This window comes from Micromonospora sp. WMMD734, from assembly GCF_049178975.1.
GTDB classification, from domain to species: Bacteria; Actinomycetota; Actinomycetes; order Mycobacteriales; family Micromonosporaceae; genus Micromonospora; species Micromonospora wenchangensis.
The window spans coordinates 1781334-2242706 of the sequence record NZ_JBMHMK010000001.1; the positions used below are offsets into that span (position 1 = coordinate 1781334).

The window sequence follows — 461373 nt, forward strand, 5'->3', positions numbered from 1 at the left end:
CCTGCTCGACCAGGCCCGTACCCAGACCGACGAGGCCGCCCGCAAGCAGACGTACGAGCGGGCCGCCAAGCAGATCGTCGACGACGCCAGCTACATCTACCTCTACAACCCGGACGTGGTGCAGGGCTGGTCCCCCAGGGTCACCGGCTACCAGGTCCGCTCCGACCGGGCGATCCGGTTCCGCGACGTCGCCCTGAACCGCTGAGGGGGCGAGGTGGGACGCTTCGTCCTGCGGCGGCTGCTCCAGTCGGTCGTCGTCCTGCTCGGGGTGACCCTGGTGGTCTTCCTGCTGCTGCAACTGGTCCCCGGCGACCCGGTCCGGGTCTCCCTGGGCACCCGCTTCGACCAGCAGACCTACGACGCGCTGCGGGAACGCTCCGGGCTGGACCGCCCGCTGGTCGTGCAGTACCTCAGCTACGTCGGCAACGCCCTCACCGGTGACCTCGGGGTGAGCTTCCGCAGTGGCCGGCCGGTCACCACGATCGTGCTGGAACGGCTGCCGGCCACCGGATCCCTGGCGGTGACCGCCGTGCTGCTCGCCCTGCTCGTCGCCTTCCCGCTCGGGGTGCTCTCCGCGGTGCGCAGCGGATCGTTCGTCGACCACGCCGCCCGGGTGTTCAGCCAGTTCGGCGTCTCCGTCCCCGACTTCTGGACGGGCATCATGGGCATCCTGCTCTTCGCCGGGGTGCTCGGCTGGCTGCCCCCGTCGGGGTACGTGCCGCTCACCGACGACCCGGTGGGCTGGGCCTCGCACGTGGCGTTGCCCGCCGCCGCCGTCGGCCTGGTCACCGCCTCCATCCTCACCCGGTTCATCCGGTCCTCGGTGCTGGAGGTGCTCGCCGAGGACTACGTCCGCACCGCCGAGGCCAAGGGGCTGCGCCCCCGGGTGGTGGTCGTGCGGCACGTGCTGCGCAACGCGCTGATCCCGGTGGTCACCGTGGTCGGGGTGCAGGTGGCCAGCCTGATCGGCGGGGTGATCGTGATCGAGGTGCTGTTCGCCTGGCCGGGCGTCGGCCGGCTCACCTACGACGCCGTCCAGGCCCGCGACTATCCGGTGCTGCAGGGCGCGGTGCTCTTCGTGGCCACCCTGTTCCTGCTGGTGAACCTGCTGGTGGATGTCCTCTACGCCCGCCTCGACCCGAGGATCACGCTGCGATGAGCGCCGGGGACCGGGCGTCGACCCCCGCCGCCCTGCCGCCTGTCGACCAGGTCGACGACCGCCCGTCGGCAGCGGCCGTCGAGGCGGGTGCGCTGGCCGCGCTGCGGCACGACCCGCCGGCCGTCGCCGGCACGGTGGTGCTGCTGGTCCTGCTGGTCGTCGGGCTGGCCGGGCAGTGGCTCGCGCCGGCCGGGATCAACGACGTGGACGTCGAGGAGATGCTGCGTCCACCCAGCGGCGCACACCCGTTCGGCACCGACGAACTGGGTCGCGACGTGCTCAGCCGGGTGCTGGTGGCGGCCCGGGTGTCGTTGCAGGTGGGCCTGGTCAGCGTCGGCATCGCCCTGGCCGTCGGGGTCACCGTCGGCCTGCTCGCCGGCTGGTACGGCGGCTGGGCGGACAACGTCCTCATGCGCGCCATGGACGTGCTGTTCGCCTTCCCGGTGCTGCTGCTCGCCGTGGCGATCGTCGCGGTCCTCGGCCCGGGGCTGGTCACCGCGATGACCGCCATCGGGGTGGTCTACACCCCGATCTTCGCCCGGGTGACCCGGGGGAGTGTGCTGGCCGTACGGGAGCAGGTCTTCGTCCGGGCCGCCGTCTCCATCGGCACCTCCGACCTGCGCATCCTGCGCCGGCACGTGCTGCCCAACATCGCCGCCCCGCTGATCGTGCAGACCTCGCTGTCGTTGGCGTTCGCGATCCTGTCCGAGGCGGCGCTGTCCTTCCTCGGATTGGGCGTCCAGCCTCCCGCGCCGGCCTGGGGCCGGATGCTCTACGACGGGCGCGGGTTCGTCACCGACGCCTGGTGGCTGGGGTTCTTCCCCGGCGCGGCGATCTTCCTGACCGTGTTGGCGTTCAACCTGGTCGGGGACGCCCTGCGTGACGTGCTCGACCCCCGCCAGCTCACCGTCGGCGAAGCCCGCAGGAGCACCCGATGAGCGCACCCGCCGTACCGTCGCCCCGGGTCGCCGGGGACACGCCGGTGCTGGAGATCAGCGACCTGACGGTCACCCTCGGCACCCGCAACGGCCCGGCCCGCGCGGTCGCGGGAGTCGACTGGTCGGTGGCCCCCGGCGAGACCCTCGCCCTGGTCGGGGAGTCCGGCAGCGGCAAGAGCATGACCGTGCTCGCCGCCACCGGGCTGGCCCCGCGTTCCGCCACCGTCACCGGCCGGGTCCGGCTGCTGGGCCGGGACCTGACCGACATGTCCGGGTCGGACCGTCGCCGGTGGCGGGGCCGGCACGTCGGTTTCGTCTTCCAGGACCCGATGACCACACTCAACCCGGTGCTGACCGTCGGCCGGCAGGTCGCCGAGGCGTGCGAGGAACACCTCGGGATGAGCCGGCGGCAGGCCCGATCCCGCGCCGTCGAGCTGCTCGACCTGGTCGGTATCCCGGCACCCGGGCGGAGGGTGGACGCCCACCCGCACGAGTTCTCCGGCGGGATGCGGCAACGGGTCGTCATCGCGATGGCGCTGGCCTGCGAACCGGCCCTGCTCATCGCCGACGAGCCGACCACCGCGTTGGACGTCACCACCCAGGCGCAGATCGTGGAACTCGTCGCCGACCTGCGCCGCCGGCTCGGCACGGCGGTCGTCTGGATCACCCACGACCTCGGGGTCGTGGCGGGGATCGCCGACACGGTAGCGGTGATGTACGGGGGCCGGATCGTCGAGCAGGGCCCGGTCGACGCGGTCCTCGTCGCGCCGGGGCACCCGTACACCCGGGCCCTGCTGGCGGCCCGGCCCCGGCCCGGCGCGGCGGGGGAGGAACTGGCGGCGATCCCGGGTGCGCCGCCCAGCCCACTCGACCTGCCGCCCGGGTGCGCGTTCTGGCCCCGCTGCCCGGTACGCGGGGACGCCCGCTGCGCCCACGAGCTGCCCCCGCTGGTCCCGATCACCCCCGCCCACCTGGTGCGCACCTTCTGTCCCACAGTCGCCGGGGACGACCCGGACCAGGCCGTCCCGGAGGACCGATGAGCACGGGAACCATCGCCGAACTCGACGACCTCACCGTCTGGTTCCCCAATCCCGGTGGCCCGCCGGTGCGGGCGGTGGACGGGGTGTCGCTGACCGTACGGGCGGGCGAGACCCTGGGCCTGGTGGGGGAGTCCGGCAGCGGCAAGTCGACAACTGGCCTGGCGTTGCTGCGGCTGGTGGCCCCGACCGGCGGCCGGATCGTCGTCGGCGGCCAGGACGTCACCGGCTGGTCGCGTCGCCGGTTGCGCGGGCTGCGTCGCCGGGTGGCCATGGTCTTCCAGGACCCGCAGGCGTCGCTGGACCCGCGCCGCACGGTCGGCGCGAGCATCGCCGAACCGTTGGTGGTGCACCGGCTGGCCCCCTCGGCGCAGGCCCGCCGGGACCGGGTCGTCGAACTGCTCGACCTGGTGGGCCTGCGACCGGAGACGGCCGGCCGGCACCCGCACGAGCTGTCCGGCGGGCAACGCCAGCGGGTCGGCATCGCCCGCGCGTTGGCCGGGGAACCCGACCTGATCGTCCTCGACGAACCGATCGCGTCGCTCGACCTGAGCGTGCAGGCACAGATCATGAACCTGCTCCGGCGGCTGCAGCGGGACCTCGGGCTCACCTACCTGTTCATCGCGCACGACCTGGCCGCCGTGGAACACCTCAGTGACCGGATCGCGGTGATGTACCTGGGCCGGATCGTGGAGACCGGCACCCCGGCGCAGCTGTGGCGGGAGCCGGCCCACCCCTACACGGCGGCGCTGCTGTCGGCGGTCCCGGTGGCCGACCCCCGGGTGGAACGGAACCGGCGGCGGATCATCCTCACCGGTGACCTGCCCAGCCCGACCGACCCGCCGAGCGGTTGCCGGTTCCGCACCCGCTGCCCGCAGGCGCGTCCCGCCTGCGCCGACACCGACCCGCCCCCGGTCGAGGTGACCCCCGGCCACCGGGCCGCGTGCCTGTTCGCCGGGGAGGCGGTACGCGCCATGCGCGCCGACCCACCCGCCGACGGACCCCGGTAGCGGCGGGTCAGGCGGCGCGCGTCGGTAACGGCACGGCGGGCGGCGGCAATCCCTTCCCCCGTCGTCGCCGCCCGGTCGGCGGCCCCTGGACAGCGCGGACGCCTGCCGGTCGGGTCGGCAGCGGCACGACGACGGCCAGCCGTCGGGCGGCCCGCCCCGGCAGCGCCGTCGGTCGTCCGGCCCCGGCCGGCGTCCACGCCGGCCGCCCACCCTCGGCGTGCCCGGACCACAGGCGTGGCCCGTGACGCCTGGCGGTCCCGGCCCCGGCCGCTCGCGGCCGGGATTCCCGGTCGGGTCCGCCGCCAGCCGTGGCATGACCCGTGCCGACCCCCGTGGCCAGGCTGCGCGGGAGGTGCCCGACCACCCCGGCCGCAGCCGCCGCCCGGCCCGCCCCGGGCCGCTGACCGGCGGACCCCGCGCGGTGGGCCCGGCCGGTGGGCCCGGCCCGGCGGCCCGGTGCCGCCGCCCGGGTGGCCCCGGCCTGCTGGCCCGGTGCGGCCCGGTGCGCGGGCGTCACCCGCCCCGAGACCCCGACCCGCCAGGTCACTGCGACCCGTCCGGCGACGGTGCCGACCGGTCCGGCGGTCCCGGCCCGTGCGGTACCGGTGCCGGCCTGCCCGGCGGACGCGGCCCGGCGGGTGAAGTCGGCGCGGACCGAGCGGGGCAACCGGTCGGACGCGCAGCGCCGCAGGGCCGGGTCGGCCACCACCAGCCCGCCCCGGGCCGAAGGCGTCAGGAGGCCGGCGTCGGTGAGCCGGCGCAGCGCCCCGGCGACCCGCTCCGGTGCCCAGCCGAGCAGCACGGCCACGGCCGGGGCGGTGACCGGCACGTCGAGCGTCGCGGCGGCCATCAGCACCGCCCGGTGGACGCCGTCGCACCGGTCCAACCGGGCGGCGGCGCGCCGACGCAGCGACTCGGGCAGCGCCGGCTCCACCACCGGGCCGGCCGGCGGACCACCGCCCGGGTGCGGGCGGGGCACCGCCTCGACGTAGGCGGCGGCGTGGCCGGGCCGGCCGGCGACCAGCGGCAGCAGGCGGGCGGCGGCCGCAGCCGGCCGGCCGGAGTCGACGAGCAGCCGACGCAGCAACCGGCCGGTGTGCAGGGCGCCCAGCGGGGCCAGCACGACCCGGTGCCGGCCGGCCGGCGCGGGCAGCGGGTCGGTGCGGTCCGGCCGGTGGGTGGCCAGCACCGCCAGCGGCAGGCCGCGGTCGGTCGCGGCGGCGAACAGCGCGTGCAGGAACCGTCCCAGCTGCGGGGCCGCCCGGTCCAGGTCGTCCACGCCGACCACCACCGGCCGGCGGGCGGCCAGGGCGAGCAGGATCCGGCGTACCGCCGCCGCCCCGGCGACCGCCGACCGGTCCGGTGCGTCCAACAGCGCGGCGAGCGCCGCCACGGTCGGCCCGACCTGGCCCGCCGGGACCAGCCCGTCGACCAGGGCGGCCAGCCGGGGGCGGACCGCGACCGGCGGGTCGCCGGCGGGCAGCCCCGCCAGGTCCCGTAGCAGCTCCGCGACCGGTCCGAACACCTGCTCCGGGTACGGCGGGCAGTGCGCCACCGCCCAGCGCACCGCCCGGCCGTCGACCTCGGGCAGCCGGTGGCGCAGCTCGGCCAGCAACCGGCTGCGGCCGATCCCGTCCGGGCCGGTGAGGGCCACCCACCGTGGACGATGCTCACGGACCGCCCGGGTGAGCTGGTCCAGGACGGTGGCGACCTCCCGGCGTCGACCGATCAGCGGGCCGTCGTGCCGGACCGGCAGGTGGCGGGTCGGCCGGGTGACCCGCCAGACGTCCACCGGCAGCGCCTTGCCGGTGAGGCTGGCCGGGGCGAGGGCGTGCTGGTCGACCAGGCCGGCGGTGGCCCGGTGGGTGGCCGCGCAGACGACGACACCGCCTGCCGGGGCGTACTCCTGGATGCGGGCGGCGGTGGTGAGGACCGCGCCGGAGGCCATGCCGTGCCCACCTTCGCGGGCGGCGGCCAGGTCGACCACCGCCTCGCCGGTGGCGACCCCGACCCGGACCCGCAGCGTCACCCCGCCGGGCAGCGTCCGCCGGTCCAGCGCGGCCTGGATCTCCAGGGCCGCCCGCACCGCCCGGTAGCCGTCCAACCCGTCGGAGGTACGCGCCCCGAACAATGCCATCACCGCGTCGCCCACGTACTTCTCCACCGTGCCCTGCCAGCGGCGCAGCACCCCGGCGACGGTGTCGAAATAGGCGAACTGCACCGCCCGGACGTCCTCCGGGTCGAGCCGTTCGGTCAACCCGGTCGACCCGACGATGTCGGCGAAGAGGACGGTCAGGGTACGCCGCTCCTGCGGCACCGGCCAGGGCGTCGCGGTGGCGTCTTCCCGACCGGTGCCGACCGTGGACAGTGGCATCACACCCACCCCTTTCCTGCGCGGTGCTGCTGATGACGACGATCGGAGACTGTCACCACCGGGCTGACGGGGGATCTGCCGAACGACGTATGTCTGCCGCTCGCCGCCTTTAGTCGCAATGTCGACGCGAGAGGTACCAATGCCGGATCAATCCCGTAGAACGGTGCGGGAACCTGTGACTAGGCTGCGGACATGGCCAGCGATGTGGACAGCGCACCGCTCGTCGGCCGCGCCGACCAGCTGGCGGTGCTGCGCGCCGCGCTCCACGACGAGATCGGCCCCGGGCAGACCGCCGCCGTCTTCGTCACCGGTGAGAGCGGGGTGGGCAAGACCCGGTTGCTCACCGAGGCTGCGGCGCGGCTGCGGGACGCGGGAGCGGTGGTGCTCACCGGCTCCTGCCTGGACATCGGCGACGCCTCCCCGCTGCACCCGGTGCTCCAGGCGTTACGCCGTTTCGACGCCGACCTCACCGCCGGCCAGGCCCGCACCTCGTCGGCGGTGCGGGGTCTGCTGCGGACGTTCGCCGCGGACAGCGGCGGCGCGGACAGCGCCGGGGCGCTGCTGGAACGGGTCTCCCGGGGGCTGAGCCTGATCGCCGAGGGCCGTCCGCTGGTGCTCGTCCTCGACGACCTGCAGTGGGTGGACCGGACCACCCGGCAACTCCTGCTCTATCTACTCGCCGGCCTGGGCGAACTGCAACTGTCGGTGCTGGCGGCGGTCCGGGCCGAGTCGTTGCAGGGGGCCCACCCGCTGCGCCGGGTGCTCACCGAGCTACGTCGGTTGCGGTCGGTGCGGGTGCTCGACCTGGCCCCCCTCGACCGGACCGGCACCGACCTGCTGGCCGCCCGGATCGTCGGCGCGCCGCTCGCCCCGGAGGCCGCCGACCAGGTCTGGCAGCGCAGCGGCGGCAACCCGTTCGTGGTCGAGGAACTGGCCCGTGACCTGCGCGACGGCCGCGACGGGCTGTCCGACACGCTGCGCGAGATCTTCCTGTCCCGGGTGGACGCGCTGCCCCGGCACGCGCACGCCGCGGTGCACGCGGTGGCGGCGGGCGTCGAACCGGTCGAACACTGGCTGCTGGCCGAGGTGCTCGGCCTGCCCGAGGCCGAACTCATCGAGGCGCTGCGTGAGGCGGTCGCCCACCGGCTGCTCGTCGGCGCGGACGACGGCTACCGGCTGCGGCACCGGCTGGTCGCCGAGGTGCTCGCCCACGAGCTGCTCCCGGCGGAACGCGCCGGCCTGCACCGCCGCTACGCCGAGGCGCTCACCCGGGCTCCGGCGGAGCTGCACCAGGCCCGGCTGGCCCACCACTGGCGGCTGGCCGGTGAACCCGGTCGGGCCCTGCCGGCGGCGATGGCCGCCGCCCGGGAGGCCGAACGGCTGCACGGTTTCGCCGAGGCGCACCGACACTGGACGGCGGCGTTGCAGTTGGCCGCCACACCGGTCACCGGGCCGGCGGACGCCCCACCCGAGGTGGACCGGACGGCGCTGCTGGAGCGGGCCGCCGAGGCCGCCCACAAGAGCGGCGAGCACGCCCGCGCGCTGTCCCTGCTGGCCGAGCTGACCGGGGGTGAGCCGCTCGACCCGTCCTGCGCGGTACGTATCCAACGGGCCCGCTACCTGGCCGCCGCCGGCCGGTCCGCCCCCGCCGAGGCGGAGTACCGCAGCGTGCTGGAGTCCGTCGACTGCACCGCCCGGGAACGGGCCGCCGCCGCCGCCCAACTGGCCCACCTGCTGGTCCTGCAGGGCCGGTACGCCGATGCCGGACAGCGCGCCCGTACGGCGTTGGAGCTGGCCGCGTCCGTCGAGGGCAGTACCACGGAGGTGGTGCTGGCCAGCTCCGCGCTGGGCTTCAGCGAGGCGTTCCTGGAGGACCCGGACGCCGGCCTGGCCGTGGTGCGTCGGGCCCTGGAGACCGCCGAACGCTCCGGCGGCCCGGAGGACGTGGCCTGCGCGTACCTGCACCTGGCGGAGCTGCTGACCGGGCCGCTGAACATCCTCGAGGAGGGTGTGGTGGTGGCCCGCCGGGGTGCCGAGCGGGTCGCCGAGTTGGGCCTGGGCCGCACCTACGAGACCCGGCTGCTGGCCATCGCCACCAACGGGCTGTTCCGGGTCGGCCAGTGGGCGGAGGCGGAGAAGGTGGTCGCGGCGGCGCTGCGGCACCGCCCGTCCGGCGCCGACGCGGTCGAGCTGCTGCTGGCCCGCTGCCGGCTCTCCGTCGGGTACGGCGACGTCGCCGCGTCCGACCGGGACCTGGAGGCGGTGGCGACGATGCTGGCCGGCGGTGGCGCGCCCCGGCACGTCCTGCCGATGCTGATCCTGCGGGCCGGGTTGGCGATGTGGCAGGGCCGGCACGACGTGGCCCGGCAGGCCGTGCAGCGGGGCCTGACCGAGAGCCGCTCCGACGACGTGGTGCTGCTGGGCACGCTGGCCTGGCACGGGCTGCGCGCGGAGGCGGAGGCACACGCGAGCCGTACCGTGGCGGTCGACGAGACTGCCCTCCGCCGGCTGCGTGACGCGGTCGACCGGGTGGCGGCCAAGAGCGCGACGGCCGCCGGGCCGGTACGGGTCATCGCCGACGGTTTCCTGGCGTTGTGCACGGCCGAGCTGAGTCGCCTCGACGGCCGGGGCGACCCGGACGCCTGGGCCCGGTCGGCGGCCGAGTGGGACAGGCGCAACCACCCCTACCCGGCGGCCTACTCCCGGCTGCGGCAGGCCGAGGCGTTGCTGGCCCGGCGCAGCCGCAGCGGTGCGGCGAGCACCCTGCTGCGGCAGGCCCACGAGATGGCGTCGAGTCTGGGTGCGGTGCCGCTGACCAGCGAGATCCGGACGCTGGCCGGCCGGGCGCGGGTGGAACTGACCGGGCGGGTCCTGCCTGCGGGGCGGGTCCCGACGCCCCGCACGGGCGGCTCCCGGTCGCCGGGCGCGGGTAGCCGCCGTGCCGTCGCAGCGGGGGAGGCCGCCGTGCCGCCCGGGCCCGACGAGCTGGCCCTGCTGACCGCGCGGGAACGGGAGGTGCTCGCCGCGGTGGCCGAAGGGTTGACCAACAGGGAGATCGGCCAGCGGCTGTTCATCAGCGAACGCACCATCGGCGTGCACGTGTCGCACATCTTCGACAAGCTCCAGGTGCGGACCAGGGTCCAGGCCAGCGCCATCCACCTGCGTAACCGGGGCGAGTGAGCGTACGTCCGACGCGGGCGAATACGTCGTTCTACTGATCCCCGCTGCGGCCGGGGCTGACAGGCTGTCTCTCGGAAACGACGGCGCGGCGCTGCCCCGACCACTGTGGAGGAGACATGACGGAACCGGTCTGGGGGCCCGTCCACGCGGACATCGTCGATCTCCTCGCCGACCACCCGGAGGACGTCCCGGCGGTGGTCGACCACCTCACCAAGCTCCAGGACCTGCTGGTGCGGCTGCCGCCGCTGGAGCGCAGCTGCCCGCTCGCCGACTTCAACCGGCTGTACCTGACCATCACCAGCCGGGTGCTGGAGGGGCTCTACGACGACTACTTCGCCGACCCGGTGTTCCTGTCCCGGCTGGACGTGGAGTTCGCCGCCCGCTACTTCGACGCGATGCGGCTGTGGACCGAGTCCAGCCCGACCACCCCGCGCGCCTGGGCGTGCCTGTTCAAGCGGATGCGTGGCCCGGACGCCCGGCCGTTGCCGTCGGCGGCGGCGGGGGTGAACGCGCACATCAACTTCGACCTGCCGTTCGCCCTGGTGACCACGTTCGACCACCTGGAGTCCGAGCCGGTGGACGGCACCGAACAGCACCGCGACTACCTCAAGATCAACGACATCTTCGCCGACAAGATCCCGTCGCTGCGGCGGGGTTACCTGGAGCGGTGGCAACTGCTCCTGGACATGCTCAATGGCGACATCGACGACTGGTACCAGGGCGAGCTGGTCGAATACACCAGGGACGTGGCCTGGCGCAACGCGCAGAAGATCTGGCGTTGCCGGCACGATCCGCAGGCCCGAGACGGCGAGCGCACCCGGCTGGACGACAATGCCGCTGCGCTCGGCCGGCTGCTGCTGTCACCGCTGGGGGCGTTCCTGCAGTAGCAGCCGGGACGGGGGGTCCCCGCGCCCCGGGAAACCGGGGCGCGGGGACGCGTCCGTTGCGCCAGGATGACCGGATGCGCCCGACCGAGGAACCGCTGCCCGGCAACGTCACCACCGGCGTGGTGCGGGTCGGCGACACCGTCCGCCGGCCGGTCGGCCCGTGGACCGACGCCGTCGACGCCCTGCTGACCCACCTGCGCGCCGTCGGCTTCGACGGCGCGCCCCGGCCGCTGGGCCGCGACGAGCAGGGCCGGCAGGTGCTGGAGTACGTGCCGGGGGAGCCGGGCCACCCCTCGGGGCTCTACCCGACGGCGGACCTGCCCTCGATCGGCCGGCTGCTGGCCGACCTGCACCGTGCCACCGCCGGGTTCGTGCCCCCCGAACCGGCCCGCTGGCAGGTGCCGATCCGCCCCGACGGCACGGACCTGATCTGCCACCACGACCCCGCCCCCTGGAACCTGGTCCGCGCCCCCCGGGGCTGGGTGCTGATCGACTGGGACGGTGCCGGCCCCGGCACCCGCCGCTGGGAGTTGGCGTACGCCGCGCAGGCCATGGCGGGGATGCGCCCCGACCGGCCGGTGCCCGACTCGGCCCGCCGGCTGCGCGCCCTGGTCGACGGGTACGACCTGCCGGCGGCGGACCGGCCCGCGCTCGCCGCGACCCTCGGCCCCCGGGCGCGGGCCATGTACGACCTGCTGTGCGACGGTGCCCGGCGTGGTGTGCAGCCCTGGGCCCGGATCCACGCCGAGGACGGCCCCTACTGGCGGTCCGTCGCCGCCCACCTGTCGGCGCACGTCGACGACTGGACCCGCGCGCTGGCATGACCCTGCGGGCCGGCGGGGTGTCGGACGTCCCGCCCGGGGTACCCGTCGGTCATGCCCGCACACCGGTTCGCGTTCCGGTTCGATCCGCCGTTCCGGGTGCCGTTGGCGCTGCTCGGCATCCGGCCGCAGACCTGCGACGTGCTGCTCGACGATGCGGAACTGGTGATCCGGTTCGGCCGCTGGCGGCTGCGGACCGGCCGGGCGAACGTGGTCGACGCCCGGCGCGGCGGGCCGTACCGCTGGTGGCGGGCCGTCGGGCCGCACCTGTCCCTGGCCGACCGGGGGGTCACCTTCGGCACCGGCACCACGGCCGGGGTGTGCCTGCGGTTCGGTACGCCGGTGCCGGCGCTGGCCCCCGGCCGGTGGCTGCGCCATCCGGCGGCCACCGTGACGGTGACCGACCCGGACGCCCTGCTGGCGGCCCTGCACGGCATCCCGGTCGACCGGCCCGGTCCCGCCTGACTGCCCGCCTTCCCCTGTTCCGGCCGGTCCGCCCGACCCCGGCTTCCCCTGTTCCGGCCGGCCGGACCGCCTCCAGCGCCTACCGTCGGGGACAGGGGACACGAGGGCGGTCGGCGGATGGCGGACGGGCGGGACGGGACGCGGGGACGGCGGCCCCGGGAACGACGGGGGAACGCGCCGCCACGGGGGCACGGACGGGCGCTGCGCGAGGCCCGGGACGCCGGCCAGGGTGAGCGCACCCGACCCGGGCCGGTGGGCCTGCCGGAGTGCGTGAACAGTCACGCCCGGCCGGCCCGGCCCGGTGGCGCGCTGCGCCGGTGGCTGTTCGCGTACCGGGTGCAGCCGGTCGGCCCGGAGACCGAGGAGGGCAGCCAGCGTCGGCATCCCTGGTGGCAGGTGATGTGCCTGACCGGGGTCGACTACTTCTCGACCCTGTCCTACCTGCCGGGCATCGCGGCGCTGGCCGCCGGGGCGCTCTCCCCGCTGGCCACCCTGCTGATCGTGGCGCTGACCCTGCTCGGGATGCTGCCGATGTACCGGCGGGTCGCCCGGGAGAGCCCGCACGGGCAGGGCTCGGTGGCGATGCTGGAACGGCTGCTGCCGTTCTGGCGGGGCAAGATCTTCGTCCTGGTGCTGCTCGGGTTCGTCGCCACCTCATGGATCATCACGATCACCCTCTCCGCCGCCGACGCCACGGTGCACCTGCTGGAGAACCCGTACCTGCCGTCGTCGGCACCGCACGGCGAGGGGGTGGCCGTGCTGGTGACGGTGGCGCTGCTGCTCGTCCTCGGCGGGGTGTTCCTGCTCGGGTTCAGCGAGGCGGTGCTGGTGGCCGTACCCCTGGTGGTGGTCTTCCTCGGTCTCAACGCGGTGATCGTGGCCGACGGCCTGGCCGGGATCGCCGCCGACCCGGGCACCGTGCGGAACTGGACGGCCGCCCTGACCGCCGGGGGTTCCGGCGTGGGTGACCTGGTCGGCCCGGCGGTGCTGGCCTTCCCGCTGCTGGTCCTCGGCCTGTCCGGCTTCGAGACGGGGGTGAGCATGATGCCCCTGGTACGCGGGGCGGGCGAGGACCGTGGGCAGCGGCTGGCCGCGCGGATCCGCAACACCCGCCGGCTGCTCACCGCCGCCGCGCTGATCATGTCGGTGTACCTGCTGACCACCACGTTCGTCACCACCGTCCTGATCCCGCCCCGGGAGTTCCAGCCGGGCGGCGCGGCGAACGGCCGGGCGCTGGCCTGGCTGGCCCACGCCCGGCTCGGCGAGGGGTTCGGCACGCTCTACGACATCAGCAGCGTGCTGATCCTCTGGTTCGCCGGGGCGTCGGCGATGGCCGGCCTGATCAACATCGTGCCGCGCTACCTACCGTCGTACGGGATGGCGCCGGAGTGGGGGCGGGCGGTCCGGCCGGTGGTGCTGGTCTACACCCTGATCAGCATCGTCATCACCGTCGCCTTCCGGGCCGACGTCAACGCCCAGGCCGGCGCGTACGCCACCGGCATCCTGGCGATGATGGTCTCCGGCGCGGTGGCGGTGACCATCGCGACCGTCCGGGCCCGGCACCGGTTCGCCGCCGCCGGCTTCGCGCTGCTCACCGCCGTGCTGCTCTACGCGCTGACCGAGAACGTCATCGAGAAACCCGACGGGCTCGCCATCTCCGGCATGTTCATCGCCGGCATCGTGGTGGTGTCGCTGATCTCCCGGATCACCCGGACCACCGAGCTGCGCACCGAACGGATCGAGTTCGACGAGCCGGCCCGACGGTTCGTCGCCGAGTCGCTGGCCCACGACGGCCGGCTGCACCTGATCGCCCACAAACGCGACAGCGGCGCGCTCAAGGAGTACCGGGTCAAGGAGCGGGCACAGCGGGGGATGAACCCGGTGCCGGGCGCCTCCGACGTGCTCTTCCTCGAGATCGACGTGGTGGACCCGTCGGAGTTCAGCCAGGTGCTGTGGGTGCACGGGGTCGAGGTGGGCGGCTTCCGGGTGTTGCGGGCCAGCAGCCCGGCGGTGCCGAACGCGATCGCCGCCATCCTGCTGGCGCTGCGCGACGGCACGGGGGTCCGCCCGCACGCCCACTTCGAGTGGTCCGAGGGCAACCCCATCGCCCACCTGCTGCGCTACCTGATCCTCGGTCGGGGCGACACCCCGCCCGTGGTCCGCGAGATCATCCGCAAGAGCGAACCCGACCCCTCCCGCCGCCCCGGCATCCACGTAGGCGCCTGACCCACACCCCGGCCCGTGCTCCCTCGCCCCCCGCCCCGCCCCGCCCCTGCCCCGCCCCTGCCCCGCCGCTGTGCCCCGCCCGTCCCCGGCTTTGCTCGGTGATCAAGAGGTTTGCGTCACCGGAGCACGCTTTTCTGACCGAAACCTCTTGATCACCGGTCCACAACCTCTTGATCACTGCATGACGGTTGTCGATGGAGGGGGAGAGGGTGGAGGAGTGGAGGGAGCTTGTGGGATGGGTTCCTAGGATGCTTAGGGGGTGTGGGGTGGCGGGCGTGGCTGGCGCGGGAGGGGGTGATCTGGAGCGGACATGACGCGGCCCGCGCCCCGAGGGGTGGGCGCGGGCCGGGGAGCTGCGGCTTACTTCGACGGCTCGGGGAGCTTGCAGTCGATCTTCGGGTTGGCGCCGATGTAGTTGAGCGGCCCGGCCACGATCGTCACCAGGATCGTGCCGGCCTCGGCACAGTTGGTGTCGTCGTTCCCGTAATAGCCCCGCTGACCAGCGGCGATAGCGCCGATGACCAGCCAGATGACGACGATGACTCCGAGGATCGACGTACCGCGCATGGGGGTGCCTCCCGGCTTGTGTGATGTTCGAGGTGACGCCCATGTACCCCATGGCCGGGACCGGGTAAACGGTATTCCGGAACGGTCAGCGCTATGGTGCACAATTCACCGACGGTGGTCACCGCGTACCGGACGACGGCGAGGGCTGGTGGACACGCCTCGCACGTGTCCACCAGCCCTCGCCGTCGGTTCGGCGGTCAGTCCTGGCTGTCGGTGCCGGTCGGCGTCGGCAGCACCCGCTCGGCCTCGGCACCCGCACCGGCCAGCACCTGTGCCTGCTGCGGCCAGGTGGCCAGGCTCGCGGTGGCGCGCAGCCCGGCGGCACGGATCGTCTCCCGCAGGCTCGTCTCGTCCAGCGCGGCGAGCTGCCGGTAGCTGCGGATGCCGGCAGCCTGGAGCGCTGCGGCCAGCTTCGGGCCGATCCCCTGGATACGCCGGAAGTCGTCCACCGGCTCGTCCTGCGCCGCCGCGACGTCGGGGACGGAGGCACCCGGTGAAACCGGGGCACCGTCCGAGGCGGGGGCACCGTCCGGAACCGGGGCTTGCTCCGGAACCGGGGCGCTGTCGGCGTCGGGGGTGCGTTGCGTCGGGATCACCGGCTCGGCGGCGACCGGGACGTCGTCCACGTCGGGCACTCGCGGTGAGGTGCGCTCGGACGCACCGGCCGGCTCGGCTTCCGCAACGCCGCCAGTCGGCTCGATCTCCGCAACGCCGGCCGGCTCCGCGACGCCGGCCGGGGTCGGCCCGTCGACCGGCGTCGGCTCATCGGCCGGGGTCGGCTCGTCAACCGGCGTCAGTTCATCAACCGGCGTCGACGCGACTGCCGGGGTCGGCTCACCGGCCGAGGCCGGCTCGTCAGCCGGGCCCGAAGCGTCAGCCGGGGCCGAGGTGTCATCCGGACCCGAGGTGTCATCCGGGCCCGAAGTGTCGGTCGGGGCCGAAGTGTCAGTCGGGGTGACGTCCGAGGCGGTGACCGGGGCCGTGGTGACCGGGGCCGTGGCGTCCGGCTCCGGGGCCACCGGGGCTGGTGCCGGCAGGTCGGCCGCCGCGCTGTCCGGGGTGTCCTCGACGGTGGTCCGGGGCGCGGGAACCGGCGCGGTGGTCTCATCGGTGACGCCGCTTCCGGGCGCGTCGTCGCGGGTGGTGCGGCCGGTCAGGTCGATGGTGGTGGGTTCGTCCGCGAGGTCCGGCAGGGGGGCGGTCCGGTCGGCGGCGACCGTGCTGGAGGTGCCGTTGACGGCGGCGTCCTCGACGTCGGCGGTGGAGGCGGCGGAGTCAGCGGCAGCGGAGGACTCGGCGGGGACGGCCGTGCCGGCAGCGGCGGCAGACCCGGTGGTGGTCGGGACGGGGTGGTCGGCGTCCGGCGCGACGCGCGGGGTGGGCTCGTCCACGACGGCGGCGGGTGCCGGGGAGGTGTCGAGGGTGGCGGCCGGGTGCGGGGCGTCGATCGTGGCGGCGGCCTTCTCCTCCGGGGAGAGCCCCACCACCGGGTCACCCTCCACGATGGGCGTGGCGGTGGTCGGCTTCTGCCGCCCCCACAGCGCCCAGCCTCCGGCCAGGCCCACCAGCAGAGCCAAGATCACGACGAGCCACTGCCCGACAGTTGACGGCACGGCTACCTCCCTATCGCGTATGTCGTTGAGATCGCGAGGAAAACGCGAAAACCCGCCGCAGCTTTGCATACGCGAATGTCGGACGACAGGGAGGACCACACCTCGTTGCGCAGGTGGAATGCCCGGTGTCGGGCGGTATCGACGTCACGACAGGGCGTCGACGTCGGGAGGGCTCCGCGCCCCGGCGGCGGTTCAGCGCAGCGGCTCCGGGCTGGGCGCGTCGGAGACGTCCCAGCTGTAGAAGCAGCCGGCAGGCGCGTCCCGGGGCGACCGCCAGGTCGGCAGGTACGCCGACGTGTGGGCCGACAACCGTTCGTTGGTCCGCTGGTACAGCGGGTGCCGGCGGGCGGTGACCAGGGTGTCGACGTCCACCTCGGTGGTTTCCATCAGGTGTACGCACAGGTCGTGCAGGCGGTACAGGGAGCGGTGGCGCAGCCCGGTGAGTTCGGGTAGTTCGGTCGCGTCGGCTTCGGCGAAGATCTGGGCGACCCGCCCCTCCGCGCCGGGAATGATCCTGCTGACGATCACCAGACGGCTCATCGGACCCCTCTCGCCGGTGGCGCGCCCCGATCGGTCCAGGGCTCACGGTGGGTCCACCCTGGCGGTGGGGCTGTCACCTCGTCGTCACGCCGTCCGGCCGGATCGTGACGGCGGGCGGCCGGGGTGCGGCGGGTGGCCTGCCGGATCGGGGCGAGGGTCTCGTCGACCAGGGCGCACATCGCGGGGGACGGTTCCAGGCGCAGTTCCCGCATGAGCAGGTCCCGGTAGACGTAGAAGGCGTGCACCGCCTCGAACGCGTTGCCCTCGGCGAGGTGGATGCGCACCACCAGGCGATGCGGGGTCTCGCGGAGCGGTTCGGCGGCCATCGCCTCCAGGGCGGCCTGTAACGCCTCGCCGTGCCGTCCGGCGTCGAGGTGGTCGACGGCGAGCTGTTCCAGCATGTGCAGCCGGAGCTGGCGCAGCCGTTCCCGGTCCAGCAGGACCCAGTCGTCGTACCAGCCGGGGAGCAGGTCGCGGCTGCCGGCGGCGAGCGCGTCGGCGGCGGCGCGCGGGTCACCCCCGTCGCGGACCCGGGCGGCGGTGGCGACCAGGTCGTCCACGTCGAGCCGGACGGCCGGATCGAGGCGGACGGTGTCCCCGCTGACCAGCAGCGGGCAGCAGGGGTCCTGGCGTAGCCGCCACAGGGCGGTGCGCAGGGACGACAATGCCCGTTCCTCGGGCACCTCGGGCCAGAGCAGCCCGGCGAGGTTGCTGCGGGTGGCGCCGGGGCGCAGCCCGATCAGGGCGATCACCCGTTGCAGCCCCCGGGGGACCACCACGGGGGTGTCGCCGTGCAGCAGCCGGAAACCGCCGAGCAGGTGCAGGCGTACCGGAGCGCCGTTGGTCGGCGTGCTGGCATGACCGGTCACGGGCGCACCCCCTGCACGGAAACCTGGGTCCAGATCGTCCGGTGTCCCGACGGGGTCCCCCGCGACGCCGTGGCCGGTTCCCTGCGCGGCCGGGCCGGGCCGGCCGGCACGAACACTACCAATATGATTACTCTCGGTCAACGAAAGTGTAGGCATGGTGACTGGGTCGCATTGCCCCTGATCTGCGAACCTCCATCACAATGGACAGCTCGCGCATAGCCGGTACACAGCATGCGTCAACGCACCGTCACCATCGTGCGGAGGTGTCGGGGGCTGCTGGGTGACGCCGGGGTGACGGGTCCGGCCGCAGGGTGGCGGCTACCGGGGTGAGTCGCCCGGTGGAGGAGGACCCGAGATGACCGTCACCCACGGCCGACCGCTGACCAGCGAGATCACCGAGATCCTGGTGACCCGCTGCGGTCTCGACGCCGACGCCGCTGCCCGCGCGCCCGCCGCCAGCCTGGAGGAGCTGGGCATGGACTCGCTGGCGTTGCTGGAACTGTCCGCCGTGGTCGCCGACCGCTGGCGGGTACGCATCCCCGAACAGGCCGGGCAGCTGAGCATCGCCGGCGTCGCCGACCTGGTGGCCGACGCCGGACCGGCCGGGCACACCGAGAACAGCATCCTCATCGCCGCCCCGTTGGCGCTGGTCTGGGAGATCACCAACGACGTGGCCCGGTGGACGGACCTGTTCACCGAGTACGCGGTGGTGGAGATCCTGCACCGGGAGGGGGACACGGTCCGGTTCCGGCTGACCATGCACCCCGACGAGAACGGCATCGCGTGGAGCTGGGTCAGCGAACGTACCGCCGACCCGGCGACCTGGCAGGTGCGGGCCCGGCGGGTGGAGACCGGACCGTTCGAGTACATGCGCATCCACTGGTACTACGACACGGAACCGGCGGGCACCCGGATGACCTGGGTGCAGGACTTCGCGATGAAGCCGACCGCGCCGGTGGACGACGTGGCGATGACCGAGCGGATCAACACCAACAGCCGGGTGCAACTGGCCGTGATCAAGGAACGGATCGAGCGGGTGTACGCGGGAGGCGGCGATGAGTGAGGTCACCACCGGTCTGGTCGCTGCCCGGGACGTGCCGGCCGACCGGCGACGCGGCGGGGAGCTGCGGGTGCTGCTCGGCCCGCGTACCGTCGGCAGCACCTCGGGGTTCATGGGGGTGGTGACGGTGGCCCCCGGTGACCGGGTGGCCGAGCACTACCACCCGTACAGCGAGGAGTTCCTCTATCTCGTGCGCGGCGCGATCACCGTGGACCTGGACGACGAGCCGGTGCCGCTGGCCGCCGGGGAGGCGCTGTTCGTGCCGCGTAACGTGCGGCACCGGTTGCGCAACACCGGTGACGCCCCCGCCGAGGTGGTGTTCCACCTCGGCCCGCTCGCCCCCCGCCCGGAACTCGGCCACGTCGACACCGAACTGGTGGAGCAGCGGGGTCCGTCGTGACCGGGCGGCGTGCCGTGGTGACCGGGGTCGGGGTGGTCGCCCCGGGCGGGGTGACCCGGGACCGGTTCTGGAAGACCCTCACCGAGGGGCGGACGGCCACCAGGCGGATCAGCTTCTTCGACCCGTCGCCGTACCGGTCGCAGATCGCCGCCGAGTGCGACTTCGACCCGGACGCCGCCGGGTTGACCCCGGCGCAGCGGCAACGCTCCGACCGGTACGTGCAGTTCGCCCTGGCCTGCGCGGCGGAGGCGCTGGCCGACAGCGGCCTGGAGTTGACCGACGCCGAGCGGGACGTCGCCGGGGTGGTGCTGGGCACCGCCGTCGGCGGCACCACCGCGCTGGAGCAGGAGTACGTCCGGGTCAGCGACGCCGGCCGGCACTGGCTGGTCGACCACGCCCTCGGTGGGCCGTACCTCTACCAGGCGTTGGTGCCGAGCAGCCTCGCCGCCGACGTGGCCTGCCGGCACGGGCTGCACGGCCCGGCGCAGGTGGTCTCCACCGGCTGCACCTCGGGCATCGACGCCATCGGGTACGCCCACCAGCTCGTCGTCGACGGGGAGGCGGACATCGTGCTGGCCGGCGCGGCGGACTCGCCGATCTCCCCGGTCACCGTGGCCTCGTTCGACGCGATCCGGGCGACCAGCCCGGACAACGACGACCCGGGGCACGCCAGCCGCCCGTTCGACGCCCACCGGCAGGGTTTCGTGCTCGCCGAGGGGGCCGCGGTGCTGGTGCTGGAGGAGTGGGAGCACGCCCGGCGGCGTGGCGCGCACGTCTACTGCGAGGTGGCCGGTTACGCCGGCCGCAGCAACGGTTTCCACATGACCGGGTTGCGGCCCGACGGGGTGGAGATGGGGCTGGCCATCGCGGCGGCGCTACGGGAGGCCCGGCTGGACCCGTCGGCGGTCTCCTACGTCAGCGCGCACGGCTCCGGCACCCGGCAGAACGACAGGCACGAGACGGCGGCGTTCAAGCGGGCGCTGGGCCCTACGGCGTACCAGGTGCCGGTGAGTTCGATCAAGTCGATGGTCGGGCACTCGCTGGGCGCGATCGGCGCCATCGAGATGGCCGCCTGCGCCCTGGCCATCGAGTACGGGGTGGTGCCGCCGACGGCCAACTGGACCACCCGGGACCCGGAGTGCGACCTGGACTACGTGCCGAACGTGGCCCGGGAGACCCCGGTCGACGTGGCCCTGTCGGTGGGCAGCGGGTTCGGGGGTTTCCAGTCCGCGATGCTGTTCCGCCGGCTGGCGGTGGCGCGGTGACGCTCCCCGCCCCCGCCGTCACCCCGGCCCCCGGGGAGCGGGCGCGGGCGGTGGTGACCGGGATCGGGGTGGTCGCGCCCAGCGGCATCGGCGTCGACGCGCACTGGCGGACGGTGACCTCGGGGGTCCGACGGACCGGGCCGATCACCCTGTTCGACCCGACCGGCTATCCCACCCGGGTCGGTGGCGAGGTGCCCGGCTTCCAGCCGGCCGCGTACGTCGACACCCGGCAGCTCGTGCAGACCGACAGGTGGACCCAGCTCGGCTTCGCCGCGACGGCGTTGGCGCTCGCCGACGCCGGGTTGCCCGCCCGCGCCCCGGACCCGTACGCCTGGGCGGTCACCCTGGCCAGTTCGTCGGGGGGGAACCTGTTCGGCCAGCGGGAGCTGCAACGGCTCTGGGGCGGGCCGAGCCGCACCGTCGGGGCGTACCAGTCGATCGCCTGGTTCTATGCGGCCAGCGTCGGGCAGTTGTCCATCCACCACCAGTTCAAGGGGCCGTCGGGGGTGCTGGTCGCCGAGGCGGCCGGTGGGCTGGACAGCCTGGCGCACGCGGTGCGCACCATCCGGCGGGGCACGTCGGTGGTGGTCGCCGGGGCGACCGAGTGCCCGCTGAGCCCGTACGCGCTGGCCTGCCAGCTGCGTTCCGGGCTGCTCAGTGCCGTCGACGAGCCGGCGGCGGCGTACCTGCCGTTCGACCGGGCGGCCGGCGGGTACGTGCCCGCCGAGGGGGGTGCGGTCTTCGTGGTGGAGGAGCGGGGGCACGCGCTGGCCCGGGGCGCCCGGATCTACGGGGAGGTGACGGGTTGGGCGGCCACCCACGACGCGGTGCACACCGGCCCGGACACCGCAGGCGATCCGACGGCGTACGCGCGGGCGATGCGGCTGGCGCTGGACCGGGCCGGCTGCCCGCCCGACGAGGTGGACCTGGTCGTGCCCGACGCGCTCGGGGTGCCCCGCTACGACCGCAGCGAGGCGACGGCGCTGCGGACGGTCTTCGCTGACCGGCCGCCGCCGGTGAGCACGCACAAGTCGTTGACCGGCCGGGCCCACCAGGGTGGGTCGGCCCTGGACGTGGCGACCGCGCTGCTCGCCTTCCACCACGACATGCTGCCCGCCTCGGCCGGTCCGGTCGATCCGGCTCCGGGCTGCGAGTTGGGTTTCCTGCGTGCCCCGCGCCGGCCCGAGCGTCGGGTGGCGCTGGTCTGCGCGCGCGGCTTCGACGGCTTCAACAGCGCCCTGGTGCTCCGGGGCGTCGCGCCGACGCCGAGGAGCGCGACCGACTGATCACTGTGCGTGGCGCCTGAGGGTGTGCCCGGCCGGCGGAAGTCCGCCTGCCGGGCACACCCCTGTCCGGGTCCGGCGTGGACACTGCGCCGGGTCGTCGACGGTCCACGGTGACCGGTGCTGACCAGGGGGTGCCGTCGGGTCGGCGGGATGCCGGCCGGAGCGTCGGGCACGGCGAGGCCGCCGGTGGTGTCGCGGGCCGGCGTACGCGCCCGATCCTGCCCGGCCGATCGAGCGGCGGCAATCCGGCCGGCCGCCTTTTATGATCTAGCCATTCGCACCTAGTAATGCTCTTCCGGGCTGTCGTAGGGTGCCGTGAGCACGACAAGAGGCATCATCTTTGGGCGCTTTCGCCCCATTCTATGCTGGACGGTGGCCGGCGGTGACCATGTATCGCCCGACGGAAGATCCTGCGGCGCTAGACCCCGGTTGGGTGGACGACGTATTGTTCGCCGGCCCGCCGACCGACATTTGTCTCCGGCTGCCCGAGCCGGTGGACCGGGGCACCCTGCACCGCCTGGTCGTCGCGGCACAGGACCGGCTGCGCGACGCGGGACTGCGCCCCGGCGGGGCCGTCGCACTGCGCCTGCCACCGTCGGTGTCCTATGTGGTCAACCTGTTGGCGACCTGGCGCAGCGGCGGCCAGGCAGTGCTGCTCGACCACCGGCTCACCGACCACGAGGTCGACCAGGCGCTGCGCCGGCTCACCCCGCAGGTGGTCGTCGCGCCGGCCCGTACCGGTCCTGGCGCGCTGAAGGTCTTCCTCGACGTCACCGAGAGCGTCACCGGATACGCCGACCGTCAGGCGGTCAGCGGACACGCCGTGATCCAGCTCAGCTCCGGCTCGACCGGACCGTCCAAGGTGATCGGACGCACCGCCGCCGACCTGGTCGCCGAGGTGCACCGCTACACCCGCATCGACGGGGTCGCGCTGCCCGGCGAACGGATCATCCTGCTACCGTCCATGGTGCACGTGCTCGGCCTGGTCGGTGGCCTGCTCTACGGCCTGCACGCCCACGTCGAGCTGGTCCCGCCGCAACGGCTCAGCGGCGACGCCGTGCTGGCCGCGATCGCCGCCCAGGACACCCCGGCCACCGTGCTCGGCGTGCCGTTCCACATCGGTCTGCTCGCCTTCACCCGCCCGGACGGGCCGCTGCCCCAGTTCAGGCGGATGACCACCGGTGGGGAACTGGTCCCGCCGGCCGTCGTGCAGGCGTTCACCGACCGGCACGGCGTGCCCCTGGGCAACATGTACGGGATGACCGAGGTCGGCGTCATCGGCACCGACCTGCACGGCAGCCACCGGCCCGCCATCGCTCCCGCCCCCGGCATCGAGGTCCGCGAGTCCGACGGTGAGCTGCTGATCAGCTGCCCCGCCTCGCCGTACGTCGGGCTCAGCGACCCGAGCCGCTGGGCCGACGGCTGGCTGCGCACCCGCGACGCCGGCACCGTCGACCCGGACACCGGCCTGGTCACCGTGCGGGGCCGGCTCGACTCGCAGGTCTCCGTGGGGGGTCTCAAGGTCGACCTCACCGAGGTCGAGGCCACCCTCACCGGCCTGCCCGGGGTGGCCGCCGCGGTGGTCGCCTACGACGACGGGATCACCGCGTACGTGCAGCCCGACGGCCCACTGTCCGAGGAGGAGCTGGACAAGCTCCTCGCGGAGCGGCTGGCCGGCTACAAGCGGCCCCGTACCCTGCACCTGGTGGCGCAGCTGCCGCGTACCACCACCGGCAAACTGGTCCGCTCACTGGACGTGCTGCGGACGGCGGTGCCGTGACCGGTCCGCTGCACCCCGCCCCCCGGACGGCCCCCGTGGACCGTCGCCGGGGCGTCCCCACCGCGCCCCCACCGGCCGACCGTCGGTGGCACGCCCGAACCACCCCCGCACGGTGCCCCGACCGGGCCCCGGCGACCCGCCCATCGAGAGAGGTAACCGTCATGCGAGACGAGGTCCGCACCTTCGTCATCGAGCAGCTCCAGGACATGAACTACGACGTCGACGGGATCGACGACGACACCACCCTCGGCCCGTCCGGGGTGGACCTGGAGTCGCTCGCCCTGTCCGACCTGTCCGTCCGGGTGGAGGACCGCTACGGGCTGCGGTTCGCCGACGACGACTCGGAGAAGCTGGCCCTGATGACGGTGGGGGAGTTCACCACCATGGTCGCCGACCGGGTCGCCGGGGCGACCACCGACAACCGCTGATGTCCGGTCAGCCCGACCTGGGGCGAGCTGACCTGGTGAGCATGCTCGCCGAACTGACCGGCAAACCCGTCGACCAGGTACCGCACCGGGTCGGCTCGATGGAACTGGCCTGGCTGGTGCACCTCGTCGAACAGCGCTACGACACCCGGATGGAGCTCACCGACGACCAGCTCGCCGGCATCCGCACCCTCGACGACGCCCTGGCCGTTTTCCACACCTGCCTGACCGCCTCCGCTGATGGTTGACCGGGGCACCGTCACGATCTCCGCCACCCACGCGGTCAGCGCCTTCGGCAGGGGCGTGGACGCCCTGCTGGCCGGGGTCCTGTCCGGGGTGCCGGCGTTCCGACCGGTCCGCCGGTTCGACACCACCGGCCGCCGGGTGGCCGTCGCGGCCACCCGCCCCGACGTGGCGACCCTGCCGCAGGAACTGGCCGACGCGGTCGACGCCGCCTGCCACGCGGCCGGGCTCGACCAGGCGCAGCGTCGGGCGTCCGCGCTGCTGCTGGCCACCCACGGCGGGCCGGCGACCCTGCCCGGCCCGTACGCCGACGACAGGCCGGTCGCCGACACCGACGACCCGTGGTGGGCCGGCGGCGAGCGCGACGGCGACGGCCCGGCCTGGCCGGAACTGCCCACCCTGGCCGGCCGGTTGGCCCGGCGCTGCGGGCTCGGCGGACCGACCCGGGTCTACACCACCGCCTGCGTCTCGGCCAGCAACGCGGTCGCCGACGCCGCCGCCATGATCCGCCGGGGGGACACCGACCGGGTCGTGGTGGCCGCCGGCTACCTGGTGGAACCGGACCAGTTCGCGCTCTTCGACGCCGGCCGGGCGCTCGCCGCCGACGGGGCGGTCCGCCCGTTCAGCGTCGGACGACAGGGCCTGCTGCTCGGCGACGGGGTGGCCGCGGTGGTGCTGGAGTCCGCGGCCGCGCTGCACGACCGGGGCGCGACGCCGGTGGCGACGCTGGCCGGGTGGGGCCGGGCCGGCGACGCCCACCACCCCTGCCAACCCGATCCGCAGGGGGGCGGGCTGGCCCGGGCGATCGGCGCGGCGCTGGGCCGCGCCGGCCTGCCCGCCGGGGCGGTCGGCTACGTCAACGCCAACGCCACCGGCACCGGGTTCAGCGACGCCTCCGAGGCGGCGGCGCTGCGGCTGGCCCTGGGCGAGTGGGCCGGGCAGGTGCCGGTCAGCTCCACCAAGGCGCTGCACGGGCACGCGCTGGAGGCGTCCGGCCTGCTCGAACTGGTGGTCACCGTGGCGGCGCTGGGGCACGGGAAGCTGCCGGTCAACGCCGGCTGGCTCGGCCCCGACCCGGCCTGCCCGCTGGACGTGGTCACCGCCGCGCCCCGCCCGGTGACCAGCCGGTACGCGCTCAGCCTCAACGCCGCCTTCGGCGGCGCGAACACCGCCCTGCTGGTGGGTGCGCCGTGACCGGCACGCGCGGCCCGGGACCCGGGATCGTCCCGGGCCGTCCGGCCGGTCACGGCGCACCGCGGGTGCTGGCGCAGGCGCGCTGGCCGGAACCGGGCGACGGGCCGCCACCGCCGCTGCCCGGGTTCCTGCACTCGCCGTTCGCGCCGCTGGTCGCCGCGGTGGCCGGGCGCTGCCTGGACCGCCGGCCGGGGGGCCCGGCGGCGGCCGGCACCCGGTGCGCGGTGGTGCTGGTCAGCGCCGCCGGTGACCGGCCCAGCGCCACGCACGTCCGGTCGACCGTCGCCGCCGGGGGGCGGGTCGGTCCACTGTTCTTCTTCCAGTCGGTGCCCAACAGCGTCGCCGGGCAGGTCGCCGCCCGCTTCGGGCTGACCGGGCCGGTGGTGTGCCTGAGCCCGACCGGCGACCCACGGGCCGACGCCACCGCCGAGGGGGAACTGCTGCTGTACGACGGCGACGCCGACGAGGCGTTGCTGGTCCTGATCGACGAGGCACCCGACGCGACGCCCACCGGTGCGGTCGCGGTGCTGCTGGGGGGAGGAGACAGTCAATGAGGACGAAGGGACTGCGGGGGGTGCTCGCCGCCGATCCGCAGCTCGGCGCGGGGAACGTACTGGCCCGGGTGCTGGCCCACGGCGCGGACCCGCAGGGGCCGGGGCTGACCTTCGACACCCCGGTCGACGGGCACCCCGCCGGGCAGCCGCTCACCCTGGGCCAGCTCGACGAGCGGGTCGCCGCGCGGGCGGCGTGGCTGCACGACCGGGGGGTGCGGCCCCGCGACCCGGTGGCCGTCTGGGCCACCGCCGCCGCCGACATGGTGCTGAGCTTCCTGGCGCTGGCCCGGCTCGGCGCGATCCCGGCACTGATGAACGGCAAGCTGCGCCCCGAGATCGCCGCCGAGTACATCCGTCGGCTGCGCGGTGCCGGGGTGCTCGCCGACGCCGCGCACACCGAGTTGCTGGCCGGGCACGACCTGGGCGTGCCGCTGCTGGGCACCCCGCAGGGGGCCGGCACCGGCGACCCGGCGCAGGCCCCGGCCGACTACCGGCACCACCCCGACGACCCGATCGTCATCACCCACACGTCCGGCACCACCGGGGTGCCCAAGGCGGTGCTGCACTCGCACGCCAGCCTCTTCGCCGCCACCCGGCACCTGCTGTCCATGCCGCAGGCGCAGGGCACCCGCCGCATCCTCAACGCGCTGCCCGCCCCGCACACCGCGACCGTGCTGATGGTCAACCAGGCGCTGGGCAACCGGGCGGAGATGTTCCTGCTGTCCGAGCAGGGCGGCGAACGGGTCCTCGACGCCATCCAGCGGTGGCGGCCCGACGGGGTCTTCGGCTTCTCGATGACCTGGGCCGAGCTGGCCCGCTTCGACCTCAGCGGGTACGACCTGGACTCGGTGCGGCTGTGGTTCAACACCGGCGACTGCTCGCACGAGCCGCACGTCCGCCGACTCGTGGCGGTCGGCTCCCGCGACGTGGTCACCCGGCAGGGCGTCACCCGCGTCCCCGGTTCGATGTTCATCGACGGCCTCGGCTCCAGCGAGATGGGCCACTCGATGTTCCACATCACGCACACCACCGACACCGACCGGTACGGCCGCTGCGTGGGCCGGCCCTACCGGTTCGCGAAGGTGGCCGTCCTCGACGCCGAGGGCAACGAGCTGCCCCCCGGCCAGGTGGGTTTCCTCGGCATCGACTCGCCGTCGCTGTTCCGGGGCTACTGGAACGACTCGGTCACCAGCTACCGGTTCCGGCTGCGCGGCTGGTACCTCACCGGTGACCTGGTCCACGCCGACGCCGACGGCCGCTACTACCACCTGGACCGGGCGGTCGACTCGGTGACGCTGCCCGACGGGCGGCGCTACTTCACCGCGCTGTCCGAGGAGCGCGTCCTCGCCGCCTGCCCCGACGTCACCGACTGCACCGTGCTGATCGTCGCCGACGGTGACGCGGTCACCACCGACGTGCTGCTGGAACTGGCCGCCGGAGCCGACCCGACGGTCGACCGAACCGACACGATCCGGGCCGCCCTCGGGGCGGACGTGGGGGCGACCCTGCGCCGGGTGGTGCCGGTGAGCGCCGACGACATCCCGGTCACCGTCACCGGCAAGGTCCGCAAGGTGGCGCTGCGGGAACGCTTCCTCGCCGAGTCGTCGTCATGACCGTCGTCATCACCGGCATGGGCCTGTTCAGCCCGGTAGGGCGGGGGGTGGAGGACACCTTCGCCGCGTTGACCACCGGCCGGTCCGGGTTGAGCCGACCGCCCGAGGGACACCCGGCCCGGGAGTCGCTGGAGGTCGCCGGGGTGCTCCCGCCGATCGACCCGCGTACGGTCGCCACCGGCCCGGAGACCAAGGTGCTCGACCGGGTGGTGCTGTTCGCCCTGCTCACCGCCGCCGACGCGCTCGCCGACGCCGGCATCGAGGTCGGCCGGGACGTCGACCCGGCCCGGATCGGCGTCATCGTCGGCGGGGTCGGTGGCATGTCCACCCTGGAACAGCAGGTGATCGCCCGCACCGAACGCGGCCGGGCGGCGGTCAGCCCGTACCTGCTGACCGGCATCCTGCCCAACATGGCCTCGGCGCGGATCGCCATCGCCCACGGCATCCGCGGCTACAGCTCCTCGGTCGGCACCGCCTGTGCCTCCGGAGCCCAGGCGGTCGCCGACGCGGCCCGGCTGATCCGGGCCGGCGAGGCCGACGTGGTGCTCTGCGGGGCCAGCGAGGCGCCGCTCTTCCCGACCTTCGCCGACACCTTCGGCAACGCCCGCGCGCTCGCCCGGGGCTTCGCCGACCCGACCGAGGCGAGCCGTCCGTTCGACAGGCGACGTAACGGGTTCGTGCTCGCCGAGGGGGCCGCCCTGCTGGTGCTGGAACGGGCCGCCCACGCCGCCGCCCGGGGCGCCCGCACCTACGCGGAAGTGGCCGGCTACGGCAGCACCACCGACGCGCACCACCCGACGATGCCCCGACCCGACGGCGAGGGGGCGGCCGACTGCATGCGCGCCGCCCTGGCCCGGGCCGACGTACCGCCGGCCGAGGTCGGCTACGTCAACGCCCACGGCACCGGCACCAAGCTCGGGGACATCGCCGAGAGCACCGCGCTGGGCAAGGTCTTCGGCGTCGGCGGGGTGCCGGTCAGCTCCACCAAGGCGCTCACCGGGCACCTGCTGGGCGCGTCCGGGGTGGTGGAGACGGCGGCCTGCGCGCTGGCGCTGCGTGCCGGCCTGCTGCCGCCGACGTACCACCTGGACGACCCGGACCCGGACTGCCCGGCGGACCACGTCCGCGACGTGCCCCGGGCGAGCCGGGCCGAATTCGCGCTCACCAACTCCTTCGGATTCGGCGGGCAGAACGTGAGCCTGCTGCTGCGGCGTACCACCGGGGCTGGCGCCCGGCCTGCCGAGCCGGGGAGGTGATCGACGCTGCGACCCGGGCCGCACGTGCCCGGACGGCAGTCACGGGGGGACATGGGGAAGGGCTGGAGAGATGGACATTCGCGGAATAGATCACATCGAACTGTACGTGGGAGACGCCCGACAGGCGGCCTTCTACTTCGGTACCGCCGTCGGTTTCACCCTGCTCGGGCAGGGCGGGCCGGAGACCGGGCTGGTCGGGCAGCGGTCCCTGCTGCTGGGGCAGGCCGACATCCGGATGGTGCTGACCACCGGCCTGACCGCCGACCATCCCGCCTCGGGGTACGTCACCAGGCACGGTGACGGGATCGCGGTGGTGGCGGTGGAGGTCGGCGACGCCGCCGGGGCGTACGCGGAGCTGGTGGCCCGGGGTGCGACGCCGGTGACCCCGCCGCGCACCTGGACCGGCGCGGACGCCGAGGTGGTGACCGCCGAGGTGGGCGGCTTCGGTGACGTGCTGCACCGGCTGGTGGAACGCCGGGGCGACCGGGCCGACTTCCTGCCCGGCGCGATCGAGGCGACCCCGGCCGGCGGGACCGACGAGCGGCTGCTCGCCGAGATCGACCACCTGGCGGTGTGCGTGCCGCCCGGCCAGCTCGACGACACCGTCGCGCACTACGAGCGGGTCTTCGGGTTCGCGCAGATCTTCGAGGAGCACATCGAGGTCGCCGGTCAGGCGATGAACTCCAAGGTGGTGCAGGACGCCTCCGGGCGGGTCACCCTGGTGCTGCTGGAACCGGACGCCGGACGGCGTCCCGGCCAGATCGACGCGTTCCTCACCGAGCACCACGGGGCCGGGGTGCAGCACCTGGGGCTGCGCACCGACGACATCGTCGGCGCGGTCGGCGCGCTCGGGGCCCGCGGGGTGCGCTTCGCCGGCACCCCGGCGGCCTACTACGACACGCTGGAGCAGCGGGTCGGCAAGGTCGACGCGCCGCTGGACCGGCTGCGGGACCTCAGCATCCTGGTCGACGCCGACCACGGCGGACAGCTGTTGCAGATCTTCACCGAGTCGATGCACGTGCGGCGCACCCTCTTCCTCGAACTCATCGAGCGGCGCGGGGCGCGGACCTTCGGCAGCGGCAACATCCGGGCCCTCTACGAGGCCAAGGAACGGGAGCTGGCCGTGGCGGGGGCGACCCCCGCCGTCGCGGCCGGCACGGCACGAGGAGCAGGTGCATGACCACGACACATCCGACGTTGACCGCCGAGGAGGAGGCGCTGCTCCCGTCCGACGAGGACGTGCGCCACTACGCCGAGCACGGCTGGTACCTGTCCAAGAAGCTGCTCACCGACGACGAGGTGGACGCGCTGACCGCGGCCACCGACCGCTACTACGACGGCGAACGGGACCGCGCCCTGCCGGTGCGCCCGCCGAAGCTCGCCTACTGGGACCCGTCGAAGGGCCCGGTGCAGCGGCACAACGACTACGTCCACTACGAACACGACGGGATCGCCGCGATCCTGCGCAAGCCGCTGATCGGCGCGGTCGCCGCCCGGCTGGCCCAGGCCGACGAGATCCGGGTCTTCCAGTCCACGCTGATCTACAAGCCGCCGATCTCGGGTGAGCCGTCGAACATCGTGCCCTGGCACTTCGACAAGCACTACTGGTCGTCGTCGTCGTCGGAGAAGATGCTGACCGCGTTCATCCCGTTCCACGACTGCGGTGAGGAGATGGGCACGATCACCATGGTCGACGGTTCGCACCGGTGGTCGGAGACCGGCGCGGACGACACCGTCGTGCGGCACTTCGCCGAGCGGGACCGCGACCAACTGGAGGAGATGCTGGCCGAGAACGCGGCGCACAACGGCGCGCAGATCCGCAAGATTCCGATGGTGATCCCCAAGGGGCACATGAGTTTCCACCACTGCCGCACCTACCACGGCAGCGGCGCCAACGTCAGCGGACGCCCGCGCCGGGCGATCTCGCTGCACCTTCAGGACGGCGACAACGCCTACCAGGAGTTCCCGCTCTCCGACGGCAGCCTCGCCGCGTACAACCACGACGTGCTGGTCCGCCGCACCCACTCCGGCCGGCCGGACTACGCGGACCCCGACTACTGCCCGGTCATCTGGCGCGAACGCGCCCAGCAGGGAGGCTGAACATGTCACGGTACGACTGGGGTAAGACACATCCGGGCATCGAGCGGTTGGAGAAGGCGGTGACCGACCGCCGCGACGTGGTGGTCAAGCACCCGCTCTACGCCAACCTGGACACCCACGAGTCGCTTGTCACCTTCATGGAGCACCACGTCTTCGCGGTCTGGGACTTCATGTCCCTGCTGAAGTCGTTGCAGCGGCAGCTCACCTGCGTGACCGTGCCGTGGATCCCCACCGGGCCCACCGGCAGCCGGCGGCTGATCAACGACATCGTCATGGTCGAGGAGAGCGACGAACTCGGCGAGGGTTACATCAGCCACTTCGAGCTGTACGTGCGGGGGATGGGGGAGGCGGGCGCGGACACCACCGCCGTCGACCGGCTGGTCGACCTGCTGCGCGGCGGCACGTCGGTGACCGACGCGCTGGTCGAGGCCGGGGTGCCCGAGGCATCGCGGGCCTTCGCCGCCACCACCTGGAAGATCATCGAGTCGACTCCGGTGCACTGCCAGGCCGCCGCGTTCGCGTTCGGCCGGGAGGACCTGATCCCCGACATGTTCACCCAGGTCGTCGCGGTCAACGAGCGCAGCAACCGGCTGCACACCTTCGTCGACTACCTGGAGCGGCACATCGAGGTCGACGGCGAGCAGCACACCCCGATGGCGATGCAGATGCTCGCCGACCTGTGCGGCGACGACGACGCCAAGTGGCAGGAGTGCGCCGACACGGTCAACCTGGCGCTGACCGCCCGTGCCCAGCTCTGGGACGACATCCTCGCCGCCGTCAAGGAGGGCCGCGACAGGTGACCGACGCCGACCCGGCCCGGCTCTACCGCACCGTACGGCTGATCCGCCGGTTCGAGGAGCGGGCCATCGCCCTGGTCCGCTCCGGGCACATCGTCGGCGGCATCCACCCCTACCTCGGTCAGGAGGGGATCGCCGCCGGCGTGTGCGCCGCGCTCGCCGCGGGGGACCTGGTCACCGGCACCCACCGTGGGCACGGTCACGTGCTCGCCAAGGGTGCCGACCCGGCCCGGATGATGGCCGAACTGTGCGGCCGGGAAACCGGACTGAACCGGGGCCGGGGCGGCTCGATGCACGCCGCGGACCTGTCCATCGGGGTGCTCGGCGCCAACGCGATCGTCGGGGCGTCCCCGGCGATCCTCACCGGCGCGGTGTGGGCGCACCGACAGCGCGGCAACGCGGTGGTCGGGGCGAGCTTCTTCGGTGACGGCGCGGTCAACGAGGGGATGCTGCTGGAGGCGTTCAACCTGGCCGCGCTCTGGCGGGTGCCGGTCCTGCTGGTCTGCGAGAACAACGGATACGCCACCACCATGCCGGTGGCCGGCGCGGTCGCCGGCACCATCACCGGTCGGGCCGAGGCGTTCGGCATCCGGGCCACCGTCGTCGACGGTCAGGACCCGGAGGCGGTCCGGCAGGTCACCGCCGCCGCCGTCGCGCGGATGCGCGACGGCGGCGGGCCGGAACTGGTCGAGGCCCGTACCTACCGGTTCGACGCCCACCACACCTTCGAACACGCGGTACGCCTGCAGTACCGCACGCCGCAGGAGGTGGCCGACGGCCGCTCCCGGGACCCGGTGACGATCCAGGGGGAGCGGTTGTCGACGGCCGACCGGGAGGCGGTCGACGCCGAGGTGGAGGCGACCCTCGACGCGGCCGTCGCGTTCGCCCTGGCCGGCCCCGAACCGGACCCGGCGGGTGCGCTGGACCACCTCTACGCCAGTGGGCTGACCGCCCGGGGAGGCTCCTGAGATGCCACGGCTGTCGTACCGCAAGGCGCTGACCCGGGCGCTCACCGACGAGATGACCCGGGACGAGGCGGTGTTCCTGCTCGGCGAGGACATCCGGGTGGGCGCGGCCAACGTCACCCCGGGCCTGCTCAAACGGTTCGGGCCGGACCGGGTGCTGGACACCCCGCTGTCGGAGCAGGCGTTCACCAGTTTCGCCACCGGGGCGGCGCTGGCCGGGCTGCGGCCGGTGGTGGAGTTCCAGATCCCGTCGCTGCTGTTCCTGGTGTTCGAGCAGATCGTCAACCACGCGCACAAGTTCCCGATGATGACCGGCGGGCAGTGCGCGGTGCCGGTCACCTACCTGGTGCCCGGCTCCGGTTCCCGCACCGGCTGGGCGGGGCAGCACTCCGACCACCCGTACTCGCTGTTCGCCCACGTCGGGATCGTCACCGTGGTGCCGGCCACCCCGGCCGACGCGTACGGGCTGCTGGCGTCGGCGATCCGGCACGACGACCCGGTGGTGGTCTTCGCCCCGGCCGCCGCGATGGAGGTCCGCGCCGACGTCGACTTCGCCACCCTCGCGCCGGTGCCGCTCGGGCGCGGGGTGGTCCGCCGGGCCGGCGACGACGTCACCGTGGTCGCCATCGGGCACCTGGTGCACGACGCGCTCGCCGTCGCCGAGGAACTCGCCGACCAGGTGTCGGTGGAGGTGTTCGACCCGCGCACGATCTACCCGTTCGACCTCGACGGCCTGCTCGACTCGGTGTCCCGCACCGGCCGGCTGGTGGTCGTCGACGACTCCAACCGGTCCTGCGGCATCGCTGCCGAGATCATCACCTCGGTGCTGGAACGGGTGCCGCTGGTCGCGCCGCCGCGCCGGGTCACCCGGCCGGACGGAGCGGTGCTGCCCTTCGCGCCGGTGCTCGACCGGGCCGTGCAGCCGGGCCGCGAGCAACTCACCGCCGCCATCCACATGACCATGAAGGACAGATGATGACCGATCCGAACTACCGCTGGCCCGAGCCCGGTCAGGCGTGGCGCGAGCTGCCGGAGCCGGCCCGTACGGCGATGGTGGCCAGCGGGGCCGCCGCCTGGCGGGAGATCTTCTACGGCTGTGCGACGTACAACAAGCAGTGGCGGTTGGCCCGACCCCCGGTCATGCCGGCGGACGCGTTCCGCGAGCTGAACGAGGTCTGCGACCGGATCGCCCAGCTCATCCTGGACGCCTGCCGGCGGCGGGCCCGCACCGCCGGGGAGTTGCAGCGGCTGCTCGGGGTGCCCGCAGGGGCGACCCGGCTGCTCGACGAGTCCGAGGAACTGTCCGAGGACCTGCTCGCCGCGTACCGGCCCGACGTGCTGATCTCCGGCGGCGTGCCGAGGATCGTCGAGTACAACATCGACAGCAGCCTGGGCGGCGGGTTCGACGCCGACACGGTGGTCCGCCGGTACGCGGCGCTCTACCAGGAGCAGGGCATCCTCGACGGGCTGCCGGTGCGGCCGGCGCCGTCCCTGCTCGACCAGCGTTTCGTGGCGATCCGCGACGGACTGTCCCTGCCCGACGGGGCCCGGGTGGCGCTGCTGCTCGACTTCGACGCCGACTACCCCGGCCTGGAGACCCCTGACGACTTCATCAAGATCCTCTCCCCGCTGGTCGACCAGGCCCGCCGGTTCGGCATCGACCTGGTGATCGCCCCGGTCGGCACGGCCACCCTGGACGACGCGAAGCGGCTGGTCGTCGGCGGTGCACCTGTCGACGCGCTGTTCCGCCTCTTCGTGCCCAACCGGGTCACCCCGAGCGCCGGCCTGGATGCGGTGGCCGGCGCGCTCGCCGCAGGCACCCTGCCGATGTTCGTCAGCACCGCCGCCTGGCTGCTCGGCAACAAAGTCAACTTCGCCTGGCTCTACGAGGACCTGGACCTGCTCTCCGCCGACGACCAGGCCCTGATCCGCCGGTACGTCCCGCACACCGTGGCGTTCACCGCCGCCGAACTGGAGCGGGCCCTGGCCGACCGGGAGAACCTGGTGGTCAAGCCGGCCGACGGCTCGGCCGGCCACGGGGTGCTCATCGGTCGGGAGTTGAGCGACGCGGACTGGGCCGAGGGCCTGCGCGTCGCCCTCGACCGGGGCGGCGACATCCTCCAGCGCTACTGGCCCGCCGACCGGGTGGAGATGGACTTCGTCCAGATCGAGACCGGCGAGACGGTCACCGCCGAGGTTCCCTACAGCATCGCCCCGTACCTGTTCGGGCGGACCGGCTCCGGTGCCCTGGCCCGGGTCGGCTTCCCCGGCTGCGACGAGGTCCTCAACCTGGCCCGGGGCGTCCTGCTCACCGGCATCCTGCTCACCGACTGACGACCCGCTCTGTCCCTACCGCTCCCACCCCGTCCAACATCCCACCCCGCTCCGTCCCCGCCTCCACGTGCCTCCACCCGGCCCAGCCCGGCCCCTGCTCCGCCTCCGCCCCTGCTCCCGCCGCGTCGATCAAGAGGTTTGCGCGTCGATCAAGAGGTTTGCGTCATCCGGGGCCGATGTCCTGACGTAAACCTCTTGATCGACACTGCCGGGCGGGGCGGGGCGGGGGGTCATGGGTGGGTGCCCAGGTGGGTGCCGAGGCGGCGGATGGTTTCGGCGGCGGCGATGGCGTCGCTGCGGGCGCTGCCGTGCCGGCCGTCGCTGCTGTACATCGACGGATCGGTGCCGGCCGGATGATCGGTCAGGTGCACGTGCAGCGCCCCCAACCGGTCGGCCAGCCGCCTGGTACGCGAGGAGAGCAGCCGCATCCGGGCGCCCAGGCCGGGCCGCAGCGCCGCCGGGACCGCCGGACTGTGCGACACGTCGAACATGCCCACCGTGATCACGTCCACCCCGGCGTCGCGCAGCGCCCCGACGATCGCGGTCAACTCGGTGTCCACCGCGTCCGGGTCGAACGCCGTCCGGAAAGCGTCGTTACCGCCGCAGACCACCAGCGCCAGGTCGGGGGAGAAGGCCAACGCCCGGTCCAGCTGACCCGCGCGCACCTGCTGCGCCCGCAGCCCGCGCCGACCCAGGTTCAGGTACGCCATCCCGGGGCGTGCCGCCGACAGTTCGGCGGCGACCCGGTCGGCCCACTGCACGTCCGGGTACCCCTCGACCGGCTCGCACATGCCCTCGGCGACGCTGTCGCCGAGCACCACGAACCGGTGCCACGGATGGTCGCGCAGCAGCGCGGCGCTCTCCCCCTCGCGCAGGCAGTACGGATCGGTGGCCTCGGTCAACATCGATGACATGGCCGGGAATGTAGCCGACCGGACCGGTGCCGTCGATCACACCGACCGCCCGGATCGCCTGATGGTCGTCCCGGTGCGCCAACCAGCGCCGGCCCCGGCCCGGTCTCCCGACCCCGGCCCCGGCCCCGGCCCGGTCTCCCGGCCCCGGCCCCGGCCCGGTCTCCCGACCCCGGCCCGCCTGGTCCCCGGCCCGTCCCGGCCGGTCCGGCGGTTGTGTCGGTCGTCGCGGGTAGGTTGTCGGCGTCGGGCGGTGCGGGCGGCCGGGTGGACCCGTCGGGCGTCAGCCCGGTTCGACGGCCGCCGGCGGGGGTGCCGGCCGGCCCATCCGCAGCGGCCCGGCGAACAGCGGCAGCACGGTCAGCACCGCGCACACCACCGCCATCACCAGCAGTGCCGGCCGCAGCCCGAGCACCGTCACCGACCAGCCGCCGAGCAGTGCTCCCACCGGCAGCCCGACGAACGCCAGCGAACCGGAGATCCCCAGCACCCGGGTTTGCAACGCGTCCGGCACCCGTTCGTAGAGGGCCGCGCCGAGCAGCGGGTTGACCGCCGCGATGCCGATCCCGGACAGGAACGTCACCACCAGCACCACCACCAGGTGGTCGGTCAGCGCCAGCGCCAGCAGGCGGGGCGCGCCGCTCAACGCCGCCCCGGCCGCGAAGACCAGGCTCCGGGGCAGCCGGGGGCCGAGCATGGTGAAGACCACGTTGCCGAGCAGCGCGCCACCGCCGAACACCCCGAGCACCAGCCCGAACCCGGCCGGGTCGCCGAGTTCGTCGCGGACCCACAGCGGCACCCAGACGGCCGTGTTGGCGGCGGCGAACATGTTCAGGGCGGAGACCACCACCAGCATGGTCAGCAGCACCCGGTCGGTGCGCAGATAGCCGAAGCCGGTGCGCAACGCCTGGAAGTAGCCCTCCCGGGGCGCGACGGGCGCGTCGCTTACGGGCGGGCGCACCAGCACCCCGACCAGTAGGGCGCAGACCGCGAAGGTGCCCGCGTCGATCCAGATCGCCCGGGTCACCCCGACCCAGTCGATGAGCAGACCGCCGATGACCGTGCCGAACAGCGCCACCCCGCGCGCCAGCCCGTCGTAGGCGGAGGTGAGCCGGATCAGCTCCACCCCGGCCCGCTGCGCGGCCGGCCGGAACATGACGTGCTTGACCCGGTCACCGATGCCGCGCAGGCCGCCGGCCACCGCGACGAGGGCGACGAGCGCCCCGAAACCGAGCCACGGGGCGAGCGCGACCACCGCGATCACGGCCGCGCTCGCCGCGTCCACCGTGATGGAGGTACGCCGTACCCCGAACCGGTCCGCCCACGGCGTCGCCAACGAGCTGGATAGCATGTACGGCAGGAACTCGGCCGCCGCGACGATGCCCATCTTGGCCGGGCTGCCGGTGGTGGTGAGCACCAGCCAGGGGATCGCGATCACCGAGATCCGGCTGCCCAGGTTGGAGATGAGATCGGCGGCGACCAGGGTGACCAGTTCCCGCCGGGCGGCCCGCCGCGCGGGACCCGGCGGTGCGGCGAGCGATCCGGCGTCGCCCGCCCCGGCCCTACCCGCCCCGACGCCGTCCGTTCCGGTGTCGTCCTGACCGGGGGTCGGTCCGGGACCGGTCGGGCCGTCGGCCGGTCGCAGGCCGGATGCCCCGCCGGGAGCCCCGGCGTCGGCCGGCCACGGGTCGCCGTCGGTGGTGGTACGCGGGCCGGTGTCGGCGTCGGCGGTCACGACGGGCTGCCGACCGCGGCGGGCACGCCGGCGGCGTACCGTTCGCGTAGCGCCCGCTTGTCCACCTTGGCCGACCGGTTCAGGGGCAGCGCGTCGACGAATTCCACCGCACCCGGCGCCCAGGTGTCACTCAGTTCGGTGGTGACCAGACCGATCAGTTCCGCTCCGGTCACCGTCGCCCCCGGCGCGCGCACCACGTACGCGTACGGCAGCTCCCCGGCGACCGGGTCGGGCACCCCGATCACCGCCGCCGCGCGCACCTGCGGATGCCCGGCCAGGACGTCCTCGATCGGTCGGGAGTAGATCGGCCAACTGCGCTGCCGGGTGAGGATGCGGTCCTGCAACCGGTCGACCAGGTAGAGGAACCCGTCGTCGTCGAGGTGGCCGATGTCGCGGGTGCGTACCCAGCCGTCGACGAGCGTCTCGGCGGTCAGCTCGGGCTGGCCGTGGTAGCCGTGGAAGCTGAGTTTCGTGCGCACCCACACCTCGCCGTCCGTGCCGGCCGGCAGCACCCGCCCGTCGGCGTCGCGGATCTCCACCGTGACGTCCCCGTACGGCCGGCCGCAGGAACCCAACCGCTCCGGGTGGGCCGGGTCCTCCGTCAGGCCGGGCTGGGCGCAGATCACCACCGCCTCGCTGAGGCCGTACACGATGCGCAGGCACGGGCCGAACCGGGCGATGGCCTGGCGCAGCCGGGCGGGCGCGGCCGGCCCGGCACCCACGTTGAACATGAACATGGCGGAGAAGTCCGCGTCGGGCAGGGCCGGATGGTCGAGCACCTCGTAGAGCATCGGCGGGGTGACGAAGGTGGAGGTGAGCCGTTCGGCGTCGACGGTGGCGATGAACGCGGCCGGATCCCACTGCTGGCGCAGGAAGAGCACGCCGCCGGTGAACAGGTTGAACAGGGTGGTGATCTGGCCGCTGGCGAGCCACATCGGGGAGTGCGACAGGTGCCGCAGCAGCGGGAAACCGGCGGCGCGGAAATCCGCCGCCAGGGCCAGCACCTGCCGGTAGAAGCTCTCCCGGTGGTGCACCAGCTTGGGGGTGCCGGTGGTGCCGCTGGTCTGTAGGAACGACTCCGGCGTGGGCACCCGCGCGGGCAGCTCGACCGGCGGGGCGTCGGCGGTCAACTCGACGCCCAGCCGCAGCACCGGCACCCCGGACAGCGAGGCGGCGATCTGGTCGCCCAGCCCGTCCGGGGCCTGCGCGTGGTGCACGAACACGTCGGGACGGGCCAGCCGGACGAACTCGTCGATCTCCCGCCGGGAGGTGACCGGGGCGATCCACATGCTGCGGCAGCCGAGCAGGTGCAGGGCGAGCTGGAGCAGCGGACCCTCCACCGCGTTGCCGAGCATCACCAGCACCGCCGCGCCGGGGCGTACCCCGTGGCCGGTCAGGGCGTACGCCAGACCGCGTACCTCGGCGGCGACCTGCGGGTAGGTCAGCCGCCTGCCGTCGCCGACCAGCGCCTCCCGGTCGCCGAAGCCGGCGAACAGCTCCAGCGCGTCGTGCACGTAGGTGGTGGATCGGTCGGCCCCGTCGGTCATCGCACAGCCCCCAGGTCGATGCGGCGGGTCGCCGGCGGCCCGGTGGGACCCGCCGTGGCGACCGGCCGGGTTGGCGGCCGGGCAGGTCCCCGCCCGGCCCGCGACGGGGTGCGTGCCATGGGCGGGCGCACCGCCGCCGGTAGCGAGCCTAGGCCGGTGGCCTCGCCCGGTGACAGAGCCGAACGGCGATGAGCTGCCCACCATGGACAATTGATCATGTCTATCGGGTTGATTGACGCCTGTCAGACGTCACGGCTAGGTTTCTGGACCATCGTCCGGGCGGTGCCGTCAATGGACGCCGGCCCTGGGCGGCCCAACATGGAGGTTCAATGTCGACCCCGAAGAGATGGCAGGTCATAGCGTCCGCGGCCGCGTTGCTGGTCGTGAGCGCCCCGGCGGTGGTGGCCAGCGCCGGTCCGTCCGACTCGGACACCGCCGCGGCAGCCGCCCGGCCGCAGTGGGCGGGTACGTGGGCCGCGGCGGTCACCCGCGGCAACACCGTCGGGCTGACGAACACCGGCCTGAACAACCAGAGCATCCGGATGACCGTGCGCACCACCGTGGGTGGCGAGCGGCTGCGGGTCCGGCTGAGCAACCTCTACGGCGAGCAGGCCGTGCAGGTGGGACACGCCACCGTCGCCCGCCCGAACACCGCCACCCTGACCGACAGGTCGGACATCCTGCCCGGCACCGTGCGGGAGCTGAAGTTCGGCGGGTCCACCTCGGCGACCATGAACAAGGGTGCCGAACTGCTCAGCGACCCGTTGACCTACGCGGTCGGCGAGCAGGAGGACCTGGTGGTCACCCTGCACTTCCCGGTGCTCACCGGGCCGGTCACGTTCCACGGCCAGTCGAAGGTCACCACCTTCATCGGGGCGAACGACCTGACCACCGCCGCCGACGGCGCCGGCTTCACCATCCGCCCGGACTGCTGCTGGATGTTCCTGTCCGGCATCGACGTGCTGCGCCCGGCGAGCCCGGGTGCGGTGGTGGTGCTCAGCGACTCGATCGGGGACGCCAACGGCAGCACCGTCAACGCCAACAAGCGCTGGCCGGAACTGCTCGCCGGGCGGCTGGTCGCCGCGCGTCCCGAGGTGCGCACCCCCGGGGTGCTCAACCTGAGCCTGGCCGGTAACCGGCTCAACCACGAGGGCACCGAGCCCGGCGCGGGCGGCTTCCCCGGCTACTACGAGCTGGGTCCGAACGCGCTGGCCCGGCTCAACGAGGACGTCTTCCCGCAGACCGGCGTGAAGACCCTGGTGACCCACCTCGGCATCAACGACATCTGGATGTCCGACGACTCCGCCGACCGGATCATCACCTCGCTGCGGCAGATCAACAAGCAGGCCAAGGCGCGCGGCCTGCGCAGCCTCGCGGTCACCCTCACCCCGTACGAGGGGCACGGCAACCCCGGGGTGTGGACGCCCGAGAAGGACGCCACCCGGCAGGCGGTGAACACCTGGCTGCGGGGGCCGGGAGCGGCGGAGTTCGACGGGCTGCTCGACTTCGACGCGGTGCTGCGTGACCCGGCCCAGCCGAGCCGGCTGCTGCCCGCGTACGACGCCGGTGACCACATCCACCCGAACGACGCCGGCAACCAGGCGTTGGCGGACGCCGTACCCCTTCGACTGCTCGGTCTGTGACACCGGTGGGGCGGCGGGGGTGACCCGTCGCCCCCCGGTCATTTCCTGGGGAGGAAGCACCATCGTGGACGTCGACGAGATCCTGTCCGGTCTGTACAGCGAGGCCGGCCGGCAGAACCCCTATCCGTGGTACGCGGCCCTGCACGAACTCGGGCCGATCAGCGTCATCCCGAACCGTCCGGAGCACAGCACGGTCAGCGCCGTGGCCGTCGGCTACGACCTGGTCGACCAGGTGCTGCGTGATCCGGAGTGGTACAAGCAACCCCCGCCGGGCTGGGAGGAGCAGGAGATCCTGCGGACCTTCCAGTCGTCGATGATGTTCGTCAACCCGCCCGACCACGGCCGGATGCGGGGCGTGTTCTCCCGTACCTTCACCCCGCGCCGGCTCGGCGCGCTGGAACCGGTGATCGTCCGGGTGGTCGACACCCTGCTGGACCGGATGGCCGACACCGGCGCGGACGGCTCCGAGGTCGACTTCGTCGCGGACTTCGCCTATCCGGTGCCGGCGTTGGTGATGGCCGAGTTCATCGGCCTGCCCGAGAGCGAGCTGGCCTGGTACCGGCAGCGGGTCGACTGGATCGACGAGTTCCTCGACGTGGCCGGCAAGACCCCGCAGCGGCTGGCCCTGGCCAACCAGGCCGCCGAGGAGTTGCGGGCGCTCTACCGGGACCTGATCGGGCACCGTCGCCGCCAGCCGGGCGAGGACCTGATCTCCGGGCTGGTCGAGGCGCTGGACTCCGGCGAGGTCGACCTGACCGAGGAGGAGTTGATCAGCAACCTGATCGTGCTGTTCAACGCCAGCTTCGTCACCACCGTCTACATGTTCAGCAACGGCCTGCCGGTGCTGCTGGAGCACCCCGACACGGTGGCCGCGCTGCCCGGCGACGAGACGCTGGCCCAGGGCTGCGTCGACGAGGTGCTGCGGCTGCAGAGCCCGGTGCACTTCCTGGCCCGCGCCGCGCCCCGGGACACCGTGCTGGGTGGCGTGCCGGTCGCCCGGGACGAGAACGTCCTGCTGATCATCGCCGGGGCCAACCGGGACCCGCACCGCTTCCCCGGGCCGGACCGGTTCGACCCGCGCCGCGACGGCCCCCCGTCGCTGGCCTTCGGCGTCGGCCCGCACTTCTGCCTCGGCGCGGCGGTGTCCCGCCTGGAGGGCCGGCTCGGCCTGCCCCGGCTCTTCGCGCGGTTCCCCCGGCTCGCGGTCAGCCAGCCGGCCGACTACAGCGGGAGCCTGTTCCTGCGCGGCATCGACAAGCTCTTCGTCACCACCGGCGGATAGGAGCCGATCCCATGTCCTTCGACCCCCAGGTGGTGGCGTACCGGGCCGCGCGGGCCGCCGCCGGCGTCCCACCGCTGTACACCCAGACCCTCGCCGAGGCCCGCGCCGCCGACCTCGCCGCGATCCGGGCCGGCGGCGGCGATGTCGAGCCGGTCCACGAGGTACGCGACACGACCGTCCCCGGCCCCGACGGGGACCTGCGGGTCCGCGTGCACCGGCCGGCCGGTGACGGGCCGCTGCCCACCCTGGTCTACTTCTTCGGTGGCGGCTGGACGTTGGGCAGTGTGGAGACCGCCGACGGGATCTGCCGCCGGCTGGCCAACGCCACCGGCTGCCAGGTGGTCACGGTTGGTTACCGGCTTGCCCCGGAGCACCCGTTCCCGGCGGCCGTGCTGGACTGCCACGCCGCCACCCGGTGGCTGGCTGAGCACGCCGCCGAGCTGCGGGTGGACCCGGACCGGCTGGCGGTGGGTGGGGACAGCGCCGGGGGCAACCTGGCGGCGGCGGTGACCCTGTTGGCCCGCGCCGAGGGTGGCCCCCGGCTGGCCGGGCAACTGCTGGTCTATCCGAACACCGACCAGCGGGCCGACCGCCAGCGCCCCGCCACCGACCAGGATGACGCCGACGCCCGGGGCACCGGCGACGAGCAGGACCCGTTGCTGTTCAACAGGCACTCCGTCGACTGGTACCGGGGGCACTACCTGGCCGACCCGGCGGACGCGGCCGATCCGCTGGCCTCGCCGCTGCTCGCCGACGACCTGTCCGGCCTGCCGCCGGCCCTGGTGGTCACCGCCGAACACGACCCGCTGCGGGACGAGGGGGAGCGGTACGCGCAACGACTGCGGGAGGCCGGCGTGCCGGTGCGGGCCACCTGCTATCCCGGGATGATCCACGGGTTCTTCGCCATGCCCGGGGTCTTCGACGCCGGCCGACGCGCCCAGGACGAGGCCGCCGCCTTCCTCCGGGAGGTCTTCGGGCTGCCCACCCCGCCGGCCGGCGGGGTGGGCACCGCCACGGCGGGGGACGGGCGGTGACCGTCGGGGAGGTCGACCGGCAGCCGGTCAGCCTGGCCGACTTCGCCGAGCTGGCCCGGCGGGCGCTCCCGGCCGGGGTCTGGGACTTCGTCGGCGGGGGCAGCGGGGTGGAGACCACGCTGGCCGCCAACCGGGCCGCCCTGGACCGGGTCGCCGTGCTGCCCCGGGTGCTGACCGGGGTGGAACGTCCGCGCACCGACGCAGTGCTGGTCGGCCGGGAGCAGGCGATGCCGGTGGCGGTCGCGCCGATGGCGTACCAGCGGTTGCTGCACCCGGACGGTGAGCCGGCGCTCGCGGCGGCGGCCGGTGCGGCCGGCGTGCCCTACGTGCTGAGCACGTTGAGCAGCACCCCGGTCGAGCAGGTCACCGCCGCCACCGAGGGACCGGTCTGGTTCCAGCTCTACTGGCTGCGCGACCGGGGGCTGGTCGCCGACCTGCTCGACCGGGCGCACGCCGCCGGCTGCGCCGCGTTGATGGTGACCGTCGACGTGCCGGTGCTCGGCCGGCGGCTGCGCGACGTGCGCAACGGCTTCGCGTTGCCGCCGGAGGTGACCGCCGCCAACCTGCCCGCCGGCCGCGACGACCTGGCGCACGCCGGCACCCCCGGCGTGTCGGCCATCGCCGCACACACCGAGGCCGCCTTCGCTCCCGCGCTGACCTGGGCGGACCTGGCCTGGCTGCGGGAACGCACCCGGTTGCCGCTGCTGGTCAAGGGGGTGCTCGACCCGCGCGACGCGGTCCGCGCCGCCGACGTCGGGGTGGACGCCGTGGTGGTCTCCAACCACGGCGGCCGGCAGCTCGACGGGGCGCCGGCCACCGCCACCATGCTGCCCGAGGTGGTCGCGGCCGTCGGCGAGCGGATCGAGGTGCTGCTGGACAGCGGGGTACGGTCCGGCACGGACGTGCTGCGCGCGCTCGCCCTCGGTGCGACCGGGGTGCTGTTGGGCCGCCCGATGCTGTGGGCGCTGGCGGCCGGCGGGCGCGCCGGGGCACGGGCCGCCCTCGACCTGCTCGCCGTGGAGTTGCGCGACGCGTTGACCCTGACCGGCTGTGCCGACCCGGCGCAGGCCCGGCGGCTGCGTACCCTGACCGGAGGCTGACCCGTTGGAGCATCTGGTGGACCTGGACCTGGCGACCCTGCACCCGGCGGTCGACGACCCGGCGCTGAACTCGATGAACTTCCTCAACGAGGTGTCCCAGCACTGGCCCGACGCGGTGTCGCTGGCGGCCGGGCGGCCGTACGAGGAGTTCTTCGACGACGACGCGCCGGGGCGCTGGCTGGACCGGTTCCGCCGGCACCTCGCCGACGACCTCGGGCAGAGCCCTGACCAGGTCCGCCGTACCCTGTTCCAGTACGGCCGGACAAAGGGGATCATCCATCACCTGATCGCCCGTAACCTCGCCGTCGACGAGGATGTCCACGTCGACGACGAGGCGGTGGTGGTGACCGTCGGCTGCCAGGAGGCGATGCTGCTGGTGCTGCGGGCGTTACGGGCCGGCCCGACCGACGTGCTGCTCGCCGTCGCCCCGACGTACGTGGGGTTGACCGGGGCGGCCCGGCTGGTGGACCTGCCGGTGCGGCCGGTGGCCGGTGGCCCGGCCGGGGTGGACCTGGCGGACCTGCGGTCGCAGGCGCACCGGGCCCGGGACGAGGGGCTGCGCCCCCGGGCCTGCTACGTGATGCCCGACTTCGCCAACCCCTCCGGCACCAGCATCGGGTTGGCCGACCGGCAGCGGCTGCTGGACCTGGCCGCCGAGGAGGACCTGCTGCTGATCGAGGACAATCCATACGGTCTGTTCCCGGCCGGGGACGCCGACCGGGTGCCGACGCTCAAGGCGCTCGACACCCGACGGCGGGTGGTCTATCTCGGCTCGTTCGCCAAGACGGTGCTGCCCGGGGCGCGGATCGGCTACCTGGTGGCCGACCAGCGGGTCGGTGGGGTCGGCGGCGGGGTGGGCTTGTTCGCCGACCAGCTCGCCAAGATCAAGAGTATGGTCTCGGTGAACACGTCGCCGCTGGCCCAGGCCGTGATCGGCGGGGCCCTGCTGGAACACGGCTGCTCCCTGGTCGCCGCGAACCGGCGGGAACGGGAGGCGTACACCCGCAACCGGGACCATCTCCTCGCCGGCCTGCGGCGGCGTTTCCCGGCCGGCTCGCCGGTGCGTTGGAACACCCCGGCCGGGGGCTTCTTCGTCGTGGTCACCGTCCCGTTCCCGGTGGACGACGCGCTGCTGCGCCGTTCCGCCGAGCGGTACGGGGTGCTCTGGACCCCGATGGCGCACTTCTACGACGACGGCCGTCCGGTCGACGCGTTGCGGCTGTCGGTCAGCGCCGTCACCCCGGCGCAGATCGACCTCGGCCTGGACCGGCTGGCCGCGCTGATCACCGACGAGCTGACCCGCGCCGCGATCCCGGCCGGCTGAGCCGACCCCCACCCGGTGTCGTCGAACCGCCACCCCCCGTGCTGTGCAGCGGGCGTGGCGGTGGCCATAATGGACGCATGATCGCTTGGGAGTACGCCCTGTTGGTCCGCCGCTACCAGGGACAGGGACGCCAGTTCCACGTCTCGTTCGTCTGGTACGGCCCGGACGGCTCACGCACCGACGTCACGGCGTACGGCGACACCGCGATCGCCCACCTCAACCGGGTCGGCCGGGAGGGCTGGGAGTTGGTCTCCGCCGCCGAGGACGTCAACAACATCCAGGGCAGCACCGAGGTCCACCGCTACCACCTCAAGCGCCCCCTCGGCTGACCCCCGCCGGCTGTCACCCGGCCACCCCGCCACCCGGTCGTTCGGGTGATCAAGAGGTTTCGGTCACCAGAACGACCTCCCCTGACCAGAACCTCTTGATCACCCCGCCAACCCGCCCCACCCGTGCCGCCGGACGGGGTTCGGTCGGGTTGGCGGGGGAGGGGCGGGCAGGCACAGGGGCGGGGCGTGGTCAGTCGAGGGCGACGGTGGGGTAGAGGGGGAAGCCGGCGAGCAGGTCGGTGGCCTGCTTGCCGACCGAGTCGGCGACCGCCGGGTCGAGCACGTACTTGGCCTTCGACGGGGTGCCGTCGGCGTTGGCCCCCGGCGTGGTCTGGCTGAGCACGGTGTGGATCAGCTCGGCGGTGGCGTCCATCTCGGCGGTGCCGAGGCCCCGGGTGGTCAGCGCCGGGGTGCCGATCCGGATGCCGGAGGTGTACCAGGCGCCGTTGCGGTCCTGCGGGACGGCGTTGCGGTTGGTGACGATGCCCGAGTCGAGCAACGCCTGCTCGGCCTGCCGGCCGGTGAGGCCGTAGCCGGAGACGTCGAGCAGCACCAGGTGGTTGTCGGTGCCGCCGGTGACCAGGGTGGTGCCCCGGCGCAGCAACCCCTCGGCGAGCGCCTGCGCGTTGTCGACGATCCGCTGCGCGTAGTCGGCGAAGTCGGGCCGCCGGGCCTCGGCCAGCGCGACCGCCTTGGCCGCCATCACGTGCGGCAGCGGGCCGCCGAGCACCATCGGGCAGCCCCGGTCGACCTGGTCGGCGAGCTCCGGGCCGCAGAGCACCATGCCGCCGCGCGGGCCGCGCAGCGACTTGTGGGTGGTGGTGGTGACGATGTGCGCGTGCGGTACCGGGTCGAAGTCGCCGGTGAAGACCTTCCCGGCGACCAGGCCGGCGAAGTGCGCCATGTCGACCATGAAGGTCGCGCCGACCGAGTCGGCGATCTCCCGCATGATCCGGAAGTTCACCTTCCGGGGGTACGCCGAGTAGCCGGCGACCAGGATCAGCGGCTTGAAGTCCCGGGCGGCCTCGGCGACCCGGTCGTAGTCGATCAGGCCGGTGGCCGGGTCGGTGCCGTAGCTGCGCTGGTCGAACATCTTGCCGGAGATGTTCGGCCGGAAACCGTGGGTGAGGTGGCCGCCGGCGTCCAGCGACATGCCCAGCATCCGCTGGTTGCCCAGCTCGCGGCGCAGCGCGAACCAGTCCGCCTCGGTCAGGTCGTTGACCTGGCGTACCTGGGCCTTCTTCAAAGCCGGGGACTCGACCCGGTCGGCCAGGATCGCCCAGAACGCGACCAGGTTCGCGTCGATGCCCGAGTGCGGCTGCACGTACGCGTGGGCGGCCCCGAACAGCTCCTTGGCGTGCTCGGCGGCGAGCGCCTCGACGGTGTCGACGTTCTGGCAGCCGGCGTAGAAGCGGCGGCCGACGGTGCCCTCGGCGTACTTGTCGCTGAACCAGTTACCCATGGTCAGCAGGGTCGCCGGGGAGGCGTAGTTCTCGCTGGCGATCAGCTTCAACGACTCACGCTGGTCGGCCAGCTCCGCGCCGATGGCGTCGGCCACCCGGGGCTCGACCGCCCGGATCACCTCGAGCGCGCTGCGGAAAGCGGTGGACTCGGCGTTGCGCGACATGCGACCTCCAGGTGACGTGCGGAAGGCCCAGGCGCTCGGCGTGCGTCCTCATGACGGGGCCGCTTCCCGATGGTGCTCCATCCCCACGCGCCAGTCACGGCCCGTCGACGATCCTACCGGGTGGCCGGTGGACCCTCCGGAGCACCTCCGGAGCACCTCGTCGGTCACGGCCATTGCCCGCTCCGCCGACCGAGCCCGGCCCGGGGGTGCTCCCGCGTGCCGCACGCCGGGGAGCCGTCTGCGTACGATCGGCGGATGCTGGGGGAGGACATCGAGGGCAGTCTGGTCGCGATCAGCGACCTGCACGTCGGGTACGCGGAGAATCGTGCCCTGGTCGAGGCGCTACGCCCCGCCTCGCCACGGGACTGGCTGATCGTCGCCGGTGACGTGGCGGAGACCGTCGCCGACATCGAGTGGACGCTCGGCACGCTCGCCGAACGCTTCGACACCGTCATCTGGGCGCCGGGCAACCACGAACTGTGGACCCCGCCGGCCGACCCGGTGACCCTGCGCGGGGTGGAGCGTTACGAGCTGCTGGTCCGGCGGTGCCGGGAACTGGGCGTGGTCACCCCCGAGGACGACTACCGGGTGTGGCGGGGGCCCGGCGGTCCGGCGCTGGTCGCCCCCCTGTTCCTGCTCTACGACTACAGCTGGCGGCCCCCGGGTTTCGACACCCGGGAGGCGGCGCTGGCCGAGGCGTACCGGACCGGGATCGTCTGCACCGACGAGTTCATGCTGCACCCCGACCCGTACCCGAGCCGGCAGGCGTGGTGTGAAGCCCGGCTGGCGCAGACCGCCAGTCGGTTGGAAGCCCGCGACCCGGATCTGCCCACCGTGCTGGTCAACCACTGGCCGCTGGACCGCCACCCGACCGAGGTGCTGCGCTACCCGATCTTCGCCCAGTGGTGCGGCACGGAGGCCACCGCCGACTGGCACCGTCGGTTCGCCGCCACCACCGTGGTCTACGGGCACCTGCACATCCCCCGTACCACCTGGAAGGACGGGGTGCGGTTCGAGGAGGTCTCGGTGGGCTACCCCCGGGAGTGGCGACAGCGCAGCGTGCCCCCCGGCCGGGTACGGCAGATCCTGCCCGCGCCCACGGGCGCACCGGTGACCCTGTGGTGAGCCACCGGTTCAGCCGGGGTGCAGGCGGGTGAGCAGCGCGCCGGTCACCGCCCCGAGACGCCGGGCGGTGGCCGGATCGAGCGTCCCGGTCGACGGTGGCACGGGTCGGCCCCGGTCGTTGGCGGTCAGCGCCTCCGACGGCGGGTTCTCGATCCACTCCACGACAGGGCGGACCGACTTTCCGACCGGCCTGGCGAAGACCGACGCCGCCCGGATCACCCCACGGACCGCCGCCGGCATGGTCGACAGGTCGCCGCTGCGGGTGAAGCCGGGGTGGTAGAGCACGTACCGGGCCCGCGCGCCGGAGTGTGCCGCGAAGTCCACCCCGAGCAGGTCGTTCGCCCGGCCGGCCTGCAACTGGGCGTCCACCATGCCGTACCTGCGGGTGAGTTGGAGGTCGTCCCAGTGGATCGAACCCCTGGTGCTGCCGACGCCTGCCACGTTGATGATCACCGGCCGCTCGGCGGCGTCGAGCTGGTCGCGCAGGCCGTGGCTGAGCAGGTAACGGCTCAGGTAGTACAGCGCGAAGGTCTGCTCCAGGCCCTCGTCGGTGACCACCCGCCGGGGTGACTGCCGGTTGGCGCACAGCACCAGGGCGTCCACCGTCGGCCACCGGTCGCGGATGACGTCGATGGCCCGGCGGGTCGCCGCCACCGAGCGCAGATCCGCCCGGAGGAAGTGCACCCGGTCGGAGAGCGCCTGCACGGACCGCCCCTTCGCGGGGTTGCTGCCGATGGCGACGACCTCGTCCCCGCGTCGGAGCCGGGCTTCGAGGGTGCCCCGACCCATGCCGTCGGTGCCGCCGCTGATGACGGTGACCCGCATACCACCCCTTCCCGTCGCCCGGTGGCCCCCGTTCGGCACCGGACGTCAACCTCGGCACAATCCTGTTCGGAGGCCGACGGCGGCGGAAGAAGGCAGTTTTATGTCCCCAGCGCACACGGATGTTCCTTCCCTGGTGGGCGCGGCGCTGCCGACGCCCGTTCCGGCCGACGAGTACGACGGCTGCCCGGTCACCGGCCTTTTGCGGCTGCTCAGCGACAAGTGGTCGATGCTGGTGCTGGTCCTGCTGGGCCGTCAGCCGTACCGCTTCAACGAGCTGCACCGGGCCATCGGCGGGATCAGCCAACGCATGTTGACCCGCACCCTGCGTGGTCTGGAGGCGGCCGGCCTGGTGCTGCGCGAGGTCCATCCCACCGTCCCGCCCAGCGTCGAATACCGGCTCACCCCGCTCGGGCAGAGCCTGCTCGGCCCGCTGTCCGCCCTCGCCGACTGGGCGGTCAGCAACGAGGCCGCCCTCGTCGCCGGCCGGCACCGGGCCGCCGCTGCGGCATCGAGCGGCCCATCCTGACCGGCCCCACGCGGGGTGTGGCCGTGGGCCTTCTTTCCGACCGCGCCCACCATGCCACGAGGGGCCCGACCGGACGGTCGGGCCCCTCGTGACACGGTGCGGGTCGCACGTACGGTTCAGGCGGTGGTGGCGTGCCGGGCGCTCCTGACCGCCTTCGGGTCGCTGGGGGAGCGGGGGGCGTCCGGCCGCAGCGCGATCATCCGCTCGCCGATCTCCTGGAGCTGGTTGCGGCCGAGCGCCTCCCGCACCTTCGGGAACCACTCCTGCTCCTCCTCCTCGACGTGGTGCTCGACGTTCTCGATCAGCACCGTGGTCTTGGCGACGAAGTGGTCGTCGGCGGCGTCCATCGCGGCCAGCTCGGCGCAGAGCACGTCCGCGACGTGGTGCTCCTCGTACGACTCCAGGATGTCGTCCTCCAGGTCCGGAAGGAGCTTGCGGACCTCCGGGTACATCACCTCGTTCTCCAGGTAGGTGTGCGTGGTGAGGGCGGCCACGATCTCGTCGACCAGCTTGCGGCGGCGGCTGGCCGGGCCCTCCTGCGCCTTCTCGAACTCGCGGAAGAGGCGGCGCATCTCCTTGTGGTCCTCTTTGAGCAGGACGATGGCATCGGTGGACACCGGCAGACCTCCTTGATCGGCGACGGCAATCCCGGTACCCCGGGACGAACTGCGGAAACGGATCGTGCCCGGCGAACGTCCGGCACCGGCGGACGGCGGCGATGGTGTCGCGGTCCCGGTGCGGCCGGAAACCGCTGTTTCGTCGACCTGGAGTCGATCACGCGGGCGGTCGGCGGTCCGGGGGGCGGGGCCGAGTGGTGAGTGGGTACCCTGCCGGCGTGGACGGTGGGGCGGACGGCGAACGGTTGGCGGCATCGCTCACCTGCTGGCTGGACCGGCTCGAATTCGTCGACCTGGGCACCGACGAGGTGACCGCACGGATCGTCGAGGCGGTGTCGGCCTGGGCCGCCGAGCAGGGCTGGCGGTCCTACCGTCGGGCGGCGAGCGTGCTGCCGTTGCCCCCGCCGATGACCGACCGGCACTCGGTGCTGGACGTGGCGTGTGCCCGCCGCGACGGGCCACCCGTGGTCGTCGAGGTCGACCACACCGACCGGCGGCGTACCTGGGAGAAGCTGACGGCGGAGGCGGCCGCCGGCCGGGTCGCCCTCTGGGTGCGCTGGGGTCCGGGGCGGTTCGCCGTGCCGCCGGCCCCGATCCACCTGGTCACCTGCGAGGTGTCCCGACACTCCGGGCCGCCGGGTACGGGCCGCCGGCACAGCCGGACGACGGGTCCCGCCCGGCCGGCACCCGTGCACTCCGCCCGTGACGTCGATCCGGTCGTGGAGCCGCTGCCGCTTCCGCCGGCGGACCCCGGTGCGCCCTGACCGGAGGTGGCTACTCGAAGCGGGTCGGGTCGCCCGCGCCGTATCTGACGATCTCCGGTTCGTCCTGCGAGAAGTCGATCACGGTGGTGGGCAGGGTGCCGCACTCGCCGGAGTCGATGACCGCGTCGACGGCGTGGTCGAGCCGTTCCTTGATCTCCCAGCCCTGGGTCATCGGTTCGGTTTCCCCGGGCAGCAGCAGGGTGCTCGACACCAGCGGCTCGCCCAGTGCGGCGAGCAGCGCCTGGGCGACCGGGTGGTCGGGGATGCGTACCCCGACGGTCTTCTTCCTGGGGTGCAGCAGCCGGCGCGGCACCTCCTTGGTGGCGGGCAGGATGAAGGTGTAGCTGCCCGGGGTGGCCGCCTTCAGCGACCGGAACACCGCGTTGTTGATGTGCACGAACTGCCCGAGCTGCGCGAAGTCCCGGCACACCAGGGTGAAGTGGTGCCTGCTGTCCAGCTGCCGGATCTCCCGGATCCGGTCGAGACCGTCCCGGTTGCCCAGCTGGCAGCCGAGCGCGAAGCACGAGTCGGTCGGGTAGGCGACCAGGCCGTCGCCGCGCAGCAGGTCGACCACCCGGGCGATCGTCCGTGGCTGCGGGTTCTCCGGGTGTACGTCGAGATAGATCGCCATGGCGGGGAGCCTAGTGGGGGACCGGCGGCGGTCGCCGGTGAGCCCGGAGCACGTCGCGGGCCCAGGTCAGCATGTGGCAGCCGCCGTCGCGGCACTGGAAGCACCGGCGCAGGGGCGGCGGCCCGTCCGGTGCCTCGTGGTGCTGGGCCAGCACCCGCTGCGCGGTCCAGACGACCAGGGCGGGCGTGACCGGTCCGTCGTCCATCGGCATGGGACCCCTCCCGGGTACGGGCAGATCCGGGCACCGATCCCCGATCAGGTACCCGGACCGCTACCGGCAGCCCAGATGACTGATCGTCACGAGCTGCCACTTACGGTAGTGGTGTACAAGCATGAACGTCTAGAGACGTAGCTAAAGAACCTGCCTCGTCTTGGCTCGATTAGTTTCTTGCCATGATCGATCCAGACGGCCCGGTGCCGGTCTACCGCCAGGTGGCAAACATCTTGGCTGGTCGGATCAGCAACGGTGACCTCGCGGCGCATCGACCGATTCCGAGCGAAGCGGCGATCGTTCAGGAGTTCGGGGTGGCCCGGGGGACCGCCCGGCGTGCCGTCGCGGAGCTTCGCGAGCGTGGGCTGGTCTACACCGTGCCGCAGCGCGGCACCTACGTCGGGCAACCCGAGGCGTAGCCCGCCGCGTATCGCTGCGATCCGGTGAGCCGGCTCCGGGTGTCGGGGGTGGCCGTTACCGTGTGAGCGTGGCGACGGCGGCCGAGGAGATCCAGGTGGGGGAGCGGCTGGTCCGTATCTCCAGTCCCGACAAGCCCTACTTTCCGGAGCGCGGGCTGACCAAGCGGGACGTGGTCGGCTACTTCCTGGCCGTCGGTGACGGCATCCTGCGCGCCCTGCGGGACCGGCCTACGATGCTGGAGCGCTGGCCGCGCGGCGTGTTCGCGGGGGCGAAGATCGGCACCCGGCAGGACAACCGGGGTGACGCCTTCTATCAGAAGCGGCTCCCGGCCGGCGCGCCGGACTGGGTGCGCACCGCACACCTCACGTTCCCCAGCGGCCGGACCGCCGACGAGGTCGCGCCGGGCGAGCTGGCGGTGGTGATCTGGGCGGCCAACCTCGGCACCCTGCGGTTCCATCCCTGGCCGGTGACGGCGGCCGACGTGGAGCGCCCCGACCAGCTCCGGATCGACCTGGACCCGATGCCGGGGGTCGGCTTCGACCGGGTGGTGCCGGTGGCGCACGAGGTCCGGGCGTTCCTCGCCGAGCTGGGCATGGTCGGCTACCCCAAGACCACCGGCGGGCGTGGCCTGCACGTCTACCTGTCCATCGAGCCCCGGTGGAGCTTCGGGGAGTGCCGGCGCGCGGTGCTCGCCCTCGGTCACGAGCTGGCGCGGCGGCTGCCCGACCTGGTCACCACCACCTGGTGGCGGGAGCAGCGGGACCGGCCGGTCTTCATCGACTACAACCAGATGGCCCGCGACCACACGGTGACCTCGGCGTACTCGATCCGGCCCACCCCGGCGGCGCTGGTGTCGGCCCCGCTGGACTGGGCGGAGCTGGACGACGCCCGCCCGGAGGACTTCGACGTGCTGAGCATGCCGTCCCGGTTCGCCGAGCGCGGCGACCCGCACGCCGGCCTGGACGGCGACCGCTTCTCCCTGGAGCCGCTGCTGGCGCTGGCCGACCGCGCCGGCCTGGCCGCCCCACCGGAGCGCTGACCGGCCGCACGGCCGCCCGACCCGGACGCTGACCGCCCGCACGACTGCCCCGCCGTAACGCTGACCGACCGGGTGCCGGCTCGTCGCCGGGCTGACCGGCCGGGCCGCCACTCAGGCCCAGGGGCTGCCGGCCCCGTCGAACTCGTCGAAGACCAGCCAGGTACGGGTGGACAGCACGCCGGCGATGCCCTGCACCCGGCTGAGTACCACGTCCCGCAGGGTGGCGTTGTCCGGCGCGCGGACCAGGGCCAACACGTCGTGCTCCCCGCTGAGCAGCGCCACGTGCTCGATGTAGCGCACCCGGGCCAACTCCGCTGACACCTCCCGCCAGGTGTTCTGCTGAATGGTCAGCGAGATGTAGGCCGAGGTGCCCAGCCCGGCCGGCTCGGGTGCCACCCGGGCCCGGAACCCGGTGATCACCCCCTCGCGCAGCAGCCGCTCCACCCGGGCGTACGCGTTGGTGCGCGACACGTGCACCCGCTCGGCGAGCGTACGCATGGACAGCCGGCCGTCCCGGGTCAGCTCGTCGAGGACCCGTCGGTCCACCTCGTCCAGCGGCGTGACCGAACGTCCCGTTGCGCCCGGTGGGCCCGGCGGCGGGGTGGTCTGCTGGCTCATCAGATACTCCTCGGTAGGCCAATCGTCCCGCGTTCACCGGGAATGTTGAGTCAATCATCCAACGGCTGGAGCATAGGGCCACCACACGTCCAGGAGGTCCCCGCCGTGACGACCACACCCCAGGCGGTCCGCAGGGCATCCCCGCGTACCCGTCGACCGGCCACCCCGGTCGCCCCCGACCCGACGACCGGCCTGCTCCCGCAGGCCGAACCGGTCCGGCTGCTCGACCCCGACGGCACCCCGCTGCCACCCCGCGCCGACCTGCCCGCACCGCCTGTCGAGACGCTGCGCGAGATGTACCGCCGGATGGTCGTCGGCCGTCGCTTCGACGCGCAGTCCACCGCCCTGACCAAGCAGGGCCGGCTCGCCGTCTACCCGTCCTCGCGCGGCCAGGAGGCCTGCCAGGTCGGCGCGGTGCTGGCGCTGCGCGACGACGACTGGGTCTTCCCCACCTACCGGGAGTCGATGGCCCTGACCGCCCGGGGCATCGACCCGGTCGAGGTGCTCACCCTGCTGCGCGGCGACTGGCACTGCGGGTACGACCCGACCGTGGTCCGCACCGCGCCGCAGTGCACCCCGCTGGCGACCCAGTGCGTGCACGCCGCCGGTCTTGCCTATGGGGAGTCCTACCAGGGGCGGGACACCGTCACGCTGGCCTTCATCGGCGACGGCGCGACCAGCGAGGGCGACTTCCACGAGGGGCTGAACTTCGCGGCCGTGTTCAAGGCCCCGGTCGTCTACTTCGTGCAGAACAACAAGTACGCGATCAGTGTGCCGCTGTCCCGGCAGACGGCCGCGCCGAGCCTGGCCTACAAGGGCGTCGGCTACGGGGTGCCCAGCGAGCAGGTCGACGGCAACGACCCCGTCGCCGTCCTGGCGGTGCTCACCCGGGCGGTGGCGCACGCCCGCGCCGGGCACGGGCCGTACCTGGTCGAGGCGCACACCTACCGGATGGAGGCGCACACCAACGCCGACGACGCCAGCCGCTACCGGGACCCCGACGAGGTGGAGGCGTGGCGGGACCGCGACCCGGTGGCCCGGCTGGAGGCGTACCTGCGCAGCCGGGGCGAGTTGGACGACGCGGCGGTGGCGCAGGTCGCCGCCGAGGCCGAGGCGTACGCCGCCGACCTGCGGGAGCGGATGCACGCCCAGCCGGTCGTCGACCCGTTGAGCCTGTTCGAGCACGTCTACGCCGAGCCGACCCCGCAGCTGGTCGAGCAGCGCGAGATGGTCCGGGCCGAGCTGGCCGCCGACGCGGAGGGGGACGCCTGATGGCCACCATGACCATGGCGAAGGCGCTCAACGCCGCGCTCGCCGACGCGATGCTCGACGACGAGCGGGTGCTCGTCTTCGGCGAGGACGTCGGGCAGCTCGGCGGGGTCTTCCGGATCACCGACGGGTTGCAGGCCCGGTTCGGCGACAAGCGCTGCTTCGACACCCCGCTGGCCGAGGCCGGCATCGTCGGGTTCGCCGTCGGGCTGGCCATGTCCGGGCTGCGGCCGGTGGTGGAGATGCAGTTCGACGCGTTCGCCTACCCGGCGTTCGAGCAGATCGCCTCGCACGTGGCGAAGCTGCGCAACCGCACCCGGGGCGCGCTGAGCGTGCCGATGGTCATCCGGGTGCCGTACGCCGGTGGCATCGGCGGGGTGGAGCACCACTGCGACTCGTCGGAGGCGTACTACGCGCACACCCCCGGCCTGAAGGTGGTCACCCCGGCGACGGTCGAGGACGCGTACTCGCTGCTGCGGGAGGCGATCGCCGACCCGGACCCGGTGGTGTTCCTGGAGCCGAAGAAGCTCTACTTCGCCAGCGGCGAGGCCGCGCTGCCGGCCCGGACCGCCCCGTTCGGCCGGGCCGTGGTGCGCCGTCGCGGCACCGACGCCACCCTGGTCGCGTACGGCCCGGCGGTGCCGGTGGCGCTGGAGGCCGCCGAGGCCGCCCGGGAGGACGGCTGGGACCTGGAGGTCGTCGACGTGCGCACCATCGTGCCGTTCGACGACGCCACGGTCACCGCCTCGGTCCGCCGCACCGGCAGGTGCCTGGTGATCACCGAGGCGCAGGGCTTCGCCGGGGTCGGCGCGGAGATCGCCGCGCGGGTGCAGGAACGTTGCTTCCACGCCCTGCACGCCCCGGTGCTGCGGGTGTCCGGGCTGGACATCCCCTACCCGGCGCCGATGCTGGAGCACACCCACCTGCCCGGGGTGGACCGGGTCCTCGACACCGTGGCCCGCCTCCAGTGGGACGACCGGCCCGACCCGCGCTGGCTGGCCCAGGGGAGCGCGGCGTGAGCGCCCGCACCGCCACCGGCACCCGGGTGTTCCTCCTGCCCGACCTGGGTGAGGGGCTGAGCGAGGCCGAGATCGTCGAGTGGAAGGTCGCCGTCGGTGACCTGGTCACCGTGGACCAGAGCGTGGTGGAGGTGGAGACCGCCAAGGCCGTGGTCGACGTGCCCTGCCCGTACGCCGGGCGGGTCGTCGCGCTGCACGGCGCGGCCGGCGAGACGCGCCCGGTCGGCCAGCCGCTGATCACCGTCGCGCCGGCCGACGGCGGCGACGAGCCCGCCGGGCACGCCACCTACCGCGAGGAGGAGCGGGCCGGCTCCGGCAACGTCCTGATCGGGTACGGCACCGGCCACGGCGGCTCCGCCCGCCGCCGGCGTCGCCCCCGGCTGACACTGGCTCCGGAGCCGGTCGCCGGTGGTGCTGCCGCAGCCGTCGCGGAGCGTGCCCCCGAGCCCGCCACCGGCCCGCCGTCCGCGCCGAGGGGCCCGGCCGGCGCGGGTGTGGACGCTGCGGCCTCCGCCGGGGTGGCCGCCGGCGGTGCCGTCGGGCCGGTGGGGGGCGGCACCGCCCCGACCGGCGAGACGGCCGTCCTGGTCATCTCCCCGATCGTGCGTCGGCTCGCCCGCGACCACGGGGTGGACCTGGGCAGCCTGCGCGGCACCGGTCCGGGTGGTGTGATCCGTCGCTGCGACGTGGAGGCCGCCCTGGCCACCCCGCCGCAGCGGCCCGCCGGCCGCGCCGCCGCGCGTGACCAGCACAGCGCAGACCCGGCCCCGCCCGGCCCGGGGCGGCCCGCCGCCGTCGCGGAGCCGGCCCCGGCGCACGTCGGGCTCGCTCCGGCCGACGCGTCCGACGTCGTCATCCCGCTCACCGGCATCCGTCGGGTGATCGCCGACAAGCTCTCCCGCAGCCGTCGGGAGATCCCCGAGGTCACCATCTGGGTGGACGCGGACGCCACCGCGCTGCTGGCCACCCGGGCGGCGATCAACGCGGCCACCCCGGACGCGCCGGTCAGCGTGCTGGCCCTGCTGGCCCGGATCTGCCTCAGCGGCCTGCGCCGGTTCCCGCAGCTCAACGCCCACGTCGACACCGAGGGGCAGCGCATCGTCCAGTCGGCCGGGGTGCACCTGGGCATCGCCGCGCAGACCGACCGGGGCCTGCTCGTGCCGGTGCTGCGCGACGCCCAGCGGCTGACCACCAGGGAGTTGGCCGCCGCGTTGGCGCAGACCACCGCCGACGCCCGCGCCGGCACCCTGCCACCGGCCCGGCTCACCGGCGGCACCTTCACCCTCAACAACTACGGCGTGTTCGGGGTGGACGGTTCCACCCCGATCATCAACCACCCGGAGGCGGCGCTGCTCGGGGTGGGGCGGATCGTGGACAAGCCGTGGGTGGTCGACGGGCAGCTGGCCGTCCGCAAGGTGACCCAGCTCAGCCTCACCTTCGACCACCGGGTCTGCGACGGCGGGGTGGCCGGCGGGTTCCTGCGCCACGTCGCCGACTGCGTCGAACAACCGGCGCTGCTGGTGGCGAACGTCTGACCGGTACGCCCGGAGCCGGTCACCCTGGGCGGGGTGGCCGGCTCCGTCGTGCGGCCCGGCGTTCGTCCGGTTCGCCGGGCAGCACCGGTGGGCGGTCGGGTTTTCCGCCCGACGGGCCGGGAAACCGGCGCAGGTCGCGCGGATGCGCCGCACCGTCGGGTGGGCGTACGCCGGCGGCTGCCGCCCTGCGCGCGCCCGGTCGCGGCCCTGCCGTGTCGGTCGTGGACGTACCGCCGAGAGGAGCCACCCGTGCCGTATCAGGGTCTGCCCGTCGCCGTCCGGGACCGCCGTCCCCCCGTCGCCGGTGCGCCGCTGTGGTGCAACGCCCACGACTACGGGTTGACCGGCGACGGGGTGACCAACGACCAACCCGCGCTGGCGGCCCTGGTGGACCGGCTCGGTGACGGCTACACGGCCGACGGGCGGGCCCGGGTGATCTGGTGCCCGCCGGGTATCTACTCCATCCGCGACGCCGGCACGGTGTGGCGCAGCGGGGTGTCGCTGATCGGCGCCGGCCCGGCCGCCACCCGGTTCCTGCTCAGCAACGAGGGCAACCGCAGTGATCCGACGCCGCTGGCGTTCTGGACGGTGCTCCAGCACGGCGCGGACCGGGATCGGCACATCGCCGACTGCACCTTCGCCGACTTCGAGATCGACGGCTCCGGGGTGGCCATGGCCGAGTACAACTACCTGGCCAAGGGCCTCGGGTTGCAGTACGTGGTGCGCGGGGTGTTCCGCAACCTCTACATCCACCACACGGCGGCCAGCGGCCTGGGCTGCGACTTCCTTCAGGACACCCTGGTCGACGGGGTGGTGGTGGTCGGCTGCGGCCGGCTGGACAACGGCGAGCAGATGGGCGGCGCGGGCATCGGCATCGGCATCGGCGGCTGGGGCGACATGGAGCGGCTCACCATCGCCAACTGCACCGCCCTGGCCAACGGCACCAACGGCATCTTCCTGGAACTCCAGAAGGACTACTGGACGCCGCCGCGCGGGTACCGGATCGTCGGCTGCCACAGCCAGGGCAACCGGTTCGGCATCTCCGACTGGGGGGCCGACGGGCTGATCGTCACCGGCTGCACGATGACCGGCAACCTGGAGGCCGGCTTCGACGTGTCGGGCAACGGCACCTCCGGGGTCGCCGGCCGCGGTGGTCTGCTCACCGACTGCGTCATCGACGGCAACGTGGGCGACGGGATCAGCGTGGGCAACACCCCGGGCCCGTACACGGTGCGGGGTAACCGGATCAGCGGCAACGGCGGCTACGGCTACCACCAGCACGACCTGGGGCGGGGCTATCCGCACCCGGCGCAGGACGTGGTGGTGGAGAGCAACGAGTTCTGGGGCAACGGCCTGGACGCGATCCGGGTGGACCGCCCGATGACCGACGCGATGGTGCTCGACAACCGGATCCGCAACAACGGCCGGCGGTGCGCCGACGCGTCCCACGGTGGCGGCGAGTCGGTCCGCTACAGCGAACGGTCCCTGGTCGACCGCTCGGCGACCTGGGCGCAGGACAGCCACCGGGGCACGGTGTTGCGGGTCGGCCGGCGGGTCGCCGTGGTCGCCACGAACACCGCCACCGAACTGCACCTCGCCCCGGTACGTCCCGACGCCTACAGCGGGTGGAGCGGGGACACCCCGCTGCCGGGCACCCCGTACGAGTTGCCGGCCGCGCCGCCGACCCGGGCCGGCATCGCGATCAACGCGGCGTTCGACTCGGCGACGGTGCGCGGCAACCGGATCTGGGACAACCACGACGACCGCACCCAGACCCACGGGATGTGGATCACCCCCCGGGGCAGTTGCGTCGACTGCCGGGTCGAGGACAACGACCTGGCCGGCAACGCGGTGGCGGCCCTGCGACTGGACACCCCGCCGGTCGGTGGGCGGTGGCACCGCAACCACGGCGACCAGGACTGGGACTGACCGGTCGGGGTGTCCCGGCACGGCCGATCCCGGACATCGGCGGCACCGTGGCCCCCGGTGGCCCGGCCGGGTCGATAAGCCCGGCCCCGCGCGTCCGGTTCCCCGGAAAGCCCGGCCCGGCCCGAGAAACGCTGTACAGAATGTGGCCAACGGGACTGGAAACGGGGGATGGAATATGGACGTGAGGCGGCGATTGACGCTCATGGCGGTGACCATCGCAGCCACACCGTTGGTCCTCGGCGGGTGTACCGCCGAGCGCAAGCCGTCGGCCGGGGCGGCACCTGGCGCGGCGGCGGCCCCCACGGTGACGGTGACCCCCGCCGACCGGGCGAAGGACGTCCCGGTCAGCGCGGAGGTCGGTGCCACCGTGAGCAACGGCCGGGTGACCAGCGTCAAGCTCACCGACGACAAGGGCCGGGTGGTGGCCGGGGAGCCGCGGGAGGACGGGTCGAGCTGGGTGCCGGCGGCCCCGCTGGGCAGCGGCCGGACCTACACCGCGGAGGTCACCGCGACCGGCGACGCCGGCCGGACGACCGTCGGGCGCACCACGTTCACGACGGCCGCGACGAATACGAACCGGTCGGCGCTGACCAGCGTGCTCTATTTCGCCGGGAACCAGACGTACGGCACGGCGATGCCGGTCACGGTGGCATTCGAACCGGCCGTTCCGAAAGAGGCCAGGGCGGCCGTGCAGCGACGATTGTTCGTGAGGACCGATCCGCCCCAGCCGGGCACCTGGTCGTGGTTGGAGGACGGCAGCCAGGTCTACTACCGGGCCCCCGACTTCTGGCGTCCCGGGACGACGATCAGCGTCCGGTCGGCGCTTGCGGGGCTGCCCATCGGCAAGGAGTACGTCGGTGACGCCGACCGGCGGTCCACCTCGAAGATCGGCCGGCAGGTCGCCCTGGACATCGACAACGCCACCAAGCAGATGTCGGTCTTCCAGGACGGTCGGCTGGTCCGCCGGATCCCGGTCAGCCTCGGCAAGCCGAGCACCCCGAGTTCCAGCGGCAAAATGGTGATCATGGAGAAGCACCAGCAGACCCGCTTCGACACCCGGGGGGAGCCCGACGGCGGCTACGTGGTCGACGTCGAGGACGCCCAGCGCCTCACCTGGGGCGGCGAGTTCATCCACGCCGCCCCCTGGTCGGAGGGGGACCAGGGCTACACCAACGTCTCGCACGGCTGCGCCAACGTCTCCTCGGCCGCCGCCGACTGGCTGATGGGCGTCACGCAGGTCGGTGACCTGGTGACCGTGAAGGGCACCGAGGTGCCGCTGCGGCCCGGCAACGGCTGGACGGCCTGGAACACCAGCTGGGCCGAGTTCGCCCGGGGCAGTGCGTTGCCCGTACCGCCGGGGTTGAAGCCGGCGCCCGCCACCGCCGCGCCGCACCCGGGGGCGGTCGCCGGTGGCTCGTCGCCGGCCCCCGCGCCGTCGCCCAGCGGCGGCTGACGCAGAAGACCGCACCTGCGACGACCGGCCGTCGGAACGGCCGGTCGTCGCAGGTGCGACTCCACCCTGAGAAGGACTCGGGGTCGGCTCCGGGGCGACCCTGGGACTACCCCGAAACCCGCCCTGGGCAGGGCGGAAACGTCAGAGGTGGGGGCTAGATTCGGGGCATGACGCAGGATGAGGAGCGGTTCCACGTGCGGCTGCGGGTGGCCGACGACGTGATCGAGGTGCGCGCGGCCGGTGAGATCGACATCGCCACCGTCGGCGCGTTCCGGGCCGCCCTCTGGGCCGCGCCGGCCCGCCCGCTGCTCCGGCTGGATCTCTCCGGGGTCCGGTTGCTGTCCGCCGCCGGGGTGCGGGCGCTGGTCGCCGCCCACCTGCGGGTCCGGGCCCGGGGCGGTGAGCTGGTGGTGGTCGACCCCGATCCGGTGGTCGCCCGGGTGCTGCGGGTCGGCGGCCTGCACCGCGTCATCGCCGTCCGGCACGGCGACGTCCCGGTCGCGACCGGGTCCCGCCCGCTGGCCGCCTGCGCCTGACCGCAGGCCCGGCGACACCCGGCGGTGCCTGGAGCGGCAGGCGACCGGGGCAGCACCGGAGCCCGGCCGGGGCCGCGCCACCGGGTGCGGCGATCAGGCCGTGCGGCGGGGTGCGGCGATCAGGCCGTGCGGCGGCGGGGCCGCCGGGCGGTGCCGGCGGCCCCGACCGGCGTCAGCGCACGCCGAGCAGGTCGACCACGAAGACCAGGGTCTCGTTCGGCTTGATCACGCCGCCCGCGCCCCGGCTGCCGTAGCCCAGGTGCGGCGGGATGGTGAGCCGACGGCGACCGCCGACCTTCATCCCCACCACGCCCTGGTCCCAGCCGGCGATGACCTGACCGCCGCCGAGCGGGAACTCGAACGCCTCGCCCCGGTTCCAGGACGCGTCGAACTCGCGGCCGGTGGAGTGGGCCACCCCCACGTAGTGCACGTTGGCGAGCTGGCCGGGACGCGCCTCCGGGCCCTCCCCGACGGTGATGTCCTCGATCACCAGGTCGGCCGGGGCCGCCCCCTCGATCGGGCCGATCTCCGGCTTGCCTGCCTGGGGCGTGTTCATCTGCTGTTCTCCTCTGTCGTCACCCGGTCGTCCGGACGGTGTCGATCCTGCCCGATCGGGGCACCCCGGCTGCCGTGGGCCCCGCCGACCGGGCCCGCGCGTCGCGGGACCGACGCGCGTCGCGGGCCGCGCGACGTGGGACCCGGCACGCGCGCAGGACCCCGCACCTGCGGGGTCTTGCGCGGACACGGCAGGGGCGTCACCGTGGCGGTGACGCCCCTGCCGGTCGGTCGACCACCCGGGCTGGGTGGGACCGGTCACCTGAGCCAGCCGAACCGGCGGACCAGCGGGAGGGTGGCCCAGATCCGGCCGAGGCCGAGGGTGTTCCCCGCGCCGACCAGGGCGAGGCCGGCCAGCACCGCGGCGTAGATCAGGTGGTCGTCCATGAAGGGGTTGTTCTCGGGGGGAAGGACGGCGGTCCACATCAGCACCATGAGCAGACCCCCGGCGACGGCGGCGATCCGCATCCCGATGCCGAGCAGCAGGGCCACCCCGATCCCGGCCAGACCGATCATGAACAGCCAGTCGGCCCAGGCCGCCCCGGCGATGTCCTGGTAGAGCCCCTGGAACGGGCCCTTCGCGCCGAAGGCGAGGAAACCCTTGGTCGGGCTGCCGCCGTTGATCCAGGCGTTCTTCGCGGCGGTCTCGTGGCCGAGGCCGAACAGCTTGTCCAGGAACGCCCAGAGGAAGATCCAGCCGAGGGCCAGCCGGGTTCCGGCCCAGACGTACCGGGCGGCCCGCTGGCGGGTGGTCTCGGTTCCGGCCACCGGTGCGATGGTCCTGGCGGTGGTGTTCCGCTCGATCGTCGCGGTCATGGTCTCCACGTCCCTTCTCTGCCTGGCACCGCACTTCCCGGTGGCAGTTACATTCCACGCCGGTCGGCGTCGCCCCGGCAGGGCCGACCGGTCCCTGCCGGTGCGGGACCTAAGTCCCCTGGCCCGGGCCTGCGGACGGGACCTTCGACCTCGGTGTCACCGGTCCACCCGCCCCTGTACCGGCCGGTCGGCACGGCCCTAGCGTCGGACGGGAGAACCGGGCGAGGAGGTCGTGATGAGGACGTGGCAGGTGGACGACGTGATGACCCGGGAGGTCGCCACGGTGGGGGAGGAGACCCCGTACCGGGTGATCGTCGACATCCTGATCCGCCGGGGCGTCAGCGCGGTGCCGGTGGTGGACGACTTCCGTCGGGTGCTGGGCGTGGTGTCCGAGGCGGACCTGCTGCACAAGGTGGAGCACTCCGGGGCGCAGGAGGAACGTCGGGTGTTCACCGGGCGGCGGCGTCGGGCGTCCCGGGAGAAGGCCGGGGCGCTGCTGGCGAAGGAGCTGATGACCGCGCCGGCCGTCACCACCTTCCCGGGGGCGTCGCTGCCGGCAGCGGCCCGGCTGATGGACCGGGAGGCGGTCAAGCGGCTGCCCGTCCTGGACGACCTGGGACGGCTGGTCGGCATCGTCACCCGCAGCGACCTGCTGCGGGTGCACCTACGCACCGACGCCGAGATCCGTGAGGACGTGGTGCAGGAGGTGCTGCGCCGGGTGCTGGCCGTGCGGGACGGGCTGGTCACCGTGCAGGTCCGCGACGGCGCGGTGCGGTTGGACGGCCGGCTCGACCGGCGGACCGCCGCCGAGCTGGCGGAGAAGCTCGCCGGCCAGGTCAGCGGCGTGGTCCAGGTCACCAGCACCATCGGGTACGACGTGGACGACGCCGGCCTGGTGGAGCGGGGCATCACCCCGGTGGCCTGACCCGCCTCCCGGCCGCCGGGGTCAGACCGGGGTGGCGAGTTGGGCGGCGAGCAGGGCCGGCGCCTCGGCCAGCGACGGGCCGTACCAGGTGAGGTGGCGGCCGGAGACCAGCGCGCAGCGGACACCGGGGAAGGCGTCCGGCCCGTCGTCGGCGGTGAACGCGTAGGGCTCGTCGGGAAGGACCACCAGGTCGGGCCGGCGGGCCCGCAGCGCGTCGAGGTCGGGACGCGGATACCGGTCCGGGTCGTCGTCGTACACGTTGACCACGCCGAGGCGGCGCAGCACGTCCCCGGCGAAGGTGTCCCCGCCGAGCACCACCCACGGCCGCCGCCACACCGGAACCACCGCCCGCCGGGGGCGGTCGGGGACGGCGGGCGCGGCCCACGCCCGGCGGGCGTCGAGCAGCCAGCCGGGCTCCCCGGTCACCCCCAGCGCGGCGAGCACCCCGGCCAACTCGTCGAGGGCCTGCGGCACGGTCCGGGGATAGGTGACCAGCACCGGCACCCCGGCCGCGGTGAGGGTGTCCGCGTCGGCGCGGCGGTTCTCCTCCACGTTGAGCAGCACCAGGTCAGGCCGCAGCGCCCGGACCCGGTCCAGGTCGGGGTACTTGCTGCCGCCGACCCGGGCGACGTCCAGCCCCGCCGGGTGCACGCACCAGTCGGTCGCGCCGACCAGCAGCTCCGGCGCGGTCACCGCCACCGCCTCGGTCAGCGACGGCACCAGCGAGACCACCCGCACGTCGTCCCCCGTCCTCAGTGGGCGCTGCTGGCGACGGTCTCCCGGGCCACCGTGGCCACCGGCACGCCCTCCCGGGCCGCCCACTGCACGGCGTGCCGCACCTCGGCCACCGGCAACGGCCGCCGGTCGGTCACGGTGACCGCCGTGTGCACCGCGAAGGACACGAACGGGTACGACCTGGCCAGCCCGGCCACGCAGTCGTGCACCTGACCGGCCACCGCCAGCGCCTCCTCGCGGGTCAACGCCGGCAGCACCAGCAGGTACTCGTCGGGGGTGAGGCGGACGGCCCGGTCGACCGGGCGCAGCGGGGCGGTCAGCGCGGCGATCAGGGCCTGCGCCTCGCGTGCCGCGCTGCGGCGTCCGAACCGTTCCGGGGCGCCGGCCGGCTCACCGACGCGCACCCCGATCAGGGCCACCGGCAGGGTGCCGGTGGCGGTGATCCCGTCCACCCCGGTCCAGCGGCGCAGCGTCGGCTCGTCCACCAGCCCCGACGGGCCGTCCTCCGGCTCGGCGTGCCGGCCCGGCCCGTTGTGGTGGGCCCGCTCGGCGCGGTCGGCCATCAGCCGCAACGCCGCCTCGGCCCGGCTCTCCCCGGGGGTCGCCGGCAGGTCCCGGACCCGGTGCAGCACCTGGTCGACGGCGGTCAACGCGGCCGGGGGAAGCCGGTCGCCGAGCTGCGCGCGCAGCCGGATCACCTCGTGCAACGCCTCGTCGCGGCGGAACCCCCAGCGGCCGGCGAAGAGCCGCCCCTGCTCCAGGGTGTCGGCCGGCACCACCTCCCGGCGGTCCCGGGCCACCAGGCTCGCCCCGAACCGGGGGGTCAGCGCCACCACGCTCCACTCCCGGGCCAGCTCCTCGGTGTCGTCGATCGTCACCGGGTACGCCCCGGCGGGCAGCTCCGGCGGTGTCTGCCCGACCAGCCCGACCACGGTGACCGCCGCGCCGGCCGCGATCCGGGCGTAGCGTTCCCGCTCCCGCTGGAAGTACGGCATCCGCTGGAACAGGGCGATCACCACCAGCGGGCCGTCCTCGGCGGTGGCCAGCGCCGACCGCTCGATGGCGTGGGAGACCGTGACGAGACTCCGCTTGGTCATCAGTTCCGGGGCCGGTCCGTCGTGCAGCACCCCGTGAGCGTAGAGATCGCGCCCGGGGCGCACCAACCGCCTGGTGCCGGGTCCGTCGTCCGAACCGGCGGGGTGGTGATCGCCCTCGACGTCCTAGACTCGGCCGGTCACCCTCGCCTGCCACGGACGGACCGACCGCACGATGACGCGTACCGCCACCGATGACGACGCCCGGCTGCGGCCGGTGCCGACCGGTGCCGCGCCGCTGTTCGTCCGGGCCGGTCAGGCCGTGTACGCCGCCCGCCGGCTCGGCGACCTGGTGACGCGCCGACCGGCCGGGGTCACCGGGCACCAGTGGAGTTCCGCCCTGCGCGAGGAGTTCGACCACGTCGTCTGCGCGGCCGACACCGGTGTGCCGCTGTTCGCCCTGACCGTCGGACCGACCGCGCCCCCCGGGTCGGCCGGGCAGCGGGCCGGGCGGATGGCCGCCGCGGTGTGCGCCGCCGTGGGCCTGCCGGTGCTGCGGATCGGCTCGCCGACGCTGCGGGCCGCCGGGCACGGCCGGCGCATCGTCACGTACGTCATCGACGCGCGCGCCTACGCCGCCGGGGCTGCCCCGGACGGGTCGGACGACGCCCCGGTGGACTTCCGGGACATCGTCGGGCGGCTGCCGGACGGACGTACCGGGCCGGTCAACGACCTCGGCGCGTTGTCCCGGGCGGCGGCCGTCGAGGCGTACGTGTCGCGGCGGCTCAGCGACCCGATCGTGCGCGGGTTGCACGTGCGCTGGGGCGACGGGACGGCCGAGGGGTGGAGCTGGGTCGAGGTGCGTCCCGGCCGGTGCCTGGTGGAGCGGGTCACGGTGCACGAGGCGCGGCTGCGCTGCGGGGTGGACCCGGGCCGGCTGGCCGAGGATCTCGCCGCGGTGGCGGTGGGCGACCGGCTGGCCGGGGCGCAGGACGAGGAACCGGCCCTGCTCGACCGGGACGACCTGCGTCGGCAGATCCGCGCGTTGCGGGACCAGCGCGACGAGTTGGCCGCCCCGTTCGCGTTCGATCACCTCTGCGTGGACTGACCGCCGTCGAAACGCCCCGCCGCCGAACGACCGGCCGTCATTTTCCGGCGACGGTTGGTGACATTGCGGCCGGCCCGGAAAACGGTCCGGGATTCCTCGATCCGCGTTGAACCTTCGCCGATGCCGGCCCGTACCTAAGCGGGAATGGACAGGATCTTCCCAGCCGCGCCACCCGACGCGGCGGACGGTGCGGAAAGGCATCGTCGGCCATCGACGTGCGACCGGAACGTCGCAGCGTCTCCGGCGGGGGTGACCGACCCGGAAAGGGTCTCCTCGTCGGGGGCGCGAGTCAGGTACCGGATCGAGAAGGAGAGCAATTCGATGCGCAGGTCCACAGGGGCACGCCGGTCATCCGGTAACGCGCGGAGCAAGCGGCTGCTGGCGGCGGTCGGTGCGCTCGTCGTCTTCGGCGGTATCGCCGCCGTCACCCAGATCTCCTCGGCCGGGGACAAGCCGAGGCAGCAGACCCGCAACGTCTCGTCGGCCTGCGTCGCACCGAGCCCCGGTGCCACCTCGCCGAGCGGGCGCGGCAGCACCACCCAGACGTGGCAGAACGGCAGGTGGGTCCGTAACCACTGGGGTGACGGCCAGATGTCCGTCGCCGAGTGCCAGGCGGTCAAGGCCGGCAACGCGCCGGTGACCACGCTGGCCTCGACGGTGGCCTGCCCGGAGGTGACCCCCCGGCTGCCGCAGATCCCGGCCCAGGCCAAGGCCGAGGTGGACAAGGAACTCGCCCTGCTCAAGACCCAGATCGACGACGCCAACAAGCGGTTGGCGGCCGAGGGGCGCAACGGTAAGGCGTTCATCGACAACGCCATCCTCGGCCCGCTGGCCGACAAGCGCCGGTCGGCGCTGAACCGGATCGCCACCGCGATCGGCCGCTTCGCCCAGCGTCCGCAGGGTCTGGAGCAGCTCGCCGGCTGCCAGGTGGCCGCCGCGGCCAACAACGGCGGCAACAACAACGGCCAGAACGGCAACAACGGCGGCCAGAACAACAACGGCGGCAACAACGGCGGCCAGAACGGCAACAACAACGGCCAGAACGGCAACAACGGCAACAACGGCAACGCCCTGGGCGTGCTGGCCAAGGACTGCGCCAACAGCCGGTTGCAGCCGCACGACGGCTTCCAGAACGGCAACCGGTGCGTCAGCACCGCGTTCGGCGAGGTGGGCGCGGCGGCCAACAACCCGTCGCTGCTGATCACCCAGTTCCCCAACCAGGTGCAGCGCAACCAGGCCTTCACCCTGAAGGTCTCCACCCGCAACCTGGTCCGTGACCGGTTCCTGGCGGCCGGCCAGGGTGGCTACTACCTGGAGAGTTCGGTGCTCAACGGTCAGGGCCTGACCCGCGGTCACTTCCACACCGCCTGCCGGATGCTCCAGAACACCAACCAGGCCCCCTCGAACCCGCAGGACGTGCCGGCGTTCTTCGTGGCCACCGAGGACGGCAAGGGCGGCAACCAGGCCGACGACGTGACCATCCAGATCCCGGGCCTGCCGCAGTCGGGTACGGCGCAGTGCGCGGTCTGGGCCGGTGACGGCTCGCACCGGGTGCCGATGATGGAGCGGGCCAACCAGACCCCCGCCTTCGACGTGGTGCGTATCCGGGTCAACTGACCCGACGGGCGACGACTGCGGGCCATCCCGGAAACCTCCGGGATGGCCCGCAGTTCCGTTCCCGCCGGGTGCGCCGGCGGGCCGGGCAGCCTACCGGCAGATGTTTTCGGTGTGGGGTCGCCGGGTGGAAACTGTGGACACGGCAAAAACGCCGGGGTCACGCTGATATCCCAGCGTGACCCCGGCGTGTCCGTTCGTGGTCCGGCTCGTCGTCAGCGGCTCTTCCACGCCTCCACGACCGAGACCGGGATGCGCCCGCGCTCGGAGATTTCGTGTCCGTTCTTGGTGGCCCATTCCCGGATGGCACGGTTCTGCTCGCGATCCATTCCCGAGACGCCGGGCCGGGCCGGGCGGCGGGCCGGGCGACCGGCCTCGACGGCGCCCCGGCCCATTCGACGGCCAGCGGTGATGTAGGCGTCGAGGGCCTTGCGCAGCACCCCCGCGTTCTCGTCGGAGAGGTCGATGGTGTACGCCGCCCCATCCAGGCTGAACTCGACGGTCCGATCGGCCTTTCCGCCGTCGAGGTCGTCGGTCAGAACGGTGATTACTTTCCTTGCCATCGCCATTACTCCCTGTGGTGATCGGGGTGTGCTAAGAGTTTGACGTATCTGGCGGCAAATCCGCAACAATATGCCTTGCTTTCATTTGGCGGGTCGCGTCAATCCTGGGAAATCCGGGTGCGGCCAATGCTGGCCGGCGGTGGCGGTACGGCTGGGATGTGTCCTGGGTCACAGGTCGGAACACGGGGCACGGTTTGTGACTTGAGTGAGACACGCTCAACCTCAAGTGATGGCAGGTGTCCGATGGCAACCCTTCCGGTACTTCCCCTGACCGACGTCGTCCTGCTGCCCGGCATGGTCATCCCGGTGACCCTCGACCCGACCACCCAGGCCGCCGTCGACGCCGCCCGGGCCAGTGGCGACAAGACCCTGCTCGCCGTACCCCGCATCGACGGCGAGTACGGCCCCGTCGGCACGATCGCCACCATCGAGAAGGTGGGCCGCCTGCCCGACGGTGAGCCCGCCGCCGTGGTGCGCGGCCTCGCCCGCGCCCGGATCGGCTCCGGCGTCCCCGGACCCGGCGCGGCCCTCTGGGTGGAGGCCACCCGGCTCGACGAACCCGCCCCCGCCGGCCGCGCCCGCGACCTGGCCCGCGAGTACCGCGCCCTGATGACCTCGGTGCTCCAGCAGCGGGGCGCCTGGCAGGTCATCGACGCGATGGAGCGGATGACCGACCTGTCCGAACTGGCCGACGCGGCCGGCTACGCGCCGTGGCTCAGCCTGGCGCAGAAGACCGAACTGCTCGCCGCGCCGGACGTCACCGCCCGGCTGGAACTGCTCGTCGGCTGGGTGAAGGACCACCTGGCCGAGCAGGAGGTCACCGAACAGATCAACAGCGACGTCCGGGAGGGGCTGGAGAAGTCCCAGCGGGAGTTCCTGCTCCGCCAGCAACTCGCCGCGATCCGCAAGGAACTCGGCGAGGACGAGCCGGACGGCTCCGCCGACTACCGCTCCCGGGTCGAGTCGGCCGACCTGCCGGACAGGGTCCGCGAGGCGGCGCTGCGCGAGGTCGGCAAGCTGGAGCGGGCCAGCGACGCCTCACCCGAGGCGGGCTGGATCCGCACCTGGCTGGACACGGTGCTGGAGATGCCGTGGAACACGCGCACCGAGGACAACACCGACCTGACGGCGGCGCGGGCGGTGCTCGACGCCGACCACGCCGGCCTGGCCGACGTCAAGGACCGCATCCTGGAGTACCTCGCGGTGCGTAACCGTCGTGCCGAGCGCAACCTCGGCGTGGTCGGCGGACGCGGCTCCGGCGCGGTGCTCGCCCTCGCCGGCCCGCCCGGCGTCGGCAAGACCAGCCTCGGCGAGTCGGTGGCCCGCGCGCTGGGCCGCAACTTCGTCCGGGTCTCCCTGGGCGGCGTCCGCGACGAGGCCGAGATCCGTGGGCACCGGCGCACCTACGTCGGCGCGCTGCCCGGCCGGATCGTCAGGGCGCTGCGGGAGGCTGGCTCGATGAACCCGGTGGTGCTCCTCGACGAGGTCGACAAGCTGGCCGTCGGATACGCCGGTGACCCGGCCGCCGCGTTGCTGGAGGTGCTCGACCCGGCCCAGAACCACACCTTCCGCGACCACTACCTCGAGGTCGACCTCGACCTGTCCGACGTGCTCTTCCTGGCCACCGCCAACGTGGTGGAGACCATCCCCGGCCCACTGCTGGACCGGATGGAACTGGTCACCCTGGACGGGTACACCGAGGACGAGAAGGTCGCCATCGCCCGCGACCACCTGCTGCCCCGGCAGCTCCAGCGGGCCGGCCTGACCGCCGACGAGGTGACCGTCACCGACGAGGTGCTGGCGCTGATCGCCGGTGAGTACACCCGGGAGGCGGGCGTCCGGCAGCTCGAACGGGCCCTGGCGAAGATCCTGCGCAAGGTCGCCGTGGCCCTGGCCACCGACCCGGCCCCGGTCCGGGTCGACACCGACACCCTGGCCCGCTACCTGGGCCGGCCGAAGTTCACCCCGGAGTCGGCCGAACGGACGGCGGTGCCCGGCGTGGCCACCGGCCTGGCCGTCACCGGTGCCGGCGGCGACGTGCTCTTCATCGAGGCCACCAGCATGGACGGTGAGCCCGGGTTGACCCTCACCGGGCAGCTCGGCGACGTGATGAAGGAGTCCGCCCACATCGCGCTGTCCTACCTGCGCGCCAACGGGCGGCGCTACGGCCTCGACCCGAACGCCCTGGCCGGACGCCGGATCCACCTGCACGTGCCGGCGGGCGCGGTGCCCAAGGACGGCCCGAGCGCCGGCATCACCATGGTCACCGCGCTGGCCTCCCTGGTGACCGGCCGACCGGTACGGCCCGAGTTCGGGATGACCGGCGAGGTGACGCTGTCCGGGCGGGTACTGCCCATCGGCGGGGTGAAGCAGAAGCTGCTCGCCGCGCACCGGGCCGGCCTGACCGAGGTGATCATCCCGGCCCGCAACGAGCCGGACCTCGACGACCTGCCCACCGAGGTGCGCGCGGCGCTGACCGTGCACACCCTGGCCGACGTGGCCGACGTGCTCGCCCTGGCGTTGCGCCCGGCCGAGATCGACGCGGACACGCTCGGCGGTCGACCGGTCGGCGCCGCCTGACCGGAACCCACCGCACGGCCCCCGACGTCGCGCCCGGCGTCGGGGGCCGCTGCGGGCCCGTAGCCTGGACCTCTCCCGTTTCCCGCATCCGCCACCGTCCGGTGGCACCCCCCGGAGGCGACCACCCGTGAACGTGTTCCTGTGGATCGTGCAGATCCTGCTCGCCGCGCTCTTCGCCGGCGCAGGCTTGACCAAGCTCACCCAGCCCAGGGAGAAGCTGCTCGACCGGATGGGGTGGGTGCGGAACACCCCGCCGCTTCAGGTCAAGGCGCTCGGCGCGGCCGAGCTGCTGGCCGCGCTGGGGCTGGTCCTGCCCGGCCTCACCGGCATCGCCACGGTGCTCACCCCGCTGGCCGCCGTCGGACTGGTCATCGTGATGGCCGGCGCGATCGTGGTGCACGCCCGCGCCAAGGAACTCCCCGGCACCGTGGTGACCGTGGCGCTGCTGGTCCTGGCGGCACTCGTCGCCTGGGGCCGGTTCGGGCCGTACCCGCTCTGAGCCGCCGTGACCGGCCCGCATCCCGCGTGGGGAGGCGGGCCGGTGTCGCGTCCGGGTCAGCGCCCGTCGACGCCGCGGTCGCGCCGTACGGTCGCCTTGCGGCCCTTGATGGTGCTGTTGCGCAGCCCGGCGATCACCTCGTCGGCGACGCCCTGCGGCACCTCCACCAGCGAGAACCGGTCGGCGATCTCGATCGAGCCGATGTCCCGGCCGCTCACCCGGGTCTCACCGGTGATCGCGCCGACCAGGTCCTGCGGGCGTACCCCGGCCCGGCGGCCCAGGCCGATGAAGACCTGCGCGGTGCCGCCCGTGCGGGGCCGGCCGCCGCCGCGCCGGTCCCCACCCCGGCTGTCGAACCCGGGGCGGGGCTCCCGAGCCGGGCGGACCGGCACCTGCGGGATCTCCTCCTCGTCGTCGGAGCCCGGCAGGGCCGCCTCGTGGGCCAGCTTGACCGCGGCCAGCGCCACCTCCATCAGGTCGAACTCGTCCGACAGCGACTCGACGATCACCCGGAACGGGTCCAGGTCGTCCTCCAGCAGGCTCTCCCGCAGCGCCGCCTGGGTCAGCGCCAGCCGCCGGGTGCGCAGGTCGGCCACCGTCGGGATCTTGTCGATGGTGATCCGCTGGCCGGTGACCCGCTCGATGGTCTTGAGCATCCGGTGCTCCCGGGGCTCGGCCAGGGTGATCGCCACCCCCTCCCGGCCGGCCCGGCCCACCCGGCCGATCCGGTGCACGTACGACTCCGGTGCGGACGGCACGTCGTAGTTGACCACGTGGGTGAGCTGCTCGACGTCCAGCCCCCGGGCCGCCACGTCGGTGGCCACCAGCAGGTCGGCGGTGCCGGCGCGCAGCCGACCCATCACCCGGTCCCGCTGCTCCTGGCTCATCCCGCCGTGCAGCGCCTCGGCCCGGTAGCCGCGTCCGTTCATCGTCTCGGTGAGCCGGTCGACCTCCTCCCGGCTGCGGCAGAAGACGATCGCCGCCGTCGGGGACTCCACGTCCAGCACCCGGCCCAGCAGCGCCGGCTTGTGCGCCCGGGAGACGATGTAGGCGCTCTGCCGGACCCGGGGGGCCTCGCCGGCCACCGGCTGCTCCCGCCCGATCTGGATGCGCTCCGGGTCGGTCAGGTGCTGGCGGGCGAGCCCGTCGATCCGGGCCGGCATGGTGGCCGAGAAGAGCACCGTCTGCCGCTGCGCGGGCGCGTGCTCCAGGATCGCCTCGATGTCCTCGGCGAAGCCCATGTCGAGCATCTCGTCGGCCTCGTCCAGCACGACCGTGGCCAGCGAACCCAACCGCAGGGTGCCCCGGGCGATGTGGTCCAGCGCCCGGCCCGGGGTCGCCACCACCACGTCCACGCCCAGGTCCAGGGCACGTAGCTGGCGGCCGATCGGCTGGCCGCCGTAGATCGGCAGCACCCGGGCGCCCAGGTCCTTGCCGTAGCGGTGGAACGCCTCGGAGACCTGCACGGCCAACTCCCGGGTGGGCACCAGCACCAGCGACACCGGGTCGCCGCCCTGGCGGTTCTGCGGCATCCGCTGCAACAGCGGCAGGGCGAACGCGGCGGTCTTGCCCGTACCGGTGGCCGCCTGCCCGAGCAGGTCCCGTCCCGACAGCAGCAGGGGGATCGCCTCCCGCTGGATGGGGGTCGGCTCCTCGTAGCCGAGCGCGGCGAGGGCGCCCAGCAACTCGGCGCGCAGCCCGAGATCCACGAAGGCGGGCCCGCCGTCGGAGTCGCCGGGAGCGGAGAGGTCGGTCGGTGTGGGTGCGGAACTCATGGGCAAAGTTTTCCATCACCCCGGTCGGGCCGTGCCGCCGACCGGCCCCACCGTGCCGACCGGCACAGCCGAGCCCGCCCGCCGGTTAGCCTGACGGGCGTGCGTACGGTGGAACTGCTCTGCTGTCCGGCGCTGGAGCGGACGGTGCGGACCGCCTGGGACCGGCTGGCCGAGGCGGGGCTGCCCAGCCTCGCCCGGCACGGCCATCCGACGAACCGGCCGCACCTGACACTGGCCGCCGTCGAGGCGTTCCCGCCCGGTGTCGCCGACCGGCTCGCCGTCCTGTTCGCCACCGCGTTGCCGCTGCCGGTCGCCCTGGAACGGGTGACGGTGCTCGACGGCAGCGCCCCGCTGGTGTGGCTGGTCCGGCCCGACCCGGCGCTGACCGCCCTGCACGAGGCCGTCTGGGAGGCGCTGCACGGCGTTCCCGGGCAGCGGCCCTGGCACGCCCCGGGGACCTGGGTGCCGCACCTGAGCCTCGCGCTGCGCTTCCGCGACCGGGATCGGCGGCTGGCCCGCGCCGTGGTCGGCGGCGGGCGGCCGGCGGGCGCGCTCGTGGCGGCGCGCAGCTACGACGGCGACACCCGGACCGTCCAGCCGTTGGGCGGTGACTTTCCGGCGGACTGACGGTGGTCTATGGTGGGCGGAGCGCTCCCGTCGACGGTCCATCCGACCGCCCGGCGGGTCAATGCTGCGTCGGTCCGGTCGGATGGTCACTGCCATCCCCACCGGAAGAGGCCCCATGCCCCAGCATTCCCGACGGCGTCCGGTCGCGCTCGCGGCTGCCGCCTTGCTCGCCCTCGGCGGGCTCGCGGCCGTGCCGCAGCTCGCCTCAGCCGCCCCCGACCCCGGCTCACCGGTCAAGGTCAACCAGGTCGCCTACGTGCCAGGGCTGCCCAAGCAGGCGACCGTCGTGAACTCCGCGAACTCCCCGCTCGGCTGGACGCTGCGCAACGCCGGCGGCGCCACGGTCGCCTCCGGGCAGACCACGGTACGGGGCACCGACGCGCTCTCCGGCGACCCGGTGCACATCGCGGACTTCTCGGCCTACGACACCCCCGGCACCGGCTACGTGCTGTCGGTCGGCGGGAGCAACAGCTACCCGTTCGACATCTCTGCCGACGCGGTACGCCGGCTGCGCGGGGACTCGCTGGCGTTCTTCTACCACCAGCGCAGCGGCACCCCGATCGACGCCCAGTACGTCGGTTCCCGCTACGCCCGCCCGGCCGGGCACGTCAACGTCGCCCCCAACCGGGGGGACAACAACGTGCCCTGCCGCACCTCCTGCGGTTACACCCTGGACGTGCGCGGTGGCTGGTACGACGCCGGTGACCAGGGCAAGTACGTGGTCAACGGTGGCCTGGCCACCTGGCAGCTGCAGAACATCTACGAGCGGACCCTGCACGTCGCCGGGGCCGACAAGTCGGCCGTCGCCGACGGCACGCTGGCCATCCCCGAGCGGTCCAACGGGGTGCCGGACGTGCTCGACGAAGCCCGCTGGGAGCTGGAGTTCCTGCTCAAGATGCAGGTGCCGGACGGCCGGACCAACGCCGGCATGGTGCACCACAAGATCCACGACCAGAACTGGACCGCCCTGCCCACCCGCCCCGAGCTGGACAGCGAGGCGCGGCTGCTCTCCCCGGTGAGCACCGCCGCCACGCTCAACATGGCCGCCGTGGCCGCCCAGGCGTCCCGGCTGTGGCGCCCGTTCGACGCCGCGTTCGCCTCCCGGGCCCTGGCCGCCGCCGAGAAGGCGTACGCCGCGGCGAAGGCCAACCCGAACCGGCTCGCCCCCGCCACCGACAACACCGGCGGCGGCGCGTACGAGGACAACACCGTCACCGACGAGTTCTACTGGGCGGCGGCGGAGCTGTACGCCACCACCGGCACCACCGGCTACCGCAACGACCTCAGCAGCTCCCCGCACGCCCGGGGCACGAGCTTCACCCGGGGCGCGTACGACTGGAGCTGGACGGCCGGGCTGGGTGACACCACCCTGGCGCTGGTGCCGACCGGCCTGGCCAGCGGCGACGTGAGCGCGATCCGGGCGGCGATCGTCTCCTTTGCCGACCGGATGCTCGCCCAGATCGCCAACCAGGGCTACCCGGCGCCGGGCAGCGGCAACGGCACGTACTACTGGGGTTCCAACGGCGCGGTCGCCAACAACGCCAACGCGCTCGCCGTGGCCTACGACCTGACCCGCACCCCGAAGTACCGCAACGGTGCCTTCGCCGCCTACGACTACCTGCTCGGCCGTAACCCGCTCAACCAGTCCTACGTGGCCGGCTACGGGGACAAGCCGGTGCGCAACGTGCACCACCGGTTCTGGGCCAACCAGAACGACGGCTCGCTGCCCACCGCGCCGCCCGGCTCGCTCTCCGGCGGACCGAACAGCGAGTTGCAGGACCCGGTCGTGCAGGCCCAGCTCGGTGGCTGCAAGCCGCAGAAGTGCTACGTCGACGACATCGGGGCGTACTCGGTCAACGAGGTGGCGATCAACTGGAACTCGGCGCTGGCGTGGCTGGTGCACTGGGCGGCCGAACAGGCCGGCACCGGCACCGGTCCGGACCCGACGCCGACCCCCACGGTGACGCCGCCGCCGACCACCACGCCGCCCCCGCCGACCACCACGCCCCCGCCCACCACCACGCCCCCGCCCACCACCACGCCCCCGCCGACCACCACCCCGCCCGCGGGTGGCGGGTGCGCGGTGACCTACTCGGCGAACAGTTGGAGCACCGGCTTCACCGGCAGCGTCACGCTGACCAACACCGGCGCGGCGGCCTGGTCGTCGTGGCGGTTGACCTTCCGGTTCACCGGTAACCAGCAGATCAGCCAGGGCTGGTCGGGCCGGTTCAGCCAGAGCGGCAGCGAGGTCACGGTGACCAACGAGAGCTACAACGGCGCGGTCGCGCCGAACGGCTCGGTCAACCTCGGCTTCAACGCCTCCTACACCGGCACGAACGCGACCCCGACCGGGTTCGCCGTGAACGGGACGGCCTGCACGCTGCGCTGACCCGTCCGCCCCGGGCCGTCCGTCGCGCGTCGGCGGGCGGCCCGGTCGCGGTCGGCCACCGGCCCCGGCCGGTGTGGGACCTGGCGACACCGCCGGCACGTGTCGCCCTTTGGGGGTCATGGGAGGAATGCTCGGTCTCCACCGGTTCACCACGGTTACGGTGCCCTCAGGTTCATCCGCACCGTGTCGCACCGGGAGAGGACCGACCATGCGCGTGCCCAGCCGAAGCCCCGGCCCCCAACCCGGCGTCACCCCGCCCGCCCCGGCCCGGCGGACGCCCACCCCGACCCGGTGCGTGCGGCCGGCCGCCCCCGACCTCGACGCGTACCGGCAGGCGGTCGCCGAACTGCTGGTCGAGGTCGGCGCGCTCGCCGGCACCGCCGGCACCGCCGCCCGTCAGGTGCTGCTCGACGAGCGGCTGCGCGAGCCAGCCATCGCCGACGTGCTCGACGCCACCGGGCAGGGGGTGCTGGGCGCCCGGGAGACCCTCCTGCTGGAACTGGCCCGGCACCAGCCCGACCGGCCCGACGCCGGCCCCGACCTGACCGCGCTGGTCCGGATCTACCTGCTCTCCCGCATCGACCTGATGTGGTGGCGGGACACCACCGTCCTGGCGACCGACGAGCAGGTCGACACGCACCCCGACCTGATCGACCTGGAATGGCTGCGCCGCCGGGGTCTGCTCGGCTTCCGCTACCGGGAACAGCCGGCCGGCGTCCTGGATCGGGGCGTGCGCGCCCTCCGGGGCCGGCTGCGGCCGGAGGCCGCCCCGCCGACCGTCGGAGTGGCGTTCCGCCGGACCCGCCGGGAGGTCGTCGCGCTCCTCAACGACCTGTCCCGGGAGTTCGCCCGGTCCGCCCCGGCGCAGACCCCACCGCTGTGGGTGACCAGCCTGGCCCACAGCACCGAACACCAGTACCGGCTGCGCCGGCTCGGCCGGCCGGCCATGCTGCCCAGCGGTCACTGCCTCGGTTGGGCGGTGGACGTGGAACTGGCCTGGTACGACCGGTTCGGCGCGCGGGACGTGCTGGCCGAGATCCTGCTGGCCCGGCAGGCCGCCGGTGAACTGAACGTCATCGACGAGGGACCCGCCTGGCACGTCTGCCTGGCCCCGTCCGCCCGCGCCCGGCTGCGCTCGGCGTACGAGGCCGAGATGGGGATCTGACGACCCCGCCAGCGGGTCAGCCGGCGACCAGCAGGGCGAGCACCGCGGCGAGGGTACCGAGGACCGCGACCACCGCGCTGGTCGCCACGAACCGGCCCAGCGGCACGGCCACCCCGGCGGCCCGGCACCGCTCGAACCACAGCAGGGTCGCCAGCGACGCCCACGGCACCGCCAGCGGGCCCACGTTGGTGCCGATCAGCAACGCCAACAGCCGGGTCTCGTCACCGGTCGGGAGCACCGCCTCCCCGGCCAGGTAGGCGGGCAGGTTGTTGACCAGGTTGGCCAGCAACGCCCCGGTGCCCCCGGCGCGCAGCGCCCCCGCCGTGCCCCCGGCGTCCCCGAGCAGCACGGACACCAGGTCGTCCAGCCCGTGCCGGCCGAGGGTCTGCACCACCAGGAACAGGCCGGTCACGAAGACCAGCAGCCGCCAGGGCAGCAGCGCCGGGCGCAGGGTCCGCCGGGACCGGACCGCGAAGCCGGCCACCACCAGCCCGGCGGCGACGGCGGCGGCCACGCCGATCTCCACCCCGACCAGGATGCCGGCGACGAGCAGCAGACAGCCGGCGACCGCCGTGCCGAACAGCAGCCGGTCGGCCACCCGGTGCGGCGGGGGAGGGGTGAACCGGTCGACGTCGCGCCGCCCGCGCCGCCAGTACCACAGCCACAACCCGGCCATGGTCACCCCGATCGCCGCGACCTGCGGCAACGCCATCCGGGCCGCGTACGCCGCCGGGGCCAGCGCGATCCGGTCGGCGGCGAGCAGGTTGGTCAGGTTCGACACGGGCAGCAGCAGGCTGGCGGTGTTGGCCAGCCAGACGGTGGTCATCGCCAGCGGACCCGGGGCGACGTCCAACCTCCGGGCCAGCGCGATCATCACCGGGGTGAGCAGCACCGCGGTGGTGTCCAGGTTGAGGGCGATGGTGGTGAGCGAGGCGAACCCGACGCAGAGCAGGAACAGGGCGGCGAAGCTGCCCCGGGCGGTGATCGCCAGCCGGCTGGCCAGCACGTCGAACACCCCGGCGACGGCGGTCAGTTCGGCGAGCACCACCACCGCGCCGAGGAAGAGCAGCAGCGGCAGGATGCGGTGCAGGGTGGCCTCGGCGTCGGCCCGGGGGAGCAGGCCGGTGACCACCGCGCCGAGCCCCAGCAGGGCCAGCCCGATCGCCACCTGGTCCAGCGGGTGCAGCCGCAACCTGCGGGGCCGCTCGGTCGGTACGGGCGGTGTCCCGCCGGCAGGTGTCACGGCGCACGATCCTCGCACAGCCGGCCCGGCCGTGCGGCCGGTTGGCCGCAACTGCCCGCCGGCGACCCCCGTACCGACCGGCCCGGCATCGACGTCCGCGGTTACCGCCACGGTGGACATCCCGGCACCGCTGCCCTAGCGTTCAGGAGATATGCGCAGGATGCTGCTGGGGGCCGGACTGGCCCTGTCGCTCGTCGCCGCCGGCTGTGCCTCGGCCACCCCGACGGATCGGGCCACCCCGACCGGCCCGGCGTCGGCGAGCCCGCCGCTCGCCTCCCGGCAGGACCCGGAGCAGGCCCGCCGGACGCTGGACAGCCTGCGCAAGGTCGACGACCTGCCGCTCTACGAGATGACCTACGTCGGCGGCTACGACCCGACGGTGGGCACCGACGCCCGGCCGGACACCGGCCCGTTCGGCTGCTCCCTGTTCGCCGCCTCCGGTGACCCGGCCCGGCCGTTGTTCGCCCGCAACTTCGACTGGGACGCCAACCCGGCGATGGTGCTGCGCACCGATCCCCCCGACGGGTACGCCTCGGTCTCCCTGGTCGACCTGTCCTACCTGGGGGTGGGCCCGGACCCGACCGGCGACCGCCGGCTGCTCGACGCGCCGCTGCTGCCCTTCGACGGGATGAACGAGCGGGGGCTGGCCGTCGGCCTGGCCGCCGACGACACCGCGACGGCGAAGCCGGTGCCCGGCCGGCCCACCGTCGGGTCGGTGCGCATCCTGCGGCTGGTGCTGGACCGGGCGGCCACGGTGGACGAGGCGGTGGCGCTGTTCGGCCGGCACAACCTCGACTTCGACGGCGGGCCGCCGCTGCACTACCTGCTCGCCGACGCGGGCGGCCGGTCGGCGGTGGTCGAGTTCGTCGACGGGACGATGCGGGTGCAGCGGGGGCAGGGGCGGTGGCAGGCGCTGACCAACGTGCCGGTGGTCGACGTACCCGAGCAGCAGCGTCGCCGTGACCACCGCTACGGCGTCCTCGCGGCGGCGCTGGACGCGGCCGACGGCCGGGTCGACCCGGCGGCGGCGCTGCGGCTGCTGGACCAGGTCCGGCAGGGCCACACCCGCTGGTCGGTGACGTACGGGCTGCGTGACGGTGAGGTCCGGCTGGTCACCGTGGCCGGTGGGGGGCAGGAACGCCGCTACCGGTTGCCGATCAGCTGACCCCTCGCAGGACGGACGGTCCGGCCCCCCGACGCGCGGGGGCCGGGCCGTCCGCCGTTGTGGTGCCGGCTACCAGCTCAGGTAGCCGGCCTGGGTCTGCACGTTCAGCTCGGGCACCCGGACCAGGTCGGCCGTCCAGGTCCGCCAGTCGCTGAGCTTGAGCACGTCCAGGCCCTTCTGGATGTCGCTGGAGTAGATGTACCCGTTGTAGTAGTACGTCGACCAGGCGCCACCGGTGCTGAGCTGGGTGTCCGACAGCGGCCCGCGCTCCCAGAAGCCGATCTCCTTGGGTCGGGTCGAGTCGGTGAAGTCCCAGACCGAGACCCCGCCCTGGTACCAGGCCTGCACCATGACGTCCTTGCCGAGCACGGGGATCAGCGAGCCGTTGTGGGCCACGCAGTTCTCGGTGTCGGCGTTGGTCCGGGGGATCTTGTAGTAGCTGCGGAAGACCATCGTGCGGGCGTCGCCCCGGCCGGTGATGTCGTAGACGGCGTCCGCGCCCCGGTTCGGGCCGACGATCTCGTTGCAGGTGGCCGCGCCGCCGCCGCCGAGTTCGTCGGTGAACACCACCTTGGTCCCGGCGTTGTTGAACGTCGCCGAGTGCCAGAACGCGAAGTTGACCGTGTCCCGGACCCGGTTGATCACCCGGGGCGCCTCGCGGTCGCGGATGTCCAGTAGGACGCCGTCACCCATGCAGGCGCCGGCGGCCAGGTCCTTGGTCGGGTAGGCGGTGATGTCGTGGCAGCCGGTGGTGGCCGAGGTCTGCCCGGGGATGCCCTCGTAGCCGCCGTCGGGGAAGAGGTTCGGGGTGGCGACCACGGCCGCGTCGGTGGGCTTGTGCACCGGGACCTTGACGATCGAGATGGAGTCGTGCGGTGGCTGGCAGTCGGGGAAGTCCGCCCGGGGGCTGTACGACGACACGTACAGGTAGACGGTCCTGCGGTCCTTGCCGGGGACGAGGGTGTGGGTGTGCGAGCCGCAGGCGGTCTCCACCGACTTGATGTAGCGCGGGTTGGCCTTGTCGCTGATGTCGAAGACCTTGATGCCCTCCCAGGACTCCTTCACCGTCGCCGGTTGGCTCGCGCTGGCGCACGAGTCGTCGGTGCGGGACGAGTCGGTGGACACGAAGAGCAGGTCACCGTAGACGGAGATGTCGTTCTGCGAGCCGGGGCAGAGCACCTGCGACAGGATCTTCGGGGCGTCGGGCCGGGCGATGTCGTAGATGACGAAGCCGTTGTAGTTGCCGACGAAGGCGTACCGGCCCTGGAAGGCCATGTCGGTGCCGAACGCGCTGGTGGTGTCGAACGGCGCCTGTTTGGGCAGGTTGGCGACCTGGCGCAGGTTGGGGCTGCTGGAGATCTCGTCGACGGCGAGGCCCGGGGCTGTCGGCGTCCCGCCCGGCGTCGCGGTGGCGGGTGCGGCGTTGCCCGCCGGGCTGGTGGCGACGCTCGCCACCAGCAGGCCGGCGGCGACCACGCTGACGATCTTCAGGTGCCGTGGCCGGGGCAGGGAGAACCTGATCATCGGCGGAACCCTTCGAAAGGGGGAGATACGTATCAGGCACCTTACCGGCCAGTGATGAGAGTTGATGTGAACTGCGTCACATCAATCAGCCGCAGTGAATGGATACGATCGCGACGACCTCGACCGGAGAGGGAGGCGCATGACCGGCCGACGTGGACGCATCCTGCTCGCCGTCACAGTCGTCGCCGCCGTCGCGGTGCCGGTCGGGCTGGCGCTGCGCCCCGACGGCCCGCCGACCCCGACGGCGGCCACCCCCACGACGACGTCGACCACGGCCGGGCCGACCGACGCCCCCGCGGTGATCGTGCCCGGCCGGCCGGGGGAACCCGCCGCGACCCGGCCCGCCCAGGAGGTCCGCGCCCCCGGCACACCCCGGTACAACACCCCCGACGTCTGGTTCGTGCGGATGATGATCCCGCACCACCAACAGGCCCTCCAGATGGCCGAGCTGGCCCCCGACCGGGCCGCCAGTGCCCAGGTCAAGGCGATCGCCGCCCGGATCCGGGGCACCCAGGCGCCCGAGATCGGGCTGCTGCGCGGCTGGCTCGACGCCCGGGGCCTGGCCGCCGGGGAGCCCGGCCACGACCACGGCCTGATGCCGGGCATGCAGACCCCCGAGGCGATCCGGCAGCTCACCGACGCCCGCGGCGTCACCTTCGACCGGCTCTTCGTACGCCTGATGACCGCCCACCACACCGGCGCGGTGGAAATGGCCACCCAGCTGCTCTCCGCCGGCGTCGACCAGCAGCTCAACGAGTTCGCCAACGCGGTGGCGACCGAACAGACCGTCGAGATCGCCCGGCTGCGCGAGCTGGTCTGAGCCCCGGTCGACCCACGGGCCCGCATCGACCCCGAACGGGGCACTACGCTCGGTCACCGTGAGCCGTACCCTCTTCGGTCGCCCGCTGCGCAGCGTCGCCTTCGACGTCTGCGTCAGCGCGCTGGTGGTGCTCTTCACACTGGTCACGGCGGCGGCCCAGCCCGGCCTGTCGGCCCAACCAGGGGGCTGGCCGTCCGCGCTGGTCGGCCTGGGCATGGCGGTGGCCCTGCTGTTCCGGCGCGGCCACCCGTCGCTGGTCGCGACGGTCGTCGCCGGGCTGGCGTTGATCCAGGTGGTCGCGGGCTGGGGGCCGCTGGCCTACGACGTCGCCGTGCTCATCGCCCTCTACAGCGTGGTCAAGTACGCCGACCGGCTGCGCGACGGCATGCTGGCCGGGGTCGTCGCCGCCGTCGGGGTGCTGCTGGCCGCCTCGCAGGCCCGGACCGCCGTCGCCTGGTGGGGCCCGGCGATCTACTTCGGCCTGATCACCGGCGGGGTGTGGCTGGCCGCGCTGAACGTCCGCACCCGCCGTCTCTACGTGCTCAGCCTCGAGGAGCGGGCCGCCACCCTGGAACGGGAACGCGAGGCCGAGGCCCGCGCGGCGGTGGTCGGGGAACGCGCCCGGATCGCCCGCGAGCTGCACGACGTGGTGGCGCACAGCATGGCGGTGATGATCGTGCAGGCCGACGGGGCCCGGCTGATGTTCGACCGGGACCCGGACACCGCCAGGAACGCGGTCAAGGTGGTGGCCGACACCGGCCGGCAGGCCCTGGAGGAGATGCGCCGGCTCGTCGACGTGCTGCGCGAGCCCGACCCGCCGGAGCCGACGACCGGCCCCGGCGCGGACACCCCCGGCACCGAACCGGAACGCCGCCGCGCCACCGTCGCCGAACTGCCCGCGTTGGTGGGCCGGTTCCGCGACGCCGGCCTCAGCGTCGGCTACCGGGCCGAGGAGGTGCCGGCCGCCCTGCCACCCGGGCTCGACCTGACCGTCTACCGGGTGGTGCAGGAGGCCCTGACCAACACCCTCAAGCACGCCGGGGTCGGCGCGCACGCCACGGTCCTGCTCGGCGTCGACGACGGGCTGGTGGTCCGGGTGACCGACGACGGGCGTGGCCGGCCACCGGCCCGGCCGGCCCCCTCCGGCGGACACGGCCTGGTCGGCATGCGCGAGCGGGTCGGCGTGTACGACGGCCGCCTCACCGCCGGCCCCCGAACCGGTGGCGGGTGGCAGGTCGAGGTACGGCTGCCGCTACCGTCGACCCCGGAGGCGGAGGTGATCGCGGCATGACCGTACGAGTGGTGATCGTGGACGACCAGGCGCTGGTCCGGGCCGGCTTCCGGATGGTGCTCGACTCCCAACCCGACCTGGCCGTGGTCGGCGAGGCGATCGACGGGGCGGACGCGCTGCGGGTGCTGGGCCGGGTCGAGGCCGACGTGGTGGTGATGGACCTGCGGATGCCGACCATGGACGGGGTGGAGGCGACCCGCCGGATCTGTGCCGCCTCCACCGACGGCCGGCCCCGGGTGCTGGTGCTCACCACGTTCGACACCGAGGCGGACGCGTTCGCCGCGCTGCGCGCCGGGGCCAGCGGGTTCCTGCTCAAGAACGTGCCGCCGGAGGAACTGCTGGCGGCCATCCGGGTGGTCGCCGAGGGCGACTCGGTGGTCGCCCCGTCGATCACCCGCCGGCTGCTCGACCGGTTCGCCGACCGGCTCGGCCCGGCCCCCGCGCAGGACCCGCGACTGGCCCAGCTCACCGACCGGGAACGGGAGATCCTGCTGCTGGTCGCGCAGGGGCTGGCCAACGCCGAGATCGCCGCCCGGGTGCACGTCGCCGAGGCGACCGTGAAGACCCACGTCGGGCGGATCCTGGCCAAGCTCCAGCTCCGCGACCGGGTCCAGGTGGTGGTCCTGGCGTACGAGAGCGGCCTGGTCACCCCGGGCGGCTGAGGCCGGGTACGACCTGGGTCGTACGGGTCACCCCGGTCGGGGTCGACCTGTGGCGCAGCCGGGTCGCGCGTGCGGGTGGACGCGGGCCGCCGGGGCGCTGCCTAGCGTCGGAGGGGACCTGTACCACGCCGACCGGGAGTCCCCATGTCCGTCCTTGCCGCGCCCCGCCCACCCCGCCGTCCCGCAGCTTCCCGGGCCGGCCGCTGCCGGTGGGGGCGGTGACCGGCATGTGGCGGCTGACCCTGCGTACGCTGCGCGCCGACGCGCTGCGCCTGCTGCTCTCCTCGGTGGCGATCGTGCTCGGCGTCGCCTTCGTCGCCGGCACGCTCATGCTCACCGACGGCATGCAGGCCGGGGCGTACGCGCGGGCCGGCGCCTTCGACAGGCACACCGACCTGGGCGTCTACCCCGACCGGGCCACCCTGCCGCCGTCCCTGGTCGACCGGGTGCGCACGGTCGACGGGGTGGCCGAGGCCGCCGGGGAACTGACCGCCCTGGTCGGGGTGGTCGGCGTCGACGGCCGGCCGGTGCTCGGCGTCGGGTTGCTCGCCGCGATCCCCACCGGACCCGCGTTGCGCTCCTACGACGTGGTCGCCGGCCGGCTGCCCGACCGCCCCGGCGAGGTGGTCCTCGACGCGCCCACGGTCGCCGCGCAGGGGTTCACCCTCGGCGGTCCGGTCGGCGTCGGCGGCGCGACCGGCGCGGCCCGCCCGTACACCCTGGTCGGCACGGTCGACGTGGCCGACAGCACGCGTGACGTCGGCGGCCCGTTCGTCGGGCTGGTCGGCGTGGACGCGCTGGCCGTCGGCGGGAGACCGGGCTACGACCGGATCATGGTGGCCGCCGCCCCGGGGACCGCCGGGCCGGCCCTGGCCGACCGGGTGGCCGCCGTGGTCGGCGGGGACGCCACGGTCAAGTCGCGGCAGCGCATCCTCGACGAGGCCGTCGAGGACGGGGTGCGCGACCTCGACCAGTTCCGCCTGGTGCTGCTCATCTTCGCCGGGGTGGCGGTGGTGGTGGCCGGGTTCGTCATCGCCAACACCTTCGCCATCGTGCTCGCCCAGCGGACCCGGCGGACCGCGCTGCTGCGGCTGGTGGGGGCCCGGCGGGGGCAGGTCTTCGGGGCCGCCGTGCTGGAGGCGGCGGTGCTCGGACTGGCCGGCTCGGCCCTCGGGATCGGGCTCGGGACCGGGCTGGCCGCCGGGGCGGCGGTCCTGGTCCCCCGGCTCGACCTGCCGCTGACCGTCGCCGGCCTGACGGTGACCGGCCGGACGGTCGGGCTCAGCCTGCTGCTCGGCACCCTGGTCACCGTCGGGTCCGCGCTGCTGCCCGCCTGGCAGGGCACCCGGGTGCCGCCGGTGGCCGCCCTCACCGCCGCCGCCGGGCAGCCGGCCCGGGGCGTCGGGCGGGTCCGGCTGACCCTCGGCGCGCTGGTCGGCCTGGCCGGCATCGCCGCGCTGGCCGGGGCCGCCGCCGTCGGGCAGATCGTCCTGGTCGCCGTGGGCGGGGTGCTGTCCTTCTTCGGGATCGTCCTGTTCGGTCCGCTGCTGGTGCCGGTGCTGGTCCGGCTGTTCGGCAGGCCGTTGCGGCAGGTGTTCGGGGCCACCGCGGCGCTCGCCGTGGCCAACGCGGGCCGCAACCCGCGCCGGGTGTCGGCGACCGCCACCGCCCTGGTGATCGGCATCGGGCTGGTCTCGGCGTTCGTGGTCGGCGCGGGCAGCGTCAAGGTGGGCATCGAGCGGGCGGTCGACGCCCGCGTCGGCGTCGACTTCGTGGTCACCGGCGTCGGTGTCGAGCTGCCCGCCCCGCTCGCCGCCGAGCTGGCCGCCCGACCCGAGGTGGGAGTGGTGCACGAGCACCGCAACCGGGTCGTCGACGGTGTCGAGCTGCGCTCGGCCCACCCGGCGCTGGCCCGGCGTACCCTCGACGCGGTCGACGCCGGGGACGTCGCGGACCTGGGGCCGGGGTCGGTGCTGGTGCACCGCGAGCTGGCCGCCGCCCGGGGCTGGCGGGTGGGGTCGACGGTCACCGTCGCCGGGCGTCCGTTCCGGGTGGCCGCCGTGGTCGCCGCCGACGGCCCGACGTCGCAGGGGGTGCCCGCCGGGCACGTGGTCGACCTGGCCGACAGCGACTTCACCGCGCTCTATCCCGACGAACGCGGCCAACTGGCCGAGGTCGAACCGGCCGACGGGGTGCCCGCCGAACGGGCCCGCGCCGCCATCGAGGCGGTGGCCGCCCGGTACCCGACGGTGAACCTGATGGACCAGGCGGCCTACAAGAGGATGCTCACCGGCACGGTGGACATGCTGCTCGCCTTCGTCACCGCGCTGCTCGGCCTGGCCGTGGTGATCGCCCTGGTCGGCGTCGCGAACACGCTCAGCCTCTCGGTGGTGGAACGCACCCGGGAACACGCCGTGCTGCGCGCCGTGGGGCTGTCCCGAAGGCGGATGCGGCTGCTGCTGGCCCTGGAGGCGGTGCTGACCGCCCTGGTCGGAGCGGTGCTCGGCACCGCGCTGGGGGTCGCGGTCAGCGCCGGCGCGGTGGCCTTCGTGGCCCGCCTCGGTGGCGGCTTCACGCTGGTGCTGCCCTGGGGCCGGCTCGGGCTGATCCTCGCCGTGGCGGTGCTCGCCGCGCTGGCCGCCTCGGTGCTGCCGGCCCGGCGTGCCCTGGCCCGCCCGGTGGTCGAGGCGCTCGGCGGGCAGTGACCGCCGGCCGTCGCCCCGTCGGTCGGCGGGGCGACGGTCAGAGCCGTTCCACCATCGCGCCCCGGCACCGGTCCCGGGTGTCGAAGACGTACCGGGCGTGCCGGGTGACCAGGTCGTAGTCGAAGCTGTCGTGGTCGGTCACCAGGACCACCGCGTCGGCCGCCGCGACCTCCCGCGCGGTCAGGTCGACCACCACCACCCCGCCCGGGATGTGCTGCGGCTCGGCGTACGGCTCCACCGCGTGCACGTCCGCGCCGAGCGCCTGCAACCGGCGGGCCACGTCGACCGCCGGCGAGTCGCGCATGTCACCCGTGTTCTTCTTGTACGCCAGCCCGAGCAGCAGCAGCCGGGCGCCGTTGACCGGCCGGCCGATCCGGTTCAACCCGGCCATCACCCGCTGGGCCACGTGCTCGGGCATCTGGTGGTTGATGTCGTCGGCCAACTCGATGAACCGGAAGGGCCGGCCCAGGGTGCGCTTGACCTGCCAGGACAGGTAGCACGGGTCGATCGGCAGGCAGTGCCCGCCGACCCCCGGGCCGGGCCGGAACGGCATGAACCCGAACGGCTTGGACGAGGCGGCCTCGATGGCCTGCCAGGCGTCGATGCCCAGCTGGTGGGAGGCCATCGCCAGCTCGTTGATCAACGCGATGTTGACCTGGCGGAAGGTGTTCTCGATCAGCTTGGTCAGCTCGGCCACCCGGGTGGAGTCCACCGGCACGGTCCGCTCGACCAGCCGCCGGTAGAAGCCGTCCACCCGCTCCAGCGACGCCGCGTCCACCCCGGACACCACCTTCGGGGTGTTCTCCAGCCGCCACGTCGGGTTGCCCGGGTCGATCCGCTCCGGGCTGTAACCGAGGTGGAAGTCACCGGGGCTGCGCAGCCCGCTCGCCGCCTCCAGCAGCGGCCGGAGCAGGTCCTCGGTGGTCCCCGGGTAGGTGGTCGACTCCAGCACCACCGTGCAGCCGGGCCGGACGTACGGGCCGACGGCGGTGCCGGCCTGCTCGACGAAGCTCAGATCGGGGACCCCGTCGCGTAGCGGGGTGGGTACGGTGATAACGCAGATGTCGAAGCCCTCGGCGTCCGGGTACTCGGTGCTCGGCCGGTACCGCCCACTGGCCAGGGCCCGGCCCAGCCGGTCGGCCGGAATGTCCTCGACGAAGGACTCGCCGGAGGCGAGCCGCTTGACCCGGTCGGCATCCACGTCCAACCCGACCACGTCCAGCCCGGCCTCGACGGCGCGCATGGCCAACGGCAGTCCGACGTATCCCTGACCGATGACGACCAGCTTCTGTGCGTTCACCCGGTGCTCCCTGCAAGCGTGTCCTTGCAGGGAGCCTAGATGGCGATATGGCGATCTACGTCCGTTTTGGTGTTCCTGGGTCCTCGGTGTTCCAGGTGTCCCGCGACGACCGGTCAGACACCGGGGGGCACCTGGTTGGTGCCGCCCCCGCCGCCCGCCTCGGTCGGGGTCGCCGTCGGGTCGCTTCCGGGCGGCCCGGTGGTGGGCGGGTCCGACGGGGCGGGCTCGCTGGTGACCGGGTCCGTCGGGGCGGGTGTCGCGGACTTGGTCGGCAGCGGCGGGGACGAGCCGTCCGGCAGCGGCGTCGGGCTGACCGAGACCGACGGGGACGGCTTCTCGTACTGGTTGGTCGGCCGGGGCGGACGCGGTGACTCGTCGGAGCCGGTCTCCTCGACCAGCGCCGGGACCTCCGTCCGTTCGGTGGGCGCCACGGCCGGCCCGGTGCTGCGGATGTTCGGCACCCCGTTGTCGAGCGACTTCGCGGCACCCAGCGCCGCGCCGAGCGCCGTCAACGCCACCAGCACGGCGGCCAGCGCGCCGACCAGTGAGCCCCGCCGGCCCCGCCGTGGCCCCGAGCCGACCACGGTCCGCTGGTCGGCCACCGCACCGACGCGGACATCGTCGGCCCCCGACGGGTCGCGCAACGGCGGCGTCACCAGCGCGGTCGTGCCGGCGGTGTCGTCACCGGCGGCGACGCGGGCGGCGGTGGCCATTGCGGCGCCGGTGGCGAAGCGGTCCGCCGGGTCCTTCTCCAGGGCCCGTGCCACCAGGGCCCGGACCGCCGCCGGGATGTCCGCGGGCAGCTCCGGCGGCTCGTCGTCCAGGTGCCGCACGGCCACCTGGAGGGGGTTGTCCCCGGTGAACGGCGGTTGCCCGGTCAGGCAGCAGTAGGCCACCGCGCCGAGGGCGTAGATGTCGGTCGCGGCCGAGACGGGCCGGCCGGACGCCTGCTCGGGCGCCATGTAGAGGGCGGTGCCCGGCACCGCGTTCGTGCTGGTGATGCTCGTCACATTGGTGGAGCGGGCGACGCCGAAGTCGACGAGCACCACCGTGCCGTCCTCCTGCACCAGCAGGTTGCTCGGCTTGACGTCGCGGTGGACGATGCCGCCGGCGTGCGCGGCGTGCAGGGCCTGGGCGGCCTGGGCGACGACCGACATCGTCTCGGCCACGTCCAGGTGGCCGGCGGACTCGATCCGCCGCGACAGCGGTTCGCCCTCGACGAACTCCATGACCAGGTAGTCGGCCCGGCTGCCGTCGGCGAGCCGGTCCTCACCGCAGTCGAAGACCTGCACGATGCCGGGGTGGCGCAACGCGGCCATGATCCGCGCCTCGGCGCGGAACCGGGCGATGAAGTCGGGGTCCGAGACGAGCGCCGGCAGCAGCACCTTCACCGCGACCTGGCGACCGAGAACTAGGTCGGTGGCCCGCCACACATCGCCCATGCCGCCGGTGGCGACACGTTCGTCCAGGCGGTAGCGACCGCTGAGCACGACCTCGGATGACAACACCCCCATACCGTACCCAGGGTGCTCCCGTCCGGCAGACGCCGATATCCCTTCCGGTTTTTCGGGGGACGACCCGTCCAGGTCCCGGCGGGGACCGATCTGACGGGCGGTCACCGGCAACTGACGGGTGGTCACCGGTCGCGCGTCGTGACCTCGCGGCCGGTCCGACCGACGTCACGGGTGGGCGTCCGGACGGTGATCGGTGTTACTCCGACGCGCCGCCAGCGAGATTGATCTATCTCACCCTTTCCGCCCCGTTGACCGCTTGCCTGCGCCCCGCTCCGCCTCCTAGTGTTGCCCCCTCTGGCGCGTCCCGGTGCCGGTACCGCGCCCAGACCCGACGCCGTACTCTCCCGGCGGCGTGCCCGACGGGTCACCCGACCTCCGGTGTCGGGTGCGAGCGGGGCAGCGGGGGGCTGAAGGTGCGCGAAGGGGTCCGCTGGTCGGGCCGGGGTGGCGGCATGTCCGCCGACCGCCGGCCCGGGTCGGTCGGCGGGGCGGCCCGGCCGTGACCGACGACCTGTCCGGGGCGGTCGCGGCGGCGCAGGCCGGCGACGAGGAGTCGTTCCGGGTGCTCTACCGCAGCATCCAGCCGGGCCTGCTGCGCTACCTCACCGCGCTCGTCGGCCCGGACGCCGAGGACGTGGCCTCCGAGACCTGGTTGCAGATCGCCCGGGACCTGTCCCGGTTCACCGGCGGGGAGTTCCGCGCCTGGGCGGTGACCATTGCCCGGAACCGGGCCATGGACCACCTGCGCCGGCAGCGTCGTCGCCCGTCCCTGCCGGTGCCCGTCCAGGACCTCAGCGACCTGGCCGGCGACGCCGACACCGCCGAGCGGGCCGGCGAGACGATCGGCACCGAGTCCGCGCTGGCGTTGATCGCCACCCTGCCGCCCCGGGAGGCGGAGGCGGTGCTGCTGCGGGCGGTGATCGGGCTGGACGCCGAGACCGCCGGCCGGGTGCTCGGCCGGCGGGCGGGCGCGGTCCGCACCGCCGCCCACCGGGGGCTGCGCCGGCTGGCCGCGATGCTGGAACGCGGCGACGCTCCCCGGTCGTCCGACGACGAGCGGGTCACCCCGCCCCGCCCCCGGCCGACGCCGCACGCGTCGCGGGCCGAGCCGGCGGACGGCTGACATGAGGGGAGACTGGATGAACATCCGCCGGTCGGCCCGCTCCGGCCGGCGGGTGAGCCGGGCCGAGGCCGAGCGGCTGCTCGGCCCGACCGCGCCCGGGGTCGCGCCGTCCACCGACGATCCGCTCACCCGGTTGCTGGCCGCAGCCGCCGCACCGGCGCGACCCGACGAGTTCGCCGGTGAGCAGGCGGCGCTGGCGGCGTTCCGGGCCGCGCGGGGCGCGCCGGCACCCGGGCCCGACCCGGCCGGCCGGCGGCGTCCCCGGCTGACCACCGGCGTGGTGGCCTGGATCGCCGGACTGGCCGCCACCGCCACCGCCGGGGTGGCCTTCGCCACCGTGGCCCTCGACCGTCCCGCCGAGCGGACACCCGGACCCGTCCCGTCCGTCACCGGGACCGGATCGGTCCGGCCGTCCCCGTTCCTGTCCGAGCCGTCCCGGCAGACCCCGTCGCGGCGGCCCGGCGGCACCGCGCCCGGCGGCGGCCCCTCGGCCCCACCCGCGCCACCCGGCCCGCCCGCTCCGGGCGGGCCGGCGAACGCCGGCAGGCTGGTCGGGCAGTGCCGGGCGTACCTGGCCAAACCGCCCGCGCAGCGGGCGAAGGCGTTGACCAGGCCCGGCTTTGCCGACCTGGTGGCCGCCGCAGGTGGGCCCGACCGGGTGGAGGCGTACTGCCGCGCCCTCGTCCCGCAGCGCCCAACGTCCGCTGCGCCCGGCGGTGCGGGCGGCCCGCACGCCACCACCGGTCCACCCGCCACCAGCGGCGGTCCGGCCGGCACCGGCGGCGGGCCCGGCCCCAAGAACTAGTCGAAAAGGCTTCACAATTATTTCTTCCCGTCAGGTCTGCGGGATCGGCCCCCGAGACAGAAGATGGAGGACGGGAGGGCCCACGGCGGCCGTGCCCACCGGCCGGCACGGCCGGACCCTGCGTCGGGAGGAAACCGTCTCGTGGTGACGTCGCCGGGGCTGGACCGGTCGACCGTGCTCGGCGAGGTTGCCGGGGCGGCCGGGCATCTGGCCCGCATCTGCTTCAAGACCGGGCCACCCACCCTCACCGGCGTCGAACTGGAATGGACCGTCCACGACGCCGCCGACCCCGCCCGACCACTGGACCGGGCGCGGCTGCGAGCGGCACTCGGGCCACACAGCCCACCCACCCTGGACGACACCGGCCCGGCCCGCCCCCTGCGGCACGGCAGCACCGTGACCGTCGAGCCGGGCGGCCAGGTGGAGGTGTCCACCCCGCCGCGATCCTCGGTCGCCGCGCTGGTCTCGGCCACCCAGGCCGACATCGACGAACTTGACGCCCTGCTCGCCCGTGCCGGACTGGTGCGCGGGCAGACCGGCATCGACCCGTGGCGGGCCCCCCGCCCGGTGGTCGACACCCCGCGCTACCGCGCGATGCGCTGCGTCTTCGACCGGCGTGGCCCGGCCGGGCAGACCATGATGTACAGCACCGCCGGCCTCCAGGTCTGCCTCGACGTCGGCCCGGCCGCCGGCCTGGCCGAGCGCTGGGCGGCGGTGCACGCGATCGGGCCACCACTGGTGGCCGCCTTCGCCACCGCCGACCGGCACGCCGGCCGGCCCACCGGCTGGGCGTCCGCCCGGATGGCCGCCTGGCTGGACATCGACCCGGCCCGCACCGGGCCGGTCTGGTCGGCGCACCAGCCGGACCGGGACCCGGTCGCCGCCTGGACGGAGTACGTCCTCGCCGCGCCACTGCTCTGCCTGCGCCACGCCGGCCCGGACTGGACACCCCCGCCCGGGGTCACGTTCGCCGACTGGATCGCCGGGGCGCTGCCCGACCCGCCCACCACCGACGACCTGGACTACCACGTCAGCACCCTTTTCCCACCGGTGCGTCCGCGCGGCTACCTGGAGGTCCGCTACCTCGACGCCCAACCCGGCCGGGACTGGACGCTTCCGCTGGCCGTGCTGACCGCGCTGCTGGGCGACGACCGGACGGTGCGGGCGGCCCGCACGATCGCCGCGCCGGTGGCCGACCGCTGGCGCACCGCCGCCCGGCAGGGGCTGGCCGACCCGGCCCTGGCCAGAGCCGCCGCGGCCCTGCTCGACCTGGCCCGGGAGACGCTGTCGACGTCGGACCTGCCGACCGAGACCCACGACGAGATCGACCGCGGGATCCGCCGACGGATCGCCGCTGCGGAGAGGGGAGAGCGGTGACCACCACCGAACGACCGGACGCGCAGGCCGAGCCGCTGCGCAGCCGGATCGCCGCCGAACTGGCCCGGACCCGGGCCCGCACCGACGCCCTGACCGGCGCGGTCGACGACGACGACCTGGTCCGGCAGCACTCGACGCTGATGTCCCCCCTGGTCTGGGACCTCGCCCACGTGGGCAACCAGGAGGAACTGTGGCTGGTCCGCGATGTCGGCGGGCGGGAGCCGGTACGCCGCGACATCGACGACCTGTACGACGCGTTCAAGCAGCCCCGCAAGGACCGCCCCGCCCTGCCGCTGCTGCCCCCGGCCGAGGCGCGGGCCTACGTGGCGACCGTGCGGGACAAGGTGCACGACCTGCTCGACGGGATCCGGTTCACCGACCGGCCGCTGGTCGAAGACGGTTTCGTCTTCGGCATGATCGTGCAGCACGAGCAGCAGCACGACGAGACGATGCTCGCCACCCACCAACTGCGCTCCGGGCCACCGGTGCTCGACGCGCCCCCACCTCCCGAGCCCCGGGCCCGGGTCGCCGCCGAGGTGCTGGTGCCGGCGGGGCCGTTCACCATGGGCACCTCGACCGACCCGTGGGCGTTGGACAACGAACGTCCGGCGCACACCGTCGACCTGCCCGCGTACGTCATCGACGCCGCGCCGGTCACCAACGGGGCGTACCGGCAGTTCCTCGCCGACGGCGGGTACGACGACCCGCGCTGGTGGAGCGCGGCCGGCTGGCGGCACCGCACCGAGGCCGGGCTGACCGCGCCGATGCACTGGCGGCGCGACGGCGACGGCTGGGCGTACCAGCGGTTCGGCCGGTGGGCCCCGGTACGCGACGACGAGCCGGTGGTGCACGTCTGCTGGCACGAGGCGCAGGCGTACGCGCGGTGGGCGGGCAAACGGCTGCCCACCGAGGCGGAGTGGGAGAAGGCGGCCCGCTGGGACCCGGCGACCGGCCGGTCCCGGCGCTGGCCGTGGGGTGACGACGAGCCGACCGCCGAGCACGCCAACCTGGGGCAGCGGCACCTGTGGCCGGCGTCGGTCGGGGCCTACCCGGCGGGTGCCTCGCCGCTCGGCGTGCACCAGCTGATCGGCGACGTCTGGGAGTGGACGGCGAGCCCCTTCCACGGCCATCCCGGCTTCGCCGTCTTCCCCTACCGGGAGTACTCCGAGGTGTTCTTCGGCGGCGACTACCGGGTGCTGCGCGGCGGCTCGTTCGGCACCGACCGGGCGGCCTGCCGGGGCACCTTCCGCAACTGGGACCACCCGATCCGGCGGCAGATCTTCAGCGGTTTCCGCTGCGCCCGTGACGCCCATCCCGAGGAGGCCCACGGGTGAGAGGCGGTGTCGCCTGATGTGCCGGCACCTGGCGTACCTCGGCCCCCCGGTGACCCTGCGGTCACTGCTGTACGAGCCGCCGCACTCGCTGGTCCGGCAGTCCTGGGCCCCCCGGGACATGCGTGGTGGTGGGACGGTCAACGCCGACGGCTTCGGCGTCGGCTGGTATCCCGACGGGACGGCCGCTGGCGACGCCGGCGGCACCCGGAACCCGGTGCGGTACCGCCGGGCCGGCCCGATCTGGTCCGACCCGACGCTGCCCGAGCTGGCCGCGGTGACCCGCTCGGGCGCGGTGCTGGCGGCGGTGCGTTCCGGCACCGTCGGTATGCCGGTGCAGGAGAGCGCCGCCGCGCCCTTCGCCGAGGGACGGTGGCTGTTCAGCCACAACGGGGTGGTGCGCGGCTGGCCGGACGCGGTGCTCGGGCCGGCCGGCGGCCTGCCGGTGCGGGACCTGCTCACCCTCGACGCGCCGACCGATTCGGCGCTGCTGTGGGCGCTGGTGCGGCACCGGCTGCGGGCCGGCGCGTCGCCGACCGAGGCGGTCACCGCGACCGTCCGGGAGGTGGCCGCCGCGGCCCCGGGATCACGGCTGAACCTGCTGCTCACCGACGGCGTGTCGGTGGTGGCGAGCGTGTGGGGGCACGCGTTGTCGGTGCGCGCCGACGACCGCACGGCGCTGCTGGCCTCCGAACCGGTGGACGACACGCCCGGCTGGCGGGAGGTGCCCGACCGGCGGTGGGTCCGGGCGGGACCGGACGGCGTGCACGTCGGCGAGCTGGATTGACCCGACCCAACAGCACCTTCGCGATGCAGGGAGAGGACGACATGAGCGCGGAACCGCTGGAGATCTACCTTCAGGAACGGGACCTCGACCGGGCGCTGCGGTCCGACGTGCGGACCGGGCTGGCCGCCGACCCCAAGTGGCTGCCCCCGAAGTGGTTCTACGACGCCCGGGGCAGCGAGTTGTTCGAGGAGATCACCCGGCTGCCGGAGTACTACCCGACAAGGGCGGAACGGGCGGTGCTGGCCGTCCGGGCACCCGACATCGCGGCGTTGACCGGGGCGAAGACCCTGATCGAGCTGGGCTCCGGTTCGTCGGAGAAGACCCGGCTGCTGCTCGACGCGTTCACCAGGCACGGTGGGCTGGGCACCTTCGTGCCGCTGGACGTGTCGGTGAGCGCGCTGCGGCAGTCCACCGCGCAGATCGCCACCGACTATCCGCAGCTGCGGGTACGCGGCATCGTCGGCGACTTCACCAGGCACCTCGACCGGCTGCCGACCGGTGGCCGCCGGTTGGTGGTCTTCCTGGGCGGCACCATCGGCAACCTGGTGCCGGCCGAGCGGGCCGACTTCCTGGCAGCCATGCGCTCCGCCCTGGAGCCGGGCGACCATCTGCTCATCGGCACCGACCTGGTCAAGGACCCGGCGGTGATCGTCCCGGCGTACGACGACGCGGCCGGGGTCACCGCCGAGTTCAACCGCAACGTGCTGCGGGTGATCAACCGGGAGTTGGCCGCCGACTTCGACCCGGACGCGTTCGCCCACGTCGCCCGCTGGGACCCGACGCAGGAGTGGATCGAGATGCGGCTACGGGCCCGACGCCCGATGCGGGTCCGCGTCGACGCGCTCGACCTGACCGTCGACTTCGCCGCCGACGAGGAGCTGCGCACGGAGGTGTCGGCGAAGTTCCGGCCGGCGGGGATCGGCGCGGAGCTGACGGCGGCCGGGTTCCTGCCGACGGAGTTCTGGACCGATCCGGCCGGCCTGTTCGGGGTGACCCTGGCCCGCGCCGCCTGACCGTCGGCGGTCAGGCCGGCCGGTCCGCCGCCGACCGGGCCCGACCGTCGGTGACGACACCGCCGGCCCGGTGCGTCGGGGCGTCGATGGGCACCCTCCGGGGTGACGTGACGCACCCGGCACACCGGCCGGTCGGGGCGGTCGGTTAGGCTGACCGCGCGAAGGGGAGTAGCCCCCAATGTCGTGGTCGACACACTGGTGCGTTCCGCACCCGGCCACGCGGCCCCACCAACGGTGGGGCGGGCGAGACCTTCGACTCGGGCTGTCAACACAGCCGGGTCGAGGTCGCCCCGTCACCTCCTCCCGGCCTGATCGGGAAGGTTACTCATGGACGGTTTCCTCGTCGCGCTGGTCGTCAGCTTCGGCGTCATCTTCGTCGCCGAACTGGGGGACAAGTCCCAGCTCATGGCGCTCACGTTCGCCACCCGCTTCAAGACGGTCCCGGTGCTGATCGGCATCACCGTCGCCACCGCGATCGTGCACCTGGCCTCGGTGGCGATCGGGGTCGGCCTGAACGCGGCCCTGCCCACCGGGTGGATCTCGCTGGTCGCCGGCCTGGCGTTCCTCGGCTTCGGCGTCTGGACGCTGCGCGGGGACAAGCTCACCGAGGAGGAGAAGCGCAAGGCGGAGAAGACCGGCAAGTCCGCCATCGTCGCCGTCGGTGTCGCGTTCTTCCTGGCCGAGCTGGGCGACAAGACGATGCTCGCCACCATCACCCTGGCCACCAAGTACGGCTGGTTCGGCACCTGGCTCGGCTCGACGCTGGGCATGGTGGCTGCCGACGCGCTGGCCATCCTGGTCGGCCGGCTGCTCGGCCGGCACCTGCCGGAGCGGACCATCCGGTACGGCGCGGCGGTGCTCTTCGCCATCTGCGGCCTGTGGCTGATCCTGGAGGCGGTACGGGAGCTGTCCTGACTAGCCGCGGTGCGGGCGGGTAACGCCACCCGGTGGGGGTCGACGAACTGCTGCGCCACGGCGACGCGGTCGTGGTGGGGGTCGTGGAGACCATCGGCGCGGCCGTCATCGTCGTCGGCGCGCTCTGGGCGGCGCTGCGGATCGTGGTCGAGGGGCTGCGGCACCGCAGCGCCGCCGTGTTCACCCCGATCCGGCTCTCCCTCGGCCGCTTCCTCACCCTCGGCCTGGAGTTCCAGCTCGCGGCGGACATCCTGCGGACCGCGGTCTCACCGACCTTCGCCCAGCTCGGTCAGCTGGCGGCGATCGCCACCATCCGGACCGCGCTGAACGTGGTGCTGCGCCGGGAGATCGCCCAGGAGAAACGGCAGGTGGAAGCCGGTGACGGGCCGCGCCCCGACCCACAGCCGGCGTCGGGCGGCAGTGGCGGGAACCCCGGATGACCGACCTCGCGGTGCTGCTCGCCACGGTGGTGAGCACGCTCGCCCTCGGCGTCGGCGGTGTGGTGCTGCTGACCGTCGGATCCTGGCGGACCGCCCTGCGGGTCCTGCTCGACCTGCTGGTCGCGGCGGGCCTGCTACGGCTGGCCGGCGGGCCGGGCTGGACGGCGCTGGCGTCGGCGGTCGCGGTCGTCGTGCTGCGCCGGATGCTCTGGTCCGGCCTCGCCCCGGCGTCGCCGGCCGCGCCGCCGACTACCGACCCCCCGCCGTGGGTAAGCCGAGCACATCCCCACCGGGGGCAGCAGGGCACGAACCGGACGTGTGACGGAAGGATTCCGCTATGAGCCGGCACGACGAGCCGAACGAGTACGGCTTCGCGGGCGGGGCGACCGCTCCGCAACCCCCGCCGGGCGGACGCCCCGACGAGCAGGACCGGGCCGAGGCGGTCGCGGTGCCGGGTGACGACCTGACCGGGTCGGCCACCGAGGCGCTGGAGGCGACCGAACCGGACGAGCGGGACGACGCGGCCCGGCGACGCCGCTGACCGGCCGGCCACCGTCCGCCCGGCGGCACACACCGGGCGGACGGTGGGTTCAGCGTGGTGCGGGCAGGGTGGACAACCGGGGGGTGTCGTCGACCCGGGCGAGCTGCCCGTCGCAGCATGCCGCGAGTCGTTTGACCAGTTCGTCCGGGTCGCCGTACGGGTCGAGCCCGGCCAGTCCGGCCGGGTCGAGCGCGGGGACCCGGACGTGGGAGATGAGCGGGTGCAGCGGCCGGCTGTCGATCTCGTCGACGCCGAACAGGTCCTCGTGCAGCTTCTCCCCGGGGCGCAGGCCGGTGTAGACGATCTCGGGGGGCTGGGCCGCCTCGGCCGCCAGCCGCTGGGCCACCTCGGCGATGCGTACCGGCTCGCCCATGTCGAGCACCAGCGCCTCCCCGCCCCGGCCGACGACGGCTGCCTGGAGCACCAGGTGCACCGCTTCCTGCACGGTCATGAAGTAGCGGGTCACGTCCGGGTGGGTGACGGTGATCGGCAGCCCGGCCCGGACCTGGGCCTGGAAGGCGGTGAGCACCGAACCCCGGCTGCTGAGCACGTTGCCGAACCGGACGCTGAGGAACGCCGCGCCGTACCGCTCGGCGTAGTGCGCGGTCAGCCGCTCGGTGATCCGCTTGGAGTAGCCCAGGACGCTGATCGGGTTGGCGGCCTTGTCGGTGGAGATGTTCACGAACTCGGCGACGTCGCGGCATGCCTCCAGCACGTTCAGCGTGCCCTGGACGTTGGTCTTGACCGCCTCGCCCGGGTGCCGCTGCAACAGGGTGAGGTGTTTGAGGGCGGCGGCGTGGAAGACGATGTCGGGCCGCCGTTCGGCGATGATCCGGGCGATCCGGTCGGCGTCGCGCAGGTCGGCGAGGATCAGTTCCGGCCCGTCCAGCAGCGCCCGGCCGTGCAGCGACATCTGTAGCGCGTGCAGCGCCGACTCGTCGCGGTCGAGCATCATCAGCTCGCCGGGGTCGCAGCGGGCGATCTGCCGGCACAGCTCGGAGCCGATCGAGCCGCCCGCGCCGGTGACCAGGACCCGGCGTCCGGCGAGCCCGTTGCGCTCCACCGGCAGGTCGGCCACCCGCTGGGCGCGTCCGAGCAGGTCGGTGAGTTGCAGGTCGCGCACGGCGTGCGCGGTGACCGGGCGGTCCAGCAGTTCGCGTACGGGCGGCAGCACCTTGAACGCGGCACCGGCCTGCAGGGTGCGGCTGCGGACGTCGCGCATCAGCTCGGCGTCCGAGCCGTTGATCGAGAAGATCACCGTGCCGGCCCGGGTGGCGCGGACGGCCTGGATCAGTTGCTCCCGGCCGCCGAGCACCCGTAGCCCGGCCACCCGCAGTCCCTGCCGCTCGGGGTCGTCGTCGAGCAGCCCCACCGGCAGGTATCCGCTGGTCGGGTCGCCGAGCAGCACCCGGACGAGGCGTTCGCTGGCCGCGTCGACCCCGTAGATCAGGGTCCGGTCGGCCGAGCGGGCGGGCCGGGTGTCGCGGTCGCGTCGCCACCGGTAGGTGACCCGGCCGGCCCCCATCAGCAGCAACGCCACGGCGGCGCCGAGGATCGGCACGCTGGCCGGGATGGGCCGTTCGGCCATCGGCAGCAGCGCGGCCAGCGCAACGGCGGCGGCCAGCACGACGGTCCCGCCCAGGTCGCGGGCCTCGCCGACGCTGCCGACCGGGTGCCGGCCCCGGGCGGTGAACCGGACCTGTTCGAGCGCCGCGTGGATCACCGCGCACACGCCGGCGGCGCCGAGGGCCAGGGCGCACTGCCGGGGGGTGATGCCGAACTCGTACCGGGCCCAGGAGGCGACCAGGAAACCCGCGCACCAGGAAGCGGTGTCGAGCGTTAGCAAGGACAGGGCCTTCGCGCGTCGCGTGACCCAGTCGCGCCGCTGGCTGGGGTCGTCGTCGGGCCGGGGGTCTACGTGGTTCATTGGCGTCCTCTGCGTTTTGTTCCGTGATTGCGAGGATTCGGCACTGACAAGCGGTTTGTATCGTATACGTTGTTTTTGCAACTTAAGGGACTACTCGCTGCGTTTAGATACTCTCACGCCGTTATAGGAACCTAGGGAGACTTCGTGCTTTTTCACCAGCTGGCCGTTCCGCCGGAACGGAGGGCGTGATGGACGTCCGCACCTGCCTGCGCCTGGTCCGCCGACACTGGTGGATCGTCCTGGTCACGCTGATGCTGACGGTCGGCTCGGCGGCGCTGGTCACGGTCCGCACGGCGCCCCGGTACGTGGCTTCGGTGACCTTCTTCGTCACCGCCCCCAACCAGGGCGTGAGCAACGCCTACCAGGGCGAACTCTTCCTCCAGCAGCGGGTCAAGTCGTATGCCGACCTGCTGCGCAGCGACCGTCTGGCGCAGGCCGTGGTCGCCGACTCCGGCCTCGGCCTCACCGCCGACGACATCCAACGCCGGGTCGCCACCTCGACCGAGCCGGGCACCGTGCTGCTGCGGGCCAGCGTCACCGACACCGACCAGACCCGGGCCATGAAGGTCACCGAGGCGCTGTCGGCCAAGTTCGTCGAGCTGGTCTCGAAGATCGAGACCACGTCGGACGGCAAGGCCGGACCGACCCGGATCGAGGTGGTGGGCGGCCCCCGGGTCAGCGCCAGCCCGGTCTCCCCGCAGCCCAACCGCAACCTCGCCCTCGGTGTCCTGGTCGGGCTCCTGCTCGGCGTGGCGCTCGCCGTGCTGCGCGGCATGGTCGACGTCCGGCTGCGTGACGCCGCCGGCCTGCAACGCGCGACCGGCAGTCCGCTGCTCGGCGACATCCCGTTCGACCAGGGGGCCAAGGCGGCGCCACTGATCGTCGGCGAGGCGGCGACCTCGGCCCGGGCGGAGGCGGTCCGCAAGCTGCGGACCAACCTGCGCTTCGTGGACGTGCACGAGCCGGCCCGGGTGATCGCGGTGACCAGCGCGTTGCAGGGGGAGGGGAAGACCACCCTGTCCTGCAACCTGGCGATCGCGCTGGCCGAGGCGGGCTGGCGGGTGCTGCTGGTCGACGCCGACCTGCGTCGTCCCAAGGTCGCCGACTACCTCGGCGTCGACGGCGGCGTCGGGCTCACCGACGTGCTCGTCGGCGACGTCCAGGTCGGTGACGTGGTGCAGCGCTGGGGCGACAAGTCCCTGCTGGTGCTGCCCAGCGGCTCGACCCCGCCGAACCCGAGCGAGCTGTTGGGGTCCAAGTCGATGGCCGACCTGCTCCTGTCGTTGCGTGAGTCCGCCGACATCGTGGTGATCGACACCGCGCCTCTGCTGGCCGTCACCGACGGCGTGGTGGTGGCCGTGCAGGCCGACGGCGCGTTGCTCGTCACCCAGCAGGGGCGTACCTCGCGGGCCCAGGCCGCCGCGGCGGCCCGGTCCCTGCACTCGGTGTCGGTGCGACTGCTCGGGTGTGTGCTCAACATGGCCAAGGTGGCCCGTGCGGACGCCTACCAGTACGAGGCGTACCGGATCGCCACCGCGTCGTCGGCGTCGGTGCCTGCCGACCGGGCCACCGCTGCCCACCGCGACGACCAGGGGCTGCACCCGGCCGCAGACCGGACGCAGGAACTCACCCGGCTGCCGCGATGAGTGCCGCCGCCGGGCCGGCCGGGTCGCCTGCGGGTGGGGCGACGCGCGGACCCCGCGGGTCGGGGGCGACGGTCCGCCGTCGCCTCCCGGCCCGGGGCCGCGCCGGCCGGCCGGCCGGTCACCACCGCCTCGCTGGTACGCAGGGGGGAGCACGGCGATGAGGGTCGGAATCCTGTCGTACCACTTCCCGCCGGAACCGGCCTTCATCCCCGGCAGTCTCGCCGAGGAGCTGGCCCGGCGCGGACACGAGGTGCGGGTGCTGACCGGCTTCCCGGACTATCCCGGCGGCCACGTCTATCCCGGGTGGCGGCAGCGTTGGCGGCATCTGACCCACAGTGAGCGGCTGACGGTGCGGCGGGTGCCCCGCTATGCCGGCGGCGACGCCTCGCCCACCGCCCGGATGGCCGGCTACCTCTCGTTCGCCGGCAGCGCGGCGCTCGCCGGACGGCGTTACCTGGCCGGCGTCGACGTGCTCTACGTCTTCCAGTTCCCCGCGACCAGCTTCGCCGTGGCCGGGCTGCTGCGGCTGCTCGGCCGGGTGCCCACCGTGCTGCACGTGCAGGATCTCTGGACCGGGGAGGCCGCGGCCGAACCGCAGCGACCCGGGCGGATCACCACCACCATGCGCCGGGTGCTGCGGGCGGCCGACGCGGTGGCGGTCACCGCCCCCTCGATGCGGGACCTGGTGCTCGCCGACGGGGTCGCCGAAGACCGGGTGCGTACCGTGCCCAACTGGACCGACGAGCGGATCTTCCAACCGGTGCGTGCCGGCCGGGCCGCCCAGGCGCTGGTCCGTGGGGACGCGCGCTGCGTCGTCATGCACGCCGGCACGATCGGTGAACGGCAGGGCCTGGAGACGGCGGTCCGGGCGGCCGCGGCGCTGCCCGACCGGATGGATCTGGTGCTGGTCGGCTCCGGGACGCAGGAGCGGCGGGTCCGGGGGCTGGCCGGCGACCTCGGGGCCGGCAACGTGCGGTTCCTCGACCGGCGGTCGCCGTGGGAGATGCCCGAGTTGTACGCCGCCGCCGACTACCAGCTGGTGACCCTGCGGGATCTGCCGGAACTGAACGGGACGGTGCCGAGCAAGGTGCAGTCCGCACTGGCCTGTGCCGCCCCGCTGGTCGCCTCGGCCGGGGGTGACACCGCGGCGCTGGTGGAGCGGGCCCGGGCCGGGCTGTCCTGCCCGCCCGAGGACTGGGCCGCGCTGGCCGACCGGTTCTGGCTGGCCAGCACGATCCCACCGCCCGCGCGGGCGGAGATGGGGCGGCGGGGGCGGGAGACCTACCTGCGGGAGATGTCGCTGCGGGCCGGGGTGGACCGGATCGAGTCGTTGCTGCGGGACGTGGCGTCCCCCCGGGTGCCTGCCGGGAAATCCCTGGCGTAGTGACCCAAGTACGAAAATTCGGTAACAGCATGACAGCGGTATTTTTCGTGCTACAAAGCTCATGAATGGTCATATCGCCCGAAAGTGAGAGCGGGGCAACGGGTGGCGGAGAGCGGTAGGCCGCGCAGCGGCCGACGGAGACTACGGCGGCGGACCCGGCGACGGGTCCGCCGGGCCCTGCTGGTCTGCCTGGTCGTCGGGTCGGTGCTGCTCGGTGCCGCCGGTTGGGTGGGGTTCCGCGGCTGGCAGGCACGCGCCCACCTGGTCAACGCGGCCGGGCTCGCCCGGGAGCTGAGCACCCAGGTGGTCGGTGGTGACCTCGACCGGGCCCGGCGTACGTTGGCGGCGTTGCAGGAGCAGGCCGGGGCGGCCCGGACCGCCACCGGGGACCCCGGCTGGCAGCTCGCCCGGCACACCCCGTACGCCGGGGACGACGTGGCGGCCGTGCGGACCATCGCGGTGGCCATCGACGACCTGGCCCGGGAGGCGTTTCCGGCGCTGCTGCGCACCGACCTGACCACGTTGGTGCCGACCGAGGGACGGCTGGACCTGGCCCGGCTGCGGGCCGCCTCGGCGGACCTGACCGCCGCCGACGCCGCCGTGCGCCGGTCCCGGGCCGGCCTCGACGCGGTACCCGCCGAGGACCTGGTCAGTCAGCTCGGCACGGCGCTGACCGAGCTGCGGGCGGAGATCGACAGACTGGCCGGGCTGACCGGCGCGGCGGACCGGGGCGCCCGGGTACTGCCCGCCCTGCTCGGCGCGGACGGTCCCCGCACCTACCTGCTGCTCTCGCAGAACCTCGCCGAGCTGCGCGCCACCGGCGGGATGTTCGGCGCGTACGCGGTGATCCACGCCGACGACGGGCGGATCCGGATGCGCGAGCAGGGCACCAGCGCCCAGTTCGGGCGGTTCACCCCCGCGCTGCGGGTGGACGACGAGGTGCGCCGGCTCTACACCGACCTGCCGGGCATCTATCCGGCCGACGTCAACCTGAGTCCGAACTTCCCGGCCGCCGCGAAGCTCTACCGCGAGATGTACCGGAGGCACAGCGGGGTGACCGTCGACGGGGTGCTGACCGTCGACCCGGTGATGCTGTCCTACCTGCTCCAGGCCACCGGCCCGGTGCAGGTGCCCGGCGACGCCACCCTGGTCAGCACCCAGGTGGTGCGCACCCTGCTCAGCGATGCCTACCAGGGCCGCGACGACACCGGGCAGGACGCCTTCTTCGCCGCCTCGGCCTCTGCGGTCTTCGACGCCTTCCTCACGAAGAAGGTCAACCCAAGAGTGCTTTTGTCGGCTTTGGACCGCTCCATCACGGAAAGACGGATACTGTTCTGGAGTGCCCGATCCACGGAACAGCGGACGTTCGCCGACACCCGGCTCGCCGGTGCGCTTCCCGAACAGGAGAGCACCCCGACCGTCGGGGTCTTCCTCAACGACGGCAGCGGCGCGAAGCTCGGCTACTACCTGCGGCCGACGGCGATCCTCACCGCCGGTGACTGTGCCGACGAGGGGCGGCGGCAGCTCAAGCTGCGCTTCACCCTGCACTCCTCGGCCCCCGACTCGGGTCTGGCCAAGTCCGTGCTCGGCCTCGGCATGGCCGGTGACCCGTACACGGCCCGGACCCTGATCTCCATCTACAGCCCGGCGGGCGGCACGGTGCTCAGCGCCCGGGTCGACGGAAAACCGACCTCGCTGGGCAGTGGGATAGAGCGTCGGCGGCAGGTGGTCATCGCCACCGTCGACGTCGCCCCCGGCGCTACCCGGACCCTCGACGTGGACCTGCTCACCGGCAGGAACACCACCGGCACCCCCGAACTGTGGCACACACCGACCGCCACCCCATGGACCACCCAAGTAGTTCCCGCACCTAGCTGCAAACAGTAGGAGGAGACCATCATGCGGCTATCCCGCATTCTCATGGCGCTGACGGTCGGTCTGGCCATCGTGGCCGTGCCGACCGCCGCGGGGGCTGCTCAGCCGCAGCCACCCGCCGACAGCACGCCGCAGCCGCCACCGTATCCGCCCGTCACGCCCTCGCTGACGGCCAACCCGACGACCATCTTCCTCGGTGAGACGGTGGTGCTCACCGGCACCGGCTTCGGGCCGAACGAGATCGTCGACATCGACGTCACCGTGGCGCCCCTCGCCGCGGCCGTTCCGGGGCAGGCCCCGGCCCGACGCAGCGACGGCACCACCGTCGCGATGGTGAAGGTCGACTATTCGCAGCCGCAGCCCGCGCCGCGGCACTTCACGGCGCAGACCGACGCGAACGGCAACTTCACCGTGAGCTACCGGCCGAGCGACGTCGGGCGGATCACCTTCACGGCGACGGGGCGCACCTCGGGCCGTACGGCCAGCACGACGATCACCGTGCTGCCGAAGAAGAAGCCGCACCCGCACCTGCCGGTGACCGGTGACAACCTGAGCACACCGCTGAAGGTCGGCGGCGGGCTGGTCGGCGCCGGTGTGGTGCTGATGCTCACCGCGTTCGGCTGGCGGCGTCGCCAACGGTTCGGCATGACCCGCTGACCCGGAACCGCTGCGGTACCCGGTGCCCGTCGGACCATCCGGTCCGGCGGGCACCGTCCGTCCCGGGTGTGCCGTGACCGCCCCCACGCACGGACCGCCACCCCCGTCCGGTTCACTGGACGGGTGGACGAGGTGATCTGGAACGCGGCCCGTGCCGCCCGCGCCTGGCTGGACGCCGCGAACGGCACCGACCAGACGGAGCTGACCTGCCGCATCCTCAAGCTCGGCGAGGAGGTCGGGGAGGCGGCCGGCGCGTGGATCGGCGCGCTCGGCCAGAACCCCCGCAAGGGGGTCACCCACAGCCACGAGGAGGTGGCCGCCGAGTTGGCCGACGTGGTCTTCACCGCTCTGGTCGCCATCGAGAGCCTGGGCCTGGACGCCCGGTCGGTGGTGGCCGCCTGCGCCGCGAAGGTCGAGTCCCGGATCACCCCGTGACGACCCGCCCGTCCCGGGTGGGCGGTACGCCCCCGGGTGCCGGTGCGACCGTTGTCCGGTATCAACCGGTCCGGCCCCGGTCGCCGTGACCGGCGGCGCCCCCGGGCCGGAATCTCGACCCCGCCCCCGGCGTTACACCATCCGTACGACCGCAGCAGCACCCCCGGGCCGCCCGACGCCCCGGCCGCCGGCGGAATGACCCGGCACCGACGGTCGTTACACCCCGGTACGGCACCCCGGCCCCCGCACCAACTGCGGGAATGACCCCGGAACCCCGGTCGTTACCACTGACCCCGGCACGAGCGGCAACCACCCCGGCCGGGAACCCCTGAACCTCCCTTCCCCCGCACGAGCGGCCCCCGACGTGGTGCCCACGCCCCAACACCGCCCGTCCCCCACGGGCACACCCGGCCCTCCACCGGCCGGACGGGGCGTCTACCCCCGAAGGAGCTTCCCCCATGAACACCACCATCCTGCGCAAGAGTGTTCTCGGCATCGCCGGTCTCGCCGTCGCCGGTGGCCTGGCCGCCGGCCCGCTCAACCACCACACCCCCACCATCGACACCCGCCCCGTCGCCGCCGTCCAGGCCGACAAGCCGGCCGCCGACACGCTGATCCCGCACGGTGTGCAGGGCGACCAGTCCCGCATCGACCTCAACGACGAACAGACCAACAACGCCAAGGCCATCATCGCCGCCACCAAGAAGGCCGGCATGGACGAGCGGGCCGCGGTCGTGTCGATCGCCACCGCCCTGCAGGAGTCGAAGCTGGAGAACCTCGGCCACCTCGGCGACCGCAACGACCACGACTCCCAGGGCCTGTTCCAGCAGCGCCCGTCGAGTGGTTGGGGCACGGTGGAGCAGATCACCGACCCCGAATACGCCACCCTGGCCTTCCTCAAGGGCCTCAAGCAGGTCGACGGCTGGCAGGACATGCCCCTGACCAAGGCCGCCCAGACCGTCCAGGTCTCCGCCTACCCCGACCACTACGCCCAGTGGGAACAGCAGGCCGCCGACCTCGTCGCCGAGCACTGGAACAGCTGACCCTGCGTACGACACGATGGCCGGCACCCCGCCCGGGGTGCCGGCCATCGGCACGTCCACCGCGGCGGTTCGGCGGGCCGCCGGTGACGGGGGTCACTGGAGGGTGGGGAAGGAGTAGGTGGGGTGCCGCGTTGTGCAGGGCGTCGGTGTGTTCGGTGTCCCCGGGCCTCACCTGAAATAGCCGTCGCGGAGTTCCGTTCGGCTGGAGCCGCGTCGCGCCACGCGCCGAGAGGCGACCCGCACACCGACCACGCGCCGCCCCCGACCGAACCGGCCGGGGGCGGCGCGCTGTGTGCGTAACGGGCAGAATCACGGGGGTGGACTGGTCCAGTTCGGTCGGTGTGATCACCCTGCCCAGCGGCGCGACGGTACGCGGCCGGCGGGTGGCCGACGCCGTGTCCCCGGCCGACTTCGCCCTGATCCTGGCCCCGGGCCCGACCCCGGTCTGGGCGCACCGGCGCATCCGGTGGCCCGACTTCTGGGTGCCGACCGACCGCGCCGACGCCCTGGACGCGTTCCGTGAGGCGCTGCGCCGCGCCCACGCCGGCGACCGGGTCGAGGCGGCCTGCCGGGGTGGGATCGGCCGGACCGGCACCACCCTCGCCGCGCTGGCGATCCTCGACGGGGTGCCGGCCCACGACGCCGTCCGGTGGGTCCGCGAGCGTTACCACCCGAAGGCCGTCGAGACCCCCTGGCAGCGCGCCTGGCTGCGGCGGCTCCCCAGCCACTGACCGCACGCCACGGCGGCTGACCCACTGCCCCGCTCAGCGCGGGGCGACGTACTCGCGCAGGTGTCGGGCGGTACGGGTGTCACCGCGGGCGACCAGGTCGGCGGGGGTGCCGGTGAAGACGATCCGGCCGCCGTCGTGGCCGGCGCCGGGGCCCAGGTCGACGATCCAGTCCGCGTGCGCCATCACCGCCTGGTGGTGCTCGATGACGATCACCGTGTTGCCGGCGTCGACCAGCCGGTCCAGCAGGGCCAGCAGTTGGTCCACGTCGGCCAGGTGCAGGCCGGTGGTCGGCTCGTCCAGCACGTAGGTGGCCGCCTTCTCCGCCATGTGCACGGCCAGTTTGAGCCGTTGGCGTTCCCCGCCGGACAGGGTGGTCAGTGGCTGCCCGAGGGTCAGGTAGCCGAGGCCCACCTCGCTCAGCCGGTCCAGCACCACCCGGGCCGGGCCGGACGGGAAGAACTCCCGGGCCTCGGTCACCGACATGCCGAGCACCTCGCTGATGTTCCTACCGCGCAACGTGTAGGCCAGCACCTCGGGGGTGTACCGCCGTCCCTCGCACGCCTCGCAGACACTGGCGACGGCCGCCATCGTCGCCAGGTCGGTGTAGACCAGCCCGATCCCCTTGCAGGTCGGGCAGGCGCCCTCGGAGTTGGCGCTGAACAGCGCGGCCTTCACCCCGTTGGCGCGGGCGAACGCGGTGCGGATCGGGTCGAGCAGGCCCGTCCAGGTCGCCGGGTTGCTGCGCCGGGAGCCCCGGATGGGGGACTGGTCGACGACCACGACGCCGTCGCGGCGGGGCAGCGAACCGTGGATCAGTGAACTCTTGCCCGAGCCGGCCACGCCGGTGACCACGGTGAGCACCCCCAGCGGCAGGTCGACGTCGACGTCGCGCAGGTTGTGCAGGTCGGCTCCCCGGATCGCCAGGTGGCCGGTGGGCCGGCGGAACGTCGTACGCAGGGTGGCCCGGTGGTCGAGGTGCCGGCCGGTGAGGGTGTCGGAACGGCGCAGCCCGGCGACGTCGCCGGTGTAGCAGATCCGCCCGCCGGCCGAGCCCGCGCCCGGACCCAGGTCGACGACGTGGTCGGCGATGGCGATCGTCTCCGGCTTGTGCTCGACGACCAGCACCGTGTTGCCCTTGTCGCGCAGCCGCAGCAGTAGGCCGTTCATCCGGGCGATGTCGTGCGGGTGCAGCCCGACCGTCGGCTCGTCGAAGACGTATGTCACGTCCGAGAGGCTGGACCCGAGGTGACGGACCATCTTGACCCGCTGCGCCTCGCCGCCGGACAGGGTGCCGGACTCGCGGTCCAGGCTGAGGTAGCCCAGGCCGATCTCCACCATCGAGTCCAGGGTGTCGCGCAGGTCGGCCACCAGCGGGGCCACCGACGGCGCGTCGATCCCGCCGACGAACTCGGCCAGGTCGCTGACCTGCATGGCCGCGCACTCGGCGATGTTCCGGCCGGCGATCGTCGAGGACAGTGCCGCCGGGTTGAGCCGGGCCCCGCCGCAGGCGGCGCAGGTGGCGAAGGCGACCGCCCGGTCCACGAAGGCGCGGATGTGCGCCTGCAGGGAATCGCGGTCCTTGGCCAGGTAGAGCCGGCGGACCTTCACCGCCAGCCCCTCGTACGTCCAGCTGTTGGCCCCGACCTTGATCTTCGTGGCGGGTTTGTGCAGGAAGTCCGCCCACTGCTGCGGGGTGAAGTCCTGGAGTTTGACGTCCGGGTCGAACAGGCCGGACCCGACGATCGTCTGCCAGTACCAGGAATCCACGGCGAAGTTCGGCACCAGGATCGCCCCGTCGTTGAGCGAGCGTTCCACGTCCACCATGGCCGACACGTCGAGGTCGGAGACGCGGCCCAGCCCCTCGCAGGTCGGGCACATGCCCTCGGCGAGGTTGAAGCTGAACGCCCCGGCCCCGCCGACGTGCGGCTCGCCGAGCCGGCTGAACAGGATCCGCAGCAGCGCGTACGCGTCGGTCGCGGTGCCGACGGTGGAGCGGGAGTTCGCCCCCATCCGTTCCTGGTCGACCACGATCGCCGGGGTCAGGTTCCGCAGCGAGTCGACGTCGGGGCGGGACAGGTTCGGCATGAACGACTGGAGGAAGGCACTGTAGGTCTCGTTGATCAGGCGGCGGGACTCGGCGGCGACGGTGCCGAACACCAGGGAGGACTTCCCCGACCCGGAGACGCCGGTGAAGACGGTGAGCCGTCGCTTGGGTATGTCGACGGAGACTCCGGTGAGGTTGTTCTCCCGGGCCCCCCGTACCTCGATCACGTCGTGCTGGTCGGCGGCGGACTGCGCTGGTTGCTCCATACCTTCGATTTTCTCATTCGTGCTCCTTTAGCGACTTTTTCCGCATCTGGGGCGTCGATGACATGGTTATCGGGCGAGAAGTCTCAAACCACGTGACAACCACTAGGGTGGGCGGGAGCGCGAGCGGTGGGGAGGGCCGGGTGACGGGGCAGCGACGGTGGCGGTTGGTCGACGTCGCGGCCAGTGCCGGCATCTCCGCCCAGCAGGTGCGCAACTATCTGGCCGACGGGCTGCTACCGCCGACCGACCGCACCCCGAGCGGCTACCGGATCTTCACCGACCGCCACGTCCGGGCCCTGTCGGTGGCCCGCCGGATGGCCGAGGGGCACGGCTGGGCGCGTACCCGGGAGGTGCTGGCGGCCGTGCACCGGGGCGAGCTGCCGGCGGCGCTCGCCGCGCTCGACGCCGGGCACGCCGAGCTGGACCGCGAGCGGGCCGAGATCGCCCGGGTGCTGGGTGCCTTCGAGACGGTGCTGGCCGGTCGGCCGGCCGGCGTGCCGCGTCGGGACGCCCGGATCGGCGAGGTGGCGGCCCAGGTGGGCGTGCGGACCTCACAGCTGCGCCTGTGGGAGCAGCGTGGCCTGCTCCGCCCGCACCGCCAGCGGGGCACCGGCTACCGGGTGTACGACGCGGCCGAGGGGCGGGCGGCGCAGGTGGTGGCGCTGTTGCGCCGGGGCGGCTATCCGTTCGAGATCATCACTGCGGTGCTCGACGAGCTGCGCAGCACCGGCCGGCCGGACCGGGTCCGGGCCGAACTCGCCAGGCGGGAGCAGGAGCTGAACCGGCGTAGCCTGCGCCGGCTGCGGGCCTCGGCAGCCCTGCACGACTACCTGGACGCCACCGGCAGCTGAACCGGCCGGCGGCGTCAACCCGCTGCGCATGCCGTGCACAGCCGGACGGCCCGGCGGAATCATCCGCCGGGCCGTCGGTGCGCGAAGGGTCAGTTCAGGCCGCAGGCGGCGAAGCTGTCGAGGTTGGGGCGCTGTGCGCCGACGCGGTTGAAGGCGATCTCGATGCGGTCGAGGGCGGCCTGGCGCTTGTCCTTCAGCGGGCCGAGGATGGCGTTGTTGATGAAGTTCGCGCCGCCCTGGGGGTTGGCGGCCTGCTGGGCGAGGCGGGCGTTGGCCTCGTTGATCTGCTTGTCGAGGTTGGCCAGTTCGGCCTGGACGTTCGCGGCGGCCTGGGCCGGCACGGCGGGGATCTGCGGCGTCGGGCAGTTCACCGTCCGGGCGGCACCGGCGTTGCCGTTGCCCGCATTGCCGTTGCCCGCATTCCCGTTCCCGGCGTTGCCGTTGCCCGCGTTGCCGTTCCCGGCACCGGCGTTGCCGTTGCCGGCGTTGCCCGCACCCGCGCCGTTGAGCCCGCAGGCGGCGAAGCTGTCGAGGTTGGGGCGCTGTGCGCCGACGCGGTTGAAGGCGATCTCGATGCGGTCGAGGGCGGCCTGGCGCTTGTCCTTCAGCGGGCCGAGGATGGCGTTGTTGATGAAGTTCGCGCCGCCCTGGGGGTTGGCGGCCTGCTGGGCGAGGCGGGCGTTGGCCTCGTTGATCTGCTTGTCGAGGTTGGCCAGTTCGGCCTGGACGTTCGCGGCGGCCTGGGCCGGCACGGCGGGGATCTGCGGCGTCGGGCAGTTCACCGTCTGGGCGGCGGCAGTGGTGTTGTTCCCGCCGGTGGCGGCGTTGCCAGCCTTGACGGAATTGTTCAGCGCGCTGGCCACACCCGGAGCGTTCAGGCCGCAGGTGGCCAGGGCGTCCAGGTTGGGCCGCTGGGCGCCGGCCCGGTTGAAGTTGATCTCGATGCGGTCCAGCACCGCGACCCGCTTGCTCTTCAACGGGCCGAGGATCGCGTTGTTGATGAAGTTCGCGCCGCCCTGCGGGTTGGCCGCCTGCTGCGCCAACCGCTCGTTCTGCCTGGCGATCTCCTCGTCCAGGTTGGCCAGTTCCCGCTCCACCCCGGCCGCGGCCGACGCGGGGATCGCCGGCAGCTTGTCCCGTACCGTCGGGCAGTTGACGGTCTGCGCGGCGGTGCTGCCGGTGTTCTCGCCGGCGGAGGCGAGTTGCAGACCGCCACCCAGGAGCAGCACCGCCAGGGCGCCCACTCCGCCGAGCTTGAGGACGGCATTCTTCCGCATTGGCCTGGCCATGTACCTCTCCTCTGATCTCCGGCGGGTCGTCGACGGCATCGCGTCCGTTGGCCCGACGGTGGCTGGGGTCAAGGCGGACCGGATGTCCGACGCCCGGCACTGGCGTCCACCCCGATCCGTCCTTGCGGCGATGGATACGGGGACCGGTCGAAGATCGTTCAAGAATTCCGGTGAGCTTCTGATAGCTCTGCGTAGCTGATGAAGAAATCCCAGCTCAAGGGGGCTGGGAGCGGTTCCGGGGCGACCCCGGGAAGTCGATTCCGGCTACCTGGGGTGATCGCATGGTCATCGAAGGTCAGGTCCGGGCGGCCCGCGCCCCCTGGGGAACCCGGTTCCCGCCTCGGTAGGGTGCCTCACCATGAGAGCCCGGGTCCTGGCCGCCGGTGTCGCGGCCGTACTCCTCACCGGTGTGCCGGCCGTCCCCGCCGCCGCGGGCGCCACGGCCCGCGCCGGGTCGGCCGCCGCCGTCGTGCCGTGCCCGAAAACGCCGACGCCGAAGGTGACCCGACCGCCCCGGCCCACCCCGCCCCCGACGGTGCCCGAGCAGCAGCGGGTGGGCGGCGAGGCGCTGGCCACCCCCGGGCTGACCGTGCCGCCGGGGGTGCCCGCGCCGCCGCCGGTCACCGCGACGTCCTGGCTCGTCGCCGACCTGGACACCGGGGCGGTGCTCGGCGGCTGCGGCCCGCACGAGTACGGCACCCCGGCCAGCGTGCAGAAGCTGCTGCTGGCCGCCACCATGCTGCCGAAGCTGAACCCGAAGCAGGTGGCCACGGTCACCCGTGCCGACCTGGACATCGAGCCGGGCAGTTCCGCCGTCGGCCTGCTCGACGGCGGTCGCTACCCGGTCGAGACCGCCTGGCTCGGCCTGCTGCTCCAGTCCGGCAACGACGCGGCGAACCTGCTGGCCCGCCTCGGCGCGGGCAGCGCCGCCGCCGGGGTGCGCGAGATGAACGCCGAGGCACGCCGGCTCGGGGCGTGGCAGACCCACGCGGTGACCCCGTCCGGGCTGGACGGGCCCGGCCAGTTCACCAGCGCCTACGACCTGGCGCTGATCGCCCGGGTCTGCTTCGCCGACCCCACCTTCCGCCGGTACGCCCTGACCGAACGGACCCAGATCCCGGCCCAGCCGGCGCTGCGCAAACCCGGCTTCCAGATCCAGAACGAGAACCAGCTGATCTACCGGTACCCGGGGGCGCTGGGCGGGAAGACCGGCTACACCGACCTCGCCCGGCACACCTACGTCGGGGCCGCCGAGCGCGGTGGTCGACGACTCGTGGTGACCCTGCTCGGTGCGGAGGCCCGCCCGGTACGCGGCTGGGAACAGGGGGCGCGGCTGCTCGACTGGGGCTTCGGCCTGCCCCGGGACACCTCGGTGGGGCGGCTGGTCGAACCCGGCGAGCCGATCGCCACCAGCCCGTCGGCGACGCCGTCCGCCCGGGTGGCCGCCGTACCGGCCGCCTCCCGGCCGACGCCCGGCGCGCCGCAGTGGCTCGGCGGGGCGGTGGTCGGTGGGGCGGCCGGGCTGGTCGGCCTGCTGGCCGTCCTGCTCGCGGTCGGCCGTCGGCGGCGCTCCCGCCGCCGGGTCCGGCGGCGGGTCGCCTGGGACTGACGGGGACCGCCTGCGTCGGGGGACCTCCGGTCACGCCGAGCCGGGACCGGCCGGCGTCGACAACCGGTGACAGCCTCCATAGACTCCGGTCGTTCCGGTACCCGCCGTCTCTCCGGTATCACGAGTCCCAGGAGGACCATCAGTGTCGAGTGAACCCCGACCGTCCGCCGCCGGGTCGCGCCCCCACGGCCGGCTGGCCCGCCTCGTCGGGGCGGCCCTGGCCTCGGCCGCGCTGGTCGTCGCCGGTGGCACCGCCGCCGTCGCCGCGCCCGCCGACGGGCCGGCCGCCGCCCGGACCACGAAGGGGCCGTGCGCGTACACGTCCACGCCCGACGAGCCGCCGGCCCGGCCGGTGCCGCTGCCGCCGGACCCGCGCCGGACGCCCGACCAGGGCACGGTCCGGGTCACCCTGCGCACCAGCCAGGGACCGATCGGGCTGACCCTGGACCGCGAGCAGGCCCCGTGCACCGTGCAGAGCTTCCTGCACCTGGCGAAGCACCGGTTCTACGACTGGACGCCCTGCCACCGGCTGACCGCCTACCCGACGTTGCAGGTGCTCCAGTGCGGCGACCCGTCCGGCACCGGTGAGGGCGGGCCGGGCTACCGCTACCGCGACGAGCTGCCCACCGACCTGCCGCCCGCGCCGACCGACCCCACCGGGGTGCGCCGGCTCTACGCCCGGGGCACGCTCGCCATGGCCAACGCCGGCCCGGACACCAACGGCAGCCAGTTCTTCCTGGTCCAGTCGGACTCGGCGCTGCGCCCCAACTACACCGTGTTCGGCAGCATCGACGCGGCCGGGCTGAAGACCCTGGACAAGATCGCCGCCGGTGGCATCGCGCCCACGCCTGAGGACCCGGCGCCGGTGGACGGTGCCCCGGCCCTGCCGGTGCAGATCCACCGCGCGATCCGGGGCCACTGAGCCGCGCGATCCGGCCCCGGGTCGCTGAGCCCCGCGACCCGAGGCCGTCGGGCAAGGCCGGCCGGCCCGTCGACGGGCCGGCCGGGTAGTACCCCGCCGGGCGGGGGCGGTCACCCGCCCCCGCCCGATGGTCAGCTCTGTTCGCCTGCCGCCCGGGCCTGGTCGGCGTCCGCGCCGACCGGCACGCCGTCGCCGTCGCGGGTGGCGTCGGACAGGTCCACGTCCGCGCCGGCCCGGGCGGCGTCGGCGCGGGCGTCGTCCGCACCCACCACGGGACGGGTGTCGACGTCGTCGACGTCGACCAGGTCACCACCGGCCGCGAGGCCGATCGGGGCGTAACGGGGGTCGGTCATGGTCTCCTCCTTCACCGGGGTCTACCCTCCGCTACCCCCATCCACCCCCGTCGACACCTCCCGTCGGCCGGCGGCATGCTAGCGGCCGGTCCGCACCCACCGGGTGGGATTCGCCGGATCGCCGGACCGGCGGGGCGGGCGTCACTACCTTCGTCAGCGTGAGAGTTCGGGGACGTACCGCCGCCGTCATCGCCGCCCTGCTGCTGTCGCCGGTCGTCGCGCCCGCCGGTGCGGCGGACGCCGCCGGGGCGGTCATCACCGGCCCGTGCGCGCCGGTGCCGGCGGTGTCCCGGCCACCCCGACCGGTCCCACCCCACACCGACCCCGCCACCCGCGCGGTCGGCGGCCCCGCCCTGGCCACCACGGGGCAGGTCCGACCGGCCGGGACATCCCGGCCGCCCGCCGTGCCGGCCACCTCCTGGCTGGTCGCCGACCTGGACAGCGGCGACGTGCTCGGCGGCTGCGGCCCGCACGAGTACGGCACCCCGGCCAGTGTGCAGAAGCTGCTGCTCGCCGCGACCGTGCTGCCGAAGCTCGACCCCCGCCAGACGGTCACCCTTACCCCCGGCGACCTCGACATCGAGCCGGGCAGTTCCGCCGTGGGCTTCGCCGAGGGCGGCCGGTACCGGATCGAGACCCTCTGGTTGGGTCTGCTGCTCAAATCCGGCAACGAGGCGGCCAACGCGCTGGCCCGCCTCGGCGGCGGCCCCGACGGGCTGCCCGGTGGGCTACGGGCGATGAACGAGCACGCCCGGCAGCTCGGCGCGTTGCAGACCCACGCGGTGACCGCGTCCGGGCTGGACGGGCCGGGCCAGTTCACCAGCGCCTACGACCTGGCGCTGATCGCCCGCGCCTGCTTCGCCGACGCCACCTTCCGCCGCTATGACACCACCCGGGAAACGATGATCCCCGCCCAGCCGGCGCTCGGCGAGAAGGCGTTCCCGATCCAGAACGACAACCAGCTGCTCTACCGCTACCCGGGAGCACTGGGCGGCAAGACCGGCTACACCGACCTGGCCCGGCACACCTATGTCGGGGCCGCCGAGCGGGACGGCCGACGGCTGGTGGTCACCCTGCTCGGCGCGGAGGTCCTCGACAGGCGGGGCTGGGAACAGAGCGCGGCCCTGCTCGACTGGGGGTTCGGGGTGCCCCGGGGCGCGGCGGTCGGCCGGCTGGTCAACCCGGGCGAGCTGATCGCCGGCCCGTCCGTGTCCGCCACCGTCACCCCGCCCGCACTGGCCGCCGCCGGGGGACGGGGCCGGCTCGACCCGGGCGGTCACCCCTGGTCGCGTCCGCTGCTCGCGGTCTCCCTGGCCGCCGTGGTGGCCGGGCTCGCCGGGTTGTTGCTCGCGCTGCGCCACCGACCCCACCACGGACGCCGACAGCGGTGAGCGCCGGCGCGGACCACCCCCGGTGGCTGCCGCTGCGGTTGCTGCTCGCGGTGGTGGTGCTGGCGACGGCGGGCTGTGGCCGGCCGCCGCAGCCCGCGCCGGTGCCGAGCCTCGCCGTGCCCACCCCGAGCGGGCCGCGCGCCCCCGTCGACGTGGTGCTGCTGTCCGAGGTCGACCCGAGCATCGTCGTCGACATCCGCTACGCCGGTCCGCACAACTTCGTCGGCCGCCCGGTGGACGGCTACGACGAGCCGCTGTGCCTGCTCACCCGGCCCGCCGCCGAGGCGCTGCGCCGGGTGCAGGACGCCGCCCGCGCCCAACGGCTGAGCCTGCGGGTGTACGACTGCTACCGGCCGCAGCGCGCCGCCGACGAGTTCGTCCGCTGGGCGAAGGACCCCGCCGCGCAGCAGACGAAGGCGGAGTTCTATCCCCGGGTGGCCAAGTCGAGGCTGTTCGCCGACGGCTACCTGGGCGCGCCCACCGCGCACAGCCGGGGCAGCACCCTCGACCTGACCCTGGAGCCCCGCCCGGCCCCGCCCCGCGCCTCGTACGCCCCGGGTCAGCCGCTGGTGGCCTGCACCGACCCGGCCGACCGGCGGTTCGCCGACGGCAGCCTCGACATGGGCACCGGATTCGACTGCTTCGACCCGCTGGCGCACACCGCCGACACCCGGGTCACCGGTGCTGCCCGGACCAACCGGCAGCTGCTGGAACGCCTGATGACGCAGGAGGGTTTCGTCAACTACGACCGGGAGTGGTGGCACTACCGGTACGCCGACGAGCCCTACCCCGACACCTACTTCGACTTCCCGGTGGCCCGCGCGTCCCTGCCCCGCTGACCGGCCCGGTCGCCGCCTCCGGGGCGGTCCACCGCCGGCCGGTGAAACTCCGGTGGGTCGGCGGCAGCGGACCGCTAGGCTGCCCGACGGCTCCCGGCCGGCCCACCCCGGGCGGCCCCGTCCCCGGAGGACCTTCGACATGACCACCGAACGGATCGGCCCGCCGCTGCGCGCGGGGGAACGGGAGACGCTGCGTGCCTTCCTCGACTTCCACCGGGCCACCCTCGCGATGAAGTGCGAGGGGCTGACCGACGACGAGTTGCGCCAGCGGGCGGTGCCGACGTCCGACCTGACCCTGCTCGGCCTGCTGCGGCACCTCGCCGAGGTGGAGCGTGCCTGGTTCCGGCGGGTGATCGACGCGCAGGACGTCCCGCTGCTCTGGTCGGCGGACGGCGACTACCAGCAGGCGTACGACCCGAGCGGGTCGACCGGGGCGGAGGCGTTCGCGGCGTGGCAGCGGGAGGTGGAGCACTCCCGGCGGATCGAGCGGGCGGCGGCCTCGCTCGACGTCACCGGCCACCAGGCGCGTTGGGGCGAGGACGTGTCGCTGCGCCTGGTGATGCTGCACATGATGCACGAGTACGCCCGGCACAACGGCCACGCCGACCTGCTGCGGGAGGCCGTCGACGGCAGCGTGGGCGTCTGACCCGCCGACCCGGCCGTGCCCGCCCCGGCCGCTCAGCCGGCGGCCGGCCGGGTGCGCAGCGGCAGCCAGGCCAGCACGTCGCGGATCGTGGCGTCCCAGTACGGCCAGTCGTGGTCGCCGGGGGAGAAGTCCACGGTCACCGGCACGCCCCGGTCCCGGGCGGCGGCGACGAAGCGCACGTTGTCGTCGTAGAGGAAGTCCTCGGTGCCGCAGGCGACATAGAGCGGGGGAGTGTCGGGCCCGGCCCGGCCGACCAGCGCCACGGTGTCGTCGTCGGGGCCGGCCGTCGGGGCGTCGCCCCAGACGGTGTGCCAGACGTCCGGGTCGAGCGGACGGTCCGGGGCGTGCCGGCGGTGGGCGACGTTGAGCGCCCCGGACAGGCTGGCCGCGGCGGCGAACCGTTCCGGCTGCCGCAGCGCCCACTTCACCGCGCCGTAGCCGCCCATCGACAGCCCGGCGACGAAGGTGTCCTCCCGGCGGTCGGAGAGCCGGAAGAACGACCGGCAGACCCGGGGCAGTTCGTCGGTGAGGAACGTCCAGTACCGGTTGCCGTGCTTCTCGTCGGCATAGAAGCTGCGTCCCGCCTGGGGCATCACCACGGCCAGACCCAGGGCCGACACGTAGCGTTCGATGGAGGTCTGACGGGTCCAGGCGGTGTCGTCGTCGCTGAGCCCGTGCAGCAGGTAGAGCACCGGCGGGTCGGCGTCAACCGGCTCCGCCGGGTCGGGTTGCGGCAGGATCACCGTCATCGACGTGCTCATGCCCAGCGCCTCGGAGTCGAAGTCGCACCGCATCAATGCCATGTCCATGGACCGTACCGTGTGACGGCCGGAGCGGACACGCCTGCGCCGCCGGGGGAAACCCTAGGCTGTCGCCATGTCCGCCGACGATGCCGTGATCGACCTGGACGCGCACCGGCACGAATCCGCCGGGCCGACCACCGGCCGCGCCCGGCACACCGTCCGACCCCGGATCATCCTCGGTCTGGTGGCCGCCTTCGCGGCCGGTGCCGTGCTGGGCGGTTGGGGCGTCGACCGGGCACAGGAGGCACGCGCCCGACAGGAGCGGGACGCGGCAGTCGCGCTGGTGGCCATTCCCGCCGGAACGGAGGGCGGCGGCACGAACTCCGACGGCCGGGCCCGGATCGAGGGGTCGCTGGCCGTGGTCAACGCTGGGCCGGCCCCGGTCACGGTCCGGTCGGTCCGGGCGGAGAGTCCCACCGTGCTCGTCCGGGATCTCGGCCGGACCCGGCTGATCCGGCCCGGCGGCACCGGCTGGATCGGCGTGGTGGTGCTGTTCCAGTGCGGGGAGGCACCCGCAGCGGAGCCGCTGCCGGTCCGGTTCTCCGTGCAGACCGCCGACGGGCAGGTCAGGGAGGCCCGCTACCCGGTCGCCATCGTGGGCAGCACCTGGCTCGACGTGCTGTCCACCATGTGCGAGCCCCGATAGCCGGACCGTCAGGGGCCGGATATCCGTTTGCGGCGGTGCGGGCGTCCGCCTAGGTTCGACGTCGACGCCAACACCGACCAACCGGGGAGCACACCGTGTCGCCGTACCTCAGCACCGGGACCACGCGGTTCACACCGCGCGGCGGCGTGCTGTTGCCAGCCGGCGAACGGGCCCGGGGTTGTCGGTGGCGATCGGGGTGGCGGCGCGGATAGCGCCGGCGCGACCTGCGCAGCCGCCCACCCCACCAGGGGACCGGGCGGCTTTTTCGATCCCCGACACCCGCCGAGGGGTGTAGCTCAACGGGTAGAGCACCGGATTCCAAAACCCGACGGTCGCAGGTTCGAATCCTGTCACCCCTGCTCCCACGAACGAGGAGAACGACCATGGCATTCACCCCGCTGCCGGGCACGAAGGCGCCGGTACGGGTCTGGACCGACCCGTACGGCATCGAGCCGCAGGCCGCGCAGCAGTTGCGCAACATCGGCGCGCTGCCCTGGGTGCAGGGCGTCGCCGTGATGCCGGACGTGCACTTCGGCAAGGGCGCCACCGTCGGCTCGGTGATCGCGATGCGGCAGGCCGTCTCGCCGGCCGCCGTCGGGGTGGACATCGGCTGCGGGATGAGCGCGGTCCGCACCTCGCTCACCGCCGCCGACCTGCCCGACGACCTCGCGCCGCTGCGGTCGGCGATCGAGGCGGTCGTGCCGGTCGGCTTCGCCAAGCGGGACGACCCGGTCGACCCGCGTCGGGTGCGGGGCCTGGAGCAGCGCGGCTGGGACGACTTCTGGGCCCGGTTCGCCACCCTGGACCGCCGGGTGGCGCAGCTGGAGAGCCGGGCCCGGCACCAGCTCGGCACCCTCGGTGGGGGCAACCACTTCATCGAGGTCTGCGTCGAGCAGGACGGCCCGGACGCCGGGCAGGTCTGGCTGATGCTGCACTCCGGTTCCCGCAACATCGGTAAGGAGCTGGCCGAGCGGCACATCGGGGTGGCCCGCGCCCTGCCGCACAACGCCGACCTGCCCGACCGGGACCTGGCGGTGTTCCTCGCCGGCACCCCGGAGATGGACGCCTACCGGCGGGACCTGTGGTGGGCGCAGGAGTACGCGCGGCGCAACCGGGCGGTCATGCTGGCCCTGCTCTGCGGCGTGGTGCGGGACGCCTTCCCGCAGGTCAGCTACGGGGAGCCGATCTCCTGCCACCACAACTACGTGGCGGAGGAGCACTACGACGGGGTGGACGTGCTGGTGACCCGCAAGGGGGCGATCCGGGCTGGTCGGGGGGACCTGGGCATCATCCCGGGGTCGATGGGCACCGGGTCGTACATCGTGCGGGGCCGGGGGAACCCGGACGCGTACTGCTCGGCGTCGCACGGGGCCGGCCGGCGGATGTCGCGGGCGCAGGCGAAGCGGACGTACGACACCGCCGACCTGGTGCGGCAGACCGCCGGGGTGGAGTGCCGCAAGGACGCCGGGGTGGTCGACGAGATCCCCGGCGCGTACAAGGACATCACCGAGGTGATGGCCCAGCAGGACGACCTGGTCGAGGTGGTGGCCCACCTCAAGCAGGTGGTGTGTGTGAAGGGTTAGACCGGCCGACGCCCCCGGGCGTCGGCCGTGAGCCCCGGTGGCGCAGCGGACAGCGCGCCGGTCTACGAAACCGGAGAGCCCAGGTTCGAATCCTGGTCGGGGCACGGGCCACCGGGGTGGTCGGGCCGGGTGCGCTTCACGAGGCGTACTCGGTCGAGATCTCGGTGGCGTAGGTCTTCCACAGCGGTGCCATGGTCTCGGCGTTGACCGGCCGCCCGGAATCGATCATGGCCTTGAAGTCGCGGAAGTACTGCACGTACAGGTCCGGGGTGAACGTGTTCAGCATGACCGCGTTCCCCTCGCCGACGTTGGCGAACGTGTGCGGCGCTCCGGTCGGCACGATGACCCAGGTGCCCGGCCCGGCGTCGTACTGGTCCTCGCCGACGGTGAACCGGAACGTTCCCGCCAGCACGTAGAAGCCCTCGTCGTGCTGGGCGTGGCGGTGCTGCAACGGGCTCGGGGTGCCCGGCGGGATGGTGACCTCGGCGAATCCCAGCCGGTGCTCGGTGTGCTCGCCGTTCTCCAGGATCCGGATCTGCTGCGCCCCGCTGCCGAGGATCTCGCCCTCACCGGGGCGGACGATGTTCACCTTCGCCACGACTTCCTCCCATCGCTACTGCCGACCTTGGTGACCACCATCCTGTTCCGGTCCGGCGGTGCGCGTCTTGGTGGTCCGTGCACGGTTGTTGGCGATCAGCGCGCGGGCGTTGTAGCCGTACGTGGTCGTGAAGAGCTTGCTGAAGTGGGTGGGGTCGGAGAATCCCCACCGGGCGGCCACGGCGGTGACCGTACGTCCGCCTGCGGCCAGCTCGGCCCGGCAGCGCTCCAGGCGGCGACGGCGGATCAGGGCCGCGACGGTGAGTGGCTGGTCCTCGAAGAGCTTGTGCAGCCGTCGTACGGAGATGTGGTGGGCGGCGGCGATGCCGGGCGGGGACAGGCCGGGATCGGCCAGCCGGGCCTCGATGTAGCCGGCGATCCGGTTCCGCAGCCGCTCGTCCGGGGCCGGTTGCTCGTCGCCCAGCGCGGCCTCCAGCGCGACCGCGATCAGCTCGACGACGGCCGCCGCCGACCGCAGCGCCGCCGCCTCGCGTAGCCCGGTCGCCGACCGCGCCGACTCCCGGGCCAGCACCGACACGAGAGCGCCCGGACCGTGACTGCCGTCGATGCGTACGCCGACGAGCCGGTCGATCTGCGCGGGCCGCATCCGCAGCTCCCGGCGTGGAACCAGGATGGTGACGTGCGCCGAGGCGGTGCTCTCGAACCGGAGAGCGCGCGTCGGATCGAGCAGCACCAGGTCGGCCGGCCCGAGTTCGGCGGTGCCCCGCCCCTGCTCGATCCGCGTCCGACCCCGGGTCATCACCTTGACCGCCAGGTTCCCGCCGTCGGAGGCGTCGCGTTCCCGCCCGACACACGCGCTCGCGGGCGTGTCGAGGCAGACCAGCCGCAGCGGCCCGAGGTCGCGGGTGGCTACCCGGCCCTGGAAGCCGGCCCCGGCCAGCCTGTTGACCAGCGGCGGAAACCCGCAGGCGACCAGCTCGTCCCGGAACGTCTCTCGATTGCCGACCACCGGTCAACGGTAACGGTGACCCGTGCGCCCGGACGCCCACACCGCAGCGGCGGCGTCCGACGCCGGCCGACGTCCCGGCCCTGACTGATCGTCTACCACACGGTGCCCTCCCTGTCGATCCTCCAGGCTGGAGTTCCCGGAGTAGCGCCTGCGCCACCATGTGTCGGCAGCAGGCGGGATCGTTCAATGTGGATCTGGTCAGCATGATCAGGGCGGCCGGTTCCGGGGAACCCGTGGGGTCCGCGGGCAGGGCGGGTCGCTCGCTCTGCCCGTCCCGGCCGGCCGTCTGCTGCCGCAGCGTCAGCAGGCAATCGGGTACGTGTCCTGAACGGAGACCATTGTGCGTAAGCCATCGGCACTGCGGCGGGTGGCCCTCGCGGCCATGCTGTCCCTGACCCTCCTCGGCGGTGCCCTCGCCGTTCCCCAGCCGGCCTCGGCGATCATCGGGGGGTCGGCCGCCGGTCACCTGCGTGGACAGGTGCAGATCTTCGTCGACGTCAAGTACAGGTGTACCGGGACGCTGATCGCCCCCAACTGGGTGCTCACGGCGCGGCACTGTTTCGACAACTTCGGCGGCAACGTCAACAACGGCTTTGTCGTCGCGGGCGATCGCGAGTTGTTCCTGGGTAACATCATGCGGATCGCCGGGATCTACAAAAACCCCCAGTACGACGCGATGCTGCTCAACCTCTGGAACAACGTCCCGAACGCCAACCAGCTCATCGTGGGGTACGGGCTGGGCCTTGTCCCGAGAAACTTCAACGTCGCGATCAGCGGTTGGGGTACCACGACTCGCGGCGGGACCACCCCTGCCGACGAGCTGCGGATCTGCTCGATGACGGTGCGGAACAACTCCATGCACCACCCCTATGTGGGTGCCGGCAACTCTGCCTATGAGCTGGGCAACATCGGAACCGGGGTGATCGGTGCAGGAGATTCCGGAGCGGGCCTCTACTACGACGGTCGGATCTTCGGCATCGTCATCGCCGGTGACGAGGTGAACCTGGCGTGGGCGCTACAGATCAATTACATCTACGACTGGATCATGGATGTGAGCGGCATCGACCAGGCCAGCGTGTGGTGAGGTGAGCGGGCCGCCGGGCCGTCCACCTGGGGTCGTGACCCCGGACGGTCGCGGCCCGGCACGCCCGCCCGGGGCGGGCCCGGCTCCGTGGCCCGCCCCGGTCAGGGGCGGGCCAGCCCGATGGTGGCGGCGAGGCGGGCGACGTCTGCCGGGGTGGGGCCCGCGCGGAGCACGGCGGTCAGGGCGGCGCGGGCGGCGGGGCGGGTGCGGGTCTCACCGGGGGCGGTCCGGTCGGCGGTGAGCAGGGCCCGCCCGGCGGCGTCGGGGTCGCCCAGGTCGAGGTGGCTGCGGGTGATGTCGATGAGGTGGGCGGCGCGGTGTTCGGCGGGGAGCTGTCGCCAGCCGTCGTGTCCGGTGGCCCGGCGGTGCAGGTCGACGGCCCGGTGGTGGTCGCCGAGCTGGGTGGCGACCAGGGCGCGGGCGAGGTCGACGCTGGTCGGGCCGAACGTGATGCCGTCCGGGTCGGGCGGCTCGTCGGCGGTGGCGAGCAGGGCGGCGCGCTCGGTCAGGTCGTGGGCGGTGGCGGCGTCGCCGTAGCTGGCGGCGGCGAGGGCGGCTTCGATCAGCAGCGCCCCGGTCAGGGCCAGCGCCGGCGGGTCGCCCTGCGCCGCCGCCGGGTCGAGCTGGCGTACGGCGGTGAGCGCGGCGGTCCTGGCCAGCCGGCCCCGCCGCAGCGCCCGGAGCACCTGCGCCAGGGTCACCGCCGCGCGACCGATCCGCACCTGGTCACCACGGGTGGCGGTGATCATGGCCCGGTCGGCGGCCAGCCAGGCCAGGTGGGCGTCGCCGAGCTTGACCAGCGTCTGGGCGGTGAGCCGGTGCACTCGCACCAGCAGGTCGAGGACGGGCGGGTCCATCGGGCCGGTGTGGCCGGCGTGCCGGCTGTCGGCGAGCAGGTCGGGCAGCATCCGCAGCACCTGGGGGTGCTGTCCGTTGCGGTACGCCGCCCAGGCGTACCCGGCCTGGTCGTCGAGCTGCCGCAGCAGCGGTCCGGCCGGGGTGGACGCCGGTGGGTCGTGGCGGGCCAGCGCCGACCTGACCCGTTCCACGGCGGCACCGACGTCGGTGACCGGTGCCGGCGGCGTCCGCCCGGCGAGCAGGAGTTGCGGTGCGACGCCGAGCGCGCCGGCCACGGTGTCGATGACGGAGAGCCGGTCGAGGGTACGCACCCCCCGTTCGACCTTGTCGACCCAGCTCTTCGACTTGCCGATCCGGTCGGCGAAGACCTGCTGGCTCATGCCCCGCCGCGCCCGTAGCTCGGCCATCCGGCGGCCGATCGCCGGCTCGTTTCCGGTGCGCTGCCGGCCGGGACCGGTCACCGGTCGTGCCCCGACACGGGCGTGGTGTGGGTGGACCCGCCGCAGCGGGGACACCACCGGGACTTGACCCGGAACGCGAGCAACCCGAGCAGGAAGCCCGGCACCAACCCCCCGAAAAGGACCGACAGGGCCTGGGACATCATCTGCGCTCTCACTTTCTGCCGCGCCGGTCGGGAGGTGGGGTGACCATTGCGCCTGTCACTCTCTGTCCCCTAGGGTCTACTCGCAGTTAACGGTGATGCCGGGGTGCTCGGAAGCCGCGCCGGGCAGCGTTGGTGTTGAACGCGTGGAACGCAGTGCAACGGGGAAGGCCACCGATGGCATTACGGCGACGAAACGAAAGACTGCTGGCGCTCGTTCGCGAGTGCCGGTGGTCGTACGACGCCTGTGCGGCAGCGGTACGTGCCGTCGCGCTGGAGAACGGTGGCGCGCTCCCGTCCTGTGACCGTTCCCACGTGGGGCACTGGATCGCCGGAGTGAAGCCCACCGAGATGACCTCCCGCTACCTGGCCGAAGCGTTCTCCCGTCGGTTGGGCCGGATCGTCGGTCCGGCCGATCTCGGGCTTGTCGTCGGCGATAGCCTGGAACCTGATCTGACCGGCCTGGATTGGTGGAGGCGCGACCCGGCCACTGATCTCCTGACGCTCGGGAGAGCCGACGTGGAACGACGGGCGTTCGGATTCACCGCCCTGTACTCACTGGCTGCGCTTGCCGTCCCGCTGGACTCCTGGGAGGACATCGCGGAGCGGGGTCGACGGGCGCGGGGCGGGGGCGCGGCGGTGGGCCGCCGCGAGATCGACGCCGTGCGCGACATGCTCGCGGTGTTCAGCAGGGCCGACGAGCGGTTCGGCGGCGGGCATGCGCGGCTCGCCGTGGTCCAGTACCTCACCTCCGACGTGGCCGGCTACCTCCAGGGCACCTTCGCGTCCGACCAGGATCGTCGGGCCATGTTCAGTGCCGCCGCCGAGTTGACCTATCTTGCGGGCTGGAAGGCGTTCGATTCGTCCCTGCACGGGGTGGCCCAGCGGTACTACCTCCAGTCGCTGCGGCTGGCCAACGAGGCGGACGATCGGGCGTTGGCCGGTTTCACGCTTCGGGCGATGGCGCATCAGGCTGTCGACCTGGGACACGGTGCGGAGGCGTTGCAACTCGCCACCTCGGCCCTCGCCTGGTCGAGGGGAAGGGCGACCCCGGCGGCGACCGCGCTCTTCACCGTTCTCACCGCCCGGGGGCACGCCGCGACGGGCGACCGGGCCAAGACGTCGGCGGCGCTTCGGGCCGCCGAGGTCCACCTCGCGAAGGCGGCCCCGGGCGACGAGCCGACCTGGATTCAGACCAGCGGTTTCACCACGACCTCGCTGGCGAGTCAGGCAGGCCAGGCGCTTCGCGACCTGGGTGACCTTCCCGCTGCGGAAACCGAGCTGCGCCGCTCGGTCGCCACCCGCGATACCGACGCGTACCGGCGGATCCACACCCTGACGTTGGCCAACCTCGCCGACGTCCAATGTGTCCGCGGACGGCTCCGTGAGGCGACCGAGAGTTGGAACGACGCTCTTGATTCGATGGTCGGCGTCCGGTCCGGCCGGGCCACCGTGGCCGTGAAGAACATACGTACCCGGCTCAGCAGCTTCGGCCCACGCCTGCCTGCGTTCGCGAAGCAACTCGACCAGCGGGCCGCAGCTCTCCTCGTCGCCCCTTGATGCCGCCCCGCTCGGCCATCCGCTCGCGCGGGCCTGCCGGCTGGTCGCCCACTCCACCTGCCAGCACGGGTGCGGGGACAACCGCGCCCATCGCACCCGGCACCCGACGCACGAGCCGTCGAGCCCGTGAGGGTGAACCGGGAGGACCATCTGCTCCGCACTGCTGGTCACCGCTCACCGTCCCCGGGCCGGTGGCCGTGCTCGATCGGAAGCCGGTGCCGGGCATGGCAGGGCAGGTCGGCTCCACACCGGCAGATGCGCCGCCATCGCCGAAGTCCGATACTCATCGTCATGTTGCCGACCCTCCGTCGTCAGGACGCGGAGGACATCTGTTGATGTGCCTCGTCCCGCGTCCGGCTTCAGTGAGGTTCAGCGTTATGCCCAGCTTGCCGCCGATCCAGAAGGTGAGCGTCCGCTAACCGGGTGTTCTGTCCGCTGGCGGCTACCGCCTGGGTGCGTATTCCAGGCACGCGTCACGCAATGTTGCCGCCTCTGGTGCTCCCGACTGCTCTACCTTGACCAACAACTCCGCAGCCCGCCACCAGTTCGACGGCACCACCCGTCCCGACGTCACCGCCTGCGCGCCCAGCGCAGCCGCCTCGTCCGGCTGGCCGGCGGCGACCAGGGCGAGACCGAGGTCGAGGCGGGCCGACGCCGACCGGCGGGGCCGTGCTCCACCGTCGCCGTGCGGGTCCAACTCGGTCAGCACCGCCCGCGCCACCTGCTCGGCACCGGGGTCACCCGCCCACGCCAACGTCGTGGCCGTGTAGGCGGCGGCCTTGGCGGGGTCGTAGCGATAGTGGTGCTCGGCCCGCTCAGGAACGGGCAGATTCGCCGTCAGCCGCTCCACCCGGTCCAACGCGCGCCGGGTCGCACCGATGTCTCCGATCCTCGCCCACGCACGAGCCTCCTGGGCAGTCGCCTGAATGCGGGCGGAGCTCCCCTTCGGGGCGATCCGCTGCGCTTGTCGGGAGAGATCGAGTGCCACCCGGTAGTCACCATGGGTCAACACGTCCCAGGCTCGGGTTTCGAAACACCAAGCCTGGATCTCGCCATGCCCAGCATGCTCGGCAAGATCACGAGCAGCTCGTAGGTGCGCGACCGCAGCAGTCCGCTGCCGCAGGTCGATGTGAACCGTCGCCCGCAGTACCGCCAACCAGGCACCGGCAACCAACAACCGCCGCTGCTGCGCGAGCGTCACCCGTCCGTCCAGCAGCCGCCCCACGTAAGAAAGATGCCGCCGCACCAACGGCAAGAGATCGGCCGGAGCCATCGTCGGATAGAAACTGGCCAAATCGTCAACGCCCTGCTCGATCCGATCGAGCATGTCCCCGGTGACATCGCTGGCAGCAACCCTCGCTCGCAGCTCACCGGCCTCGGCCGCATGGTCGACTGGCGCATCCGCCAACCGAGCAAGCACACCCCCCGCGTCAAGAACACGGTCCAGGTGTTGTGCCGTGTCGACTGTCGGAGCCTTGAGCGCCGCCTCCAACTCGTGCAGATGACTCTTGCTCCGATGAGCAAGCTGTCCCAGGAGACGAAGTGACAACCCTCGCCGCTGCCGAAACTCACGGAGAGCTGCGCCGAAGCGCGGATCGACGGACGAGGCCATAGCGCCACTCCAAGATCACGAGTCCCAGGCAGCCGCAACCGGCTGCCATCTCGTCAGACGGTACCCCGACACATCGCGCGCCGAGCGCCCCTACCTGCAATTTCCGGATGTTCCATGGGGGCTGTTCGTTCCGTCGAGCGCACCAAACCTGATCGGTGTTGATCGCTGCACCGGGCATGCTGGGAGTACGGCTGGCTGAGCGCCTACGCTGACGCTCATGGAAGGCATCGGGGCTGGGGCCATGGTGCTCTGTGGTGCGTTGAGTTGTCTATTTGTCTGCCTCATGCTCTGCGCCTCCGCTGCTGCATGGGCCACTTGGCCAGAACGTAGGCGCTGACCCTGCAGATCGGCCTCTGCGGATCACGTCCCGAACGAATGATCTGGATCGATCGAGAGAATCCCCGCAAGCAGCCGAAGAGCAACCTCTGTCGTCGACAGCCTGCGAGTAGACGGAGTCACCGGCACAGGTACGGGTAGATGAACGACGACCACCACGCCGCCGGAGTCATGCGCTTCATCTTCGAAGGCCGGGGTACTCAAGCGCGCCGCCCGCACCGGGTGGTGGTTCGCCGGCGTCAAAGAACCCGAATCCATCGCCGACCACTCGTTCCGGACCGCGCTGATCGGGATGATGCTCGCCGCCAGGGAAGGTGCCGACCCGGCCCGGGTGTCGATGCTGTGCGTCCTGCATGACACCCAGGAAACCCGGATCACCGATATCCCGCCATCGCCAGGCGCTACCTCACCGCCGCACCCAACACCACGGTCACCGCCTGCCCGCCGGCCGTCGTCGACCTGGTCGCCGCCGCCGTCGCCGAGTACGAAGCGGGCCAGACACCGGAGGCCGTCGTCGCCCGCGACGCCGACGAGCTGGTCAACCCCTCGGCTGGCTCACCCCGCCCCCGGTGTAGCGCCCAGGCGTCAGCTGCCGGACGTGGTTTCGCAGCACACGCGTTCGTCGGCGGCTGCGGGCGGGGTCGGCGCGGAGGTGCCGTACTGGTCGGAGTCGCCCTTGACCACGTACACCTCCCAGCGCTCGTCGCCGGGTCCACGAACCCAGACCTTGTCCTGCACGGCGTAGCAGCAGGAGGTGTCGTTCTCGGTCAGGGTGATCAGCCCGGCCTCGGTGAGCCGGTCGGTGGCGGCGGTGACCTGCGCGCCGTCGAACACCTCGACCCCCAGGTGGTCGAGCGCGGTGGCCTGGTCCGGGTCGCCTTCGAGCAGGACCAGCTTGAGTGGGGGCTGCTCGATGGCGAAGTTGGCGTAGCCGGGTCGCCGCTTGGCCGGCTCGGTGCCGAACAGCTTCGAGTAGAACGCGATCGACCCTTCCAGGTCGGCGACGCGCAGGGCGAGCTGGACGCGGGACATCCCACACCTCCTGTTGTTTAGATAACTGTCTAGGCAGAGAATTGCACTCTGGTTCGATGCTTGTCAAACTAGACGGGTGTCGAGACAAGAGCTGCCAGTCCTCGCCGACCCGTCGGCCTGCTGCGCGCCGATGGTCACCGAGGCCCTGACGGAGGACGCCGCCGCCGGTCTGGCGCGCGGCTTCAAGGCCCTCGGCGACCCGGTACGGCTGCGGCTGCTGTCCCTGATCGCCGCACGGGCCGGCGGCGAGGTGTGCGTGTGCGAGCTGACCGACGCGTTCACCCTGACCGGCCCGACGATCTCCCACCACCTGAAGGTGCTGCGCGAGGCCGGGTTGATCGACTGCCAGCGCCGGGGCACCTGGGTCTACTACTGGATCGTCCCGGCCCGCCTCGCCGTCCTGTCCCAGCTCCTGGACGTCTCGGCCGCCGCCGCTCCGACCGGGCCGACCCGGTGACGCCCGACCCGCCGCACGCCGTGCTGCGTCGGGCGTCGGCGGAACTGGTCGGCACCGGCCTGCTCGTCACCGCCGTGGTCGGCTCCGGGATCGCCGCCACCCGCCTGTCACCGGGCGACGTGGGGCTGCAACTGCTGGAGAACAGCATCGCCACCGCATTCGCCCTCGGCGCGTTGATCCTCATCTTCGGCCCGGTGTCCGGCGCCCACCTCAACCCCGTCGTGTCGCTCGCCGACTGGTGGCAGGCCCGCCGTACGGGAGCCGGTCTGTCGACCCGTGACCTCGGCGCGTACGTCGTGGCGCAGGCGCTCGGTGCGGTCGGCGGCACGGTCCTCGCGCACCTGATGTTCGGGTTGCCCGCCGTCACGGTCTCCACCCACCGGCGGGACGGGGGCGGACTGTGGTTGGCCGAGGTCGTCGCGACCGCCGGGCTCCTGCTGCTGATCGCCGCCCTCACCCGTTCCCGCCGGACCGCGGTCGCCCCGGCGGCGGTCGGGGCGTGGATCGGCGGCGCGTACTGGTTCACCGCCTCCACCTCGTTCGCCAACCCGGCCGTCACGATCGGCCGCATGTTCACCGACACGTTCGCCGGCATCGCCCCCACCTCGGCGGCTGGGTTCGTCGCCGCGCAACTCGCCGCCGTCGGGGTCGCGCTCGCCGCGATCACCTGGTGGTATCCGACCGTCCGACAGCGGGACGGGGCGGCGGTCGAGCTGGCACCGGCGCAGCCGGAACGGGCCGCCTCATGACCGGCGTCCGGTCGCCCCGACCCGATCTCGTGCCGATGACCGACGAGCACGCCCCGGCGGTGCTCGACATCTACCGGCACGGGATCGCCACCGGCGACGCCACCTTCGAGACCGAACCACCCACCTGGGCCCGGTTCACCGCCACCCGCCTGCCCGGACACCGCTGGGTCGCCGTCGACCACACGGCTGCCGGCCGCGTGCTCGGCTGGGTCGCGTGCACCCCGGTGTCCGACCGGTGCGTGTACGCCGGGGTCGTGGAGCACTCCGTCTACGTCCACCCCGACGCCCGGGGCCGAGGCGTCGGCCGGCTCCTGCTGCACCGGCTGATCGACTCCACCGAGCAGGCGGGCATCTGGACCATCCAGTCCGGGGTCTTTCCCGAGAACACCGCCAGCCTCGCCCTGCACCATTCCTGCGGCTTCCGCACCATCGGCGTCCGCGAACGCCTCGGCCGCCACCACGACCGGTGGCGCGACGTCGTCCTCATCGAACGCCGCAGTCCCACCGTCACCTGACCGCCGCCGCACCGGAAGAGGTCCACCCATGAGCACCCCCGCCCGGCACACCACGCCGTCGGTGCTGTTCGTCTGCGTCCACAACGCCGGCCGTTCCCAGATGGCCGCCGGGTGGCTGCGCCACCTCGCCGGGGACGCCGTCGAGGTCCGCTCCGCCGGCTCCGCACCCGCCGAACACGTCAACCCCGTCGCGGTCGAAGCCATGCGCGAGGTCGGCATCGACATCGCGGGTGAACAGCCGAAGATCCTCGACTGGGACACCGCCGAGGCCAGCGACGTGATCGTCACCATGGGCTGCGGCGACACCTGCCCCGTCTTCCCCGGCACACGCTATGAGGACTGGAAACTCACCGACCCCGCCGGCCAGCCGCTGTCCGTCGTCCGCGAGGTCCGCGACGAGATCCGCCAGCACGTCGCCCGGCTCCTCGACGACCTGACCTGAGTGTTCAACCTGATCGATCTCGTTCACCGGCCCTAAATGGTTTGCCGGTGGTCGGCCGGCGTTGGGATGCTGCGGCCGACCGGGAGCGGGGGAGGGGCCAGCATGCCGTCGGAGTCCGAGCCGGAAGTCCGTACCGTGTCAGGTGTCCTGCGCGGCTGCCGGGAGGCGGGCCGGGCGGTGTTCCGGGGCATCCCGTTCGCCGAACCGCCCGTCGGTGCCCTCCGGTTCGCCGCGCCGCATCCGGTACGCGGCTGGGACGGCGTACGTCAGGCGTTCGCCTTCGGTCCGCCGCCCCCGCAGCCCGGCGCGTTCGGGACCGCCCCGCAGGCCGCCGGCGACGACTGGCTGACGCTCAACGTCTGGACGCCGGAGCCGGACCCGGCGGCCGGGTTGCCGGTCCTGGTGTGGATTCCCGGCGGCGGCTACCTCGTCGGCTGTTCCGGCCTCCCGGAGTACGACGGCGGGCACCTCGCCGCCGGCGGCACCGTCGTGGTGACGCTCAACTACCGCCTCGGCTTCGAGGGTTTCGGGCAGCTCGACGGCGCGCCGGCCAACCGGGGGCTGCTCGACCAGGTCGCGGCCCTGGAGTGGGTGCGGGACAACATCCGCGCCTTCGGCGGCGACCCGGACCGGGTGACGGTCGTCGGGCAGTCGGCCGGCGGCGGCTCGGTCGCCGCGCTGCTGGCGATGCCGCGCGCCGCCGGGCTGTTCCGGCGGGCGGTCGCGCAGAGCGTCCCGGGGACGTTCTTCTCACCCGAGCTGGCCGCCGACGTCACCGCCGCCTGCGCCGCCGAGCTGGGGGTACGACCGACCCTGGCCGACCTGTCGGCGGTGCCGCCGGATCGGCTGCCGGCCGTGGGCCAGGCGATCTCGGCCAAGATTCTCCAGTGGCGGGAGCGGTGGGGTCAGATCACCCACCGGCCGATCCCGTTCGCGCCGGTCGTCGACGGTGACGTGCTGCCGGCGACCCCGTGGCGGGCGCTGGCCGACGGTGCCGCGCGGGACGTCGACCTGCTCGTCGGGCACACCCGCGACGAGCACCGGCTGTTCAGCCTGCTCGACGGCGTGCTCGGCCAGGTCACGCCGGAGCAGACCGGGACGGCGCTGCGGATGCTGGCCCCCGGCCCGGACGGTGCCCGCCGCTACCGGGAGGCGTTCCCGGCCGCCACCGACGAGCAGCTCTACGAGTTGGTCAACGCCGACTGGCTGTTCCGGATGCCGAGCCTGCACCTGGCCGAGGCGCAACTCGCCGGGGGCGGCCGGGCGTACCTCTACGAGCTGACCTGGCCGGCCCCGGGCCTGGGCGGTGACCTCGGTGCCTGTCACGGTCTCGACGTGCCGCTGGTCTTCGGCAACCTGACCAGCGGGCAGCCCGCCATGCTGATCGGTGATCCGCCTCCGCCGGCGGCGCACGAGCTGTCCGGGCAGCTCCGCGGGGCGTGGACGACGTTCGCCGCGACCGGCGACCCCGGCTGGCCGGCGTACGACGCCGGTCGCCGTACCCGGATCTTCGACGGGCGGTCGACGGTGGCCGCGTATCCGGAGGACGCCTCCCGGCTGCTGTGGCGGGACCACACCTTCGGTGCGCTCCCGCTGCTCGCCTGACCGCGCCGGGGCGGCGGCGGAACCCGGCCGCGTCACCGCCCGGCACCACCACCGGTGGCGGTGCGGGTGAACCGGTCGGCGAGCAGCGCGAACGCCTCGGTGAGGGCCGGCGGGCCGACGACGGTGATGCCGGTGTCGTACCGGGCGACGGCGGCGGCCAGGCTCACCCAGGACCACGACCCGAGGGTGAGCCGGCACCGGTCGGGGGCGATCTCCTCGACGAGGCCGTCGCGGGTGTGCCGGGCCACGGTCGCCGCAGGCAGGTCGAGGAGCACCGTGCCCCGGCACGGCCAGTCCGCCGACCCGCCGGCCGACCCCCGGAAGACCCCGGTGAGGTACGTGGCGACGTCCCCGCCGGGCAGGGGTCTCGGGGTGAAGCGGGGCCCGTGCGGCGGGCGCAGGGTGATCCGGTCGACGCGGAAGGTCCGCCAGTCGGCCCGCTCGAGGTCCCAGGCGACGAGGTACCATCGGCCGTCCCAGGTGACGACGTGGTGCGGTTCGGCGTGCCGGGCCGGGCCGGCGGTCCGGTCGGTGCCGTAGTCGAAGCGCAGGATCTCGCGGGCGTGCACGGCGGTGCCGAGCGCCAGCAGCACCTCGCCGTCGACCGGTTCGGCCGCCGTGGTGGCGGGTCGCGCGACGGCGGTCACGCTGAGCGTCCCGACCCGCTGCCGCAGCCGGGCAGGCAGCACCTGTCGTACGGTGTGCAGCGCCCGCGCGGCGGCGTCCGCGAGTGCCCCGTCGGCACCGGTCGCCGCGACCTGGAGCGCGACGGTCAGGGCGACGGCCTGTTCGTCGTCGAACAGCAGCGGGGGCAGCTCGGTGCCGGCGGCGAGCCGGTAACCACCGTCGGGGCCCTTGACGGCGGCGACGGGGTAGCCGAGTTCCCGCAGCCGGTCGACGTCGCGGCGCACCGTACGCAGGCTGATGCCCAGCCGTTCGGCCAGCACCCCGCCGGGCCAGTCCCGCCGGCTCTGCAACAGCGACAGCAGGGCGAGCAGGCGGGCGGACGTGGTCGGCATGAGGGGAGATTCTGCCAGCAGTAGGTGCCACAACCTGTCACCTACTGCTGCGAATCTTCTTCCTGACCAGCCCATTTCCGGGCGTCGAGCACCATCAGCAAGGAGTCGACCATGGCCATCTCCGCCACCACGCACCTCAACTTCCGGGGTGACGCCCGCGCGGCGCTGGAGTTCTACCGGTCCGTGTTCGGTGGCCGCAGCACCGTCGTCAGCTACGGCGACCTGGGCATGCCGAAGGACCTGCCGGACGCCGACCGGGTCGTCTTCGGCCAGGTCACCGCCGACAACGGCTTCGCCGTCATGGCCTACGACGTGCCCGCCGGGGCACCCGCCGCAGCCGCGCCGACCGCCACCACCCGTGAGAACGGGACGACGCTGACCGGCGAGCGGTTCTTCGTCTCCGTCCGGGGCGACAGCGCCGAGGAGGTCGGCGTGCTCTGGCACCGGCTCGCCGAGGACGCCCAGGTGATCGAGGAGTACGGCCCGTCGCCGTGGGCCCCGGGGTTCGGCATGCTCACCGACCGGTTCGGCGTGACGTGGGTCCTCGACGTCGCCACCCCGTACGCTGGCTGACCGCCCGGTCCGGGTCGGCACCCGCCGCCGACCCGGACCGGCGGGTCATTCGGTGCGCAGCCCGTCGGCGCGGGTGAGCTGCCACAGCAGGGGCAGGCTCAGCCCGGTGATCACCAGGACGGTCAGCGCGCCGAGCCCGACGGAGAAGCCGACCACCGGCCAGGCGACCGTGACCGGGGCCTGCACCATCCGCAGCAGGGCCGCGCCCAGGCCGAGCCCGAAGCCGGCGGCCAGCACCAGCCCGACCCCGACCGGCAGGGCGGTCTGCCACAGCACCGACCAGCCGAGGGTGCTGCGTCGGGTGCCCACCGCCACCAGCATCGCCAGCAGGCGGCGGCGCTCCCGCAGCTGCTCCAGCGTGCCGACCAGCATGCTGGTGGCGATCAGCAGCAGCGTGACGACCATGCCGATGGCCAGGCCACGCTGGATGTCGGCGAACCGGGGCGACACGATCGTCGAGGACAGCACGGACACGGGGGTGGTCAGGTCGATCGCGGCGGCGGCGTTACGCACGTGTTCGACCGCGTCGGGGGCGGCCGGGTCGAGCTGGAGGTAGACGGTCGAGCGCAACGGACCGAGGGTCCGCGAGCCGACTGCGCCGGGGGTGACCAGCACCGCGTTCTGCATCCAGCCGGCCGGGTCGGGCCGGGCCTGTGCGGGCCGCGCCGTCGCCGGCACCCGCCACCGTGACCCGTCCTCGACGGTCAGCGTCGTGCCGGCGGGGACGACCGCCGGGTCGCGCGGATCGGACACCAGGAACGTGTCCCCGTCCACGCACCTGTCGAGATGGGCGAACTCGGCCAGTGCGGCGCAGTCGCCGATCCGGACGTCCACCGGCAGGCCGTCCGGCGAGCCGGCGTTGGCCCCGACGCTGAGGGTGCCGGTGGCGGCGGTCACCCCAGCCGCCCCGCCGAGCTGGCGCAGCACCCGGGCCAGGTCCGGCTGGTCGCGGAACTGCACCTGCACCTGCGCCCGGGAGGTGTCCTGCCCGCTGGCGGTGGTGAAGTCCCCGGCGATCCCGGCGAAGAGCATCTGCAGGCCGATGGTGCCGGCGACGGCGACCGCGATGCCGTTGACTAGCCGGGCGGAGGTGGCGCTGTCCAGCTGCACCCGACGGACCGCGAGCTGCCAGGACACCGGGCCGCCGCGCAGCCGCCGGACCAGCAGGTCGGTCAGCCAGGGCAGCAGGGTGACCGTGCCGATCAGCAGCAGCACCGCCCCGGCCGGCACCACCCACCTGGTGATCCCGCCGTCGCCGTCGCGCAGACCGGCCACGGGCAGCAGCAGGGCCAGGCCGGCGGCGGGCAGCACCAGCCGCCACCAGAGCCGACGACGCGCCGGGGTGCCGCGCCGGGCCACTCCGAGTGGCTCGACCACGACCGCGCGCAGCGCCAGCATCGCCACCAGCACGGCCAGCGCCGGCACGGCCAGCACGACGGCCAGCAGCAACGCGGTGGGCGGCCGGATGTCGGCGGCGTACACGCTGATGTCGTAGAGGGTGACCAGCGGGACGAGCTGGCGGCCGGCGAGCAGGAGTCCGATGCCGACGGCGACCCCGAGCAGGGCGCCGGCGGCGGCCTCTCCGGCGGCGATCCGCCGGACCATGGTGGTGTCCGCGCCGACCAGGCGCAGCGCGGCGAGCCGCCGGTCGCGTCGTTCGCCGCCGTAGCGCACGGCGGAGCCGAGGAACACCGCGATGGGCAGCAGCAGCACCACGAAGATGACCGCCACCAGCAGCATCAGCACCGGGCCGAGCCCCTCGCCGGGCAGCCCGCCGCCGAAGCGGTCCAGCCGGGTCGCCCCGGACGTGTCGGTCAACCGGTCGTCGCCCTGGTAGTAGGCCAGTTCGTTGGGGCCGGCGAGGCCCTCGTCGGCGATCGTCCCGGTGACCCGCGCGCCGCCCAGCCGGGGGGCGAACAGCGGGCCGTCGGGGGAGTCGAGCAGCCGGCGCAGGGCGGGGGAGACGACCACCTCGCCGGGGGCGGGCAGGGCGGTCAACCCCGGCGGGACGGGCGCGGCCGGTCCCTCCGGCCGCAGCAGCCGCCCCCGCACCGGCCGGCCCCGGAACTCGGTGTCCAGCGCGTGGACCAGCAGGGTGCCGGGACCGGCCGCGACCTGTTCGCCGAACCGCAGGTCGTCGCGGGCGTCGCCGCGCGCCTGCCGGGCGTCGAGCGCCCCGGGCACGGCGGTGGCCAGCAGCAGCATGGCCACCCCGATCCCGACACCGACGGCGGTGAGCAGGGCCCGGATCCAACCCTCCCGGCCGCCCGTGACGGCCATCCGGGCACCCATCGCCAGGTCCGCGAGCGCGCCCCGACCGGTCACGCCGCCACCTCCAGATTCCGGGTACGCCCGTCGCGCACCACGACCTCCCGGTCGGAGTACGCGGCCACCCGTGCCTCGTGGGTGACGAGGACCACCGCCGCCCCGGTGTCCCGGGCGGCCTCGGTGAGCAGCCGCATGACCCGTTCGCCGTTGAGCGAGTCCAGGGCGCCGGTGGGCTCGTCGGCGAAGATCACCCGGGGGCGGGTGACCAGTGCACGGGCCACCGCGACGCGCTGCCCCTGACCGCCGGAGACCTCGCCGGGGCGCTTGCCGGCCACCTCGGTGACCTCCAGCCGTTCCAGCCACTGCCCGGCCCGCTGCTCGGCCTCGCGGCGGGGGACGCGGGCCAGCCGCAGCGGCAGCGCGACGTTCTCCAGGCAGGTCAGTTCGGGCACCAGCTGCCCGAACTGGAAGACGAAGCCGAACTGCTCCCGGCGCAGGGCGCTGCGCTGGGCGTCGCTCATCGTCACCAGGTCCCGGCCGTCGAAGACGACCCGGCCCCGGTCGGGGCGGACGATCCCGGCCAGGCAGTGCAGCAGGGTGGACTTGCCGGAGCCGGACGAGCCGAGCACCGCGACCACCTCGCCCTCGTCGATGCGCAGCCCGGCGTCGACCAGCGCGACGGTCTCGCCGAAGCTGCGGTGCAGACCCTCGGCGACCAGCAGCGGGGCGCTCATGCGCGCACCCGCGCGGCCAACTCGTCGAGCCGGGCGGTGGTCAGTTCCAGCCAGCGCAGATCGGCCTCCAGGTGGAACAGGGCGTGGTCGCAGATCAACTGCTCGGCGAGGTCGCCACCGCGCTTGCGTCGGGTCAGCTCCCGCATGAGCCGCAGGTGCTCGGCGCGCTGCACGTCGAGCAGTTCGGCCGCCTCGCGGCCGGTGAGCAGGGCGAGCACGACCTTGGTGTAGAGGACGCTCTGCAGGTAGGGCTCGGGTTGTTCCGGGCGGGCCAGCCACTGCGCCACGTCGGCGACGCCGGCCTCGGTGATGGCGTACCGCTTGCGGTCGGGGCCCTCGCCGGGCTCCACCGCCTCCACCTCGACCAGGCCGCCGCGCAGCAGCCGGGACAGGGTCGCGTAGACCTGGCCGTAGGCGACCGGGCGGGAGTGGCCGAAGTGTTCGTCGTAGCGCCGTTTGATGTCGTAGCCGTGCCGGGGGGTTGCCTCCAGCAGGCCGAGAAAGGTCTGGCCGATGGACATGCGGGCGACTATACACATCGCGTATACGCGCGTTGTCTACACCCAGCGCTGAGATCATCGTGGCCGGGTCCCGGGCCCCCTCCCGGCGTCGTCCGGGAATGTGACACCGTCCGACGGATTGACCCGCAGATTGATACATGTCAGTGTTTGCTTCCCCGGCGTCTCCGCCGCGACCCCACCCCCGGGTCGCGGGTTCCCGTGCACCCCCATGCCGACCCCGGCACACGGGACGGTGACGCCCGCGCGGACCCCCGCCGACCCCCGTGAGGAGCTCGCATGAAGCGCAGAACCCTGGCGATCGCCGCCGTCACCGCGGTGACGCTCGCCCTGGCCGCGCCACCGGCCTCGGCCACCCCGACCGCCCGCCCGGCCACCGCCGCGCCGGCCGTCGCCGCGCTCGCCGCACCGGACGTTTCGGTCAGCAACGTCCAGGCGCACCTGGCCCAGTTCCAGAGCATCGCCACCAGCAACGGCGGCAACCGGCGGGCCGGCTCGGCCGGCTACACCGCCTCGGTCGCCTACGTGAAGTCGAAGCTCCAGGCCGCCGGCTACACGGTCACCGAGCAGACCTGCACCACCTGCACCTACCGGGGCAACAACGTGATCGCCGAGTGGCCGCAGGGCCCCGCCGACGACGTGGTCATGTTCGGCGCGCACCTCGACGGCGTCGCCGCCGGGCCGGGCATCAACGACAACGGCTCCGGCTCGTCGGTGCTGCTGGAGAACGCCCTGGTGCTGGCCCAGCAGAACCCGACCATGACCAAGCGGGTCCGGTTCGCCTGGTGGAACGGCGAGGAGCAGGGCCTGCAGGGCTCCAAGTTCTACGTCAACTCGCTGACCACCGCCCAGAAGGGCTACATCAAGGGCTACTACAACTTCGACATGGTCGCCTCGACCAACGGCGGCTACTTCATCAACCGGGTCACCTCCAGCACCGCCGCGCCGCTCAAGGCGTACTGGGACTCGCTCGGGCTGTCGCCGGAGGAGAACACCGAGGGCCAGGGCCGCTCCGACGACTACTCGTTCCAGCAGGCCGGCATCCCCACCTCCGGTTACGCCATGGGGGCCAGCGCCCGCAAGACCAGCTCCCAGGCCAGCAAGTGGGGCGGCACCGCGAACGCCGCGTACGACCCGTGCTACCACTCCTCCTGCGACACCACCAGCAACATCAACGCCACCGGCCTCAACCGCAGCGCCGACGGCGTCGCGTACGCCATCTGGGACCTCGCGGTCGGCGGCGGCACCCCGACCAACGACTTCTCCGTCGCGGTCAGCCCGACCGCCGGCGGCGTGGTCCGGGGCGGCTCCACCACCGCCACGGTCAGCACCGCCACCACCAGCGGCAGCGCCCAGACCGTCGCGCTGTCGGCCTCCGGTGCGCCCAGCGGCGTGAGCGTCTCGTTCAGCCCGTCGTCGGTCACCTCCGGCGGCTCGTCCACCATGACCGTCAGCGCGTCGTCGAGCGCCGCCCTCGGCACCTTCACGCTGACCGTGACCGGCACCGGCTCGGCCACCCGGACGGCCAGCTACACCGTCACCGTCACCGGCACCGGCAGCTGCACCGGCGGCCAGGTCGTCGGCAACGGCGGCTTCGAGTCGGGCACCAGCCCGTGGACGGCCACCACCGGCGTCATCACCAACTCGTCCAGCCAGCCGGCCCGCACCGGCTCCTACAAGGCGTGGCTCAACGGCAACGGCAGCACCAGCACCGACACGCTGTCCCAGTCGGTGACCGTGCCGGCCGGCTGCTCCTCCTACACCCTCGCCTTCTACCTGCACATCGACACCACCGAGCGGACCACCACCGTCGCGTACGACAAACTGGTGGTCCAGGTCGGCAGCACCACGCTGGCGACGTACTCGAACCTCAACAAGGCCACCGGCTACACGCTGCGCTCGTTCGACGTCGGCGCGTACGCCGGGCAGACGGTGACCCTGAAGTTCACCGGCACCGAGGACGCCTCGTTGCAGACCAGCTTCGTCATCGACGACGTGACGTTGCAGGCGAGCTGACCGACCCGGGTGGGGTGGACGCCTGGTCCACCCCACCCGGACCGTCATGGCGCCCCACCGGGACGGTCATGGCGCCCCCACCCGGACCGTCATGGCGTCCCCACCCGGACCGTCATGGCGTCCCCACCCGGACCGTCATGGCGATAAATGTCATACCCCGGTCGGACCATGGGGACATGGCTGCCCCCGCGCTGTCCCACCACAGTGGTCAACCCCGATCCGTGCCGCTGCGCGAGCTGCGTACCCGGCTGACCCAGCTGATCGCGATGGCCGAGCTGACCGACACGGTCACCCTGGTCACCCGCGACGGCGACACCCGGCCGGTCGCCGCGATCGTGCCGGCCCCCGCCGCCCGCAGCGCCGCCCAGGCCCGCGCCGACGGTGACCGCCTCGCCACGGTGACCGCCGGCTGGGCCCGTCGGCTGGAGGAGTCGCACCGGCAGGGCGCCCTGCGGCACGCCGCCGAGCTGCGGGCCGTGACCGACGCCCTCGCCGAGGTCTGGGCCGAGCTGGACCGGCACGTTCCACCCGGCACCGACCCGGCCGTCGACCGTCTCCGCGCCGCCCACACCGACCTGCGCCGCGACTGACCTCTGGCGTGGCCTGCCTCCGGCCCGACGCCCGGGTCGGCCCCCTCCCGCATCGCGCCGGCACGCCCGCCGCCAGACGCACCGCGCCCTGCCACCTCACCGCGCCTTGGCCCCATCCCACCCCCGCCCCATCCCATCCTTGCCCTGCCCCGGTCCACCTCGCCCCGGTGATCAAGAAGTTTGCGTCAATTGATCAAGAGGTTTGCGTCAACTTCGATCTTCAAGTTGACGCAAACCTCTTGATCACCGGGAACCGGGAACGGGAACGCGAACGGGGCGGGGGTTGGTCAGCTGACGGGTGTGGGGGTTTGTGCCTGGTGGTTGGGGGTGTTCGGGTGGTCGAGTGTGCGCCATGGGCCGCCGAGTAGCGGGGTGAGCACCACCAGCAGGTAGCAGCCGCCCACGGTGACCAGGACGGGTGTGGTGCCGAAGCCGTCGACGGCCACCCCGGCGGCGAACGCGCCCAACGGCATGCCGGCCCAGCAGCCCGCCCCGATCACCCCGAACACCCGGGCCCGCAGGTGGGCCGGCACCCGTTCCAGCTCCACCGCGCCGAGCAGCGGGTTGATCGCGCCGGCGGCGAAGCCGGACAGGGTGAAGACCGCGATGATCCAGGGCAGCGGCGGCGCGGCGGCCAGCGCCCAGAAGGGCGGCGCACCGGCCAGGGCGAACGCGGTGACGAGGGTGGCCCGGCGGGGCAGCCGGTGGCCGACCGCGCTGAACAGCAGCGACCCGGCCAGCGCGCCGCCACCCATCGCGCCGACCAGCAGGCCGAACGCCGTCGCTCCGCCGAGTTCCCGGTCGGCCACCACCGGCAGCAGCACGCTGCTCTTGGTCGCGTCGAGGAAGTTGGTCACCAGCACCAGCAGCACCACCGCGCGCAGCAGCGGCTCCCGGGTCAGGAACCGCACCCCGGCCGCGAATTCCCGCCAGTAGCCGCCGCCGGTCGGGTCAGCCGGCATGGCCGGACGCAGCGATCGGGGCACCAGCACCGTCACGACCAGCGCGGAGACCGCGAAGGTGACGGCGTCCAGGGCCAGCACGGGGAGCGCGCCGAGGCCGGCGACGAGCAGACCGGCAATCGGGGCGCCGATCAACCGGGCGCCCCGCTCGCTGGCCTCGTACCAGCCGACGGCCCGTTCCAGCGGCACCCGGGCGGCGGTGGCCGCCTCCGGCAGCAGGGCGTTGCGGGCGGTCTGCCCGGGGGTGTCGAGCAGGCCGCTGGCGAAGACCAGCCCGAGCAGCGCCCAGAACGGCAGGCCGACCGTGGCGTCGAGCAGTGGCACCGCGCCGACCGTCAGCGCCGACACCACGTCGGCCAGGACGCTGGCCCGGCGGTAGCCGATCCGGTCCACCAGCACCCCGCCGAGCGCGCCGCCGAGCACCATCGGTACGGCGGCGACCGCGCCGGTGAGGCCGGTGGCGGCGGGCGAGCCGGTCTCGGCGAGCACATAGAGCGGCAGCGCGATCAGGGTGAGCATGTTGCCGGTGAGCGAGACCGTGTGACCGACCAGCAGGCCGACCAGCGGGCCACGGCGAGGCGGCGTCACCGCTGGTCCCGGAAGGCGTGGTACATCAGCGACACCGTCTCGGCCCCCGGCCGGGCGGGATCGCTTCGGGCCTGCCAGCGGGCGGCCAGCGCCTCCAGCTCGGCCCGCAGTTCGATCAGCTCGTCGCTGGTCAGGTGCAGCCAGGAGTCGGCGCTGGCGGTGCCGCGCACCCACTGCGGGTCGAGGGTCGCCTCGACGTCGAGGTAGTGGCCGAGGCGTTCCGCGTACCGGTCGAGCACGGCGCGGCGCAGCAGGTCGGAGGCGGCCCGGCGTTCTGGGTCGGCGAGCACCTCGACCGGTTCCCAGGACGTTCGGGCGTGGGTCGCCCGCCACCAGCGTTCCCGACGGTCCCGGGCGTGCTCGGGGGCCTCCTCGACGAAGCCGTGCTCGGCCAGCTTGCCCAGGTGGTAGCTGACCGAGCCGACCGCCTCGTCGATGGCGTCGCTGAGCATGCCGACGCTCTGCGGGCCCCGGACCCGCAGCTCGCCGAGCAGTCTCAACCGGGTCGGGTGGGCCAGCGCGCGCATCGCCCGGGGATCGGTCAGGTGCCGGGTGGGTTCCTCGGTCATGCACCCACCATAGAAGTACAAGACATGAAGTACAAGAAGTCTCGTGGAATGGCGGTGCGCGTCGGGTCGGCGACGCGCTGCGGGGCGCGGACGCGCCGGGGACAATGCGACGGAGCGACGGCTGACGCGGACCGGCCGGGATCAGAAACCGGGAACACCGGGACCAGGAACAGAGGCGGTGCCGATGACCGAGCCGGCGGTGACCACAGCAGCCGGGCCGCTGGCATCCACCGGCCCGGAAACAGGAGCCGCAGACTGGCCAGAAGCCGGGGCCGGGGCCGGGCCGGGAGCCGTAGCCGCAGCCAGGCCGGGAGTCGGGGGCGGGCCGTGACGGCCGGCCTGGCGCTGACCTTCGCGCTCGGCGCGGCGTTCGGCTACGGCGTCGGCTCGGTGCTGCAGGCCGTCGGGGCCCGGCGCGGGGCCAGCACTCTGCGCGCCCTCGGGCACCCGCTCTACCTCGCCGGCCTGGGCTGCGACACGCTGGCCTGGCTCGCCTCCCTGGTCGCCCTCCAGAAGCTGCCCGTGTACGCGGTCCAGTCGGTCACCGCCGGCTCCCTCGCCGTCACCGTGGTCGTCGCCCGGATCGTGCTCGGCGCGCGGCTGCGCCGCCGGGACACCGGGGCGATCCTGCTCACCGTCGCCGCCCTCACCGTCATCTCGCTGGCCGCCGGCCCCGAACCACCGGTCACCGCGTCGACGGCGCTACGGGTCGGCCTGGCCGGCGCGGCGGTGCTGACCGCGATCGCCGGCCTCGCCGCGCTGCGGGTCGCCCGGCCGGTCGTCGCCGCCACCCTGGCCGGGCTGGCCTGGGGGATCACCGCGCTGTGCGCGCGGGCGCTCACCCCGCCACCCGACCCGCTGGGCCACCCCGGCGCGGCGGTCCGGGACCTGCTGCGGGAGCCGGTCAGCTGGGGACTGGTCGTCTCCGGGGTGACCGGGACGGTCCTCTACGCGCACGCGCTGCGGCACGGGCCGGTCGGGCCGGTCACCGCCGTGCTCTGGGCGGTCGAGATCGTCGTCCCGTCGGTCGCCGGGGTGCTGCTGCTCGGTGACGGGGTACGCCCCGGCTGGTTGCCGTGGGCGGTCCTGGCCACCCTGACCACCGTGGCTGCGGCGATCGTGCTGGCCAGCGCGCCGGGCACCGCGGACACCGCCGGGGCGGACGACCGCGCCCCCGGCTGAGCCCGCAGGGCACTCCGGGAGAAGGTCAGCCCGGCCGGTGGCCCTCGCCGGCCGGTCGCCGACCCTTGAGCCGGCGGCCCAACTCCCTGGCGATCTCCCGGTTCGCGTCGCGTTCGGCGAGCACCTGCCGCTTGTCGTACGAGCGGCGGCCCCGGGCCAGCCCGATCTCCACCTTGGCCCAGCCGTTGCTGAAGTACATCGACAGCGGCACCAGGGTCACCCCGGGGTCACGTAGCTTCTCCAGGATCCGGGCGATCTCCACCCGGTGCAGCAGCAGCTTGCGGGTCCGCCGGGGCTGGTGGTTGGTCCAGGTGCCGTAGCCGTACTCGGCGATGTGCAGGCCGTACAGCATGATCTCGCCGTCGCGTTCCTGGGCGAACGCGTCGACCAACGACACCCGCCCCTCGCGCAGCGACTTGACCTCGGTGCCGGCCAGCACGATGCCCGCCTCGTAGGTCTTCAGCACGGTGTAGTCGTGCCGGGCCTTCTTGTTGACGGCGACGGGCCGGCGCTCCGCGTCCCGCGACACCACGACCACCCCCACCCGGATCTGCCAGCGGCGTACACCCTACCGCCGACGCCGGCCCGGCACCCGCGTGGCAGGATCGCCGCATGTCGGAGTGGGCGGCGATCACGCCGGAGGACCGGGACTGGACCTTCGTCATCGACGACGGGTGCGCCGAGTGCGGCTTCGTGCCGCAGCGGGCCGACGCCACCGGGGACCGGCTGCGCGCCACCGTCCCGGTCTGGCGGGAGGCGCTGTCCCGGCCCGACGCGACCCGGCGGCCCGCGCCGACCGTCTGGTCGCCGACGGAGTACGCCTGCCACGTGCGGGACACCTGCCGGATCTTCCGGGGCCGGCTGGCGTTGATGCTCGACGAGGACGACCCGGTCTTCCCCAACTGGGACCAGGACGCCACCGCCGTCGAGGACGACTACTTCCACCAGTCCCCGGCCCGGGTGGCCGGGGAACTCGCCGCCCAGGCCGAGGCGACCGCCGCCGCGTTCGACGCCATCACGCCCGCGCAGTGGGACCGGCCGGGCCGGCGCAGCAACGGTTCGGTGTTCACCGTCGGTCGCTTCGCCGTCTACTTCCTGCACGACGTGGAACACCACGTGTACGACGTCACCCGCCCGGCGACCCCCAGCTGACCCGGAGGCGACGTCGCCGGTGGGCCGGCGTCGGGGTGGGGCCGGGCGGTGTGGCGCAGCCCCGGGAAAGGCCGCCCGGCCGGTAGGGTCCGCGGCCGTGACCGACGTCGACTTCCTCGCCGAGACCCGCGCCTCCTACGACACCATGGCCGCCGGGTACGCCACCCGGTTCCGGGCCGAGCTCGCCGCCCGCCCGGTCGACCGGGGCATGCTCGCCGCGTTCGCCGAGACCGTCCTGGCCGGTGGCGGTGGCCCGGTGCTCGACGTCGGCTGCGGCCCCGGCCGGATCACCGGCCATCTGCGCGCCCTCGATCTGACCGTCACCGGGCTCGACCTGTCCCCCGGGATGCTGGCGCAGGGCCGGCTCGCCCACCCCGACCTGCGCCTCGTCGAGGGGTCCATGCTGGACCTGCCGGTGGCCGACGGCGTGCTGGCCGGGCTGGTCGCCTGGTACAGCGTCATCCACGTGCCCGACGAGTGGCTGCCCCGGGTGTTCGCCGAGTTCCGCCGGGTCCTCGCCCCCGGCGGGCACGCCCTGCTCGCCTTCCAGGTCGGTGACGAGACGGTCCGCTACACCGAGGCGTGGGGCGAGCCGGTCTCGCTGGCGTTCCGTCGCCGCCACCCGGACCAGGTGGCCGCGTTGCTGCACGCCGCCGGGTTGGCGGAGCAGGCCCGGATGTGGCGGGCGCCGCAGGAGTTCGCCGGGGCGATGGAGCGTACCCCGCAGGCCTGCCTGCTGGTCCGTCGGGACGACGACCGGGCGTGACCGGGCCGCCACGGCACCTCGTATCCTGTTGCGCGGATCTGGCCCGCCCGTACGAGGAGGTTGGTGTGAGCAGTCGGACCGAGACGCTGGAGTTCCAGGCGGAGACACGCCAGCTGCTGCAACTGATGGTGCATTCCATCTATTCGCACAAGGACGTCTTCCTGCGCGAGCTGATCTCCAACGCCTCCGACGCGTTGGACAAGCTGCGGTTGGAGTCGCTGGTCGACTCCGACCTCGACGTCGACACCTCCGACCTGCACATCGAGCTGGTGACCGACCCACAGGCCCGGACCCTCACCGTGCGGGACAACGGCATCGGCATGTCCCGCGAGGACGTCGTGTCGCTGATCGGCACGATCGCCCGCTCCGGCACCGCCGAGCTGCTGCGTAAGCTCAAGGAGTCCAAGGAGAGCGCCGGCGGCGAGCTGATCGGCCAGTTCGGTGTCGGGTTCTACTCGACGTTCATGGTCGCCGACCGGGTCACCCTGCTCACCCGGCGGGCCGGGCAGACCGAGGGCACCCGCTGGGAGTCCACCGGCGAGGGCACGTACGTGGTGGAGACCGTGGACGACGCCCCGCAGGGCACCTCGGTCACCGTGCACCTCAAGCCCGCCGACGACGAGGACAACCTGCACGACTACGCCGACCTCGCCACGGTCCGGCAGATCGTGAAGCGGTACTCGGACTTCATCGCCTGGCCGATCCGCACCACCGTGCCGGGCGTCGACGGCGGCGAACCCACCGAGGAGACCCTCAACTCCCGCAAGGCGCTCTGGGCGCGCTCGCGCGACGAGGTCGCCGAGGAGGAGTACCGGGACTTCTACCGGCACGTCAGCCACGACTGGACCGACCCGCTGGAGACCATCCACATGCGCGGGGAGGGCACCTTCGAGTACGAGGCGCTGCTGTTCCTGCCCGCGCACGCGCCGTACGACCTCTACCAGGCCGACGGCCGGCGCGGGGTGCAGCTCTACGTCAAGCGGGTCTTCGTGATGGACGACTGCGCCGCGCTGATGCCGAACTACCTGCGCTTCGTCAAGGGTGTGGTGGACGCGCACGACCTGTCGCTGAACATCTCCCGGGAGATCCTCCAGCAGGACCGGCAGATCCAGATCGTGCGCCGCCGGCTGGTCCGCAAGGTGCTCGCCACGGTCAAGGAGATGCGCACCGCCGACCCGGAGAAGTTCACCACCTTCTGGGGCGAGTTCGGCCGGGTGGTCAAGGAGGGTCTGCTGGAGGACGCGGACAACACCGAGACCCTCCTCGACCTGCTGTCGGTGGCCTCCACCCACCACGACACCGACCCCACCACCCTGGGCGGGTACGTGGAGCGGATGAAGGACGGCCAGACCGAGATCTACTACGCCACCGGCGAGAGCCGCACCATGCTGGAGAACTCGCCGCACCTGGAGGCGTTCCGGGCCAGGGGCTACGAGGTGCTGCTGCTCACCGACCCGGTCGACGAGGTGTGGGTGGAGCGGGTCGGCCAGTTCGACGGCAAGCCGCTGCGCTCCATCGCCAAGGGCCAGGTCGACCTGGAGACCGAGGAGGAGCGCAAGGACACCGAGGTCGCCCGGGAGCAGCAGAACAAGGAGTACGCCGAGCTGCTCACCTTCCTCGGCGGGGCGCTCGCCGACACGGTCAAGGAGGTCCGGCTCTCCTCCCGGCTGACCACCTCGCCCGCGTGCATCGTCGGCGATGCGCACGACATCACCCCGACGCTGGAGAAGATGTACCGGGCGATGGGGCAGGAACTGCCCCCGGTCAAGCGGATCCTCGAACTCAACCCGACCCACCCGTTGGTCACCGGCCTGCGCGTCGCCCACCAGCGGGGCGACGACAGCGCGGCGCTGACCGAGACCGCCGAGTTGCTCTACGGCACGGCGTTGCTCGCCGAGGGCGGCGACCTGGCCGACCCGGCCCGGTTCGCCCGGCTGCTCGCCGACCGGCTGGCCCGTACCCTCTGATCCGCCTCCCCTCCCGGCCGGGCAACGGCCCGGCCGGGAGCACCAGGGTTCGGCGGCCGGGGTGCCGGGTACACCGGCCGGCGTCGCAGCGGCGGCGGGTCGCCGCAGCGGATAGGGTTGGTCCAGGTGTGCCGGGAAGTCTGGTCGGCGGTGGATGACGCGACCCCTGCCGACGAGGAGTTCCTGTGACCAACGCCACCCGGCGACGCTCCAGCCTGTTCGCCCGCCGCTCCTGGGGCGAGACCAGTCGGATCTCGGCCATCCTGCGCCGGGAGACCGTCGGCGGGGCGCTCCTGCTCGGCGGGGCGCTCGTCGCGTTGGTCTGGTCCAATTCCCCCTGGTCGGGGTCGTACCAGGCGCTGCGGGACGTCACCGTCGGCCCGGCCGCGCTGCACCTGGATCTCAGCGTGGCGACCTGGGCCGCCGACGGTCTGCTGGCGGTGTTCTTCTTCGTCGCCGGCCTGGAGCTCAAACGTGAGTTCGTGGCCGGTGACCTGCGCGACCCCCGGCGGGCGGCGGTGCCGGTGGCGGCGGCCGTCGGCGGGGTGGTCGTGCCCGCCGTGCTGTACGCCCTGATCGCCGCCGGGGCGGGTGACGGCGCGGGCCGGGGCTGGGCCATCCCGACCGCCACCGACATCGCGTTCGCCCTGGCGGTGCTCGCCGTGGTGGGTCGTTTCCTGCCGTCGGCGCTGCGGACCTTCCTGCTCACCCTGGCGGTGGTCGACGACCTGCTCGCCATCATGATCATCGCGGTTTTCTACACCGCCGATCTGTCCGTCGTCCCGCTGGTGGGCGCGCTGTTGCCGCTCGCCGCGTTCGGGGTGCTGGTGCAGCGCCGGGTCCGGTCGTGGTGGCTGCTGCTGCCGTTCGCCGTCCTCACCTGGGTGCTGGTGCACGAGTCGGGGGTGCACGCCACCGTGGCCGGCGTTCTGCTCGCCTTCACCGTGCCGGTGCTGCGCAGCGCGGCGGCCGGCGGCCCGGACGCCGGGCCGGGCCTGGCCGAGCACTTCGAGCACCGGGTCCGGCCGGTTTCCGCCGGCATCGCCGTCCCGGTGTTCGCCTTCCTCTCCGCCGGGGTCACCGTGGGAGGGCTCGCCGGGCTGGCCACCGCGTTGACCGACCGGGTCGCGGTGGGCATCGCCGTCGGCCTGATCGTCGGCAAGCCGATCGGCATCCTGGCCGCGACCTGGTTGGTGTCCCGGTTCACCCGGGCCGACCTTGACGAGGGCCTCAACTGGCTCGACGTGCTCGGGCTGGCGCTGCTCGGCGGGATCGGCTTCACCGTCTCGCTGCTGATCGGGGAGCTGGCCTTCGGGCTGGGCAGCGCCCGCGACGACCACGCCAAGGTGGCGGTGCTCGCCGGTTCGCTGGTGTCGGCCCTGCTGGCCAGCGTCATCCTGCGTGCCCGCAGCCGGGTCTACCGGCGGGTGCACGAGGCCGAGCAGGTCGATCTGGACCGCGACGGGGTGCCGGACGTGTTCCAGCCGACGCCATCTGTCCCCGCCCCCGCCGCCGACGACGGCCCGCCCGGCCCGGGGTGACCGCCGCCCCCGGGCGTCAGGGCCCGACCGGGTACGCCCGGGTGTCGCCGGCCGCCACGCTCGCCCAGACCTGCTGCCCGGGCAGCAGCCGCAGCCCGGCGGCGACGGCGGGGGTGACGTCGGCGACGGTGCTGACCGGCCCGGCGAGCTGCACCCGCAGGTGGTCGCCGTGCCGGTGCACCCCGGCGACGGTGGCCGGCCAGGTGTGCGGAGCATCGCCGTCGGGTCGGTCCGGGTGCAGGGTGACGGCGGTCGGTGGGAAGACCACGAAGGCGTCGCCGTCGAGCCGGTCGGCGGTCGGCACGGCGAACCCGTCGGCGAGGTGGACGAGATGCCCGTCGGCCCGACCTCGGAGCAGGTTCAGCCCGACCAGTCGGGCCACGTAGTCGGTGCGCGGCCGGGCGGTGACCGTGGCCGGGTCGCCCTCCTGGACCACCCGGCCGTCCTCGACGATGATCAGCCGGTCGGCCAACGCCAGGGCGTCGAGCGGGTCGTGGGTGACCAGCACGGCCGCCCCGGCGTGGTCGGTGAGGTGGCGGTGCAGTTCGGCGCGGGTGTCCAGCCGGGTCCGGGCGTCGAGCGCGGCCAACGGCTCGTCGAGCAGCAGCAGGGTCGGGTGGACGGCGAGCGCGCGGGCCAGCGCGACCCGCTGGGCCTGCCCGCCGGAGAGTTCCCGGGGCCGCCGTCCGGCGTATCCGGCCAGCCCCACCCGGTCCAGCCAGCGGTCGGCCCGCGCCCGGGCGGCCCGCCGGGGCAGGCCCTGCCGGCGCGGGCCGAACGCGACGTTGTCCTGGGCGGTCAGGTGTGGGAAGAGCAGGTAGTCCTGGAACACCACGCCGACCGGTCGCCGCTCCGGCCGGACGAACCGCCGCGCGTCCGGCTGGTCCAGCACCGTCGAGTCGAGGCGCAGCCGGCCGGCGTCGAGCGGATGCAGCCCGGCGAGGGCACGCAGCGCGGTGGTCTTGCCGGCGCCGTTGGGCCCGAGCAGTGCGACCACCTCTCCGGCGGCGACGTGCAGCCGGACGTCCAGCCGGAACCCGGCCCGGTCGACGACCAGGTGCCCGTCGAGCAGCGGCGGTGTCACGGGCCGCCGATCCACCTGTCGCGGAGCCCGGCGAGGATCACCACCGAGACGGTGAGCAGCACCAGGCTGAGCACCACGGCGGCCTCCAGGTCGGTCTCCAGGGCCAGGTAGACCGCGAGCGGCATGGTCTGGGTCCGGCCCGGGTAGTTGCCGGCGAAGGTGATGGTCGCGCCGAACTCGCCGAGCGCGCGGGCCCAGCACAGTACCGCCCCGGCGGCGACGCCGGGGGCGACCAGCGGCAGGGTGACCCGGGTGAAGGTGGTCCACCGGCGGGCGCCCAGGGTGGCGGCGGCCTCCTCGTAGCGGTGGTCGACGCCGCGCAGCGCCCCCTCCACCGCGATGATCAGGAACGGCATCGCCACGAACGCCTCGGCGAGCACCACGCCGGTGGTGGTGAACGGCAGCGTGACGCCGAAGGTGGCGTCCAGCCAGCCGCCGACCGGCCCGCGTCGGCCGAAGACCAGCAGCAGCGCCACCCCGCCGACCACCGGCGGCAGCACCAGCGGCACGGTGACCAGCGCCCGGACCAGCCGCCGGCCGGGGAACTCCACCCGGGCCAACAGCCACGCCAGGGGTACGCCCAGCGCCAGGCAGAGCAGCGTGGCCAGGGTGGCGCACTGCACCGACAGCCGCAGCGCGGTGAGCACCCCGGGTGCGGTGAGGCGCGGTCCCAGCGACGTCCACGGGGTGCGCAGCAGCAGCCCGCCCAGTGGCAGCAGCAGGAACAGCAACCCCAGGGCGGCCGGTACGAGCAGCGCGACCGGCACCCGTTGACCGGTGCCGCGACGGCGGGTGGACGCGGTCACGGGCCTGCCGGTGGCTGGAATCCGGCGTCGGTGAGGACGGCCTGCCCGGCTGTGGACCGGACCAGCGCGACGAAGGCGCGGGCGGCGGTGGGGTTCGGCGCGTCGGCCAGCACCACGATCGGGTAGTCGTTGCCGGCACGGGCGGACTCCGCGAACTCGATGCCGTCGACCTCCCGGTCGGCTGCGCGGGCGTCGGTGCGGTAGACCAGCGCCGCGTCGACCTCGCCGAGTTTCACCTTGGCCAGCGCGCCCTTGACGTCCTGTTCGAGGGTGACCGGGGTGACCCGTACGCCGGCCGCGTCCAGCGCGGTGGTCGCCGCCGCCCCGCACGGCACCTGGGCGGCGCACAGCGCGACCTTCAACCCCGGCCGGGTCAGGTCGGCCAGCCCGGCGAGGCGCTGCGGGTTGCCCTGCGGCACGGCGATGACGAGCTGGTTGCGGGCGAAGACGGTGGGGGTGCCGGCGGCGTGACCGGCGTCGGTGACGGTGGTCATGTTCGTCGGGGCGGCCGAGGCGAACACGTCGGCGGGGGCGCCCTGGGTGATCTGGGTGGCCAGGGCGGAGCTGCCGGCGAAGTTGAAGGTGACGGTGGTGCCCGGGTATTCGGCCTCGAACCGCCGGCCGAGGGTGGTGAACGACTCGGTCAGCGACGCGGCGGCGAAGACGGTGAGGGTGCCGCGCGGCCCGCCGTCGGCGGCCGGCGCGGTGGTGCCGCCCCCGCATCCGGCCAGGGCGGGGACGGCCACCACGAGGGCGGCGACGACGACCCGGATCCGCTGGCGCACCGGACGGCTGCCGCCGCGCTGTCGGGCGGCCGTGGTGGTGCCGGTCACGGGTCGGTCCTTGCCCTGGCCTGCCCGGTGGGCGCGGGCCGCTCCACCACGACGGTAGTCGACTTGATCACGGCGACGGCCACCGAGCCGACCCGCAGGTCCAGCTCGTCGACGGCCTCCCGGCTCATCAGCGAGACGATCCGGAACGGCCCGGCCTGGATGTCGACCTGGGCCATCACGGTGTCCCGGACGACGGCGGTGACGATCCCGCGCAGCCGGTTGCGGGCCGAGGAGAACTCGGCCCCCTCGTCGGGGGCGGCGGACTGGGCGCGGACGAAGCCGGCCAGGTCCACGCCGTCGACGATGCGGTGGCCGTGGGTGTCCCGCCGGGCGGGCAGCCGGCCGGCGTCCACCCAGCGCCGCACGGTGTCGGCGCTGACCCCGAGCAGCTCGGCGGCCTCACTGATCCGGAACACGCTCACCCGGTCACCCTAGCGGCCTGCATCTGCCCACTGGAAGCGGGATTCCACCTCGCGGACGCGACCCTCCAGGCCTCTGTCGGCTCGCAGTCGCCGGTTGACGGGAGGCTGGCCGGCGGAGGGACGTGGCCGGGAGCAGGCGGGGGCGGGGGAGCGGGTGGGGCGGACACGCCGACGGCCGGCCGTCGCGGGTGCGACGACCGGCCGCTGCCGGCGGTGGAAGGGTCAGCTCAGGGTGAGCGCGGTGTCGTCCACCACGAAGGACGTCTGGAGGCTGCTGTCCTCCACCCCGCTGAACGAGATGGTGACGGTGCTGCCCGCCAGCGCGGACACGTCGAAGCTGCGCTGCACGTAGCCGCTGGCGGCGTTGACGTTGGAGTACGTCGCCAGCGTGGTGCTGCCGGCCTTGACGGTCAGCTTGTCGTACGCCGTGCTGCCCGACTCGGCCGTGTCGATGTGCAGCCAGAAGGACAGCGTGGCCCGGCAACCGGCCGGGATGCTCACCGACTGGGTGAGGGTGTCGGTGTGGGTCGAGCCGTACCCGTTGAGCCACGCCTTGTACGAGCCGCCGTGCGCGGCCTGGCTGGCCGACGCGGTGATCACGCCCGAGGTGGCGGTCCAGCCGGTGGCGCCGGACTCGAAGCCCGGGTTGGTCAGCTTCTGGCCCGAGCAGCCGCCCGAGGTCGGGGTGGGCGTCGGGGTGGAGGTCGCGGTCGGGGTGGGCGTCGGGGTGCCGCCGGTGCAGGTCGGGTCAGCGGACTGGGCGGGCACGCTCACCGCGTCCCAGGCGGCCTTGACCGTGTTGAACTCGGTGCAGCTGCCCGGGTAGAGGGTCTTGGGCGTGTCCTGTCGATCTTGTAGCGGTTGGTCGTTGACGATGTGCCGGTGGTACGTCGTGGTGAGCTGACCGATGAGGCGTGGGCGGTGATCGCCCCGCTGCTTCCCGAGCCGGGCGGTGCGCGGGGGCGGTGGCGGGATCATCGCCAGGTCATCAACGGGATCTTGTGGAAGCTGCGTACGGGTGCGCCGTGGCGTGACCTGCCGGAACGCTTCGGGCCGTGGAAGACCTGCCACGAACGGCTGCGCCGGTGGAGCGCTGACGGAACGTGGGATCGGATTCTCGCGGCGGCGCAGGTCCACGACGATGGCACACCGGTGCAGTGGACGATCAGCATCGACTCGTCGATCGTGCGGGCGCACCAGCATGCCGCTGGCGCCCGTAAAAAAGGGGCTCCACGGCAAGTCCGGCGGCACCTGGTACGCAAGATGGCGAGGCCATCGGCCGATCCCGCGGCGGACTGAGCACGAAAATCCACCTGGCTGTCGACGGACGCGGTCGGCCGTTGTCGATCCTGCTCACCCCGGGCCAGGCCGGTGACAACCCGCAGCTGTTGGCGCTGCTGGATGCGATCCGGATCAACGAGCCCGGGCCGGGTCGGCCCCGCAAGCGACCGGAGGTGCTGATCGCGGACAAGGGCTATGCGCATGACTCGACCCGTCGAGCCCTGCGACAACGCGGGATCCGGCACGTCATCCCGGAACGCTCGGACCAGGTCGCCCGCCGGGCCGCCAAGGGCAGCCACGGCGGGCGACCACCGGCCTTCGACAAGGCGATCTACCGCAAGCGCAACGTCGTGGAGCGCTGCTTCAACCGGCTAAAGCAGTGGCGTGACCTGGCCACCCGCTACGCCAAGCGCGCATCCCTCTACCGGTCCGGCCTGGTCCTCATCGCCGCCATCATCTGGCTTCCATGATCGGCAGGACAGGCCCTTGGCGGCCTGCAACGTCCAGGTGCGGTACTTCAGGTACGACGAGGTGGTCGTCTTGAGCAGCATCGCGTTGTACATGATCTTGATGGCCTTCTGGATGCCGAGGCCGGTCACGGTGCTGCTGTTGCAGGTCGGGCTGGTCGGCTGCCCGTTGGTCGGGTTGCTGCCCATGGCCAGCAGGTAGAACCAGTGGTTGCCCGGACCGGCCGCCGCGTGCACCTCCTGGCTCGGGATGCTGCTGGAGTAGCAGTTCGCGTCACCGAGCGCGGAGGGGTTGTACATGTTGCGGATCGGGCCGCTGCCGACCAGGTTGATCTTCTCGCCGACGAGGAAGTCCGGCGCGTCGTAGGTGGACGGCTCGTTGGCGAACCACTCGGTGGCCGCGCCGAACGTGTCGGCGACGAACTCCTGGGTGTTGCCCCGGGAGATGCCACCGGGGGTGGTGTCGTCGATGCCGTGGCCGATCTCGTGGGCCACCACGTCGAGCGAGCCGATCCACTGCCCGGCGGTGTTCTTGCCGATCTGCACCTGGCTGCCGTCGTAGTAGGCGTTCTGGTCGTTGAGGCCGACCCGGATGGGCCACGCGCCACCACTGCCGTTCGCGCCGTTGCGGCCCAGCCACTGCGACAGCATCTTGTGCTCGGTCTGCGCCGAGAACAGCGCGTCGACGCAGCCGGTCTCCTTGTTGGTGCCGGTGCCGTTGCCCCAGACGTCGTCCGAGCCGGAGAAGGTGGTGTTGTTCGCGGCGTCCTGGCAGCTCAGGTTGGTGGTGCTCGGGTCCTTCAGCGAGTAGGTGCTGCCCGACTGGGTGGTGCTCAGGGTGACCGGCCCGTTCCACGCGCCGGTGCCGGTGCCCCGTACGACGTGCTCCTGGGTGTCCAGCACCGCGCCGGTTGCGGCGTCCACGGCGACGGTCAACCGGCTGGGGCCGTCCGCGCCGGTGCCGGTGACGGTGGTCTCCCAGGCCAGCGTGGGACGCGCGCCGAGGGTGTGCACGACCAGCGCGGTGCCCTCGACGCCGGCGACCGTGCGCAGTTGGGCGCGGGCGGTCCGCTCGGCCGCGGCGGCGGTGAGCTTCGGGGTGGTGGACAGGTTTCCGATGCTCTGCTGCTGGGCGACGGAGGCGTAGGTGACCTCGCCGGTGGCGGTGGTCGCCAGGACGAAGTCACCGCCGACCACACGCAGGCCCCGGTAGGTGCGTTCGTAGGGCACGTACTGGATGCCCTCGGAGGAGATGACCGGCCGTTGCACGAACGCTTCGTCGGCGCTGGCGTGCAGGTAGGCGGGGCGGCTGGCGACCAGCGAGCTGGCCGCGTCGACGGCGGCGGCCCGGGCCTGGGCCGGGTCGGGTACGGGGTGGGACGGCGCGGCCTGGACCGCTGCGGCGGTGCCCGCGGCGATCAGGCCGGCCGCGACCGCGCCGGAGAGCGCGACGAGGCGGGGTGAGAGCGTCAAGGGGGGTGCTCCTGTTCTCGGGCGGCGTCGCGGTGCCCGGTGGGGTCGCGCGCCGGTGCTGCGTGAGGCATGGCCGCGACGGGCGGTCTCCGGGCTGCCGGCGGGCCCGGTGGGGGTGACTGTCCGTCGCGAGTCGCCGGGGGTTGGCGACTGCTGGAGGCACGATCACACGGGCAGGCACCCATATCAATGGGTTGACCCGGGCAACCATGGCCCCCGCCTGCCGAAACCCCTGTTGCCAGGTGATGAACGGCAGTCGTTCGCCCTGGTCTGAACAGGTGATCCCGGTGGATCTCGGCTGGCCGGCCGCCCCAGTTGCGGGTTTTCGCCGGAACGCGCGCCGGATGCGCATACACCCGGTCGACCAGCAGTACGACAACGTCGTCATGTCCGTCGTGCTCGTCCCGGCGGGCACGAGTCGGATGGGCGTCGGTCGCCTACCATGCGGCTGTGCCGGACATCGACGCGTCCCTCGCCGCCGGGCAGGTCTGGCGGGGGCAGGGAGACTGGTCGCGGGCCGCCCGACGGGCCAAACGACGGATCACCACCGGGCGACGGGCGGTCGCCGCGCTGACCGCCACCGCTGCGGTCGCCGGCACCGCGGCGGCCCGGCTGGCCGCTCAAGCGCCCGCCGCCGGCCGGGTACTGGCGCTCGTCGCCGCCGTGTCGCTGCTGCTGGTGCCGGTGCTCGGCCGGCGCGCGTCGCGGGAGGCGGTGGCCGCCTGGACCCGGCTGCGGGCGGTCTCCGAGGCGTCGAAGGCGGAGCTGTACCGCTACCTCGCCCACGTCGCCCCCTACGCCGGCGTCGACGCCGACGCCGTCCTGCTGCACCGCTACGGGCAGCTCGTGGACGGCGTCGGCGACCTGGTCGGGCACACCCTCGACGGCACCCCCGTCGACCGTCCACTGCCGCCGGTCACCGACCTGCCGAGCTACCTCGCCGGACGGGTGCAGCGGCAGGTCGACGGCTACTACCTGCCGGCGGCCCGGCAGGCCGGCCGCGCGGCCACCCGGATCGGCCGGGCGGCGACCGCGTTGACCGTCCTGGCCGCCGTGCTCTCCGCCGTCGCCGGGGTGTTCGGCGACGTGCTCGGCCTGACCGCGTGGGTGGGGGTGGTCGCGACGGTCACCACCGCGCTGGTCGGCTACGGCGCGGCCGAACGCTACGAGCAACAGCACCTGGAGTACGCCCGCACGGCCGACCAGTTGACCCGGCTGCGGCTGACCCGGGAGGCCGGCCTGGGCTGGACCGACGACGAGGCGTTCGTCGCCGAGGCCGAGCGGATCATCGCCCAGTCCAACACGGCCTGGATGGCCCGGATGATCGAGGACGATGGCGCTACGCAGCAGTGACATCACGGGCCGTGGCAGCTAGCATCGTCGATATCCGTGATTGTCGTCGACGTGGACGGACGCCCGTCCACCTCCGACACAGATGGGGGCCCGACGTGGACCGCACCCAACGCCCGTCCGATCCGTTCCCGACGCCGATGAGCGACGTACGCCGGACGCCACTCGGCCAGATCCCGGTCGAGCGCGCCCTCGCCGTGGCGCGCATCGACGACCGCCGGGCCACCCACCCGACCCGGGTCGATGTCGCATCCTTCGGCTCGCACGTCTGACCCGGCCACCGCGCCCCGCGCCCCGGTCGCCCCGCTCAGCCAGTACGTCCTCAAGCTGACCAGCCGGTGCGACCTGGCGTGCGACCACTGCTACGTCTACGAACACCCCGACCAGTCGTGGCGTCGTCAACCCCGGCTGATGACGCCCGACACGGTCGAGGCCACCGCCCGGCGGATCGCCGAACACGCCGCCACCCACCGGCTCGGCGTGGTGCGGGTCGTCCTGCACGGCGGGGAACCGCTGCTGGCCGGCGCGGCCCGGCTCGCCACCACCGCCGCCACCCTGCGCCGGGTGATCGCCCCGGTGACCCGGCTCGACCTGCGGATGCAGACCAACGGCGTGCTGCTCACCCCCGAGATCGCCGACGTCCTCGTCGCCCACGACGTGGCGGTGGGCGTCTCCCTGGACGGTGACCGGTCGGCCAACGACCGGCACCGCCGGTACGCCAACGGCGCGAGCAGCCACGACCAGGTGCGCCGGGCGCTGGCCCTGCTGCGCCGCCCGGCGTACCGCAGCTCCTACGCCGGGCTGCTGTGCACCGTCGACCTGGCCAACGACCCGCTGCGGGTCTACCAGGCGCTGCTCGCCGAGCAACCGCCCCGGATCGACTTCCTGCTGCCGCACGCCAACTGGGACCGGCCACCCGCCCGCCCCGACGGGGCCACCACCCCGTACGCGGACTGGCTGCTGACCATCCACCGGCGCTGGCTGGCCGACGGCCGGCCGGTGCCGATCCGGCTGCTGGAGTCCCTGCTGGCCACAGCCACCGGCGGCAGCACCGGCACCGAGGCGGTCGGGCTCGCCCCGGCGGATCTCGTGGTGGTGGAGACCGACGGCAGCTTCGAGCAGGTCGACTCGCTCAAGTCCGCCTTCCACGGCGCCGCCGCCACCGGCCTGGACGTGTTCCGGCACACCGTCGACGAGGCGGCGGCCCACCCCGGCATCGCCGTCCGCCAGTCCGGACTGGCCGGCCTCTGCGCCACCTGCCGCTCCTGCCCGCTGGTACGCCGCTGCGGCGGTGGCCTGTTCGCCCACCGGTACCGCTCGGGCACCGGTTTCGCCAACCCGTCGGCCTACTGCACGGACCTGGCCGCGTTGATCCGGGCCACCGCCGTCCCCGCCGGGTCGCCGTCACAGCAGCCGGCCGACACGTTGCCCCCCGCTGTCCTGACCGACCTCGGCTCCGGGCGGGGCGGCCCCGGACCGGTGGGTCAGCTCGCCGCCGTCCACCACGGCATCGCCCGGGCGCTGACGGTCGCGCTCAGCCCCGCCGCCACCGCCGACCCGGTCGCGGCGGCCGGCTGGCACCTCCTGGTCGCACTGGACGTGTCCGCCCCCGACGCCGTCGACCACGTGCTCACCCACCCGTTCGTCAGGCGGTGGGCGCAGCGCTGCCGGGCCGGCGCGGCAGGCGACCTGTCGCACCTCGCCGCCGTCGCCGCCGCGGCAGCGGTCCGGGCCGGCGTCGACGCCGAACTCGCGCTGCCGGTGCGGGCCGGCGCGGTGCACCTGCCGACGCTCGGCGCGATCATGGTGGACACCGACGCCGCGACGGTGCCCGTCACCATCTCCACCGGCGGTGTCACGCTGCGGGCCGGCCGGCGACGGGTCCGGGTCCGGCCGGCCGGACCCGGACCCCACCCGGACCGGTGGCGACCCACCCGGGCGGCCCACACCGGCGACGGGACCGTCCTGCTGGAGGACACCGACCCGTACCGGGACTGCTTCGACCTGCCGGTGGCGGCCCGGCTCGCCCCGGCGGTCGCCGACCGCTGGACGCGGCAGGTGCGCCGGGCGGTCGACCGCCTCGACGGCGAGGCCGCCGGCTACGCCGTCGGCGTCCGTGCCCTGCTGCGCGCCGTGGTGCCGCTGCGCCCCGACCCGTCAGGCCGTTCCCGCAGCGCCGCCGCCCGGTCCGCGTTCGGCGCGGTCGCCGTCACCCCGGTCGCCGACGACGCCGCGCTGGCGGTGCTGCTCGTGCACGAGGTGCAACATCTCAAGCTGGACGCGGTGCTCGACGTCTGCGAGCTGTTCGACCCCGCCGACGCCAGGCGGCTGCGGGTGCCCTGGCGCGACGACCCCCGCCCGGTGGAGGGCGCGCTGCACGGGGTCTACGCCCACCTCGCCGTCGCCGACGTGTGGCGGCACCGCCCGGGAGCCGAGGCCGCGGCGCACCACCGACGCTACCGGGAGTGGACCGACACGACGGTCGACGCGCTGCTCGACCTCGGCAGCCTCACCGCCGACGGTGAGCGTTTCGTCGGACGGATGCGCGCCACTCTGGACGGCTGGCGGTGAACGACCGGGCCGGCCTCGCCGCCGACCTGCGGGCGATCGGACTACCAGCCGGCGCGACCGTGCTGGTGCACTGCGCGCTGTCCCGGGTGCGACCCGACCCGGCCGGGCCGGGCACCCTCCTGGCGGCGTTGCGCGACACCCTCGGCGACGACGGCACGGTGGTCGTGCCGACGCAGACCGCCGGCAACTCGGTGACCTCACCGGCGTTCCGGGCCGCCACGGCGGGGATGACCCCGGCCCAGGCCGCCGCCGTCGAGGCGACCATCGCGCCGTTCGATCCGGTGCACAGCCCGGCGCAGGGGATGGGGGCGTTCGCCGAACACGTCCGCCGGCAGGTCGATGCCCGACGCAGCGCCCACCCGCAGACCTCCTTCGCCGCTCTCGGCCCGGCCGCCGCCGCCCTGACCGCCCGGCACGACCTGGACTGCCACCTCGGCGACCGGTCCCCGCTGGGCGCGCTGTACGCCGCCGACGCGCTGGTGCTGCTGCTCGGCGTCGACTGGTCGGTGTGCACCGCGTTCCACCTCGCCGAGTACCGGTGCGCCCGGCCCGCCCCGCACCGGGCGTACCGCTGCTACCTGCGCGACCCGCAGGGCCGCCGGGTCCGCCGGGACTTCCGTGCCCCGCACCTGGACGACGGTGACTTCCCACGGATCGGGGCGGCCGTGGAGGCCGCCGGGGCGGTCCGCTCCGGCCCGGTGGGCGCCGCCGACGGTCACTGCGTACGGCTGCGCCCCGCCGTCGATCTCGCCGTCAGGTGGATTGATGAGCACCGGCTGGCGTGAAGCGGACAGCGCGGGGTTGGCCACTGTCGATACTGTGGTCGGCCGGGAGCGGCGACGCCGGGCGGGAGCGTTAGGTGGCGGAGGAACAGTTCAGGGAGGACGAGCGAGCCCCCGTGTTCTTCCTCAGCTATGCCCGCACCCGCACCCGGGTGGCGGCGCCCCCACGGGACACCAACCAGAAGGTCTTCCAGCTCTTCGTCGACCTCTCCGACCATGTCGTCGAGCTGCTCGGCCTCGGCCCGGGCCGGACGGCCGGGTTCATGGACCGGATGCTCGACGGAGGGCAGTTGTGGACCGACGAGCTCGCCTCCGCCGTCGGCCACTGCCAGGTCTTCATCCCGCTCATCTCCCCGCACTACCTGCGCAGCCAGTGGTGCGCCAGGGAGTGGGACGCGTTCACCAGGCGGCAGGTCGTACCCCGCCCGGACGCCGAGCTGTCGGCGGGGGAGACGCCGGTGATCCCGGTCAACTGGTCGGTGGTGGAGCGCCGACGGATGCCCGAGGCCGTGTCGCGGTGGCAGATGTTCTCCCCCACCCGGTTACCCTCGGACATCGCCCCGCAGTACCACGAGGAGGGCATCTACGGCCTGCTCAGCCTCGGCAGCAACGGCAAGGACGCCTACGACGCGGTGGTCTGGCGGCTGGCCCAGCGGATCGCCCGCGCGTACCGCACGCACTGGGTCGAGCCGGCGGTGCCGACCGACCTGCGGCAGCTGCGCGACCGGTTCGAGGAGGACGGGCATGACCTGGTCTGACACCTCCCCGGTCGGGCTCCCCGGGCAGGAGACCTACTTCTACCTCAGCTACGCGCACTCCGTCCCGCTGTCCGACGCCGCCCGGCCGGACACCGACTACTGGGTCGGCAAGTTCTTCCAGGATCTCGCCACGGCCGTCCGGGACCATCCCCGACGCACCGTCGAGATCGGGGCGGGCTTCTTCGACGGCCAGGTCAGTCCCGGCGTCGACCTGCGTCGTACGCTCACCGACGCGCTCAGCGTCGCGCACGTGTTCGTGCCGCTGTACTCGCCGAACTACTTCCGCAACGGCTGGGCGCTCGGCGAACGGGACTCGTTCCGCAGCCGGCTGACCCGGCTGCCGGCGGGACAGGCCGACCGGCACCTGCTGCCGGTGCTCTGGATGCCGTTACCGTCCTGGGAGGACCGTCCCGAGATCGTCCAGGCGCTGACGTTGACCGACGACCCCGACGACCGCGCCGTCTACGCCGAGAACGGGCTGCGCGCGCTGTGCAAGCTCAGCGCCTACGGCCGGCAGTACCGGCGGCTGCGCGACGCGCTGGCCGACCGGATCGTCCGGGTGACCGAGCAGCAACCGCTCGCCCGGTCCCGGGCGACGACCGTGACCAGCCGGCCGGTCCCCGACGGTCCGGGCGCCACGCTGGTGGTCACCACCCTCGCCGCCGACCGGGCCCGCTGGCGGCCCTACGGCGACCAGCACCAGCTGGCGGTGGCCGACTACGTGGCGGCGACCGCCGAGCGGCTCGGTCTGCCCACCCGGGTGGTCGGGTTGGCCGAGGCCCGCGACCAGGCCCCGCACAGCCCGGCGGTGGTGCTGGTGGACGCCGGGGTCGGGGCCGACGCCGCCCGGGTCGCACTCGACGGGCTGCCGCAGTGGGTGGTCCCGCTCGTCATCGCCGCCGACCATGCGCGTGGCGAGCCGACACCCGAGGAGATCGCCGGTACCTTGCAGGACGCCCGGTTTCCCCGGGTGCTGCCGGTGCGCACCATCGACGAGTTCGAGCGCTGCGCGCCGCTGCTGGTCACCGAGGCGCGCAAACAGTTCCTCCGGCACGGGCCGGTCGATCCGCCGGAGGGCCCGCACGATCCGAAGCCGAGCCTGGGGCCGGTCGGACCGTTCGACGTACGGCGAGGGAAGGCAGAACGATGACTCCACCCCGCGACGGCCAGGTCGTCACCTTCTACTCGTACAAGGGTGGCACCGGTCGCACGATGGCGCTGGCGAACACCGCCTGGATCCTCGCCGCGAACGGCCACCGGGTGCTCGCCGCCGACTGGGACCTGGAATCCCCCGGCCTGCACCGGTTCTTCGCCCCGTTCCTCGACCCGGAGCAGGTCGCCTCCACCGGCGGCGTGATGGACCTGATCCTCGACTACGAGTGGGAGAACGCCCGCCGTCGGCGCGAGGGCGAGGACACCCGCCCCGGCGACTGGCACCGCCAGTACGCCCGGGTCCACAAGCACGCCTTCTCGGTCAGCTGGGAGTTCCCCGGCGGCGGCGTCCTGGACCTGCTGCTCGCCGGCCGGCACAACCCCGACTACGCCACCAGCGTCACCGGGCTGAACTGGGACAACTTCTACAACCGGCTCGGCGGGGCGCAGTTCTTCGACGCGTTGCGGGCCGACATGAAGCGGCACTACGACTACACCCTGATCGACAGCCGCACCGGCATCAGCGACGTCGCCGAGATCTGCACCATCCACCTGCCCGACGTGCTGGTCGACTGCTTCACCCTCAGCGACCAGGGCATCGAGGGCGCCGCCTCGGTCGCCACCCGGGTCCGCGACTACGAGGGCCGCCGCGCCCGCCGGGTGCTGCCGGTGCCGATGCGGGTCGACGAGGGGGAGAAGACCAAGACCGACGCCGGTCGGGCGCTGGCCATGCAGCGGTTCACCGGCCTGCCCAGCGGCATGACCGAGCTGGAACGGCAGGACTACTGGCTCTCCGTCGAGGTCCCCTACCGGGCCTACTACGCCTACGAGGAGACCCTGGCCACGTTCGGCGACGTGCCGGGCAGCCGGGGGTTGTTGTCGGCGTACGAGGCGCTGACCCGGCACATCACCAACGGCATGGTCGCCGGGCTGCCCCGGATGGACGAAGGGCTGCGCCGGCAGACCTTCCAACGCTTCGAACGCAAGCCGGTGATCGTCGACGAGCTGATCGTGCTGCGCTACGTGCCGGAGGACCAGGCGTGGGCGGAGTGGGTGCAGTCCGCGCTGCACGCCGCCGACCTGCGGGTGCTGGCCACCCCGCTGGGCGTCCAGACGACGGTGCCGGCCGGCACGGCCTCCCGCGAGCTGCACCTGGTCTCCCGCTCCTACCTCGCCGCCCGCCGGGCCCTCGGCAACGCCGCCGGGCCCCCGCTGCTCGCGCTGCACCTCGACGACACCACCCCGTCGGTGGACACCCCGCCCGGCAGTTGGGCGACCGTCCACGAGCGCAGCGCCGCGGCCGCCGCCGAGCAGGTGTGGGAACTGGTCGGCCGGCCCGGCGACGGCCGGGACCGCCCGACGCCGGCCACCCGCTACCCGGGCATCGAACCGCTGGTCTTCTACGCCCCGGCGCGCAACGTACGGTTCACCGGGCGGGACCGGTTGCTGCTGAACCTGCGCGAGGAGCTGAAGGCGGCGGCCCGGGAACGGGTGCCGGTGGCGCTGCGCGGCGGGGCCGGCATCGGCAAGACCCAGCTCGCCGCCGAGTACGCCTACCGCTTCCACGGCGCGTACGACGTGGTCTGGTGGGTGGACGCCGACCCGATGCAGTTCATCGACGTCCGTTTCGCCGACCTGGGCCGCCGGCTCGGCCTGCCCGACCTGCAGAACGTGCCGGACAACACCCGGGCGGTGCGGGACTGGCTCAGCCACGGCGGCGGCCGGGGCGTCGACGGGCCACCGCTGCGCTGGCTGATCGTCTTCGACAACGTCGACCAGTACGAGCACGTCCGGGAGTTCCTTCCCCAGGGTGAGGGGCACGTGCTGGTGACCACCCGCAACCCGGACTGGGCCGACCTGGCCCGCGCGGTCGACGTGGACGCCTTCCAGCGCGGCGAGAGCGTCAGTCACCTGATCAGCCGGACCAGCCGCCGGGGCATGACGGTGGCCGAGGCGCAGCAGGTCGCCGAGGCGGTGGAGGACGTGCCGATCCTGGTGGCGCTGGCCGGCGCGTGGCTGGCGGAGAGCCCCGACTCGGTCGCCACCTACCTGGCCGGGCTGGCCCGCACCGGCCCCGACAGCGACGTGTGGGGCCGTTCGCTGGCCGGCCTGCGGGAGCAGTCCCCGGGCGCCTACCGGCTGCTCCAGCTCGGTTCGGTGCTCGCCCCCGACATCGCCCTCGACCTGCTCTACGGCGACCAGGTGGCGAAGGTCATCGCCCCGCACGACCCGCTGGTCGCCGCGCAGGTCACCGACCGGGTCTCCGAACGGGACATCGCCGCGGCGCTGGTCCAGCGGATCAACCGGCTCGCCCTGATCAAGGTGGACCTGCTCGCCCAGCGGGTACAGATCCACCGGCTGCTCCAGGCGGCGCTGCGCTCCCGGATGTCCGAGCGGGAACTGGCCGAGGTCAAGCACGACGTGCACCGCATCCTCGCCGGTTCCCGCCCCTCCGGCGAGGTGGACGACCCGGCCTTCCAGTCCGGTTACCGGCACCTGTGGCCCCACCTGGACGGTTCCGAGGCGGTGTCCTGCCACGACGACACGGTCCGGCAGTTGGTCATCGACCGGGTCCGGTACATCTTCCTCAACGGCGGTTTCGAGCAGGGCGCGCAGTACGCCCGGGAGGCCGACAAGACCTGGACGACCATGCTGGAGGGGTTGTCCCCGGACACCGGCGCCCACCGTTCGCTGCGGGTGCAACTGCTCAACCTGCGCTTCAACCTGGGCAACCTGCTGCGCAGCCTCGGCCGGTTCGAGCAGGCCCGGACCCTCGACGAGGAGACCCTGCGCCAGCAGCAGGACCTGATCGGCGAGAGCCACCCGTACACCCTGATGACCGCCGGGGGGTACGCGGCGGACCTGCGGGCCCTGGGCCGTTACCAGGACGCGCTGGAGCAGGACCTGCTGACCCACGGGGCGTCCGTGGAGGTGTTCGGGGAGGACCACCGGCGCACCCTGAACGCGGCCAACAACCTCGCCGCCTCCTACCGGCTCTCCGGGGACTTCACCCGGGCACTCGACACCGACCAGACCACCTACCGCCGGCTGCGCGTCGTGCTCGGCCCCGACCACCCGCGGACCCTGCTGTCGGCCAGCAACCTCGCCCGCGACCTGCGGGAGACCGGCGACTACCAGGGCTCGGTGGCGTTGCTGGAGGAGGTGATCGAGGGTTACCGCCGGCTCTTCGGCGACCAGTTCCGCGAGTTGCTGATCAACCAGGCCAACCTGGCCGCGTCACTGCGCAGCACCGGCCGGATCGCCGAGGCGGGCCGGCTGCTCGACGACGCCTACCTCCAGCTGCGCGCCACGGTGGGGCCGACCAACCCGGACACCCTGCTGTGCCGGTTGAGCCGGACGGCCAACCTGATGCTCCAGGACCAGGCGGCGCAGGCCCGGTCGGAGCTGGAGGAAATGCAGCGGACGCTCACCCAGGTGTTCGGGGCACGGCATCCCTACACGCTGGTGTGTGAACTCAACCAGGGGGTGGCGCTGTGGGACACCGGGACGCAGGATGAGGCGTACGCGATCACCATGGCCGCGGCCGACGGGCTGCGCGAGGTGCTCGGACCGGAGCATCCGTTCAGCATGGGCGCTGACAACAACGCCGCCGTCTTCACCCTCCTCAGCGGGCAGCCCGAGGAGGGCTTGACCCGGTTGCAGGCCGTGGTGGCCCGGCTGACCGCGGTGCTCGGGGCCGACCATCCGGACACGTTGCGCAGCCTCGGTAACGTGGAGACGGCGCGGCAGGCGGCCAGCGGGGGAAAGGTCAGCATCGGGCGGATACGGCTGGCGGACCGGCTCGCCGACCGGATCGGGCAGGAACACCCGAGTGTGGTGGTGCTGCGCGACGGGCGGTACGTGCGGCGGGTCCTCGACCCGCACCCCTACTGACCGGGCCGGGCACCGATGAGCACGTCGGTGCCCGTCGGCACCTGCCCTTCGCCGAGCCACCGCAGGATGCGGGGGAGTTGCCCCATGGCGTCGAAGTGGGCCGCGCCGGGCTGCACCTCGATCTCCGCCCCGGGAATCCGGGCGGCCAGCCAGCGGCCGTGGCTGGCCGGGGCGAAGGTGTCGTCCGCACCGTGCCACAGCCGTACCGGGGTGACCACGGTGTCGATCGCGTCGAGGTCGAACTTCCAGTCGCGGCGCAACGCCAGCACGTCGTCGATCCAGCCGTACGGGCCGGCCCGCAGCGCCTCCTGGTAGGTGTCGAAGATGATCCCGCGCAGCGCCGCGTCGTTGATCGCCCGACGGTCGGGGGGACCCATCTGCGCCATCAGGTCCCGCAGCAGGAACCGGGGGTCCTCGGCGGCCCGGGCGGCCCGCTGCCGGATCTCCTCGACGACGATCTCGGTGTCCGGGCGGCCGTTGCCGAAGCCCCGCTGGTTGTCGCCGTTCATCCCCTCGAACCAGTCCAGCCCGATGGCCTCCGAGGGGGCGAAGCTCACCAGCACCGCGACCCGGCTCACCCGGCCGCGCAGGCGTTCGTCGGCGGCGCAGGCCAGCGCGTGCGGCCCGCCACCGGAGCGGCCGGCGACCGCGAACCGGTCCAGTCGGAGCTGGTCGGCGATGGCTTCCACGTCCCGCGCGGCGTCGGCCACGTCCCGGCCCTCGAACCGGTCGGAGTCGCCGTAACCGGGGCGGTCGTAGGCGATCAACCGGATGCCCATCCGGTAGAGCACGATGCCCCGGGGTTTCGGCCCCCGGCGGCTGCCGGGTGTGCCGTGCATCAGGAAGACGGGGAACCCGTCGGGAGCACCGGTCTCCTCGTACGCCACCCGCTTGTTGTCCGCGCGGTGGGCGTATCGCGGCCCAGGCTCACCTTCTCGGGTCACTGTAGCCTGCCTTCCAGTGCCACTACCAGCCAATACTCGCAACCCGCATCGAGCGAAAACGATGTTTTCGTCGGCCCCGTTCAGCCTTTGAGCCTAACGGTCGGGCCCGGCACACCGCTATGCCGAGCCCGAACAACCGGCCGGATCTGTCGGAAACGACACCTGTCGGCCCGTCCGGTGGGAACGTCCGGCCGAACCGTCAACGGCGTTCAGCAGGCAAGGGGTCGGATATCCGACGGCGCGTCGACCAGGGCGGCGCGTGGATCGGCGTAGCGCCACTCCACCCGGTACTGCGCCCGCAACCGGGGCCGCGGCACCACCCACTCGTACGCGATCCGCCCCTGCCGCTCCCGACCGTCCGGGCGCACCTCGGCGCTGCTCTCGGCGGTGAACGAGGTCTCGTTGCCCCAGACCGTCGGACCCGTCTCGGCCGGGAAGTCGAGCCGGATCACCAGATTGCGGGTGGGCAGCCGGATGTCCCGCTGCAACCAGTCGCCGAACTTCCACGCCGGCACCCGGTAGGCGTAGTCCACCACGGTGCGCTGGCCGGGATAGAGCGGCATCGGGGTGCCCCCACCGTCGAGCAACAGCACGATCTTGAGGAAGGCGTCCCGGCTGCGCCCGACCCGCCACCGCATCGGCTCCGGCTGGTCGACGCCGATGCTCGCCCGGAAGTCGACCTCGTCGATGGTGAGCGGATGGCGACCGTGGAAGACCGTCGACCGGGCCGGATCATCGGGGAACCGGTCGATGTCGATCTGCACCGTGTGCCTGGTGATCGGCTCGGTGCCCACGCTGTGCAGCACCCGCCGGAACCGGCACTCGTACACCCCGTCGACGAGGGAGAGGCTGGCCTGCTCGTCCTCGATCACCAGATGCGACCCGGCCGGGGGCGGAACCGCGGTCGGGCCGAGCGGGGAACGGCGTCCCCCCGGGCCCCGCCGGTCGGCGAAGGCCACGTACTGCTGCCAGATCCGGTTACCGCTGTCCAGCACCAGCTCCACCCGCCTGGCGAACTCCTCGGTGGGCTGGTGCCGGCCGTTCTCGATGTGGCTGACGTACGACGGGTCGAAACCGGTGCGTTCGGCCAGTTCCTTCTTGGACATGCCCCGCTGGTGACGCCAGTGGGTCAGTTCCCGAACGAATTCCGCCGCCGCATCGTCCTGTGTGGAGCCTGCCATGCCCCCGTCCTCGCTGTCGGGCCTCAAGTCTGTCCCACCCGTGGCGTCCGCGCCAGGGGTGCCCCCACCCGACTCCACCCGACGGGCCGGAGCCCGGGCCGCCGGACCCGCTCCACGACAGCCACCGGCGCTGCCGGCAGGATGGCCGGCATGGACCCCGCCGTACGCCGCTACCTCGCCGACCTGCTCGGCGTCGCCCGCGACCTGCTCGGGTCGGAACTGGTGGGCGGCTACGCCGCCGGGTCGGTGGCGCTGCACGCGTACCAGCCCGGCCGCAGCGACGTGGACGTGGCGCTGGTCTGCCGGGACGCGCTACCCCGACCGACCCGGCAGGAACTGGTCACCCGACTGCGACACGAGGCGCTGCCCTGCCCGGCACGCGGCCTCGAACTGGTCGTCTACACCCGTTCGGTCGCCGGCTCGGGCACCTGCGAACCGGGTTTCGAGGTGGAACTGAACACCGGGGCGGCGATGCCGACGCGGGTCACCCTCGACCCGGCCGAGCGGCCCGCCGCCGACGGCCGCTTCTGGTACGCCCTGGACCGCAGCATCCTGCACCAACGGGGCCACCCGTTGACCGGCCCGCCGGCCGCAGCGGTCTTCGCCGACCCGTCCCCGGACGACCTGCGCACGCTGATGGTGGCGGCGCTGCGCTGGTGGCTGGCCCGCCCCGCCCCGCCCGGAGACGCCCCGGCCCCCGGCGCGGAGGACGCCGTGCTGAACGCCTGCCGCGCGCTGGTCCGGCTCCGCGACGGCGACTGGCTGTCCAAGACCGCCGCCGGCCACCGGGTGATCACCCTCGGCCGCGACCCCGGGCTGGTGCGCCGCTGCGTCGACGCCCGCACCGGCGGCCCGCCCCCGTCCGCCGCCGCGGCCCGCGCCTTCCAACAGCGGGTGCTGGACGAGATCACCGCCGACTGACCACGCGACCCCCCCGGCGTCGCCGTGACCGGCCCGCACGGGGCGGCCCGAGGCCGGGCCGCCCCGTGCCGGCTCAGCGTCGGAGCAGGGCGAACACACCCCAGCCCAGGTACTCCCGCCGGTACCTGACGTGCCGCAACGGGTCCTCGGTCAGCTCCTGCCGCAGCGACCCGGCGAGAGCGTCGTCGGGATGGGCGTCCAACCAGCGGCGCAGGGTCAGCCAGTGCGCAGCGGCGTACCGGTCCCAACTGTCCTGGTCGGCGAGGACCATCTCGACCACATCCCAGCCGTGCCCCTGCATCCGGCCGATCAGCCCGGGAAGGTCGTCGAAGTCGTCCCGCACGGTGGCGTGGCAACCGGCGACGGTCTCCCGGTCCGGCGGCTCCCGCCGCCAGTAGGGCTCCCCGACCAGCAGCATCCCGCCCGGACGCAGCGCCCGCGCCAGCAGGTCGATGGTGCCGGTGACACCCCCGCCGATCCAGGTCGCACCGAGACAGACAGCCACGTCGACCGGCCCGGGGTGGACGTACCCGGCGGCGTCGTCGTGGACGAAACGGACCCGGTCGGCCACCCCGAGGGCGGCCGCGCGATGTCGGGCGGCGGTGGTGAACGCGGTGCTGATGTCGACACCGGTGCCCCGGACCCCGTGCGCGCGGGCCCAGGTGCAGAGCAGCTCACCCTTGCCGCTGCACAGGTCGAGCAGGGCGTCGTCGGGGCGCAGCCGGATCACCCGCCCCAGGGTGGCCAGCTTGTCGGCGTCGAACGGGTTGAGGATGCGAAGGTCGCCTTCGCGGATGACGAAACTACGGTCGAGATCCATGTCGATGACTCCGGAGGTGCGTGGACGGACGCGGAAAGCGGACGGTCGGCACACGGAGCACGGGCACGGGACACACCTCGTTCGCTGGTCGTGGTGACGGGGCCGTCAGGCTACGTCCCACCGGCCCGGGGCGACAGCGAATTCGCCCCGGGCCGTACCCGTTCGTCAGGCGTTGGTCGGCACCTTGCCGGCGGGCGGTTCGGTGGACGCCCCGACCGGCGGCTCGGCGGGCTGCCGGGCCGCCACCGTCGGGTACTCGGCGGTCTCCCCACCCCCGGCGGCGGCCGCCATCACGGCGGCGGCGGCCAGGTCAGCGACCCGCTTCGCCTCCCGCTGCACCCGGGCCCGCACGTCCTTGGCGTGCCGCTCCACGCTCTCGGCGGCCTGCCGGGCCTCCTCCAACCGTCGGTTCTCGGCGGTCAGGTCGCGACGCACCTCCTCCAGCCGCTGCCGGGAACGCGCCAACTCCCGCTCGGTGGTGTCACCCTCCTGCTGGATCTCGGCCAGCTGCGCGCGGGCCGTCTCCAGCTCGCCCTGCACCTCGGCGAGGGTCTTCTGCCGGTCGGCGATCTCCCGCTGCACCGTGGTCAGCTGCTCCTGGTGGCTGCTGGTCTGCTCGTCGGCCCGCTGACGGACCTCGGTGGCGTACTGCTGCGCCTCGGCGATCAACGCGGCGATCTGCTGCTCGGCGGCGCTGTGCTGGTTGGTCAGCTCCCGCTCCGCCGCCGCCCGCTGCTCGGCCAGCTCCTGCTCGGCCGCGGCCCGCCGCTCGCCGACCTCCCGCTCCACCGTGGCCTGCCACTGGGCCAGCTCCTGCTGGCTCTGCGTCCGGGCCGCCTGGATCTCCTGCTGGATCTGGGTCCGGGCCGCCTTGGTCAACGCCTCCGCGGCGGCCCTGGTCTGGGTGATCTGCTTCGCGGTCTGCTCGCTGATCCGCTTGGCCTCCTGCTGGGCCCGCTCGTGGGCGGCCTCCCCCTCGGCCCGCAGCTTCTCGGCCCGATCCCTGATCTCGGCCAGCTCGGCGTCGGCGGCCGACCGGCGTTCCTCGTACGCCTTCTCCTGCTCGTCACGGCGGGTGGCGAGTTCCTCGTCCAGGTCCCGCAGCGCCTGCGCGGTCCGGTCCCGGGCCTCGACAAGCGTCTTCTCCGCCTCACCCTGGAGCTGGTTCGCCCGCTGGGTGGCCGAGTCGGTGATCAGCGCGGCCTGCTTCTCGGCCAGGGCGAGAATCTGATCCACCATCGGGCCGAGGTCGCGGAAGGACGCCCGGTCCACCTGGGCGGGGCGCTGGCGCAACTCGGTCAGCTCCGCCTGCAACCGCTGGATGTGCGCGGTCAGGCCCTGGATCTGACCGGTCGCCTGGGCCCGTTCGGCGGTCAACGTCGACAGCGCGCCGTCCATGTGTTCGACGTACCGGTCCACCTGCCGCTTGTCGTAGCCCCGCAGGGCGAGCTCGAAGCTCGGCCGTGCCGACCCGTCGTCACGCGACGCGTACGAATCCTCCCCGGTGGACATATGGCGCCAGCCTCCGTACTCCTCGGTGATCCAGGTCCGCGCGGGCGCCCCCACGGCCCGCGATGGGGCGAAACACTACCGGCGACCGATGTTCCGGGTGACCGGGCCCCGGTGGGGTCCACCCACCGATCCGGGCCGGCCAGCGGGTCCGCCGCACCCGCTCCGGATCGGCGCGCGTCAGTGCGGTCGTCGGTCCCGCCTCTGCGGCGCCTGGCGGTACTTCGTCCGGTCAGCCCGGCGGCGGGCCCGGGCTGACAGCAGCGTGCGACGGCGAGCCTTCCCGGCGGTGACGGACCGGAGCTGAGGTCCGCTGTGCCGCAGTGCAGCCGGGGCGTCGAGGAGGGGACGTGGTCGCCGACCGTGGTCGCAGGTTCTGACCGTTCGGCCACCCGGCCCTCACCCCAGTGGTCTTTGCGCAGTTCAGCGACGGTCGCCGCCCGGGGGCGTCAGCCGGTCCGGGGCTACCGGCACGGTGTGTGACCGGGGACGCCCGCTGCCGATTTGACGATCAACTCGGCGGGCGCGTAACTTTCTCTCTGCCAGCGCGGAACGGACGAAACAGGGCGAAAGACCTGGAGGCCGGAGCGCGGTATCTGATCTCGGGTGGTGCTTCCGGATCGGCCAGGGGTCGATGCGACGGGGCGAAACCGACCGGGTAGTGTGTGACGTCGGCAGGGAACCGGGCGAGCGTGTGGGAGACCGCACCGGCCGGCCTGGCGCAAATCATGAGGGCTTCCGGTGTGAGCCGGGTGTGTTCGTGGTGTGTGGAAAATGTGGTGGAAGTGGTGCGGATCGCTACAGAGCGGTTTGACACGGCGGATACCACCGGGTAACGTAGTAAAAGTGCCCAGCGCGGGAGCGCGGGGCGCAGTGAGCGAAATGCCCCGGTCGGGTCACCGTTAGTGCGGTGGTTTGGGTTGGTGTGTGGTTGTTCTTTGAGAACTCAACAGGGTGCTTGTAAAGCCAGTGCCAATTGTTTTATACCCCGGGTCGGCTGAATCTTCGGGTTTGGTTGGCTGGGATTCCTTTGGCAACATTTGTTTGTTGTCGGGATTGCTGTTCAACAGGTTTTTGTTGGAGAGTTTGATCCTGGCTCAGGACGAACGCTGGCGGCGTGCTTAACACATGCAAGTCGAGCGGAAAGGCCCTTCGGGGTACTCGAGCGGCGAACGGGTGAGTAACACGTGAGTAACCTGCCCTAGGCTTTGGGATAACCCTCGGAAACGGGGGCTAATACCGGATATGACCTTGCTCCGCATGGGGTTTGGTGGAAAGTTTTTCGGCCTGGGATGGGCTCGCGGCCTATCAGCTTGTTGGTGGGGTGATGGCCTACCAAGGCGACGACGGGTAGCCGGCCTGAGAGGGCGACCGGCCACACTGGGACTGAGACACGGCCCAGACTCCTACGGGAGGCAGCAGTGGGGAATATTGCACAATGGGCGGAAGCCTGATGCAGCGACGCCGCGTGAGGGATGACGGCCTTCGGGTTGTAAACCTCTTTCAGCAGGGACGAAGCGCAAGTGACGGTACCTGCAGAAGAAGCACCGGCCAACTACGTGCCAGCAGCCGCGGTAAGACGTAGGGTGCGAGCGTTGTCCGGATTTATTGGGCGTAAAGAGCTCGTAGGCGGCTTGTCGCGTCGACCGTGAAAACTTGGGGCTCAACCCCAAGCCTGCGGTCGATACGGGCAGGCTAGAGTTCGGTAGGGGAGACTGGAATTCCTGGTGTAGCGGTGAAATGCGCAGATATCAGGAGGAACACCGGTGGCGAAGGCGGGTCTCTGGGCCGATACTGACGCTGAGGAGCGAAAGCGTGGGGAGCGAACAGGATTAGATACCCTGGTAGTCCACGCTGTAAACGTTGGGCGCTAGGTGTGGGGGGCCTCTCCGGTTCCCTGTGCCGCAGCTAACGCATTAAGCGCCCCGCCTGGGGAGTACGGCCGCAAGGCTAAAACTCAAAGGAATTGACGGGGGCCCGCACAAGCGGCGGAGCATGCGGATTAATTCGATGCAACGCGAAGAACCTTACCTGGGTTTGACATGGCCGCAAAACTTGCAGAGATGTGAGGTCCTTCGGGGGCGGTCACAGGTGGTGCATGGCTGTCGTCAGCTCGTGTCGTGAGATGTTGGGTTAAGTCCCGCAACGAGCGCAACCCTCGTTCGATGTTGCCAGCGCGTTATGGCGGGGACTCATCGAAGACTGCCGGGGTCAACTCGGAGGAAGGTGGGGATGACGTCAAGTCATCATGCCCCTTATGTCCAGGGCTTCACGCATGCTACAATGGCCGGTACAATGGGTTGCGATGCCGTGAGGTGGAGCGAATCCCAAAAAGCCGGTCTCAGTTCGGATCGGGGTCTGCAACTCGACCCCGTGAAGTCGGAGTCGCTAGTAATCGCAGATCAGCAACGCTGCGGTGAATACGTTCCCGGGCCTTGTACACACCGCCCGTCACGTCACGAAAGTCGGCAACACCCGAAGCCGGTGGCCCAACCCTTGTGGAGGGAGCCGTCGAAGGTGGGGCTGGCGATTGGGACGAAGTCGTAACAAGGTAGCCGTACCGGAAGGTGCGGCTGGATCACCTCCTTTCTAAGGAGCACCATCCGGCGAAAGCTGGTATGGAGCCCGCGGCCCGCGAATGTCGGGTCGGGGTGCTCGGATGGCGGAGACACTGGCAAGTCTTTCCCTGGCAACGGCCGGGTGACCTAGTACAGCTGCTTCGGTGGTGGGAACGGTTTTCCTGGTGCGGCTGGTGTGGAGATGTAAGCACCCTGTTGGGTCCTGAAGGAACAACCCGCGTGGTTGTTTTTTCGGAGGGACTGTTCTGGAGCGTGAGCTTCGGTGGTCTGCCAGGCATGGCCTGGTCTCGCATACCGGATTCTGTTCTGCCTGTGGGTGGGGTGGGGTTGCTGGTGTGGGGCTTGTGGGTTGTGGGTTGGTTGTTTGTTGAGAATTGCACAGTGGACGCGAGCATCTTTGTGGTCAAGTTGTCAAGGGCGAACGGTGGATGCCTTGGCACCAGGAGCCGATGAAGGACGTGGGAGGCCGCGATAGGCCTGGGGGAGCTGTCAACCGAGCTGTGATCCCAGGGTGTCCGAATGGGGAAACCTGGCACCAGTCATGTGGTGTCACCCACATCTGAACACATAGGGTGTGTGGGGGGAACGCGGGGAAGTGAAACATCTCAGTACCCGTAGGAAGAGAAAACAAATAGTGATTCCGTGAGTAGTGGCGAGCGAAAGCGGATTGAGGCTAAACCGGTTGCGTGTGATACCTGTCAGGGGTTGCGTGGTCGGGGTTGTGGGACCCTGCTGAACAGGCTGACACTTGTTCGAGGAGTTATAAAGTCAGTGGCTAGCCGAATGGTGTGGAAAAGCCAACCGTAGTCGGTGAGAGTCCGGTAGGTGAAAGTTGCTGATCTTCTGTGGGTGTTCCCGAGTAGCGGCGGACTCCTGAAATCTGCCGTGAATCTGCCAGGACCACCTGGTAAGCCTAAATACTTCCTGGTGACCGATAGCGGACGAGTACCGTGAGGGAATGGTGAAAAGTACCCCGGGAGGGGAGTGAAATAGTACCTGAAACCGTTCGCCTACAATCCGTCGGAGCCTTGCGGGGTGACGGCGTGCCTTTTGAAGAATGAGCCTGCGAGTTAGTGGCATGTGGCGAGGTTAACCCGTGTGGGGGAGCCGTAGCGAAAGCGAGTCTGAAGAGGGCGTTGTAGTCGCATGTTCTAGACCCGAAGCGGAGTGATCTAGCCATGGGCAGGCTGAAGCGCGGGTAAGACCGTGTGGAGGGCCGAACCCACCAACGTTGAAAAGTTGGGGGATGACCTGTGGTTAGGGGTGAAAGGCCAATCAAACTCCGTGATAGCTGGTTCTCCCCGAAATGCATTTAGGTGCAGCGTCGTGTGTTTCTTGCCGGAGGTAGAGCACTGGATGGTCTAGGGGGCCTACAAGCTTACCGAAATCAGCCAAACTCCGAATGCCGGTAAGTGAGAGCGCGGCAGTGAGACTGCGGGGGATAAGCTTCGTAGTCGAGAGGGAAACAGCCCAGATCACCAGCTAAGGCCCCTAAGCGTGTGCTAAGTGGAAAAGGATGTGGGGTCGCATAGACAACCAGGAGGTTGGCTTAGAAGCAGCCACCCTTTAAAGAGTGCGTAATAGCTCACTGGTCAAGTGGTTCCGCGCCGACAATGTAGCGGGGCTCAAGCACACCGCCGAAGCTGTGGCATTCACATGATACTTCGCATCTCCTTGATGGGGTGTGCAGGTGTGTGGATGGGTAGGGGAGCGTCGTGCCGGGGGTGAAGCAGCGGGGTGACCTAGTTGTGGACGCGGCACGAGTGAGAATGCAGGCATGAGTAGCGAAAGAAGGGTGAGAAACCCTTCCGCCGGATGACCAAGGGTTCCAGGGCCAGGCTAATCCGCCCTGGGTGAGTCGGGACCTAAGGCGAGGCCGAGAGGCGTAGTCGATGGACAACGGGTTGATATTCCCGTACCCGCGAAAGAGCGACCCTGACGAACCTCGTTGTGCTAACCACCCGAACTGGCTGATGTCTTCGGACGGATGTTGGGGAGCGTGGGAACCTGGCGGGTAGTAGTCAAGCGATGGGGTGACGCAGGAAGGTAGCTGAGCCCGGCCGGTGGTTGTGCCGGGGTAAGCGTGTAGGCCGTGCCGTAGGTAAATCCGCGGTGCATTGAGGCTGAGACGTGATGCCGAGCCGATTCAGGTGAAGTCAGTGATCCTATGCTGCCGAGAAAAGCCTCTAGCGAGTTCTGAGCGGCCCGTACCCCAAACCGACACAGGTGGTCAGGTAGAGAATACCGAGGCGATCGGGCGAACTGTGGTTAAGGAACTCGGCAAATTGCCCCCGTAACTTAGGGAGAAGGGGGGCCGGAGACGTGAAGCCCCGTGCGGGTGGAGCGTTGTATGGCCGCAGAGAGCAGGGGGAAGCGACTGTTTACTAAAAACACAGGTCCATGCGAAGAAGTAATTCGATGTATATGGACTGACGCCTGCCCGGTGCTGGAACGTTAAGGGGACCTGTTAGCTCTTTCGGGGGCGAAGCGGAGAACTTAAGCGCCAGTAAACGGCGGTGGTAACTATAACCATCCTAAGGTAGCGAAATTCCTTGTCGGGTAAGTTCCGACCTGCACGAATGGCGTAACGACTTCCCCACTGTCTCAACCACAGGCCCGGCGAAATTGCAGTACGAGTAAAGATGCTCGTTACGCGCGGCAGGACGGAAAGACCCCGGGACCTTTACTATAGCTTGACATTGGTATCTGAATGGGCTTGTGTAGGATAGGTGGGAGCCGGTGAAACCTGTACGCCAGTATGGGTGGAGGCAATCTTGAAATACCACTCTGGTTGATTCGGGTATCTAACTTCGGACCGTTATCCGGTTCAGGGACAGTGTCTGGTGGGTAGTTTAACTGGGGCGGTTGCCTCCTAAAGGGTAACGGAGGCGCCCAAAGGTTCCCTCAGCCTGGTTGGCAATCAGGTGTTGAGTGCAAGTGCACAAGGGGGCTTGACTGTGAGACTGACAGGTCGAGCAGGGACGAAAGTCGGGACTAGTGATCCGGCACTTGCGTGTGGAAGCGGTGTCGCTCAACGGATAAAAGGTACCCCGGGGATAACAGGCTGATCTTCCCCAAGAGTCCATATCGACGGGATGGTTTGGCACCTCGATGTCGGCTCGTCGCATCCTGGGGCTGTAGCAGGTCCCAAGGGTTGGGCTGTTCGCCCATTAAAGCGGTACGCGAGCTGGGTTTAGAACGTCGTGAGACAGTTCGGTCCCTATCCGCCGTGCGCGTAGGATACTTGAGAAGGGCTGTCCCTAGTACGAGAGGACCGGGACGGACGAACCTCTGGTGTGCCAGTTGTCCCGCCAGGGGCACGGCTGGTTAGCTACGTTCGGAAGGGATAACCGCTGAAAGCATCTAAGCGGGAAGCCTGCTTCAAGATGAGGTATCCCACCCCACTTTGTGGGGGTAAGGCCCCCAGCTAGACGACTGGGTTGATAGGCCGGAAATGTAAGCTCGGTAACGGGTTGAGTTGACCGGTACTAATAGGCCGAGGACTTGACTACGAATATGCTACGCGTCCACTGTGCAACTCTGAACAAACACCAGACAACCCCCCACGGGTGAAGGTTTTCGTGGGTGTGTGTGTTGTTTGATATGTTCATAGTGTTACGGCGGTCATGGCGGAGGGGAAACGCCCGGTTACATTCCGAACCCGGAAGCTAAGCCCTCCAGCGCCGATGGTACTGCACTCGGGAGGGTGTGGGAGAGTAGGACACCGCCGGACAACCTTTCCAGTCGAGGGCCGCCCCATCCGGGTCGGCCCTCGACTGCTGCCTGCACCCATTACCCGGGACCTGTCGGACGTCCGGCAGGTCCCGATTCACCCCTGTCGTCGGCTGATGCATTTCGGCCATTTTCCCGCCGTCCGGAAACGGGTCGTCATTCCGACAGTCACGCCTGGTTCGGGCTGCATTTGGGAAAATATGACGGATGGACGAACTGACGAACGGGAAACAGTCATCGTCGGGTCCGGGCCGGGCGGCAGAAAGCGATGAACCGACGATCCGTGTCGTGGTGGTGGGGCCTCCGGGACTATTGCGTACCGCCCTCGCGGCGATCCTGGCCGCCGCCCCCGGGTTCGAATTGGCCGGGGAGAGCGATCCCGACCACCACCTGACGGACGGAGTCGTCACCCGACGTCCCAACGTCGTCCTGGTCGACCTCGACGCGATCGAGGATCCGGCCGTACTCGCCGGGCGGTGGCATGCCCGGCTGCCGGAATGCGCGGTGGTGGTGCTGACCTCCCGGCGGACCGCCCGGGCGCTGCGCCGTGCCCTCGGGGCGCGGGCCCGGGGGATCATCGCCAAGGACGTCCCGCCCCAGGAACTCCTGGACCAGCTTCGGCTCATCGCCGAGGGACAGCGGATGATCGACCCGGTGACCGCCCTGGCCGCGTTGGACGCCGCCGTCAACCCCCTCAACGACCGGGAACGTGAGGTGACGGCCGCTGCCGCCCGGGGCATGTCGACCAAGGAGATCGCCGGTCATCTGCACCTGGCACCGGGCACCGTCCGCAACCACCTGTCCACCGTGCTCCGCAAGACCGGGGCCCGCAACCGGTGGGAAGCGGTCCAGCGGGCCCAGGACGCCGGCTGGATCTGACCACCCGTGAGAAGGGGTGTCGGACCAGTTACGGATTGAATAAGATTCCGAACCGTGCGTCATCGGACGCATGCATTTTGTCAACACGGGTGTGATCTCGGGAGTCGCTTATGGTTCGCACACTGCTCGCCCTCCAGGGCGGACTGCTCCGGGGCGCCCTCGCCCAACTGCTCGCCGCCGAACACGACATCGAGATCGTGGGCGAGGTGGACAGCCCGCACCAGCTGCGGGCGGCGGTCCGGGCCGAACGCCCCGACGTGGCAGTGGTCGAATTCGACATGTTGACCGTGACGGAACTGGTCCGGCTGGCCACCCTGGGCGTCCCGGAATCCGTCGTCGGCGACACCCCGGCCGCCGGCGACGAGTCCACCGCCACCGTCCCGGGTCCCCGCCCGCCGACGGAACCGATCACCGTACCCGTGGGTGCCCTGCTGGTCCTCGTCGAACAGCGCCGGGCCGGCCGACTCGGGCCGGTGCTCGCCGAGCACGGCCACCGGATCGGCTTCCTCAGCCGCGACGTGCCACCCGGCCGGATCGTCGACGGGGTGCGTCAGCTCGCCGAGGGACGGGTCGTGCTCGACCCCGACCTGGTGGTCGCGGCCCTTGAGGTCGCCGACAGCCCGTTGACCAACCGGGAACGGGAAGTGCTCGACGTGGTCGCCGAGGGGCATCCCGTCCAGGAGATCGCCGAACGGCTGGTGCTGTCGGCCGGCACGGTACGCAACCACCTGTCGCGGATCATGGCGAAGACCGGCGCGCGGACCCGCTGGGAGGCGGTGCGGATCGCCCGCGACTCCGGCTGGCTGTGACCGGCACCGGCCCCGACACCATGCCCGGCACCGGCACCCGGCCGGTGACACCTACGTCCGGGCCGCCGCCGACGTCCCGTCCGATGCCGTCCAGCAGGTGGCGGTGTCCGACGGTTCGGTCTCGCCGTAGCCGACCAGGGCACGGTAGGCCGGTGAACGCTCCAACAGCCCCTGGTGGGTGTCCAGCAGTGCGGTCCGCCCGTCGAGCAGCAGGACCCGCCGAGCCCGCAGCGCCGAACTGACCCGGTGGGCGATCACCACCAGCGTGCCGGGCCGGGCGGCGAAAGCCGTCTCCAGCCGGGCCTCGGTGGCCGGATCCAGGTGACAGGTCGCCTCGTCGAGGATGGCCAGCGGAGCGGGGGAGAGCCAGGCCCGCAGCAACGCCACCTGCTGCCGTTCCCCGGCCGACAGGTCCGTCGGGCGCAGCGGCGCGTCGTACCCGCCGAGCCGGGTCAGCAGTCCGGTCAACCCCAGCCGGGCCGCCGCCCGGTCCACCACGTCGTCGGCGACGCCGGGGGCCAGATAGCCGAGGTTGTCGCGGAGTGAGCCGGTGAAGACGTACGCCTCCTGGGGGATCAGCACGCGCCGCCCGGCCAGTTCACCGGGCGTCGCCCCGGTCACCGGGGACCCCCCGACGTGCACGGTGCCCGACTGCGGGTGCAGCACCCCGGCGATCAGCCCCGCCAGGGTCGACTTGCCGATCCCGCTGGCCCCGACGATCACCAGGTGGTCCCCGACGGGCACGTCGAGGTCGAGGCCGTCGAGCACCGGATCGGCGTGCGGCCCGTACCGGAAGGTGACCCCACGCAGCGACAACGCCGCCCCGGTGTGCTGCGGCGTGGGACGGGGCAGCAGCGACCCGGCCGGGCCGGTGTCGGCCGGCGCGGCGGTACGCAGCAGCCGGTCCAGGGTGACGGCGAACCGGAGACCACCGGCGGCGACCCCCTGCACCAGGCTGTGCAGGGCCGGCTGCACCCCCCGCGTGACATAGACGAGCGCGCCCAGCAGCGCGCCCGGCCCCAGCCCCTGACGGACCAGCCACGGCGCGGCCAGCAGCAGCACCGGCACCGGCAGCCAACCGCCCAGCGCCAGACTGAGGCTGCGGGTCGCCGCCATGGTGGCCAGTCGTCGCTCCACCCGGGCCTGCGCGTCGACGGACCCGCCGACCCACCCGGTGACCTGGTCGCGGGCCCCGCTGGCGGTGACGTCGCGGTGGCCGCTCACCGCGGTCACCACGGCCCGGCCGAGCTGTTCGTCGGCCAGCACGTACTCCCGCTGCCGGGCCACCATCACCGGCAGCGCCACGGCGAACAGTCCGAGACCGGCCAGCACCGGCACCGCGACCAGCAGCGCCACCGGCGCGGCCAGCGAGAACAGGCCGAGCACCGCGGCGCCGAGGGCGAACAGGAAGCCCCGCACCACCATCAGCAGCCCGGCGTAGGTGTCCCGGACCAGTTCCACCTGGTGGGTGAGCCGGGCCACCGCCGCGTCGTCGGCCCGTCCGCCGGCCGCGCCGGCCACCGCGCCGCGCACCACCCGGCGCAGCAGGTCGTCGCGGAACGGCTCCACCACCGCCCCGAGCAGCGCGTACGACCGGTTGGTGCCGGCCGCGCCGACCAGCACGGCCAACCCCAGCAGGGCCAGCCAGGCCAGTCCGACGCCGGGCCGCCCGGCCAGGAAGCCGCTGTCCACGGCCCGCGCGGTGAACAGCCCGGACAGGGCGGCCGGCAGCACCTCGGCGGCCGACCAGCCGGCCAACCGCCACAGCTGCGTCCGCCGGTCCCGCAGCGCGGCCCGGGTCACGCCGACGACAGTGGTCACGACCGGAACACCTCCCGGTAGTCGGGGTCGGCCCACAACGCCCGGTGTGGGCCGACGGCACGTATCCGCCCGTCGGCCACCCACGCGACCAGGTCCGCCCGGGCGGCCATGCCGAGCCGGTGGCTGACCACCATCCGGGTACGCCGGTCACCCGGCCCGGTCAGCGCCCGGGTCACCTGGTACTCGGTGGCGGTGTCCAGGCTGGACGTGGCGTCGTCGAGGATCAGCAGCCGTTCGGCGCGCAACGCACGGGCCAGCCCGAGCCGTTGCCGTTCACCACCGGACATGGCGACCTCGGCCAGCGGGGTGCGGTACCGGTCGGGCAGCCGTTCGACGAAGTCGTGGATGGCGGCGGCGCGGGCCAGCGGCACCGGGTCCGCACCGGCCCCGACGGCGGCCCCGACCGTGTCGCCGACCAGCACCGGACGTTCGAACCCGTAGCCGATCGCGGCGTGCAGGGCGGCCGGGGTCAGCTCCGGCAGCGGCACCCCGTCCAGGAGCACCACCCCGTCGTCCGGGTCGCGCAGCCGGCCGGCGACGGCGGCGAGCAGGGACTTGCCCGCACCGGAGGCGCCGACGACGGCCAGCAGCGTGCCGCCCGGCACCCGCAGGTCCACCCGGTCGAGCAGGGCCCGGCCGTCGGCGTCGCGGACGGTGACGCCGCGCAGTTCCAGGGTGCCCGGCCCGGACGCCAGGGGCCGGTCGCCGTACGGGCGGGCGGGTTCGGTGAGCACGTCGGCGGCCCGGCGGCAGCCGGCGCGTACCCGCACGGCGGTGTTGAGGGCGGCGACCACGGTGCCGAGACCCGCGCCGAGGGCGGCGTACTGGATGGCGGCCAGTAGCTCCCCGGGGGTCAACCGACCGGCGGTCAGCGACACCCCACCGACGGCGACGATCGCGACCTGGAGCAGCGGGTTGAGCACCGCGCCCCGGGTCGCCGCGCCGGCGAGCACCGTCCAGGTCCGCGCCCCGTGCCGGTGCAGCGCGGGCAGGGGGGTCAGCACCCGGTCGACCTCCCGTTCGCCGGTGCCGGCGGCGGCGATGGTGCGCGCCCCGGCCAGGGCCTCCACCAGCCGGCCGGCGAGGCCGCCCTGGGCCTGCTGGTAGCCGGCGACGGCGGCGGAGGCGTCGGCGACGAAACCGCGCAGCAGCAGGCCGAGCAGGAGCAGCCCGGTGACGAAGGTGACGCCGAGCCACGGGTCGATCAGGGTGAGCGCCACCAGGCTGCCCACCGGCGGCAGCGCCACGGTCGCGGCCGTGACCAGCGTCGGGGCGGCCTGACCGGCGTCGGCGACCTGCCCCACCACGCGGCCGGCGAGGTCACCCACCGGGCGGCGGGCGGCGGTCTGCGGGGCGAGGGCGAACAGGTGCCGGACCAGGGTGTGCCGCAGGTGGGCCACCGACCGGGCAGTGGCCGCGCCGGTGCCGTAGTCACGCACGACGCCGACGACGACCAGCAGGGCGATCAGCCCGACGACGGCGGCCAGCCAGCGGTTCGGGGAGTCCTTCGGCGCGGTGCCGACGGCGGCGTCGACGGCCCGGCCCAGCACGGCCGGTAGGGCCAGTTCGGCGGCCGTGCCGGCCACGGTGACCACGGCCAGCGTCGGGGTCCACCAGCCGGCCGCCCGGACGGCCCGCAGCAGGAGCCGGTCGGTCGGTGTCATCGCGTCCCCTCCCACGCCGCGCGGCCCCGGACCGGCGGGTGCCGGTCCGGGGCCATGCGATACCGGTCGATCAGTTGCAGGTGGTGACGCTCAGCGAGCTGTCGCCGCAGAGCAGGAGGCTGGCCTGGCTGCCGCCGCCGGTGCGCTCGGTGGCCGGCAGTTCCATCGCCTGGAGGTCGAGCAGAGCCATGGTCTTACCTCTTTCTGTCGGTGTTCGGTGCGGATGTGCCTGGTGTGAATCCGGTGGGGTCGTCGGGTCGACGACCGTCGGTTCAGTTGCAGGTGGTGACGCTCAGCGAGCTGTCGCCGCAGAGCAGCAGACTCGCCCGGCTGCCACCGCCGGTACGCTCGGCGGCCGGCAGCTCCATCCCCTGAAGGTCGAGCAGGGCCATGTCTTTCCTCCTTTCCACAGTCGTCGGGTCGGGTTGCCCCGGGGTGACCCCCGGGGAGCGGGTGGGCCGTCAGTCGGCCGGGGTGGGGTCGCCGGTCGACGCCAGCAGCGGTAGCCGGACCGGATCGGTGGGTCGGCTGGCGGCCACGGCGGCCAGCACGCCGGCGGTGCCGGTGGCCAGGTCCATGGAGAGCCGCAGCAGCTGGTCGCCGGGGAAGGCGGTGCCCCCGGCGTACGGCAGGGCGTGCCAACCCAGCAGGCGGGCCTGGGTACGGGCCACGTCGTACTCGCCCCGGCCGGCCAGGTAGGCCACGATGCCGGCGCGTCCGGCGAACAGCCCGGACTGGGCATAGAACGGGAAGTCGGCGCAGCGGCGGATCGCGTCGGCCTGCTCGCGCAGTGCCTCGTCGGGCCGGTGGCGCAGGTACCTGTCGAGCACCAGCCCCACCCCGACGCTGCCCTCCGCGAGGTACGGCATGGTCCGCCAGCCCTCGTTGACCTCCAGGTGCCCGTCGTCGCGGCGTACGCACCGGCGCAGGTCCTGCCGCAGCGCGATGGCGGCGTGGTCGAGCAGCCGCTCGTCGGGTTCCCGTTCGTGCCGGTCCAGCAGCATCAGGGCCGCGCCGGCCCCGCCGCGCAGCAGCCCGGCGTACGGGTGCCGGCCGCCGCTGACCTCGGCCACCGAGTCGACGTCGCCGAGCCGGTCGACGACCAGGTCGACGGCCCGTCGGGCGGCGGCCTCGTAGCGGTCCTCGCCGGTCAGCGTGGCGAAGTGGGTCAGGTTCAACGCGATGCCGGGCAGGCCGCCCACCAGGTCGTTGCCGAGTTCCGTCCACGGTTCGTCGAGGCAGCGGTCGAGCAGCCGGCGGGCCTCGTCGCGGTGGCCGAGCAGGTCCAGTACGTACGCCACCCCGTGCAGCCCGTCGAAGAAGCCGAGGCGGCTGCCGGAGGCGGGTTGCCGGACCCGGTCGATCAGCCAGCGGACGTGGTCGGGGTCGACGGGGACGCCGGTGGCGTGCAGCGCCCAGAGCACCCCGGCCGCGCCGTGGGCGAGGTTCAGCCCGCCGTCGTTGCCGCTGAACTGCCTGATGTCGCCGGGGAAGAGCCGGTCGTCGCGGTGCGGCGTGGCGCTGGCGGTGATCGCCCGGACCAGCCGGTCACGCAGGCCGGGCCAGTCGTCCGGGTCGACCCGCACCAGGTCCGGGTCCGGCCGGTGTGCGGTCGGGGTCGCCGTGCCGGGCGGGTCGGCGGCCGGTGGGTCGCCGACGATGACCGCGACGGTCTCGTCGAGCACCGCCCGGTCGACCGGGAAGTGCTCGGCCACCACGTCGGCCAGGTGCGCCGCCTTCTGCGGGGCCAACCGCAGCATCGCGGTCAGCGGCAGGAACAGGGCGAGTCGCAGGCAGGCCAGGGCGTACCTGTCGACGTCGGGGCCGACCCGGTCGCGGGGCGCGGCGAACGCCTGGTTGCGCAGCGCCGGGCGGCCGGCCTCGGCGGCCGGCGCGGCGACCTCGAAGTCGATCAGGGTGACCGTGCCGTCGTCGCCGACCATGATGTTGAACATGTGCAGGTCGCCGTAGACGATGCCGTGCGCGTGGATGGCCTCGACCGCCTCGGCGACCTGCCGGTGCACGTCCAGCGCCCAGCGGGTGTAGTCGGCGCGGTCGGCGTCCGGGTGCACCAGCGGGTAGCGCTGCACGACCACCTGGTTGAGCGGGCGGCCGTCGACGAACTCCAGCGCCAGGAACTCGTGCCCGCCGAAGCTGAACTCGTCGTGCACCCGCACCAGGTGCGGGACGTCGGCGAGTTGGCGCAGCACGCTGGCCTCCCGGTGCAGCCGGGTCACCGCGTCCGCACCGGTGGCGTCCAGGCCGGCGTACGGGCGGGCCTCCTTCAGCACCACCCGGGTGTCGGTCCGGGTGTCCCGGGCCTCGTACAGGCCGCCGCCGTTGGAGAAGTGGATGACCTTCTCGATCCGGTAGGGCAGTTCGGTGGTGCTGGCGGCGTTGCGGGCGGCCAGGTGCGGGGCGAGGAAGTCGGGCAGGGTCACCCAGTCGGGCAGGTGGAACACCGGGTCGCGGCGGTCGGGCACCAGGGTCCCGGTGGCATCGGCGATGGCCGGCACCACCTGACCCTCGGGCGACAGGCAGTAGCGGGCGGCGAAACCGCCGTAGCGCAGGTAGACCGGGCCGTCGCCGTAGCGCAGGTCGCTGAGGATGTAGGGGCCCTGCTCGCCGTCGAGCAGCGCCGCCAACTCCTTGGCGGTCAGTTCCAGTTCGGCGTCGTCACGGGGGTAGACGGTGACGAACTTGCCGCTGCCGCCCCGGCGGGCGTACTTGCTGTTGCGCATCAGCAGCATCCGGGGGCCGCGCAGGTGCTTGAACGGGATGCCGCGCGGCTGGCAGTAGTCCATCACCTGGGTGAGCACCCGTTCGGCGTTGTCCAGTCGGGCCGAGACGTGGATCTTCCAGCCCTGGGCGGGCAGCGTGCCGCCGACCGGGGCGTGGATCAGCCAGTCGTCCTTGACCTCGCACTCCCAGCCGGCGGGCTGCGGGCGGTCGGTGGCGTAGCCGATGCCGGTGGCGGTGGCGCTCGCGCTGGACAACGAGTCGTAGAAGAGCGGGTCGACCGCGCAGTACGCGTCGTATCGGTCGTCCATCTCGGCTGCCTCCCATCCCCTGATCGGTTGATGTCAATCCTGCGATCGGCGGGCCGTCGCGCACAGTGCGATGCGTCATCGACCGACGGTGAGATTCCGGCCGGAAACTCGTGACAATGGCGGAGTTTGAAATCGCGAATACGGCATCACCTGCGGATCGGCCCGGACGTCGGCCCCGGCCCGCGCGACCGCCGGGCCACCTGTGGGAAGCCATGACAGAACCGCCGGTCGGCCGGGTCCGTGGTGGACCCGGCCGACCGGCGGAACGGGAAACGCGACCTACCGGCGGTCGGCGTACGGGTGCCGGGCCAGGCCGGCGTGCACCATCGTGGTCAGGGTGACGATGTCGTAGACCGGCACCCCGAGCCGGGCCTGGATCAGGTGCGCGAACGGCACCAGGTCGGTGCACTCGATGACCACCGCCCCCAGGTCCGGGCCGGCCAGGGCGTCCGCCCGGGCCACCACCTCGGCGGCCAACCGGTCGACGTCGAGGGCGTCGCGCCGGCCCTCCAGCATCACCTCACGGAACTCCGGCGCGTCGGCCATCCCGGCCACCCGGATCGGCACGTCCTGCGCGCCGACCGCGGCCAGGTGCCGCCGGGTCAGCGCCGCCGCGTCGGCGGTCAACACCCCGACCGTCCGGGCCGGACCGAGCATCCGGTGCACCATCGGCAGCTGGAGCAGGCTCGACGAGTGCAACGGCACGTCCACGGCGGCGGCCAGCTCCGCCTGGAACAGCACCAGGAAACCGCACGCCCCGGTGATCGCGGCGACCCCGGCGCCCTGCAGGTCCCGGGCGGCCGTGACGAACGGCGTGAGCAGGGTCGGATCGGCCTCGCGGACCAGCCGTTGCGGGGTGGCCCCCTCGACGACCCGGTACACCACCGGGAAGTCGAACGTCGCCGGGTTGCGGATGTGGCCGGGGATCTTGTCGAAGCTGGTCTGCAGGCAGAGCACCCCGATCGCCGGGGCGCTCACCGGTGCCCCCGCCGGTGCCGGTCCACCGCGAACGTCGCCAGGGGCACGTCCGGCGTCGCCCCCGTGACGAGCTGGGCGAGCAGCCGCCCGCCGGCCGGGGCGAGCCCCATCCCGATGTGCCCGTGCCCGGTCGCGACGCTGACGTTGCGGTACGACCCGAGCCGGCCGATCAACGGCAGGCTGTCCGGGGTGCACGGCCGCAGCCCGCTCCACACCTGCACCCGGCCCCCGGTGTCGCACCCCGGCAGGTACGACCGCACGGTGCGCCGGATACCGTCCACCCGACGCGGGGACACGCTGGTGTCCAGGCCGGTCAGCTCCAGCGTCCCGGCCAGCCGTATCCGGTCGCCCAACGGCATGACGGCCACCTTCCCCTCACTGAGCAGAACCGGCAGGGTCGGGGTGGCCGGGCCCGCGTCGACGGTCACCGCGTACCCCTTGGCGGGTTGCAGCAGCAGGCCGACGCCCAACTGCCTGGCGCACGCCACCGACCACACCCCGGCGGCGAGCACCACCTCACCGGGGCGCAGGTCGCCCCGGCTGGTGCACACGGCGCGGACCCGGCGGTCGACGGTGTCGAAGCCGCGTACCTCGGTGTCGGTGAGGATCTCCACCCCGGCGGCCCGCAACAGCCGGGCGAACGCGACCAGGAACGCCGGGATGCGCAGCGCGGCACCCTCCTCGTTGAGCAGCGCCCCGGCGACGGCGAACTCGACGCCCGGTTGCAGCCGGGCCAGCTCCGCCCGGTCCACGGTGCGCAGCGGCACCCCCCGGGCCACCGCCGCCGGCAGCGACGCCCGCGCCTGCGCGTACCCCTGCGGCGTACGGCAGGCCAGCAGCATGCCGCGGGCGGTGAGGGTGCCGGCCAGCTCGTCGTGTGCGCAGACCTCCCGCAGGATGGCCAGGCTGCGCTGCTTGAGGTCGAGCAGCACCTCGAAGCCGGCGCGGGCCTGCCGCTGCGTGCAGTTGCGGCGGAAGTGCCACAACCAGGTCAGCAGCTCCCGGTCGAGCCGGGGCCGGACGTGGAACGGGCTGTCCGGGTGCAGCAGCCAGCGCAGCCCCTTCGCCGGCACCCCCGGCTCGGCCAGCGGGGCGGCCCCCTGGGTGCCGACGAAACCGGTGTTGCCCGACGAACAGGCGGCCGGGTCGCCGACCTCACCCCGGTCCACCACGGTCACACTCAGCCCGGCCCGGCGCAGGAACCAGGCGCAGAACAGCCCGGCCACGCCCGCGCCGACGACCAGGACGTCGGGATCGGACCGTGCGGGTACGTCGTGCGGCGCGGGCGTCGTCGCCATCTCGGCCCCCGCTACAGGGTGACGACGAAGAAGCAGGTGGGCAGGTTGACCACGACCCGTTCCCAGATCTCGGCGCACAGCGCCCGCCCCGGCTCGGCGAAGGTGCCCGGCGGCGGCTCGGCGAACCGGATGGTCGACCGGCCGGCGTCGAACAGCACCGCGCCGTGGCCGAAGTCGCCGACGATCGCGGTGCCCGGGTCGACCAGCCGGGTCCGGACGATGAAGACGCCGTTGTCCTCCACGTCGCGCAGCAGGTGTCCCTCGCCGAGCAGCCGGTAGTAGTCGGCCGGGTTGATGATCAGGCCGTCGGCGGTGCTGCCCATCTGCTCCACCTCGTTGCAGGCGGCCAGGATGGTCGACGCGAACGGCGCGGGGTCGGTGAGCCGGCCGAGCTGCGGCATGTTCAGCAACCCGCCCTCGCCGCGCAGGATGGTGTGGTTCTCGGCGGTGGCCAGCCGCACCACCAGGCGGTAGTCGATGAACTGGGCGAAACCCACCGGGTCGGCCCACAGCTCGTCGGGCACCTGCACCCAGGCCCGGGTGGTCAGCAGCTCCGGGATGGGGGAGCGGTGGAAGTGGTTGGCGGCCTCCCGGCGCAGGTCCGCGCCGTCCACCACCGGGTCGCCGGGGCGCGGTGGGCTCTCGTGCCAGTAGAACTCCTGCGGCTCCCGGGACAGGTCGACCACCTTGAGCATGTTCCGCGACGGGTAGCGGGGCTTGCGTCGGGAGCTGGTCAGCGAGTCGGTGATGGTGACGTCGTAGTCGACGCCGGTGTCGAAACCGTCCTTGGCGAACGCTTCGACGAACAACCCGCCGGGCGACATCTGGGTCCTGCGTTCGGCGACGACCTCGGCGATCGTCCGCTTGACGGCGTCGGTGCGCTGCATGACTGCCCTCCTGGTCTGAAGCTGGTACGCGGGTCGGTCAGGCCGGCTTGCGGGCGACGAACATGCCCCAGCCGAACTCGCCCCGGTCGATCGCCGCCTGGATCTCGTCGCAGGAGGCGGCGAAGCCGAGGATCCACCGCCGGGCCGCCTCGTCGTCGCTCCCGGCGGCCCGCTGCCGGGCGGTCTCCCCGAGCACCCGGTACGTCTGCCGGATGTGGCTGTCGAGGCTGCGGGCGACGGTCACCTCGAACCCGGCCGCCGTCAACGCCTCCCGGTAGCCGTCGAGGGAGTAGCCGCTGCTCCACCGCACCCGGTCGTAGACGTGCCGGCGGGCCGCCTCGCCGACCTCGGCGACGGGTTGCAGGAAGTCGGTGACGGCCAACGTTCCGCCGGGGGTGAGCACCCGGAACATCTCCGCGTGGCTGCGCGCCTTGTCCGGCACCAGGAACAGCGCGTCCTGGCTGACCACGTGGGTGAAGCTGCCGTCGGCGTACGGCATGGCGGTGGCCGAGCCGTGCCGGAAGGCGACCGGCAGGCCACCCCCGCGTTCGGCCAGTTTGGTCTGGGCGAAGCGGACCCGTTCGATGCTCAGGTCCAGCCCCTCACCCCGGCAGCCGGTGCGCCCGGCCAGCCGCAGCAGGAAGTTGCCGCAGCCGCAGCCGACGTCCAGCACCGTCGAGGACGCGTCGATGCCGGCCTCGGCGGCGAGGATGTCCGACGTCCGGTCGGCCGCCGCCGGGTAGTCGGTGTCGTCGGCGTCGGCGAAGTAGCCGGTGTGCAGCACCCCCTCGCTGTCCCAGAAGCTGAGGTACGTCTGGGTGGTCTGGTCGAAGAACTCGGAGACGTCCCGTTCGGTGAACTGGCTGGTCGTGGACATGCGGGCACTCCTTCGTGCGCGGGTCGGGGCGTCGGGCCGGCCGGAGCCGGGCAGGCGGTGGTCGGGGAGGGCGGTGGTCAGGCGTAGGTGTTCCGGCCGACGCCGGTCAGGTGGGGCAGCTCCGGGCCGGTCGCGGCGGCCCCGCCGTCGATCAGGTGCACCCCGGCGGTGACGAAGGAGGCCCGCTCGCTGGCCAGGAAGGCGGCCACCGCGGCCACCTCGTCCGGCCGGGCCAGCCGGCCCACCGCGCTGTGGTGGCCCATCGCCGCCAGCCGGGCCTCCACGTCGCCGTCGGTGGCGAGCCGGGCGGCGGCCCGTTCCATCGGCGGGGTCCGCACCCCGCCCGGGGCGAGCACGTTGACGGTGATGCCGTCGCGGCCCACGTCGACGGCGAGGCCCTGGGCGAAGCGGACCAGCGCCGCCCGGGTCACCCCGGAGAGCACCAGCGGCCCGATCGGCACACAGGCGGTCTCGGAGGCGACGAACAGCAGCCGTCCCCAGCCGGCGGCCCGCAGGTGCGGCAGCGCGGCGGTGGCCAGCGCCACCGCCGGCAGCAGCACCCGGTCCACGGCGGCCCGGTAGTCGTCGACGGCGAAACCGCTGGCGGTGCCGACCGGCGGGCTGCCGCCGCCGGCCACCAGCACGTGCACCCCGCCCAGGTCGGCGGCGACCGCGTCGACCCAGTCGCGGGCCGCGTCGGGGTCGGTGAGGTCGACGCTGGTGGCGCTGACCCGACCGGTCGCCACCTGCGCCACCTCCCGTTGCGCGGCGGCCAGCCGGTGCGGGTCGCGTCCGCAGATCGCCACCTGGGCGCCCTCGGCGGCGAACTCCTTCGCGCAGGCCAACCCGATGCCGCTGGTGCCACCCGCGACCAGGGCCACCCGCCCCTTCAGCCCGAGATCCACGCCCGTTACCTCCCGTTGTCCGATGTGCTGCCGACCGTCGCCGGGGCGGGGCCGGGGGAGCGGTAGCCGTACCGGCCGAACAGCGGCCAGGCCAGCGCCGTCGCGGCCCACCGCCGGCCGGGGGACAGGGTGCGCCGCCAGCCGTCGTCGGAGTCCCGGATGAGCGTCGGCCCGGTGCGGAACCGGTCCGGGTTGCCGGTGACCGTGTGGTTGGTGTGCAGGTGCACGGTGCGGCCCTGCACCGGGTTGCCGGCCGGGTCGGCGGCACAGCGCCGCAGCAACGCGTCGACGGTGCCGGCCGGGTCGGCGGTGAACTGCTCGTAGCGCAGGAACATCGACCGGTCCGGGTACCGACGGGTGATCGCGGCGGCGGCCCGGTTGAAGCCGTGCCAGTAGCCGGTGCTGCGGGCGGCGGACATCGCATAGACGTACTGTTTCGGCTCCCGCCACGAGTGCGCCACCGCCCGGGGGTCGCGGACCAGGTGCACGTAGTACGGCCGGACGCCGGGCAGGTGTGCCAGCAGCGCGGCCTCGCCGGGGATCTTCGTGGTGTCCACGATCACCCGTGCGCCGGTCCGGTCGGCGATGCCGTGGTAGACCCGGCCCATCAGGTCGGCGTGCGCGCGGATCTCGTCGTCGTACAGGCCGCGGCGCAGCACCCGCCAGGTGTGCCGGGTACGCACCCGGGACCACTGCCGCCGGATCACCGTCGCGGCGTGCGCGTCCGGGGACGTCCCGGCGGGGCGGCCGATCGGCAGCACCGTCGACCAGATCGGGCAGCCGGTCAACGCCTCGCCGCAGCCGCACCGGTCGTTGACCCCCCGGCCGGTGGCGTTCTTCCACAGGAAGTGCAGCTCACCGACGTGGAAGAAGCCGGGCACCTCGTTGAGGACGTTGCCGATGATGGTGCTGCCGTTGCGGCACCAGCCGGTGATGCACAGGACGGTCAACGGCTCGCTCATCCGGGGCGTACCTCCGTGGGTGTGGTGGGGCGGCCGATGCGTACCGCCAGGGCCGCCGCGACCAGCGCGCAGGCCGCGCCGACGGTGAAGACCGCCGGGTAGCCGAAGCCGGCGGCGACCAGGCCGGTGACCGGCCCCCACACCGCGAGCCCCAGATCCCAGAACGAGGTGTACGCGCCGATCGCCGCGCCCTGCCGGGCCGGGTCGGTCCGGTTCATCACCATCAGCGCCAGCGACGGATGCAGCAGCGAGAAGCCGACCCCCATGACCACGCTGCCGGCCACCGCGACCGGCAGGTTCGGGGCGACCGCGACGACGGCCAGCCCGACCGCCTCACCGACCCCGCACCAGGCCGCCACCCGGCGCGGGCCGAGCCGGTCGGGCAGGTGCCCGATGACCAGCCGGGTGCCGGCGTAGACGGCGCTGAAACAGCTCAGCACCACCACCCCGTGCCCGATGTCGCGGGCGTCGAGGTGCAGCACCACGAACGCGGCGAGCCCGGCGTAACCGGCGGCCCCGAAGGTCAGCGCGATCCCGGGCAGCAGCGCCGGGCGCAGCAGCAGGCCGCCGCCACCGCCCGTCGGGGTGGTCCGGGGTGGCGTCGGCACCACGGCGACCAGCCCGGCGGCGAGCAGCGGCGCGGCGGCGCTGAGCACCCACACCGCGGTGAAGGAGACCTGTTGCAGGGTCGCCCCGAGGAACGTGCCGGCGGAGATGCCGCCCCACATGCTCACCCCGTACAGGCCGATGAGCTGGCCGCGTCGGTGGTGGGGGGCGAGCGCGACCGTCCACACCGCACCGGCGGTGAACAGGGCGGCCTCACCGGCACCGAGCAGCAGCCGTACGGCGACCAGCGCGGGCACGCCCAACGGCAGCAGGTAGAGCAGGCCCCCGGCGGCGACGACCAGCGCCCCGGTCAGCATCACCGTGCGGTGGCCGTACCGGTCGGCCAGCGCGCCGGCGACCGGGCGGACCAGCAGCGCGGTCACCGCCGTCACGGTGACCACCAGGCCGACGGTGAAGTCCCCGGCGTCGTGCCGGTCGCGCAGGAACGCCGGGAGCACCGGGATGACCGCGGTGAGCCCCAGGTAGCCGGCGAAGAGACCACCGAAGATGCCCACCATCGCCAGCCGGGGGACGGTGGTGTCCCGGGTCGGGGCGGTGGTCATGCCCGCACCGACTCCACCCCGACCGCCGCCGGTGCTGCGGCGGCCACCTTGCGGACCGCGCGGATCAACTGGTCGCAGTCGTCGGGGGTCAGGCTGGACGACAGTGGCACGTCGACCGTCTCGGCGAGTAGCCGGGCAGTTCGTGGCAGGGTGGCCCGGATCCGTGCCGGGTCGCGGTCGTCGTACATGAACCGCCAGTTCCAGAAGGCGCGCACGTTGAGGTCGTCGTCCGCGCCGATGTTGCGGGCGTCGATGCCCTCGGCGCGCAGGGCGCGGGCGAACCAGCCGGCGTCCCCGCCGGGCACCCGGAACACGAACGCCTCACCGAGGTACGCCCCGGGCGCGACCGGGTTGCGGACCGCGATCCCCGGCAGGTCGGCCAGTGCGCCGCTGACCTGGGCGTAGTTGCGGTGGAACAGGGCCAGCCGCTGCGGCAGCCGGGTCAGCTCGGCGCGCAGTAGGGCGGCCCGGATCTCATCCATCCGCAGACTGAGCAGGGGCAGATCCAACCCGTCGACGGGTGGCTCGGTGCCGGGGAAGTGCCGCCGCAGCCGCCCCTCGTACGCCCCGGACAGCGCCACCGCCCGGCCGAACAGGGTGCTGTCGTCGGTGACCAGGAAGCCGCCCTCACCGCAGTTGAGCGCCTTGTCGGACTGGGTGCTGAACGCCCCGGCCACGCCGAACGTGCCGAGCTTGCGGCCGTGCAGTTCGGCGCCGAGCGCGGGCACCGCGTCCTCGATCAGCGGTACGCCCATCTCGGCGGCGAAGGCGGCCAGCGCGGCGACGTCGGCGGCGAAACCGCGCATGTGCACCACGAGGATCGCCTTGATCTCCGGTCGCCAGCGGCGGCGCAGGTCGTCGAGGTCCATCCGCAGGTCGTCGTCCACCTCGACCAGGAATGGTCGGCACCCGGCCAGCACGATGGCGCTCGGGGTGGCGACGAAAGTGAATCCCGGGCAGGCCACCAATGAGCCGGGCGGAACGGCGGCACCCATGATCGCCAGGGCGAGCGCGGCGGTGCCACTGGATACGGCGAGGGCGTGCCGGGTACCGAAATAGCGGCACAGTTCCGCCTCGAACTGCCCGCACTCTGTTTCCGACTCGTTGCGGTGGTCGTAGCGGAAATAGAGGTGGCTGCGGATAGCGCGCATCGCCGCTTCCTCGTCGTCGGAGCAGACGTGCACAGCGCCTTTGTCGTAGGTGGGCCAGGGGGTGCGGCGGATCGGTGCGCCACCGTGCAGGGCAAGCCGTTCATGCAGCTCAGCGCCGTTCGACGCCGGCCGGGGCCGGGTCGGCGCGGGATCTTCGTCGTTCCCGTTCACCGGTGTGCTCCTGACTGCCTGCGGCAGTTTTCCCGACTGGTTCGACAGGGAATTGCGCACGGGGCATCCGCCTCGCGGGCAACCGCGTCGAAAAGCCGGAACAACTACCAGATCCGACATTTTTGCGGGCCGGGAATCCGGTGAACAACATGATTGCCCTCGGGGTGCGGGCCGTCAACCATGTGCCGGGAATGAGCGTCGACTTAACACCCGTTGAGGTCAGTCGGCGATGACCGTGGTGGCACACAGTGACCACTGCGAATGGCGAATGTCGGGCATTCCGCCGGGTCGGATCGTCCCGGCCTGCCGTTATGCGCCGCCGGCCGGGGCGCGGCCTCCTACCGTGCGTGTGGGCGGCGCGGCTCGGAGCCGTGACTGCGCCGGACGGGTGCCCCGCCCCGAGCCGGAGGACGGGTCGGCTCCTGCGGCCGGGGCCCGGCCGTCGTGCCCGGACCCCGTCTCCCGCTAACTCCGGGGTGCGAGAACCTGGACCGGGGTGGGACTGGGCTCGGTACCGCCGTCCCCGAGTTGGCCCTGGCCGTTGGCACCCCAGGCGACCACCGTGTAGTCAGGCTGCAGCGCCAGGCTGTGGTAGTCGCCGGCGGCGATGTCCCGGATCCCGTACAGGAACCGCTCGCAGGGGGCGGTCTGGCCCACCGCGCACACCTGCCCCGGGACGGGTCGGCCGGTGAACGTGCCGTCGCCGAGCTGACCTGTGAAGTTGTCGCCCCAGGCCAGGACGCCACCGCTACTCAGCTGCGCCATGCTGTGGGCCGGGCCGGCGACGATGTCGCGGATTCCGTACAGGAACCGTTGGCAGGGGGCGGTCTGTCCCACCGCGCACACCCGCCCCGGAACGGTCCGGCCGGTGAACGTGCCGTCGCCGAGCTGACCTGTGAAGTTGTCGCCCCAGGTGACGGGGCCGCCGTCACCCAACAGCGCCATGCTGTCGGCGACGTTGGCAGCCACCGATCTCGCCGCGTACAGGAAGCGGGTGCAGGGTGCGACCTGTCCCACCGCGCACACCCGCACCGGAGTGGCGCGGAGGACTGTGGTGCCGTCACCCAGCTGCCCGAGCTGGTTCCAGCCCCAGGCGAGGGCTAGCGCGTTGTCGGCCACCGCCACCGTGTGGACCCAGCCGCCGGCGATGGACCTGACTCCGCTGAGGAACTTCGTGCACGGTGCGACCTGCCCCACCGCGCAGACCCGTACGGGAGTGAGGCGGGTGTAGATGGTGCCGTCGCCGAGCTCGCCGAAGGAGTTGTAGCCCCAGGCGACGGCGGAGGTGTCGTCCAGCACCGCCAGACTGTGGGACGCGCCGGCGGCGATGGACCTGACCCCGGTCAGGAACCTGGTGCAGGGTGCGACCTGCCTCACCGCGCACACCCGTACCGGGGTGGGGTGGTTGTTATGGGTGCCGTCACCGAGATCCCCCCAGTTCTCGCCCCAGGCGACGACGGTGCGGTCCCTGAGCAGGGCGAGGTTGTGATTGCTGCCGGTGGCGATGGCGATCACGCCGGTGAGGAAACTGGTGCAGGGAGCGCCCTGTCCCACCGCGCACACCCGCACCGGGGTGGTGCGGTCGACGGTGGTGCCGTCGCCCAGCTGCCCGGACTGGTTCCCGCCCCAGGCGACGACGGTGCCGTCCGAGCGCAGCGCGAGGCTGTGGCTCTCACCGGCACCGATGGCGGTCACGGCACCGAGTTTCGCCGGTGACCGCCCCGTTCCGGCGTAGGCCGGCACCGTGGCGGTGACGGCACGTTCGCCGGGTGCGCCGTCGGCGTGTGCGGCGGACGCGTCACCGATCGCCGCCACCATCGCGAGTAATGCGACCCCGACGGCGAGGGCCGATCGTCGGCAGTGGACCGTCGTCATGGCGACGGTGGGGTGTGACGACCCCTCGGATGGCCGGCCGCTCATTCTTCTCTCCCTCCGAGGGTCGCATGGACTTGCGCCGACCTGATCAGGAGGGGCCGTCAGGTGGGGGCGGGGCTTCGCCGTTTACGGGAACTGAATAACCCTCGGGGAAAGCGTCGTCGAGGTGCGGGAACGTGATCGCCGTTCACCTTGTCGTCGGTAGATTTCCGGGCGGGTTCAGCGGAAATATATACCGCTGCCGAATGATCAGAAAATAGGCGTATCGAATGAGTAATCTGCTCACCATTCTTCGGTGTCGCCGTCGGGGTGGCAGCCCGGGGCACGAATGGGCGTACTGCCGTGGTGCCCGGCGGGGCGGGCCGGTGGCTGCGCCGCCGGGTGGCTCGGCCTGTCCGGCCGGCGGCAGCCACCGGCCGCCGCGCGTGCGGGGTGATCGGCCGGGGCGTTCGGAAACAGGTGACCGTCAGACGGTGTAGAGGACCTTCACGCCGCTGATGGTGGTCGCCGAGACGGCGGTGCCGCGGACATTGGAGTTCAGGTTGCGCCACCCGTTGTTGCTGGCCGCCTCGTGCACCATTCCGCCGATCACGGTGTAGATGATCTTTACGCCGTTGAAGCTGATCGCGGCCAGGGCGTCGGGGCTGACCCCGGAGATGCCGGAGTTGAGGTTGCGCCAGCCGTTGATGCTGTTCGCCTCGTGCACCCAGCCGCCCACGACCGTGTAGATGTACTTGACGCCGTCCATGCTGATCACGGCGAGGGCGTTGTTGCTGACGCCGGAGATGCCGGTCCACAGGTTGCGCCAGCCGTTGTTGCTGGCCGCCTCGTGCACCAGGCCCCCGACCACGGTGTAGATGATCTTCACGCCGTTGTGGTTGATGGCGGCCAGGGCGTCGGGGCTGACCCCGGAGATGCCGGTGTTCAGGTTCTTCCAGCCGTTGGCGCTGGACGCCTCGTGCACCCAGCCGCCGACCACGGTGTAGATGTACTTGACGCCGTCCACGTTGATCACGGCGAGGGCGTTGTTGCTGACGCCGGAGATGCCGGTCCACAGGTTGCGCCAGCCGGTGTCGCTGGAGGCCTCGTACACCAGGCCGTTGTTGACCGTGTAGAGCAGCTTGTTGCCGCCCATGACCATGGATGCGGTGGCCGAGCCGGTGATGCTGTTCACCGGTAGCATCTGCCAGCCGCTGTGGCTGCCCGACTCGTACACCTGACGGTTGGCGGCCTGGCCGCAGTTCTGGCTGGTCATGTTCCGGGCCGGCGAGGTGGGCCCGGAGACGTAGAGCGGGCCGGTCGACGGGCTGCCGTCGGAGGTGATGCCGGACGGGACCCCGTTGAAGTACGCCTCGGTCTTGACGCCGTCGCGTACCTGCTCGTAGTGCAGGTGCGGGCCGGTGGAGTTGCCGGTGCTGCCGACCCGGCCGAGCTGCTGGCCGGTCGACACCCACTGTCCGGCGGCGACCATCGGGGTCTCGATCATGTGCAGGTAGAGCGTCCGCCACCCGCCACCGTGCTCGATGACCACGTACCAGCCGCCACCGCTGCCCCAGCCGGCGAACGAGACGGTGCCGCTGTAGGAGGCGAGGACCGGCCGGCCGTTGCTGGCCCCGCCGGTGAAGGTCAGGTCGATGTCGTAGTCGTCGTGACCGTAGTAGGTGGCCATCCGCCAGGTCTCGCCGCAGGGCACCGGCATCTGGAAGTTCGGCCGGGGGCCGGCGGCCCGGGCCGGGGTGGCCACGACGGCGGCGGCACCCGCGAGCGCGAGCACCGCGACGCCGGCGGTCGCGAGCGTCAGCCGGGCGGAGGCGAGGAGTCGGGTGAGTGGACCCGTCATGCGCGGTTTCCTCCAAAGTGGAGCAAAGGGTTGAAGGATGTCGATCCTACGGTTCCGCACCCGGCCAGAGGGCCCGCGCCGCTCAGCCGACGGCGACCGAGACGGCGACCGCCACCATGATCACGGCGATCGTCGCGTCGACGGCCCGCCACGCCGCCGGGCGGGCGAGCAGCGGCCCCAACCGGCGCGCGCCGAGGCCCAACCCGGTGAACCAGGCCAGGCTCGCCGTCACCGCGCCGGCCCCGAACGCCCACCGGTTCGGGTCCTGGTGGGCGACCGTGCCGAGCAGCATCACCGTGTCGAGGTAGACGTGCGGGTTGAGGAACGTGAACGCCAGGCAGGCCAGCAGCGTCGCCCGCAACGTGGCCGGGGGACGGTCGACCGGGCTGAGGGCGGTGGGGCGCAGGGCGCGGCGGGCGGCCAGCAGCGCGTACCCGAGCAGGAACGCGACGCCGCCCCAGCGGACGGCGACCAGTACGGCCGGCGTCGCGGTCAGCGCCGCCCCCAGGCCGGCGATGCCGGCGGTCATCAGGGTGGCGTCGGCGGCCACGCAGACCGCCACCACCGGCAGTACGTGCTCCCGGCGCAGCCCCTGGCGCAGCACGAAGGCGTTCTGCGCCCCGATGGCGACGATCAACGCGAGGGAGAAGCCGAAACCGGCGAGCACGGAACCCATGGCGGCCACGCTAGAACGGCGGCCTCCTGCACTCCAGCTAAAGATTCTGCACCGCCGTTAGAATCGCTTATGTCGCTCGACCCGGTCCAGTTGGCGACCTTCCAGGCCGTCGTCACGCACGGCAGCTTCGACGCCGCCGCGCGGGCGATGAACGTCACCCCGTCGGCGGTCAGCCAACGCATCAAGGCCCTCGAACAGGCCGTCGGGCAGGTGCTCGTCCGCCGTACCCGGCCGGCCGTGCCGACCGCCGCCGGTGCCCCGCTGGTCCGCCTCGGCGGACAGGTGGTGCTGCTGGAACAGGAGGCCCTCGACGCCGCGCGCGGCACGCTGGGCGACGGCACCCGCACCTTGGTCGCCGTCGTGGTCAACGCCGACTCCCTCGCCGGCTGGTTCCTGCCGGCCCTGACCGCCGTGCCCGACATCCTGGTCGACCTGCACACCGACGACGAGGGGCACACCGCCCGGCTGCTGCGCGACGGCACCGTGATGGCGGCGGTCACCACCGAACGCGTCGCCGTGCAGGGCTGCCGGGTCTTGCGCCTCGGCGCGATGCGCTACCTCGCCGTCGCCACCCCCGCCCTGCACGCCGCGAGCTTCGCCGACCGCGACCCGGCCGCCGCGTTCCCGACCGCGACCATGATCCGCTTCGACCGCAAGGACACCCTGCAACACCGGTTCGCCCGTACGCTCACCCGCCGCGACGTCGACCCGCCGACACACTTCGTGCCCGGGACGGCCGCCTTCACCGAGGCGATCCGGCTCGGCCTCGGCTGGGGCCTGCTCCCTGAGGCCGTCGCCCGCCCCGAACTGGCCACCGGACGCCTCGTCGAACTGGCCGCCGGCCGGCACCTCGACGTGCCGCTGTACTGGCAGTACTGGCGACTGGAGTCGACGGCGCTGGCGGCCTTGACGGCGGCGGTCCGGGCCGCCGCCGGCACCGCGCTGCGCTGACCCGTGCCACCCCACGGCGTGCCCAGCTCGACCCGACCGGGGGCGCGGCGGTTCGCCCGCTCAGCCGGGCACCGACCCGGCGACGAAAGTCCTGCGGTACACCTGCGGTGACACTCCACTGAGCCGCTTGAACTGCACCCGGAAGTGCGCCGGTGAGGCGAAACCGACCAGGTGGGCGATCCGGTCGACCCCGTGGTCGGTGCGTTCCAGCAGCTCCTGAGCCCGGCGGATACGCACGGTCGCGACCCACTGCATCGGGGTGAGGCCGGTCTCCTGGTGGAAACGGCGGTTGAGCGTCCGCACGCTGAGCCCGGCCCGGGCGGCCACGTCGGCCAGGGTCAGCCGCTCGTTCGCGTGCGACTCCCACCATTGCAGCACCGGGCCGAGGCCCGCCCCGCCGGGGTCCGCGCCCGGGTGCACGATGAACTGCGCCTGCCCGCCGTCGCGGTGCAGCGGGGCCACGGCCTGCCGGGACGCGTCGGCGGCGACCGCAGCCCCGTGGTCACGGCGGACCAGGTGCAGGCACATGTCCACGCCCGCCGTCGCTCCGGCGGAGGTGACGAACTGGCCGGCGTCGACGTACAGCACCGCCGGGTCCACCCGGACGGCCGGGAACATCGCCTGGAACAGTTCGGCGGCGGCCCAGTGCGTGGTGGCCCGTCGACCGTCGAGCAACCCGGCGGCGGCCAGGGTGAACGCGCCCACGCAGATCGAGGCGATCCGGACGCCGGCGGCAGCAGCCGCCCGCAGCGCGTCCAGCACCGCGCCGGGCACCGGCGCGGCCGGGTCGTACCGGCCCGGCACGATGACGGTGTCGGCGTCGGTGAGCGCGTCGAGGCCGTGGTCGACGGCCAGCCGCAGCGGGCCGGCGTCGACCACCGGCTCGCCGCCGCAGACCAGCACCCGGTAGCCGGCCCGGCCGCCCGGCAACCGCACCCGGCCCAGCACCTCGATCGGGGTGGCCAGGTCGAACGCGATCGTGCCCGGCAGCGCGAGGACCAGCACGGTGTGCACGACGGCACCTCCCCGGGATCGTCGGCGGACGGCAAGAAACAGTCGGACGATGGCAATCGTGCCACTGGCCGGTTCAGGCGGTGCGGTCGAGGATCGGTGGCATGTTGGTACAGATCGTGTTGTTCGACGGATTCGACCCGCTCGACGTCATCGCGCCCTTCGAGGTCCTCGCCGCCGGCGGCGACACCGTCGGCGACGCCCTGGCGGTGGAACTCGTCTCGGCGCAGGGTCCGAGGGAGGTGGTCAGCGGCACCCGTGGCCTGACGCTGCGGGCGATCGCGCCGCTGGACCCGACCCGGCCGGGCTACGTCGTGGTGCCCGGTGCCAGCGGGCCGAGCACCGGCGACCCCGACGAGGGTGCGGTGACCATCCCCGTGCTGCTGGCCCGGTTCGCCGACTCGGCGGCCGTACCGCTGCTGCGCGCCGCCCTCGACAACCCCGACGTGACGGTGGCGGCCGTCTGCGGCGGGTCGCTCGCCCTGGCCATGGCCGGCCTGATCGAGGGCCGCCACGCGGTGACCCACCACCTCGGCATGGACGTGCTCGACGCCACCGGCGTACACGCGGTGCCGGCGCGGGTCGTCGACGACGGCGACCTCGTCACCGCGGGCGGCGTCACCTCCGGCCTGGACCTCGGGCTGCACATCCTGGAACGGGAGTTCGGCCCCCGGGTCGCGCACGCCGTGGAGACCCTCTTCGCCTACGAGCGACGCGGCACCGTGTGGCGTGCCGCCGGCCACCTCCCCGTGACGGTCTGAGGAGAAACGGTGGCACATCCCGTCATCGGCACCTGGGACGTCAGCCTGAAGACCCCCATCGGCACGCTGCGCGCCACCTACGTCTTCCACGACACCGGCGGGGTGCCCGCCGGCACCGCGTCGACGGCGGCGGAAACCGTGGCGCTGACGGCGGTGACCTGCGCTGGCCCCCGGGTGACCTGGCGACAGTCGGTGACCCGGCCGATGCGCCTGCACCTCGACTTCGACGTGGTGGTGGACGGCGACACCCTGGCCGGTCATTCCCGCGCGGGGCGACTGCCCCGCACGGTGGTCACCGGCACCCGCCGCCCATCCGACAGGTGAGGACCACCGCCCTGCGCAGCAGCCCGCCCCCGCTGCTGTGGCCGGGGTCGGCCTTACGGGGTGTCGACCGGGAAGACGCTGTCCATCAGGTACTGACGGTCGAGCGCACCGGCCAGGCAGGCGGCGGTCCAGCCTTTGCCGAGATCGAAGCGCTCTTGGCCAACCTCGACCGCCTCGGAGACGGCAGCGCGAACCCCTGACCTGCGGGTTCGTCGAGCAGTGGGCTACGCGGTCTGCTGCGGCGGGCCAGCGACGAAGACACCGATGCCCGCGCGGCCGACCAGTTCGTCAAGCTCGATCATCGAGTCGAGAGCACGGCGGATGGTCACGTGGCTCGTGTCGTACTCCTCGGCCAGGAGACGCGCAGAGGGAAGCTTGCTCCCTGGTGGGTAGATGCCAGCCTTGATCTTCGCGCGCAGGTCATCTCTGATCTGTCGCCAGAGTGGCTGTGCGTATGGCATGAGGTCAGCAAAGCAGCCGATTTCGGGGACGTATAAAGCATCCCCATGCTGTCTTTACAGGCTTTACAAGCTTGCTAGGATCTCTCCAAGTCGGCGAGGGAGGCGGCATGGGTAGGCGGTGGAAGTGGTTTCTGCGGGCCGGGACGGTCGCGGTGGACCTGACCGGGCAGGTGGTGCCCGACGGGAACGATCCGGGGCGCTGGCGGCGCAGGACGGTCGAGGGCGTCGTACCCGATGGGGTGGTGACGTCGCGGTGCGACGGCGCGCTCGGTCACGCGCGGCGGGCGGGGGAGACGCCCAACCAGCGCGCGGACCGCTACCGGGTGCGGGTGCCCCGCCAGCGGCGGGCGGGTTCCGATGGTTGAGGCCACCGGCTCGTCCGTGCCGCGCCGGCACCTCGGGCGGGTGCTGCGGGAGCTGCGCATCGCGGCGTGCATGACGCTGGACGCGGCGGCTGAGGCGCTGGAGTGCAGCCGACACAAGATGTGGCGCATCGAGAGCGGCCTCGGCATGGTGCGCGCGGTCGACGTGCGGGCCATGTGCGAGCTGTACGGGGCGCGGCGCGCGCTGACCGCCGCGCTGGTCGCGTTGGCCGGCGAGACGCGGGGGAGGGGCTGGTGGCACGCGTACGGCGACCCTGTACCCGAATGGTTCGACCTCTACGGCGGCCTGGAGTCCGCCGCGTGCCGGCTCCGCGAGCACGCCGGGGCGCTCGTCCCCGCCCTGTTGCAGACCCGGGAGTACGCCGCCGCGACCTGCCCGCACCGGCCCGGCGCGACCGGCGAGGAGCGGGAACAGCCGGTCGAGGCGCGGCTGCGGCGGCAGGACCTGCTCCGGCGGCGACTGCCCCGACCGCCGCGCTACGAGGTGCTGCTCGCCGAGGCGGTGCTGCTGCGAAAGGTGGGCGGCGCGGCGGTGACGGCCGGACAGCTCCGGCACCTGGCGGAGGCGAGCCGGCTGCCGCAGGTGTCGATCCGGGTGCTGCCGCTGGCCGCCGGGGCACACGACGGGGCGCTCACCGGCTCGTTCGTGCTGCTGGAATTCCCGCTCGGCCTGCGCGCCGACCCCGACCCGCCGGTGGTCTACCAGGAGTCATTGACCGGGGCGCTCTACCTCGACCGGCCGGCGGAGTGGGCCGCCTACGAGCAGGTCTGGGCGGGCCTGGACGGGGTGGCGCTGGACGAGGAGGAGTCACGCCGGCTGATCCTCACGATCGGCGAGGAGCTGCACCCCGGATGACCGGCCCCGATGACCGTGGAGCCTCGACGAGGATCGGGGCCGGTGAGGCACACCGGCATTCGTGTCGTCGGCGCGGCGCGGACGGAGACCCCGACCCGTCGGGTGCGTGCGGAAGGATGGGGGTATGCAGAGCTTCCTGACCCCGGAGCAGATCGCCCACCGTACCCGCCGTGCGGTCGACGCGGCCGTCCACGCCGGACGCGCCCAAGGGCTCGACGTGACCGACCCGCACGTCCTATACGAAGCCTTCTCCGTGGTCGTGCACCTCGCGCCGTCGCCGGTCGTGGCCCGGGTGCCCACCGTCCTGCCCGCCTATGCGGACCTCGACAGTGTGGCCGGTCGGCAGCGGGCGGAACTGGACGTGACGGCATGGCTCACCGAGCGGGGCGTCCCGGTCATCCCGCCCAGCCCCCTCGTGCCCCGCGAACCCGTCCGGCACGACGGCTTCTCGATGACGTTCTGGCAGTTGATCGAGCTGGCCCCGGCCGGGGAACCCGACTACGTGGCGAACTGTGGCCTCGTACCCGAACTGCACGCCGCGCTGCGCGACTATCCGGGGGAGCTGTCGTTCCTGTCCGCCGCCGAACCGCAGTTCGTCGAGGACGGTCTCGTCGCGCTCGACGGCCAGCCCGACCTGATCGACCCGGCCGACCTGGACCGCGCCCGCCGGGAATGGCAGGTGCTGGCACCACTCGTACGCTCCCGCGAGCTGTTCGAGAAGACGTTCCCCGGGGTCGACCTGCAACCGGTCCACGGCGACTCCCCGGTCGTCAACATGGTCGCCGGGGTCGACGGGTACCGCTACGCCGACTTCGAGATGGTGACGCTGGGGCCCGTCGAGTGGGACGTCGTCGGCGTCGGCCCGGAAGGGGAAGCCGCCTACCGGAGTGCGGCGCAGCGCCGGACCATGCGGGACCTCGACGAGGGGGTGCTGCGGTTCGTCACGGCGGTGGGGATCCTGCGGGGCGTCGCCTGTCTCGCCCTGGCCCCCCAGTTGCCGATGCTGGCGGACGCCCTCGGCGGCATGCTCGACCAGTGGCGGTCGACACCGTTCGCCGGAGGGCTCGGCTAGCGGGGGCGACGAGCCCAGCGCAATCGTGCTGCTCGCCGCCTTGTTCGTGGCCTGGTCGGAACCTCAGCCGCCTACGCTGCGACTCGCGGTAACGGCTGCGCGACCGCGCCTGGGCCGACGCCCGCCATAGCCCGAGGACAGGAACTTCGCAGCGCCGTACCCGTGGTATCTGGTACGGCGCTGCTGACGGCCGACGGTGCGGGCGTCGCTGTCAGCCGAGATCGTGTTCCGCCGGATCGGTGTTGAGGACCCAGGCGAGCGGCATGGTGGCTCGGAGGGTGTATTGGTCGCCGTCCAGACGGTGCATCGTCACCGTCTGCGCCTGGTCCTGATCGACCATCCAGTACTGGGGAATTCGTGCGGCGGCGTACTCGCTGCGCTTCGTCACGGTGTCCACCCCCTCGGAACCTGGTGAGACGATCTCGATGACGAGCAGTACGTCGGCCACCGGAAGCCAGACCCCGTCGGCCTGTTCCTTGCTCCACACCACCAGGTCCGGAATACGTCCACCGACGCCGCCGTGCCGTCCCGGAATGCGCAACCCGACCGCTTGGGCGACCCGGTCCGCCGGTACGCCGCCCTGAGCGAGCCACAGCATCAGCCGGGTTGCGATGATGGCATGGGCGTATCCCGGCGGCGGCATGATCGAGAGGACTCCCTCGGGACTGATCTCGTACCGGTGGTGTTCGTCCGCAGCCATCATCGCGGTGAGATCGTCGAGCGTCACGACAGGGGGCATATGTCTGCCGACCGCCTCCGAACTCATGGCACACATCGTACCGGTCAGTGAGCCGGGCACCCGGCAGGCCGCGCCTCATCGTCGGCGGTCATGCGACGTGCGATGGTCAGGGCCGGTGGTAGCCGAGGCGGTGCAACGCGTCTTCCGCCTCATCACGCTGACCAGGCCATGTCCGTCGCAGCGGAAGCGTCAGGCGTCGCGACGCCGTTGCATGTCAGTCGGGATAGCCGGCGGAGTAGGTGGCGTCCACCAGTTCCTGAAGGTGGCGGACCACGCCGGGCTTGTCCTTACTCTCCGGCAGTTCGTGATTGCCGGCGGCCACCAGATCGCGTCGCCAGTGACTGACGATCTCTGCCTGCGCGGCGGGTGGCAACTCGTGGACCCAGACCGAGCCGAGGTTGTTGTCGACGACCTCTCGGAGTTGGTCGGCGACCTGCCTGTCGGAGAGCCTTGCGACGAGGAACTCCAACGTCCAGTCGAACAGTCCGCCGGTCGCCGTCCAGTCGACGCCGGGCTTCAGTACGATGAGGCCAGCCATCATTTCCCCACAAGGAACACTCGCGGGCCAAGGCCGCGATCCGCTATGAACCGCTCGATCGTAGCGATCTGCTCCGCTGAGAACTGCGAAACGTCGACCGGTACGAGGTCGGCCTTGGTCAGATGGCGCGCGATCTGATACTGCAATTGAGGCCACTGCTGGTCGAAGTAATGGCCTGGGAAGTTGCCGACCGCATCGTAGGTGCGTCCATTGCCGTCGACCCAATCGGCGGACGAGCCCACCGGTGCCCGGGACAACGTCACCTCCAACTCCCGCTCCAGCCGGGCAGCCGTCTCGGCCTCACCGGGCCGGAATCTGCCGGTCGCCGGATCCATGCCCAGGGCGCGGAGCCGTTCTTCCTCGTCCAGATGCGGCGGCGGCTCGGGGCTGCGGGGAGTGGCGGGAGAAGGCGCGTCCCTTCCTCCTGCCGGATAGTTGCGGTGAAGCCGGCCGAGGAGTTGCTTGAGCTTTTCGATGAGGCCGCCGAGGCGGCGTAGTTCCGGCAGCAACCGCCGCAGGCTCGCCAGCAGCCCGCGCAGCAGCCGGGCGATCCGGGCCGCCCACGATCCCACCAGCGTGGTCACCTGCTCCACCACCCACGGCGTGGCGAGCCCGCCGGTGGCGAGCAGTTCGCCCGCGTACACGATGAGGCGGGAGACGCAGGCGGCGATGGCGTCGCGGACGAGGAGCCGGACGGCCGCGACGAGCCCGGCGGCACCCTCGGTGGCGGCGGCGAGGGTGTCGGCGCCTTCGGCGAGGCCGGTGATCGCCCGGTGCTGCTCGGCGGCCCAGGCCCGGTAGGCGGTGGCGGCGCTGCCGGCCCAGTCGGCGACCTCGGTACGCGCCGCGTGGGTCAGTTCGGCGGCGTCCTGCCGGAGGGCTACGGCGACGTTGCGCCAGGTCTGGGCGTGGGCGGTGATCTGTGCGGGGTCGCCGGCCAGCCAGTCCAGGGCTTCGCTGAGCGGCCTGACGTGTTCGATGAGCCAGGCGATGCCGTACTGGAGCAGGGCGCCGACCGGGTCGGAGACCAGGGCGAGGGCGTCCAGGCCGGCGCTGACCACGCCGAGGCTGCCGTCGATCCAGCTGCCGGCGCGGACGCCCTGGGCGATGAGTTCGATGTCCTCGCAGATCCAGATCCCGGCCCACGCGCTGGGGCCGGCGTCCGAGGCGGTGGCGACCAGCGGGTTGCCGGTCACCGGCCGTCCCGTATCCGGTCGAGGTGTCGGGCGGCCCGGCTGTCCGTGGCCCGGTAGCCCACGGCGCTGGACCGCAGCTTGGCGGCGGTGTCCCGGACCGATCCGGCAGCGGTGCCGACGCCGTCGACCAGGGTCTGCTGGAGGCCGTCGAGCAGCGCCGGCATGATCGCGCAGAGCTGCCCGTACGCGTCGGCGTCGAGCCGGACGTGCCGGCCGGCCCCTTGGGCGGTGTCGAGGCTGTCGGCGCAGCGGTCGAGGTGGGCGGCGTGCCGGTTCAGGTCGTCCGGGTCGACCCGGATGTGGTCACCGCCGGGCATCCGGCGTGCCGGCCCCGGTGTCGAGTCGCCGCCGGTGGAACTCGATGATCGCCCGGGTGGCCGGGTCGTCGACGCCGAGGGCCCGGGTGGTGGCCTCGGTGAGCTGCCGCAGCAGGTCGGTGCGGGCGGCCCGGGTGGTCGCCATGATCTGCCGGGCGGTGTGGGCGGCGGAGCGCTGCCGGGTCTGTTCGTCGAGCCGCAGGTCGACCAGCAGGCCGGTGGAGTCGACGGTGACCTCGATGGTGCGGTCGGAGCTGCGGGCGGTGCCGGTCAACGCCTGTGCGCTGACCGACAGGGCCCGTGCCCGCTCCGCCTGCCCGACGAGCGAGGACTCCCACTCGTCGAGCCGGCGTGCGGCAGCGTCCAGTGCCGACTCGTCCGCCCACATCCGACCCTCCCCAGGGGACAGTGGCCCCGACGCCACCTCGCCCGGTGGCGTCGGCCCGCCGTGGTCGACCGACCCGACGTCACCGACACGGTATCAACCGGTTACGCGCGGCAGTGTCCCGTCGGTGGGAGCCTGGCGTCCGGCGGTGCCGCTGTCCGCCCCTGATTGCTCCGATCAGGGCCGGGGGTTGCCGGGCGGCCCCCGAGCGTCCATTATGCTCACAGCGCGTACTGGCAACGATGCCCTCGGTAGTCGCGCACCCTGTGAGTGAAGGGAATCCCGCGTGAACTGGATCGCCCGGACGGGCCTGCCGCTGCGGCGGCGGGGCCCGGGAACGACCACCCCCCTGCGCGCCGTCCTGGCCGCCCTCGCCGTCCTGCTCGCGGGGGTGGCCGCCACGGTCACCGTCGCCACGCCGGCCAGCGCCGCGACCACGACGATCTGCAAGAGTTCCCCGATCCCCGCCGGCTACGTGATCGTGGCGGAGGGGTCGTCCGCGTCCTGCCCGTACAGCTTCCCCAACACGTGGACCATCACCACGCCGTCGACCACCTCGACCACCGTCGTGTGCAAGGTCTCCACCATCCCGACCGGCTACGTGATCCTGGCGGAGGGGTCGTCGGCGTCCTGTCCGTACAGCTTCCCCAACACGTGGACCATCAAGATCCCGCCGACCGGCTCGGCGAGCGTGATGTGCAAGGCGTCCACCCTGCCGTCCGGTTTCGTGATCGTCGCGCAGGGCTCGTCGGCGTCCTGTCCCTACAGCTTCCCCAACACCTGGACCATCACCACCCCGTCCACCACGGGCATCACCACCATCTGCTCGGCCTCGCCGATCCCCGCCGGTTATGTCGTGGTCGGCGCCGGCTCGTCGGCGTCCTGCCCGTACAGCTTCCCGAACACCAAGAACATCAGGCTGCCCTGACGGGCGGGCTCGGGCCGTGGCTCCGGATGGGGCCGTGGCCCAGCTCACCGCCGCCGCCGTGCGCGGACGTCGCGTCGGCCCGGCCCGGGTGCGTAGAGTTCCCGGGTCGGGCCGGCGGTCGGCCCCGGACGCGAGGGCGGGACGATAGCGGACATGACGGTGGACAACGTCGGACAACCGGTCCCCGACGCCGGCGCCCCCGGTGTCGACCAGGGCGACCTGGCGGCCGCGCTGCGGGTCTTCGCGGCGCTGGAGTCGCTGCCCAGCGACCACCCGGACGTGGTACGGGTGCAGCGGGCCACCGCCCGGCTGTTCAAGATGGTGAAGCAGCGGCGGCGCGAGGAGCGGCGGGACGCCGTCCTGGCGCACGACCGGGCGGTGACGGCCGCCACCGCCACCGGCGCCCCGGGGCGGATCGACGACGAGACCAAGGGCATCCCGTTGGCCTCGCCCACCGCCGGGGACACCGCCGGGACGCTGATCAACCCGCGCGGCTGCTACATCTGCAAGACCCGGTACCGCCAGGTGGACGCGTTCTACCACCAGCTCTGCCCCGACTGCGCCACCGTCAACCGGGAACGCCGCGACGCCCGGTGCGACCTGACCGGGCGGCGGGCGCTGCTCACCGGGGGCCGCGCCAAGATCGGCATGTACATCGCGCTGCGCCTGCTGCGCGACGGCGCGCACACCACGATCACCACCCGGTTCCCGCACGACGCGGTCCGCCGGTTCACCGCCATGCCGGACAGCGCCGACTGGCTGCACCGGCTGCGCGTGGTCGGCATCGACCTGCGCGATCCCGCCCAGGTGGTGGCGCTGGCCGACTCGGTCGCCGCGCAGGGTCCGCTGGACATCCTGATCAACAACGCCGCGCAGACCGTACGCCGTACCCCAGGTGCGTACGCCCACCTGGTCGCCGCCGAGTCGGCGGCGCTGCCCGAGGGGCCGCTGCCGGAACTGCTCACCTTCACCGGCGGCCGGGGCGTCACCCTGGCGCTGCCCGAGGGCACCCTGCCGACGCCCACCATCGCCCCGCACGCCCTCACCGCGCTGGCGTTGACCGGCCGGTCCGCGACGCCGGAGCGGATCGCCGCCGCCACCGCCGTCGACGCCGGTGGGCTCGCCCCTGACCTCGGGGACACCAACAGTTGGGTGCAGCGGGTGCACGAGGTCGACCCGGTCGAGCTGCTCGAGGTGCAGCTGTGCAACGTGACTGCCCCGTTCGTGCTGGTCAGCCGGCTGCGGCCGGCGTTGGCCGCCGCACCGACCGGGCGGGCGTACGTGGTGAACGTGTCAGCGATGGAGGGGCAGTTCGCCCGGGGCTACAAGGGTGCGGGGCACCCGCACACCAACATGGCGAAGGCGGCGCTGAACATGCTCACCCGCACCAGCGCCGAGGACATGCGCGCCGACGGCATCCTGATGACCAGCGTCGACACCGGCTGGATCACCGACGAGCGCCCGCACCCGACGAAGATGCGCCTGGCCGACGAGGGGTTCCACGCCCCGCTGGACCTGGTCGACGGAGCCGCCCGGGTGTACGACCCGATCGTGCGTGGCGAGCGGGGCGAGGAACTGTACGGCTGCTTCCTCAAGGACTACGCGCCCTGCGCCTGGTGAACGGCGCGGGGCGGCCGGAGCGGTCAGGCCACCCGGGGGACCGGCAGCACGCCCCGGTGGGCGGTGCCCGAGATGTCGCCGGTCTGGTCGACGGCCGGTGACCGGGGCGCGACCCGGGCGGTGGCCGGACCGGCGGCGGGCGGTACGACCGGCAGCACCGTGGTCGGGGTGAGCGACGCCTCCACCTCGGCGAGCACGGCGCGCAGCCGGGACACGTCGTCGACGGCCATCCGGAACGACCCCCGGCAGGTGGTGCCGCTCCACAGGGACAGCACCACCGCGCCCCGCTCCGGGTGGTAGCTGACCCGCATCGTCCGTTCGTCGGCCCGCACGTCGGTGAACAGGTCACCGAAGCTGGGCATCGGCAGTACCTCTCCCATCGACCCAGGATGCCCGAACCGACGGTGCCGGGAAAGCCCCGACGGATCAGTCGGGCAATCGGGGCATCTCCAGGCCGGGACGGCGGCCGAGCAGGGTGGCCCGGGTCAGCGCCGCCGCCCCGAACCGGTCCCGGACGGCGTCGACGGCGGTGTCCAGCTCGATCTCCCGGTCGGGGGTGAACGGCAGTTCGGGCTGCACCGGGGCGTCGTCGAGGTTGCCCACCGCCACCCCGAGCAGGGTGATCCCCCGCCGGGCCAGCTCGGGGCGGGCGGCGTGCAGCAGTGACCGGGCGACGGCCAGCAGCGACGCCGTACGGTCGGTGGCCCGGCGCAGGGTCCGCGACCGGGTGGCCGCGGTGTAGTCGGCGAACCGCAGCCGCAGGGTCACCGTCCGGCCGGCCCGGCCGGCGGCCCGCATCCGGCGGGCCACCCGGTCGACCAGCCCGGCCAGCGTCGCGTCGACGTCGGCGGGGGAGTGCGGCCCGGACCCCAGGGCGTGCTGCGCGCCCATCGACGACCGGCGGCGGCCCACCTGCACCGGCCGTGGGTCGCGGTTGTGGGCCAGCGCGTGCAGGTGCCGGCCCGCACCCGCGCCGAGCAGCGAATCCAGGGCCGGGACGTCGAGGTGGGCCACCTGCCCGACGGTGTGCAGACCCCGGGCGCGCAGCTTCGCCGCGGTGACCGGGCCGACCCCCCAGAGCCGCTCCACCGGCAGCGGGTGCAGGAACGCCAGCTCACCGTCGGGTGGCACCTCCAGCAGCCCGTCCGGTTTGGCGACCCCGCTGGCGACCTTGGCGAGGAACTTGGTCCGGGCCACCCCGACGGTGATCGGCAGCCCGACCTGTTCGCGGACCGTCCGGCGCAGCCGGGCGGCGATCTGCACGGGTGGCCCGCTGAGCCGGCGCAGCCCGCCCACGTCGAGGAACGCCTCGTCGACGGAGAGCCCCTCCACCCAGGGGGTGGTGTCCCGGAAGATGGCGAACACGGCCCGGCTCGCCGCCGTGTACGCGGCCATCCTCGGCGGCACCACGACCGCCGTGGGGCACAGCCGCCGGGCCTGCCGGGCACCCATCGCGCTCTGCACCCCGCAGGCCTTCGCCTCGTAGCTTGCCGCCAGCACCACCCCGCCGCCGACGATCACCGGTCGGCCGCGCAGGCGGGGGTCGTCGCGCTGCTCGACCGAGGCGTAGAAGGCGTCCAGGTCGGCGTGCAGGATGCTGGCTCCGGTCGACACCAGACCATGCTCGCACACATGTTCGAAAAAGTGTGCTGAGCTGCCTGAACCGGGGTCAGCGCCGGGCGGTGGCGGAGGGCGGGGCGCTGCCGCCCCGGGGCGCCTCGCCGGCCATCAGCCGGGTGATCTCCGCCCGGTCGGCCGCCGACGGCAACCCCCACTGCGGCTGGTAGCCGTAGACCTCCCGCAGCGGCCGGGCCGAGGTCCGGCCGTCGAGGATCTCGACCGCGTCGGTGTCGATCAGCCCCGGGTGCTCGACCCCGCACGCCTCGGCCACCTTGACCAGGTCCCGGCGCAGGGTGCCGATGTAGTTGGCCGCCCGTACCGACTTGCGCGCCGGGTCCAGGCCCCGGGCCAGCCAGGCGTTCTGGGTGGCCACGCCGGTGGGACAGGTGTCGGTGTGGCACTTCTGCGCCTGGATGCAGCCGATCGCCAGCATCGCCTCCCGGCCCACGTTGACCAGGTCGCAGCCGAGCGCGAACGCCACCACGGCATTGTCCGGCAGGCCCAGTTTGCCCGCGCCGACGAACACGGTCTGCTCGTGCAGCCCCCGCTCGGCGAAGGTGCGGTAGACCCGGGCGAAGCCCTGCTGGAACGGCAGCGACACCGAGTCGGTGAAGATCAGCGGTGCGGCGCCGGTGCCGCCCTCGCCGCCGTCGACGGTGACGAAGTCGACGCCCCGGCCGGTGTCGCGCATCAGCGTGGTCAGCTCCTCCCAGAACCCCAGGTCGCCGACGGCGGACTTGATGCCGACCGGCAGCCCGGTCTCGGCGGCCAGCAACTCCACCCAGTCCAGCAGGCTGTCGCAGTCGGAGAACTCGGCGTGCCGCGACGGGCTCACGCAGTCCTGCCCGGGGGTGATGCCCCGGGTGGCGGCGATCTCGGCGGACACCTTCGCCCCGGGCAGCAGCCCGCCCAGGCTGGGTTTCGCGCCCTGGCTGAGCTTGATCTCCAGGGCGCGCACCGGTGCCCCGGCGACCAGGTCGCGCAGCCGGGCGAGGTCGAACCGGCCCCGGGCGTCGCGGCAGCCGAAGTACGCCGTGCCGAGCTGGAAGACCAGCTCGCCGCCGTGGCGGTGGTACGGCGACAGCCCGCCCTCGCCGGTGTTCTGCAGGCAGCCGGCCAGCGCCGCCCCCTGGTTGAGGGCGGACACCGCGTTGCCGGACAGCGAGCCGAAGCTCATCCCGGAGATGTTGACCACCGACCCGGGACGGAACGCCTTCGCCCGTCCGCGTGGCCCACCGAGCACCTTGGCCGCCGGCAGCCGTACGTCGTGCCCGGCGGTCGGAACCGACGACGGTACGGTCCGGGCGAACGTGCGGTGTTTGATGATCGGGTAGCCGGGGCTGCGTTCGATGTCGTTGTCGGTGCCGAACCCGAAGTAGTTGTTCTCCTGCTTGGCCGAGGCGTAGATCCACCGCCGTTGGTCCCGGGTGAACGGCCGTTCCTCGTCGTTGCCGGCGACGATGTACTGGCGCAGCTCCGGCCCGATCGCCTCCAGCAGGTACCGGGCCCGCCCGACCAGCGGGAAGTTGCGCAGCAGCGCATGGTCACGTTGCAGGACGTCGCGGGCGGCGAGGCCGGCGACGGCGGCGGCGATCACGGGTGCGGTGCGGCGGGCCCACGTCATGCCGGCCACATTCTCCGCTGCCGCCGCCGCCCAAACGCCCCTGGCCGCGTGGCGGGTGGTCAGCGCCGCAGCGACTGCCGCACGATGCCGCCGACCAGCGCGCACCAGGTGTCGGTGGAGACCCGGCCGGTGCGGGGCAGGCCGTGCAGCGCCTGGAGGTCCTGCACGGCGCGGCGGGTGGCCCGGTCGTAGCTGCCGGTGACGGTGACCTCGGCGTAGCCCTTCCAGTTCAGGATGAACTGCACCGCCTGCACCGGCAGGCCGGTGGCGTCGCGGTCCAGTTCCGGCGCGAGGGTCTCCCAGGTGGGGGCGGTCAGGGTGGCGTCAACGTCGACCGGGATGCCGTTGCGGGCCTGCCAGTCGCCGACCGCGGCGACGGTGGCGGCGTCGAACGTGCCGCTCGGGGTGACCGGATAGCCCCGGTGGGCGAGCAGGTACTGGGCGACCTGGACGCCGGGGGCGTTGACGAAGCGCCACAGGTCGGGCCAGCGGCGGGCCGGCACGTCGGTCAGCCGGGTGCCGAGCCGGCGGAAGACCTCCCGGCGCACTGCCGGAAAGAGGCGGTAGAACTGCGCGCCGGGGCACTGGGTGACGCGGAAGTCCCAGTGGCCGAAGATGTCGTGGGCGTGCAGGCCGTACTGCCGGCAGATGGTGGTGCAGAGCCGGACCAGGGAGTCGAGCAGCGCCTGCGGCGGGGTGTCGGTGACGTAGGTGCCCTCGTTCTCGATGCCGATGGCCCGGCCGTTCTCGCCGGGGCAGTGCGCCGAGACCATCTGCCGGTCGCCGGCCCGCAGCCGTTCCAGGCTGCCGTGCCGTCCCTCCAGGACGTACCCGCCCCGGCTGATGGTGAAGTGCTGGCCGGTGTCGGACCAACCGTTGCCGTCCATGTGCAGGTCCTGGCAGTCGTGGGCCAGGGTGACCGCCTGCTCGCGGGAGTAGTCGGTGACGTTCGGGAAGGCCATGTGGTGCACGATGATCTTGTTGGTGGGGATGGTGCTGACCGACAGCGGGTCGGCCGGCGGGCGGGCGTCCCACCCGTCGCAGCCGATGATCCAGTCCAGGTCCGCGCCGGGGGCGGCGGCCCAGGCGGCGTCGGGCAGGGCCAGGTCGGACCCGACGACCGCGACGGTGGCCGCGCCGAGGCCGGCCCGCAGCAGCGTACGACGGTCGAGAGCGGGGCGTACGACGGACATGGCATCTCCTCGGCGGCCGGCGACGGCGCTGGCGCGGACGTGAAAACTAGCTCCAGCGATTTCGCGTGAGATGGAGGATATTGCCACCTCGGCGGTCGGCGCTAGAGGGCGTCATCGATCGATTCTGCCCATCGTGGCGGTGTGCCGGGCAGAACTGTCCGAATTTCCTGCCGTCGGGGGCGGTCCCGGGTCGGCCGCTCAGTCGGCGGCGGCGAAGCCGTCCAGGGCGGCCAGCAGGTGCCGCCGGGTCTGCGCCGTGCCGAAGTGCCCCGCCCCCTCGACCACGTGCAGGCGCGAATCCGGCCAGGCCCGGTGCAGCTCCCAGGCGGTGGCCAGCGGGCTGCCCAGGTCGACCCGGCCGTGGATCAGCACCCCCGGGATGCCGGCGAGCCGGTCGGCCCGCCGGATCAGCTCACCCTCGGCCAGCCAGGCCCCCTGTGAGAAGTAGTGCGCGCAGATCCGCACCATCGCGGTCCGCTCGGCCGACGGGCGGTCGCCGTACGGGTTGCCCACCCCCTCGGCGGAGACCACCGCGTCCTCCCAGGCACACCAGTCCAGCACGGCACGCTCGCGCACCGCCCGGTCCGGGTCCGCCAGCAGCCGGGCGTACGCGCCGACCACGTCGTCGTCCGGGCCGACGCCGCCGCCGGCGAGGAAGCGTTCCCACTCGCGCGGGAAGTACCGCCCGACGCCCCGGTAGAGCCAGTCGATCTCCGACCGGCGGGTGGTGGTGACCGCCGCGATCACGATCGCCGACACCCGTCGGGGGTGCCGCTGCGCGTACGCCAGCAGCAGCGTCGAGCCCCACGACCCGCCGTGGAGCAGCCACCTGTCGACGCCCAGGTGTGCACGCAGCCGCTCCATGTCGGCGACCAGGTGCGCGGTGGTGTTGTGCCGCAGGTCGGTGGCCGGGTCGGCGGCGTGCGGGGTGCTGCGCCCGCAGTTGCGCTGGTCGAACAGGACCACCCGGTAACGGGCCGGGTCGAAGTACCGCCGGGCCAACGGGCCGCAGCCCGAGCCCGGTCCACCGTGGACGACCAGCGCGGGCCGGCCGGCCGGGTTGCCGCAGACCTCCCAGTAGACCTTGTTGCCGTCGCCGACGTCGAGCATGCCCTGGTCGTACGGCTCGATCGGCGGGTAACGCTCGTCCATCGGTGGGCCTCCCCGGGCGATATACAACAGCACTGTTACATTACGGCATGCCCGACGACGCGTCCGACCCCGCACTGCTCGGCACCCGGCTGCGGCACCTGCTGGAACTGCTCGACGGCGACGTCGCCGCCTGCTACGCCGACCTCGGGCTGCCCGGCTTCCGGCCCCGCTACACCCCGGTGCTGATGGCGCTGGACCGCCTCGGCCCGGCGTCGATCCGTACCCTGGCCCAGGCGACCGGGGTGACCCACTCCGCGGCCAGCCAGACCGTCGCCCGGATGGCGGCCGACGGGCTGGTCACCCTCGCCCCCGGTGTCGATGCCCGGCACCGCGTCGTCACCCCCACCGACCGGGCCCGGGACCTGCTTCCTGTCCTGCATGCCGAGTACGCCGCCACCGCTGCCGCCGCCCGCCGGTTCGAGGCGGAACTGCCCTACCCGCTGAGCCGCCTCGTCGACGAGGCCCTGGCCGCGCTGCGGCGACGGTCGATGCGGCAACGCGTCGCCGACGTCGCCCCGCAGTTCGCCGGCCCGACCGGCCACGACCCGGGGTCACCGGCCGGCGACCCCGGCCGGTGACCGGAACCAATCTCCGGAGCCGGACGTCCGGCCGCGCGGAAACAACCGTTGCGCCGATGGACCGCAGCTCGACCCGGGTAAGAATGATCAGTGTGGCCCTGACCTGTGACCAGTCCCGGCGGACCGGAGAGGCCGGCGGGTGACCGGCGACTGGCGGTTGTCCGGCTACACCCCGGTACGGCAGCTCGGCACCGGCGCGTCCGGGCGGGTGCTGCTCGCCACCCACGACGCCACCGGCACCCCGGTCGCCATCCGCTACCTCACCCCGTCCCTCGGCGACGACCCCGCCTTCCGGCTGGCCTTCCGGGAACAGGCGCGGCTGCTGGTCGACGTCGACGACCCGCACGTCTGCCGGCTCTTCGAGTACGCCGAGTCGCACTCCGCCGCCGCGATCGTCGCCGAGCTGGTCAACGGGGTGACGCTGCGCCACCTGCTGCGCGCGCACGGCCCGGTCCCGCCGGAGGCCGCGCTCTGCGTCCTCAAGGGCTCGCTCGCCGGCCTCGCCGCCGCGCACGCCCGGGGCGTGGTGCACGGCGACCACCGGCCGGAGAACGTCCTGGTCACCCCGGACGGGCGGTGCAAGCTCACCGACCTCGCCATCGTCCTGCCCACCGCCATCGGCCGCCGGCTGGCCCCCGAACAGTGGACCGGGGCCCCGGCCGAGCCGGCCGGCGACATCTACGCCGCGACCGCCACGTTCGTCGAGTGCCTCACCGGGCGACCCCCCTACGACGGGCGGGACCAGGCCACCCTGCGCGCCCAGCACAGCGCCGCGCCGATCCCGGACGTCCCGACCCCGGCACCCGTGCACGACCTGCTGCGGCACGGGCTGGCCTGGTGCCCCGCCGACCGTACCCAGCCCGCCGAGATCTTCCTCGCCGAGCTGGAACACACCGCCGCCCGCTCGTACGGCGGGGAGTGGGAGGAGCGTGGCCGGCGTCAGCTCGCCCAGCGGGTCGCGCTGCTCGCCGCGTCCCTCCCGCTACCCGACGGGGGCCCCGGAGCCGGTGACCCGGTCGACGCCCCCGACGCGGGGCCGGACCCGACCCGGCGCGGCGGCCCGCGTAGCGTCCTGGTCGGGGTGGGCCTGACCGCCACCCTGCTGGTCGGTGTCGTCGCGCTGGGCGTCGCCGCCGGCCGGTCCGGTCCGCTCACCCTCGCCGACGGCACCGCCGGGCCGGGAGCGACCGCCGCCGCCACCCGCAGCCCCGCGCCGCTGGCCGCCGCGCCGGCGATCACCGTCGTGCCCGCCGAGCCGAGACCCACCCCCACCCCGGCGGCGAGCACCACCGGCGCGTCGCCCAGCACCGCCCCGACCCGGTCCGCCGCCGCGACCACCACCCGGGTACGCACCCCCAGCCCTGCGCCGCCGACGACGCCGAACGTCCCGCTCCTGCCGCCGGACGTGTCGCCGCCGACGGTGTCCACACCCGACGTCAGCCCGATCACCGTGGCGCCGCAGGGCTGCCCCGACGCGGTCACCGCGACCACGGTCACCGCGACGGTGGTCGACGACCGGGCCGCCGGCGACCTGCTGCGGGTGGTCTTCCGGTACACCCTCGACGGTGTCACCCGGACCGTCGGCATGGACCAGACCGCGCCTGACGTCTTCCAGGGCGCCCTCGGTGACCTGCCGACGCCCCCGGCGCTGACCCGGATCCCCGTCCAGGTCGTCGCCGTCGACGACGCCGGCAACGCCTCGGCGCCCACCGGCGCGGTGGTGGTGTCGCTGTTGCCCGCCTGCACGTCGAGCTGACCGGGACGGCCCCGCGCCGCGATGCCCGGCCGGACCGCCGGGTTTCCGTCGACCGGGTCGGGGGTAGCTTCGGGGGCCGACCGAGCTGACGGTGGAGGACCACGGATGACAGACAAGTTCAGCGATGCGGTGGGCGACGCCCTGCGGGCGGTGATGCTCTTCCTGCCCAAGGCGGTCGCCTTCGTGGCGATCCTGGTGGCCGGCTGGCTGATCGCCAAGGCCGTCCGCAGGATCGTCGACAAGGTGCTGGAGCGGGTGCACTTCGACCGGGCCGTCGAACGGGGCGGGATCAAGACGGCGCTGGCCCGTTCCCGCTACGACGCCAGCGACATCGTCGCCAAGCTCGCCTACTACGGGGTGCTGCTGGTGACGCTCCAACTCGCCTTCGGTATCTGGGGTCCCAACCCGATCTCCGACCTCATCGCCGGGGTGATCGCCTGGCTGCCCCGGGCGTTCGTCGCGATCGTCATCGTGGTCGTCGCCGCCGCGATCGCCAACGCGGTCAAGGACATCATCAGCAGCGCGCTCGGCGGGCTGTCCTACGGCCGGGTGCTGGCCAACATCGCCTCGGTGTTCATCCTCGGCCTGGGCGTGATCGCCGCACTCAACCAGATCGGCGTGGCCACCGCGGTCACCACGCCGGTGCTGGTCGCCGTGCTCGCCACCGTCGGCGGCATCCTCGTCGTCGGGGTCGGCGGTGGACTGATCCGCCCGATGCAGGCCCGCTGGGAGTCCTGGCTGACCCGTGCCGAGCAGGAGTCGCGCACCATCGCCAGCCACGCCCGCGCCTACCAGGCCGGCCGGCGTGACGTCGAGGCCCGGCTGGACCCGTACGCGGAGGCCGAACGCACCCAGCCGGTCCCCACCGCCACGCCCACCCCGCCCGCGCCGGTCCCCACCCCGCCCGCGCCGGTTTCCACCACGCCGCCTGCGGCGGTGGACGACGACGCCGAGCGTACCCAGGTGGTGACCCGCCCCGACGACGTCGAGGCGACCCAGGTCGTGCCACGCCAGGCCGGACCGGCCGACGGTCCCGCCACCGACAGCGAGGCCACCATGGTCATCCCGCCGGTGGACCCGGAGATCCCCCGCCGCTGACCGTGCCGCGCGACGGGGGCGGACGCCGGAGCAGGCTCCGCCCCCGTCGGCAGGCGGACCCCGCGCCGGGGCCGCGCCACCGGCCGCAGCCGGCTAGCATCGGGCGCATGACCTGGCGATGGTGATCCGGCACTGAGGGCCGAAACCGTGGACCGCCACGGACGCCGTACCTTCCGCGTCCGTCACGTCCCGGGAAAGGCCCTGATGAACCCCCTCTCCGTGCGGGTGCCCGACACCCGTGTCCGCAGGCTGTCCGCCACGCTCTACGGCTACCTGTTCCTCAGCGATCTCGTCCTGCTCTACCCGGTGTACGTCCTGCTGTTCAGCGACACCGGGCTCACCGTCGGGCAGATCTCCGCGCTCTTCGTGATCTGGTCGGTGACCGCGATCGTGCTGGAGGTCCCCTCCGGGGCCTGGGCCGACGCGGTCTCCCGACGTCTGCTGCTCTGCCTCGCGCCGCTGCTCACCGGGGGCTGCTTCGCCCTGTGGGTGCTGGCCGGGTCGTGGTGGGCGTTCGCGCTCGGTTTCGTCCTCTGGGGAGCCGGCGGCGCGCTCGGCTCCGGCGCCCTGGAGGCGTTGGTCTACACCGAACTCGACAGGCTCGGCGCGGCAGCCCGCTACGCCCGCACGATGGGTCGGGGCCGGACCGCCGGCATGCTCGGGGTGCTCGCCTCGCTGGGCCTGGCCGGCCCGGTCCTCACCGCCGGCGGGTACCGGGCCGTCGGTGCGGCGAGCGTGCTGTCCGCCGTCCTCGCCGCGGCCGTCGCCACCCGCTTCCCGCGACACCGACCCGCCCCGCCACCGTCCGCCGTGTCGTGCGACGAGGTCGGGCCGGGCTGGTGGGCGAGCCTGCGCGCCGGCCTCGTCGAGACCCGCGCCGATCGACGGGTACGGGCGGCCGTGCTACTCGTCCCGGTGGTGACGGCGGTCGGAGGCACCCTCGACGAGTACACCCCGCTGCTGGCCCGCGACACCGGCGTCGCGGCGTCCACGGTGCCGCTGCTGCTCCTGCCGGTCTGGATCGGGATGACCGTCGGCGGCCTGCTCGCCCCGGCGGCCCAACGCCTGACCGACCGCGGCTACGCGGCGCTGCTCGCGCTGGCCGCCGTCGCCCTGGCCGCCGGGGCCGCCGTCCGGCATCCGGGGGGCTTCCTGCTGCTCGGGGTGGCGTTCTGCGCGCTGCAACTCGCCACCGTGCTCGCCGACGCCCGCCTCCAGCACCGGATCACCGGTCCGGGACGGGCCACCGTCACCTCGGTCGCGGGCATGGGCACCGACCTGGCCATGGTCATGGTCTACGCCGGGTACGCGCTGGTCGCCGCGAGCGGCGGGCACCCGGTGGCGTTCGTCGCGGCGGCCGTGCCGTACCTGCTGGTGGCCGGGGGTTTGGCGGTGTCGGGCCGGGCCGGGGAGCGGCCGACGACGCCGGTGACGCGGTGAACCGCCCCCGGCCGGGAGCGGGCGCCGGCGGCGGTGCCGCGATCAGTCCGGTAGCGCGTCCAGGTAGACCCAGGTGCCGTCCTCGCGGACGAACCGGCTGTGCTCCGCCATCGTGCCCGGCTGCCCGGCCTCGCGGTAGTGGGCGCGGAACGTCACCGTGCCGGTGGTGTCCAGCAGGCCGCCGCGCGTGCTGTCGACGATCTCCAGTCGGGTCCACCGGGTGGCGAGGTTGAGGTGCAGCCGGCGTGGCCGGGTCGTGGAGTGCCAGCTGCGCAGCAGGTAGTCGGCATCACCGACGACGAAGGCGCTGAACCGGGAGCGCATCAACGCCTGCGCCGTGGGGGCCGTGCCCTCGCCGGCGTGCAGCGGCCCGCAGCACTCGTCGTACGGCAGGCCGGTGCCGCAGGGGCAGGGCCGTTGCGATGCGTGTTTCGCCACCCGCCCATCCTGCCGTAACCGTCGCACGGGCCGACCAGGGGTCGGCCCGTGCGGGTACGGCGGTCAGGAGGCGTAGCCGCGGCTGGCGATCCAGTCGCCGAGGTCGTCGATGTCGATGCGGTAGGAGGCGGTGTCCGGGTTGGCGGAGTCGGCGATGGTGACGGTCCGCCCGTCGTCGTGGTAGCCGGTGACGCTGATGTAGTGGCCGCCCTCGAAGGAGTGGGTGTTGCCGTCGGTGTCGGTGGCGGTGCCGGCGATGTTGGCGACCACGGCGCGGCCGTCGTCGACGGCGCGGACGATGTCGGCGCGCAGCCTGTCGGTCTGCTTGTCGTCGGCCTTGCTGCTGCGGATCTCGGTGCTGCGGTACGCGTCGCGGCCGGTCTCCCGGTTGAGCACCGGGGTGATGTCGTTGATGCTGTCGGTGCCGTCCTCGGTGGTGCCCATGTGCTTGGCCATGGTGTCCACGTCGATGTTCTTGCCCTGGACGCTCAGCGCGTTACGGGCGGCGGCCGGGCCGCAGTAGTAGAAGTTCGGCTGCGCCTCGTAGTCGACCTTCAGCTCGCGCTCGCCGGCCGGCCGGCGGTCGGCCTGGAGGGCGGCGGGACGGTCGGTCCCGGCGGCGTGGGCGGCGATCGCGGGGCCGGCGACGCCACCGGCGGTGGCGGCCAGGCCGGCGACGGTCAGGGCGGTCTTGCGCAGGATGTCGGTACGCATGGGGATGCTCCTCTGCGTCGGGGGTGCGGTGGACGCGCTCGGGGGAGAGCGCGTCGCGGAAGTCAGAAGGGAAGCGCGCGGCGGTCGGGGGGACCTGCTCGGGCGTCCGGGGGAGGTGTAACCAACCCGGTGGCGACCGCATTCCGTGGTCGGTGTTCCGGGGCCTGCTCCCACGGGGAGCGGCGGTGGTATGCCAGGTACAACGCCCCGGCCCTGGCGACGATTCCGCCGTGGGGGTGGCCCCGGCCACGCGACACCGGTCCCGGAGGCGACATGTCGGCGGCGACCGGGCGCCCGGCCGGCCCGCCCACCGGACACCGACGGCGACGTCGCCCCGTACCGGGCGGCGGGCCGCGCCGGCGGACGGTGGCGACCGGCGCGAACCCGACATTCCGCGCGCACGGTGAGTGCCCGGGACGAACCGGGACGGCGGGTCAGAGCCAGCCGGAGCGGCGGAACAGCCGGTGCAGGGTGAACGCCGCGGTCGCCATCAGCGCCAGCGCGGCCGGGTAGCCGTACCGCCAGGACAGTTCGGGCATCCGGGCGAAGTTCATCCCGTAGACCCCGGCGACCGCGGTCTGGGTGGCGGCGATCGCGGCCCACGCCGCGATCTTGCGCATGTCGTTGTTCTGGTCGACGGCGAGCTGGGCCAGCCGGGACTGCAGGAGCGAGTTGAGCAGCTCGTCGTAGGTGGTGATCCGGTCGACGGCCCGGGTGAGCCGGCCCTCCACGTCGACGTACCACCGGCGCAGCCCCGCCGGTAGGCCGCCGTCGGGCGCGGTGACCAGGGCACGTAGCGGCTCCTGGAGCGGCAGGACCGCCCGCTTGAACTCGACCAGCTCCCGTTTGAGCTGGTAGATCTGCTGGATGTCGACGGCGTGGTCGGGGGCGAAGACGCTCTCCTCGACGCGTTCCAGGTCCCGTTCGAGGTGGGCGGCGACCTCCAGGTAGAGGTCGACCATCCGGTCGGTCACCGCGTACGCCACCGCCCACGGGCCCTCGGCGAGCAGCGACGGGCGGCCCTCGATCTCGCGGCGGACCGGCGCGAGGGCGCCTGACGCGCCGTGCCGGACGGTGATCACGAACCGGTCGCCCAGCAGCACCATCACGTCGCCGGTGTCCACCACGTCGGAGGTCGCGGTCAGCTCACCCTGGGCGACGTAGGCGGCGGTGCGCAGCACCAGCAGGGTGACCGGGCCGTGCCGCTGCACGGTGGGGCGGTGCCCGTCGGCCAGCGCCTGCGCCACGGTCAGCTCGTCGAGGCCGAAGACCTGCCCGACGGCGGCGAGCACCGCCGCGCCCGGGTCGTGCAGGCCCAGCCAGACGAAGGCGTTGCGGCTGCGCCGGGAGCGGGCGTACGCGTCGGCGTAGTGCGGCCGGCCGGCCTCCCGGCGATCGTTGACGTAGACCGCGCAGTCGACCACGGCGTCCGGGTTGACCCGGCGGGCCGGGCGGCCGGGGGCGTCCCCGGGACGTCGGCGCAGCCGGCCGACCAGGGTGCCGAGCCGGGGCCCGAGCAGGGTCGTCAGGGCTCGCCGCTCCACCGGGTACCTCCGCCTCGCCGCCCGTCCGCCGGCCCACCGTAGTGGGTCGGCGCGACGCCGGGCGGGGCGGGTCAACCGACGGCGGTGGCCCGCACGACGACGTTGTCGGAGTAGTCGCGGGACCGTTCGTCGAACCGCCCGCCGCAGGTGACCAGGCGCAGCGTCGGTCCCGGTCCGCCCGGCCCGTAGACCAGCGCGGTGGGGAAGTTCCGCTTCGGGTACGCCCCGACGCCGTCGACCGCGAACCGGACCACCCGCCCGTCGGCGCGGGTGATCCGGACGGCGTCCCCGGGGCGCAGCCGTCCCAGGTCGAAGAAGACCGCCGGCCCGTCACGGGTGTCGACGTGCCCGACGACGACGGCGTTGCCCGCCTCGCCGGGGCTGGCCCCGGGCCGGTACCAGCCGGCGACGGTGGGCTGGTCCAGCGGCGGCACCTCCAGGGTGCCGTTCGGGTCGCCGGCCACCGGCACCAGGTCGGCGTGTACGCCGATGGCGGGGATGTCGATGTGCACCGGCGTGGAGCGGGGCAGGGCCGGGATCGGGGAGCGGCTGGTGTTGCCGCCGCTGACGTCGATGCTCGGCTGGGGTGGTCCGACCGGTCCGAGGGTCAGCCCGGCGGCGATCAGCGCGATCCCGGCGGTGCCGCTGAGGGTGACCGCGGTGACGGCGGCGCGGGTCCGGCCCGCCCATTCGCGTACGCCCATCGCCCGTCCTCCCCGACGTCCGATGTGGTCGGGTGCCCGTACCGGTTCGGTGCGGGCACCCGTCCCCAGGGATGGTGTGGCGCGTCGTCGACCGACGCCTGTGGTGTGGTCAGGCGACGGTGCCCGCCGCCGCCCGGCGTCGGCGGCGCAGCAGCACGGTGGCGCCGAGCGCGGCGGCCCCGGCGAGGGCGCCTCCGGCGGCCAGCAGACCGGTGTTGCCGGTGTCGCCGCCGGCCCCGGCGGGGGCCGCGCCGATCGGCGTGACGGTGAAGGTGGCGCTGCCGGCGGAGCTGCCGTCGCCGCAGGTGGCGGCCACGGTGTAGCTGCCGAGGGTGAACCCGGCGGTGAAGAGTTCGGCGCTCAGCCCACCGCCGGCCGCGGCGGTGGTGGAGCGGACGTTCTGGTCCCGGTCCGGGCCGGTGACGTGGAAGATCACGTCACCGGACTTCGGGTTACAGGTCGCTGCGGTGAGCACGACCGTCCCGCCGACCGGCGTGGTGGCCGGCGACACCGTGGTGTCCGCGAGTGCGGCGGTCGGGAGCAGGAGCGTGCCGAGGCCCACGCCGAGCGCCGTGGATACGAGGATCTTCTGTGCCTTCATACGCGTCTTCCCTCACTTTTCGTCCGCTGTCTGCGTGGGACGTCGTTCGGGTGGCCAACTCCGCAACTAGCACCGGTGTGCCCAACACTAGGAGGGATGGGCCCTCCTACCGGGGTAAATGAGAAATCTTCGTTGCCGTCACGTGTTTTCCCGTCCGCCGGAGAGCGGCGGAATTGCCGGGACACCGCGGACAGCCGTGCCCACCCCACAACCCAGCCTCCTAGGATGCCTTAGGCGTGGTGACCCGCATGCCACGCGCACAGGTCGACGAACCCGCCGACCTGTGCGCAGGGGTCAGCGGCGGCGGGCCTGGAGGGTGTAGGTCTGGGGGAGCCGCCACGGGCGTTCGGTCAGCCGCCACTCGCCGTGCTCGTCGCGGGTCTGCCGCCCCGGCAGCGCGTCCCAGGGCGCGCTGTCGTGCTCGTGCAGCATGGTCAGCTCCAACCCGGCGTCGAGCAGGGCGGTGACCACCTCGCCGAGCCCGTGGTTCCACTCATGGGTGGTGTTGTGGGTGAAGGTGGCCTCGGTGCTCACGTAGGTGCCGCCCTCGTCCCACACCAACGGTTCGGCACGCTCGAAGTACGGGTGCTCGACCGCCAGCACGCCGTCCGGGCGGGTCTCGTCCAGGGCCCACAGCATCGGGTGCCCCTCGCGCAGGAACAGCCGCCCGCCCGGACGCAGCAGGGCGGCGACCACGCCCGCCCAGCGGCGGATGTCCGGCAGCCAGCACAACGCGCCGACCCCGGTGTAGACCAGGTCGAAACCGCCGACGCCGAGCACGTCGGGCGCGTCGTACACGTCGGCCTGGACGAAGTCGACGGCCGCGCCGGTGCGCCCGGCCAGCGACCGGGCCTCAGCCAGGGACGCGCCGGAGAAGTCCAGGCCGGTCATCCGCGCGCCGAGCCGGTGCAGCGACACGGTGTCGGTGCCGATGTGGCACTGCAGGTGCACACCGCGCAGCCCGGCCACCTCACCGAGGCGGGGCAGGTCGAACCGGACCACCTCGCTGAGGTGGGTCGGGTCGGCGGCGAACCGCTCCACGGCGTAGTCCGGGGAGGCGGCGTGGGCGGCGGCCCGGTCGTCCCAGCTGGCCCGGTTGAGGGTGCGGTAGTCGGTGCCGGGCGTCTGCCGGCCCGGCTCGTCGTCGTCGGTCACCGGCTGACGGTGGCAGATGCGGCAGGTCGGCTCAACGGCAATTCGGGGGCCGGTCTCGTCCGGGCCCGGTGGACGGCGGTGGGTGTCAGCGCTGCCTGGTAGGTTGCCGGCCCGTGACGGGGGAGGGACTGGACGCCCGGTTCGGCAGGCTCTGGGCGGCGACCACGCTGTCGGCGCTGGGCAGCGGTATGGCCACGGTGGCGGCCCCGCTGTACGCGGCGGCCCGCAGTGACGATCCGCTGGTGGTCGCCGCCGCTGCGGGCGCGGCCTGGCTGCCCTGGCTGCTGTTCGCCCTGCCCGGCGGGGTCCTGGCCGACCGGCTGGACCGGCGGCGGTTGATGGTCGTCATCGACTGGGTGCGGGTGGTCGCCCTGCTGGCGCTGGGCGTGGCGATGCTGGCCGGACGGGCCGGGATTCCACTGCTGTACGCCGTGCTGTTCGTGGCGAACACCGGTGAGATCGTGTTCCGGTCGGCCAGCCAGGCGATGCTGCCGACGATCGTACCCACGGCCCGGCTGGAACGGGCCAACGGCTGGCTCGGCGGCGGCACCACGGTGGCCCAGAGAATGCTGGCGGGCCCGCTCGGCGGGTTCCTGTTCGTCCTCGCCGAGAGCCTCCCGTTCCTCGCCAACGCCGGCACGTACGCGCTCAGCGCGGTGCTCATCGCCCTGATCGGCGGGTCGTTCCGGGGCGGCGGGGACGCCGTCCCGACGGGGACCCGGTCGGTGCGGGCGGAGATCGGCGCGGGCTTCCGGTTCCTGATCGGCCAGCGGCTGCTGCGGGTGATGGCCGTGCTGATCGGCCTGCTCAACCTCACCCTGACGGCCGCGATGGCGGTCCTGGTGCTGGTGGCGACCGAACGTCTCGGCCTGGACTCCGTCGGCTACGGGCTGCTGTTCACCAGCCTGTCGGCCGGCGGGCTGCTCGGCGCGGTGGTCGGTGACCGGCTCATCGCCCGGGTCGGTGCGACCTGGACGGTACGGGTCGGGTTGCTGGTCGAGGCGGGGCTGCACCTGGCGTTGGCCGCCTCGACCAGTGCCTGGCTCGTCGGGTCCGCGCTGTTCGCGTTCGGGGTGCACGGGGCGCTGTGGGGGATCGTGTTCCACTCGCTGCGGCAGCGGCTGACCCCGTCCGAGCTGCGTGGCCGGGTCGGTGCGACGACGCTGTTCGTCGCGGCCGGCGGCAACTGCGCGGGCGCGCTGCTCGGCGGGGTGGTGGCCGGCAGGTTCGGGCTGACCGCGCCCTACTGGACGGGGTTCGTGGTGGCCCTCGTCGTCGCGGTGGCGACCTGGCGGGTGTTCGACCGTGCCGCCGTGGCCGCCGCCTACGCCGGTACGCCGTCCCGGTCGGCCGCCGCACCCGGTGCGGTCACCGGGTGAGTCGGGCGGGGAGCCCATCCGCAGGCCGTCAGGCGGGGACGGGCAGCACGGTCCGCTCGGCGGCGCTGCGGTGCGCCAGCTCGATCAGTTCCACCGTGCGTACCGCGTCCCGGGGGTCTACCGGCAGTGGTCCGTCGCCGCGTAACGCCGTCGCGACCTGGGCGTAGAAGTCCTGGTAGCGGCCCGGTTCGGTGGGTGTCGGGCGGAGGTCGTCGCCCGCACCGAGCAGGCCGTACCGGTCGGGGGTGACCTCGCCCCAGCCGGGTGCGTCGGGCCGGCCGCCGTGGCGCAGCGCGTCCTCCTGCCCGTCGAGGCCGTGGCAGGTGTATCCGGCTCGGTCGCCGAGTACCCGCAGCCGGGGGCCGGGTTGGGCGGTGACCGCGCTCATCCACAGGTGGGAGCGGACTCCGCCGACGTGGGTGAGCGCCACGAACGCGTCGTCGTCGACCTGCGCGCCGGGGCGACGCCGGTCCACCTCGGCGTAGACGGTGTCGACCGGGCCGAACAACTGCACGGCCTGGTCGACGAGGTGCGCGCCGAGGTCGTAGAGGACCCCACCGGCGTCGGCGGGGCTACCGCCCTCCCGCCAGCCGGCCCGGATCTGCGGTCGCCAGCGTTCGAACCGGGACTCGAACCGGGTCACCCGACCGAGCGCGCCGCCCTCGACCAGCCGCCGTACGGTGCGGAAGTCGCCGTCCCACCGGCGGTTCTGGAACACGGTCAGCGGCACGCCCCGGCGGTCGGCCTCGTCGACCAGGGCGCGGGCGTCGGCGGCGGTGGCGGCGAGCGGCTTGTCCACCACGACGGGCAGCCCGGCGGCGAGCGCCGCCCGGGTGTGGGTGACGTGGGAGCTGTTCGGGGTGGCCACTACCACCAGGTCGAGGGTGTCCGGGTCGGCCCACAACGCCCCGGCGTCGTCGACGACCCGGGCGTCGGGGTGCTCGTCGGCGACCTGCTGCCGGCGCTGCGGGTCGGCGGTGACGACGGCGGCCAGCCGCAGCCCGCCGGTGGCGGCGATCAGCGGGGCGTGGAACACCCGGCCGGCGACGCCGTAGCCGAGCAGCCCGACCCGCAGGGGGTGCCGCGTGCCGTCCGTCATGTTGGTTCCCCGATCGTCGCCGCCGGTCGTCCGGTCCCACCGAACCTACGCGCCGGTGGGTGCGGGGCCGGTGTCAGGCCGGCGTCGGGTCGGTCACCCAGCCGGCGACCAGCACCAGGCCGGTGGGGCGGTGCACGGCGAGGAAGCCGAACGGCCGGTCGACGTCGAGGCGTACCCGTCGCCGTCGGACGGTGGCGCGGGGGGCCGCGCCGCCGGCCCGCATGGCCAGGGCGGTGACGGCGGCGGCCCGTAGGCCGGTGGCGGTGAACTCGGCGTGGGTGCTCTGCCGGGCGGCGGAGACCGACAGTCGGGGGCTGATGTCGGGGAAGTGGTCGCCGTCGCGGGCGGCGGTGGCGAGGCCGAACAGGTCGGCGTGGTCGAGCAGGTCGTGTTCGCCGGTCACGGTGAATCCGACGGTACGTACCAGCAGCTCCGGCCGGTCGTCGTACCCGTCGACGGTGTCCTCGGTGACGCCGGGTCCGGCCGGTGCGGGCAGGGTCGCCGGGTGGTCGAGCGCCCCGATCGCGGCGGGGAGGACCCGGGCGGCGGGTTGCCCGTCCGGGCCGAGGGCGAGCAGCACGTCGACGTCGGCATCCCCGGGGACGGTGAGCAGGCTGACCGGGCCGGCGGCGGTGTCGGCGACCCGCAGTGTGGCCGGGTCGCCGCCGCCCCGGTGCAGTCCGGCCAGGGTGCGGCCCTGCCACGGGCCGGTCGTCGGCCGGTAGGGGGCGGGGTGGAACGGGGTGGCCCAGTCGACGAGCACGCTCAGCGCGGTGGCCAGCACCAGCGCGGTGCCGGGCCCCACCGGGACGGGCATCCGGGTGATCAGGCCGTCGGTGTGGTCGTGTGCCCACCGGTCGAGTCGCGGCTGGTCGACGCTCGGGTCGCCGGTCAGCTCGCCCCGGGTCGCGGCGTCCATCTCGGTCAGCCAGCGGCGGCCCAGGGGCAGCCCGGCGCGGGACCAGAAGCCGGCCGCGAGGCGGGTGGTGGGGGAGTCGACCGGGGTGACCGGGGTGGGGGCGACGGCGTGCAGTTCGTCGCGGGCCGGGCTGGTGGCGAACCGGGCGAGCTGGGCGAGCAGCGGGTACACCCCGAAGCCGGACAGGACGGTCTGGCGGTCGTCCAGTCGGGACGCCCAGCGGGCGGTGAGGGTGTTGGCGGACGGGGTCATGGGGCGGGACGCTACCCGGCCGCCGCTCCGGCGCCACGGTGCACGGTCGGCGGCACGGTGGGGCGGTCGCGGGCCGGGATGCGGGTGGCGCGTGGTGGGTGGGGTCCGTGCCTGCGGCCCGGCCGGGGTGTGACAGCGTGACCTGGTGGGTGTGCGGGAGGTCGACCTGGCCGTCGTCGGTGGTGGCGGGGCCGGTTCGCTGGTGCTCGCCGCGTTGGCCCGGCACGAGCTGCCGGGGCTGCGGGTCGCCGTGGTGGACCCGGTACGCAAGCGCGGCCAGGACCGCACCTGGGCGTTCTGGGGCATCCCCGGCGGTGATCTGGAGCCGATGCTCAGCGCCAGCTGGTCGCGGGTGGAGGTGACCACCGCGGCGGCGGCCCGGGTGCTGGAGCTGACCCCGCTGCGGTACGCGATGCTGCGGTCCGCGCCGCTCTACGAGCGGGCTGCCGAGGCGGAACGGCGGCTCGGCGCGACCCGCCACGACGTGGCGGTGGGGGCGCTCGACGACGACGGCACGGCGGTGACGGTGCGCGACACCGACGGGCGGGCGGTGCTGCGGGCCGGTTGGGTGCTCGACTCGCGTCCGCGTCCGCCCCGCCGGCCCGGCCGGACGGCCTGGTTGCAGCACTTCCGGGGCTGGTGGTTGGAGTCGTCGACGCCGGTGTTCGATCCGGGGCGGGCGGTGCTGATGGACTTCCGCACCCCGCAGCCGGCCCGGGGGGTGTCGTTCGGTTACGTGCTGCCGGTCAGTGACCGGTACGCCCTCGTCGAGTACACCGAGTTCTCCCCGGCGGTGCTCACCGACGCCGGCTACGACGCGGGCCTGCGCGGCTATGCCGGCCTGCTCGGGCTGGACCTGGCGGCGCTGACGGTGCGGGAGGTGGAGGACGGGGTGATCCCGATGACCGACGCGCCGTTCGACGGCCGCCCGTCACCCCGGGTGGTGCGCCTGGGCACCGCCGGTGGGGCGACCCGCCCGTCGACCGGGTTCACCTTCTCGGCGATGCACCGGCAGGCGGGGCAGGTCGCCGCGGCACTCGCCGCCGGCCGTGCGCCGGTGCCCCGGCCGGCGTACCCGGGGCGGCACCGGTGGATGGACGCGGTGGCGTTGCGGGCGTGGGACTCCGGGGCGGTGGGCGGGCCGGAGTTCTTCGACCGGCTCTTCGACCGGAACCCGGCGTCGCGGGTGCTGCGGTTCCTCGACGGGGCGACGAGCCCGGCGGAGGACGTGGCCCTGATGCGGTCGAGTCCGCTGCTGCCGATGACCTCGGCGGTGGTCGGTGACGCGGTGGGCCGGCTGCGCGCCCGGCTGAGCCGGCGCTGAGCCGGGGCGGCGGTCAGCCGGCGGCCCGGACCGCGTCGCGGATCAGCGTCCGTAGGCCCTCCATCGGGTCGCCGTCGTTCGCGCCGAGCCGGTTGCGGGTCGCCGCCACCGACAGGCCCAGCTGCGGGTACGCGTAGGCGAGGCTGCCGCCGCTGCCGGAGGTGCCGAACGAGCCGTCGTCGTCGACGGCGTAGCCGAGGCCGAACGCCATCTCCTGCCCGAACACCCACTCGACGCCCCGGACGGCCACCGCGCTGACCTGGCGCAGCCGGTCGGCGGAGATCAGGCGTACCCCGTCGACGTCGCCGATGAGCGCGGCGTAGAGCCGGGCGGCGGCGCGGGCGGTGAGGGTGCCCACGGCGGGCACGTCGGCGCGCAGCACGTCGGGTCGGCTGCCGATGGTGGCGTCGGGGTGGACGGCCGGTGGGGCGACGGCGTCGAAGTGCGGCAGGTGGGCGGAGGCGAACGCCATCAGGTCGGCCAGGCCGTTGTCCTCCAGGACGGCCAGCCGGGGCAGGTCGGCGTCGGGCACCCCGAAGAACAGTTCCCCGGTGACGCCCAACGGGGCGGCGACGTCCTCGGCGAGCACGGCGGAGACCGTCCGGCCGGTGGCCCGGCGGACCACCTCGCCGACCAGCCAGCCGTACGTCCACGCGTGGTAGGCGATCCGTTCGCCGGGTGCCCAGCGGGGCTCCGCGTCGGCGATCAGCGCGCACATCCGGTCCCAGTCGGTGAAGTCGGCGGGGGTGACGTCGGCGGGGAGGGCGGGGACCCCGGCGGTGTGGGTGAGCACGTGTCGCAGGGTGACGGTGTGTTTGCCGTGCCTGGCGAACTGCGGCCAGACGTCGGCGACGCGCAGGTCGTAGTCGAGCCGGCCCGCTTCGGCGAGGACGTGCACGACGCTGCTGGTCAGGCCCTTGCCGGTGGAGACGCTGAAGATCGGGGTGTCGGCGGTCAGCGGCCGGCCGGTGGCGGTGTCGGCGGTCCCGGCGGTCTCGTCGACGATCAGCCGCCCGTGCCGGTAGGCCGCCACCTGCACGCCCGCCTCCCGGCCGGAGTCGACGAGCGTGTGCAGGGTCCGGCGTACCTCGGCCCGGAGGGCGTCTTCGTCGATGGTCACGGTCGCCGACTCTGCCAGAGCCGGTCCGGGGTCGCCGCCGCATTTCCGGTCGGTGCCGGCGACGTCGGGTCGCCGGGGTCCGTGTCCCTGCGGCGGTGTCCGGGTGGGGTGCCGGTAGGTTCGGCGGCATGGTGGACGGGGTGGTGGAGATCTGGACCGACGGGGCGTGCAGTGGCAACCCGGGGCCGGGGGGTTGGGGTGTGCTGCTGCGCTATGGCGGGCACGAGCGGGAGCTGTGCGGTGGCGAGGCCACCCCGACCACCAACAACCGGATGGAGCTGACCGCGGCGATCGAGGCGTTGGAGGCGTTGACCCGGCCGGCCACGGTACGGCTGCACACCGACAGCACGTACGTGCGCAACGGCATCACCAGTTGGCTGGCGTCGTGGAAGCGTAACGGGTGGCGTACCGCGGCGAAGCAGCCGGTGAAGAACGCCGACCTGTGGCAGCGGCTGGAGGCGGCCTGTGCCCGGCACGAGGTGAGCTGGCACTGGGTGAAGGGGCACAACGGTCATCCGGAGAACGAGCGTGCCGACGCGCTGGCCAACCGGGGGATGACGCAGGCGCGGGCGGCGGTGGGCGTCGCCCGCTGAGCCCCGGGCCGCCGTGCGCCGATGCCCACCGTGTGGCCGCGACCGCGACCGCGCCGGGGCCGGTGGCGGCGTGCTACTCGGTGGGCGGGTGGGCGGCCTCCTCCTCGGCGGGGTCGCCCGCACCGGAGACCGCGGCCACGTCGTAGCCGGCGCGGCTGGTCTCCCGGGCCGACAGGTGTTCCTCGGCGGGCAGGTCGGCGAAGTCGTCGCCGGTGTCCCCGCCGTCGCCCAGCGACTCGCCCGGCGGGCGCAGCGACGCCTCGTACGCCGGCACGCCGTCCGGCTCGTCGGTGTCGGCCCGGTCGGTGCGTGGTTGTTCCGTCATGCCGACCTACCTGCCCGCCCTACCGCCCGGCAAACCCACCCACCGGGGGCCGCCGTCAGCGGCGGGGGCGGCGCGGCCGGCGGGCCGGGGTGAGCGGCACCACCGTGGTCCAGTGCGCGGGGCGGCGTAGCCGTGTCGGCAGGGCGGTGTGCCGGTCACCCCGGGCCGCCTCAAGCTGGGACTGGTGCAGGAACAGGGTGTCGGACAGGTCGGCCCCGCGCAGGTCGGTGCCGCGCAGGTCGGCGCCGGTGACGTCGGCTCGGCGCAGGTCGGCTCGGCGCAGGTCCGCGCCGAGCAGCCGGGCCCCGCGCAGGTTCGCCCCGACCAGGTCCGCGCCGCGCAGGTCCGCGCCGAGCAGCAGCGCGCCCCGTCGGTCGGCCCCGCCGGTGCCGGCACGGGCGGCTTCGCTGGCCGCCGCGAGCAGCGGGTTCACCAGGTCGCGGTGGGCGTCCACGTCGACCGTGGCCAGTTCCTGCCCGGTGCCGCCGGCCAGCGTGTCGGTGGCGTCGCGGGCGGCGCGCAGCTCGTCGTGCAGCGGGCCGGCGGGGGTGAGGGTGAGTGCCTCGGTGAGATACCAGAGCAGTTCGTGCAGGGGCCGGGTGACGGTGAACGCGGCGAACATGCCGGCGGCGGTGGCCGGGTCGGTGCGCCAGTCCCGGCCGGCGAAGGTGACCTGGCTGACCCGCTGGCCGGCGCCGAAGCAGTCGAACACGACGCAGCCGGGGTAGCCGCGTTCGCGCAGCTCGTCGTGGATGCCGCAGCGGGAGTCGGCGCGCAGGTGGTGGCAGGCGCGGCCGGCGGGTTTGTCCCGGGCGAAGTCGGCGGAGGCGGCGAACGCCGGGGCGACGCAGCACAATCCGACGCAGCGGGCGCAGTCCGCCCGCAGCCCGGTGGTGTCGGCCATGCTGTCCGTCGTCTCCCTCGTACGGTGGTGGTTGCCGGCACTGTCCGGGCCGGTCCGCCCCGGCCATTGTCCGCCGGGCTCCGGACCGCCGATCGGGAGGGTCCGCCCGCCGATCGGGGCGACGGGTACGGCCGGGCGGTCCGGGTGGACGGGAGGGTCAGCGGCACCCGCCGCCCCGGGAGGGTGGGATAGGGTCCGGTCACCGCCTCGGACCCGGGAGTTGCGATGTCCACCGACCACGTCGACGTGCTCATCGTCGGCGCGGGGCTGTCCGGTGTCGGTGCCGCCTGCCACCTGCGACGCACCTGCCCCGACACGACGTACGCGGTCATCGAGGCGCGGGACGCGGTCGGCGGCACCTGGGACCTGTTCCGCTATCCGGGCGTACGCTCGGATTCGGACATGTTCACCCTCGGCTACGCGTTCCGCCCGTGGGCCGCACCGCAGGCCATCGCCGACGGCGAGACCATCCTGCGCTACGTGCGCCAAACCGCCAGGGAGTACGGCGTCGAGGAGCACATCCGGTTCCGGCACCGGGTGCGTCGCGCCGAGTGGGACAGCAGCACCGCCCGCTGGACGGTCCACGTGCACCGCGACGACACCGCCGAGGACATCGTCCTGACCTGCGGATTCCTCTTCTCCTGCACCGGCTACTACCGGTACGACGCCGGTTACACCCCCGACTTCCCGGACGTCGGGCGGTACACGGGCCGGCTGGTGCACCCGCAGCACTGGCCCGACGACCTCGACCACACCGGCCGGCGGGTGGTGGTGATCGGCAGCGGGGCCACCGCGGTGACCCTGGTGCCGGCGCTGGCGCGGCGCGCCGGGCACGTCACCATGCTGCAGCGTTCCCCCACCTACGTGATCGCGTTGCCGGCCCGGGACCGGCTGGCCGACGTGCTGCGCCGCCGGCTGCCCGCCCGCGCCGCCCACCGGCTGGTACGCGCCAAGAACGTGCTGTTCGGCACCGTCAACTACCAGCTCGCCCGACGTGCGCCCCGGATGGTGCGGGCGTTCCTGCGGCGGGCCGCGAAGGGTCGGCTGCCCGCCGGGTACGACGTGGACAGGCACTTCTCGCCCCGCTACGACCCGTGGGACCAGCGGCTGTGCGTGGCACCCGACGGTGACCTGTTCGAGGCCCTGTCCGCCGGCCGCGCCTCGGTGGTCACCGACACCGTCGAGGCGTTCACCCCCGGCGGTGTCCGGCTCGGCTCCGGCGTCGAGCTGCCCGCCGACATCGTGGTCACCGCCACCGGCCTGCAACTGCTCGCCTTGGGTGGGATGACCCTCAGCGTCGACGGTGTCGACGTCGATCTCGGCGCGACGGTGGCGTACAAGGGGATGATGCTCTCCGGGGTGCCGAACTTCGCGTTGACCATCGGCTACACCAACGCCTCGTGGACGTTGAAGGCCGACCTGGTCGCCACCTACGTGTGCCGGTTGCTGCGTCACCTGGACGCCACCGGCCAGCAGGTCGTCACCCCGGTCGAGCCCCCTGACGGCGACCTGTCGCCGCTGATCGACTTGCGGTCCGGGTACGTGCTGCGCAGTGTGGACACGCTGCCCCGGCAGGGTGCCCGCGCGCCGTGGCGGCTGCACCAGAACTACCTCCGCGACGTCGTGCTGATGAAACACGGTCGGCTCGTCGACGAGGGGGTGCGTTTCTCCCGGGCGACCGCCGACACCCCGGTCGGCTGAGCCCGTCACCCCGTCCTATCGTCTCTTTCCCGCAGCAAGGAGGCCGCGTGCGTAACTTCGACTTCACGGCCGGGACCGCCGTGGTCACCGGTGCCGCCAGCGGAATCGGCGAGGCCCTCGCCCACGGGTTGGCCCGGCGTGGCAGCGACCTGGTCCTGCTCGACCGCGACGGCGACCGGCTCGACGCGGTGGCCGCCGCGGTCCGGGCCGCGCATCCCGGGCGTCAGGTCGACACCCACCTGGTCGACCTGGCCGACCTGTGCACCACCGCCCGGGTCGCCGAGGAGGTCATGGCCCGGCATCCCCGGGTCCGGTTGCTGGTCAACAACGCCGGGGTGGCCCTCGGTGGCCGTTTCGACCAGGTCACCATGGACGAGTTCCACTGGGTCGTCGACATCAACTTCCGGGCGCCGGTGCAGCTCACCCACGCCCTGCTGCCGGCGTTGCGGGCCGAACCCGGCGCGCACCTGGTCAACGTGTCCAGCCTGTTCGGGTTGATCGCCCCGGCCGGGCAGACCGCCTACGCGGCCAGCAAGTTCGCCCTGCGGGGCTTCACCGAGGCGCTGCGGCACGAGTTGGCCGACGACGGCATCGGGGTGACGTCGGTGCACCCCGGCGGCATCGCCACCCGGATCGCCCGCAACGCCCGGGTCGGCGTCGGGGTGCCCCGCGAGGAGTTCGACGCGGCGCGGCGGCAGTTCGAGAAGCTGCTGTCCATCCCTGCCGAACAGGCCGCCGAGGTGATCCTGCGCGGGGTCGAACGTCGACGCGGCCGGGTGCTGATCGGCTGGTCGGCGAAGCTGCCCGACCTGCTGGCCCGGGTCGCGCCCGGCTCGTACGGCCGGCTGGTCGCCGCCGGGGTCCGGCTCGCCGGTGGTCCGGGCCCACGGTCGGTGTCGACCGCCCGGGTGGCGGCCCCGGTGCCGGCGGAACTGCCCGCCGGTGAGGTCGCCTGACCACCGGCCGGGGCACGACGCCCCCGACGGCCGGGACGGTGGCGGCGGGAGGACGGCCGGTCAGGGCGGGTTGCCGCCCCGCTTCTCCTCCTGCGCCAGCACCGCCTCCCGGCGTTCCGGGTCGTCGCGGGCGGCCAGTTCCGCGGCGAGCCGCGGGTCGCCGACCAGCCGTTCCCGGTTGTGGTGCAGGAACGCCGCGAACCCGCCGGTGTACGGGCAGGCGAGGTCGCCGAGTTCCCGGTCCGGCTGGTAGCGGCAACCGGTGCAGTAGTCGCTGATCTCGTCGATGTACCGCCCATCCACGGCGTACGGGCGGGTGTCCACCCGGGCCAGGTCGGCGTACTGGCTCATGCCGAGCACCGTCGTGTTCATCACCCACTCGGCGCCGTCGACGAAGCTGCGCTGGAACCAGTCGACCAGTTCGGTGGGCCGCCAGCCGCGCTGCAACGCGTGGTTGCCGAGCACCAGCAGCCGCTGGGCGTGGTGCGCCCAGGCCCGGTCCCGCACCCCGGCGAGCACGTCGGCCAGGCAGCGTGCCTCCACCGCGTCGGCGTCGAGGTCCTCGAACCACTGCGGCACCGGTTCGGTGGCGGCGAGCCAACCGGTGCCCCGGTAGGGCGGGTCGACGTACCAGTAGAGCTGCCAGAGGAACTCCCGCCAGCCGAGCACCCCCCGGACGAACGCCTCCACCGAGGCCAGCGGGGCGTCGCCCGACCGCCACGCCGCCTCCGCCCGGGACACCGCCGCCGCCGGGTCGAGCAGCCCGAGGTTGAACGCGGCGGAGAGCATCCCGTGCGCCAGCACCGGGTCCTCGGCGCTCATCACGTCGCCGTAGCGGCCGAACGCGGGCAGCCGGTGCCGCAGGAAGTGGGTCAGCCGATCTTCGGCCTCGCTGGCGGTGGCCGGATGCGAGCGGGGGGCGTCCCGGCCGACGAACCGCACCCCGTCGCGTTCCCACCGGTCCAGGTCGGCCCGCACCTCGGCGTCGATGTCGTCCTCGACGATCGGTGGTGGCGGCGGCACGTCCAGGGTGCGCCCGGGCGGGGCGGTGCGGCCACGGTCGGCCGGACCGGGGCTGGTGAGCACACCGTGGCGGCGCTTGGCGTAGCGGTAGAAGTCGACCATCCGCAGGGGGCCCCGCCGGGGCCGGTCCGCCCAGTCGGTGAAGTCGGCCCGGTCGGTGATGAAACCCCGGGGCGGCAGCACCGTCAGCCCCGGCACGGACCTGACGAAGTCCCGGGTCGCCCTGGTGCTCGGGTGGCAGACCTCGACCGGGCCGTCGACGGCCGCCAGGGCCTCCCGGAACGTCGCGGTGCGCAGCAGCACCGCCCGGTCGCCGAGTTCGGCGGCGCGGTGGCGCAGCGCGCTGAGGATCAGGTGCGCCTTCTGCCGGTGCAGCCGCCGACGCCGGAACAGGTCGGCGACCTCGACCAGCAGCACCGGTTGCTGGTCGTCGTCCAGGAAGTGCGGCCCGAGTTGATCGGCGAGCAGCCACCGGCGGGGAGACATGCGTCGATTGTGCCCAGCCGTCCGGTCACCCCACGTGCCGGGGTCGATCGGTCGCGGTGATCGCCCCTGCCAGCCCGCCCGGCGACGCGCCGTCGGGCCGGGTGCGTCGGGCAGTGGCGCGGGCCACCGGCGGCGCACCCGCCGCCGCCCGCCGCCCCGACGCCGACGCACCATGGTGGTATGACGGATCGTCGTACGCGGATGTCTTGCTGCCGCAGCACGCCGCCGACCAGCCGGTCCCCGGCCCGCTACGGCGACCACGCCGGCCGGGCCGGCGCGGCGGGCGTCGGCCCGGCACGCCGGTGAGCGTGGCCCCCGCACCCACCGTCCGGCGGGCCACCGTGGTCTGGTCGGTGGCCGTCACCGCCTACCTGGCGGCGGTGTTCCACCGCAGCTCCCTCGGGGTGACCGGGGTGGAGGCCACTGACCGGTTCGCCATCAACGCCTCCGCCCTCGCCGTGTTCTCGGTCGCCCAGCTCGCCGTGTACGCGGCCATGCAGATCCCGGTCGGCATGCTGCTGGACCGGTACGGCTCCCGCCGGCTGCTGCTGGCCGGCGGGACGCTGATGGTCGCGGGGCAGCTCTGCTTCGCCGTCGCCATCGACGTCCGGCTCGCCGTCGCCGCCCGGGTGCTGGTGGGCCTCGGCGATGCGATGACCTTCATCAGCGTGCTGCGGATCGTCGCATTCTGGTTCCCGGGCCGCCGCAACCCGCTGCTGGTGCAGCTCACCGGCATGGTCGGTCAGCTCGGTGCGATCCTCGCGGCGGTGCCGCTGGTGGCGCTGTTGCACCGGGCCGGTTGGACCCCGGCGTTCCTGGTCGCCGCCGGGCTGGGGGCGACGGCGGTGCTGCTGGTGCTCGTCGCCGTCCGGGACGCCCCGCACGTCGGGCCGGGGGTGGCGGTCACCCCCGCCCTGTCCGCCGTGCGGCGGGAACTCGCCGCGGCCTGGGCCCAGCCGGGTACCCGGCTGGGCCTGTGGACGCATTTCGTCGCCCAGTTCTCCGGGGCCGTGTTCGCGCTGCTGTGGGGTTACCCGTTCCTGGTGCAGGGGCAGGGGTTGACGCCGACGGCCGCCGCGTCGCTGCTCAGTCTGATGACGGTCGGGACGCTGGTCGCCGGGCCGGTGGTCGCCCACCTGTGCGCCCGGCACCCGTTCCACCGTTCGGCGCTGGTCCTCGTGGTCACCGCGGCCAGCGCCGCGGTCTGGGCGGTGGTGCTGGCCTGGCCGGGCCGTTCGCCGTACTGGCTGTTGGTGGTGCTGGTGCTGGTGCTCGCCCTGGGCGGCCCGGGCGCGGTGATCGGTTTCGACTACGCCCGCACGTTCAATCCGGTGCACCGCATCGGCAGCGCCATCGGCATCGTCAACGTCGGCGGGTTCGTCGCCTCGATCGTGCTGGTGCTGGCGATCGGGGTGGTGCTGGACCTGACCACCCCGGCCGGCGCGTCCGATCCGCCGCTGTCGGCGTTCCGGTGGGCGTTCGCGGTGCAGTACCTGCTCTGGGCGTTGGGCGCGGTCCAGGTGCTGCGCTACCGCAACGCCGCCCGCAGGTGGGTGCGGGCCACCGACCCCGGCCCGTCGGTGACGGCGGTGTGCGTACCGCCGGGGGAGCGGCCCGACGGCGGCGGTGAGCGGCCGGCGGGTGGCGGGTCCGGCGGACCGATGGGTCGGGCGGCATGATCGCGGTAGGTTCGGCGGTGAGCGGGACCCATCCGGCCGTCGGGCCGGCAGGCAGGGAGGACACAGCGTGAGCCAGGAAGTCCGGGGCGTCATTTCACGGAGCAAGGGCGCTCCGGTCGAGGTCACCACGATCGTGGTGCCCGACCCGGGGCCCGGCGAGGCGGTGGTGCGGGTGCAGTCCTGCGGGGTCTGCCACACGGACCTGCACTACCGGGAGGGCGGCATCAACGACGACTACCCGTTCCTGCTCGGCCACGAGGCGGCCGGGGTGGTGGAGCAGGTGGGCGAGGGCGTCACCGACGTCGCGCCCGGCGACTTCGTGGTGCTCAACTGGCGTGCGGTCTGCGGGCAGTGCCGGGCCTGCCGCCGGGGCCGGCCGTGGTACTGCTTCAACACCCACAACGCCGCCCAGAAGATGACCCTCACCGACGGCACCGAGCTGACCCCCGCCCTGGGCATCGGCGCGTTCGCCGAGAAGACCCTGGTCCACGCCGGCCAGTGCACCAGGGTCGACCCGGCCGCCCGGCCCGCCGCCGTCGGGCTGCTCGGCTGCGGGGTGATGGCCGGCCTCGGTGCGGCGATGAACACCGGGCAGGTCACCCGGGGTGACTCGGTGGCCGTCATCGGCTGCGGTGGGGTCGGCGACGCGGCGGTCGCCGGCGCCGTCCTGGCCGGCGCGACCACGATCGTCGCGGTGGACACCGACGGCCGCAAGCTCGACTGGGCGCGCAGGTTCGGCGCCACCCACACCGTCGACGCCTCCGCCGAGGACGCCGTCGAGGCGATCCGGGCCGCCACCGGCGGGTTCGGCGCGGACGTGGTGATCGACGCGGTGGGCCGACCGGAGACCTGGAAGCAGGCGTTCTACGCCCGGGACCTCGCCGGCACCGTGGTGCTGGTCGGGGTGCCCACCCCGGAGATGACCGTCGACCTGCCGCTGCTGGACGTGTTCGGCCGGGGCGGCGCGCTGAAGTCGAGCTGGTACGGCGACTGCCTGCCCAGCCGGGACTTCCCGCTGCTCACCCAGCTCTACCTGCAGGGTCGCCTCGACCTGGACGCCTTCGTCACCGAGGAGATCGCCCTGGACCAGGTGGAGGCGGCGTTCCACCGGATGCACGACGGGGACGTGCTGCGCTCGGTGGTGGTGTTCCCGTGACCCGGGTCGACCACGCCGTCACCTCCGGCACGTTCTCCCTCGACGGGCAGACCTTCGACGTCGACAACAACGTCTGGGTCGTCGGCGACGACACCGAGTGCGTGGTGCTGGACGCCCCGCACGACGTGGCCGCGATCCGTCGGGTCGTCGGCGACCGGCGGGTGGTGGCGATTCTCGCCACCCACGCCCACGACGACCACGTCCGGGTCGCCCCGGAACTGGCGAAGGTCACCGACGCGCCGATCCTGCTGCATCCCGCCGACCGGGTGCTGTGGGATCTGGTGCACCCCGGGCTGGCCCCGGACGGGGAGCTGACCGACGGGCAGGAGATCACGGTCGGGGACACCGTGCTGCGGGTGCTGCACACCCCCGGGCACAGTCCCGGCGCGTGCAGTTTCCACGCTCCGGCGCTGGGGGCGGTGTTCACCGGGGACACCCTGTTCGCCGGTGGTCCGGGGGCCACCGGCCGGTCGTACAGCGACTTCGCCACGATCGTGGAGTCGATCCGGACCCGGCTGCTCACCCTGCCGGCGGACACGGTGGTGCACACCGGGCACGGCGACGACACCACCGTCGGCGCGGAGGCCCCCCACCTGCAGGAGTGGTTGGCCCGCGGCCACTGAACCGCGGCGGCCGGGCGGCGGGTGCCGCCCGGCCCCACCGGCCTAGGATCGGCCGGGTGACCGACGACGACCGCCCTCCGGGCGTACGACAGCTGCGCCTGGTGGTGGAGGCCGAGGACTACGACGCGGCGGTGGCATTCTTCCGGGACGCCCTGGGCCTGCCTGAGCAGGCCGCGTACTCCGGTGCGGGGGAGGCCCGGGTGGTGATCCTGGAGGCGGGCCGGGCGACGCTGGAGATCGCCAATCCGGCGCAGAAGCGGATGATCGACGACGTCGAGGTGGGCCGTCAGGTGGCCCCGAGGCTACGGCTGGCGGTCGAGGTGGACGACGCCGCCGCCGTGACCGGCCGGCTGGTCGCCGCCGGGGCCACCGAGGTCGCCCCGCCCACCGTCACCCCGTGGCACTCGCTGAACTCCCGCCTCGACGTGCCCGCCGGCCTTCAGCTCACCGTGTTCCAGGAGTTGCAGGATCTCGACGAGCGGTCCACCGCCGACGGCTTCGGCATCGACGGCTGACGTCGGCGCGGAGGCGTCCGCCCGGGACCTGCCGCCGCCCGGTTCCGCCGTCCTGACCCGGTCCACGCCCGCTGGGCGTTGTCGCGCCGCATGGGCGGCTTGTCCGGTATGAGGCCCCGGGGAGTGGGTTGCCGGTGACCCGGGCCACAGCCCGACGTGGCGTGCGCATTTCCGGAATGACGGACAGGGGCGGTGGGTTGTGTTCCCCGTACGCCGGTCAGCACACCTCCGGCCGGCGGGGCAGATCCCCCGAGGCCCGCTCACCCCGGAGCGCGTCGCCACGATCGAAAGGGCAACCATCGTGAAGCCTGACTTCACTCGATGGCTCCCGGCCATCGCGAAGGACCGCAGGACCGCACTGAGCATCGCCGGCGTCGCCGCCCTCGGCGGCCTGGCGTTCGGGCCGGCCGCCGTGGCCGCCCCCGTCACCAGCGGCCCCCACGAGGGCGCCCGCGCCGCGATCGACCTGGCCACCGGCAAGGGCCGGCAGGGCGTCACCGTCGAGTCCGGCCTGACCACCGGCACCCCCACCACCGAGGTGCCGGCCGGCAAGCCGAGCACCGACGACCTCATCCCGCGCGGCGTCGAGGGCGCCCAGTCCCGCGTCCCGCTGGACGACGCGCAACTCGCCAACGCCAGGGAGATCGTCGCCGAGGCCAAGCGCAGCGGCGTGGGCGAGCGCGGTGCGGTGATCGGCGTGGCCACCTCGTTGCAGGAGTCCAAGCTGTACAACCTGGGGCACCTCGGCGCGTACAACGACCACGACTCGCAGGGCCTGTTCCAGCAGCGCCCGTCGTCGGGGTGGGGCACGCCCGAGCAGGTCACCGATCCGCGGTACGCCTCCCGGGCGTTCTTCGGCGCGTTGAAGAACGTGCCCGGCTGGGAGGACCTGCCGCTGACCGCCGCCGCGCAGACCGTGCAGGTCTCGGCGTACCCGTACGCGTACGCCCAGTGGGAGCAGCAGGCGGCGGACATCGTCCAGCAGCTCTGGTGACCCGGGCCCGACCGGCCGGTCCCCGCGACGGGGCCGGCCGGTCGGCGTCTGTCCGGGTCAGGCCGGCGCGTCCTCCCGGCGCAGCTTCGCCGACCCGGCACCGACGGAGAACCCGGCGGCCCAGCGGCTCGCGCTGTCGGGGCTGGTCCGGTCGACCAGGTGGTACCAGTCCATCCGGCAGCGCTGCGGGGTCACCTCCAGCACGCCGTAGCCGTGCCCGTCCAACTCCGTCCACTTCACGTGCGGGTTCGTCGAACGCAGCAGGGTCGCGCCGAGCAGGCTCAGCCCGTTGCCGGCCGGCAGCCCCAGGACGTCGTCGAGGTTGTCGCTGGTCACCGACGGCACCACGAACTCGGCGGCGGCCGGGTTGGTCAACCCCGTCGAGCGGGTGGTCACCTCGCTGGCCCACGAGGTGTGGATGTCGCCGGTGAGGAACACCACGTCCCGGGTGTCGGTGGCCCGCAGGTGGTCGACCAGCCGGTTGCGGTCGGCGTTGTAGCCGTCCCACTGGTCGGGGTTGAGCACCGCGCCGTTCTGCGGGATGCCGAGCAGCTTGGCCAGCGGGCCGAGCAGCCACGCCGGCAGCGAACCCAGGTCGACCCGGGCCATCATCACCGGATTGCCGACCAGTTTCCACTGTGCCGTCGAGCCGGACAGCCCGTCTTCGAGCCACCGTAGCTGGGCCGTGCCGGCGATGGTGCGGGTCGGGTCGTCCACCGCCGTGCCGCCGGCCTGCTGCGACCGGTACGACCGCAGGTCCAGCATGGACAGGTCGGCGAGTCGGCCGAAACGCAACCGCCGGTAGATCGCCCCGTCCGCGCCGATGCGCACCGGCATCCACTCCTGGTACGCCTGCCGGGCGGCGGCGACCCGGTCGGACCACGCGCCCTCGGAGCCCGGGGTGTGGTTCTCCGCCCCGCCCGACCACGCGTCGTTGGCGACCTCGTGGTCGTCCCAGGTGATCACCCAGGGCACGGCGGCGTGCAGCGCCTGCAGGGCCGGGTCGGTCTTGTAGAGCCCGTGCCGGACCCGGTAGTCGGCCAGGGTCAGCGTCTCGTGCTCGGGCACCACCGGGCGGACCACGGTGCCGCCGGCGTCGAATTCGCCGGTGCCGTACTCGTAGAGGTAGTCGCCGAGGTGCACGACCAGGTTGAGGTCGCCCCGGTCGGCCAGCCGCCGGTAGGCCGCGAAGTGCCCGGCCTCCCAGTTCGCGCAGGACACCACGCCCAGCCGCAGCCGGTCGATGGCCGCGTCGGCCGCCGGGGCGGTCATCGTCCGGCCGGTGGGCGACCAGGTGTCGCCGTGGCCGAACCGGTACCAGTACGTGGTGGCCGGGGCCAGCCCGGTCACCGCCACCTTGACGGTGTGGTCGCGGGCGGGGCCGGTCGGTGCCACGCCCTGCGCGGTGACCGTGGCGAAGTCGGGGTCGGCGGCGACCTGCCAGCGCACGTCGACGTCCGGGCCGAGGCCGGAACCGGGCAGGGCCTGGGCCACCGGGGTGACCCGGGTCCACAGCAGAATGCCGTCCGGCAGTGGATCGCCGGAGGCGACCCCGTGCCGGAACGCGCCGGCCGCCGCGTGGGCGGGACCGCTCGCGGCGAGGGTGGCGCCGGCGAGGACGGCGGTGCCGGCGGAGGCGCCGGCAAGGCGCAGTAGGGTACGACGGTCGAGGGTGTTCGTCATGGTCTATGTGTCTACCGGCTGTCGCGGTGCGTCCGCAGCCCCGTGCGGTCAGTGTTCGCCGACGGTTCCCCGGGGGTTGGTGTCGCCCGTGAACGGCGGCTCAGCGACGGTGCGCGGCGCGGTGGTTGAGCACGATGTCGGTGGCGGCGGCGACCAGGGCCAACGCGACGATGCCCATGGCCAGCAGCAGGGAGTGCCGGAACGCGGCGGACCACTGGCCGTCGGTGCTGGCCAGCGACGAGAAGAACAGTGCGCCGACGGCGGCGATGCCGGCGGCGGAGCCGATCCGCTGGCCGGTCTGCAACATCCCGGCCGCGCTGCCCGCCTGCGGCACCGGCACCTCGGACAGGGTCAACGTCTGGTTGGGGGTGATCACCAGGCCGCTGCCCAGCCCGGCGAGCAGCAGCGGCAGCGCGGTGAGCAGCGGGATGGAGCCGTGCGGGTCGCCGCGTAGCACGAACACCACCCCGCCGAGCCCGACCAGCACCATGACCAGCCCGATCCCGACCAGCGGACGGCCGAACCGGGTGACCAGCCGGCCGCCGAGGGCGGCGGCCAGCGCCGACCCGAGGGCGAACGGGGTGATCGCCAGGCCGGCGGTCAACGCCCGGTAGCCGAGCCCGTTCTGCAGGTAGAGGGTGAAGATGAAGAAGATCGCGGTGAAGCCGCCGAAGTAGATGAGCGCGATCACCGCCCCGATCGTGTACGACCGCAGCCGGAACAGCCCCAGGTCGAACAGGGGGGTGCGGGTGCGCCCGTAGCGGTGTTCCCACCATCCGAAGGCGGCCAGGACCACCAGCCCGGCCGGGATCAGCGCCCACTTCCACGGGCTGGGCCACTGTTCCCGCTGCACCAGCGGCAGCAGCAGCAGCGTCACGCCGACGCCGAGCAGCAGCACCCCGACCGGGTCGAGTCGGTGCCGGTCGAGCCGGCCGGCGGCCCGGGTGGGCAGCAGCCGCCAGCCGAGCAGCACCGCCAGCACCCCGACGGGGACGTTGACGAAGAACACCCACCGCCAGCCGTGGTCCTCCCCGCCGAGCTGGATGAGCAACCCGCCCAGCAGGGGGCCGACGGCGGTGGAGATGCCGATGGTCGCGCCGAGCAGGCCGAACGCGCGACCCCGCTCCGCACCCCGGAACAGTTGCTGGATCAGGCCGGTGACCTGCGGGTTGACCACCCCGGCGGCGACGCCCTGCAGGAGCCGGGCGGCGACCAGCCAGGTCGGGGACTGGGCCAGCCCGGCCAGCGCGCTGGTGACGGTGAACAGGGCGACCCCGACGACGAAGGCGTTGCGGCGGCCCCGGGCGTCGCCGAACCGTCCGGCCGGCACCAGGACCAGCCCGAAGGTCAGCGCGTAGCCGGACAGCACCCACTGCAGGTCGCTCGGGCTGGCCTGCAACGCCCGGTCCATCGACGGGACGGCGACGTTGACGATGCTGACGTCCAGCAGGGTCATGAACGCCGCGACGAGGCCGACGCCGAGGGCCTGCCAGCGGCGGCGGTCGTCGGGGTGGCCGGTCACGGGACCGTCGGTGTCGGGGCGGTCGGGCGCGGACCGGTGATCGGGCATGCCGCAGCGCTACCCGGGGGCCGGTGCGGCAAACCGGGGGGTCGGCGCGGCGCTGCGGCGCTCACGCCGGCTGGCGGGCGCACCAGCGGGGGCCGAAGTCCAGTCCGGCCAGCGGCGAGTCCTCCCGGTGCAGCAGGCCCTTCTCGGTGAGCTGGTGCAGGGGCGCGTGGACGTCCTGCTCGGCCAGCCCCGCCTCCGCGGCGATCAGGTCGGGGTACGGCACCTGGCCGCGCGTCTCCAGCACGCTGACGGCCTCGTAGACGCGTACCTCGACCTCCGACAGACGTACCTGCTGCATGGTGCCCTCCTTGCCGTGACCCCGGCCGGCCGGTCGGGCGGTCCGGGTGGCGCGGCTTACCCGCTGGCCGCCCGACAATGCCTGCCCGACGGCCGGTCGTGCGCGCCCCCGGGCGGGCCGGTGCCCTACCCTGGACGGCATGATCATCTGGGATCTCGTCGTGGTCGGTGCCGGGCCGGCCGGGCTCAGCGCCGCCCGGGAGGCCGCCGCGGCCGGCGTGCGGACGTTGGTGCTGGACCGGGCCGTGCACCCCCGCTACAAGACCTGCGGGGGTGGCCTGATCGGCACCTCGCTGTCGATGGTGGCCGGCCGGATCGAGGTGCCGGCGCACGACCGGGTCGACCGGGTCACCTTCACCCACGACGGTCGGTGGGGCTTCACCCGCCGGCACGGCACCCCGCTGGTGACCATGGTGCGCCGTGACGAGTTCGACGACCGGCTGCGCGCGGCGGCGGTGTCCGCCGGGGCCGAGGTCCGCGAGGGCGTCGCCGTACGCGCCCTCGACCAGGACCCCGACACGGTACGCGTCCGCCTGGCCGACGGCTCCGAGGTGACCGCCCGGACGGTGATCGGGGCCGACGGTTCCGCCGGGGTGACCGCCCGGCACGTGGGCGTCCGGTACGGCCAGGTGGATCTGGGCCTGGAACGGGAGCTGCCGGTGTCACCCGCGCAGGCGGCCCGCTGGCGGGGACGGCTGCTGCTGGACTGGGGCCCGTTCCCCGGCGCGTACGGCTGGGTGTTCCCCAAGGGGGACCTGCTCACCGTCGGTGTGATCGGGGCCCGGGGCGAGGGCGAGCGCACCCGCGCCTACCTGCACGACTTCCTCGACCGGCTGGGCCTGGCGCAGGTGCCCGCCGCGCACGACTCCGGGCACCTGACCCGGTGCCGGGCCGACGACTCGCCGCTTGCCCACGGCCGGGTGCTGGTGGCCGGGGACGCGGCCGGCCTGCTGGAGCCGTGGACCCGGGAGGGGATCAGCTACGCGCTGCGTTCCGGGACGCTGGCCGGCGCGGCGGTCGCCGCCGGTGACCTGGACCGCTACCCCCGCGACGTGCAGGAGCGCCTGGTGCCGTCGATGCGCGCCGGGCGGCGGATGTTGACCCTGTTCGCCCGCCGCCCGGAGCTGTGCCACGCGTTCGTGGCGACCCCGGCCGGCTGGTCGATGTTCGTCCGGTTCTGCCAGGGCCGGCTGAGTTTCGACCGGACCATGGACCGGCTGCCGGTGCGGGCTGTGGCGGCGCTGCTGGACCGGCTGCCCGCCCGGGGCCCGCAGCCGGCCGGGTCGCCCGTTCGCTGAACCGCCGGCCGGCGGGCGGGGTCAGGGCACGATCACCGCGCGGCCGTGGATGTCGCCGGCCCGCAGCAGGTCGTACGCCTCGGGCGCGCGCTCCAGCGGGAAGGTCTGCACGTCGGCGGCGAGCAGCCCGGCCCGGCCCAGGGCGATCACCTCCTGGAGTTCGGCCCGGGTGCCCCAGAACGGGACCGTGACGCTGGTCCCGAACGGCACGGTGGGCGGCTCGTCGGCGACCGGCCGCACCGGCAGGGTGCCGCCGCCCAACCCGACCAGCAGCAGCCGGCCGCCGGTGGCGACGACGCCGCGGGCGGTGGTGAGGGTGGCGTCCACCCCGACGCAGTCGATGACCACGTCCGCGCCGTCGGGTGCCGGCCCGACCAGTTCCCGGATCCGGTCGACCGTGTCGGGGCCGGCCGGCACCACGTGGTGCGCGCCGACCCGGGTGGCCAGGTCGAGGGCGGCGACGTTGCTGTCCACCGCGATGATCCGCACGGCGGTGGTGGCGGCGAGGATCTGCACCGCCATGTGCCCCAGGCCGCCGATGCCGATCACCACGACCGACGTCCCCGGCCGCAGGGCCGGCCGGGCCAGCTCGATCGCGTGGTACGGGGTCAGCCCGGCGTCGGTCAGCGGCGCCGCCTGGGTCACTTCCAGGTCACCGACGGGTAGCAGCCGGGAGGCGGGCACCACCACGTGCTCGGCCAGCCCGCCGTCGCGGCTGAGCCCGATCCCGCCGACGGGCACGGTGCGGCACTCGTTCTCCCGGCCCCGCAGGCAGCCCCGGCAGGTGCCGCAGCCGATGATCCCGTAGACGGCGACCCGCTCCCCGGCGGACCAGCCGGTGACGCCGTCGCCGAGGGTGTCCACGGTGCCGGCGATCTCGTGGCCGAGGGTGATCGGGGTGGGGTAGAGGCCCGGCGGGGAATCGAGGATGTGCAGGTCGGAGTGGCAGGCACCGACCGCGCCGACGCGTACCAGCACCTCGCCGGGGCCGGGCGTCGGGGTGGGCACCTCCACCTGTTCGAGCACCCCGGGGGCGGTCATCCGTACCGCGCGCATGGTTTCGTCCTCTCGTCGCCGACCGGTTCCCGCGCGCTTACCCCTCCCGCCGGCCTTGATGCCGGGCGCACACTACGGGTCATGAGCGAATCGTTGACCGACGAGCAGCACGCTTTCCTGCGGCACGTCCGCTTCGGGGAGTTGCCGCCGCCGGTCCGCCCCGAGGACCGGACGGCGTCGACCGAGACCGACCCGCCCCGCTACCAGCCCGACCCGACCCCCGGCCGGTACGAGCAGGACCTGCGTTCGGGCGGCTGAGCATGCCGACGGGCCCCGGGGTGCCACCCCGGGGCCCGTCGGTCCGGCCGGCGTCGAAGCGACGGCCGGGCGGCTCAGAAGACCGGTACGCCCGCGCGGACCAGCCGCCAGTTCGGCACGAAGAAGTCGGCCGGGTCGATGGTGCCCTTGGCCTGTGCCCAGTCGATGAGCAGCTGGCGGATCTCCTGCTGCGCGTTGTAGACCTGGGTCTTCACGATGCCGGGGAAGTTCCCGCCGCCGCTGCGCCGGTAGTTGTTCACCGCGACCACGAACTGCGCGTCGGCGGCGACCGGGGTGTCGGTGTCGGGCAGCACCAGCCGGGTGATCCGCTGCCCGACCGGCCGGGAGACGTCGACGTCGTAGTCCAGCCCGGAGATAACGTCGTAGTTGTAGTCGGGCACGGCCGGGTCGCTGATCGTCGCCGGGTCGACGGGTGCGCCGACGGGCAGCGTGGTGAAGTACTTCGCCGAGTACTCCAGGTACGCCTTCACCTCGGCGCCGGTGAGCACCACCGCCTCCAGGGTGTTGTCGTAGACGTACAGCCCGGCGACGTCGCGGATGCGCACGTCGCCCTGCGGGAAGACGGCGGTGCGGCTGAACGGCGCGGCGATCGACAGCACCGGCAGCGCCGCGTACGGGCCGCCGGTGAGCGCGGCGGTGACCACCTCGGTCTGCACGTGGTTGATGAAGTCGAGGATCGGGGTGTCCCGGTAACGCGACTCGGCGGCCGACAGTTCCTGCGTGGACCGGGCGACCACCGTGTTGACGTACCCGACGGTCTTGTCGTGCTGGCCCCGCACGGCGGCGAGCACCGTCGGGTCCTCGACCACGGTGTTGGTGTTGAGCATGGTGGCGCCCTTGGCGACGACCTTCCAGCGGCCCCGCTCCCGGGTCAGGGTGAAGTCCATCCGGGTCAGCCGTTGCCCCCACTTGGACGGTTCGGCGGTGAGCACCTGCGCGCCGGTGGCGGTGTTGGTGACGAACTTCTCGACCACCTCGTTGTGGGCGTGGCCGAACAGGATCGCGTCGATGCCGGGGACCTGTTGGGCGATCAACGCCACCGGGTTCTCGTTGGGCAGCTCCGGGCCGTAGCTGGAGGTGCCGCTGTCGCCACCGTGGGCGGAGATGATGACCAGGTCCGCGCCCCGCTGCCGCATGACCGGCACCCACTTCGCGGCGGTCTCCACCATGTCGGGGAAGACCAGCTTGCCCTCGACGTTGCCCTTGTCCCAGATGGCCACCCCGGGGTTGGTCAGGCCGAGGATGCCCACGGTCAGGGTCGGCGAGCCGGGGCCGCCGGGCCGCACCCGCTTGAGCACGTACGGCTGGAACGCCGGCCTACCGGTCCTCGCGTTCACCGCGTTCGCGGCCAGCGCCGGGAAGCCCAACTGGTCGATCCAGGTCGCCAGCAGCGGCAGCCCGTAGTTGAACTCGTGGTTGCCCAGCGTCACGGCGTCGTACCGCAGGATGTTCATCGCGCGGGCCATCGGGTGCGTCGCGCCGGTGACGGTGATCGGCTCCTGCTTGGCGTAGTACGTGGCCAGCGGGGTGCCCTGGATGGTGTCGCCGGCGTCGAGGACCAGGGTGGCCCGGCCCCGGCGCTCGGCGCGGATCTGGTTTACCAGGGTGGCGAGCTTGGCGATCCCGACGTCGTTGTGCTTGCTGTCGTCGAACTCGGCGTCGCGGTAGTAGTCCCAGTTGTAGACGTTGCCGTGGGTGTCCGAGGTGCCCAGGACGGTCAGGTCCCAGGTCTTCGGACCCTTCGGGCCCTGCCGCCCGGCCGCCCGGGCCGGCGCGCCGGCGATCAGCGGGGCGGTGGCCGCGGCGGCGGCGACGGCCAGCACCTGACGGCGCGAAGCGCCGGAGGAGGAGGTCATGGGGGTGCCCTTCGACGGGGATGGACGCGCCTCGTAAGCGCCGTTGCGCACCATAACGAGCAGCGGTCACTCCTGCCACAGTGGCCCGCACTGTTCGGCCACCGCGCCGTCGACGGTCACCCGCCTGTCACACGGGCGTCGTCAGGTGCCCGGCGCGGGTTGTTTCCGGCCGGTCCGCGGGGGTAGGTGACCAGGTGACCCAGAAGGGACCAAACCAGACAGGGGAGCCGCACGGTGAGCCAGGACCAGTACACCCCGCAGGACCCGAACGCCCAGTACGGCCACCAGGAGGGTCAACCGGCGCAGCAGCAGTCGACGCCCGGCCGGACCGACCGGATGGGGCCGGAGCCCGACCACGGCGAGTCGTCGTACCGGGGCAGTGACCGGTTGGCGGGCAAGCGGGCCCTGATCACCGGCGGTGACTCGGGCATCGGCCGGGCGGTGGCGATCGCGTTCGCCCGGGAGGGCGCCGACGTGGTGGTGTCCTACCTCGACGAGGACGAGGACGCCGACGCCCGGGAGACGGTCCGGCTGGTCGAGCAGGCCGGCCGGCGTGGGGTCGCGGTGCGCACCGACCTGACCGACGAGCAGCACTGCCGTGACCTGGTCGACCGGACGGTGACCGAACTCGGCGGCCTGGACATCCTGGTGAACAACGCGGCCTACCAGATGGCCCAGGACGACGGCATCGAGGCGATCAGCACCGACCAGTTCGACCGGGTGATGAAGACCAACCTGTACGCGATGTTCTGGCTGTGCCGCAGCGCCCTGCCGCACCTGAAGGAGGGCGCGACGATCATCAACACCACCTCCATCCAGGCGTACGACCCGTCGCCGCCGCTGCTGGACTACGCCACCACCAAGGCGGGCATCGCCAACTTCACCAAGGGGCTCGCCGCGCAGCTCGCCGACCGGGGCATCCGGGTCAACGCGGTCGCGCCCGGCCCGATCTGGACGCCGCTGATCCCGGCGACCATGCCGCCTGAGAAGGTGGAGAAGTTCGGCACCGACACCCCGCTGGGCCGGCCCGGGCAGCCCGCCGAACTGGCACCCGCGTACGTCTTCTTCGCCTCGCAGGAGTCCAGCTACGTCACCGGGGAGATCCTGGGCGTGACCGGCGGCCGGTTCACCAGGTGATCCACCCGTCCGCCGGGCCGGGACGCCGGCCCCGGCCCGGCGGTCAGCGGGGCCAGTCGGCCAGCCGGCGGCGGACCTGCGCGATCCGCGCCGGGTCCAGGCCGTAGCGGGCGAGCCGCCGGTCCGGCAGCCGGTCCAGGTAGCGGCCGGCGGCCCGGACGTCCTCGTCGGCCAGCGCCGGGTCCACCTGCCGGGCCAGCCTCAGCAGCTCGGCGACCGGGTACTGCGCCAGCGCGGCGGCGACGTCGATGTAGTCGCGGGCCTCCCGCCGGTTGACCAGGGCGGCGGTCTTGTTGGCGATCAGGTCGCGGACGTCCATCACCGGGCCGAGGTCCATCACCACCGGCGAGCGGTACCGGTCGAGGCGGGCCAGGCTGAGCCGGATCTGCCGGTCGTCCCGGCCGACCACGAAGTCCCGGATGTCCCGGTCGAAGCCCTCGAACAGGTCACCGAGGTCGCTGTCCGGGTCGGCCGCCGCGACGGTGTACCCGGCACGTTCCAGCGCGGCGCACACCTCCGCCGCCGCGGCCTCGGCGGCCCCCTCCACGTCGGCGAACAGGTCGACGTCCTCGGTGGGGCGGGTGACCAGGCCGTGCGCCGCCCACGCCACCCCGCCGCCGAGGACGAACCGGTGCGGCCCGGCCGCGGTGAGGGCGACCCGGGCGACCTCCCGGTAGAAGTCGTGCAGGTGGGTCACGCGGTCCGCAGACCCCGGTGCCGGCTCTCCCAGGCCGACCGGACCCCCCGGGGCAGGTTGAGCCGCCGCCACACCCGGCGCAGGGTGCGTCCGTCGATCAACGCCCGCAGGTCGTCGGCGCGGGTGGTCTCGCGCAGCACGTTCTCGTACAGCCAGAGCAGGTCGTCCGGGTCGGCCAGGTCGAACGTGCGCTCGCTGCTCCACATCAGCCGCACCGGCAGCTCCACCGTCCCGCCGGTGGGGCCGGTGAGCTCCGCCAGGGTGCGCGCCACCACCACCGGCCGGCCCGGCCGGGCCAGCGGGGTGGCGGTCGCCAGGGTGGCCTGCATGCTGTCAGGGTAACGCCGCCGCGACCTGCTCCGGCACGCGGCTTTCCGCAGGACGTCGTCGGCCGTGCCCGTCGCGACCCGGCGGGCACGGCCGACGCGGGGTATCCTGGTCGGCAGGAGCGTCGGTGTGTCCAGTGTCCCCGGGCCTCACCTGAATTGCCGTCGCGGAGTTCCGTTCGGCTGGAGCCGCGTTGCGCCACGCGCCGAGAGGCGACATGCACACCGGCGCTCCGCCACCGTGATCGCTGCCCCCGACCGGACCGGTCGGGGGCAGCGCCGTGTCGGTGGGCAAAGATCCTCGCATCCTCCGCCCCGCTGGCCTATGTTCAGAGGGTCGGATCAGGCGGGGAGGGAGGGGCGCGGTGGGTCTGCGTACCTTCATCGCGGGCTGGCCGGTCTACCGGCAGCTCACCGGCACCGACCCGCTCGGCCGGGGCGCGGCGGCGCAGTCGGACCGGTCCGCCGGGTTGACCGCCCGCACCGAGACCGCCGACCGGGTGGTCCGCTCGGTCTGCCCGTACTGCGCGGTCGGCTGCGGGCAGCGGGTGTACGTCTCCGACGGGCAGGTCACCCAGATCGAGGGCGACCCGGACAGCCCGATCTCCCGGGGGCGGCTCTGCCCGAAGGGCTCGGCCAGCCGGAGCCTGGTGACCAGCCCGCTGCGGCAGACCACGGTCCGCTACCGCCGGCCGTATTCCACCGAGTGGGAAGACCTGGACCTCGACACCGCGCTGGACATGATCGCCGATCGGGTCCTCGCCGCCCGCGAGCAGACCTGGGAGGACGTCGACGGCGACGGCCGGCCACTGCACCGCACGCTGGGCATCTCCAGCCTCGGCGGGGCGACGCTGGACAACGAGGAGAACTACCTCATCAAGAAGCTGTTCACCGCGATGGGGGCACTCCAGATCGAGAACCAGGCCCGCATTTGACACTCCGCCACCGTCCCCGGTCTGGGGGCCAGCTTCGGTCGCGGTGGCGCGACGGACTTCCAACAGGACCTCGCCAACGCTGACGTCATCGTCATCCAGGGTTCGAACATGGCCGAGGCCCATCCGGTGGGCTTCCAGTGGGTCATGGAGGCCAAGCGGCGCGGCGCGAAGGTCTTCCACGTCGATCCCCGGTTCACCCGCACCAGCGCGGTGGCCGACGCGTACCTGCCGATCCGGGCGGGCACCGACATCGCCCTGCTCGGTGGGGTGGTGCGCTACATCCTGGACAACGAGCTGGACTTCCGGGAGTACGTGCTGGCGTACACCAACGCGGCGACGATCGTCAGCGAGCAGTTCGCCGACACCGAGGACGGCGACGGCCTGTTCTCCGGCTACGACCCGAACACCGACAGCTACGTGCAGACCAGCTGGCAGTACGCCGGGCACGAGGGGGACTCCGGCAGCGGGCACACCGCCAAGGAACGCGACGGCGCGGCGGGCCTGGTCCACGAGTCGCACGGCGCGCAGGTGCACGGGCAGGCCCAACGGGACGAGACGCTCCAGCATCCGCGCTGCGTCTACCAGATCCTGCGCCGGCACTTCGCCCGCTACACCCCGGAGATGGTGGAGCGGGTCTGCGGCATCCCCCGGGAGAAATTCCTGGAGCTGGCGCGGGCCTGGACGGAGAACTCCGGCCGGGACCGCACCGGCGCCCTGGTCTACTCGGTGGGCTGGACCCAGCACAGCGTCGGCGTGCAGTACATCCGCACCGGGGCGATCATCCAGTTGCTGCTGGGCAACATGGGTCGTCCGGGTGGTGGCATCCTGGCGTTGCGCGGGCACGCCAGCATCCAGGGCTCCACCGACATCCCGACGCTGTTCAACCTGCTGCCCGGCTATCTGCCGATGCCGCACCACGCCGACCACCCGACGTTCGACGACTGGGTGGACAGCATCCGCCACCCCGGGCAGAAGGGTTTCTGGGGCAACGCGCGGGCGTACGCGGCGAGCCTGCTCACGGCGTACTGGGGGGACGCGGCGACGCCGGAGAACGACTTCTGTTACGACCACCTGCCCCGGATGACCGGCGACCACGGCACCTACCAGCAGGTGCTGAACATGATCGACGGCAAGATCAAGGGGTACTTCCTGCTCGGCCAGAACCCGGCGGTCGGCTCGGCGCACGGGCGGGCGCAGCGGCTCGGCATGGCCAACCTGGACTGGCTGGTGGTCCGCGACCTGTTCATGATCGAGAGCGCCACCTTCTGGAAGAACGGCCCGGAGGTGGCCACCGGCGAGATCGTCCCGACCGAGTGCCGCACCGAGGTGTTCTTCCTGCCGGCCGCGTCGCACGTGGAGAAGGAGGGCACCTTCACCCAGACCCAGCGGCTGTTGCAGTGGCGGGACAAGGCCGTCGAGCCGCCTGGCGACGCCCGCTCCGAGCTGTGGTTCTTCTACCACCTGGGGCGGCGGCTGCGGGAGAAACTGGCCGGCTCCCCCCACCGGCGCGACCGCGCCCTGCTCGACCTGGCCTGGGACTACCCCCTGCACGGCCCGCACGCCGAGCCGAGCGCCGAGTCGGTGCTGCGCGAGATCAACGGCTACGACGTGGCCACCGGTCGCCCGCTGTCCTCGTTCACCGAGGCCAGGGACGACGGCTCCACCGCTGTGGGCTGCTGGATCTACTCCGGCGTCTACGCCGACGGCGTCAACCAGGCCGCCCGGCGGAAGTCCCGGCACGAGCAGGACTGGGTGGCCGCGCAGTGGGGTTGGGCGTGGCCGGCGAACCGGCGCATCCTCTACAACCGGGCGTCGGCCGACCCGCAGGGCCGCCCGTGGAGCGACCGCAAGAAGTACGTCTGGTGGGATCCGCAGGCGGGCGAGTGGACCGGCTACGACGTGCCGGACTTCGAGAAGACGAAACCGCCGACGTACCGCCCGCCGCAGGGGGCGTCGGGCCCGGCGGCGCTGGCCGGCGACGACCCGTTCGTCATGCAGGCCGACGGCAAGGGCTGGCTGTACGCGCCGAGCGGGGTGCTCGACGGTCCGCTGCCGACGCACTACGAGCCGGCGGAGTCGCCGATGCGCAACCCGCTCTACGGCCAGCAGGCCAACCCCACCCGCAAGGTCTACGCCCATCCGGTGAACTCGGTGAACCCGAGCCCGCCGCAGCAGCACAGCCAGGTCTTCCCGTACGTGTTCACGGTCAGCCGGCTCACCGAGCACCACACCGCCGGGGCGATGAGCCGGACGGTGCGCCCGCTGGCCGAGCTGCAACCGGAGATGTTCGTGGAGGTGTCCCCGGAGTTGGCCGCCGAGGCGGGGCTGGCCCATCTCGGCTGGGCGCACCTGATCAGCGCCCGCGCCGTGATCGAGGCGAAGGTGCTGGTCACCGACCGGCTCACCCCGTTGCGGGTGGACGGTCGGGTGATCCACCAGCTCTGGCTGCCGTACCACTTCGGGTACGAGGGGCTGGTCACCGGCGACTCGGCCAACGACCTGTTCGGCATCACCCTGGACCCGAACGTGCTCATCCAGGAGAGCAAGGTCGGCACCTGTGACGTCCGGCCGGGCCGGCGACCGACCGGCCCGCCGTTGCGGGACCTGGTGGAGGACTACCGTCGACGTGCCGGCATCGTGCCCGGTGAGCGTCCGCCGACGGTGACGACCCGGGTCCGCCGGCCGGCGGGTCGCAGCGACGACGGGCCACGGGAGAAGGGCGCCGACCATGCCTGACGGCAACAGCCTGTACGGCCCGCTCGATCCGGCCCCGGACGCGGGCTGGACGTCCGCCGGCCCCCGGATGGGGTTCTTCACCGACACCAGCGTCTGTATCGGCTGCAAGGCCTGCGAGGTGGCCTGCAAGGAGTGGAACGCCGTCCCCGAGTCCGGCTTCGACCTGCTCGGCATGTCGTACGACAACACCGGCGCGTTGACCGCGAACTCCTGGCGGCACGTGGCCTTCGTCGAACAGCCGGTCCCGGCCGGGCACCGCAGCGCGGCGTTCGCCGGGAACCCGACAGGCGGTTCGGCGGCCGCGACGTCGGCGGCGGTCGCCGCCGGCACCGGCAGCACCGGCGGTACCACCCCGGGCGTACCCCCGGGTGACCCCGACGCCGCCGCCCGGATGGCCAGCCCGACCACCGCCACCCCGGACGCCACGGCGGCCGGGTCGGCCACCCGGTTCCTCGGGATGCCGGGGGCCGCGCCACCCGGCCGGGGCACCGGTGCCGAGTCCCGCACCGACTTCCGCTGGCTGATGATGTCGGACGTCTGCAAGCACTGCACCCACGCCGCCTGCCTGGACGTCTGCCCCACCGGGTCGCTGTTCCGCACCGAGTTCGGCACCGTCGTGGTGCAGGAGGACATCTGCAACGGCTGCGGCTACTGCATCTCCGCCTGCCCGTACGGGGTGATCGATCAGCGCAAGGGCGACGGCCGGGCGTGGAAGTGCACGTTGTGCTACGACCGCCTCGGCGCGGGGATGACCCCGGCCTGCGCCCAGGCGTGCCCGACCGAGTCCATCCAGTACGGTCCCCTCGACGAGCTGCGCGGGCGGGCCGCGCAGCGGGTCGCCACGCTGCACGAGCGGGGCGTGCCGGAAGCCCGGCTCTACGGTCACGACCCGACCGACGGTGTCGGCGGCGACGGCGCGTTCTTCCTCCTCCTCGACGAGCCCGAGGTGTACGGCCTGCCCCCGGACCCGGTGGTCACCACCCGGGACCTGCCCCGGATGTGGCGGCGGGCCGGGCTGGCGGCGCTGGCCATGACGGCGGCGGCCGTCGCCGCGTTCGTCGGAGGATCGTCGTGAGCGCGGGCCGGATCCCGGTGGGGGAGCGGTTCCGGGGCTTCCGTGCCCGGCTCGCGGCCGACGGCGTGCGCTCCTCCACCCGGCTCGGCCACGGCGCGAAGGTCGGTGCCGGGCCGGCCGGAGCCCTCGGCCCGGCCGACGCCGCCGACGCGCCGGTCGTCGTACCGCCCCGGGACGTGCCGCCGGTGGCGCGGCGGCGGGGCGGGCGCGGCGGCGAGGAACTGCGCGTGCCGGAGGCGGAGTTCACCTCCTACTACGGCCGGCCGATCCTCAAGGCCCCGGTGTGGCGGTGGGACATCGCCGCGTACCTGTTCACCGGCGGGTTGGCCGCCGGGTCGTCGCTGCTGGCCGCCGGGGGGCAGCTCACCGGCCGGCCGGCGCTGCGCCGGGCCGGTCGGGTCACCGCGTTGGGCGCGGTCGCCGCCAGCGCCTACTTCCTGATCCACGACCTCGGTCGGCCGGCCCGGTTCCACCACATGCTGCGGGTGGCGAAACCGACCTCGCCGATGTCGGTGGGCACCTGGATCCTCACCGCCTACGGTCCGGCCGCCGGGTTGGCCGCCGTCGCCGAGGGTGCACCGCTGCTACCGGCACGCGGGGTGTTCTCCCCGGTGCGTCGGCTGCTGCCGCCGGCCGGGCAGGCCGCCGGGCTGGCCGCCGCCGTCGTCGCGCCCGCGCTGGCCACGTACACCGGGGTGCTGCTGGCCGGCACGGCGGTGCCGTCCTGGCACGAGGCGTACCCGGAGCTGCCGACCATCTTCGCGGGCAGCGCCCTGGCCAGCGGCGCCGGTGTGGGGCTGCTCGCCGCGCCCTGCGCCCAGGCCGGGCCGGCCCGTCGGATGGCGGTGGCCGGGGCGGCCCTGGAGCTGTGGGGCGCGCACTCGGTGGAGACCCGGCTGGGCCTGCTCAGTGAGCCCTACCGGCTCGGTACGGCGGGTCGGTTGCTGCGCGCCGGTCGGCTGCTCACCGCCGCCGGGGTGGTCGGGGCGCTGGCCGGGCGGCGCAGCCGGGTGCTGTCCGCGCTGTCCGGCACGGCGCTGCTGGCCGCGTCGGTGGCCACCCGGTTCGGCATCTTCCACGGTGGGGTGGCCTCGGCGCGGGATCCGAAGTACACGGTGCTGCCGCAGCGCGAACGCTTCCGCCGCCGGCAGTCCGGGCTGGTCTGACACCCGCCGCACCAGCGGGGCGGGCCTGTGGTTGACTCGGGGGCGGAGGCGTTCAGGCGGCTGGTGCCCCTCCCAGCCTTCAAAGCTGGTGTGGTCCGGGATCCGGGCCAGGCGGGTTCGATTCCCGTCCGTCTCCGCCAACCACCGGGGGGATGACACGCATGGGTGAGGCGGCGGCCGATCCGCGTCGGCGGGTGCCCCGCACCGACACGCTGCTGGCCGATCCGGCGTTGGCCGCGGCGGTGGCGACCCTCGGCCGGGCCCGGGTCAAGGCGGCCGTCGGCCGTGCCCAGCAGCGGGCCCGGCACGGCGAGATCACCCCCGGCGAGGTCCGCGACGCGGCCCTCGCCGCGCTGCCCGCCCCGACCCCCCGGGCGGTGCTCAACGCCACCGGGGTGGTGCTGCACACCAACCTCGGCCGGGCCGTGCTCTCCCCGGCCGCCGTCGACGCGCTGGTCGCCGCCGCCGGCAGCACCGACGTGGAACTGGACCTGGTCACCGGCCGGCGGGCCCGGCGGGGCCGCGACGCGCTGGCCGCGCTGGCCGCCGCGGTGCCCGACGCCGCAGCCGTGCACGTGGTCAACAACGGGGCGGCGGCCCTGGTGCTCGCCGCGACCGCGCTGGCCGCCGGCCGGGAGATCGTGGTCAGCCGGGGCGAACTGGTGGAGATCGGCGACGGGTTCCGCCTGCCCGACCTGCTGGCCAGCACCGGCGCCCGGCTGCACGAGGTCGGCACCACCAACCGCACCACCCGCGACGACTACGCCCGGGCGGTCGGCCCGGACACCGGGTTCGTGCTGAAGGTGCACCCGTCCAACTTCGTCGTCACCGGCTTCACCTCGGCCGTCGGGGTCGACGAGCTGGCCACCCTCGGCGTGCCGGTGGTCGCCGACATCGGCTCGGGTCTGCTCACCGCCGATCCGCTGCTGCCCGCCGAGCCGGACGCGGCGGGCACCCTGCGGGCCGGGGCGCACCTGGTCACCGCCAGCGGCGACAAGCTCCTCGGCGGCCCGCAGGCCGGGCTGCTGCTCGGCGACGCCGACCTGGTCGACCTGGTGCGTCGGCACCCGCTGGCGCGGGCGCTGCGGGTCGACAAGCTGACCCTCGCCGCGTTGGCGGCCACCCTGCACGGGCCGACCACTCCGACCCGCGACGCCCTGCACGCCGACCCGGCCGTGCTGCGGGACCGCTGCGAACGGCTGCGCGACGCCCTCGGCGCGGCGGGCCGCAAGGCCGAGGTGGTGCCCAGCGTCGCCGTGGTCGGCGGGGGCGGCGCACCCGGCGTCGAGCTGGACTCGTGGGCGTTGAGCCTGCCCGAACGGTACGCCGCCGCGCTGCGGCTGGGTGATCCACCGGTGCTCGGCCGGGTGGTCCGGGGACGACTGCTGCTGGACCTGCGCTGCGTCCCCGCCGACGCCGACGACACGCTGCGCGACGCGGTGCTGCGGACGGCCGACTAGAGATGCACGTCCTCGCCACCGCCGGGCACGTCGACCACGGCAAGTCCACACTGGTCCGGGCGTTGACCGGGATGGAACCGGACCGGTGGGCCGAGGAACGCCGCCGGGGCATGACCATCGACCTCGGCTTCGCCTGGACCACCCTGCCCGGCGGCGACCCGGTCGCCTTCGTCGACGTGCCGGGGCACGAACGGTTCGTGCCGAACATGCTGGCCGGAGTGGGGCCGGTGCCGGCCGCGCTGGTGGTGGTCGCCGCCGACGAGGGGTGGATGCCGCAGTCGGCCGAACACCTGGCCGCCCTGCACGCCCTCGGCGTGTCCCACGGGCTGCTGGTGGTGACCCGGGCCGACCTGGCCGATCCGGGGCCGGCGACGGCGCAGGCCCGCGCCCGGCTCACGGCGACCTCGCTCGGCGCGGTGGAGGCGGTGGCGGTCAGCGCCGTCACCGGCGTCGGCCTGCCGCAGCTGCGCGCCGCCCTGGACCGGCTGGTCGCCCGGCTGCCTGCGCCGGACACCGCCCGGCCGGTGCGGCTGTGGATCGACAGGGCGTTCACCATCCGGGGCAGCGGCACCGTGGTCACCGGCACCCTCGGCGGCGGCGAGCTGCGCGTCGGCGACCGGTTGACGCTCGCCACCACCGGTGAACCGGTCCGGGTGCGGGGCCTGCACCGGCTGGGGACGCCCGCGCAGCGGGTCGCCGCAGTGGCCCGGGTCGCGGTCAACCTGCGCGGGGTGCCCCGGGAACGGCTCGGGCGCGGCGACGCGCTGCTCACCCCCGACCGGTTCCACCGCACCGACCTGGTCGACGTGCGGCTGGCCGGTGATCCGGCAGGTGACCTGCCGGCCACGCTGACCCTGCACGTCGGGTCGGCGGCCGTTCCCGCCCGGGTCCGGCCGCTGGGCGGCGACACCGTACGGCTGCGGCTGGACCGTCCGCTGCCGCTGCTGACCGGGGACCGGGCGTTGCTGCGTGACCCGGGCCGGCACCACGTCTGCGGTGGGGTGACGGTGCTGGACGTGGCCCCGCCGCCGCTGTCGCGTCGGGGCGCCGCCGCCGCCCGCGCCGCCGTCCTGGCCGACCTGGACGGGCGTCCCGACCTGGCCGGTGAGCTGCGCCGCCGGCGGCTCGTGCGGGCCGCCGAGCTGACCCGGATGGGTGTCACCGGCGACGCCACCCCGGTCGTCGGGGACTGGTTGGCCGACCCGGGGCACTGGCGGTGGCTGGGGGTGCGGCTGGTCGAGGAGGTGACCGCCTGGGCGGCGGCGCACCCGCTGGAGCCGGACGCCCCGACCGAGGCGTTACGCCAACGCCTCGGCCTGCCCGACCGGGCTCTGGTGGAGGCGCTGGTCCGGCCGCCGTTGACGCTGCGGGCCGGCCGGATCGGCGTCGGCGTGCCCGGGCTGCCCGAGCCGGTGGCCCGCGCCCTCGACCGGGTCCGGGGCGAGTTCGCCGCCCACCCGTTCCGCGCCCCGGAGGCCGACCGGCTCACCGCGCTGGGCCTGGGCCCCCGGGAGGTGGGCGCCGCCGTGCGGGCCGGTGCGCTGCTGCGGCTGGCCGACAACGTGGTGCTGCTGCCCGACGCCGCCGACGCCGCGGTGCGGGTGCTCGCCCGGCTGCCGCAGCCGTTCACGCTCAGCGCCGCCCGGCAAGCCCTGGACACCACCCGCCGGGTGGCGGTGCCCCTGCTGGAGCTGCTCGACCGGCGCGGGGTGACCCGACGGCTGCCCGACGACGCCCGGCTGGTCGTCGGCTCCGGTTGACCGGCAGGTGTCTGCGTGACGTGATGGCGGCGAACAGCCTCGGGCCCGGCGCGGGGTCGCCTACCGTGACGCCATGGACCCTTCGGCGGTCTGGCGGGACCGGAACCATCGCTGGCGGATCGAGGCGTACCGGGCGCCGGACCTGCGGTTCGCCATCTTCGCCACCAACGGCACCACCGAGTCGGCCCCGCTGTGGTTGTTCGGCATGGCGGCGCTGGCCCGCTGGTTGATGAGCCACGCCATCTCCCTGGACGACCTGGAGACGGTCTGACCGGGGGTGTCGCCCGGACGGGGGAATCCGCTCGGACTGTCCGCCTGCGCGGCGGGGGCGCGCTTACGGTGCGGGGCGTGAAGGACCGAGGAATACGGACATTTCTGGCGGTGCTCGCCGGCCTCGCGGTGATCTACTTCGGGGTGACCGGGCACCGCTCGACCGAAGACGGTGGCGGGGTCTCCGGCGGTGTGGTGCTGTTGGCCCTGCTGGCCGCCCTGCTGGTGTGGTACCTGACCAAGCCGGCGGGCAACAAGCCGGTCGACTGACCGGGCACGCCTCAGCGGGCGGCGGCGGTGCGGGTCACCTCGCCCGCCGACTCCTCACCGAGGGCCACCCGGACCAGCGCCGACGCGAGCCGGCCGAAGTCCGGCTCGGCGACCAACCCGGCCAGCCCGTGCGGGTCGGCCGGCAGACCGAGGCGTCTGGCCCCGGCCAGGGTGCGCCGGTCGGCGTACGGGCGGACGTCCGGCCAGACCGTCTGCGCCTCCCGTAGGAAGATGTCCGCCCCGGTGGGGCCGATCCCGGGGAACTCGGTCAGCCGTCGCCGCAGCGCCGCCGGTTCACCTCCGGTCTCCCGGTGCATCCGCCGCAGGTCGCCGTGCCAGCGGTCCAGGCACAGCCGGGCGCCGGTGCCCAGCATGGTCGCGGTCCGCTCGTCGTAGCGGCGGTAGTGGCCGCGGCCCAGCGCGTCGACCCGGTCCTGCCAGCCCGACGCCTCCATCGCCTGCGGGGTCCGCCAGCCGGCGGCGAACAACTCGCGGGCGGCGGCCACCGCCACCTGGGCCCGGATCCGGGTGCTCAGCAACGTGGTGAGCACCAGCAGTTGGTAGAGCGGACCGGGCCGGTCGGCCAGCGTGATGCCGGCGTCCTCGGCGTAGGTGCTGCCGTGGCGGGCCAGCAGCGTCCGGGCCACCCGTCGGTCGTCTCCCATCACCCGGTACTACCCGCCCTGACGCCGCTCAGCCCTGCTCCGGCGCGGCGGTCGGCATGCGCACCGTCCTGGCGGGTAACCCGGCGGCGGGCGCGGAGCATCCGCGCCCGTCCACCCGGAAGGAGACACCCGTGACGAACGTGCAGCAGCCCGAGATGCGCCGCGACGGGAAGAACCCGACCGTGCAGGACAGCAAGGTGCCGGGCGCGTCCGGTCGCCCGGCCAACCGGGGCAGCTCGGCGGGGGACCGGGGCCGCCCGATGCCCCGTGGCCAGGCGTCCCCGTACGGTCCGGGCGGGTCGACCGCCGACGACGACAGCGACCGCCACTGACCGCGTCGCCGCCCGACCGGGCGGCGACGCACGGACGGCCGGGCCGCCGCCCCGGTTGGCAAGCGGCGGCCCGGCCGCGCCGTCTCACTTCGGGTCGCCGGGTCCGCGTTCGCCCTTGGGCCCGTAGGCCCGGTCACCCCGGACCATGCCGCGCTGGCCCCGGTCCTCCTGGAGGATCCGGTTGGCCACCTGGTTGGCCTCCTGGTCGGACGCGCGTCCCGACTGTTCGATCAGGTCACGCAGCCGCGCCCGTTCCTTGTCGTACGCGTTGCTTCCCGGCCGTGGTCCTGGCATGTCGCCTCCTCGGTGGTCCGCCTGCGGTACCCGCGCCGACTACCCGTCCCCGGCGCGGTCAACCACCGTCGACCGCGCGGTGGCTCACCGGCCGGTCGACGGTGTGTGGTCGGGGGTGCGTACCACCGCCACCGGGCAGGCGCTGCGGTGCAGCACCCCGTGGCCGACCGAGCCGAGCAGCAGCCCGGCCAGTTCACCGTGGCCCCGACCGCCGACGACCACCAGTTGGGCCCGGTGGGACGCCTCGGTGAGGGCGGCGACCGGGCGGGCGTGCACGGGTTCCCGGTCGATCGGCAGGCCGGGGTGCCGTTCGGTGAGCCCGGCGAGGCTTGCGGTGAGCACGTCGTCCTCCTCGTCGCGCAGCCGGGCCTCGTCGTACACCAGGGGTTGGAAGTCCCCGGGGCCGGCGGAGGCCGGATGGGTGTACGCGTGCACGGCCCGCAGCCGGACCCCGCGTGCGGCGGCCTGCGTGGCGGCGAAGTCCACCGCGGCGCGGGAGGCCGTCGACCCGTCGACCCCGACCACCACCGGTCCGTCGTCGGCCGGGGTGCCCCGGGCGACCAGCACCGGGCAGTCGGCGTGGGTGCTGACCTGGATCGCCACCGAGCCGACGACCAGCGCGCCGAACCCGCCGAGGCCCCGGTCGCCGAGCACGATCAGCGCCGCGGAGGGGGAGGTGCCCAGCAGCACCGCCGACGCCTCGCCGTCGATGATCTCCCCGGTCACCCGGAGGCCGGGGTCGACCGTCCGGGCCTGTGTCACCGCCGTCTCGACGAGGTCCTGGGCGGTGCGGCGCAGGCCGCCGCCGGGTGGGTCGCCGGCGACCGGGTCGACGGGTGTGTGCAGCAGTGGCCAGATGAAGCCGTGTACCACCCGCAGCGGCCGGCGCAGGCGGGCCGCCTCGGCCGCGGCCAGCCGGACGGCGCGCAGCGCCGGTTCCGAGCCGTCCACGCCCACCACGATCGCCGCGCCGTCCGTCGGGTCCACCGTGCGCACCTCCCGCCCGGTTCAGTATCGCGGCTGGCGGGGGCCGGGCGGGCCGATACCGGCACCGTGACCCGCCCGGTGCGGTGCCCCGGGCGGGCCGCTTCGTATGATGCTTGCTCTGTAGCAAGAATTTCGGAGGACAACCATGCCGGACGCGCTCGCAGCGATGTCGCGTGCGCTACGTGAGGCCCCACCCGACCAGGTGGTGGAGGCCGTCGATCGAGCCCTCCGGTCGGAGCTGGCCGCGGTACGGGTCGACGCGTTCCTGGCCGACTACCGGATCAGCGGGCTGTGGTCGGTGCTCGACCCGGAGGTGTCCGCCGGCTCGCTCACCGGTCAGAGCGCCGCGCAACGCTGTTTCAGCGGCCAGCACCCGGTGCGCGACCCGTCCGACGGCGGGCGCTGCCGGGTCTGGGCGCCGCTGACCACCCGGGGGGAGCGGCTGGGGGTGTTCCTGGTCGAGCTGGTGGGCAGCCCGGACCACCCGACGGTGGAGCTGATCGCCGACCTGGCCGTCGACCTGGCCACCACGTTGCGGGCGGCCGACCGGGAGACCGACCGGTACCGGCGGACGCGGCGTCGGGAGCGGCTGAGCATGGCCGCGGAGATGCAGTGGGAACTGCTGCCGGGGCGCAGCGTCACGCACGAGGCGTTCCTGCTGGCCGGGCAGCTCGAACCGGCGTACTCGGTGGGCGGTGACCACTTCGACTGGTCGGTCGACCCGGGGCGGCTCACCCTCACCGTCCTCAACGGTGCCGGCACCGGCCTGGCCGCGGCGATGCTGACCGCGCTCACCGTCAACGCCATCCGCAACGCCCGCCGCTCGGGCGGCGGGTTGGTGGAGCAGGCGGAGCTGGCCTCGGACACGCTGTTCTACCAGCACCGGGGACAGCGGCACGTGGCGACGCTGTTGTTGTCGGTGGACACCGCCACCGGCCGGGCGCGGGCGGTGGACGCCGGTTCGCCGCGGGTGCTGCGGCTGCGGGGGACCACTGTCGAGCGGATCGCCCTAGAGCAGCAGCTGCCGTTGGGCATGTTCGCCGAGACCCGCTACACGGTGCAGGAGTTCGACGTACTGCCCGGCGACCGGCTCTTCGTGGTCAGCGACGGCGTGTACGACGCGCGACCGGGGGGTCAGGAGGCCTACGGTGAGCGGGCGATGGCCCGGTCGATGCGGTCGACTCGGCTGCAACCGGCGACGGAGGCGGTTGGTACGGTGATGCGCGAGCTGTTCGCCTATCATGCCGACACTGATCTACGTGACGACGCCGTCGTCGTGTGCCTGGACTGGTGCGGGCCGGGCGGGCGGCGCGCACGGTGATCGGCCGTCAGCGACTTACGACAGCGGACAATCGCAGGGGACAGCGGGTGGAGCGACCTCCGGATCTTGCTGCGGCGATCGATGCCGCGGCCGAGGCGTTCGTGGGTGTGCTCGATTCGGCCACCTCCCGGCACCAGGTGGCGGTCCCGCCGACCCAGCTGCGGGTGCTCGCGTTGATCCGGGACCGGCCGGAGACGAACGTCAACGGGTTGGCCGAGTTGCTCGACGTGGTGCCCTCCTCGGCCAGCCGGCTCTGTGACCGGCTGGAGGCGACCGGGTTGCTACGCCGCACCCCGGACCCCCGGGACCGGCGGGAGGTGCGGCTGGTGCTCACCGCCGCGGCGGTGACCCTGCTGACCGAGCTGCGGGAACGCCGGCACCGGGCGGTGCAGGCGGTGCTGGACCGGATGCCGCCCCGGGCCCAGCACGAGCTGCTGCTGGCACTGCTGGCGTTCGGCCAGGCGGCGGCCGCGGGCACGCCCACCGCGCAGCCCGACACCCCGGCCCGCACCGCATGAGTCGTTCCGACGACCTCCGCTATTGTCCTAGGATGCCTTAGCGGTGGTGACACACCACACACACCGCCGGACCGCCCCGACAAAAGCGCGCCCCACCCGCCCCGCCAGGAGCGCCCGATATAGTGGCTGCCGGCCCGGGGTGTCGAGCGCCCCGGACCGCACCAGGGGGAGGTCCCGGCCCGGGATCACCGAGACACCGGCACCCGCCGGTCCGGTAAGCGCACGGCTGACCGTGGCGCCCACGAGGGCGCCCGGATCGTGCTGCGGGGGGAGGTTCGGTGTCACGTCGGCCGGCTCGGGCAGAGCATCCGCGCGGACCGGGCGGTGACGCCACGGCCGACCGGGTGTTGACGTTGCCGAACCTGATCAGCTTCGTCCGGCTGCTCGGCGTACCCCTGTTCCTCTGGCTGTTCCTGGTCGTGGAGGCGGACGTGGCGGCGATCGTGGTGCTCGCCATCGGCGGCACCTCCGACTGGGTGGACGGCTGGATCGCCCGCCGGCTCGGGCAGGTCAGCCGCCTGGGCGAGCTGCTCGACCCGCTGGCCGACCGGCTCTACATCCTCGCCACGCTGCTCGCCTTCACCGCCCGGGAGGTGGTGCCGTGGCCGTTCACGGCGGCGCTGCTGGCCCGGGAGGCGCTGCTGCTCGGTTCGTTGGCGGTGCTGCGCCGGCACGGTTACGGGCCGCCGCCGGTGCACTACGTCGGCAAGACCGCCACCTTCCTGCTTTTGGCCGCGTTCCCGGTGCTGCTGCTGGCGGCGGCGACCACGTCGGTGACGGCGACGACCGCCGCGGCCATCGGCTGGGGGCTGGCCTGGTGGGGTCTGGTGCTGTACTGGGTGGCCGGCGCGATGTACGTGGTGCAGGCAGCCCGGCTGGTCCGCGCGGCCCGGCGGGGGGCCGCCGCGTGAGCGCGCCGGGGGACGGGTCGAAGCGGCCGGCGCGGTTGTTCACCCCGGACTTCCTCACCGAGTTGTTCCAGAACCCGCTGGACCCGGGTTACGCCGACGCGGCGGCCCGGCGGCGGCAGGACCCGGCGTCGACCGCCGGGTGGCGGGGCGCGTCCGCGCGGGCGGTGGCGGTCGTGGTGGTGGCCGTGGTGGGGTTCCTGTTCGCGGTGGCGTACCGGGAGACGATGGCCGACGAGCCGAGCCGCAGTCAGGCGCGGGCCGCGTTGATCGCGCAGATCAAGCAGCGGGAGGCGGAGACCGACGCGATGACCGCGCGGGCCGCGCGGCTGCGCGAGGAGGTGGGTCGGCAGCGGGACGCGGCGTTGAGTGGTTCGCAGGCGGCCCGGTTGCGCAACCTGGAGGCGGGCACGGGGCTGGGGCGGGTGCGTGGTGACGGGGTGGTGGTGACGTTGGCCGACGCGGCGGCGCAGGACGACGGCGCGGTCAACGGTGACTCGGCGGCGGGTCCGTCGCGGGTGATCTACTCGGATCTGCAGAAGGTCGCCAACGACCTGTGGGCCTCGGGTGCGGAGGCGATCGCGATCAACGGGCAGCGGTTGACGGCGACGTCGACGATCCGGTCGGCGGGGGCGGCGATCCTGGTGGACTTCCGTCCGGTGACCAGCCCGTACGAGGTGTCGGCGATCGGGCCGCGGTCGTTGCGGGACCGGTTCGACGACAGCCGGTCGGCGTATCTGATGCGTCGGGTGGCCCGGGACACCGGGTTGTCGTTCGAGGTGCGTCGGGCCGGGGACCTCACGTTGCCCGCCGCGCCGGAGCCACGGCTACGCTACGCCCAGCCGTCGGTCAGTCCGAGTCCGTCGCCGGCGGGTTCGGGCGCTGTCGGTTCGTCCGGTGCCGGGTCGTCCGGTCCGGGTTCGTCTTCCCGCCCCTCCGGAGGTGTCCGATGATCGCGGTGCTGGCGTTGCTCGCCGGTGTGGTGCTGGGGGTCTATCTCGACCCGACGGTGCCGGCGGCGTTGCAGCCGTACCTGCCGATCGCGGTGGTGGCCGCGTTGGACGCCGTGTTCGGTGGGGTGCGGGCGAAGTTGGACCGGATCTTCGACGACAAGCAGTTCGTGGTGTCGTTCATCTCGAACGTGCTGGTGGCGGGTCTGATCGTGTATCTGGGTGACCAGTTGGGGGTGGGTGGGCAGTTGTCCACTGGTGTGGTGGTCGTGTTGGGGGTGCGGATCTTCGGGAATGTGGCGGCGATCCGTCGGCACCTGTTCCGGGCGTAGGTTGGTGTCGTGAGCGACGAGCATCGGGAGACGGGTACCGGGTGGCCGCAGCCGGTGGAGCCGGTGCGTCCGGTGGGGCCGGCGGGTGAGCCGGATCCGCGGCCGGACGCGCCGGATGCGGACGAGTTGAGTCCGTTGGTGCCGGGGGAACCGTCGCGGGAGCAGCCGTCGGAGTCGGGTGACGACGACGGGGCGACGGTGAACCTGGCGGAGGTGGCGTCGGCTGAGGCCGGGTCCTCGGCGCAGCCGTCGGCGGGTCCGGTGGGGCGGAAGGTGTCTCCGGCGGGGGTGATGATCGCGGCGTTGCTGGCGTTGTTGGGGTTCACGTTGGTGGTGCAGTTGAAGACGACCTCGACGGATCCGACGTTGGCGGCGACCCGGCAGGAGGATCTGGTGCGGATCTTCTCGGATCTGGATTCCCGGGAGAAGCGTCTGCAGCAGGACATCGAGGGCCTGGAGGACAGCCAGCGGCAGTTGCGTTCGGGTGAGCAGGGTCGGCAGGCGGCGTTGGAGGAGGCGACGAAGCGGGCCGACGAGTTGGGCATCCTGGCGGGTACGTTGCCGGCGCGGGGGCCGGGGTTGGCGGTGCGGTTCGAGCCGGGTGGCAAGCCGATCCGGGCGGACCGGGTGTTGGACGCGGTGCAGGAGTTGCGGGGTGCGGGTGCGGAGGCGATGCAGATCTCGGGTGGGGATCGGGCGTCGGCGCGGATCATCGCGTCGACGTACTTCCTGGACGGGGCGGGGGATGTGTTGGTGGTGGACGGGCGGCCGTTGACGGGTCCGTACACGATCACGGTGATCGGTGATCCGGAGACGATGCGTACCGCGTTGAACATTCCGGGCGGGGTGGCCGCATCGGTTCGCGGTGACGGCGGTAACGTGAGCGTCGAGGATCGTGAGGTTGCCGAGGTTTCGGCGCTGCACGCGCCGTTGAAGCTGGAACACGCCCGTCCGGTCTCCTGACCGGCGCGGCCGCGCCGGGTGGTCCGGTGCACCGATGGATGAGGGACGCGCTGGTGATTCCTGAGGATCTGCGTTACACCGCCGAGCACGAGTGGGTGGTGGGTGCCGAGGGCGGTAACGTCCGGGTGGGTATCACCCAGTTCGCGCAGGATGCGCTGGGTGACATCGTGTTCGTCCAGTTGCCGGACTCCGGTGTGGTGGTGGAGGCCGGTGAGTCGTTGGGTGAGATCGAGTCGACCAAGAGTGTGTCGGAGATCTACGCGCCGGTGAGCGGGACGGTGGCGGCGCGCAACGAGGCGTTGGCCGACACTCCTGAGGTGATCAATTCTGATCCGTACGGTGCGGGTTGGTTGGTGGAGATCGTGCCGGCGGATCCGGCGGCGGTGGACGGGTTGTTGACCGCTGACGCGTACCGTGAGCTCACTGAGAGCTGAGTGGTGTCGTGCCGGGCGTGGGTGATTCTGCCGCGCGTCCGGTTGCCCTGCATTTCGGCGCTGGCTAGGCTCGCCCAGTCGACCGAGAACCCCAAATTGGTGCAGTGTTGGGTAATTGCCTTCGTTGGGCAGGGGGAGCCAGTCGTCGGGTGATCTTCCCGGGGGCCGTACCCGCCGTTATCCTGTGCTGACCGAAACTGATCCGTGAGGTGGTCCCATGACGCGCCCAGGCGACGAGTTCCCCCCGCTCGACGTCACTTCGACGCTCAATCTCGGTTCGTTGGACGAAGTGCTGGAGGGTCCGGACACCGATGTGGTGCCGAGTCGGATGTCCGGCTCGTTGCCGCCGGGTATGGCGCTGCTGGTGGTTCGTCGGGGCCCGAATGCGGGTGCCCGGTTCCTGTTGGACCATGATGTGACGACGAGTGGCCGGCATCCGGACAGTGACATCTTCCTGGACGATGTGACGGTGTCGCGGCGGCATGCTGAGTTCCATCGGGATGCGGGGACGTTCACGGTGCGGGACGTGGGGAGTCTGAACGGCACCTACGTGAACCGGGAGCGGGTGGAGGCTGCCACGTTGAGCAATGGTGACGAGGTGCAGATCGGTAAGTTCCGGGTGGTGTTCATTGCCGGTCCTCGCCCGGAGGAGGAGGCCGGCCGGGGGTGAACGAGCCTGCGGCCTCCATGCCGTCCGGGTCGGCCCGGTCGCACCCGCTGATGAGTATCGGTGAGGTGTTGGGTCAGCTGCGGGTGGAGTTTCCGGACGTCACGATTTCGAAGTTGCGGTTCCTTGAGGCCGAGGGTCTGGTGGAGCCGCAGCGCACGGCGGCGGGGTACCGGAAGTACAGCTGGGATGATGTGGCCCGGTTGCGGTTCGTGTTGACTGCGCAGCGTGATCAGTATCTGCCGTTGCGGGTGATTCGTGAGCAGTTGGCGCAGTGGGACGGTGGTGAGGAGTCGCCGGGTCGGCAGCGGCCGACGTTGGTGGCGGTGGGTCCCGGTGGTGAGGTGCCGGGCCGGTCGGTGGAGGAGCCTGAGTCGCAGGTGCGGCTCGGGCGGGCCGATCTGGTGGCGCGTAGTGGGATCGCCGAGTCGACGTTGGGTGAGTTGGAGCGGCTCGGGGTGTTGGTGCCGGATCCGCCGGGGTGGTATGACGCTGATGCGTTGATCATCGCGCGGGCGGTGGCGGGTCTGGCGGCGTACGGGTTGGAGCCTCGTCATCTGCGGGGTTACCGGTCGTCGGCGGATCGTGAGGTGGGTTTGTTCGCGCAGTTGGTGGCGCCGTTGGCGCGGCAGTCTGATCCGGCGGCGCGGGCGCGGGCGGCGGAGACGGCGCGGGAGTTGGTGGCGTTGTCGCAGCAGTTGCATGCGGCGTTGGTGCGGGTGGGGTTGCGGTCGACGTTGGGTCGGTGAGGGTCGGGTTGGTGTGTGCGGAAGGTTCTGCCCCGGGAAGCGTGCCGTAGGCTTGCCGGGGTAATCCTTTTCCGGCGTGGTGCGCGGGGCTGGTGCGGTGGGGACGGCCGTGTCGCGGTCCGTGTACCGTGCAGGGACGGGGCGCGGTGCGGTGTAGGTGACAACGACACGGAGGCGGCGGTGCGCGAGCTGAGCGTGGTCGGGGTTCGGGTGGAGCTGCCGAGCAACCAGCCGATCGTCCTGCTCAGGGAGGTCGAGGGCGACCGCTATCTGCCGATCTGGATCGGTGCGGTCGAGGCCACGGCTATTGCTTATGAGCAGCAGGGGGTCAAACCGGCCCGGCCGTTGACGCATGATTTGTTGCGGGACGTGCTGGCGGCGTTGCAGGCGCCGTTGCGGGCGGTGGAGATCACCGAGTTGAAGGAGAACGTCTTCTACGCTGATCTGTTGCTGGGTGACGGGGTGCGGGTGTCGGCCCGGCCGAGTGATTCGATCGCGTTGGCGTTGCGGGTGGGTGCGCCTATTCGTTGTGCGGAGCAGGTCCTCAGTGAGGCGGGGATCGTGATTCCCGACGAGCAGGAGGATGAGGTGGAGAAGTTCCGGGAGTTCCTGGAGCAGGTGCGGCCGGAGGATTTCGCGGGCTGATCGCTGGCGTGGTGGTGGGTGCCGTGGTGGCGGTGCCGGTGGTGTGGTGTGTCGTCGCGCGGCGTGTCGCGGCTGTTTCTCCGTGGTAACCCCTTGGTGCGGCGTTAGGGTTGCCGTGTCGAGGGGTGTGCGTCGGTGGAACCGGCGTGTTACCGCACTGACGGGGAGGTTGTCGGGATGCACGAGCCGCGGGAGCCTGAGCCAGGTGTGGAGCGGGGCGAGTCGGGGGCGGTGTCGTCGTCGGTGCCGGTGGACGGTGACGGTGCGGTCGGGTACCGGGGTGTGACGGCCTGTCATGCGGCGGGGATCAGTTACCGCCAGTTGGATTACTGGGCGCGGACGACGTTGGTGGTGCCGAGTGTCCGGGACGCGTCGGGTTCGGGGACGTCCCGGTTGTATTCGTTCCGCGATCTGGTGGTGTTGAAGGTCGTGAAGCGGTTGCTGGACGCCGGGGTGTCGTTGCAGAACATCCGTAAGGCGATCGAGGCGTTGCGGTCGCGTGGGGTGGAGGACCTGGCGGGGATCACGCTGATCTCGGATGGGACGACGGTGTACGAGTGCCGGTCTCCGGAGGAGGTGGTGGATCTGTTGCAGGGTGGTCAGGGGGTGTTCGGGATCGCGATCGGTGGGGCGTTCAAGGAGATCCAGGGTTCGTTGTCGCATCTGCCGGCGGAGCCGGCGGTGCCGGGTGGTGGTGAGGTGGTTCCGGCGGTGCAGGAGGGTGTGTCGTCGGGGGTGGTGGGTGACGAGTTGGCGGCGCGGCGGGCGCGGCGTCGGGCGGGTTGATTCAGGTGGTGTGGACGCCGCGGCCGGGTTCCGGTCGCGGCGTCGTCGTGTCCGGGTGGGGTTGGTTGTCGTATCGATGTGGGGTGTGACCTGGGGTGGTGGCTGTCCTTGGTGGACGTTCCCGGGTGGAGGGCTGTTGTTGACAGGTGTGGTCCGGCGAGGAATCCTGTCCAGGGCGATCACCAGAGACGCCGGCTGGGTCACGGTGAGTGACGGTTGGTGGTGGCGTCGAGCTGATGCGTGGAGCATGGTGCGGGGGTCGCATCCGTGGTCCCGCCGAGGACGGGAAACGAACCGAAGTGCATATCGATCACTACGGCCTGGGTTCCGCGCGGGCCGGCGGTGCTGTCGCCGATCATGCTGCCGGGTTGCGTTGCCCGGTCACCGCCGCGTCGTCTGCCGGGCCGGTGGGCTCCGATGGGGACGTGTTGGCCGAGGCGACGCAGTTCCTGGAGGCGTTGCACGCCGAGCGGCAGTTGCCGGGGTTGGCGGCGCGGTTGGCGGAGGTGCGTGAGGAGGTCGCGTTGACCGGCTCGTACCGGCACACCCGGGAGGAGTTGGTGTACGGGGCGAAGGTGGCGTGGCGGCAGTCGGCGCGGTGTGTGGGGCGGGTGCGGTGGGCGGGGTTGCGGGTGCGGGACCGTCGGCATGTGACGACGGCGGCGGGGATCGCGCAGGAGTTGTCGGCGCATCTGGCGGCGGGGGACAACGGGGGTCGGATCCAGTCGGTGATCACGGTGTTCGCGCCGGACCGGCCGGGGGTGGGGCCGCGGGCGCGGATCTGGAACGACCAGTTGATCAGGTACTGCGGTCATGTGCGTGCCGATGGTGGGGTGTTGGGTGATCCGGCGCAGGTGGCGATGGTGCGGGCGGCCCGCCGGTTGGGGTGGCGGCCGCCGCCGGTGCCGGGTCGGTTCGATCTGTTGCCGTGGGTGATCGAGACGGCGCACGAGTCGCCGTCGGTGTGGGAGGTGCCGCGGGAGTTGGTGCGGGAGGTGGCGTTGAGTCATCCGGACCATGAGTGGTTCGCGGATCTGATGTTGCGTTGGCATGCGCTGCCGGTGATCAGTAACATGCGTCTGCGTATCGGCGGGGTCGACTACAGTTGCGCGCCGTTCAACGGTCACTATCTGGGTGACGAGATCGGGACCCGCAACATGGGCGACCGGGAGCGGTACGACCAGTTGCCGGTGGTGGCGGCGGGGCTGGGGTTGGACACGTCGCGGGAGGACACCCTGTGGCGGGAGCATGCGGCGTTGGTGTTGAACCAGGCGGTGCTGCACTCGTTCCGGGTGGCGGGGGTGCGGGTGTCCGATCCGCACACCGAGTCGGAGTTGTTCATGAAGTTCTGCGCGCAGGAGGAGCGGGCGGGTCGGCCGGTGCACGGTGACTGGTCGTGGTTGAACGGGAGTGTGGGGTGGGCGGCGTTGCATGCGGTGCATCACCGGTACTACGACACCCGCGTCCCGAATCCGAATCTCTGGCAGACTGACCGCGTTTACGATCCGGATGGTGTGGTGGCGATGACGTTGCGTGAGCGTCACGACGTGGCTCGCGCGCAGGAGGACTGACGATGGACAGCGCGGCGTTGCGCCAGAGTTGGAGCCAGTTCTCCGCTGCCGGGCCGGAGGCGGCGAAGTATTTCTATGCCACGTTGTTCGTGGTGGCGCCGGAGGCGCGGTCGATGTTCCCGACGAACATGCAGTACCAGGAGGACAAGCTCCTGGCCGCGTTGGGGCACATCATCACCAGTTTGGATGATCCGCAGGCGTTGGCGGTGTTCGCGCAGCGGTTGGGTGCGGATCACCGGCGGTTCCACGGCCACGACCAGCGGGGCAATCCGGTGGTGTTGGGGGAGCGGCACTACATCTGGGTGGGTCAGGCGTTGCTGGCCACGTTGGAGCGTTTCCTCGGCCCGTACTTCACGCCGGCGTTGCGGGCGCAGTGGGCGGCGGCGTACGAGTTGGTGGCGAAGATGATGCTCGACGGGGCGGCGGAGGCGGAGCGGTCGTCGCCGCCGCACTGGGAGGCGGAGGTGGTGACGGCGGAGCGTCGTCGCGCCGACATCATGGTGTTCACGGTGCGGCCGAACTATCTGTGCAACTACCGGCCGGGGCAGTCGTTGCCGGTGCAGGTGCCGCAGTTGCGGACGTGGCGGTACCTGTCGCCGGCGAACGCGCCGCGGGCGGACGGGACGATCGAGTTCCATGTGCGGGCGGCGGGCCGGTTCTCCACGCATCTGGTGCGTCGGTTGCGGGCGGGTGAGCGGTTGTTGTTGGGGCATCCGACGGGGGCGGCGTTGTCGTCGTACGACAGGTCGCCGCACCTGCCGTTGTTGTTGATCGCCGGGGGGACGGGGTTGGCGCCGTTGCGGGCGGTGGTGGAGGCGGTGCAGCAGGGTGCGGGGCGGCGTACGACGTTGGTGGTGGGTGGTCGTACCCCGGATGACCTGTATGACGAGGCGGCGTTGTCGCGGTTGGCGGCGATGCCGCCGGCGGCGGGTTGGCAGCATGCGGGTACGGGCTGGTTGCGGTATGTGCCGACGGTGGAGACGGGGTGGGGTTGGCAGGGGGCGATCGGTCGGGCGGGTGACACGGCGGTGCGGTTGGGGCCGTGGGCGGACACGGAGGTCCTGGTGTGTGGGAGTCCGGAGATGACCCGGGACACGGTGGCGCTTCTGGTGCGTTCGGGTGTGGCGCCGGAGCAGATCCTGACGGAGAGCTATGATCATTCTCTCTATCCGCCGCTCGCCGAGGCCGGTGCTGTGGGCCTGCGCGACTTCAGTGGGACAGGTGCCCGATGAGCGTCGACCACTCCGACCGGGTCGGGGCCGAACAGGGTGAGGTCGCCCGCCAGTTGTCGGTGTTGGAGGAACGGCGGTTCCGGGGCAGCCACTGGTTGTCCGCCGACGAGGTCGAGGCGGTGGTGCGGGCGGCTGACGACCGGATCGGGTTGTTGACGGCGGAGTTGGAGCGGCAGCGGCGGGAGAACCAGGGGCTGCTGAGTCAGGTGGAGATGCTGCGGCACGGGACGTTGCCGAGCACCGCACCGCAGGGGCCGGATCCGATGACTGTCGAGTTGGCGATGCGGGCGCAGGACGAGGCGAACCGGACGATCGGTGAGGCCAGCGCGGAGGGCGCGGAGATCATCGCTGATGCGCGGCGGCAGGCGGAGGAGATCCTCGCCGAGGCGCACCGGCGGGCCGGTGAGGTGGGTGCGTCGGTGTCGTCGGTTGCGGGTCCGTCGCCGGAGTTGGCGGGGAAGTTGCAGGCGTTGGAGGAGCGGCATGCGGCGGCGTTGGCGGCGGTCGCTGCGGCGCAGCAGCAACTCAACCGGTGGCAGTCGTATCTGTCGGCGCAGTCGGAGCAGTTGCGGGCGGACGCGGCGGCGGCCGGTGGGGCCAGCGCGCAGTTGCGGGCGGTGCTGGGCGGCTGATCCGCGCCGGTCGGGACGTGTGTGCGTGCGGGTCGCCGCCGGTGGGGTCGCTGAGGCAGCATGGGACGGGTGACGGAGACGATCGACGCGGTGGCTGCCCTGGTGGCGGCCGGTGGGGTCGTGGTGGTGAGTGGGGCGGGTCTGTCCACCGAGTCGGGTATCCCCGACTACCGGGGGCCGACGGGTGTGGCCCGCCGGCACACGCCGATGACGTATCAGGCGTTCGTCGGGGATGCGGCGGCGCGGCGACGGTACTGGGCGCGTAGCCATCTGGGGTGGCGCACGATCGTGGGGGCGCGGCCGAACGCCGGGCACCGGGCGGTGGCCCGGTTGCAGGACGCCGGCCTGGTCGACGGGGTGATCACCCAGAACGTCGACGGTCTGCACACGGCGGCGGGCAGCGGGCGGGTGGTGGAGTTGCACGGTCGCCTGGACACGGTGGTGTGTCTGGGTTGCGGTGACCGTACGTCCCGGGGGGAGCTGGACCGGCGGCTGGTGGCGGCGAATCCGGGTTTCGACGCGGCGTTTGCGGTGGTGAACCCCGATGGTGACGTGGATCTCGACGACGACCGGGTGGCCGGGTTCCGGATGGTCGACTGTGGGTGTTGTGGCGCGGGGATGCTGAAACCGGACGTGGTGTTCTTCGGGGAGACGGTGCCGGCGGCGCGGGTGGCGCGGTGTTTCGCGATGGTCGATGCGGCGCGGGCGGTGCTGGTGCTGGGGTCGTCGTTGACGGTGTTGTCGGGGCGGCGGTTCGTGCTACGGGCGGCGAAGTCGGGCATTCCGGTGGTGATCGCCAACCAGGGTGTGACCCGTGGTGACGGGTATGCGGCGCTGCGGGTGGACGCCCCGTTGGGGCGGTTCCTGCCGGTGCTCGCCGACCGGGTGGCGGCGGTCGTGCCACCCGGGTCGGGTCTGCTGGCGGCGGGTTGATCTCGCACGGGTGGGGGTACGACATCCGCCGGTAACAGGGGCGCTGGTAGCGTTGACCATGCCGACACCACCCGCGCGGGAGAGATCGCCCAGCAGTATCCGGGCGACGCCGAAGGGGCAGATTCTCCCCGGAACCTCTCAGGCAGAAGGACCGCGACGGGCAGGCACTGTGGAGCGCCCGTGGCGTGACTCAGGGGGAGGCCGATCCGTCGACCTCGCCGCCTGAGTCAGGAGCGTCACGCATGACCGTAGAGCAGTTCGCCGACCGGCACATCGGTCCCGGTCCGCACGACGAGCGCCGCATGTTGGAGGCCGTCGGCTACGGGTCGATCGACGAGCTGATGGACGCGGCGATTCCCGAGGTGATCCGCTGGCACGGGGCGTTGGATCTGCCGGCTCCGGCCACCGAGCGGGAGGCTGTCGCGGAGTTGCGGGCGTTGGCGTCGCGGAACACGGTGGCGGTGTCGATGATCGGCTTGGGCTACCACGGCACCCACACCCCGGCGGTGATCCGCCGTAACGTGCTGGAGAACCCGGCCTGGTACACGGCGTACACGCCGTACCAGCCGGAGATCAGTCAGGGCCGGTTGGAGGCGCTGCTGAACTTCCAGACGATGGTGACGGACCTGACCGGCCTGGCGACGGCGAACGCGTCGATGCTCGACGAGGCGACCGCGGCGGCGGAGGCGATGACGTTGGCGCGGCGGGCGTCGAAGAGCCGTAGCGCGGTGTACGTGGTCGACGCGGACGCGTTGCCGCAGACCGTGGCGGTGCTGTGCGGGCGGGCCGAGCCGTTGGGTATCGAGGTGCGGGTGGTGGACCTGGACACGCAGGAGTTGCCGGCGGAGTTCTTCGGGCTGCACCTGCAGTATCCGGGGGCGTCGGGGCTGGTGCGGGACCATGCGCCGCTGGTCGACGCCGCGCACGCGGTGGGCGCGGTGGTGGCGGTGGCGGCGGACCTGTTGGCGTTGACGCTGCTGCGGGCGCCGGGGCGGATCGGGGTGGACATCGCGGCGGGCACCACGCAACGGTTCGGGGTGCCGATGGGCTTCGGTGGGCCGCACGCCGGTTACCTGGCGGTGCGGGCCGGGTTGGAGCGGATGCTGCCGGGGCGGCTGGTCGGGGTGTCGCGGGACGCGGCCGGTGCCCCGGCGTACCGGTTGGCGTTGCAGACGCGGGAGCAGCACATCCGGCGGGAGAAGGCGACCAGCAACATCTGCACGGCGCAGGTGCTGTTGGCGGTGATGGCCGGCATGTACGCGGTGTACCACGGGCCGGACGGGTTGCGGCGGATCGCCGACCGTACCCGGTCGATGGCGCTGCGGTTGGCGGCGGGGTTGCGTGCCGGTGGCGTCGAGGTCGTCGACGGGGTGTTCTTCGACACGGTGACGGCGGTGGTGCCGGGTCGCGCGGGGCAGGTGGTGGCGGCGGCGCGGGAGCGGGGGGTGAACCTGCGGTTGGTCGACGCCGACCGGGTGGGGGTGTCGTGTGACGAGACGACCACCGGGGGGCACCTGGCGGTGGTGTGGGAGGCGTTCGGGGTGGACCCGGTCGTCGGGGACGTGGCGGAGGCGGTGCCGGCCGGGTTGGCGCGGGACACCGACTTCCTCACCCATCCGGTGTTCCGCAGCCACCATTCGGAGACGGCGATGCTGCGGTACCTGCGCCGGCTGGCGGATTTCGACTACGCCCTGGACCGGGGCATGATCCCGTTGGGGTCGTGCACGATGAAACTGAACGCGACCACCGAGATGGAGCCGGTGACCTGGCCGGAGTTCGCGCACCTGCACCCGTTCGCCCCGGACGAGCAGACCGCCGGTTACCGGGAGCTGATCGGGCAGTTGGAGGGGTGGCTGGCGGAGGTGACCGGCTACGACGCGGTCAGTGTGCAGCCCAACGCCGGGTCGCAGGGGGAGTTGGCCGGGTTGTTGGCGATCCGCGCGTACCACCGGGACCGGGGTGACGGGCACCGGGACGTGTGTCTGATCCCGTCGTCGGCGCACGGCACGAACGCCGCGTCGGCGGTGATGGCCGGGATGCGGGTGGTGGTGGTCGGGTGTGACGCCGACGGCAACGTCGACCTGGTCGACCTCGACGCGAAGATCGACAAGCATCGGGACGCTCTCGCGGCGATCATGGTGACGTACCCGTCGACGCACGGGGTGTACGAGACGGGCATCGCCTCGCTGTGCGCGAAGGTCCACGACGCCGGCGGTCAGGTGTACGTCGACGGGGCGAACCTCAACGCGTTGGTCGGGTTCGCCAAGCCGGGCCGGTTCGGGGCGGACGTGTCGCACCTGAACCTGCACAAGACGTTCTGCATTCCGCACGGCGGCGGCGGGCCGGGGGTGGGTCCGGTGGCGGTGCGGGAGCACCTGGCGGCGTACCTGCCGGGTGACCCGGGCGGTGAGCGGACGGCCGGGTCGGCGGCGATCTCGGCGGCCCGGTACGGGTCGGCGGGCATCCTGCCGATCCCGTGGGCGTACCTGCGGATGATGGGTGCGGCGGGGCTGGCCCGGGCGACGGGGGTGGCGGTGCTGGCCGCGAACTATGTGGCGGTGCGGCTGCGGGAGCACTTCCCGGTGCTGTACGCGGGCAACAAGGGCCTGGTGGCGCACGAGTGCATCCTGGATCTGCGGCCGTTGACGAAGGCGACCGGGGTCAGTGTCGACGATGTCGCGAAGCGGCTGATCGACTACGGGTTCCACGCGCCGACGATGTCGTTCCCGGTGGCGGGGACGCTGATGGTGGAACCGACCGAGAGTGAGGACCTGGCCGAGCTGGACCGGTTCTGCGACGCGATGATCGCCATCCGGGCGGAGATCGACAGGGTGGCGTCGGGTGAGTGGCCGGCGGGGGACAACCCGCTGAGCAACGCGCCGCACACCGCGGCGATGGTGTCCGGGGACGAGTGGCCGCACCCGTACCCGCGGTCGGTGGGCGCGTACCCGGCCGGGATGGACCCGGTGGGGAAGTACTGGCCGCCGGTGCGGCGCGTCGACGGCGCGTACGGCGACCGGAACCTGATGTGTTCGTGCCCGGCGCCGGAGGCGTTCCAGGACTGAGGCGCGGTGCCGGGGCGGCGGTCGTGCCGCCCCGGTGCGGCGACCGGGGGAGGGCGGCCCCCACGTGGGGGCTAGCCTGGTGCGACGGGTCGGCGTGGCCGACGCGTCGTGACCGGGTCAGGCGACGAGGGCGTGCCGGGCCGGACCGCGGTGCGGGGCGATGGTGCTGCCGTCAGGGAGGAGTTCGCCGGTGTCCTCGAAGACGATGACACCGTTGCAGAGCAGGCTCCAGCCCTGCTCAGGGAAGCAGGCGATGACGCGGGCGGCGTCCCGGTCGGTCGCTTCGGCGGAGGGACAGGGGATCTGGTGCTGGCACATCGGGTTCTCCGGACTGTGGGGGCACTGTGTCATGGTTCACATGACCAGTGACGCACAGTACCAAGGGACCGCGCGCCGGATCGAGCAGGCTTCCGCCATGTTGCCCGGAAATCCGCTGAACGGATGAGGAAGAATCAGCCACCCGGCGTGGAAACGCTCCCAACGGCCCCCGTCGACGTACCCGCCGTACCGGAGCGCTGCCGCAGCGTGCTCGTGGAACGGGACCGCTACCTGTGGCACGTCACCGACGGTGGCGACCCGGCCGCCCAGATCGCCGCCTTCCTCACCGCCCACGGCCTCCCCGTCGACGACCTGACCCGCCCGGCGACCCACCGCACCGACGGCCCGTGCGGCGCCGCCCTGTTCGTCTCCGCCGCCGCCGGCGCCCGGATGGCCGGCGCACCCACCGGCCCCGCCAGCCCCACACCTGCCCTGCCCGACGTCGCCGTCGTCGTCTACGACCACGGCCCCCGCCGTCCGCCCCCCACCGCACCGGCACCCGACCGGCTGCGGCTCGGACCGTGGCGGGACAGTTGGACCCCCACCGGGCACGCCGACGCCGTGCGCGCCGTCCGCGCCGCCATCGGCCGCGGCGACGTCTACCAGGTCAACGTGGTCGGCCACGCCGCCGCCACCTACACCGGCGACCCGCGTCCCGCCCTGGCCCGCCTCGCCGGCCTGCCCGGCGCCCGCTACGGCGGCACCCTGCACGGCGACGGCTGGAGCATCGGCTGCGCCTCACCGGAAACCCTCGTCGCCGTGCACGCCGGCCGGGTCGTCACCCGCCCCATCAAGGGCACCCGCCCCGCCACCCCGGCCGGCCGCCGCGACCTGCTCACCTCCGCCAAGGAACGCGCCGAACACATCATGATCGTCGATCTGGAACGCAACGACCTCGCCCGCATCGCCCGCACCGGCTCGGTGACCGTCGACGACCTGTTCACCGTCCGCCGCTGGTGCGACCTGTGGCAGGCCGAGTCGACCGTGTCGGCGACCCTCGCCGACGGCACCGGCCTGACCGACCTGCTGCGCGCCACCTGCCCCGGCGGCTCGGTCACCGGCGCACCCAAACACGCCGCGCTGGCGCTGATCGCCGCCCTCGAACCCGTCGGCCGGGGTGCCGGCATGGGCGCGTTCGGCTGGATCGGCCCCGGCCACCTCGACCTGGGCCTGACCATCCGCACCGCCGCCGCCGACCACGACCGGCTGCACCTGTGGGCCGGCGGCGGCATCACCTGGGACAGCGACCCCACCGCCGAGGTCGCCGAAGCCGCCGCCAAGGCCGCCCCGGTACGGGCCCTGCTCGCCGCCGGCTGACCACCCCCGGGCCGTTAGGGTGACGGGCATGCACGTCGAGTACAGCGGCACCGGCGACCCCGCCCGCAGCCTCGCCCTGCTGTGGCGCACCCGCGAGCGGGCCAGCCGCAGCGGCGACCTCGGCGTCGACCAGATCGTCCGGGCCGCCATCGACGTCGCCGACGCCGAGGGCCTCGCCGCGCTGTCCATGCGCCGGGTCGCCGAACGCCTCGGCGTCGGCACCATGTCCCTCTACACCCACGTGCCCGGCAAGGGGGAACTGCTCGACGTCATGCTCGACACCGTGCACGGCGAAACCCCCCGCCCCACCGACGTTCCCGGCGGCTGGCGCGGCCGCCTGGAACGCATCGCCCGCGACAACTGGGCGCTGTACCTGCGCCACCCGTGGCTGCTGCAGGTCGCCACCACCCGCCCCCCGCTGGGCCCCCAGGTCACCGCCCGCTACGACTACGAGCTACGCGCCGTCGAGGGCGTCGGCCTCACCGACCTGGAGATGGACGCCGTGGTCACCCTCGTCGACTCCTACGTCCACGGCGCGGTGCGCGGCGCGGTGGAGGCCGCCCAGGCCACCGGCCGCACCGGCCTCACCGACGAACAGTGGTGGCACGCCCACGCCCCCTACCTGGAGAAGGTCATGGACCCGGCGCGGTTCCCCACCGCCGCCCGGGTCGGGGCCGCCGCCGGGCAGGAGTACCAGGCCGCCACCGACCCGACCCGCGCCTTCGAGTTCGGCCTGGCCCGCGTCCTGGACGGCATCGCCGCCCTGATCGCCGACCGGTGCGCCGGATCACCGCCGCCGGCGACCCCCCGATAACCTTCCCGGCATGACCGTACGCCCGATCCGGATCATCGGTGACCCCGTCCTGCGCACCGCCTGCACCCCGGTGACCCGCTTCGACACCGCCCTGCAACACCTCGTCGACGACCTGATGGACACCCTCACCGGCGAACCCGGCCGGGCCGGTGTCGCCGCCCCGCAGATCGGCGTCGACGCCCAGGTGTTCGTCTACGACGCCGACGGCCACCGCGGACACCTGATCAACCCCACCATCGAGCTGTCCGACGACACCGAGGACGACGACGAGGGCTGCCTGTCCATTCCCGGCCTGTACTTCCCGACCCGCCGCGCCCTGCACGCCACCGTGCACGGCGTCGACCGGCACGGCGACCCGCTCACCATCTCCGGCAGCGGCTTCCTCGCCCGCGCCCTGCAACACGAGACCGACCACCTCGCCGGTCGGCTGTACGTCGACACGCTGCGCGGTGACGTCCGCCGCAAGGCCCTGCGGGAGATCCGCGCCGGCCGGTTCGACTCACCCCGCCGACACCGCTGAGCCCGCCCCGACGGCCAACGCGTACTCACCGAACCCGGTCACCCGGGTGAACCCCAACCGTTCGTAGAGGCGCACCGCCACCGTGTTGTCGGCCCGCACGTTCAACGTCACATGGTCGACGCTGCCGGCCAGCCGGGCACACAACGCGGCCACCACCGCCGCGCCCAGCCCCCGCCCCCGCGCCGCCGGACGGGTGGTCACGTTCCCCACCGCGGCCACCCGGTACGTCGGCGACCACACGTGCACCCCGGCCACCGCCACCAGGGCGTCACCGTCGCGCACCCCCAGGTAGTGGCCGGTGTCGAGCATCCGCGCGTCGAACCAGTTCCCCGGGTACGCCACCGCGTACAGCTCCCGCAGCGCCGGCAGGTCCGCCGCGCCGAGCACCTCACCCGCGGCGGCGACACCGGCCAGCCGCCCCGGATCGGTCAACGCCATCCGCAGGTGCGCCCCCGCCGGGGTGAGCACGTACCGGCCGGCGAGGACCCGCTCCAGGCCGGGGGACAGGTGCGCGTACAGCCGGGCCGGCAACACCGGGGCCACCTCGTCGAGCAGCGCCGCCATGGCCGCGCCGTCGCGTTGCGCGGCGAACGCCAGCAGCACCGGCTCGGCCGCCCCGTGGTAGAGCAGCACCACCTGGTCGCCGCGCCGGAACCACGACGTGTACGGCCAGAAAAAGTCGTCCAGGTCACCCAACTGGTAGGCGTGCAGCACCGGATCGCGGCGCAGCAGGGCGGCCAGCACGGCACGGTCGTGTTCGGCGCGCACCGGCACCGCTCAGCAACGACCCGTGGGAAGGTTCTCGTCGGCCCACCGGGCCAGCTCGTCCAGCGCCGGCAGCAGCGCCGCGCCCCGCCCGGTCAACTGGTAGCTGACCCCCAGCGGGGGACCCTCGCGCACCGTGCGGCTGACCAGGTCCACCCGGGCCAGCTCACCGAGCCGGTCGGACAGCACCGACTCGCTGATGCCGGGCAGCGCCCGGGTCAGTTCGGCGAAACCCGCCGGCCCCTGGGCGAGGGTGCCCAGGATCATGCCGTTCCACCGCTTGCCGAGGAACGCGAACGCCCGGGACAGCCCCCCGGGGCAGGCGCGGGGCCCGCCGTCGGTCGGGGAGCACGTCGTCATCGTCCCAGCATACGTGGTCCGCAACTCACCCTAGCCACTTCGAAAAAACTAGCTGCTACTGTGGTCGCAGCAAACGTCGAACCGACCGGAGGACACCATGACCGACGTACTGCCCGACCACCTCATCACCCTCGACCCCCAGGCCCAGGCCCAACTGTTCACCGAAGCCCGCACCGCCAACACCTTCACCGACACCCCCGTCAGCGACGAACAACTCCGCGCCATCTTCGACCTCGCCAAGTACCCACCCACCGCCATGAACGTCCAACCCCTACGCGTCCTGTTCGTCCGCCCCGGCGACGGCCGCGACCGCCTCCTCACCCACGTCGCCGAGGGAAACCGCGCCAAAACCGCCACCGCACCCGTCGTCGCCGTCCTCGCCGCCGACACCGACTTCCACGAACACCTCGACACCGTCTTCCCCATCCGCCCCGGTATGCGCGAACACTTCGCCGCCGACCCCGCCACCCGCGACGGCATGGCCCGCTTCAACGCCGGCCTCCAGGTCGGCTACTTCCTGCTCGCCGTCCGCGCCGCCGGCCTCGCCGCCGGACCCATGGGCGGATTCGACGCCACCGGCGTCGACAACGAATTCTTCACCGACACCGGCTGGAAGTCCCTGCTCCTGGTCAACATCGGCCACCCCGGCCCCGACGCCTGGCACCCCCGGCTGCCCCGACTCGACTACGACACCGTCGTCCGGCACGCCTGAACCACCAGCCGAACACACCAGTGGCTGGCCCGCCGAGCACCCCCGCTCAGCCGGCCAGCCACTGGTCGTAACCCAACCGCGCCACCAACGCCAACACCACCACCAGCAACACCACCCGCACAAACCCCGCACCCCGACGCAACGCCATCCGCGCCCCCACCACCGCCCCCACCACATTGCACACCGCCATCGCCGCACCCAACGCCCACCACACGTGCCCGGTCAACCCGAACACCACGAGCGCACCCAGATTCGTGCCCGCGTTCACCACCTTCGCCATCGCCGACGCATGCACGAAATCCGACCCCAGGACCGCCGTGAACGCCAACACCAAAAACGTGCCCGTACCCGGCCCGATCAACCCGTCATACAGCGCGATACCCAAACCCGCCACCCCCACCGCCACCACCACCCGCACCGGCGTCCGCCGCTGCGGCGCCGCCACCACACCCAGCGACGGCCGCGCCAGCACGAACACCGCCACCGCCACCAGCACCACCAGCACCACCGGCCGGTACACGCCACCCGGCACCGCACCCGCCAACGCCGCACCCAACCCCGCCGTCAACACCGCCAACCCGGCCGCCGGACCCGCCACCGCCCAGTCCACCCGCGTCCGCCGCGCATACGTCACCGCCGCCGTCGACGTACCGAAGATCGCCGCCACCTTGTTCGTCCCCAACGCCGTCGCCACCGGCACCCCCGGCGCCGCCACCAACAACGCCGGCAACAACAACAACCCACCCCCACCCACCACCGCATCCACCCACCCCGCCAGGGCAGCAGCAGTCAGCAGAGTCGACAACGACACAGGATCCACGGCCGGCCATTCTGCCCACCCCACCCGACCACCCACCCACCCGAGTGGCCCACCTCACCGCCCACGCCGCCTGCGCAACCACACCCCCACCACACCCACCGCCACGAACACCAGCACCGAACAACACAACAACTTGATCATCCAGTAACTGTCCCACGCCACGTAGGGTGCACACGTGCGCCTGGCCACCTTCAACCTGCTCCACGGCCGCTCCCTGACCGACGGACTCGTCGACCCCGACCGGCTCACCGCCGCCGTCCACGCCCTCGACGCCGACATCCTCGCCCTCCAGGAAGTCGACCGCGACCAGTCCCGCAGCGGCCACCACGACCTCACCACCATCGCCGCCCACGCCCTCGACGCCCCCGAACACCGCTTCGCCGCCGCCGTCGTCGGCACCCCCGGCGAACACTTCCGCCCCCTACGCCACGACGACGACGGCCACGGCGAACCCTGCTACGGCATCGGCCTGATCAGCCGCCACCCCGTCCGCAGCTGGCACGTCACCCGCCTCAACCCCGCACCCGTCCGCTCACCCATCTACGCCCCCGGCCCCGGCGGCGGCCTCATCCTCCTACGCGACGAACCCCGCGTCGTTCTCGCCGCCGTCCTCGACACCCCCCACGGACCCCTCACCGCCGCCGCCACCCACCTGTCCTTCGTCCCCGGCTGGAACGCCCACCAACTCCGCCGCGTCGTCCGCGCCCTACGCGCCCTACCCGCCCCCCGCATCCTCCTCGGCGACCTCAACCTCCCCGCCGGCCCCGCCCGCCTGCTCACCGGCTGGCAACCCCTCGCCCGCCACCCCACCTACCCCGCCACCGCACCCCGCGTCCAACTCGACCACATCCTCGCCGACCCCCACGACCGGCACCGACTACCCCCGGTCACCGCCACCGCCACCCCCCGCTCCACCATCTCCGACCACCGACCCCTCATCGTCGACCTCGGCTGACCCCACACCCGCCACCCGCTGCGCCGCCCGCAACGCGTTACGGAACAACATCGCCACCGTCGTCGGACCCACCCCACCCACCCGCGGCGTGATCGCCCCCGCCACCCGAGCACACGACTCATCCACATCCGGCAACAACCGACGACCCTCGTACCGCACCCCACCACCCACCACCACCGCACCCGGACGCACATGCTCCGGCCGCACGATCCCCGGCACCCCCGCCGCCGCCACCAGGATCTCCGCCCGCCGCGTGTACCGCGGCCAGTCCGCCACCCCCGTGTGCACCACCGTCACCGCCGCATTCGCCGTCGGCCGCTTCTGCGCCAACAACATCGCCAACGGACGCCCCAACGTCGCACCACGCCCCAACACCACCACCTCCCGCCCCGCCACCGGCACCCCGTGGAACGCCAACAACGCCTCGATCCCCGCCGGCGTACACGGCACCGGACCCGGCAACCCCAACGCCAACCGGCCCATGTTCACCGGATGCATCCCGTCCACGTCGGAATCCGGATCCAACACCTGCAACGCCCGGTCATAGTCCAGATGCCCCGGAACCGGATGCTGCACCAACACCGCATGCACCCCGGGATCGTCGTTGAAATCCCGCAACACCCGGTGCAGATCCGCCTGCGACGCCGACCCCGACAACCGCACGTGCGGCGACGCGAAACCCAACTCCGCCGCCTGACGCTGCTTTATCCGGATGTACCCGGCACTCGCGTCATCGTCACCCACCAGCACCGTCGCCAACGCCGGCACCACCCCGGCCGCCCGCAACGCCGCCACCCCCGCGGCGACCTCGGCGAGAATCCGCTCCGCCACCGGCCCACCCGGCAACAACCGGGCCGTACCAGACGTGGGGGAGAGCGAAGAAGAAACAGACATGGCTCACCTCGACCACGGAGGCCCAGGCGGTCGACCCCCGCGACGAGCTCCCCGATGGTTGACCCATCCCCGTGCCGCCAGTCGCGTCCACCCACACCATGCCACAACCACCCACCCCGTACGCCCACGCCACACCGGCCGTTCCCAGGCCCCGACGCCGACAAGCTGATCCGGCCCGGGAACGGACACGCTGGTGCCGAGCAGGTCGGCGAGCTCGGCCGGGTAGCCGGGGCGCTCGCGCAACGCGAGCAGCAGCCGGGCCCGGACCACCCCACCCTCAACCCGGACGCCCCTCCGACACCAACCCCGCCAACACCCGGTTCGTCCGGTTCGACCGCACCGCCGCCCGCTGCTGACCCGCCGTCACCTCGATGTACGTCTGCGACGACGCCAACGACGCATGCCCCAACAACCGCATGATCTCCGCCGCCCCCGCCCCGTCCTCGGCCAACCGGGTCGCGAACGTGTGCCGCAAAGCATGCAACCGCGCCCCCGCCGGCACCCGATCGGTGATCCCCGCCCGCCGGTAACAGGAATCCACCAGGTACTGCAACCCGCCCCGACGCAGAGGATCACCCCGCCGGTCCACCAGCAACACCCCGTCCGGGCGTACGCTGCGCGCCCCGAACCGCCGCCGCCGACTGTCCAGGTACGCCGACACCACCTCGTCCAACTCCGGCTCCACCGGCACCACCCTCGGCCGACCACCCTTACCGGCAACCGCCACCCGCCGCTCACCGGCCCGCCCGGACAACGACGACACCCGCAACGCCAACAGTTCCGCCAGGCGCAACCCCGCGCACAACGCCAACGCCAGCACCGCCACGTCCCGCTCCGGCCACGGATCACGCTGCCGCGCGTCCTCCCGCGACACCGACGCCAACAGCACCTCCGGGGTGTCCTCACCCCGCAACGGCTTCGGCTGGGGCAGTGGCGCGCGGGGACGTCCCACCGCCGGCATCGGATTGCCCGCCACCACCTGCTCGGCCACCAGGAACGAGAAGAAACCGTTCCAGCTCGACCAGGCCCGGTGTACCGACGCCGCCGCGCGGGGCGCGGCGAACTGGGCGAACGCCGCCCGCATCACCCGGGGGGAGAGGGCGGAGATCGTCAGCTCGTCGGGGGACAGGGGAGGGGTGCACTGCGTGCCGGCCAGCGCCGCGACGGCCCGCAGATCCCGCCGGTACGCCTCCTGGGTGTGCGGGGAGGGCTTCCGGGTGGCCCGCGCGGTCAGGAACTCCTCGATGAGTCGTCCAACCGATTCGTCCTGTTTGTCATGCATAAGGGATATTATGCAGCTTTCTCGGGTTGTCGACCACCCAGGGGGAGGGGAGCGGCGGGAGACTGCTCCGTCGATCGCTCACACGCCATGGGTGCCGCCAGCGCCCCCCGGCGGAGGATGCTGCGGCCGGACGCAACCCAGCGCACTGGTGGGGCGTGACGCGGACATCGCAGCGAGCCGGCGAAATCCCGGACCGACAGCTGCCGCCGGCGGCCCACCCGTACGACGTCGCTGCGGCGGAAGGCGCCGCCCGTCGCGTGTCGCTGAGCCACCGGACCCGTCTGGTCGCGGTCCGACCCGCAGCGGCTTCCCGGTCGCAGGGGACCCCCCTTCCGGGCGACTTTACATAATGTGCATTATCGAATCAGAGCCGGGGCTGGTCGGGTCGCCATGCGGGACCGCCGATGTGGCCCGGAGGCCACCACGACGGTCTGCAGGAACTCCCTGGTCGTCTACCTCCCACGGTGGTCATCGTCGGGTCGAGGTGAACGGGTGAGGGCGACGTCCGTCCCGGCGTGTTTCGCGGTGGCCGGGTCCGGCGTCGGCGCGCGCCGACCATCGCCACCGGGCGGCTGCGGCTGCCGTACGTCGGCCACGTCTCCCCCGTCCCCATGTTGATCAATTGGATGGCCGACCCGGCCGGTTCCGGCCGCCGGACCGGCGGTCATGGGGGCGCTGGCGGCCTCTCCCCTGTCGACCCGGTCGACGACCGCGCTGGTGTGCTGTTCGTCGGGAGTGGCCGGACGGCACGCCGGTCAGAGGCCGCCGGCGACGCGCAGCACCGCGCCGGTGGTGTAGGTGGCGTCGGGTCCGAGCAGCCAGGCGACGGCGCCGGCGACCTCGTCGGGTTCACCGGCGCGGCCGAGCGGGATGCGCCCGGCGGCGGTGTCGGCGCGGTCGGGTACGCCGGAGTCGGCGTGGATGTCGGTGCGGATGATGCCGGGGGCGACGGCGTTGACCCGGATGCCGCGGGGGGCGAGTTCCTTGGCCAGGCCGATGGTGAGGGTGTCCGTGGCGGCTTTGACGGCGGCGTAGTGGACGTATTCGCCGGGGCTGCCGAGGGTGGCGGCGGCGGAGGAGATGTTGACGATGGCGCCACCGTGGGTGAGCCGGCGGGCGGCCTGTTGGGCGCAGAGGACGTAGCCGATGAGGTTGACGTCGACGACCCGACGTAGGTCGTCGGGGTGCAGGTCGGTGAAGGGGCCGATGGGGCTGGTGACGCCGGCGTTGTTGACCAGTGCGGTGAGGGGGCCGAGGTCGGCGGCGGCGGTGAAGAGGCGGTCGACGTGGGTGGGGTCGGTGGTGTCGGCCGGGACGGCGGCGGCGTGGCCGCCGAGGCGGTGGACGTCGGCGACGACGGTGGCCGCGGCGGCGTGGTCGTGGCGGTAGCCGATGACGAGGTGGTGGCCTTCGGCGGCGAGTCGGCGGGCGACGGCGGCGCCGATGCCCCGGCTGCCGCCGGTGATGACGGTGACCGCGGTCATTTCCTGCGCTCCCCTGCCGGTCCGGTGTGGTGGTGTGACGGTACCTGCGTGTCGGCGTGGTGGGCAGGGTGTGGGTGCTCACGTGGCGCGGTGGCGCGGCGGTGGGTGGGGTGATCGCTTACGCTCACCGCGTTTCGGACGGATCGGATCGGTGGAGGTGCGTGGTGGGTGTGAGTGTCGGCGATCTGGTGGAGGAATTCGAGCTGCCGGACCAGACGGGTACGCCGCGGCGGTTGTCCGAGTTGTTGGCGTCGGGGCCGGTGGTGTTGTTCTTCTATCCGGCGGCGATGACCCGTGGCTGTACGGCGGAGAGTTGTCATTTCCGGGATCTGGCGGCGGAGTTCGCGGCGGTGGGGGCGCAGCGGGTGGGCATCAGTCGGGATCCGGTGGAGAGGCAGGCGGAGTTCTCCCGGATGCACGGGTTCGACTATCCGTTGTTGTCGGATGTCGACGGTGTGGTGGCGCAGGCGTTCGGGGTGCGGCGGCGGTTGCCGTTGGGGCCGTTGAGCACGCGGCGGATGACGTTCGTGATCGGTCGGGACCGGCGGGTGCTGGCGGTGGTGCACAGTGAGTTGGGGATGAACGAGCACGCGGACGAGGCGTTGCGGGTGCTGGGGGGCTGATCTTCCGGTTGTCGTGGTGGGCTGGTATCAAGGCAGGATCAGACACGTGTACGAAAGAGGGCTGTGATGGCGGGCCAGGGTTTGTCCGATGACGAGGTACGCGGTATCCGGGAGGCGTTGACGGCGGGGCGGAAGCCGAGGGTGGTGTTCACCGCGTCGGCGGGGCAGATTGCCGGTCAGGTGGGTCAGGTGGTGGAGTTGACCGATCCGGCGGTGTCCGACGAGTTCGTGGTGGTGCGGTTCGGGCGCGACGAGTTGCCCTTCTCCCCCGCCGATCTGGCGGTGGCGCCGCGGGGTGCGGGTCGTCGGGTGGTGGAGGCGAAGTCGGAGCCGGTGGTGGAGCAGGTGGAGCCGACGGCGAAGGTGGAGCCGGAGTTCGTGTTGGACACGCCCCGGGTGCCGGTGCAGAGGCGGGAGGAGCCGAGGGTGGAGTCGGAGCCGGTGGCGGAGAAGCCGGCGGTGCGTCGGCCGGCGAAGGTGGCGAAGCCGAAGGGGCCGGCGGGGTTGACGGTGACGTTGGCGTACGCCGATGGCGAGTGGACGGTGGCGGCGCAGCAGGGGGCGAAGGCGTTGGCGAAGCCGTACGTGGTGAAGCCGGCGGAGGCGTTGCGGATGGTGGCGTTGGTGGATGTGCCGGGGGTGCAGGAGGCGGTGGAGCAGATCCTGTCGGCGGAGCGGTCGGAGGCGGAGCAGCAGGCGGAGAAGTTGCGGGCGGAGTTGGCGGAGATCGAGGCGCGGTTGGCGGAGTTGCGCGAGGCCCGTTGAGGTTGGTTCGTGGTGGGCGGCCCGGCGGCTGTTGCGGCGGTCGGGGCGTCACCGCGGCGCGGGTGGGTGGGTGTGCCGGGCTGGTGTAGCGGCCGGGGTGGTGGGGTGCGTGGTGGCCGGAATCTGCGGGGTGTCAGAAGTAGTCGCCGAGTTGGGCGGGGCCGGGGGCGGCGAGCAGGTCGAGGGGGGTGGGGTCGGTGCCGGCCGGGTGGTGCAGCAGGCCGGCCTGGGCGATGGTGCGGGCGGTGGCGGTGCCGGTGTAGAGCAGGGCGAAGCCGCGGACGGTGAGGTGCAGGTCGGCGGGGGCGGTGGTGCGGCGTAGGTCGGCGTGGCCGTCGGTGATCTCCAGCTGCCAGGTGCCGGTGTTCCAGTCGGCGAGCGGGTCGTCGAGGGTGAAGGTGGCGGTGCCGTGCAGGTGGGTGGGCCAGCCCCGGTCGCGGACGGCGCGGGTGACGTCGACGGGGCGGTGCATCCAGGTGTCCTGGTGGTGTTCGCGGGCCTTCTCCACGGGCAGGTGGGGGGTGAGGGGGTCGCCGGGGAGCAGGGTGAGGCGCAGGGTGGGGGCGACGCTGTGCCAGCTGGCGAGGATGCCGACGAGTTCGCGGGCGGCGTCGGCGGTGGTGGCGGCGAGGTCTTCGACGGTGATGGTGCCGTCGTCGCCGTAGTGGTTGCGGCGGTTCCAGCCGGCGTAGCCGACGAGGTGGCCGTGGTGTTCGACGAGGGTGAGGCCGTCGTAGGGCAGGGTGTTGTCGGTGGTGTGGCGGGTGCGGTGGTGTTCGTGCAGGGGTCCGTTGCGGGCGAGTAGGCCGCGGCGGTGGCGGATGGTGTGGGTGTGCAGTTCGTCGACGGTGGTGAGGTCGGCGGGGGTGCCGGGGCGGACGGTGAGGTGTGGGCTGGGGTGGTGGCGGGTGAGTAGGGCGGTGGGGAGGTTGACGGTGCGCAGGGTGCCGGCGGTTTCCCAGCCGCAGGCGCGGTAGGGGGCGGCGACGGTGGGGAACAGCGCGCTGATGGCGGCGCCTCGGTCGTGTGCGCCGCGCAGCAGGGCGGTGAGCAGGGCGCGGGCGGTGCCGCGGCCGCGGGCTTCGGGGGTGACGGCGACGCCGGCGATGTCGGCGGCGGCGATGGTGCGGCCGTCCCACCACTGGTGGTGGTGCAGGTCGATGGCTTTGCCGATGAGGCGGCCGGTGTGGTCGAACGCGCCGTAGCGGGTGATGCCGGGGGTGGTGGGGGGTGGTGGTGCGGGTTGCGGGTCGGAGCCGAAGGCGGTGCGGCCGAGGTGCCAGGCGGCGGCGTGGTCGTCGGCGGTGAGTTCGCGGATGTGGGGGTCGTGCGGCATGCGGCGACGATAGCGGTGGGTGGGTGGGGTGGCGACGGGTTTGTGGTGGACGCGTTGCGGGGCCGGTGCGACCCCCTCGCTCCGGCCCCGCGTCCCCGCGCCCCTCGCGCGTCTCTCAGTGTTGCGGGATGTTCTGTACCCCGATTCGCTTGCGGAACACCCAGTAGGTCCAACTTTGGTAGGCGAGGACGATCGGGGTGAAGACGACGGCGACCCAGGTCATGATTTTGAGGGTGTAGGGGGTGGAGGCGGCGTTGGTGGCGGTGAGGGTGCCGGTGGGGTCGCCGGTGGAGGGCATGACGTTGGGGAACAGGGCGGTGAAGAGGGTGGCGACGGCGAGGGCGATGGCCAGGGCGGTGCCGGTGAAGGCCCAGCCTTCGCGGCGTACGCGGGCGGCGGCGAGTGCGCCGAGCAGGGCGAGGGCGGCGCCGGCGGCGAGGGTGATGGCGGCGGGGTTGGCGCGGATGGTGAGGGTCCAGGTGAGGAAGGCGACGGCGGCGACGGCGGTGCCGGCGCCGAGTCGGACGGCGAGGGTGCCGGCGCGGTGGCGGATGTCGCCGGTGGTCTTGAGGGCGAGGAAGACGGCGCCGTGGGTGAGGAAGAGGCCGAGGGTGGTCAGGCCGCCGAGCAGGGCGTAGGGGTTGAGCAGGTCGACCAGGCCGCCGACGTATTCGTGGTCGGCGTCCAGTGGTACGCCGCGGAAGATGTTGGCGAAGGCGACGCCCCAGAGCAGGGCGGGGATGGCGGAGCCCCAGAAGATGGCGTGGTCCCAGCGGCGTTTCCAGGTGGCTTCGGGGCGCTTGTGGCGGTATTCGAAGGCGACGCCGCGGGCGATGAGGGCGAGCAGGATGAGCAGTAGGGGGAGGTAGAAGCCGGAGAAGAGGGTGGCGTACCACTCGGGGAAGGCGGCGAACATGGCGCCGCCGGCGGTGATGAGCCAGACCTCGTTGCCGTCCCAGACGGGGCCGATGGTGTTGATGAGGACGCGGCGTTGCCTGTCGTCGCGGCCGAGGACGGGTAGGAGCATGCCGACGCCGAAGTCGAAGCCTTCGAGGATGAAGTAGCCGGTGAAGAGCACGGCGACGAGGAGAAACCAGATGGTGGTGAGTTCCACGGTGGGGCTCCGGGTCAGTAGGCGAAGGCGAGCGGGCGCTCGGCGTCGTCGGTGTCGTCGGGGGTGGGGGTGACGTCGGGTACGCCGGCGCGGGCGTAGCGCAGGAGGAGTTTGAATTCGATGACGGCGAGGACGGCGTAGATGAGGGTGAAGGCGGTGAAGGAGGTGAGGACTTCGGTGAGGGAGACGGTGCGGGAGACGCCGTCGCGGGTGAGCATTTCGCCGAAGACGATCCAGGGTTGGCGGCCCATCTCGGTGAAGATCCAGCCGAAGGAGTTGGCGAGCAGTGGGAGCGCGGGCATGATCAGGCCGGCGCGCAGCAGCCATCTGTTGGTGGGGGTGCGGCCTTTGCGTTGGGTCCAGAGGATGAGCAGGGCGATGGCGGCGGCGGCGAGTCCGAAGCCGATCATGAAGCGGAAGCTCCAGTAGGTGACCGGGATGATCGGGGTGTAGCTGCCGGGGCCGTACTGGCTGGCGTACTGGGCCTGGAGGTCGTCGATGCCGTGGACGGTGCCGTTGGGGTCGCCGGTGCCGAGGTAGGACAGCAGATAGGGGATTTTGAGGGCGAAGATTTCGCGGCTGCCGTCGAGGCTGCCGACGGTGAGTACGGAGAACGAGGCGGGGCTTTCGGTGGTGTAGAGGCCCTCGGCGGCGGCCATTTTCATGGGCTGCACCTGGGTCATGATCTTGCCTTGGATGTCGCCGGTGAGGACGACGAGGGTGGCGGAGATGAGGACGACCCAGGCGCCGAAGCGGGTGGCGTGGCGGTAGGCGTCGGTGTCGGGGTTGTCGCGGCGGCGCATGAGGTGCCAGAGGCCGACGGTGGTGACGAGGGAGCCGGCGACGAGGAAGGCGCCGGCGAGGGTGTGCGGGAAGGTGATCAGGGCGACCTTGTTGGTGAGGACGGCGACGAAGTCGGTGAGTTCGGCGCGTCCGGTGTCGGGGTTGAGGCGGTAGCCGACGGGGTTCTGCATGAACGAGTTGGCGGCGAGGATGAAGTAGGCGGAGAGGTTGGTGCCGATGGCGGCGGCCCAGATGCTGGCCAGGTGCAGGCGTTTGGGGAGCCGGTCCCAGCCGAAGATCCACAGGCCGATGAAGGTGGATTCGAGGAAGAAGGCGACGAGGGCCTCGATGGCCAGGGGTGCGCCGAAGATGTCGCCGACGAAGCGGGAGTAGTCCGACCAGTTCATGCCGAACTGGAATTCCTGCACGATGCCGGTGACGACGCCCATGGCGAAGTTGATCAGGAAGAGTTTGCCGTAGAACTTGGTGAGTTTGAGGTATTTCTCGTCGCCGGTGCGGTGCCAGCGGGTCTGGAGGATGGCGACCAGGACGGACAGCCCGATGGTCAGTGGTACGAAGAGAAAGTGGTAGACGGTGGTGACACCGAACTGCCAGCGGGCGACGTCCAACGCGTCCACCGGGATCCCCCTGCCGTTGATACTACGAGACGTAGTAGATACTACTGCGTGTCGTAGGTTGTCGGGCAGGGCCGGGGGGCCCGACCCGGCCCGGGACCAATGACCCTGATCACCACGGGCCGCACGACCCGGGTCCGGTCCTCCCCCACCCCCGTGCGACCATCGGCGACTGATGGACACCCCGCGCCCCGGCTGGCAGCCACCACTGTTCTGGCGTGCCGCCCAACTGCTCGCCCGGCTGGTCGTCGCCCTGTTCGCCCGGCTGGAGGTCAGCGGGGACGTCCCGGCGCACCTGCGCCGGGGGCCGCTGATCCTGGCCGCCAACCACATCAGCCCCTTCGACCCGATCGTGCTGGGCGCGGCCTGCCGGGCCCGGGGCGTGTCGCCGCGCTTCATGGCCACCGGCGGGCTGTTCCGCACCCCGGGGCTCGGCGCGCTGATGCGCCACGCCGGGCACCTGCGCGTCGACCGGGGCAGCACCGCCGTCCGGCAGGCCCTCGACGACGCCGCCGTGGCGGTCGCCGCCGGGTCGGTGGTGCTGGTCTACCCGGAGGGACGCATCGGGCTGGACCCCGGTATGTGGCCCGAACGCGGCAAGACCGGCACCGCCCGCCTCGCGATGGCCTGCGACGCCCCGGTGGTGCCCGTGGCCCAGTGGGGGTCGCACGAGGTGCTGCCCTACCGGGCGCCCCGGGGCATGCTGCGCGCGTTGGCCCGGGCGCTGGTGCGCCGCCCGGTGATCCGGGTCCGCTTCGGCGCGCCGCTGCACCTGCACGACCTCTCCCCCGCCGCGCCCGGCGCGGCCCGCCGGGGCACCGACCGAATCATCGACGCGATCACCGACACCCTGGTGCCGCTGCGGCCCGACGAACCGGACCGGCCCCGGCACGTCGACCCGGGACGCCCCGTCGACACCAGCCGGGTGCACCGCCGGCCCACGTCGGCCTGACCGCCGCCGGTCGGCCACCCGGCGGCCACCGGCGGCGGGCATACTGCGCTGCGTGTCGACCCGACCCGGTTACCTGGACGCCCCCACCCCGCTGGCCTTCGCGCACCGCGGCGGCGCCGCCGACGGCGACGAGAACACCGTCGCCGCGTTCACCCGGGCCGTCGAGCTGGGCTACCGGTACGTGGAGACCGACGTGCACGCCACCGCCGACGGGGTGTGCGTGGTCTTCCACGACGCCACCCTGCGCCGGGTCACCGGGCAGCGGGGCCGCATCGCCGACCTGCGCTGGGCCGACCTGGCGACGGTGCGGGTCGGCGGCGCGGCGGTCGTGCCCCGGCTCGACGAGGTGCTGGCCGCGTGGCCGCAGGTCCGGTTCAACATCGACGTGAAGGCCGACGGTGGTGTCACCCCGGCGGTGACGGCGGTGACCCGGGCCGGCGCGGCCGACCGGGTGCTGCTGGCGTCGTTCAGCGACGCCCGGTTGGCCCGGCTGCGCGCGGCCACCGGCGGGCGGGTCGCCACCGGCCTGGGCATGCGCGGGGTGGCCCGGTTGTGGCTGGCGTCGCGGCATGGCCGGCCGGTGCGGTTGCCGCCGTCGGTGGTGGCCGCGCAGGTGCCGCCGCGGTACGCGGGGGTGCCGGTGGTCGACCGCCGGTTCCTGGCCTACTGCCACCGGTTGGGGGTGCAGGTGCACGTCTGGACGATCGACGAACCTACCCGGATGCACGACTTACTGGATCGTGGTGTGGATGGCATCATGACCGATCACGTCGGCCTGCTGCGCGACGTCTACCGCAGCCGCGGCCTCTGGGCCGCCTGAGCCCCGAGGACCCCGATGGCCGACCCGGTCGCCACCACCCCCGCCCCCGTCGACACCCCGGCGGGACTGCGCCGGGAACGGCGTGGCTGGTACCTGTACGACTGGGCCAACTCGGCCTTCCAGACCACCGTCATCACGGTGTTCCTCGGCCCGTTCCTCACCACCGTCACCGAACTGGCCGCCGGCTGCGAGCTGGGCGCGGACAGCTGCGACGGGTACGTGCACCCGCTGGGCGTCCGGGTCGCCGCCGGCTCGTACTACCCGTACCTGATCTCGTTGTCGGTGCTGTTGACCGTGTTCGTGCTGCCGGTGGTCGGGGCGATCGCCGACCGGACGGTGCACAAGAAGCGGCTGCTGGCCGGGGCGGCGTTCACCGGCGCCGGGGCGACCATCGCGATGGCGTTGGTCACCGGCGAGCGGTACCTGCTCGGTGGGGCGCTGTTCCTGGTCGCCAACATCGCCTTCGGGGCGGCGGTGGTGGTGTACAACTCGTTCCTGCCGCAGCTGGCCGGCCCGGACGAACGCGATGCGGTGTCCAGTCGCGGCTGGGCCATCGGCTACCTCGGCGGTGGTCTGCTGCTGGCGTTGAACCTGGTGGCGGTGACCCTGCTCAGCGAGGACGACAACCCGCAGCGCACCCTGGACCTGGCCCGCTGGTCGATCGTGTCGGCCGGGGTGTGGTGGGCGGCGTTCACGTTGGTGCCGTTGCGGTGGCTGCGGGAGCACCCCACCGCCGAGGCGCTGCGCGGGGCGGGCCGCAACGTGGTCACCGACGGGTTCCGGCAGTTGGGGCGGACCCTGCGGGAGATCAAGGCGTACCCGTTGACGCTGTTCTTCCTGCTGGCGTTCCTGGTCTACAACGACGGCATCCAGACGGTGATCACGCTGGCCAGCCAGTACGGCACCGAGGAGTTGCGGCTCGGGCAGAGCACGCTGATCGTGACGATCCTGCTGGTGCAGTTCCTCGCGTTCGGCGGGGCGTTGGCGTTGGGGGCGTTGGCCCGGCGCATCGGCGCGTGGAAGACGGTGCTGCTGTCGCTGGTGCTGTGGACCGGGGTGATCATCGGGGCGTTCCGGTTGCCCGCCGAGGCCCCGCTGCCGTTCATGATCCTCGGTGGGGCGATCGGGTTGGTCCTCGGCGGCAGCCAGGCGTTGAGCCGGTCGCTGTTCAGCCAGCTCATCCCCGCCGGCAAGGAGGGCGAGTACTACGGGTTCTACGAGATCAGCGACAAGGGCACCAGTTGGCTCGGCCCGCTGGCGTTCGGGTTGGTCTTCCAGCTCACCTCCTCCTACCGGGTGGGTCTGGTCTCCCTGCTGATCTTCTTCGTGGTGGGGTTCGCGTTGCTGGCTGCGGTGCCGATCCGCCGGGCCATCGTCGCCGCCGGCAACACCCCGCCCCGGGTGCTGTGACCATCGGCCCGATCCACCCGCGCCGATGGGCTAGGCTGCCCCGACGTGACCGACGACGCCGCTGCCACCCCCACCTGCCTGGCCCGTCCCCTGCCCGGCCCGGATGACGGCGGGGCCGGCTGCGCCGCCGCGCGGGGCGTCGACGGCCGCCCGTTGCACGCCGCCGCGTTGAAGTTCTTCTGGGGTCCGATGGACTGCGGCAAGTCGACGATGGCGTTGCAGATGAACTACAACCATGCCCGGCAGGGTCGGCGGGGGCTGGTCACCACCCGCATCGACAGGTCGTTGGGGCCGCAGGTCACCACCCGTATCGGGTTGGCCCACACGGCCGTGGAGGTGACCGACGAGCTGGACCTGCGGGCCCTGGTCCGCGACACCTGGGCCGAAGGGGTCCGCATCGACTACCTGATCTGCGACGAGGCGTCGTTCTACGACGTGGCGCACGTCGAGCAGATGGCCGAACTGGTCGACGGCTACGACGTCGACGTGTACGCCTTCGGCCTGGCCACCGACTTCCGGTCCTGCCTGTTCCCGGCCGCCCGGCGGCTGTTCGAGCTGGCCGACGAGGTGGCCCGCATCCAGGTGGAGGTGCTGTGCTGGTGCGGGCGGGAAGGGCTGCTCAACGCCCGCGTCGTCGACGGGCGGGTGGTCCGCGAGGGCGCGCAGGTCGTCATCGGGGACACCGTCGACACCGCCGACGTGCGCTACCAGGTGCTGTGCCGGCGGCACTACCGCTCCGGGGACCTGGGCCCGCGCGCCTGACCGGGCCGGCGGGTCAGTACGGGTCGCCGCAGACCCGCCACCCGTCGTCCTCCTTCACCACCGGCAGCCGGCGCTGCTCGGCGGCCCCGCCGTCGCGGGTGACCCGCACCGCCACCTCCCCGGCGGGCCGGCCCCCCTTGGTGCGGACCGACACGTCGAGGATCTCGTAGCCGGTGACCACGGGTGGGGTGCGGACCCAGCCGGCGAACCCGACCTCGCTCCACCGGCTGCGGGTCGGCGCGCACAGCCGCCGGTAGGCCCGGTCCACCTGTCCGGTGGACAGCTCCCGGAAGAACCCGTCGGCGGTCTCCCGCACCGGGCCGGTGGCGCCCGCCACGACCTGCACGTTCCACAGGCCCAGCCCGGCCACCCCGACCAGGCACAGGCCGACGGCCAGACCACCCAGGAACAGGCCGGTGCGTACCGGGCGACGCCGCCGCGCCGGTCGGGTCCACGCCTGCTGCACACTCATCACCTCGACGGTAGGCGGACGGGCCGGGGCCGCGCAGGCGGTTCGTCCCCTGTCGCGCCGGCGCGGCGATCGTCTACCGTCGGCGCACACCCCTGGTCAAGGAGCGACGGATGAGCCGCTACGTGCAGCCGGTCCCGGACATCGACGACCCGTAGGCCGGGGACGGGTTGCTGCGGTCGTGGCTGACCCGGCAGCTCGGCGCGGCCGGGCACGCCGCCGCCCGGGACCGGCTGACCGCGTTGGCCGCCGACGTGGTCGGGCCGTTGCGCGCCGCACACGCCGACGCCGAGGCCCATCCGCCGACGTTGGTCCGCTACGACCCGTGGGGTGCCCGCGTCGACCGGATCGACACCAGCGCCGGCGGGCAGGCGCAGCGGGCCGTTCGCCCTGGCCGGGCACGCGTTCGCGTTGCTCGGCCGGGTGGAGGTCGGTGGCGATCCGCAGGCCGCCGCCGAGCTGCGGGTGGTCGCGCCGTTGGCGAAACTGGCCACCGGTCGGCTGGCGGTGGCCAGCGCCGCCGAGTACGGGGAGGCGTTCGGCGGGGCCGGTTACGTCGAGGACACCGGTGTGCCGAGGTTGCTGCGTGACGCGCAGGTGCTGCCGATCTGGGAGGGCACCACGAACGTGTTGGCGGTGGACGTGCTGCGCGCGGTCACCCGGGAGGACGCCGGCACGCCGCTGCTGGCGCGGCTCGCCGGGGCGGTGGAGCTGGCCCGGCCGTTGTCCCCGGTGTTGGCCGACACCCTCGCCACGGCGGTCGGGGAGCTGCGGGTCACCCTGGGTGAGGTCACTGCCGACCCGGGTGCGGTCGCGGTGCTGGCCGGTGCCCGCGGTATCGCCCTGCGGATGGCGTACGCGCTGGCGGCGGCGTTGCTGGTCGAACACGCCGCCTGGGGTGACGGGCAGGCCGAGGTGGCCGCCCGGTTGTGGGCCCGGCGGTGGCTGCGGCACGAGGACATCGCCGCCGACGCCCACCACCATCTCGACCTGCTCGGCTGAGCCCGCCGGGGGTCTGTCGTGCCGGCCCCGACGGGGTCAGTGGTCGGTGAGCGTGCCGTGCAGGAACAGGTCGACCAGGACTGTCGTCGACGGCGCTGCGGTGGCCAACGGTCCGGGTGGGGACAGCAGACCGAGGAAGAGGTCGGCGAGCTGGTCGGCGGGTAGCCGCAGCCGGTCGGCGTCGGGGGTGAACAGCGTGGCCACCGCTGCGCGGACCGCCGCACCGGTGGGCGGTGGGATGTGCCGGGACCGGCCGGCCGCGTGCAGGGCACCCAGCACCGCACCCAGCCGGGCCAGGTGGGTGCGGATGACGGTGGCGGCCTCGGTGAGCCGGTCGGCGAGGGGCCGGGTCCGCTCGACCCGCGCCAACCGCTCCAGCAGCGGGTCGGGACGCAGGACCTCGGCGACGCAGGCGTCGAGCAGCGCCTGTTTGTCGGCGAAGGCACGGAACACCGTGGCCTCGCCGATCCCGGCGGCGCGGGCCACCTCGGCGGTGGTCAGGGCGGTGCCCCGGCGGGTCAGCAGCGGCAGGGCGGTCTGCACGATCATGGCGCGACGTCGGTCGGCGCTCATGGCCGGCGCGCGCCGCCGACGTCCCCCGGATGCCGTCATGGCACCAGGCTCGGGAGTGAGCGCTTACTCCGTCAATCGGTTTTTTTCAGCTGCGCCGCCGCGCCCGGGCCGCCCAGATGACGTACGCCGGATCCCGGTCGAGGTTGTGCCGGTCGCGGTCGTAGCGGCGGGTGGTCCGCGGGTCGGCGTGGCCCATCGCGTCCTGGACGTCCTCCAGCGGCACCCCCTCCTCGCGGGCGGTGGTGGCGAAGGCGTGCCGCAGCGAGTGCGGGGACAGCTTCGCCGCCGCCGCGATGCCCGCGGCTTCGGCCAGCCGGCGCACCAGCCGGAACACCGAGTGCCGGTCGAGGCGGCCGCCGGTGGCGGTGGCCAGCAGCGGGCCGGTCAACGCGTCCACGCTCACCCCCGCTGCCGCCGCCCGGTCGGCCAGGTAGGCGTCCACCGCGTGGGCGGTGCCGGGGGTGAGCGCCCGGCGGCGGGCCTTGCCGCCCTTGCCGACGAAGCGGACGCTGCGGTGCCCGCGTTCGGCGCCGAGATCGGCCAGGTCGAGCGAGACCAGCTCACCGACGCGCAGGCCGAGGTCGGCCAGCAGGGCGACGGCGGCTCGGTTGCGGGCGGCGGTCGGGCCGGTGTCGGTGTCGGCGGCGGCGAGCAGCGCGTCGACCTCCTGCGGGGTGAGCCCGACGGTTGCCGAGTGGTCCCGGTCGATGCGGGGCCGGTCGGCACCGGCGACCGGGTTGGCCTCGACGGCCCGCAGCTTGACCAGGAACTCGTACCAGCTGGACAGGGCGGAGAGCTTCCGGGCGACGGTGGCCGGGGTCAACGGTCGGCCGCTGCGCGCCGACGGGGTGGCCTCCAGTTGCCGGGCGTAGGCGTTGACGGTGAGGAAGTTGGCCCGCAGCGGGTCGAGGTCAGCGGCGGCGCACCAGGTGAGCCAGCCGGCGATGTCGCGCCGGTACGCGTCGCGGGTGTGTGCCGACAACCGCCGGTTACGCAGCCACGCCTCGGTGAAGTCGACGGGTGTGCCGGTGAGCGCCGGGTGGGTCGAGGCGTGGGGCAGGACGGGGACGTCGGGACGCGGCATGCGAGAAAGACTCTCAGCCCTGCTGGGTAATCACGGTGAGGCGCGCCCGAGCGGATTGCCCGACGCCCGGGCGCGACGGTGTTTGGCCCGGTGGGGGCCGTGTCGACCCCCACCGTGGGCGTGCCGGTCAGGCGGTGATCTGCCGGCGGCCGTTACCGGCGGTGACCGGGACCCGACGCGGCTTGGCCCGCTCGGCGATCGGGATGCGCAGCGTCAGCACCCCGTGCTCGTAGCTGGCCTCCAGCCGGTCGGTGTCGAGGGTGTCGCCGAGGAACAGCTGCCGGGAGAAGGTGCCCATCGGGCGTTCGGCGGCGACGAGTTCGACGGTGTCGGTGGTGGGACGGCGGCGCTGCGCGCGGACGGTCAGCACGTTGCGCTCCACCGTGCAGTCGATGCTGTCGGGGTCCACCCCGGGCAGGTCGAACGCGGCGTGGAAGTGGTCGCCGTCGCGCCAGGCGTCCAGGTGCATCACCGCGGGGCGGCTGGTGGTGCCGAAGAGCTGCTCGGCGAGCCGGTCGATCTCACGGAAGGGGTCGGTACGCATCAGCATGGTCGTGCCTCCTCGGTTTCCTCGGGCCGAAGGTCCTTTGAGTTGAGTCGGGTCGGCTCAACTCGTACTTCAGTATTTACCTCGTGGCGGCGCGTCCGTCAACCCGGCCGCGCCGCCGCCGCCGTTCACGGCCCGATGCGTCGGCGGCGGGGCCGTCGGGTGGCGCTCAGGAGGGCTGGACCTCGTCGAACAGGGCGAGGGCCGCGGCCGGGTCCGGACCGACCAGACGGTCCAGACCGGCAGCGGTGATCGCCGCCCACCTGGCGGCCCTGGCCCACATCCGTTCCTCCCAGGCCCGCACCACCGTGTCCAGGTCGCCCCCGTCGGCGGCCACGGACTCCGCCAGTTCGGCGCCGTCGAGCATCGCGAGGTTCGCGCCCGCCCCCAACGGCGGCATCAGGTGCGCGGCGTCGCCCAGCAGTGTGACCCCCTGCACGTGCGCCCACGTGTGGGACACGGGAAGCACGTGCAGGGGGCGGTGGACGAACGCGGCGCCCCGGCCGAGCAGGTCGCGCACCGGTTGCGCCCACCCGTCGAACAGGGCCAGCAGGACCCGTCGGGTCGCCTCGACGTCGGTCAGATCCAGCCCGGCGTGCCAGTCCAGCGGCGCGCGGAACTGGGCGTACACCTTGACGTGGCCGCCACTGGTGCGTTGGGCGACGATCGCGCGGTTCACCCCGTACACCCCGACCGCGCCGTCGCCGATCAGCCCGGCGAGGTCGCGGTGGCGGGCGTCGACGTCGTCGAGGGAGGTCTCGACCGCGGTGACGCCGGTGTAGCGCGGGGTCGCCGGCGACACCGCCGGCCGCACCCGCGACCACGCGCCGTCCGCGCCCACCACGAGATCGAACGTCTCCTGTCGCCCGTCGGCGAAACGCACCGCCGCGCCGTCCCCCGGCGTCACGCCGGTAACCTGCTGCCCCCACCGCACGTCGAGCGGGCCGAGCAGCAGGTCACGCAGTTGTCCACGGTCGATCTCCGGATTGGCCCGCTCGTCCGGGTGGGGCCGCCAGTCCCGCAGCACTGTTCCCGCCGGGTCGAGGATGCGCATGGCCTGCCCCTCGGGACGCGACACCGCCCGGAACCGGGCCAGCAGCCCCGCCTTGTCCAGCGCCAGCTGACCCAGCCCTTCGTGCAGGTCCAGCGTGCCGCCCGGGGGGCGGGCGTCGGGCCCCCGATCGCGTTCCAGGACGACGACGGGATGGCCGAGGCGGTGCAGGACCCGGGCGAAGGTGAGGCCACCGGGGCCGGCACCCACCACGGCGATACGCTGTCTCATGGCGATACACTGTATTGACTGCGCCCGTCTCGCCGCCACCAGCCGGAGGTGATCCGTGACCGTGTGGGACCGGCCGACGCCGCCACCTCCCCCGGTGCCGCTCGACCGGGAACAGATCGTCGCCGCCGCCGTCGCGCTGGCCGACGAGGGTGGCCTCGCGGCGGTGTCGCTGCGCAAGGTCGCCGCCCGCCTGAACGCCGGCCCGATGCGGCTGTACGGCTATATCGCCACCAAGGACGAGCTGCTCGACCTGATGGTCGACGCCGTGTACGCCGAGATCCTCCCCGCCGGACAGCCCGCCGGCTGGCGCGCGACACTGCGGGTCGTCGCCCACGGCACCAGGCGGACCGTGCTGCGCCACGAGTGGCTGGCCGACCTGCTCGGCGGCCGACCCTCCCTGGGGCCGAACGGCCTCGCCGTGGCCGAGGCCCAACTGGCCGCCCTCGACGGTCGCGCCGACACCGACACGGTCCTGCGCGCCGTGGAAACCGTCGCCGCCTACGTCATCGGCGCGCTCCGACGGGAGATCGCCAACCTGCGGGCCGAACGCGCCACGGGCCTGTCCGAACGCGACCGGCAGCGCGCCCACGGCCCGCAGGTGACGAGGATCCTGGCCACCGGCCGCTATCCGGCGCTGGCCCGGGCCGTGCACGACGGCACCGAGGTAGACGCCGCGACCTCCTTCGCCACCGGCCTGGACTGGGTCCTTAACGCCGTGGCCGCCCGACTGTCCGGGTGACCCGGGAAATCCGGCTGTCGGCGAAGACGTCGCTGGCGAGCGTGTGCCCATGCCCACCGAACTGTTCGCCGTCGCGACGGCCACCGGAGCCCTCGGCCGTCGCGCCCGTCACCCAGTTGCGGGAGCGGGGCGGGATACAACAGAACAGTCATTATGGTGCTGCACTGTTATGCCCTTTTTGGCGGCTCTAATTATCGTATTGCAGTTATCGGTAATACGATAATTAGAGCCGGATGATCGGCTGGCTGTCGAAGCGGTCCCCGCGCCCCGCGGCGGCCGGCACGCCGCCGCTGGGCGAGGATCAGGTCGTGTGGCGGATGACGGAGCCGGCGATCCGCTCGGTGAGCCCGGGTGCGAAGAACGGGTGGTGGCCCATCCCGGGCACGATCTCCAGCCGCGCCGTGGGGATCTGCGCCGCGAGCGCCTCACCATGGGCCTGCGGGAACAGCGGGTCGTCACTGCCGTGCAGGACCAACGTCGCGGCCGTGATGCCGGACAGCGACGCCCGCCGGTCGTCGTCCCAGCGCCGACCGGCCAGATCGTGGTTCGCGGCGGCGGCGAGGTTGTCGGCCCGGTCGTGACAGTGTTCGACGAACCGTCGTGCGGCCGGCTCGTCGAAGGGCAACACGTCGCCGTTGAGCACCCGCCAGGTCTGCACGTCGGCGTCCACCCGCTGCCGGGCCGTCGCCCGGGGTGCCTTCGCCGCGTCCATGAGGTGGGCGAGGAACCGCGCCGTCGGAGGGGGAAGCGCATCCGGTGCCGCCGGTTGACCGGCCAGCGCCCGCGCCCACGCCGGACCGGGGTTGTTCCCCATCGGAGACGAAGCCATCGCCGTCAGGGTGCGGACCCGGGCCGCCCGGTGCACGGCGAGCCACTGCCCGATCGCCGCCCCCAGCGAGGTCCCCACGACGTGCGCGGCGGCGACACCGTACGCGTCCAGGACGCCGACCGCGTCCGTGGCCAGGTCAGCCAGCGCATAGGGGCGCGTCGCGAAATCGACGGAGTCGGAACGGCCGGTGTCCCGGTGATCGAACCGGATCACCTGCCGGCCGCTGTCCACCAGGGCTTGCACCAGTTCGTCGGGCCAGCCGATGCCCTGGGTGGACGTGCCCATGACCAACAGGACGGTGGGGTCGTCGGGGTGACCGAAACGCTCGGTCCACAACCGCACCTGCCCGCACCGAACGAACTTCTCCTCGCCAGTAAGCATGCCGGCACCGTAGCGGTCACCGGTCGGCACGTGAGCCGCTACCCGTTGTAGCGACAGAAGACGCTCGTGGGATAATTAGGAGGGGCAGGACGAAGCCTGCGGCGAGCCGGACTGCGGCCGCACGCCGGCCGGCCGGAGAATTGACGGGTGACGACGGCCTTCGGGGCGCGGCAGATGGCCGGACCCTCCACCGATCTGCACTACTACCTGGTCCACGATGGTGCCGGCGGGCCCGAGGGGCTGCTTGTCGAGGAGTTCCTCCTCGCGGTGGACCACTCCTGCGTCGGGCTGGTGAGTGCCGGCTGGCACCGCGCGCAGGGCCGGTGGTCCGACGCGTCGGCCACCAGCCGGCGGGTGCGCGTCGATCCCGCGCTGTGGGCCCGGGTGACGCCTGCCGGTCGGGCCGGGGCGGCGACGCTGTACCGGAGCCTCTGCGGTGCCGACCTGCCGGGCGAGACCGCGCTGCGGGCGTGTTTCGGCGTGCCCTGCGTACCGCCGTCGCCGCCCCTGCTGCTGCACCGGCCCGAGGCGACACCGGGGTTCCGCGAGACGCGCGTCTACCGGATCCTGTTCGTCGGCGCGCTGACCCACGGTGGCCTGGCGGCGCTGGGCGAGGGGTGGCGGATGCCGGTCACCGGCGATCTCGGGGAGCCCGGGGTACGGGTCCTGGGCACGGTGCGCCGTCGGCTCGGCCGTGACGCCTTCCGCTGGGAGCTGCGCCGGGTCGCCGCGGGCGCCGCCTGGGGACTGGATGTGACCTGCGATCTGGCGGGCGGGCGTGACGAGGCGGTCGGTGTGCTCCTGCGCGGCCTGACCACGCAGGTGCGGCAGCAGGGGCTGATCCCTGTCACCGTCGACCGGTTCCGCTGACCGTCACGGCGACTGCCGTGGGTGGCTCAGCCGGGCCAGGGACCGGGTGAGCCATTCGGTCAACAGCGTGCGTTCGGCGTCGGTGAGGCCGGGCAGGTCCGGCGTCACCGCTGCGAGGGTCACCGCGGCCGTGCGCAGGGTCGGGTCGGGGGGCGCCGGGGTGGTGGTGAGGATGCCGCCGAGCACGGCGTCGAGCACGGCGTCGCCCAGTCCGGGGTCGCGCTGCGGTGCGGGGGTGCCCAGCAGGGTGAGGATGACGCCGGTGCCGGCGGCGTGGACCATCATGGTGGCCCGCTGCTCGTCGACCCGTAGCAGGCCGGCGGCGGCGAGCCGACGTATCCGGGAGCGCAGCACCGCGAGGCCGGCCACCGACGCCGGGGACGGGTCGCCGGGCCCGCGCGTGCCGAGCAGCCGGAACAGCTCGGGGTTGGCCAGGCCGAACTCCAGGTGTGTGTGCCATCCGGCGCGCAGGTCGGCCACCGGGTCCCCCGACACGTCGTCGGCCGTCTTGGTGGCGACGTAGGTGGCCATCACGTGTTCGGCGACGGCGTCGACGAGGCCGTTCTTGTCACCGAACAGCCGGTAGATGGTGGGTGCCTGCACGCCTGCGGCCTGGGCGACGGCGCGGGTGGTCACCGCGGACGCACCGTGCTCGCGCAGCAGGCGGGCGGCGGCGACGACGATGTCGGTCCGTACGTCGTCGCGGGGCGGGGGGTCTGGCGTCACCGTCACGGATCAACGATAACAGCACCTTGTTAGCGGTGAAATATCAGTGTTAACGTCTCTGGCGTAACGTTGATTCGTCGAAGGGTCGTCATCGTGTTCGTCATCACCGGCGCCACCGGGCAGCTCGGCTCCCGGATCGTCGACCAACTGCTGGCCCGGGTATCCGCCGCCACCGTGGGGGTGAGCGTGCGCGACGTCGACAAGGCTGCCCACCTGGCCGAACGCGGCGTGCGGGTCCGCCGGGGGGACTTCACCGACCCCGCCACGCTGGAGCAGGCCTTCGCCGGGGCCGACCAGGTGCTGATCGTGTCCGCCGCGATCCGCGGCGGCGACGCGGTGGGAGCGAACCGGGCCGCCATCGACGCCGCCCGCGCAACCGGAGCCACCCGCATCCTCTACACCAGCCACCAGGCCGCCTCCCGCGACTCACTCTTCCCCGCCCAGGTCACCCACGCCGTGACCGAGGAGCACCTGGCCGCGACCGGGGTGCCGTTCACCGCGCTGCGCAACGGCTTCTACGCGAGCACCCTCGGGTTCGTCATCGGCGACGCCGTGACCACCGGCCGCCTGGTGGCACCGGTCGACGGGCCGGTGTCCTGGACCGCGCACGACGACCTGGCCGAGGCCGCCGCCATCGCGCTGGCCGGTCGGGGCGGACTCGACGGCGTCACCCCCGCGTTGACCGCCGGGGAGGCCCTCGACCTGGCGGCGGTGGCCGACATTCTCACCGACCTCACCGGCCGCACCGTCACCCGGGTCGTCCTCGACGACGACGAGTGGCGGTCCACCGCCGTCGCCCGGGGCATGCCCGAGGCCGCTGCCGACTTCACCCTCGGCATGTACCGGGCGGCCCGGCGGGGCGAGTTCGCGGTCACCGACCCGGCCCTTCAGACTCTGCTCGGCCGGCGTCCGACACCGGCCCGGTCGGTGGTCGAAACTCTCGTCGCCGCCGGCCCGCAGCCCGTACGGCCGGTCTGAGCCGCGCCGCGCGACCCGGCACGCGGGCCACTGTGGTGCGAGGATCGGCCGTATGCCCACCGACGAACGGCTGACCGGTCGCGGGGTCCGCGACGCGGTCGACGAGGCGACCCGCACACTGGGCCCGTACACCGGACGGGACTGGACCGGCCCCGCCGGGGGCCTGGACTGGTCGTGCCGGACGACCGCCGCGCACATCGCCCACGACCTGCTCGGCTACGCCACCCAGCTCACCGGCCGGCCCGACACCGGCTACCTCCCGCTCGACCTGCGGGTCCACCCCGACGCCACCCCGGCGCAGGTGCTGGTGGTGGTGACCGCCTGCGGGGGGCTGCTCGCCGCCGCGCTCGACACCGTCCCCGCGCACACCCGCGCCTGGCACTGGGGGCCCTGCGACCCGCCCGGCTTCGCCGCCATGGGCATCGCCGAGACGCTGCTGCACACGTACGACATCACCCGGGGGCTGGGGGTGGCGTGGCGGCCGCCGGCGGCGTCCAGCGCGGCGGTGCTGGGGCGGCTGTTCCCCGACGCGCCCACCGGTGACCCGGCCGACGTGCTGCTCTGGATGACCGGTCGGGCGACCCTGGGTGAGCGGCCCCGGCGCGTCTCGTGGACCTGGCGGGCCGCCGTCGACTGATCCGGCGGCTACCCCGGCGGTCGCCGCCACGGCCAGCGGAACCGGGGGCGTCGTGCCGGGGGCGCGGGCGTCGGAGCGGACGGAGCGGGGACGGCGCGGGTGGCGCGGTGGGCCCGCCACCCGCGCAGCACCGCCTCGGTGTCGACCGGGCGGACCGCCACCCGGGGCCCGGCGGGATACCGCAGCCACGCCACGATCTCCTGGTTGAGCAGCCCGACGAACTCCCGGACCGACTCCTCGGTGGGCAGGTCGCGAACCTCGTCGGGCACCTGCTCGACCCGGCGGCGCAACTGCAGCGGGGTGGGCAGCAGCAGATCGGTGGGCAGCGCCTCCCGCTCCAGGAAACTCGTGATCCACCAGGACTCGTCATAGGGCAGGTCACGGCCGGGGATCGGCTTGCCCGCGCCGGGCAGATTGTCGAACTCGCCCCGTTCCTGGGCGCTGCGGATCTGCGCCTCGACCGAAGCCTCCCACGCGTCCACCATCCTGCGGACACCTCCCCCGCCACCGTATCCAACCGGCCGTCACCGGTGCAGCGCCTGCACGGCGGGAGACATTCCCGGCGTTCAGCGGTGGTGACGCACGTGGCGGTGCCCGTCGAGGGGGAACGGCGGCCGGGCCGGCAGCACCTCGACGAACGGGAAGCCGCTCTTCTGCGCCACCCGGCAGGACGCCGGATTGTCCAGTTGGTGCAGCAGTTCCAGCCGGGCCAGCCCGGTCGCGGCGAACCGGGTGAACGCCCACCGGCTCACCGCGTCCACCGCCCGGGACGCCACCTGACGGCCGCGCGCCGGCCCGGCCGTCCAGTAGCCGATCTCCGCGTCGGCGCGGCCCGGCGCGACGTCCTTGAGCAGGACGCAACCGACCACCAGGTCGCCGTCGGGCGCGGGTTCGCAGACGGCGAAGCTGAACCGGCGGCCCGCCGCCCAGCCCTGCCGGTTACCGTCGACCCAGCGTCTGGCCTGCGCCGGGGTGGTCAGCGGGTTACGCGTGCGGGCCCGCAGCTCTGGATCCCGGTACGCCTCGACCAACGCGTCGACGTCGTCGTCGCGCCAGCAGCGCAGGACCAGGGCGGGCGCGGTGACGGTGGGGGCGGCCCGCAGGGTCACAGACATCTGAGCAGTGTGGCCGTTGCCGTGCGGTGTCCGGAACCCCTGCCGGGTCAGGCACGGGACGTCGCGCGACGACGACGCGGCGTAGGGTGCGGGGTGGGAACGACGGACGGGGGCGCGATGGTCACGGTCGGTGCGGTGGCGGGAATCGCCCTGGTGGCGCTCGGTCTGGTGCTCACGCCGGGGCCGAACATGGTCTACCTGGTCTCCCGGTCGGTCAGCCAGGGCCGTCGGGCCGGGCTGGTCTCCCTGCTCGGGGTGGCCGCCGGCTTCGGCGTCTACCTGGCCGCCGCGGTCGCCGGCATCGCCACGGTCTTCGTGCTGGTGCCACCGCTGTACACGGCGGTGAAGCTGGCCGGGGCGGCGTACCTGCTGTGGTTGGCCTGGCGGACGCTGCGCCCGGGTGGGCGCTCGGCGTTCACGCCGCAGGCGCTGCCGGTGGACCGGCCGCGTCGGCTGTTCGCCATGGGGCTGCTCACCAACCTGCTCAACCCCAAGATCGCCATCTTGTACGTGTCGTTGCTGCCGCAGTTCGTCGACCCCGCCCGAGGCGACGTGGCGGTGCAGAGCCTGCTGCTCGGCGGCACCCAGATCACCGTCGCGTTGGCGGTGAACACGCTGATCGTGCTGACCGCCGGGTCGGTGTCGACGTTCCTGGTGCGCCGGCCGGGCTGGGCGCGGGTCCAGCGGTGGGTGACCGGCAGCATGCTCGCGGCGATGGCGGTACGCATCGCGGCGGACCGGTCCCGGGCCGCGGTGGCGGCCGGCTGACCCCGCTCAGACCGCCGCCGGCCGGGGCGTCGCCGTCGGTAGTTGCCGGTTCACCGGGCCGTCGACGGCGGCCACGGCCAGCCCGATCGCATAGAACATCACCGACAGGTTCATGTCGGTGAAGCCGTAGAACGGGGCCAGGGCGAGGGCGACCACCGGCACCACGCTCAGCCACCGGCCGGCGGCGGACACGGCGACGGCGGTGCTGCGGACCAGCACCACGAGCAGGGCCAGCAGCATCAGCAGGGCGGGCACGCCGTGGCTGTACATGGTCAGCCAGACCTGACCCTGGGTGCCGAGGGGTTCCGCGCCGGTGGTGGTGTCGGCGGTGCGGGGGGCGCCGTAGCCGAGCAGCGGCGAGTGCAGGACCGCGTCCAGGGTCTGCCGGTAGAGGTCGGCGCGGTCCCGGGTCGAGTCGGTGTTCTCCACCCGATTCATGATCATGTCGCCGACCGGGACGACCAGGGTGACCACCCAGGCCACGGCCACCGCGGCGGTGATCGTGCCGATGAGCCGGACGTCGCCGCGCAGCAGGGCGCGCAGTCCCAGGTAGGCCAGGCCCACCCCGAGGCCGATGAACATGCCCCGGTTGAGGGTGAGGAACGCCGGCACCATGGCCAGCGGCAGGGACACCAGCAGCACCCGGCGCAGCGGCCCGGTGCGCACCGCCGACAGGTACGCCAGCACGCACGGCACCAGCAACGCGAATCCCGTACCCCAGTTGTTGGTGTACGGGTACGGGGCGGCCGTGCGGTAGTACGGGTTGCGGCCGGTGGGGTTGAACTCGGTGGAGTGCACGTGGGTGACCGCCCGGATCATCCGCTGCCCGGCCAGCCCGTCGGGCAGCAGCACCTCCACCGGGGTGGTCAACGCCAGCCGGGGAGCCAGCACGCCGAGCCAGCCGAGCGCCACCATCCCCAGCCAGAAGAACAGCACCGGTTGGAACAGCCGGTCCCAGCGGGCCCCCTGCCGGGCGGCGGTGTAGACGTACAGGTAGACCACGAGGGCGGTGACGACGAAGCCCAGCCGCAGGCCGTAGACGAGCAGGCTGCTGGCCTTCTCCAGCCGGGTGGCGCTGACCATGATGAGGCCGACGAGGACGAACCACAGCGCCGAGCCGGGTGGCCAGGACACCCGGCCGTGGGTGAGCAGGACCACCGCCAGCAGCATCCCGAACAGCGCCCAGCCGAGGTAGAGCCCGCCGAGCAGCCACCACAGCGGCATCGCCGCGAACATCAGGTACAGCGGCCAGAGTGGCAGTGCGCGCGGCGGCACCGCGTTCCTCGTCCTCACCGGGGCAAGGTTAGGCGGGTGGGGTCCGGTCGGTCATCGGCGGAGTGGCTGGGACCGACGCCATCGGGGCCGGTTGCTCGCGGATCACCGCCAGGCCGCCGGCCGGCAGGACCACCGTGCCGTCGGCGGCGATGCCGGTGAGCAGGTCGACCCCGATGGCCGGCACCCGCTGCGGCCGGTCGGTGTGGTTGAGCAGGAACAGCCAGCTCGCCTGCGGGTGGGCGCGGCGTACCGCCTCCACGCCGGGTGGGGCGTCCGGGCAGACCGGGACGACCCCGGCGGCCTGGGCCACCTGGGTGACCAGCTGCCGGTAGGTGCGGTCGTCGGGTCGGGTCGACAGGTACCAGGCGGTGCCGTCGCCGACCCGGTGCCGGGTCACCGCCGGTCGGCCGTCGAGCACCCCGCCGACGTACGTGCCGACGGGTTCGGCGCCGTCCAGGTGCACGGTCTCCGACCAGATCCGGCCGGTGCCGCCGCCGGAGAGCAGCACCTGTTCGTCGGCGGCGAGCGGATGGAACTCCTCGACGCGCAGGCCGAGCAGCTCGCGGTACGCGCCGGGGTAGCCGCCGAGGTGTACCCGGCCGTGCGGGTCGGCGACGCCGCTGAGGTAGCCGACCAGCAGGTGCCCGCCCGCCTCGACGTGGTCGCGGACCCAACCGGCGGTGGCGTCGTCGGCGAGATAGACGGCGGGCAGGACGAGCAGCCGGTACCGGTCGAGCGGGTCGCCGGGGACGAGCACGTCGCAGCCGTAGCCGGCCCGCCACAGCGCCCGGTGCGCGGCGGCCAGTTCGGCGTGCCCGTCGAGCAGGGTCGAGGGCATGCCGGGGTGGCGCAGCGCCCAGCTGCTGGCGGCGTCGAAGGCCAGCGCGACCGACGCGGTCACCTCGCCGGTGGTGACCTCGGCGAGCCGGTCGAGGTGTTCGCCGAGGCGGACCGTCTCGTGGAAGACCCGACTGTCGGGGCCGGTGTGCGGCACCAGCGCGGAGTGGAAGCGTTCCGCGCCGCCGGCCGGGGCCCGCCACTGGAAGAACATCGCCCCCCGGGAGCCCCGGGCGACGTGGGACAGGCTGTGCCGGGCCATCCGGCCGGGTTCCTTGGTGTGCGAGCGTCCGGTGGTGTGGATCTGGCTGGCGGCGCTCTCCATCAGCAGCCAGCTGGCGGGCCCGTCGGCGGGGGTCGCGCCGGGTCGGGTGGTGGCCCGGCGGCGGCCGTGTCGCGCCCAGCCGCGGGCCAGGTCGGCGGCGAGGGCGGTCTGTTCCTCGGCGCCGCCGTCGACCGCCGTCGGGTAGTGGTCGACGGCGACCAGGTCCACCTCGGCGGCCCAGCGGGCGTGGTCGACAGGCACCCAGTCGCCCAGGACGTAGTTGGTGGTGACCGGCAGCGCCGGGTTGGCCGCCTTCAGCAGGTCACGTTGTTCGACGTACGCGGCGAGCAGGGTGTCGGACCAGAACCGCCGGAAGTCCAGCAGCTGGCCGGGGTTGCCGAGGTACTGGGTGGCCCGGGGGGTGCTCACGTACGCCCAGTCGGTGTAGTGCTGGCTCCAGAAGCTGGTGGCCCAGGCGGCGTTGAGGGTGGCCAGGTCGCCGTGGCGTTCGACGAGCCAGCGCCGGAACGCGGTCTCGGCGTGCGGGCAGTGGCAGGTGGTGCCGTACTCGTTGTGCACGCGCCACAGGGCCACGGCCGGGTGGTGGGCGTAGCGGGCGGCGAGGGTGGCGGCGATGCCCCGGGCGGCGGCCCGGTAGGCGGGGGCGGCGGCGCAGTAGGTGTCGCGGCTGCCGTGGTGCAGCCGGACGCCGTCGGCGGTGACCGGCAGAGCGTCGGGGTGGGCCAGGGAGAACCAGGGCGGTGGGGAGGCGGTGGGGGTGGCCAGGGCGACCCGGATGCCGCCGTCGTGCAGCAGGTCCAGCACCTCGTCGAGCCAACCGAGGTCGTAGCGGCCGGGGGCGGGTTCGAGCCGGGACCAGGCGAACACGCCGACGGTGACCAGGTTGACCCGGGCCCGGCGCATCAGGGCGATGTCCTCGCGCCAGGTGGCGGCGGGCCACTGCTCGGGGTTGTAGTCACCGCCGTGGCAGAGCCGCCCGTCGTCCCACATACCCACCATCCCGTCGACTTTGTTTGATAGGCGTCCAAACTATGGAGGTGATTTACCCATGTCAATCGGGTTGATCGCAGGTCAATCGAAGTCCCTCGTTGACAGTTCGTTGGGAAGGCAAAGAAACTGTCGGTACCGCCGGAAAAGCCCCGAGGAGACGCCGATGCCGTACCGACCGCCGCTGGTCCCGTACGAGACGTTCGTGGCCGACCCGCCCGACCTGCCCGTACGGGAACCGGGCGAGGACGGGGTCGCCACCGTCGGCCGGGCCGAGGTCGTCGCCACCGACGGGCACGGGGTCACCGTCAAGGCCACCCTCTCCGACGGCGGCAGCCTGGTGGTCCGCCTCGACGCCGCCGGCCACGGCGTGATCCGGGTCCGCCTCACCGAGGACCCGCAGGCCCGCAGCCGCTCGGCCCGCGCGGTGCCCCTGGTCCACCCCCGGCCCCACCCCGCCGCGATCACCGTGGACGACACCCATGTGCTCATCGACGCCGGCGCGGTCGTCGCCGAGATCCGCCTCGACCCGTGGCATCTGCGGTTCCTCACCCCCGACGGGCGGGTGCTGCTCGACCAGGACCCGGGCACCCGGGACATCAGCGGCCGACGCCGCACCCTGCCGTTCGGCCGCAGCAGCGTCGACGGCGCGCCCGTCGCCTGGCACGAGAGCTTCGTGGCGTTCGGCGACGAACGGTTCGTCGGCTTCGGGGAGAAGTTCACCCCGCTGGACAAACGCGGCCAACGGGCCCTGATGTGGAACTACGACGCCTTCGGCGGGGAGTCCGACCGGTCCCACAAGAACGTGCCGTTCTACCTGTCCGACCGGGGCTACGGGGTGCTCGTCGACAGCGGCATGCCCGTCGAGTTCGACATGTGCCAGTCCACCCACAGCGCCGTGCAGATCCTCGTCCCCGACGACCTGCTCGACTACTACGTGCTCGCCGGCCCCACCCCCGTCGAGGTGCTGGACCGGTTCGACGAACTGACCAGCCGGCCGTACCTGCCGCCGAAGTGGGCCTTCGGAGCGTGGATCTCCTCCGGGTTCTACCCCGACAGCCAGCAGCGGGTGCTGGAGCGGGCCCGCCGCATCCGGGACCGCGACATCCCCTGCGACGTGCTGCACCTGGACTGCTACTGGCAGGTCGCCGGCCGCTGGTCGGAGCTGCGCTGGGACGACGAGGCGTTCCCCGACCCGGCCGGGATGCTGGCCACCCTCACCGGGCAGGGCTTCCGGGTGTGCCTGTGGATGAACCCGTACCTGATGACCGACAGCCCGCTGTACGCCGACGCGGCCCGCGCCGGCTACTTCCTGCGCCGCGCCGACGGCGGCACGTACGTGGCGGACGTGTGGCACGGCAGCTACCCGGCCAGCGCCATCGTCGACTTCACCAACCCCGACGCCGTCGACTGGTTCCGGGGACTGCTGCGGCCCCTGCTGGAACAGGGGGTGGCCGTGTTCAAGACCGACTTCGCCGAGGGCGTGCCGGCCGACGCGGTGGCGCACAACGGCATGACCGGCGTCGAACTGCACAACGTCTACACCCTGCTGTTCAACGACGTCGTCGCCGACCTCACCGGGGAGGTCGCCGGGCACCGTACGGTGTGGGCCCGCTCGTCGTACCTGGGCGGGCAACGGCACAGCGCGCAGTGGAGCGGCGACGTCAACGCCACCTGGCCCGGCCTGGCCAGCACCCTGCGCGGCGGGCTGTCGCACGGGCTGTCCGGGGTGCCGTTCTGGAGCCACGACACCGGCGGTTTCCACGGCACCCCCGAGGCGGACCTGTACGTGCGGTGGACCCAGTTCGGGGCGCTGTCGCCGCTGGTCCGGCTGCACGGCACCACCAGCCGGCTGCCCTGGGACTTCCCCGCCGACACCGAACGTGACGCGGTCGCCGCGCTGCGGCTGCGGTACCGGCTGATGCCGTACCTGTGGTCGGCTGCCGTGGAGGCGGCACGCACCGGCGCGCCGATGATGCGGGCGCTGCTCGTCGACACGCCCGACGACCCGACCGCGTGGACCACCGACCTGCAGTACCGGCTCGGCACCGACCTGCTCGTCGCCCCGGTCATCGACCCGTCCGGGCGGCGGGCCGTCTACCTGCCCACCGGCGACGACTGGATCGACGCCGGCACCGGCGAACGGCACGGCGGCGGGCGGCACCTGCGGGTGGCCGTGCCGCTGCACCGGCTGCCGCTGTTCGTCAGGTACGGCGCGCTGGTGCCGCTCGTCCCGGCCGCCGGCACCGTCGGCGACGGCCCGTTCGACGACGTCACCCTGGTCAGCTGGGGCGGCGTGGACGCCAGCACGGTGCTGCACGACGTCGACGGCGACACCGTGGTGCGGGCGCTGCGTGACGGTGACACCCTGCGGGTACGCACCGACGGGCCGCTGCGGGTGCGCCGGGTGAGCGTGGTGGGCGACGACGCCCCCCGCCGGCTGCTGCTCAACGGCGAACCGGTCGCCCCGACGCCGTTCGTGCCGTGGTTCCCGCCGGACTGACCCCACCGGGCCGGGTGGCTGTCCGGGCTCCGGACGTGCCGCTAGAGTTAGTTGAGTTTCCAGCCGAACAGACGTTCCGACGGTGCACCGGCCCGCCGACGGCGTCGCCCACCGGCCGACCCGGCGTGCCCGTGCGGGGTCGACGGTGGGCGATGATGCACCGGCACGGCACCACCCACCGTCGGGCGCAGGGAGCGGACAGACCGTGATCAGCATCCACAACGAACCGCAGGCGACCGACCTGGGCGACGTCCGGGTGGCCAACCGGGCCGTGGTCCTGCGGCACGTCCGCCTGCACGCGCCCTGCTCCCGGGCCGACATAGCCGCCGCCACCGGGCTCAACAAGGCCACCGTGTCCAGCCTGGTGGGCGAACTGCTCGACAGACGACTGGTCCGCGAGACCGGGCTGACCGGCAACCGGGTCGGCCGCCCCGCCACCATGCTCGTCCTCGACGGCGCGCAGTACGCGGCGCTGGGCCTGCAGATCGGCGCGGACGATCTGGTGGTGGTCGCCGTGGACCTGGGCGGCAACCGGCTGCTCACCTGGCGACGGGCGTTCCCCACCTCGACCGCCTCCCCCGCCGACACCGTCCGGGCGCTGGCCACCCTCGCCCGACGCGCGATCGGCCGGGTCACCGGGCAGGGCCGCACCGTGCTCGGCCTCGCCGTCGGGGTGCCCGGCCTGGTCGACACCACCGGCGGGGTGCCCCTGGCCAGCGGCCTCGGCTGGCGTGACGTGCCGCTCGCCGCCGACCTGCGGGCCGCGCTGCGCGAAAGCGGGTTCACCGTCACGGTGGACACCGACGCCAACCTCGCCGTGCTGGCCGAGCAGCGGCACGGCGCGTACGCCGGCGCCACCGACCTGGTCCACGTCACCGGCGGGGTCTCCGTCGGCGCGGGGGTCCTCGCCGGTGGCCGGCTGCTGCGCGGTGGCCGGGGCCACGCCGGTGAACTCGGCCACCTCAGCCTCGACCCGGCCGGGCCCCCGTGCCCCTGCGGCCGACGCGGCTGCCTGGCCGCGTGGACCGCGCTGCCGGCCGTGGTGGCCCGCCTGCTGCCCGACACCACCCGGGACGGCCCGGTCACCGACTACCTGCCCGAACTCGACCGGATCGTGGCGACGGCCCGGCAGGAGGAACCGGCGGTGCTGGCCGGGCTCGCCGAGATCGGCAGGCGCCTCGGGCACGGGGCGTCGATCCTGGCGAACCTGCTCAACCCCGAGGCGATCGTGGTCGGCGGGCACTTCGCCACCCTGGCGCCGTGGCTGCTGCCGGCCGCCCGCGCGGAACTGGTCACCCGGACCCTCGCCCCGCAGGCCGGGGGCTGCCGTCTCGACGCCTCCACGCTGGACTCGGCCGCCACCGCGCTCGGCGGCGCCACCGCCGCGTTGGCCGCCATCGAGGCCGGTCGACTCCCCGTCGACTGATCCGGGTGCCGGTCACCCCTTGACCGGCCGACGCGCAGGTGCCAACCTCGAACCGCCGCCCCGTCGTTCGGGCACCCGGGGCGGCGTGTTTTCCGCAGTCGTCGAAGCGCTTCGCCGCTCCGGGCCGACGACCGCCACCACCCTCACCGCGCGATGCCGCACGTCACCACGGCCGTCGAAACGCTTCGACCGCCGGCCGGACGCCTCACCGCGATCCACCGGAAGGTAACCGCAGATGAACGACCCCACCGGACCGTCCCCCGAAGCGCACGCCGACGACCTGCTGACCCGGCTCACCCTGCCGGAGAAGATCGGCCTGCTGCACCAGTGGCAGGCCCCCGTGCCCCGGCTCGGCCTGCCCGGCTTCCGCACCGGCACCGAGGCGCTGCACGGGGTCGCCTGGCTCGGCCCGGCCACCGTCTTCCCGCAGGCCATCGGCCTGGCCAGCAGCTGGAACCCCGACCTGATCCGGGCCGTCGGCGACGCCGTCGGCACCGAGGTACGCATCAAACACCAGGCCGACCCCGCAGGCGTCGGCCTCAACGTGTGGGCACCGGTGGTCAACCCGCTGCGCGACCCCCGCTGGGGCCGCAACGAGGAAGGCTGGTCGGAGGACCCGTGGCTCACCGGCCGGCTCGCCACCGCCTACGCCCACGGGCTGCGCGGCGACCACCCCCACCGGCTGCGCACCGCCCCGACGGTCAAACACTTCCTCGGCTACAACAACGAGACCGACCGGGCCACCACCTCCAGCGACCTGCCACCCCGGGTCCTGCACGAATACGAACTCCCCGCGTTCCGCGCCCCCCTCGCCGCCGGTGCGGCGGTCGCCGTGATGGCCTCCTACAACCTGGTCGACGGGGTGCCCGCCCACCTGAGCCCACTGCTGAACGGCGAGCTGCGCCGGTGGACCAGCGACGAGGTGATGGTCGTCGGCGACGCCGGGGCCGTCACCAACCTCGCCGGCGTACAGCGCCACCTACCCGACCACGTCACCGGCTTCGCCGCCGCCCTGCGCGCCGGCATCGACAACTTCACCGAGGACGACACCGACAGCGCACCCACCGTCCAACGCCTGACCGAAGCCCTGCGCCGGGGACTCGTCGACGAATCCGACGTGGACCGGGCCGTCCGGCGCATCCTCACCATCCGTATCCGCCTCGGCGACCTGGACCCACCCGGGCAGGACCCGTTCGCCGGGGTCTCCCCCGACCTGCTCGACAGCCCCGCCCACCGGGACCTGGCCCGCGAGGCCGCCCGCCAGTCGATCGTGCTGCTCGACAACGACGGGCTGCTGCCACTGCCCACCCGCACCCCACCGCGGGTCGCGGTCCTCGGCCCGCTCGCCGACACCGTCCACGAGGACTGGTACAGCGGCACCCTGCCGTACGCCGTCACCGTCCGGGAGGCACTGGCCCGGGAACTACCCACCGTCACCCACCATTGTGGCGCCGACCGGATCGCGTTGCGTGTCGGCGACCGGTACGTCCGCTGCCCCCGCTCCTCCGAGGGCGGGCCGCTGACCGCCGACGACGGCCGCGACGGCACCTGGTTCGACGTGTTCGACTGGGGGCAGGACATGGTGGCGCTGCGCGCCGTCGCCAACGGCCGGCACGTCGGCGCCGCCGACGACGGGGCACTGGCCAACGACCGCCCCGGACCGGGCGGCTGGATCGTGCGGGAAACCTTCCGCTTCCGGCACCGCCCCGACGGCACCGCCCTGCTGCACCACCTCGCCACCGGCGCGTACGTGCGGGTCGACGAGGGTGGGCGGCTGCGCGCCGACGCCACCGACCCGGACACCGCCACCGCGTTCACCGTCGAACTCGTCGCCGACGGCGCGGCCGAGGCCGCCGCGCTGGCCGACGCCGCCGACGTGGCCGTCGTCGTCCTCGGCAACCACCCGATGGTCAACGGCCGGGAGACCGAGGACCGGGTCGACCTGGCCCTGCCCGCCGGGCAGGAACGGCTGCTGCGCGCCGTGCACGCGGCGAACCCGCAGACCGTGCTGGTGCTCACCAGCAGCTACCCGTACGCGGTGGGCTGGGCGCACGAGCACCTGCCGGCGGTGCTGTGGTCGGCGCACGGCGGTCAGGAACACGGCACTGCCCTGACGCAGGTGCTGCTCGGTGCCGCCGACCCCGGCGGCCGGCTCACCCAGACCTGGTACCCCGATGCCGCCGACCTGCCCGACCTGCTCGACTACGACGTGATCGGCGCCGACAGCACCTACCTCTACTACCGGGGAGAGCCGCTGTACCCGTTCGGCCACGGCCTCAGCTACGCCCGGTTCGACTACGCTGACCTGCGGGTCGACACGCCGACGGTCAGCGCCGGCGACGAGGTCGAGGTGAGCGTCGAGGTCACCAACACCGGCGACCGGGAGGGCGAGGAGATCGTGCAGCTCTACACCCGGCAGCGACGCTCCCGGGTCAAGCAGCCGCTGCGGCAGCTGCGTGACTTCACCCGGGTCACCCTCACCCCCGGCCAGCGGCGCACGGTCACCCTGCGGCTGCGCGTCGACGACCTGACCTGGTGGGACGAGCAACGCGGCGGCCCGGTGCTGGAGGACGCCACCCACACCCTGCTGGTGGGCCGCTCCGCCCGCGACATCCGCGCCGTCGGCGCGGTGACCGTGCACACCCGCGCCGCCGCGCCGCGGCCCCGCCCGGCGGTCGCCGCCGGCGGTACCCGGTGACCGGCGCACCCGGGCGCAGCCGCAAATCGCCCGACCAGGTCACCATCGTCGACGTCGCCCGGCACGCCGGGGTGGCGGTCAGCACCGTGTCGTACGTGCTCAGCGGCAAACGGGCCATCTCCGAGGTGACCCGCACCCGGGTGCTGGCCAGCATCCGGGAACTGGGCTACCACCCCAACGCCGGGGCGCGGGCGCTGGCCAGCCGCCGCGCCAACACCATCGCCCTGGTCCTGCCGCTGCGCGCCGGCATGCAGGTGCCGGTGGTGATGCAGTTCGCCATCGCGGTGGTCACCACGGCCCGCCGCTTCGACCACGACGTCCTGCTCGTCACCTCCGACGAGGGACCGTCGGGGCTGCGCCGCATCGCCGGCAGCGCCATGGTCGACGGGATGCTGGTGATGGACGTCGAGTTGGACGACTCGCGGGTGCCGCTGCTGCGGGACCTGACCCGACCCAGCGTCCTGATCGGCGTCCCCGCCGACCCGACCGGCCTGACCTGTGTGGACCTGGACTTCCACCGCGCCGGTCAGGTGTGCGTGGAACACCTGGCCCGGCTCGGGCACCACCGGGTGGCGCTGCTCGGCGCACCCGCCGCCGTCTACGACCGGGGCACCGGCTTCGCCCACCGCACCCGCGCCGGGGTGGCCGCCGCCGCCGACCGGCACGGCGTCACCGTCGTCACCCAACCCTTCGAAGAGGGGCCCGCCGCGATCCGTCAGGAACTGGCCGACCTGCTCGACCGGCACCCCGACCTGTCGGCGCTGGTGGTGCAGAACGAGGCGGCCGTCGGGCCGGTGCTGGCCTGCCTGCCCACCCTCGGCCGGCGGGTGCCGCAGGACATGTCGGTGGTGGCGATCTGCCCCGACCAGTTCGCCGAACAGGCCGCACCCCGGATCACCTCGGTGCCGGTGCCCGCCGAGGAGATCGGCCGGCAGGCGGTGGCGTTGCTGATGCGCAAACTGCACGACGAGGCGGTGCCGGAGGTGACGCTGCTGCCGCCCCGGCTGACCATCCGGGACAGCACCGCCGCACCGACGGCCCGGACCCCCCGGTGACCGGCGGGCCACCCCCGTCGGCACACCAGGTCTGGGACGACGCACCGGCCGTCGACTGGACCGACGCCTTCCTCACCGGAAACGGCGAGTACGGGCTGATGGTCCCCGGCGACCCGCACGCCGAACGGCTGGTGGTCAACCACCACCGGTTCGTGCTGCCCAACGGCACCCACGACGCGCGGGCCCCGCACCTGGCCGCACTGCTGCCCCGGATCCGGGAACTGGTCCTCACCGGCCGCCGCGCCGAGGCCGGTGAACTGCTCACCGGCGGCCGGGACCTGGCCTGGACCCAGTCGTACCATCCGGGGTTCGCGCTGACCGTCGACGCCCCCGCGACGCCGGTGCGGGACTACCGGCGGCACACCGACTTCACCACCGGCGAGGTGGTGGTGCGGTGGTCCGGGCGGCGGCGACGCAGTTTCGTCTCCCGCGCCGACCGGCTGGTCGTCACCCACCTCGACCAGGGCGACTGTGTCGTCGGGGCGACAGGTGACCTGCCCGGCCGCCCCGACACGGTGCACTACGACACCACCGCCCACCGCCACGACGGGCTGGTGTTCCTGCGGGTGCGGGGCCGCTACCCCGACGTCGGCGGCGCGTACGGCTTCGAGGCGGTGACCCTGGTCCGGGGCGACGCCGAACCCGCCGGTGACCGGGTGCTGGTACGCGGGCCGGCGCTGCTGACCACCGCTGTGGAACGCACCGCCACCGCGGCGTGGCCCACCGCCGCGCAGCAGCGGCGACTCGCCGACGGCCCGGCCGACTACCCGACGCTGCTGGCCCGGCACGTCACCCGGCACACCGGCCCCTACCGGCGGGTCGACCTGGACCTGGCGGTGTCGGCGGCGGACCGGGACCTGCCCGTGGGCGCGCTGCTCGCCCGGCAGGCCACCGCCGGTGACCGGTTGGACCCGGCGCTGCTGGAACGGCTCTTCCACGCCGGCCGGTACCTGCTGTTCAGCGCCAGCGGGGTGCTGCCGCCCCGACTGACCGGCATCTGGACGGGTTCCTGGGACGCGGCCTGGGCGGGGGACTTCACCACCGACGCGAACCTCAACCTGCAACTGGCCGGCGCGAACGTCGGCGCGTTGCCGGAGGTGACCGCCGCGCACGCCCGGCTGGTCCGCGCCCAGGTCGGGCACTGGCGGGACAACGCCCACGCCGTCTACGGGGCACGGGGCCTGCTGGCGCCCAGCCGCACCGACGGTGAACACGGGCACCTGTTCCACGTCCACCCGCACTGGCCGTTCACCGCGTGGCTGGCCGGTGCGCACTGGCTGCTGCACCCGCTGTACGAACACCACCAGGTGACCGGGGAACCGCTGGGGGAGGTGGCCGGGTGGCTGGCCGAGGTGGCGGACTTCTTCACCGACGTGCTCACCGACGTCGACGGGCAGCCGGCGCTGGTGCCGTCGTACTCGCCGGAGACCGGTCCCCTCGACGACGCCGGCCGGCCGGTGCCGGTCGCCGTGAACGCCACCATGGACGTCGCCGCCGCCCGGCACGCGATGGCCGTCGCCGCCGAGGTGACCGGGTCGCAGCGGTGGGCGGCGGTCCGGGACCGGCTGCCCGGCTACCGCATCGACACGCGGGGCGCGCTGGCCGAGTGGGCGTGGCCCGGCTACCGCCCCGACGACGACCACCGGCACGTCAGCCACCTCTACCCGGTGTGGCCGACCGGGGAGATCGACCCCGACGACACCCCGGAGCTGGCGGCGGCGGCGCACCGGGCGTTGACCGTCCGCGGCGACGAGGACGGCTCCGCCCACGGCACCCTGCACCGGGCCCTGGTGGCCGCCCGCCTCGGCGACGGGCCGCTGGTCGGGACGTACCTGCGGCGGATCGTCGCGGCGGACATGTTCTTCCGGTCGTTGATGAGCGCCCACAACCCGGGCCGGGTGACCTACAACGCCGACGCGGCGCACACCCTGCCGGCGGTGCTGATCGAGGCGCTGGTGCAGTCCCGGCCGGGCCTGCTGCGGCTGCTGCCGGCGCTGCCGCCGGGCCTGCCCCGGGGGACGCTGCGCGGGGTGACCTGCCGGGGCCGACTCACCGTCGACGAGCTGACCTGGGACGACGGTCGGGTCACCGCCCGGCTGGTCGCCGCGACCGGCCAACGGATCCGGGTCCGCAGCCCCCACGGCGACACCGGCTGTGACCTGCCGGCGGGCACCCCGGTGCGGGTGACCCACCGCCGGTGACCCGCCGGGTCACAGCGCGTCGGGCCGGCACAGGGCGGGATGCCGCTGGCCGGGACGCGCCCACCAGGGGGCGGCGTCGGGGGCGGCGGCGGTGTCCAGCCGCAGCCGCGCCCACTCGTCCAGCTCCGGCAACGCGTCGGGGGCGAACCAGCCGACCTCGGTGGACTCGTCACCGTCGGCGCGGGGCCGCCCACCGACCGGCCGGCACCGGAACCACACGTTGAGGTACTCGCAGACGTCACCGTTGGGGTACACCACCGGGTGGGTGGCGACCCCGGCGATCCGCTCGACGACGACCCGCACCCCGGTCTCCTCCCACACCTCCCGCACGACCGCGTCGGCGGGCTGCTCACCCGGGTCGACCACACCCGCCGGCAGCGACCAGCGGCCGTTGTCGGCGCGGCGGGCCAGCAGCACCCGCCCGGTGTCGTCGTGGACCACCCCGGTCACCCCGGGTAGCAACAGCAGGTCGTGCCCCACGTGGGCGCGCAACTTCGAGATGTACGGGGAGACGGCCACCGGCCCACGGTAACGGTCCCGGCCGGCCGGGACCTACCGGTGGTGGGGGCGCGCCCGGGCAGCCTCTAGACTTCCCCGTCGATGGACCCGCAGCCCACCACCCCCGACGACCTGCGTCCCTGCGCGCACTGTGGACGTGACGTGCCGCAACGCGCCGGCGCGGGACGTCCCTTCCGGTACTGCCGGGACAACGACGGCGCCTGCCAGCGGGCGTCGCGCAACTCGCGGATGCGCCACCGCAACGCCCCCGGCCTGCCCGGTCAGGTGGCCCGCACCTGGGAGGTCGTCGACCGGCTCGACCAGGTGGTGCAGACCCTCACCGAGGCGTTGCACGCCGAGTTGTCCCCGGCCGGGGTGCAGCGGCAGCTCGCCCAGGCCCGCGCCGACGCCGCCGCCGAGATCGCCGCCGCGCACACCGCCCGCGACGAGGCCCGTGAGGCCGCCGAGACGGCCGCCGCCGACACCGCCCGCGCCCGGCAGGAGACCCGGTCCGCGCTCGCCGCCGCCGATGCGGCCCGCGACCGCGCGGAGCAGGCCGACGCCCGCGCCGCCGCCGCCCAGGAACAGACCGAACAGGCAGTCGCCGCCGCCGACACGGCCCGCCGGGACACCGCCGCCGCCCAGGCGCTACGGGTGCAGGCCGAACGGGACCGCGACGCCGCCCGCCACGAGCTGCGGGCGCTGCGCGCCGACCGGGACGCCGCCCGGCAACTCGCCGCGGACCTGACCGTCGACCGGGACGCCGCCCGCGCCGACGCCGCCCGGCACGCCACCGACGCGCAGCGGGCCGCCGCCGACGCCACCGCCGCCCGCCAGGAGACCCGGCAGGCGCAGGCCGCCGAGGCGGCGGCCCGCGCCGACGCCACCGCCGCCGCCGACCAGGCCCGGCAGGCCGAGGCCGCGGCGCAGGCGGCCCGCCGTGACGCCGACGCCGCGCGCACCGACGCCACCGCCGCCCGGGAGGAGGCCGCCGCGCGGACCGCCCACACCGCCGAGGAACTGGCCGCCGTGCTGGCCCGGGTGGACGCCCTGACCGCCGAGCTGACCGAGGCCCACGCCGAGTTGCAGCGGGCGCACCGGGCATCGGCCGCCGACCGGGCCCGACTGGCCGACCTGGACCGGGCGTTGGCCGACGCCGACGCCGCCCAACGCCGCGCCGGTCAACTCGCCAACCAGGTCAGTGACCTGGCCACCGCGTTGGCGCGGCTCAGCGGTCAGTCGGGCTGAGCCACGTCGGCCGGGGCGGCCGCCACCTCGACCCGGGTGTCGTGGAACGTCGGCCCACCACCGAGGTCGGTGTCCCGGACCCCGGTGACCGCGTTGACGGTGCTGCCGCCGGGGCTCAACCGCGCCCAGTACGCCTTGTAGGTGAACGCCAACCCGGGGCGGGTGGCGTCGTCCACAGCGACGGTGGCCAGGAACTCCCCCCGGTCGTTGTGCACCCGCGCCGGGTCGCCGTCGGCCAGACCCCGGGCGGCGGCGTCGACGGGGTGCAGGTGGATACGCGGCGGGCCGGTACGACCGAGATGCCACGGCAGCGACGCGAACGTCGAGTTGAGGAAGAACCGGCCCGCCGGGGAGATCAACGCCAGGGGGAACCGGCGGGCCAGCACCGCGTCACCCACCTCCACTGGCGGGGTGTACCCGACGAGCGGGTCGACGCCGTGCGCGGTCAGCCGCGGATCGTGGAACCGGGCCCGCCCGTCGAGGCTGGGGAACCCGCCCGCCGCGTACGGGGCCGACCCCACCGCCACACCCGTGGCCCGCACGTACGTACGGCGGCTCAACTCGTCGTAGTCGATGCCGGTGTCGTCGAGCAGCTGCCGCACCAGGTCCTCGTCGCTGTCGCGCAGCCGCGGATGGTCCAACCCGAGGGCAGCGGCGATCCGCCGGAAGATCTCCGTGTTGGGCAGCGCCTGACCCGGCGGGTCGAGCACCGGCCGGTTCAGGGTGGCGTAGTGGTGGCCGTAGGAGGTGTGCAGGTCGAGGTGTTCCGGCTGCATGGTGGCCGGCAGCACCACGTCGGCGAAGTCGCAGGTGTCGGTCCAGCGTTGCTCCAGCACCACGGTGAACAGGTCGGCGCGGGTCAGGCCACGCCGCAACCGGTTCTGGTCGGGCACGGTCGCCACCGGGTTGGTGTCGAAGACCACCAGCGCGGTGACCGGCGGATCGGCCTCGTCGGTGAGCGCCGCGGCGAGCCGACTCATGTTGATCGACCGGGCCGGCGGCGCGGGCATCCCGGCGGGCCGGGCGACCCGGTCGGCGTCGATGCGGTGGTGCCCGCTGGTGGTGGCCAACGCCCCACCACCGGGATACCGGAAATCCCCGGTGAGCAGGGGAATCGCCGCGATGGCGCGGACCGCCTGCCCGGCACCGGCGTGCCGTTGCAGACCCAACCCGACCCGGATGGCGGTGGGACGGGTGGTGGCGATCCGCTCGCCGAGGTCCCGCACCACGTCGACGTCGAGACCACACTCGGCGGCGGCCCGCTGCACCGGCCACTGGTCGAGGCGGGCCTCCATCCGCTCCCAGCCGACGGTGTGCGCGGCCACCCACGACCGGTCGACCGCGCCGACGTCCCGCACGTGCCGCATCAACCCCAGCGCCAACGCGGCGTCGGTGCCGGGCAGTGGCGCCACGTGCTCGTCGCTGCGGGCGGCGGTGTCGGTGCGCAGCGGGTCGATGGTGACCACGTGGGCGCCCCGCTGCTGGGCCTGCCGCACGAACGGCCAGTGGTGCAGATTGGTGGCGAGCAGGTTCGCCCCCCACAGGATGACCAGTTTCGCCTCGACCACCGACTCCGGTTCGAAACCGACCGACCCGCCGTACACCGACCCGAGGGCGGCCCGGGACGCGGCCGTGCAGATGGTGGTCCGCAGCCGCGACGCCCCCAGGTGCGCGAACAGCCGCGGACCCATCGACCAGCCCTGCACCAGCCCCATCGTGCCGGCGAAGTAGTACGGCAGGACCGACTCCGGGCCGTGCACGTCGATGCTGGCGCGTAACCCGTCGGCGACCCGCCGGACCGCCTCCTCCCAACTCGCCGGCCGGTACGACACCGGCCCGACACCCTTCGGGCCGACCCGCACCAGGGGGGTGGTCAGCCGGTCGGGGCCGGTGACCGCGTCGAGGTAACGGTTCACCTTGCCGCACAACGCGCCCCGGGTGAACGGATGCTCCGGATCGCCACGCAACCCCACCGGACGCCCGTCGGTGACGGTGAGCTGCCAGACGCAGGTGTCGGGGCAGTCCAGGGGACACGCGCCGGGATGCACGGTGGTGGCCATGCCGCGGATGCTATCGCCACCGGCGGCCCCGCACGGCCCGTCCCGGCGGCCCCGGCGGCCCACGGCGGCTACCATCGCGGTGCACACACCGATGTCGACCCGGCCGGGGCGAACCCGCCGGGTCGGTGTGGTGGCCGGCTACCCTTGCGGGGGTCGTCCCATCCGCCGGGCGGGAATGCCCCGGCGGTGACCGGCCGTTACACCGGAAGACCAGCACCACGAGCGAGGGGAAGTCGAACATGGGCGAGCGCATGCTGCGCGGTAGCCGGCTGGGCGCGGTCAGCTACGAATCCGACCGCAACACGGAGCTCGCGCCGCGCCAGACCCGCGAGTACCTCTGCGCCAAGGGCCACCAGTTCGAGGTGCCGTTCGCCGTCGACGCCGAGGTCCCCACCACCTGGGAATGCAAGTTCGACGGCAGCGTCGCCCGGCTCGTCGACGGCACCGAACCGGAACAGAAGAAGGCCAAGCCGCCGCGTACCCACTGGGACATGCTGCTGGAGCGGCGGTCCATCGCCGAGCTGGAGGACATCCTCGCCGAACGGCTCCAAGAGGTCCGCACCCGCCGCGGCCGCGCCTGACCCACGATCACCACGACGCCCCCGGAACACGTCCGGGGGCGTCGTGGTGTGTCAGGTGTTCAGGGCCGGCGGGGCTCCACGATCTCCCCCTCGATGGCCCGCCCCCCGTCGACCACCTGCGGAGCCACCACATCCTCCGGCGGCGGCGCGGCCGGCTCCCCCCGCCGCACCCGCACCGTACGCGGACCGAACAGGTCACCGGCGACCATCGACGACACCCGCCGCTCGGTGGCCCGCTGCACCCCGGCCCGCGCCAACCGGCGCACCGGCGGCACCAGCAGCAACACCCCCACCAACCCACTGAGCAGGCCGGGGATCGCCAGCAGCAACGCACCGGCCAAACCGACCAGCCCATCGGTCACCTGCCGGCCCGGCGGCTGCCGGGACTCCACCGACGTGCGGAACCCCCGCCAGGCGCGCATCCCCTCCCGGCGCAGCAACACCAACCCCAGCAGGGACGCGGCGAACACCAGCAGCACCGCCGCACCGAACCCGACGGTCCGGCCCACCCCGATGAACACGGCCAACTCCGCCACCACCGCCAACAGCAGGGCCGGTGGCACGAACCTCAGGTATCGGCGCATCTCACCTCATCCGCGTCGCGCGGCACCCGCTCACCGCCACCGGCCGGACAATGCCCGCGGGGCGACAGGCCCGCCCCTCCAGCATGCCACGCCCCCACTCACGGCCACCGGTCGTGACCACGACGCCACCGCACCGGCCGCCGGTCCCGCAACCCCCACGTGGTGATCCGCCACAACGCCTCGGCCACGATCAGCGGACTCATCTTGCTGGCCCCCCGCTCCCGCTCGACGAACGTGATCGGCACCTCCACGATCCGCACCCCCGCCCGGTGCGCCAACCGCGACAACTCCACCTGGAACGAATACCCCTGCGAACACACCGACGAAAGGCCCATCGCCCGCAACGCCGACAACCGGTACACCCGGAACCCGCCCGTCGCATCCGACACCGGCATCCCCAACGCCATCCGCGCGTACAGGTTCCCGCACCGCGACAGCAGCAGCCGCCGCCACGGCCAGTTCACCACCCGCGCCCCACCCACCCACCGCGACCCGATCACCACGTCGGCGTCCCGGGCCGCCACCAGCAACGCCGGCAGGTCCTCCGGAGCGTGCGACCCGTCGGCGTCCATCTCCACCACCGCGTCGTAGCCATGCTGCCGCGCCCACCCGAACCCCGCCAGGTACGCCGCCCCCAACCCCTGCTTACCGGGCCGGTGCAGCACGTGCACCTGAGCGTCGGTGCCGGCCATCGCCTCGGCCAGCGTCCCCGTACCGTCGGGGCTGTTGTCGTCGGCGACCAGCACGTCCACCGCCGGCGCGGCCCGACGCACCCGGGCCACCACGTCGGCGACGTTGTCGGCCTCGTTGTAGGTGGGGATCACCACCAGCACCCGGCCCACCCCCGGCTGTCCCGCGGCTGCCTCACCCACGTCCGTCCCCCGTTCCTACCGGCTCACCCGCCGGTGGTGACCTCCCGGCGACGCCGCACCGCCCCCGCGACGACCAGGGCCACCACCGCCAACCCGGCCAACGCCACCTCCGGCCACCGACCGGCCCGGGTGGCCGGGGTACGCCCGTCGGCGAGCGTCACCTCCCGCACCACCACCGCCCGGGTGTTGAACCCGGTGGCGTCGCTTACCCGCCCGTCCGGGGCGACGAACCCGGACACCCCGACCGTCGAGGCCATCAACGCCGCACGACCGTGCTCCACCGCCCGCAACCGCACCATCGCCAACTGCTGCCGGGCCTCCGCCACGTCGAACGTGGCGTTGTTCGTCTGCACCACCAGCAACTGCGCCCCACCGTCGACGGTGTCCCGCACCAGCCCGTCGTAGGCCACCTCGAAACAGATCACGTCACCGAGCACCACCGGACCCGCGTCGACCACCCCCGGCGTCGACCCCGCGACGAAATCGGCCCGCACCCGGTCGACCTGCTTGGACACCGCACGCGCCACCGACCGCATCGGCACGTACTCGGCGAACGGCACCGGATGCCGTTTCGTGTACACCTGGCCCAGATCCGGGCCGCTGCCCGGCCGCCACAGGATGCCCGCGTTGCGGACCTCACCGTCACCCGGGCCGGCCAGCACCGCCCCGACCAGGATCGGCGCGCCGACCGCATCGGCCGCCTGCGAGATCCGCGCCCCCGCCGCGGCGTTGCGCAACGGGTCGATGTCCGAGGAGTTCTCCGGCCACACCACCAGGTCGGGCCGCCGCTCGGCACCGGAGGCGACCCGCTCCGCCAACGCCACCGTCGCGTCGACGTGGTTGTTCAGCACCGCCTGCCGTTGGGCGTTGAAATCCAGACCCAACCGGGGCACGTTGCCCTGCACGATCGCCACCCGCACCGACCGGCCACCCGAATCGGCCCCCGACGGCACCAGCCACCCCACCGCCACCAGCGCCACCACCCCCACCGCCGCCCCGACCACCGGCTGCCACCGCACCCCCGGCCACCGCCGCCACACCGCCACCAGCAGCAACCCGCCGACCACCGCCACCACCCCGGTGACCAGCGGCGCACCCCCCAACCACGCCCACCCCAGCAGCGGCGACGCATCCTGACTGAACGCCAACCGCCCCCACGGGAACCCCCCGAACGGGGTACGGTCCCGCAGCGCCTCCTGCCCCACCCACAACACCCCGGTCACCGGCGGCCACGCCCACCGCCACCGGTCCACCACCGGCGACACCCACGCCGTCGCCGCCCCCAGCACCGCCAGGTAGCCGGCCTGCAACAACGACAGCAGCACCCACGGCAGCAGCCCGGTGTGCAGGTTCGTCCACGCCAGCAGCGGCGCGAACAACGCCACCCCGGTCAGGAAACCCAAACCGGCGCCCGCCCGCAGCCGCCGCCGGTGCGTCACCGCCGCCAACCCGGCCACCCCGACCGCCGCCAACGGCCACCACCCGTACGGCGGGAACGCCGCCAGCAACGCCACCCCGGCGGCCACCGCCACCGGCACCGCCACCCGCAACGGCACCGGCGACGCCACCGGCCGCACCACAGTCGGGGTACGCGTCTCATCCCGGTCGAGCGTCGTCACCGGCACCTCACCACGATCACGGGCCGAAGGCTACCCGCCCCAGCCCGGCACCCCGACGCCACCGAGCCCGAACCAGCCGACGTCGCCGTGCGAAGCGGTGGGCGGACACGAAATCGGGGCGCGGCCTAAGCCGCGCCCCGATGCTCCCAGGCCCTTCCCGGCCGGTGGGGCGAGAACGAGCGACGCCGACCTTCGGACCGACCCGACGGTGGACTGGCTGCCCCCGCCTGGCCGTTGTCTACTGGCCGTGCCCCTCACCCTGCCCGTACACCGGTAACCGCGGCCGGTTCGCGCCGCCCCGCCGACCCCCGCCCGCTGGACCTGGCCGCCGCGACGCGATACACCAACAATGTCGCTCGGCCAGCGGACGAAGGGACGAAGCGAACAACAGCCGCTTCCCGTAGTAGGACTCAAAGACGGTACGGCCTACACCCCCGCCGCTGTCAACCCACCCCCGGCCAGTCGCCCCCACCAACCCGGCGTGTCGCGTCGGCGCGGCTCAATCCCCACCCAGATGCCGCCGCAGCAACGCCCCCGCCGCCCCCGGATGCTCCCCGGCGAGCAACCCACCGGCAGCCAGCACATAATCCACGTCCACCACCGGCCGCGCCGCCCGCGGCAACGGCCACCCACCCGCATGGTCGGTCAACACCTGCGTCAACACCCCCACCGCCGCCCCCGCATCGGCGTGACGCAGCACACCCCCGGAACCCACCAACAGCCGCACGTCCCGCAGATCCCGCCCGGCCCGCTCCCCCGTCGCCGCACCCCGGGCATGCCGCCGCAACGCCACCGTCGCCGCCAACGCCGCGAACCGCCCCTCCACCGCCCGGTCCCGACCGTCGACGGGCAGGAACCCCGGCTCGGCCGCCCGCGCCGCCGCCGCCGCCCCCAACGCCTCCTGCCCCGCCGCATCCAACAACCGCTCCTCCACCGCCGCCCGCACCACCCCCGGCGCACTCCACCGCATCCCCAGGTCACCCTCCACCGTGCGGGCCCGCCACAACGACCCCGCCACCTCCCGACCCGGCCCGTCGGCCCGCTCGTCCGGCGTCAACACCGAATACACATCCGTCGTCGCCCCACCCACATCCACCACCACCAGATCACCACCCACCACATCGGCGAGGACCTCCACCCCGGTCAACACCGCATCCGGGGTCGCCGCCCGCACCAACCGGCCGAACCGGGCCCCCCGCGACAACCGCTTCCCACCGATGACATGCCGCAGGAACACCTCCCGGATCGCCGCCCGCGCCGACGCCGGCGCCAACACCCCGATCCGGGGCAGCACATTGTCCGCCACCGTCACCGGCACCCCCGCCGCCGCCAACACCCCCCGCAGCGTCTCCCGCACCTCCACGTTGCCCGCCAGCACCACCGGCACCCGCCACCGGGCCCGCGCCAACCGCGTCGCGTTGTGCGTCACCGTATCGACGTCCCCACCGTCGGTGCCCCCCACCAGCAACACCACGTCCGGGCGGGCCGCCCGCACCGCCGCCAGCTCCGCCGCCCCCAACCGGCCCGCCGCCACGTGCACCACGTTCGCGCCCGCCGACAACCCCACCCGACGACCCGCCTGCGCGGTCACCAACGGCTCGTAACCCACCACCGCCAGCCGCAACCCACCACCCGCCGACGAACACACGAACCACGGCAACGCCCCCGCCGCCCCCGCACCGGCCCCATCGGCCGCCGCACCCACCGCCGCATCCAACCCGTGCAGCACATCGGTCCCCACCGACGTAGGCGCCGACGCCGCCCCCACCAACCGGCCCGCGTCCAGATCCACCACCGCCGCCTTCGTCCAGGTCGACCCGACGTCAGCGCAGACCGCCAACCTCACGCCGCCGCCGCAACGACCACGGTGCCCGTCGCCGTCACCGCCACCACCGGCTCCGCCAACACCTCCGCCGCCGACGCACCCCGCTCCGGCCGCCCCCGACACACCACCCGCGCCACGAAATCGATCCCCCGGCTACGGGTACCCACCCGCACCACCGTCGCCGTCACCTCCACCACGTCACCCGCCCGCACCGACGACACGAACTGCACATCCGAATACGACGCGAACAACCCCTCGTCCCCATCGGTACGGATACACACCTCCGTCGCCACGTCCCCGAACAACCCCAACACGTACGCCCCATCCACCAGGTTCCCCGCATAGTGGGCATGCGCGTACGGCACATACCGCCGATGCGTCACCGTCAACCCCAACCGGGCACCACTCATCCCCGCGCCTCCCTGCTCGTCACCAACGCATGCACCAGATACGACGCCACCTCACCCGGCGTGGTACCCCGACCGAAGATCCGGTCCACCCCCAGCTCCGCCGTCATCGTCTCGTCGAACCGCGGCCCACCCACGATCAGCAACGGCCGCCTCCCCGCCGGCATCGCCTCCCGGAACGCCGCCGACATCTCCCGCGTGTTGTGCAGATGCGCATCACGCTGCGTCACCACCTGCGACACCAGCACCGCATCCGCCCGCTCCCGCCGCGCCGCCTCCACCAACTCCGGCACACTCACCTGCGCACCCAGATTCGACACCTTCAACTCCCGGTAGTACTCCAGACCCTTCTCCCCGGCGATACCCTTCACGTTGAGGATCGCGTCGATACCCACGGTGTGCGCATCCGTGCCGATACACGCCCCCACCACCGACAACTTGCGCCGCAACCGCCGCTTCACCACCGCGTTGACCTCCTTGGCCGACAGCAGCGGAAAGTCCCGCTCCACCACCTGCACCTGCGCCAGGTCCACCAGATGGTTCACCCGCCCATACACCACGAAGAACGTGAACCCGTCACTCATCGGCTTCGCGTGCACCAGCATCGCCGGATCGATGCCCATCCTGTTCGCCAACTGCACCGCCGCACCCTCGGCCCGCTTGTCGTGCGACACCGGCAACGTGAACGACACCTGCACCATGCCGTCACCCGTCGTGTCCCCGTACGGCCGCACCACCGTCTTCTCACTCATGATGGTTGCCGCTCCAGGATCTCCGTGGCCGGGTTGTAGTAGTCCGCGTCGTGCCGCGCCACCCCGGACAGGCCCTTACCCCGGTCCGCCGGCCGCTTCATGATCCCGAACGTGCCCTCGGCGATCGCCGTCAACAACGACTGCTCCCCGATCCGCTCCAGCAACTCCACCGCCTCACCCAACACCCGGTGCGCCCGCTGCTGGATGAACCCACCCGACGCCGGCACGAAATCCTCGTGCAGCCCACCCGCAGCACCCAACACGTACCGCACGTTCTGCAGGGCGATGTCCCGGTCCGACAACCACGGCGTCACCACCGCCTCGGTCATCATCCCCACCAGCAGGATCCCCTGCCCCGTCATCGTCCCCACCAGATTGAAGAACCCGTCCAGCAGATTCCCCCGGAACACGTCACCCGTCATGTGCTTCGTCGGCGGCATCCACTTCAACGGCGCATCCGGAAACAACTCCCGCGCCAACAACGCATGCGCCAACTCCAACCGGAACGACTCCGGCACATCCGGATTGATCTCGAACGCGTGCCCCAACCCCAACTGCCCGTCAGTCAACCCCGCCTCATGCGCGAAGAACTCGTTGAGCAACTGCGACACCGTCACCGTGTGCGCCTCCTCGACCGCGTCGGCGGTCGTGAGGTAGTTGTCCTCACCGGTGTTGATGACGATCCCCGCCCGCGCGTGCACCTGCCGCGAAAACCGCTGATCCACGAACGTCCGGACCGGATTGATGTCCCGGAACAAAATCCCGTACATCGAGTCGTTGAGCATCATGTCCAGCCGCTCCAGACCCGCCAACGTGGCCATCTCCGGCATACACAGGCCCGACGCGTAGTTCGTCAACCGCACGTACCGACCCAACTCCCGCGACGACTCGTCCAACGCCGCCCGCATCAACCGGAAGTTCTCCTGCGTCGCATACGTGCCCGCGAACCCCTCCCGGGTCGCCCCCTCCGGCACATAGTCCAACAACGACTGACCCGTCGACCGGATCACCGCGATCACATCCGCACCCGCCCGCGCCGCCGCCTGCGCCTGCGGAATGTCCTCGTAGATGTCACCCGTCGCCACGATCAGATAGATCCACGGCCGCTGCTTCGGATCCCCGAACCGCCGCACGAGCCGATCCCGCTCGGCCCGCCGCCTGTCGATCCGCCGCACCCCCGCCCCCACCGCCCGCCGCGCCGCCCGCCGCGCCGCCGTGGCCGCCCTGCCCGTCGGCACCGCGAACCGCACCGACCCGGCAGCGGCCTTCTGCGCCAGCAGCGTCACGTCCCCGTGCTGCTCCCGCACCAGCGCATCGAACACCGGCAGCGCCACCCCGTGCCCCAGACCCACGTCCGCCACCACCGTGTCCACCAGCCGGTTCACCCACGGAATACCGTCCGGGTCCGCACCGGTCACCCCGGCCAGCCGCAACACCGCCCGCTCCACCGACACCGTGGTGTGGGTACGCGCCAACTCCACCACCGGCTGCCCGGCCCGACGCGCCAACTCCCGCGCCCGCGCCACCAGCGCCGGATCCAGGTCAAGCTTCGCCGTCACGACACGCCTTCCTCATAGATGACCTCGCCACGCAGCACCGTCGCCCGACACACAGGCAACGGCGTCGGATCCCCCGGACCCCGCAACTCCGGATCCCCGGACTGCAACACCGGCAACCCCCGCTCCACCCCCGCCGGGGCCTCCCACACCGCGAACGTCGCCGGCGCCCCCTTGGCGATCACACCCTCGTTGTCCAGATGCACCGCCCGCCACCCACCCCGGGTGTGCGCTGCGAACGCCGCCCGCACACTCATCCGCTGCGCCGGATTGTGGTGCGCCGCCGCCGCCCGCACCGAACCCCACGGATCCAACGGCGTCACCGGCGAATCCGAACCGAGAGCCAACGCCACCCCCACCCCGTGCATCGCCCCCATCGGGTTCGACTCCCACGCCCGGTCCAACCCCAACCGCGACTCGTACATCCGGCCCGCACCACCCCACAACCGGTCGAACGCCGGCTGCACGCTCGCCACGATCCCGTACTCCACGAACCCGGCGATCAACCGCTTGCTCATGATCTCCGCGTGCTCCACCCGATGCCGCGCCGCCCGCACCCGGTCCGTGCCCAACACCGCAGCCGCCGCCGCGAACCCCGCCAACACCGTCCCGATCGCCGCATCACCGATCGCGTGGAAACCGCCCTGCACCCCGTGCGCCGCACAGTCCACCAGATGGTCACGCACCTGATCCGCGCTCAGATACCCGTGCCCACACCCCTCACCATCGCGGTACGGCCCCGACAGATGCGCCGTACGCGACCCCAACGCCCCGTCCGCGAACAGATCACCACCCGCCCCCACCGCCCCCAACTCCCGCGCCCGCGCCGCCCCCGACAACTCACCCCAGTACCCGTACACCTCCGGCAACCCCGCACCCGACAAACCCAACAAACCCGTGAAATCCTCCTCGTCGGAGATCTCCGGCCCACCACACTCGTGCACCGCCGCGATCCCCAACGACGCCGCCCGCGCCAACGCCACCCGCTGCGCCGCCACCCGCTGCGCCCGCGTCACCCCCGCCCGCGCAGCCGCCCGCACCACGTGATGCGCGTCCCGCCGCAACCACCCCGACGCGTCGAAACCCGGCAAACCAGCCACCTGCGGACACGCCGCCAGCAACGCCTGCGACACCAACGCCGAATGGATCGACGCCTGCGACAGATACACCCGCCGGCCACCCGCCGCCCGATCCAACCGCGCCGCATCCGGCAACGCCGCATCCACCCAACCCGACTCGTCCCAGCCGTGCCCCAACACCACCGCATCCGACGGCAGACCCGCCGCGAACACCGCCACCGCATCCAGCAACCCGGCCGCCGACCGCACCGACGACAGATCCAGACCCGACAACACCAACCCGGTGTCCGTCGCATGCACGTGCGCGTCCACGAACGCCGGCGTCACCAACGCCCCGTCCAACTCCACCACCCGGTCGGCGGCCGGCACATCCGCCTCACCACCCAACCAGGCGATCCGCCCGTCCCGCACCAGCAGCGCCGTCGCGCTCGGCTCCGCCGGACAGTGCAGCACTCCACCGCGGTACAACGTCGAGGGGTTCGTCATGGCACTCAGTCTGCCGCCAACCGGGACGCGAAGAGACCACGTACCCCCGGCTCCGAGCGCACCAACCCCAACGCCAACTCCGCATGCCCCGGCACGTAACCGTTGCCCACCAGCATCGTCACGTCCGCCGCCAACCCCTCCGCACCCAACGCCGCCGCCGCGAAACTCGTCGCCATCGAGAAGAAGATCACCGTGCCGCCGTCCGCCGTGGCCAACACCGCACCGTGCTCACACCCCGGCACGTCCACGCACACCACCGTCACGTCCGCCGGCCCACCCAACGCCGTCGTCACCGCCGATGACAACCCCACCGGATCCCGCGCGTCAGCCAACGCCACCACCGACGCCAGACCCGCCGCCACCAGCGCGTCCCGCTCCGCCGCCACCGGCACCACCCCCACCGTACGACCGGCACCCGCCCGCCGCGCCGCCGCCAACGACAACGACCCGCTCTTACCGCCCCCACCGATCACCGCCACCGACACCGGCGATCCGTCACCGGCCCGCTCCCGCCGCGCCACCTGCTCGGCGACCACCCGGGCCGTCAACGCCGGCGCACCACACACGTCCAGCACCGCCAACGCCAACTCCGGATGCAGATCCGCCGGCAGCACCGCCGCGATCGACCTGGCGAACAGGATCGCGTACCCGTCGCACGGCACCTGCTCGCTGCGCCCGTCCCAGCGGGCCAACCCGTCGAGGATCACCAGCGGGGTCAGCGTCAACGACACCAACGTCGCCACCCGGTCACCCACCGCCAGCCCCAACGGTGACCGCCGACCGACCTCCTCCACCGTGCCGATCAGCATCCCGCCCGACCCGGTCACCGGATTCTGCATCTTGCCCCGCGCCGACACGATCTCCAGCACCTCGGCCCGGACCTTCTCGCCGTCCCCACCGTGCTTCTGCGCCAACTGCCGGAAACTCGCCGCGTCCAGGTTCAACCGCTCCACCCGGATCCGCACCTCGTTCGGGGCGATCCGCGGCTCGGCGTCCAACCGCCAGGCCGCCTGCGGCAGCACCCCCGCCGGTTCCACGACGCGGTGCAGACCCACCGGTGACGTCACGCCGACCTCCCCTCTCCGCCGCCCGAAGCCCCGACCAGGACCCACATCGCGGGAAAACTTACGGCAGACTAATTTCTTCGCCGGATATTTTCCAGTAGCCTTCGGGATCTACCAATCATCGACCGCCGGTCACCCCGGCCGAACACAGCACGAGGAGGGGCCGTGACCCGGACCCAACCGATGGCGACCATCCCCGGGCCCCGCCCCGCCCCCGCCGCCACACCCACCGCCGGGCAGCCCTACGAGTACCGCCGCAGCCCCCTGGTCGAACCCGACTGGACCCGCTTCCCCGGCTGGCGTGACGTCACCCGCGAGCAGTGGGAGAGCGCCCAGTGGCAACGCGTCAACTGCGTCAAGAACATCAAGCAACTGCGCGCCGTCCTCGGCGACACCGTCGACGAGACCTTCTACGCCGACCTCGCCGCCGACCAGCAGGCCCTGGCCACCATGTCGATGCTGGTGCCACCCCAGATGATCAACACGATGGTGCCGTTCGCACCGATGACCACCGAGGCGTTCCGCGCCGACCCCGTCCGGCGCTACATGATCCCCGTCGCCGCCGACCGGCGCACCGACTGGCCGTCGCACCCCTACGCCAGCCGCGACTCACTACACGAACACGACATGTGGGTCGCCGAGGGCCTCACCCACCGCTACCCCACCAAGGTCCTCGCCGAACTGCTCTCCACCTGCCCGCAGTACTGCGGGCACTGCACCCGGATGGACCTGGTCGGCAACTCCACCCCCGCCGTCGACAAACTCAAGCTCACCCTCAAGCCCGTCGACCGCTACGACGCCCACATCAGCTACCTCAAGGCCCACCCCGGCGTCCGCGACGTGGTCGTCTCCGGCGGCGACGTGGCCAACGTCCCCTGGCGCAACCTTGAGTCGTACCTCATGCGGCTGCTCGAACTCGAAACCGTCCGCGACATCCGGCTCGCCACCAAGGCCCTGATGGGCCTGCCCCAACACTGGCTCCAGAACGACGTCGTCGAGGGCCTGGAACGGGTCGCCCGCACCGCCGCCCGCCGCGGCGTCAACCTGGCCATCCACACCCACGTCAACCACGCACAGTCGATCACCCCACTGGTCGCCAGGGCCACCCAGACCGCCCTCGACGTCGGCGTCCGCGACGTCCGCAACCAGGGCGTCCTCATGCGCGGCGTCAACGCCACCGCCCCCGACCTGCTCGACCTCTGCTTCGCCCTGCAGGGCGAAGCCGGCATCCTGCCCTACTACTTCTACATGTGCGACATGATCCCCAACGCCGAGCACTGGCGGGTCCCGGTCTGGTACGCCCAGCAGCTCCAGCACGACATCATGGGCTACCTGCCCGGCTACGCCACCCCCCGGATCGTCTGCGACGTGCCCTTCGTCGGCAAGCGCTGGGTGCACATGCTCACCGAGTACGACCGGGAACGCGGCATCTCCTACTGGACCAAGAACTACCGCACCTCCATCGAATCGGCCGACCTGGCGGCGCTCGACAAGCGCTACGCCTACTACGACCCGATCGACACCCTCCCCGAGGCCGGCCAGCAGTGGTGGACCGCGCACCGCGACGACTGACCCGCACCACCCCGCCGCCCCCGCGACCCGGACCGGTCACCGGCGCTGCGGCCGTCACGCCCCGCGCGGGGCGTACATGATCACGGCGACACCGAGCAGGCAGATCGCCGCGCCCGTCAGGTCCCACCGGTCCGGCCGGAAGCCGTCCACCACCACGCCCCACGCCAGCGACCCCGCGACGAACACCCCGCCGTACGCGGCCAGGATGCGGCCGAAGTTCGCATCAGGCTGAAACGTCGCCACAAAACCGTAGACGCCCAACGCGAGCACCCCGCCGGCGATCCACCACAACCCCCGGTGCTCCCGCCAGCCCTGCCAGATCAGCCACGCCCCACCGATCTCGGCGAGCGCGGCCAGCACGAACAACACCAACGAACGGGCGACCAGCATGCCCGCACGCTAACCCGGGTGGCCCCCGTACCGTGCCCAGGGGCCACCCGGCCGGCGCGGACCGTCAACGCATGGCGTCCCGTACGTCCCGACCGGCGTCCTTGACGTGCTCGCCGGCCTGCCGGGCCCGCGCCTCGCTCTGCTCGGTCGAGCCCTCGGCCCGCATCCGCTCGTTGTCGGTCATGTCGCCGAGCCGCTCCTTCGCGGCGCCGGTCAGCTCCTGGGCCTTGTTCTTCGCCTTGTCGGTGAAGCTCATGTCGCCTCCTGTCGCTGCGGCGGTCACGAGGCAGGAGCCCCGCACCGGTGGCGTCCCCGATCGGGCCGGGACGAAACAAAATCGCGCCGTAGGCGCTGGTCAGAAGGGGTGCGCCGGGGCGCACCACCCCTAAGGCATCCTAGGACAATAGGTGACCGGCCGGGACCGGCGGATGCTGGTTGACTGGGCGGATGAGCGAGATCATCCTGATCCGGCACGGCGAGACGACGTGGAGCGCCAGCCGACGGCACACCTCGTACACCGACCTGGAGCTGACCCCCGACGGTGAGCGGCAGGCCCGCGCGCTGGCCGGGGTGCTGACCGGGCAGCGCTTCGCCACCGTGCTCGCCAGCCCCCGACGCCGGGCGCTGCGCACCGCGCAACTCGCCGGCCTCACCGTCGACGGCACCGACGACGACCTCACCGAATGGAACTACGGCCGGTACGAGGGCCGCACCACCGCCGACATCCACACCGAACGCCCCGACTGGAACATCTGGACCGACGGCTGCCCCGACGGGGAGTCCCCCGACCAGGTCGGCAACCGGGTCGACCGGCTGCTGGCCCGGCTCACGCCGCTGCTGGCCCGGGGCGACGTGGCCCTGGTCGGGCACGCCCACCTGCTCCGGGTCGTCGGCGCCCGGTGGATCGGCCTGCCCGCCGAAGGCGGCGGCAAACTACGCCTGGACACCGCCACCGTCAGCGTGCTCGGCCACGAACACGGCCGACCGGTCATCCTGCGCTGGAACGGCCGCTGAACGGCCGCTGCGGCAGCTACGCCGGGGCCTCCGCGCCGCTGCGGCCACGGCCCCGCAGCTCGCCCACCTCCACCTTCGGTGGACGCCCCTCGTACGGAGTGGACAGCACCACAGTCGTGCGGGTGGTGACGTTGGCGGCGGTGCGAATCTCCTGGAGCACCCGTTCCAGGCCGGCCGGCCCGGCCACCCGCACCAGGAGCAGGTAGAAGTCCTCCCCCGCCACCGAGTAGCAGGAGTCGATCTCGGGCAGGTGGGCCAGCCGCTCCGGCGCGTCGTCCGGCTGCGACGGGTCGAACGGCCGGATCGCCACGAAGGCGGTCATCGGCAGGTCCAACGCCTCGAACGACACCCGGGCTGTGTACCCGTTGATCACGCCGCGCTGTTCCAGCCGGCGGACCCGCTGGTGCACGGCCGAGACCGACAGGCCGACCCTCTCCGCTAGATCCGTGTACGACAGGCGGCCGTCGGCGGTCAGCGCGGCGACGATGGCACGGTCGATCTCCTCCACCCGTGCAACCTACCCGGTGGAGCGCTCCCCTGGCGACGACGTCCCGCCCGATGTGACGCTCAGCGGGCCGCCCGGTCGCGCACCGCGTCGGCCGCGAAGTTGAGCACCTCGGCCAGATCCTCCTCGTCGAGGAAGGGCAGATCGGTGAGGATGTCCGTCACCGACATCCCCTCCGCCATCATCGCCAGCAGGGTCGCCACCGGGACACGGGACTGCCGCACGCAGGGCGCGCCGCCCATCACCTCGGGGTCGATGGTGATCCGGGGAAACGTCACCGGCACAGGCTAGTCCCTCGCCAGCGCCCGCGAGATCACCAGCCGCTGGATCTGGTTGGTGCCCTCGACGATCTGGAGCACCTTCGCCTCCCGCATGTACCGCTCGACCGGGTGATCGGCCACGTAACCCGCCCCACCGAGCACCTGCACCGCGTCGGTGGTCACCCGCATCGCCACGTCGGTGGCGAACAGCTTCGCCTTGGCCGCCTCGATCGAGTACGGCCGGCCCGCGTCGCGCAACCGGGCCGCCGCCAGGGTCAACGCCCGCGCGGCGGAGATCTGGGTGGCCGCGTCGGCCAGCAGGAAACCCACCCCCTGGAAGTCGACGATGGCCCGACCGAACTGCTGCCGCTGCCGGGCGTAGCCGACGGCGTAGTCCAACGCCGCCTGGGCCAGACCGACCGCGCAGGCGGCGATGCCCAGCCGCCCCGAGTCCAGTGCGGACATCGCGATGGTGAAGCCCGCGCCCTCCCCGCCGATCAGCCGCTCGGCCGGCACCCGGGCGTCGTCGAAGGCGATCTGCGCCACCGGCGACGAGCGCAGCCCCATCGTCCGCTCGGCCGCCTGCGGCACGATGCCCGCCGTGCCCCGGTCGGCCAGCAGGCAGGAGATGCCCTTCGGGCCCGGCCCACCGGTGCGGCAGAACACGTTGTAGAAGTCCGCCACCTGCGCGTGCGTGATCCACGCCTTGACCCCGGTGACCCGGTAGTCGTCGCCGTCGCGGACCGCCCGGGTGGTCAACCCGGCGGCGTCCGAGCCGCCCTGCGGCTCCGACAGGCAGTACGCCCCGAGCAGTTCCCCACCCACCAGCTCCGGCAGGAGCTTACGTTGGGCGTCGGTGCCGAACGCGGCAAGCGGATAGCAGGACAGGGTGTGCACGCTGACCGCCTCGGCGACCGCCAACCACCGACCGGCGAGGACCTCCAGCACCTGCAGGTAGACCTCGTACGGCTGGGCCGCGCCGCCGTGCTCCTCGGCATACGGCAGGCCCAGCAGGCCGGCCCGGCCCAGGGTGCGCAGCACCTCCCGGGGGAACTCGGCCCGCTCCTCGAAACCGGCGGCCCGGGGCGCGAGTTCCCGGTCGGCCAGTTCGGTGGCGAGGTCGAGCAGGTCGTGGGCCTCGTCGGTGGGAAGGATGCGGTCGACAGTCATAGCGCGATGAGCTCCAGAGGTGGGTGAGCCGCCGCCCGCCGTCCGCCGGGCGTCACCCCGCCAGCTTAACGGTCGTTCGGGTCGGGGCCCAGTCCGGCGGGGGCCGCCGCCGCCGCGGTGAACCGCGCCCGCCACGGCCACGTACCACCTGACGCCTTCCCCGGTCCCGACGAGCCCGACCGGAGTTCCCATGCATCGACGCGCAGCACTGACCTCGACGGGGGTGGCCCTCGCCGCGCTCGTCGCCGGCTGGGCGGCCCTGACCGTCCCCACCGCCAACGCCGACACCGACGCCGCGCCACCGGCCGCCACCAGCCCGACGCCCACCAGCCCCGCCGGCAGCGGGACGCCCGACCCGACACCGGCCACCCGCGAACCCGCCGCCGGACAACCGGCCGCCGCGCCCGCCGGGTCACCCGTGGACCGGCACGGTCGGCTGCGGGTGTGCGGGGTGCACCTGTGCGACCAGGCCGGCGAGCCGGTCCAGTTACGCGGGATGAGCAGTCACGGCCTCCAGTTCTTCCCGGACTGCCTCAACCCCGACTCGCTGGCCGCGCTGCGCACCGACTGGCGTGCCGACTTCGTCCGGGTGGCGATGTACGTCCAGGAGGGCGGGTTCGAGACCGACCCGGCCGGCTTCACCAGCCGGGTCGACGAGGCGGTGGAGACCGCCAGCGCGCTCGGCCTCTACGTGGTGGTCGACTTCCACGTCCTGACCCCCGGCGACCCGCTGGTCAACCTGGACCGCGCCCGGTCGTTCTTCGCCGACGTCGCCACCCGGCACGCCGGCCGGACCAACGTGCTCTGGGAGATCGCCAACGAACCCAACGGGGTCGACTGGGCCACCATCAAGAGCTACGCCGAGCAGGTCATCCCGGTGATCCGGGCCGCCGACCCGGACAGCGTGGTGCTGGTCGGCACCCGGGGCTTCTCCTCCCTCGGCGTGTCCGAGGGCGCCGACGAGACCGAGGTGACCGACGACCCGGTCGACGCCGGGAACATCATGTACACCTTCCACTTCTATGCCGCGTCCCACCGGGACCTGCAACGCGACACGGTGGCCCGGGCCGCCCGGAGCCTGCCGCTGTTCGTCAGCGAGTTCGGCACCCAGACCTTCACCGGTGACGGCCCCAACGACCTGGACAGCGCCACCACCTGGCTGGACCTGCTGCAACGCCTGAAGATCAGCTACTCGATGTGGAGCTACTCCGACGGTCCCGAGAGCAACTCGGTGTTCCGGCGGGGCACCTGCGCCGGCACCGACTTCACCGGCACCGCCGTGCTGACCGAGTCCGGGCAGTTCATCCGCACCCGGCTGCGGGGCTGACCGACCGCCGGGTCCGTCAGCCGGTGACGGCGACGCCGACCCGGCGGACCCGCTCGGCGTGGGTCAGCACGTCCACGCCGTCGACGTACTGGTCCACCGCGCCGACCAGCGGCCGGTCCCGCAGCGCCGGGTCGACGATCGCGGCCCGCAGCGCGGTGGCCAGGCGCGGCGCGTCCAGCACCAGGAAGGGCCGCCCGTGGAAGGGCCGGGCCGCGACGTCGACCGGCCCGGCCAGCCCGGTGTCGTTGGTCCACCCGGCGACCGTCTCCAGCGCCCGCACCAGCCCCGCCTGCCGGTGCGGCCAGTCACCCGGCCCGAGCGCGTCCGCCAACGCCGCTACCACCGGGGCGGCGTCCGGCAGCGCGGCGAACACGCTGCCGAGCCACTTGTCGTACGGCGGCCAACGCCGACGGGCCAGCAGCCCCAGCCGCATCAGGTCCCGGGCCACCCGGGCGGCCACCAGCCGGCTGCCCAGCGCGTCACCCACCTCGGCGCACCTGCCGACCAGGTGCTCGGCCTGCCCCACCCGGGTCCACCCGGCGGCCAGCACGTGCCGCCACACGTCGTCCGGATACCAGGCCAGGGCGGCCCGGACCGCGCCGACCGCGCCGCCGGGCAGTCCGTCGTGGAACACCGCCCCGCCGGTCACCTCGGCCAGCCGCTGGGTCGGCAGGGTCAGCCAGTCGGCGGTGGTGACCGCGACTGCCGGGTCGAACCCCAACCGGTCCCGAAGCCAGTCCCGCCAGGGGAACACCTGCACCCCGCTGCGGTCCCCGGCGACATCCGGCACCCCCAGCCGGGCGGTCGGCCAGCTGAGGAACCGGGTCGGCCGGCCCAGGAAGCGCGACGGCAGGTCGGCCAGCGCCGCCCGCACCGACCCCACCTCGGCCGCGTCGGCCAGGAAGACCTGCGCGCGGGGCCCCCAGTCGTGGTCGGTGGAACGCTCGGTGTCCCGACCCAGCAGCTCCGAACCGCCGTCGAGCAGCCCGGCGGAGTACCGCAGGCCCGGCAGACGCTGTGCCAGCAGCGGTCCGACGACCTCGTCGTGGAAACGCCGGCACAGCACCAGACCGGGCACGAAGTCCATGCCCGCAGTCTCACCCGGCGGGCACCGGGCCGTCACCCCGGTTTCCCGACGGCACGACCACCGGGTGGCCGCCGGACGGCAGCGGCACGGTCCCGGGCACCGCGCCGCTGCCGTGGCCGGTGCGGCCGGTGGGCGTCCCCCATCTCGTCGGTGGGGTGTGCCAGGCTGTCGGCGTGGCAGACCAACAGCCGATCCTGCTGATCGACGCCCCCAGCCTCTACTTCCGGGCCTACTTCGGGGTGCCCGAGTCGGCGGCACGGACCGACGACGGCCAGCCGGTCAACGCGGTGCGCGGGTTCCTCGACATGCTCGCCCAACTGGTCCGCACCCGCCGGCCCGACCGGATGGTCTGCGCGCTCGACCACGACTGGCGGCCCGCCTGGCGGGTGGAGCTGCTGCCGTCGTACAAGGCACACCGGGTCGCACCCGAGGGCGGCGAGGAGGTGCCGGACACCCTCTCCCCGCAGGTGCCGGTGATCCTCGACGTGTTGGCCGCGATCGGCATCACCGCCGTCGGCGCGACCGGCTACGAGGCCGACGACGTGCTGGGCACCCTGTCGGTCACCCAGCCCGGCCCGGTCGAGGTGGTCTCCGGCGACCGGGACCTGTTCCAACTCGTCGACGACGACCGCCGGGTCCGGCTGCTCTACATCGGTCGCGGGGTGGCCAAGCTCGACGACTGCGACGACGCCGCCGTCCGGGCCCGCTACGGCGTCCCCGCCGACCGGTACGCCGACTTCGCCGCCCTGCGCGGTGACCCGAGCGACGGGCTGCCCGGGGTGCCCGGGGTGGGCGAGAAGACGGCCGCCCGGCTGATCGACCGCTACGGTGGCCTGCCCGGCATCCTCGCCGCGCTCGACGACCCCGGCTCCGGGTTCGCCCCGGGGCTGCGCGCCAAGCTCGACGGTGCCCGCGACTATCTGGCGGTCGCCCCGAAGGTGGTCCGGGTCGCCACCGACGTCCCGCTGCCGGCGCTGCCGACCGCGCTGCCGGCGGCCCCCGCCGACCCAGACCGGCTGTTGGAGCTGGCGAAGCGGTGGAACCTGGCCGGCTCGTGCCGGCGACTCGTCGACGCCCTCGCCGCGCGGCCCTGAGACCCCGGCACCCCGACCCCGGTCAGCGGGGCGGCGGGGCGTCCCGGCGGGACGGGAACGGGGTGCCCGGCCGGCCCAGGGTGGTCGACCGGGCGCGCAGGCCCACCGGGTCCGGGGCCGCCTGCGGTTCGACGACCGGCGCGCCTACCTGCCGGGCCTGCAGGTAGGCGGCGGCGGCCCGGTCGTCGTCGGTGGGCGCGGCCAGCAGCGCGTAGACCAACCCCACCACCACGAAGATCACCGCGAGGACGATCGGCACCAGCAGGGTGCTCACCCCCGCGCCGGTCACCTCGCCGCGCTGCCCGTGCAGGTGCACCGACAGCGCGCTCATCCCGGTGAAGTGCATACCGTTGACCGCCACCCCCATCACCAGGGCGGAACCGGCGATCGCCAGGCCCCGGCGGACGGTCATCGCCAGCCACAGCGCCACGGTGGCCGCGACGATGGCGATGGCCACCGACAGCCCGACCCGGGTGGCGTCGTAGTTCAGGTCACCGTTGAGCCGCATCGCGGCCATCCCGGTGTAGTGCATGGCCGCGACGCCGATCCCGGTGAACAGGCCACCGCCGAGGACCTTCGCCGCGCCGAGCCGGCCAGTACCGACGATGGCCAGGCCGATCCCGACGGCGGTGACGGCGATCACCGTGCTCGCGGCGGTCAGCGGCACGTCGTACCGGATGCGGGTGCCGGTGACCGCGAACCCGAGCATGGCCATGAAGTGCATCGCCCAGATCGCGGTGCCACCGATCGCCCAGGCGGCCAGCAGGCCCCACCAGAAGCGCTGACCGGAACCGGTGGCGGTACGGATCCGCCCGGCACACACCAGACCGAGGAACGAACCGAGCACCGACAGCGCGTAACTCAACGCCGGTGTTATCCACCCGTACTCAAAGTGATTGATCTCCGCCACGGCGGTCTTCCCCCCACTCGTTACCGGCGCGTAGGCGACCGCGCCGGAGCAATGATCGGGGAGGCTCCGAGCAGGCGCAACAGTGCCCCCTCGGCAATCCGGGGGGTGTCGTCACGGTGACCGTGTGATGCGTCGGTTCACCCCCCGGCGGTGACCGAAAGTGATGATCAGGCGGAGGTGTAATGGGCCAGTACGCCCCGGTTCACGGCGGCGATCGCCTGCCGGGCGGTCGCCCGCAGCTCCGTCGACGCCCCGCCGGAGTCGGATAGTTGACCGAGCAGGTCGGCGACCTGCCGGGCCCAGCGGACGAAATCCCCCGCCGGCATCTCGCCGTCGAACTGGTGGCCACTGGCGAGCACCTTGGCCAGGGTCTCCCCCCGCGCCCACCGGTAGATCGGCCAGGCGAACCCGAGATCCGGCTCCCGGGTCGCGGTCAGGCCCCGCTGCGCCTCGTCGGCCTCGATCTCGCCCCACAACGTGAGCGTCTCGTCGACCGCGTCGGCGACCGGCCCACGCGGCAGCGACGCCCGCTCGTCGACGTCCCGCCGGGCCTCGAACACCACCACCGACACGGCGGCGGCCAGCTCCGCCGGGGACAGGCCGTCCCAGACACCCCGCCGCAGACACTCGGCGACCAGCAGGTCGGCCTCCGTCCAGATCCGGCCGAGCATCCGACCGGCGTCGGTCACCCCACCGTCGGCCGACAGGTAACCCCGGGCCGTCAGCAGGGCGACGATCCGGTCGAAGGTCCGGGCCAACGAGCCCGTCCGCCCCGACACCCGCTGCCGCAACTCGTCGGTGTCCTTCTCCAACCGCCGTCGCCGCTCCGCCCACCGGGCGTGGTCCTCCCGCTCCGGGCAGGCGTGACAGGGATGCCGCCGCAACTCGGTGCGGAGCTGGCTGAGCCGGTGGTCCTCACCGACGGCCTGCCGGGACCGGCCACCCCGCCGGCCACCGTGCCGATCCAGCCCGGTGCCGCTGACCTCGGCGGCCAGATCCCGCCGGGCGGCAGGCGACCGGTGGTTGAAGTGCTTGGGCACCCGGATCCGGGCCAGCACCTCGGCCGGGGTGGTGAAGTCGCCGGGACTGACCCGACCCGCCCAGCGGTCCTGGGTCAGCACCAGCGGCCGGGGCTCACCGAACCCCCCGGTCGCCGGATCCAGGACGACCGCGAGCCCGGCCCGCCGCCCCGACGGCACCCGGATCACGTCACCGACCCGCAACCGCTCCAACGCCGCCACCGCGGCGGCCTTGCGCTGGGTCTGCCCCTGCCTGGCGATCGCCCGCTCCCGGTCGGCGATGGCCACCCGCAGCGCGAAGTACTCGTCGAAATCACCCTGATGGCAGGCCGCCTCCGCGCCGTACGCGTCGATGGTCTCGGTGTTGCGCTGCACCTGACGGGCCAGCCCGACCACCGACCGGTCCGCCTGGAACTGGGCGAACGACGACTCCAGCAGCGCCCGCGCCGGCTTCGCCCCCACGCTGCCGACCAGGTTGACCGCCATGTTGTAGGACGGACGGAAGCTCGACCGCAACGGATAGGTACGGGTGGAGGCCAGGCCCGCCACGTGCCGCGGGTCGGTCTCGGGCGACCACACCACCACCGCGTGCCCCTCGACGTCGATACCCCGTCGACCGGCCCGCCCGGTCAGCTGCGTGTACTCCCCCGGGGTGAGATCGACGTGGGCCTCGCCGTTGAACTTGACCAGCCGCTCCAGCACCACGCACCGGGCCGGCATGTTGATCCCCAAGGCCAGGGTCTCGGTGGCGAAGACCGCCTTGACCAGCCCCCGGACGAACAACTCCTCGACGACCTCCTTGAACACCGGCAACATCCCGGCGTGGTGGGCGGCCAGGCCACGCTCCAACCCGTCGAGCCACTCCCAGTAACCCAGCACGCTGAGGTCCTCGCCGGGGATGGCGGTGACCCGGGACTCCACCACCCGACGGATCTCGGCGCGTTCCTCCACCGAGGTCAGCCGCAGACCGGCCGCCAGGCACTGCTGCACGGCGGCGGCGCAGCCGGCCCGGCTGAAGATGAACAGAATCGCCGGGAGCAGCCCCTCCCGGTCGAGCCGGTCGACGATGTCCGGACGCAACGGCCCCCGCCAGCGCGGCCCCCGCCGACCGCCGCCGGGGCCCGTGCTGCGCCCCTCCCCCAGTTCCAGCCGGCGGGTCTGCTCCCGGGTGTAGCGCAGCAGTTCCGGGTGCACGTCGTGCTTGCGGGCCGCGTCGGCGTCGTGGAACAGGTCGAACATCCGCCTGCCGACCAGCATGTGCTGCCACAGCGGCACCGGCCGGTGCTCGCTGACCACCACCGCCGTCTCACCGCGCACGGTGACCAGCCAGTCGGCGAACTCCTCGGCGTTGGAGACCGTCGCCGACAGCGACACCAGGGTCACCGAGGAGGGCAGGTGGATGATCACCTCTTCCCAGACCCCGCCCCGGAACCGGTCGGCCAGGTAGTGCACCTCGTCCATCACCACGTACGCCAGGCCGGTCAGGGCGCTCGACCCGGCGTAGAGCATGTTGCGCAGCACCTCGGTGGTCATCACCACCACCGGGGCGTCCCCGTTGATCGCGTTGTCACCGGTGAGCAACCCCACCTGCGCGGCACCGTAACGCTGCACCAGGTCGTGGTATTTCTGGTTGGACAGCGCCTTGATCGGCGTGGTGTAGAAGCACTTGCGCCGGGCCGGCGGGGTCGACGACCCGTCGGCCGCCGCCGTGGGCGTGCCGCGCAGCGCCAGGTGCACCGCGAACTCGCCGACCACCGTCTTGCCCGCCCCGGTCGGGGCGCAGACCAGCACCCCGCTGCCCCGCTCCAGCGACTGGCACGCCTCGCGCTGGAAATCGTCGAGATCGAACCCCAGGTCGAGGGCGAACTCTTCCAGGGCCGGGAACTGGGCGGCCTGGGCAGCCCGGCGACGTGCCTCGGCGTACCGCTCGGCGGGGCTCGACATGCCAGCAAGATTAATCGGTGCCACCGACACCCACCGCCAAGGCCGTCCGGCACGGGCGTCGGGGCGGGTCGGTAGGGTGCACGACGTGCCGGATCATGCCGAACCGTCCCCGACCCCGAACGGCGTCACGCACGCCACCCGGGCGGGCGCGTCCCGCCATCGCGTCCAGGCGGTGCTCGTCGACTTCCACGGCACCCTCGCCCAGGTCGAACCGGCCCACGACTGGGTGGTCGCCGCCGCCGCGACATGCGGGGTGGAGCTGGAACGGATGCGGGCCACCGCGCTTGCCGACCGGCTGCTCACCGCCGGCCGGGCCGGCGGCCCGCTGCCGGCCCGGGTACCGCCCCGGTTGGCCGAGCTCTGGGCCGACCGGGACCTCTACGAACATGCCCACCGCGCCGCCTACACCGGGCTGGCCGAGACGGTGGACGCCGGGATCGAGGGCTTCGCCGAGGCGCTCTACGAGCGGGTGCTGGCCCCGGAGGGCTGGGTACCCTACCCGGACACCGCGCCCGTGCTCACCGCGCTCCGCGACGCCGGGATCCCGGTGGCGGTGGTCAGCAACATCGGCTTCGACATCCGCCCGCTCTTCGCCGCCTGGGGCCTGGCCGACCTGGTCGACGCGTACGCGCTGTCGTACGAGGTGGGGCGGTGCAAGCCGGACCCGGGCATCTTCCTGCGCGCCTGCGGGATGCTGCGGGTCGACCCGGAACGGACCCTGATGGTCGGTGACACCCCGGCCGACGCCGGGGCGGTCGCCGCCGGCTGCGGGGTGCTGGTGCTGCCGGCCGCCGGACCCGGCCGCCCCAGCGGCCTCGGCACCGTGCTCGACCTGGCCCTGCCCTCCCCGTGACCGGCACGTCCGGCCGGGCGACGGCGGTCGGGCTGGTGCTCGGCGGGGCGTTGTCGGTGCACTTCGGCTCCGCCGTCGCCGCGCTGCTCTTCCCCCGGGTCGGGGTCCCCGGCACGGTCACCCTGCGACTGGCCATCGGGGCGGTGCTGATGCTCCTGGTGTGCCGGCCCCGGCTGCGCGGACACGACCGGGCCGACTGGCTCGCCGTCGGCGCGTTCGGGCTCGCCCTGGCCGGCATGAACTCGGTCTTCTACCAGGCCATCGAACGGATCCCGCTCGGGCCGGCGGTGACCCTGGAGGTGCTCGGGCCGCTCACCCTGTCGGTACTGACCGCCCGTCGCTGGACGGCCTGGTGCTGGGCGGGTCTCGCGCTGGCCGGGGTGGCGCTGCTCGGCCGCGGCGGCTTCGACCGGCTGGACCCCGTCGGCGTCGCCCTCGCGCTCGCGGCGGGCGCGCTGTGGGCCGCGTACATCGTCTGTTCGGCGTGGGTCGGCGGCCGGTTCCCCCGCGCCGACGGGCTGGCCCTGGCCCTGGCCCTGGCCGCCGTGGTCACCCTGCCGTTCGGGCTGGCCGACGCGGGGGCTCGGCTGTGGCACCCGGGGGTGCTGGCCCTCGGGGCCGGGCTGGCGCTGCTCGCCTCGGTGCTGCCGTACACCCTGGAGCTGCTGGCGCTGCGCCGGCTGGCCACCTCGACGTTCGCCGTGCTGATGAGCCTCGGTCCGGCGCTCGCCGCGCTCGCCGGCTGGCTGATCCTCGGTCAGGCCCTGCACCCGGTCGAGGTACTGGCGATCGGCCTGGTGGTCGTCGCCAGCATCGGTGCGGTCCGGGCCGCCGCCCCCCGCGCCGGTGGGGCGACGCCACGGCCGGGTACGCCGCTCAGCGCAACAGACGTACCGCCCGGGGCACCGCGCTGATCCGGACCGGCAGGTCGAGGGACCGTTCGCCGTCGGCGTACGTGGTGATGCCCTCGGCGGCCAGTTCCACCGTGTGGGCCCGGAAGCTGCTCGCCAGCGGATGCGTCACGTGGGTGCCGGCGTAGATGCGCGGTTTGACGCGGATCAGGGTGCGCCTGTCGAAGCGGCCACCGACCACCACGTCCAGCAGCCCGTCGGTGAGGTCGGCGGCGGGGCAGATCCGCATGCCGCCCCCGTACCGGGAGCCGTTGCCCACCGCCACCAGGACCGCGTCCACCTCGTGCCCGACGCCGTCGAGGCGCAACGTGTAACGGCGCGGACGCAACCGGGCCAACTCGACCAGGATCGCCAGGTCGTAGCGGCGGGGGCCGCGCGGCCAGCGCATCCGGTTGGCCCGCTCGTTGACGATCGCGTCGAAGCCGGCGGCGAGAACCGCCCCGTACCAGCGGTCGGTGCCGTCGCCGCCGGTCATCCGGGCCAGATCGACCGGGTGGGTACGGCCGGCCCGCAGCGCGGCGGCGATCACCGCGACGGCGGCGAGCGGATCGGTCGGGAAACCCGCGTCGGCGGCGAAGTCGTTGCCGGTGCCGACCGGCACCGGGGCGAACGGCACCGCCGTACCGGCGACGGCCTGCAGGGCACGGTGGACCGTGCCGTCGCCACCGACCGCGACCAGCGCGGACGCCCCGGCGGCGACCGCCGTGCGGCAGGCCTCCTCCGCCCCGGCGGGGTCGTGCGCGGTGAGCAGCTCCACCGGGCGGCCGGCGGCGGCGAGGCCGTCGAGAACCCGGGGCAGCAACGCCCGGTGCCGGCCCCGGCCGGCGACGGGGTTGGCGAGCACGGCGACCGGGCCGGCAGTGCGGAGATCGTCTGCGGTCACGGCGAGCACCGTACCGACTCGAGGCTCCCCGTCGGCTGGCCCCCGACCCCTCTCGACGGGTCGTGCGGACCGGGCCACTACCCCTAAGGCATCCTAGGCTGCTAGGTGGGGCGACCGGGGCAGGGGGAACGTGGTGGCTGTCATGTTCTCGGAGAGAATCCAGAGCTGGCGGGCACGTTCGGGGTCGCGGGCTGCCTTCGACGGGGTGGTGACCCTGGGTCGGCCCCGGGACTGGGTCACGCCGCTCGGTGAGATGTAGCTGTTGCCGGGCAGGTCGGCGGTGGCGGCGTGCACGGTGGTTCGGGCACCGCCGGCGTCGGACTGGGACAGCGGGCGTAGCAGGGCGTTCGTCCAGCGGACCGCCCGGCTGCCGCCGTGGCTGAGCAGGTTGGTGGCGGCCAGGCCGGGGTTGGCGGCGGTGGCGAGCACGGCCGAGCCGGACGCGGTGAGGCGACGCTGGAGTTCGGCGGTGAAGAGCAGGTTGGCGAGCTTGGACTGGGCATACGCCGAGAACGGCCGGTAGGGGCGGCTCCTCCAGTGCGGATCGTCCAGGTCCAGGGTGCCGGCCTGGTGCCCGCCGGCGGACACGGTGACGACCCGGCCGGTGATCCGCGGCAGCAGGAGGTTGGTGAGGGCGAAGTGACCCAGGTGGTTGATGCCGAAGTGCGGTTCGAAGCCGTCGACCGTCAGACCCGGCGGTGGCATCATCACTCCCGCGTTGTTGATCAGCACGTCGACCGGTTCGGTCCAGGCCGCCGCGAACGCGCGGACCGAGGACAGGTCGGCCAGGTCGAGACGCCGCACCTCGGCCCCGCCGGGCAGGTCGGCGGCGGCGGCACGGCCCCGGCCCAGGTCGCGGACCGCGAGGACGACCCGGGCGCCCCGGGCGGCCAGGGTACGGGCGGTGGCGCGGCCGATGCCGCTGTTGGCTCCGGTGATCACGACGGTACGTCCGGCGAGAGATGGTGTCATACGTCGAGGGTCGTCCGGTGCCGGTCGGGTAGCCAGGGCCCGCCGCTACGGTAGGAACGGCGTTACCAGGCAACCCGCCGGGAGCCCGGCCATCATGGGGCCATGACGAACGATCTCGGCAGTCTTCTGCGGGCGTGGCGGGACCGGTGTTCCCCCGCCGACGTGGGCCTGTCCGGGCACGGGCGACGCCGGGCGCAGGGGCTGCGCCGTGAGGAGCTGGCCGGTCTGGCCGGGGTGAGCGTCGACTATCTGGTCCGCCTGGAGCAGGGCCGGTCACGGCGGCCCAGTCAGCCGGTCGTGGCCGCGCTGGCCCGCGCGCTGCACCTCGACGAGGCAGAGAACGCCCTTCTGCACCAGGCCGCCGGGCTGCCGGTGCCGACCGGGCGGGTGGTGCCGGTGCACATTCCACCAGGGGTCCAGCGGCTGGTCACCCGGATGACCGACTACCCGGTGGCGGTCTACGCGGCGGACTGGAGCCTGATCACCTGGAACACCATGTGGAGCGCTCTGTACGGTGACCCGGCGGGCAGTCCACCCGCCGACCGCAACGTGATCCGGGCGACCTTCTGCGCTGCCCCGAACTGGGCGAACATCCACGGGCCGGACGAGGAGATCGACCGGGCGCTGGTCGCCGACCTGCGTCAGGCCGTCACCACCTATCCGCAGGACGAGGCGCTGCGTGCCCTCGTGGCCGAGGTCTGCGCGGCCAGTTCGCGCTTCCGGCGCCTGTGGCAATCGGGTGCGGCCGGACGGCATGTCAGTTCCCGCAAGACGGTGCGCCACCGGCTGGTCGGTGAGCTGGAGCTGGACTGTGACGTGCTGAGCGTCACCGGCTCCGACCTGCGGATCACCGTCTACACCGCGGCGGCCGGCAGCGCCGCCGCCGAGCGCCTGGATTTCCTGCGGGTCGGCGCGGTGCACACGGTCGGGCCGTGAGGCGGGTCCGGGCGATCGGCGTCAGCGACGTCACGCCGGACAGTCAGTCCGCCACCGCCCCGGCCACGTTGGCCGGGGCCCTCCGCACGTGCGTCGAACGACAGGAACGCCGAGATCATCCTCGGCGTCACCATTCGTTCCGCGATTCCTCACCGACGGAACGTACGGGGCAAGGATGGTCGGTGCGCGTCCTTTCGATCTGACGACGTCAACGACTCAGTTCCGGTCCGCCGACGTCGTCCGGCACGGACGGTTGGGACGCCGGCGGCGGGTGGACGCGTTACGGCGGGTGATGCGTCGACGTCATCAGCTCGAAAGGACGCGAACCACCCACCGGTCCCGCCCGCCGGTCCGGGCCCACCGTCTGCTCCCCGTCGCCGCAGGAGCCCCACGCCGGCCGGAGCCGGCGGTGGCGCACGCCACCGCCGCGCCCGGTCCGGGTCGGACGGGTCAGCCGTGGGCCTTCTGCTGGCAGGGGACGCAGAACCGGGCCTGCGGCAACACCTCCAGCCGTTCGGCCGGGATCGCCACCTGGCAGCGTTCGCAGCGGCCGTAGCTCCCCTCGGCGATCCTGCGCAGCGCGCCGGCCAGGTGGTCCAGGCTCTGCCGGGTGGCCGCGATCAACGCGCCCCGGGTGTGCGCCTCGGCCGGGTCGCCGGTGTCGGCGGTCAACTCGGTCAACCGGGCGGTCTGCGACGCGAACTGGTCGGTGAGGCTCTGCCGGAGCATGGTCAGCCGGCGCTGGTCGGCCTGGTCGTGCAGATCGGTGCTCATGGACGGGTCCTTTCGGAAAAAGAAAAAGGGCCGAAGCCTGCTGGCTTCGCCCTGGTGGCCGTTGCGGAGAATGCGCGGTCTCCGGGTGGGCCACGCCCGGCGGGGATCGGGCTCGGCCGCCCCCGGCCGACCACGACCACCGCCACCGGGGAACCGATGGCGGTCGGGCGGGGGCTGACGGCCGGGAACATGCGGCCCACCATAGGCCGTGTCCGGGAGAAAACCAACGGATAACCACCGTCGGACCGCCCACTCCCGGGCCGCCGTCGGCGGCCCGGACGACCGGCCCGACGGCTGTGCTTACATGGGCACCATGGCACAGCCGGTGATCCTCACCATCGACGACGACCCCGCCGTCTCCCGGGCGGTCGCCCGTGACATCCGCCGCCGCTACGGCGACCGCTACCGGGTGGTCCGGGCCGACTCCGGCACCGGCGGGTTGGAGGCGCTGCGGGAGATCAAGCTGCGGGGCGAACGGGTGGCGGTGATGCTGGCCGACTACCGGATGCCCGAGATGAACGGCATCCAGTTCCTGGAGGCCGCGATGGACCTCTTCCCCGCCGCCCGCCGGGTGCTGCTGACCGCGTACGCCGACACCGAGGCGGCGATCGACGCGATCAACGTGGTCGACCTGGACCACTACCTGCTCAAGCCGTGGCACCCGCCGGAGGAGAAGCTCTACCCGGTGGTGGACACCCTGCTGGAGGCCTGGGCGACCAGCCCCGACCAGGCCAGCGACGAGATCCGGGTGGTCGGGCACCGCTGGTCGGCCCCGTCGTTCGCGGTCCGCGACTTCCTCGCCCGCAATCTGGTGCCCTACCGCTGGCTGCTCACCGACGACCCGGAGGGCGGTCGGCTGCTCGCCGCCGCCGGGGCCGCCGCCACCGACGTACCGCTGGTGGTCACCCCGGACGGCAAGGCGCTGGTCGCCCCGACGGAGGCGGAACTGGCGGCGGTGGCCGGGCTCACCGTCGCCCCGTCCGCCGACTTCTACGACCTGGTGGTCGTCGGCGGCGGCCCGGCCGGGCTCGGCGCGGCCGTCTACGGGGCGTCGGAGGGGCTGCGCACCGTGCTGGTGGAGCGGCGGGCCACCGGCGGCCAGGCCGGGCAGAGCAGCCGGATCGAGAACTACCTCGGATTCCCCGACGGGGTCTCCGGCGCCCAGCTCACCGACCGGGCCCGCCGGCAGGCGCTGAAGTTCGGCGCGGAGCTGCTCAGCACCCGCGAGGTGGTGGGGCTGGAGAGCGCCGGGGCGGCCCGGCTGCTGCACTTCGGCGACGGCAGCACGATCGCCGCGCACACGGTGGTGCTGGCCACCGGGGTCTCCTACCGGGTGCTCGACGCGCCGGGCCTGGCCGACCTGACCGGGCGCGGGGTGTTCTACGGCGCGGCGTCGACCGAGGCGCCCAGCTGCGTCGACCAGGACGTCTGGATCGTCGGCGGGGCCAACTCCGCCGGCCAGGCGGCGGTGCACTTCTCCCGGTACGCCAGCCGGGTGCACCTGCTGATCCGGGGCGCGGACCTCACCGCGTCGATGTCGTCGTACCTGATCCAGCAGTTGGACCGCAACGACCGGATCGTGGTGCACCCGCACACCGAGGTGGTCGGTGGCGAGGGCGACGACCACCTGGAACGGCTACGACTGCGGGACACCCGCAGCGGCGACGTCCACGAGGTGGACGCCTCGTGGCTGTTCATCTTCATCGGCGCGGAGCCACGCACCGAATGGCTGGACGGGGTGCTGGTCCGCGACGGGCGGGGCTTCATCGTCGCCGGCCCCGACCTGACGGCGGGTGGCCGGAAACCTCCAGGTTGGACCCTCGCCCGTGACCCGTACCACCTGGAGTCGAGCCTGCCGGGGGTGTTCGCCGCCGGTGACGTGCGGGCCGCCTCGGTCAAGCGGGTCGCCTCGGCGGTCGGTGAGGGTGCGATGGCCGTCTCGCTGGTACACCGTTATCTGGAGGCACAGTGAGCGACTCCGACGAACGACTCACCCCGGAGCAGCTGCGCGAGCTGTTCCTGTTCGCCGCCCTCGACGCCGGCCAGCTCGACTGGCTGGCCGAACACGGCCGGGTCGAGCACCGGGCCGGCGGCACCGTCGTCTACGCCGAGGGCGAGCCGGCGACCTGCTTCTTCACCCTGCTGTCCGGCACCGTGTCGATGAGCCGACGGGTACACGGCGACGACCTGGAGGTCACCCGCACCGACCAGCGCGGCGTGTACGGCGGGGCCACCCAGGCGTACCTCGGCGGGCAGGTCGACCAGGTCTACCTGAACACGCTGCGGGCGGTCACCGACGCCGCGTTCCTGGTGCTGCCCGCCGAGACGTTCGCCCACGCGGTGCGTACCTGGTTCCCGATGGCCATGCACCTGCTGGAGGGGCTGTTCTTCGGCATGCGCGACACCCAGACCATCATCGGCGAGCGGGAACGGCTGCTCGCCCTGGGTTCGCTGTCGGCCGGGCTCACCCACGAGCTGAACAACCCGGCCGGCGCGGCGGTGCGGGCCACCTCGGCGCTGCGCGACCGGGTCGCCGGGATGCGGCACAAGCTGGCGATGATCGCCGACGGCCGGCTCGACGGCAGCCGGCTGCACACCCTGGTGGAGTTGCAGGAGGAGGCGGTGAAGCGAGCCGCCCGCGCGCCGCAGCTGTCCCCGATGGCGGCCAGCGACGCCGAGGACGCGTTGGCCGACTGGCTGGACGAACAGCGGGTCACCGCCGGCTGGGACCTGGCGCCGACGCTGGTCGCCGCCGGTCTGGACACCGCGTGGCTGGAGCAGGTCCGCGAGGTGGTCGGCCAGCAGGACCTGGAGTCGGCGGTGCGGTGGCTGTCGTACACGCTGGACACCGAGCAGTTGATGGCCGAGATCGACGACGCGGTCACCCGGATCTCCACCCTGGTCGGCGCGGCCAAGCAGTACTCGCAACTGGACCGTGCCCCGCACCAGGTGGTGGACGTGCACGACCTGCTCGACGCCACCCTGGTCATGTTCAAGGCCAAGGTCCCGCCGGGGGTCCGGGTCGTCCGGGAGTACGACCGGGACCTGCCACCCGTCCCGGCGTACGCGGCCGAACTGAACCAGGTGTGGACGAACCTGATCGACAACGCCCTGTCGGCGATGGGCCCTGCGGGCACCCTGACGCTGCGCACCGGTCGGGCCGGCGACCTGCTGGCCGTCGAGATCGTCGACACGGGACCGGGGATTCCCGAGGCGGTCCGGCCGCGTATCTTCGAACCGTTCTTCACCACCAAGGCCGTCGGTGAGGGCACCGGGCTGGGACTCGACATCTCGTACCGGATCGTGGTCAACAAGCACCACGGCGACATCCGGGTGGAGAGTGCGCCGGGGGCGACCGTGTTCCGGGTGCTGCTGCCGTTCACCGCGCCGGCCCGCGCCACCGACGCCCCGGGACGCTGACAGCGAACCGTTCCGTCCAGGGCCTGCGTGATCGCGCGGTCACGGAGGATAATGGTTGGTCGCCGGTGGGGGCAAGTAGTGGTTCCCCTTATGTCGCGCGGGAGAGGCCCGGCCATACGCTCGGCCCGGGGGGTCTGCCGTCCGCCGCAACCGGCCGGTAGGTCGCCGTACCCCGTCCCCGACGCAGGCGGAGGCCACCGTGACCATCGACCGGTTGACGACCGGGCCGGCGACCGCCGGTACCCCGGTCGGCTACACCGTGGAGGAACTCGCCCGCAAGGTGGGCATGTCGGCGCGGAACATCCGTGCCCACCAGGCCCGCCGACTGCTGGCACCCCCGGTACGCCGGGGTCGGGTAGCGCTCTACGACGACTCCCACGTCCGCCGGCTGGAGGCCATCCTGACCCTGCAACGGCAGGGCTTCAACCTGGTCTCCATCGAGGCGATGCTCGGTGTCCGGGCCGGGGACGACACCCCCGACGGGATGACCGCGATGCTGCAACGGCTGGCTGCCGAACGGCCCGCGTTGACCCACGCGCTGACCCGGCACGGGGTGATCGGGCGGGCGCCGGACGGGACGGTGCGCACGGTGCGGCCCCGGCCGTTGCGTGCCGCGTTGGACCTGCACCGGGTCCGGATGGGCACGGTGCCGGCGTTGCAGGCGCTCAGTGAGGTGCTCGACAGCGTCCAGCCCCTCGCCGACGAACTGGTCGCGGCGGTCACCGCCCGGATGTTGACCCTCGCCCCCGAACTGGGTGGCGGCGGGTCCCGGCCGTCGTGGTCCGACGGGGACCGGGAGACGATCCTGCTGACCCAGGGGGTGGTCAACGTGCTCACCGAGGCGTTCCGGCTGGCGGTGGAGCACCAGGCCGAGGCGCACATCGCGGGCCTGCTGGACAACAACGGCCCGCAGGCCGGGCCGGTCGGGAACGGCGCTCTGGTCGACAAGGGCTGACGCCGCCCGGACCGGGATGCGGGCCTCAGCGGTCGGTGTCGTCGAAACGGGACACCCAGGCGACCAGACCGGACCGGGACTCCACACCCGCCTTGCGGTAGATCCGGGTCAGGTGCGCCTCCACGGTACGGGGGCTGATGTGCAGCTGACGGCCGATCAGCCGGTTGGTGACGCCGGTGCTGGCCAGTCGGGCGATGTGCCACTCCCGGTCGGTCAGGGCGGTCTCGGCGAGCGCCCGCACCGGCCGGGCCAGACGCAGGCCGACCCGTTCGGTGCCGCACCGGGCGGCCAGTTCCTCTGCCCGGCGGCGGGCCCGCACGGCGGGGCCGTGCTGGTCCACCGCCTCGGAGGCGCGGGCGATGGCGACCAGGGCGAGGCTGTGCCGCAGCGTCATGCCGGCGGCCCGGAACCGGTCCGCCGCGGTGCGCAGGTACGGCAGCGCCGTCAGCACCTCACCCCGGGCGAGCAGCACCTCCCCGTACGCCGATTCGGCGAAGGCGTGCTGGCCGGGCAGGCCGAGCAGGTCGGCGTCGGCCAACGCGGCGCGGGCCCGCCGGTACGCCTCCGGCAGGTCCCCGGCGGCCAGGGCGGCGGCGCAGAGCAGTTCGTGCCACATCGGTCGCAGGGAGGCCTGCAGGCGGGTGAGCCGGCTGTCGCCACCGGCGTCGGTGAGCATCTCCACACAGGTGGCGGGGTCCCCGGCGAGCAGCGTCGCGGTGGCCAGCGCGGTCGCCGCGGTCCGTCCCGACCAGCTGTCGAGGTCGTTGGCGAGGTCCACGGCGGTGCGGGCCAGGGCCACCGCCCGGTCGTCGTCGCGTGGGCCGCCCCGCCACGCGGTGGCCTGTGCCTCGAAGGCGAGGGCGAAGCTGAGCAGGGAACGGCTGCCGATCCGGCGGGCGATGCCGCCGGCCTCGGTGGTCAGCCCGATCACGGCGCCGAGCTGGCCCCGGTGGTAGGCGACCTGGCTGCGGCCGAGCAGCAGTTGGCACAGGCCGTCGTCGCGGTGGGCGTCGCGGACCAGGGCGATCCCCCGGTCGAGGTGCCGGGTGGCATCGGCGGGGCGTTCCAGGAACAGCTCGGCCAGCCCGAACGCCAGCAGGCAGTCGGGACGCTCGCGCAGGTCCCGGTCGGGCAGCGCGTCGACGATCGGCGCGCCGGCGGCGAGCAGCTCCCGGGCGATCTGCACCTCGCCGTCGTGGGCGGCGGCGAGTCCGCGTACGGCGAGCAGGCCGGCCCGGTCGATGCCGCTGGCCGCACCGTCGGGTGCGCCGCCGGGCACCGGTGACGGGTGGCCGGACAGGATGCCGATCGCGCCGAGTTCGGTGGCGAGCTGGTACGCCCCGGCGGTCGGCGTGGGTGTGCCGACCAGTTCCCGGCGGCTGATCGCGGCGGCCTCGGCATAGTTGCCGAGCAGGCGTTCCACCCGTACCCACTGGGCGACGGCGGCGACCCGGCGGCCGGTCGGGTCGACGGGCAGCTCGGGCACGACCTCCCGCAGCAGGGTGCGGCTCTCGGCGAGGTTGCCCATCTCGCCGGTGATCCGGGCCAGCAGCAGGGTGACGTCGTGCCGGCAGTCCGGGGAGCCGGCCGGGGGGCGTACCGCGCGCAGTGCCGTCCGCAGCCAGCGGACGGCCAGTTCCGGGGCGTCGCCGCGGATCTGCTCGGCGGCCCGGCAGAGCACGTCGACGTAGGGTCCGACCGGCCGGCCGTGGGGCAGGCCGAGCAGGTGTTCGGCCTGCGCCACCCGCTCGGCCGGCGGGGCCTGCCGGGCGAGCAGCACGGTCAACGCCCGGTGGTGTGCCTCCGCCCGCCAGGCCGGGTCGGTGTCCTGCACGACCGCCACCCGTAGCACCGGGTGCCGGAAGGTGAACCGTGCGGTGGCCGGGACGACCCGCAGCAGGTCCCGGCGGACCAGTCGCCAGGCGGACTCGGTCACCTGCGGGGCCGGCAGGCCGGCGACCTCGGCGAGCAGGTCCACTGCGCAGGGTGTGCCGCACACGGCCGCGGCACGCAGGCAGGTCGCGTCGACCGGGGACAGGCCGGCCCACTCGGCGCGCAGGGTGGCCACGGCCCGGTCGGTGAGTCGGGGCCCGGTGGTCGACGGGGAGTCCTGGTCGCCGTCGGCCGACCCGACGCCGTCCAGCGCGGCGAGGTAGCCGGGGTTCCCGGCGGCCTGGTCGTGGCGGCGGCCCAGGTCGGTGGGGTCGTCGTGCGGGTACAGCTCGACGGTGTCGGCGAGGCTGAGCGGTCCCAGTTCGATCCGTTCCCGACGCCGGCCGCCGGGGACACCGTCGTCGGGCGGGCCGAACGGCATCGCGGTGTCGAGCTGGCGCGGCCGGTAGACCAGGATCAGCAGCAGCGGCGCGGGCACCGGGTAGCGCAGCAGGTGGGTGACGAGCCCGGTGGACGAGCTGTCGGCCCAGTGCAGGTCGTCCAGGACCAGGGCCAGCCCGTCCCGGGCGGCGAGGGTGAGCAGCCGGCGGGCCAGCTGGTAGGTGCGGAACTGGCGTCCGTCGAGCGGGCCGACGCCGGGCACGGTCGGCAGGCCGTCGGACACGTCGGTGGGGTGCTGCGGGTCGATGCTCACGGGGTGGGGGGCGCCGAAGGCGTGCCGGAAGACGTGGAACGGGATGTCCCGTTCGGCCTCCACGCAGGTGCCGACCGCCCGGGGCAGGGCCGGCACGCAGCCGTCCAGCGCGGCGTGGACGAGGCGGGTCTTGCCGATCCCCGGGTCGCCGACCACCTCGCACACCACCTGGGTGCCGGTGCGGACGCTGTCGGCGTGGGCGGCGCGGATGCGGGCGATCTCCGGCCGCCGTCCGACGAATGGTGAGCCGGACAGCGCATCCTCCAGCCCAGCTGCCGTCACGCAGATCACGGTTTTCCCTGCGACACTCCAATGGGGATTGCCGGGACTATACCGGTGGTCGGAAACACGAGGAACATCGATGTCGCGGGGGCGACCGAACGGTTCGGCCTGCTGACCGTACGGGTGGGGGAACCGGCCGTTCCGCCGTGGCGTCGGCGTCGCATCGCCGGTCGGTGCTCAGCCGGTGGGCGGGGCGACCCGCAGCGCGGCGATCAGTCGCAGCTGCGCGGTACGGGACTCGTCGATGCGCCGGGCCAGGTCGCGGACGGCCGGGGCGACCGCCACCGCCAGGTGCGCCCGGGCCAGCGCGGCGGCCTGCCGTTGCTGGGGCACCAGCACCGCCACCAGGGCGGCGTCGTAGCCGGCTTCCGGGGTGCCGCGCAGCAGCGCCACCGGGTCGCCGGTGCCGCCCGGGTCGGGGTGGTTGTGCCGGTGCTGGCCGGTGTCCGGGCCGGCGGTGGCGATCCACCGGCGGGCCTGGGCCACCTCGTCGGTCTCGGTGGCGTCGATCGCCGCGACGAGGATGCGCAACCGGGGTTCCCGGATCCGCTGCGGCGCGGCCCGGACGATGGCCAGGGTCCGCTCCTGGTGGGCCGTCATGGCGTGCAGGAACACCAGGTCGAGGCCGTCGACCACGGTGGTCGTGCCCGACGGCGTCGGCGCGGGGGCGGCCGGGGACCCGGCGGGCGCGCATCCGGCGAGCAGCAGGGCCGTCACGGCGGCCACGGCACCCAGGCGTCGGCGGCCGGGCCCGCCGCCGGCTGATCGGGGGCCGGTGGCGGGTGGGGGCGCGACGCCCGGTCGACGCGGCGGCATGGTCGGCGGCCGGGTCAGATCCGGGTCCACAGGGCGGGCACGTACGGCGGCTCCCAGCCCGGCAGGGCGGTGTGCGCCTGCCGGCACCGGTAGCTCACCGCCTGGTAGGTGACCACGTCGCCGACCTGGTAGCTGCGGCCGGCCGTCCAACTGCCACCGGCGGTCGGCGGCGCGGTGGGGGTGGGGGTAGGCGTACGGGTCGGGGTCGGCGTGGGGCCCGGGGTGCGGGTCGGCGACGGGCCCGGGGTGGGGGTGGGGCCGGTCCCGCCGATCTGCACGTCCACGCAGGAGTAGAAGGCGTTGGCGGTGTCGGCGATGTTCCAGACCGCCAGGATCTTCTGCCGGCCGGTGAAGCCGCCGAGGTTGACGGTGTGCGAGACGGTGGCGTCGGGTTGCCGGCCGCCGCCGTCGACGACGCCGACCCGGGTGCCGCCGATGAAGTACTCCCAGTTGCTGGTGGCGTGCCGGGCGGTGTTCACCCAGGTGAAGGTCACGGTGCTGCCGACCGGGGTGGCCGGCCAGCCCCGGTTGTCGTCGTTCAGGACGTCGAACTGGGTGATCCCGGCGCTGCAACTGCGCAGCCCCTTGACGCCTTCGACGCTCTGCGGCTCGTAGCGGATCTGACCGCAGTCGGGCACCTTGCCCTGGGCGCAGAGGGCCTGGCGGCTGGGTGGGGCGGAGACGTAGCCGTGGGCCTGGGCGGGCGCGGCGAGGCCCAGGGAGGTGACGACGGCACCTGTCGCCACCAGGGGGACGGTGATGGTTCGACGCATGACGCACTCCTCGACGGTCGAGCCGGTCCGGGCGGGCTCGGTGGACCTCGGGTGGACCCGGGCCGTCCGGCGACCCCGCACCCGGTCGGATCGGATCCACCTCGGGACGACTGTCATCACGGTAAATTAAAGATTGTTAACAGTAAAGCGTCCTTACGATTTTTCTCCGCTCGGCCGGTGGACGCCGCGGAGCCGACCGTCCGCGAGGGCGGCCGAGCCTAGCCGTCGAGGCGCAGCAGGCAGCGCGGGTCCTGCACCGTCGTCGGCCGCTGCCGACGGGCCAACGCCTTGAGCAACGACTCCCGCAGCGGCAGGCCGAAGAGTTCCGCCGAGTCGCCCGGCAGATCGACCAGGCTGGGGCAGGACACCCGCGACCTGATCTGGTCGTTGGCGACGATCTCCACCCCGCCCCGGTCGGACAGCACGGTGGTCGACTCGTCGTCCGTCGAGACGACGTACCCGCGCAACTGGCGGGTCGGCGGGTCGGTGTCCGGATCGCCCGCGGCCGGTGACCCCGACGGGCCGGTGGTGGGCGGCGCGGCCGTCGGCACCGCCACCTGGATCGCGGTGGACGGCAGGATCGGCGTGCTCACCACCGTGTGCAGCACGCCCATCGTGAGTAGGACGGCCAGCACGGCGGCGGTCCGGACGAAGGCCGCCACCCGGCCCGGACGCAACGGCCCGTCGGCACCGGTCAGCAGCAGCACGGCCGGCCAGCCGGCGATCAGGGCGAGCGCCTCCTCCCCCTCGACGAGGGCCGCCGCGACGGCCGCCCCGACGATCGCGACGCAGAGCAGCAGGCCCGCCAACGCCCAGCCGCGAGCCGGTAGGAACCCGCCGTTGCGCCCGTCGGCCCCGCGTCGACCGACGACCCGCAGCGCCAACGCCCAGGCCGGGGCGAACACCAACGGGGTGCTGGCGGCGGCGGCCAGGATGCTGCCCCACACCACCCATCCCGGTGCCCGGGCCGTCCAGCGCGCCACCGCGTACCGGTCCCGCAGCCGCCGCCGGTCGGCATCGTCGACCGCCGCGCCGAGCACCACCGCGCCGATGGTGAAGACCAGGGCGGGCAGAGCGGGGAAGACCCACACCACGGACAGGCTGACCGCGGCCAGGAAGTTGATCGGGTTGACGCTCTGGGCCAGCATCAGGGTGAACTGGCGGTCCCCACCGGACTGGATCCACAGGTACAGCGCGGACACCGCGACCGGCACGCCGACCAGCAGCGACCACACCCCCGACGGAGCACCGCCCGGTTCCGGCTCGCCCGACGGGGTGGGCGCGGCGGCGACCGGCCGGCGGGTCACCACCCGCCCCAGCGTCCGGCGTCGTCGCCGGTGCGCCACCGTCCGACCCCGACGCGCCGCCACCACGGGTGGCACCACCGCCGGCAGACCGACGATCCCACCCGTTCCGTCCTGCCCGTCGCTGCCGTCGCGCAGCAGCCGCCCCGGCGCGTACGGTTGCGAACCGGTGAACCCCGCCCTGCGCAGGGTGTCCTCCATCGCCCTCTCCCAGGCTCCGCGCTTGCCCTTCCGCCAGCTGGCCACCAGGAACGAGTCGACCAGGGCCTTCAGCGCGGGATCGTCCCGGGCCACCCCGATGCCGTACGCGGCCGACGCGGTGCCGGGAATATCGTCTATCCTCCACCCCGGTTCCGCGGCCCAGACCAGGCCACGCAGCAGGATCTCGTCACCGGCCACCCCGTCGGCCCGGCCGGCGCGTACGGCCGCGAAGCACTGCCGCAGATCCCGGGCGAGCAGCAGGGGGTTTCCCAGCCGGGTGGCGTCGGCCGCGGCGCCGGACCCCGGCACCACGCACAGCCGATCCCGCCCCGGATCGGTTGGCCGGTTGCCGCGGGTGGCCAACACGGTATAGCCGATCAGGTAGGGGCCGGCGAACTCGACGACGCGTTGCCGCTCCGCGGTGATCACCAGACCGGCGAAGGCGACGTCGACCCGGCCCGAGGCCAACGCGTCCAACCGTTCCGTCGGCTCCAGCGGCACGAATTCGACGGGCACCCCGATCGACCGACCCAGATAGGTGGCCAGGCTGGCTTCGAAGCCGGTGAACCGGACCTTGGCTTTCGGGTCCTCGACGTTCGGTGTGTCGACCCGGGTGCTCAGCAGGGGTTGGTCGGCCAGCACGCCCGCCCGCAGCGCGCGGCCGGCGATCGAGGAACGCCGCAGGTAGTCCGCGATGGTCGGGCTCTTCGACGCGACCAGGGAGAACGCGGCGGTGGACACGGCCACCAGCGCCAGCGCCAGGAACGGGCCGCTCCCGCGCCACGGGTCCGCCCGCAGAGGTATCCGGCCGGGCAGGCGGCGGACGCGCGCAAGCATGGGCACCATCCCGACGGGTGACGAGCGGCAGCGGCCCGGCCTCGTCCCGTTCCCCGGCCGGGTCCACATCGGAGTCGTACTCAGATCACCAGCCTGTCGACCGGCCCGCATCCCCCGGTCGGCCAGGCCGGTTGTCGGTAACCGGACCCGGACCGTGCGGGGTGCCTGCCCTCCCCGGCGACAGCGCCGTCGGGTGGCCGGTCAGGGCCGGAGCCGGCCGGGCGGGGTGGCGTGCCTGGCCTCGCCGCGGGCGCGTTCCCCCGGGCGGAGCCGGTCGAGGTACCGGCTGCGGGCCAGCGGGAGGCACCCGGCAGGCTCGATCCGGTCGTCGCCCTCGGGGGTGACCGGTCGGGTGACCCGGGACGCCGGCAGCGCCGACCGCCCTTCGGCTGGCGTCAGGTGGCGATGTCGGGGTAGGGCAGCGAGAAGTGGGCCAGCCGCAGGCCGTACTGCTTCTGGTAGGCCATCGGCTCGGGGTGGTCCCGTTCGAACATGGCGATGAACAGGGTCAGGGTGAGGAACGGGTGCGCGCCGAGGGCGAAGAGCCGGACGTGGTCGTGGCTGGCCAGCGCGTCGCGTTCCTCGTCGGTGAAGCGCAGCCAGGTGCTCGCCTCACCGGCGTGGCAGTTGAGGACGGCGTTGGCGCGTTCGGTCTCCCACCAGGTCACCGTGCCCAGCGGGTCGGTGCGGTAGCGCTCGACCAGCTCCGGGTCGCGGTCGACGGTGTAGAGGAACTTGTCGACCAGGTAGCGGCTCATGCCGGCGCTCCGTTCGGGTACCAGGTGAAGTACGCCTCCATGGTGTGGAACAGGTCCAGGGTGTCCACGTGGTCGGCCTTGGCGCCCGCGCCGGCCACCCCCATCATCAGCATGAAGTCCATGAAGCCGTGGGTGGCGTTGCCGGGGGCGTGCAGGCTGTCCAGGGTCACCTCGGACAGGCAGCCGTCGAGGTCGCCGTTGGCGATCCACTCCACCGCCCGGCGGTCGAACTCCGGGTCCGGGCCCTGCGGGCCGAACTGGCGCGGCCCGCCCAGCTCCAGCGACAGGTGGCCGGTGCCGATGACGGCCACCCGCAGGTGGCTGGGCCAGCTCTCGACGATCTCCCGGATGGCCGCGCCGAGCTGCACGAACCGTTTCGGCTGCGGCAGCGGCGGGGCGAAGATGTTGGTGTAGATCGGCACGATCGGCAGGTCCGCCTCGGGCCGCAGCGTGATGATCGGGCAGGTGATGCTGTGGTCGATCCGTAGCTCGTTGCTGAAGGCCAGGTCGAACCCGGCGTCCAGGCCGGCGCGCAGCACGTGGGCCGACAGGTCCTCCTGGCCGCGCAGCAGCATCTTGGGCAGCCCGAACTCGCGTTCCTCGTTGTACCAGTTGGCGTCGTAGAACGGGGCCTTGCCGACCAGGAACTGCGGCATGTTGTCCAGCCAGAGCTGGTGGAAGTGGTCGGAGCCGACCATCACCAGCACGTCCGGCCTGGCCCGGGTGAGGGTCTCCCGGAAGGCGAGGATCTTGCGGGCCCACTCGTCGGCGAACGGGGGCCGGTCCTCGCCGGTGGCGGTGGTGGCGCGGTAGTAGAACGGGTGGTGGGTGGAGGCGATGACCGCGACGACCTGGGCCATGGCCGCTCCTCTCGCAGACGGTAAAGGTGGTGGGGGGATCAGTCGGCGTCGTCCGGCACGTACCGGGCGTTGCGGTCGACGGTGTGGTAGATGTCCATGCCGAGCGGGCGGCGGCGCTCCTCGGCGAGGTGGCCGAGCAGACCGGCGGTGCGGGCCAGCAGGGCGAAGCCGCGTAGCAGGTCGATCGGCAGGCCGAGGTCGGCCAGGGCCGCGCCGCACACCCCCGCGCCGTTGAGCGGCAGGGTGCGGCCGAGCACCTGCGGGTGGACCCGGCCGATCGCCTCGAACAGCCGCAGGTGCGGCCCGCGCAGCCCCTCCTGCTCGGCGATCGCGATCAGCACCGGGGTGCGCGGGTCGGTCTCCTTGTGCACCGGGTGGCCGAGCCCCGGCACCAGACGCCTGGCGGCGCGGGCGGCGCGCACCGCGTCCAGGGCGACGGCGTCCCAGCCGGCGTCGTCGGTGGGCGGGTCGGTGAGACCGGCGAGGGTGTCGGCGAGGAACCTGCCGCAGTCCTCGGTGACGCCGAGGAAGCGGGAGCCGCCGCCGAGCAGGCCGGCGGCGATCGCGCCCTGCAACGCCTCCGGCGCGCTGAGGTACGTCAGCCGGGCGGCGATCGCCGTGGGGGTGAAGCCGTGGTCGGCCAGGGCCACCAGGACGGTCTCGAAGACGCGTACCTCGCCGGGGCCGGGGCGACGCCCGGCGACCAGCCAGAAGGCCAGTTCACCGAAGCCCACCCGGCCCATCAGGTCGCCGGCCAGGTCCTGACCGAGCAGCCGGATGGTGGTCGGGTCGGAGGTGCCGATCGAGGTCGGGAAGTCTAGCTGCCGGTCAGCCACGCGCGGATCTCCTCGCCGTGTTCGTCGAGCGCGGGCGGCGGGGTGCCGTACCGCGCGGGGGTGTCCGAAAGGGTGATCGGGTGCCGGATGCCGGGCACCGCGGCGGCGCCCTCGCCGACGGTGACCACCGGGTCCAGCCCGAGGCGTTCGGCGAGCGCGACCCCGCCGTCGATGGTGTTGATCGGGGCGCAGGGCACCCCGGCGGCCATCAGGTCGGTGAACCACTCGTCGCGGGTGCGCCGGCGCAGCCGTTCGACCAGCAGCGGGCGCAGCTCCTCCCGGTTGGCGGTGCGGTCCTGGTTGCGGGTGAACCGGGGGTCGTCGACCAGCTCCGGCAGGTCGAGCACCTGGCAGAGCCGGCGGAACTGCCCGTCGTTGCCGGCGATGACGATCAGCTCGCCGTCGGCGACCGGCAGCGGCTCGTACGGGAAGAGGCTGGGGTGGGCGTTGCCCATCCGGAAGGGCACCACTCCGCCCGCGACGTAGCCGCTGCTGTGGTTGACCAGGCCGGACAGCGCCGAGGAGAGCAGGTTGACCTCGACGTGCTGGCCGCGCCCGGAGTCGTGCCGGTGGTGCAGGGCGGCGAGGATGCCGATCGACGCGTGCAGCCCGGCCATCACGTCGAACACGGAGATGCCGGCCCGGTAGGGCGGGCCGTCCGGGTCACCGGTGAGGCTCATCAGTCCGGAGATCGCCTGCACCATCAGGTCGTAACCCGGGTAGGCCGCGCCCGCGCCGGTGCCGAAGCCGCTGATCGAGGCGTAGACCACCCGCGGGTTGCCGGCGGCCACGGTGTCGTAGTCCAGGGCGAAGCGGCGCAGCCCGCCGGGCTTGAAGTTCTCGATCAGCACGTCGGCGCGGGCGGCCAGCTTGTGCGCCACGGCCAGGTCGTCGGGGTCCTTGAGGTCGAGCGCGATGGACCGTTTGTTGCGGTTGATGCCGAGGTAGTAGGTGGAGACGTCGTCGCGGACCGGGGGCATCCAGGTGCGGGTGTCGTCGCCGCCGGGCCCCTCCACCTTGATCACCTCGGCGCCGAGGTCGGCCAGCAGCATGGTGGCGTACGGCCCGGCGAGGATGCGGGAGAAGTCGGCCACCACGACGCCGTGCAGCGGACCGGTCCGGCCCGGTGTCTCCTCTGCCATACCCCACCCCTCACGTTGACCGCCAGGCGGACGAATGTCCGCTGAGCCAGTTTCCCGACGAGCCCGGGGGACGTCAACCACCCCGAAGGAATTCTCGGGAAACTCCCAGCTCTACGCCCTGGTAAACGACCAGACATGCGACGGTAACGTGCCCTTGACATGGCCGGTGACCGGTAACACACTGGCGAAACCTGAACTGACCGTACAGCGGACAAGCGTCCGCAAGCACCCCGAACGGAAGTGGCGGCGATGAGCGCGAACGAGGGGCGGACACCGGCGGCGGGCCAGCCGGTGGTGTTCCGCAACGGCCTGGTGCTGACCATGGACGACGCCCGCACGGTGCTCCCCCGCGCCGACGTGCTGGTGATCGACGACCGGATCGCCGCCGTCGGCCCGGAACTGGCCGTGCCCGAGGGCACCTGGGAGATCGACGCGGCCGGCGGCATCGTCATGCCCGGCATGATCGACACCCACCGGCACATGTGGCAGACCGCGATGCGCGGCTACGGCGCCGACTGGACACTGACCCAGTACTTCGTCTGGTACTACCTGGAATCCGGCAAGCTGTTCCGCCCCGAGGACGTCCACGCCGGCAACCTGCTCGCCGCCATCGAGGCCGTCGACGCCGGGGTCACCACCACCGTGGACTGGTCACACGGCCTGCAGACCCCGCAGCACGCCGACGCCGCCGTCGACGCCCTGGAGGCGGTGCCGGGCCGGTTCGTGCTCGCCTACGGCAACCTGCAACAGGGGCCGTGGCAGTGGGCCACCACCCCCGAGTTCCGCGACTTCGTCACCCGCCGCATCCACGGCCGGGGCGACCGGCTCGGCTTCCAGATGGCCTTCGACGTCACCGGCGACCCGGCCTTCCCCGAGCGGGCCGCCTTCGAGGTCGCCCGGGACCTCGGCGTGCCGGTCACCACCCACGCCGGCGTATGGGGGGCCACCAACGACGACGGCATCCGGCTCATGCACGAGCACGGGTTCATGACCGAGTCGACCGTCTACGTGCACGCCGCCACCCTCAACCGCGACTCGTACCACCGGATCGCGGCCACCGGCGGCTCGGTCTCGGTGTCCACCGAGAGCGAGCAGAGCGCCGGCCAGGGCTACCCGCCCACCTGGCAGCTGCGCCACCACGACATCCCGGTCTCGCTGTCCATGGACACCAGCGTCTGGTGGAGCGGCGACCTGTTCTCCGCGATGCGCGCCACGCTCAGCGCCGACCGCTCCCGGGAACACCTCGAGGCGCACGGTCGACAGGAGACCGTCACCCACTGTCACCTGCGTGCCGAGCAGGTGGTGGAGTGGGCGACCCGGGGCGGTGCCCGGGCGCTCGGCCTCGACCACCTCGTCGGCGCCCTCACCCCGGGCCGCCGGGCGGACGTGGTGCTGATCAAGAACGACCGGTCGCCGGTGATGTTCCCGATCCTGCACCCGTACGGCCACGTGGTGTTCCAGGCCCAACGCGGCGACGTGCACACCGTGCTGGTCGACGGTCGGGTGGTCAAGCACGAGCACCGGCTGGTCGACGTCGACCTCGCCGCCGCCCGCGCCGCCGTGGAACGCACCGTCGAGCACCTCACCGACGCCATGGGCGTCGACGCCTGGGAGAAGGGGATGAACCCGGACGTCCCCGAGACGGCGGTGCTGGACAACCCCTACACCTACACCGAGTGGGACGCCGGCTCGGCACAGTGGAAACATTAGCCATCCGACGCACCCGGCGGGTGACCGCCCGCCGGGTGCGGGGCAGCCAGCGAAGGGACTCCATGGGGCGCGAGACCGGAACCGACTTCATCGAGGCGCTGGCGCGCGGCCTCGACGTGCTGCGCTGCTTCCGGCCGGGCCAGCCGACGATGACGCTCAGCGAGATCGCCGCGGTGACCGGCCTGGCCCGCCCCACCGTCCGCCGCATCCTGCTCACCCTGGAGGAACTGGGCTACGTGCGGGCCGCCGACCGGGGCTTCGCGCTCACCCCCCGGGTGCTGGAGCTGGGCGTGGCGTACGTCAACTCGCTGAGCATCTGGGACGTCGCCCGCCCGCACATGCGGCAGCTGGTGACCGAGACCGACGAGTCGACCTCACTGGCCCAGCTCGACGGCAGCGACATCGTCTACGTGTCCCGGGTGGCGGTGCCCAAGATCGTCACACTCGCGGTGACCATCGGCACCCGGTTCCCGGCCGTGGCCACCTCGATGGGCAAGGTGCTGCTGGCCGCCCTCACCCCGGCGGAACTCACCGCCGTGCTGGCCGTGCCGAGCCGCTCCGGCATCGCCGCCCGCTGGCAGCCCGACCGCGACGAGCTGGACCGGGAACTGCGTGAGGTGCGGGCGCGCGGCTGGGCCCTGGCCGACCAGGACCTGGCTGCCGGCATCCGGTCGGTCGCCACCGGGGTACGCGACGGCGACGGCCGGGTGGTGGCCGCGCTCAACGTCACCGTGCACGCCGCCGAGACCTCACTGGAGCGGCTCACCGACGACCACCTGCCCCGCCTGCTGCGCACCGCCGCCGCGATCAGTCAGGACTGGGCCCGGCTCGACACCGTGCCGATGGCGGTGCGACGGCCCGAGCCGGTCCCGCCGGCCTGAGCCGCCCGCGCCGAGCCGACGATCGCCGGATAGACCTGCTCCACGATGGTCAGCAGGGTGGCGGTCAACAGCAGGTGCACCTGGTCGCGGTCCAGCGCGCCCCGCTGGAGCCACTCCCTGGCGGTCGAGATGGCCAGCCCGCCGTACGCCCGGATCATGCCGCGCAGCTCGGCCCGGCAGGTCGTGGCGTCGGCCAGCCCCACCGCGACGAGCACGCTGTCCGCCGCGACCTCCTCGGCCTCGGTGAGCACCCGGGCGACGTCGGCGTCGTGGCCCATGTCGCCGGCGGTCACGGCGGCCAGCCAGGAGTCCCGGTGCCGGGACACCACGTCGAGGAACCAGGTGACGCTGGCGTCGACCCGGGTGCGCAGGTCGCCGTCGGGCAGCCGTTCGACGGCGACCCCGGGCACCGTCACCATCACCCGGACGACCTCCAGGTAGAGCTGCTTCTTGGTGCCGAAGTAGTGGTTGATCAGGCCCCGGGCCACCCCGGCCTCGCGGGCGACGTCGGTGGTCGACACGTCCGCGTACGGGCGCGCGCCGAACAGCCGTACCGCGCAGGCGAGGATCTGTCCCCGCCTGGCGTCGGGCTCCAGCCGTCGTCGCCGGGGGTCGGTGTCAACGCTCATCCGCCGAACCCTATCGGCAGGTCGGCGCGGCGTGTCCCGGGTCGGCGGGCCGGTCCCGTCGCCCGGGCGGCGACCGGCGGCGACCGGGCCGACGACGGACGATGATCAAGGATTGTTGACACGTCGCCAACAGGGCGTGAGGGTGGAACCATGCCGACGCCTGGACTCGACACCTACACCCCGCCGTGGCGCGCGCCCGAACACGACGACCTCGCCGACCTCGCCCGGGACTTCTTCACCCGGGAGGTGCTGCCGCACACCGAACGGCTGCTGGCGCAGGGCCACCCCGACCGTGACCACTACCGGCGCGCCGGCGAGCTGGGCCTGCTCGGCCTGTCCGTGCCCGAGGAGTACGGCGGGGGCGGCGGCGGCTTCACCCACGAGGCCGTCCTGCTGCACGAGCAGACGCACGTCGGGGAGAGCACCCTCGGGCTGGCCGTGCACAGCGGCATCGTCACCGGCTACCTGGTCGCCTACGGCAGCGCCGAGCAGAAACGGCGCTGGCTGCCCGGCCTGTGCCGGGGGGAACTCGTCGGGGCGATCGCGATGACCGAACCCGACGGCGGCTCCGATCTACAGGCGATGCGGACCCGGGCCGTGCGCGACGGCGACGACTACCTGGTCACCGGGGCCAAGACGTTCATCAGCAACGGCGGCCTCGCCGACCTGGTCATCCTGGCCGTCAAGACCGACCCGACGCAGGGCGCCGCCGGCATCTCCCTGCTGGTCTGCGAGGTCGACGCAGAGCCCGAGGGATTCCGGCGGGGCCGGCTGCTGTCCAAGATCGGGCTGCACGGCAACGACACCGCCGAGCTGTTCTTCGACGGGCTGCGGGTGCCGGCGGCGAACCTGCTCGGCGGGGCCGAAGGGCTCGGGTTCGGCCAGATGATGCGGCAGCTCCCCCAGGAACGCCTGGTCATCGGCATCGGCGCGGTGGCGGCGATGCAGCGGGCCGTCGAGCTGACCACCGCGTACGTCAAGGAACGCACCGCCTTCGGCAAACCGCTGATCGGCCACCAGAACACCCGGATGGTGCTCGCCGAGTGCGCCACCCGGACCCGGGTCAGCCGGGTGTTCCTCGACGACTGCATCGGCCGTCACGACCGTGGCGAGCTGGACGTGGCTACCGCAGCGATGGCGAAGGCCTGGCTCACCGAGGGACAGTGCGAGGTCGTCGACAGGTGTCTGCAACTGTTCGGCGGCTACGGCTACACCACCGAGTACCCGATCGCCCGGATGTACGCCGACGCCCGGGTGCAGAAGATCTACGGCGGCACCAACGAGATCATGAAGGAGCTGATCGCCCGTGCCCTGTGACCCCGACGCGCCCACCGGCGGACCGCTCGCCGGGGTACGGGTGGTGGAGCTGGCGAGCCTCGCCCCGGCCCCGTTCGGCTGCATGGTGCTGGCCGACCTCGGCGCGGACGTGGTGCGCGTCGACCGGCCGGGCGGCGTCGGCCCGGGACGGCTGAGTGTCCCGGCGACCGGCCCGCTGCACCGGGGGCGGCGGGTCACCACGCTGGACCTGAAGACCCCCGCCGGGGTGGCCGACCTGCTGCGCCTGGTCGACCGGGCCGACGTGCTGGTCGAGGCGTACCGGCCGGGGGTGGCCGAGCGGCTCGGTTTCGGGCCGCGGACCTGCCGGGACCGCAACCCCCGCCTGGTGTACGCCCGGATGACCGGCTGGGGGCAGGACGGCCCGCTGGCCGCCCGCGCCGGGCACGACATCGACTACATCGCGCTGGCCGGCGCGCTGGAGCCACTGGGCCGCCCCGGCCACCGCCCGCACGCCCCGCTGAACCTGCTCGGCGACTTCGCCGGGGGTGGGATGCTGCTCGCGACCGGGGTGCTGGCCGCGCTGCTGGAACGGGAACGCTCCGGCCTCGGGCAGGTGGTCGACGCCGCGATGGTCGACGGGTCGGCGCTGCTCACCGCGTTCCTGCACGGGATGCTCGGCGCGGGCCGGTGGACCGCGCCCCGGGGCGGCAACCTGCTCGACGGCGGGGCACCGTTCTACGACACCTACCGCACCGCCGACGACCGGTTCGTGGCGGTGGGCGCGCTGGAACCGGCCTTCTACACCGCGCTGCTGACCGGGCTCGGCCTGGCCGACGACTCGACGCTGCCCGCCCAGTACGACCCGGCCGGCTGGCCGGAGCTGCGGCGGCGGTTCGCCGCCCGGTTCGCCGAGCGCACCCGCGACGAGTGGACGGCTGTCTTCGCCGACCTCGACGCCTGTGTCGCGCCGGTGCTCGCCCCCACCGAGGCGCACCGCCATCCGCACAACGCCGCCCGGGGGACGTTCGTCGAGGTGGACGGCGCAGTGCAGCCGGCACCGGCGCCCCGGTTCGCCCGGACGCCCGCGCCGCCGCCCCGGCCGGCACCGGACCCGGCGGACCCGCTGGACGTCGCCACGGTCCTCGACACCTGGGCCGACCGACCGTGACCTGCCGACCCGGCCGGCCGGCGACCACCGGTCCGGCGCCCGACCGGGTGTGGCGGTGGGCGACCGGCGGGCAGTCGAGCCGGAGCGGCGACGGACCGGGCCGGTCAGCCCACCGGGACGGCGGGAGCCGGGCGGGCGGGGGTGGCGGCCGGTAGCTGGCGGTCGTGCCACCGGCTGAGCAGGGCCAGCGAGGTGACCGCCCCGACCAGCGCGAGGAACATGTCCCACTGGGTGTCCCAGACGTCGCCCTGGGTGCCGAGGAAGTCGTCGGCGGCGGCGCCACCGGCCACCGAGGACCACCACTCGATCATCTCGAAGAAGGCGCTGAAGGCCAGGCAGGCGCAGACCACCAGCGGGGCGAGCCACCGGCTGCCGCGCAGCGGGGAGCGCCGGACGAGGATCTCGCGGACCAGGATCGCCGGGACGAAGCCCTGCACGAAGTGCCCGAGCCGGTCGTACGGGTTGCGGGACAGGTCGAGCGCGTCGCGTACCCAGTCGCCCAGCGGGACCCGCGCGTACGTCCAGTGGCCGCCGACGACGAGGACCAGCGCGTGCGCCGCCAGCAGGCAGCACAGCAGGGTGGTCAGCGGGAACCGCCGCCACACCAGCAGCACCACCGGCACGCCGACGAGCACCCAGACCGTCTCCAGCAGCCAGGTCAGCCGGTCGTACGGCCGAATGCCGGACAGCACCAGCGCCACGACGACGAGACCCAGCAGCACCGGCGGGACGAGGGTACGGGCCCGGGTCACGGCGACCACCTGTTCGATGCGTGGGGGCCGCCCAGTCGCCGCCCGGCCGCCGACGATAACAGCGCCCGCACCCGCTCGCGGTCGCCGGGCCGGATGCTCCCCGCCGGCCCTGACCCGTCCGCTGCTGACCCCCGGGCGGGGGCGTCAGCGGCGTGTCGGTGGCATGTCGGCGCGGTGTCAGCCGGCGGGCGCACGCTGGCCGGCATGACAGCTGAGTTGATGATCGAAGCCGAGGGCCTGGTCAAGTCCTTCGGCCGCACCCGGGCGTTGCAGGGGGTGGACCTCGCCGTGCCCCGGGGCACCGTGCTCGGGGTGCTCGGCCCCAACGGGGCCGGCAAGACCACCGCCGTGCGCATCCTGTCCACGCTGCTGACCCCGGACGCCGGCACCGCCCGGATCAACGGCCTCGACGTGGTACGCCAGGCCGAGCGGGTCCGGCAGTCCATCGGCCTCACCGGCCAGTACGCCTCGGTCGACGAGGACCTGACCGGGCGGCAGAACCTGGAACTGTTCGGGACGCTGCTGGAACTCGGCCGGGCCGGCGCGCGGCGGCGGGCCGCCGAACTGCTCGACTGGTTCGACCTGACCGCCGCCGCGAACCGGCCGGCCAAGACCTACTCCGGGGGGATGCGCCGCCGGCTGGACCTGGCCGCCAGCCTGGTCGGCTCACCGGAGGTGATCTTCCTGGACGAGCCGACGACCGGCCTCGACCCGGCCAAGCGCGAGGACATGTGGGACGTGGTCCGGTCGCTGGTGGCCAACGGGGCGACCGTGCTGCTCACCACGCAGTACCTGGAGGAGGCCGACGCGCTGGCCGACGCGATCACGGTGATCGACCACGGCCGGGTCATCGCCCACGACACCCCGGACGGGCTCAAGCGGGTCGTCGGCGGGCAGACCCTGGAGGTGCGCCCGACCGACCCGGCACAGCTGGCCCCGACGGCGGCGATCCTGTCCGCGGTGGGCTCCGGCGCACCCGCCGACGAGATCCGCAGGGGTGTGCTCGCGGTGCCGGTCACCGACGACTCCGCGCTGACCGCGAGCGTCGCCCGGCTGGCCGCCGCCGGCATCGCGGTCACCGAACTCTCGCTGCACCTGCCGAGCCTCGACGAGGTCTTCTTCACCCTCACCGGCCGTACCGCGGCCGACGACGACACCACCCGTACGGAGGTCGCCGCATGAGCACCCTGACCGGCACCCCGCCGCGCACCGGGCCGACGCTGTCCACCGTCGTGGCGCACCCCCGGCCGCTGCGCCTGCTGCGGCACTCGCTGGCGTTGGCCAAACGCAGCCTGATCAAGACCTGGCGCACCCCGGAGGCGTTGATCGACGTCACCCTGCAACCGGTGCTGTTCCTGGTCATCTTCGTGTACGTCTTCGGCGGCGCGGTCGCCGGCTCCACCCACGACTACCTCCAGTACCTGCTGCCGGGCATCCTGGCGCAGACCATCGCCACCGGGTGCATCGCGATCGGCGTCAACCTCAACACCGACATCGCCAAGGGCATCTTCGACCGGTTCCGGTCGCTGCCCGTCCCCCGGTCCGCACCCCTGGTCGGCGCGGTGTTCGGCGACGTGGTGCGGTACGTGATCGTGACCGTCTCGACCCTGGGGATCGGCTACCTGCTCGGCTTCCGGGTCGAGTCCGGCCCGGTGCGGGCCCTCGCCGGGTGCCTGCTCGCGGTGCTGTTCGCGCTCTGCCTGAGCTGGCTGCCGGTCTACGTCGGGATGAAGGTCCGCACGCCGGGCGCGGTGCAGGGGGTGATGTTCGCGCTGATCATGCCGTTGAGCTTCGCGTCCAACGTGTTCGTCGACGCCGGCACCCTGCCCGGCTGGATGCAGGCGGTGGTGACGGTCAACCCGCTGACCCACCTGGTGACGGCGATGCGCGGACTGTTCCTCGGCACCCCGGTCGGCAACCACGTGTGGTGGACGCTGCTGTGGTGCGCCGGCTTCGTGGCGGTGTTCATGCCACTGGCGCTGCGCGCGTACCGTCGGCGGGTCTGATCCGGCCGAGCAGGTCGTCCATCAGCTCGCCGATGCGGGCGGCGGCCGCGGGGGCCGGCCGCGCCCGCCACCCGGCCAGCAACGGCTCCCGCCGCGCCTCGTCACCGAGGGCGGCGGTGAGCCGTTCCCCGATGCCCGACGGGAAGAACGCCGCCGAGTTGCTGCCCAGCCGGGTGCCGAGCGCGAACAGCTCCCGGGCGGTCCCGACGTCGTCGCGCCAGGCGGCGAGTTCGGCACCGCCCAACGCCCAGGTCCCGATCACCGGCAGGTCCCGCGACGACAGCGCCTCCGCGCCGGCGGTGGCCAGCAGCTCGGTGGCGCGGAGGTCGACGTCGCGCCGGGCGGCCGGCCACACCTCGGCGATCCGCAGGCGCAGCACCGCCACCGCGACCCGCAGCACCACCCGGGGCTGCGGCGGCGGGCCGGTCCAGCCGGCCAGCGAGCGGACCACCGCGTCGGCGTGGTCGAGCGCCTCGGCGTGCCGCCCGCGCTGCCAGGCGAGGCGGGCCAACCCCAGGCCCGCCTGCGCGGTCTCCACCTCCTCCCCCCGGCCGGGGGTCGCCGTCTCGACCAACCGCCGCTCGGCCGCCGGGTCACCGCGCAGCGCGAGCTGCACATCCAGCACCACCCGGGCGGCGCGGACGTCCTGGGTGGCGCCGATCAGTTCCATGTGGTGCACGCCGCGCGCCAGCCACTCGGTGGACCCGCCGTCGGCGGGGGTCAGGCCGTGCCCGACGACCTGCGCCGCCATCGCCATCCCCCAGTGGTCGCCGGCCGTCTCGAACCGGCGGTACGCCTGCTCGGCGTCGGCCACCGAGGCCGTCGGCAGACCCCCGCTGTCCCCGATCGCCGCGCGGGCGAACAGGCCGAAGCCCTGCACGTACGGGTCGGGATGCTCGATCAGGGTGGTGGTGCCCGGCAGCGCCTGCTCCGGGTCGAGCTGGTCGAACGCCGGCAGCACCGAGGCGAGCACCGCGTGCCGGGAGGAGACCTCCCGGGGCCGCTCGGCCAGCAGCCGGCGCAGGGCCCGGCGGGCGAGCACGGCGAGCCGCAGCGGGCCGGTGATGCCGGCGTTGACCACCACCAGCAGGCACATCCAGGCCAGCCGGTCGGCGTCGGGCAACGACCGGCCGCTGGCCCGGCCGGAGACGATCGCCGAGCCGCCCCGCCGCTCGGGGGCGTCGAGGTGCAGCAGGCCCTGGGACCAGCCGGAGACCTCCAGGTGCAGGCCCCGCACCGCCCACAGGTGGAACAGCGGGGTGGCGATGTCCACCACCGCCGGTTCGTCGTCGTGCCCGGCCGCCCACCGCAGGCCGGCGACGAGATTGTCCTGCTCGGCGGCGCACCGGTCGAACGCGTCGAGCTGGTCGGGACCGATGAACCGGTCGAGCAGCCCGACCGCCTGCCGCCGGGCCCAGCCGACCAGGCCGGCCATGGCCGGGGCACGGTCACCGGCGGCGTCGAGCCGGGCCTCGCCGTACTCGCGGACGGTCTCCAGCATCCGGTAGCGGGGTGGGCCGTCGCCCTCGACGAGGGTCAGCAGGGACTGTTCGACCAGCCGCGCCAGCCCACGCCGGACGTCGGGGAGGCCGGCGACGGCGGCGGCGAGGTCGGCGGTGAACGGGGCGGGGACCACCGCGACCCGCTGGAGCAGGTCCCGGTCGGCGGGGGCGAGCAGTTCCCGGCTCCAGTCGACCATCGCCCACAGGCTCGCGTGCCGCTCCGGCAGGCCGCGCAGCGCGGCGTCGAGCAGCGCGAACCGGTCGGTCAGCCCGGCGAGCACGTCGTCGATCGGCATGTGCCGCAGCCGGGCGGCGGCCAGTTCGAGGGCCAGCGGCAGGTTGTCCAGCCGGTGGCACAGCGCCAACGCCCGGTCGGTGTCCCAGGTGGGCACCGCACCCCCGGCGCGGGCCCGGGACTCGACAAGCGCCACCGCGTCGGCGTCGGGCAGCACGGTCAACCGGTGGACCCGCTCCCCGGCCAGGCCCAGCGGCGCCCGGCTGGTCGCCAGCACGGCCACCTCCGGTGGGCTCACCGCGAGCAGGTCCGCGACGACCGCCGCCACCGGGTCCAGCAGGTGTTCACAGTTGTCCAGCACCACCAGGCCGTCGAGATCCGGCGCCAGGGCACGCAGCCGCTCCTGTGGGGTGAGTACCCGGCGGTCGAGGCCCAGGGTGCCGCCGGCCGTCGTGGTGTCCGCCCCGCCAAGGGTCGCCAGGACGGCGGGCAGCACCTCCTCGGCGGCCCGCAGGCCGGCCAGTTCGATCACCCGGGCCGGTCGTCCGGCCGCCACCGCCCGGCGTACCACCTCGGCGGCGAGCCGGGTCTTGCCCGCGCCGCCGGTGGCCACGACGGTCACCAGGGCCGCCTCGGTCAGCGCCGCCTCCACCGCCTCGACGTCGTGCTCCCGGCCGACGAGCGCGGTAACCGGCCGCCGCCATGCCGCCGGCAGGGCCGTCCGGGCCGGCGACGCCGGGGCGGCCGGGGGGCTCAGTTCACCCCGCAGCAACGCCAGGTGGACCTCGCTGATCACCGGCGACGGGTCGGTGCCGTAGCGGTCGGCCAGTTCGGTGCGCAACCGCGCGAGCACCTCCAGGGCCTCGGCGTCGCGCCCCTGGGCGGCGAGCATCCGGACCAGCAGGGCGGCCGACGGCTCGTCCGGCGGGGTCCGCGCCACCAGCCGCCGCAGGTCGCCGTCGTCGTACGGGCCGGGGCCGGTCAGCGCCGCCTCGGCGCGTAACGCGACCACGTCGGCGAACAGCCGGCTGGTCTCCCCGGTGTCCCACTGCGGCACCTCGGGGAACAGCGCCCGGGCCGCCTCGGCGGCGTCCCGGGCGGCCGGGCCGGCACCGTCGCGCAGAGCGGCCCGGCCCCGCTCCAGCAACGACCGGGCCGCGACCGCGTCGACGGTGACCTGCTCGGCGGGCAATCGGTAGCCACCCGGCACGGCGAGCACCGGGAGCCCGAGCCGGCGGACCCGGGAGACCAGGGCCTGCACCGCGCCTGTCGCGTCGTCCGGCGGCGTGCCGTCCCACACCGCGTCCACCAGCAGCGGGGTGGAGACCGCCCGGCCCCGCGCGTCGACCAGCGTGCGGATCACGGCGGCGAGCCGTTCGCCCCGGATCGGCCGGCCGTCGACAGTGAGCGGGCCGAGGATGCTGATCTGCACGGGTCCAGCATCCCTCACCGGGATGCCGCTGCGTCGTCGTCCCCGGGCCAGCGGTGGGCCCACCGCGCCCGGACGACCCCGACCAGCACCGCCAGCAGCAAGCCGGCGACGATCACCCCGACCCCCAGCAGCAGTGACCAGGTCCCGCCGACGGCCGCCCGGGGACCGGCGGCGGGGGCCGCGCCCGGGGACACCGCCGTCGGGGACGCGCTGGACGCTGCCGGTGCCCGGTCGGATGCCGTCGGGGCGGGCGGGGACGACGCGGCCGGTGTGCGGGCCGCCGGGCGGGCGTAGCGCAGCACCGTCGGCCGGGTGCCGGGCGGCTGGCCGGCGGTCTCGGAGACGGTGAGCAGGAAGCGGCCGTCGCGGCTGTAGCTGACCGACTCGCCCTGCGGCTCGTCGGGCAGCGCCACGATCCGGGGCGTGCCGCCGGTCAGCGCGGCCACCACGTCGCCGTCGGTGACCTCGTACTCGAAGGCGTCGGCGTAGCTGCGCAGCACCACCGCACGGCCGTCCGGGGCGACGGCCCCGCCGGTGACCAGCCGACGACCGAAGAACGAGTACGGGTTCGGGGTGGTGGTGAGCGGCAACCGGACCTGCCCGGCCAGCGTCAACGGCACGGTCGCGCCGGCCCGCAGCGGCCCGGCCGGCAGGTAGACGCCGGCGCTGCCGCCCTGTTTGGTCACCACCACCGGGCGGCCGGCCCCGTCGAGCAGCAGCGCCTCCGCGTCGTGCGCCCCGTCGGGGTAGGTCAGGCGGTGCAGCACCGGTCGACGGGCTCCGGGCGGCAGTGTCCACAGCGCCACCGTCGACCGGGTCCGGTCGTTGTCGCCGATGTCGGCGACCCAGACCGTGCCGTCCGGGCCGACCGCCAGGTCCTCGGTGTCGCGGGGCCGCGACGGGTAGGCCACCGTCCGCACCACCGCGCACCGGGTGTCGAGGAAGAAGATGCGGCGGTGGGACGCCTCGTCGGCACCGTCGTTGACCATCACGAACCCGGAGTCGGTGGCCACCATGCCGGAGATCTCGGTCAGCCGCCCGTCGCGGATCCGGCACACCGTGGTTGGCGTCGCCGCGCGGGCCGGGCCGGGGACGGCCACCGTCGCCGTGCCGACCACGAGCAGCGCGGTGAGCAGCGCCGACCCACGGGTGGCCGTCCGCCACGCCATCGACCCTCCCCCGCCGTGGCCGGCGACGCCCGCCGCCGACGATCCGAACACAGGAGCTTGCCGGTCGTCGTACGCCGCGTCAACGCCGCCACCGGGCCGGGCACTGAGGTGTACGCCACCGCGCGGTGGCCCCGGACGGGCCGGTGCGGCCGGCGGCCGGTGACTAGCCTGGGTCGGTGCCTCCACGCCTGCCCCATCCGGACCCGGGCACCCCGGACACGGCGGGGCCGCTGCGGTACATCTGGTGGCTGGTCCGCTGCCAGCCGTGGCGGGTGCTGCGCGGCTCGCTGTTCGGCACGGCCTGGATGGTGGGGCTGTCGGTGCGGCCGTTCCTGGTCGCCCGCGCCGTCGACGACGGGCTGCGCACCGGCGACCTACGGGCGTTGCTCGGCTGGGTCGCCGCGATCGTGGCCGCCGGGGCGGTGTTGGCCTGGCTGGGCATCATGCGGCACCGGACGATGACGTTCATCCGCGAGGACGCCAGCGCCCGCTCGGCGGCCGTGCTGCTGCGGCAGCTCGCCCGGGTCGGCGCGGTTCTTCCCCGCCGGCTCGCCGCCGGTGACGTCGCCACCGTCGGCGGGTACGACATCGTGCGCACCTCGCAGGTGCTCACCCTGACCGGCCCGGGGGTGGGGGCGGTGCTGGCGTACGCGGTGGCGGCCGTGGTCCTCTGGTCGATCGACCCGGTGCTGGCGCTGGTGACGCTGCTCGGGGTGCCGGTGGTCGCGTTGGTCGTCGGCCCGCTGCTGCGCCGCCTGGAGCGGGCCGAGGCGGTCTACCGGCAGCAGCAGGGCGAGCTGACCACCCGGGCCGACGACATCGTCGCCGGCCTGCGGGTGCTCGCCGGGGTCGGCGGCCGGCACCTGTTCGCCCGCCGGTACGCCGCCCGGTCGCAACGGCTGCGGGCCGAGGGTTACCGGGTCGGCGCGGTGCTCAGCTGGGTCGACGCGCTGACCACGGTCATCCCGGGCGTGTTCCTCGCCGTGGTGGTGTGGTTGGCCGCCCGCACCGCCGTGGCGGGCGGGATCACCGTCGGGCAACTGGTGGCCGTCTACGGCTACGTGGCCGTGCTCATCGTGCCGGTCTGGTTCCTGCTGGAGGGCAGTTACCAGCTGATCCAGGGCCGGGTCGCGGCCCGGCGGATCGTCGACCTGCTCCGGCTCGACCCCGACCCGGTGGGCGGCCCGCCGACATGTCCCGCCCCGGCCGGCCCGGCCCCGCTGCATGACCCGGACAGCGGGCTGACCGTCCCGGTGGGCCGGCTGGTCGGCGTCGCCGCCGACGACCCGGCCGACGCGGTGGCCCTGGCCGACCGGCTGGGCCGGTACGTCACCGGCGCGGTCACCTGGGGCGGAGTTGCGCTGACGGCCGTCGACCTCGACGAGGTGCGCTCCCGCATCCTCGTCGCCGACCACGACGGATACCTCTTCGCCGGGACGCTGCGGCAGGTCCTCGTCGGCCCGCACGACACCGTCGACGACGCCCGGATCGACGCGGCGTTGCACGTGGCGTCGGCCCGCGACATCGTCGAGGGGCTGCCCGACGGCCTCGACGCCCCGGTCGGCGAACGGGCCCGTACCCTCTCCGGCGGTCAGCGGCAGCGGGTCCGGCTGGCCCGTGCCCTGCTCGCCGACCCGGAGGTGCTGATCCTGGTCGACCCGACATCGGCGGTGGACGCGCACACCGAGGCCCGGGTGGCGCAGCGCCTGCGGCAGGCCCGTACGGGACGCACGACGGTGTTGCTGAGCACCTCACCGGTGCTGCTCGGGCACGCCGACACGGTCGTCCACCTGCGCGCCGGCCGGGTCACCGGCACCGGGACGCACGCCGCGCTGCTGGCCGCCGACCCGGACTACCGGCGGCTGGTCTCCCGCACCAGCGGCACCGACGACACGCCTGCGGGGCGGACCGGCCGATGACGAAGCTGCCGGTCGCGGGCCCGACGGTGGTCCGGCGGGCCGCCCGTGACATGCTCGCGGGCGACCGGTGGGCGGTCGTCGGGGTGCTGGCGTTGCACAGCGCCGCCGCCCTCGCCGGGCTGGCCGCGCCGTGGCTGATCGGGCGGATCGTCGACCAGGTCACGGCCGGAGCCGGGGCGGGCGCGGTGGACCGGTCGGCGCTGGCCATCGGCGGTTGCGTGCTGGCGCAGGGGCTGCTCGCCCGCTACGCCCAGTACGCCGGGCACCGGTTCGGTGAGCGGGCGGTCGCCCGGCTCCGCGAGGACTTCGTGACCCGGCTGCTGGGCCTGCCCGTCTCGGTGGTCGAGCACGCCGGCACCGGTGACCTGGCCACCCGCAGCTCGGTGGACGTGTCCACGGTGGGCACCATGCTGCGCGACGTGGTGCCGGTGGTGGTCATCGCGGGGACCCAGTTGACGCTGCTGTTCGGCGCGGTGTTCCTGCTGGACCCGCTGCTCGGCCTGGTCGCGCTCGCCGGGCTCCCGTCGATCGCGATGGTGGTGCGCTGGTACCTGCGCCGGGCCGCCCCGGCCTACCTGGCCGAGGGGGCGGCGACGGCGGAGCTGACCGAGGCGCTCACCACGACCGCCGAGGGCGCGCGGACCATCGAGGCGCTGCGGTTGGGCGGCGACCGGGTCGCCCACGGCACCGCCCGGATCGGCGCGGTGTGGACCACCCGGCGGGCCACCCTCGCCCTGCGGTCGGTGTTCTTCCCGGTGGTGGAGGGCAGCTATCCGATCCCGATCGCCGCCGTGCTGATCACCGGGGGTGTGCTGCTGTCGCGGGGGCGGGTCAGTCTGGGTGAGGTGGTCGCCGCCGCGCTCTACCTGCAACAGGCGGTCGACCCGCTGGACCGGCTGTTGCTGTGGGTGGAGCAGGCGCAGCGCGGCATCGCCTCGTACGCCCGGGTGCTCGGGGTGGGGCAGGTGCCGCCGGAACCCCGGGGCCGGGCGGCCCTGCCCACCGGGCGCGTGGTGCAGGTGCGCGGGGCGACGTTCCGGTACGCGGACGGTCCGCAGGTGCTGCACGGCATCGACCTGACGGTCGCGGCGGGGGAACGGCTGGCCGTGGTCGGCCCCTCCGGGGCGGGCAAGTCCACCCTGGCCCGGTTGCTCGCCGGCATCGACGTGCCCGCCCGGGGGGTGGTGAGCCTCGGCGGGGTCGCGGTCACCGACCTCGACCCGGCCGAGCGCCGCCGCCGGATCGCCCTGGTCACCCAGGAACACCACGTCTTCCTCGGTACGCTGCGGGACAACCTGGCGTTCGCCGCGCCGGGCGGCACCGACGCGCAGTTACGGGCGGCCCTGGCCGCGGTGGGGGCCGACTGGTACGCCGACCTGCCGGACGGTCTCGACACCCCGCTCGGGGCCGGGGTGCGCGACCTGGGCCCGGCCGAGGCCCAGCAGGTGGCGCTGGCCCGGCTCGTGCTGGCCGACCCGGACATCCTGATCCTCGACGAGGCGACCGCCGCGTTGGACCCGACGACCGCCAGGCGCACCGAACGGGCGCTCGGTGCGGTGCTGGCCGGCCGTACGGTGATCGCCATCGCGCACCGGCTCAACACCGCGCACGACGCCGACCGGGTTGCGGTGCTGGAGGACGGCCGGATCACCGAGATCGGCCGGCACGACGACCTGGTCGCCGCCGACGGCGTCTACGCCTCCCTCTGGCGTTCCTGGCACGGCCACTGACCGGCCACCACCAGTTCGAAAGTTTTCCCTGCCTATGTAGCCCATGGGCAGGGGTTCGACGCCCAGGACCACTTGAAGTTTCCGAAACATTTCCGTAAAGTCATCACGGTCGATGTGGTGGACGGTGGCCCCCGTCGTCGGCAGGCAGGTCCGGGCGGCAACGCCCGTCCCCCGCCCGGACCCCTGCCGCCACCCGGTGGCCGCGCGCCGTAAAACCGTTGTCGCCCACCGGCGGAGGTCGCTACGGTGCCGGGATGCTCCCGCGACACCTGACGTTGACCCTGGACGCGCGGCACCCCACCCGACTGGCCCGGTTCTGGGCCGACCTGCTCGGCCAGGACACCGTCGAAGACGGCACCGACGGGGTCCGCCTGCCCGGCACCGACACCCGACCCGACCTGCGGTTCGTGCCGGGCCAGCCGCACCGCACCGGACCCCACCGGATGCACCTGCACCTGACCAGCGACAGCCCCGACGACCAGCGGCTACAGGTCGCACGGGCGATCGCCCTCGGCGGCAGCCACCTCGACGTCGGGCAGCGCCCCGAGGAGACGCACGTCGTGCTGGCCGACCCCGAGGGCAACGAGTTCTGCGTCATCGGGCCGGGCAACACCTTCCTCGCCGGATGCGGCCGGCTCGGGGAGGTCGCCTGCGACGGCACCCGCGAGGTCGGCCTCTTCTGGAGCCGGGCGCTGGGCTGGCCGCTGGTGTGGGACCAGGACCAGGAGACCGCCGTCCAGGCACCGCACGGCGGCACGAAGGTCGCCTGGGGCGGGCCGCCCGTCGCCCCGCAGCGGGGCCGCAATCCGCAACGGTTCGACCTCGCCGCCGCCGGCACCGACCCCCGCACGGAGGTCGACCGGTTGGTCGCCCTCGGAGCCACCCGGCTCGACGCCACCGCCGACGGGGTCGTCCTGCTGGCCGACCCGGACGGCAACGCGTTCGGGGTGACCGTGGGCTGACCCCCACCCCTCGGGGCGGGTCCGCCCGCCTACCGGGGCGTGGCCGCCTCCCGCAGCCCGTCGTACAGGGCGCGCGCCACGGCGGCCGGGACGTAGCCGGCGCGGGCGCTGTCCACGTACACCACCCGGTAGCCGTCGGCGGTGTGCAGCGTGCCGCCGCCGTCGAGCAGCCGCCGCTGGTTCGCCGCGGACAGGTTCTGCCCCGGGTTGGCCACCAGCCACCGCCGCGCCGGATCGGCCCGGAACGCCTCACGCAGGCCCGGCAGCAGCGACAGGTAGCTATCGCCGCCCGGCGGCTCGGGCGCGGTCACCGGATAGATGGTGACCACGTTCTTGCCGGCCGCCGCCCGGACCAGCGGGGAGTTGGTGACCAGCCCGGCGTACGCCGCCCGGGACATCATCACCTTCAGCATCACCAGCGCGAACCCGGCCTGCCGGGTGCCCAGGTAGCTCTTGACCGTCTCGTTGTCGGGAATCAGCCGCCCGAACGGCTCCCGGGCGCCGGCCAGCGGCACCGTGTCCAGGGTCTCGTCGTTGCCGACCAGCGGGTCCAGCAGGTACCCCTCGCCGCCCGGGTCGGCCGGCAACGCCGCCCGCAGATCGGGGTGCCCGTTGGTCCCGGCCCAGGCGAGGAAGGCCACCAACTCGGTGCGCATCGCCACCCGCGCCCGGGCCACCGCCGCCTCGTCGCTGGTCGTGGTGTTCGTCGGGGTGAACCGGAAGGCGCTCGGGTAGCCGGCCAGCCGGTCGACCAGGACGTCGGCGGCCGGCAGACCACCCGTCGGCGACGAGCCGGGCGTGGGCGTCGACGGCCCGGCGGCCGACGGTCGGGGGTCGCCGGGCCCGGCACAGCCGACCAGCAGTCCGCCCAGGGTGAGCCCCGCCAACCCCAGCAGCCGGCGGCGGCTCGGCCCGGTCACGACCCGTCCCCGAGCTGGCGGCGCAGCAGGGCGGCGTACGCGGCCTCGGCGATCAGCTGGCAGCGCCGGCGGGACACCCCGAGGGCGGATCCGGCGGTGAGGATCGCGTCGCGGACCGCCTCGGCCTGGGCCAGCACCTCCGGGGAGACCACCACGTCGGTACGGCGGGAGCGCGGTCGCCACCGTCGCCACAGGCGTCGCCAGCCCCGCTCGGCGGCGGGGGCCAGCACCTGGGTCAGCGCCGCCGCCAGCACCGGGTAGACCACCGTCACGAGCAGGCCGTCATCCAGCCCGACGCCGATCCGTCCACCGTGCCACCGCCCGCCCCGCCCCGGTGTCCCCAGCTCACCGGCGAGCCAGGCGGCGGTCACCTCGGGCAGCAGCGCCGACTCCTGCGGCGCGGCGGCCAGCACCACCTCCCGCGCGAGGTCGCTGAGCAGCATCGGCCCCGGCCGGGCCGTCAGATCCGTCATGGTGCACCGCCGATCGGTCGCAGGGTCGGTAGGTCGATGGTGGAGGGTCGCCGCCAGCGGGTCGGGTACCGGCGGGTCACGGTCAGGAATCGAGGGCGTGCACGACCAGACGGGCACCGACCACCGCCAGGTCGTCCAGGAGCAGTCGCTCCTTCGGCTCCAACTGGTCGCGGAACGGGATACCAAGGGCGATCTCGGCGGACAGCACGGTGCGCCCCACCGCGACGACGACCCGCGTCCCACCGGCGACGGCGGGCAACCCGCCCACCGTCGACGAGTCGGTGATCCTGACCCGCAGGCTGTCGTACGGCAGGTCGGCGCGGGGCATGGCCACCGTCCACCGGTGCGCGACGCCACCGTCGGCCAGCGCCGACGGGTACGACCAGCGGGGGCAGGCGGTGACGGCCTGCCGGGCCGCCGCGAGCACCCGGGCCGCCGCGTCGGCCGACGGGTACGACGTCAGCCGCAGCTGGAAGGTCGCGCCCAGCGGTGGCAACGTGGTGGCCGGCACCGCCAGTACGACCGTGCCCTCGGCCGACGCCGGCCGGGCCCGCTCGGCGCGGGCGTCGGCGGCGAACCGGTCGGCGCAGGCCGACGGCCGCACCCCCGCCGGGTCGGTCACCCCGAACGGGCTGAGCCCCGACGCGGGAGTCCAGTCCGCCGGCAGGCTGCGTCGCGCCTCGGCCAGGGCGGCGTCGACCGCGGCCCGGTCCAGCGGCCGGCCCGGGTCCCGGGCTGCCGGTCGAGGACGTCCGTCGTCCGGCGCGGCGGGTTCCACCCGGGCCGACCGCAGCAGATCCCAGTCGCCGGCCCGCCCGGTCACCGGCGCGGTCCAACCCGCCGCCACCCCACCGGCCACCGCCACGGCCACCAGCGCCGCGAGCACCGGCGGCGGCCAGGACGCCCAGGGACCGTGGCGGCGCGCCGGCCGGCGGCGGCGGGCCCACGCCCGGCACCCGGTCCACAGCTCACGCAGGAGCAGCACCGGGGGCGACGTGACCACCAGCGCGGCGAGCAGCAGCCACGCCGGCCGTTCGAGGAAGGCGAGCAGGTGCGCCGGCGCCGGGCCGACGCCGGCGACGACGTCCCGGGCGAACTGGACGGACCCGGCGGCGACGGTGACCCCGACCCCGGCCGTCCAGGCCACGGCGGTGCCCCGGACCCCCCGGGCGAGCAGCACCACCGACGCGACCCACCAGCCGGCCGACGCGCACAGCCACCAGCGGAGGAACAGCAGGAAGAAGGCGTCCCCACCGGCGGTCCGGCCGGCGACCAGCTCGGTCGCGGCGAGGCCGGCGACGACCGCCGTACCGCCGGTCAGCAGGATCAGCGCGATCAGCCGCCGGGGGCCGGCGGCGACCGGCGCGGGCGGCGCGTCCGGCGGGGAGGCCGCCGGGCGCGGTGGCCGGCGGGCACGGGTCGGCCGACGTACCAGCAGCAGGGCGGCCAGCGGCACCGCCGGTAGGGCCACCCGGGCGGCGAAACCGGGGGTGCTCCACAGGGCCCGGTCGATCGGCCCGCTGTGCCAGGCCCAGTGGCCGAACACCAGCAGGGTGGCGGTGGTCAGGACCGCCGTCAGCAGGGCCGCCACCGCGAGCACCGTGACCACCAGGGTCAACCTCCGGCGGATCCCCGACGGCACCCGCGCCACCGCCTCGGCGAACCCGACGGCCACCGTGCCGACCCCGACCAGCACCGGCAGCAGCGCGGCGAACGCACCGAGGTGGAAGCCGGCGAGGAACACCCCGTACACCGGGCTGGTCGCCCCGAAGCCGGGCAGGAGGTATCCGCCGGCCAGCCCGAGCCCGGAGCCGAGCATCCGGGACCACCGCCGACGTACCGACGCGGGGCGGCGGGACCACAGCGGCACCACGACCACGGCCCAGCACAGGGCCGCGACGGCCATCGCGACGTCACCGGCGTCGCCCGGCGCAACCGCGCCGACCCCGTGCGTCAGCGGCCGCAGCAGCGACTGGAAGCCGAACATCGCCACCAGGCCGGCCACCACCGCGACGGTGAAGCCGTCCTCCCAGCGCGGTTCCCGGTCGAGCGCCCGGACCCGCTGCGCGCCCGTCGGATGGCGGGCCAGCCAGCGGCCCGGCCACCACCACCGCGCCCGACGGGGCGGGTCGTCGTCACCACCGGCGGCGGCCAGGGCGTCGCGCAGGTCGGCGTGGTCGACCGCGAACCGGTCGGCGGCGTGCTCACGGCGGCGCAGCACCGCCGCCCGCGACAGCAGCGTCCCGGCCGCGAACAGCGCGGTGACCGGCAGGGTCAGCACGTAGTACCGGGTCGCCGGCCCCGGATCGACCAGCACCGGCGTCACCACCAGCACCAGGACCGGCAGGATGAGCCCACCGGTCCACCGGGTCGCCGACGCCCACGCCACATCCCGGGCCCGCACGTGCGCCAACTCGTGCAGCAGCACCAGGTCGAGCAGGTCCGGGCGGCCGTACGCGTGGGCCACCGGCACCACCACCAGCGGCCGGCCGAACGGCACCGCCGTGGTGTACGCCTGCCGGACGCCGACCGGTGCGACGACGAGCCGGGGCCGACGCCGGTCGAGCCCGAGCGTGTCGCACCAGTGCTCGAAGCGTTCCCGCACCACGGCGACACCCCGTTCACCGGCCGGGCGACGGCGGACCCGACGCCACACGGCGTGGCGCGCGGACAGGCCGTCGAGCAGCACGGCCACCCCGGCGAGCCCGAGCACCCCCACCGCCCCGCCGAGCTGGGCCAACCCCCGGACCAGCTCGAAACCCGCGGCGCACCGGTCGTACCGCGCGCCCCGACCGAGTAACCGGGCGGCCTCCCCGCCGTCCGGCGGGAGGTCGTCGAGTGCCGCGCACGCCTGGACCTCGCCCCAGCGGCCCAGGTCGTGCACGACGAAGACGGCGTCGCCGGCCGCCACCCCCACCCCGGCCAGGCAGAGCAACATCAGCAGGTGCAGCCAGCGCAGCCGGGTGGGCCGGCGGCGACGCGGCAGGCCGGCCGGCGGCGGACCCGGCACCGCTGCGGCACCGGACGGGGCACCCGCCGGTGGGGCGGTGTCGACGCGGACGACGGGTGGGGCGGCGTCGGCCGGGGGTTCCGCATCGGTCGGGAGTGGACGGTGGTCGGTGCTGCCCATGCGTCACCCGCTTTCCGCTCGGCGGCGGCAGGGCGAGCGTAGGGTGCCGGTCACCGCAGGGCTGTCGGATCTCCGATCGTCGCCTGACACACCACCCGGACCGGCGGGGTCGCGGCAGCCGGGCGTCGCCGTCGGGTGGGCCGTCCGGCGCGGCCGGCAGCCGGGCGGGGTCAGTCGGCGAAGGTCACCGTGGTCAGCTCGGCCAGGCCGGAGATGGTCAGGACGCTGGCCAGCAACGGGTTCGCCACCACCCGCAACCGGTCGACGTGGGCGAACAACGCGGCGAGCGCGGCGCTGTCGAGGTACTCCACCCCGGTCAGGTCCACGGTCAGCAGGTGCCCGTCGACCAGCGCGTCGGCGATCGCCGCCCGGAACCGGTCGGCGTTGCTCATGTCGATCTCACCGGCGACGGTCACCAGCGGGGCGCCGTCGGGCTGCCGGCCGGTGGCCAGGTCCAGGGGCGTGTTCATACGGGAATCCTCGTGTGCAGCTCGACGGTGGTGCCGGCGTCGGTGGTCCGGATGTGCACGTGCGACATCAACGCGCGCATCAGGTTGATGCCGCGTCCCCGGTCGTGGTCAATCTCGGGCACCTTCCACCGTCCGGAGTCGACCACCGTGACGAACAGGTCGGTGCCCGCGGCCACCGCGAGCAGCCGGATCAGCCCGGGACGGGCGTCGCGGTGACCATGCTCGACCGCGTTGGCGCAGGCCTCACCGGTGGCCACCAGCACATCCTGGGCCAGGTGCGGGTCGGCACCGGTGCGGCGCAACCACTGGCGCAGGGTGGAACGCACCGGGGCCATCTGCGACCGGTCGGCGGGGAACGACAGCTCCAACGGTGCCGGGTGACGGTAGAGCAGCAGGGCGATGTCGTCGTACCCGCCCTGCGGGGTCATCCGTTGCATCACCCGGTCGGCGAGCTGCTCCACCCCGGCGGTGTGGTCCTCCCGGACGGCGGAGGCGGCCAGCGCGATGCCGGTGTCGAGCGACTGGCGGCGGCGTTCCACCAGGCCGTCGGTGTAGAGCAGCAGCACGGCCCGGGGCGGCACGACGGCTGCCGCGTCGGGGCGGCCACCGCGCGACGGGATGCCCAGCGGGCTGCCCCGGCCGGCGGCCAGCAACTCGGTGTGGCCGTCGGGGTGGGTGAGGATCGCCGGTGGATGCCCGGCGCTGCTGTAGGTCAACTTCCCGCTCTCCGGGTCGAGGATGCCGCAGAACACGGTGGTGCAGGCCGCGCCGGGCAGCATCCGGGCGAACCGGTCCAGGGCGGTGAGCACCTGCGCCGGGCCGGACGCCTCCAGCAGCAGCGCCCGGCAGGCGCTGCGCAGTTGGCCCATCACGGCGGCGGCGGGCAGGCCCCGGCCGACGCAGTCGCCGACGACGATGCCGATCCGGCCGTCGGGCAGGTCCACCGCGTCGTACCAGTCGCCGCCGACCTCCAGGGGGCGGGTCGCCGGCTCGTAGCGGACGGCGAACCCGGCGGGCAGTTCGGCCGGGCCGAGGATGGAGCGTTGCAGGGCGACCGCCACCTCCCGTTGCTGGTCGGCGGCGTGGGCCCGGTGTAACGCCTGCCCGAGCGCCCCGCACAGCAGCAACAGGAGCATCTGGTCCTCGGTGCCGAAGCCGCGTGCCGGGTCGAGTTCGAGCCAGATCACCAGCGGACCCTGCGGCGAGTCGACGGTGGTGCCGACGCCTGCGGGCCGGGCCCCGATGGCGGCGTCGATGGTGATCCGCAGAGGCGGCTGCGCCCGCAGCGCGGTGACCGTCTCGCGGACCGGGTCGGGCAGTTGCCCCCAGTCGGTGCCGGGGGTGGCGGTCACCGCCGGTGTGCCGTCGGGTGCCCAGAGGGTGGCGACCGTCCGGTGGGCCTGCCAGAGCTGCCGTAGCTCCTCGACGCCGGCGCGCAACGCCTCGCTGGTGCTGGCGGCCCGGGACAGCCGCTGGTTGAGGGTGCTCAGGGCGGTTTCCCGCTGCACCGCGTACCGTTCGGCGGTGACGTCGCGGATGGTGCCGACGACCATCCGCCGGCCCTGGTCGTCGGTGACCGCGTTGAAGGCGACCGCCGTCCAGAGGCGGTGCCCGTCGCGGTGCCGCAGCGGCACCACGAACGATCCGTGGGCGACGGTCATCGCCTGGGCGAACGCGTCGGCCACCAGCCGGTTGGCCGAGGCGTCGGCGACGTCGTCGGGCCACCACGGATAGCGGGGTCGGTAGGGCAGGCCCTCGGGGCCGTAGCCGAACAGCTCGGCGAAGGCGGTGTTCATCTCGACCAGCGCGCCGTCGGCGTCCAGGACGAAGAACCCCTCCTGCAACGAGTTGATCATCGCGGTCCGCCAGTTGGCGTGGTGGTTACGCAACCGGGCCAGGTCGACGTTGGCCCGGACCCGGGCCAGCAGTTCCTCGGCGGAGAACGGCTTGACCAGGTAGTCGTCGGCTCCGGCCTCCAACCCCTCGACGGCGGCCTCTCCGCCGGCGCGGGCCGACAGCAGCAGCACCGGCACCCCCATGGTGCGGGGTTCGGCGCGCAGCGCGGCGACCAGTTCGAGCCCGTCCAGGCCGGGCATCATCACGTCGCTGACGATCAGGTCGGGCGGTGCGGTGCGGGCCTGGGCCAACGCGGCGAGCCCGTCGCCGACGGCGGTGACGTCGTAGCGGGACCGCAGCAGCCGGTGCAGGTACTCGCGCATGTCGGCGTTGTCGTCGGCGATCAGCACCCGGGGTCGGTCCGCGCCCGGCAGGTCGACCGGCGACGGCTGCGGCGTCGGCCGGTCGTCGGTGCCGGCGGCCGGCAGCCAGCGCAGCGCCTCGGCGACGAACGGTTCGGCGCTGTCCGACGGCACCGGCGCGCCGACGCCGGTGACGACGTGTTCGGCGGGCAGGTGGGCGACACCGTACGGCAGCCGTACGGTGAAGGTGGTGCCGACGTCCGGGGTGCTGTCCACGGTGATCGTGCCGCCGTGCAGGCCGACCAGTTCCCGGACCAGGGCCAGGCCGATGCCGCTGCCCTCGTGGGACCGGGAGCGGGCCTGCGGCACCCGGTGGAAGCGCTCGAACAGCCGGGGGATCTCGTCGGCCGGCACCCCGATGCCGGTGTCGGCGACCTGCACCGTCGGGGTGCCGTCGCGGTCGGCCACGGTGACCCGGATGCCGCCGTGGAAGGTGAACTTGAGGGCATTGCTGAGCAGGTTGAGCACCACCTTCTCCCACATCGCCCGGTCGACGTGCACCGGCCCGGACAGCGACGGGCAGTCCACGTCGAGGGTGAGGCCGGCGCGTTCGACGGCCGCCCGGAACACGCTGGCCAGCTCGGCGGTGAACCGGGACAGGTCGACGGGCTCGTAGCTGGCCTGCATCCGGCCGGCCTCGATGCGGGAGAAGTCCAGCAGCGCGGTGACCAGTTTGCCCAGCCGCAACGCGTTGCGGTGCATGACGTCCAGTTCGTCGCGGACCTGCGCGTCCCCGTCGCCCAGCCGGGCCCGCAGCTCCTGCAACGGGCCGCTGATCAGCGTCAGCGGGGTGCGGAACTCGTGGCTGATGTTGGAGAAGAACGCCGTCTTGGCCCGGTCCAGCTCGACGAGTTCCTCGGCCCGCTGCTGTTGCACCTCGTAGGCGACCGCGCCGTTGATCAGGGCGGCGCTCTGCTGGGCCACCAGGTCGAAGAAGGTGCGGTAGCCGTCGTCGAGCGCCCGGCCGGCGCTGGCGGCCAGCACGACGACGCCGATGTCCTCGGCGCCGGTCTCGCCGTGCAGCGGCAGCACCATCGCCTCGGTCGGTGCGGTCTGCCAGCCGCCGGCCGGCAGTTCGCCGGCCCGGTCGAGCAGGTCGGTGACGTGCGCCGGGCGACCGTCGGCGAGCACCTGCGCCACCGGCCACACCGCAGCGGTGGCCCCGCCCGCCCGGTCGACCTCGCCGGCGCGGGTGCTGGCGGTCAGCCGTAGCCCGCCGTCGCGCCCCCGCAGGTAGACCGCCGCGTACGGCACGTCGGCCCCGGCCCGGCCGAGCGACCCGGCGACCAGCTCGCACGCCTCATCGACGGTGCGGGCGGTGCCGGCCTGGGCCCCGAGGTCCTGCAACGCGGCGAGCCGCCGCTGGCCGATGACCCGTTCGGTGGTGTCGCTGACGGCGGTGAACACGCCGCGCACCACACCGTCGTCGTCGTGCAGCGGGCTGTAGGAGTACGTCCAGTAGGTCTCCTCCCAGTAGCCGTGCCGGTTCATCGGCAGCAGCAGGTCCTCCGACCAGGTGGCCTCGCCGGTCTGCACCACGCCGTGCAGCATCGGCCCGATGATGTGCCAGATCTCGCCCCACACCTGGTCGCCGGGCTTGCCGAGGGCCGGGTGTTTGCTGCCGAGCAGCGGGCCGTAGGCGTCGTTGTAGAGGAAGCGCAGCTCCGGGCCCCACCAGACGATCATGGGGAACCGGGAGGTCAGGCAGATCCGGGTGGCGGTGCGCAGGCTCGCCGGCCAGTCGTCGACCGCGCCCAGCGAGGTGGCGGGCCAGTCGAAGGCGCGCATCCGGGCCGCCATCTCGCTGGCACCGGTGAACACGGAACGCCCCGCCTCAGCCTCGGCCATCGCCGCCCCGCCCTCCCGCACGTCTCGCGCAGGGACGACCGCGTGTCCGCGGTTCGTCGCCGGCCACCGGCAGAGTCTCCTGCCGTTGCGGCACAGCATGCCGTATGCGTCGCCGCAGCAGAAATCGGACGGGACGCGAAGGTCCGGCGTCTCCCGGTCCGACCCACCGCACCGGACAAGTCGGTTTCGGGAAAGTTTCGGTTTGTCGACGGCCCACTGTCACTCGGGCCGGCACCAGGGTAGGTGCTCCCCGACCGGCCGGCTCCGGGCGGTCGCATCGCCGCGACGACCAGGGCGTCACCCGACCTCCGAAACTTTCGGGCTATGCTGCCGACGGGCGTACGACTGCGGAGGAGATGGGCATGGCGGAGGACCGGGCGACGCTGTCGGAGATCGCGACCGCCGCGGGGGTGTCCGTGCCCACCGTCTCGAAGGTGCTCAACGGTCGACCCGACGTCGCCCCGGCGACCCGACGTCGGATCCAGGACCTGCTCGACCGGCGGTCGTACACCGCCCGCCGGGCGCCCGCGGTGCCCGGCGCGGCCGGCCTCATCGACCTGGTCTTCCGGGATCTCGGCAGCCCCTGGGCGATGCAGATCCTCGACGGTGTCGAGGATCTGGCCTACCGGGCGGGCGTCGGCGTGGTCGTCTCCGCCGTGCACGGCCGCAGCCGCAGCCGCCCCGACCGGCGGTGGATCGAACAGCTCTCCAAGCGCCGCTGCGACGGGGTGCTGCTCGTGCTCTCCGACCTGTCCCCCAGCCAGCAGGGCCAGCTCGAAGAACTGGGCATCCCGGTGGTCATCATCGACCCGGCCGGCCAGCCCGGCGCGGGCATTCCGTCGGTGGGGGCGACGAACTGGTCCGGCGGGGTGGCCGCCGCCGAACACCTGCTCGACCTGGGTCACCACCGGATCGCGGTGATCGGCGGCCCGCCGACGGTGCCGTGCAGCCGGGCCCGGGTCGACGGGTACCGGGCCGCGATGAACGCGGCCAACCGCAAGATCCCCGCCGGGTACGTCCGGCACGGCGACTTCACCTCCCCGTCGGGCTACCGGGAGATGAACGCCCTGCTGGACCTCGCCCAGCCGCCCACCGCCGTGTTCGCCTGCGCCGACGAGATGGCCCTGGGGGCCTACGAGGCGCTCTACGAGCGCGGCGCGCGGGTCCCCGACGACATCAGCATCGTCGGCTTCGACGACCTCGACTCGGCCCGCTGGGCGGCCCCGCCGCTGACCACCGTGCGTCAGCCGCTGGCCGAGATGGCCGGCATGGCGACCCGGATGCTGCTCTCCCTGGTCGCCGGGGAGGGGCTGGACAGCCACCGGATCGAACTGGCCACCCCGCTGATCGTGCGGCACAGCACCCGCCGGCTGGCCTGACCGGGCGGGTTCCCGCCTGCGCAGGCGTCCCGGCCGGGCCGGGGCACCGGCGCGGGATCAGCGCGGCAGGGAACGGGCCAGCCGGAAACCGACGTCGTCGATCCGCAACGTCGGGTGGCTGCGGCGGCGTACCGAGGCGCGGCAGCTCCAGTGCTCGTCGAACCAGCCGCCCCCGCGCAACACCCGGTAGCTGCCGTACACCTCGGCGTCGTAGACGTCCCAGCACCACTCCCAGACGTTGCCGAGCAGGTCGTACAGGCCCCACGGGTTGGGGGTACGCCCGGCCACCGGGTGCGGCCGTTCCCCGGAGTTGCCCCGGTACCAGGCGATCTCGTCGAGCGGGCCGTAGCGCGGCCCGGTGGTGCCGGCCCGGCAGGCGTACTCCCACTCGGCCTCGGTCGGCAGCCGGTAGCCGTCGGCGGTGGAGTCCCAGTCCGCGCCCTCACCGTCGTCGTGCAGCCGGTAGGCGGGCGTCAGCCCCTCCCGAAGGGAGAGCGCGACGCAGAACCGCACGGCGTCCGCCCAGGACACCCCCTCCACGGGCAGCCGGTCGCCCGCGACGGTGCTCGGCCGTTCCCCGGTCACCCGGGCGTACCAGCCCTGGGTGACCGGGACGACGCCGAGCCGGTACGCCGGCACCTCGACCGACCAGCGGCGCTCGGTGCGGCGGTCGGACAGGGTCACCTGCCCCGCCGCGACGGTCACCATCGCGGTCAGCGCGTCGTCGTCCACGGCAGCCGAGCCTACCGAGGACCCGGCCGGGCCGGCCGGCTCGGGCCGCTGCCCCACCGACGACCGGCACCGGGTGTCAGGGGCGGTCCGCCGACGGCCGTTGCCGGGTGACGGCGTCGGTCAGCCGACGGCCGCCGCCGCGGCGCGACCGGCGGTACGGCCGGAGAAGAGGCAGCCGCCGAGGAAGGTGCCCTCCAGGGCGCTGTAGCCGTGCATGCCCCCGCCCCCGAAGCCGGCGACCTCGCCTGCCGCGTACACCCCGCCCAGTGGTTCGCCGTCGGGGCGCAGCACCCGGGCGGACAGGTCGGTGTGCAGGCCGCCGAGGCTCTTACGGGTCAACACGTGCAGTTGCACCGCGATCAGTGGTCCGGCCGCCGGGTCGAGCAGCCGGTGCGGGGTGGCGACCCGGATCAGCCGGTCACCCCGGTAGCGGCGGGCCCCCCGGATCGCGGCGAGCTGGGCGTCCTTGCCGAACGGGTGGGCGATCTCCCGGTCCCGGGCCTCGACCAGGGCGGTCAGTGCGACGGGGTCGAGCTGCGGCCCGTCGGTCTCGGCGGCCAGCTTGTTCATGCCGGCCACCAGCTCGGGCAGGGTGTCGGCGACGACGAAGTCGGCCCCGTGCCGCTTGAACGCCTCGACCGGGCCGGGTGCCCCTGGCCGGACGCGTTGCAGCACCTGCCGGACGCTGCGGTCGGTGAGGTCGGGGTTCTGCTCGGAGCCCGACAGCGCGAACTCCTTCTCGATGATCTTCTGGGTGAGCAGGAACCAGCTGTAGTCGTGCCCGGTGGCGCGCAGGTGCCGCAGGGTGGCCAGGGTGTCGAAGCCGGGGAACAGCGGCGCCGGCAGCCGCGCCCCGGTGGCGTCGAGCCAGAGCGAGGACGGGCCGGGCAGGATGCGGATGCCGTGCTGGGGCCAGATCGGGTCCCAGTTGCGCAGCCCCTCGGTGTAGTGCCACATCCGGTCCGGGTTGATCACCTGCCCGCCGGCGGTCTCGGTGATGGCGAGCATCCGGCCGTCGACGTGGGCGGGGACGCCGGTGACCATCCGGGTGGGCGGGGTGCCGAGCCGGGCCGGCCAGGCCCGCCGGACGAGGTCGTGGTTGCCGCCGATGCCGCCGGAGGTGATGATCACGGCTTGGGCGTCGTGCTGGAAGTCGCCGACGACCTCCCGGGAGCTGCTGCGTCCCCGGGGCGCGTCGTCGGGGGCGAGCAGCGCGCCGCGTACCCCGGTGACGACGCCACCGGTGGTGACGAGTTCGTCGACCCGGTGCCGGAACAGCAGCGTCACCCGGCCCTGCTCGACGGCCCGGTGTACCCGCCTGGCGAACGGCTCGACCACGCCGGGGCCGGTGCCCCAGGTGACGTGGAACCGGGGCACCGAGTTGCCGTGCCCGTGGGCCGCTCCCCCACCCCGCTCGGCCCAGCTCACCACGGGGAACACCCGGTGCCCCATCGACCGCAGCCAGGCCCGCTTCTCCCCGGCGGCGAAGTGCACGTACGCCTGCGCCCACTGGCGCGGCCAGTGGTCCTCGGGCCGGTCGAAGGCGGCGCTGCCGGTCCAGTCCTGCCAGGCCAGCTCGACCGAGTCGCGGATGCCCATCCGCCGCTGCTCGGGCGAGTCGACGAAGAACAGCCCGCCGAACGACCAGAACGCCTGCCCGCCGAGGTTGTGCTCCGACTCCTGGTCCACCAGCAGCACCCGGCGGCCCGCGTCGGCGGCCTCGGCGGCGGCGACCAGGCCGGCCAGGCCGGCGCCGATCACGATGACATCCGTCTCCATGCGCCGACCCTAGGTAGCGCGGTGCCAAAATGATCCGTGCCGGGGCGCAGTATTCACCGCCGGAATTATCACCCCGATGACAAAGGATGGCCGATCGTGTCGGACGCCCTGCTCGACATCGAGCCCGGTCTCGCCGGTCTCGCGCCGTCGGTCGGCGACCACCTGCGGGGGTTGCGCGGGCCGCTGCACGAGCGGATCCTCGGCACCGTCCGGGCCGCGATGGCCGCCCAGGGCCGGTCGCTGACCGGTGGGCAGGGGCAGGGCCTGGCGCTGGGCGTGCAGACCGCCGTCGACACCTTCGTCGACGCGGTCGCCGACCCGGGTCGGGAGCTGACCGGGACCCGGGAGGTGTTCCATGCCCTGGGCCGCACCGAGTACCGCGAGGGGCACCGGGTGGACGCGCTGCGGACCGTGCTCACCCTCGGGGCCCGCGACATCTGGGCCTTCCTGGTGGAACACGCCACCGCGCCGGGCGGACCCGGCAGGCAGGCCACCGCGCCGACCGCCCCGGCGCCGGCCGACCTGTACGTGATCGCCGGGGCGCTGTTCGGCTACGTCGACGCGCTGGCCGGGGCCGCCGCCGAGGGGTTCCTCGCCGAGCAGCGCGACACCGCCCAGGACTGGGCCACCACCCGACGCCGGCTGGTCACCCTCCTGGTGCAGCCCGACCCGCCGACCGGGGCGGCACTGCACGCCGCCGCCGACGCGGCCCGCTGGCCGTTGCCGGCGACCGTTGCCGTGTTCAGCGTCGACGGCACCGACGCCGAGCACGTGGCCCGGAGCATCGGCGCAGGCGCGCTGGCCGCCGTCGTCGGCGACGCCATCCGGGTGGTGCTGCCCGATCCCGGTACGCCGGGACGCCTGGACCGGGCCCGGCAGGCGCTGGTCGGGCGGCGGGCCGCGCTCGGGCCGACGGTACGGCGGCAGCGGGCGCGGCTGTCGTACCGGCTTTCCCGCCGGGCGCTGACCCTGCACCAGCACGGCGCGCTCGGCCCGGACCCGGTGGTGTCCTGCGACGACCATCTGCTCACCCTGCTCACCGCGTGGGAACCCGGCCTGGCCGGGCACCTCGCCGGCACGGTGCTGGCCCCGCTGGCCGGGTTGCGGCCGACCACCCGCCGGGCGCTGGCCGAGACGCTGCGCGGCTGGCTGCGCCGGCAGGGGCAGGTGGTGGCGGTCGCCGCGGACCTGCACACCCACCCGCAGACGGTCCGCTACCGGATGCGGCAGCTGCGCGGCCTGTTCGGCCCGGCCCTCGACGACCCGGACGCCCGTCTCCTGCTGACCCTCGCCCTGCACCTGCACCCGACGGGTGAGCCGGATCGTTCCGGTGACGGTTGAACCATGTGATCACGAAATACGAACTACTGTGCGTGCGTACCACCCGTTCCGCCGTCCTGCTGGGGTTCCTCCTCGCGCTGCTGTCCGTACCGCTGACCCCGGCGACCCCGGCCGCGGCGCACGCCGCGCTGGTCGCGACGAGCCCGGTCCGCGACGCGGTGATCGGCACCCCGCCCTGGGAGGTGGTGCTGGTCTTCAGCGAGTCGGTCTCCCCGGTCGTCGGCCGGGTGCAGGTGCTCGGCCCGGACGGGCGGCGGGTCACCGCCGGCGAGCCGGTCGCGGACGGCGCCACGCTGCGCATCCCGGTGCGGGTGTCGAACCGGCCGCTCGGCACCTACCTGGTCAGCTACCGGGTGATCTCGGCCGACAGCCACCCGGTCGCCGGCAGCTTCGCCTACTCGGCCGGTGCGCCGTCGGCGACGCCGCCGGAGCCGGTGAGCGTGGACGAGCGACCCTCCGGCGGGTGGACCCCCGCCGCCCGCTACGTCGGTTACCTGGGTCTGGTGCTGGCGGTCGGCCCCACGCTGCTGGGCGCGGCACGCTGGCCCCGTCGCCGCCGCCGAGCGGTGACCACCACCGGGTACGTCGGCCTGGCGCTGGTGGCCGTGGGCACCGCCGGGACGTGGGTGGCGCAGGCCGCCGACATGGTCGGGGTGCCGGTCGGCGGCCTGACGCGCGGCGACCTGACGGCGGTCGCGGGCAGCGACGTCGGCCCGGTGCTCGGCGCGCGGCTGGCGCTGGCCGGAATCGCCGCCGGGCTGCTGTCGGCGGTGGCCGGCGGGCGGGCCGGGCGTGGCCGGCGGACCGCGCTGGCGGTGGTGGGTCTGGCCGGGCTGGTGACCTGGCCGCTGGCCGGGCATCCGGTGGCCTCGCCGCTGCCGCCGGTGAGCATCCTCGCCGACCTGGTGCACCTGGCCGGGATGAGCGTGTGGCTGGGCGGGCTGGTCACCCTGGCGGTGTTCGTGCTGCCCGGCACCCACCGGCGGGTGCTGGGCCGCATCCTGCCGGCCTGGTCGCGGTGGGCGACCGTCGCGGTGGGGTGGCTGGTCGCCTCCGGCGTCGGGCAGGCCGCGATCGAACTCGGCCGGCCCGGCGCGCTGGTCGGCACCACGTACGGTCGACTGCTCTGCGCCAAGGCGGCGCTGCTGGCCGCCGTGCTCGGCGTCGCGGCCTGGCAGCGGCGGATGGTGCGCGACGGCCGGGCCGCCGACCGGCCGGGCCGGGTGGCGCGGGCCGCCGGGGTGGAACTCGCTGCCACGGCGGTGGTGCTGGCGCTGACCGCCGTGCTGGTGCAGACCCCGCCCGGCCGGACCGCCGACACGCAGGCCGCCCGCGCCACCCGCGAGGGTGTCGCGCAGACTCTCACCAGCGCCGGCTACACCCTCCAGTTCGACATCTACCCGGTCCGGGTGGGGGTGCCGAACTCGCTGCACGCCTACGTCTACACCCCGCAGGGGCAGCCGCTGCCGGTGGCCCAGTGGACGGTCAGCCTCGCCCTGCCGGCCGCCGGGATCGAACCGATGACGGTGCCGGTGGAGAGCCCGGAGCCGCACCACGGCAGCGCCGAGATCAGCCTGCCGGCGCGCGGGGACTGGACGATCCGGTTCACCGTCCGCACCAGCGACATCGACCAGGCCACCGTCACCGCCACCGTCCCGGTCGGCTGACCCGCGGCCGACCCGACAGGGTACGGGGTGACTGGTCCACCGGCCCTTACGGGTCGCCGGGCCGATCGGCTAGCCTGCATCGGCCCGGGTGTCCCCGGGCGGAGGGAGGACACCATGACCACACCGACATCCCGACACGTCGCGCAGGAGCGGGACGCCACCGATCCGCTGGCCGGCCTGCGGGACCGGTTCGTGGTGGACGACCTGCTCTACCTCGACGGCAACTCGCTGGGCCGGCTGCCGGCCGCCACCGGCGACCACCTGGCCGACCTGGTCCGCGACGGCTGGGGCACCGAATTGGTCCGGAGCTGGCCGACCTGGATCGAGTGGCCGCGCCGCATCGGTGACCGGATCGCCGCCCACGCGCTGGGCGCCCGCGACGGCGAGGTGATCGTCTCCGACTCGACCTCGGTCAACCTCTACAAGCTGGCCGCCGCCGCCCTGGACGCCCGGCCCGGTCGGGGCACGATCCTGGCCGACGCCCAGGAGTTCCCCACCGACCGTTACCTGCTGGAGGGGTTGGCCGCCCAGCGGGGGCTCGCCCTGCGGCTGCTCCCCTCCGACCTGGACGAGGGGCTGGACCAGGCCACCCTGACCGAGGCGCTCACCGAGGACGTGGCGCTGGTGGTGCTCTCGGCGGTGTCGTACCGCTGCGGGGCGCTGCTGGACGTCGCGGCGGTGACCGAGGCGGCCCGTCGGGTCGGCGCGCTGGTGCTGTGGGACCTGTCGCACGCGGTCGGCTCGGTGCCGCTGGACCTGACCGCCGCCGGGGCCGACCTCGCGGTCGGCTGCACCTACAAGTACCTCAACGGCGGCCCCGGCGCACCGGCCTTCCTCTACGTGCGGCGGGAGTTGCAGGAGTCGCTGCGCCAGCCGATCTGGGGCTGGTTCGGCCAGCGCGACCAGTTCCGGATGGGTGCCGGCTACGATCCCGCGCCCGGCCCGGAGCGGTTCCTGGTGGGCACCCCGCCGGTGCTCGGGATGGCCGCCCTCGACCCGGCCCTGGACGTGCTGGCCGACGCCGGGATGGACCGGGTCCGGGAGAAGTCGCTGCGGCTCGGCGAGCTGATCATCGAGTTGGCCGACGTCTGGCTCGTCCCGCACGGTTTCCGGCTCGCCTCCCCGCGCGACCCGGACCGGCGCGGCGGGCACGTGTCGCTGTACCACCCGGAGGCGCTGCGGATCTCCCGGGCCCTGGTCGACGCCGGGGTGGTCGGCGACTACCGGGTGCCGGACCGGCTGCGGCTCGGCCCGGCGGCGCTCTACACCCGCCACGTCGACGTGTGGGACGCGATGGACCGGCTGCGGGACATCGCCGAGCGGCGGGCCTGGACCGGGGTGCCGGCGGAGCCGTCCCGGGTCACCTGAGCCGATCCGGGCAGATCCCGGATTCTCCCCGCCTCGCCGTCGACTTCGTACCAGCATGTCGGGTGGAGGCGGGGGGTGCCGTGGACGTCCTGGTCCTGATCGTGGTGCTAGCCACCACCGTGCTGGTCGGCACCACCATCGGCGGCCGGTACCGGGTCGCCCCGCCGGTGCTGCTGATCACCATGGGTGGCCTGCTGGCGCTGCTGCCCCCGCTGTCGGACGTGGTGCTCGAACCCGAGGTGGTGCTGCTGCTCTTCCTGCCGGCCGTGCTCTACCGGGAGAGCCTGGTGATCAGCCTGCGGGAGATCCGGGCGAACCTGCTGGTGATCACCTCGCTGGCGGTGGCGCTGGTGGTGGTGACCATGGTGGCGGTGGCGCTGGTCGCCAAAGGGCTCGGGATGACCCCGCAGGCGGCCTGGGTCCTGGGCGCGGTGCTCGCCCCCACCGACGCGGCGGCGGTGGCCGGCCTGGCGAAGCGGATGCCCCGCCGGATCCTGACCACCCTGCGGGCGGAGAGCCTGGTCAACGACGGCACCGCGCTGGTGCTGTTCTCGGTGACGGTCGGGTTGATCGTCGGTGGCACCGCGCCGGGGGTGTTCGGCTTCCTGGGCCGGTTCGTCGGCTCGGCCGGCGGCGGGATCGTCGCCGGGCTGGTCGTCGGCCTGGTGGTGGTGCTGATCCGACGCCGGTTGGACGACCCGCTGCGGGAGGGCGCGCTGAGCGTGCTCACCCCGTTCGCCGCGTTTCTGCTGGCCGAGGTGGTGCACGCGAGCGGGGTGCTCGCCGTCGTGGTGGCCGGGCTGCTGCTGTCGTACTTCAGCCCGAGGATCATCCGGGCCCGGTCCCGGGTGTTGGCGTACGCCTTCTGGGACCTGTCCACCTTCCTGATCAACGGCGCGCTCTTCGTGCTGCTGGGCATGCAGATTCCCCGGGCGGTGAACCACGTGACCAGCACCTCGCTGGTGCGGTCGGTGGCGATCGCCGCCTCGGTCACGCTGATGGTGGTGGTGGTCCGGCTGGTGTGGTTACAACTGTTCTCCTACGGTCTGCCGGTGGTGGGTCGGGGTGCCGGGGTGAGCCGGCGGGTCCGGGTGGCGGCCGGCTGGGCGGGGTTCCGGGGGGCGGTGTCGCTGGCCGCCGCCCTCGCGGTGCCGGTCACCACGGCCACCACGCACCAGCCGGTGCCGGAGCGTGATCTGATCATCTTCTGCACCGCCGTGGCGATCGTGTCGATCATGCTGGTGCAGGGCATCACCCTGCCGGCGGTGGCCCGCTGGGCCGGCCTGCGCGGCGACGAGGCGCGCGGGGACGAGGTCCGGCACGCCCGCCGCCGGGCCACCGAGGTGGCGTTGGCGGCGCTGCCGGACGTCGCCGCCAACCTCGACGTCGACGGGGCGGCGGTGGACCGGTTACGCACCGACTACCAGCGCCACCTGGACCTGGTGACGGAGTCCGGTGGCGGACGGGAGGCCGACCGGGCCCAGGAGTTGGACACCCGGCTGCGGCTGGGGGTGCTGGAACACAAGCGCCGCGAGGTGACCCGGCTGCGCGACAACAACGAGATCGACGACAGCGTGCTGCGCGAGGTGCAGGCGGCGCTGGACATCGAGGAGATCCGCCTGCTCGGCCCGCAGACCGAGGACTGAGCGTTTCTGCGGTGGTGCGCACGCCACGTCGGACAAGCACGTCACCAGGACGATCAGCCTCGTTGAGCAGGCGGAAGCTGCTGTCTGCGCATTGTCCGCACGTAGCTGGCGAACTTCCCAGACCTCGACCGTAAAGGAGGATCGGGTGGACAGCGTGCAGGACGAACCGGCCCCGAGTCGGGGTGAGCAGATCCAGGCCGCGGAACACGAGGCTGCGCGGCAACGGCTTCTCGCGCAGGCCGAGGCCGAACGGATACCGGCGGAGGAGACGACCCGGGCGCTGCCGGACCGGCGGTGGCGTCATGGACAGTAGCGAGCCGTTGCCGGTGGGCAGGCGGGAGGCGTACTGATGGGGGCGGCGCAACCTGTCACAGCGGGTGTTCGCCGACCGGTCGGGCAGGTCGAAGAGCCGGGCGGACAAGGTCGAGCGGGTGGTCGGAACCCTGGACCGGGTGTCCACCGTCCAGGACATCGCCGCCGTGCCGCGGATCGACCCGGCGGCACTGCTCGGCCGGGTCGGCTTGCATTGACAGTCGCGCATGGGCGGGGTTACGGTGCGCCAGGAAAGCGCTTTCACGCACCGTCGCCCGCCTCCACCCCGTCCCCGGAGGTTCATCCGCCATGCGCAGAAACCGCCGCCCGCTCGTCGTCGCCGCCACGGCGCTCGCCGCCGCGCTGCTCGCCCTCACCCCGCTCGGCGGCGCGCAGGTCGCCCATGCCGCCACCCTGTTCAGCGACGACTTCACCGACGGCGACCTCGCCGGCTGGTCGAGGTCCGGCGGCACCTGGTCGGTGGCCGCCGACGACAGCCCGGCGTTACAGCAGGCCAGGGCCGACACCGGCGACGCACGGCTGTTTGCCGGCAGCGCGTCGTGGGCCGACCAGGCCGTGCAGGCCCGGGTGAAGCCGCTGACCCTGCCCGGCAACGGCATGGTCGCGCTGCTGGCCCGCGCCAGCGGCGCGACCAGCTACTACCGGCTGGCCCTGCACGCCGGCGACCAGGTCCGGCTGGAGGCGGTACGCAGCGGCCGGGTCACCCCGCTGGGCGCGGTGTCCCACCCGGTGACGGTCGGCGGCTGGCACACGCTGCGGATCGAGGTCGCCGGGACGGTGGTCCGCGGCTGGGTCAACGGTGTCCCGGTCGGCTCCGGCACCGCAACCCTGACCGCGACCGGCCGGATCGGCGTGCAGACCGGCAGCGCCACCGCCCGCTTCGACGACGTGCTGGTGACCCGGGGCGAACCCGCGCCGACCAGTGCGCCACCGAGCCCCACCGCCACCCCGTCGGACACCCCACCGCCCACCGGCCCGACGCCCACGCCCACCGGGCCGGCCGAGGGATCCTCGGTGGTCGCCCCGGACGGCAGCGGGGACTTCACCAGCGTGCAGGCGGCGGTGGACGCGGTGCCGGCGGGCAACGCGAGCCGGTACACCATCACCATCCGGCCGGGCACCTACCGGGAGACGGTGACGGTCCCGGCCGGCAAGCCGTACGTGTCGTTCGTCGGGTCGACCGGGAACGCCCGGGACGTGGTGATCGTCTACGACAACGCCTCGGGCACCCCGAAGCCGGGCGGTGGCACGTACGGCACGTCGGGCAGCGCCTCGGTGACCATCGACGGCAACGACTTCACCGCCAGGCACCTGACCTTCGCCAACGACTTCGACGAGGCGGCGCACGACTACAGCGCCGAGCAGGCGGTGGCCGTACTGACCCGGGCGGACCGGCTGGTCTTCGACGACGTGCGGTTCCTGGGCAACCAGGACACGCTCTACCACAACAGCGCCTCGGTCGACGCTGTCGGCCGGGCGTACTTCCGGGACTGCTACGTCGAGGGCGACGTCGACTTCATCTTCGGCCGGGGCACCGGGGTCTTCGACGGTTGCGAGATCCGGTCGCTCGACCGGGGCTCCACCAGCAACAACGGGTACGTCACGGCGGCCTCCACGATGATCGCCAACCCGTACGGTCTGCTCTTCACCGGTTGCACCCTGACCACCGACGCGGCGGCGGCGCAGAGCGTGCACCTCGGCCGGCCGTGGCACCCGAGCGGGGACGTCAACGCGATCGGGCAGGTGGTGTTCCGCGACAGCGTGCTCGGCGCACACGTGAAGGACTCCCCCTGGACCGACATGTCCGGTTTCTCGTGGCGCGACGCCCGGTTCGCCGAATACCGCAACAGTGGTCCGGGGTCGACGGTCACCGCCGACCGGCCACAGTTGACCGACGAGCAGGCCCCGACCCACACCCCGCAGCGCTACCTGGCCGGCACCGACGGCTGGAACCCGATCCCCTGACGACGGTCCCGCCCCGGCGGCCCGACCCGACGTCGGGTCGGGCCGCCGGCCGCCCGGCCCAGCCCAGGCGGGCGGCACGCCCACGCGCAGGCATTTACATTAAACAAAGTTAACTGATAGCCTCCCGGCCATCGACGAGGAGGTATGTCATGCGACTTCGACCCGGGACGACAGCCTGGCTGGCCGGTGCGGTGCTGCTCGCCGCCGCACTGCCCGCCGCGAACGGTTTCGCCGCGCCGACCACCGCCACGGGTGCCGCCAGCGCCCTGGCGGCCTGTTCCGCACCGGCCTGGGCCGAGGGCGTCAGCTACCCCGTCGGCACCCGGGTCAGCTACCTCGGCCGGCTCTACGAGTCGCTGGTGGCCCACACCCCGCCGGCCGGCGCCGGCTGGAACCCGGCAGCCGTGCCGGCCCTCTGGCGGGACCTCGGCGTCTGCACCGGCACCCCCTCCCCCACCCTGACGCCGAGCCCCACCGCCACGCCCACCCGGCCCCCGACCCCGACACCCACCCCGACCCGCACCCCGACCCCGACACCCACCCCCGGCACGACGACACCGCCGCCGGACGGCACGGGCTGCGCGCTGAAGGCCCGGCCGACAGGCAAGGTGCTTCAGGGCTACTGGGAGAACTGGGACGGCGCGGCCAACGGCGTCCACCCGCCGCTGGGCTGGATACCGATCACCGACGCCCGGATCACCGGGCACGGCTACAACGTGGTCACCGCCGCCTTCCCGGTGATCCGCTCCGACGGCACGGTGCTCTGGGAGGACGGCATGGACGCCACCGTCAAGGTGCCCACCCCGACCGAGATGTGCCAGGCCAAGGCCGCCGGGCTGACCCTGCTGCTGTCGATCGGCGGGGCCACCGCCGGCATCGACCTCGGCTCGACCACCGTCGCCGACCGGTTCGTCGCCACCGTCGTGCCGATCCTCAAGCGCTACCACTTCGACGGCATCGACATCGACATCGAGACCGGGCTCACCGGCAGCGGCGACATCACCCGCCCGTCCACCTCACAGGCCAACCTGATCCGCATCATCGACGGCGTGCTGGCCCAGATGCCTGCCGGCTTCGGCCTGACCATGGCCCCGGAGACCGCGTACGTGACAGGCGGCAGCGTCACCTACGGCTCCATCTGGGGCGCGTACCTGCCGGTCATCAAACGGTACGTCGACAACGGCCGGCTCTGGTGGCTCAACATGCAGTACTACAACGGCAGCATGTACGGCTGCGCCGGTGACTCGTACCCGGCCGGGACGGTGGCGGGCTTCACCGCCCAGACCGACTGCCTCAACGCCGGCCTGGTCGTCCAGGGCACCACCATCCGGGTTCCGTACGACAGGCAGGTGCCCGGCCTGCCCGCGCAGCCCGGCGCCGGCGGTGGCTACCTCGCGCCGGCGTCGGTGGCGCAGGCGTGGAACACCTACCGGGGCGGCCTCAAGGGGCTGATGACCTGGTCGGTGAACTGGGACGGGTCCAAGGGCTGGACGTTCGGCGACAACGTCCGCACCCTCCAGGGGCGCTGAACCCACGGGTCGGGGCCCCGCCCACCGCGGCGGCCCCGACCGGACGGCGACCCGCCCGCAGCTAGGCGGTGACGTCGTCGAGGACCAGCCGGGCCCGACGGGACAGCGCCTTGACGCACAGCACCTGCGGCAGGGCGGTGGTGCCCCGCAGGCGTTTGGCCTCGTCCGAGCCCACGCCGTACTCCAGCACCGAGGTGCCGGCGTCGGCGAAGCCGTAGCGCATCGGCAGGTGGTAACCGACCAACGAGTACATGGGCAGGCCCTGGCAACGCTCGTAGTCGAACCCGGCATGGAAGCCGTACAGCCGTCCCTGGTGGTGGATCCACATGCTCATCGCCACCGGGGGACCGGCGTCCCTGGCCGCGGTGAACACCAGCGCGTCGGTGTGCCTGGCGATCGCGTCGAACCACGCCTGGAACTGCTCGTAGCTGGAGCACTGCCCGTACTTCTGTTCGAGCAGGTGGGCCAGCCGGGCGGCGTGATCCACGGTGGCTGCGTCGAGCGGCTCGACCGCAGTCCGCACGCCGGCCCGTTCGACGGCCGCGAACTCCCTGCGCAGCCTGTTCCGCTTCCGTGACGGCAGCGACGCGACGAACTCGTCGTAGTCGCCGTGACCGCACTCGAAGATGTGCCGGGCCGGGGCGGCGAACTCGACGAAGCCCGCTTCCCGCAGCGTACGCCGCAGCCCGGTGTCGGCCGCGTCGACGAACGGGAAGAACACCGCCGCACTGCCCCAGTCATCGGCCAGGTCGACCACGGCGTCGACCAGCTCCTGCCGGGCGCGGTCGGTCCGCCCGGCAGGGGCGTGCGGCGGGGTGAGTATCGACGAGTTGAACCAGGTGCCGCACATGAGGGACGGCTGGAGCGCCCCGGCGAGCACCTCGGCAGGGTGCCCCAGCACCGGCGAGTCCGCCGGGAACATCTTGTCCAGCCGGACGGTCTCGTCGTCGACGTCCAGGCCGAACTGCTGGACCGTCACGCCGGCCAGGACCGTCTCGCCCTCGGCCCGGACCAGGCAGCCGTTCGCCCTGGGCACCCAGGGGCCGACGGCCTCCCGCTCGACGGCGAGCCAGGCGGGGGCGTTGAACAGGTCGGCGGACCCACACAGTTCGGCCCACGCCGTCATGGCGGCCGCCTCGTCCAACCGCAGCAGCCGGACCCCGGTCACGCCGCAGCCTCCATCGTGCTCACCCGCACCGCGCAGACGAACCACCCGTCGGCCGCGGGCGGGCGCGGGTTCACCGGACCGCAGCAGGGCGGCCGGGTGACCGACGGCGTCGTGGCAGCCGGCGGCGGCCCGCCCGACGTGGCGGTGACCGGCTGCGGCGCACCGCCGGGCAGCACGCGGTCCGCCGATGGTGCGGGATAAGTCGACACCCTTGCGTTCACACTGGTGTCACAATCGCCATGCCAGCTCCTGACAGTCCGCACGCCTCGTCCTGATTCCGCTGGCCCGATCCCCATTCCGCCTGGTCCGGCGGATCGCGGACAAGCCGGCACCGAGCGCGCAGTTTAACAAGACCATGGTCGATAGACGCCACCCCCTATCGCGGGGCCAGCGATGGTATCGTCCCCTTCGGACAGTCATTAGGGCAACCGGCGTTCGGGAGCCCCCCGAACATGCGGTTGGTGTACATTCACGGCAGTGACTGGCCATGACTTCGGTCCTCGGGAGCACAACTCCCAGGCCGCACTTCATGAAGGTGGTTCGTGACTGTGAATGCCGTGGCGTCCGCGATGTCGCCTGCCCACGAAGCTTCTCACTGGCTATTGGATAAACTCACCAACGGGGGGCGACTGTCATTCCGGCTGGCCTGTTCACGGCTGACCTTGTGGGAATCGATTCTCGTGCAGCAGGTCCTCGGTCGCCCCGACGTCGAGGTCGTGCACGAGCGGCCGACCACCGGCCCGTCGGTCCGGGTCACCACGGCGGTGCTGTCCGGACTCGCCTTCTGGCCCGCCGAGGAGGAGCCGCCCGAGCACGCCGAGACGCTGGGCTGGTTGCGGCTACCCCCCGAGGTGCTGGAGATGGCGGCCGAGGAGACCCGGGTGCGGCAGGCCCGGGAGGACGCCGAACTCCTCGCCGTCGATGCCGTCCTGCGTGACTGGGTCGCCACCGGAGAACTCGACCGTCGACTGGTCGAGCTGGCCGACCGGGTGGAACGGGTCGAGACGGTGTACGTGCTCGTCGGGCGGGAGGTCTTCTCCAAGTCCGACGCGGGCTCCAACACGTTGACCCGCGACGCGCTGCTGGAGAAACTACGCAACCGGCCGCCCGAGCAGTGGCGCAGCGCCGACCGGCTGTTCGTGGTCGCCGCGCACTGCCTGTTCACCAGTGGCCGGTCGGTCCGGTTCGAGGAGTTCAACGCCCGGCAGCTCTCGGCGACCGCGCTACGCGACTACCTCACCGACCGCTATGCCACCTACTGCACGGCAACGGGTCACGAGCCGTCCGACCTGCACCGGCTGTCCCTGACGGAGCTCGCCGAACGGGTGCGGGCCCTGATGGTGGAGGTCGACCACTCACCGTGGATGCGCTACCGCCGCATCAACGGGCTGACCTTCGTCAAGAACGAGTACCTGGCGGACATCCCGTTGCCGCGCGATCCGGCGACGGTGCCCGAGCTGGTGGCGGAGCACGGCCGGGTCAACCTCGCGGTGTCCCTGTCCGGCGACGTCCGCGCCGACCTCCGGGCGATGACCATGGCCGCAGCGGCCCTGGACGCGGCGAGTGCCGGGCCGGACGCCGACGACGGCGGCGCGATCGGGGAACTGCTGGGCGCGATCGTCCTGTCCGCGGTCACGGCGACCGACTCGGACTACGGAATGAGCAGCGCCGTGCGCGATCTGGCCCGCCTGCGCGGCGCCCGGCCGGGTGCCCCGGACGGCACGCTGGCGTTGAAGAAAGCCAACTTCTTCTGCTGCTGCCTGCCACATCCCACCCGAATGCGTCCGCTCGCCACCGAGGAAGAGACGGTGCCCATCCTGTGGCGTGCCGCGCAACGGATGATGTACAACCGTTGGCACTTCGCGCCCGGCGAGTTCGACCGTGCGGTGATACCGCAGCAACGCCACTACTTCTTTCCGCCGCAGGTGCCCGACATCGCCGAGCACGCGGAACACCACCACGGCGGGCATGTGGCCTCCCGGGTCCGGTTCTCGATTCGGGCCCCCGGCGCGCAGGTGTGGCGACCGCCGTTCGAGATATTCGGGCACGGATACCGTGGTTGTTACGACATCAGACTGGTGCGTATGGAAGGGCCGGCGTACACGATGTCGGAACTGCGGACGGCCGTCGAGCACTGCTCACTCGTCGACGTGCTGTGGCGCACCCTGGCCGACGGCGTGGAGCGCGACGCGTTCCCGGTACGACCGGTCGGCGGGTTCGACAAGACGTGGTACGAGTCGCGCGGCTGGCAGCGGATGCGCCCGTACCCGCTCGCCGCCGGTCTGCTGGCCGGAGCATCCCCGCAATGACGGCCGACCCCGTGCTGACGCCGGCACCACCGATGACCTACCGGCAGGTGCTCACCACCCGCAACGTGCCTCAGCTCCTGCTGTCGGCCTCGTTGTCCCGGCTGGCGTCCGAGATGCTGTTGTTCGTCGTCGTGCTCTACGTGCTCGCGCAGTTCCGTTCCCCGGTCCTGGCCGGGTTGAGCGGGTTCTTCCTGACCCTGCCCGGCTTCCTGGTCAGCCCGATGGCCGGCGCGCTGCTCGACCGGGTGGGCGCCGCCCGCGCGGTCATCCTGGACAACCTCGTCAGCGCCCTCCTCATCGGCCTGATCGCGCTGGCCTCCGTGGGTGACTGGCTCACCCCCGCCGTGCTGCTGACCCTGCTGGGTCTGTACTCGCTGACCAGCCCGCTCAGCGCGGGCGGGATCCGGACGCTGTTCCCCCGGTTCGTGCCCGACGACGCCTACGACAAGGCCAACGCGCTGGACCTCAGCACCTACTCGGTCATCGAGGTCGTCGGTCCGCTGGTCGGTGGTGCCGTGATCGCGCTGATCGGCCCCGACCCGGCGCTGGTCCTGGTGGTCGCGATGTACGTGCTGGCCGCGCTGAGCCTGCTGCTGCTCCGGGGGTCAGCGGCTGAGCCGCCCCGGCCGGAACGCCGGCACCTGCTGCGCGAGGCGTGGGAAGGCATCACCTACCTCGTCCGCAACCCCACCCTGCGCGGGCTCGCCCTGTCCTACTCCTGCTACCAGGTCACCTTCGGGGTCCTCGTCGTGGCGGTGCCGGTCTCGGTGGCCCAGCGGGTCGACGGCGCAGGACCCACCGAGCAGTACGCCGGCGCGCTCTGGAGCCTGGTGGGTCTGTGTGGTGCGGTCGGTGCGCTGACCGCGGGCAAACTGCTGCGGGCCGGTCGGGAACGGCTGCTGCTGATCGTCACCACGGTGCTCTCCGCCTTCGCGGTCTACCCGCTGGGCGCCATCGCGATGCTCGCCACCCTGGCGGTCGGGCTGGCGCTATTCGGTCTGCTGGAGGGCGCCCTCAACGTGAGCGTGCTGTCGCTGCGGCAACGGCGGACCGATCCCGCGCGGCTGGGCCGGGTCATGACGGTCTCCATCAGCATCAACCTGATCGGGTTCCCGGTCGGCACCGCACTCGGCGGCGTTCTGGTCGAGCGTTCCGGGGCGCTCGCGTACGCGGTCGCGGCGGGCTTCGCGCTCCTCGCGGCGCTGTGGGGTGCCCTGGTCATCCCCCGGGAGGCGGCCGGGCGGGAGGCATGGTGAAGCCGGTCCCGCTCGCCGCGTCCCGGCGGGGCGACGGACCGCTGCTGGTCTGCCACCCGGGCGGCCCCGGAATGCATCCGGACTACCTCGACGCGGTCTACACGCTCGCCGACCGCCACGAGGTCGCGCTGCTGCATCCGCGCGGCACCGGCAGCAGCCCCCGGCCGACGCGCCCGGACGCCTACTCGGTGGACGAGTACGTCGCCGACGCCGTCGCGTGGATCGAGGCGTGCGGCGACGCACCGGTGCATCTGCTCGGCCACTCCCACGGGGGCGTGGTGGCGACCCGGGTCGCCGCCGCGCGTCCCGACCTGGTCCGCACGCTCGTCCTGCTCGGCACCCCCGCCTACGGCGGCGACCGCGCCGAGGCCGAAGCGGAGGCGCTACAGGCCGCGCGGGCGGCGGAACCGGAGTGCGCAGCGGCCCGGCAGGCACTGGCCGAGCAGGGCGACGGGTACCCACCGGAACGCGACCTGGGCCGGTTCATCGCCGCCATCATCCCGCTGTGGGTGGCCCCGATGACCGCGCACGCCAGGCGGTGGCAGGCCCGGGTCGCCGAGCAGCCGGTCAACCTGCACGCCATGCGCTACTTCGAGGAACACGTCTTCCCCGACCTCGACGCGGTCACCGCCGACCTGGCCCGGGTCGACTGCCCCGTGCTGGCCCTCGCCGGGGACCTCGACGGTTGGGCCGGGCCTGCGCATCTGGCCCGGCTCGCCGGGTGCGGCCCGAACGTGCGGACGGGGATTCTCGACCGCTGTGGACACATGTGCCACGTCGACCGCATCGACCACATCACCGACCTGGTCACCACGTTTCTGATCGAACACGAGAAAGGCCCAGCATGACAACCGCGCTGTGGAGCGAGGACGATTCCGCGTCGTTCATCCGCTTCGCCGAACACTTCGTCCCCGACCGTGCCGAGCAGATGGCCGTCATCAGTGCGATGGTGGGTCCGCTCGGTGACGGTGTGGCGCTGGACCTGTGCAGTGGGCCCGGCGCGCTCAGCCGTCGGCTCCTGGTCGACCACCCCGCCTGCCGCGTGGTGGGTCTCGACGCCAGCGACGCGATGCTCACCGAAGCGTCCCGGGAACTGGCCGGGTTCGGCGACAGGTTCGGCGTCGAGCGATTCGAGCTGGGCGCCCCCGACTGGCGACGGCGCGACGTCGCGCCCGCGGCGGTGGTGTCGTCGTTGGCCGTCCACCACCTCACCGGGAAGGAGAAGCAGCAGCTCTACCGGGACGTGTACGACATGCTCGCCCCCGGCGGCTCGCTCGTGATCGCCGACCTCGTCGAACCGGTCGGCCCCCGCTCCCGGGAACTGGCCCGCCGGATGTGGGACGAGTGGGTGCGGGACAACGCCGACCGCACCGGCCTGGGCGACGAGCCCTACCGGGCGTTCCACGCTCTCGAGTGGAGCTGCTTCGAGTACCCGGACGAGCTGGACAAGCCGTCCCCGCTGCCCGACCATCTCCGCTGGCTCGATGACGTGGGCTTCACCGACGTGGACGTCTACTGGATGAAGGCGGGCCACGCCATATACGGCGGCACCAAGCAGCGGAGCGGGCGCGATGGCTGAGACCCGGTCGTATCCACTGTGCCTGTTCGCCAACCTGGTCAACGAACTCATGGTGCGGGTGCCCGACGAACGGCACGCCCGTGCCCTGATCGCCGTGTCACCGCGGAAGATCTGGCTCACCCGACCCGGTGACGTCGTGGTTCTCCCCGTGGAGCCACCCCGGCAGTTCTGGGAGTACGCCCACGAGACGCTCGGCCTACAGCCCGGTGACGTGGAGCTGCTGGTCGCTGACTCGACCCCGCTGCGCCCCCTGGCCCACCGGCTGCGCGACCTCGACCTGGTGGAGTCGCTACGTGGGCTGCTGGCCACGCGGCCGGGCGTGCGTGGCCTGCCGTTCGCACTCGACCGCCCGACGCTGGAGCTCTTCGCCGAACTCGGTCTCGACGTGGACGGTTACGCCGACGGCGTGCCGGACGCGGCGGTGGAGACCGCCTACCGGCTCAACACCAAGTCCGGGTTCCACGACCTGGCCGAGCGGTTGCACATTCCCACCGTGCCGGGGGTGTTCTGCGCCGACCGGACGGAGCTGCGCGCGGCGCTCGACCGCCTCCTCGGTGCCGGCAAGGGCGCCGTGGTCAAGCTCGACCGCAGCTCCAACGGCTTCGGGCTGCTGTTCGTCCATCCCCACCAGCGCCCCGAGCTGGACGACCTGCTCGACGCGCAGCTCCGGTCGCTGGCCGGGCAACCGGAGGGGTGGCTGGTGGAGGAGCTGCTGCAGGTGGACGAGGTGCTCACCGTCGAGATGTGGTCGGCCCAGGACGGCCCGGTGGTGGTGCACACCGGGCAGATGAACACGCCGAACGGCAGCTTCAGCGGGCAGCTCACCCCGCCGTCCCGGTGGACCGGTCACCTCGACGAGCTGTCTGCGCACGGCCTGGCCTGGGGCGCCCGACTGCACGCCGCGGGTTACCGTGGCCCGTTCGACCTCGACGCGATCACCTCGGCCGGCCGGCTGTTCGTCACCGAGACGAACGTACGTCGCACCGGCACCACCTACCTGGAGTTCCTGGTGCGCCGGCTCGTCCCGGACGACCGGCAGGTGGTGTGGCTCGCCGACTCACGCGTCGGCTCGCGGGAACTGAGCTTCGCCCAGGCGGTCAAGGCCCTCCAGTCGGCGGGCATCGCCTTCACCGACGGCACCGGCGTGGTGCTGACCGCCGACACCCGGGCGCTGGACCGCAAGTGGCGGTTCCTGATCGTCGGCGCCGACCACGACCACGTCGGCCGGATCGAGAAGCAACTCAACAACATCCTCGAGTTGGGCTGACCGTGCTGCACGGAGGCATACAGCCGCATGCGAGCACGACGCACCACGTCGGTCTGCGCTCGACGGTGGAGATTCCGGCGGGGACGGTGGTGTGGTTCCCCTGCGTCAACTGTCCGACCTGGACGCCGGCGCAGCGCACGCTGCTCCCCGCCGACGTCGACCGGCGGCTGGACACCTGGGGGCACCTGCTCGGGGACGGTTCGCTGCTGGTGCCGTGCGCGGGCGCGGCCATGATGAACCACTCCTGCGCGGCGAACGTCCTCGACTTCGGCCTGGACTTCGGGATAGCGGTCGCCGACATTCCCGTGGACACCGAGGTCACCTGTGACTATTCGACCTTCTTCGCCGACGAGGGCTGGTCGATGCGCTGCGACTGCGGCACGCCCGACTGCCGGGAAGTCGTCGCGGTCGCCGACTACACACGCACGGACCTGCGCCGACGATGGACCGAGCAGATCGACGAGGCGCTGCGGTCGGCGTCCACCGTGCCGCAGCCTCTCGGCCCGCTGCTGGAGACGTGGAGCGAGACCTGGCGTCGTGTCCTGGCCGGGGTGACCTCGCTCGGCCAGGCGTCATCGGGCCACTCGATCGTACGGCCGGGATTCCTGGCGATGCGCTCGTAACCGCAGCGGCTGACCCTGCGGCCGGTGGACCGGCAGGACGCGCGGGAAGTCCGACGGTCGGGTCCGCCGCACGACGCGGCGGCCGGCCCCACGAGGGGACCGGCCGCCGCCGGGGCGTCACCGCCAGGTGTCGTTGGTGCTCCACGAGCCGCCCGACCCGACGGTGGCGCTGCGGTTGCCACCGGACTCCCAGGTCACCGTGCCGTCAGGGTTCTTCTTGAGGTACTTGTACTCGAACGTGGTGTTCGCCGGCAGAGCGACCGTGGCCCGCCACGACGGGTACGCCGCCGAGGAGAGCGCCACCGCGTTGGCCGGGTTCCACGAGCCCAGCGCCGCGACGCTGCCCACCACGAAGACATTCTGTCCGTACGAGGTGGTGGCGGTGACGGTGAACGACGCCCCCTGGGTGCCGGCCGGGTCACCCCGGAAGGTGTCGGTGACCGACGCGGTGCCGCTGCCCGGTGTGGTCAACGTCCGGTTGCTCCCCGACTCCCAGGTCACCACGCCGGCCGTGGTCTGCTTGAGGAACTTGAACTCCACCGCCGTGGCCGCCGGCAGGTTGACCACCGCCCGGTACGTCCCCCCGCCCAGCGCGGTCAGCTTGACCGCGGCGGCCGGAGCCCACGAACCCAGCGCCGGCACACTGCCGACGACGTAGGCGTCCTGACCACCGGCGAGGGACGCGGTGACGGTGAAGGTGGTGGCGACCGTGCCGGCCGGCGCGGTCGGCGTCGGCGTGGCGCTGGCCGTGGGTGTCGGGGTGGCGGTGGGCGTGGTCGCCGGGCCGCCCTTCGCGTTGACGTGCAGCGCCACCGCGCCGTTGGCGGGGATCTGCACGGTGGCCCGGCCGCCGTTGACGGTCACCGTGGTGCCGGTGCAGCCGGACGTGCCGCGCGCCCCGGAGATCACGTCGCAGTACGACCCGTCGGCCAGGCCGGTGGTGAAGGTGGCGGTGCTGGCGGACCCGGAGTCGTTGATCCCGATCCAGGCCCGGTCGCCCCGGTGGAAGCCGATGACGTTGCTGTTGACCACGGTGAAGTCGGAGACGGTCTTGACCGACTTCGCGGTGTTCGCCCAGCCGACCATGCCCTTGATCCCGGTGGACCGGGTCAGGCAGTTCCAGCTGTTGCCGCAGACGGTGTCGGTGACGTACCCGTTGCCGTCGGCGGGCGGCGACTGGTTACGGTTGGACCAGGTGAAGCTGTCGTAGACCGACGGCTTGCCGTGCGGGTAGGCCAACGCGAAGTAGTTGGCCAGGACGTAGTCGCTGCCGTCGCGGTAGGACAGCACCACCCCGTCGCGCTCCAGGTCGTGGTTGGTGACCATGGCGAACACGTTGGCGCTGGGCGCGTCGAGGTTCCAGCTCCCGACGTTGGCCAGGTTGGCGATCGAGCCCTGGAACGCCGACTTCAGGCCCTTGGCGTACCCGAAGTCGAGCACGTCGCCGTTGCCGATGAAGGCGCGGGCCTTGAGGGCGTCGTTGCTGGCCCCGTCGAAGATCTCCTGGGCGACGTACGGACGCTTGTTCTCGGCGGTGGTGTTGCGCACCTTGCCGAGGATCGCGGCGAAGTCGTCCTTCTTGACGTGCTTGACCGCGTCCACCCGGAACCCGTCGACGCCGAGGCCGACCAGGTCGTTGAGGAACCCGGCGATCTTGGTGCGGACGCTGTCCTTCTCGGTGTAGAGGTCGGTCAGGGACAGCAGCTCGCAGCTGGTCACCTGGGCCTCGTTGTTCCAGTCGTTGATCGCACCGGAGGTCGGGCAGTTGTCACCCGGGCGGTGGAAGTCGCCGGAGCCGTAGGGCACGGCCGGGAAGCTGTAGCCGGGGCCGGAGAAGTCGGTGCCGGCGTACCCGACGACCGACTCGGGGTTGTTGGCGCCGGCCATGTGGTTGACCACCGCGTCGACGTACACCCGTACACCGGCGTTGTGGCAGGTGGTGACCATGTCGGCGAATTGCTGCCGGGTGCCGAACCGGCTCTCCAGCCGGTAGGAGACCGGCTGGTACACCTCGTACCACGGGTGGACGCCGTCGGCGCTGCTCGGCAGGCTGACCGACTCCTGCGGCGGGGCGACCTGGACCGCGCCGTAGCCGGCCGGGCCGAGGTGGTCGGTGCACGCGGCGGCGACGGAGCGCCAGTTCCATTCCCAGAGGTTGGCGGTGACCTCGCTGTCGTTGAGGGCCGTGGCGGCGGTCGCGGGGGCGGTGGCCGGCAGCGCGCTCAACGCGGCGAGGGAGGAGGCGGTGACAGCGAGGGCGAGGAGGCCCCGTCGCAGACGGGTTCCCCGGGGGACGCGGGGTGTGGACATCAGGAGTGGACCTGCTTCCGGGGGTCGAAGAGGCACTGGTGGGTGTGGACGGCCGTCCGGTGGAGAAGACGATGCGGCATCGATGAAAGGTTTTGCAAGACCTTGCGGCAAAGTTTTCGACATCTGCCGGCAATGATCCGCAAGACCTTGCACCCTTTGGCGCGGCCGGCTCACCCTGCGTCGCCATCACCCCCGTGTCGGGGAGGTCAGCCCGGGGTCGCGACGGGAACCCGGCGTCCTGCGTACCCGCCCGGACGACACGGACCGGGCAGTCTCCTGACCGGCCCGGCCGTGCGCGTCGGTATCGACGCGCACGGCCGGGCCGGCGGATCACCGCCGGTCAGCGTCCCGGCGGCCGGGTGCTCACATCGGGTTCCAGCCGTCGCTGCCGGCAAGGTAGCGCTGCGGCGTGTAGGTGGCCGCCTGCGCGTCGGTGAGCTGCGGACGGTTGCCGTTCGTGCCGGCGCCGGGCCCGGTGTTGCGGTACTCGCGGAACCGCGCGTTCTGCCACACGTTGCCGGACATGTCGGTCCAGGGCTGGGCGGTCTTCAGGGTCGCGCTCAGCGTCGACTCCCGGTAGAGGACCTGGGCGTCCGGCCCCCACGGGCGACCGAGCTGGGTGGTGTTGTTGGTCGCCCCGGTGATCGTCGACCGGTAGATCAGCATCCCGTACGTCTTGCTGGCCGCCGTCCGGGCGGCGGTGATCGGCCCGCCGGTCGACCGCTTCTCGTAGAGCGAACTGCCGTCGATGACGATCGTGCCGCCGCCGAAGATGAAGTCGACGGTGCCCTCCACGTAGGAGCCGACCACGTACGCCCGGGTCTTGTCGTTGACCAGGAAGGTGTCCTGGTCGCCGAGGAGCCGCACGTTGCGCAGCACCGCCCGGTCGGCGTTCAGGTGCAGCGCCACCGCCTGCTGGTCGACCCCCGAGGTGTTCTCCACGAAGTCGTTGGCGATGGTCAGGTTCTCGGCGACGAAGTTCGCCCCGTCGACGAACATGCTCGCGCTGTTGAAGGTGCCGTAGGTGGTGCCGTCCGGCTTACGGGTGCCGGCCGAGTTGTTGTAGACGAGCACGACGTTCGACGGCGACGAGCCGAGCCCCCGCAGGGTGACGTTGGTCTTGTTCGACGCCACCCGGACGACCTCGCGGTAGGTGCCGGGCTTGATGGTGATGGTGGTGCGGCTGGAACTGTTCGCCGGCACCGCGTCGATGGCGGCCTGGACCGTGCGGTACCTGCCGGTGCCGTCCGAGGCGACAGTCGGCGTCCCGCTGGTCGGTGGCGGCGTCGTCGGCGGCGGGGTGGTCGGCGGCGGAGGCGTGGTGGGTGGCGGCGTCGTCGGTGGCGGGGTGGTGGGTGGCGGGGTGGTCGGCGGTGGCGGGGTCGTCGGCGCGGCGGTGGTGGGGGTGGTCGTTCCGGTGCAGGCCGTGCCGTTGAGCGTGAAGCCGGCCGGGTCGGGGTTGCTGCCGGTCCAGGTGCCGTTGAAGCCGACGTCCACGACGCCGCCGGTGGCGATGGCGGCGTTGTAGTCGAGGTTGGTGGCGACCACGGTGCCGCTGGCCGGGCTGGCGGTGAAGCCCCACGCGCTGGTGATGGTCTGCCCGGCCGGGAAGGTCCAGCCGAGCCGCCAGCCGCTGACAGGGTCGCCCAGGTTCCTGATCGAGATGGCGGCGGTGAAGCCGCCGTCCCACTGGGCGCCGACCTGGTAGGTGACCTGACAGCCGGCGGCGGCCTGCGCCGAGACGGCGGTGACGACACCGGCGACGAGGGTGGTGGTGACGGCGGTGGCGACAATCGACGCCGCCCGCCGGGTGCGATTTCTCACGAGCGAACTCCCAGGGGTATCCGACACGGACAGCCGTGGGAGCGCTTTCCTGAGCCTCGCACACCCGACTTCCGCTGTAAAGCGTCACCGGCCGGGCACCCCCGGTAGGCGCGGGTCGGACCGGCCAACCTGCGGCTGATCATCCTGTCGGTCGGGCCTGTTACGGTCGCGCCGCTGTCACACCAGTCGAGCCGGAGGTAGGCGTGATCCGTTCGCACATGTCGTCGTTCGCCGGAATGCCGGTGGTTGCCTTCACACCGGGGATGACCCTGCCCGACGACCCGTCGGCCGTCGCCTGGCGGCTGGAGGTCGAGGACTTCGAGGCCGAGCCGGAGGAGTTCGCCGGCCTGGTCACGGCGCTGCGGGCCGAGGTGCCCGGCGAGGCGGTCCGCGCCCTGGTCATCGGCGAGTGGGGTTCGGCGTACGAGCGGGCCCTCCCGGTCGACCTGCTGGCCGACGCCGCGAAGGACTGGACCGCCCTACGCGCGGTGTTCCTGGCCGACCTGGTCAGCGAGCAGTGCGAGATCTCCTGGCTCACCCACGGCGACCTCACCCCGCTGCTGGCCGCCTACCCGGAGCTGGAGACCCTGTGGGTACGCGGGGCCAACGAGCTGACCCTGCAACCGGTGCGCCACACCGGCCTGCGGGAGCTGGGCTTCCAGACCGGCGGCCTGCCCGGTGCGGTGACCCGCGCGGTGGGCGACTGCGACCTGCCCGCCCTGCGCCGGCTCGACCTGTGGCTCGGCCGGCAGGACTACGGCGGCGACACCGGCGTCGACGACCTGGCCGTCATCCTGTCCGGCGACCGGCTGCCCGCGCTACGGCACCTGGCGGTCTGCAACGCCGAGTTCGCCGACCACGTCGCGAAGGCGGTGGCCACCGCCCCGGTGGTGTCCCGGCTGGAGGTGCTCGACCTGTCGATGGGGGTGCTCACCGACCCGGGTGCCGAGGCGCTGCTGGCCGGGCAGTCGCTGACCCACCTGCGTCGCCTCGACCTGCACCACCACTTCCTCTCCCCCGAGGTGGCACAGCGGCTGACCGACGCGCTGCCCGGCGTCCAGGTCGACCTGGACGACCCGCAGACCCCCGACGAATACCACGGCACGGTCTACCGGTTCACCGCGGTCGGGGAGTGAGCGACGATGACGTTCGGTTCCCACGCGCAGACGTTCGCCGGGCTGCCGGTGGTCGAGTTCCCCGCCGACGGTCCACCGCCCGCCGTGGACGGTCCGGTCTGCTGGCGGATCGCCGACTGGCACTTCGACGGCGACACCCGGCAGGACATCCTGTCGGAGCAGTTCCGGGACCGGTTCGACAGGTTCGTCGAACAGATCGGTGACCGGGTCGAGGCGCTCGTCGTCGGGGCCTGGGGATACGCGGCGTTCCACCACGCCCCGATCGCCCAGCTCTGCGCGGCTGCTCCCCGGCTGCCCCGGCTGCGGGCCCTGTTCCTCGGCGACATGGTCGTCGAGGAGTGCGAGGTCTCCTGGATGCGGGTCGGCGACGTCAGCCCGTTGCTAACGGCATACCCGCAGCTTGAGGTGCTGCGGGTACGCGGCGGCGAGGACTTCAGCTTCTCCCCGGTGCGGCACGGGCGGCTGCGGACGCTGTCCGTGCAGAGCGGCGGGCTGTCCCGGGAGTTCGTCGCCGCGGTGCTCGCCTCGGAGCTGCCCGCGCTGCACCACCTGGACCTGTGGCTGGGTACCGACGACTACGGCGGCGACACCACCGTGGCCGACCTGGAGCCGTTGCTGGCCGGCAAGCTCTTCCCGGCGCTGCGCCGGCTCGGGCTGCGCAACTCCGTGATCACCGACGAGTTGGCCGCCGCGCTCGCCACCGCCGCCGTGGTGCCCCGGTTGGAGCGGCTCGACCTGTCGCTGGGCACCCTGTCCGACGACGGGCTGGCCGCGCTGCTCGCCGGGCAGCCGCTGACCCACCTGGCCGCCCTCGACCTGCACCACCATTACCTGTCCGAAGAGGCCGCCGACCGGGTGGTCGCCGCGTTGCCCGGCGTCGAGGTGGACGTCTCCGAACCGCAGGAACCGGACGAGGACGACGGGGAGACCTACCGCTACACGGCGGTGTCGGAGTGACATGCGACTGACCGTGGTGGGCAACCCCGACAACCGGCGGGTCGCGCTGTTCCGGCGGGCCGTACGCGAGGCGGGGTTGCCCGACCCGGCGGTGCTGCCCTGGGCGCGGGTGCTCACCGGGGCGACCCCGCCGGACGCCGACGCCCTGGTCCGGGTCGACTCCCCCGGCGAGGACGCCGAGGTGGACCGGCTGCTGCGCGGCGCGGCCACCCCCGCCCGGCACGGGGAGCTGATCGGCCTGGCCGACACGTACGCCGGGCTGGTGGCCGGGATGGGCCGGGTGGCCGCCGGGGGCGCGACGCTGCTCAACCACCCCGACGACGTGGCGGCGCTGTGCGACAAGCGCCGCTGCCACGCGTTGCTGTCGGCCGCCGGGGTGCCGGTGCCGGCGGCGCTCCCGCCGGTCGGCGGCTATCCGCAGTTGCGGGCGGCGATGACGGCGGCCGGCTGGCACCGGGTGTTCGTCAAGCCGGCGCACGGCTCGTCGGCGGCCGGCGTGATCGCCCTCGCGGTCGGGCCGCGCCGGGTGCAGGCCGTCACCCCGATCGAGGTCACCCCGGACGGGCTGTTCAACTCGCTGCGGCTGCGCCGCTACGACGACGAGGCGACCGTCGCGGCCCTGGTCGACCGGCTCGCCCCGGAGGGCCTGCACGTGGAGCGGTGGCTGCCCAAGGCCGGGTTGGCCGACCGGGTGGTCGACCTGCGGGTGGTGGTGGTCGCCGGCCGGGCCACCCACGCCGTGGTCCGGGCCGCCCGGGGACCGCTGACCAACCTGCACCTGGGCAACGCCCGTGGCGACCTGGACGCGCTGCGGGCGGCGGCCGGCCCGACGGCCTGGGCGGCGGCGATGCGGACCTGCGAACAGGCGGCGGCCTGCTTTCCCCGGTCGCTGCACGTCGGGGTCGACCTGATGTTCCTGGTGGGCTGGCAGCGGCACGCGGTGGCCGAGGTCAACGCGTTCGGCGACCTGCTGCCCGGGGTGCTGGCCGACGGCCGGGACACCTACGCCGAGCAGGTGCACGCGCTGACCAGCGGCCGGTGGGACAGGTGGCGGGAGGAGGCCGGATGCGCACGCTGATCGGCAGTCACGACATCTGCCTGGTCACCCTGGACACGCTGCGTTTCGACGTGGCCGACGAGTTGGCCGGGGCCGGTCGGACACCCCGGCTGGCCCGGGTGCTGCCGGGCGGGCGGTGGGAGCGGCGGCACTCCCCCGCCAGCTTCACCTACGCCGCGCACCACGCCTTCTTCGCTGGTTTCCTGCCCACCCCGGTCGGACCGGGCCGGCACGAGCGGCTCTATGCGGCGGCGTTCCCGGGCAGCGAGACCGCCGGGGACGACACCTGGGTCTTCGACGCCCCCGACCTGCCGACCGCGCTGGCCGCAGCCGGTTACCACACCCTCTGCCTGGGCGGGGTGGGCTTCTTCAACCGGCGCAGCCCGCTCGGGTCGGTGCTGCCGGACCTGTTCGCCGAGGCGTACTGGGAACCGGAGTTCGGGGTCACCTCCCCCACCTGCCTCGACGCTCAGCTCGACCGGCTGGCCGAGGTGCTGCCCGGCCAGCCTGCCGACCGGCCGGTGTTCACCTTCCTCAACGTCGCCGCCCTGCACCAACCCAACCGGCACCACCTGCCCGGCGCGGCGCACGACAGCCGGGACAGCCACGCCGCCGCCCTGGAGTACGTCGACTCCCGGGTCGACCGGCTGTTCGCCCTGCTCACCGGGCGGGGACGGCCGGTGTTCACGATCATCTGCTCCGACCACGGCACGGCGTACGGCGAGGACGGGCACACCGGCCACCGGATCGGCCACGACGTGGTCTGGACCGTCCCGTACGCCCACTTCACTCTGCGACCGGGGGAATGGTGACCAGCACCGACACGGGCCTCGACGGCTCGCCGTACCAGCAGTACCTCTACGCGTACCCGCACAAGACCTCCTACCGGGCGCTGCGGCCCCGGCCGCTGCTCGCCGACGTGTGGCGGGCCGAGGCCCGCGACGCGCTCTTCCTCTACGTGCACCTGCCGTTCTGCGAGATGCGCTGCGGCTTCTGCAACCTGTTCACCCGGGCCAACGCCCCGCAGGAGCAGGTGACGGCCTACCTGCGGCAACTGCGCCGACAGGCCGGGCGGATCGCCGACGCGCTCGGCGACGACGCCGGGTACGCCAGGGTGGCCTTCGGCGGGGGCACCCCCACCTACCTGACCGCCGACGAGCTGACCGACCTGTTCGACATCGTCACCGGCACCTCCGGGGCGCGGCTGCCGGGCGTACCGCTGTCGGTGGAGACCTCGCCGGCCACCGCGACGCCGGACCGGCTCACGGTGCTGGCGGCGCACGGGGTGCAGCGGGTGAGCATCGGCGTGCAGAGCTTTCTCGACGTCGAGGCACGGGCCGCCGGCCGGCCGCAGCGCCGCGCGGAGGTCGAGACGGCGCTCGGTGCGATCCGGGCCGCGGCGGTCCCGGTGCTCAACATCGACCTGATCTACGGCATCGACGGGCAGACGGCGGCGACCTGGCAGGAGAGCCTGGACGCGGCGCTGGCCTGGCGGCCGGAGGAGCTGTACCTGTACCCGCTCTACGTGCGGCCGTTGACCGGGCTGGGTCGGCGGGCACACGGCCGGGCCGACTGGGACGCCCACCGGCTGGCCCTCTACGAGCAGGCGGTGGAGATCCTCGGCGCGGCCGGCTACCGGCAGGAGTCGATGCGGCAGTTCCGCCGTGTCGACGTGCCCGCCCCGGACGGGCCGGACTACTGCTGCCAGGACGACGGCATGGTCGGGCTCGGCTGCGGGGCGCGCTCCTACACCACCGCGCTGCACTACTCGTTCGATTACGCGGTCGCGGTGTCGCAGGTCCGGGCGGTGCTGGACGACTACCTGGGCCGGCCGGCGGACGACTTCCGGTACGCCGAGTTCGGGTTCGCCCTCGACGGCGCCGAGCAGCGCCGCCGGTGGCTGCTCAAGTCGCTGCTGCGCGCCGAGGGGGTCGACGCGACGGCCTACGCCGCCCGGTTCGGCCGGCCGCCGGGCGAGGACTTCCCCGAGCTGGGACGCCTGGCCGACCGGGGCTGGGCGGACGCCGACGGGCTGCGGCTCACCCCGGCCGGGCTGGCCCGCTCCGACGCGATCGGCCCGTGGCTGACCTCCGCCCGGGTCCGGCAGGCGATGACCGGGTACGTGCCCCGGTGACCGGCCGGCCGCTGTTGCCGCCACACGCCGGCACGTCCCGCACGGCGCTGCCGCTGCACCCCGTCACGCCCCGGGCGGCGCAGCCGGGCTGTTCGGGTGCCGGGGGTGCCGACGTCGGGATGGAGCTGGCGGTGCTCTACCGGGGGCCGTTGGCGAGCTGCAACTACGACTGTCCGTACTGCCCGTTCGCCAAGCGGATCGACCCGCCGGAGCTGCTGCGCGCCGACCGGGCGGCGCTGGACCGGTTCACCGGCTGGGTGGCGGCCACCACCGACCGGCGGCTGTCGGTGCTGTTCACCCCGTGGGGCGAGGGGCTGACCCGCAGCTGGTACCGCGACGCCATGGTGACGCTGTCGCACCTGCCGCACGTCGACCGGGTGGTCATCCAGACCAACCTGGCCGCCCGGGTGGACTGGCTGGCCGACGCCGACCTGGCGACGGCGGCGCTGTGGACGACGTACCACCCGGGGCAGGTCACCCGGGGGCGGTTCCTCGCCCGCTGCGCCCGGCTGTCCGAGCTGGGCGTGCGCTACTCGGTGGGGGTGGTCGGCCTGCCCGAGCACCTGGCCGAGGCGCGGGCGCTGCGCGCCGCCCTGCCCGGCGAGGTGTACCTGTGGGTCAATGCCGCCGACGGGCACCACTACACCGCCGGGCAGGAGGCGACCTGGACGGCGCTGGACCCGCTGTTCGGCTGGAGCGTCCGTCCGCACCCGTCGCTCGACCGGCCTTGCCACGCCGGGGAGACAGCGATCTCCGTCGCGGGCGACGGCACCGTGCGCCGCTGCCACTTCCGGCCCGCGCCGATCGGCAACCTCTACGACGGGTCGTGGCGGGCCGCCCTCAAACCCCGGGCGTGCGACGCCGCGCTCTGCGACTGCCACATCGGGTACGTCCACCTCAAGCCGCTCGGGTTGCGCGACGTGTTCGCCGGTGGGCTGCTGGAGCGCATTCCCGCAGCCTGGCCGGCACCGGGCCCCGAACGCTGAGTGGCCCGGCCGGTCAGCGGGTGCGTTCGGCGCGGCGCAGCAGCCCGGCGGCGAGCAGCCCACCGGCCAGGACCGCCACCGCCCCGGCGGTCTGCCCGGTGACCAGCGCCGATGAGAAGGCGTCGGTGACCCGACCGCGTTCGGTATCGCCTGCGGCGGCCAGCGCGGCCGGGTACGACCCGGCGCCGGCCACCGCGACCGGCGCGAGCGCGGCGAACCGGGCGTTGAGCACCGCGCCGAGTACGGCGATGCCGAGGCTGCCGCCCACCTCGGCCATGGTGCCGTCGATCCCGGCGCCGACGCCGGCCTTGGCCGGGGGGATGGAACTCATCACCGCCTCCACGATGGCCGGGTTGGCCAGCGCGCAACCGAAGCCCATCACCAGCAACCCGGTCAGCAGCACGGCGTAGCCGTCGGTGCGGACGTGGGTGACCAGGGTGAGGCCGGCGGAGAGCAGCACCATGCCCAGCGCGATGGCCCCGGGCACCCCGAGCCGGCGGATCAGGCGGGTGGCGACCCCGCCGAGGTTGAGCAGCACGATGGACAGTGCGAACGGCACCATCCGTAGCCCCGCCTCCCAGGCCGGGTAGCCGCGGACGAACTGGAGGTCCTGGGTGAGCAGGAACAGCGCGCCGGTGGACCCGAAGGTGATCAGGACGACGCCGGTGACCGCGCCGACGAACCGCCGGTCGGTGAAGAAGTGCATGTCCAGCATGGGAGCGGCGATCCGCCGTTCCCACCAGACGAACGCGGCCAGCAGCAGCACGCCGACACCGGCCGCGCCGAGCACCGGCGGTGCGGTCCAGCCGCGCTCGGGGCCGTCGATGATGGCCCAGACCACGCCGGTGAGGCCGGCGGTGGACAGCAGCACCCCGCCGATGTCGGGCCGGCCGCCGACCGGGTCGCGGGATTCCGGCACCAACGCCAGGCCGGCCACCAGGCAGACCAGCACGATGGGCACGTTGACCAGGAAGATCGCCCCCCAGGGCAGGTGGGCGAGGATGATCCCGCCGATCGGCGGGCCGGCGGCGTAGCCGAGAGCGCTGGTGGCCGCCCAGATGCCGATCGCCCGGGAGCGTTCGGCCCCGTCGAAGACCTGCATGGCGACGGCGAGGGTGGCGGTGACCAGCAGCGCCCCGCCGACCCCCATGCCGGCGCGGGCGGCGATCAGCTGGTCACCGGAGCGGGCCAGCCCGGCGGCCAGCGAGCCGACGCCGAACAGCACCAGGCCGGCGACGAGCATCCGGCGGCGGCCGTAGCGGTCGGCGGCGCTGCCCGCGGTGAGCAGCAGCCCGCACTGCACCAGCGCGTACGCGTTGATCATCCACTGGATGTCGGTGGTGCTGGCGTCCAGTTCGGTGGTGAGCACCGGCACCGCCACGGTGAGCACGGTGTTGTCCAGCACCACGGTCAGCTGGGCGAGGCAGAGCACCGCCAGGATCAGCCAGCGCGACCGCAGCGGCGTCGCCGGGCCGGGGGGCGCGGCGGGCAGCGCGGTGGTCATCGGGGCGGGGCGTAGCGGGCGAGCGGATTGGTCAGGGTGCCGGCGAACTGGAGCGCCGCCGACGGGTCGGCGAGGTCGACCATCTGCTGGTTGTTGCGCAGTTGCAGCCGGTTGAGGCAGGACAGGGTGAACTCCGGGGCGAACAGGTCGTGCCGGCGCAGCCGGTCGGCCAGGTGCGGCACCCGGGCGGCGTAGTCGCTCGCGCAGTCGGCGACGGTACGCCAGAAGTCGTCCTCGTCGAGCACCCCGGCCCCGGCCAGCACGGCGTTGAGGTGGCGGAAGAAGCAGTCGAAGACGTCGGTGAAGATGGTCAGCAGCTGCTCGTCGTCGGGGATGGCGGCGCGGACCCGGCGCACCAGCGGTGGCAGGTCGGCGTCGGGGTCCATCACCACGATCTCCTCGGCGATGTCCTTGAAGATGACCCGCTCCACCACGCCGTCGTGCAGCACCAGGATGACGTTCTCGCCGTGCGGCATGAAGGCCAGCCGGTGCGCGTAGAAGCTGTGCAGCAGCGGCACCAGGTAGGCGTCGAGGTAGCGGCGCAGCCACTGCCGTGCGGGCAGGCCGGACTCGGTGATCAGGGCGGCGGCCAGCGACCGTCCCTCGCGGTCGGTGTGCAGCAGGGCGGCCATGGTGGACAGTCGCCGGCCGGGGGCCAGGCCGGGCACCGGGCTCTCCCGCCACAGTGCCGCCAGCATCTTGCGGTACGGCGAGTAGCGGTCGGTGGCCGCCTCGTACTGCGGGTGGCGGTAGCCGACGGCGGCCCGCTCGCGCAGGATGGTCAGCCCGGTTCCGGCGAGCACCGGGTCGCCGGTGACCAGGTCGAGAAGCCAGTCGTTGATCGCCGGGGTGGCCTCCATGTAGGCCGCCGACAGGCCGCGCAGGAAGCCCATGTTCAGCACGGACAGCGCGGTCTTGACGTAGTGCCGGCGCGGCTCGGTGACGTTGAAGAAGGTCCGGATGGACTGCTGCGGCAGGTACTCGTCGGGGGCCTCGCCGAGGCAGACCAGGCGTCGGCGGGCGACCTCACCGGCGAAGGTGACGGCGAGGCGGTTCCACCACTGCCACGGGTGCACCGGGATGAGCAGGTAGTCGTCGGGGTCGACGCCGGCGTCGGTCAGGGTGGCGGTGAACCGGGCCAGGGTGTCCGGGCCGAGTTCGGTGTGCAGCAGGGTGGCGTAGTCGAGGTCGGCGGCGCTGCTGAAGGTGGCGTGGTCGCGGTGCGCGGCGACCCAGACCAGCCGCACCGGCCGGCCGGCCTCCGGGGCGTACGCGTGGTATTCGCCGATACCGAAGCCGATCCGGCCGTTGTTGGCCACGAAGCACGGGTGGCCCTCGGTCATCCCGGTCTCGATGGCCTGGAAGTCGGCGCGGGCCAGTTCGTCGGCGTCCACCGCCGGCCGGGTCAGCTTGAACGCCGTGCCGGCCAGAGTGGAGGTGATCTCCTCCAGGTAGACGGGGAGCACTTGGTCGCTGAGGCCGAGCGCGCCGCGTAGTTCGAGGCAGAGGTCGACGGCGTCGAGCGGCAGGTCCTCGTCGCCGCGTCGCCGGGTGATGCTCTCCGGGTCGATCTGCCAGTGGTCGAGGGTGAACCGGCGGGCGGTGAAGCGGTACTCGACCGTGCCGTCGTCGGTACGGACGGCCCACCGGTCGTCCCCGGTGGCGGCGGGCTCGATCAGGCGTTCGTGGGCGAATTCGGCAAGCGCCTTGGCGACGAGCAGCCGGTTGGCCTGGGCCCAGGTGGCCGGGGTCAGGTGGGCCACGGATGCGGCGGGGTTCACGCGGGCACGTCTCCTCGGGTGGCGGCCAGGAACTGGTCGCGGGTGCAGACGCTGAGCAGGGCGTCCTTCTCCGGTTTGCGGATCGGTCCGACGACGGTGAAGCCGACGGCGGCGTTGAGGGCGTGCACGGCGGTGTTGCGCACGTCGGGTTCGACGACCACCCGTCGGGTGGCCGGGTCGGCGAACAGCCAGTCCAGCACGGTGGTGATGACGGCCCGGGTGAAGCCGTGCACCGGCCGGTCGGTGGGGGCGCAGAGGAAGTGCATGCCCACGTCGCCGTCAACCGGCGGGTAGAGGCCGACCAGTTCGACCCGGGCCGGGTCGTAGCGTTCGGCCAGGAACGTCGGTTCCCCGCGCCAGCAGCCGAGGTACGCGTCGTGGTGCGGGTGGTCGGCGATCGCCCGGTACTCCCGGGCGACCCGGTCGACGTCGGCGTCCTGCATCAGCCAGAACGCCGACTTCGGGTGGGTGACCCAACGGTGCAGCAGCCCGGCGTCGCCCTCCGGGTCGAGGGTGCGCAGGGTGAACTCGCCGAGGGCCGGGTCGTACCGGCGGTGCACGACGGTGGTCACCGGGTGCCGCCGGCCGGGACGCCGAACTCCTGGAAGGCGATCCGCTGCTCGATCGGGTAGTGCTCGCGTCCGGTCAGCTCCCGGATGATCCAGGAGTTGCGGTACGGGCCCATGCCCAGGTCGGGTGAGGTGATGCTGTGGGTGTGGGTGCCGGCGTTCTGCAGGAACACCTCCCGGCCGGTGTGGTCGATGCTGTAGTTGCGGGCCACGTCGAAGCGGCCGTGGGCGTCGAAGCGCAGCCGGTCGCGGATCGGGTCGAGGAACTGCGGCACCCGGTAGTGGTAGCCGGTGGCCAGCACCAGCCCCTCGGTGTCGAGGGTGAGGTCCCGTTCCTGTTCGATCTGGCGCAGCCCGAGGGTGTAGCGGCCGGTGGCCCCGTCGTAGCGGACGCTGGTGAGTTCGGTGTTGGTCAGCAGCCGGGTCGGCACCGGCCCGTGCACCCGGTGGGCGTAGAGCAGGTCGAAGATGTCGTTGATCAGGTCGGCGTTGATCCCCTTGAACAGGCTCTTCTGGGTGCCCTCCAGCCGGTAACGGGTCACCTCGGGCAGGGCGTGGAAGTAGTCCACGTAGTCCGGCGAGGTCATCTCCAGGGTGAGCTTGGTGTATTCGAGGGGGAAGAAGCGCGGCGACCGGGTGACCCAGTTGAGCTGGTAGCCGCAGGTGCCGAGGTCGGTGAGCAGGTCGTGGTAGATCTCGGCGGCGCTCTGGCCGCTGCCGACGACGGTGATGCTGCGTTTGGCCCGCAGCGCCGCCCGGTGCTCCCGGTAGCGGGAGTTGTGGATGACGTCGCCGCCGAGGTCCCGGCAGGCGTCCGGGACGTACGGCGGGGTGCCGGTGCCCAGCACCAGGTGCCGGGCCCGGTGGGTGACCGGTTCGCCGTTCACCACGGCGTGCACCACGTACCGCTCGTCGGCGGGGTCGTACTCGACCGAGGTGACCCGGTGGCCGAAGCGCACCGAGGACAGCTTCGCAGCCGCCCAGCGGCAGTACTCGTTGTACTCGTGGCGCAGCGGGAAGAAGCTCTCCCGGATGTAGAACGGGTAGAGCCGGCCGACCTCCTTGAGGTGGTTCAGGAAGGAGTACGGCGAGGTCGGGTCGGCCAGGGTGACCAGGTCGGCGATGAACGGCGTCTGCAACCGGGTGGCGTCCAGCAGCATGCCGGGGTGCCAGTCGAACTCGTCGCGGGCTTCGAGGAACAGGCCGTCGAGGTCGTCGAGCGGCGCGGTCAGGCAGGCCAGCCCGAGGTTGTACGGGCCCAGCCCGACGGCGATGAAGTCGTGGGTCGACACAGGGGTTTTCTCCAGGGCGGGGTGGTCAGCCGACGGGGCTGGGCAGCTAGGCGGTGGCGCGGGTGCGGGCGTACCAGCCGGCGTGTTCGGCGATCAGGTCGCACACGTGGGCGATGTCGTCCAGGGTGGTCTCGGGGTTGAGCAGGGTGAGTTTGAGGTGGTGGGCACCGTCGACCTTGGTGCCGGCGACCAGCGCCGCGCCGGAGGCGGCCAGCGCCTCCCGGGCGTACAGGTTGGCGTCGTCGACGACGTCGCGGCCGGCACCGGGGGGCAGGTAGCGGAACACCACCGTGCTCAACTGTGAGCGGGTGACCACCTCGAAGCGGGGGTCGTCGGCGAGCAGCCGCCAGGCGGCGGCGGCAAGGTCGACCACCTCGTCGAAGAGGCTGCCGATGGCGTCGGGGCCCATGATGCGCAGGGTGAGCCAGAGCTTGAGGGCGTCGAACCGGCGGGTGGTCTGCAGGCTCTTGTCGACCTGGTTGGGGATGCGCCGCTCGACCATCCGGGCCGGGTTGAGGTAGTCGGCGTGCCAGGTGGCGTGGCGCAGTACCCGCCGGTCTCGGACGACCAGGGCGCTGGAGCTGACCGGCTGGAAGAACGACTTGTGGTAGTCGACGGTGACCGAGTCGGCCCGTTCGATGCCGGTCAGCAGGTGCCGCCGGGTGGGCGAGACCAGCAGACCGCAGCCGTACGCGGCGTCGACGTGCAGCCAGACCCCGGCGGCGGTGCAGATCTCGGCGATCCGGTCCAGCGGGTCGATGGTGCCGAAGTCGGTGGTGCCGGCGGTGGCGACCACGGCGAGCACGGTCTGGCCGTCGCGGCGGCACCGGTCGAGGGTCTCGGCCAGTTCGTCGGTACGCATCCGCCGGCCGGCGTCGGTGGCGATGGTGAGCACCGCGTCGGCGGCGAGGCCGAGCAGCTTGGCGGCCTTCTGGACGCTGAAGTGCCCGGCGGTGGAGGTGATGATCCGTAGCCGGGACAGCACCTCGGGCCGGCTGGGCCGGTCAGGGCCGCCGCCGACGATCCGGGCGTACGCCTCCTCCCGGGCCAGCAGCAGCGCCTGGAGGTTGGACTGGGTGCCGCCGCTGGTGAAGATGCCGTCGGCGGCCGGGCCGAAGCCGATCCGCCCGGCGGTCCAGTCGACCAGCCGGCGTTCGATCAGGGTGCCGCCGGCGCTCTGGTCCCAGGTGTCCAGGGAGGAGTTGACCGCGCTGAGCACCGCCTCGCCGAGCAGGGCGGGGATGACGACCGGGCAGTTGAGGTGGGCCAGGTAGCGGGGGTGGTGGAAGTAGACCGCGTCGCGCAGGTAGACGTCGTGCAGTTCGTCGAGGGCGGCGGTGGTGTCGCCGAGCGGTCGGTCCAGGTCGATGCCGGCGACTCGGGGGGCCAGCTCGTCGGGGGTGATGCCGGTGCCCGGCCGGTCGACGCCGGCCACCCGGGCCGCGACCCGGTCGATGCCCTCGGTGACGGCCCGGCGGTAGTCCTCGACGGTGCCGGCGGTGAACAGGTGGGCGCGGGGTGGGGTGGGACGCGTCCCGGTCACGGGGGCCTCGATTGTGGATCCGGGCAGGCTCATGAGCAGTCCTCGACGGTCGGTGACGGGGGCGCGGGCGGGACGGGGGCGGGTCAGGTCGTCCCGGCAGCCCAGTTGATCTCGCCTAGTTAGGTTATCCTAACCTAAATGCTTGTCAATGCTGACACCCCGCCCCCCGAGCACCGGTTCAGCCGACCGGGGTGACGTCCGGAACCGCCGGCTCGGCCGGCCGGATCGTGCCGGCCCGGAACCGGCGCTGGTGGCCCAACCCGACCAGGACGCCGACGGCGACCAGCACCACCGAGGCGAGCGCCACGGCGGGATACCCGACCCGACCGGCGGCGGCCAACCCGACCGAGGCCGCCAGGAACGAACAGATCAGCCCGAACGACGACAGCACGGTGAAGTCGGTGCCCCCGGTGCCCGGCCGGGAATAGTCCATGTTGACCACGTAGAGCACGACGTTGGCCACCGTGTAGGCGGCCATGAAGCAGCACAGCGCGGCCACCGTCGGCCCCAGCGGCGCCCGCCCGTTCAGCAACGGCAGCAGCATGACGGTGGAGACCCCGAGGGCCGCTCCCCCGACGACGAGCAGCCGTGCCCGGCCGAACCGGTCCACCCCGACCCCGGCGAGCAGCCCGGCGACGATCGCCGGGGCGCTGATCACCACACCGGTGACCACGCCGATGCGGGAAAGCGACCAGCCCGCGTCGACCAGCGCCGGGGTGACCAGGGCGTAGGCCGCCCCGGCTCCGGTGTAGACCAGCGGCACCACGCCGAAGGTCCACCAGCGGCAGCCGGGCTGCCCGAACACCGACAGCAGCGCCCGGTACGCCTGTCCGGCGCCGGCCACCCGGGCCACCCGGTCCGGTTCCCGCAGCCGCCACACCACCAGCAGGCCGACGGCGGTCAACGCGGCCAGCAGACCGATCGCCGGCAGCCAGCCGAACCGGTCGTAGACCAGCACGCACGCGCCGCCGCCGAGCAGGTTGCCCAGGTAGCTCGCGGCGACCTGGATGCCGTTGCCGGCGCCCCGGGTCCCCTCCGACAGCACCCGGACGGCGACCGCGTCGACGGCGATGTCCTGGGTGGCGGAGAGGAAGACGTAGGCGGCGCAGATCGCCACCACCGGGCCGAGCTGCCGGGTCGGGTCGGCGAACGGCAGCAGCGCCAGCAGGGTCAGCACCAGACCGGCCTGCAACGGCAGCAGCCAGGACCGGTAGTGCCCGAGCCGGCGTGAGCCGTACCTGTCGATCAGCGGGGCCCAGAGGAACTTCAGCGGCCAGACCAGGCCGACGAACTGGAGCAGGGCCAGGGTGTCCAGCGAGGTGCCGCCGTCACGCAGGATGGCGGTCAACCCGACGGTGATGAACCCGATGCCGAGGTACTGCGTGACGTAGAGCGTGGTGAGCGTGCCGAGGCGTCCGGTCACCGCGCGCTCCAGTAACCCAGCGCGGTGAGCTGCTGCTTGCCCACGCCGAGGGTGCGCCGCACGTGCCGGGCGAGCGCCCGGGTGCTGCCCGCCTCGCAGGCCAGCCAGTAGTGGGCGTCCGGGGTGGCCGGCAGTTCCGCCCGGACGGTGTCGACGAGCTGCTGCCCGTCCTGCCCACGCGGCACCCAGGTGACCCGGTGCTGGTCCCCGGCGCGCGGGGTGAGCGCCTGCTCACCGGGGTGGGCGTACTCCAGCCAGACCGTGGCGGGGATGCCGACGGCGGCGTCGAGCAGGCTGTTCACCGCCGGCAGCGAGGCGGCGTCACCGACCAGGTAGAGGTGCGCGGGGGCCGGGTCGGGCAAAGCGAAGGCGCTGCCCTGGAGGGTGGCCACGATGGTGTCACCGACCTGCGCGCCGGCCGCCCAGCGGGCCGCACAGCCGTCGTGCAGGGCGAACTCGAGGCTGAACCGGCCGGCTGCCGGGTCCGGGTCGACCAGGGTGTACGCCCGCTGGTGCGGGCGGCCGGCGTCGTCGAACCAGAGCCGGATCCACATGGTGGGGTGCACCTTGGCCGCCGCCAGCAGGCCGCCGTCGTCCATCAGCAGCCGCTGGTAGTGCTCGCCGACCGGCTCGGTGCCGCGCACGGTCAGCCGGAAGTCCCGGCCGCCCATGGCCTTGAGCACCAGGGCCTCCCAGTTCCGTTTCACACGTCCTCCAGGTAAGGTCCGCCTAAGTTAGGCGAGGGTAACTTACCTGGGGAGTCCTGTGGAGAGTGGGACCGGCACCGAACCGGACGGTCGTCCGGCCACCGGCGTGCACCGCGACCGGTGGGGCGTACCGCACCTGTGGGCCGACACCGTCGACGAGCTGGCCCGATGGCAGGGCCGGATCACCGCCACCGACCGGGGCTGGCAGCTGGAGGTCGAACGGTGGCGGGCCGAGGGCCGGCTCGCCGCCCACGTCGGCCCCGGCGAGCTCGGCTGGGACCGGTTCGCCCGGCGGGCCCGTCTCGACGACACCGCCCGACGCTGTTTCGAGCAGCTCACCCCGGCCACCCGGCGCTGGGTCGCCGCGTACGCCGACGGGGTCAACGACGCGTTGCCGGCCGGCGCGGCGGCAGCCCCGGAGTTCGCCGCCACCGGCAGCACGCCCGGCCGGTGGCGACCCTGGTCGCCGCTGGGCGTGTTCCTGGTCCAGCACATCCTGTTCGGCACCTTCCCGCAGAAGCTGTGGCACGCCCACGTCGCCGCCACCCTCGGCCCGCACGCCCGCGACCTGTTCGCCGTCGAGGGGCCCGGCGGCTCCGGCAGCAACGCCTGGGCGTTGCCCGCCGACCCGGTGACCGGCCGCGCGCCGGTCATCGCCGGTGACCCGCACCGGCTGCTCGAACTGCCCGGCATCTACCAGCAGATCCGGCTCGCCTGCCCCGAGTTCGACGTGGTCGGGCTGGCCTTCCCCGGCGTGCCGGGGCTGCCGCACTTCGGGCACGCCGGTGACGTCGCCTGGGCGGTCACCAACGCGATGGCCGACTACCAGGACCTCTACCGCGAACAGCTGCGCCGCGACGGCGACCGGGTGCTGGTCCGCGACGCCGACGGCTGGGTGCCGGCCCACCGGCACATCGAGCGGATCGAGGTACGCGGCGGCGCGACCGAGACCGTCGAGGTGATCGAGACCCCGCGCGGGCCGGTGATCGACCACGACCGGCACACCGGCGAGGCGCTCAGCCTGCGCACCCCGACCCGGGTGACCGGGAACCTCGGCTTCGAGGCGCTGCTGCCGCTGCTGCGGGCCCGCACCGCCGACGACGTCGCCGACGCGCTGCGCGGCTGGGTCGAACCGGTCAACAGCGTGCTCGTCGCCGACCGGCACGGCACGGTGCACCAGCTCGTCGCCGGACTGGTGCCCGAACGCGACGACAGGTGCCGGCGGGAACCGGTGCCCGGCTGGGACCCCCGCTACCGGTGGCGCGGCGACTACGCCACGCCCAAGCCCGTCGAGGTCGGCGAGCCGGTGGTCTGCGCCAACGACAGGCGCGACGACACCGCCGCGCTCGGTGTCGACTTCGCCCCGCCGCACCGGGCCCGCCGCATCCGTGCCCTGCTCGCCGACGGCGTCGCCGCCCCCGACGTCCACATGGACACCCGGCGTGGGTCGACGGTCCTGCGGGACCTGCTCGCCCGGCTCGACCCGGCACCGCTGAGCGCGCCGGCCCGACAACTACGTGACCGGCTGACCGGATGGGATGGTCGGATGGCCGCCGACAGCGTCGACGCCGGGGCGTTCGCCGCCTGGCGGGCCGCGCTGGTCCACCGGCTGGCCGCGCACCCCGCGCTGGGGCCGCTGCACTCCCCCGGCGGCTTCGACCCCCTCTTCGCGCCATGGACCGACCCGCTGGCCCGCATCGGGCACGCCGTGGAGGGGGTGGTCGCCGGACTGCCGCGCCTCGGCGGCGAGGTCGAACCCCTCGCCGTCGCCGCCCTGGAGGACGTCGCCGCCGACGAGCCGGCCGGGACCTGGGGACGGCGGCACCTGCTGCACCCGCTGCACCTCGGGGTGTCCGACGCGGTCACCGAACGGGTCGCCGCGATGCGGGCGGCCACCGTGCTCGGCGGTGACACCGACTGCGTGCTGGCCACCTCCAGCGTCCCCGGGGTCTCCGACGCGTGCTGGCGCGGGCCGGTCGCCCGCTACGTGTGGGACCTCACCGACCGGGCGGCGAGCCGCTGGATCGTCCCCTTCGGCGTCTCCGGCCGCCCCGACGACCCGCACTTCGCCGACCAGTTGCCGCTGTGGGCCACCGGTGGGCTGATCCCCGTCGGCACCGACTGGCACACCCTGACCGCACCCCGAGACGAGGACCCCGTGACCTACCAGGAGCAGATCCCCGGCTTCGGTGAGCTGACCCTCACCGTGGTCGACCCGGCCGCCCACGCCACGCTGCTGCACGGCTGGGTGACCGAGCCCCGCGCGACGTTCTGGGGCATGGGGTCGTACACCGTCGAGGAGGTACGCGAGGTCTACACGTTCATCGACGGCCTGAGCACCCACCACGCATACGTGGTCGGGTTGGACGGCACGCCGGTGGGTCTGTTCCAGACCTACCAGCCGGAGGCCGACCCGGTCGGGGAACGCTACCGGGTACGCCCCGGCGACATCGGCATGCACCTGCTGCTCGCCCCGGGCCGACGGCCCCCGCGCGGGCTCACCGACGCGGTCGGCCCGGCGCTGGCCCGGTTCCTGTTCCGCGACCCTACCCGGCTGCGGATCGTGGTCGAGCCCGACGTGCGCAACCGGTTCGCGCTGCGCCGGCTGGAACGCGAGGGGTTCACCTTCGCCGACGAGATCGACATGCCCGACAAGCGCGCGCAGTTGGCGTTCCTCACCCGGGAGCGGTTCGAGGCGGACCACCCCGTCCCGGCCTGAACCCACCAACGGCCCGTACGGCGGGGCGGACCCGGCCGGTGCGGTGCCCGGGCACCTGGGCGGTGCCCGACGGCCCCGGTGGACCGCACGGGCGGGCCCGGCCCCGGCGTGGTGCGGCGAACAGGCTGTGCCGGCGCGGTGGTCAGCTGCGGGGCCCGGGAAGAGGCCGCCGCTGGCGTCGAGGACCTGCCCGGTGACCCAGCGTGCGGCGTCGGAGGCGAGGAACGCGACCACGTCGGCGACGTCACCGGGAGCGCCCAGCCGGTCGAGGGCCGTCATCGAGGTGATCAGGTCAGCCACGCCCGGTGTGGCGAAGGCCGGTCCGTTGGTCGCGGTCCGGGTGGCGCCCTACCGGTGTGCGCCGAAGACCGCCAGTGGGCGTCGTTCTCCCCACCACCTCACATGGTCCGCTGTTCGTACCATCGGCATGGTGAGAGACACATCATGGATCACGATGTTTGCCGCAGCACTGTTCCTTGTCGCCCTCGCACTGTCCGCCCTTTTTCTGCGGCGGCGGATCACGATGGGACGCAAGGGCCGGCCGGACGACACCGACGTGATGCGCACGGCTCGCCACGCCATTCACGAAAGCGCAGGCGACCGGCGTCGTCGGGAACGCGGAAGTCTGCGCGGCAAGGGGTACGGCGGGAACAACGCTCGGGCCTACGATGCCGGCTTCACGAGCGACACCGGCGGCATGCCCTAGCCTGCCGTGGTGACCGGTCCGGTACTGCGGTGCGAGGCGGGCTGCGTCTCGGCAGCAGATCCGGACAGACCGCCCTCGCATCGTTTCCGGTGAGGTGACGGGCCCTCGTGGGCTCGCATCGGACCAGGAACGTGCACGTGACCAGGTCACTCCGTTGACAGAAAGGCAGCCCCCATGACGGTCCTCACCCGGAACCTGGATGAGGTAGGACTCTGCAGTCACTGCGACAACGCACAACGGGGGGAGGCGGTCCCCACAGCTGCGCTCGCAATCTCCACCCGCCTGACGCCCTACACCGCGCTGCCGCGAAGGCTGCCATGGTTCGCGGGAGCACGCTGGCGCGAACGTCTCGCCAACGTGCTGATCTTCGCCTCGGTACCAACGGCACTGTTCTGGGCCTGGTACCTCGCTGACGGCAACAACCATATTCCACCGCAGTACGACCTCCTGTTCTTCACAGTTCCGTTGTCCGCGCTCTTCACGCTCATCGGACCAATTGCCTTTCAGCAGGGTGAGTTCGTCTACGAACGCCTTCTTCGCACAATCTCACAGGAGGGCACCGAAGGCGGATGGAACATTGCGGAGATCCAGCAGAGAGTCGACCAACTGGATCGGTTCTATTATCGGATCACGATCCCGCTGTCCGGCGTAGCGACCGCGGCCACTGGATACGTCTTCTACCAGATCCGGGACATCGCACCGATCAAAGGCACCGCTGCCACACTTGGCGCACTCGTCGTCCTCGCCTTCACGGGCCTCACGACCGGAACGGGCCTGTGGGGCGCCGCCAAAGTCGCCCTCATCGTCAACACGATCACCAAGACCGCAGATCCGAAGTGGTCACCGTTCCGCGAGTCACAAGGCATCCATGAGCTGTTCAGATTCGCCTGGTCCACCGGGGTGCTTTTCAGCCTCAGCAACATCACCGTCCCCGCACTCCTGGTGGTCATGCCCCGCCTCCCCCAATCCGCGAAGGTCATTTCCATTAGCTTCATCGCTCTCACCTTCGTGGGCGGGATGCTGCTGTTCACCCTCACCTCACGATGGCTGTTCGCCTTGACCAGCAGGGAGCATGACCAGGAACTGGAACGACTCGCTCCCACGCTCGAGCGGTTCGCCGATCAGATCCCGGCGGTTTTCAGCATGTCGACCAGCGAAGTCATCAGGCTGCGCCATGGGCTCGAGGCAACGCTGCTGCTCCGCCAGCAGATCGAACAGACCACTCCTGCCCCGATCTCCCACCGGACCGTGCTCGCAGCCACCACGACGCTGGTGATACCGGTCATGCTTACCCTGCTCCAGACCATCGCCTCGAAACTCTGAGGAACGTCCACCGTGACAGGTTGAACGCCGTGATCGAGCACACAGGACAGTTCGGTACCGACGTATCTGTCGACCCCCTCGACGCGACAGGCTCTGTAGTCAGCAGTCACCGTGGCCACACCGACGAGGTCCGCCACGGTCACGTAATCCGGTCGCCTGCGGGCCGGCGGGCGGGGGACGATGTGGCGATGTCCGGCACACCCGAGGGGTTCACCTACCGCCTACGCAAGAACGGGGACGTGGAACTGCTGCACCACGGCCGCCTCGCCACCGTGCTGCGGGGCGTCGCCGCAGCACGGTTCCTGACCGACGTGGACAGCGACGACCCGCAGGAGCTGATGGCCCGCCTCACCGGCAACTACCGGCACGGCAACGAACGGACCGCCAAACGGCACCCCCGCAACCGGAACCGCTGACCCTGCGCACACCCGTCCCGGACCGGGACCGTCAGCCGTCGACGATCTGCTCGCGGAGGATGTCGGCGTGCCCGCAGTGCTGGGCGAGTTCGCGGAGCACGTGCAGATACACCCACCGCAGCGGGACCGGTCCCATCCGGTGCCCGGACAGGACATCGTCCAGGCCCAGCGTCGCGGTCGCCCGGCGGGACGCCGCGCAGGCCGCCCGGTACGTGTGCCGCACGCTGGCGATCGTGTCGCCGTCGTCGAGCACGAACGACTCCTCCGACGCGACGGGGATGCCCAGCTCGGCGCGCGACCGGCCGGTGACGGCCTCGTCGAACCAGACCCGTTCCACGAAGGTCGCGTGTTTCACCAGGCCCAGCAGCGTGGTCCGGGAGGCCACCAGCGAGCGGCGGGCCTGTTCCTCGGTCAGCCCCTCCAGGCAGCCGTCGAGCGCGGCGCGATGCTCGTCGAGGAACGTCTCGAACTGCGCAGGCAGCGGCTGGGCGACGACGGCTTCGGCGAAGGTCGGCGGAAAGGCGGGCATGCGGGACAGCATCCCAGACTCGCCGGCCGTCGACTGCCCGGGAATCCTCCTGACATAGTGTCGGTCGGACCCGCCCGGGCACGTGGTGGCCGAAGGACCGTCGGAAGGAGGGCCGGGAGATGACCAGGTGTCCGGTCCGCTCCGGCGACGGGACGACGGGCCAACTCACGGGCGGCGTAGACCGATGCCGGTGACGGACCCCGCCGACGGGAAGGTCGACTTCCGGCGGACCCTGGACGCCTACCGGGCGCACAAGGGCCGGTTCCGGCTGGTCGACGTGCCCGACATGCAGTACCTGATGATCGACGGCCGGGGCGACCCCAACAGCGCACCGGCCTTCACCGGGGCGGTCGAGGCGCTCTATCCGGTGGCCTACCGGGTGAAGTTCGCCAGCAGGCGGGAGCTCGGGCGGGACTACGTGGTCCCGCCGCTGGAGGGCCTGTGGTGGGCCGAGGACATGACGTCCTTCACCAGCGCGCGGGACACGTCGCGGTGGCGTTGGACGCTGATGCTCATGGTCCCCGACTGGATCGCGCCGGGCATGGTCACCGCCGCCGTCGCGCTGGCCGGGGCGAAGCGGCCACCCGGTCGGCTCGACGACGTCCGGCTGGAGCGGCTGGCCGAGGGACGGTGCGTGCAGACCCTGCACGTCGGTTCCTTCGACGACGAGACCGCCGTGCTGGCCCGCCTGCATCACGAGTTCGTCCCCACCCACGGACTGCGACTGACCGGCACCCATCACGAGATCTACCTGAGCGACTTCCGTAGGGTCGCGCCCGACCGCAGGCGCACCATCCTGCGGCAACCGGTCGCCGCCGACACCCGGGCCGTCGGGGAGCGTCGCGGAGCGACCGCCGACGGCAGCGGCCAGCCGACGCGGTAGCGCAGACCCCTGGGGTGCGCCCACGGTCCGCGACCCGACGCGAACCACGGAAAGTGACGGGATCCGATATCACTTTCCGTGCTGGCTGCGCACACCGTTGGGGAGCGCGTGCGCGAGGCCGGCCGCCGGGGGTGGCGTCCGGACCCCGGAGAGTGACGGAACGGCCGGTCGGTGCCGCCGGTCGGACCGGACCGCGGGACGGTACGGCGGGAGGCCGTGGAAGTGTCGTACCCGTGGGCCATGATCTTGTGGTCACGGCGACGCCGGCCCGGCCGGCGCACGCCATCAACCATGGTCGACGCCGGGTTTCCGGCGGGTGGGAGGACGAGCGGTGACGGACGCTGACGAGGCCGCGTGGCGGCGGCGGAGCGTGGTGGCGGTGGTGCCGCCGGCCCGGCCCCGCAAGCTGGCCAAGGTGCCCTTCGTCGAGCTGGCCGACGGGCGGTTACAGGGAGTGGTGTCCAGCGGTTCCGACATCGAGCGGGTCTACGTCTCGTCGGTGACCGCCGGTGACCACGCCTACCACTGCAGCACCAACAACAACCGGCCCTGCGGCGGACTGCGCGGCGCGCCCTGCAAGCACCTGGAGGCCCTCGCCGACGAGGCCGTCCTCCAGTACGGCGTCGACCGGGTCGCCCGCTACCTGCGGGTGGACGCCGGCGACGGTACGCAGACCGGGGTCGAGCTGCTGTCCCGGCTGGACGCCCGGCACGAGCCGACCTCCGCCGCCGTGGTGTTCAGCCGGTTCCTGCGCCACCTGGCCTACCTCGAACTCCCGGCCAGCGCCACGGCACTGCCCGAGCTGCACTGGTTCCCGTCGACCGGGGCAGGTCGCTGATGCTCGGCACGCAGCTGGCGCAGCTGCACGGCGACGCCCCCACCGGGCTGGCCGACGCCGACGACGTGGTCGCCGGATTCGACGAGGCCCTGCTGCGGGGCTTCGCCCGGGTCGGTGAGGCGGACACCCTCGCGCTGACCGCACTGGCCGGCGCGGTCGCGGGCACGCCGCTTCGTGAGCGGGTGGCCGAGGCGGTGGGCAAGGTGACCGCCGGGTCCGGCGGTCAGGAGCACCTGGCCGCCCTGGCCGGAGCCCGTACGGCGCTGCTGGGCGCGAACCACGACGCCCTGACCGCCCGGTTCGACACCGCCCTCGGGCGGGAACGCACGGCGTGGACGGCACCCGCCGGTGGGCCCGCCGACGGCTCCCCCGCCCGCGCCGCCGCCCGGTCCTGGCTGCACGAGACGGCGCTGGCCGGATGGCGGGGCATCGACCACGAACTGCTCTCCGCCGTCGGCACACCGGTCGAGGCGGCGCTTGCCGAGCCGCAGTCGCGCCGGCTGGCGGTGCTGCTCGACGGGCTCGCCGCCGAGCTGCGGGCCGGGTTGCCGGTGGCCACCATGGCGCAGCCGCCGGTACGCCGCTGGGCGGACCTGTGGTCCCGTGGCGTGCTGCTGGCCCAGGACGGGCCGGTCCCCGACCCGACAACCGGCACCACCCTGGTCAGCGGTCGCCTGCTGCCGCTCGGGGTCGACATCCACGAGCACGAGACCGCCGTCCAGGTGCAGCTGCACGCGATCCTCGAACCGGCCGACGCCGGCACGCCCCGGCTGGTCCGGGTCACGGTGGGCGCGGCCAAGGTCGCCACGATCGGTGGGCCGGCGGTGTGGCGGCTGCTGTCGGCGTACCCCGTGCTGCTCACCGCGATCGCGCAGCGGCGGGCGCTGACCGTGACCGACCTGCCCGCGTACGGCGGCGACCTGCACTGGGTCGACGAGCAGGCGCAGGCCGGCGAGCCCGCCGACCCGTTCGCCACCGCCCGGGTGCTGCTCGGCACGGCGACGGCGGCGGCCACCCCGCCGCTGGACCGGCACCCGGCGGCGATCGCCGAGCCGGTGCTGCTGGAGGGTTACACCGTGCACGACGCCGGGGCGACCGTCGACCTCGGCGGGCAGCGCCTCGCGGTCGCCCTGGACCGGCTGCCTGCCGGTGGGCCGCTCACCCCGGCGCTGGTCGCCGCCTCGTCGTCCTGCCTGGGCCTGGCCCGTTTCGACGGCGGCCGGTGGCTGGTGCAGCCACTGGCGGTGCAGGCCACCGTCAAGCGCCGACCGGTCGAGGCGCACAACGGCGACTGGGCCGACGGGGTGACCGACCCGAAGGTGGCGAAGGCCGAGGCCAGGGCGGGCGACGCCGTGGCCGTGCTGCGCGAACGCGCGGGACGGTTGCTGCGCCGATGAGCGAGCCGATCCCGCCGACCGATGCCGTGACACCGGGCGACGCCGTGACACCGGGCGACCTCGCCGCCGCCAACCGCCGGCAGGTGCTCTACTGGCGGCTGCTGGGGCGGCTCTTCGACCCCGACGAGCAGCCCACGCTGGAGTCGGCGAGCGTGGCCGTGGTCGACGACCTCGGCCTGCCCGCCGCCCTGCTGGACCCGACCGTGTCGGTGGACACGGTGGTGCAGCGCTTCCCCGCGCTCGCCGACGAACTGCGGGGCCTGCTCGCCCCCGACCCGGCCGGCGACCGACCCGCCGAACCGGCCGGCTCCATCGACGATCGGCCGGGCGACGACACCGCCACCGACGCCGTGGTCCCGCAGGTCCCGGCGACGGAGGCGACCACCGACGGCGCAGGCGCGCCGGGCGGGGGTGACCCTGCCGACGGCGGGGGCCACCGGCCCGGTGAGGCCGAGGTACGCCGGGCCGCGCTGGTGTCGAAGCTGCTGCTCAACGTCTTCGGCACCGGGTCCGGGCCGGTCAGCGCCGGCCAGTTGGCCCGGTGGCAGGCCGACGCCGGCTGGTTCGAGCAGGCGCTCGGCTGCCCTCCGGGCGAGCTGCGTCGGCAGGCCGGCGGGTTGGGCGCCACCCTCACCGGCCTGGAGGGCGACCTGGTCCGCCGGATGCACCTGCGGGAGGTGCTCGCCGATCCGAAGCTGGCCGCCCAGCTCACCCCCAGCATGTCGCTGATCGAGCAGCTGCTGCGGGACAAGTCCAACCTGTCCGGGGTGGCGCTGGCCAACGCGAAGTCGCTGATCCGGCGGTACGTCGACGAGGTCGCCGAGGTGCTGCGGACCCAGGTCGAGCAGACCACCGTCGGCACGATCGACCGGTCGGTGCCGCCGAAGCGGGTCTACCGCAACCTCGACCTCGACCGCACCATCTGGCAGAACCTCACCAACTGGAGCCCGGAGGACGAGCGCCTCTACGTCGACCGGCTCTACTACCGGCAGACTGCCCGCAAGACCACCCCGTCCCGGTTGATCGTGGTGGTGGACCAGTCCGGGTCGATGGTCGACTCGATGGTGAACTGCACCATCCTGGCCTCGATCTTCGCCGGGCTGCCCAAGGTGGACGTGCACCTGATCGCGTACGACACCCGGGCGTTGGACCTGACCCCGTGGGTGCACGACCCGTTCGAGGTGCTGCTGCGCACCAAGCTCGGTGGCGGCAACGACGGGCCGGTGGCGATGGCGATGGCCCGCCCCAAGATCGTCGAGCCGCGCAACACGGTCATGGTGTGGATCTCGGACTTCTACGAGTTCGACCGATCCCAGCCGTTGTTCGACGGCATCGAGGCGGTGCACCGCTCCGGGGTGCGGTTCATCCCGGTCGGCTCGGTCAGCAGCTCCGGCCAGCAGAGCGTCAACCCCTGGTTCCGGCAGCGCCTCAAGGACCTGGGCACCCCGGTGCTCTCCGGTCACATCCGCAAACTCGTCTTCGAGCTCAAGAGCTTCCTCACCTAGGAGAATCACCCCTCATGTCCGAGATGTTGCGTGCCCCCGCCGAGGTCAAGTACGCCGACGAACTCGACTACCTGGAGTCGGTCGACACCGGCCCCAAGCCGTTCTCGTGGCGGTTGAGCCCGCGCATGGTGCGGCTGTTCGTCCTCGGCTCGGAACGGGCCGACGGGCTGGATCGGGAGATCCCGCAGAAGTGGTTCGGTGACCGCAGTTTCGTCGAACGCAGCATCGTGACCCTGGCGTCGGACCGGGGTCTGCTGCTCATCGGCGACCCCGGCACCGGCAAGAGCTGGCTGGCCGAGCTGCTGTCCGCCGCGATCTGCCGCAACTCGACGCTGGTGGTGCAGGGCACCGCCGGCACCACCGAGGACCACATCAAGTACTCGTGGAACGTCTCGATGGTCATCGCCAAGGGCCAGTCCCGCGAGTCGATGATTCCGTCGCCGATCATGACGGCGATGGAGCAGGGCGTGGTGGGCCGCTTCGAGGAGCTGACCCGTTCCACCAGCGACGTGCAGGACGCGCTGATCTCCATCCTGTCGGAGAAGTACGTCTCCATCCCCGAGCTGAACGACGACAACATCGTCTTCGCCCAGCCCGGTTTCTCGATCATCGCCACCGCGAACAGCCGCGACCGGGGCGTCAACGACCTGTCCTCGGCGTTGAAGCGCCGGTTCAACTTCGTCCGCATCCCGGTGGTCACCAACAAGCGCAGCGAGGCGGAGATCGTCCGGTTCCGCACCGAGGAACTGCTGCGCCGGCACCGCATCGAACTGGACGTGCCGCCCACCCTGCTGGACATCCTGTTGCAGAGCTTCGCCGACCTGCGGGCCGCCGCCGCGTCGGCGACCAGCGACGACGAGAAGCTGGAGTCGGCGCTGTCCACCGCCGAGCAGATCGGGGTGCTGGAGGACGCCATCCTGCACAGCCAGTTCTTCGGCGACCGGGCCCTGCGGGTGGAGACGCTGGCCTCCTCGCTGGTGGGGTCGCTGGCCCGACGCAGCCCGGAGGACCTGGCGATCCTCAACAAGTACCTGCACGGCGTGGTGGAGCCCCGGGCCAAGAAGAACGGCGAGGGCTGGGCCGGCTTCCTCGACGGCGGTCGCCAGGCGATCGCTTCGCTGTCGTGACCACCGCCGACACCGGCACCGCCGCGCCGCCCGGCGTCGCCGGGGCCGCAGCCGGCGGGGTGACCACCGGGCCGTTCGGGGCGCTGCGCGAGCAGCTCACCGACGCGGCGGCCACGTTCGCCGGTTCCGCCGACGCGCTGGCCGGCATCCTCGCCGGGATCGTCGACGACGTCGACCGGGCGCTGGGCGAGCGGTTGGAGATCTTCCCGGTCTGTCACCACTCGCCGGCCTCGGCGCTGGCGATGGTACGCCGGCTGCGGCACAAGCAGCCCAAGGTGATCTATCTGGAGCTGTGCGAGGATCTCCAGCCGCTCCTGGGTGAGCTGCGCAACTGCCGGCTGCCGGTGGCGGTGCAGGCGTTCGCCTCGGAGCTGGACGGTTTTCCCGCCGAGTGGGGGCCGCTGAGCGTCGTCGCGCCGGTCACCGAGGCGTCCGCCGAGTACCAGGCGATCGCGTACGCGCTGGAGACACCCGGGGTGGAGCTGGTGCTGGTGGACCGCTCCACCGACCACGTCTTCCAGTGGTCACCGCGCGGCGACGCCGGGGCGGGCACCGATGCGCCGGCCGACACCGTGCCGGAGGTGGCGGGCGGCGAGGCCGGTGAGCAGACGGCCCTGCACGGCGACGCGGTCGGCGTGGAGATCGGCGACCTGCGGCCCCGGTTCGCCGAGCTGGAGGCGTACCTGCTGCACCACGGCAAGGTGCGGCACTGGTCGGAGTGGTGGGACCAGTACGTCGAACGGCCCCTCGCCGACGCCGACCACGACACCTACCGGCAGGTGATGGTGCTGATCGGCAGCCTGTTCCGCCGGCTGCGGCCGGCCGGGTCGGACCGTACCGAGCGCGACGAGGACCGGGAGCGCTACATGTGGACCCGGATGCGGGAGCACCTCGCCGCGTCCGGGGCCGACCCGGCGGACTGTCTCTACGTGTGCGGCGCGTTCCACGCCGCCAGCCGGGTCGAACAGTTCGGCCTGGACTCCCCCGCCCCGGATTTCGCGATCACCCCCCGCACCGGCACCCGCTGGCGGTACGGGCTGATCCCGTCGAGCCACTCGGCCATCGAGGCGCAGTTCGGGCTGGCGCCGGGGTCGGTGTCGATTGCCGCCGCCAACTGGACGCGGGCGGTCAGCCGGTCGGGTCTGACGCCGTACCGGCTCGACGGCCAACGGGGCGGCAAGGGCGGCCGGGGCAGGCGCAAGGCCGCCCCGCCGGTCGCCGCGCCGGCCGGCCCGGTCGCCGACCGGCTCACCGGCTTCCTCGCCGCGCCTCCGGCGCTGGACGGGCTGGACGAGGCGGAGCTGCGCGGGTGGTGCGTGGACATCGTCCGGTTGGCCCGCCGCAACGGGTACCTGGCCAGCACGGCCGACGCGATCGCGGTGTTCGAGACGTCGATCCTGCTGGCCGGGTTGCGCAACCGGGCCCGGCCCACCCCGTACGATTTCGCCGACGCGGCGGTGACCTGCATCGAGAAGGACGTCGTGCCGGGGCGGCGGGACGTGCGGCGGCTCTGCGAGATCCTGCTCGGCGGGGACCGGATCGGGCAGGTCGGCTACGACGCCCTGCCGCCGCTGGCCCGCGACGTGCTCGACCGGCTGCAACCCCTCGGCCTGGACCTGGAGAAACGCACCATCCAACGGGCCCTGCTCGACCTGCACGCCACCCCGGCGCTGGCCGGCTGCTCGGATCTGCTGTGGATGCTGCGGCACCTGCTGCCCGCCGACGCGGTCCGCCCGATCATGGGTGAGCGCCGGTTGGGGCACCGGTCGATCCAGGAGAGCTGGGATCTGGCGTTGGGCCGGCACCAGCGGGCGCTGATCGAGCTGGGCTACGAGGGGGTGACCGTCGAGCAGGTGCTGGAGCAGCGGCTGCGGCGGTCGGTCCGGGGCCCCGACGCGACGGCCGCCGGCGCCCTCGCCGCGGTGGAGGACGCCATCCGGTTGCTGGACAGCCCCCGACTGGTCGACGAGTTGGGCGCGCGGGCCGTGGAACTGCTGTCCACCGAACGCACGGTGGACGACGCCCCGGAGGTGCTGCGGCGCATCCGCCGGTTGCTGGCCCACCACCGGGCCACCGCGCCGACCCTGCCGGCCTGGTGCGAGGCGTTCGTGACGACCGGGTACGCGCACTACTGCACCCTGCTGCCGACCGCGTTCGTCGAGGAGGAGACCGGGGTCCGGCAGGTCGGGGCGATGCTCGGCTTCCTGTTCAGCATGGAGAGCCTGGCGCTGTCGCTGGGCTGCGACCGGTCCCAGCTCGAACTCGCGGTGGCCCAGTCGCATCCGGAGAGCCCGGCCAAGGTCGCCCTGCTCTGGGCGGCCCGGCACCAGCTCGGCCTGCTGCCGCTGGCCGAGTTGCGGCAGCGCTGCGCCGACCTGCTGGGTAACCCGCTGGTGGTGCCGGCGTTCCCGAGGTACCTCTCCGGTTTCGTGCACGCGCTGGAACCGGTGCCGGGGCTCGCGCCGTTCGTGGTGGAGACGATGTCCACCGCGTTCGCCCGGTTGCCCGACCCGGTGCTGCTGCCCTGGCTGCCCACGCTGATCACCACCCTGCGCGAGCACGGCCCGGAGCTGGTGCCGCTGCTGGTGCGGGAGGCGGCACGCACCTTCCCGGGGACGCTGCCCGAGTTGGACGCCTGGGTGCCGCCCTGGATGGGACCGCCGGCCGGGCCCGCCCCGGTGACCCGGCCGGGCGCGCCGACGGGTCAGGTGCACGCCCTACTCACGGCGCATCCGGTGGCGGTGGACGCGGTCGCCGGGCTGCTGGGCTGCGACGGCGGCTGGTCGGAGCCGGTCGACACCCCGGCGGGGTCGGCGGCGGCGACGCTGCTGCTCGCCCATCCGGACACGGTGGAGGCGGTGTCGGTGCTGCTCGGCTGAGGGCCGGCGGGTGTGCCGAGGTGGCTGCTGGCCCGGGTGCCCGCCGGTCACCCGTGGGGTGCCGCCACCGCAGGTGTGGTGGCGGCACCCCACGGCCGGGTCACCGGGTGGGGGTCGTCGCCGGATCGCCGGGGTGGGTGGTCAGGGCCGGGTCACGGCGTGTACGTCACACCCGGGTAGTCGGCCTGCGCCTGGACGAACTGCGCCTGCCAGTCGGCGGGCCAGCCGCCGAATGCGGTGGTGGCCAGCGGCTTGAGGCTCACGCCGGCCGCGGCGCTCCAGAAGTGCACGAACTCCCCCCAGTTCAGATCCCGGGCGTAGACGCCGTCGAACTGGTGGAAGTGCTGGGACAGCAGCTGGAAGAACTTGTTGAGCACGACTTTGCCGCCGTAGTTCTGGTAGATCGGGTAGAACCAGTCCCGGAACCAGTACGTGTTGGCGACGGGGAAGTTGTCCGAGGTGAGCAGCTTCGCGTTCTTCCAGCGGGTGGCGTCGGTGGTCCGGCCGGTGCCGACGTAGCAGTCGTACTGGAAGATCTCGGCCCACTTGCTGTCGCCCCAGATGCCGTACGCGGGTGAGCCGTTCACGCCGAACGCGGTGAACTCGACGGTGTGGTTCATCTCGTGGGAGATGACGTCCTCGTTGAGGTCGGTGTTTCCCCAGCCGCCGCCGCTCATGTCGTTGACGTCGCGGAATGCCGTGTTGGGGTCGAACTGGCTCAGCGCGAACCCGCCCGATCCCGCGTCGTCGTGCAGCACCTCGTACAGCCGCTGGCCGCTGAGGTTGCCGTAGTTGGCCTGGACGTACTCCCAGATCTGTTTGGCGTAGTCCTTCACCCAGGTCAGGTCGGTCGAGGCCAGTCCCGGGTCGCGGTAGACGGCCACGTTGGCGTCGTAGTAGTAGCGGGTGAGCGTCTCGTTGGGGGCGTGCCAGGTCTCGGTCCAGGTGGTGGCCGGGGTGGCGCCGAGGGTGGTGGTGTCGGCGGTGGCGTAGCCGGAGTTGCCGGCCACCCCCTCGGCCCGCAGCCGGTAGTAGTAGTGGGTGCCGGCCGGCAGTTTCAGGTTGTGGAACTTCGTGGTGCTGGCCGGCAGCACGTACGCGGTGCTCCAGGTGGTGCCGTTGGTGGAGCGTTCCAGCCGGTAGGCCGTCTCCCAGCGGGTGTTGTCGGTCCAGGTGAGCCGGATCTGGTCGGTGGCCGCGGTGGCGATCAGGCCGGTGGGTGCGGCCGGTGCCGGGGTGGTGGCGGTGGTGGTCCCGTAGATCTGCCATTCGCCGATCTGCATGTTGACCGACCCGTTGGTGGCGGTCACCCGCAGCCGGTAGTAGCGGTAGGCGGTGGTGTTGCTGAACGAGTAGGTGTTGCGGTGGAAGCCGGTGATGAACGTCTGGTTGCTCTGGGTGTCCAGCGGCGCCCAGCTGCTACCGGTGGTGGAGGCCTCGAAGACCCAGTTGCGCGGGTTGCGGTCGGGCCAGTCGTTGGCGGAGGTGACGGCGTAGCTGGTCACCACGGCCGCCGTGGTCGCCTCGAACTGGATCCAGCCGGCCCCGCTGTAGGTGAAGTACTTGCGGTAGGGCGTGTTGTCGATGACCTTCTCGATGCCCTCGTCGCCGGTGGTCGACCACTGATCGGTGATCGTGCCGGGGGTGTCGGTGATGTCCACCGCGGCGGCGAGGTGGACACCGGCCAGCTGGCTCGGGGTCCCCGCGAGGAGCAGGACGATCGCGGCCACCGCGGCGAGCAGGGGCAGTGCCGTGCCCGGGGGGCGGCGGCGGATCGGGTCAGCGCGCATGGAGTGGGTCCTCTCGGCGTGGTCGGTCCTGTCCGGTGCATGCCGGGAGTCGATGCCACCTCCCGGTGACCCCCGCGCACGCGACATGACGACCCGCCCGGCGTTTCTCGGGACCGGGTCGTGGAATAGGTGGCGGGGAATGGCTCCGAAATGGATTCGCCAGGAGCTTGACGAACAGGCCGGACGACACCGGAATAGCATTCGATGTGGATGCCGCCGACCACTCCCCGTTGACCTTCTGCGCACCGAATACTAGTTGCGGCATAGCAAGCGGTCAATGAGACCTCTTTCTCACCAATGACCCGGAAATGCAACCGCATAGATATCCCACCCGTGGGAGGCGACCCGGGACGGCAGCCGGGGCCACGACAGGTGATGGCCCGGCCACCGGCCGGGCCGGGCGCGCGGCGGCGCTGGCCGGCCGTCGTTCACCTCCCTCCCGCACGCCGTGCAGCGGCCGTTCACCCTCCTCTCGGAGGCTTCGTCACCGACACGGTCGACATCCGGATCACGTGGAGGGCTCCGCAGTGCAGCACAGGGATTCCGAGGACGCCACAGGCGGTCAACTGTCCCGCCGCCAACTGGTGAAATACGCGGGCGTCGGCGCGACGCTCGCCGCCGCCGGCCCGTTCGTGGGCGTCGAGGCGGCCCACGCCGACCCGGACCGGCAGGACCAGGCGACGGCCGGGGCAGGTCGGGCCGATGACCGGAGCTGGCGGGCCGGCGACCACCACATCCACTCCGAGTACAGCGGGGACTTCGACACCTCGACGAACCCGCCGACGTTCCGCAAGGGCGCCGACGCGGTCTACCCGATCGTCACCAACGCGATCATGGCGAAGAACTTCGGGCTGACCTGGGCCATGTGCACCGACCACGGTGGACCGACGCACTCCAAGGTGAACCTGGAGCAGGCGTACCCCGATCTGCTCCGGTCCCGCCGGCTGGTGCCCGAGGTGTTGCAGTTCTGGGGCATGGAGTTCGACGCCCCGGCGATGGACCACCACACCCTGATGATCCCCCGGCACGCCGACGAGGCGAAGCAGCTCTTCGAGCTGGAGAGCCGGTTCGCCAAGCGGGACCCGTTCCCGGCCGACCCGGGCCGCGACACTGAGGCCAAGATGGTGGAGTTCCTCAAAGTCGCGCGGACAATGCCGCACAAGCCGCTGGTGATCGCCCACCACACCTCCCGCTCGGCGACCGGGCTCGGGGTGTACGGGCAGGACCTCCCGCACGAGTTCCGCAACGGCAACGACGCGGCCCCGGACGTGTACGTCGGCTTCGAGGGCGCCCCGGGCCACCAGGCGGGCCCACTCAACGGCAGCGCCCGCGGCGGCTACGGCAACCACCCCACCTACGGCGGCTACGACCAGGCGACCGCCCGGGTCGGCGGGCTGTGGGACGCGCTGCTCGGCGAGGGGCGACGCTGGTGGATCACCGCGACGTCCGACTCACACGTGCACTGGACCCGGGGCGGCACCGACTTCTGGCCGGGTGAATACAGCAAGACCTACGTGCTGGCCCGGCAGGAGTACCACGACATCATGGACGGCCTGCGCCACGGGCGGATCTTCGTCACCACCGGTGACCTGATCAGCCGCCTCGACGTCACCGCCAGCAGCCAGGGGCACTCGGCCGGAGCGGGCGAGACCGTCACCGTCAGCCGCCGCGACCGCACCGACGTGGACGTCGTGATCCGGTTCCGGCCGCCGGCCGGCACGAACGCCAACGGCGACCGGCCGCAGGTCCGCCGGGTCGACCTGATCGTCGGCCGGGTGACCGGTCCGAGCGTCGACCGGGACGCCGACACCAACCCCACCACCGCCGTGGTGGCCCGGTTCGGTCCGCGCGACTGGCGGCAGCAGGGCGCGCAGTACGTCATCCGGCACACCCTGCGCGACGTCGGGGTCGACAGCTACCTGCGGGTGCGCGGCACCAGCACCGACGAGGCCGAGCCGCTGGCCGACGGGCTGGAGAGCCCGTGGAACGACCTGTGGTTCTACTCCAACCCGGTGTTCGTCCGGGTGCGTTGACCGTCCGGTCCCGGCCCGCCGTCGGCGGGCCGGGACCGCCCCCACCGGGTCGACGACGTTGAATATGATCCGGGGTGCGGCGGGAGCCTCCCCGGCGGGCCTCGGTCCACGGTGGACGCCGGGACTCGCCACCAAACGCCCGTGTTCGAGCGGGTGTGGGGCAATTGGCGAATCGCGTACCGGCCCCGGGTTGTGAATCTTGACCACCCGAAAGCGCAGGTCATACGCTCCGGGCACCCTTGATTCATTTCCCGGGAAGGGAAACGAAACGCCTCATGCGAACGCCGATAATCCGCTCCGCCTCGCTTTCCCGCCAGCGGTTGGCCAGCGCCACCGCCATCGTCCTCCTGGCCGGAATCACCCCCCTGGTGGTCGGCCCGTCCGCCTCCGCCGCACCCCCGACGACGTGTAGCACCGATCCCGCCGACCGCCTGGCCTCGGTGCCCAGCCCGGAGAGCTTCCTCGGCTTCCCGCTCGGCACCGGCCAGGAACGGGTGGTCACCAACGAGGAGGTGCGGGGCTACCTCGACGCCGTCGACACCGCCTCGAAGCGGGTCGTCACCGGCGTCATGGGCACCAGCGTGCTCGGCCAGCCGCTGCCGTACGCGATCGTGTCCAACGAGCGCAACGTCCGGCCGGCCGTGCTCAAGGGCATCGCCGAGGACGTCCGCTCGCTGCGCGACCCCCGGACGGTCAACCAGCAGCAGGCCGGTGAGATCGCCGAGGCGGCCCCGGCCATCGTCTGGGTGACGGCCAACGTGCACGGCGGCGAGAAGAGTGGCACCGATGCCGCCCTCAAGACCCTGTACGAGCTGGCCGCCGGGCTCTCCTGCGAGGTCGAGCAGCGCAACGACAACCTGATCACCGTCATCGTGCCGACGCAGAACCCGGACGGCCGCGACGCCAGCCGCCGGCAGAACGAGTACGGCTTCGACATGAACCGGGACTGGTTCGCCCGCACCCAGCAGGAGACCGACGGCAAGCTCGAACTGATGCGGAAGTATCCGCCGCAGGTCTTCATCGACGCGCACGAGATGGGCGGCCGGCAGTACTTCTTCCCGCCCAACGCCGACCCGATCCACCACGAGATCTCCGGCGAGGCGGTCGACTGGATCAACCGGATCGGCGAGGCCAACAAGGCCGGCTTCGGCTACAACGGCGCGTGCGACGCGACGGTGACCACCGAGTGCTACTTCAACTACTCCACCTACGACCTGTTCTTCATGGGGTACGGAGACACGGTGCCGGCCGCCGGCTTCGGTGCCGCCGGGATGACCTTCGAGAAGGGCAGTTCGTCGGCGGTGGCCGACCGGGTGCAGCAGCAGTTCCACACCCAGTGGTCGACCCTCGGTTGGGCGGCGGCGCACAAGGGTGAGGTGCTGAACGGCTGGTACAAGGTCTGGAAGGACGCGCTCGCCCAGGGCCGGGCCGGCGCGCTGGAGCCCAACGAGGTGGTCCAGCCGACCAACACCGTGC

The 461373-nt window shown here is 73.4% G+C and carries 408 protein-coding genes, 3 tRNA genes, 3 rRNA genes, 5 pseudogenes and 3 riboswitches (2 of these 422 running past the window's edge); of the genes and pseudogenes, 242 read left to right on the forward strand and 177 right to left on the reverse strand.

Annotated features, from left to right (window positions below; genetic code table 11):
• The 5 genes in view from ACN267_RS07345 to ACN267_RS07365 are tightly spaced (at most 9 nt apart) and all read left to right on the forward strand, a layout consistent with a single transcriptional unit that may run on beyond the window.
• Nucleotides 1-205, forward strand: partial view of an ABC transporter substrate-binding protein gene (locus tag ACN267_RS07345; protein WP_281897100.1) — the final stretch only. 1331 nt of this gene lie to the left of the window's left edge; the window shows 205 of its 1536 coding nt (coding positions 1332-1536); the start codon falls outside the window, past its left edge; its stop codon occupies nt 203-205.
• A gap of 9 nt (nt 206-214) precedes the next feature.
• Nucleotides 215-1159, forward strand: coding sequence for an ABC transporter permease (locus ACN267_RS07350; protein WP_204960595.1), 945 nt, complete (start codon nt 215-217; stop codon nt 1157-1159).
• Nucleotides 1156-2097 carry an ABC transporter permease gene (locus tag ACN267_RS07355; RefSeq protein ID WP_421488253.1) on the forward strand — a complete coding sequence of 314 codons (942 nt, stop codon included), beginning with the start codon at nt 1156-1158 and terminating at the stop codon, nt 2095-2097. Before ACN267_RS07350 ends, ACN267_RS07355 begins: the two co-directional genes overlap by 4 nt.
• Nucleotides 2094-3137 carry an ABC transporter ATP-binding protein gene (locus ACN267_RS07360; RefSeq protein ID WP_281897104.1) on the forward strand — a complete coding sequence of 348 codons (1044 nt, stop codon included), beginning with the start codon at nt 2094-2096 and terminating at the stop codon, nt 3135-3137. The genes ACN267_RS07355 and ACN267_RS07360 overlap by 4 nt, the downstream gene beginning before the upstream one ends.
• Nucleotides 3134-4144, forward strand: a complete 1011-nt coding sequence (locus ACN267_RS07365) for an ABC transporter ATP-binding protein (protein ID WP_421488254.1) — start codon at nt 3134-3136, stop codon at nt 4142-4144. The genes ACN267_RS07360 and ACN267_RS07365 overlap by 4 nt, the downstream gene beginning before the upstream one ends.
• A 7-nt stretch (nt 4145-4151) precedes the next feature.
• Here the strand turns inward: ACN267_RS07365 and ACN267_RS07370 are convergent, their stop codons facing one another.
• On the reverse strand, nt 4152-6518 hold the full coding sequence (locus ACN267_RS07370) for an AAA family ATPase (protein WP_421488255.1): 2367 nt from the start codon (nt 6516-6518) through the stop codon (nt 4152-4154).
• 192 nt (nt 6519-6710) lie between these two features.
• Between ACN267_RS07370 and ACN267_RS07375 the strand changes: the two genes are divergently transcribed.
• From ACN267_RS07375 to ACN267_RS07395, 5 genes are all read left to right on the forward strand, one after another.
• On the forward strand, nt 6711-9698 hold the full coding sequence (locus ACN267_RS07375; RefSeq protein WP_421488256.1) for a helix-turn-helix transcriptional regulator: 2988 nt from the start codon (nt 6711-6713) through the stop codon (nt 9696-9698).
• A gap of 116 nt (nt 9699-9814) precedes the next feature.
• Nucleotides 9815-10585, forward strand: coding sequence for a DUF5995 family protein (locus ACN267_RS07380; protein ID WP_204960600.1), 771 nt, complete (start codon nt 9815-9817; stop codon nt 10583-10585).
• Nucleotides 10586-10659: 74 nt separating this feature from the next.
• Nucleotides 10660-11409: a phosphotransferase gene (locus ACN267_RS07385; protein WP_421488257.1), complete on the forward strand. Its 750-nt coding sequence runs from the start codon at nt 10660-10662 to the stop codon at nt 11407-11409.
• A gap of 51 nt (nt 11410-11460) precedes the next feature.
• Nucleotides 11461-11871, forward strand: coding sequence for a hypothetical protein (locus tag ACN267_RS07390; protein ID WP_421488258.1), 411 nt, complete (start codon nt 11461-11463; stop codon nt 11869-11871).
• 117 nt (nt 11872-11988) lie between these two features.
• Nucleotides 11989-14097, forward strand: a complete 2109-nt coding sequence (locus ACN267_RS07395) for an amino acid transporter (protein WP_421488259.1) — start codon at nt 11989-11991, stop codon at nt 14095-14097.
• Nucleotides 14098-14457: 360 nt separating this feature from the next.
• On the opposite strand, the gene ACN267_RS07400 is transcribed toward ACN267_RS07395, so the two are convergent.
• From ACN267_RS07400 to ACN267_RS07415, 4 genes are all read right to left on the reverse strand, one after another.
• Nucleotides 14458-14664, reverse strand: coding sequence for a hypothetical protein (locus ACN267_RS07400; protein ID WP_204960603.1), 207 nt, complete (start codon nt 14662-14664; stop codon nt 14458-14460).
• 197 nt (nt 14665-14861) lie between these two features.
• Nucleotides 14862-16277: a hypothetical protein gene (locus ACN267_RS07405; RefSeq protein WP_421488260.1), complete on the reverse strand. Its 1416-nt coding sequence runs from the start codon at nt 16275-16277 to the stop codon at nt 14862-14864.
• 192 nt (nt 16278-16469) lie between these two features.
• Nucleotides 16470-16817 (reverse strand): TcmI family type II polyketide cyclase, encoded by a 348-nt coding sequence (locus ACN267_RS07410; protein WP_281897121.1) that lies wholly within the window; start codon nt 16815-16817, stop codon nt 16470-16472.
• Nucleotides 16814-17842 (reverse strand): AfsR/SARP family transcriptional regulator, encoded by a 1029-nt coding sequence (locus ACN267_RS07415; protein ID WP_239485962.1) that lies wholly within the window; start codon nt 17840-17842, stop codon nt 16814-16816. Before ACN267_RS07415 ends, ACN267_RS07410 begins: the two co-directional genes overlap by 4 nt.
• Nucleotides 17843-18041: 199 nt before the next feature.
• On the opposite strand from ACN267_RS07415, the gene ACN267_RS07420 reads away from it, so the two are divergent.
• From ACN267_RS07420 to ACN267_RS07500, 17 genes are all read left to right on the forward strand, one after another.
• Nucleotides 18042-18749, forward strand: coding sequence for an SRPBCC family protein (locus ACN267_RS07420; protein ID WP_204960606.1), 708 nt, complete (start codon nt 18042-18044; stop codon nt 18747-18749).
• The gene (locus tag ACN267_RS07425; RefSeq protein ID WP_088647536.1) at nt 18742-19146 is read left to right on the forward strand and encodes a cupin domain-containing protein; all 405 of its coding nucleotides are present in this window, start codon (nt 18742-18744) and stop codon (nt 19144-19146) included. Before ACN267_RS07420 ends, ACN267_RS07425 begins: the two co-directional genes overlap by 8 nt.
• Entirely contained in the window at nt 19143-20411 is a 1269-nt protein-coding gene (locus tag ACN267_RS07430) for a beta-ketoacyl-[acyl-carrier-protein] synthase family protein (protein ID WP_204960607.1), read from the forward strand. Before ACN267_RS07425 ends, ACN267_RS07430 begins: the two co-directional genes overlap by 4 nt.
• A complete protein-coding gene (locus ACN267_RS07435) occupies nt 20408-21697 on the forward strand; it encodes a beta-ketoacyl synthase N-terminal-like domain-containing protein (RefSeq protein ID WP_281897130.1) in 1290 nt (429 codons plus the stop codon). Before ACN267_RS07430 ends, ACN267_RS07435 begins: the two co-directional genes overlap by 4 nt.
• 388 nt (nt 21698-22085) lie before the next feature.
• Nucleotides 22086-23477 (forward strand): class I adenylate-forming enzyme family protein, encoded by a 1392-nt coding sequence (locus tag ACN267_RS07440; protein WP_421490395.1) that lies wholly within the window; start codon nt 22086-22088, stop codon nt 23475-23477.
• A gap of 161 nt (nt 23478-23638) precedes the next feature.
• Complete coding sequence (locus tag ACN267_RS07445; protein WP_281897133.1) at nt 23639-23905, forward strand: acyl carrier protein; 267 nt, start codon at nt 23639-23641, stop codon at nt 23903-23905.
• Entirely contained in the window at nt 23905-24150 is a 246-nt protein-coding gene (locus tag ACN267_RS07450) for an acyl carrier protein (protein ID WP_204960610.1), read from the forward strand. Before ACN267_RS07445 ends, ACN267_RS07450 begins: the two co-directional genes overlap by 1 nt.
• Nucleotides 24143-25339: a beta-ketoacyl-[acyl-carrier-protein] synthase family protein gene (locus tag ACN267_RS07455; protein WP_421488261.1), complete on the forward strand. Its 1197-nt coding sequence runs from the start codon at nt 24143-24145 to the stop codon at nt 25337-25339. Before ACN267_RS07450 ends, ACN267_RS07455 begins: the two co-directional genes overlap by 8 nt.
• Nucleotides 25340-25365: 26 nt before the next feature.
• A complete protein-coding gene (locus ACN267_RS07460; protein WP_421490396.1) occupies nt 25366-25893 on the forward strand; it encodes a beta-ketoacyl synthase chain length factor in 528 nt (175 codons plus the stop codon).
• Nucleotides 25890-27506, forward strand: coding sequence for a class I adenylate-forming enzyme family protein (locus ACN267_RS07465; protein ID WP_204960613.1), 1617 nt, complete (start codon nt 25890-25892; stop codon nt 27504-27506). The genes ACN267_RS07460 and ACN267_RS07465 overlap by 4 nt, the downstream gene beginning before the upstream one ends.
• The gene (locus ACN267_RS07470) at nt 27503-28762 is read left to right on the forward strand and encodes a beta-ketoacyl-[acyl-carrier-protein] synthase family protein (RefSeq protein ID WP_421488262.1); all 1260 of its coding nucleotides are present in this window, start codon (nt 27503-27505) and stop codon (nt 28760-28762) included. The genes ACN267_RS07465 and ACN267_RS07470 overlap by 4 nt, the downstream gene beginning before the upstream one ends.
• A 70-nt stretch (nt 28763-28832) precedes the next feature.
• On the forward strand, nt 28833-29942 hold the full coding sequence (gene hppD, locus ACN267_RS07475; protein WP_204960615.1) for a 4-hydroxyphenylpyruvate dioxygenase: 1110 nt from the start codon (nt 28833-28835) through the stop codon (nt 29940-29942).
• Entirely contained in the window at nt 29939-30862 is a 924-nt protein-coding gene (locus ACN267_RS07480) for a phytanoyl-CoA dioxygenase family protein (protein ID WP_204960616.1), read from the forward strand. Before hppD ends, ACN267_RS07480 begins: the two co-directional genes overlap by 4 nt.
• Nucleotides 30863-30864: 2 nt before the next feature.
• Nucleotides 30865-31662 carry a DUF3050 domain-containing protein gene (locus tag ACN267_RS07485; RefSeq protein WP_204960617.1) on the forward strand — a complete coding sequence of 266 codons (798 nt, stop codon included), beginning with the start codon at nt 30865-30867 and terminating at the stop codon, nt 31660-31662.
• Nucleotides 31659-32627: a thiamine pyrophosphate-dependent dehydrogenase E1 component subunit alpha gene (locus tag ACN267_RS07490; RefSeq protein WP_204960618.1), complete on the forward strand. Its 969-nt coding sequence runs from the start codon at nt 31659-31661 to the stop codon at nt 32625-32627. The genes ACN267_RS07485 and ACN267_RS07490 overlap by 4 nt, the downstream gene beginning before the upstream one ends.
• A gap of 1 nt (nt 32628) precedes the next feature.
• Nucleotides 32629-33600: an alpha-ketoacid dehydrogenase subunit beta gene (locus ACN267_RS07495; RefSeq protein WP_421488263.1), complete on the forward strand. Its 972-nt coding sequence runs from the start codon at nt 32629-32631 to the stop codon at nt 33598-33600.
• On the forward strand, nt 33600-34958 hold the full coding sequence (locus tag ACN267_RS07500) for a hypothetical protein (RefSeq protein ID WP_421488264.1): 1359 nt from the start codon (nt 33600-33602) through the stop codon (nt 34956-34958). Before ACN267_RS07495 ends, ACN267_RS07500 begins: the two co-directional genes overlap by 1 nt.
• A gap of 230 nt (nt 34959-35188) precedes the next feature.
• Here the strand turns inward: ACN267_RS07500 and ACN267_RS07505 are convergent, their stop codons facing one another.
• The 3 genes from ACN267_RS07505 to ACN267_RS07515 all read right to left on the reverse strand — a co-directional run bounded on the left by ACN267_RS07505 (nt 35189) and on the right by ACN267_RS07515 (nt 39151).
• A complete protein-coding gene (locus tag ACN267_RS07505) occupies nt 35189-35872 on the reverse strand; it encodes an SGNH/GDSL hydrolase family protein (RefSeq protein WP_421488265.1) in 684 nt (227 codons plus the stop codon).
• Between the two features lie 280 nt (nt 35873-36152).
• Nucleotides 36153-37361, reverse strand: a complete 1209-nt coding sequence (locus ACN267_RS07510; RefSeq protein ID WP_204960764.1) for an MFS transporter — start codon at nt 37359-37361, stop codon at nt 36153-36155.
• 239 nt (nt 37362-37600) lie between these two features.
• Nucleotides 37601-39151 (reverse strand): class I adenylate-forming enzyme family protein, encoded by a 1551-nt coding sequence (locus ACN267_RS07515; protein ID WP_421488266.1) that lies wholly within the window; start codon nt 39149-39151, stop codon nt 37601-37603.
• A 356-nt stretch (nt 39152-39507) separates the two neighbouring features.
• On the opposite strand from ACN267_RS07515, the gene ACN267_RS07520 reads away from it, so the two are divergent.
• From ACN267_RS07520 to ACN267_RS07545, 6 genes are all read left to right on the forward strand, one after another.
• Nucleotides 39508-40794, forward strand: coding sequence for an SGNH/GDSL hydrolase family protein (locus ACN267_RS07520; RefSeq protein ID WP_204960765.1), 1287 nt, complete (start codon nt 39508-39510; stop codon nt 40792-40794).
• Between the two features lie 61 nt (nt 40795-40855).
• Nucleotides 40856-42076: a cytochrome P450 gene (locus ACN267_RS07525; RefSeq protein WP_421490397.1), complete on the forward strand. Its 1221-nt coding sequence runs from the start codon at nt 40856-40858 to the stop codon at nt 42074-42076.
• An 11-nt stretch (nt 42077-42087) separates the two neighbouring features.
• The gene (locus tag ACN267_RS07530; RefSeq protein WP_421488267.1) at nt 42088-43110 is read left to right on the forward strand and encodes an alpha/beta hydrolase; all 1023 of its coding nucleotides are present in this window, start codon (nt 42088-42090) and stop codon (nt 43108-43110) included.
• A complete protein-coding gene (locus ACN267_RS07535; RefSeq protein WP_421488268.1) occupies nt 43107-44210 on the forward strand; it encodes an alpha-hydroxy acid oxidase in 1104 nt (367 codons plus the stop codon). Before ACN267_RS07530 ends, ACN267_RS07535 begins: the two co-directional genes overlap by 4 nt.
• 4 nt (nt 44211-44214) lie before the next feature.
• The gene (locus ACN267_RS07540) at nt 44215-45534 is read left to right on the forward strand and encodes a PLP-dependent aminotransferase family protein (RefSeq protein ID WP_421488269.1); all 1320 of its coding nucleotides are present in this window, start codon (nt 44215-44217) and stop codon (nt 45532-45534) included.
• Between the two features lie 77 nt (nt 45535-45611).
• Nucleotides 45612-45863, forward strand: coding sequence for a hypothetical protein (locus ACN267_RS07545; protein WP_204960625.1), 252 nt, complete (start codon nt 45612-45614; stop codon nt 45861-45863).
• A gap of 190 nt (nt 45864-46053) precedes the next feature.
• On the opposite strand, the gene ACN267_RS07550 is transcribed toward ACN267_RS07545, so the two are convergent.
• Nucleotides 46054-47490 carry a glycine hydroxymethyltransferase gene (locus tag ACN267_RS07550; RefSeq protein ID WP_204960626.1) on the reverse strand — a complete coding sequence of 479 codons (1437 nt, stop codon included), beginning with the start codon at nt 47488-47490 and terminating at the stop codon, nt 46054-46056.
• Nucleotides 47491-47508: 18 nt separating this feature from the next.
• A riboswitch (ZMP/ZTP riboswitch) is annotated at nt 47509-47598 on the reverse strand.
• Between the two features lie 147 nt (nt 47599-47745).
• Here ACN267_RS07550 and ACN267_RS07555 point away from each other — a divergent pair.
• The gene (locus tag ACN267_RS07555; RefSeq protein ID WP_281897154.1) at nt 47746-48615 is read left to right on the forward strand and encodes a metallophosphoesterase family protein; all 870 of its coding nucleotides are present in this window, start codon (nt 47746-47748) and stop codon (nt 48613-48615) included.
• 9 nt (nt 48616-48624) lie between these two features.
• Here the strand turns inward: ACN267_RS07555 and ACN267_RS07560 are convergent, their stop codons facing one another.
• The gene (locus ACN267_RS07560) at nt 48625-49440 is read right to left on the reverse strand and encodes an SDR family NAD(P)-dependent oxidoreductase (protein WP_281897157.1); all 816 of its coding nucleotides are present in this window, start codon (nt 49438-49440) and stop codon (nt 48625-48627) included.
• 100 nt (nt 49441-49540) lie between these two features.
• On the opposite strand from ACN267_RS07560, the gene ACN267_RS07565 reads away from it, so the two are divergent.
• Nucleotides 49541-49966: a winged helix-turn-helix transcriptional regulator gene (locus tag ACN267_RS07565; RefSeq protein ID WP_204960629.1), complete on the forward strand. Its 426-nt coding sequence runs from the start codon at nt 49541-49543 to the stop codon at nt 49964-49966.
• 116 nt (nt 49967-50082) lie between these two features.
• Here ACN267_RS07565 and ACN267_RS07570 read toward each other — a convergent pair whose 3' ends face one another.
• Nucleotides 50083-50583: a hemerythrin domain-containing protein gene (locus ACN267_RS07570; RefSeq protein WP_204960630.1), complete on the reverse strand. Its 501-nt coding sequence runs from the start codon at nt 50581-50583 to the stop codon at nt 50083-50085.
• A gap of 218 nt (nt 50584-50801) precedes the next feature.
• Here ACN267_RS07570 and ACN267_RS07575 point away from each other — a divergent pair, with 218 nt between their 5' ends.
• Entirely contained in the window at nt 50802-51347 is a 546-nt protein-coding gene (locus tag ACN267_RS07575; RefSeq protein ID WP_281897159.1) for a hypothetical protein, read from the forward strand.
• A 10-nt stretch (nt 51348-51357) separates the two neighbouring features.
• On the opposite strand, the gene ACN267_RS07580 is transcribed toward ACN267_RS07575, so the two are convergent.
• Together ACN267_RS07580 and ACN267_RS07585 are read right to left on the reverse strand one after the other, a co-directional pair.
• Complete coding sequence (locus ACN267_RS07580; RefSeq protein ID WP_421488270.1) at nt 51358-51978, reverse strand: L-threonylcarbamoyladenylate synthase; 621 nt, start codon at nt 51976-51978, stop codon at nt 51358-51360.
• 10 nt (nt 51979-51988) lie between these two features.
• Nucleotides 51989-52183, reverse strand: a complete 195-nt coding sequence (locus ACN267_RS07585) for a hypothetical protein (protein WP_204960633.1) — start codon at nt 52181-52183, stop codon at nt 51989-51991.
• Between the two features lie 188 nt (nt 52184-52371).
• Here ACN267_RS07585 and ACN267_RS07590 point away from each other — a divergent pair, with 188 nt between their 5' ends.
• On the forward strand, nt 52372-52608 hold the full coding sequence (locus ACN267_RS07590) for a winged helix-turn-helix domain-containing protein (RefSeq protein WP_204922898.1): 237 nt from the start codon (nt 52372-52374) through the stop codon (nt 52606-52608).
• A gap of 68 nt (nt 52609-52676) precedes the next feature.
• Nucleotides 52677-53648, forward strand: coding sequence for a DNA polymerase domain-containing protein (locus ACN267_RS07595; RefSeq protein WP_204960634.1), 972 nt, complete (start codon nt 52677-52679; stop codon nt 53646-53648).
• A gap of 111 nt (nt 53649-53759) precedes the next feature.
• On the opposite strand, the gene ACN267_RS07600 is transcribed toward ACN267_RS07595, so the two are convergent.
• Entirely contained in the window at nt 53760-54266 is a 507-nt protein-coding gene (locus ACN267_RS07600; RefSeq protein ID WP_281897165.1) for an Lrp/AsnC family transcriptional regulator, read from the reverse strand.
• 72 nt (nt 54267-54338) lie between these two features.
• On the opposite strand from ACN267_RS07600, the gene pdhA reads away from it, so the two are divergent.
• The 6 genes from pdhA to ACN267_RS07630 all read left to right on the forward strand — a co-directional run bounded on the left by pdhA (nt 54339) and on the right by ACN267_RS07630 (nt 62007).
• Nucleotides 54339-55538 carry a pyruvate dehydrogenase (acetyl-transferring) E1 component subunit alpha gene (pdhA, locus tag ACN267_RS07605; RefSeq protein ID WP_421490398.1) on the forward strand — a complete coding sequence of 400 codons (1200 nt, stop codon included), beginning with the start codon at nt 54339-54341 and terminating at the stop codon, nt 55536-55538.
• Nucleotides 55538-56554: an alpha-ketoacid dehydrogenase subunit beta gene (locus ACN267_RS07610; protein WP_204960636.1), complete on the forward strand. Its 1017-nt coding sequence runs from the start codon at nt 55538-55540 to the stop codon at nt 56552-56554. Before pdhA ends, ACN267_RS07610 begins: the two co-directional genes overlap by 1 nt.
• The gene (locus tag ACN267_RS07615; RefSeq protein WP_204960637.1) at nt 56551-58089 is read left to right on the forward strand and encodes a dihydrolipoamide acetyltransferase family protein; all 1539 of its coding nucleotides are present in this window, start codon (nt 56551-56553) and stop codon (nt 58087-58089) included. Before ACN267_RS07610 ends, ACN267_RS07615 begins: the two co-directional genes overlap by 4 nt.
• A 249-nt stretch (nt 58090-58338) precedes the next feature.
• Nucleotides 58339-60018: a right-handed parallel beta-helix repeat-containing protein gene (locus ACN267_RS07620; RefSeq protein ID WP_281897172.1), complete on the forward strand. Its 1680-nt coding sequence runs from the start codon at nt 58339-58341 to the stop codon at nt 60016-60018.
• A gap of 175 nt (nt 60019-60193) precedes the next feature.
• Complete coding sequence (locus ACN267_RS07625; RefSeq protein WP_421488271.1) at nt 60194-61471, forward strand: Ig-like domain-containing protein; 1278 nt, start codon at nt 60194-60196, stop codon at nt 61469-61471.
• 167 nt (nt 61472-61638) lie between these two features.
• On the forward strand, nt 61639-62007 hold the full coding sequence (locus tag ACN267_RS07630) for an STAS domain-containing protein (RefSeq protein ID WP_421488272.1): 369 nt from the start codon (nt 61639-61641) through the stop codon (nt 62005-62007).
• Between the two features lie 172 nt (nt 62008-62179).
• On the opposite strand, the gene ACN267_RS07635 is transcribed toward ACN267_RS07630, so the two are convergent.
• Together ACN267_RS07635 and ACN267_RS07640 are read right to left on the reverse strand one after the other, a co-directional pair.
• Nucleotides 62180-62563 carry an FKBP-type peptidyl-prolyl cis-trans isomerase gene (locus tag ACN267_RS07635; RefSeq protein ID WP_204960641.1) on the reverse strand — a complete coding sequence of 128 codons (384 nt, stop codon included), beginning with the start codon at nt 62561-62563 and terminating at the stop codon, nt 62180-62182.
• 257 nt (nt 62564-62820) lie between these two features.
• Entirely contained in the window at nt 62821-63387 is a 567-nt protein-coding gene (locus ACN267_RS07640; RefSeq protein WP_281897178.1) for a DoxX family membrane protein, read from the reverse strand.
• Between the two features lie 226 nt (nt 63388-63613).
• Between ACN267_RS07640 and ACN267_RS07645 the strand changes: the two genes are divergently transcribed.
• Nucleotides 63614-64303: a CBS domain-containing protein gene (locus tag ACN267_RS07645; protein WP_421488273.1), complete on the forward strand. Its 690-nt coding sequence runs from the start codon at nt 63614-63616 to the stop codon at nt 64301-64303.
• A gap of 21 nt (nt 64304-64324) precedes the next feature.
• Here ACN267_RS07645 and ACN267_RS07650 read toward each other — a convergent pair whose 3' ends face one another.
• Complete coding sequence (locus ACN267_RS07650; RefSeq protein WP_421488274.1) at nt 64325-65041, reverse strand: helical backbone metal receptor; 717 nt, start codon at nt 65039-65041, stop codon at nt 64325-64327.
• 14 nt (nt 65042-65055) lie between these two features.
• A complete protein-coding gene (locus tag ACN267_RS07655; RefSeq protein WP_421488275.1) occupies nt 65056-66165 on the reverse strand; it encodes a DICT sensory domain-containing protein in 1110 nt (369 codons plus the stop codon).
• A 142-nt stretch (nt 66166-66307) separates the two neighbouring features.
• Between ACN267_RS07655 and ACN267_RS07660 the strand changes: the two genes are divergently transcribed.
• A complete protein-coding gene (locus ACN267_RS07660) occupies nt 66308-67180 on the forward strand; it encodes a hypothetical protein (protein ID WP_204960645.1) in 873 nt (290 codons plus the stop codon).
• Between the two features lie 321 nt (nt 67181-67501).
• Entirely contained in the window at nt 67502-68797 is a 1296-nt protein-coding gene (locus ACN267_RS07665; protein ID WP_281897189.1) for a hypothetical protein, read from the forward strand.
• A 212-nt stretch (nt 68798-69009) separates the two neighbouring features.
• On the opposite strand, the gene ACN267_RS07670 is transcribed toward ACN267_RS07665, so the two are convergent.
• Complete coding sequence (locus ACN267_RS07670) at nt 69010-69357, reverse strand: histone-like nucleoid-structuring protein Lsr2 (protein WP_204960647.1); 348 nt, start codon at nt 69355-69357, stop codon at nt 69010-69012.
• A gap of 243 nt (nt 69358-69600) precedes the next feature.
• Between ACN267_RS07670 and lon the strand changes: the two genes are divergently transcribed.
• Entirely contained in the window at nt 69601-71937 is a 2337-nt protein-coding gene (lon, locus tag ACN267_RS07675; protein WP_281897192.1) for an endopeptidase La, read from the forward strand.
• 127 nt (nt 71938-72064) lie between these two features.
• The gene (locus ACN267_RS07680) at nt 72065-72436 is read left to right on the forward strand and encodes a DoxX family protein (RefSeq protein WP_204960649.1); all 372 of its coding nucleotides are present in this window, start codon (nt 72065-72067) and stop codon (nt 72434-72436) included.
• 56 nt (nt 72437-72492) lie between these two features.
• Here the strand turns inward: ACN267_RS07680 and ACN267_RS07685 are convergent, their stop codons facing one another.
• Nucleotides 72493-74211 carry a DEAD/DEAH box helicase gene (locus tag ACN267_RS07685; protein ID WP_204960650.1) on the reverse strand — a complete coding sequence of 573 codons (1719 nt, stop codon included), beginning with the start codon at nt 74209-74211 and terminating at the stop codon, nt 72493-72495.
• 99 nt (nt 74212-74310) lie between these two features.
• Here ACN267_RS07685 and ACN267_RS07690 point away from each other — a divergent pair, with 99 nt between their 5' ends.
• The 3 genes from ACN267_RS07690 (at nt 74311) to ACN267_RS07700 (ending at nt 78392) form a co-directional block, all read left to right on the forward strand.
• Complete coding sequence (locus ACN267_RS07690) at nt 74311-74838, forward strand: 2'-5' RNA ligase family protein (protein ID WP_204960651.1); 528 nt, start codon at nt 74311-74313, stop codon at nt 74836-74838.
• A gap of 115 nt (nt 74839-74953) precedes the next feature.
• Nucleotides 74954-77227 (forward strand): glycoside hydrolase family 9 protein, encoded by a 2274-nt coding sequence (locus ACN267_RS07695; protein WP_421488276.1) that lies wholly within the window; start codon nt 74954-74956, stop codon nt 77225-77227.
• Nucleotides 77228-77435: 208 nt separating this feature from the next.
• Nucleotides 77436-78392 (forward strand): hypothetical protein, encoded by a 957-nt coding sequence (locus tag ACN267_RS07700; RefSeq protein ID WP_421488277.1) that lies wholly within the window; start codon nt 77436-77438, stop codon nt 78390-78392.
• 16 nt (nt 78393-78408) lie between these two features.
• On the opposite strand, the gene ACN267_RS07705 is transcribed toward ACN267_RS07700, so the two are convergent.
• Nucleotides 78409-79635: an SLC13 family permease gene (locus ACN267_RS07705; RefSeq protein ID WP_281897199.1), complete on the reverse strand. Its 1227-nt coding sequence runs from the start codon at nt 79633-79635 to the stop codon at nt 78409-78411.
• A gap of 151 nt (nt 79636-79786) precedes the next feature.
• Between ACN267_RS07705 and ACN267_RS07710 the strand changes: the two genes are divergently transcribed.
• Nucleotides 79787-80800, forward strand: coding sequence for a linear amide C-N hydrolase (locus ACN267_RS07710; RefSeq protein WP_421488278.1), 1014 nt, complete (start codon nt 79787-79789; stop codon nt 80798-80800).
• 69 nt (nt 80801-80869) lie between these two features.
• Here ACN267_RS07710 and ACN267_RS07715 read toward each other — a convergent pair whose 3' ends face one another.
• Nucleotides 80870-82324, reverse strand: coding sequence for an LVIVD repeat-containing protein (locus ACN267_RS07715; protein WP_421488279.1), 1455 nt, complete (start codon nt 82322-82324; stop codon nt 80870-80872).
• 139 nt (nt 82325-82463) lie between these two features.
• Here ACN267_RS07715 and ACN267_RS07720 point away from each other — a divergent pair, with 139 nt between their 5' ends.
• The 4 genes from ACN267_RS07720 (at nt 82464) to ACN267_RS07735 (ending at nt 87802) form a co-directional block, all read left to right on the forward strand.
• Complete coding sequence (locus tag ACN267_RS07720) at nt 82464-83144, forward strand: DUF305 domain-containing protein (protein ID WP_421488280.1); 681 nt, start codon at nt 82464-82466, stop codon at nt 83142-83144.
• A 58-nt stretch (nt 83145-83202) separates the two neighbouring features.
• Nucleotides 83203-84435 carry a sensor histidine kinase gene (locus tag ACN267_RS07725; RefSeq protein WP_421488281.1) on the forward strand — a complete coding sequence of 411 codons (1233 nt, stop codon included), beginning with the start codon at nt 83203-83205 and terminating at the stop codon, nt 84433-84435.
• Entirely contained in the window at nt 84432-85097 is a 666-nt protein-coding gene (locus tag ACN267_RS07730) for a response regulator (RefSeq protein WP_204960658.1), read from the forward strand. Before ACN267_RS07725 ends, ACN267_RS07730 begins: the two co-directional genes overlap by 4 nt.
• Nucleotides 85098-85324: 227 nt before the next feature.
• Entirely contained in the window at nt 85325-87802 is a 2478-nt protein-coding gene (locus ACN267_RS07735) for an ABC transporter permease (RefSeq protein ID WP_421490399.1), read from the forward strand.
• A gap of 37 nt (nt 87803-87839) precedes the next feature.
• Here ACN267_RS07735 and ACN267_RS07740 read toward each other — a convergent pair whose 3' ends face one another.
• Together ACN267_RS07740 and ACN267_RS07745 are read right to left on the reverse strand one after the other, a co-directional pair.
• Nucleotides 87840-89102 (reverse strand): nucleotide sugar dehydrogenase, encoded by a 1263-nt coding sequence (locus tag ACN267_RS07740; protein ID WP_204960659.1) that lies wholly within the window; start codon nt 89100-89102, stop codon nt 87840-87842.
• 113 nt (nt 89103-89215) lie between these two features.
• Nucleotides 89216-90616, reverse strand: coding sequence for a serine/threonine-protein kinase (locus tag ACN267_RS07745; protein WP_204960660.1), 1401 nt, complete (start codon nt 90614-90616; stop codon nt 89216-89218).
• A 499-nt stretch (nt 90617-91115) separates the two neighbouring features.
• Here ACN267_RS07745 and ACN267_RS07750 point away from each other — a divergent pair, with 499 nt between their 5' ends.
• The 10 genes from ACN267_RS07750 to ACN267_RS07795 all read left to right on the forward strand — a co-directional run bounded on the left by ACN267_RS07750 (nt 91116) and on the right by ACN267_RS07795 (nt 98948).
• On the forward strand, nt 91116-91739 hold the full coding sequence (locus ACN267_RS07750) for an RNA polymerase sigma factor (protein WP_421488282.1): 624 nt from the start codon (nt 91116-91118) through the stop codon (nt 91737-91739).
• A gap of 16 nt (nt 91740-91755) precedes the next feature.
• Nucleotides 91756-92544: a hypothetical protein gene (locus ACN267_RS07755; protein ID WP_204960662.1), complete on the forward strand. Its 789-nt coding sequence runs from the start codon at nt 91756-91758 to the stop codon at nt 92542-92544.
• 141 nt (nt 92545-92685) lie between these two features.
• On the forward strand, nt 92686-93921 hold the full coding sequence (gene egtA / locus ACN267_RS07760; protein ID WP_421488283.1) for an ergothioneine biosynthesis glutamate--cysteine ligase EgtA: 1236 nt from the start codon (nt 92686-92688) through the stop codon (nt 93919-93921).
• A complete protein-coding gene (gene egtB, locus ACN267_RS07765) occupies nt 93918-95255 on the forward strand; it encodes an ergothioneine biosynthesis protein EgtB (protein ID WP_421488284.1) in 1338 nt (445 codons plus the stop codon). The genes egtA and egtB overlap by 4 nt, the downstream gene beginning before the upstream one ends.
• A 16-nt stretch (nt 95256-95271) precedes the next feature.
• Complete coding sequence (gene egtC, locus ACN267_RS07770) at nt 95272-96039, forward strand: ergothioneine biosynthesis protein EgtC (RefSeq protein WP_204960665.1); 768 nt, start codon at nt 95272-95274, stop codon at nt 96037-96039.
• A gap of 41 nt (nt 96040-96080) precedes the next feature.
• A complete protein-coding gene (gene egtD / locus ACN267_RS07775) occupies nt 96081-97052 on the forward strand; it encodes an L-histidine N(alpha)-methyltransferase (RefSeq protein ID WP_421488285.1) in 972 nt (323 codons plus the stop codon).
• Nucleotides 97053-97379: 327 nt separating this feature from the next.
• Nucleotides 97380-97967, forward strand: a complete 588-nt coding sequence (locus ACN267_RS07780; protein WP_204960667.1) for a TMEM165/GDT1 family protein — start codon at nt 97380-97382, stop codon at nt 97965-97967.
• Between the two features lie 32 nt (nt 97968-97999).
• Nucleotides 98000-98407 carry a DUF1622 domain-containing protein gene (locus tag ACN267_RS07785; protein ID WP_421488286.1) on the forward strand — a complete coding sequence of 136 codons (408 nt, stop codon included), beginning with the start codon at nt 98000-98002 and terminating at the stop codon, nt 98405-98407.
• Nucleotides 98404-98748 (forward strand): hypothetical protein, encoded by a 345-nt coding sequence (locus ACN267_RS07790; protein WP_421488287.1) that lies wholly within the window; start codon nt 98404-98406, stop codon nt 98746-98748. Before ACN267_RS07785 ends, ACN267_RS07790 begins: the two co-directional genes overlap by 4 nt.
• Complete coding sequence (locus tag ACN267_RS07795) at nt 98745-98948, forward strand: hypothetical protein (protein WP_204960670.1); 204 nt, start codon at nt 98745-98747, stop codon at nt 98946-98948. Before ACN267_RS07790 ends, ACN267_RS07795 begins: the two co-directional genes overlap by 4 nt.
• A gap of 49 nt (nt 98949-98997) precedes the next feature.
• Here the strand turns inward: ACN267_RS07795 and ACN267_RS07800 are convergent, their stop codons facing one another.
• On the reverse strand, nt 98998-100875 hold the full coding sequence (locus tag ACN267_RS07800; protein WP_421488288.1) for a polysaccharide biosynthesis protein: 1878 nt from the start codon (nt 100873-100875) through the stop codon (nt 98998-99000).
• Between the two features lie 188 nt (nt 100876-101063).
• Between ACN267_RS07800 and ACN267_RS07805 the strand changes: the two genes are divergently transcribed.
• The 7 genes from ACN267_RS07805 (at nt 101064) to ACN267_RS07835 (ending at nt 108646) form a co-directional block, all read left to right on the forward strand.
• A complete protein-coding gene (locus ACN267_RS07805) occupies nt 101064-102521 on the forward strand; it encodes a polysaccharide biosynthesis tyrosine autokinase (protein ID WP_204960672.1) in 1458 nt (485 codons plus the stop codon).
• Nucleotides 102522-102678: 157 nt separating this feature from the next.
• Nucleotides 102679-103905, forward strand: coding sequence for a glycosyltransferase family 4 protein (locus tag ACN267_RS07810; RefSeq protein ID WP_421488289.1), 1227 nt, complete (start codon nt 102679-102681; stop codon nt 103903-103905).
• Nucleotides 103906-103989: 84 nt separating this feature from the next.
• Nucleotides 103990-105792 carry a DUF4012 domain-containing protein gene (locus tag ACN267_RS07815; RefSeq protein WP_281897237.1) on the forward strand — a complete coding sequence of 601 codons (1803 nt, stop codon included), beginning with the start codon at nt 103990-103992 and terminating at the stop codon, nt 105790-105792.
• Nucleotides 105793-105804: 12 nt separating this feature from the next.
• Nucleotides 105805-106437 (forward strand): hypothetical protein, encoded by a 633-nt coding sequence (locus tag ACN267_RS07820; RefSeq protein ID WP_204960674.1) that lies wholly within the window; start codon nt 105805-105807, stop codon nt 106435-106437.
• Between the two features lie 123 nt (nt 106438-106560).
• Nucleotides 106561-106872, forward strand: coding sequence for a MazG-like family protein (locus ACN267_RS07825; protein ID WP_204960675.1), 312 nt, complete (start codon nt 106561-106563; stop codon nt 106870-106872).
• A gap of 458 nt (nt 106873-107330) precedes the next feature.
• Nucleotides 107331-107915 (forward strand): hypothetical protein, encoded by a 585-nt coding sequence (locus ACN267_RS07830; protein ID WP_421488290.1) that lies wholly within the window; start codon nt 107331-107333, stop codon nt 107913-107915.
• Nucleotides 107916-108232: 317 nt separating this feature from the next.
• The gene (locus ACN267_RS07835) at nt 108233-108646 is read left to right on the forward strand and encodes a protein-tyrosine phosphatase family protein (protein ID WP_421488291.1); all 414 of its coding nucleotides are present in this window, start codon (nt 108233-108235) and stop codon (nt 108644-108646) included.
• Between the two features lie 33 nt (nt 108647-108679).
• Here the strand turns inward: ACN267_RS07835 and ACN267_RS07840 are convergent, their stop codons facing one another.
• The gene (locus ACN267_RS07840) at nt 108680-110956 is read right to left on the reverse strand and encodes an ATP-binding cassette domain-containing protein (RefSeq protein WP_421488292.1); all 2277 of its coding nucleotides are present in this window, start codon (nt 110954-110956) and stop codon (nt 108680-108682) included.
• 140 nt (nt 110957-111096) lie between these two features.
• On the opposite strand from ACN267_RS07840, the gene ACN267_RS07845 reads away from it, so the two are divergent.
• Nucleotides 111097-111807 (forward strand): MerR family transcriptional regulator, encoded by a 711-nt coding sequence (locus tag ACN267_RS07845; RefSeq protein WP_204960678.1) that lies wholly within the window; start codon nt 111097-111099, stop codon nt 111805-111807.
• Between the two features lie 89 nt (nt 111808-111896).
• Here the strand turns inward: ACN267_RS07845 and ACN267_RS07850 are convergent, their stop codons facing one another.
• Nucleotides 111897-113096, reverse strand: a complete 1200-nt coding sequence (locus ACN267_RS07850; protein WP_421488293.1) for a hypothetical protein — start codon at nt 113094-113096, stop codon at nt 111897-111899.
• A gap of 358 nt (nt 113097-113454) precedes the next feature.
• Between ACN267_RS07850 and ACN267_RS07855 the strand changes: the two genes are divergently transcribed.
• Both ACN267_RS07855 and ACN267_RS07860 read left to right on the forward strand, forming a co-directional pair.
• Nucleotides 113455-114705, forward strand: coding sequence for a D-alanyl-D-alanine carboxypeptidase family protein (locus ACN267_RS07855; RefSeq protein ID WP_281897249.1), 1251 nt, complete (start codon nt 113455-113457; stop codon nt 114703-114705).
• A gap of 142 nt (nt 114706-114847) precedes the next feature.
• Nucleotides 114848-115627: a peptidylprolyl isomerase gene (locus ACN267_RS07860; protein ID WP_307821408.1), complete on the forward strand. Its 780-nt coding sequence runs from the start codon at nt 114848-114850 to the stop codon at nt 115625-115627.
• 131 nt (nt 115628-115758) lie between these two features.
• On the opposite strand, the gene ACN267_RS07865 is transcribed toward ACN267_RS07860, so the two are convergent.
• Nucleotides 115759-115980 (reverse strand): hypothetical protein, encoded by a 222-nt coding sequence (locus tag ACN267_RS07865; protein WP_281897253.1) that lies wholly within the window; start codon nt 115978-115980, stop codon nt 115759-115761.
• 158 nt (nt 115981-116138) lie between these two features.
• Here ACN267_RS07865 and ACN267_RS07870 point away from each other — a divergent pair, with 158 nt between their 5' ends.
• The 3 genes from ACN267_RS07870 (at nt 116139) to ACN267_RS07880 (ending at nt 118856) form a co-directional block, all read left to right on the forward strand.
• Nucleotides 116139-117371, forward strand: coding sequence for a D-alanyl-D-alanine carboxypeptidase family protein (locus ACN267_RS07870; protein ID WP_421488294.1), 1233 nt, complete (start codon nt 116139-116141; stop codon nt 117369-117371).
• Nucleotides 117368-118210, forward strand: coding sequence for a M15 family metallopeptidase (locus ACN267_RS07875; protein WP_421488295.1), 843 nt, complete (start codon nt 117368-117370; stop codon nt 118208-118210). The genes ACN267_RS07870 and ACN267_RS07875 overlap by 4 nt, the downstream gene beginning before the upstream one ends.
• A 139-nt stretch (nt 118211-118349) precedes the next feature.
• Nucleotides 118350-118856 (forward strand): DinB family protein, encoded by a 507-nt coding sequence (locus ACN267_RS07880; protein ID WP_204960682.1) that lies wholly within the window; start codon nt 118350-118352, stop codon nt 118854-118856.
• Nucleotides 118857-118888: 32 nt separating this feature from the next.
• Here ACN267_RS07880 and ACN267_RS07885 read toward each other — a convergent pair whose 3' ends face one another.
• Nucleotides 118889-119659, reverse strand: coding sequence for an alpha/beta hydrolase (locus ACN267_RS07885; RefSeq protein WP_204960683.1), 771 nt, complete (start codon nt 119657-119659; stop codon nt 118889-118891).
• A 73-nt stretch (nt 119660-119732) separates the two neighbouring features.
• Between ACN267_RS07885 and ACN267_RS07890 the strand changes: the two genes are divergently transcribed.
• The 4 genes from ACN267_RS07890 (at nt 119733) to ACN267_RS07905 (ending at nt 121992) form a co-directional block, all read left to right on the forward strand.
• Nucleotides 119733-120305, forward strand: coding sequence for a hypothetical protein (locus ACN267_RS07890; protein ID WP_281897260.1), 573 nt, complete (start codon nt 119733-119735; stop codon nt 120303-120305).
• A 285-nt stretch (nt 120306-120590) separates the two neighbouring features.
• A tRNA-Trp gene (locus tag ACN267_RS07895) sits at nt 120591-120664 on the forward strand.
• A gap of 24 nt (nt 120665-120688) precedes the next feature.
• On the forward strand, nt 120689-121888 hold the full coding sequence (locus ACN267_RS07900) for an RtcB family protein (protein WP_421488296.1): 1200 nt from the start codon (nt 120689-120691) through the stop codon (nt 121886-121888).
• A 31-nt stretch (nt 121889-121919) separates the two neighbouring features.
• Nucleotides 121920-121992, forward strand: a tRNA-Arg gene (locus ACN267_RS07905).
• 32 nt (nt 121993-122024) lie between these two features.
• Here the strand turns inward: ACN267_RS07905 and ACN267_RS07910 are convergent.
• Nucleotides 122025-122486 (reverse strand): cupin domain-containing protein, encoded by a 462-nt coding sequence (locus tag ACN267_RS07910; protein WP_421482261.1) that lies wholly within the window; start codon nt 122484-122486, stop codon nt 122025-122027.
• A 15-nt stretch (nt 122487-122501) separates the two neighbouring features.
• Nucleotides 122502-123455, reverse strand: coding sequence for a helix-turn-helix domain-containing protein (locus tag ACN267_RS07915; protein WP_421488297.1), 954 nt, complete (start codon nt 123453-123455; stop codon nt 122502-122504).
• Between the two features lie 340 nt (nt 123456-123795).
• Here ACN267_RS07915 and ACN267_RS07920 point away from each other — a divergent pair, with 340 nt between their 5' ends.
• Nucleotides 123796-124539, forward strand: a complete 744-nt coding sequence (locus ACN267_RS07920; RefSeq protein WP_421482259.1) for a trypsin-like serine protease — start codon at nt 123796-123798, stop codon at nt 124537-124539.
• Nucleotides 124540-124640: 101 nt separating this feature from the next.
• On the opposite strand, the gene ACN267_RS07925 is transcribed toward ACN267_RS07920, so the two are convergent.
• Complete coding sequence (locus ACN267_RS07925) at nt 124641-125858, reverse strand: helix-turn-helix domain-containing protein (RefSeq protein WP_421488298.1); 1218 nt, start codon at nt 125856-125858, stop codon at nt 124641-124643.
• A gap of 275 nt (nt 125859-126133) precedes the next feature.
• Here ACN267_RS07925 and ACN267_RS07930 point away from each other — a divergent pair, with 275 nt between their 5' ends.
• Complete coding sequence (locus ACN267_RS07930) at nt 126134-127558, forward strand: Tat pathway signal protein (RefSeq protein WP_421490530.1); 1425 nt, start codon at nt 126134-126136, stop codon at nt 127556-127558.
• 442 nt (nt 127559-128000) lie between these two features.
• On the opposite strand, the gene ACN267_RS07935 is transcribed toward ACN267_RS07930, so the two are convergent.
• Nucleotides 128001-129170, reverse strand: a complete 1170-nt coding sequence (locus ACN267_RS07935; RefSeq protein ID WP_421488299.1) for a helix-turn-helix domain-containing protein — start codon at nt 129168-129170, stop codon at nt 128001-128003.
• A 477-nt stretch (nt 129171-129647) separates the two neighbouring features.
• Here ACN267_RS07935 and ACN267_RS07940 point away from each other — a divergent pair.
• Nucleotides 129648-130043, forward strand: a pseudogene (locus ACN267_RS07940) (HD domain-containing protein); the annotation flags it as partial.
• A 48-nt stretch (nt 130044-130091) separates the two neighbouring features.
• Here ACN267_RS07940 and ACN267_RS07945 read toward each other — a convergent pair.
• Complete coding sequence (locus tag ACN267_RS07945; RefSeq protein ID WP_421488300.1) at nt 130092-130538, reverse strand: ArsI/CadI family heavy metal resistance metalloenzyme; 447 nt, start codon at nt 130536-130538, stop codon at nt 130092-130094.
• A 76-nt stretch (nt 130539-130614) separates the two neighbouring features.
• On the opposite strand from ACN267_RS07945, the gene ACN267_RS07950 reads away from it, so the two are divergent.
• From ACN267_RS07950 to ACN267_RS07970, 5 genes and pseudogenes are all read left to right on the forward strand, one after another.
• Nucleotides 130615-130995 (forward strand): ArsR/SmtB family transcription factor, encoded by a 381-nt coding sequence (locus tag ACN267_RS07950; RefSeq protein ID WP_421488301.1) that lies wholly within the window; start codon nt 130615-130617, stop codon nt 130993-130995.
• Nucleotides 130992-131726, forward strand: a pseudogene (locus ACN267_RS07955) (aquaporin); the annotation flags it as partial. The gene ACN267_RS07950 and the pseudogene ACN267_RS07955, both read left to right, overlap by 4 nt.
• A 53-nt stretch (nt 131727-131779) precedes the next feature.
• Nucleotides 131780-132259 (forward strand): GNAT family N-acetyltransferase, encoded by a 480-nt coding sequence (locus tag ACN267_RS07960; RefSeq protein ID WP_204960694.1) that lies wholly within the window; start codon nt 131780-131782, stop codon nt 132257-132259.
• A 28-nt stretch (nt 132260-132287) separates the two neighbouring features.
• Nucleotides 132288-132701: an arsenate reductase ArsC gene (locus tag ACN267_RS07965; RefSeq protein WP_421488302.1), complete on the forward strand. Its 414-nt coding sequence runs from the start codon at nt 132288-132290 to the stop codon at nt 132699-132701.
• Between the two features lie 102 nt (nt 132702-132803).
• Nucleotides 132804-134306, forward strand: coding sequence for a carboxylesterase/lipase family protein (locus tag ACN267_RS07970; protein WP_421488303.1), 1503 nt, complete (start codon nt 132804-132806; stop codon nt 134304-134306).
• 32 nt (nt 134307-134338) lie between these two features.
• Here the strand turns inward: ACN267_RS07970 and ACN267_RS07975 are convergent, their stop codons facing one another.
• Nucleotides 134339-135325, reverse strand: coding sequence for a helix-turn-helix transcriptional regulator (locus ACN267_RS07975; protein ID WP_421488304.1), 987 nt, complete (start codon nt 135323-135325; stop codon nt 134339-134341).
• Between the two features lie 111 nt (nt 135326-135436).
• Here ACN267_RS07975 and ACN267_RS07980 point away from each other — a divergent pair, with 111 nt between their 5' ends.
• Nucleotides 135437-135898: a VOC family protein gene (locus ACN267_RS07980; protein ID WP_281897287.1), complete on the forward strand. Its 462-nt coding sequence runs from the start codon at nt 135437-135439 to the stop codon at nt 135896-135898.
• Nucleotides 135899-135943: 45 nt separating this feature from the next.
• Here the strand turns inward: ACN267_RS07980 and ACN267_RS07985 are convergent, their stop codons facing one another.
• From ACN267_RS07985 to ACN267_RS07995, 3 genes are read right to left on the reverse strand one after another with little or no spacing between them, the layout of a single operon-like run.
• Nucleotides 135944-138223, reverse strand: coding sequence for an FtsX-like permease family protein (locus ACN267_RS07985; protein WP_421488305.1), 2280 nt, complete (start codon nt 138221-138223; stop codon nt 135944-135946).
• Nucleotides 138220-138900, reverse strand: a complete 681-nt coding sequence (locus ACN267_RS07990) for an ABC transporter ATP-binding protein (protein WP_204960700.1) — start codon at nt 138898-138900, stop codon at nt 138220-138222. Before ACN267_RS07990 ends, ACN267_RS07985 begins: the two co-directional genes overlap by 4 nt.
• Entirely contained in the window at nt 138897-139421 is a 525-nt protein-coding gene (locus tag ACN267_RS07995; protein ID WP_088646373.1) for a PadR family transcriptional regulator, read from the reverse strand. The genes ACN267_RS07990 and ACN267_RS07995 overlap by 4 nt, the downstream gene beginning before the upstream one ends.
• Nucleotides 139422-139697: 276 nt before the next feature.
• On the opposite strand from ACN267_RS07995, the gene ACN267_RS08000 reads away from it, so the two are divergent.
• Nucleotides 139698-141434 carry a M28 family peptidase gene (locus tag ACN267_RS08000; protein WP_421488306.1) on the forward strand — a complete coding sequence of 579 codons (1737 nt, stop codon included), beginning with the start codon at nt 139698-139700 and terminating at the stop codon, nt 141432-141434.
• Nucleotides 141435-141610: 176 nt separating this feature from the next.
• A complete protein-coding gene (locus tag ACN267_RS08005; RefSeq protein WP_204960702.1) occupies nt 141611-142024 on the forward strand; it encodes a type II toxin-antitoxin system Phd/YefM family antitoxin in 414 nt (137 codons plus the stop codon).
• 287 nt (nt 142025-142311) lie between these two features.
• Here the strand turns inward: ACN267_RS08005 and ACN267_RS08010 are convergent, their stop codons facing one another.
• A complete protein-coding gene (locus ACN267_RS08010; RefSeq protein WP_421488307.1) occupies nt 142312-143574 on the reverse strand; it encodes an MFS transporter in 1263 nt (420 codons plus the stop codon).
• A complete protein-coding gene (locus ACN267_RS08015; RefSeq protein ID WP_204960704.1) occupies nt 143571-144143 on the reverse strand; it encodes a winged helix-turn-helix domain-containing protein in 573 nt (190 codons plus the stop codon). The genes ACN267_RS08010 and ACN267_RS08015 overlap by 4 nt, the downstream gene beginning before the upstream one ends.
• A 327-nt stretch (nt 144144-144470) precedes the next feature.
• On the opposite strand from ACN267_RS08015, the gene ACN267_RS08020 reads away from it, so the two are divergent.
• The gene (locus ACN267_RS08020) at nt 144471-145325 is read left to right on the forward strand and encodes a hypothetical protein (protein ID WP_421488308.1); all 855 of its coding nucleotides are present in this window, start codon (nt 144471-144473) and stop codon (nt 145323-145325) included.
• A gap of 25 nt (nt 145326-145350) precedes the next feature.
• Here ACN267_RS08020 and smpB read toward each other — a convergent pair whose 3' ends face one another.
• Nucleotides 145351-145854, reverse strand: coding sequence for an SsrA-binding protein SmpB (smpB, locus tag ACN267_RS08025; RefSeq protein ID WP_204960706.1), 504 nt, complete (start codon nt 145852-145854; stop codon nt 145351-145353).
• Between the two features lie 83 nt (nt 145855-145937).
• Here smpB and ACN267_RS08030 point away from each other — a divergent pair, with 83 nt between their 5' ends.
• The 4 genes from ACN267_RS08030 (at nt 145938) to nhaA (ending at nt 150751) form a co-directional block, all read left to right on the forward strand.
• On the forward strand, nt 145938-146477 hold the full coding sequence (locus ACN267_RS08030) for a DinB family protein (protein WP_421488309.1): 540 nt from the start codon (nt 145938-145940) through the stop codon (nt 146475-146477).
• A gap of 97 nt (nt 146478-146574) precedes the next feature.
• Complete coding sequence (locus ACN267_RS08035; protein WP_281897305.1) at nt 146575-147243, forward strand: class I SAM-dependent DNA methyltransferase; 669 nt, start codon at nt 146575-146577, stop codon at nt 147241-147243.
• Nucleotides 147244-147308: 65 nt separating this feature from the next.
• The gene (htpG, locus tag ACN267_RS08040) at nt 147309-149210 is read left to right on the forward strand and encodes a molecular chaperone HtpG (protein ID WP_421488310.1); all 1902 of its coding nucleotides are present in this window, start codon (nt 147309-147311) and stop codon (nt 149208-149210) included.
• A gap of 185 nt (nt 149211-149395) precedes the next feature.
• Entirely contained in the window at nt 149396-150751 is a 1356-nt protein-coding gene (gene nhaA, locus ACN267_RS08045; protein WP_421488311.1) for a Na+/H+ antiporter NhaA, read from the forward strand.
• Nucleotides 150752-150767: 16 nt separating this feature from the next.
• Here nhaA and ACN267_RS08050 read toward each other — a convergent pair whose 3' ends face one another.
• From ACN267_RS08050 to ACN267_RS08070, 5 genes are all read right to left on the reverse strand, one after another.
• The gene (locus ACN267_RS08050; protein WP_421488312.1) at nt 150768-151850 is read right to left on the reverse strand and encodes an ABC transporter ATP-binding protein; all 1083 of its coding nucleotides are present in this window, start codon (nt 151848-151850) and stop codon (nt 150768-150770) included.
• Nucleotides 151832-152662: a molybdate ABC transporter permease subunit gene (modB, locus tag ACN267_RS08055; RefSeq protein ID WP_204960780.1), complete on the reverse strand. Its 831-nt coding sequence runs from the start codon at nt 152660-152662 to the stop codon at nt 151832-151834. The genes ACN267_RS08050 and modB overlap by 19 nt, the downstream gene beginning before the upstream one ends.
• On the reverse strand, nt 152638-153426 hold the full coding sequence (gene modA / locus ACN267_RS08060) for a molybdate ABC transporter substrate-binding protein (RefSeq protein ID WP_204960781.1): 789 nt from the start codon (nt 153424-153426) through the stop codon (nt 152638-152640). Before modA ends, modB begins: the two co-directional genes overlap by 25 nt.
• 44 nt (nt 153427-153470) lie before the next feature.
• Nucleotides 153471-153896 carry a TOBE domain-containing protein gene (locus ACN267_RS08065; protein WP_204960712.1) on the reverse strand — a complete coding sequence of 142 codons (426 nt, stop codon included), beginning with the start codon at nt 153894-153896 and terminating at the stop codon, nt 153471-153473.
• 222 nt (nt 153897-154118) lie between these two features.
• Nucleotides 154119-154874 (reverse strand): hypothetical protein, encoded by a 756-nt coding sequence (locus tag ACN267_RS08070; protein ID WP_421490531.1) that lies wholly within the window; start codon nt 154872-154874, stop codon nt 154119-154121.
• Here ACN267_RS08070 and ACN267_RS08075 point away from each other — a divergent pair.
• A protein-coding gene (locus ACN267_RS08075; RefSeq protein ID WP_282273828.1) for an IS5 family transposase occupies nt 154779-155647 on the forward strand; the annotation gives its coding sequence in 2 pieces (ribosomal slippage) (nt 154779-155121 and nt 155121-155647; 870 coding nt in all). The genes ACN267_RS08070 and ACN267_RS08075 overlap by 96 nt on opposite strands.
• On the opposite strand, the gene ACN267_RS08080 is transcribed toward ACN267_RS08075, so the two are convergent.
• A complete protein-coding gene (locus ACN267_RS08080; protein WP_421488313.1) occupies nt 155549-157117 on the reverse strand; it encodes a M4 family metallopeptidase in 1569 nt (522 codons plus the stop codon). The genes ACN267_RS08075 and ACN267_RS08080 overlap by 99 nt on opposite strands.
• A 450-nt stretch (nt 157118-157567) precedes the next feature.
• On the opposite strand from ACN267_RS08080, the gene ACN267_RS08085 reads away from it, so the two are divergent.
• The 7 genes from ACN267_RS08085 (at nt 157568) to fxsT (ending at nt 167624) form a co-directional block, all read left to right on the forward strand.
• Nucleotides 157568-158470, forward strand: coding sequence for a DUF4231 domain-containing protein (locus ACN267_RS08085; protein WP_421488314.1), 903 nt, complete (start codon nt 157568-157570; stop codon nt 158468-158470).
• A 137-nt stretch (nt 158471-158607) separates the two neighbouring features.
• Nucleotides 158608-158739, forward strand: coding sequence for a hypothetical protein (locus ACN267_RS08090; protein WP_255554030.1), 132 nt, complete (start codon nt 158608-158610; stop codon nt 158737-158739).
• A complete protein-coding gene (locus ACN267_RS08095; RefSeq protein ID WP_204960715.1) occupies nt 158711-161038 on the forward strand; it encodes an FxsB family cyclophane-forming radical SAM/SPASM peptide maturase in 2328 nt (775 codons plus the stop codon). Before ACN267_RS08090 ends, ACN267_RS08095 begins: the two co-directional genes overlap by 29 nt.
• Nucleotides 161035-161823, forward strand: a complete 789-nt coding sequence (locus ACN267_RS08100; protein WP_281897317.1) for an aminoglycoside N(3)-acetyltransferase — start codon at nt 161035-161037, stop codon at nt 161821-161823. Before ACN267_RS08095 ends, ACN267_RS08100 begins: the two co-directional genes overlap by 4 nt.
• Before the next feature lie 74 nt (nt 161824-161897).
• Nucleotides 161898-162578, forward strand: coding sequence for a TIR-like protein FxsC (locus ACN267_RS08105; protein WP_204960717.1), 681 nt, complete (start codon nt 161898-161900; stop codon nt 162576-162578).
• The gene (locus tag ACN267_RS08110; protein ID WP_204960718.1) at nt 162565-163728 is read left to right on the forward strand and encodes a TIR-like protein FxsC; all 1164 of its coding nucleotides are present in this window, start codon (nt 162565-162567) and stop codon (nt 163726-163728) included. The genes ACN267_RS08105 and ACN267_RS08110 overlap by 14 nt, the downstream gene beginning before the upstream one ends.
• Nucleotides 163725-167624, forward strand: coding sequence for an FxSxx-COOH system tetratricopeptide repeat protein (gene fxsT / locus ACN267_RS08115; RefSeq protein WP_421488315.1), 3900 nt, complete (start codon nt 163725-163727; stop codon nt 167622-167624). The genes ACN267_RS08110 and fxsT overlap by 4 nt, the downstream gene beginning before the upstream one ends.
• On the opposite strand, the gene ACN267_RS08120 is transcribed toward fxsT, so the two are convergent.
• Together ACN267_RS08120 and ACN267_RS08125 are read right to left on the reverse strand one after the other, a co-directional pair.
• Nucleotides 167618-168568, reverse strand: a complete 951-nt coding sequence (locus ACN267_RS08120; protein ID WP_421488316.1) for an alpha/beta fold hydrolase — start codon at nt 168566-168568, stop codon at nt 167618-167620. The genes fxsT and ACN267_RS08120 overlap by 7 nt on opposite strands.
• 209 nt (nt 168569-168777) lie before the next feature.
• The gene (locus ACN267_RS08125) at nt 168778-169749 is read right to left on the reverse strand and encodes a helix-turn-helix domain-containing protein (protein WP_204960721.1); all 972 of its coding nucleotides are present in this window, start codon (nt 169747-169749) and stop codon (nt 168778-168780) included.
• 150 nt (nt 169750-169899) lie between these two features.
• Between ACN267_RS08125 and ACN267_RS08130 the strand changes: the two genes are divergently transcribed.
• On the forward strand, nt 169900-170670 hold the full coding sequence (locus tag ACN267_RS08130; protein WP_204960722.1) for a nucleotidyltransferase domain-containing protein: 771 nt from the start codon (nt 169900-169902) through the stop codon (nt 170668-170670).
• 73 nt (nt 170671-170743) lie between these two features.
• Here the strand turns inward: ACN267_RS08130 and ACN267_RS08135 are convergent, their stop codons facing one another.
• Nucleotides 170744-171490, reverse strand: coding sequence for an SAM-dependent methyltransferase (locus tag ACN267_RS08135; protein ID WP_421488317.1), 747 nt, complete (start codon nt 171488-171490; stop codon nt 170744-170746).
• A 165-nt stretch (nt 171491-171655) separates the two neighbouring features.
• A complete protein-coding gene (locus ACN267_RS08140) occupies nt 171656-173002 on the reverse strand; it encodes a DivIVA domain-containing protein (RefSeq protein ID WP_421488318.1) in 1347 nt (448 codons plus the stop codon).
• A gap of 1071 nt (nt 173003-174073) precedes the next feature.
• Between ACN267_RS08140 and ACN267_RS08145 the strand changes: the two genes are divergently transcribed.
• From ACN267_RS08145 to ACN267_RS08165, 5 genes are all read left to right on the forward strand, one after another.
• A 16S ribosomal RNA gene (locus tag ACN267_RS08145) occupies nt 174074-175588 on the forward strand.
• Between the two features lie 391 nt (nt 175589-175979).
• Nucleotides 175980-179090 (forward strand): 23S ribosomal RNA (locus ACN267_RS08150).
• A gap of 104 nt (nt 179091-179194) precedes the next feature.
• A 5S ribosomal RNA gene (gene rrf, locus ACN267_RS08155) occupies nt 179195-179311 on the forward strand.
• The 16S, 23S and 5S rRNA genes sit together here, the layout of an rRNA operon.
• 287 nt (nt 179312-179598) lie before the next feature.
• On the forward strand, nt 179599-180189 hold the full coding sequence (locus ACN267_RS08160) for a helix-turn-helix transcriptional regulator (protein ID WP_204959689.1): 591 nt from the start codon (nt 179599-179601) through the stop codon (nt 180187-180189).
• A gap of 110 nt (nt 180190-180299) precedes the next feature.
• A complete protein-coding gene (locus ACN267_RS08165) occupies nt 180300-180998 on the forward strand; it encodes a response regulator transcription factor (RefSeq protein WP_204959690.1) in 699 nt (232 codons plus the stop codon).
• Nucleotides 180999-181049: 51 nt separating this feature from the next.
• Here the strand turns inward: ACN267_RS08165 and ACN267_RS08170 are convergent, their stop codons facing one another.
• From ACN267_RS08170 to ACN267_RS08245, 16 genes are all read right to left on the reverse strand, one after another.
• Nucleotides 181050-182819 carry an ATP-binding cassette domain-containing protein gene (locus ACN267_RS08170; RefSeq protein WP_421488319.1) on the reverse strand — a complete coding sequence of 590 codons (1770 nt, stop codon included), beginning with the start codon at nt 182817-182819 and terminating at the stop codon, nt 181050-181052.
• A complete protein-coding gene (locus ACN267_RS08175; protein ID WP_421488320.1) occupies nt 182816-184483 on the reverse strand; it encodes an ABC transporter ATP-binding protein in 1668 nt (555 codons plus the stop codon). The genes ACN267_RS08170 and ACN267_RS08175 overlap by 4 nt, the downstream gene beginning before the upstream one ends.
• 70 nt (nt 184484-184553) lie before the next feature.
• Nucleotides 184554-184673: a SapB/AmfS family lanthipeptide gene (locus ACN267_RS08180; protein WP_067312693.1), complete on the reverse strand. Its 120-nt coding sequence runs from the start codon at nt 184671-184673 to the stop codon at nt 184554-184556.
• A gap of 82 nt (nt 184674-184755) precedes the next feature.
• Complete coding sequence (locus ACN267_RS08185; protein ID WP_088647629.1) at nt 184756-184875, reverse strand: SapB/AmfS family lanthipeptide; 120 nt, start codon at nt 184873-184875, stop codon at nt 184756-184758.
• Nucleotides 184876-184944: 69 nt separating this feature from the next.
• Nucleotides 184945-187533 carry a class III lanthionine synthetase LanKC gene (lanKC, locus tag ACN267_RS08190; protein ID WP_421488321.1) on the reverse strand — a complete coding sequence of 863 codons (2589 nt, stop codon included), beginning with the start codon at nt 187531-187533 and terminating at the stop codon, nt 184945-184947.
• Between the two features lie 279 nt (nt 187534-187812).
• Nucleotides 187813-188511 (reverse strand): aspartate/glutamate racemase family protein, encoded by a 699-nt coding sequence (locus ACN267_RS08195; protein WP_281897345.1) that lies wholly within the window; start codon nt 188509-188511, stop codon nt 187813-187815.
• Nucleotides 188508-189809: an NAD(P)/FAD-dependent oxidoreductase gene (locus ACN267_RS08200; protein WP_421488322.1), complete on the reverse strand. Its 1302-nt coding sequence runs from the start codon at nt 189807-189809 to the stop codon at nt 188508-188510. The genes ACN267_RS08195 and ACN267_RS08200 overlap by 4 nt, the downstream gene beginning before the upstream one ends.
• A gap of 11 nt (nt 189810-189820) precedes the next feature.
• Complete coding sequence (locus ACN267_RS08205) at nt 189821-190696, reverse strand: family 3 encapsulin nanocompartment shell protein (protein ID WP_204959696.1); 876 nt, start codon at nt 190694-190696, stop codon at nt 189821-189823.
• Nucleotides 190697-190733: 37 nt separating this feature from the next.
• The gene (locus tag ACN267_RS08210; RefSeq protein WP_421488323.1) at nt 190734-191573 is read right to left on the reverse strand and encodes a class I SAM-dependent methyltransferase; all 840 of its coding nucleotides are present in this window, start codon (nt 191571-191573) and stop codon (nt 190734-190736) included.
• Between the two features lie 77 nt (nt 191574-191650).
• Nucleotides 191651-192478: an SDR family NAD(P)-dependent oxidoreductase gene (locus tag ACN267_RS08215; RefSeq protein ID WP_088647635.1), complete on the reverse strand. Its 828-nt coding sequence runs from the start codon at nt 192476-192478 to the stop codon at nt 191651-191653.
• A gap of 5 nt (nt 192479-192483) precedes the next feature.
• Nucleotides 192484-193440 carry a sulfotransferase gene (locus ACN267_RS08220; RefSeq protein ID WP_421488324.1) on the reverse strand — a complete coding sequence of 319 codons (957 nt, stop codon included), beginning with the start codon at nt 193438-193440 and terminating at the stop codon, nt 192484-192486.
• A complete protein-coding gene (locus ACN267_RS08225; protein WP_421488325.1) occupies nt 193437-194609 on the reverse strand; it encodes an MFS transporter in 1173 nt (390 codons plus the stop codon). Before ACN267_RS08225 ends, ACN267_RS08220 begins: the two co-directional genes overlap by 4 nt.
• On the reverse strand, nt 194606-195931 hold the full coding sequence (locus ACN267_RS08230) for a DegT/DnrJ/EryC1/StrS family aminotransferase (RefSeq protein WP_204959700.1): 1326 nt from the start codon (nt 195929-195931) through the stop codon (nt 194606-194608). The genes ACN267_RS08225 and ACN267_RS08230 overlap by 4 nt, the downstream gene beginning before the upstream one ends.
• 465 nt (nt 195932-196396) lie before the next feature.
• Nucleotides 196397-197749: an RCC1 domain-containing protein gene (locus ACN267_RS08235; RefSeq protein ID WP_421488326.1), complete on the reverse strand. Its 1353-nt coding sequence runs from the start codon at nt 197747-197749 to the stop codon at nt 196397-196399.
• 523 nt (nt 197750-198272) lie between these two features.
• The gene (locus ACN267_RS08240) at nt 198273-199646 is read right to left on the reverse strand and encodes a M23 family metallopeptidase (protein WP_421488327.1); all 1374 of its coding nucleotides are present in this window, start codon (nt 199644-199646) and stop codon (nt 198273-198275) included.
• A gap of 82 nt (nt 199647-199728) precedes the next feature.
• Nucleotides 199729-200322 (reverse strand): LysE/ArgO family amino acid transporter, encoded by a 594-nt coding sequence (locus tag ACN267_RS08245; protein WP_421488328.1) that lies wholly within the window; start codon nt 200320-200322, stop codon nt 199729-199731.
• Between the two features lie 69 nt (nt 200323-200391).
• Here ACN267_RS08245 and ACN267_RS08250 point away from each other — a divergent pair, with 69 nt between their 5' ends.
• The gene (locus ACN267_RS08250) at nt 200392-201273 is read left to right on the forward strand and encodes a LysR family transcriptional regulator ArgP (RefSeq protein WP_421488329.1); all 882 of its coding nucleotides are present in this window, start codon (nt 200392-200394) and stop codon (nt 201271-201273) included.
• Nucleotides 201274-201333: 60 nt separating this feature from the next.
• Here ACN267_RS08250 and ACN267_RS08255 read toward each other — a convergent pair whose 3' ends face one another.
• Nucleotides 201334-202287, reverse strand: coding sequence for a GlxA family transcriptional regulator (locus ACN267_RS08255; RefSeq protein WP_204959704.1), 954 nt, complete (start codon nt 202285-202287; stop codon nt 201334-201336).
• Between the two features lie 101 nt (nt 202288-202388).
• Between ACN267_RS08255 and ACN267_RS08260 the strand changes: the two genes are divergently transcribed.
• The 3 genes from ACN267_RS08260 to ACN267_RS08270 are packed head-to-tail and all read left to right on the forward strand — an operon-like array spanning nt 202389 to nt 203569.
• Nucleotides 202389-203045 (forward strand): DJ-1/PfpI family protein, encoded by a 657-nt coding sequence (locus tag ACN267_RS08260; RefSeq protein ID WP_421488330.1) that lies wholly within the window; start codon nt 202389-202391, stop codon nt 203043-203045.
• A 9-nt stretch (nt 203046-203054) separates the two neighbouring features.
• Nucleotides 203055-203369, forward strand: a complete 315-nt coding sequence (locus tag ACN267_RS08265) for a hypothetical protein (protein ID WP_421488331.1) — start codon at nt 203055-203057, stop codon at nt 203367-203369.
• Nucleotides 203366-203569, forward strand: a complete 204-nt coding sequence (locus ACN267_RS08270; RefSeq protein WP_421488332.1) for a hypothetical protein — start codon at nt 203366-203368, stop codon at nt 203567-203569. Before ACN267_RS08265 ends, ACN267_RS08270 begins: the two co-directional genes overlap by 4 nt.
• 24 nt (nt 203570-203593) lie before the next feature.
• On the opposite strand, the gene ACN267_RS08275 is transcribed toward ACN267_RS08270, so the two are convergent.
• Entirely contained in the window at nt 203594-203830 is a 237-nt protein-coding gene (locus ACN267_RS08275) for a GntR family transcriptional regulator (protein WP_281897368.1), read from the reverse strand.
• A 107-nt stretch (nt 203831-203937) separates the two neighbouring features.
• Between ACN267_RS08275 and ACN267_RS08280 the strand changes: the two genes are divergently transcribed.
• The 3 genes from ACN267_RS08280 to ACN267_RS08290 all read left to right on the forward strand — a co-directional run bounded on the left by ACN267_RS08280 (nt 203938) and on the right by ACN267_RS08290 (nt 206141).
• Nucleotides 203938-204195, forward strand: a complete 258-nt coding sequence (locus ACN267_RS08280) for a hypothetical protein (RefSeq protein WP_421488333.1) — start codon at nt 203938-203940, stop codon at nt 204193-204195.
• Complete coding sequence (locus ACN267_RS08285; protein ID WP_421488334.1) at nt 204188-205069, forward strand: helix-turn-helix domain-containing protein; 882 nt, start codon at nt 204188-204190, stop codon at nt 205067-205069. Before ACN267_RS08280 ends, ACN267_RS08285 begins: the two co-directional genes overlap by 8 nt.
• Nucleotides 205070-205193: 124 nt before the next feature.
• Nucleotides 205194-206141: a hypothetical protein gene (locus ACN267_RS08290; RefSeq protein ID WP_421488335.1), complete on the forward strand. Its 948-nt coding sequence runs from the start codon at nt 205194-205196 to the stop codon at nt 206139-206141.
• Nucleotides 206142-206352: 211 nt separating this feature from the next.
• Here ACN267_RS08290 and ACN267_RS08295 read toward each other — a convergent pair whose 3' ends face one another.
• The 5 genes from ACN267_RS08295 to ACN267_RS08315 form a co-directional block, all read right to left on the reverse strand.
• On the reverse strand, nt 206353-206907 hold the full coding sequence (locus tag ACN267_RS08295) for a Uma2 family endonuclease (RefSeq protein WP_239485754.1): 555 nt from the start codon (nt 206905-206907) through the stop codon (nt 206353-206355).
• Between the two features lie 187 nt (nt 206908-207094).
• Nucleotides 207095-207418, reverse strand: a complete 324-nt coding sequence (locus tag ACN267_RS08300) for a hypothetical protein (RefSeq protein WP_421488336.1) — start codon at nt 207416-207418, stop codon at nt 207095-207097.
• Nucleotides 207418-208614: a WXG100 family type VII secretion target gene (locus tag ACN267_RS08305; protein ID WP_421488337.1), complete on the reverse strand. Its 1197-nt coding sequence runs from the start codon at nt 208612-208614 to the stop codon at nt 207418-207420. The genes ACN267_RS08300 and ACN267_RS08305 overlap by 1 nt, the downstream gene beginning before the upstream one ends.
• Nucleotides 208611-208931: a type VII secretion target gene (locus ACN267_RS08310; protein ID WP_204959720.1), complete on the reverse strand. Its 321-nt coding sequence runs from the start codon at nt 208929-208931 to the stop codon at nt 208611-208613. The genes ACN267_RS08305 and ACN267_RS08310 overlap by 4 nt, the downstream gene beginning before the upstream one ends.
• Entirely contained in the window at nt 208918-209319 is a 402-nt protein-coding gene (locus ACN267_RS08315) for a YbaB/EbfC family DNA-binding protein (RefSeq protein ID WP_421488338.1), read from the reverse strand. Before ACN267_RS08315 ends, ACN267_RS08310 begins: the two co-directional genes overlap by 14 nt.
• A gap of 283 nt (nt 209320-209602) precedes the next feature.
• Here ACN267_RS08315 and ACN267_RS08320 point away from each other — a divergent pair, with 283 nt between their 5' ends.
• Together ACN267_RS08320 and ACN267_RS08325 are read left to right on the forward strand one after the other, a co-directional pair.
• Nucleotides 209603-210244: a hypothetical protein gene (locus tag ACN267_RS08320; RefSeq protein WP_421488339.1), complete on the forward strand. Its 642-nt coding sequence runs from the start codon at nt 209603-209605 to the stop codon at nt 210242-210244.
• 153 nt (nt 210245-210397) lie between these two features.
• Complete coding sequence (locus ACN267_RS08325; protein WP_421488340.1) at nt 210398-211864, forward strand: SDR family NAD(P)-dependent oxidoreductase; 1467 nt, start codon at nt 210398-210400, stop codon at nt 211862-211864.
• A gap of 23 nt (nt 211865-211887) precedes the next feature.
• On the opposite strand, the gene ACN267_RS08330 is transcribed toward ACN267_RS08325, so the two are convergent.
• From ACN267_RS08330 to pip, 5 genes are all read right to left on the reverse strand, one after another.
• Entirely contained in the window at nt 211888-212244 is a 357-nt protein-coding gene (locus tag ACN267_RS08330) for a hypothetical protein (protein ID WP_421488341.1), read from the reverse strand.
• A 46-nt stretch (nt 212245-212290) separates the two neighbouring features.
• A complete protein-coding gene (dinB, locus tag ACN267_RS08335; protein ID WP_421488342.1) occupies nt 212291-213478 on the reverse strand; it encodes a DNA polymerase IV in 1188 nt (395 codons plus the stop codon).
• A gap of 55 nt (nt 213479-213533) precedes the next feature.
• Complete coding sequence (locus tag ACN267_RS08340) at nt 213534-215108, reverse strand: FMN-binding glutamate synthase family protein (RefSeq protein ID WP_204959726.1); 1575 nt, start codon at nt 215106-215108, stop codon at nt 213534-213536.
• Nucleotides 215109-215167: 59 nt separating this feature from the next.
• Nucleotides 215168-216301 (reverse strand): peptidoglycan-binding protein, encoded by a 1134-nt coding sequence (locus tag ACN267_RS08345; protein WP_421488343.1) that lies wholly within the window; start codon nt 216299-216301, stop codon nt 215168-215170.
• A gap of 198 nt (nt 216302-216499) precedes the next feature.
• The gene (gene pip / locus ACN267_RS08350; protein WP_281897393.1) at nt 216500-217453 is read right to left on the reverse strand and encodes a prolyl aminopeptidase; all 954 of its coding nucleotides are present in this window, start codon (nt 217451-217453) and stop codon (nt 216500-216502) included.
• Nucleotides 217454-217500: 47 nt separating this feature from the next.
• On the opposite strand from pip, the gene ACN267_RS08355 reads away from it, so the two are divergent.
• The 4 genes from ACN267_RS08355 to ACN267_RS08370 all read left to right on the forward strand — a co-directional run bounded on the left by ACN267_RS08355 (nt 217501) and on the right by ACN267_RS08370 (nt 222325).
• Entirely contained in the window at nt 217501-218031 is a 531-nt protein-coding gene (locus tag ACN267_RS08355) for a MarR family winged helix-turn-helix transcriptional regulator (RefSeq protein WP_281897396.1), read from the forward strand.
• A 139-nt stretch (nt 218032-218170) separates the two neighbouring features.
• The gene (locus tag ACN267_RS08360) at nt 218171-219787 is read left to right on the forward strand and encodes a serine/threonine-protein kinase (protein ID WP_204959730.1); all 1617 of its coding nucleotides are present in this window, start codon (nt 218171-218173) and stop codon (nt 219785-219787) included.
• 105 nt (nt 219788-219892) lie between these two features.
• The gene (locus tag ACN267_RS08365; protein WP_281897403.1) at nt 219893-220885 is read left to right on the forward strand and encodes a mechanosensitive ion channel family protein; all 993 of its coding nucleotides are present in this window, start codon (nt 219893-219895) and stop codon (nt 220883-220885) included.
• Nucleotides 220886-221089: 204 nt separating this feature from the next.
• Nucleotides 221090-222325 carry an MFS transporter gene (locus ACN267_RS08370; protein WP_421488344.1) on the forward strand — a complete coding sequence of 412 codons (1236 nt, stop codon included), beginning with the start codon at nt 221090-221092 and terminating at the stop codon, nt 222323-222325.
• Between the two features lie 42 nt (nt 222326-222367).
• Here the strand turns inward: ACN267_RS08370 and ACN267_RS08375 are convergent, their stop codons facing one another.
• The 6 genes from ACN267_RS08375 to ACN267_RS08400 form a co-directional block, all read right to left on the reverse strand.
• Entirely contained in the window at nt 222368-222763 is a 396-nt protein-coding gene (locus ACN267_RS08375; RefSeq protein ID WP_421488345.1) for a YchJ family protein, read from the reverse strand.
• Between the two features lie 63 nt (nt 222764-222826).
• A complete protein-coding gene (locus tag ACN267_RS08380; protein ID WP_421488346.1) occupies nt 222827-223477 on the reverse strand; it encodes a C39 family peptidase in 651 nt (216 codons plus the stop codon).
• Between the two features lie 434 nt (nt 223478-223911).
• Nucleotides 223912-225021 carry a magnesium and cobalt transport protein CorA gene (locus ACN267_RS08385; protein WP_421488347.1) on the reverse strand — a complete coding sequence of 370 codons (1110 nt, stop codon included), beginning with the start codon at nt 225019-225021 and terminating at the stop codon, nt 223912-223914.
• 71 nt (nt 225022-225092) lie between these two features.
• Complete coding sequence (locus tag ACN267_RS08390) at nt 225093-225725, reverse strand: class F sortase (protein ID WP_421488348.1); 633 nt, start codon at nt 225723-225725, stop codon at nt 225093-225095.
• Nucleotides 225726-225834: 109 nt separating this feature from the next.
• The gene (locus ACN267_RS08395; RefSeq protein WP_421488349.1) at nt 225835-226326 is read right to left on the reverse strand and encodes a hypothetical protein; all 492 of its coding nucleotides are present in this window, start codon (nt 226324-226326) and stop codon (nt 225835-225837) included.
• 294 nt (nt 226327-226620) lie between these two features.
• Nucleotides 226621-227481 carry a class I SAM-dependent methyltransferase gene (locus ACN267_RS08400; protein ID WP_421488350.1) on the reverse strand — a complete coding sequence of 287 codons (861 nt, stop codon included), beginning with the start codon at nt 227479-227481 and terminating at the stop codon, nt 226621-226623.
• 113 nt (nt 227482-227594) lie between these two features.
• Here ACN267_RS08400 and ACN267_RS08405 point away from each other — a divergent pair, with 113 nt between their 5' ends.
• Nucleotides 227595-228860 carry an MFS transporter gene (locus ACN267_RS08405; RefSeq protein WP_204959739.1) on the forward strand — a complete coding sequence of 422 codons (1266 nt, stop codon included), beginning with the start codon at nt 227595-227597 and terminating at the stop codon, nt 228858-228860.
• Nucleotides 228861-228888: 28 nt separating this feature from the next.
• On the opposite strand, the gene ACN267_RS08410 is transcribed toward ACN267_RS08405, so the two are convergent.
• Nucleotides 228889-229959, reverse strand: a complete 1071-nt coding sequence (locus tag ACN267_RS08410) for a Gfo/Idh/MocA family oxidoreductase (protein ID WP_421488351.1) — start codon at nt 229957-229959, stop codon at nt 228889-228891.
• A 73-nt stretch (nt 229960-230032) separates the two neighbouring features.
• Entirely contained in the window at nt 230033-231130 is a 1098-nt protein-coding gene (locus tag ACN267_RS08415) for a serpin family protein (protein ID WP_421488352.1), read from the reverse strand.
• A gap of 145 nt (nt 231131-231275) precedes the next feature.
• Between ACN267_RS08415 and ACN267_RS08420 the strand changes: the two genes are divergently transcribed.
• Entirely contained in the window at nt 231276-232454 is a 1179-nt protein-coding gene (locus ACN267_RS08420; RefSeq protein ID WP_421488353.1) for a lycopene cyclase family protein, read from the forward strand.
• 13 nt (nt 232455-232467) lie between these two features.
• Here the strand turns inward: ACN267_RS08420 and ACN267_RS08425 are convergent, their stop codons facing one another.
• Nucleotides 232468-233574 carry a serine hydrolase domain-containing protein gene (locus ACN267_RS08425; RefSeq protein WP_421488354.1) on the reverse strand — a complete coding sequence of 369 codons (1107 nt, stop codon included), beginning with the start codon at nt 233572-233574 and terminating at the stop codon, nt 232468-232470.
• A 128-nt stretch (nt 233575-233702) separates the two neighbouring features.
• On the opposite strand from ACN267_RS08425, the gene rnhA reads away from it, so the two are divergent.
• Nucleotides 233703-234167, forward strand: a complete 465-nt coding sequence (rnhA, locus tag ACN267_RS08430) for a ribonuclease HI (RefSeq protein WP_281897434.1) — start codon at nt 233703-233705, stop codon at nt 234165-234167.
• Between the two features lie 73 nt (nt 234168-234240).
• Here rnhA and ACN267_RS08435 read toward each other — a convergent pair whose 3' ends face one another.
• Together ACN267_RS08435 and ACN267_RS08440 are read right to left on the reverse strand one after the other, a co-directional pair.
• Entirely contained in the window at nt 234241-234492 is a 252-nt protein-coding gene (locus ACN267_RS08435) for a hypothetical protein (protein WP_204959745.1), read from the reverse strand.
• Between the two features lie 55 nt (nt 234493-234547).
• Nucleotides 234548-235396 carry a pentapeptide repeat-containing protein gene (locus ACN267_RS08440; RefSeq protein WP_204959746.1) on the reverse strand — a complete coding sequence of 283 codons (849 nt, stop codon included), beginning with the start codon at nt 235394-235396 and terminating at the stop codon, nt 234548-234550.
• Between the two features lie 225 nt (nt 235397-235621).
• Here ACN267_RS08440 and ACN267_RS08445 point away from each other — a divergent pair, with 225 nt between their 5' ends.
• A complete protein-coding gene (locus tag ACN267_RS08445) occupies nt 235622-237097 on the forward strand; it encodes a flavin-containing monooxygenase (protein ID WP_421488355.1) in 1476 nt (491 codons plus the stop codon).
• A gap of 47 nt (nt 237098-237144) precedes the next feature.
• Entirely contained in the window at nt 237145-238053 is a 909-nt protein-coding gene (locus tag ACN267_RS08450) for an SDR family NAD(P)-dependent oxidoreductase (protein WP_204959748.1), read from the forward strand.
• A gap of 60 nt (nt 238054-238113) precedes the next feature.
• Here ACN267_RS08450 and ACN267_RS08455 read toward each other — a convergent pair whose 3' ends face one another.
• Complete coding sequence (locus ACN267_RS08455) at nt 238114-239562, reverse strand: cryptochrome/photolyase family protein (RefSeq protein ID WP_421488356.1); 1449 nt, start codon at nt 239560-239562, stop codon at nt 238114-238116.
• Nucleotides 239563-239618: 56 nt separating this feature from the next.
• Here ACN267_RS08455 and ACN267_RS08460 point away from each other — a divergent pair, with 56 nt between their 5' ends.
• The 5 genes from ACN267_RS08460 (at nt 239619) to ACN267_RS08480 (ending at nt 244529) form a co-directional block, all read left to right on the forward strand.
• Nucleotides 239619-241241: an MFS transporter gene (locus ACN267_RS08460; protein WP_421488357.1), complete on the forward strand. Its 1623-nt coding sequence runs from the start codon at nt 239619-239621 to the stop codon at nt 241239-241241.
• A gap of 67 nt (nt 241242-241308) precedes the next feature.
• On the forward strand, nt 241309-242397 hold the full coding sequence (locus ACN267_RS08465; RefSeq protein ID WP_421488358.1) for an S-(hydroxymethyl)mycothiol dehydrogenase: 1089 nt from the start codon (nt 241309-241311) through the stop codon (nt 242395-242397).
• Entirely contained in the window at nt 242394-243020 is a 627-nt protein-coding gene (locus ACN267_RS08470; RefSeq protein ID WP_281897451.1) for an MBL fold metallo-hydrolase, read from the forward strand. The genes ACN267_RS08465 and ACN267_RS08470 overlap by 4 nt, the downstream gene beginning before the upstream one ends.
• A gap of 56 nt (nt 243021-243076) precedes the next feature.
• Nucleotides 243077-243535 (forward strand): VOC family protein, encoded by a 459-nt coding sequence (locus tag ACN267_RS08475; RefSeq protein ID WP_421488359.1) that lies wholly within the window; start codon nt 243077-243079, stop codon nt 243533-243535.
• Nucleotides 243536-243836: 301 nt separating this feature from the next.
• On the forward strand, nt 243837-244529 hold the full coding sequence (locus ACN267_RS08480) for a hypothetical protein (protein WP_204959752.1): 693 nt from the start codon (nt 243837-243839) through the stop codon (nt 244527-244529).
• A gap of 57 nt (nt 244530-244586) precedes the next feature.
• Here the strand turns inward: ACN267_RS08480 and ACN267_RS08485 are convergent, their stop codons facing one another.
• The 3 genes from ACN267_RS08485 to ACN267_RS08495 form a co-directional block, all read right to left on the reverse strand.
• On the reverse strand, nt 244587-246212 hold the full coding sequence (locus tag ACN267_RS08485; RefSeq protein ID WP_421488360.1) for an alkaline phosphatase D family protein: 1626 nt from the start codon (nt 246210-246212) through the stop codon (nt 244587-244589).
• Nucleotides 246213-246312: 100 nt separating this feature from the next.
• Nucleotides 246313-247782 (reverse strand): MFS transporter, encoded by a 1470-nt coding sequence (locus ACN267_RS08490; protein WP_281897459.1) that lies wholly within the window; start codon nt 247780-247782, stop codon nt 246313-246315.
• Between the two features lie 61 nt (nt 247783-247843).
• Nucleotides 247844-248080 carry a hypothetical protein gene (locus ACN267_RS08495; protein ID WP_204959755.1) on the reverse strand — a complete coding sequence of 79 codons (237 nt, stop codon included), beginning with the start codon at nt 248078-248080 and terminating at the stop codon, nt 247844-247846.
• 139 nt (nt 248081-248219) lie between these two features.
• Between ACN267_RS08495 and ACN267_RS08500 the strand changes: the two genes are divergently transcribed.
• The gene (locus ACN267_RS08500) at nt 248220-249377 is read left to right on the forward strand and encodes a geranylgeranyl reductase family protein (RefSeq protein ID WP_421488361.1); all 1158 of its coding nucleotides are present in this window, start codon (nt 248220-248222) and stop codon (nt 249375-249377) included.
• 21 nt (nt 249378-249398) lie between these two features.
• Here the strand turns inward: ACN267_RS08500 and ACN267_RS08505 are convergent, their stop codons facing one another.
• Nucleotides 249399-250433: an NAD(P)-dependent alcohol dehydrogenase gene (locus tag ACN267_RS08505; protein WP_204959757.1), complete on the reverse strand. Its 1035-nt coding sequence runs from the start codon at nt 250431-250433 to the stop codon at nt 249399-249401.
• A gap of 81 nt (nt 250434-250514) precedes the next feature.
• Here ACN267_RS08505 and ACN267_RS08510 point away from each other — a divergent pair, with 81 nt between their 5' ends.
• Nucleotides 250515-250691, forward strand: coding sequence for a hypothetical protein (locus ACN267_RS08510; RefSeq protein ID WP_204959758.1), 177 nt, complete (start codon nt 250515-250517; stop codon nt 250689-250691).
• Nucleotides 250692-250765: 74 nt separating this feature from the next.
• Here ACN267_RS08510 and ACN267_RS08515 read toward each other — a convergent pair whose 3' ends face one another.
• Nucleotides 250766-252568, reverse strand: coding sequence for a bifunctional metallophosphatase/5'-nucleotidase (locus ACN267_RS08515; protein WP_421488362.1), 1803 nt, complete (start codon nt 252566-252568; stop codon nt 250766-250768).
• Between the two features lie 234 nt (nt 252569-252802).
• On the opposite strand from ACN267_RS08515, the gene ACN267_RS08520 reads away from it, so the two are divergent.
• Nucleotides 252803-253705 carry an SDR family oxidoreductase gene (locus tag ACN267_RS08520; RefSeq protein WP_307821325.1) on the forward strand — a complete coding sequence of 301 codons (903 nt, stop codon included), beginning with the start codon at nt 252803-252805 and terminating at the stop codon, nt 253703-253705.
• A 43-nt stretch (nt 253706-253748) separates the two neighbouring features.
• Here the strand turns inward: ACN267_RS08520 and ACN267_RS08525 are convergent, their stop codons facing one another.
• Both ACN267_RS08525 and ACN267_RS08530 read right to left on the reverse strand, forming a co-directional pair.
• The gene (locus ACN267_RS08525; RefSeq protein WP_204959760.1) at nt 253749-254402 is read right to left on the reverse strand and encodes a nucleotidyl transferase AbiEii/AbiGii toxin family protein; all 654 of its coding nucleotides are present in this window, start codon (nt 254400-254402) and stop codon (nt 253749-253751) included.
• Nucleotides 254399-254731 carry a hypothetical protein gene (locus ACN267_RS08530; RefSeq protein ID WP_281897471.1) on the reverse strand — a complete coding sequence of 111 codons (333 nt, stop codon included), beginning with the start codon at nt 254729-254731 and terminating at the stop codon, nt 254399-254401. The genes ACN267_RS08525 and ACN267_RS08530 overlap by 4 nt, the downstream gene beginning before the upstream one ends.
• Nucleotides 254732-255093: 362 nt before the next feature.
• On the opposite strand from ACN267_RS08530, the gene fdh reads away from it, so the two are divergent.
• From fdh to ACN267_RS08570, 8 genes are all read left to right on the forward strand, one after another.
• A complete protein-coding gene (fdh, locus tag ACN267_RS08535; protein ID WP_421488363.1) occupies nt 255094-258399 on the forward strand; it encodes a formate dehydrogenase in 3306 nt (1101 codons plus the stop codon).
• Complete coding sequence (locus tag ACN267_RS08540) at nt 258392-259474, forward strand: 4Fe-4S dicluster domain-containing protein (RefSeq protein WP_204959764.1); 1083 nt, start codon at nt 258392-258394, stop codon at nt 259472-259474. The genes fdh and ACN267_RS08540 overlap by 8 nt, the downstream gene beginning before the upstream one ends.
• Nucleotides 259471-260640, forward strand: coding sequence for an NrfD/PsrC family molybdoenzyme membrane anchor subunit (gene nrfD, locus ACN267_RS08545; RefSeq protein WP_421488364.1), 1170 nt, complete (start codon nt 259471-259473; stop codon nt 260638-260640). Before ACN267_RS08540 ends, nrfD begins: the two co-directional genes overlap by 4 nt.
• Before the next feature lie 44 nt (nt 260641-260684).
• Nucleotides 260685-260780: transfer RNA gene (locus ACN267_RS08550), tRNA-Sec, on the forward strand.
• A 21-nt stretch (nt 260781-260801) separates the two neighbouring features.
• Nucleotides 260802-262100 (forward strand): L-seryl-tRNA(Sec) selenium transferase, encoded by a 1299-nt coding sequence (selA, locus tag ACN267_RS08555; protein WP_421488365.1) that lies wholly within the window; start codon nt 260802-260804, stop codon nt 262098-262100.
• 2 nt (nt 262101-262102) lie between these two features.
• Nucleotides 262103-263860, forward strand: coding sequence for a selenocysteine-specific translation elongation factor (gene selB / locus ACN267_RS08560; protein WP_421488366.1), 1758 nt, complete (start codon nt 262103-262105; stop codon nt 263858-263860).
• A gap of 73 nt (nt 263861-263933) precedes the next feature.
• A complete protein-coding gene (locus ACN267_RS08565; RefSeq protein ID WP_204959768.1) occupies nt 263934-264131 on the forward strand; it encodes a hypothetical protein in 198 nt (65 codons plus the stop codon).
• Between the two features lie 77 nt (nt 264132-264208).
• Nucleotides 264209-264400, forward strand: coding sequence for a hypothetical protein (locus tag ACN267_RS08570; RefSeq protein WP_088645872.1), 192 nt, complete (start codon nt 264209-264211; stop codon nt 264398-264400).
• Nucleotides 264401-264411: 11 nt separating this feature from the next.
• On the opposite strand, the gene ACN267_RS08575 is transcribed toward ACN267_RS08570, so the two are convergent.
• Nucleotides 264412-265065 (reverse strand): hypothetical protein, encoded by a 654-nt coding sequence (locus ACN267_RS08575; RefSeq protein ID WP_421488367.1) that lies wholly within the window; start codon nt 265063-265065, stop codon nt 264412-264414.
• A gap of 131 nt (nt 265066-265196) precedes the next feature.
• Here ACN267_RS08575 and ACN267_RS08580 point away from each other — a divergent pair, with 131 nt between their 5' ends.
• Nucleotides 265197-265397 (forward strand): hypothetical protein, encoded by a 201-nt coding sequence (locus ACN267_RS08580; protein WP_421488368.1) that lies wholly within the window; start codon nt 265197-265199, stop codon nt 265395-265397.
• 84 nt (nt 265398-265481) lie between these two features.
• On the opposite strand, the gene ACN267_RS08585 is transcribed toward ACN267_RS08580, so the two are convergent.
• Both ACN267_RS08585 and ACN267_RS08590 read right to left on the reverse strand, forming a co-directional pair.
• Nucleotides 265482-265691 (reverse strand): phosphatidylethanolamine-binding protein, encoded by a 210-nt coding sequence (locus ACN267_RS08585; RefSeq protein WP_204959771.1) that lies wholly within the window; start codon nt 265689-265691, stop codon nt 265482-265484.
• An 84-nt stretch (nt 265692-265775) separates the two neighbouring features.
• The gene (locus tag ACN267_RS08590) at nt 265776-266678 is read right to left on the reverse strand and encodes a universal stress protein (protein WP_421488369.1); all 903 of its coding nucleotides are present in this window, start codon (nt 266676-266678) and stop codon (nt 265776-265778) included.
• Between the two features lie 145 nt (nt 266679-266823).
• On the opposite strand from ACN267_RS08590, the gene ACN267_RS08595 reads away from it, so the two are divergent.
• The 16 genes from ACN267_RS08595 (at nt 266824) to gcvP (ending at nt 282384) form a co-directional block, all read left to right on the forward strand.
• Nucleotides 266824-267999, forward strand: a complete 1176-nt coding sequence (locus tag ACN267_RS08595; protein ID WP_204959773.1) for a PP2C family protein-serine/threonine phosphatase — start codon at nt 266824-266826, stop codon at nt 267997-267999.
• A gap of 47 nt (nt 268000-268046) precedes the next feature.
• Complete coding sequence (locus ACN267_RS08600; protein WP_204959774.1) at nt 268047-268517, forward strand: MarR family winged helix-turn-helix transcriptional regulator; 471 nt, start codon at nt 268047-268049, stop codon at nt 268515-268517.
• Between the two features lie 278 nt (nt 268518-268795).
• Complete coding sequence (locus ACN267_RS08605; protein ID WP_204959775.1) at nt 268796-269428, forward strand: CDP-alcohol phosphatidyltransferase family protein; 633 nt, start codon at nt 268796-268798, stop codon at nt 269426-269428.
• The gene (locus tag ACN267_RS08610; protein ID WP_204959776.1) at nt 269425-270378 is read left to right on the forward strand and encodes a DUF881 domain-containing protein; all 954 of its coding nucleotides are present in this window, start codon (nt 269425-269427) and stop codon (nt 270376-270378) included. Before ACN267_RS08605 ends, ACN267_RS08610 begins: the two co-directional genes overlap by 4 nt.
• Nucleotides 270375-270707, forward strand: a complete 333-nt coding sequence (locus ACN267_RS08615) for a small basic family protein (protein WP_007071104.1) — start codon at nt 270375-270377, stop codon at nt 270705-270707. Before ACN267_RS08610 ends, ACN267_RS08615 begins: the two co-directional genes overlap by 4 nt.
• A gap of 9 nt (nt 270708-270716) precedes the next feature.
• The gene (locus ACN267_RS08620) at nt 270717-271670 is read left to right on the forward strand and encodes a DUF881 domain-containing protein (protein ID WP_421488370.1); all 954 of its coding nucleotides are present in this window, start codon (nt 270717-270719) and stop codon (nt 271668-271670) included.
• Between the two features lie 53 nt (nt 271671-271723).
• A complete protein-coding gene (gene gcvH / locus ACN267_RS08625; protein ID WP_204959778.1) occupies nt 271724-272104 on the forward strand; it encodes a glycine cleavage system protein GcvH in 381 nt (126 codons plus the stop codon).
• Between the two features lie 217 nt (nt 272105-272321).
• Nucleotides 272322-272774: an oxoglutarate dehydrogenase inhibitor Odhl gene (gene odhI, locus ACN267_RS08630; RefSeq protein ID WP_145919984.1), complete on the forward strand. Its 453-nt coding sequence runs from the start codon at nt 272322-272324 to the stop codon at nt 272772-272774.
• 50 nt (nt 272775-272824) lie between these two features.
• Nucleotides 272825-273520 (forward strand): MerR family transcriptional regulator, encoded by a 696-nt coding sequence (locus ACN267_RS08635; protein ID WP_204960313.1) that lies wholly within the window; start codon nt 272825-272827, stop codon nt 273518-273520.
• Between the two features lie 180 nt (nt 273521-273700).
• Nucleotides 273701-274165 (forward strand): bifunctional nuclease family protein, encoded by a 465-nt coding sequence (locus ACN267_RS08640; RefSeq protein WP_088647333.1) that lies wholly within the window; start codon nt 273701-273703, stop codon nt 274163-274165.
• Between the two features lie 177 nt (nt 274166-274342).
• Complete coding sequence (locus ACN267_RS08645) at nt 274343-274951, forward strand: MerR family transcriptional regulator (RefSeq protein ID WP_204959779.1); 609 nt, start codon at nt 274343-274345, stop codon at nt 274949-274951.
• 368 nt (nt 274952-275319) lie between these two features.
• A complete protein-coding gene (locus ACN267_RS08650) occupies nt 275320-276522 on the forward strand; it encodes a nitric oxide synthase oxygenase (protein ID WP_421490400.1) in 1203 nt (400 codons plus the stop codon).
• A 2-nt stretch (nt 276523-276524) separates the two neighbouring features.
• Entirely contained in the window at nt 276525-277754 is a 1230-nt protein-coding gene (locus ACN267_RS08655) for a globin domain-containing protein (RefSeq protein WP_204959780.1), read from the forward strand.
• Nucleotides 277751-278386 (forward strand): hypothetical protein, encoded by a 636-nt coding sequence (locus ACN267_RS08660; protein ID WP_204959781.1) that lies wholly within the window; start codon nt 277751-277753, stop codon nt 278384-278386. The genes ACN267_RS08655 and ACN267_RS08660 overlap by 4 nt, the downstream gene beginning before the upstream one ends.
• Before the next feature lie 60 nt (nt 278387-278446).
• Nucleotides 278447-279319, forward strand: coding sequence for an NAD-dependent protein deacetylase (locus ACN267_RS08665; RefSeq protein WP_421488371.1), 873 nt, complete (start codon nt 278447-278449; stop codon nt 279317-279319).
• A 66-nt stretch (nt 279320-279385) separates the two neighbouring features.
• Nucleotides 279386-279483: riboswitch (glycine riboswitch) on the forward strand.
• Nucleotides 279484-279561: 78 nt separating this feature from the next.
• Nucleotides 279562-282384 (forward strand): aminomethyl-transferring glycine dehydrogenase, encoded by a 2823-nt coding sequence (gene gcvP, locus ACN267_RS08670; RefSeq protein ID WP_421488372.1) that lies wholly within the window; start codon nt 279562-279564, stop codon nt 282382-282384.
• A 117-nt stretch (nt 282385-282501) separates the two neighbouring features.
• Here gcvP and ACN267_RS08675 read toward each other — a convergent pair whose 3' ends face one another.
• The gene (locus ACN267_RS08675) at nt 282502-282702 is read right to left on the reverse strand and encodes a DUF5999 family protein (protein WP_088647339.1); all 201 of its coding nucleotides are present in this window, start codon (nt 282700-282702) and stop codon (nt 282502-282504) included.
• Between the two features lie 123 nt (nt 282703-282825).
• On the opposite strand from ACN267_RS08675, the gene ACN267_RS08680 reads away from it, so the two are divergent.
• Genes ACN267_RS08680 through def form a run of 3 tightly spaced genes read left to right on the forward strand, consistent with a single transcriptional unit; the run spans nt 282826 to nt 285353 of the window.
• Nucleotides 282826-284019 (forward strand): chorismate-binding protein, encoded by a 1194-nt coding sequence (locus ACN267_RS08680; protein ID WP_204959784.1) that lies wholly within the window; start codon nt 282826-282828, stop codon nt 284017-284019.
• A gap of 28 nt (nt 284020-284047) precedes the next feature.
• On the forward strand, nt 284048-284833 hold the full coding sequence (locus ACN267_RS08685) for a TetR/AcrR family transcriptional regulator (protein WP_204959785.1): 786 nt from the start codon (nt 284048-284050) through the stop codon (nt 284831-284833).
• Between the two features lie 10 nt (nt 284834-284843).
• Nucleotides 284844-285353, forward strand: a complete 510-nt coding sequence (gene def / locus ACN267_RS08690; protein WP_204959786.1) for a peptide deformylase — start codon at nt 284844-284846, stop codon at nt 285351-285353.
• On the opposite strand, the gene ACN267_RS08695 is transcribed toward def, so the two are convergent.
• Complete coding sequence (locus ACN267_RS08695; RefSeq protein WP_421488373.1) at nt 285333-286121, reverse strand: GNAT family N-acetyltransferase; 789 nt, start codon at nt 286119-286121, stop codon at nt 285333-285335. The two genes, def and ACN267_RS08695, sit on opposite strands and share 21 nt — an antisense overlap.
• Before the next feature lie 9 nt (nt 286122-286130).
• Nucleotides 286131-286478 carry a winged helix-turn-helix transcriptional regulator gene (locus ACN267_RS08700; protein WP_204928318.1) on the reverse strand — a complete coding sequence of 116 codons (348 nt, stop codon included), beginning with the start codon at nt 286476-286478 and terminating at the stop codon, nt 286131-286133.
• 97 nt (nt 286479-286575) lie between these two features.
• Here ACN267_RS08700 and ACN267_RS08705 point away from each other — a divergent pair, with 97 nt between their 5' ends.
• Nucleotides 286576-287190 (forward strand): malonic semialdehyde reductase, encoded by a 615-nt coding sequence (locus ACN267_RS08705; protein ID WP_281897535.1) that lies wholly within the window; start codon nt 286576-286578, stop codon nt 287188-287190.
• A 46-nt stretch (nt 287191-287236) separates the two neighbouring features.
• Here ACN267_RS08705 and ACN267_RS08710 read toward each other — a convergent pair whose 3' ends face one another.
• A complete protein-coding gene (locus tag ACN267_RS08710) occupies nt 287237-287995 on the reverse strand; it encodes a sulfite exporter TauE/SafE family protein (protein ID WP_281897538.1) in 759 nt (252 codons plus the stop codon).
• A gap of 190 nt (nt 287996-288185) precedes the next feature.
• On the opposite strand from ACN267_RS08710, the gene ACN267_RS08715 reads away from it, so the two are divergent.
• Nucleotides 288186-288965: an endonuclease/exonuclease/phosphatase family protein gene (locus ACN267_RS08715; RefSeq protein ID WP_204959790.1), complete on the forward strand. Its 780-nt coding sequence runs from the start codon at nt 288186-288188 to the stop codon at nt 288963-288965.
• On the opposite strand, the gene ACN267_RS08720 is transcribed toward ACN267_RS08715, so the two are convergent.
• The 4 genes and pseudogenes from ACN267_RS08720 to ACN267_RS08735 form a co-directional block, all read right to left on the reverse strand.
• A complete protein-coding gene (locus tag ACN267_RS08720; RefSeq protein ID WP_421488374.1) occupies nt 288888-289859 on the reverse strand; it encodes a bifunctional 5,10-methylenetetrahydrofolate dehydrogenase/5,10-methenyltetrahydrofolate cyclohydrolase in 972 nt (323 codons plus the stop codon). The genes ACN267_RS08715 and ACN267_RS08720 overlap by 78 nt on opposite strands.
• Nucleotides 289860-289872: 13 nt before the next feature.
• A riboswitch (ZMP/ZTP riboswitch) is annotated at nt 289873-289949 on the reverse strand.
• Nucleotides 289950-290048: 99 nt separating this feature from the next.
• Nucleotides 290049-290129: pseudogene (locus ACN267_RS08725) on the reverse strand (transcriptional regulator); the annotation flags it as partial.
• A 7-nt stretch (nt 290130-290136) separates the two neighbouring features.
• Entirely contained in the window at nt 290137-291141 is a 1005-nt protein-coding gene (locus ACN267_RS08730; RefSeq protein WP_421488375.1) for a tyrosine-type recombinase/integrase, read from the reverse strand.
• Nucleotides 291142-291896: 755 nt separating this feature from the next.
• Nucleotides 291897-292625, reverse strand: a complete 729-nt coding sequence (locus tag ACN267_RS08735) for an SDR family oxidoreductase (RefSeq protein ID WP_204959792.1) — start codon at nt 292623-292625, stop codon at nt 291897-291899.
• A gap of 170 nt (nt 292626-292795) precedes the next feature.
• On the opposite strand from ACN267_RS08735, the gene ACN267_RS08740 reads away from it, so the two are divergent.
• Entirely contained in the window at nt 292796-293248 is a 453-nt protein-coding gene (locus ACN267_RS08740) for a peroxiredoxin (RefSeq protein WP_421488376.1), read from the forward strand.
• A 66-nt stretch (nt 293249-293314) separates the two neighbouring features.
• Entirely contained in the window at nt 293315-294013 is a 699-nt protein-coding gene (locus ACN267_RS08745; RefSeq protein ID WP_204959794.1) for a hypothetical protein, read from the forward strand.
• Nucleotides 294014-294146: 133 nt separating this feature from the next.
• On the opposite strand, the gene ACN267_RS08750 is transcribed toward ACN267_RS08745, so the two are convergent.
• The 3 genes from ACN267_RS08750 to ACN267_RS08760 all read right to left on the reverse strand — a co-directional run bounded on the left by ACN267_RS08750 (nt 294147) and on the right by ACN267_RS08760 (nt 297884).
• Nucleotides 294147-295349, reverse strand: coding sequence for a GNAT family N-acetyltransferase (locus ACN267_RS08750; RefSeq protein ID WP_421488377.1), 1203 nt, complete (start codon nt 295347-295349; stop codon nt 294147-294149).
• A 115-nt stretch (nt 295350-295464) separates the two neighbouring features.
• Entirely contained in the window at nt 295465-296463 is a 999-nt protein-coding gene (gene cydB / locus ACN267_RS08755) for a cytochrome d ubiquinol oxidase subunit II (RefSeq protein ID WP_204959796.1), read from the reverse strand.
• Nucleotides 296464-296477: 14 nt separating this feature from the next.
• A complete protein-coding gene (locus ACN267_RS08760; RefSeq protein ID WP_204959797.1) occupies nt 296478-297884 on the reverse strand; it encodes a cytochrome ubiquinol oxidase subunit I in 1407 nt (468 codons plus the stop codon).
• 172 nt (nt 297885-298056) lie between these two features.
• Between ACN267_RS08760 and ACN267_RS08765 the strand changes: the two genes are divergently transcribed.
• Genes ACN267_RS08765 through ACN267_RS08780 form a run of 4 tightly spaced genes read left to right on the forward strand, consistent with a single transcriptional unit; the run spans nt 298057 to nt 301825 of the window.
• Nucleotides 298057-298833 carry a lysophospholipid acyltransferase family protein gene (locus ACN267_RS08765; RefSeq protein ID WP_421488378.1) on the forward strand — a complete coding sequence of 259 codons (777 nt, stop codon included), beginning with the start codon at nt 298057-298059 and terminating at the stop codon, nt 298831-298833.
• A 52-nt stretch (nt 298834-298885) separates the two neighbouring features.
• Nucleotides 298886-299653 (forward strand): glycerophosphodiester phosphodiesterase, encoded by a 768-nt coding sequence (locus ACN267_RS08770; protein ID WP_204959799.1) that lies wholly within the window; start codon nt 298886-298888, stop codon nt 299651-299653.
• A gap of 15 nt (nt 299654-299668) precedes the next feature.
• Nucleotides 299669-301063, forward strand: a complete 1395-nt coding sequence (locus tag ACN267_RS08775) for an MFS transporter (protein ID WP_204959800.1) — start codon at nt 299669-299671, stop codon at nt 301061-301063.
• 45 nt (nt 301064-301108) lie between these two features.
• Nucleotides 301109-301825: a thymidine kinase gene (locus ACN267_RS08780; RefSeq protein WP_204959801.1), complete on the forward strand. Its 717-nt coding sequence runs from the start codon at nt 301109-301111 to the stop codon at nt 301823-301825.
• Between the two features lie 13 nt (nt 301826-301838).
• Here the strand turns inward: ACN267_RS08780 and ACN267_RS08785 are convergent, their stop codons facing one another.
• On the reverse strand, nt 301839-302297 hold the full coding sequence (locus ACN267_RS08785; RefSeq protein ID WP_204959802.1) for a hypothetical protein: 459 nt from the start codon (nt 302295-302297) through the stop codon (nt 301839-301841).
• Between the two features lie 327 nt (nt 302298-302624).
• Here ACN267_RS08785 and ACN267_RS08790 point away from each other — a divergent pair, with 327 nt between their 5' ends.
• A complete protein-coding gene (locus ACN267_RS08790) occupies nt 302625-303296 on the forward strand; it encodes an acyl-CoA dehydrogenase family protein (protein ID WP_421488379.1) in 672 nt (223 codons plus the stop codon).
• Nucleotides 303297-303332: 36 nt separating this feature from the next.
• Here the strand turns inward: ACN267_RS08790 and ACN267_RS08795 are convergent, their stop codons facing one another.
• The 4 genes from ACN267_RS08795 to ACN267_RS08810 form a co-directional block, all read right to left on the reverse strand.
• Nucleotides 303333-303869 (reverse strand): TetR/AcrR family transcriptional regulator, encoded by a 537-nt coding sequence (locus ACN267_RS08795; protein ID WP_204959803.1) that lies wholly within the window; start codon nt 303867-303869, stop codon nt 303333-303335.
• A gap of 85 nt (nt 303870-303954) precedes the next feature.
• Complete coding sequence (locus ACN267_RS08800; protein WP_204959804.1) at nt 303955-304953, reverse strand: tyrosine-type recombinase/integrase; 999 nt, start codon at nt 304951-304953, stop codon at nt 303955-303957.
• A gap of 127 nt (nt 304954-305080) precedes the next feature.
• The gene (locus tag ACN267_RS08805) at nt 305081-305503 is read right to left on the reverse strand and encodes an Hsp20/alpha crystallin family protein (protein ID WP_204959805.1); all 423 of its coding nucleotides are present in this window, start codon (nt 305501-305503) and stop codon (nt 305081-305083) included.
• A gap of 166 nt (nt 305504-305669) precedes the next feature.
• On the reverse strand, nt 305670-306782 hold the full coding sequence (locus tag ACN267_RS08810) for an FAD-dependent oxidoreductase (RefSeq protein WP_421488380.1): 1113 nt from the start codon (nt 306780-306782) through the stop codon (nt 305670-305672).
• Nucleotides 306783-306837: 55 nt separating this feature from the next.
• Here ACN267_RS08810 and ACN267_RS08815 point away from each other — a divergent pair, with 55 nt between their 5' ends.
• On the forward strand, nt 306838-307521 hold the full coding sequence (locus ACN267_RS08815; protein WP_421488381.1) for a TetR/AcrR family transcriptional regulator: 684 nt from the start codon (nt 306838-306840) through the stop codon (nt 307519-307521).
• Nucleotides 307522-307822: 301 nt separating this feature from the next.
• On the opposite strand, the gene ACN267_RS08820 is transcribed toward ACN267_RS08815, so the two are convergent.
• Nucleotides 307823-308731 carry an alpha/beta fold hydrolase gene (locus ACN267_RS08820; protein WP_421488382.1) on the reverse strand — a complete coding sequence of 303 codons (909 nt, stop codon included), beginning with the start codon at nt 308729-308731 and terminating at the stop codon, nt 307823-307825.
• 147 nt (nt 308732-308878) lie between these two features.
• Between ACN267_RS08820 and ACN267_RS08825 the strand changes: the two genes are divergently transcribed.
• Nucleotides 308879-309601, forward strand: a complete 723-nt coding sequence (locus ACN267_RS08825; RefSeq protein ID WP_421488383.1) for a hypothetical protein — start codon at nt 308879-308881, stop codon at nt 309599-309601.
• Nucleotides 309602-309604: 3 nt separating this feature from the next.
• Here ACN267_RS08825 and ACN267_RS08830 read toward each other — a convergent pair whose 3' ends face one another.
• On the reverse strand, nt 309605-310333 hold the full coding sequence (locus ACN267_RS08830; protein WP_421488384.1) for a TetR/AcrR family transcriptional regulator: 729 nt from the start codon (nt 310331-310333) through the stop codon (nt 309605-309607).
• Between the two features lie 87 nt (nt 310334-310420).
• Here ACN267_RS08830 and ACN267_RS08835 point away from each other — a divergent pair, with 87 nt between their 5' ends.
• Both ACN267_RS08835 and ACN267_RS08840 read left to right on the forward strand, forming a co-directional pair.
• Nucleotides 310421-311305 carry an NAD(P)H-binding protein gene (locus ACN267_RS08835; protein ID WP_421488385.1) on the forward strand — a complete coding sequence of 295 codons (885 nt, stop codon included), beginning with the start codon at nt 310421-310423 and terminating at the stop codon, nt 311303-311305.
• 52 nt (nt 311306-311357) lie between these two features.
• Entirely contained in the window at nt 311358-311942 is a 585-nt protein-coding gene (locus ACN267_RS08840; protein WP_281897581.1) for a maleylpyruvate isomerase N-terminal domain-containing protein, read from the forward strand.
• 8 nt (nt 311943-311950) lie between these two features.
• On the opposite strand, the gene ACN267_RS08845 is transcribed toward ACN267_RS08840, so the two are convergent.
• Together ACN267_RS08845 and ACN267_RS08850 are read right to left on the reverse strand one after the other, a co-directional pair.
• Entirely contained in the window at nt 311951-312427 is a 477-nt protein-coding gene (locus ACN267_RS08845; protein WP_281897583.1) for a DUF1992 domain-containing protein, read from the reverse strand.
• Between the two features lie 81 nt (nt 312428-312508).
• Complete coding sequence (locus ACN267_RS08850) at nt 312509-313057, reverse strand: GNAT family N-acetyltransferase (protein WP_204959812.1); 549 nt, start codon at nt 313055-313057, stop codon at nt 312509-312511.
• Between the two features lie 117 nt (nt 313058-313174).
• Between ACN267_RS08850 and ACN267_RS08855 the strand changes: the two genes are divergently transcribed.
• Nucleotides 313175-313825, forward strand: coding sequence for a LysE family translocator (locus ACN267_RS08855; RefSeq protein ID WP_204960317.1), 651 nt, complete (start codon nt 313175-313177; stop codon nt 313823-313825).
• A 6-nt stretch (nt 313826-313831) separates the two neighbouring features.
• On the opposite strand, the gene ACN267_RS08860 is transcribed toward ACN267_RS08855, so the two are convergent.
• Together ACN267_RS08860 and ACN267_RS08865 are read right to left on the reverse strand one after the other, a co-directional pair.
• The gene (locus tag ACN267_RS08860) at nt 313832-315118 is read right to left on the reverse strand and encodes an O-antigen ligase family protein (RefSeq protein WP_281897587.1); all 1287 of its coding nucleotides are present in this window, start codon (nt 315116-315118) and stop codon (nt 313832-313834) included.
• Nucleotides 315119-315128: 10 nt separating this feature from the next.
• Nucleotides 315129-317222, reverse strand: a complete 2094-nt coding sequence (locus ACN267_RS08865) for a beta-galactosidase (RefSeq protein ID WP_421488386.1) — start codon at nt 317220-317222, stop codon at nt 315129-315131.
• A 154-nt stretch (nt 317223-317376) separates the two neighbouring features.
• Here ACN267_RS08865 and ACN267_RS08870 point away from each other — a divergent pair, with 154 nt between their 5' ends.
• From ACN267_RS08870 to ACN267_RS08890, 5 genes are all read left to right on the forward strand, one after another.
• Nucleotides 317377-319713, forward strand: a complete 2337-nt coding sequence (locus ACN267_RS08870) for a TIM-barrel domain-containing protein (RefSeq protein ID WP_421488387.1) — start codon at nt 317377-317379, stop codon at nt 319711-319713.
• Between the two features lie 205 nt (nt 319714-319918).
• Complete coding sequence (locus tag ACN267_RS08875) at nt 319919-321139, forward strand: ROK family transcriptional regulator (RefSeq protein WP_421488388.1); 1221 nt, start codon at nt 319919-319921, stop codon at nt 321137-321139.
• Nucleotides 321140-321374: 235 nt separating this feature from the next.
• A complete protein-coding gene (locus ACN267_RS08880; RefSeq protein ID WP_421488389.1) occupies nt 321375-323837 on the forward strand; it encodes a glycoside hydrolase family 3 C-terminal domain-containing protein in 2463 nt (820 codons plus the stop codon).
• On the forward strand, nt 323834-324892 hold the full coding sequence (locus ACN267_RS08885; protein WP_204959817.1) for a LacI family DNA-binding transcriptional regulator: 1059 nt from the start codon (nt 323834-323836) through the stop codon (nt 324890-324892). The genes ACN267_RS08880 and ACN267_RS08885 overlap by 4 nt, the downstream gene beginning before the upstream one ends.
• Nucleotides 324889-327093, forward strand: a complete 2205-nt coding sequence (locus ACN267_RS08890) for a glycosyl hydrolase family 95 catalytic domain-containing protein (RefSeq protein WP_421488390.1) — start codon at nt 324889-324891, stop codon at nt 327091-327093. The genes ACN267_RS08885 and ACN267_RS08890 overlap by 4 nt, the downstream gene beginning before the upstream one ends.
• Nucleotides 327094-327102: 9 nt before the next feature.
• On the opposite strand, the gene ACN267_RS08895 is transcribed toward ACN267_RS08890, so the two are convergent.
• The gene (locus ACN267_RS08895; RefSeq protein WP_421488391.1) at nt 327103-327612 is read right to left on the reverse strand and encodes an NUDIX hydrolase; all 510 of its coding nucleotides are present in this window, start codon (nt 327610-327612) and stop codon (nt 327103-327105) included.
• An 81-nt stretch (nt 327613-327693) separates the two neighbouring features.
• Here ACN267_RS08895 and ACN267_RS08900 point away from each other — a divergent pair, with 81 nt between their 5' ends.
• Nucleotides 327694-328839: a hypothetical protein gene (locus ACN267_RS08900; RefSeq protein ID WP_421488392.1), complete on the forward strand. Its 1146-nt coding sequence runs from the start codon at nt 327694-327696 to the stop codon at nt 328837-328839.
• Here ACN267_RS08900 and ACN267_RS08905 read toward each other — a convergent pair.
• A complete protein-coding gene (locus ACN267_RS08905; RefSeq protein ID WP_421488393.1) occupies nt 328827-330899 on the reverse strand; it encodes a molybdopterin-containing oxidoreductase family protein in 2073 nt (690 codons plus the stop codon). The genes ACN267_RS08900 and ACN267_RS08905 overlap by 13 nt on opposite strands.
• 239 nt (nt 330900-331138) lie before the next feature.
• Here ACN267_RS08905 and ACN267_RS08910 point away from each other — a divergent pair, with 239 nt between their 5' ends.
• Nucleotides 331139-331480, forward strand: coding sequence for an RNA polymerase-binding protein RbpA (locus ACN267_RS08910; RefSeq protein ID WP_007070998.1), 342 nt, complete (start codon nt 331139-331141; stop codon nt 331478-331480).
• A 59-nt stretch (nt 331481-331539) separates the two neighbouring features.
• Here the strand turns inward: ACN267_RS08910 and ACN267_RS08915 are convergent, their stop codons facing one another.
• The 9 genes from ACN267_RS08915 to ACN267_RS08955 form a co-directional block, all read right to left on the reverse strand.
• Nucleotides 331540-332064, reverse strand: coding sequence for an FxsA family protein (locus ACN267_RS08915; protein WP_204959822.1), 525 nt, complete (start codon nt 332062-332064; stop codon nt 331540-331542).
• A 98-nt stretch (nt 332065-332162) separates the two neighbouring features.
• Nucleotides 332163-332936, reverse strand: a complete 774-nt coding sequence (locus ACN267_RS08920; RefSeq protein WP_281897607.1) for a polyprenol monophosphomannose synthase — start codon at nt 332934-332936, stop codon at nt 332163-332165.
• A 23-nt stretch (nt 332937-332959) separates the two neighbouring features.
• Nucleotides 332960-334555, reverse strand: coding sequence for an apolipoprotein N-acyltransferase (gene lnt, locus ACN267_RS08925; RefSeq protein WP_421488394.1), 1596 nt, complete (start codon nt 334553-334555; stop codon nt 332960-332962).
• Between the two features lie 499 nt (nt 334556-335054).
• Nucleotides 335055-336401, reverse strand: coding sequence for a glutamate mutase L (locus ACN267_RS08930; RefSeq protein WP_421488395.1), 1347 nt, complete (start codon nt 336399-336401; stop codon nt 335055-335057).
• Nucleotides 336398-336790 (reverse strand): hotdog domain-containing protein, encoded by a 393-nt coding sequence (locus tag ACN267_RS08935; RefSeq protein WP_204959826.1) that lies wholly within the window; start codon nt 336788-336790, stop codon nt 336398-336400. The genes ACN267_RS08930 and ACN267_RS08935 overlap by 4 nt, the downstream gene beginning before the upstream one ends.
• Entirely contained in the window at nt 336787-337539 is a 753-nt protein-coding gene (locus ACN267_RS08940; protein WP_204959827.1) for an OAM dimerization domain-containing protein, read from the reverse strand. The genes ACN267_RS08935 and ACN267_RS08940 overlap by 4 nt, the downstream gene beginning before the upstream one ends.
• A complete protein-coding gene (locus ACN267_RS08945) occupies nt 337536-339098 on the reverse strand; it encodes a lysine 5,6-aminomutase subunit alpha (protein ID WP_421488396.1) in 1563 nt (520 codons plus the stop codon). Before ACN267_RS08945 ends, ACN267_RS08940 begins: the two co-directional genes overlap by 4 nt.
• On the reverse strand, nt 339095-340660 hold the full coding sequence (locus tag ACN267_RS08950; protein WP_281897614.1) for an amidohydrolase: 1566 nt from the start codon (nt 340658-340660) through the stop codon (nt 339095-339097). Before ACN267_RS08950 ends, ACN267_RS08945 begins: the two co-directional genes overlap by 4 nt.
• 5 nt (nt 340661-340665) lie before the next feature.
• Nucleotides 340666-341715, reverse strand: coding sequence for a zinc-binding alcohol dehydrogenase (locus ACN267_RS08955; RefSeq protein WP_204960319.1), 1050 nt, complete (start codon nt 341713-341715; stop codon nt 340666-340668).
• 174 nt (nt 341716-341889) lie between these two features.
• On the opposite strand from ACN267_RS08955, the gene ACN267_RS08960 reads away from it, so the two are divergent.
• A complete protein-coding gene (locus ACN267_RS08960; protein ID WP_372446001.1) occupies nt 341890-343296 on the forward strand; it encodes a KamA family radical SAM protein in 1407 nt (468 codons plus the stop codon).
• Nucleotides 343297-343350: 54 nt separating this feature from the next.
• On the opposite strand, the gene ACN267_RS08965 is transcribed toward ACN267_RS08960, so the two are convergent.
• Both ACN267_RS08965 and ACN267_RS08970 read right to left on the reverse strand, forming a co-directional pair.
• Entirely contained in the window at nt 343351-343686 is a 336-nt protein-coding gene (locus tag ACN267_RS08965; RefSeq protein WP_204959830.1) for a YnfA family protein, read from the reverse strand.
• A gap of 64 nt (nt 343687-343750) precedes the next feature.
• On the reverse strand, nt 343751-343942 hold the full coding sequence (locus tag ACN267_RS08970) for a CsbD family protein (RefSeq protein ID WP_204959831.1): 192 nt from the start codon (nt 343940-343942) through the stop codon (nt 343751-343753).
• A 191-nt stretch (nt 343943-344133) separates the two neighbouring features.
• Between ACN267_RS08970 and ACN267_RS08975 the strand changes: the two genes are divergently transcribed.
• Nucleotides 344134-344700: a histidine phosphatase family protein gene (locus ACN267_RS08975; RefSeq protein WP_204959832.1), complete on the forward strand. Its 567-nt coding sequence runs from the start codon at nt 344134-344136 to the stop codon at nt 344698-344700.
• Nucleotides 344701-344716: 16 nt separating this feature from the next.
• Here the strand turns inward: ACN267_RS08975 and ACN267_RS08980 are convergent, their stop codons facing one another.
• The 3 genes from ACN267_RS08980 to ACN267_RS08990 are packed head-to-tail and all read right to left on the reverse strand — an operon-like array spanning nt 344717 to nt 346635.
• Nucleotides 344717-345208, reverse strand: a complete 492-nt coding sequence (locus tag ACN267_RS08980) for an Lrp/AsnC family transcriptional regulator (protein ID WP_204959833.1) — start codon at nt 345206-345208, stop codon at nt 344717-344719.
• Between the two features lie 59 nt (nt 345209-345267).
• Nucleotides 345268-345483, reverse strand: a complete 216-nt coding sequence (locus tag ACN267_RS08985) for a DUF433 domain-containing protein (protein ID WP_088647100.1) — start codon at nt 345481-345483, stop codon at nt 345268-345270.
• Between the two features lie 9 nt (nt 345484-345492).
• Nucleotides 345493-346635: an acyl-CoA dehydrogenase family protein gene (locus ACN267_RS08990; protein WP_204959834.1), complete on the reverse strand. Its 1143-nt coding sequence runs from the start codon at nt 346633-346635 to the stop codon at nt 345493-345495.
• Between the two features lie 190 nt (nt 346636-346825).
• Here ACN267_RS08990 and ACN267_RS08995 point away from each other — a divergent pair, with 190 nt between their 5' ends.
• Complete coding sequence (locus ACN267_RS08995; RefSeq protein ID WP_421488397.1) at nt 346826-347962, forward strand: glycoside hydrolase family 5 protein; 1137 nt, start codon at nt 346826-346828, stop codon at nt 347960-347962.
• A 16-nt stretch (nt 347963-347978) separates the two neighbouring features.
• Here ACN267_RS08995 and ACN267_RS09000 read toward each other — a convergent pair whose 3' ends face one another.
• Nucleotides 347979-349049: a DUF4037 domain-containing protein gene (locus tag ACN267_RS09000; RefSeq protein WP_421488398.1), complete on the reverse strand. Its 1071-nt coding sequence runs from the start codon at nt 349047-349049 to the stop codon at nt 347979-347981.
• A 173-nt stretch (nt 349050-349222) separates the two neighbouring features.
• On the opposite strand from ACN267_RS09000, the gene ACN267_RS09005 reads away from it, so the two are divergent.
• Nucleotides 349223-350143: a 5'-3' exonuclease gene (locus ACN267_RS09005; RefSeq protein ID WP_281897627.1), complete on the forward strand. Its 921-nt coding sequence runs from the start codon at nt 349223-349225 to the stop codon at nt 350141-350143.
• A gap of 22 nt (nt 350144-350165) precedes the next feature.
• On the opposite strand, the gene ACN267_RS09010 is transcribed toward ACN267_RS09005, so the two are convergent.
• On the reverse strand, nt 350166-351053 hold the full coding sequence (locus tag ACN267_RS09010; RefSeq protein WP_204959838.1) for an MHYT domain-containing protein: 888 nt from the start codon (nt 351051-351053) through the stop codon (nt 350166-350168).
• A gap of 167 nt (nt 351054-351220) precedes the next feature.
• Nucleotides 351221-354016, reverse strand: coding sequence for a DEAD/DEAH box helicase (locus ACN267_RS09015; protein WP_421488399.1), 2796 nt, complete (start codon nt 354014-354016; stop codon nt 351221-351223).
• A gap of 85 nt (nt 354017-354101) precedes the next feature.
• Between ACN267_RS09015 and ACN267_RS09020 the strand changes: the two genes are divergently transcribed.
• Entirely contained in the window at nt 354102-354869 is a 768-nt protein-coding gene (locus ACN267_RS09020; protein WP_281897632.1) for an HAD family hydrolase, read from the forward strand.
• Nucleotides 354866-355783: an EamA family transporter gene (locus ACN267_RS09025; RefSeq protein ID WP_421488400.1), complete on the forward strand. Its 918-nt coding sequence runs from the start codon at nt 354866-354868 to the stop codon at nt 355781-355783. The genes ACN267_RS09020 and ACN267_RS09025 overlap by 4 nt, the downstream gene beginning before the upstream one ends.
• Here the strand turns inward: ACN267_RS09025 and ACN267_RS09030 are convergent.
• Together ACN267_RS09030 and ACN267_RS09035 are read right to left on the reverse strand one after the other, a co-directional pair.
• A complete protein-coding gene (locus ACN267_RS09030; protein WP_421488401.1) occupies nt 355746-356672 on the reverse strand; it encodes a diacylglycerol kinase family protein in 927 nt (308 codons plus the stop codon). The genes ACN267_RS09025 and ACN267_RS09030 overlap by 38 nt on opposite strands.
• 84 nt (nt 356673-356756) lie before the next feature.
• Complete coding sequence (locus ACN267_RS09035; protein ID WP_421488402.1) at nt 356757-357635, reverse strand: oxidoreductase; 879 nt, start codon at nt 357633-357635, stop codon at nt 356757-356759.
• 102 nt (nt 357636-357737) lie between these two features.
• On the opposite strand from ACN267_RS09035, the gene ACN267_RS09040 reads away from it, so the two are divergent.
• Entirely contained in the window at nt 357738-358571 is an 834-nt protein-coding gene (locus tag ACN267_RS09040) for a helix-turn-helix transcriptional regulator (protein ID WP_421488403.1), read from the forward strand.
• Nucleotides 358572-359021: 450 nt separating this feature from the next.
• On the opposite strand, the gene ACN267_RS09045 is transcribed toward ACN267_RS09040, so the two are convergent.
• A complete protein-coding gene (locus ACN267_RS09045; RefSeq protein ID WP_204959844.1) occupies nt 359022-359345 on the reverse strand; it encodes a TraR/DksA family transcriptional regulator in 324 nt (107 codons plus the stop codon).
• Nucleotides 359346-359658: 313 nt separating this feature from the next.
• On the opposite strand from ACN267_RS09045, the gene ACN267_RS09050 reads away from it, so the two are divergent.
• The 3 genes from ACN267_RS09050 (at nt 359659) to ACN267_RS09060 (ending at nt 363720) form a co-directional block, all read left to right on the forward strand.
• Complete coding sequence (locus ACN267_RS09050) at nt 359659-361317, forward strand: FAD-dependent oxidoreductase (RefSeq protein ID WP_281897644.1); 1659 nt, start codon at nt 359659-359661, stop codon at nt 361315-361317.
• Nucleotides 361314-362765, forward strand: a complete 1452-nt coding sequence (locus ACN267_RS09055; protein WP_281897647.1) for an ATP-binding protein — start codon at nt 361314-361316, stop codon at nt 362763-362765. The genes ACN267_RS09050 and ACN267_RS09055 overlap by 4 nt, the downstream gene beginning before the upstream one ends.
• Nucleotides 362766-362964: 199 nt before the next feature.
• Nucleotides 362965-363720, forward strand: a complete 756-nt coding sequence (locus tag ACN267_RS09060; RefSeq protein WP_204959847.1) for a MerR family transcriptional regulator — start codon at nt 362965-362967, stop codon at nt 363718-363720.
• A gap of 25 nt (nt 363721-363745) precedes the next feature.
• On the opposite strand, the gene ACN267_RS09065 is transcribed toward ACN267_RS09060, so the two are convergent.
• The 8 genes from ACN267_RS09065 to ACN267_RS09100 form a co-directional block, all read right to left on the reverse strand.
• Nucleotides 363746-366589, reverse strand: coding sequence for an ATP-binding protein (locus tag ACN267_RS09065; protein ID WP_281897649.1), 2844 nt, complete (start codon nt 366587-366589; stop codon nt 363746-363748).
• A 177-nt stretch (nt 366590-366766) separates the two neighbouring features.
• A complete protein-coding gene (locus ACN267_RS09070; protein ID WP_421488404.1) occupies nt 366767-367306 on the reverse strand; it encodes a DUF305 domain-containing protein in 540 nt (179 codons plus the stop codon).
• 113 nt (nt 367307-367419) lie between these two features.
• Nucleotides 367420-368178, reverse strand: coding sequence for a lytic polysaccharide monooxygenase (locus ACN267_RS09075; protein WP_204959849.1), 759 nt, complete (start codon nt 368176-368178; stop codon nt 367420-367422).
• Nucleotides 368179-368396: 218 nt separating this feature from the next.
• Nucleotides 368397-370520, reverse strand: coding sequence for a transporter substrate-binding domain-containing protein (locus ACN267_RS09080; RefSeq protein WP_421488405.1), 2124 nt, complete (start codon nt 370518-370520; stop codon nt 368397-368399).
• 395 nt (nt 370521-370915) lie between these two features.
• A complete protein-coding gene (locus tag ACN267_RS09085) occupies nt 370916-371278 on the reverse strand; it encodes a hypothetical protein (protein WP_281897661.1) in 363 nt (120 codons plus the stop codon).
• The gene (locus ACN267_RS09090) at nt 371275-372138 is read right to left on the reverse strand and encodes an extradiol ring-cleavage dioxygenase (RefSeq protein ID WP_204959853.1); all 864 of its coding nucleotides are present in this window, start codon (nt 372136-372138) and stop codon (nt 371275-371277) included. The genes ACN267_RS09085 and ACN267_RS09090 overlap by 4 nt, the downstream gene beginning before the upstream one ends.
• Before the next feature lie 38 nt (nt 372139-372176).
• Nucleotides 372177-372974: a citryl-CoA lyase gene (locus tag ACN267_RS09095; protein ID WP_204959854.1), complete on the reverse strand. Its 798-nt coding sequence runs from the start codon at nt 372972-372974 to the stop codon at nt 372177-372179.
• Nucleotides 372956-374116 (reverse strand): CaiB/BaiF CoA transferase family protein, encoded by a 1161-nt coding sequence (locus tag ACN267_RS09100; protein WP_204959855.1) that lies wholly within the window; start codon nt 374114-374116, stop codon nt 372956-372958. Before ACN267_RS09100 ends, ACN267_RS09095 begins: the two co-directional genes overlap by 19 nt.
• 249 nt (nt 374117-374365) lie before the next feature.
• Between ACN267_RS09100 and ACN267_RS09105 the strand changes: the two genes are divergently transcribed.
• Nucleotides 374366-375826 (forward strand): amidohydrolase family protein, encoded by a 1461-nt coding sequence (locus ACN267_RS09105; RefSeq protein ID WP_281897666.1) that lies wholly within the window; start codon nt 374366-374368, stop codon nt 375824-375826.
• 62 nt (nt 375827-375888) lie between these two features.
• On the forward strand, nt 375889-376707 hold the full coding sequence (locus ACN267_RS09110; RefSeq protein ID WP_204959857.1) for an IclR family transcriptional regulator domain-containing protein: 819 nt from the start codon (nt 375889-375891) through the stop codon (nt 376705-376707).
• On the opposite strand, the gene ACN267_RS09115 is transcribed toward ACN267_RS09110, so the two are convergent.
• Nucleotides 376638-377336: a TetR/AcrR family transcriptional regulator gene (locus ACN267_RS09115; protein ID WP_204959858.1), complete on the reverse strand. Its 699-nt coding sequence runs from the start codon at nt 377334-377336 to the stop codon at nt 376638-376640. The genes ACN267_RS09110 and ACN267_RS09115 overlap by 70 nt on opposite strands.
• A 150-nt stretch (nt 377337-377486) precedes the next feature.
• Here ACN267_RS09115 and ACN267_RS09120 point away from each other — a divergent pair, with 150 nt between their 5' ends.
• Together ACN267_RS09120 and ACN267_RS09125 are read left to right on the forward strand one after the other, a co-directional pair.
• Nucleotides 377487-378653 carry an acyl-CoA dehydrogenase family protein gene (locus ACN267_RS09120; RefSeq protein WP_204959859.1) on the forward strand — a complete coding sequence of 389 codons (1167 nt, stop codon included), beginning with the start codon at nt 377487-377489 and terminating at the stop codon, nt 378651-378653.
• Nucleotides 378643-379782: a CaiB/BaiF CoA transferase family protein gene (locus ACN267_RS09125; protein ID WP_421488406.1), complete on the forward strand. Its 1140-nt coding sequence runs from the start codon at nt 378643-378645 to the stop codon at nt 379780-379782. The genes ACN267_RS09120 and ACN267_RS09125 overlap by 11 nt, the downstream gene beginning before the upstream one ends.
• Before the next feature lie 104 nt (nt 379783-379886).
• On the opposite strand, the gene ACN267_RS09130 is transcribed toward ACN267_RS09125, so the two are convergent.
• Nucleotides 379887-380534, reverse strand: a complete 648-nt coding sequence (locus tag ACN267_RS09130; protein ID WP_421488407.1) for a DUF2238 domain-containing protein — start codon at nt 380532-380534, stop codon at nt 379887-379889.
• A gap of 204 nt (nt 380535-380738) precedes the next feature.
• On the opposite strand from ACN267_RS09130, the gene ACN267_RS09135 reads away from it, so the two are divergent.
• A complete protein-coding gene (locus ACN267_RS09135) occupies nt 380739-381716 on the forward strand; it encodes an ATP-binding cassette domain-containing protein (protein WP_204959862.1) in 978 nt (325 codons plus the stop codon).
• Nucleotides 381713-382540, forward strand: a complete 828-nt coding sequence (locus ACN267_RS09140) for an ABC transporter permease (RefSeq protein ID WP_204959863.1) — start codon at nt 381713-381715, stop codon at nt 382538-382540. The genes ACN267_RS09135 and ACN267_RS09140 overlap by 4 nt, the downstream gene beginning before the upstream one ends.
• On the opposite strand, the gene ACN267_RS09145 is transcribed toward ACN267_RS09140, so the two are convergent.
• Entirely contained in the window at nt 382500-385709 is a 3210-nt protein-coding gene (locus tag ACN267_RS09145) for a BTAD domain-containing putative transcriptional regulator (protein WP_421488408.1), read from the reverse strand. The genes ACN267_RS09140 and ACN267_RS09145 overlap by 41 nt on opposite strands.
• 14 nt (nt 385710-385723) lie before the next feature.
• The gene (locus ACN267_RS09150) at nt 385724-386878 is read right to left on the reverse strand and encodes a hypothetical protein (RefSeq protein WP_421488409.1); all 1155 of its coding nucleotides are present in this window, start codon (nt 386876-386878) and stop codon (nt 385724-385726) included.
• Between the two features lie 272 nt (nt 386879-387150).
• Between ACN267_RS09150 and ACN267_RS09155 the strand changes: the two genes are divergently transcribed.
• The 3 genes from ACN267_RS09155 (at nt 387151) to ACN267_RS09165 (ending at nt 391489) form a co-directional block, all read left to right on the forward strand.
• Nucleotides 387151-388797: an ABC transporter ATP-binding protein gene (locus tag ACN267_RS09155; RefSeq protein ID WP_204960324.1), complete on the forward strand. Its 1647-nt coding sequence runs from the start codon at nt 387151-387153 to the stop codon at nt 388795-388797.
• Nucleotides 388794-390527 (forward strand): ABC transporter ATP-binding protein, encoded by a 1734-nt coding sequence (locus ACN267_RS09160; protein WP_281897684.1) that lies wholly within the window; start codon nt 388794-388796, stop codon nt 390525-390527. The genes ACN267_RS09155 and ACN267_RS09160 overlap by 4 nt, the downstream gene beginning before the upstream one ends.
• A 254-nt stretch (nt 390528-390781) precedes the next feature.
• The gene (locus ACN267_RS09165) at nt 390782-391489 is read left to right on the forward strand and encodes a VOC family protein (protein ID WP_421488410.1); all 708 of its coding nucleotides are present in this window, start codon (nt 390782-390784) and stop codon (nt 391487-391489) included.
• A 29-nt stretch (nt 391490-391518) separates the two neighbouring features.
• Here ACN267_RS09165 and ACN267_RS09170 read toward each other — a convergent pair whose 3' ends face one another.
• The 5 genes from ACN267_RS09170 to ACN267_RS09190 form a co-directional block, all read right to left on the reverse strand.
• Nucleotides 391519-392409 (reverse strand): hypothetical protein, encoded by an 891-nt coding sequence (locus tag ACN267_RS09170; protein WP_421488411.1) that lies wholly within the window; start codon nt 392407-392409, stop codon nt 391519-391521.
• Nucleotides 392406-392882 carry a hypothetical protein gene (locus ACN267_RS09175; RefSeq protein ID WP_204959869.1) on the reverse strand — a complete coding sequence of 159 codons (477 nt, stop codon included), beginning with the start codon at nt 392880-392882 and terminating at the stop codon, nt 392406-392408. The genes ACN267_RS09170 and ACN267_RS09175 overlap by 4 nt, the downstream gene beginning before the upstream one ends.
• Nucleotides 392883-392964: 82 nt before the next feature.
• Nucleotides 392965-396012, reverse strand: coding sequence for a M48 family metalloprotease (locus tag ACN267_RS09180; RefSeq protein ID WP_421488412.1), 3048 nt, complete (start codon nt 396010-396012; stop codon nt 392965-392967).
• Nucleotides 396013-396182: 170 nt separating this feature from the next.
• Nucleotides 396183-396482: an STAS domain-containing protein gene (locus ACN267_RS09185; RefSeq protein WP_204959871.1), complete on the reverse strand. Its 300-nt coding sequence runs from the start codon at nt 396480-396482 to the stop codon at nt 396183-396185.
• Complete coding sequence (locus tag ACN267_RS09190) at nt 396479-400588, reverse strand: SpoIIE family protein phosphatase (RefSeq protein ID WP_421488413.1); 4110 nt, start codon at nt 400586-400588, stop codon at nt 396479-396481. Before ACN267_RS09190 ends, ACN267_RS09185 begins: the two co-directional genes overlap by 4 nt.
• A gap of 362 nt (nt 400589-400950) precedes the next feature.
• On the opposite strand from ACN267_RS09190, the gene ACN267_RS09195 reads away from it, so the two are divergent.
• Nucleotides 400951-401967, forward strand: coding sequence for a LacI family DNA-binding transcriptional regulator (locus tag ACN267_RS09195; protein ID WP_204959873.1), 1017 nt, complete (start codon nt 400951-400953; stop codon nt 401965-401967).
• Between the two features lie 57 nt (nt 401968-402024).
• Here the strand turns inward: ACN267_RS09195 and ACN267_RS09200 are convergent, their stop codons facing one another.
• Together ACN267_RS09200 and ACN267_RS09205 are read right to left on the reverse strand one after the other, a co-directional pair.
• The gene (locus ACN267_RS09200; protein ID WP_421490401.1) at nt 402025-402675 is read right to left on the reverse strand and encodes a formylglycine-generating enzyme family protein; all 651 of its coding nucleotides are present in this window, start codon (nt 402673-402675) and stop codon (nt 402025-402027) included.
• 144 nt (nt 402676-402819) lie between these two features.
• The gene (locus tag ACN267_RS09205; RefSeq protein WP_421488414.1) at nt 402820-404478 is read right to left on the reverse strand and encodes an FAD-binding dehydrogenase; all 1659 of its coding nucleotides are present in this window, start codon (nt 404476-404478) and stop codon (nt 402820-402822) included.
• 96 nt (nt 404479-404574) lie between these two features.
• On the opposite strand from ACN267_RS09205, the gene ACN267_RS09210 reads away from it, so the two are divergent.
• The 8 genes from ACN267_RS09210 to ACN267_RS09245 all read left to right on the forward strand — a co-directional run bounded on the left by ACN267_RS09210 (nt 404575) and on the right by ACN267_RS09245 (nt 414327).
• A complete protein-coding gene (locus tag ACN267_RS09210) occupies nt 404575-405819 on the forward strand; it encodes a PucR family transcriptional regulator (protein WP_421488415.1) in 1245 nt (414 codons plus the stop codon).
• Between the two features lie 32 nt (nt 405820-405851).
• On the forward strand, nt 405852-407486 hold the full coding sequence (locus ACN267_RS09215) for a copper resistance protein CopC (RefSeq protein ID WP_421488416.1): 1635 nt from the start codon (nt 405852-405854) through the stop codon (nt 407484-407486).
• Nucleotides 407487-407600: 114 nt separating this feature from the next.
• Nucleotides 407601-408854: a kynureninase gene (gene kynU, locus ACN267_RS09220; protein ID WP_421488417.1), complete on the forward strand. Its 1254-nt coding sequence runs from the start codon at nt 407601-407603 to the stop codon at nt 408852-408854.
• A gap of 80 nt (nt 408855-408934) precedes the next feature.
• Nucleotides 408935-410500, forward strand: a complete 1566-nt coding sequence (locus ACN267_RS09225; RefSeq protein ID WP_421488418.1) for a Na+/H+ antiporter — start codon at nt 408935-408937, stop codon at nt 410498-410500.
• Between the two features lie 145 nt (nt 410501-410645).
• Complete coding sequence (locus ACN267_RS09230; protein ID WP_204960353.1) at nt 410646-410813, forward strand: hypothetical protein; 168 nt, start codon at nt 410646-410648, stop codon at nt 410811-410813.
• 64 nt (nt 410814-410877) lie between these two features.
• Nucleotides 410878-411030: a hypothetical protein gene (locus tag ACN267_RS09235; RefSeq protein ID WP_421488419.1), complete on the forward strand. Its 153-nt coding sequence runs from the start codon at nt 410878-410880 to the stop codon at nt 411028-411030.
• Nucleotides 411031-411121: 91 nt separating this feature from the next.
• Nucleotides 411122-412798: a pectinesterase family protein gene (locus ACN267_RS09240; RefSeq protein ID WP_421488420.1), complete on the forward strand. Its 1677-nt coding sequence runs from the start codon at nt 411122-411124 to the stop codon at nt 412796-412798.
• Between the two features lie 149 nt (nt 412799-412947).
• Nucleotides 412948-414327: a carbohydrate-binding protein gene (locus ACN267_RS09245; RefSeq protein ID WP_421488421.1), complete on the forward strand. Its 1380-nt coding sequence runs from the start codon at nt 412948-412950 to the stop codon at nt 414325-414327.
• A gap of 61 nt (nt 414328-414388) precedes the next feature.
• Here the strand turns inward: ACN267_RS09245 and ACN267_RS09250 are convergent, their stop codons facing one another.
• Nucleotides 414389-415495: a GNAT family N-acetyltransferase gene (locus ACN267_RS09250; RefSeq protein WP_421488422.1), complete on the reverse strand. Its 1107-nt coding sequence runs from the start codon at nt 415493-415495 to the stop codon at nt 414389-414391.
• Between the two features lie 680 nt (nt 415496-416175).
• On the opposite strand from ACN267_RS09250, the gene ACN267_RS09255 reads away from it, so the two are divergent.
• The 6 genes from ACN267_RS09255 to ACN267_RS09280 are packed head-to-tail and all read left to right on the forward strand — an operon-like array spanning nt 416176 to nt 422529.
• A complete protein-coding gene (locus tag ACN267_RS09255) occupies nt 416176-417804 on the forward strand; it encodes a hypothetical protein (RefSeq protein WP_421488423.1) in 1629 nt (542 codons plus the stop codon).
• Nucleotides 417801-419060: an MFS transporter gene (locus ACN267_RS09260; protein WP_204959888.1), complete on the forward strand. Its 1260-nt coding sequence runs from the start codon at nt 417801-417803 to the stop codon at nt 419058-419060. The genes ACN267_RS09255 and ACN267_RS09260 overlap by 4 nt, the downstream gene beginning before the upstream one ends.
• Nucleotides 419057-419908, forward strand: coding sequence for an alpha/beta fold hydrolase (locus tag ACN267_RS09265; protein WP_421488424.1), 852 nt, complete (start codon nt 419057-419059; stop codon nt 419906-419908). The genes ACN267_RS09260 and ACN267_RS09265 overlap by 4 nt, the downstream gene beginning before the upstream one ends.
• Entirely contained in the window at nt 419905-420639 is a 735-nt protein-coding gene (locus ACN267_RS09270; RefSeq protein ID WP_421488425.1) for a class I SAM-dependent methyltransferase, read from the forward strand. The genes ACN267_RS09265 and ACN267_RS09270 overlap by 4 nt, the downstream gene beginning before the upstream one ends.
• Complete coding sequence (locus ACN267_RS09275; protein WP_421488426.1) at nt 420632-421906, forward strand: peptide ligase PGM1-related protein; 1275 nt, start codon at nt 420632-420634, stop codon at nt 421904-421906. The genes ACN267_RS09270 and ACN267_RS09275 overlap by 8 nt, the downstream gene beginning before the upstream one ends.
• 2 nt (nt 421907-421908) lie before the next feature.
• Complete coding sequence (locus ACN267_RS09280; RefSeq protein WP_372446002.1) at nt 421909-422529, forward strand: SET domain-containing protein; 621 nt, start codon at nt 421909-421911, stop codon at nt 422527-422529.
• Between the two features lie 117 nt (nt 422530-422646).
• Here ACN267_RS09280 and ACN267_RS09285 read toward each other — a convergent pair whose 3' ends face one another.
• Both ACN267_RS09285 and ACN267_RS09290 read right to left on the reverse strand, forming a co-directional pair.
• A complete protein-coding gene (locus ACN267_RS09285; RefSeq protein WP_204959899.1) occupies nt 422647-424839 on the reverse strand; it encodes a carbohydrate-binding module family 20 domain-containing protein in 2193 nt (730 codons plus the stop codon).
• A gap of 363 nt (nt 424840-425202) precedes the next feature.
• Complete coding sequence (locus ACN267_RS09290) at nt 425203-426663, reverse strand: pectinesterase family protein (RefSeq protein WP_421488427.1); 1461 nt, start codon at nt 426661-426663, stop codon at nt 425203-425205.
• 203 nt (nt 426664-426866) lie between these two features.
• On the opposite strand from ACN267_RS09290, the gene ACN267_RS09295 reads away from it, so the two are divergent.
• From ACN267_RS09295 to ACN267_RS09320, 6 genes are read left to right on the forward strand one after another with little or no spacing between them, the layout of a single operon-like run.
• Nucleotides 426867-427799, forward strand: coding sequence for an STM4015 family protein (locus ACN267_RS09295; RefSeq protein ID WP_281897725.1), 933 nt, complete (start codon nt 426867-426869; stop codon nt 427797-427799).
• Between the two features lie 6 nt (nt 427800-427805).
• Nucleotides 427806-428756, forward strand: coding sequence for an STM4015 family protein (locus tag ACN267_RS09300; RefSeq protein WP_421488428.1), 951 nt, complete (start codon nt 427806-427808; stop codon nt 428754-428756).
• Between the two features lies 1 nt (nt 428757).
• Nucleotides 428758-429834, forward strand: coding sequence for an STM4014 family protein (locus tag ACN267_RS09305; RefSeq protein ID WP_421488429.1), 1077 nt, complete (start codon nt 428758-428760; stop codon nt 429832-429834).
• Complete coding sequence (locus ACN267_RS09310) at nt 429822-430625, forward strand: STM4013/SEN3800 family hydrolase (RefSeq protein ID WP_421488430.1); 804 nt, start codon at nt 429822-429824, stop codon at nt 430623-430625. Before ACN267_RS09305 ends, ACN267_RS09310 begins: the two co-directional genes overlap by 13 nt.
• Nucleotides 430622-431947, forward strand: coding sequence for an STM4012 family radical SAM protein (locus tag ACN267_RS09315; protein WP_421488431.1), 1326 nt, complete (start codon nt 430622-430624; stop codon nt 431945-431947). Before ACN267_RS09310 ends, ACN267_RS09315 begins: the two co-directional genes overlap by 4 nt.
• Nucleotides 431944-432933: an STM4011 family radical SAM protein gene (locus ACN267_RS09320; RefSeq protein ID WP_421488432.1), complete on the forward strand. Its 990-nt coding sequence runs from the start codon at nt 431944-431946 to the stop codon at nt 432931-432933. The genes ACN267_RS09315 and ACN267_RS09320 overlap by 4 nt, the downstream gene beginning before the upstream one ends.
• 13 nt (nt 432934-432946) lie before the next feature.
• Here ACN267_RS09320 and ACN267_RS09325 read toward each other — a convergent pair whose 3' ends face one another.
• The 7 genes from ACN267_RS09325 to ACN267_RS09355 form a co-directional block, all read right to left on the reverse strand.
• Entirely contained in the window at nt 432947-434437 is a 1491-nt protein-coding gene (locus ACN267_RS09325; RefSeq protein WP_204959913.1) for an MFS transporter, read from the reverse strand.
• Nucleotides 434434-436218 carry an IucA/IucC family protein gene (locus ACN267_RS09330; RefSeq protein WP_421488433.1) on the reverse strand — a complete coding sequence of 595 codons (1785 nt, stop codon included), beginning with the start codon at nt 436216-436218 and terminating at the stop codon, nt 434434-434436. The genes ACN267_RS09325 and ACN267_RS09330 overlap by 4 nt, the downstream gene beginning before the upstream one ends.
• Nucleotides 436215-436790 carry a GNAT family N-acetyltransferase gene (locus ACN267_RS09335; RefSeq protein WP_421488434.1) on the reverse strand — a complete coding sequence of 192 codons (576 nt, stop codon included), beginning with the start codon at nt 436788-436790 and terminating at the stop codon, nt 436215-436217. Before ACN267_RS09335 ends, ACN267_RS09330 begins: the two co-directional genes overlap by 4 nt.
• The gene (locus ACN267_RS09340) at nt 436787-438079 is read right to left on the reverse strand and encodes a lysine N(6)-hydroxylase/L-ornithine N(5)-oxygenase family protein (protein WP_204959920.1); all 1293 of its coding nucleotides are present in this window, start codon (nt 438077-438079) and stop codon (nt 436787-436789) included. Before ACN267_RS09340 ends, ACN267_RS09335 begins: the two co-directional genes overlap by 4 nt.
• 46 nt (nt 438080-438125) lie before the next feature.
• A complete protein-coding gene (locus tag ACN267_RS09345; RefSeq protein ID WP_421488435.1) occupies nt 438126-439655 on the reverse strand; it encodes a pyridoxal phosphate-dependent decarboxylase family protein in 1530 nt (509 codons plus the stop codon).
• Between the two features lie 145 nt (nt 439656-439800).
• The gene (locus ACN267_RS09350; protein WP_421488436.1) at nt 439801-441045 is read right to left on the reverse strand and encodes an MFS transporter; all 1245 of its coding nucleotides are present in this window, start codon (nt 441043-441045) and stop codon (nt 439801-439803) included.
• The gene (locus ACN267_RS09355; protein ID WP_421488437.1) at nt 441042-441752 is read right to left on the reverse strand and encodes a siderophore-interacting protein; all 711 of its coding nucleotides are present in this window, start codon (nt 441750-441752) and stop codon (nt 441042-441044) included. Before ACN267_RS09355 ends, ACN267_RS09350 begins: the two co-directional genes overlap by 4 nt.
• Before the next feature lie 106 nt (nt 441753-441858).
• On the opposite strand from ACN267_RS09355, the pseudogene ACN267_RS09360 reads away from it, so the two are divergent.
• Nucleotides 441859-443877: pseudogene (locus ACN267_RS09360) on the forward strand (penicillin acylase family protein); the annotation flags it as partial.
• Between the two features lie 33 nt (nt 443878-443910).
• Nucleotides 443911-444471 (forward strand): GNAT family N-acetyltransferase, encoded by a 561-nt coding sequence (locus ACN267_RS09365; protein ID WP_421490402.1) that lies wholly within the window; start codon nt 443911-443913, stop codon nt 444469-444471.
• A gap of 174 nt (nt 444472-444645) precedes the next feature.
• Here the strand turns inward: ACN267_RS09365 and ACN267_RS09370 are convergent.
• Nucleotides 444646-444801, reverse strand: a pseudogene (locus ACN267_RS09370) (SDR family oxidoreductase); the annotation flags it as partial.
• A 100-nt stretch (nt 444802-444901) separates the two neighbouring features.
• On the opposite strand from ACN267_RS09370, the gene ACN267_RS09375 reads away from it, so the two are divergent.
• The 3 genes from ACN267_RS09375 (at nt 444902) to ACN267_RS09385 (ending at nt 446916) form a co-directional block, all read left to right on the forward strand.
• The gene (locus tag ACN267_RS09375; protein WP_421488438.1) at nt 444902-445177 is read left to right on the forward strand and encodes a hypothetical protein; all 276 of its coding nucleotides are present in this window, start codon (nt 444902-444904) and stop codon (nt 445175-445177) included.
• Between the two features lie 174 nt (nt 445178-445351).
• The gene (locus ACN267_RS09380) at nt 445352-446500 is read left to right on the forward strand and encodes a hypothetical protein (protein ID WP_421488439.1); all 1149 of its coding nucleotides are present in this window, start codon (nt 445352-445354) and stop codon (nt 446498-446500) included.
• A gap of 188 nt (nt 446501-446688) precedes the next feature.
• Nucleotides 446689-446916 carry a hypothetical protein gene (locus ACN267_RS09385; protein WP_204959929.1) on the forward strand — a complete coding sequence of 76 codons (228 nt, stop codon included), beginning with the start codon at nt 446689-446691 and terminating at the stop codon, nt 446914-446916.
• 31 nt (nt 446917-446947) lie between these two features.
• On the opposite strand, the gene ACN267_RS09390 is transcribed toward ACN267_RS09385, so the two are convergent.
• Nucleotides 446948-447445, reverse strand: coding sequence for a DinB family protein (locus ACN267_RS09390; protein WP_204959931.1), 498 nt, complete (start codon nt 447443-447445; stop codon nt 446948-446950).
• Nucleotides 447446-447635: 190 nt separating this feature from the next.
• Between ACN267_RS09390 and ACN267_RS09395 the strand changes: the two genes are divergently transcribed.
• The 6 genes from ACN267_RS09395 (at nt 447636) to ACN267_RS09420 (ending at nt 456074) form a co-directional block, all read left to right on the forward strand.
• Nucleotides 447636-448328 carry a GyrI-like domain-containing protein gene (locus tag ACN267_RS09395; protein WP_421488440.1) on the forward strand — a complete coding sequence of 231 codons (693 nt, stop codon included), beginning with the start codon at nt 447636-447638 and terminating at the stop codon, nt 448326-448328.
• A gap of 370 nt (nt 448329-448698) precedes the next feature.
• Entirely contained in the window at nt 448699-449166 is a 468-nt protein-coding gene (locus ACN267_RS09400) for a hypothetical protein (protein ID WP_204960329.1), read from the forward strand.
• The gene (locus tag ACN267_RS09405) at nt 449166-450563 is read left to right on the forward strand and encodes a hypothetical protein (RefSeq protein WP_421488441.1); all 1398 of its coding nucleotides are present in this window, start codon (nt 449166-449168) and stop codon (nt 450561-450563) included. The genes ACN267_RS09400 and ACN267_RS09405 overlap by 1 nt, the downstream gene beginning before the upstream one ends.
• A complete protein-coding gene (locus ACN267_RS09410) occupies nt 450560-452068 on the forward strand; it encodes a VWA domain-containing protein (RefSeq protein WP_281897759.1) in 1509 nt (502 codons plus the stop codon). The genes ACN267_RS09405 and ACN267_RS09410 overlap by 4 nt, the downstream gene beginning before the upstream one ends.
• Before the next feature lie 14 nt (nt 452069-452082).
• Nucleotides 452083-453195, forward strand: coding sequence for an ATP-binding protein (locus ACN267_RS09415; protein WP_204959939.1), 1113 nt, complete (start codon nt 452083-452085; stop codon nt 453193-453195).
• A gap of 59 nt (nt 453196-453254) precedes the next feature.
• Entirely contained in the window at nt 453255-456074 is a 2820-nt protein-coding gene (locus tag ACN267_RS09420; protein ID WP_421490403.1) for a DUF5682 family protein, read from the forward strand.
• Nucleotides 456075-456226: 152 nt separating this feature from the next.
• Here the strand turns inward: ACN267_RS09420 and ACN267_RS09425 are convergent, their stop codons facing one another.
• Nucleotides 456227-457864: a hypothetical protein gene (locus tag ACN267_RS09425; RefSeq protein WP_421488442.1), complete on the reverse strand. Its 1638-nt coding sequence runs from the start codon at nt 457862-457864 to the stop codon at nt 456227-456229.
• Between the two features lie 527 nt (nt 457865-458391).
• Between ACN267_RS09425 and ACN267_RS09430 the strand changes: the two genes are divergently transcribed.
• Both ACN267_RS09430 and ACN267_RS09435 read left to right on the forward strand, forming a co-directional pair.
• Nucleotides 458392-459897, forward strand: a complete 1506-nt coding sequence (locus ACN267_RS09430) for a phosphoesterase (protein ID WP_421488443.1) — start codon at nt 458392-458394, stop codon at nt 459895-459897.
• Nucleotides 459898-460172: 275 nt separating this feature from the next.
• Nucleotides 460173-461373: the beginning of a M14 family zinc carboxypeptidase gene (locus tag ACN267_RS09435; protein ID WP_421488444.1), read on the forward strand. It continues 1619 nt past the right edge of the window; 1201 of the gene's 2820 nt are visible here — the first part of the coding sequence; it begins with the start codon at nt 460173-460175; the stop codon falls past the right edge of the window.

Coding starts and splice junctions, on each gene's coding strand:
- ACN267_RS07355 (WP_421488253.1), top strand. CDS start 1,156: ATGAGCGCCGGGGACCGGGCGTCGACCCCCGCCGCCCTGCCGCCTGTC.
- ACN267_RS07360 (WP_281897104.1), top strand. CDS start 2,094: ATGAGCGCACCCGCCGTACCGTCGCCCCGGGTCGCCGGGGACACGCCG.
- ACN267_RS07365 (WP_421488254.1), top strand. CDS start 3,134: ATGAGCACGGGAACCATCGCCGAACTCGACGACCTCACCGTCTGGTTC.
- ACN267_RS07370 (WP_421488255.1), bottom strand. CDS start 6,518: ATGCCACTGTCCACGGTCGGCACCGGTCGGGAAGACGCCACCGCGACG.
- ACN267_RS07375 (WP_421488256.1), top strand. CDS start 6,711: ATGGCCAGCGATGTGGACAGCGCACCGCTCGTCGGCCGCGCCGACCAG.
- ACN267_RS07380 (WP_204960600.1), top strand. CDS start 9,815: ATGACGGAACCGGTCTGGGGGCCCGTCCACGCGGACATCGTCGATCTC.
- ACN267_RS07385 (WP_421488257.1), top strand. CDS start 10,660: ATGCGCCCGACCGAGGAACCGCTGCCCGGCAACGTCACCACCGGCGTG.
- ACN267_RS07390 (WP_421488258.1), top strand. CDS start 11,461: ATGCCCGCACACCGGTTCGCGTTCCGGTTCGATCCGCCGTTCCGGGTG.
- ACN267_RS07395 (WP_421488259.1), top strand. CDS start 11,989: ATGGCGGACGGGCGGGACGGGACGCGGGGACGGCGGCCCCGGGAACGA.
- ACN267_RS07400 (WP_204960603.1), bottom strand. CDS start 14,664: ATGCGCGGTACGTCGATCCTCGGAGTCATCGTCGTCATCTGGCTGGTC.
- ACN267_RS07410 (WP_281897121.1), bottom strand. CDS start 16,817: ATGAGCCGTCTGGTGATCGTCAGCAGGATCATTCCCGGCGCGGAGGGG.
- ACN267_RS07415 (WP_239485962.1), bottom strand. CDS start 17,842: ATGCCTACACTTTCGTTGACCGAGAGTAATCATATTGGTAGTGTTCGT.
- ACN267_RS07420 (WP_204960606.1), top strand. CDS start 18,042: ATGACCGTCACCCACGGCCGACCGCTGACCAGCGAGATCACCGAGATC.
- ACN267_RS07425 (WP_088647536.1), top strand. CDS start 18,742: ATGAGTGAGGTCACCACCGGTCTGGTCGCTGCCCGGGACGTGCCGGCC.
- ACN267_RS07440 (WP_421490395.1), top strand. CDS start 22,086: ATGTATCGCCCGACGGAAGATCCTGCGGCGCTAGACCCCGGTTGGGTG.
- ACN267_RS07445 (WP_281897133.1), top strand. CDS start 23,639: ATGCGAGACGAGGTCCGCACCTTCGTCATCGAGCAGCTCCAGGACATG.
- ACN267_RS07450 (WP_204960610.1), top strand. CDS start 23,905: ATGTCCGGTCAGCCCGACCTGGGGCGAGCTGACCTGGTGAGCATGCTC.
- ACN267_RS07455 (WP_421488261.1), top strand. CDS start 24,143: ATGGTTGACCGGGGCACCGTCACGATCTCCGCCACCCACGCGGTCAGC.
- ACN267_RS07465 (WP_204960613.1), top strand. CDS start 25,890: ATGAGGACGAAGGGACTGCGGGGGGTGCTCGCCGCCGATCCGCAGCTC.
- ACN267_RS07470 (WP_421488262.1), top strand. CDS start 27,503: ATGACCGTCGTCATCACCGGCATGGGCCTGTTCAGCCCGGTAGGGCGG.
- hppD (WP_204960615.1), top strand. CDS start 28,833: ATGGACATTCGCGGAATAGATCACATCGAACTGTACGTGGGAGACGCC.
- ACN267_RS07480 (WP_204960616.1), top strand. CDS start 29,939: ATGACCACGACACATCCGACGTTGACCGCCGAGGAGGAGGCGCTGCTC.
- ACN267_RS07485 (WP_204960617.1), top strand. CDS start 30,865: ATGTCACGGTACGACTGGGGTAAGACACATCCGGGCATCGAGCGGTTG.
- ACN267_RS07495 (WP_421488263.1), top strand. CDS start 32,629: ATGCCACGGCTGTCGTACCGCAAGGCGCTGACCCGGGCGCTCACCGAC.
- ACN267_RS07500 (WP_421488264.1), top strand. CDS start 33,600: ATGACCGATCCGAACTACCGCTGGCCCGAGCCCGGTCAGGCGTGGCGC.
- ACN267_RS07505 (WP_421488265.1), bottom strand. CDS start 35,872: ATGTCATCGATGTTGACCGAGGCCACCGATCCGTACTGCCTGCGCGAG.
- ACN267_RS07515 (WP_421488266.1), bottom strand. CDS start 39,151: ATGACCGACGGGGCCGACCGATCCACCACCTACGTGCACGACGCGCTG.
- ACN267_RS07530 (WP_421488267.1), top strand. CDS start 42,088: ATGTCCTTCGACCCCCAGGTGGTGGCGTACCGGGCCGCGCGGGCCGCC.
- ACN267_RS07545 (WP_204960625.1), top strand. CDS start 45,612: ATGATCGCTTGGGAGTACGCCCTGTTGGTCCGCCGCTACCAGGGACAG.
- ACN267_RS07550 (WP_204960626.1), bottom strand. CDS start 47,490: ATGTCGCGCAACGCCGAGTCCACCGCTTTCCGCAGCGCGCTCGAGGTG.
- ACN267_RS07555 (WP_281897154.1), top strand. CDS start 47,746: ATGCTGGGGGAGGACATCGAGGGCAGTCTGGTCGCGATCAGCGACCTG.
- ACN267_RS07560 (WP_281897157.1), bottom strand. CDS start 49,440: ATGCGGGTCACCGTCATCAGCGGCGGCACCGACGGCATGGGTCGGGGC.
- ACN267_RS07565 (WP_204960629.1), top strand. CDS start 49,541: ATGTCCCCAGCGCACACGGATGTTCCTTCCCTGGTGGGCGCGGCGCTG.
- ACN267_RS07580 (WP_421488270.1), bottom strand. CDS start 51,978: ATGGCGATCTATCTCGACGTACACCCGGAGAACCCGCAGCCACGGACG.
- ACN267_RS07585 (WP_204960633.1), bottom strand. CDS start 52,183: ATGGACGACGGACCGGTCACGCCCGCCCTGGTCGTCTGGACCGCGCAG.
- ACN267_RS07590 (WP_204922898.1), top strand. CDS start 52,372: ATGATCGATCCAGACGGCCCGGTGCCGGTCTACCGCCAGGTGGCAAAC.
- ACN267_RS07600 (WP_281897165.1), bottom strand. CDS start 54,266: ATGAGCCAGCAGACCACCCCGCCGCCGGGCCCACCGGGCGCAACGGGA.
- ACN267_RS07610 (WP_204960636.1), top strand. CDS start 55,538: ATGGCCACCATGACCATGGCGAAGGCGCTCAACGCCGCGCTCGCCGAC.
- ACN267_RS07625 (WP_421488271.1), top strand. CDS start 60,194: ATGGACGTGAGGCGGCGATTGACGCTCATGGCGGTGACCATCGCAGCC.
- ACN267_RS07630 (WP_421488272.1), top strand. CDS start 61,639: ATGACGCAGGATGAGGAGCGGTTCCACGTGCGGCTGCGGGTGGCCGAC.
- ACN267_RS07635 (WP_204960641.1), bottom strand. CDS start 62,563: ATGAACACGCCCCAGGCAGGCAAGCCGGAGATCGGCCCGATCGAGGGG.
- ACN267_RS07645 (WP_421488273.1), top strand. CDS start 63,614: ATGAGGACGTGGCAGGTGGACGACGTGATGACCCGGGAGGTCGCCACG.
- ACN267_RS07660 (WP_204960645.1), top strand. CDS start 66,308: ATGACGCGTACCGCCACCGATGACGACGCCCGGCTGCGGCCGGTGCCG.
- ACN267_RS07665 (WP_281897189.1), top strand. CDS start 67,502: ATGCGCAGGTCCACAGGGGCACGCCGGTCATCCGGTAACGCGCGGAGC.
- ACN267_RS07670 (WP_204960647.1), bottom strand. CDS start 69,357: ATGGCAAGGAAAGTAATCACCGTTCTGACCGACGACCTCGACGGCGGA.
- lon (WP_281897192.1), top strand. CDS start 69,601: ATGGCAACCCTTCCGGTACTTCCCCTGACCGACGTCGTCCTGCTGCCC.
- ACN267_RS07685 (WP_204960650.1), bottom strand. CDS start 74,211: ATGAGTTCCGCACCCACACCGACCGACCTCTCCGCTCCCGGCGACTCC.
- ACN267_RS07695 (WP_421488276.1), top strand. CDS start 74,954: ATGCCCCAGCATTCCCGACGGCGTCCGGTCGCGCTCGCGGCTGCCGCC.
- ACN267_RS07700 (WP_421488277.1), top strand. CDS start 77,436: ATGCGCGTGCCCAGCCGAAGCCCCGGCCCCCAACCCGGCGTCACCCCG.
- ACN267_RS07710 (WP_421488278.1), top strand. CDS start 79,787: ATGCGCAGGATGCTGCTGGGGGCCGGACTGGCCCTGTCGCTCGTCGCC.
- ACN267_RS07715 (WP_421488279.1), bottom strand. CDS start 82,324: ATGATCAGGTTCTCCCTGCCCCGGCCACGGCACCTGAAGATCGTCAGC.
- ACN267_RS07720 (WP_421488280.1), top strand. CDS start 82,464: ATGACCGGCCGACGTGGACGCATCCTGCTCGCCGTCACAGTCGTCGCC.
- ACN267_RS07730 (WP_204960658.1), top strand. CDS start 84,432: ATGACCGTACGAGTGGTGATCGTGGACGACCAGGCGCTGGTCCGGGCC.
- ACN267_RS07735 (WP_421490399.1), top strand. CDS start 85,325: ATGTGGCGGCTGACCCTGCGTACGCTGCGCGCCGACGCGCTGCGCCTG.
- ACN267_RS07745 (WP_204960660.1), bottom strand. CDS start 90,616: ATGGGGGTGTTGTCATCCGAGGTCGTGCTCAGCGGTCGCTACCGCCTG.
- ACN267_RS07755 (WP_204960662.1), top strand. CDS start 91,756: ATGAACATCCGCCGGTCGGCCCGCTCCGGCCGGCGGGTGAGCCGGGCC.
- egtC (WP_204960665.1), top strand. CDS start 95,272: ATGTGCCGGCACCTGGCGTACCTCGGCCCCCCGGTGACCCTGCGGTCA.
- egtD (WP_421488285.1), top strand. CDS start 96,081: ATGAGCGCGGAACCGCTGGAGATCTACCTTCAGGAACGGGACCTCGAC.
- ACN267_RS07780 (WP_204960667.1), top strand. CDS start 97,380: ATGGACGGTTTCCTCGTCGCGCTGGTCGTCAGCTTCGGCGTCATCTTC.
- ACN267_RS07790 (WP_421488287.1), top strand. CDS start 98,404: ATGACCGACCTCGCGGTGCTGCTCGCCACGGTGGTGAGCACGCTCGCC.
- ACN267_RS07795 (WP_204960670.1), top strand. CDS start 98,745: ATGAGCCGGCACGACGAGCCGAACGAGTACGGCTTCGCGGGCGGGGCG.
- ACN267_RS07800 (WP_421488288.1), bottom strand. CDS start 100,875: ATGAACCACGTAGACCCCCGGCCCGACGACGACCCCAGCCAGCGGCGC.
- ACN267_RS07805 (WP_204960672.1), top strand. CDS start 101,064: ATGGACGTCCGCACCTGCCTGCGCCTGGTCCGCCGACACTGGTGGATC.
- ACN267_RS07810 (WP_421488289.1), top strand. CDS start 102,679: ATGAGGGTCGGAATCCTGTCGTACCACTTCCCGCCGGAACCGGCCTTC.
- ACN267_RS07820 (WP_204960674.1), top strand. CDS start 105,805: ATGCGGCTATCCCGCATTCTCATGGCGCTGACGGTCGGTCTGGCCATC.
- ACN267_RS07830 (WP_421488290.1), top strand. CDS start 107,331: ATGAACACCACCATCCTGCGCAAGAGTGTTCTCGGCATCGCCGGTCTC.
- ACN267_RS07840 (WP_421488292.1), bottom strand. CDS start 110,956: ATGGAGCAACCAGCGCAGTCCGCCGCCGACCAGCACGACGTGATCGAG.
- ACN267_RS07850 (WP_421488293.1), bottom strand. CDS start 113,096: ATGGCCAGGCCAATGCGGAAGAATGCCGTCCTCAAGCTCGGCGGAGTG.
- ACN267_RS07855 (WP_281897249.1), top strand. CDS start 113,455: ATGAGAGCCCGGGTCCTGGCCGCCGGTGTCGCGGCCGTACTCCTCACC.
- ACN267_RS07865 (WP_281897253.1), bottom strand. CDS start 115,980: ATGACCGACCCCCGTTACGCCCCGATCGGCCTCGCGGCCGGTGGTGAC.
- ACN267_RS07880 (WP_204960682.1), top strand. CDS start 118,350: ATGACCACCGAACGGATCGGCCCGCCGCTGCGCGCGGGGGAACGGGAG.
- ACN267_RS07885 (WP_204960683.1), bottom strand. CDS start 119,659: ATGGCATTGATGCGGTGCGACTTCGACTCCGAGGCGCTGGGCATGAGC.
- ACN267_RS07890 (WP_281897260.1), top strand. CDS start 119,733: ATGTCCGCCGACGATGCCGTGATCGACCTGGACGCGCACCGGCACGAA.
- ACN267_RS07900 (WP_421488296.1), top strand. CDS start 120,689: ATGGCATTCACCCCGCTGCCGGGCACGAAGGCGCCGGTACGGGTCTGG.
- ACN267_RS07935 (WP_421488299.1), bottom strand. CDS start 129,170: ATGGCCTCGTCCGTCGATCCGCGCTTCGGCGCAGCTCTCCGTGAGTTT.
- ACN267_RS07945 (WP_421488300.1), bottom strand. CDS start 130,538: ATGTCCCGCGTCCAGCTCGCCCTGCGCGTCGCCGACCTGGAAGGGTCG.
- ACN267_RS07960 (WP_204960694.1), top strand. CDS start 131,780: ATGACCGACGAGCACGCCCCGGCGGTGCTCGACATCTACCGGCACGGG.
- ACN267_RS07965 (WP_421488302.1), top strand. CDS start 132,288: ATGAGCACCCCCGCCCGGCACACCACGCCGTCGGTGCTGTTCGTCTGC.
- ACN267_RS07970 (WP_421488303.1), top strand. CDS start 132,804: ATGCCGTCGGAGTCCGAGCCGGAAGTCCGTACCGTGTCAGGTGTCCTG.
- ACN267_RS07975 (WP_421488304.1), bottom strand. CDS start 135,325: ATGCCGACCACGTCCGCCCGCCTGCTCGCCCTGCTGTCGCTGTTGCAG.
- ACN267_RS07980 (WP_281897287.1), top strand. CDS start 135,437: ATGGCCATCTCCGCCACCACGCACCTCAACTTCCGGGGTGACGCCCGC.
- ACN267_RS07990 (WP_204960700.1), bottom strand. CDS start 138,900: ATGAGCGCCCCGCTGCTGGTCGCCGAGGGTCTGCACCGCAGCTTCGGC.
- ACN267_RS07995 (WP_088646373.1), bottom strand. CDS start 139,421: ATGTCCATCGGCCAGACCTTTCTCGGCCTGCTGGAGGCAACCCCCCGG.
- ACN267_RS08000 (WP_421488306.1), top strand. CDS start 139,698: ATGAAGCGCAGAACCCTGGCGATCGCCGCCGTCACCGCGGTGACGCTC.
- ACN267_RS08005 (WP_204960702.1), top strand. CDS start 141,611: ATGGCTGCCCCCGCGCTGTCCCACCACAGTGGTCAACCCCGATCCGTG.
- ACN267_RS08015 (WP_204960704.1), bottom strand. CDS start 144,143: ATGACCGAGGAACCCACCCGGCACCTGACCGATCCCCGGGCGATGCGC.
- ACN267_RS08030 (WP_421488309.1), top strand. CDS start 145,938: ATGTCGGAGTGGGCGGCGATCACGCCGGAGGACCGGGACTGGACCTTC.
- ACN267_RS08070 (WP_421490531.1), bottom strand. CDS start 154,874: ATGATCCCGCCACCGCCCCCGCGCACCGCCCGGCTCGGGAAGCAGCGG.
- ACN267_RS08090 (WP_255554030.1), top strand. CDS start 158,608: ATGAGCGACGTACGCCGGACGCCACTCGGCCAGATCCCGGTCGAGCGC.
- ACN267_RS08095 (WP_204960715.1), top strand. CDS start 158,711: ATGTCGCATCCTTCGGCTCGCACGTCTGACCCGGCCACCGCGCCCCGC.
- ACN267_RS08110 (WP_204960718.1), top strand. CDS start 162,565: ATGACCTGGTCTGACACCTCCCCGGTCGGGCTCCCCGGGCAGGAGACC.
- fxsT (WP_421488315.1), top strand. CDS start 163,725: ATGACTCCACCCCGCGACGGCCAGGTCGTCACCTTCTACTCGTACAAG.
- ACN267_RS08125 (WP_204960721.1), bottom strand. CDS start 169,749: ATGGCAGGCTCCACACAGGACGATGCGGCGGCGGAATTCGTTCGGGAA.
- ACN267_RS08130 (WP_204960722.1), top strand. CDS start 169,900: ATGGACCCCGCCGTACGCCGCTACCTCGCCGACCTGCTCGGCGTCGCC.
- ACN267_RS08135 (WP_421488317.1), bottom strand. CDS start 171,490: ATGGATCTCGACCGTAGTTTCGTCATCCGCGAAGGCGACCTTCGCATC.
- ACN267_RS08140 (WP_421488318.1), bottom strand. CDS start 173,002: ATGTCCACCGGGGAGGATTCGTACGCGTCGCGTGACGACGGGTCGGCA.
- ACN267_RS08165 (WP_204959690.1), top strand. CDS start 180,300: ATGGTTCGCACACTGCTCGCCCTCCAGGGCGGACTGCTCCGGGGCGCC.
- ACN267_RS08175 (WP_421488320.1), bottom strand. CDS start 184,483: ATGACACCGACCGACCGGCTCCTGCTGCGGGCCGTCCGGGCGGCCGGC.
- ACN267_RS08180 (WP_067312693.1), bottom strand. CDS start 184,673: ATGGCTCTGCTCGACCTCCAGGCGATGGAACTGCCGGCCACCGAGCGC.
- ACN267_RS08185 (WP_088647629.1), bottom strand. CDS start 184,875: ATGGCCCTGCTCGACCTTCAGGGGATGGAGCTGCCGGCCGCCGAGCGT.
- lanKC (WP_421488321.1), bottom strand. CDS start 187,533: ATGGACGACCGATACGACGCGTACTGCGCGGTCGACCCGCTCTTCTAC.
- ACN267_RS08200 (WP_421488322.1), bottom strand. CDS start 189,809: ATGGCGACGACGCCCGCGCCGCACGACGTACCCGCACGGTCCGATCCC.
- ACN267_RS08205 (WP_204959696.1), bottom strand. CDS start 190,696: ATGCAGCGCACCGACGCCGTCAAGCGGACGATCGCCGAGGTCGTCGCC.
- ACN267_RS08210 (WP_421488323.1), bottom strand. CDS start 191,573: ATGTCCACGACCAGCCAGTTCACCGAACGGGACGTCTCCGAGTTCTTC.
- ACN267_RS08220 (WP_421488324.1), bottom strand. CDS start 193,440: ATGAGCGAGCCGTTGACCGTCCTGTGCATCACCGGCTGGTGCCGCAAC.
- ACN267_RS08225 (WP_421488325.1), bottom strand. CDS start 194,609: ATGACCACCGCCCCGACCCGGGACACCACCGTCCCCCGGCTGGCGATG.
- ACN267_RS08235 (WP_421488326.1), bottom strand. CDS start 197,749: ATGGTGGCGGCGATCGGTGACGCGTCCGCCGCACACGCCGACGGCGCA.
- ACN267_RS08240 (WP_421488327.1), bottom strand. CDS start 199,646: ATGACGGGTCCACTCACCCGACTCCTCGCCTCCGCCCGGCTGACGCTC.
- ACN267_RS08245 (WP_421488328.1), bottom strand. CDS start 200,322: ATGGGTTCCGTGCTCGCCGGTTTCGGCTTCTCCCTCGCGTTGATCGTC.
- ACN267_RS08250 (WP_421488329.1), top strand. CDS start 200,392: ATGTCGCTCGACCCGGTCCAGTTGGCGACCTTCCAGGCCGTCGTCACG.
- ACN267_RS08260 (WP_421488330.1), top strand. CDS start 202,389: ATGTTGGTACAGATCGTGTTGTTCGACGGATTCGACCCGCTCGACGTC.
- ACN267_RS08275 (WP_281897368.1), bottom strand. CDS start 203,830: ATGCCATACGCACAGCCACTCTGGCGACAGATCAGAGATGACCTGCGC.
- ACN267_RS08280 (WP_421488333.1), top strand. CDS start 203,938: ATGGGTAGGCGGTGGAAGTGGTTTCTGCGGGCCGGGACGGTCGCGGTG.
- ACN267_RS08285 (WP_421488334.1), top strand. CDS start 204,188: ATGGTTGAGGCCACCGGCTCGTCCGTGCCGCGCCGGCACCTCGGGCGG.
- ACN267_RS08290 (WP_421488335.1), top strand. CDS start 205,194: ATGCAGAGCTTCCTGACCCCGGAGCAGATCGCCCACCGTACCCGCCGT.
- ACN267_RS08295 (WP_239485754.1), bottom strand. CDS start 206,907: ATGAGTTCGGAGGCGGTCGGCAGACATATGCCCCCTGTCGTGACGCTC.
- ACN267_RS08300 (WP_421488336.1), bottom strand. CDS start 207,418: ATGGCTGGCCTCATCGTACTGAAGCCCGGCGTCGACTGGACGGCGACC.
- ACN267_RS08310 (WP_204959720.1), bottom strand. CDS start 208,931: ATGCCCGGCGGTGACCACATCCGGGTCGACCCGGACGACCTGAACCGG.
- ACN267_RS08315 (WP_421488338.1), bottom strand. CDS start 209,319: ATGTGGGCGGACGAGTCGGCACTGGACGCTGCCGCACGCCGGCTCGAC.
- ACN267_RS08325 (WP_421488340.1), top strand. CDS start 210,398: ATGACGGTGGACAACGTCGGACAACCGGTCCCCGACGCCGGCGCCCCC.
- ACN267_RS08330 (WP_421488341.1), bottom strand. CDS start 212,244: ATGGGAGAGGTACTGCCGATGCCCAGCTTCGGTGACCTGTTCACCGAC.
- ACN267_RS08340 (WP_204959726.1), bottom strand. CDS start 215,108: ATGACGTGGGCCCGCCGCACCGCACCCGTGATCGCCGCCGCCGTCGCC.
- ACN267_RS08345 (WP_421488343.1), bottom strand. CDS start 216,301: ATGTCCGTCGTACGCCCCGCTCTCGACCGTCGTACGCTGCTGCGGGCC.
- pip (WP_281897393.1), bottom strand. CDS start 217,453: ATGGACGAGCGTTACCCGCCGATCGAGCCGTACGACCAGGGCATGCTC.
- ACN267_RS08355 (WP_281897396.1), top strand. CDS start 217,501: ATGCCCGACGACGCGTCCGACCCCGCACTGCTCGGCACCCGGCTGCGG.
- ACN267_RS08365 (WP_281897403.1), top strand. CDS start 219,893: ATGACAGACAAGTTCAGCGATGCGGTGGGCGACGCCCTGCGGGCGGTG.
- ACN267_RS08370 (WP_421488344.1), top strand. CDS start 221,090: ATGAACCCCCTCTCCGTGCGGGTGCCCGACACCCGTGTCCGCAGGCTG.
- ACN267_RS08380 (WP_421488346.1), bottom strand. CDS start 223,477: ATGCGTACCGACATCCTGCGCAAGACCGCCCTGACCGTCGCCGGCCTG.
- ACN267_RS08390 (WP_421488348.1), bottom strand. CDS start 225,725: ATGGGCGTACGCGAATGGGCGGGCCGGACCCGCGCCGCCGTCACCGCG.
- ACN267_RS08395 (WP_421488349.1), bottom strand. CDS start 226,326: ATGAAGGCACAGAAGATCCTCGTATCCACGGCGCTCGGCGTGGGCCTC.
- ACN267_RS08410 (WP_421488351.1), bottom strand. CDS start 229,959: ATGACGGACGGCACGCGGCACCCCCTGCGGGTCGGGCTGCTCGGCTAC.
- ACN267_RS08415 (WP_421488352.1), bottom strand. CDS start 231,130: ATGACCCCGTCCGCCAACACCCTCACCGCCCGCTGGGCGTCCCGACTG.
- rnhA (WP_281897434.1), top strand. CDS start 233,703: ATGGTGGACGGGGTGGTGGAGATCTGGACCGACGGGGCGTGCAGTGGC.
- ACN267_RS08435 (WP_204959745.1), bottom strand. CDS start 234,492: ATGACGGAACAACCACGCACCGACCGGGCCGACACCGACGAGCCGGAC.
- ACN267_RS08440 (WP_204959746.1), bottom strand. CDS start 235,396: ATGGCCGACACCACCGGGCTGCGGGCGGACTGCGCCCGCTGCGTCGGA.
- ACN267_RS08445 (WP_421488355.1), top strand. CDS start 235,622: ATGTCCACCGACCACGTCGACGTGCTCATCGTCGGCGCGGGGCTGTCC.
- ACN267_RS08455 (WP_421488356.1), bottom strand. CDS start 239,562: ATGTCTCCCCGCCGGTGGCTGCTCGCCGATCAACTCGGGCCGCACTTC.
- ACN267_RS08485 (WP_421488360.1), bottom strand. CDS start 246,212: ATGACGAACACCCTCGACCGTCGTACCCTACTGCGCCTTGCCGGCGCC.
- ACN267_RS08490 (WP_281897459.1), bottom strand. CDS start 247,782: ATGCCCGATCACCGGTCCGCGCCCGACCGCCCCGACACCGACGGTCCC.
- ACN267_RS08495 (WP_204959755.1), bottom strand. CDS start 248,080: ATGCAGCAGGTACGTCTGTCGGAGGTCGAGGTACGCGTCTACGAGGCC.
- ACN267_RS08500 (WP_421488361.1), top strand. CDS start 248,220: ATGATCATCTGGGATCTCGTCGTGGTCGGTGCCGGGCCGGCCGGGCTC.
- ACN267_RS08505 (WP_204959757.1), bottom strand. CDS start 250,433: ATGCGCGCGGTACGGATGACCGCCCCCGGGGTGCTCGAACAGGTGGAG.
- ACN267_RS08510 (WP_204959758.1), top strand. CDS start 250,515: ATGAGCGAATCGTTGACCGACGAGCAGCACGCTTTCCTGCGGCACGTC.
- ACN267_RS08515 (WP_421488362.1), bottom strand. CDS start 252,568: ATGACCTCCTCCTCCGGCGCTTCGCGCCGTCAGGTGCTGGCCGTCGCC.
- ACN267_RS08530 (WP_281897471.1), bottom strand. CDS start 254,731: ATGCAGGCCACCCTGGCGACCGCCACCCCGCTGGCCCGGCCGGGCCGG.
- ACN267_RS08540 (WP_204959764.1), top strand. CDS start 258,392: ATGCCTGACGGCAACAGCCTGTACGGCCCGCTCGATCCGGCCCCGGAC.
- selA (WP_421488365.1), top strand. CDS start 260,802: ATGGGTGAGGCGGCGGCCGATCCGCGTCGGCGGGTGCCCCGCACCGAC.
- selB (WP_421488366.1), top strand. CDS start 262,103: ATGCACGTCCTCGCCACCGCCGGGCACGTCGACCACGGCAAGTCCACA.
- ACN267_RS08565 (WP_204959768.1), top strand. CDS start 263,934: ATGGACCCTTCGGCGGTCTGGCGGGACCGGAACCATCGCTGGCGGATC.
- ACN267_RS08575 (WP_421488367.1), bottom strand. CDS start 265,065: ATGGGAGACGACCGACGGGTGGCCCGGACGCTGCTGGCCCGCCACGGC.
- ACN267_RS08585 (WP_204959771.1), bottom strand. CDS start 265,691: ATGCCAGGACCACGGCCGGGAAGCAACGCGTACGACAAGGAACGGGCG.
- ACN267_RS08595 (WP_204959773.1), top strand. CDS start 266,824: ATGCCGGACGCGCTCGCAGCGATGTCGCGTGCGCTACGTGAGGCCCCA.
- ACN267_RS08615 (WP_007071104.1), top strand. CDS start 270,375: ATGATCGCGGTGCTGGCGTTGCTCGCCGGTGTGGTGCTGGGGGTCTAT.
- odhI (WP_145919984.1), top strand. CDS start 272,322: ATGACGCGCCCAGGCGACGAGTTCCCCCCGCTCGACGTCACTTCGACG.
- ACN267_RS08635 (WP_204960313.1), top strand. CDS start 272,825: ATGAGTATCGGTGAGGTGTTGGGTCAGCTGCGGGTGGAGTTTCCGGAC.
- ACN267_RS08645 (WP_204959779.1), top strand. CDS start 274,343: ATGCACGAGCCGCGGGAGCCTGAGCCAGGTGTGGAGCGGGGCGAGTCG.
- ACN267_RS08655 (WP_204959780.1), top strand. CDS start 276,525: ATGGACAGCGCGGCGTTGCGCCAGAGTTGGAGCCAGTTCTCCGCTGCC.
- ACN267_RS08660 (WP_204959781.1), top strand. CDS start 277,751: ATGAGCGTCGACCACTCCGACCGGGTCGGGGCCGAACAGGGTGAGGTC.
- ACN267_RS08665 (WP_421488371.1), top strand. CDS start 278,447: ATGGGACGGGTGACGGAGACGATCGACGCGGTGGCTGCCCTGGTGGCG.
- gcvP (WP_421488372.1), top strand. CDS start 279,562: ATGACCGTAGAGCAGTTCGCCGACCGGCACATCGGTCCCGGTCCGCAC.
- ACN267_RS08675 (WP_088647339.1), bottom strand. CDS start 282,702: ATGTGCCAGCACCAGATCCCCTGTCCCTCCGCCGAAGCGACCGACCGG.
- ACN267_RS08680 (WP_204959784.1), top strand. CDS start 282,826: ATGAGGAAGAATCAGCCACCCGGCGTGGAAACGCTCCCAACGGCCCCC.
- ACN267_RS08685 (WP_204959785.1), top strand. CDS start 284,048: ATGCACGTCGAGTACAGCGGCACCGGCGACCCCGCCCGCAGCCTCGCC.
- def (WP_204959786.1), top strand. CDS start 284,844: ATGACCGTACGCCCGATCCGGATCATCGGTGACCCCGTCCTGCGCACC.
- ACN267_RS08700 (WP_204928318.1), bottom strand. CDS start 286,478: ATGACGACGTGCTCCCCGACCGACGGCGGGCCCCGCGCCTGCCCCGGG.
- ACN267_RS08705 (WP_281897535.1), top strand. CDS start 286,576: ATGACCGACGTACTGCCCGACCACCTCATCACCCTCGACCCCCAGGCC.
- ACN267_RS08720 (WP_421488374.1), bottom strand. CDS start 289,859: ATGTCTGTTTCTTCTTCGCTCTCCCCCACGTCTGGTACGGCCCGGTTG.
- ACN267_RS08730 (WP_421488375.1), bottom strand. CDS start 291,141: ATGCATGACAAACAGGACGAATCGGTTGGACGACTCATCGAGGAGTTC.
- ACN267_RS08735 (WP_204959792.1), bottom strand. CDS start 292,625: ATGACCGCGGTCACCGTCATCACCGGCGGCAGCCGGGGCATCGGCGCC.
- ACN267_RS08745 (WP_204959794.1), top strand. CDS start 293,315: ATGGCGGGCCAGGGTTTGTCCGATGACGAGGTACGCGGTATCCGGGAG.
- ACN267_RS08750 (WP_421488377.1), bottom strand. CDS start 295,349: ATGCCGCACGACCCCCACATCCGCGAACTCACCGCCGACGACCACGCC.
- ACN267_RS08765 (WP_421488378.1), top strand. CDS start 298,057: ATGGACACCCCGCGCCCCGGCTGGCAGCCACCACTGTTCTGGCGTGCC.
- ACN267_RS08775 (WP_204959800.1), top strand. CDS start 299,669: ATGGCCGACCCGGTCGCCACCACCCCCGCCCCCGTCGACACCCCGGCG.
- ACN267_RS08785 (WP_204959802.1), bottom strand. CDS start 302,297: ATGAGTGTGCAGCAGGCGTGGACCCGACCGGCGCGGCGGCGTCGCCCG.
- ACN267_RS08795 (WP_204959803.1), bottom strand. CDS start 303,869: ATGAGCGCCGACCGACGTCGCGCCATGATCGTGCAGACCGCCCTGCCG.
- ACN267_RS08800 (WP_204959804.1), bottom strand. CDS start 304,953: ATGCCGCGTCCCGACGTCCCCGTCCTGCCCCACGCCTCGACCCACCCG.
- ACN267_RS08805 (WP_204959805.1), bottom strand. CDS start 305,503: ATGCTGATGCGTACCGACCCCTTCCGTGAGATCGACCGGCTCGCCGAG.
- ACN267_RS08810 (WP_421488380.1), bottom strand. CDS start 306,782: ATGAGACAGCGTATCGCCGTGGTGGGTGCCGGCCCCGGTGGCCTCACC.
- ACN267_RS08820 (WP_421488382.1), bottom strand. CDS start 308,731: ATGCTTACTGGCGAGGAGAAGTTCGTTCGGTGCGGGCAGGTGCGGTTG.
- ACN267_RS08840 (WP_281897581.1), top strand. CDS start 311,358: ATGCCCACCGACGAACGGCTGACCGGTCGCGGGGTCCGCGACGCGGTC.
- ACN267_RS08845 (WP_281897583.1), bottom strand. CDS start 312,427: ATGGTGGACGCGTGGGAGGCTTCGGTCGAGGCGCAGATCCGCAGCGCC.
- ACN267_RS08850 (WP_204959812.1), bottom strand. CDS start 313,057: ATGTCTGTGACCCTGCGGGCCGCCCCCACCGTCACCGCGCCCGCCCTG.
- ACN267_RS08855 (WP_204960317.1), top strand. CDS start 313,175: ATGGTCACGGTCGGTGCGGTGGCGGGAATCGCCCTGGTGGCGCTCGGT.
- ACN267_RS08865 (WP_421488386.1), bottom strand. CDS start 317,222: ATGGTGGGTATGTGGGACGACGGGCGGCTCTGCCACGGCGGTGACTAC.
- ACN267_RS08870 (WP_421488387.1), top strand. CDS start 317,377: ATGCCGTACCGACCGCCGCTGGTCCCGTACGAGACGTTCGTGGCCGAC.
- ACN267_RS08880 (WP_421488389.1), top strand. CDS start 321,375: ATGAACGACCCCACCGGACCGTCCCCCGAAGCGCACGCCGACGACCTG.
- ACN267_RS08900 (WP_421488392.1), top strand. CDS start 327,694: ATGGACCCGCAGCCCACCACCCCCGACGACCTGCGTCCCTGCGCGCAC.
- ACN267_RS08905 (WP_421488393.1), bottom strand. CDS start 330,899: ATGGCCACCACCGTGCATCCCGGCGCGTGTCCCCTGGACTGCCCCGAC.
- ACN267_RS08910 (WP_007070998.1), top strand. CDS start 331,139: ATGGGCGAGCGCATGCTGCGCGGTAGCCGGCTGGGCGCGGTCAGCTAC.
- ACN267_RS08915 (WP_204959822.1), bottom strand. CDS start 332,064: ATGCGCCGATACCTGAGGTTCGTGCCACCGGCCCTGCTGTTGGCGGTG.
- ACN267_RS08935 (WP_204959826.1), bottom strand. CDS start 336,790: ATGAGTGGTGCCCGGTTGGGGTTGACGGTGACGCATCGGCGGTATGTG.
- ACN267_RS08940 (WP_204959827.1), bottom strand. CDS start 337,539: ATGAGTGAGAAGACGGTGGTGCGGCCGTACGGGGACACGACGGGTGAC.
- ACN267_RS08950 (WP_281897614.1), bottom strand. CDS start 340,660: ATGACGAACCCCTCGACGTTGTACCGCGGTGGAGTGCTGCACTGTCCG.
- ACN267_RS08965 (WP_204959830.1), bottom strand. CDS start 343,686: ATGCTGGTCGCCCGTTCGTTGGTGTTGTTCGTGCTGGCCGCGCTCGCC.
- ACN267_RS08970 (WP_204959831.1), bottom strand. CDS start 343,942: ATGAGCTTCACCGACAAGGCGAAGAACAAGGCCCAGGAGCTGACCGGC.
- ACN267_RS08975 (WP_204959832.1), top strand. CDS start 344,134: ATGAGCGAGATCATCCTGATCCGGCACGGCGAGACGACGTGGAGCGCC.
- ACN267_RS08990 (WP_204959834.1), bottom strand. CDS start 346,635: ATGACTGTCGACCGCATCCTTCCCACCGACGAGGCCCACGACCTGCTC.
- ACN267_RS08995 (WP_421488397.1), top strand. CDS start 346,826: ATGCATCGACGCGCAGCACTGACCTCGACGGGGGTGGCCCTCGCCGCG.
- ACN267_RS09000 (WP_421488398.1), bottom strand. CDS start 349,049: ATGGACTTCGTGCCCGGTCTGGTGCTGTGCCGGCGTTTCCACGACGAG.
- ACN267_RS09015 (WP_421488399.1), bottom strand. CDS start 354,016: ATGTCGAGCCCCGCCGAGCGGTACGCCGAGGCACGTCGCCGGGCTGCC.
- ACN267_RS09035 (WP_421488402.1), bottom strand. CDS start 357,635: ATGACACCATCTCTCGCCGGACGTACCGTCGTGATCACCGGAGCCAAC.
- ACN267_RS09040 (WP_421488403.1), top strand. CDS start 357,738: ATGACGAACGATCTCGGCAGTCTTCTGCGGGCGTGGCGGGACCGGTGT.
- ACN267_RS09045 (WP_204959844.1), bottom strand. CDS start 359,345: ATGAGCACCGATCTGCACGACCAGGCCGACCAGCGCCGGCTGACCATG.
- ACN267_RS09050 (WP_281897644.1), top strand. CDS start 359,659: ATGGCACAGCCGGTGATCCTCACCATCGACGACGACCCCGCCGTCTCC.
- ACN267_RS09075 (WP_204959849.1), bottom strand. CDS start 368,178: ATGCGTCGAACCATCACCGTCCCCCTGGTGGCGACAGGTGCCGTCGTC.
- ACN267_RS09080 (WP_421488405.1), bottom strand. CDS start 370,520: ATGCTTGCGCGCGTCCGCCGCCTGCCCGGCCGGATACCTCTGCGGGCG.
- ACN267_RS09085 (WP_281897661.1), bottom strand. CDS start 371,278: ATGAGCCGCTACCTGGTCGACAAGTTCCTCTACACCGTCGACCGCGAC.
- ACN267_RS09090 (WP_204959853.1), bottom strand. CDS start 372,138: ATGGCCCAGGTCGTCGCGGTCATCGCCTCCACCCACCACCCGTTCTAC.
- ACN267_RS09100 (WP_204959855.1), bottom strand. CDS start 374,116: ATGGCAGAGGAGACACCGGGCCGGACCGGTCCGCTGCACGGCGTCGTG.
- ACN267_RS09105 (WP_281897666.1), top strand. CDS start 374,366: ATGAGCGCGAACGAGGGGCGGACACCGGCGGCGGGCCAGCCGGTGGTG.
- ACN267_RS09110 (WP_204959857.1), top strand. CDS start 375,889: ATGGGGCGCGAGACCGGAACCGACTTCATCGAGGCGCTGGCGCGCGGC.
- ACN267_RS09115 (WP_204959858.1), bottom strand. CDS start 377,336: ATGAGCGTTGACACCGACCCCCGGCGACGACGGCTGGAGCCCGACGCC.
- ACN267_RS09120 (WP_204959859.1), top strand. CDS start 377,487: ATGCCGACGCCTGGACTCGACACCTACACCCCGCCGTGGCGCGCGCCC.
- ACN267_RS09135 (WP_204959862.1), top strand. CDS start 380,739: ATGACAGCTGAGTTGATGATCGAAGCCGAGGGCCTGGTCAAGTCCTTC.
- ACN267_RS09140 (WP_204959863.1), top strand. CDS start 381,713: ATGAGCACCCTGACCGGCACCCCGCCGCGCACCGGGCCGACGCTGTCC.
- ACN267_RS09150 (WP_421488409.1), bottom strand. CDS start 386,878: ATGGCGTGGCGGACGGCCACCCGTGGGTCGGCGCTGCTCACCGCGCTG.
- ACN267_RS09160 (WP_281897684.1), top strand. CDS start 388,794: ATGACGAAGCTGCCGGTCGCGGGCCCGACGGTGGTCCGGCGGGCCGCC.
- ACN267_RS09165 (WP_421488410.1), top strand. CDS start 390,782: ATGCTCCCGCGACACCTGACGTTGACCCTGGACGCGCGGCACCCCACC.
- ACN267_RS09175 (WP_204959869.1), bottom strand. CDS start 392,882: ATGACGGATCTGACGGCCCGGCCGGGGCCGATGCTGCTCAGCGACCTC.
- ACN267_RS09180 (WP_421488412.1), bottom strand. CDS start 396,012: ATGGGCAGCACCGACCACCGTCCACTCCCGACCGATGCGGAACCCCCG.
- ACN267_RS09185 (WP_204959871.1), bottom strand. CDS start 396,482: ATGAACACGCCCCTGGACCTGGCCACCGGCCGGCAGCCCGACGGCGCC.
- ACN267_RS09190 (WP_421488413.1), bottom strand. CDS start 400,588: ATGGCCGAGGCTGAGGCGGGGCGTTCCGTGTTCACCGGTGCCAGCGAG.
- ACN267_RS09195 (WP_204959873.1), top strand. CDS start 400,951: ATGGCGGAGGACCGGGCGACGCTGTCGGAGATCGCGACCGCCGCGGGG.
- ACN267_RS09200 (WP_421490401.1), bottom strand. CDS start 402,675: ATGGTGACCGTCGCGGCGGGGCAGGTGACCCTGTCCGACCGCCGCACC.
- ACN267_RS09205 (WP_421488414.1), bottom strand. CDS start 404,478: ATGGAGACGGATGTCATCGTGATCGGCGCCGGCCTGGCCGGCCTGGTC.
- kynU (WP_421488417.1), top strand. CDS start 407,601: ATGACCACACCGACATCCCGACACGTCGCGCAGGAGCGGGACGCCACC.
- ACN267_RS09240 (WP_421488420.1), top strand. CDS start 411,122: ATGCGCAGAAACCGCCGCCCGCTCGTCGTCGCCGCCACGGCGCTCGCC.
- ACN267_RS09245 (WP_421488421.1), top strand. CDS start 412,948: ATGCGACTTCGACCCGGGACGACAGCCTGGCTGGCCGGTGCGGTGCTG.
- ACN267_RS09260 (WP_204959888.1), top strand. CDS start 417,801: ATGACGGCCGACCCCGTGCTGACGCCGGCACCACCGATGACCTACCGG.
- ACN267_RS09270 (WP_421488425.1), top strand. CDS start 419,905: ATGACAACCGCGCTGTGGAGCGAGGACGATTCCGCGTCGTTCATCCGC.
- ACN267_RS09275 (WP_421488426.1), top strand. CDS start 420,632: ATGGCTGAGACCCGGTCGTATCCACTGTGCCTGTTCGCCAACCTGGTC.
- ACN267_RS09285 (WP_204959899.1), bottom strand. CDS start 424,839: ATGTCCACACCCCGCGTCCCCCGGGGAACCCGTCTGCGACGGGGCCTC.
- ACN267_RS09300 (WP_421488428.1), top strand. CDS start 427,806: ATGACGTTCGGTTCCCACGCGCAGACGTTCGCCGGGCTGCCGGTGGTC.
- ACN267_RS09305 (WP_421488429.1), top strand. CDS start 428,758: ATGCGACTGACCGTGGTGGGCAACCCCGACAACCGGCGGGTCGCGCTG.
- ACN267_RS09310 (WP_421488430.1), top strand. CDS start 429,822: ATGCGCACGCTGATCGGCAGTCACGACATCTGCCTGGTCACCCTGGAC.
- ACN267_RS09325 (WP_204959913.1), bottom strand. CDS start 434,437: ATGACCACCGCGCTGCCCGCCGCGCCCCCCGGCCCGGCGACGCCGCTG.
- ACN267_RS09345 (WP_421488435.1), bottom strand. CDS start 439,655: ATGAGCCTGCCCGGATCCACAATCGAGGCCCCCGTGACCGGGACGCGT.
- ACN267_RS09380 (WP_421488439.1), top strand. CDS start 445,352: ATGACGGTCCTCACCCGGAACCTGGATGAGGTAGGACTCTGCAGTCAC.
- ACN267_RS09385 (WP_204959929.1), top strand. CDS start 446,689: ATGTCCGGCACACCCGAGGGGTTCACCTACCGCCTACGCAAGAACGGG.
- ACN267_RS09390 (WP_204959931.1), bottom strand. CDS start 447,445: ATGCCCGCCTTTCCGCCGACCTTCGCCGAAGCCGTCGTCGCCCAGCCG.
- ACN267_RS09405 (WP_421488441.1), top strand. CDS start 449,166: ATGCTCGGCACGCAGCTGGCGCAGCTGCACGGCGACGCCCCCACCGGG.
- ACN267_RS09410 (WP_281897759.1), top strand. CDS start 450,560: ATGAGCGAGCCGATCCCGCCGACCGATGCCGTGACACCGGGCGACGCC.
- ACN267_RS09415 (WP_204959939.1), top strand. CDS start 452,083: ATGTCCGAGATGTTGCGTGCCCCCGCCGAGGTCAAGTACGCCGACGAA.
- ACN267_RS09425 (WP_421488442.1), bottom strand. CDS start 457,864: ATGCGCGCTGACCCGATCCGCCGCCGCCCCCCGGGCACGGCACTGCCC.